Origin of the sequence: Rhizobium sp. TH135 (assembly GCF_002855515.1) — a bacterium.
GTDB lineage: Bacteria > Pseudomonadota > Alphaproteobacteria > Rhizobiales > Rhizobiaceae > Allorhizobium.
Genome location: NZ_PKRP01000002.1, coordinates 402,064 through 793,266 on the forward strand (window position 1 = coordinate 402,064; position 391,203 = coordinate 793,266).

Here is a 391,203-nt window from a genome sequence, read left to right on the forward strand (position 1 = left end):
GCGCCCGGCGCAGGGCATCCAGTCGCGCCTCCTGTTGCAGCGACGCAATGATGGATGGATCGCCCGCAGTCATTTCACCCGGAACGGCGTCGAACGGTACTGAGTTTCGGCGGCCCCGCAGGCGGTCCAGGCAAAGATTGGCCGTCACGCGATAGAGCCATGTGCTGACTTTGGCCCGCGCTTGCCAGGTCGGAGCCGCCCGCCACAGTCGGAGCATGGCCTCCTGCGTGATATCCTCGGCCTCGGCGCGTGTGCCAAGCAGGCGCAGCGCCTGGGAAAGGACCCTAGGCGACAGGCGCTCGATAAGCTTTTGCGCCGCGCGCTGATCGCCGGCGGCGAAGGCTTCCAGCAGACATGCATCTTCGTCCTGCAAGCGGGCGCAGTTCCTCTTTTGGGTCGATGCCGGCGCCAGCGACCGTATCGCCGGCATGGCCGGCATCAAGCGTGCCGGACAAAATAATACAGGACTGATTTCTCCCGGCGGCGTCAAGGTGATCACCCAAGCACTCACGAAGGTTGGCGACAAGAACTGCCTTCTTGAACGGTCGTGAATAGATTTTCCGTCGGAGGGCCGATCTTTCTCATAGGAACAGCGACGGAAACGACGTGAGCTTCCGTTCAAGCGCCAATGCAGTTGCCAGGATAACCCATGCGCTTCTTCCGATTTCTTCTGACCCGGCATCCATTGCCGACTGCCGTATTGGTCATCGGTCTTGCCGGGTTCAGCTGGTTCGGCGCCCGCTTCGTATCCGAACTCCTTTATTTCTCCGATCCCGCCCATCAGCAGCAATCTCTCGCGCCGTGGATGTCCCCCTATTATGTGGCCAAGTCCTGGGACCTGCCACGCGAGGTGATCATCCGCGAGATGCAGCTTGAACCGGATCACAAGCAGCCGACGCTGGCCGATGTGGTCGAGCATATGGGCATCACGTTGCCGGAGCTCGAGGCGCGCATCCGCAAGGCCAAGGCTGCGCTCGAAACGGAGCGGTGGCGGCATCACGGTGGGCGCGAGGACATGTCGCCCGGTCTGGAGCATGGACGCGGAGAGGCCGGGGCTGGCGACCATGACTGATATTTTGCTCGGACTCGTTCCAACCTATGGGCTGTGGCTCATCATGGGTGCCTTGCTGCTGTCGTGCCTGGCGCTGCCGGTTCCCTCCTCGATCCTCGTGATGACCGCGGGCGGCTTTGCCTCCAGCGGTGACCTGGTGCTGTGGCAGGTTCAGATCTCAGCCTTTGGCGGCTTCGTGATCGGCGACCAGCTTGCCTACGGGCTGGCGCGCAAGGGTGGTGCACCGCTTTTGGCAAAGCTGCGTCGGTATCCGCGCATGGAAGGGCTGTTCGGCAAGGCGGAGGCGCTGCTTAACCGCCGGGGACCGGTGGCAGTTTTCCTGAGCCGCACCGTGTTCAGCCCGCTTGGTCCCTATATGGGATATCTTTCGGGCGCACTGTCTCTGCCCTGGGCATCCTTCACACTTGCTGCCGTTCTCGGTGCCGTGTGCTGGTGCTGCGGTTACAGCCTGCTCGGCTATGTCTTCGCCAGCCAGATCGCCCAGGTCGCTTCGCTCATCGGAAATGCGATGGGTATCGTGCTGCTCGGCGCAGTGGTGCTGGCGACCGGCTTCCATCTCTGGCGCAGCTGGCGGCGGGAGCGAGGCGAGCCTTCCTAGAAATATTCTTAGGCCGGCGACGGAAACGCATGAGGGCGCCGTTCAACAGGCAATCAATCCATGGCCGCTATGGCCGCTTCCACGACTTTGGAGCAAACCATGAACAGACGCATCTTCCTCGTCAGCCTTGCAGGCCTTGGCCTTGCCGCTGCCACGCCCCGTCTTGTCCTTGCCGTCGAGGGCGGCGCGGGTATTCAGGCGGTGACCGCCATCACGCAGGTCTTCGGCAATGGTCAACGGTTGACGGCGCTGGCGCTCGAATACGGCACGGAGATCGAGACGGCCGCTCTGTCTGCGGACGCATTTGCCGTTGCCGACCGCACGGTAACCCGCGTCTATGCCAACACGACGGCAGATCTTTCCGCCGAGGGCGGCAACGGCCGCTTCGTCATTGTTGAATTGTCGCCCGAGGACGCGGCAGCGCCGACCTATAGCCAGGTGAAGCGCGACATCGTTCACAAGAAGGCCGAGGCGAGCGTGGTTCAGGCCAAGGCGGTCAAGACGGTTGCGGGCGAGGAGATTGCTGCAAATGATACGCCTGTGTCGAATACGGCCCAGAAGAACCTGATCGTCGACGAGTTCAAGCCGCTCGTCTACACGGATCCGGCGACCGGCAACACGCTCGCCTACAATCTCTTCATCCCGCGCGACTACGACCCGTCGAAGCGCTATCCGCTCGTCAATTTCATGCATGATGCGGGCGTGACCTCGACCGAGGTCGACCGCACGCTGGTGCAGGGTCTGGGCGCTGTCATCTGGGCCGATCCAGCGGAACAGGCAAAGCGTCCCTGCTTTGTCGTGGCGCCGCAGTTTCCCGAGCAGTTCGTCAACGACCAGTCGGAAGAATCGCCCTATCTCGACCTCGTGGTCGGGCTCGTGAACTCCGTTGCTGCCGAGTATTCGATTGACCCGAACCGGCTCTACACGACGGGCCAGTCGGGCGGTGGCATGCTGTCGATCGCGATCAACATCAAATATCCCGACTTCTTCGCCGCCTCCTTCCTCGTCGCCTGCCAGTGGGCTGCTGAACTCTGCAAGCCGCTCGCCACCGACAAGATGTGGGTCGTGGTCAGCGCCGGCGACGTCAAGGCTTATCCGGGGCAAAACGCCATCATGGAGGTTCTGGAAGCCGAAGGTGCCAAGGTCTCCCGGGCGGAATGGAATGGCCGGGCGACGCCCGCAGAACTCTCTGCCGCTGCAGCCGAACTCGAGAAGTCCGGCGGCACGCCGATCCTTTATGCACATTTCGCCACCGGCACGGTGCATCTCGAAGGCCAGGAGGACAGCCCCGGCGCCAACCACGTCAATACCTGGCGGATCGCCTACGAGATCGAGCATATCCGCGACTGGTTGTTCCGGCAGGTCAGGGCCTGAGCTGGCGCTCTGGTCTGTCCTGATGGACAATCACCAAATGCGCCTGCCACCTTTGGAAAGAGGATGAACCTGATGAAACCCTTATCGAGAACCATGCGCGGCCTATTGGGCGGGGTGAGCATGATAGCGAGTTTGACGGCGGGTGAGGCGATGGCTGAAGGTGCTTTCGACAAGACATTGACACTTGATCCCGCGCGCTTTGCGGTCGTCAACGTCACTGTGGACGGCAAGCCCATGGTGCTGCGCCGCTATGATGCGGTCTATGTCGGCAAGCCTGTCGCCATGGCATCCGAACAGCCGGCTCGCAGGATGGGGCCGGGCGGAAGCCCCTCGGGCGCCGACACGCAAACGCTGGCTGATCCGCTGACATACCAGAAGCTCAGCATCTTCGTTCCTGAAACGGCATCCGAGACCTCGGCAATCATCCTGAATGTCAACAACGGAGGATGGTTCGCCAGCGAACTGCAGTCCGATATCCAAGACGGTGGCGCCTACCGATCGGACAGCGATACGGACAAGGCCGGCGCAGCGCTCGCCGCCGGCTATGTCTATGTTGATATCGGCAGTCGCGGACGTGGCATTCTGGCGGCCGACGGCAGCCTCCCGGGTAAGGCGCCTGCAGCCGTGATCGACACCAAGGCAGCTATCCGTTACCTGAGGCTCAACGATACAGCCCTTCCCGGATCGGCGGAGCGCATCGTCATCACCGGAACCTCCGGCGGCGGCGGTCTGTCTTCCGTGGTTGCCGCGAGCGGCAACAGCCCGGATTATCTGCGTCATCTGGCCGAGCTTGGTGCTGCCGGCGTTGCGGAAGACGGGACAAGCAGTCTCAACGACGACGTCTTCGCCGTCATTGCCTATTGCCCGATCACCGATCTCGGTCACGCCGACATGGCCTATGAATGGCTCTATAGCGGCATCCGCACGGAAGAAAATACAGCAGACAATCGCTGGGGAGAGCGGGCCAAGGCCGCGTCAGCCGAGCTCGCTGCCGCCTATCCCGCCTATCTAGACGGCTTGAAGCTGACCCGCGCCGACGGCACGCCGCTCACCTCTGCGACCATGAAGGCCGCAATCACCGATGAGGTTCGCAAGGAAGTCGAACGCCATGTCGCAGCAGGCGGCACGATCCCCGCACGTGGCGAAGATTTCGAAATCACGCTGCGGCAGCGAGGCGGCGAGAAGACGCTCGTTCTCCAGAATGATTGGGTGACCGTCGAAAACGGCGCCGTAACGGCACTCGACTTCGACGCGTTCCTTGGTTTCGTCGCCAAGACCTCCGCGCTGAAGAACGTGCCCGCCTTCGACCGCAGCGCCAATACCGGGAATGAAGGCGTTGACGGCGAGAACTCGCTGTTTGGCGCGGCCACTCAGGCCTATTCGAACTTCAGCGCGTTCGGCTGGAACAACAACGAAGTCAAAGGGGATGGTTCCGGTCCCGACGATACCGGCCAGGATTGGGCAAGCTATACAAGCGGTGCGGGAGCGGCGCTTGCCGAGCAGGTGCGCTTGATCAATCCCATGGCCTATCTGCGCACCGAGGCGCAGGCGGCACCCTACTGGTACATCCGCCACGGCATGATCGACCGGGACACATCCTTCGCGGTGGAACTCTCACTGGCCGCGGCAGCCCGCATGGACGACGACGTCAAATCCGTTGACTTCCGGCTGCCGTGGATGACCCCGCACAGTGGCGATTACGATGTACGGGAAGCCTATGCCTGGCTGGCAGGAGTGCTGGGGAGATAGAAATCTGCGTGTAGAGATATCAAGAGCTGCGGGTCCCCAGCCGATTTTGCGGGACCCGTTTCAGGACGACGAATGGCTTGGTGAGCAGCAGCCAGGATTGCTAAAGTCGTTGATACGACGTCGCTTTTTTCTGTGAGAAATAGCGGACGAATTCACGCGTAAAACCGACCTAAAACAGCCCGCCTGGAAAACCTGGATTCTCACATGATTTCAAAGGCTTAGAAAAATATCCTTTGATTTTCCTATGTTTTCCTGTCGCGAGCGACCGTGGATGCCATCTTTGTGCCCTGGCTTTGGGCCGACGTCAACATGGCGGGAGAGCGGCAATTATTTCCGCTCTAAAGCGTCAAGCAGAAGGTGAGGGGAGCATTTTCGCGTGGTCGCTTTGCGCTCGTTGCGACCATAGAGCGAGACCACACCGTTGCCCCATAGCGCACGTTACTTGATGCAGAATTCCCAAGGCCTCGGAAAGACGAGTGCGAAGTGAGTATGCTGTCTCTCGCCTCATCCCTGGCATCGGGAATTGCTTCACCATCTGGAATACTCCTCCGCCTTCCGAACAGTTCAGCGTTGTCATCCCATCCACCGATATTAAACGAGAAATCTGGCGTGAAAATTGCTTTATGCTGGGGGATGTAAGTGGGAGACCGCATTGTCCGTACACACGACCACTCATGCAGTTGCAAGGAAGCCACGGCGCGTTTTGGACGCAGCAGTGGCTCCAGAGAGATGTCTGCGAACCACGCAGCACTCGTGGTTGTCCGTGGCAGCCGTGGCGTGAGCATGTCAAAATCTTCAACTGATCTGACGATCCTTGTCATTGACGAGAATGCCATTCGGGCCTCGATCATCGAAGAAGGGCTGAACGAAGCCGGGCATCTGAATGTCCGGGTGATCCATGAGATGCAGGGTGTCGCGCGGCTGATCGAGACGATGGATCCTGATGTCATCATCATCGACATCGAGAACCCCAATCGTGACATGATGGAGCATATGTTCCAGCTCACCCGGATGATTTCGCGGCCGATTGCCATGTTTGTCGATCGCTCGGATACTGCCGCCATTGAGGCTGCCGTCGATGCCGGCGTATCGGCCTATGTGGTCGATGGGCTGAAGAAAGAGCGTATCAAGCCGATCCTCGACATGGCGGTGAGCCGCTTCAATGCCTTCAGCCGCCTTCAGCGAGAACTGGTCGAGGCGCGAAATGCGCTCGAGGAGCGCAAGGTTATCGAGCGCGCCAAGGGCATCCTGATGAAAATGCGGGGCTTGAGCGAGGAGCAGGCTTTCGCTCTGCTTCGACAGACCGCCATGAACGAGAAGAAGAAGCTGGCCGACATCGCCCAGAGCGTCGTGACGGCCGCAGGACTGCTGCTGTGAGCGCGGCGTGGATCGGAGAATGCTGGTGAGCGAGATGGTTTCAACCCAATCCGGCGATACTGTCATCCATGCGCCCGTGACTGTGCGTGGCAAGGAGCAGAGAACGCTCAGGGCAGGGTACATCCCGTTGATGGATGCCTCGATCCTGATCGTCGCGGCAGAGCTTGGCTTTGCTGAAAGGGAGGGACTGCGCCTCGAGCTGGTCCGGGACGTTACCTGGGCGAATGTCCGCGACCGACTTGCCTTCCGCCAGTTCGACATTGCCCACATGCTCTCGCCGATGCCCGTCGCATCCATGCTCGGGCTTGGCTCCAATCCCTCGCCGACCATCGCGCCTTTTTCCCTCGGTCGCGGTGGCAATGCCATCACGTTGTCCGCCCGAATCTTCGAACGGATGAAGTCTTTGACGGGGCTGGCAGACGATGCGGATGCCCTGGCCAATGCCAGGGCACTGGCGGCCGTGCTCGCCGACATGCGAACACGGGGCGAACCAGTGCCCACACTCGGGATGACCTATCCCTTCTCCTCGCATAATTACGAGTTCCGCTACTGGCTGGCGGCGGGCGGCATCGATCCGGACCGGGACGTAAAGCTGGTGGTGGTTCCGCCACCGCTGACTTCGGATGCGCTCGCGGCCGGCGCGATCGATGGCTTCTGCGTCGGGGCGCCCTGGAACATGATTGCGTCGGAACGGGGCACGGGGCGCATCGTGGCTGCCAAGCAGGATATCTGGCCTCTGGCACCTGAAAAGGTGCTCGGCATGCGCCCCGACTGGGCCGATGCCAATGCCGATACGGTCTCCCGTCTGATCGTCGCGCTCGATCGGGCGGCGCGCTGGTGCGATGACCCGGATCACCACAACGAGCTTGCCGATATCCTGAGCGCGCCGGAATACATCGCAGCGCCCACGAGCATCATTCGCCGCGTTTTAAGTGGCGAGTTCAGTCTCGATGCGCAGGGGACAAAACGGGTCGTCCCGGATTATTTCCTCTTCCATCGCGGGGCCGCCAATCATCCGCGGCCAGATCAGGCAAGCTGGATCTATAGCCAGATGCTTCGCTGGGGTCAGGCAGACTTCAGTGATGAAGGCATGATGCATGCGCGGAGCGCTTTCCGGCCTGACCTCTACATCACAGCGTTGGGGCAGGATGCCGCCATACCGGATGCGGCGAGCGAAAAGGCGTCCGGTGGCTATGATGGCTTCATGGATGGCAACCTCTTCGATCCAGATGATGTGGAGGCTTACGTCGAGCGATTTCCGGTCCGATCAAGCTTGTCGTCTAGCCCGAGGACGGTCGATAGCTGATGCGCTGCGGTGCACAAACCTGAGGCATTTGCACGAAAAGTCAGGCCCTCGAACGAGCAGGCTGATCTTGTGACCGTCGAGAGGCGGTCGCACCTTCCTTTAAAACAGCGCTTGTTTTTCGGACGCTTAACCGTCGCCAGGTGAAACTGGCACGGCCTTTGCTTTACTCTCTATGTCCACGGTCAACGGCGATCGCGGGACGGATGAGCGCCTCAGAGGCGCAGATAACCATCAGACAATGACGTCGCAGGCTTCTTGCTGTCCGGCTCCTCCCGCCAGGACCCCGCAGGAAAGCACGCGGCGTTTTTTTCGTTTCCGGATCTCCGTCAACAGACAAAGAGGGGCAAACAGCTATGACCAAGACCACAGCAACGAGCATCAGCCGGCGTCAGATTCTCAAGATCGGCTCTGCCGCAGCACTGGCAAGTGCTGCCCGCCTTGCGTTTCCGTCGGGCGCTTTCGCCGCAACCGCCGGGCCTGAAGTGACCGGTGTGAAGCTCGGCTATATCGCGCTCACCGATGCCGCACCGCTGATCATCGCGCAGGAAAAGGGGCTGTTTGCGAAATATGGCCTCACCGAAGTGGAAGTTCTCAAACAGGCTTCCTGGGGAGCCACCCGCGACAATCTCGTGCTTGGCGGTGAAGCGAACGGCATCGACGGCGCCCATATCCTGACGCCGATGCCCTACCTGATATCGACCGGCAAGGTTACCCAGAACAATGTGCCCGTGCCGATGTCGATCATTGCGCGGCTCAATCTCGATAGCCAGGGCATCTCCGTTGCCAAGGAATATGCCGAGACCGGTGTTCAGCTCGATGCCTCCAAGCTGAAGGAAGCCTTTGCCGCCAAGAAAGCAGCCGGCAATGAGATCAAGGTCGCGATGACCTTCCCGGGCGGCACCCATGACCTCTGGATCCGCTACTGGCTGGCCGCCGGCGGCATCGATCCGGACAAGGATGTCTCCACCATCGTCGTGCCGCCGCCGCAGATGGTCGCCAACATGAAGGTCGGCAACATGGATGCCTTCTGTGTCGGCGAGCCCTGGAACGAGCAGCTCGTCAACCAGGGCATTGGCTTTACCGCCTGCACCACCGGCGAGCTGTGGAAGGGCCATCCGGAAAAGGCGCTCGGCCTGCGCACCGACTGGATCGAAAAGAATCCAAACGCCGCAAAGGCGCTGATGATGGCGGTGATGGAAGCCCAGATCTGGGCCGACAGCATGGACAACAAGGAAGAGATGTCGGCGATCCTCGGCAAGCGCCAGTGGTTCAACGTGCCGCCGAAGGATGTCGCCGGCCGCCTCAAGGGCACGATCAACTACGGCAATGGCCGTCTCGCCGAGAACACCGGGCTCGAGATGAAGTTCTGGAAGGACCACGCTTCCTATCCTTTCAAGAGCCACGACGCCTGGTTCCTGACCGAGAACATCCGCTGGGGCAAGTTCGAACCCGACACCGACGTCAAGGCGTTGGTCGACAAGGTCAACCGCGAAGACATCTGGCGCGCGGCAGCCGCTGATCTCGGCATCGCTGCCGCCGACATCCCGGCCTCGAGCTCGCGCGGTCCAGAAACCTTCTTCGACGGCAAGGTCTTCGATCCGGAAAACCCGAAGGCCTATCTCGATAGCCTGACAATCAAGGCCGGGGCTTAGTTTGCCTGCCCCTCATCCCCTGCCGGGGCCTTCTCCCCCGCAAGCGGGGAGAAGGGGCAAGTGCAAAGGCCGGCGCTCTGTCTCCCCTCTCCCCGTTCGCGGGGAGAGGGTGGCGGCAGCCGGGTGAGGGGCAATCTCTCGACATGAACCGAACACCAACCGCCCAAAAGGACCACACCATGACCGCAACCGCCCGCAAGATTGACACCGAGGCGACGGCCATTTCAGCGACCAGGACAGGCACGGTCGTCATGATCGCACAACGCCCGGCCCGCAAGATCGACCTCCAGAAGGCACTCGCAGCCATCTGTCGCAATGTCCTGCCGCCGCTTGTGGTGCTGATCGCGCTACTCGGCATCTGGCAGATCGCCTGCTCAAATCCCGGCGCCACGCTGCCGCCACCATCACAGGTGTGGATCGACAGCTATGATCTGATCGCTGCCCCGTTCTTTGATTACGGGCCCCAGGATATCGGCCTTGCCTGGCGCGTTCTCGTCTCGCTCGAGCGCGTGGCAATCGGCTTTGGCCTCGCCGCCATCGTTGGCGTCTTTCTCGGTGCCGTCGTCGGTCAGTCGGTTTGGGCCATGCGCGGTCTCGACCCGATCTTCCAGATCCTGCGCACTGTACCGCCGCTCGCTTGGCTGCCGCTGTCGCTTGCGGCCTTCCAGAATTCAAACCCGTCGGCGGTTTTCGTTATCTTCATCACGTCGATCTGGCCTGTGATCATCAACACCGCCGTCGGCGTGCGCAACATTCCAGACGACTATCGCAACATCGCCCGTGTGCTCCGCCTCAACCCGCTGGAATTCTTCATCCGCATCATGGTGCCGGCGGCTGCCCCCTACATCTTCACCGGTCTTCGTATCGGCATCGGCCTGTCGTGGCTGGCCATCGTTGCCGCCGAAATGCTGACCGGCGGCGTCGGCATCGGCTTCTTCATCTGGGATGCGTGGAATTCCTCGCGTCTCTCCGACATCATCGTGGCGCTCGCCTATATCGGCGTGACCGGCTTTGTCCTCGACAAGCTCGTCGCCCTCCTCGGCAACGTCATCACCCGCGGCACTGCGAAGAACTGAGGAGAGCGACCATGAACGCCTATCTCAAGATCGACCACATCGACAAAAGCTTCGAACGTGGCGGCACGAAGACTGAAGTCCTGAAAGATGTCAGCCTCACAATCGACAAAGGTGAGTTTGTCTCGATCATTGGCCATTCCGGCTGTGGCAAGTCCACGCTGCTCAACCTGATCGCGGGCCTGACGCGAGTCTCCGCCGGCGCCGTCCTCCTTGAAAATGTAGAGGTCAATGAACCCGGTCCGGAACGCGCCGTGGTCTTCCAGAACCACTCGCTGTTGCCCTGGTTGACCGTCTACGAAAACGTCAATCTTGCCGTTTCCAAGGTCTTTGCGGGCAAGAAGACGAAGGCGGAAAAGCATGACTGGGTCATGCGCAACCTCGATCTCGTCCAGATGGCCCATGCCAAGGACAAGCGTCCGGCGGAAATCTCCGGTGGCATGAAGCAGCGTGTTGGCATTGCCCGGGCGCTCGCCATGGAGCCGAAGATCCTGCTGCTCGACGAGCCTTTCGGGGCATTGGACGCGCTCACCCGCGCCCACCTGCAGGATGCGGTGATGGAGATCCACGCCCGCCTCGGCAACACGATGATCATGATCACGCATGATGTCGACGAGGCGGTGCTCTTGTCCGACCGCATCGTCATGATGACCAACGGCCCTGCCGCCCGCATCGGTGAGGTGCTTGAGGTCCCGATCCCGCGGGTGCGCGACCGCATCGCGCTGGCTGCGGACCGCACCTACCTCAAATCCCGCGAAGCCGTGTTGAAGTTCCTCTACGAACGCCACCGCTTCGTCGAAGCCGCGGAGTAAAATCAATGGCTGAAAAACTCGTCATCATCGGCAACGGCATGGCGCCGGGGCGCATGCTGGAAGAACTGTTCGAAAAGGCCCCCGGCCATTTCGACGTGACGATCTTCAACGCCGAACCGCGCGTCAACTACGACCGCATCATGCTGTCGCCGGTGCTGTCAGGCGAAAAGTCCTATGACGACATCGTCATCCACAATGACGACTGGTATGCCGCCCATGGCGTGACCCTCTATAAGGGCGCAAGGGTCACGGAGATCGACCGTCATGCGAAGACGGTCACCTCGGCGAACGGCATCACTGTCCCTTACGACAAGCTGGTCATCGCCACGGGTTCGCTGCCCTTCATCATCCCTGTGCCTGGCCATCAACTGCCCGGCGTGTTGCCCTACCGCGATCTCGACGACGTCGATGCCATGCTGAGGATCGCGGAAGGCAAGGGGAGGGCCATCGTCATCGGCGCTGGCCTGCTCGGCCTTGAGGCAGCCTATGGCCTGAAGCGGCAGGGTATGGATGTCACCGTCATCCACCTGATGCCGACCATCATGGAGCGCCAGCTCGATCCGGCTGCCGCCTATCTCCTGGAAAAGGCGCTCACCGAACGCGGCATCGACATCATCACCAAGGCCAACACCAAGCAGATCCTCGGCACCGAAAAGGTTGAGGGCATCGAGCTGGAAGATGGCCGTATCATCACCGGCGACATGGTGATCATGGCCGTCGGCATCCGTCCGGCATCGAGCCTTGCCAAGGAAGCCGGCATCGCCGTCAACCGCGGCATTGTCGTCGACGACGGCATGATGACTTCGGATCCGAATGTCTTTGCGCTCGGCGAATGCGCCGAACATCGTGGCACCTGTTATGGCCTCGTCGCACCGCTCTATGAAGCCGCCCGGGTCCTCGCCGACCGCCTAACCGGCGGCACCAGCGAATATCATGGCTCGGTCGTCAATACGAAACTTAAGGTCACCGGCATCAATCTGTTCTCCGCCGGCGACTTTGCAGAAGCGCCGGACCGCGAGGAAATCGTGCTGCGCGATGCCTCTGCCGGCATCTACAAGCGCCTCGTGCTGAAGGACAACAAGATCCTCGGCGCCGTGCTCTATGGCGAAACGGGAGATGGCTCCTGGTTCTTCGACCTGATGAAGCGCGGAACCGATATCTCTGAGATGCGCGACACCCTGATCTTCGGCCAGTCCTATCAGGGGGGAACTCCGCTGGACCCTATGGCGGCCGTTGCAGCCTTGCCGGATGATGCAGAGATCTGTGGCTGCAACGGCGTCTGCAAGGGGAAGATCACAACGACGATCTCCTCCAAGGGCCTGACCTCGCTCGATGACGTGCGCGCCCATACCAAGGCATCCGCCTCCTGCGGCTCCTGTACAGGACTTGTCGAACAGTTGATGGTCCTGACGCTGGGCGACGGCTACAATCCCGCCGCCGTCACGCCGATGTGCTCCTGCACCGAACTTGGCCATGACGATGTGCGCCGTCTGATCAAGGCCAAGGGGCTGAAGACCATTCCCGCCGTCATGCAGGAACTGGAATGGAAGACCTCTTGCGGCTGCGCCAAATGCCGCCCGGCGCTCAACTACTATCTCGTCTCGGATTGGCCGGACGAATATGCCGACGATTATCAGTCGCGCTACATCAACGAGCGCGTTCACGCCAACATCCAGAAGGACGGCACCTATTCCGTCGTCCCTCGCATGTGGGGCGGCGTCACCAATGCCGCCGAGCTTCGTGCCATCGCCGACGTCGTCGACAAGTTCGAAATCCCCATGGTCAAGGTCACTGGCGGCCAGCGCATCGACCTGCTCGGTATCGAGAAGGAAGACCTGCCCGCTGTGTGGGCCGATCTCGGCAAGGCAGGCTTTGTCTCAGGCCAGGCTTACGCAAAGGGTCTGCGCACAGTGAAGACCTGCGTTGGTTCCGACTGGTGCCGCTTCGGCACGCAGGATTCGACCGGGCTTGGCATCCGCATCGAGAAATTCATGTGGGGTTCCTGGACACCGGCCAAACTGAAGCTCGCCGTATCCGGCTGTCCGCGCAACTGCGCCGAAGCCACCTGCAAGGATATCGGCGTCATCTGCGTGGACAGTGGCTTCGAGATCCACTTCGCTGGCGCTGCCGGGCTCGACATCAAGGGCACGGACGTTCTGGGCCTGGTCAAGACCGAGGACGAGGCGCTGGTGCATATCGTGGCGCTCACCCAGATGTACCGCGAGCAGGGCCGCTATCTCGAGCGCATCTACAAATGGGCAAAACGCATCGGCCATGACGAAATCCGCCGGCAGATCATGGAGGATGCCGACAAGCGCCGCGCCTACTACGACCGCTTCGTCTTCAGCCAGAAATTTGCCCAGGTCGACCCCTGGTCCGAGCGCGTCTCCGGCAAGGACAAGCATGAGTTCAAGCCGATGGCGACCATCAACTACAATCAGGCGGCGGAGTGAGGCGATGAACGGAAACTGGATCGCAATCGGCACCATTGACGATATTCCGCTACGCGGCGCGCGCTGCGTGAAGACCCCCCAAGGCAAGATCGGGGTGTTTCGCACAGCCGAAAACGAAGTCTTCGCCATCGAAGATCACTGCCCCCACAAGGGCGGCCCACTGACGCAAGGCATCGTCCATGGAAAGGCAGTGACCTGCCCCTTGCACAACTGGGTCATCTCGCTGGAAACCGGCCGGGCGCTCGGGGCCGACGAAGGCGAGGTCAAGACCATCCCCGTCCGCAACATCGACGGTCATCTCTCCATCATGCTCGACAGCATGCTGGTCGCGGCCGAGTAACTGGGATGATAAACACGCGGAGCCGCAGACATGGCCTGTGAAACCAAGACGACCTGCCCCTATTGCGGCGTCGGCTGCGGCGTGATCGCCGCAGTTGACGACAAGGGGAAGGTCAGCGTGCGGGGAGATCCGGACCATCCGGCCAATTACGGTCGTCTTTGCTCCAAGGGGTCGGCGCTCGCCGAAACGCTCGACCTCGAAGGTCGCGCGCTGTATCCGGAAATCCATGGCCAACGCATCGGTTGGGTCGAGGCGCTCGATCTCGTCGCCTCGACCTTCCAGCAGACGATCGCCGATCATGGCCCTGATTCCGTCGCGTTTTACGTCTCCGGGCAGTTGCTGACCGAGGACTATTACGTCGCCAACAAGCTGATGAAGGGGTTCATCGGCTCTGCCAATATCGACACCAATTCGCGCCTGTGCATGGCCTCGTCCGTCGCCGGCCACCGTCGCGCTTTCGGCGCCGATACCGTACCGGCCTGTTACGAGGACCTGGAGCTTGCAGATCTCGTGGTCCTCGTTGGCTCCAACATGGCCTGGTGCCATCCGGTCCTCTACCAGCGCCTGGCGGCGGCCAAGGCTGCACGTCCTGCCATGAAGGTGGTCGTGATCGACCCCCGCCGAACCGCGACCAGCGACATTGCCGATCTGCATCTCGCGGTCCGGGCTGACGGTGACATTGCTCTCTTCAATGGCCTGCTTGCCTATCTGGCGGAGGCAGGCGCGATCGACGAAAACTATGTCGGAAAGCATACCTCCGGGTTTGGCGAAGCGCTGCTCGCCGCCTCGCGCGGAAGCATGGCGGATCTGTCTGAGGCGACCGGCGTCTCCGGTATGCTTCTCCGCCAGTTCTTCCGCCTCTTCGCACAGACTGAAAAGGTCGTCACCTGCTACAGCCAGGGTGTGAACCAGTCGTCGGTCGGCACAGACAAGGTCAACGCCATCATCAACTGTCACTTGGCGACAGGGCGGATCGGTCGACCCGGGATGGGGCCGCTGTCACTGACCGGCCAGCCGAATGCAATGGGTGGCCGCGAGGTCGGCGGGCTCGCCAACATGCTCGCGGCCCATATGGCGATCGAGAACCCTATGCACCGCGATCTTGTGCAACGCTTCTGGAAGTCGCCGGTTATTGCGGAGCGGGCTGGCCTGAAGGCCGTCGACATGTTCGAGGCGGTCGCCGATGGGCGGATCAAGGCGATCTGGATCATGTCGACCAATCCTGTGGTCTCCATGCCCGATGCCAATGCGGTCAAGGCAGCGCTTGAGGCCTGTCCTTTCGTGGTGGTCTCCGATATCCAAAAGGATACCGACACGGCGCGTCTCGCCCATGTCCTGCTTCCGGCCAGCGGCTGGGGCGAAAAATCCGGGACCGTGACGAACTCCGAAAGGCGGATATCCCGGCAGAGGCCATTCCTGCCCGTTCCAGGCGAGGCCCGTGCCGATTGGTGGCAGTTGGCAGAGGTTGGCAAGCGCTTGGGCTTCGGTCCTGGTTTCGACTATCGCGATCCAACCGATATCTATGCCGAGCACGCGGCGCTCTCCGCCTTCGAGAACGGGGGCGAGCGCGATTTCGACATTGGCGCTCATGCCGAGATCGACGCGGAAACCTACGACGCGCTCCTGCCATTCCAATGGCCTTTGCGGCAAGACGGATCATCGACTGCCCGCTTTTTCGCCGATGGGGGCTTCTTCACTTCCGACAGAAAGGCGCGCTTTGTGCCTGTCACTGCACCGGCGCTTGAAGAGGCCGATGAATGCCATCCCTTCACCCTGAACACGGGCAGGATCCGCGATCACTGGCATACGATGACGCGAACGGGGAAAAGCGCCCGGCTCTCCGCGCATATCGCCGAACCCTTCTGCGAGATCCATCCGGCGGACGCGGATAAAGCCGGAATCGGCCATGCTGATCTGGTGAATGTCGAAGGCGCAAACGGCAGGTCGATCCTTGTACGGGCCCTGCTGACCGAACGCCAGAGCCGCGGCTCGATCTTCGTGCCGATGCACTGGACGGGCGAGACGGCGCCCAGCGCCCGCGTCGATACACTGGTCTCCTCCCGCGTCGATCCGATCTCGGGCCAACCGGCGTTGAAAATGGCTCCCGCGTCCGTCACCCGCCACGTGGCGAAAGCCCACGGTTTCCTGGTGTCGGCAACGCGCCCGCTCGATCTGCCGTTTGCCTACTGGTCGATCGCAAAAGCTGAAGGCGGCTACCGCGTGGAATTTGCAGGTGATCCACCTGCCGAGGGTTGGGAGACCTGGCTGCGGCGCAGCCTGCAGCTGGAGGATCATCATGAATCCTCCGGCTACATGGACCAGCGAGCCGGTGACCACCGCTTGCTTGCCTTCGAGGGAGAGAAACTGTCGGCCGGCCTGTTCGTCTCGTCGAACCCGGTCTCTGTCTCGCGGCAATGGGCGGTGGATCAGCTCTGGCAAAGCCATTCGGATCGCAGCGCGCGCTCGATGCTGATTGCCGGTCGACCGGCCGCCGGCCGGTCGGACAAGGGCGCGATTGTCTGCTCCTGCTTTTCGGTCGGCATCAACCAGATCAACGCGGCTGCACGAGGTGGCTGCCGGTCGGTGGAAGCAATCGGTGCTGCCTTGAGTGCTGGAACGAATTGCGGCTCGTGCCGCCCCGAAATCAGGAGAATCCTGGATGCCACGCAACCCATTGCCGCCGAGTGACGGACAGGAACGAATTTCGCCGCTCGCCAAGCTTCCGGTGTTCTGGAGCCTTCAAGGCAAACGAGCGGTGATTGCCGGCGGATCGGATGGTGCCGCCTGGAAGGCCGAGTTGCTGCAGGCCTGCGGTGCCAAGGTCGAACTCTATTGCGAAACAGATGATCTCGGCGAGACCATGACGGCGCTGATCGAGCGCACCTCACTGACCCACCATGCCCATCCCTGGCATTGTGGCATCTTCACCGGAGCCTCGCTGGCACTCGCGGACTGCGAAACCGAGGACGAGGCGCGCGCCTTCTTTTGTGCGGCGCGTGCGGCGGGCGTCCCCGTCAACGTGATCGACAAGCCAGCCTTCTGCCAGTTTCAGTTCGGCTCGATCGTTAATCGCTCGCCGGTGATTGTGTCGATCTCGACGGATGGGGCTGCCCCCATCCTCGCCCAGGCCATCCGCCAGCGGATCGAAACACTCTTGCCGCCGTCCTTGAAGCAATGGGCAAGCCTTGCACATCGGCTCAGAGAAGCGGTCAATCGCCGGCTTGCGCCCGGTGGGCCAAGGCGGCTCTTCTGGGAGCGGTTCGTTGCCCGGAGCCTTTCGACCAACGAGCCGCCCGAGGAAGCGGTCGCCGATGATCTGCTCGCCACGGCGGAGCAGATCGCAACTGAGCCGCGCGCCGGTTCTGTGACCCTGGTCGGCGCTGGTCCAGGGGATCCTGAGCTTCTGACGTTGAAAGCCATGCGGGCGCTGCAGGCAGCCGATGTCATCCTCTTCGACGATCTGGTCTCGCCAGAGGTTCTGGAACTGGCCAGACGCGAGGCGAAACGCTTTCTCGTCGGCAAGAGAGGCGGGCGGGAAAGCTGCCGTCAGGACGACATCAATGACATGATGGTGCGTTTTGCAAAAGCCGGCAAACGTGTCGTCCGACTCAAGTCGGGAGATCCGATGATCTTCGGTCGCGCGGGCGAAGAAATTGCCAAACTGGAAAGCGAAGGGATTGCCGTCGACGTCGTGCCGGGCATCACCGCGGCTTCTGCAATGGCGGCGTCTCTGAAGACCTCGCTCACCCACCGCGACCACGCCCAGCAGGTTCGTTTCGTTACCGGCCATTCCCGGAAAGCGGAACTGCCGCGAACCCTGGACTGGCCCTCGCTCGCCAAAGCCAACCAGACATCCGTCTTCTACATGGGTGGGCGGATGGCAGGGCAAATCGAGCAACGGCTGAGCGAGAACGGCATGTCGTCCGAGACCCCGGTCGTCGTCGTGTCCTCCGTCAGCCGCATGCAGGAACGCCGCTGGGCCGGGCACCTTGGAGGCCTGGCAGATGCCATGCGAACAATCGGCGTGGACGAACCTGTCCTGATCGGTGTCGGCGCGGTTTTCGGCAGGGAAGCCTCAGTCGGCGCTTTCTCACATTTTTCCATCTCTCAGAGACAAACGGTCGGATAAGCGGTGGCCGTCTGGCAGATCTCCGTAAGCGCTCGCAATTTCAAAGAATTTTGCTGGAATGCGTGGCCGCCAGAAGCAGATGTTTCTGCGGCGGATAAGATTTTCGACCCCGTGGCGGACAGCATGACGAAGACACCCTGTATCAGGCCCGAAGGTCACCCAGTGCCGATTTCGACTTGGGGCTCACCTTTGGGCATCAGGTGGCCGATGACGCCAAAACGGGATCCGGCGGGACGGAAAAACATGAAAATCAAGGATTTTAGGGAGAATTGGCTGGTGAGTCTGGATTCTCACATGATTTCAAAGGCTTAACAAAATCGCCTTTGATTTTCCTCTGTTTTCCTGCCGCGAGCGACCGTGGATGTCATCTTTGTACCCTGGCTTTGGGCTGACGTCAACATGGCGGGAGAGCGGCAATCATTTCCGCGTTATGTCGTCAACGACTGCTCATCTTGGCGCAGACGAATGCAGCGCTGGGCGCAAGTGAGGACTGACCATTGACGTGGCTAGCACGCCTACCAGTTTGGGTCCTGCGCAGCCTGCAGCCTGCTGGACTTGTATATCTCGATCGTCGGCATGGCGATATTGGGTCCGGGTGTCGGCAGGGAGCATAGTGGCATGGAGTCCGGCTCTGCTTTGCCTTCCTCGGACCAGATGAATTCGCCGCGCGTCAGTTCCTCGGCGGGCGGTAGGCTTGCCAGTGCGCCGATCACACTGACGGATGCTGCGGCGACGGCCAGAATGATGGTTCGCATCATGTGCTCCTTTTCAAGTTCGTGATTGCTAATGGCGCTCAGGCGATGAGAGCGCTGGATTGAAGAGTGCCAGCCGGATCGGCCGAGATTGCTCTCGACCGATCTGGTCTGCAGGCGCTTGGGGGTCAGGAAGCGTTCGAGATGGTGCGGTTGACGAGGGTCACCGACTTGTCGGCATTGACCTTGTAGATTTCGCGGACATCGCGACCGTCACCGTTGGAGAAGGTGTGGAAGAAAGTCGAGCCGGCGGGGGCCTTTTCGAGCATGACATCGCTGTTGTCGTAGGTGATCGAGCCGGGGATCGGCTGGACGGACGCGAAGGCGGCCGTGCCTGCTGCGAACGAGATCACGGCGGCGGAGAGAGCGGTAAGGATGGTCTTCATGGTCGTGTTCCTTCAAGGGTTGAGTGAGGGCCGATCTTCGGCCGGTTTCATCTGACTGCTGCTGCAAAACAGGTCTCTGGCGGGAGACCTGGTAGGCCGCTGATCTCGCATCCGGGAGGAGAAGACTGCGTCGTTGATCAGCCAGTTCAGAGTGCCAGTGAGGGGGATGAGGTTCCATTGAACCTGAGTTCGCTCGTCACCAACATTGGTATGATGCAGCCATGCCGAAGGGAGGGCGGGGATGACCCATGGTTTGGGTCAAGGCATCGATCGGCGAGGGCCGGATGGCAAAACGGTGTAGCGTCAGCTTGCTCCCCGAGTGCAAAATGCTGGCGATGGCCAGCGGGCAACACGTGCCAATCACCCCACATCATCCCGATGTATAGGGACGAGCATACCAGCGGCTAATGGGCTGGTTTTCGCGGGCGGCGTATACTTGCCGCGCAGGGCCGGGCCGGCGCCGGAGGCGTCTGTCGGAGACCCAGCACCCACCGCATGACGAACAGGAGATGACCCATGGAGCCTCTCACAGTCGAAGCGCGCCGCAAGGCCGCCCTCAATACCCCGTCCCGATTTCCACCCGAAGCGGTGAAGGACTTATCCGCAGCGCTCACCGGCCTGCTTGCCGATACCTTCGCGCTCTATTTCAAGACCAAGAACTTCCACTGGCACATGAGTGGGCCGTCCTTCCGCGATTATCACCTGCTCCTCGATGAGCAGGCGGGCCAGATCTTCGCGATGACGGATGCGATCGCCGAGCGGGTCCGCAAGCTCGGCGGCACGACAATCCGCTCCAGCGGCCATATCGCCAGGCTCCAGCGGTTGCTCGACAACGATGCGGCCTATGTGACACCGCAGGATATGCTGGCCGAGCTTCGAGACGACAACGAGCGTTTCGTATCCTTTGCCCGTCAGACGCATGGCCTCTGTGCGGAGCATGGCGATGTTGCCTCAACCAGCCTGCTTGAACAGTGGATCGACGAGGGCGAACAGCGTGTCTGGTTCCTCTTCGAGATCTGCCGCAACACATAAGGAGCGCATTGCAAACGGGTGCGTTCAGGCTCACAGCCAGCCATCGAGAACGGGATCGGGCCAAGATCGGCTTCGGTCCCGTTGCTTTACAGGGCCGATCAGGCATCTTCACGCCGAACAGCAGAACCTGCTGCCAGACACTGTGGCGTGCTCTGCTGCGGGCAGGGCTTGGAGATTTGTTGGATGGTGAGGTCTTGCCGGTTGGCAGTATCGCGCTCGAAAGGCGCGATCAGAGCGGAAGGTGCTTTCGGCACAATGAGGGATCATGACGTCGTCGCACGCAGGACCGCGTGCAACCTGATAGCAAGACCGGTAGAGCAGATGCAGTCCTCAGGCGATCCGTCTGTTGCGCCGCCATGCGGCGGGCGTTTGGCCCGTAATGCGGCGGAAGACGCGGCAGAGATGGGACTGGTCGGCGAAGCCGCAATCAAGCGCAATTTCGCACAGCGCAGTGTCGGTGGTGAGCATCAACTGCTTGGCATGATCGATGCGCCGCCGGCAGATATAGTCATGCGGGGATGTCCCGAAGCTGGCACGAAAGGCGGCAGAAAAATAGCTGGTACTCAGGCGCGTGATCTGGGCCAGTTCATCGATGTTGATGCGTCCGGCAAGCTCTTTGTCGATATGCCGCTTGACCCGACCGATCTGCCAGGGAGCCAACCCGCCACGGGTCGAGGACGCAGGTGTCTCGGGCAGACCAGGGCTTTCGACGAGGGCGGATACTTTCCGGATGAGATCCATCGCAGTGTCCTCGTTTTGCTCAACGAGGGACATGGCATGGGCAAGCAGGCGGGTAAGCTGGTGGTGCTGTGACGAAAGCGAAACCGCGTCAATAGGCGCTCGGTGAAGGCTGTCGTCGATCTGAAATGGTAGTGCTGACATGACGATCCCCGTTGGTTCTGGTGTATGGGGAGATCTTCATGCGAACGGTGATTCAAAGAAATTGTACGGGAATTGATCGACGTCAGACTGCAGTGCTAGCCTCGCATACCCACGTATAGTTGCCGGATCATCGGTGCGGGTTTTAAACAGGCTGAACACTTACAATCACTGGAAGGCGAAGGATGTCCGTGAGCCCTCTCGTTCTGGTCGTCGATGACGAGCAACTCGTTCGCAGTTCTGTCGATAGCCTGCTGCGCTCGGTCGGCTATCGGGTGAAGTGCTATGCCACGCCACTTGATCTGTGCCGCGACGTGCAGTGCCTGGAAGAAGCCGATTGCCTGATCCTCGATGTCCGTCTTCCCTTCACGAGCGGGCTGGATTTCCAGCAGAAGCTTTCGGAAATGGGCGTCGAAATCCCGATCGTTTTTGTGACCGGCCATGGCGATATACCGATGTCGGTGAGGGCCATGAAGGCTGGAGCCGCGGACTTTCTGCCGAAACCCTTCCGAGACCAGGACATGCTCGACGCTGTCGCCGCCGCCTGCTTGACCCGGGCTGCGGCCAAGGGCGAGACCAAGCTCGAGGCTGAATTGAAGGAGCGGTTTTCATCGCTCACCCCACGCGAGCGCCAGATCATGGAGATGGCGACAAGCGGCCTGATGAACAAGCAGATTGCCGGCGAACTGGACCTGAGCGAGATCACCGTCAAGATCCATCGCGGCAAGATCATGCGCAAGATGATGGCCAAAACCTTTGCCGATCTGGTGAAGATGTCGGAAGCGATCTCACGAAATCAGGGCGCGCCGGCGAGCAGATAAACTCAGGTATAGTCGATAAAGTTATGTAATACGTCTATTAAGGCATGCGAGGTAAACCCGGTCCCGACCGGAGATTGGCAGATCAAGGTGCATGCTCCCAGGCTGATTTCAGTGATCGACGACGAGGTCGAAGTCCTTCGTGCTACGAGCAGCCTCTTGCGATCCTGCGGCTTCGACGTCGCGACCTATTCTTCCGCTGAAGATTTCCTCCATTCGCCCAGCAACGGCCGCTCGGCCTGCCTGATCTCCGACGTCCAGATGCCGGGCATGAGCGGGATCGAACTCTTCGCAGCGCTCAGGCAACGCCGGGACCCTGTCCCAGTCATCTTCATCACCGCCTTTGCCGAAGCTCCGGTGCGTCAGCATATCGAGGCGCCCGTCTGCGTGCTGCAAAAGCCCTATCAGGCGGAAGCCCTGATCGCCTGCATCGAGCGGGCAATCAGCGTCCAGCCGCAGACCTGAGGAGGCGCCGAGGCGCCCCGCCGTTGTCTATTTCCGGTCCCGAGTTCTCACCGGAATGGCGATCAGGTGCCGCACAGTCGGTCGCTCCTCGCCTTGGTGATAGCCGATGAGCTGGCCGTGGATCTCGGCGTCTGCGTGGGACGCACGCTCGTGTTGGCGGAGATGTTCAGCCCAGGATTCGACGAAGAACCATTCAACGATCTGCCCGGGTTTTGCCGCATCCTCGCTCACGCCCCAGAGATAGGCGCCGTCTCTGCGTCGCGCTTCGGCATGGAGGTTGAGCGCCCGAAGAAATGCGGGGCGGTCGTCTGCGGTAACCGAGTACTCGACCTGCACCATGACGGGTCCCTGATCATGGGCCACGCTCTCCGCCACGATGGGTTCTGGCCAATGGTGGGACGCGGAGAGGTCGTCCTCGCCCAGCGGCAGCTTGATCAGGTGCATCAGAACTGCGCTCAAGCTTAAGCCGGCAGCCGCAATCAGCAGTGTCGTCGTTAATCCCATCGACTCGGCCGTGATGCCCCAGGCAATGCTGCCCACAGTCATCGCACCGTTGAAGACGGTGAGGTAGACCGCGAGTGCACGTCCGCGTACCCAGTTGGGCAGCACAGCCTGGGTAACACCATTGAGGACGGTGAGCGCCGCGATCCACGCGCTGCCCAGCAGGAAGAGGCAAAGGAAGGCCAACCACTGCGGCGGTGCAAAGGTGAGCACAACCATGACACCGGCGCTGAGGATCGCAGATCCCAGGAGAATGGCATCGGAATCGAGACGGTTGCGCAGTCTCGGCAGGATAGTTGCTCCGCCGATGGCCCCGGCTCCGACCGAGCCGAGCAGCAGGCCGAAGAAGCTCGCCCCACCCCCAAGCAGATCCTTGGCAACGAGAGGAAGGAGCGCCCAGGTGGCGCTTGCAAAGATGAAATAGACACCAGCCCTCAGCAGCACGACATGCAGCTTGCGGCTCGAGCGGGCATAGCGCAGCCCCGCACGGAAGGCGCCGAAAAAGTGCTCGGGGATATGGCTGCCCTCGGCCCGTGGGCTTTGCCACCAGAGAAGCGCGCCGATCACGAAGAGGTAGGTGGCAAGATCCGCTGCATAAGCAATGGCCGCACCGAAAGCGCCGAGCAGGATGCCGCCGATCGCAGGGCCGATCGACCGTGATACATTGATCCCGACGGAGTTCAGTGCGATCGCGTTGCGCAACTGGGATCTCGGAACGAGATCCGGCACCATCGATTGCCACGCGGGACCGGCAATGGCTGCGGCCGTTCCGCCGACAAGGGTCAGGCCGATCAGGAGCTCGACGGTGATCAGCCCGCGCCAGGCAAGCAGCGTCAGGGCAAGGCTGACCGCCAGCAGCACGACCTGCATCGCCATCAGCAGTTTGCGCCGATCGAGAATGTCGGCCAGTACGCCCGCCGGCAGCGCCAGCAGGAAGATCGGCAGTGTCCCTGCGGCCTGGATCAGGCCCACGGCACCCGGAGAGGCTGAGAGATCGGCGACGAGCCAGGCACTCGCGACGTCTCGCATATAGGTGCCGGTATTGCCGATGACGGTTGCGGTCCAGAGGACAGCGAAGGCCATATGGTGGAACGGAGCGAGCGCACTGCCTGCCTCCGCTTTGTCAGGCTGCAATTGGGTCATGACGATCACCTCTCGAAGGTTCGGTGCAATGGTGCGCCCTGCTGCGAAACGGGCAGGGTGTAGACACACGAAGGCCGCCGCGGGTCAGGCGGCGGCCTCTGAGGCACAAGCCGGCTCAGCTCTTCACGAAGGCCAGAAGGTCCGGATTGATGACGTCCGCGTTGACGGTCAGCATGCCGTGCGAAAAGCCTTTGTAGACCTTCAGCGTACCGTTTTTCAGAAGCTTGACCGAAATCTCGGCAGAAGCGGCGATCGGAACGATCTGGTCGTCGTCGCCATGCATCACGAGCGTCGGCACCGAGATATTCTTCAGGTCCTCGGTCTGGTCGGTTTCCGAGAAGGCCTTGATGCCGTCGTAATGCGCCTTTGCGCCGCCCATCATGCCCTGGCGCCACCAATTCTGGATCACGCCTTCATGCACGGTCGCACCATCACGGTTGAATCCGTAGAAGGGGCCAGCCGGCACGTCGCGGAAGAACTGCGCACGGTTGGCAGCGAGAGCCGAACGGAAACCATCGAACACTTCGATCGGCAGACCGCCCGGATAGGCTTCCGTCTTCACCATGATCGGCGGGATGGCGGCAACCAGCACGGCTTTCGCCACACGGCCCTGCGGTTCGCCGAAGTTCGCGACGTAACGCGCCACTTCACCGCCACCGGTAGAGTGGCCGATATGGACGGCATTGCGCAGGTCGAGCTTTTCGAAAACGGCCGAGGCATCGGCGGCATAATGGTCGAGATCGTGACCTTCGCTCACCTGCTGCGAGCGGCCATGGCCACGGCGGTCATGGGCGATCACGCGGTAGCCATTTAGGAGGAAGAACAGCATCTGCGCGTCCCAGTCATCGGACGACAGCGGCCAGCCGTGATGGAAGACGATCGGCTGTGCATCCTTCGGACCCCAGTCCTTGTAGAAGATGTCGACGCCGTCCTTGGTGGTCACATAATTCTCGGTCATTGGTATCGTTCCTTCCTGTTGAAGTGCGTTGAGGGTTTCCGAGGCAAAGACCGGGAGCGTCGTTGCCAGCGAAAGGGTGGCGCCCGCGAGCAGTGCCTGCCGCCGGGACAAGAGGAATTCGTGTTTCTGATCCATCACTTGGTTCCTGCTGATTGGATGATCGGAGACTAGGGCCTGGGTGCTCACCGCTCTTGTCGCCTAGGCCGGTTTTTTGGACGTTTGACCGCTCGCATCCATGCCGGCGACGAGAAGGAAGGCGGCGACCAGACCGAGATGCTCGAAGAAGGCATTGGTGGCGCCCGTGCGTGCCGGACCCTCCGGCATCGTCCAGAACTGCAGGGCGATGAAGGTCGCCGCGAGCGTGAAGGCAGCCAGCGCCAGGGCTCCGGCGAGGCGATGAAAGCCCGTGATGACCATGGCGGATGTCACGAGCTCGAAGGCAATCACGCCGGCTGCAAAGAGGGGTGCCGGCAGCAGGCCGAAATGGGTCATTTCCTGAATGGCGCCTTCGAAGTCGAGGAGCTTCGTCAAGCCACCCTGGATATAGGCCGAGCAAAGCGCGCTCAGCATCAGGACCTTTGCCGTCGACCCGTTGAGCACATTGCGGCGCGTCGGCGGAGTGGTGTGTTCGAAACGTGTGATTGTTGTCATCGTCTTGTTCCCTAAACGGCCCAGCAGGAGCAGCCGAGCGCACCGAAAAAGCCTTTGAGATCGCTGATGGGCAGGCTGGCGGTCCAGGCGCCGGCATGGTCGTGACCATGCACGCCGCAGTCGTTGGCGCAGCCGCAGGACGAAATCGCATGGCGGCGCAGTGAGTTCTTGCCAGCCCCTTGCGGCTCGCCCCAGCCGGCATAGCCGCCGAAGGTTCTGACCGGCGACCAGTCGGGCATGGCAGCAGGGAGTGGCGGCGCATCAATGCCGCTGAAGTCACCGGCGCCGTAGACAACCTTGCCGCCGACGATGGTGAGGTCGGAGGTGAGGAAGGAGATCTCGTCCTCCGGGCAAGAGAAGTAGTCCTTGCTCGGCACGATCAAGTCGGCAAATTGACCGGCCTCGATGCGGCCCTTACGCCCTTCTTCATTGCAGAACCACTGAACCTTCTCGGTCCACATGCGAAGCGCCGTTTCCCGGTCGAGGCAGTTCTGTCTGGGATAGAGGTTCATGCCGCCCACGGTCTTGCCTGTGATCATCCAGGAGAGCGAGACCCAAGGGTTGTAGGAGGCAACACGGGTCGCATCCGTGCCCGCCGAAACATGCACGCCGCGATCGAGCATCTTGGCAATCGGCGGCGTCGCTTCGGCGGCACCATGGCCGTATCGCTCAACGAAATACTCGCCCTGATAGGCCATGCGGTGCTGCACCGCGACACCGCCGCCGAGAGCCGCCACGCGGTCGATCGAACGATCGGAAATTGTTTCCGCATGGTCGAAGAACCAGTTGATGCCATCCAGCGGCGTATCGCGGTTGACCTTTTCGAAAACGTCGAGCGCCCGCGAGATGGTCTCGTCATAGGTCGCATGCATGCGCCAGGGCCAGCGGTTCTGCGCAAGCACCCGCACGACCTCTTCAAGATCGCCTTCCATCTCCGGCGGCATGTCCGGACGTGGCTGGCGAAAATCCTCAAAATCGGCGGCGGAGAAGACCAGCATTTCGCCGGCACCATTGTGGCGGAAGTAATCGGTGCCCTGCTTGTAGGTGACCGAGGAGGTCCATCGGAGAAAGTCTTCCTTCTCCTCCTTCGGCTTCTGGGTGAAGAGATTGTAGGCGAGGCGAACCGTTAGCAGGTCCTCGTCCGCCAGCTTCTGGATGACGGCATAATCATCCGGATAGTTCTGGAAACCACCGCCTGCATCGATCACGGCCGTCACGCCCAGTCGGTTGAGCTCACGCATGAAATGGCGCGTTGAGTTTACCTGGTAGTCGAAGGGAAGCTTCGGTCCCTTGGCGAGCGTCGCATAGAGAATGCCAGCATTGGGTTTGGCGAGCAGCAACCCGGTCGGATTGCCGGCGGAGTCGCGCGTGATCTCGCCACCCGGCGGATCCTTGGTGTCCTTGGTGAAGCCGACAGCGCGAACGGCGGCGGCATTGAGCAGCGCGCGATCATAGAGATGCAGCAGGAAGACGGGCGTGTCTGGTGCGATCGCATTGATCTCGTCGATCGTCGGCAGCCGCTTCTCGATGAACTGATGTTCGGTGAAGCCGCCGATCACCCGCACCCATTGGGGCGCAGGCGTCACCGCCACCTGGCGTCGCAGCATGTCCATGGCATCGGCCAGTGAGCGGATGCCGTCCCAGCGCAGTTCCATGTTGAAATTCAAGCCGCCGCGGACGACATGGGTGTGATTGTCGTTCAGGCCGGGCAGGACGCGTTTTCCGCGCAAGTCGACGGTCTTAGTCTGCGGACCGGCATGTTTCATGATCTCGGTGTCGCTGCCGACAGCGAGAAACTTGCCATCCTTGATCGCGATCGCCGTCGCCGACGGATTGGAGCGGTCAAGCGTGGTCACGAGTCCGTGGTAGAGGATGAGGTCGGCGTCCATCACAGTATTCCTTCTGAATTGGGAGGGCTTCGGTACGCGTGCGAGGAGCTCAGCCCGCCCGGTCCTGCGGCCTACGAGGCTCGCTGAGGTCGGTCGTCGTCCGCGTTTCACTGTGCTTCGGGAGCGATGTCGTGATCGGTTGCCGAACGAGAGCGCCTCTGGCGAGTGGCACGATCTGCTCGCCGATGAGGATGCCGAGCAGGCCGACCAGCGCGATAACCGGCGGAGCAGGGGAGCGCACGTTAAGGACGCCGTAGATCACGCCGACGAGCAGCCCTGCTGCGAGTGAGATGAGGTAGAGTTTCATCACCGTTTCCTTTCGGCGTGAGATCGAATGCATGCGTTGGTGCTGCGAACGTGTCGTCCACCTACGCCTGGCGCGGGAGGGGAACCGCGCCAGGCGTGGTTGGTCGCTCCGGTTGGGAGGCGGAACGCGGAGCGACCGGCGGGACGGGGTCAGTGGCCTTCGGCGGCGTTGAACATCGTCTTGGCGTAGGTGACGCCGAGGCCATAGGCGCCGCCGAGCTTCTTCGCGATGCCGGTGGTTGCCTCGTAGGTTTCAGCCCGAGCCCAGTCGCGCTGCAGTTCAAGCAGATACTGGAGCGAGGTCATCGGCTGGGCGCCGGCCTGCACCATGCGGTCCATGGCGCGGTCATGCGCTTCCGTGCTGACATCGCCGCAAGCATCGGCGATCACGTAGACCTCGAAACCCTGGTCGAGCGCCGAAAGGGCCGGGCCGACGATGCACACGCTCGTCCAGAGGCCGCAAAGCACGATGCGCTTCTTGGCGATCCGGTTGACATCGGCGATAACGGCCGCGTCTTCCCAGGTGTTCATCGACGTGCGGTCGAGCATCGGCTGACCCGAGAAGGTGCTGGTGATCTCGTCGAACATCGGGCCGGAGAAGCTCTTCTCGGCAACGGTGGTCAGGATCGTCGAGACGTTGAAGGTCTTCGCGGCATTGGCAACAAGCGCTGCATTGGTGCGCAGGTTGACGGCATCGATGCTCTTGGTGGCAAAGGCCATCTGGGACTGAAAGTCGATCATGATCAGCGTGTGATCGGCGGCGTTCAGAAGGCGGGCGCCGGGGGCGGCTTTGGCTTGAATGGTCATTTTCGTTTCCTCGGTGCTTGGGAGAAGCAGTGACGAGGAGAGAATGCCTTGGACCGAGGTCGGTCTCTTGTCGGTTACTAAGCCGTTTTGGACGTTTCGCTGATCTCCAGCGGTTGTCCTTGACGCTATGGGCTCGGGAACGGCAGCGCGTTCAGTTCCTGTGCCGGCGATAGTCGCCGGGGGACATGCCGGTATGGCGCCGGAACGCGCGCCCGAAAGCGGCCTGCGAGGAGAAGCGGCAACGGAAAGCGATTTCCGCAAGCGAGAGGGTCGGGTCTTCCAGGAGTTGCTGCCCAAGCAGCAGCCGTCGATTGGCCACGTACTCCGACGGGGACTGCCCGAGCGCTGCCTTGAATGACCGGGCAAAATGATAGCGGCTTAGGCAAGCGACTTCGGCAAGCTCCGCCACAGTCAGATCGGCTTCCAGGTTTTCCTCGACATAGTCGATGACCCTGTTTCGTCTGGCCGGGCTCAAGGCGCCGTTCACGTCTGCCGACGTGACTGCGAGGCTGTTTCCCGAATAACGCGAGAGAAGATGCAGAGTAAGCGCCATGGAGAGTTGTTCGACGAGCAGGTCCCCGGCTGCCGTTTCGTGGCGCATTTCCTGAAGGACGCGCACACAGATCTGCCGGACAAATTCATCGGCTACGTCTGCCAGATAAGCGATGTCGCCGGATGCGACGGGCTGCGATGTCAGCTCACCGACCGTGGCGAACTGGTGCTCGGGTAGATAGAGATGCAGGATCTCGGGCAATGCCTCGGTGATCCGGATGGAATCTTCCTGGACACCGATCGGGCAGAACCAAAGCGTGCCGCTGCGGACCGCCGTCGACTGAAATCGACCGTCACCCCGGCGATGCACGAAGCCCGTCGGCGTTCCCTGGAGAGCCAGGGTGATCTCCATCTGGGTGCTGCAAATGTCGGGTATTTCGCAGGCTGGATGCGCACGCACCTCCGCGCCCAGATTACGCCACCGCCGATCCACAGAAGAGTTGATGACACCCGCCTGAGGGAATTTGAAAATGCCATGATCGTGTAGTGACGACATGCGCCTTTGCCCCTCTATAAGCATTTATCATAAAACTCCGATTTGCTGTCCGCAATGCCAAGTTTTCGCATTCGCAGCAAACTCGGCCTTTACGACAGCACGTGGGGCAAAGACAGTCTTGGCTCGTCGATGTTACGACAGCACAATGGGCAACCACGTCGGGTTATGACCATGCTCCAAGTAGCCAGAGATAGCGGAATGTTCGATCGAGCGTGGCTTCGAGCCTGCAATCAAACTCTTGTCTGGCAGTCTGCCGGAGCAAGCTTCTATCGTCTGTCGCAAGACGATGGCGAATGGGATGCGCTCTTTCTCCCCCGATCCAGGGAGCCGGTGCGCTCGCCTCAGGCCGACCTGCGCCTGCGCCGCTATGCAAATGCCGAGATCTGGCTCGATACCCCCGCCGCCATTCTCGAAGAAGACGAACACCGGGTACTTGTCTTCGATACACAAAGCATCTTGCTTGGATTGTTGTCACCTTCGCCCGTTCCGCTGCAGGAGTTCCTGCCACGGGCGCTATCCATGGTTCGGGCGCTTGCCGCAGCCCATGCTGATGGCGCACCGCTCGGCTCTCTCCATCCGATCGATTTTGCCATCGATGAAAAGGGTGCTGTGCGTTTGCGAGCGATGCCCGCCACGGCCTCCGCCCAGACACTCGGCGTGATCGACGAGATCATCTATCGGGCGCCCGAGCAGTTGCGACCGGTTGCACCGCAGTGTGACAGCAGGAGCGACCTTTACGCGCTCGGCATGATCCTCTTCAGGCATCTGACAGGCATCTTCCCACTGGCAGCCAACTCGCCGGTCGAATGGCGTCATGCTCATCTGGCACTAGCACCCATGGATGCCAGCAGCATGTTCGCAGATCTGCCGCCGGTGATTGGACAGATTCTCAAGCGGCTACTCGCGAAAGAGCCGGCTGCTCGCTATCAGTCCGCCCTGGCACTGGAACTTGACCTTTCGCGCTGTGATCAGGAATGGCGCGAGAACGGCGCGATCAGCCAATTCGAGATCGGACGCGTCGACGCGCCTTTCGCACAGCTCTTGACCTCTTCGCTCTTCGGCCGTGGCGACGAGGAACAGATCCTCGCCAATGTACTCGATCGGTTCCTGGTTCATGGCAAGCCGTCGATGATCTCGGTGCATGGCCAACCCGGCGTTGGCAAGTCGAGTCTCATCCAGAGTCTTGCCAAGATGGCCGATGATAGGGCCCTGTTCATCCAGGGCAAGAGCGACCAGCATCAGTCGGAAGTCCCTTATGGTCCAATCGTGCAGGCCGTTAGCGCCTTCATAGACGAAGCAGTCCGCGCGGATCATGTGACCCTTGCATCACTTCGAAAAGCACTCGCCCGCGAGCTTCAGGGCAATGCATCCTTGCTGGTCGATCTCCTGCCAGCCGTGGAAATTCTGACCGGACCCCAGGCGAGCCGGATCGAGATACCAGGGCCAATGGTCCAACTCCGCTTGCAGCGGGCCTTGCGCACGGTGCTATCGGTCGCGGCAGCGACGATCAGCCCGATGGTGCTGTTTCTCGACGATGTCCAATGGGCTGATGAAGCCACCCGCTCCTTCCTGTCGGTCCTGGTGAACGAGCCAGTCACCGGGCTTCTTCTGATCGTTGCCCGGCGCGAGCAGTCCGGTGAAGCTCAAGGCCTGTCCGACCGCTTGATGGCGGAGGCACGCGTTTCGATGGCTGAGTTGGCCGAGCTTTATCTGCGGCCGCTCTCTCTCCAGTCCACACGGCAGATGCTCGAAACGATTTTTTCGGATGCCCCGGATGCTCTCACCGATTTGGCCGAAACGCTGCATGAGAAGACCGGTGGAAATCCCTTCTATCTTCGAAGACTGCTGCAGGCACTCGTTCAGGATGGCGTCGTCTATTTCTCGCCGGCCGAGAAGGCCTGGCTGTGCCGCGTCGAAGACGTGGCACGTTATCCAGCGAGCGAAAACATCATCTCCTTCGTCACAGCCCGTCTCGAGAAGGAGGGGCCAGAGGCACTCGGTCTTCTGCAGACGATGGCCTGCATCGGTCCGGAAGCAGAAAAGGCCGTGCTCGCCAGGGCGCTTGGGCTGTCCGACGAAAACCTGCAACAACTTGCCGCTCCTCTGGCGCGTTCGGGCTTCGTCGTGCTGTCGCCTTCAAAACTCAGCTTCGCCCATGACCGCATTCAGGAGGCTGCCTATTCCCTAATGGACGAGGCGACGCGGCGTGATCGCCATCGTCATCTGGTCGAGGTGATGATGGCGATGTGGGACAGTGGCACCAATGCCGCGGCCTTCGCGATCGCCAACCAGATCGAGCAATCTCGGGCCGAAGATCTGCCGCTCGAAATGCGAAAGCCGTTCATCGAGGCGCTTCTGGCCGCTCTCGCTCATGCAAGACGTTCCGCAGCCTTTGGTCAGGCGGTCCGCTACGGCGAGACGGCGGTCAAGTTGATCCGGGAGGACGTTTGGACAGACGACTACGGCCTCTCATTCCGCGCGCATACTCAGCTGTGTGAGGCTTTACTGGGATCTGCCTCGCTCGAAGCCGCAGAACGCCGGCTCAACGAGCTCCTGCCATACGCGCGATCCGCACTCGACAGAAGCGCTGTCTTCCGCCTTCGCGCCAACCTGCTGACGCTGAAATCCGATTACGATGGCGCAATCGACGAAGCGTTGCTGGGTCTCGACGAACTCGGCGTGAAGCTAGCACGCGGGTCGAGCGAAGCGGAGCAGGATGATGCCTATCGCGCCATCCGGCGGCGACTGGACGGGAGGCAGATTTCCGACCTCGAACACATGTCTCTCACGGAGGATCCGCGCATCAGGGCCGCAATGTCGCTGCTGGCACCACTGATCTCATCGGTTTTCACGACGGATGGGCTGCGCTTCCTGCATCTCGCCAAAATGGTCGAGCTCACACTCGATCATGGCGCCAGCCCGGAATCCACCCATGGCCTTGCCTGGTTCGGCGCCATGATCTCCGACAAATACGACGCCTATGCCGACGGTCTGAGCTTCGGACTCGCCGGCCGCGCGCTTCTCGATAAATACGGCTTTGAGGAGCATCGGACGTCTGTCCTGCTTGCCGTTGACCAGGTCTCGCCTTGGACCCGCTCGATGCCCTACGCCCTGGAACGCGTGCGCGAAGCGCTCGATGCGGCCCATGCGGCGGGCGATGTTGGCTGGGTGTGTTATGCACGCAATCACTTGGTTTCCGACCTGATTGCGATGGGCGAGGAAATCCCGAAGATCCGGCGAGAGGCGGAAGAGTCGATCGCGGTTACCCGGCGCTTTGGTTACACCGACATCGAGCATATTCTGGCAGCACAGCTCCGTCTGGTCGTCGATCTCGCGGACGGGCAGGGCTCTGTCCAGTCGTCAGAAAGTCTCGTGCAGACGGCCCCCGTGGTTTCCCCGACTACCGCTTTCTGGGTTGCCTTCTATGAAGGTACCTCGCTCTACTACAACGGAGCCTATGCGGAAGCGGTCGACAAACTGATGGCCGCCGACGCATTGAGCATCTTCCTGCTTGCCCATATCGACACGGGTATCTGCAAGTTCTATCTCGGCCTCGCTCTTGCTGCCCGCGCACGAGACGCATCCGCAGAAAGAACCGCCGATGATCGTCTCGACGAAGTCCGCTCCCGTCTCGCGCTCTGGGCAGACCTCAATCCCTTGAACTTTGCCGACAAGCTGCTGCTTCTCGATGCCGAGATTGCCCGCAGAAACGGAAATTACGCCGAGGCGCTTGTCCTCTACGAAAAAGCCGCCGCCGCTGCACGATCCTCGCGCTTCGAGCATGAGCACGCGCTGGCGCTTGAGCGTGCCGGGGCCTGCTGCCTGGAGATGGGCAATCGCATCAGTGCCAATGCCTATTTGTCGCTTGCCTCGGAAGCCTATGAGCGCTGGGGCGCAGGACGCAAGGCAAGAAGCCTCAGGAGTTCTTTTGCCGTCGATTCAGAGCGGCGTCCGCCTATCGCCTCTGGCCTGGCTTCGGCCACCGGCGACCTGGAGACAGTCCTTGGCACCTCGCTCGCGCTCTCGGAAGAGATTGTTCTCGATCGGGTGATCGAAACCCTGATGACGCGAATGCTGGTTCATGCCGGCGCCAATCGGGGGCTGTTGCTGAAGATCGCCGATGGCAAGCTGGAGGCAGAGGCGTCCGCCTGGACCGAAGGAGACAGCGTGCGCGTCAGCACCATAAATCCGGATCGCTATGGCCTGAGCCCACCCTATTCGGTGATCGACCGCGCCCTACAGACACGAACCCCATTCGTGATTTCCGGCTCCGACTTCGGAGCCTGGGCCGCCGACAAACAATCCGCCACCGGACGCTCGATCCTCTGCGTGCCGCTTCTGCGCCGTGGCGAACTGACCGGCCTGCTCTGCCTTCAGAACGACTATCTGGAGGGTGTTTTTGCTGCTGACACCGTGGCGCTCCTCAAGCTTCTGGCCTCTCAAGCGGCAATCTCTCTGGAGAACGCCAGGCTCTACACCAAGCTGCTGCAGGAAAACGAGCTTCGCGCACGCAGCGAGCAGGCGCTTGCCGGCGCCAGAGCCGAACTCGAGAAGAACGCCCGCCTGACGCTGCTCGGCGGTATCGCCGCCTCTGTCACGCATGAGCTCGGCCAACCTCTGTCTGCGATTGCCTCAAACGCCGGCGCCGGCCTTCGCTGGTTGAGCCGCGCCGAACCGGATATCGCGGAAACACTGAGCGTGCTGACCGAAATCGAGACCAGCGTCTCGCGTGCTCATGACATCATCCGCGCTTTGCGGGCACTCTCCAAGCAGGCCCCGAAGGTCGAGGAGATTGTCGACGTCAACGAGGTCATTCTGGAAGTGTTGCGCATCGCACGATCCGAGGTCGAGCGCCATGGCACTGAAATCCGTCTCGACCTTTCCGCGGACGAAGCCACCGTGCTGGGCGATGCGACGCAGCTCAAGCAGGTGGTGTTGAATCTCGTGCACAACGGTATGGAAGCGATGAACGAACTTCCTCGCCATAGACGCAAGATCGAGATTGCCTCGACATATACCGAAACCGAGATCGTGGTGACGGTACGAGACTTCGGCAGCGGGATCCCCCCAGAGATCGCATCTCAGATCTTCGAACCCATGTTTACGACCAAAGCTTCAGGGATGGGCATGGGCCTTGCGATCTGCAAATCCATCATCGATGCTCATGAGGGCGTGATGAACGCTACTGGGGCGAGCGTTGGAACGACATTTACATTTTCGCTGCCAGTTCACCGCAAAACGGCCATCTGATATCAATTGCGCAAGCGGTGGGCCCCCGCGTGTTCACTATCGTTGAGCAAGATTGTGGCCGGAAAAGACAACAAGGCTATGGATATACCGCATGCTGCGAAGGTCCCCAGCCAATTTTTCGCGAGGCCCGTTTCGGAACGACGGATGGGCTAAAGGACAGCAGCCGGGATTGCTCAAGTAGTTGAGAAGGCGTCGCTTTTTTCTGTAAGAAATAGTCGCTGATTTTCAGCGAAAAACCGGCCTAAAATGGCCCGCCTGGAGAACCTGGATTCTCACATGATTTCAAAGGCTTAAGAACATGGCCTTTGATTTTCCTCTGTTTTCCTGCCGCGAGCGACCGTGGATGCCATCTTTGTGCCCTGGCTTTGGGCCGACGTCAACATGGCGGGAGAGCGGCAATTATTTCCGCTTTCGGTTATCCAGGTTCCTGTGATGCTCGGTTGAATGGTGAGGGCTAAAGGCCTTCAATGGTGAGCTCGGACCCGCTCGTGTTCAGCCTGCCACGACGTCGCATCCGACTTCGACGGAAGGAAACAAAGCTCCACGCGTGTGCCTTCGCCTAAGCGAGAGGTGATCCTAACTTCACCACCAGACTGGCGGACGAATCCATAGACCATGGCGAGCCCGAGGCCTGATCCTCCGGTTTTCGACCTCGTGGTGAAGTAGGGTTCCATCGCTTGGTCTAGAACTTCGGGCGACATGCCGACACCTTCGTCGATGACTGCGATGGTGACCGTGTTTGCCTCCCCGCGCGCTTCAATTCGGACTGTTCCGCCATCCGGCATTGCGGCCGACGCGTTGAGGCAAAGATTCAGAATGGATTGCTCGAGCAGCGCGGGATCAAGGCTAACGGTTGGCAGATTGGCGGCGAGCTCCAGCTCCAGACGATTGCGGGCGCCAATTGCCATTTCCAGAACATCAGCCATCCCTTGAAGGATCGAGGCGATGTCTATCGAGGCTGGCCGTATCTGCTGCTGGCTACCGACGGATAACATGCTGGAGGCGAGTGCGCGCCCTCGTTCAGCGGCCTTTCGTATGCGCCCGAGGTGCCGCTTCTGCCGTTCGGTGAACTCTGGTTCGCGCTCCAGTAGGCCAAGACTGCCGGTGATGATGCCGATCATATTGCCAACCTCGTGGCTTACCTGATGCGTCATGCGCATGACCACATCCAGGCGCTGGGCGCGGGCCGCCTCGATCTCCTGGCGATCCATGGCCGTCACGTCGCGGGCGAGCAGGACCACGCCGCCGTCAGGTTGCCTTGAAGCAGAAATCTCCACCACCTGGTCGTCAACAAACCGGTGCCGCAGCATCTGACGCTCCACAAGCGAGCCGCTCTCGTTTTCGTTTGGCATGAGAAGCGGATCGATCTCCGGGACCGTTCCAACGAACCGGCGCAGCGTCATTTTTCGCGACGATCCCGTTTGGCGCATCAGTTCGATGATGCGACGGTTCATCGTGATCGGTCGGCCAGTCGGATCGAAGAGGGCAATGCCTTCATTCATCGACCGGAAAGTGGATCGGATAGTCCGAGCAGCGGCTTCTGCCGTGCGTCTCAGACGGGACACGCGATCGACGCTCTCCTTAAAAGCGCGAAACGCGTCGAGCAAGCGGATCAGTTCCGTCTCCGTCCCGGCATAGACCGGTGGTCCGACATTTTCCTCTCCACGTGCCAAGGCATTCATGCCGCGCGACAGGTCACCAATGCCGTGCGATACGCGCATGACCGAGCGGATGGAGAGAACTGCAAGGATGACGACCGCGAAGGATGCAAGCACGATCATAAAAAGCAATTGGCGCAGGGCACTGGAGGTTGCCTCAAGATTCTGGTTCAGAGCGTTTGCAACCATTTCGCTCTGAGTTTCCGTCGCATGTGACAGGTCACGGGAGACGGTATGCAGGCGTGAGACGGATGCGCGGATGGTGAACATCTCCAGGAGGTAACGGGTCTGTGCCTCAAAGATCCGCCGGTAGGGTTCCAGTTGCTCAGGCGAGACCCTCAAGTTGGGGCCTGGTACCAGCATTCGGACGGTCGTCTCTGCCACGAAGCGTCGTTGAAGTTCGCCAAGCTGGAAGAGACTGTCCGACGTGGAGGCTGATTGTGCGATATCGTTCAGACGCTGCCGTAGCTCCTGATCCTGAATGGCGCGAGCGGTCGCTATCTCTCCGAGTGCGACGGCCGCTTCGGCCTTGTGTACCTGTGCGGCATCTGCATTTGCCGCAAGTGCCAGTGTCTGGGCCTCGATGCTCTCAAGCAGTTCGATGATCCGGTGAGCGCCGGTGCCTGGCATGGCAGCGCCCGGCTTATCCGGTGCCATGGTCTGAAGAAGTGTGCCCACCTGGGCAACCACTGCGCGGCTTTCACTCGAGACACGGTAGGGGGACGTTGCATTCATCAGGAAAGGTGCGCTCGAAACGAGGTCGGAAACCTGCCTTGAGACGAGCGAGGCCTTGGCGAGACTTGAGAAGGCCTGCACACTGTAGGCCGACATTTCGCTGCGCGCCCTCTGTAGACCATAGATGGCGACGGTCGACAGGAGGAGAACCGAGACGCAAATGAATGCGATTGCGAAGGGCAATCGAAAGGCGATGGACGAGAGGAATGCGCGGTTGATCAAGGCACCAATCCAGCGTCGTCTGTATGCAAGACATAGCCCTTGCCGCGCCGGGTCTGGATATGGCGTGGGAGGTCTGGGTTCCGCTCGATCTTACGCCTGAGACGCAGCACCAGGACATCGACGTTGCGATCAACGAAACGGTCGGAGTCAGCGCCCATACGGTCGAGAATCTGGGCACGGCTCACGGGGGTGTTCGGCGTCTCGGCGAGGATCTCGAGCAGGGCAAACTCGGCTGCTGTCAGCGTCTTTGTCGGATCGACGAGGCAAACGGCACGGCGTTGACTGAGATCGACGGCCCATTCGCCGAGCCTGAGCGCGGTTGACGCCTGATCGCGCTCACTCTCCCTGTCGTGGCGAAGTTGCGGATGGGTCCGACGGAGAACGGCCTTGATCCGTGCTGTGAGTTCGTTCGGTTCGAAGGGTTTGACCACGTAGTCATCCGCCGCAGTTTCGAGCCCCAGCACCCGATCGGTCGCGCTTCCCGCTGCCGTCACCATGACGATACCGACATCGGTCTGCGCCCTCAAACGCTGCGCGAAGGCTCGGCCCGAAAGGCCCGGTAGATTGTGGTCGACCAGAACCAGTTGTACGGTTTCATGCTGCATCCGTTCCTGTGCCGCTTCGGCAGAGGGGGCGGTCACTGGTATCCAGCCTTCTGCCTCCACCAGATCACAGATAAGCTCCGCCATATCCGGATCGTCCTCGACGATCAGAATTTTTACCCTCTGGTTCAACACGTTGCAGTCCTCCCATGGGCATCATAACCGGGCAGGGAGAAAACGCCAAAGATTTGCTGGTTATCGCCTAACGTCACAATTGTAATATTTGAAATCTCTGAAACGCATGGAGGCGGCCGTGTTGAAAGATCGGTAACCATTCTCCGGGTTGCCAGCCCGGGCCGATATGGACATGCTTTATTCATTGGAACGGGGAGGTTCCAAGGGAGGACGACGTGAAGTTATTGACCGCCTTCGGCGCAGGGGTCTTCGTGACCTTGGCCTCTGCTACGGGTTCCCAGGCTGCCGACACGCTGAATATTCTCTGCGGTGTCGACGAAGTTTGGTGCGCCGTCATGGAGAAGACCTACGAGGCGAAGACCGGCCTTGCGGTCAACATGCCGCGGATGAGCACCGGGGAGATACTTGACTACGTTCGGGCTGAGAAAGTTGCACCCACCGTTGATGTCTGGTGGGGCGGCACCGGCGTCACACACCTGCAGGCCGCCTATGAAGGGCTCCTTGAGCCCCATCGGCCCCAACAGGAAGCAGACCTTCTGCCTTGGGCGCGAAACTTTTTCTCTCTGTCTGGCGGCACATCCGTCGGCCTCTATGCTGGAGCACTGGGCTTCGCCTACAACGCAGATCTTCTCTCTTCGGCAGGGTTGCCGGCACCCAACTGCTGGAGGGATCTCGCCAAGCCCGTCTATCGCGGCCATATCCTGTCAGGAAACCCGCATTCGTCAGGCACCGCTTTCACAACCCTTGTGACGCTTGTGCAGTTACTCGGCGAAGACGAGGCGTTTGGCTATATGCGCGAACTCGGTCGCAACATTACCGAATATACCAAGGCCGGTGCCGAGCCGGTCAAGGCGGCGGGCAGGGGAGAGATCACCATCGGCATCTCCTTCATGCATGATGCTGTCACGCAAAAGGAGGCGGGCGCTCCGCTCGTGATCGTCGCGCCCTGCGAGGGCACCGGCTACGAAATCGGTGCGGTCAGCATCGTCAAGGGCAGCCGCAATCTGGAAGAGGCACGTCGCTTCGTTGATTTTGCGCTGAGCCCTGAGGGCCAGGCAACCGGTGCTGCCGCAGGTCAGAACCAGGTCCCATCCAACGCCCGGGCCATGCTGCCGCCGGCCGCTCCCGACATCTCGATGATCAAGATGGTGGACTATGATTTTGCCACCTTCGGATCACCCGAACAGCGAAGTCGACTGCTGAGCCGCTTCGATAGCGAGATCAATCCGACGAACTGATTTTTCACGACCGGACGATCCCAGACACGGTGCCTTCCAGGCACCGCCGCCGAAGGCTTGTCCGTTTTCTTCGACTTCAGACGCAAGCAACAGGAGGATACCCATGCGACTGACTATACTGTCCACTCTACTCTTTGCCGGCACGAGCTTGTCTGCCGGCTCGGCCTTGGCCGCCGGTGAGCTCAACCTCATCTGCGCTGCCGACGTCGTTATCTGCGAACAGATGCAGGGCGATTTCCAAAAGGCCCATGACATTAAGGTCAATATGGTCCGCATGTCCTCCGGTGAGGCCTATGCCAAGATCCGCGCCGAAGCCCGCAATCCGAAGACCGACCTCTGGTGGGCAGGCACCGGTGACCCCCATCTTCAGGCAGCATCGGAAGGGCTTACGGAAGAGTACAAGTCGCCGATGTTGGACCAGCTACAGGACTGGGCCAAAAGCCAGGCCGAAAGCTCTGGATTTAAAACCGTCGGCGTCTATGCGGGTGCGCTTGGCTGGGGTTACAACACCGAGATCTTCAAGCAGAAGGGCTACAAGGAACCGGTATGCTGGGCCGACCTCCTTGCTCCGGAGCTGAAGGGCGAGATCCAGATCGCTAACCCGAACTCTTCGGGAACCGCCTATACCGCGCTCGCCTCGCTCGTGCAGATCATGGGCGAAGACAAGGCCTTCGAATATCTGAAGTCCCTCAACGCCAACATCTCGCAATACACCAAGTCCGGCTCTGCGCCGGTGAAGGCTGCTGCCCGCGGCGAGACCGGCCTCGGTATCGTCTTCATGCATGATGCGGTGGCCCAGACAGCCGAGGGCTTCCCGGTCAAGTCGATCGCACCGTGCGAAGGCACCGGCTACGAGATCGGCTCCATGTCGATCGTCAAGGGCGCTCGCAACATGGAGAACGCCAAGACCTGGTACGACTGGTCGCTGAAGCCGGAAGTCCAGTCCCGCATGAAGGACGCCAAGTCCTTCCAGCTTCCCTCGAACAAGACCGCGGAGATCCCCAAGGAAGCGCCGCGCTTCGAGGACATCAAGCTCATCGACTACGACTTCAAGACCTATGGCGATCCGGAAAAGCGCAAGGCACTGCTTGAGCGCTGGGACCGTGAAATCGGTGCCGCCGCCAACTGACGCCTGACCCTATTCGCCGGCGGTTTCTGGACCGCCGGCCCCCTTCCTTCTTCCGCTTCTACTGATGAGGTCGACCATGAGACATGGCAACCGCAGACTGGACCTGTTGCTGGCATTTGGAGCCGCGTCCTTCATTCTGCTTCCCTGGTACAGGCTGGAATCCGGCTTCTTCGGCTTGGACTGGCTCGGCGACTTTCCCTTCACGGAGAGCACTGCGCCAGGTGTTCTGCAGTTGTTGGGTCACGGTCGCCTTTGGCTTCTCGGTGTCGTCCTGTTCTTCGGTCTCGGTTTCGCAGCACGTTTCATTGCCGACCCGATGCGCCGTGGCGCGTTCTTTGCGGCAGCAGGTGCAGCAGGCATCGTTTATCTCTGCCTCCAGGGGCTTGCGGTCGGGTTCTCCGGCTGGACCTGGGGGATCAGTGAAACCCTTTTCGGAGCACTATCCGATGGGCAGCCATCCATGGGCGCCGGCGCCGTCACCATGGCGATCGTCTTTGTGCTCATGTTCGCCTTCGGCCTCGTCGAGCGCGGCGTGATGAAGGGCGATGCCTTCGTCGTCGGGTCGATCTCGCTGCTTGTCTTCCTCGTCTTCGTCTTCGTTTTTTATCCGATCGGCAGCATGCTGGTGGCGGCCGTCCAGGATTTCGACGGTTCCTTCAAGCCGGATGGCTTCATCCGCAATATGCAGGATCCGGGCATTTGGAGCCTGAGCTGCCTCATTGGTGACGGACGCTGCGGCGTTGCCTGGCGCACATTCACGCTCGCCATCATGACGGCGTCTGCCTCTACGCTCCTCGGCCTGGCCTTCGCGCTCGTCGCCACCCGTACTCGCTTCCCCTTCAAGAAGGGACTGCGGCTGCTGACCGTCCTGCCGATCATCACGCCGCCCTTCGTCATCGGTCTCGCGCTCGTCCTGCTTTTCGGTCGTGCCGGCGTGGTCACCGAGACCCTTTCGAGCTTGTTCGGAATCGAACCTGGCCGCTGGCTCTACGGTCTGACCGGCATCTGGATCGCCCAGGTCCTGTCCTTCACCCCAATCTCCTTCCTGGTTCTGATCGGTGTCGTCGAGGGCGTCAGCCCGTCGATGGAGGAAGCATCGCAGACGCTGCGTGCCGATCGCTGGCGCACCTTCTGGCGTGTTTCGCTGCCGCTGATGAAGCCGGGCCTCGCCAACGCCTTCCTGATTGGCTTCATTGAAAGCATGGCCGATTTCGGCAATCCACTGGTGCTTGGCGGCAGCAATGGCGTGCTCTCGACCGAGATATTCTTTGCCGTCGTCGGTTCGCAGAACGATCCCTCACGCGCCGCCGTCCTGGCGCTGGTCCTCCTCTTCTTCACTCTGTCGGCCTTTCTTGCCCAGCGCCTCTGGCTGTCGGGAAAGAATTTTGCGACCGTCACCGGCAAGGGTGACAGCGGCGCCCATATCGCGCTGCCGCGTGGCATCTCCATCGGCGTGCACGCCATTGTCATTCCGTGGATGCTCTTCACCGTCGTCGTCTATGGCATGATCCTCGTCGGTGGCTTTGTCACCACCTGGGGTCTCGACAACACACTGACGCTCAAGCACTACGCCCGTGCGTTTTCCGTCAGCATTCAGGACGGTTCGATCGCCTGGACGGGTGTCGCCTGGAATTCCTTCTGGACGACCATGGAAATCTCGCTGATCTCCGCGCCTCTGACAGCCGCTGTCGGTCTGCTCACGGCCTACATCATCGTCCGGCAGAAATTCGCCGGCCGGAACCTCTTCGAGTTCGCGCTGATGATGAGCTTCGCCATCCCGGGAACGGTCATCGGCGTCAGCTACATCATGGCCTTCAACCTACCGCCGCTTGAGATGACAGGCTCGGCCCTCATCCTGATTGCCTGCTTCGTCTTCCGCAACATGCCGGTTGGCGTGCGCGGCGGGGTCGCGGCGATGAGCCAGCTAGACAAGAGCCTGGATGAAGCTTCGCTGACACTGCGGGCCGACAGTTTCCGCACCGTGCGCAAGATCATCCTGCCGTTGCTGCGCCCCGCCATCACGGCAGCCCTCGTCTACTCTTTCGTTCGCGCCATCACCTCGATCAGCGCCGTGATCTTCCTCGTCAGTGCCGAACACAACATGGCGACTTCCTACATCGTCGGCCTTGTCGAAAACGGCGAATACGGCGTGGCGATCGCCTATTCCTCGATGCTGATCGTCGTGATGATCACCGTCATCGCCGGTTTCCAGCTCCTTGTCGGCGAACGCAAGCTGCGCCGCGAAAACCGTATTGCCGGTCTCGGCAACAACAGTCCCGTTCCTCTCGGTCAGGAGAAAATCGCATGATCAATGTCAAAGCCGGATCCGTCACCTTCCAGAATGTCCGCAAGACCTTCGGCGCCTTCACCGCCATTCACGATCTCTCGCTCACCATCGAGCCAAGCACCTTGGTCACCCTGCTTGGCCCCTCCGGTTGTGGAAAGACGACGACGCTGCGCATGCTGGCGGGGCTGGAGCACCCGACGTCCGGAAAGATCCTGATCGGCGGAAAGGATGTGACCATGCTGCCGGCCAACGAACGCGACGTGTCCATGGTCTTCCAGTCCTATGCGCTCTTTCCGCATATGACATCGCTGGAAAACGTCGCCTACGGCCTTCAGTCATCAGGATCGGGCAAGAAGGACGCGCGTGAGAAGGCCGAGGAAGGCCTCAAACTCGTTGGCCTTGCCGGCATGGGGCATCGCCTTCCAGCAGAACTGTCGGGCGGGCAGCAACAGCGCGTCGCGGTCGCTCGTGCTTTGGTTCTCGAACCTCAGGTCCTGTTGCTCGACGAGCCGCTCTCCAACCTCGATGCACGCTTGAGGCGCCGCGTCCGCACGGAAATCCGCGATCTCCAGCAACGCCTTGGCTTCACAGCCGTCTATGTCACTCATGACCAGGACGAGGCGCTTGCCGTCTCCGACCGGATTATCGTGATGAAGGATGGCGAGATCGCCCAGTCGGGGGCACCGCGCGAACTCTACGAAGCACCGGCCTCGCCCTTCATTGCCGACTTCATGGGGGAGGCGAATGTGCTGCCCTGTGAGGTGGTCCAATCGGAGGGCGGCCAAGTCTTGGTGCGCGTCAGCAATCTCGAGCATCGCATGCAGTCCAAGGCGGGCCGGGGCCCTGCCAAACTCGCCGTGCGGCCCGATGCCATCCGGATCGACGCTGCCGGTGCAGAGGGCCTGAGGGGCCGCGTTCTGCACTCCGCCTATCTCGGCGGTCATGTCGAATATGAGGTTGAGACCGATGTCGGCACGCTCTTTGTCATCGATCACGATGTCGACCATGCCCATGCCGCCACGAGCGACGTCACATTGGCGTTCAAGAACCGTGGCATTGCCGTGATCAGCGGCTGATGATTTTTTAGAAAAAGACCAAGGAAGAAGAGAATGACAATGAATGATACGGCACTCGCAGCGCGTTTTGCCCTCGCCAAGACGCTGGCGGCGGAAGCGGGCGCCATGGCGCTCGACTACTTCAATCGTCGAGACACGCTGGTGATCGAGACGAAGCGCGACCTGCAGGACGTCGTCTCTATCGCCGACCGAAACGTCGAAACCTTCCTCAAGGAGCGCGTTGCCGAAATCTACGCAAATGACGGGTTCTTAGGCGAGGAGTTCGGCCACGACGAAGGCTCCTCCGGTTTCACCTGGGTTGTCGACCCGATCGACGGCACGGCCCCCTTCGTCAACGGTATGCCGACCTGGTGTGTTTCCGTCGCGATCGTGCGGGATGGAGAGCCAGTCGTTGGCGTGATCCATGTGCCCTGCTCGGATGAGCTTTACGCCTCGGCGCTGGGCTTGGGTGCGACGCTGAACGAAAAGCCCATGCGCCTTGATCCCAGCCGCAATCTGCAGAATGCAATGACGGGGATAGGCTGCAACAACTACGTCACCCCCGAACGGGTCGGCGCAATCATCGCAGGCCTGATGGAGCGGGGCGGCAACTTCATCCGCAATGGATCTGGCGCGCTGATGCTGGCCTATGTCGCAGCAGGCCGCTTGGTCGGGTACTACGAACCGCATATGCGCGCGTGGGATTGCATGGCAGGTTTTTGCCTTGTTCGAGAAGCCGGCGGCAAGACCCTTGCCTTTCCCGCAAGAGGTCCCGAGTTCCTGAACGGACATCCGGTTCTTGCCGCAAACCAGTCCTGCTATGATGAACTGATGCAGCTTCACCTCAACAATCTGTAGCGGCTAAGGGGGTCCCCATGACGATTTGCGGCCAACTACGCCGGCGTTGACCAAGGCGTTGTAGATCAGGGGGACAAGGCCTCCGAAATGATGTCGGGCTCTTCTGGCTGAACGCGAACTTTGTGGCACCAGTCGAAGTCGTCGCGTTCTACCTTTTGCTCCCACCGAAGATAATCTGAGCCTTTACCATCGAACCGAAGAAATCGAACTCCTGCTTCGATGGCTTCCATTTCGGTTCATGTCGGAGAATGAAGACGTCATAGATTGCCTCGAAGATGCGTATATCCGCATCCCTCTCTAAGGCAGCACGCTTCCGGCGCTTTGATCCCCTTTTCGGGTATGTCATTTGGAATTCTGAAACCTCGTTGCTGGATCGCGAGCCGATATTGTCCGGATCATGCTCTGTGGCTCGTGATACGGATCTAAGCGTCGGTCGGTTCGCTCTAGAGGACGGAACTACGCCAGTACAACATCGTCGGTACCTAGATCACGGCCCCTGACACAGCATGCGGAGGTGAACGTACCTCCGCATGCAGTGCTTGCACTTACGCGCTGAGATGCTGTTCGAAAAACGCCTCGAACCTGTCGAACGGGATGATCTTCACCTTGTCGTACAGATCAACATGGCTTGCCCCAGGAATGATCAGCAGTTCCTTGGGTTCAGCCGCTGCCGCATACGCCGTTTCGCTGAAGTAGCGCGAGTGGGCATTCTCACCATGCACGAGCAGCAGCGGTCGGGGCGAGATCTCGGCGATATAGGAGAGGATCGGCATGTTCATGAAGGACAAGGGCGTGGTCAGTGACCAGCCGTTGCCCGAGTTGACTGCGCGTTTGTGGTAGCCGCGCGGCGTCATGTAGTAGTCGTGGTAGTCGACCTGGAACTGCGGCTCGCCGCCTTTCAGGACGTTGTATTCCTTCATGTGTTCCGGGCTGCCGGCCTTCGCATCGGCAGAGCGCTGCCGGCTCATCTGCTCAAGGCTTTGAGTCCGCTGTTCAAGCGTCACGACGTCGTTGTAGCCCTTCGACATGACGCGGGTCATGTCATACATGGTGCTGGCAACCACGGCCTTCACACGCTTGTCTACGGCTGCCGCGTTGAGAGCCATGCCACCCCAGCCGCAGACGCCGATCATGCCGATGCGCTTCTGGTCGACGTCGGGCAGGTTTCCGATGAAGTCGACCGCCGCGCTGAAGTCTTCGGTGTTGATATCAGGCGATGCGATGTTGCGCGGCTGGCCTCCGCTTTCGCCGGTAAAGGATCCGTCGAAGGCGACCGTCACGAAGCCGCGCTCTGCCATCACCTGTGCGTAAAGGCCCGAGGACTGTTCCTTGACAGCGCCGAAGGGACCTCCGACGACGATCGCGGGCATGCTGGTTCCGCGGCTCTTTGGCATATAGAGATCGCCTGCCAGTTCGATGCCGTAGCGGTTCGTGAAGCGCACCTTACGGTGGTCGACCAAGTCGCTCTTCGGGAAGACTTTGTCCCAGACGTCTCCCGTCTGAGCCGACGCGGCCGAGGCGTAGGGGACGAGAGCGGATGCAATTGCCCCGACAGAGGCAACCTTCAGGAGGTCGCGACGTGCAAGGTCCAACTGATCATTTCCGTTCTGCGTAGTGGGTACATTGCTGTTCATGTCGGGGGTCTCCGGATTGAAGTTGTTTTCACCACCCTCAAGTGAGCGCTTACCGTCCCAAACATAAGTCCCCGCATCTCACTTGAACTTATCGGTCTGGTCGATCAATCGTCGGGCGCTCATGAAATTCGCCGGACAATCGGCCTTGCCGATCTCTGTTGGGAGAACAACGTGAGGATCCCAGCCGCGTTCGCATCCCCGGCTCATGGTCTGCATCGATAGGCGTCAGGCTGAATGAGAACTAATCATTTGCGCCGTCGCATGGCATTCTGCGTCAATCGCAGCACCTCATGATCGCAAAAAGGGATACTTATGGACATTCGCAGAGCTGGTAGTCAGGCTTCCGTGAAGGGACCGTCGGATTGGTTCACCAGTGCAGTCAGGATCGATCCCCTGTTCCCAGTGCGGGAACCAGCTTCGGCAGCGGGCAACACCGTCACATTCGAACCGGGTGCCCGAACCGCCTGGCATACGCATCCCCTGGGGCAGGTCATCATTGTGATTTCTGGCGTCGGCCGGGCGCAGCGCGAGGGCGGGCCGGTTGAAGAGATCCGCCCCGGAGATGTCGTCTGGTTTGAACCGGGAGAAAAGCACTGGCATGGCGCAGCCCCCTTAACCGCGATGGTGCACATCGCAATTCAGGAGAGCCTCGACGGGAAGGCGGTCGACTGGCTGGAGCAGGTCAGCGACGCCGACTATTCAGCGTCATCAACGTAACTCTACGGATACTGAAGACCCGCCATGGGAAGGAGATGCTCTCACCTAGGGGAATGATATCAAGGATGGCTGCTGCGCAGATGCTAGCAGGCAGCTTTTGTGTTGGCGACACGTGAGACGGATGCTTGGCCTCAATGGCCGAGTGTCTTCTCGCGGGCAACCGCCACGTCCGCCAGTATGGAAATTGCCAGTGAGGTCGCGCGACGGGCTGGGCCAAACATCCCGATGGGAGCCTTGATGCGGTCGATCACGGATTGTTCGTAGCCAAGCTGACGAAGACGAAGGATGCGTTTTTCGTGCGTCCGTCTGCTGCCAAGCGCGCCGATGTAGAACGCATTGCTCTCCAGAGCGACCTTCAGGAGTCCCATTTCCTTGTCCACGTCATGATGCATCAGAACGATCGCCGTGTAGCCGTCGACCAATAGTTTCACATCCGCGCTCTAAAATCTGTCCGGAACAGTGACGGCCTCCATCTCTGCTGCTCTCATCAAGGCGGTGAAGCGAGCCACTTCCAAGGATCCACCTGACACAAGTGTTCGGATCGGTGGATGATAGACGGTGATAAAGATGCCGTCCTTCCACCCAGTCCCTTGCACAAGGTCCGAGTGGGTAAGGCTTTCCGCGTTCGGGTCATAGGAAAGAGCCGCAGGATGCCGCTCGCTGAGACGGATGACAGCCGATTGCAAACTTGCAACATCCTTCAACACATGAATGGCAACGGTGATGCTGCCGCCGCATGGCAAGACGATATCCTTGAAGGGCGAGTCTTTGCCAAAGCTGACGAGCTTATCTTTCCGATCTTGGATCGCGAGGAGGGCTTCTGCGGCAATCGCCGCTTCCACACATCCTCCCGAGACGTATCCGGCATAACGTCCGTCGGCTGCGACCACGATGTGTGATCCCAGCGATCTGGCCGCGCCGCCCTTGACATCGACCAGGGTTGCCAGCGCACAGGGATGTGTCCGCGAGACCTCTAGGGCGAAGCCCAATAGCTCCTGCGGATCATCGCTGTCGAACGCCTTGTGTGGATGGATGAGCATTTTTGAGCCAAGTCACGCGTGATAAAGGTACATCCCCGCCACCGGAAATCATTTCCGGCAACGCTGATGGGTGGAGTCTGATTGTCTTCGCAAACAGCGCCGGCAGCAGCCGCTACAGTCGCAGCAGGGCCTTGATCGCCCGCCTCTCATCCATGGCGCGGTAGCCTTCGGCGACATCGGAGAGCGGGATTTCGAGGTCGAAGACACGGCCCGGATTGATCTCGCGTTTGAGCACCAGATCCATGAGGTAAGGCAGGAAGCGGCGGACGGGGGCAGGGCCGCCCATCAGGCTCTTCTGGGCGAAGAACAGGTCCTGACCGGCGATCTGGACTCCATGGGGAACGCCGACGAAGCCGATATGGCCGCCGGGGCGGGCGCAACTGATCGCCTGGGACATGGATTCCTGCGTGCCGACACATTCAAGCACGGATTCGGCGCCGACCCCGTCCGTGATCTCCTTGATCCGCTTCACGCCGTCATCGCCGCGCTCAGACACGATGTGCGTGGCACCGAATTCGAGCGCCAGGTCCTGGCGGCTCTTGTGGCGGCTCATGGCAATGATCCGTTCGGCGCCCATCTGCTTGGCGGCGAGAACACCCATCAAGCCGACGGCACCATCGCCAACGACGACGGCTGTCGAGCCTTCCGAAACGCGGCCTGCATCGGCGGCATACCAGCCGGTGCCGAGAACGTCCGAAACGGCCAGCAGGCTTGGGATCAGATCCTCATCGGGCAGGTGCGGGGTCGCGACCAGTGTGCCGTCGGCGAGCGGGACGCGGGCGTAAGGCGCCTGCGCACCGGTCATGAATTCCCGCTGCTCGCAGGAGGACTGGAAACCGAAGCGGCAATGCGGGCAGGTGTTGTCCGAGAGGCAAAACGAGCCGACAACGAATTGGCCGGGTTTGATCGTCTTCACGGCCTCGCCGACCTCGACGACGACACCGCAATATTCATGGCCCATGTTGGCGGGGCCATTCATTGGCTGCAGGCCGCGATAGGGCCAGAGATCGGAGCCGCAGACGCAGGAAGCCGCAAGCTTGATGATGGCATCCGTCGGCTTGAGGATCGTGGGTTCAGCGACCTCTTCGCAGCGGATGTCGCCTTTGCCATGGAGTATGGTGGCCAGCATGGGTCTTGTCCTTTCGCCGGGTTGTCAGGAAATACGGGTGATGTGCATCGGATAGGTGCCGCGCGTGAGGATGGGTTCCACACTGCCATCAATTCGTCCGAGGCGAACGAGATCGCGGATCGACGAATAGTCCCCGTGATAGAGAACGAGATTACCCCAGGGCACGTAGTAGCAGATGTCGCCAATTGCGGGATTGGGGAACGGACCCCGTGCCTCAGGATTGAGCTTGCGCGGAAGGTAGGCAATCTTCTCGTTCGTCGAATAATCCGACACCTCGACGTCGAGTGGCAGCATGGACGCGAAATCGCGCGCCGATACGTTGTCATATAATGTGGCGGTGAAATCCTGGTCGCTGAAGCTGAAACGTATCTTCATCAGGTTGCGGTCCTGCGCATGGGTGACGTGGGGGAGGATGGGGCTCAGTGCCCCGGCCAGGAGTAGTGTTCTGCGGGTCAGTCGATGATCCCTGCTCATTTTGCCTTCTCCCAGTTGGAGCGCGCGGCGAAGGCCGCAAGCGAAGAACCGACAAGCAGGAGTGCAGCCAAGAGAAATGAACTCCACCAGCCAATATGGTCGAACAGCAGGCCGCCGAGTGCAGCACCGAGCGTGATGGCGAACTGGATGACAGCAACCTGCAGACCGCCACCGGCTTCGGCGTCGTCGCTCAAAACCTGGGCAAGCCAAGTCCCCCAGGCGACGGGAGCGGCCGTGCCGACGAAGCCCCAGGCACCGAGGAGGAGCGTCACTGCAAGTGGCGAGCTTGAAGCCGCCACAAGCCCGACGGCAAGGAGGGCCATGGTCAGCGGCATGCCGATCGCGAGCGCATAGAGCCAGTGCGGCAGCAGGCGGCTGATGCTCCAGGTTCCGGCCACGCCCGCCAGTCCCATCAGCAGCATCACAAGCGAGAGCGAGGTCACGCCGAACCCCGAGGCGCTCTCCAGGTATGGTCTGAGATAGGTGAAGAGTGCAAACTGGCCCATGAACAGCAGCAGGATGGCCGTCATGCCGAGTGCGACCTGACGGCGAGCCAGCAAGCGGAAGACGTTGGCTGTCCGCTTCTCGTCCTCTGCCGGGAGACCGGGCATGGTCATCCACTGCCAGGCAAGAGCGACCAGAGCCAAGGGCACAACGAGGAAGAAGGCCCCACGCCAGCCGACCAATTCGCCGAGAAAGCTGCCAAGCGGCGCGGAAATCGTGGCGGCAATAGCGTTGCCGGCATTCAGTGCGGCCAGGCCCTTGGGCACCTGATCAGTCGGCAGGAGCCGCATGACGATGGCCGTCGACATGGACCAGAAGCCGCCAATCGCAATGCCAAGCAGCGCACGACCTGCCATGAGGATCCAGTAGTTAGGGACAAAGGTCACCACCACGGCGGAAAGCACCAGCAGTACGGAAAACCAGGTGAGAACCGTCTTGCGATCGATGCCCGCCGTCAGTCGGGCAACGAACAGACTGGTGACGACGGCGAAGAACCCTGAAATGGAGATCGCCTGTCCGGCCTGTCCCTCGAGCATGGTCAGATCGCGGGCGATTGGTGTCAGCAGGCTGACGGGCATGAATTCCGAGGCGATGAGCACGGAAACCGTCAGCGCCATGGAGCCGACGGCACCCCAGGCTGCCGGTGATTTCAATGTGTCGCGATAGGTCAGCTCGGCCATGGTCTACATCATCCTTCGAAAGCGGCGACATGCCCTCTTTCGCGTCCCTTGTAGCCAGTTTCAATTGGGTCGATTAGCGGGGCTGTCTCGCATGCATTTATCGATGAGAGCCATCAATGAGGATCTCCCGCCTTGTGGTTCAGGGCGGGAGATCGCGTTGTGGGATTTGGTGCGCATGGGTTAGCGCGTGGCGAGGAAGTCGATGATTGCCTTGCGTTCGTCGGCCTTGGCGAAGCGTTGGGTCATCCGCGTTCCCCTTACCAATCCGGCTGGATTGGTAAGGAAGGTATCGAGCTGGGCCGCATCCCAGGTGATGCCCGAGCTTTGCATTGCAGGCGAATAGCGGAAGCCTTCCAGGCTCCCCGCTACCCTGCCGACAACGCCCTGCAGATGGGGGCCGACGCCGTTGCGCGTACTGTCCACCTGATGACAGGCGCCGCAGCGTTGCTGGAACAGCCTCTGTCCGTCCGCTGCATCCTGCGCATGAGCCTGAAGGGCCAGCAGGACGGTGGCGATGACTGCGGCGGCGATATGCTTGAAAGTACTCAGTATCATCCCTGCTTCTCCTGGAATGTCGTCTTCGACAGCGGCAGGCTGCGCGGTCGTTCTGTGGCAAGGACGGCCACGGCATTGGCGATGGCGGGAGGCACGCCCGGAAGACCGGGTTCACCAATGCCGCCGATCGGTGCGCCGCTTTCGATGATGCGGACATGCACTCTCGGCATCCGGTCCGGCGTCAGGATCTGATAGCCGTCGTAGTTGCGAGCCTGGGGAAGGCCGTCGACATAGACGACTTCTTCCAGAAGTGCGGAGGAAACGCCGAGCGCGACGGCCGAGTTGACCTGATGCTCGATCACCCGCGGGTTGACCACGGTGCCCGGGTCGATTGCGACCCAGACGTCGTGCACCACGACTTGGCCATCCGACAGCGAGACTTCCGCGATCGTTGCCACTTCGCTGCCGAAGGGCGAGGTCATGGCAAGGCCCCGGGCGCGGCGGGTTCCATCCTCGGCTGCAAAGGGACCCCGCTTCCAACCGCCGGATAGCTCGGCCACCGCCTGCAACAGCGTCAGATGGCGCGGACTGTTCTTCAGGAGCGCAAGACGCAGTTCATAGGGATCCTTGGCTCCGGCATCCGCCATCTCGTCGAAGAAGGTCTCCGAGAAGAAGTCGTTCATCGAATGGCCGACCGAGCGCCAGAAGCCGATTATCGCGGGATCGTCGACATGGATCTGGGCAATCCGCTTGTTGGGGATCGCATAGACCTTGCCGGCGATGCCCTCGACCGCCGAACTGTCGACCTTGTCCGGTTGACGACCATACCAGCGTCCCGTGGCACCTTCACCGACGGCGACCGCCGAGAACGCCGTCGGATTGCCGTCCTCGTCGAGCCCCGCGCGGAAGCGGACTGCCGCCATCGGACGCAGGGTGTCGCGCAGGAACTCCTCCTCGCGGCTCCAGACGAGCTTGATGGGACGACCGACCGCCTTTGAAAGCAGGATGGCCTGCGGGTAGGGATTGGCGCTCTGGTAAAGGAAGTGGCGACCGAAAAACCCACCCAGCATCGGCGAGTGGATGATGACCTTCTCCGGCGCAATGCCGGCGACCTTGGCTGCATCGCCCTGGAACATTTCCGGCGCCTGGTTCGGAATCCAGAGTTCGAGCGTGCCGTCTTCATTCCAGCGGGCGACGGCCGAGGGCGGCTCCAACTGGCCGTGGGCGAGGTGGGGCGCGTCGTATGTCGCTTCGATTACCTTCGCAGCCGATGAAAGGGCGGCAGCGGCATCCCCTTCTTCCTCGAAGGTCACGCCGTCACCGGTCGTCGCCTTCAACTTTTCCATATGCCCCATGCTGGAGAAATCCGCGGGCATCGCGTGGGGCGTTCCGGCTGCTGCTTCAGTCCACGAGACCTGTAGCGCTTCGACAGCCATGCGCGCGCGCCACCAACTATCGGCGACGACGGCTACGGCTCCGGGAAGCGTGTGTATGGAATGCACGCCAGTGCGCGCCTTGATCTCGGCCTCGTTCGTCATTGCGCCGGGTTCCTGACCGAGCCGCGGACTGTGCTGCACGGCTGCAAAAAGCATGTCGTCGACCTTGGTGTCGATCGCATACTGGGCCTTGCCCGTCGCCTTCGCTCTGATGTCCAGCCGTTCGACCGGCTTTCCGATCCAGCGGAAGTCCTTGGATTCGCGCAGTGTTACCGTTTCCGGAACAGGCAGACCTGCGGCGGCCTCGGCGATTTCGCCATAGGCGACACTGCGACCCGAAGCGACATGCACCACGCGACCTGGCTCGGTCGAAAGCTCTGCAACCGGGACCGACAGTCGCTCGGCGGCGGCCTGAAGCAGCATGCCACGCGCAGACGCGCCAAGCTTGCGCATGATGTCGTAACTCGAGCGGACAGAGAAGCTGCCGCCGGTGAAGCGGAAGCCGCCGATCAGGCCGTAGTCCGGGCCGGGCGGTGCTGTCTCGACCACGAAATTGGCGGGGTCGACATCGAGTTCTTCGCCGACGATCTGGGCCATTGCCGTGAAGATGCCCTGACCACCTTCGATGAAGGCGCTGCGGAAGAACACCGTGCTGTCGGGCCGGATCTCGATAAAGGCTGGGACGCGGGTCCCGGGGGTGACAGTTGCGGCGGCCTGAGCGATCACGGGGCGGATCGCACCGGGTACGGTGACGCCGAGAACAAGCGCACCGGCAACCGTGCCGAGGAAGCCGCGACGCGAGACTTTGAACGGCTTTTCATCGCTGGCAGTGTTTGCGGGTGTATAGATATGAATCTGGTTCATCGTGATCCCTCCAATCAAGCCTGGGCCGCTTCGCGCACGGCGGCAGCGATCGCGTTGTAGGTTCCACAGCGACAGAGATTGACCATGGCAGCCGCAATGTCGTCGTCGGTCGGCTGCGGTGTCTCCTTGAGGAGCGCGGTCGCGGCCATCACCTGGCCGGACTGGCAGTAGCCGCATTGCGGCACCTGATTTGCCACCCAGGCCTCGACCACCTTCTGACCGACGGGATCCTCGGTGATGGCCTCGATGGTGGTGATCTGCGTGCCAACCACCGTGTCGATCGTTGTGACGCAAGAGCGGGTCGGCTGCCCGTCGACGAGGACCGTGCAGGCGCCGCATTGCGCGAGACCGCAACCGTATTTGGTGCCGGTCATCCCGAGCGTATCGCGCAGCACCCAGAGCAAGGGAGTGTCGGCTTCGACATCCACCTGCTGCGGTGTTCCGTTGATGTTGAGTTCCATGGTGGGGTCCTTCGATCGGTTCGGGGAGAAGGGGCGGGAACAGTCTGCGGACTATTCCATGCGACACATTATCAAGTGCATTTGATATGCATTAGTCGGCGTTGGTCGCTTAGATTTATCGACGACGACCATGAATGGCGAAAAGCGAGGATGCTGGATGGCAAGGGAAGACTTCAACGACCTGCTCTGGTTCCTGGCGCTGGCTGAAGATCGCAGCTTCACAAAAGCGGCGGCCAAGCTCGGGATCACGCAGTCGACTCTCAGTCACACGATCAAGCGACTTGAGACGCGTCTGGGCCTGCGCCTTCTCACCCGGACCACGCGCAGCGTTTCGCTGACGGAGGCGGGTGAGCGTCTCTTCAATGCGCTTTTGCCGCGTATCACGGCGATCCGTGGCGAGCTGGAAGCTCTCTCGGACCTGCGTGACAAACCGGCTGGCACCGTTCGCATCACGCTGTCTGATCACGCGCTGGAAACAGTGGTCTGGCCGAAACTGCAGCCGATCCTGAAGGACTATCCGGATGTCCGGGTCGAACTCAGCCGTGACAATGGCTTGCGCAACATCGTTGAAGACGGCTTCGACGCCGGCGTGCGGCTCGGTGAGAGCATCGAAAAGGACATGATCGCCGTCCGGATCGGCCCGGACTGGCGCATGCTGGTCGTCGCATCGCCGGCTTACCTCGCGGATAAACCCATGCCTCAGCACCCGCAGGATCTGGTCAGCCACAACTGCATCAACATGCGCCAGGCAACCGGCGGAGGGCTCTATGCCTGGGAATTCGAGAAAGATGGGCAGGAACTGCGCGTTCGGGTCGTGGGCCAGCTCACGTTCAATTCGTCCTATCCCATGGTTGATGCGGCCGTGAAAGGTCTCGGTGTCGCCTACGTTCCAGACGATCTGGTTGCTGCGGAACTTTCAGCCGGTACGCTCGTGACGCTCCTTGAGGATTGGACGCCACCCTTTCCGGGCTACTACCTGTATTATCCGAGCCGCCACCAAAACGCACCCGCCTTCAGGGTTGTCGTCGATGCGTTGCGGCAGAAGTAGTAGCGTTTTGCCGTGTCACGCAAAGGCAATGACCGGCGCACAGAACACCGAATATGCGAGCGAACCGATGAGCCCGCCGACCATCAGGAGCCTCTGGAAGTGGCGGGCGTAGGTCTTCAGGAATTCGGTCATGATACGACTCCGTCAGGTGTAGGGGAGCATCTGGCCTGCGAACGTCACGCCGGTCCAGGCTGAGATGGAGAGCAAGGCCGCGACACGTGCGAAAAACGGTGGCATCGAAGCCTCGCCCCATTGCGCCATGCCGCGGCCAGCGCCGAAATGGAAGGCCAGTGCATTTGCGCCTGCCGCAACCAGGAGCCAGAATTTCCAGGGCGCCGCCCCGGAGGCCGCGATCATCGTTGCCTGGGCGCTCAGCAACGCGACACCCGTGATGAATGCCGTGATGAAACCGAAATAGGACACTGGCAACAGGTGCCGCATGGCTGATGTCACAGACACAGACTGTCTGCCGAGACCCAGGAGCCGCAGGTCGATAGCAAAGATCGACCCGATCAGCAGCCCTATCCCGAGGACGTGAAAGGTTTCGAGCGCGGCGTACAGATAGCCTGCAGACCGAACGGTCTGGCCGAGGCTCGAAGTCTGAAGGAGTTCGAGAGCTGAGTTCAACACGGGCTTCGGTTCTCTTTAGTGTTGGCGCTTAGTCCGGCAAAGGGGCTCGTTCGGGGAGCGTGTTGCCAAGAACCTGGTTCACCGGTGTCGCATTATCCCCGTACGAGAACACCACCGGACGAAAGAGACCTTCATCGCTGCGGTTGATGTAGCCGACGGCTTGGAAACGCTCGCCGACCCTCAGCGGGCGATCCAGCCCCCACCGCCCAGACCATGCCGGTGGTGCGATGACGATCTCCAGCTCCCCAAGGCTGCCGTCATACGCCAGAGCGCGGTTGACGCGCACGCTGTCCTCCGGATGCTGCAATTCCTCCGGTATGGGAAGCTCGGGGGTGTCGGGTGGCAGGCTCGCATCCAGCTTTACATCGAACTCCGAGTGCGGATTGCCCCAAACGCCCTCGGACGAGACGGTTCCGGCGATGTAGACCAGCCTGCTGGTGTCGAAGGTTGGCCAGCCATGGTGGGCCGACGCAGTGTTCAGCGCGAGCGGAATACTGGTGAACGCGAAAGCCACGGCAAGTCCCAGAACAACTGACCATCGTTTTGCGCTGACGAGACTGGCTGCCGCCATGTTTTTGCGAGGCATGGTGCTCAAACTCCAGATGAGAAATCGATCTAGCGATCAGTCGGGTCTGAGGGATCTGGCCTGACCGGCCTCCGGTTCGCCACCCCCTCTGATTTCGACAGTCATCCTAGATGCCCTGCGGGCTTGAGATTAGCCTGGTAGAACCCATCAGGCTTATGGGCCTGGGACATAAGTGGAGTATCCCATGTCCCGCTCGCGGGCTGGAGAAGTGGCGGCCAGAGAAATGCGTTGCGCGGATCCCGCAGACACAACGGTGCGAGCTGAACTGCGCCACCGGCTGAAGTGCCAGGCCATTTCTCTGTTGCCATTCGATCGCGAGATCGATTGGGACGGCCAATAACGGTCGGTATCCGGACTTGGATTGCGGGGCCCCAGTCAACTTTGCGGGACCTGCTTCAAGCACGAAGGATGGCCTGATGACCGGCCCTCAGAATTCTTCAAGTTGTTGAGAAGACGTCGCTTTTTTCTGTGAGAAACCGCCGACAGATTCACGCGCAAACCGACCTGAAATGGCCTGCCTGGAGAACCTGGATTCTCACATGATTTCAAAGGCTTAACAAAATCGCCTTTGATTTCCCTCTGTTTTCCTGCCGCGAGCGACCGTGGATGCCATCTTTGTGCCCTGGCTTTGGGCCGACGTCAACACGGCGGGATAGCGGCAATTATTTCCGCTCGGGAACGCCGAGCCGAAACTGAAGCAAGCCATTTGATTTTGTGAGTTTTCGGCCTTTAACTGCAGGCATCCAATGATCAATGGAAGCGCACTCAAGCAGAGCCTTATGACAGCAGGGAAATACGGGCTCCGCTCTTTTGATGGCCAGCGGCGACCTCGTCAGAGAGTTTGACAATCTTGGGAACAGCAGCGAAGCCACGGACTGCAAGGGTTTGGCGATGCCCCTGCAGCCTCCAAGCGTCGCATCGCTAGTCTGTACTCAGAACATCGTCGTTTCGGACATTCCTCAAAAGATAGACTCCGTAGAGAAAATTTGGAAGCACCAGCGCAACGGGCAGCAGGAACGCCCAGCCCCCGACATCGCCTGTAGGAATGTCACTGCCCGATTGCTGCCCGGCAGAGATTGAGAATGTCCCGAAATCCCAAAGAGCGTGGTAGATGATCGCCGGCCAGATCGATCCGGTGCGTACGAGAATGGCCATGAAGGCGAAACCGCTGAGGGTCGCGGTGAAAGCCTGCAGCATGGCGTTCAGCAATTCCCCCGTCGTCACCGCGTTGAGGATGTGAACAGAGCCGAAGAGCACCGAGGTCCAGATCATTGCAGGCCAGAGGTTTACGCGCGTGCGCAACGCCTGAAACAGGATGCCGCGAAACATCGTCTCCTCCGACAGTCCGACGAACAAAGTGCTCACCAGGATCATCAGCATCAGACCGATGGGGGGCAATCCGATGGCCGCAGCAAGGCCGAGGAACGCCACGATGTAGAGTGCCGGCAGCCACATGATCCTAAGCGAACTCATCGGCTTCGGAGCCACAAACTTCAGGTCGCGCCATCCGGCGAACAGTATGACGGCGACGAGGAAGAGAAAGGCGGCGACGACATTCCAGAGCGGTCCTCTCGACAGGCCTTCGGTGAGCGATTGTTTCTGCCCGCCGCTCAGACAGATCCCGCCGTAGATGGTGATCGTGGCCCAAATGATATACACGATCAGACTGAAGGGCAGGCGGGTGGGCCCGTTTGCAAAGTTCATGTCCATATGCCTCTCTGAGAGTTCAGATCTCACTCATAGTCATCAACTTGCGCCACAGTCTGCAGCAGGATTCATCTGAGCTTGAACGTCCATGGAACCAGGTTGCCGCGTCTGGCCGCCCTGTGCAGTGCGACCAGACCGGCTAGGGTGCAGAGGCCAAACGCCACCACACTGCCCTCCATGCCGAAACTGCCGCCTGTCAGGAATTCTGGTCCTTCGAGTGTCGACTTGGACAGACCGGGCTGTTCGAAGGCACCGGAGACGGAGCCCGAATAGATACCGCTTTGCACGAAGTTCCAGCCCATGTGGAAACCGATACTGAGCCAAAGGCGCCGGGTGAGGATAAAGAGCGCGGCGAGCAGCAGACCGGCCTCCACGGTGATTGCCAGCGCGCCGATCAGCGTGCCTTCCGGATTGCCGAGGTGACGGAGCCCGAAAATCAGAGCCGAGACCAGGAGTGCAATCCAGCTTCCGGCGAGTTCCTCCAAATTGCGGAAGATCACGCCCCGATGCAGCAGTTCCTCGAAGACGCTGGAGCTGATCGCCATAGCGATTGACGGCAGGATGAGGAGGAAGGGGTTGATCCCATCGACGCGGTAAACGCCGAGCACCATCAGGATTAGCACGCACAGCGTATAGAGACCGGCGCCCCCTAGAAGCCCCCCTCCCAGTTCGCGCGCCAGCGGTGCCCGCGCCAATTCGCTGACCGGGCGTCTTTCGACGAAGCGGACGAATGTTACATAAACGACGATCGCAAGAGCTGCCATCACAGCAGCACTGCCGATCGCAAGCAGCGGGCGGTCAGCAAACTGCCCGCCCCAGAAGCCGTTGCTGATGCCCATCAGCACGAACAGCACAGGGGCGAGCACCACGATCCGTATCAGCGGAAACTGCAGGATCCGCAGCCAGAGTGGCCGAGCACCCTCTGTTGCATTCCTTAAATCCCTGGTTCGTTGCCGGTAAGCCAAGTGGCTGACCTCACTTTGCTGCCTTTGCCCAGTCCGGGATATGCCACTCGATCTTGATGCTTTCCGCGCAATCATTCGACAGCTTGCGACCGGGCTGGTTGATGAAGGCCACGCCCATGTCTGCCACGCAAGGTTGGTAGAGCAGGGCGCCATGGCCGGCCTCGGGGATCATGAAGACCTGTGCATTGGTCAGTTCTTCGGTCGCGACTTTGGCCCAGCTTGCCGGTGTCTGGCTGTCGTAGAGGCTGCCGATCGAGAGTGTTGGAATGTCGCTTTTTACCGGGACCTGCCAGTTGTCGCGCTGAACCTGTTTGAAGGGAATGCAGGAACCGAAGACGAAGCGGGCCGCTTCGTCGGCATCATCGCCGATATAGGGGTATTCCTGGGCGGCGGTGAATTTCTGATAGCCCTCGAAACTGTTGAATGGCAGGTCCTCCTGACAGGCATAGTTGAAGAGGTAGAGGTCGCCGAAGAAGGCTTCCTCCGATTTGGCTATATCCCGCTGGATGATGGCGAAGTAGCCGGCGACTTCGGCCTCGCTCATGCTGTCGATCAGGGCCGCCAGACGGGTTGAGGCCTCGCCGCTGGTATGAGTCTTGACGAATGTGACAAGCGCTTCCTTGGACGCATTGATGTTCTGCAGGGCGGCGTAGTCGGCAACCATGCTGGCAGCCTTTGCGTCATCGCTCCCGCGTGCGGCAATCAGTGCCTTTTCGAGTTCGGAGTCGAAGAGGGTGGCGACACGGCCATAGTTCTTTTCCGCATCGATCTCGTCGCGCAGTTCTTCCACGACATTCTGGTTGGAGCGGTCGATCCTCGCCGAAATCACGGCATTGTCCGCGAGCGTCCCGATCAACGCACGCTGGGCCTTGGGCAGCGTTGCGGAGGCCTTGGCGACGTCATCGTCGCCGGGCATCGGCATGACGAAGTCGCGACCGACCAGCAGGTCGACGGTCGGCATCTCCTTGCCGCGATGAAGCTCGTAGATGAAGGCGGGAAGGTAAGGCGTCATCGACAGGTTGCCGTATTTCGCGTTGCGCTCCTCAAAGGGACGGAAGATCGTCTTCGGCTCTATCGGCTTGCCCTGGTGGATGACCTTGCCGGCCTTGGCGGCATGCAGCGTCTCAATGATCACCTTGTCGAGTTCCGGGAAGGTGGCGTTGCAGGTCTCATCCGCCTTGCACTGTTCGACCACGTGTTCGATCGGCTCGCTGACCTTCTGCGCGAAGGTATCGTAGAGCTTCACCCAGGATGGGGCAACGCCGTCGATGATCACGGCGCGGATGCCCTCAGGCGCGACCCGCATGGTTTCGAGCGCGAGCTTCGTGCCGTAGGACACGCCATACATGTTGTAGCTCGTGTAGCCGAGCGCCTGGATGATCGTTGAGACGTCCTTGGCATTTTCGGTGGTGTTGTATTTGGAGATGTCGATGCCGGCGGCTTCGATTTCCCGCAGGCAATCGGCGATGGTGTTGTTGCTCTCGTTCGATCCGTCGATGGCAGTGGTCGTATATTCCTTCTTGGCAATTTTCGCCGCGTTGGAGGCCAAGGCATTGAAGCACTTGACCGACTGGCCCGAGAGACCGGCCGACCGCTGGTCCCAAAAGATGACGTCGCGCGTCTTGCGCCAGGGTTCGAAGGCACCGGCGAGCAGCGGGATTTGCACCATCGCGCTGGCGCCGGGACCGCCCTGGAGATAAACGAGCGGGTCGCTTTCGGGATAGAGCGAATGCGACTTCAGGATCGCAAATTCGAGGCTGATCTTTCTGCCGTCAGGGCTCGCATGATCCTCGGGAACCTGCACCGTTCCGCAAAAGACGGTCTTGCCTTCGATCTCGTTGACGGGAAGCGGGCGGGGGCAGACGATCTGGGTGATCGGCGCGTTCCCTGCGGTAGCCACCTTCAAGGAGGAAAATCCGTCCTCGGCATTGCCGGTGAGGAACGAGATCAAGGCCAGGATGCCGGTATAGTCCATTGCAAAACCCCTCTTTGACGTATTTTTCATCGTGAGAATGAGCCGCAGCATGAAGCGCTGCGACCCACTAGGCATTTCAGAGGCGGCCGCCGGTGAGATCGATCAGTTCTCCAGAGTCCCGCATCTTGCAGGTCATGTACTGCCGCCCGACTGCAGCTTCGATCAGCCATTCATGCTTGCCTGGAGAGCGCGCCTTGGTGAAGTGGACCTGATGCGTGCCGACAGCGAAGTTCTGCGCCACGATCTGGGCGCAGCCCTGATAGGCCATGGGCGGCGCCTTGGCTCCGCTTGCCTGCTGGCGATGGGCCATCGAATGTTCCCGCTCCGTGTTGCCGGCCTGATAGCCTTCGGCGTATCCCCTGGTGCGGTTCTGCTCCCAATAGGGATAGCCATGGACGCCATCCCGATAGCCGCGTTCGAACTCCGCCATCTCCTCGCCATCACCGGGTTCGTAACCCTCCTGATAGTGATGCTTGTTGTGTGCCAGGGCGGCGATGCCGAGGAGGGCGATGGCCGCTGCGGCGGCGGCTGCCTTGTCCTTGTCGCTCATGCCGGCCTCGGCCTGGGGCATGCCAACCTGGAAGGCCAGTATGGTCGCCGCAAACAATGCGATGATGCGTTTCATGGTCACTCTCCTTTGCACCTATTTGCTTCAAGATCTGATGGCAGCTTCACCAGGCCCTCACGCGTCGCTCCGGCGGGAGCCATTCCTTGTCACCCTCGCTGATATCGAAGGCTTCGTAGAAGGCATCGACATGCTTGAGGGCCGCGGTGGCGCGATAGAATCCTGGCGGATGGGCATTGCTCATGAAGACAGTGCGGATCGCCTGATCCGTGACCTTCATCGCCCAGAACTGGGTCCAGGAAATGAAGCAGCGCTGTGCCGGGGTTAGACCATCGATGCTGACGTTTTCTTCCGGATGCTCGGCCAGATAATCCTGCAGCGCCTCGTAGGCGAAGTTGATGCCGCCGACATCGGCCATGTTTTCGCCGACGCTGAGCGCGCCGTTGAGCTTCAGCCCCGGCAGCACCTCATAAGCGCTGGCCTGCTCTACCAGCTTCTGCGCTTCTTTCTCAAAGGCTGCAGCATCTTCAGGCTTCCACCAGTCGTTTAGATTGCCCTTCGCATCGTAGAGCCGGCCGCGGCTGTCGAAGCCATGGGTCATCTCGTGGCCGAGCACGGCGCCGATGCGGCAGAAGTAGGTGGCTGCGTCCTTTTCCGCCTCGAAGGCGGCCGGTTGCAGGATCGCCGCCGGAACTTCGAAGCCATTCTTTGACATGCTATAGCCGGCATTGATAATCACAGGCAGCGTCGTGCGGCTGTCGGAAAAGTCTTCGCTGACGGCGGGTTTGCCGAGCTTGGCATAGGTGCGGCCCGCATCGAAAGCGGTGAGCCGCATGATATTGCCGACAAGGTCGTCCGCGCGGATCTCCACCGAGCCGTAGTCGATCCAGCTTTCCGGGTAGCCGATCTTGTAGGACAGCTTCTCCAGCTTCTCGAGGGCAGCCTTCTTGGTCTCCGGTGCCAGCCAGTCTCTCGTCTGCATGCGGTTCTGGAAGGTCTGGTGGACGCGCTCCACCATGTCCCGTGCTTTCGCCTTGGTATCTTCGGTGAAGTGGCGCTCGACATACAGGCGTAAAACCGGATGGCCGAGATTGGACTGCAGGGCCGATTGCACCAGCTCCGACCGGGGTGGAAGCCGATCGATGCCGTAGACGATCCTGTTCCACGCCTTCGAGGTCGCATCGAAGCGGGTGCCGAGATACGGCTTGAAGTGGTTGATCACCCTGACCTTCAGATAGTCCTTGATGTCCCCGATCGGACGGTCCTTGAGCATATTTTCAAGGGCGGCCAGATAGCGCGGCTGGGTGAGGACGATCCTGTCCGGTGGCGCGACGTCGACAGCAGCCAGCACCTTGCCGAGATCAAGGGTGGGGATCTCCGCCTGGATATCCGCGAAGCCTTTCGGCTGATAGCTGTTGGCGGGGTTCATGGCCTCGACCGGCGTCAATGTGGCCGAATGCAGCTCCCGTTCGAGATCGGCGATCATGTCGACCACCGCGGCGGCGCGCTCTGCGTCATAGCCGGCGGTTTCCAGCACCTGCCTCAGGTTGCCGCGAAGCGCGAGGTCGAGTTCCGAGCTAGGCGGGGCGTCGTAGAGGTTTTCCTGATTGAAGATCAGGGATCCCTCGACAAGGAAGAGAGCCGTCTTCGTTGTATCGGCCTGGTCGGTCGACGGAACGAGGCCGATCAGAGCCACCTCACCGGCGACGGTGATGTAGCGTCCGAGATAGGTCGCAAGATCGTCCATGCTTGCTATAGCATCGATCCGCGCCAGTTCCGGCTCGATCGGCGTGATGCCTTTCGCGTCAAGCGCTGGGGTGTCCATGTAGGCATTGTAGAAGGCGCCGACCTGCTGCAGCGGGCTGCCCTTTTCTGCTGTCGCCGATTTTTCGCCGGCCTCTGCCATCAGGATCTGCATCTGCGCAGTCAGTCTCCGACCCATGAAGTCGAAGGTATCGATGCTGACGCGATCGGCCGGCCGCTCGACGCGGTCGAGCCACCCGCCTGCGGCATAGCGGTAGAAATCCGTGCCCGGATCCACGGATGGATCCATGTTCGTGATCGAGAACGACAACTGGTCCGGTCCGATGTCCGGCACCGGTACCGGGTCGGCGGCCGATGCGGCCACGGATGCCGGCAGATACAGAAGGGCAAGCGAAGTCAGGCGCAGCATGGAGTTCCCTCTACGGTCGAGCATGACAGATGCCATCCGGTGGCCTTTGCCACCTCTTGCGCGTAAAGCCGATGCCGGGAGGCCGGCACCGTCATCGGTCCGATCAGAGCGAACCTTCGTTCGTCAGCGACATCACGTTCGCGACCACGCCGCTGTTCGAAACGAGGCAGCGCCAAGGCGCCCGCGTCGGACCGACGCCGACGGTCACCTGCGAATTGGCTTCCGAGAAGATCATCTCCGTGATCTGCACATCGCCGTTGTTCGTGGTGTTCGACACGGCGGCGAGGCAGGCACTGCGGGCCGCTGGCGGAACGCTCTCGTCCATCAGGGGCTGGGTCGACGCCATCGGCGGCATTTGTGAACTGCCATCCGAGGTGCAGCCGGACAGGACTGCGGCTGTGATGCAGATCATGCTGGTGGTGACCAGGTACGTCTTCATGCCTTCTCCCCCTATTGTCGTTGTGTCTGCCCTACCGTTCGCGAGCCTCTCAGTTGCTCGCTTCGATCAGAAACCGACCGGCCGCCCAGCCGGATGCGCTGCCATCGGGGCGCGAAACACGGCACCAGCGCGTCTGGCCGGTCATCCGGCATCCGCCGTTGCGCAGGATCTCTCCATTGACCACCCGGGTGACGATCGGGCTCTGCGCCGAGGGCCGCGTTCTGATGTTCAGGGCATCGCCCGGTGAGATGCCGGCCACTTGAAAGAAATCCGGCCCGCCCGAAAGGCCGTCGGCAAAGTTTGGCTGGGGCGGCGCGATCGGTCGGCCGCCCGTCACTTCGATGCGAAGCGTAAACCGCGCCTGCTCGTTGCGACGCGCGGCATTGCGCATCAGGTAGACCTGCACGACGTAGTCGCCGCTATCGGGAGCGATGATGTCGGCAAAATCGCCCGAGATCGAGCCGTTGAACAGCGCGTCGCCGCCGCCGGGGCCGAGGATGTTGAAGTAGTTGCTGCCGTTGGAGCTGTCCATCGTGACGGCGAGACGCTGGCCACCCCGGACGTTGATCCGGTAATTTGCGCCTTCATAGCCGCGCACCGTGCCACGGATGACCGTCGAGCTCTGGCCTCGGCCGAATTCGACGCGGACATTCCGCTCCTGCGCGACCGCCGTCTGTGGCCCCGCATCGGCGACGACAAGAAGCGCCGCCGCAATCACTCCACCCAAGAACGCACGCCACCGACGCATCGGACATCTCCCGTTGGGAAGGCTTAGAATGGCTGCCTTGCAACCTTCCGATGTCCTCAGACTGGCATGCTGAAAGCTTGCGAACCAGTGAATTAAATTAGTCTAATATGAGAAAGTCTCATGGTTGCACCAGCTTCAGGGTCTCCTTCTGCGCGCATCGCTGGGATTTTCCGAGCTCCAGCCTGAACCAGCGGATCAACGCGTCCAGAGCAGGCTCAGTGCGGCGGCTCTCCTTGATGCAGAGGTGGTAGTCCTCGTGTGTCGGGAGCTTCGCCGGATCGAGAAGTGCAAGCTGTCCCGCATCCAGTTCTGGTTGTGCGAGAAAGTCTGGAACCAGTGCTGCGCCGAGATCCCGGCGCACCATTTCGAGCGCAATGACATAATGCGAGGCAAACAGCCATCGACAGTCGAGCGGCAGGAGATCGGCTCTTCCGGCATAACGGGCATAGGCCTGCCAGTCGCTTCCGATCTTGCCGGGTTGCAGCTCGGTGGTGATGTAGCGGAAGCCCTTCTTTCGTGCCGCAACAGATGAAGCCACGACGGGAACGAGATTTTCCGGCCAGAGTAGCTGTGCATGGTAGCCTCTGTCCCTCGGCAGCGTCGTCACGAAGGCATCGCCCGAGGCATCGGAGAGCTCCGGATCCTGCGCATACATCAGGATCTGCAGATCGATATCCGGATGGGCCTGATAGAAGGACTGAAGGCGCGGCACGAGCCAGGCCTGGGCGAAACTGCTGCAGATCGCAAGCCGCACGCGATCGCGCGTGCCGCCGATCGCTTCGGCCAGCGAGCGGTCGATTTCGGCAAAGGCCGGCTGCAGGCGTCGCGCGAGGTCTCGGCCGGCATCCGTCAAGGCGATGCCGCGGCCATGTTTCTGGATCAGCCGTTCTCCGACGATTTCTCCGAGCAGACGCAACTGGTGACTGACGGCGCTTTGGGTCACTCCGAGTTCCTCCGCTGCCGCTGCGACGGAGAGATGGCGAGAGACCGTTTCGAACGTGTGCAAGGCCCTGAGGTTATGCCTGAAATCCATCGCGTGATCCTTGAGGCGGCAACAAGCTCTAAAGTTCGGCGCCCACTACGCCGCCACAGGCAGGAGTGGATGCGCCTGAAACTAACGTTTCATGAGGATTATTTAAAATTCAAGAGAGAAACTCATTGGACACCCGCGGTCGACCCTGAAATGCTCTCTCCCGTCGAAATTGTGAACAAGAGATCGACCATGAGGAAGGCAGACAAGGGCAGGCGTCTTTTTGTGAAGGGGATGTCGGCGGTCGCGCTTCTTGGCAGTCCCGCCGCACTCCTGGCCGGGGAAGTGATGAAGGAGGTCGCGGCCTTGAAGCCCGGCGAGTTCACCTGGCATCCCGAGCGGCAGCGGACCGGGCCGGTGGCGATCGTCGTCTCCCTGCCGGAGCAGCGCGTCCACGTTTACCGCAACGGCATCCGCATCGCCGTCTCTACCTGCTCGACCGGAAAGCCGGGTCATGAGACGCCAACCGGCGTGTTCGTGGTCCTGCAGAAAGACAAGCACCACAAGTCCAGCACCTATGACGATGCGCCAATGCCGAACATGAACCGGCTCACCTGGTCGGGCATCGCGCTTCATGCCGGCAATCTCCCGGGCTATCCAGCCTCGCATGGCTGCGTGCGCCTGCCCATGGAATTTTCGGAGCGCCTGTTCGGCATCACCCATCTCGGCACGCCGGTGATTATCTCGGGTGCCACCACCGACCCCTATAACATGACGCATCCGGGCATGGTGCTCGGCGCCTATGCGGCCCGGGAGTTTGAAGGCGCGGTCGCGGCACTGCACGGCAAGGAGCGCCCGAGCGACTGGACGGACCTGAGCAAGCAGCCGGTGGTATCGGTGATCATGTCAACCTATGACGGACGTGCCCTCCTGGTGGAGAATTCGCAGATCCGCGCCGAGGGCCAGATCACCGTCAGCGGTAGGGACAAGCTCGGCAGTCATGTCTTCCTGCTGGACAGTCTCGATCAGGCTGCACAAGGTATGCGCTGGATTGCGTTCGCGAACTCGGACGAAGATGCGGGCGTGGTCAGCACGGCAGCAAACCTTATCTCCCGCATCTCCGCTGACCCGTCTTTCGTCGCAACCATGCAAAAGGTCCTGCATCCCGGCGCCATCCTCATCCTCACCGACGCGCCGCTTGCCCCCGACAGCCGATCGGGCAAGGATTTCGTTATCATGACGTGAGTTGGCTTGGACCACGAAAGAGGTGGGCCGATCCAATGTCCGCTGATGGAAACGCCCCAAGCTATTTGAGATACCCAAATTTCGATGTCCATCCAAATGCAGAATGTCTGGGTCCCCAGCCAATTTTCGCGAGACCCGTTCGGAACGACGGACGCCCTGGCGAACCGCAGCCACAATTGCTCAAGTTGTTGAGAAGGCGTCGCTTTTTTCTCTGAGAAATAGCCGCTGATTTTCAGCGGACAACCGGCCTAAAATGGCCTGCCTGGAGAGCCTGGATTCTCACATGATTTCAGATGCTTAGCGAAATCGCCTTTAGTTTCCTTATATTTTCCCATCGCGAGCGACCCTGGATGCCACCTTTGTGCCCTGGCTTTGGGTATCAGTCAACGGCAGGGATAGCGGAAATAATTTCCGCCTTCGGACCTGAAATTTGTGGTCCGCAGCGCTGATGCGTGGCAGCTTTGTGCGCCCATTCTAGCCGTTGTAACGGGCTGCGAAATTTCCTCAAAGTTGCCGTTCGGCTTATGCGAGCTGAATGGCCAGCTTGGGGTGGATAGCGAACTAGCAGCTCCTGGACAATTCTGCATGAAAGCCACCGCGCAACGGGCCGCCAGCATCCGGGCAATGCGCCCCAATTCGGCCGTCTGACGAGCGACGCTCTAACGTTTCTCGCACCATGCTTGTTCGCCAGTCGCCTCGTGGAGCTTGACATTGAAATCGGCCTTCGCGTCTCGCTTGAGTTCAATTGGCGTCTCAATGCTGCCGGAAGTAACTTGTGCCTCGCCCTCATAGATCTCCTTCGCGCCGTGGCCGGGCGACACGATCAGTTCGATCTTGACCGGAACAGGAGGAAGCGGCCCGCCCGTCAACCAATCGGCTGCGCTGCGGCGCCCGAATACCGTAGCGGAGATGCGCAGATTGCCCGGACAATGGTCGCCGAGTCGGAAGCGCGTGGCCCGCATTTCCGTTGCCCCGTCGGCAGGCGCTGCGGCTGCGGACATGTGCGCTTCACCAAACCACGAAAAGCCGGACGCGAAGCCCTCCCTCCAGAACGGGTGCACGACCGAATCTGTTTTCAGTCGACCTGTCGCCGGATCTTCCTGCAACAAACTGCTGGTGAAGCGAATCGGCCGATTGTCGTTGTGCGTCAGATAAAGTTCTGCCACGCCGGCATTGTCGGGCCAAAACATCCAAATCTCAAGGAAGCGCTGGCCACCTCCCGATTTCCGTGCCTCGCTCTCGATCGGCAGCGAGGCAAAGATAAGAAACAAAAAAAATGCCGCTCCAAACCCGCCGGACACGGTATCGACGAAACTCAGCGCCAAGCTTGGCGGTCGATCACGGATGCGCTTGCGGGGCATTAGGGACAGCCTGCGTTTGTTGGCGCCGTTATATAGTCGTCATCGTTATGGATCAGCGCGAGCACGACCCTGCCGCCCGAGCAAGCAACAAAGCGGTTGGGATCCAGTGGAAAGGCCGACGACTGTGGCCACCCTTCGGAACCAACCTCAAGATGCATTGACATCGCAGACCCCGGCATGGACGACGAGATGACATAAATCGGTTTGATCAACCCTTCGCGTAGTCGAGCGAGTCGCGCGCAATAGGAGCCACCTATCTGGCTGCTCCGGATCACCCAAGAATCGTCGGCGGTGTCGCCGACCGTGAGTCCGTCGATAGTCGAGCAGTCGGAGGACGTGATACGAAGCAGGGCGGTGGAATCGCCTGATTTCAGGTCGGCTGCAACTGCGGAGCGCATCCGCGACATGCTGGAGCTTCCCGAACTGGAGGCGGCCGACGGCACGAGCTTGATAAATACGACGAAAATCAGAAACAGGGCTACCGATGCGGCGAGCACGCAGGTCAGCGCATCAGTCAGACTCATCATCAAGATGTCGTCATCGTCACTCATGCAGGCCTGCCTAGATCTGCCGGGCCGGCTGGTGACGGTTGGATACCTTTCACACCGTCACGTTTTGTCTCTGCCTCTTCATTGCCGCTGTCGTCGGGATCAAACGCGTAGTGGCCGAAGAGCGGCAGGATAGATTGCTCGAAATAACGCACCTCCAAGGCAGCGAGCAGTGAAAGCAGGATGCCAAAGGCAAGAGCGAGAAGCGTAGTTGCGAACGCTAGTCCCAAATCGGCAGAGAGCGTGCTGATGGCCTGGGCTCGCTCGGAAGCCGTCGTCGCCCAGACGATTGAATCGGCCCCGGTCAAGCTGTTCATGATGCCGCGCACCGTTCCGATGAAGCCGAGAGCAGGCAATGTGGCGACTGCAAAACGCATCGGCCAACGCGCCGAGGCGATTTCGTCCATCAACTGATCTTTCCAATAGGCGCGTTCGCCAGGGTCGAGCGAGCGCACTTGTGCCCCAGCTCGCGCCAAAAGCTTGACGACGTTGTCGCGGCCGGGATCGACTTCGGCACCAGTCCTGATCATGCGTTGCGAGATTTTCATCATGATCGTCGCAGCCGACAGCCGACCCAAGCAAAGAACGAGTGCGAAGTAACCAACCAGGAAGATCAGGAACTGCTCCCACCCAGTAATCAGTGTGACGTAAAAGACGCCGCTTCTGTACTCGCCCGTCGCGCGCATCTGGCCAATGCCCCAGGTAAGGAGCTTCTCCATCTGATCGAAGCTGCGCCACATGTCCTGCTCGGATAGGGGCGAGTTATCGGCGCCCGTTGGCTGTGAACCACACCGGTCCTTGCCATATCGGTAACCAGTGCCGTCAGTGGCCTGCGACTTGAGCAGCATCGCATTGGTAATTTCGCTGTCCGTGACGGAGTTCGGCACCGACATGCGAAGGACCGAAAGGTCGAACTCTCCAGCCGCTGCGTTCGCCATGAACGCGCTGTTCCTCAGCGCTGACGCATCGGCGTAGTCGGATGGATAGAGCCGCGTCATGAAATAGGCGACCGCGGGTGCATAGGCGGCATCGGCGAGGTCTACGCGGTCCGCGTCGGCGTCGCGGGACGTATCGTTGTTACAGACACCGCGACTAAAAGCGATCAACAGGTTCGTACCGAGCTCCCGTCGGCGCTTGGGGTCTTTCAGCACTTTATACGTGTTTGCCAGCGCCTGATCGGTGCCGGCCTGCGTAACGAGATCGGCTGGAGTGGCCACGGTGTCCGGGCCGATTACGCCTGCGTCGATCAACATGCTCCAGATTACTTCATCGCTGAACGGCGCGAGCGTTGCTGGCTCCTGGGGTTTCGCCGCGCAATCATGCTGATTGAGTGCGGGCATCCCCGAACAGAACGCCTGGGCCAGGTCGACCGTTTCGGCGATCCGCAAGAGGCGGGCCTGCGCAATTCTCTGCAATCCGCCATAGGTCCCAAGCGCCAAGGTGAGCGCCAGAAGCATCATCACGATCCAACCTAACCATGACAGCGATAGATGCTGGTCGAATAGGTGATGGCCGGCCCAGTCCCGGGTTTGACGCATCTTGTGATTGAGCGAAGTCTTGTTGTGCGCGACGGGTCGCACCTGTGCTGCGGGGCCAGTCACTGGCATTCTCCTAGAACTTCGGCCAAGACTCCGAAAACATGAACCTTCACGCCTGCCTTCTTTGTCATCGCATCAGCATCGGTGAGCGCGCTCATCAGCGCGACGCGATTGACGAGTGTCGGCTCGGCGAGTTCTCGCATCTTCGGGACAATGCCTGCCGCCGTGCCGCACAATGAACGGCCTGGCGGCTTTGCACCGCCCGTCCAAACAGCCTCTTTGGCTGGGGGGAGCTTCGGGAGCGGATGCAGGTGGACGATCATGCGGTCGGCGAACGCATCGGTAACCACAGCATTGTCCCCGGCCCAGAAAGCATAAACGGCCATGCCGGTCTCACGTGCGGCTCCAAGCGTTAGCGTCCAGGACGGTTGGTCCTTGAAGTACGGAACCAGTGCTTTGAGACCGTCCATCCAAGGTCCGACCTCCGAAGTGCCAAACGGGGTGGTGCTTCCCGGCGGCGCAATAGGCGCGTCGAGCGTCCAAACGCCGGGCTCAGCGGCACCCATGTCCTTCAACCAGACCTGTCTTTCCGCGTTGCCCTCCTGCGACTGCCGAAGGGCGAGCCAGCCTTCTGCAGGCCAAGAGCGTATCACGTCGAGCCTTCTGCCGTTGCTGAGCCAGCGGCGCAGCAACTCGGCCCGTATGCCCTTGCGATCAGGTTGCAGCCAAAGCCAGAGGCTGGAATTCAGATCATCTGGCTTGGCGAGGCGCAGGAATTCGACGCGGGTAGCCCCGGCCTCCTCGGTCGGAAGTTCGATATCGAAACGCATTGCCTCGATCTGTCCATCGCCACCGAAAACGTTTCGTTGCTCAAACCGAACGACTGCATTACCGAATGGGAATTCGCCGCTGTCAATTACCTCGTGAGGCTTTGCTGGCGCACCGCTGTTCATCAACTGCCCGCGCAGCCGGTCTTCGATAAGCTCCAGTTCTGTTCGATCGCCGATCACCGTGGCTTCGTCGCCGACGGCTGTCAGATCGATGTATCCGGGCTGGCCATCGCCGCAGGCGGCCGACCAACCCGGCATCGTCTCCAGTGTCAACTTGAGCTCCGGCGGCACAAACGGACAATAGAGGATCGCGAGATAGCCGCCGTTCAGCTTCCAGAGCAGCCGGGCTTCGATATCAAAACGCCGTGCGCCTAATTGATAGCAAAGCACCGCGCGTTGGGCATTTGTGAACTGCGATCGTCGTTTTTCGTCGCTACGATCGAAGCGGAAATAACGGAAATCCGGAATGTTGTTCTCGCAGCCGCCTCCGCGCGAGCCGATGGGCGCCCGCGCAACGCCGACATTGGCCAGATCAGGTGACAGCTCCAATGTGCGGCCGCCATTGCCTACCACACAGATTTTCCGCGCGGCTTCAGCAGAAAGGCTGGGACTGTGCCAAGGCGACGGTCTCGGGTGGGGATGAACACCCTGGAGTATCGGGGATTGAGCGGCCGACGGCGGATTGAACACCTGACCCCAGAGTTCGTAGCGATCGCCATCCGCGATGACGCGTCCATTGTTGTCGGATCCCGAGACCTCCTCGCAGTAGATGCCCGTGACGCTTTCACCCCAGAATGGCTGCGCTGGACCCGTGCTCTTGACCTCGGCGGGCGGCACGCCATTGGCACCCGGAATCGCAGGTACCGTGCCAGGCCCCGGTCCTGCCGGCATGCCGGCCGGCACCGCCGCTCCCTCGCCGCCATTGTCCGAACCGCCTGGGGCCTGACTAGAGCCGTCCTTGCCGGCAGGGTTGACTGAGCTGATGGAGCCGTCACCCTTCATCAGAGATATTTCGATATCCTTGGGCAGCTTGAGCAGATTCTTGAGATCGATGTCGAGTAGGCTCTTCAGTACGTCAGCGATCAACGCCGGCGACATCAGCTCGACTGTCGGCGTCGTGATGCCGACATGAAGACCAAGGAAACTGAGTTCCAGGCGCGTGCGATTAGTGCTGGCCGAGAAACTCGCCTTGCCGGGCTTCCAGCCGAACAGATCCAGACCGACACCGGCCTTCAGCCCCGGATCGCTGAATTCGAGATCTGTCGCAGCTTCGAGATTGCCGGTCCCGAAAAGGAAATTCTGGCTAACGCTTAGCTTCGCAGATCCACCGTCGGGAAACAGCGGATCGCATGCTTTTGTACAGAATGTTACGAGCGAACTGCTCATATCGACACCCAACAATTCCATCGACGACTTCGCCTTGAAGAGGTTTACTCCGCGGCCGACGATCTCGCCCTCGGCCGAAGCCTTGATGATCGCCTTTATGGCGTCGGTCGTAGCGGCATCAAAGCGAGCTTCCTGTCCGGCCAGGTCAACGAGCCCTGTGGCTTCGAGCAGGGCGACGGAATTGAACGCGATCAGTCTTCCTTTGAGATCGAAGCGCGCTCGATCAATGTCGCGGAGGTCCAGGATGGATTCTATCTTGAGGACGTTGGCGAGCTGAGGCTCTAGGGCGGTCAGGTCGGCGCCGAGGGCAAGGCCCTTCGCGCTGCCGTCGCTGCCGGTATGATAAATGACGATGATCTGCGACAATGCGACTGGGCCGAAATACATCGGCGTCTTGAGCCCGAGCCGGATCTCCCGATCCAGATCGACGCCGTCCAGCGATATCGCCACGCGTTGCACGGCGATACGAAACCCTTGCCCTCCGAGCTCCATCTCAACGGTCAAACCGAACACTAGGCCCCAACGATGACCGGTATCGTCCAGCTTGGCGACACGCGGCGCGATAACCTTCACGCCGTTACCCGGGAACGGCAGGAGGTTCGACACGGTGCTGACGAGTTGGTCCAGCAAGGCCGTCTCGACACCATCTGGCAACTCGATGCGGAAGGCTCCGAGATTTCCTGGATCGAGAGGGAAGACGATGCGCGCCCTTACGTCATAGCTGTCGGCGATCAGAAGCCTGCCGGTCACTGAAAGGGAACCGTCGTCCTTCAGCGTGAGGCTGTCTTTGTCGATCAGGTCGAACGTGAACCCGCCGGGCTCGGGTTTAAATGCTCCTACACCAGGGAGATCGAGACCATTCCTGGCCGCCTGTTCGAGTTTGGTGGCCAGCGTGATTTGCGCCTTGTCGACGATGGCTCCGTACAGAACCCGCATTGGGTCGGCCGCGGGATCGGCGAAGTCGACGCGTATGGTGATGTTGCCAAGGAAGGGCAGTCCGCTGAAAGTCAGGTCAGCGGCAGCGATGCCGCGACCGATCTCGACATTGCCTATGCTCAGGAAGCCCGACACGGGGCCGACCGCCGCCATCAAGCGGCAACGCAGAGCCGCGCCCAAGGCCAGGCGTTCCGGTCCGCTGAGCCCGCTCAGATCAACCTTGAAGCTGGCGAGCTGCTCATCGATTTCGATCGCGAACCCTTCCAGGCGGGCCTGCGTTGGAGGCTGATCGCAGGCACTAAACTGCCCGGCCACGAACTCCAACGGCAGTGGCAGCCGACCGAAGGCGAAGCCGCCTCGGGCCTGCACGGCATCAAAGTCGAACGTGACCTTGAGACCAAACAGATCGAGCTGCTCGTTCGACAGGTAGTTGGCGATATCGCTCATCTGCTTGGAGGCCTGGCATATCGCGGTATCTCGAGCGGCCCTGGCGATGCCGTCAGACAGTGCATCCAAGCCGAGCTTGGGATTTGCCAGATCGACCGATGCCTCGATGGCGACCTCGCAGCCATCAAATTCCTTAACTGCCCGCACGTGGAAAGCGAGCTGGCCGCCGGCAACTTCCGGGACGATGGAAAGCCTTGGGATTGCGGAGAGGGCCTTGAACGGCCCAAGGTTCTTGACCGCATCGACCAAAGCTTTGGGATCGACAGCGGCGAAGGAAATGCGGCGGACAGCAGCACCGCTTCGATCGATCAACAACTCTGCGGTTGCCCCGGCCACGAGACCTGGCGTGCCGCCAATCGCAAGTTCAAGTTCCGCGGCGGCCGTCAATGTACCGCCAGCCCAGTCGATGTTCGGTTTGACAGAGCCTGCCTTCAGTCGCACGGCGATCGGAAGATCCCCTCCCGCCGCAATGGCAATATCCAATCGAAGCCGATCGGCCTGGCTGATCAGGAGCGATTGGAGCGTGGCAACCGCTTGTTCCTTGAGAGCGTCTGACGGATCGACAAGATCTCCATCCCTGACGAGAGGTAAGGAAATTGGCAGCCCATCGGTGCCCGCTACCGACAGGTTCACCTTAAGGGTGACCGTGCGCATGTCGCGCGAGACTTCGAAGTCGACGGCGTCTAGGTCGATCGAGCGTGGCAGGCCAAGTTCGTAGAGTGCAGCCTTTGTCTGCTGCGGATCGACGTCTATATCAGCATCGCCCAGCGTGCTGATTACGTGCAGGCGCCCGTCCCCGTCGAGTGCAAGGCCCGTGACCCGCAGGCCAAGCGGAATGCGTTGCGGCGTGCGTTCCCCGCTGATGGCGGCAGGCTCTGCAGCGCCTTCAGTCGCGAGAGGCGCTGCGCAGGTGGCTTGGGGGTCGGTGTTGGCCGGGCAGATCGCGGCCGAGCTTGCAACTTGCCAACGCCGGTGGACCAGAACTGCATCATGCAGTCTATCGCCTGCCTCGGATTGACCCGTTTCCACGAGCTCGAAGCCAAGGCCTGTCTCCCCAGGCTCCAGTTCACTCAGCCTATCGAGGGCGGTTCCCGCCGTTTCCGTATCGTCGGGATCGGCAGCGGACTCGACCGCGGTGTCATCGGAGGCTGTGGCGGGCTGCGCAAGGGGCTTGACCGCATTCGCGAGCGTGGCTTCGGTTGCATCAATGCGTGCTATTTGCGCTTCGAGTTCGTGATCCTCGGCGAATGTCTCAATCGCTGCGTCGTCGGCCGTCCCGTCCTTCTTCACGAGGGTCGGGTTCTTCGCGCCAGGAGCCTCCGCTTGCGCCACGAGGTCCTTCCAGAATGCAGGCTCCTGGTTGACCTTGAGCGCGCGAAGTGTTGCACGCGTCTGACTTTTGAGAATCGAGGCCAGAGCGAGGTTGCGGCGATATATGGATTCGCGGCTGGCCGACTCGCCCACTGCGCGTTGAAGGTCATCTTGGCCGACCGTTCCCGGCAGGCGCAGCAGCTCGGGCATCAAGAATGGCGCAAGGTGGCCGAGATCGCTGCGCAGGCCGACAGCGTTCTCCATCAACAGCAGGCGGGACTTTCCGTCTCGTCCTGGCGAAACGGCGGTGTTGACGCTGCACCCGGTGGAAGTCGTCGGCGATACGGCGCACTCCAACGCCGAGTGCCTAATCTCCAGTGCGGCGCAGAAATCTTCGGCATTGGCTGAGTCTATCGCCAAGTGGGGCTGCAAAGCACCTCCCTCCGCCGCCAGTTCAAACGGCAGTGCAACGATACCAATGCCATGCTGGCGCAGGCGACGGATGCGTTCTCGTTGCGAAACACTCCGGGGGAACGGGCTGGTCTTGAGGATCGGCACCGCGCCCGAACGGTCGCAACGATAGAGTTCGGTGTCGGGGGATCGTGCAAGGAACGCCTGCATCGCGCCTTTGACTTGCGACAGGCCACTGGTTTCGTCCCAGCGCGCCGTCGCGCCGCGAAAAACGCCTTCGATTCGGGCGCTGAGGCCCGCTGGGACGTCAGAGTTGCGTCGGCCGTCGGCCTGCATGGAGTCGAACAGCGTGCGCAAATAGGCCACGTACTGCCTGCCCCATGCTTCGCTGCCGATGTCGTCCGGACGATGCAAGGCGAAGACATAGGCGGAGCCGATGGCGATCCGCCAGCGCAGTGACGAAAAGCGCTGCTCGAACGGCGGCAAAGATGCGGACGCGGTGGCAGCTTTGAGCAAGCTGTCGACGGACGCCAGAAGATCAAGATGCTGAAGCCCAACCCCTGAGTCCCGCAGCTTCCGCAACAGCGCGTTGCCCGCGATGCAGCGAAGCGCACGCTCCGCCGCCGAAAGCGCATCGTCACGCGCCTTTTCCTGCGTCAGCTTTTCACCGCGTAAGAGCTTCTCGACGTGGTATTGCTCGGCGACCACCATGCGAAGATCGAAGTAGAGGGCTGCAGACATACTCTCGGGCGCCTTGAAGCGGCCCATCGTCACCGGGTCGAACCATCCCTGCGGGCTCGCGAGCAACTGCTTGATGCGCGGTTGGTTGAAGACAAGAAGTTCGGCGTTGATATGGCGCAACAGCGCGCGGTCACGAGGCTCGGGAAGCAGCGCGGCGTTCTCGGGAATGCAGCCGTTAGATGCAATGAGGTCGCGCGCGAGCACGACAACAGGCGCGTTGTTGTCTATATCTACGTCGTCTGCGAGATCGACCATCCCGACGCCAAGCAACTGCGTGACGGCGCGAGCGGCGTCGAAAAAGCGAACCTTCTGCTGACCGACCCGAGCCGCTTCGATAGCAGTTGATGCGACGCCATACATGACGCTGCGCTCGATAACGAAGTCGGCGGGATCGATCGGACCGCGAAGCATGCGCGCACCTTTGCAACGCGCGAGCTGGACTCGGGCAGGGTCGATCTGTCCAAGCGCCATGAAACTCCCAATGTCGCTTTGCCACACAGCGCTTCCGATGGCATTCAACGCCTTCAGCGCGGTGTCCGCGATAAATATCTTGCTTCCTGAAGAGGGAATCAGGAAGCCCGCCGCGACTGCCGAAAACACGCGGGTTTCGTTCGCCTGAGCGAGGACATCCAAGTATGCACGCAGCACGGTTGTGTCGCCGGTTTCCTTAAACGGCAGAACGCTTTCTGAGTTAGGCTGACATCCGGCCAACGCGGCATGGCCCTCGCTCTGATGGGCGTAGGCCATCAACCAGGCCAAACCAGACGCGTATTTTGTCGGATCCGGAAGAGCCATGCGGCGCCCGGTCGAATCGACCTGAACCCGGAGGGCGTCATCGTTTGCAGCCTCATTCAGCAGCTTGGCCGCGATTTGAAAGACCGCGGCCTGATCCGTCGCCGTGTTCACGGCCTTCAGTTCCTCGTTGAGTTCCACCACCCGCTTTTTCAAACGCTCGTTGATGGCTTTGACGATTTCCGAATCAGCCCTGACGATAAAGCGGAAGTCTGCATGAGGCAGCATGATCGGTTGAACAAGGCTCGACCAACTGCCTTTGATGATGGCGGATGAAACAGCGCCCAAGTTGCCCTGATCGGCCAGAAGCTGCTCGGATGCGCGGCGCAGCACGGCGTAAGATCCTAAGGAGTCGTTTCCTTGGGTGGGGGCAATCGCATAGACTGGCGCGCGTGTGCTACGCTTCACAGGATCATCGAAGAACAGACGCACTGCGGCGTGTCGCGACGATGCCTCGAAGAAGATTGCACCAGTCCCAGCGCCATCGGGCACGAGTTGCGTCGACGTCACTGTCAAGCCGGGTTTGTCGGCCTCGACTTCGGGGAGCCTGATGTCGCAGGCTCCTAAGAGTTTGCTGAGCTCGAATTCGCCGTGCGGGAAAAAATACTCCTGCCGTCCCGCTACCGTGACCCGGTATGCCGGGTAACCGTCGTGACATCCGCGGACAATCGAATGGCCATCCGGCCATAGGGTGACGTTGAATCGGTAATCGATGTCGGGCAGAAAGCCGACGCCTGAACCCGCTTGCCCTTGCAGCGTGAATGTCGCCTTGCCGCTGGCAAAGACCACGTCTTCAATCTTGAAGTCGTTGCGTATGCTGTCGAGCTGAGTGATGCCCAGATCTGTTTTACCGGTCTTGAAATCCTGACTAATGGTCTTTCGCGCGAAATCGACCTTAACGGTCTGCTGCGTCTTGATTCCCGGCAACGGATCGCTCTTGAGGATTTCCGTCTCCACGACGACGGTTAGCGGAGATTGAGCCTGCGTAGGCGCGGATAGCATCCACGCGACAGTGAACGCTGCGAGCCCGCAAATCCTAGTTGCGTAGAGCATGCTGCACTCCCCCCCCCCCCCCCCCCAAGCGGGAGGCCGCCCGGTACCGCCGCGCCAAACTAAACTGCATGCTCGTAGTAATTGTAAGTAAACTAAAATAATGGCTGCAAATCAAGGCTCTCTGTTTAAATAAGTTATGTGACCGAACCTTGATTAAACCATTCATCTGGCTGAGCGAGCGATCGCAGCCAACGCAATTGCGGCAAGCTGATCATCTGTGATCCGGAGGGTTTTTTGTCAGGAGTTCGCACTAGAACTGAAAGGCGGCCAGTTCCGTTGCGTACAGAGAATCGCGCCGAAGGCGGTTTCTTTCTTGAACGCGTCACCACTGCCAGTGCGTTGACGGGCCCGGGTCCACCGTTCTCAGGCTACTGAAAGAACGCCAGATTCCGGCGTGTGACCAATGCAGTCTGAGCGACGAAAAAGGGGTCGGAAGCTGTCGGTGAGATTCCTCCTTTACCGGCAGCTATTCGCCTCTAGGGGCCCGAAAGCGGACCGTCTGAAGGCGTGCCCCATAACGGACATCGCTTGCGGGTCCCCAGCCAATTTTAGGAGACCCGCTTCAGCACGACGTATGGCGTCAAGAACAGAAACCACGAATGCTCAAGTTGTTGAGAAGGCGTCGCTTTTTTCTGTGAGAAATAGTCGCTGATTTTCAGCGAAAAACCGACCTAAGATGGCTCGCCTGGAGAACCTGGAGCCGCACGCACGATCCTGATTCAGTAATAGATTCAAACTCTTGCAAGATGTCGCGTCAACAATGTGGTGGTAGTTTGTGGGGGTGTCAACAATTTCAGCACGGAATTTCTGAAACTTCCTTATATGTTGTCATCGACCAATCACGGCCCTCAGGATGACCAGTAATGAAGATCGGCGCAACGGACGATTTCGAAACGCAATACATGGCAAAGTTCCGCCAAATAGCTGCGCCCTACGGGTTGTTCATGGAATACGCAACAGATCGCGCTGGTCGGGATATCGGCCTCCATCTGACACAGGCGGCTGCGGCTGGTCGTGGGAAGATCGTAACTCCGGTCTCCATATGGTTTCAAATGAAGGGCATCATGCCCAAGACGCTGGACCAAGCGGCATTTCATGCCGCAAATGACATTTCGGTGTCGTTAAACACCAGCCATCTCGCGTTCTGGTATATGAACCCTCAACCTACATACTTGGTGATCTACGTAGGTAGCGTTGATTCCTTCTTTGCTATCGATATCAAGGAATGGGTCCGCCGAAACTATGGAGATGAGATCCTCTCGCACAGTGCGCAGACGGTCACGGTTCGAGTAGGCAAACACAATATTCTGGATGAGCACTTCTTCCGGAGGGCGCTGGACATGAATCTAGTTCCGACGCTGCGGTCATTATTTGCGCAGGATAACGATCACCAGATTGCTAGTTTCCTTAGGGATTCCAGCTTGGTTAAGTGGCTATCTAACTGTCAGGCAGAAGGACGAGATGCACGTATCCGAGTCATTAAATACATGTCGAAAATGCGTACCGAGGTGTATTTCGAAAGCCTCTCTCCTCAAGGGACGTGGGACGAGATCCGGACTCATTGGCAATTCGCGATGGGCGACCTGGAATCCAGTTTCTCGTTTCTGACGTTTCATCCCCGCAGAAGTGCCTCATGGCAGAGGGAAACCGATTTTGGATTGGACGGCGAGCCCCATGGTGTGACACGGCTGCGAATTGACGATCCAGAGGAAGAAGACTGGTGGGATGAAGATGAGGAAGCCGATCCAGAGTGCCTACTCGACCTTGGCAGCGGACGAATGTCCTACGGAGAAATGGCTGGAGGGGAGATAATAACCCACGAGATTGCTATCAGTCTCAACGAGGTTGGCGAGAGATGGGTAGAGATCCTCAACAGGCTTGAGGCATCGGAGATTATTTCCGTGACCGTATCTCCGCATTTGCTGAGTGTTGCCCCATGGCATGCTCGGGAATAGCAGAGCGACCGACTTTGCATAGTGTGCTGCCTCCTATCGAAGCGATCAACTCCGCTCATTCGGTCTTTTTGCGCAACCATTCCGCTTCTATAAGCCCGATGCGAGAGAACGATCCGCCGACATCCTGCGCGATCCGTTGAGCGTGACTAGGTTTCAGTTGAGCCACCCATTCCACGCTTCCCTCGCCCTCACCGAAAATTTGAGCATTCCCGTTCGCGACTGCCTCCACAGTGCCGTGTGCGCCAGCAGCAAACTTTCGGATCGAGAACCGATCTCGGGGCTTGCCCAATGCGAAAAGCTCGATGTGGTCCTTCTCTATGGGATGTTCAACGACGAAGCCTCGAGCAGAAGCGCCGGAGTTTGAGGTCTTCAGCGTCCAGAACGGGAAATCATAGAACTCACCGTTTGTGAGCCTCACGCTGTCACAGAGCGGCATCAGGCATAGTAAATATTCAAAGGCTTCCCCGACCTTGTGGCGGACAACCGTCCTCCTCTAGGTGCGGCTTAATGTCGATGCACAGGGTGCCGTTTCTGATTATTATGTCGTGCGCGGGTCGGAGGCGGCATATCTCCTCCAGTCTCATACCCGTGTGTAGGGCAATGAGAGGGAGCCAGTGCAGCGCGCTCGTATCCGAAGCCTGACGATATTCCTTCGACCTGAAGAGACGTTCCAAGTCTTCGAGAGACCAATCATCTCTTGCTGATTTCTTCGCCTTGGTTCCTGGGAATGAATGTCCTGCAAAAGGTTGGAGGCTGACGGGGACATGTTTCTTGAACACAAGCCATTTCCAGAGCGACCACAGTCCGCTGAAGTGCCTCTTCGCCGTCTTCATAGTGACCAATGGCGTAGTTTTGTTTGCCCTCGCGCGGGCTAGCTCTTTCTTGGGCGATGCAATTGAGCCTTTCCCATGGGAAGCTGGCATTTGAAGATAGAGCTCCCTGAACTCGGCAGCTTTCTCATTATCGATCCGTCCCACTGGGAGGTCACCCATCAGACCGATGAACAGTTGAACGCTCTGGCGATATTGATCTGCGTCCTTGAGTGGCTTGTTATGGTTGTACCCGGCTATGATGTCCGCTTGCCACTCCTTGATGTAGCTGGAGAGCTTCGTCATATTAGCGACTGGTTCCGGGGGCGCTGATGCAGCTACGGTCTGCACTGAAGCAGTGGCAACCGTCTCCTGTCCAAAGACAACATGCATCCGCTGGTCTACATACTCGCGTAGCTGTTTTTCAAGCGCTGCCACCGTTCTGCGGAGACGTTCCCCGCCTTTGATGTCTTGGTACTCGGAGCGTTCTAAAGCCCAATGTGCTTCTTCACTGATTGCGGCACTGTACCGCGTACCCTCGTCAGCGTTCATCATCACAAGCGTTCGCGGCAAGGTCTCATGATGTAACCTCAAACGCCCGGGTGGCATCTCGTCCACCATCCGGAGCCGCTGGGGCCACGGCGGTGTGTCCAGCCATACGCGGATTGCAGCCCGGATATCGTCGTCGGTGAGGGGAAACTCATCATCTTCATCCAGGATCATGTTGAACAGCTTCTCAGTGCCGATGAAAAGGTGGGCGGCTCGCGCTCTGGCTGTACGTCGCACGCTGGTGCTTAAAGAGCGGTATATTTCGGTTTGTCCAAGCCGCGCCCGAAGCGATGTGGGGACCCGCCGCCGAAAATAGTAGGAATCGGCTTCACGCCGCAGGAAATCTGACATCGCCAAAGCGCCCTTTGTTGGGGGTGCAGTGCGGGGGTATTCCCGTCACTGGCGACATGCAGCTAAGATGTTGAATTTTAACAAGGAAAGTGGCTGGGGAACCTGGATTCGAACCAAGATTAACGGAGTCAGAGTCCGTCGTTCTACCGTTGAACTATTCCCCACCAGGGTGTCGCCGCGGCGACCGGTGAGCGGGCTTATAGCCAAAACATCTGGCATTGCAAAGACCGAATTTCAAAAAAATGACAGGAGGCGAAAAGTGGTCCACGCGCAGGCGTGTTGGAGGGGAGAAAGGCCGGGGCGGCGTCGCGCAGGCAGCCCTTTGAAGCGCTTCTGAAAAACCGTTTGGCGCGCGGGGCAGGCGCTGGTATGCTTTGTCCAACGAAACGAATGATGACACCAGCGGCATGCGTCGGTTTTGGCGCCTTGCGCGGTGCAGTGGATAACTTCAGTGACAGACCCCAATCGCGGCGGACAGCCGAACAGCGAGGGGACGTCGACAGGCAAGCGCAAGGGCGGGTCTCCTCGCCGGCGCGGCAAGGGCAAGAAGTCGGGACCGGTCAGGAACGGTCGCGATGCTTCTGCCTCGGCAGGATCGGCGGGCACGCCGGTGGCCGAGCGACGTTCCGAATCAGCCTTTGCGGATGGTCCCATCCGCAAGCGAAAGCGCCGCAGGCGCGGCAAAGGCGGCGTTGCGCCGTCGGAACATCAGCACGACAATCAGAACGGTAACACGTCCCCGGCAGGCCCGGACGCAGGCACGGCTTCGGCCGGTCTCCCGAATGCCGGTCCCGCTTCGTCAGCAGATCGCGGCGATGTCAGGCGTGGCGAGGGCGTTGAGCCCAGGCGCCATCAGCAGAGAGACATGGGCCACGATGCCGCCGGCCTGTCTGATCCGTCTGGCCAACGCTCCGGCCGCAAGCGCAAACGCAATCGCAACCGCCATGCCGCAGCCCCGAAGCCGGGTCATGTGCGCCCGCTCGCCGGTTCCGAGCCGCCGTCGGCGGCGGTCGCCAAGCCGCTCCGACCCGAGCCGCAGGCAGCTCCCGCAGCTCAGCCGCGCTCGGTTCCGCAAAATGCCCAGCTCCAGGCGCCTGGTCGCTGGCGCTCCGTCCAGGATGGCGCGCCCGACGACCTTTATGCCGCCCTTGATCTCGGCACCAACAATTGCCGCCTGCTGATTGCCCAGCCGACCCGTCCCGGACAATTCCGCGTCGTCGATGCCTTCTCGCGCATCGTTCGTCTTGGCGAGGGACTGGCCGCCACCGGTCGCCTGTCCGAAGACGCCATGGACCGGGCGGTCGAGGCCTTGCGCATCTGCGCCTCGAAGCTCGCCGGTCGCGAGATCAGGCGCATGCGGCTGATTGCAACGGAAGCCTGCCGCGCGGCCGAAAACGGTGAGGTCTTCCTCGAGCGGGTGACGGCGGAAACCGGTCTCAACCTGGAGATTATCAACCGCGAGACCGAAGCCCGTCTCGCCGTGTCCGGCTGCTCCTCGCTGGTCGGGCGTGAGGCGCGGTCCGTCGTGCTCTTTGACATCGGCGGCGGCTCGTCGGAAATCGCGGTCATCAAGATCGGCGACAATCGCTCCAGCCGGCTTGCCAATCACATTACCCACTGGACGTCGCTGCCCGTCGGCGTGGTCACGCTGTCCGAGCGCCATGGCGGCCGCGACGTGACGCCCGACATTTTCGAGGCGATGACCCGCGAGGTCGAGGGCATGCTGGCCCGCTTCGATTGCCCCGAATTGCCCGCGGGTCCTGACGGCTTCCCGCAGGACTTCCACCTGATCGGCACCTCCGGCACCGTCACGACGCTGGCCGGTGTGCATCTCGATCTGCCCCGATACGATCGCCGCAAGGTCGATGGCCTCTGGCTTTCCGATGCCGAGGTGACCGCCATGCAGTCCAAGCTGCTCTCATGGGATTATGCCGGCCGTGCCGCCAATCCCTGCATTGGCCCTGATCGCGCCGATCTCGTGCTTGCCGGTTGCGCGATCCTTGAGGCGATCCGTCGCCGCTGGCCGTCGAGCCGCATGCGCGTTGCCGATCGCGGTCTGCGCGAGGGGCTTTTGACCGATATGATGGCCGATGACGGCGTCTGGCGCCGCGGCCGCAACCGCCGTCCTCCAGTTTCCAGGGAGCGCTGACCATGGCAAAACCACCCATTGCCGGTAACAGAACCGGCCGTAAGCTTGGCCAGAAGGTCAAGAAGGGCAAGCTCAAGGCGTCGTCGCGGCGCTGGCTCGAGCGCCACATCAATGACCCCTATGTCCAGCGCGCCAAGCTCGAGGGCTACCGCGCCCGCGCAGCTTTTAAACTGCTGGAAATCGACGAGAAGCATCAGGTCCTGAAAGGGGCGAAGCGCATCATCGACCTGGGCGCTGCCCCCGGCAGCTGGTCGCAGATCGCCGCCAAGGTCACCGATTCCTCTGATGACGATATCCGCGTTGCGGCCATCGACTTCCTGGAAATGGCACAGATCCCGGGCGTCAAGATCCTGCAACTCGACTTCCTCGATCCCGACGCCCCGCGCCAGCTGATCGAGGCCGTCGGCGGCACGCCCAACCTCGTTTTGTCGGATATGGCGGCCCCCACCACCGGACACCAGAAGACCGACCACATCCGCACCATGCATCTCTGCGAAGTCGCGGCACACTTTGCCGTGGAGGTTCTGGCCGAAGGCGGACATTTCCTCGCCAAGACCTTCCAGGGCGGCACGGAGAAGGATCTTCTCAACATGTTGAAGCAGAATTTCCGCCAGGTGCTGCACATCAAGCCGGCGTCGTCGCGACAGGAATCGGTCGAGATGTTCCTGCTGGCCAAGGGCTTCAAGGGGCGTAATGGCCCGGGCGTGGTCGAGCTTGATGAAGAAGGTTTCGCCCGTGATCCGCGCGAGGATGTGCCCGCCACCGAGGATCTGGATCAGGACTGAGGGCAAGGCAGAGCCGGTGGGTTAGGCCAAGGTCAAGCGGAGGAAGCGTTCGTCATGTTTACCTACATCACCGTCGGCATCAACGATCTGCCCCGCGCCATCCGCTTCTATGATGCGGTCCTGGCAACGCTCGGCGTCGAGCGTCGCGAAACGGACGAGAACGAAGCGGGTTATGCCACTGCCGGTGACAACCGCTGCCGGTTCTGGATCAATCATCCCTTCGATCGCCGCGCGGCAACCGTCGGCAATGGCTCCATGCCGGCCTTCGAGGCGTCTTCGCGAGCGGCAGTCGATGCCTTCCATGCAGCGGCAATCGCCCATGGCGGCACGGATGACGGCGCCCCCGGCATTCGCCATTTCCATCCCAATTTCTATGCTTGCTACGTGCGCGATCCCGATGGCAACAAGCTGTCGGCTCTTTGCGAGCGCCCTGAATAATCACTTCACGCTGATCGTCTCATCTTCCGGTGTCCGGCGATAACCGGAGACGGCCGAGCCGACATCGCGTGGCAGGCCGAAGAAGGGCAGGATCGCGAAGATCGACAAGCCAGCGACAACCGCAAAAGCAAGGTGAAAGTCTGAAAGCGACAGCGTTTCGCCCGTGATACGCGTGCTCGCCTCAAGGATCGAGGCAGCGGCGGCGACGCCAAGCGCAAGGCTCACCTGCTGCAGCACGGAGGTGAGCGAGGTCGCCTGCGATGCCGCCCGGTCCTCGATTTCCGCATAACCCAGCGTGTTGACCCCGGTGAAGAAAAAGGAGCGGCAGAAGCCGCCGATCAAAAGCACCGCCATGATCACGAGGATGGGTGTCGCTGGCGTGAAGAGGGCGTTAGCAGCCGTGGTGATCGCCCCGAAGATGCCGGCAAGGATCAGCACGTTGCGGAAGCCAGCAGCGGCAAAGGCCCGCCTTGCGATGAACTTGGTGGAGATCGCGCCGACGGCTGCGATGAAGGTGGTCATGCCGGATTCGAAGGCCGACATGCCGAAACCGAGCTGCAGCATCAAGGGCAAGAGGAAGGGCGTGGCACCGGCTGCGATGCGAAACAGCGTGCCGCCAATGATCGAGGCGCGGAAGCTTCGGTTGGCAAAGAGCGAGAGGTCGAGCAGCGGGGCCGGATGCCGCCGGGCGTGGATCACATAGAGGATCATCGAGAGTATCCCGACCACCGTCGCCGCAGCACCGACCCAGACGGGCAGGGCGGGCAGGCTCATGACCGACAGGCCGAACACCAGGCCGGATGCAGCGGCGGCACTGAGCAGAAAGCCCGTCCAGTCGATCCGCCCCGTCTCGATCGGCTCGATCTCGGGCAGGTAGAGGCTGGATAGCCACAGGCCGACAAGCCCGATCGGAATGTTGATCAGGAAGATCCAGTGCCAGCTGAAGAAGGTGGTGATGAAGCCGCCGACGGGTGGGCCGGTAATCGGACCGAGCAGGGCAGGAATGGTCAGCAGCGCCATGGCCGAGACGAGGTCGCTCTTCTTCGTCGTGCGCAGGAGAACGAGCCGCCCGACCGGCGTCATCATTGCGCCGCCCATGCCCTGCAGGAAACGTGCGGCGACGAAGGTTAGGAGCGAATCCGACATCGCGCAGAACAGCGAACCCAGCATGAAGACGAGGATTGCCGCACGAAACACCCGCTTGGCCCCGTATCGGTCTGCCATCCAGCCACTCACCGGAATGAAGATCGCAAGTGCCACCATATAGGAGGTGAGCGCCAGTTTGAGCGTGATCGGCCCGACGCCGAGATCGGTCGCGATGGTCGGCAGGGCGGTGGCGATCACGGTCGAATCCATCTGCTCCATGAAGAGCGCGACGGCGAGAATGAGGGGCGTGATGCGGTTCATCGGCATTCCGGGCAGGACCGCCGAAGCGGTGGATACGGGTTCTCATAGCGCAATCGATCTGCGGTTGAAACCGCAGAGGTCGAAGCCGGGAAGCCTCTTTGCACCGGTGCTGTTCCCGTCTTGGGTTTCCATCGGCATCACGATGGTGTGAGGGCGCTACTCGCGGCCCCGCTTTCCCCTATGTCGAGGTCAGCCTCATCAGGGGCGAGGGAATTTGATTGAGGAGATTTCGATGATTTCGATGAAAAGACGTATGCTTCTGGGAAGTGCCGGTGTAGCGCTGGCGGCCCCCATGATCATGACCCGGGCTGCCATGGCGCAGCAGTCGGGTACGGAGACCTCGATGGATATCGACCACGCCATGCCGCCCGAAACCCACCGCTTCAATGTCGGCAAGTTCGAGGTCGTCGTGGTCAAGGATGGCGCACGCCCCTCGGAAAATCCCCAGGAGACCTTCGGCACCAACCAGTCGCCTGAAACGGTCGGCGCGCTGCTTGAGGCGAATTTCCTGCCCTCCGACAAGTTCGTCAACAGCTTCGCCCCCGTGCTCGTCAACACCGGTTCTGATGTCATCCTTTTCGACACCGGTCTCGGTGAAGGTGGTCGTGCAAACGGTCTTGGCCGACTGGTCGAAGGCCTGACGGCTGCCGGCTACAAGCGGGAAGACGTGACGACCGTGGTGCTTACCCACATGCATGGCGACCATATCGGCGGCCTGATGGAAGGCGGCCAGCCGTCCTTCCCGAATGCGCGTTATGTGACGGGTCAGGCGGAATACGACTTCTGGGCCGATCCGGCCCGCGTCGGCACCCCGGCCGAGAACGGCCACAAGGGTGTGCTCGCCAATGTCGCGCTGATGGCCGAGAAGATGACCTTCATCGGCGACGGTGGCGAAGTGGTCTCCGGCATCACCGGCATGGCGGCGTTCGGCCACTCGCCGGGCCACATGATCTACCGTCTGGAATCGGAAGGCCGCCAGCTGGTGCTGACCGCGGATACGGCAAACCACTTCGTGCTGTCGCTTCAGCGTCCGGATTGGGAAGTGCGTTTCGACATGGACAAGGCAGCAGCAGCAGCAACGCGTGCCAAGGTCTTCGACATGCTGGCAACCGACAAGCTCGCCTTCCTCGGCTACCACATGCCGTTCCCGGCCGTGGGCTTTGTCGAAAAGGTCGATCAGGGCTACCGCTTCGTGCCCAAGGCCTATCAGTTCGATATCTGATATCGATCGGCAGGAAAGGGGCCGCGGCAAAGCTGCGGCCCCTCAACCCTAGCCTTACTTGCCGGCGAAAATCTCGTCCGTCGCCTGTTCGATGAAATTGTGAATGCGGCTGTCGATGTCGGCGTCGCTCACATCAACCCCAGCGATGCTGAAGTCCTGGCGCAGTTGTTCGAGCAGCCGATGTGGCTCGATGACCTGCTTGACGGCCACGGTGCGCGCATAGGCTTCGACATCGTCGAGGCCCATCGTATAGGCGGCCCAGCGGCCGAGCATCTTGCTGCCGCGAACGCGCGCCTTGAACTGGATTTCTGCCTGGTGGGCAAACTGGTTTTCGAGTGCCTGGGCACGCTTCTTCAATGCAGTCATACCGGATCCCCTGGTCTTCTTGTTTTTTGTTGTGCCCCCAGCCCCGAGAGCAGGTCCCTTATATAAGCGAGGGCTTCAAAGACCGTGTAGGCGCTGTTTAAAATTCTAATGATCGCCGATTTTTCTGTATGGGCCGCGGCGTGGCCAATCACGGCGCCATGCGTCCACGTTTTGCTATTCCCTTCCTGTCATGAACGTGTTACCAGCCCTCGCCAACTTCCAAGCATTTCATGCAGAAGCGACCGAACGGGGATCCCCGTTTTCCGGGCGGATTCTGCCTATTCAAACGAAGGAATTGGCAATGGCACGCATCGTAATGTCGGCAACAGGCGCAGAAGCGCTCACCTTTGACGACGTCCTCCTGCAGCCGGGGCACTCTGAAGTGATGCCGGGGCAGACCAACATCGCGACACGCATCGCCCGGGACATCGATCTCTCGCTGCCGATTCTCTCCTCCGCCATGGACACGGTCACTGAAAGTCGCCTCGCGATCGCCATGGCCCAGGCCGGTGGCATTGGCGTCATCCACCGGAACCTCACGCCCATCGAACAGGCCGAAGAAGTTCGCCAGGTGAAGAAGTTCGAAAGCGGCATGGTCGTCAATCCGGTGACCATCGGCCCGGAAGCAACGCTTGCCGAAGCAAAGGCGCTGATGGGTGCCCATGGCATTTCCGGCATCCCGGTTGTCGAGGGCGCAAGCCGCCCCGGCCGCCTCGTCGGCATCCTGACCAACCGCGACGTGCGTTTCGCGTCTGACCCGAGCCAGAAGATCTACGAACTGATGACCCGCGAAAACCTCGTGACGGTCAAGGATGGTGTCGATCAGCAGGAAGCGAAGCGCCTTCTGCATTCGCACCGCATCGAGAAGCTCTTGGTGGTCGACAATGAAGGCCGCTGCGTCGGTCTGATAACCGTCAAGGACATCGAGAAGTCGCAGCTCAACCCGCATGCTGCCAAGGACGCCCAGGGCCGTCTGCGCGTCGCTGCCGCCATCTCCACCGGTGATGACGGCGTTGAGCGTGCCGAGCGCCTGATCGACGCCGGCTGCGATGTAATCGTCGTTGATACGGCCCATGGCCACAGCCAGAAGGTTCTGGATGCCGTCGCCCATGTGAAGAAGATGTCGAACGCCATCCGCATCATTGCCGGCAATGTGGCGACGGGCGAGGGCACTCGCGCGCTCATCGATGCAGGCGCTGATTGCGTCAAGGTCGGTATTGGCCCCGGTTCAATCTGCACCACCCGCGTCGTCGCCGGCGTCGGCGTTCCCCAGCTTGCAGCCGTCATGGCCGCCGTTGAAGAAGCCAACAAGCTCGACATTCCCGTTATCGCCGATGGCGGTCTGAAGTTCTCGGGCGATGTTGCGAAGGCAATCGCTGCGGGCGCCTCCGCCGTCATGGTCGGCTCGCTGCTTGCCGGCACGGACGAAAGCCCGGGTGAGGTCTATCTCTACCAGGGCCGCTCCTTCAAGGCCTATCGCGGCATGGGCTCCGTCGGTGCCATGGCCCGTGGCTCGGCCGACCGCTACTTCCAGGCGGAAGTGCGCGACACGCTGAAGCTCGTGCCTGAAGGCATCGAAGGCCAAGTTCCCTACAAGGGTCCGGTCTCGGCCGTCCTCCACCAGCTCGCCGGTGGCCTGAAGGCCGCCATGGGCTATGTCGGTGGCAAGGACATCAAGGACTTCCAGGAAAAGGCGACTTTCGTGCGCATTTCCGGTGCGGGCCTGCGCGAAAGCCATCCGCATGGCGTGACCATCACCCGCGAAAGCCCGAACTATCCGGGCGCCGCATGATCCTGAGGCAGTTGCCCGGACCAACCAGGACGCCGCTCCTCTGGGCGAGCGGCGCCCTGTCGTCCGCGCTCCTCGCCTGGATGAACCTGAGCTTTGCGTGGCCTTTCGCTGATTTGACCGGCGGAAGGGCAATGCCCGATCTCGACATCGAGAGCACGGGGCAGGGGCTGCTTGCACTCAAGATGATGCTGGAGAGCGAGCCGGAGGCCGCAGCTCTTCTGCGGGCCATGCATCTCGGCCCCGATCTCCTGCTGCCGGCCACACTCGGGCTGTTTCTTATTCTGCTCATCCGACGCGCGGCGCCGGGTGCGAGCCTCTATGGCCGGCCGGCCGCGCGCCTTCTTCCCGCTCTTCTGGCCCTGCCGATCGCCTATGTCGTCGTCGACTATGCCGAGAACGTCGTCAGCCTCCTCCTTTTTCCGCCATCCGTGCAGGCGCCCGGGAATGCTGATCTTCTCGCAGAAGCGCATGCCTGGCTGACACGTCTGAAGTTTGCCGCCCTTGTCATTTCCGGCATCCTCGCCCTGCGACTGGCCTTTGGCCCAAAGCCGGCAAGGGATGAATGATGCCTTGCACGCCGTACATTTGAGGAATTGATTTTTCCATGACTGGTTTTGAAATGTTCTGGCCCCTCGTGGCCCATGCCTTTCTCGTCTTCTGTCTTTATGCCTTGCTCGTTATTCGCCGCGCCGCCGTGGTGCGTGCCGGCAAGGTCGAGCGCATTGCCTTCCGCGAGAACCTCGCCGAGCCGGAAGAGAGCCGCGTAGTCAACCGCGCGATCGCCAATCAGTTCGAGCTGCCGGTTCTCTTCTACGCCGTGTCTGTCCTGCTATACATGACCGAGGCGGACAACCTCGTTGCCGTCGTGCTCGCCTGGATCTTCGTTGTCGCACGCTATGTCCAGGCCGGGATGCAGCTCACCGGCAATCTGCCGCTGCGCCGCTTGTTCTTCATGCTGGGCTTTGTATCGCTCTTTCTGCTCTGGCTGTGGCTCGCCGCGTGGATGGCCACCAGCTGAGGCCTTCACGGCAACGTGTGTGGGCGCAAAAGGCGGCGGCACTATCTTGCGAGGGCATCCAATCCGTCCCCCAAGGAGAGTGCCATGTCGAAGCCCGAAATCACGCAGGCCATGATCGAAGCCTATGACGAATACACCCACCTGACCCTCGACCGCCGTGGCTTCATGCAACGGCTGACGGCGCTCGCCGGCTCCGGTGCCGCCGCCGCCGCCATCATGCCCATGCTCGCCGCCAACCAGGCGAATGCCGCCATGGTCGAAGAGACCGACGCGCGCCTCGACGTCTCAGACGTGACCTATCCCGGTGCCGCAGGTGAGATGAAGGGCTACCTCGCGATCCCGAAGGACGCCGCCGGCAAACTTCCCGCCGTGATCGTCATTCACGAGAACCGTGGCCTCAATCCGCATATCCGTGATGTCGCCCGTCGTATGGCGCTCGAAGGCTTCGTCGCGCTCGCTCCCGATTTCCTGTCGCCGAACGGCGGCACGCCTGCCAATGAAGACGAGGCGCGTGCGATGTTCCAGTCGCTCGACATGGCGAATGCCACAGCCAATGGCGAGGCGACCCGCGCCTTCCTCGCAGCCCATGAGAAGACCAATGGCAAGGTCGGTGCGATCGGCTTCTGCTGGGGCGGTGGCATGGTGAACCGCATGGCGGTGGCCTCACCCGAGCTTGGTGCCGGCGTCGCCTATTACGGCTCGCAAGCCCCGGCCGATCAGGTGCCGTCGATCAAGGCTCCGCTGATGCTGCATTATGCGGGTCTCGACGAGCGCATCAATGCTGGTATCGACGCCTACAAGGCGGCGCTGGATGCCAATGGCAAGACCTATGAGCTGCATATGTATGACGGCGTGAACCATGCTTTCAACAATGACACGTCGTCTGCCCGCTACGACAAGGCGGCTGCCGACCTCGCCTGGTCACGCACGGTGGAGTTCCTCAAGAAGAACCTCGCCTGAGCATCTGTTTCGGGAGCCTCACTGAGGCTCCCGATCATGACAATCCGATGAAATCTCTGGCCGTTTGATACCGATCAACTGCTCGCACCCATCCCGCGCATACCTTCTCCCCATACCCGCCGCTCGAGCGCTGCGGGAATGACGAGAAACCCACGGGAGAGTGACATGGCATCGATGATGAAGGCTGCGGTGGTCCGCGAATTCGGCAAGCCGCTGGTGATCGACGAAATGCCCATCCCGGATCCCGGCCCCGGCCAGATCCTGGTAAAATACGAGGCGACAGGCGTCTGCCACACCGACCTGCATGCCGCCAATGGCGATTGGCCGGTCAAACCCAAGCCCCCCCTCATTCCCGGCCATGAGGGCGTTGGCTATGTCGCCAAGCTCGGTTCCGGCGTCTCCCGCATCAAGGAAGGCGACCGCGTCGGCGTACCGTGGCTGCACACCGCCTGTGGTTGCTGCTCGCCCTGCCGCACCGGCTGGGAAACGCTTTGCGGCAGCCAGCAGAACACCGGTTACTCCGTCAACGGCACCTTCGCGCAATATGGCCTGGCCGATCCCGATTATGTCGGCCGTCTTCCGGACAATCTCGAATTCGGCCCGGCAGCACCTGTGCTCTGCGCCGGTGTCACCGTCTACAAGGGCCTCAAGGAAACCGAGGTGAAGCCCGGTGAATGGGTCGTCATCTCCGGCATCGGCGGTCTCGGCCACATGGCCGTGCAATATGCGAAGGCCATGGGCATGCATGTAGTGGCCGCCGACATCTTCGACGACAAGCTGAAGCTCGCAACCGACCTCGGCGCGGATATGGTGGTGAACGGCACGGCGGCAGATGCCATCGAGCAGGTCCAGAAGGCGACCGGCGGCGTGCATGGCGCGCTGGTGACGGCTGTCTCGCCCAAGGCCATGGAACAGGCCTATGGCTTCCTGCGCTCCAAGGGCACGATGTCGCTCGTCGGCCTGCCGCCCGGTTTCATCTCGCTTCCTGTCTTCGAGACCGTGCTGAAGCGCATCACCGTACGCGGCTCGATCGTCGGCACGCGTCAGGATCTTGAGGAAAGCCTGCAATTCGCCGGCGAAGGCAAGGTTGCCTCGCATTTCAGCTGGGACAAGTTGGAAAACATCAATGCGATCTTCGACCGCATGAAAGAGGGCAAGATCGACGGCCGCATCGTGCTTGATCTCGCTGCCTGATCTCGGCTTTCAAACGTGGAGAGGCGGCATCCAGGATGCCGCCTCTCCTGCATCTACAGGCGCGGTTCAGTTGCCCGATTGAATGACGGCAACCCGCGGCGGAGCGCTGGTGCAGGCGCTGTCTTCGCAGATACCGGAAATCCACACTTCCCCATTGCCAATCATCACGCCCTCGGAATTGACGAAGAGATCGCCGTATTCCTGGTTGGAGACGGCTTCGACGATCGTCTCCGTAAACACGGAATCATAGGCGTCGAGCAATTCCTGTTCCGAGCTGTAAGTGGCCTCGTCGCCGTCGATGTTCACGGTCAGCGGATAGTTGATGAGGCTGACCACGATGTCGGACTTCTCCTCTTCAAGCGCCACCTTGAAAGCGTAGAAGAGTTCCTTGTAATCGGCAGCATCGCCGAGCAGGTTTTCGATCTGCTGGTCGACAGAGGCCTCGTCGGCAAAGCAAGGAGAGGAGGCGAGCAGAGTGGCGCCGATCAGGGCGGTGGCAAACGAGCGGATCATCTGGCTTTCCTTGATGGAGAATGCACTGGCCATGTCATAATCCGAAACCGGACGAGTGCGTCGAATTTCTTTTGGGTCTGATGTGAAAGACATGCTGCAAAAGTGAACGCTGATTGAAGCCATCGGACTGGCATCCTCGACACGGCAGGCCTATCTATTGCACTGCAGCAATCATTGGGCAGGCATATGGCACAGACTGGCGCCGACACCGGCACGAACACCGCAACCGATCGCATCTTCGTCTTCCAGGGCGGCGGTGCGCTGGGAGCCTACCAGGCCGGTGCCTATGAAGCCTTGCATGAAAACGAGGTCGAGCCGGACTGGCTGGCGGGCATTTCGATCGGAGCGATCAACGCGGCGATCATTGCCGGTAGCCCACGCGAGCGGCGGATCGCCAATCTCCGGGATTTCTGGCACACGGTCTCTTCCAGCCTGAACTTCGGCTGGACGGCAGAGGACAATTCGCTCAGGCGCATCCAGAACGATGCAGCGGCCTTGGCAGCAGCGGCATTCGGCATTCCCGGCTTCTTCTCGCCGCGCCTCCCCACACCGTATCAATTGCTCACCAATCCGGATGTCCGCCTGAGCGCCTACGACACCGAGCCCCTGATGCGGACACTGGAGCGCTTGGTCGACTTCGATCTCCTGAACGATTGCCAGACACGCCTCAGTCTTGGCGCGGTCGAGATCCGCTCCGGCAATTTCGCCTATTTCGACAACCGCAAGACGCGTCTGGATGCCCGGCACGTGGCCGCCTCCGGCGCGCTGCCGCCCGGCTTCCCACCAATCGAGATCGACGGGCGCCATTATTGGGACGGCGGTCTCGTTTCCAACACGCCACTGCAGCATGTGCTCAACGTCAACGACGCCTCGCATGATCTGGAGATCTTCCAGGTCGACCTGTTCAATGCGCGGGGAGACATGCCGCGCGACCAGTTCGAAGTCGAGAGCCGGATCAAGGAGATCCGCTATTCCAGCCGAACCCGTATGAACACCGACGATTTCGCGAGACGCCAGATCGTCCGCCGCGCAGCTAAGCGCCTGCTCGAAAAATTGCCGCCGGAATTCCGCGATGACGAGGACGCGAAGATCCTGCGTTCCATCGGCCACGAATACGACGTGACCATCGTCCATTTGATCCACCGCCGTGCCTCGCATGCCACCCATGCTATGGATGCAGAGTTCTCCCGCAGCTCTATCGAGGAGCACTGGAAGGCGGGCTACGACGACGCGACCTACACGCTCCAGCATCCGAAATGGCGCCGTCGCGGTCGCCCAAAGGACGGCATCCAGATCTTCGACCTTGCGCGAGAGCGACATCTGCGCATCGAAGGATGACGCGTTCGACCGACCTTTTTTGTGTAAAGGTCAAGAGGTCGGGGACGAAGGGCCAGCGTTAACCTTTTGGCCAGAACCGCTCCCTATCCGTTTAGCGACATGAAACCGCGGGATGAGCCCGTGGGACGATAGCCTTGAGCGAGCACACCATGGACGGTCGACTGCAGCCGCGCAAAACCCCCCAACAGGAACGCAGCATCCAGCGGCTCGAGGCGATCCTCGAGGCAGCCGTTTCGCTCTTTCTGGAGAAGGGGATTGCTGAGACGACCATGAGCGAGATTGCTCAGCGGGCAGGCATCTCCATCGGCTCGCTCTACCAGTTCTTTCCCCAGAAGGTGGCGGTCATAAAGGCCGTGCATGACCGTTTCTCGGGTCAGCTCGAAGGCTTCATCCGGCAGATCTTTGCGGGCGTCCAGACCTTGGACGAGGCCTCAGACCGGGCATCCGAAAGCCTGATGGAACTGCATGCCATGTTCCGGGAGCAGCGGATCTACATGGCGCTCTGGCAGGCGATCGTCACGGACCGGGATCTCTCCCAGCTCTCGGGCGATTTCCACGACCAGATCATCGCCAGCTTCTACCGTGATCTGTCGCACATTATCCCGGAGAGCGATTTCGAGCGCTTCCGCGTCAATCTCAAGCTGATGATCCTCGCGACTGGCGAAGTCATCCGCTTTGCAACCCAGCAGCCGGAAGACATAGCGCGCGCCCATCTCGATCAATGGCGCCGCATCATCAGGTCATCGATCTTCGCCTACTGAGCGGAGGATCTCACCAGCCCGGAATCATGTTGCCGGCACGAAGGCGCGGATAGTAGCGCGAATACGTCTTCGGCTCCCCGTCCATGTCGTCTTCCACCTGCGCCGGCGTGATGTTGTCGAGGCAGGCGGTGATGTGGTCGGTGATCGCATTGACCAGCGAGGTCGAGAGCCCCGGGCGCTTCATAAGGCCAATCTGTACGGGCGGGAGCGGCGGAAAACCGTCATTTGCCGTGAGCACCTTCATGCCCGTGCGTAGCGCCGATTCCGGCAGGATCGAAACCGCCATGCCGGCAAGCACGGCCGCCGCAACCACGGTTGAAGACCAGCTCGTGAACAGGATCTGGTAATCGCGTCCGTCCGCATCGAGAGCCGAGCAGGCAAGCTGCCGCCACTGGCAATCGCGACGTCCGACCGCAAGCGGCACGGGTGCATCGTCCTTCAGCGGATGATTGGCAGATCCCACCCAGCAAAGCGGTTCGGTGCGCACGACATCCGACTGCCTGAGCAGCGGATTATGCGTGACCAGCGCGATGTCGAGTTCGCCCTTGGCCATCTTGTCGGCCAGGTCCATCGAGGGTTCGCAGACGATGTAGAGCTCTACGTTCGGATGCGTCTTGGCGAAGCGCCCGATAATCTCGGGCATGTAACGGTCGGCATAATCGTCCGGAGTCCCGATCCGCAGCGTGCCTTCCAGACGGTTGTCGTCGAAGGCAGCGATCGCCTCTGAATTCAGCCGGATGATGCGCCGCGCATAGTTGAGCAGCTTGTCGCCATCGGCGGTCAGACGGTTGCCGCGTCCATCCTTGATGAAGAGCTGCTTGCCGACCCGCTCCTCGAGACGGCGCATCTGCATGGAGACGGCGGATTGGGTTTTGAACACGCGTCCCGCAGCTTTTGTGAAGCTGCCGGTGTCGACGATGGCGATGAAGGTTTGAAGCTGATCGATATCGAGGGGAGCCGACATGGCAATGGTCCATCAGAAGTGTTGATGATTACCATTAGAAACATTCGTTGGACTGATCAATATGCTTTCGGCATCTTCGCGGTTGTAATCCTCACCGACCGGTTTCCGGCCAAGCTTCCACCCCCAAACCTCATCGCCTGTCCGCTTGCGCGGACGGGGCAATCTTCTCGTGCCCGCTGAAAGGATAACGCCATGCGCACGAACGATCGGATCCTCGATTTTGACCTCGGGCTTGTCACCGAACCGCCGAGCCGGACGCTTGCCGCGCGCCTCGCTCGTCTGAACGTGTGGCTCGGATCCCTTCGCGTCGCGCTTCGCAACCGTCTTGCTGCGAACAGCCTTGCCGACCTCGACGAACGTCTGCTGAACGACCTCGGCCTCAGCCGGGGAGATGTTCAGGACGTGTTGCGCCGCCACGGTTTGACTGACGATCCTTCGCTGCAATTGACCCGCCTGGCGCGCCGCCGCGCCGAGCGATCCTTGCGCGGCCAGAAGAGCGACTGAGCCCGCTTCCCATCCCCGCAGGGTGACAGCCAATAGCCCTGCATCTTGCCCGGTCCCGATATTTTCGGACCGGGCTTTTTTGTAAACGCTAAAATAACGATGCGTATTGTGAAATATGAAGGGATAAGCAGCGGGAAGTAACCTGTTGCTAACGGCCATATGTCAGCGATGAAAACGCCTGACGTCGCTACCTCTTGCGGAGACCCTTCATGCGTATATCGACAAAGCTGCCCCTGGCGGCCACGCTGTTCGCTCTCGTCATCCTGAGCGCCTCTGTGGCGATCGGCCTTGTTCAGCAAAGCCGGATCCTTGATGAACAGGTCTATCAGAAGCTTGAGGCGACCGCAGACGGCCGTCGCAACGAGGCGCGGCGTTTCCTGGAGGCCATCCGCCTCGACGCCCGCGCAACCGCCACCGACATGATGACCCAGCAAGCGCTGTTCGGCATCACGGGTGCCTGGCCGAAGCTGGGTGACAATCCGGCCGCAGAGCTTCAGAAACGCTATATCGACGAAAACCCCAATCCGGTCGGCGAGAAGTTCAATCTCGATAGCGCCAAGAAGGACAGCTATGACCGCGCGCATCGTCAGGGCCACACCACCTTCCTGAAGCACCTTCAGGCGCAGGGCTACTACGATATCTTCCTGATCGATGCCGACGGCAATGTGGTCTACACCGTCCAGAAGGAACGCGACTTCGGCACCAACCTGATCTCCGGTCCCTACAAGGATACCGGACTGGCACAGGTGTTCCGCAAGGCTCTGGAGAGCGACGACCCCGAGGCTTTCGCCAATTCCGAATTCGAGGCCTATGAGCCGTCCATGGGGGCCCCGGCAGCCTTCGTCGCGGTGCCGATCATCATGAATGAACGCAAACTCGGCGTGCTGGCCTATCAGCTGCCGAACGATCAGCTGAACGGCATCTTCGCCAATACGCGCGGCCTCGGCGAAACCGGTGAAACCGTTCTTGTGGACAAGAACGGCCTGCTCGTCTCTGACAGTGCGCGCACGCCTGATGTCGACAGCATGAAGGTCAGCATGAGCTCTCCGCTGCTGGCAACCGTCATGGGCGGCCAGGATGCGAGCGGCGCCATTGAGGGCTATCGCGGCATTACGAGCCAGGCCGCCAGCGTACCGCTTGATTTCGGCGATGTCCGTTGGTCGGTCGTTGCCTTGATCGGCGAAGAAGAAGTGAACGCGCAGCTCGTCTCCGCCGGCCTGAAATCCGTCGGCATCGGCGCGGTTCTCGTCCTCATCGGCTCGCTCGTCGGCTTTGTCTTCTCGCGCAGCCTCACCCGCCCGATCTCCGAGCTGGTCGCCTCGATGGGCCAGCTTGCGGATGGCAATACCGACCTCGACCTCAAGGGCATCGACCGTTCCGACGAAATCGGTGACATGGTCCGGTCCGTCGCCGTCTTCCGCAAGGCCGAAATCGACAAGCGCGTACTGGAGGCGGAAAACGAAAGCCGCCGCTCGGCCACCGAAAGCGAACGTCACCAGCGCGAGGCAGAACGCGCCGCAGCGCAAGCCGAGCTCACCGAGGCCATCGACGTTCTGGGCACCGGCCTGCAGCGACTGGCCAATGGTGACCTGACGGGCACGATCCGCAAGCCGCTGGCAGGCAATCTCGACCGGCTGCGTCTCGATTTCAACGCATCGCTGGAGCGCTTGTCCGGCACGGTCTCCGCCGTGCACGGCAATGTCGCCGAGATCAACCGCAAGAGCGGCACGGTCAGCTCGGCGACGGCCGATCTCAGCCATCGCACCGAGCAGCAGGCGGCAGCTCTGGTCGAGACCTCGACCGCCATCCGCCAGATCATGGAGGCGATCCGCCATTCTTCCGAGCGCGCCGAAAACGCATCGCGCCTCGCCCGTGAAGCACGCTCCAATTCCGACCGCTCGGGCGAGATCGTCGGCGGCGCCATCGATGCCATGCAGCGCATCGAAAATGCGTCGAGCGAGATCTCCAAGATCATCAATGTCATCGACGAGATCGCATTCCAGACGAACCTCCTGGCGCTCAATGCCGGTGTCGAGGCAGCGCGAGCAGGCGAAGCTGGCAAGGGCTTTGCCGTCGTCGCGCAGGAAGTGCGCGAGCTTGCCCAGCGATCCGCAACCGCGGCCAAGGACATCAAGAGCCTGATCACCAAGTCCGGCGAGGAAGTCGCAAGCGGCGTCGGTCTCGTGCGTGAAACCGGAACCGTGCTCTCGTCGATCGCCGGTCAGGTCGTGCAGATTGGCGACCACATCCATTCGATCGCCTCGACCTCCAAGCAGCAGTCGGCAAGCCTCAACGAGATCAATGACGCCGTGGCGCGTATGGAGAACGTTACCCAGCAGAACGCGCGGGCAGCCGAACAGACGAATGCCGAAATGTCGGGCCTGACGCGAGACGCCGAAATGCTCTCGGGCCTCGTTGGTCAGTTCACCCTGGAGGCCAATGCCTCGACCATCCAGAACCGTTTCGCTGACCAGCGCGACACGAGCTTCGGCCGCCCGGCTCAGCCGACACCACAGCAGCCTGCGGCGAGTGCAGCCAAGCCAGCCTCCCGGTCTTTCCTTAAGCCCAAGGTGGCCCCGGCCGAAGACGGCAACCGCGCCGTCGCGTCTCCGGCCCGCTCCCTGATGGACAAGATTTCCATCGGTCTCGGTGCCAAGCTGAACCAGGCCAAGGACAACAAGTCCGATGGCGAATGGGAAGAATTCTGAGGTCAGACGGCCTTTGAAATGCGAAACGGCGCGGGAGACCGCGCCGTTTTTCGTTTGAGGATGGGAGAAGCGTAAGCGCGCGTCAGCCCTTCGGCTGTGGCGCTGCCGTCTCGTCTTTCCGCGACGCCGTGAGATAGGTGTCGAAGATCTGCTCCATGCTCTTCTGGTAGCTCTTCTGCACTTCAAGCCCGCTGTCGAACATGGTGTTCATCATCGCGGCAAAGCCTTCCTGCGCTTCCTTTTCCGGCGTCTTTGCAGGCTCCGGCGAGGCCTTGGGCGCTTCGGCAGGCTGCCCGGTCATCTGCGCGGTATAAGCCGTCGCCATGTCCTGGAAGGCCTTGGTGAAGGGGTTGTCGAGGAACGGGTTCGCGGCAGCCTGTGGCTCGGGTTTCTTCTGCCCGCCCATCATCTCCTGGAAGGCGCGCATGAACGGGTTGTCGAACATCGCGGCTGCCATCGCCGCCTGTTGGGGCTGCGGCTTCGGCTGCAGGCCGGTGCTTTCCAGCCATTGCTGCATCATCGCTGCCATCGGCGTCCCGGCAAAGGCGTTGGCACCCGGGAGCTGCCCGGTCGTCTGCTTGAAAAGCCCGCCCATCAGCGTGTCGGCCATGGCGGGCATCATCTGCTTGAGGATGTCCTGTCCGATGCCGGTCAGCTGCGCTGCCTGCGCGGCAACCGCGCGCGAGACTTCCTTCGAGCCGAACAGCTGCTGGAGAACCTGATTGCCGTCGGCGATGCCCTGTGGGGTGAAGGCCGAGCTCATATCCTCGAAATATTTAGCATAGTTCCCGGAGGTCATCGCCTGGACGAGGGCCGAGAAATCGTAAGGATTGGTGGTGTTGCGCTTGAAGCCCGACGCGAAGGCCGGCATGAGCGCCGCAACTGCCTTGGCCGCCTGCTCATGCGCCAGACCATATTGCTTGGCCATGGCGTCCATCGCCATGCCATTTTGCGCCTGCAGCATCATGTCGAACAGTGGCAGCATGGCAAATCTCCCCGGATGCGTGCAGATGATTCAGCACTATATCCGGAAAGGTCTCCAGGCAAACCGCTTTTTGCCGCTTTGCTGAAATGGCGAGGCGAGGGGGCTAGGGATGCCTCAGTACTGATATTCTTCGAACACGGGTTCCACGGAACCGTTCCAGCGGCCGTGATACAGCGCCAGCATGTCGTCCGCCAATGTGGTGCGCTTGGCGAGCACCTCGTCCAGCGTGTTGAGGAAAACGCTCTCGTCCTGTCCCTCGGAATTCAAACGGGCACGCGCCTTGAGGCCAGAGCGTGACATCTCGACAACGTCGCGCGCCACGTCCATCAGCGGCCGTCCGGCGACCGAGGCCTTCAGCCCCTGAGCTGGAACTGCATCGCGCATCGCGATGACATCCTCGACCGTCCAGTCCGCCGTGAGATCATCCGCAGCGGCAAGCGCAGTTTCATCATAGAGCAGGCCGACCCAGAGCGCCGGCAGCGCGCAGATGCGCCGCCACGGACCGCCATCTGCGCCGCGCATTTCGAGGAAACGCTTCAGCCGAACGTCGGGGAAGAGCGTGGAGAGGTGGTTGGTCCAGTCGCCCTGCTGTGGTTCCCAGTCAGCGATCTCGCCCTTCAGCGCGCCGTCCATGAACTGGCGGAAGGTGATGTGCGTGCAGTCGTGATACTTTCCGTCACGGACGATGAAATACATCGGCGCATCGATCGCCCAGGCGACGTAGTCGCCGAAACAGAAGTCCTTCGAGAAGGTGAAGGGCAAAACGCCAGCGCGCCGGTTGTCGGTATCGCGCCAGATATCGCCGCGCCAGGAGAGAAGCCCGTTCGGCTTGCCTTCGGTGAACGGCGAGGAAGCGAAAAGCGCGGTCGCCAGCGACTGCAGCTTCATCGACACCCGCATCTTCTGGCGCATGTCGGCTTCCGACGAGAAGTCGAGGTTCACCTGGATGGTGCAGGTCCGGTACATCATGTCGAGACCCTGGCTGCCGACTTTCGGCATGTAGCGGGTCATGATGTCGTAGCGCGACTTCGGCATGCGTGGCGTCTCGGACAGCGTCCATTTCGGGCTGCCGCCAATGCCGAGGAAACGGATGCCCATGGGTTCGGCCACATCGCGCAGGACCGCGAGATGCTGGTTCGATTCCTTGCAGGTCTGGTGCAGCGTCTCGACCGGCGCGCCGGACAGTTCGAACTGGCCGCCCGGCTCGATCGAGATTGCGCCCATGCCATGCTGTTCGCCAAGGCCGATGATGTTCTCGCCGTCCATGATCGGCTCCCAGCCGAGCTTGGACTGCATGCCTGTCAGCAGCGCCGAGATGCTGGCTTCCCCGTGATAGGGGACCGGGCTGTTGTCGGCGCGGAAGAAGGCGAACTTCTCGTGCTCGGTGCCGATCCGGAACTGCTCCTTCGGCTTCGACCCTGCGTCCATATAGGCCGCCATGTCATCGAGGGTGCCGAGGGGGGTCTGGTCGGTCGTGTCACGGGCCATGAAAGCTACCTTGCTGGGCGTCGCAGGAGGGCACGAGAAGGCCCATCACAGATGGCTGATTGAACCGGATTTATGTGCCGCGCAAGTGAAATTCTCTCAAGCACCGCTCAAAAAACCGGAACGTGGAATGGCGCTGCAGACGGCTAGCGCCAGTCACCGATGGCTGCTTGTACGACGGCCATCGCGGCAACCGCGGCCGTATCGGCGCGCAGGATCCGGGGCCCGAGCGGAATGGCCGTGACGAAGGGCAGGGAGCGCAGCAGAACCCGCTCGTCTTCCGAGAAGCCACCCTCCGGCCCGACCAGCAGGGCCAGCGATTTCTCCTCGATGCGGGAGAGAGCGGGAAGGGGATTTTGCGTCGCGCTGTCCTCGTCGCAATAGATGATCCGGCGGTCCGCCGGCCAGCGCTCGAGCAGATCGCGCAGCTTCACCGGCTCGGCGACCCGGGGAATGGCGAGAATGCCGCATTGCTCGGCCGCCTCGACAGCATTGGCCTGCAACCGCTCCACACTGCCGATCTTGCCCTGCACATGCTGGGTCATGACCGGCTGCAGAAGCCCAGCACCCATCTCGACGGCCTTCTGCACCAGATAATCCATCCGGCCCACCTTCAGGGGCGCAAAGAGAAAATGCAGGTCGCAATCGGCAGGCTGCGGACGCGTTTCTTCCACAGGTGTGAGCAGGATCTTCTTGCGCGAAGGGAAATGCACGCTCGCCCGCCACTCGCCATGCCGCCCGTTGAAGACGAGAAGCTCGGCCCCGTCCTCGAAGCGCAAGACGTTGGCGAGGTAGTTGAACTGCTCCGCCGTCGCCTCGAAGGCCTGGGTTTCAGCGAGATCGGCGGTCACATAGAGCCGCTGCATCCGGTAGTTGGCACGCATGGAAGTCTCGTCTCCGGGATCAAATGACGAGGTGAGACATAACCCAATACAGGACGGCTGCAAGGCCGGCAGAGGCAGGAACGGTGATGATCCACGCCGCGACGATCGTCATGAAATGCGAACGACGCACGAGATAGCGACGGCGGATTTCCTCCGGATTGCGTTCCGGCTTCGGCTCGATCTCGAAACGCTCCGCCTTGTTGCGCATATAGGCCATGCGCCGTTTGGAATTGCGCGTGTACCATTCACGGAAGAAGCCGACGCCGAAGACGGCACCGACAGCGATATGCGTCGAGCTCACCGGAAGTCCCAATGCCGAGGCAACGATGACGGTGATGGCGGCCGAGAGCGACACGCAGAAGGCACGCATCGGGTTGAGCTTGGTGATCTGCTCGCCGACGAGGCGGATGAGGCGCGGACCGAAGAGCAGCAGGCCGAGCGAAATGCCGGCAGCACCGATGACCATGACCCAGAGCGGCACGGCAACCTCGCCCGAGATCTCATGGTCCTGTGCTGCATGCACGATGGCCGAGAGCGGCCCGATCGCGTTCGCGACGTCATTGGCACCATGGGCAAAGGAGAGGAGGGCGGCTGCAAAGATCAGCGGCAGCTGGAAGAGTTTGCGCAGCGACTGATTGCGATTGTCGAGCCCGCGCGACTGGCGGCGGATCAGGGGAACGCTCAGCCACCAGGACAGGATGCCGAAGGCAAGGCCGATCAGGCAGGCCTGCATGAGGCTGATGGCGATGAGCTTGTTCAGACCCTTGAGCGCAAGATAGGCGATAAAGGAGCCGGTCATGATGCCGATCAGCACGGGCACCCAGCGCTGAGCTGCGGCGATTTTCTCCTCGCGGTAGATGATGAATTCCTTGATGAAGGCGAGGAAGAGCGCCGCGATGATGCCGCCGAGCACGGGCGAGATGATCCAGCTCGCAGCGATGCCGCCCATGACACCCCAATCCACTGCCGACATGCCGGCGGCGGCAATGCCGGCACCCAGAACGCCACCGACAACGGCATGTGTCGTCGACACGGGCGCCCCGATCCAGGTCGCAAGGTTGACCCAGAGCGCCGAGGACAGAAGCGACGCCATCATGGCCCAGATGAAGGTATCGGCATCTGCCATCTTCGCCGGATCGACAATGCCACGCGAGATCGTGGACACGACGTCGCCACCGGCGATCATCGCGCCGGCAGTTTCGAACACGACGGCGATCGCAAGAGCCACGCCCATGGTCATGGCGCGCGAACCGACGGCCGGGCCGACATTGTTGGTCACGTCGTTTGCGCCGATATTCATCGCCATATAGGCGCCGATCGCCGCGGCTGCGATGATGATGGTCGCCCCGGGTCGGTCCATGACGGCTGCGCCTGCAAGCACGGTTGCCAGCACCAGGAAGATCAGCGCGATGCCGAGCGGCGCAAAGCCACGCGAGACGTGATGTGCCGCTTCCTCGACATGAGCGATCTTGTCGAGATCCTTGTCGAGGGTTGGCTTGACGAGTTTCGGCTTGGTCTTGCCCATGCTGTGTGTCTCCGGCAGAGGCCCTGTCCGGATCCTCAGTCTGCAGTCTAACGGGTGATGATGAAGCCTGGTCGTGAGCAATCAGCCACGTGTGACGAATTCATCGAATTGCAGAAGCCCCTAGCGGCAAAGGCGCCGGCTCGCAATATGACAGTTTTGTGACAGTGCTTTTTAGGCTTGTCCTACAGCCTTTTTCATCGCTGGTGCGGCAGGGAGGGCCATTTTTGCAAAGTCTGCGAACAGCGATTTCAACTCCGGCTCGTCGACACGAGAGGCTGCTTCCTCGCAGCTGACCCATTCGAGACGGCGCGTTCCCTTTTCCGGAAATTCCTTCATCAGGTTTTTCACTTCGAGTGCATGCACCTGCACCCGCGTCGGCACCTTATGTCCGCCGCGCATCTTTTTCATGTAGGTGTAGTAGCCGATCGGCTCCAGCGATGCCTTGCCCTTGATGCCGGCCTCCTCGAAGGCCTCCCGTTCGGCGATGGCATGCGGCTGCTTGCCTGGCATGTGCCAACCCTTTGGAATGACCCAGCGGCCCGTATCCCGGCTCGTGATCAGCAGAACCTCCAGATCGCCCGTCTTCTTCTTCGTGCGATGGCAGATCGCAGCAAATTGCTGCCGCGGCGGACGCTGCAGCATGAGCTTGAGGTCGGATGTGATGCGGCCAATGATACCCAAGGAGTTGTCACCTCGATTCGTTGATTAGAATACGCCAAAATGCTGTCATAATACGCCTGATGTTGCCGCCTCACGGCACTTCTCACGCGATGGTTATTGCTTGCCTATCAGGTGCGCGCGCGATGCGTTCATTACAATGCGACATTCTGTGCCCAAAAGTCGCTTTTTCCGACATTCAGGCCGCATCAGACGACGCAAACACGCCAAGCAGGCTCAATCCTTCAATCACGCCCCAGGCAGCATTCCCCTGTGTTGCGATCATGCCGGCCCTTGCCTGTGCGAGGCTGGCGAGTTCCGGCAGCGCATTGGCCGGTAGGATCCCGCGCACTTCGTTAAGTTCGAACATCGCCCGGTCATTGCCGGTGTCCCCGGCGACGACCACTTCGTCGAGGCCGATATCGAGCCGCTGGCACAGCCAGGCGAGCGCCTGTCCCTTGTCGGCAATATCCGGCAGCACATCGAGATCCCGAGAACTGGAATAGATGATGCGTGCGCGATGTCCGGAACCGGTGAGCAAGCGCTCCAGTTCCAGGATTTCCTCTGCTGTCGCGTCATGCAGATACCAGCTCGACTTGTAGTCATGCTGGTACTGTGCCGGCTGCCGCTTCAGCCTTTCCATCATCACAAGTTCGGCCTCGATGAGGTCGACGTCAAAGCCTTCCCCGATCAGCGTCTGATATTCCAGCGTCAGGTGCGGATACGCGCTCGAATGCACCATCGTGCCGACGCCGCCGATGAGAAAGTCCGCTGCCGGCAATCCCTCTTCTGCCGTAAACTCGATGATATCTTCGATCAGGCGACCGCTATTGTAGACAAGAAGCGGTCGCGTCGCCTCGGGGATCGCCTCCCACAGGCGCGCAAACTCGCGCGACGCGTCGCGGTCACCCGCGAGCGTCCCGTCGAGATCGGAGGAGAAGAGGCGTATCGGTTTCAATCCCCGTCGTTCCATGGTTCTGCCCAGTCGCTTTCTTCCAGAGCTTGCGCCACCGGGCGGCCTTCCACAAGAGCCACAAGCTGCTGGGCAATTCCGGTCCAGGTGAACAGGCCGCGGGCCTTGTGGGCCCCCATGCGCGACAGCCGTCCGTAAAGCCGCGGATGCTTGAGCGGCTTCATCATGGTGATCCCAAGATCATATTTGTCGAACGGATCGGCAAACAGCGCATGGCGACCGTAACTTACGGCCCGGAATAACCCGCCATGGATGGTCACAATCGTCGGCGTTCCACTCGCCATCGCTTCGATGGCCGTCATGCCAAAGGGCTCGTAACGACTGGACAGCACGAACAGGTCGGCCGCGCGATACATGTCCGGCAGGTCTTCGTCGGGAATGAAGCCGGTAAACTCGACTTTCTCCGTCAGACCAAGATCCGCAACCTGCTGCTTGAGCTGGGCAAGGATCGTCTCTTCCTGGGCATCTATGTTCTCGCCGCCGAGCGCCAGCCTGAGCCGCGCCTCCGGCACGCGCTCGGCCAGCACCGAAAAGCCGTCGATGAGCAGATCATAGCCCTTGTTGGTCGCGAGCCGCCCGAGCGCGAGCACTGTTGTGCCCTCAAAGCCGAAGCGCTGGCGGACCATCCGGCGGGAGGATTCCGACACTGGATAGAAGCGATTGTCGTCGTAGCCGGGCGGGATCATGTGCACGCGATTGCGCGGCAGCCCGTAATCCTCGGTCAGCATGTCCAGCTGGATCGGCGTCGTCGCAATCACCAGCTGGCAGCTACGATAGACGATCAGCTCGTGCTGGATGCGTTCCTTGAAGTTGAATTCCTGCTCGAACTTGTCCGCCTGCTCCGGATAGTCCGTTTCCATCTGCCGCTTCTTCCACATGCCGAGCGAATGGGGCGTGTGGATATGTGGCACGCGAAGCGCCTCCGAAAGTCGCTGTCCCGCGACACCTGCATCCCAATAGTGGCTATTGATGAAGAGGTAGCTCAGGCCTTCGCGCTCGATCCAGCGCAGCGCCGTCTCGTTCCACTCGTTGAGATGCCGGTGCAGATATTCCTTCGGAATGAAGTCGCGGCCGTCACAGGGAATGCGGACGACGCGGACGTTTTCGTCCACCTCGTCAATCTCTGGCTGATCCTCGAAGCGGCGGGTAAAGATGTCGACCTTGTGCCCGAGCTGGGCAAGTTTCTTCGCCAGTTCAATAACATAAACAACCTGGCCGCCTGTATCGGCGGCCCCGAGAGGCGGCTGTGCAGCCACGTAGCCATGCGTGGAAACGAGCGCAATGCGCGGCGTCTCATCCGGATCCGTTGGTAATGCCATAATCCCCACTCTTGAAAATTTCGTTCTGAACGAGTGGGAATGATAACGCGATAAGGAGATAAATGTTTCGAATATGAGATGAAAATTTCGCGAGGAGCGGACTTTGTCGCAAACGGACTGTGGCTCGCAAACGATGCAGACGCGCCATCCCGTCGCGATTCCAACCGCTTGGCCGGTTGCGAGGATGGCGTGAAGGCGGACTTAGGATTTCCCGTCGGTCTTGGAGTTTCCGCTGGTACGGGTCGCCCGCCCGCCGTCCCGCTGGATCAGCCGGAGCTTGGCCACGCGGCCCCATTCGTCCGCACGCGCGCTTTCGTCGGCAGAGCGCATGACGAAGTCGATATGCGCCTCGGCCGCAGCCTTGGCCCTCTGCGGGTCGCCTGATAGCACCGCATCATGGATGGCCACGTGCTGCTCCAGCAGTCGCTCTCGCGCATTGGGCAGCGAGAAGACGGCCTTGCGGTTGAAGAAGATGCCTTCCGACAAAAGCCGGTAGCAGGCACGCATCGTGTGCAGGAGGATGATGTTGTGGGCCGCTTCGCCGACCGCGTTGTGGAAGTCCACATCGGCCGCGAGTTCGGCTTCGGGGTCCAGATCCTCATGGGCGCGGCGCATGTCCTCGATAATCCGCGTCAGCAGCGCCTTGTCGGTTTCCGTCGCGCGCTGCGCCGCAAGTTCGGCTGTCAGCCCCTCCAGCTCGCGGCGATATTCGAGATAGTCGCGCGTCGCCCGCGCATGCCGGGAGATGAGGTCGATGATCGGCTTGGAGAAGACCTGACCAATGATATCGGCAACAAAGGTGCCACCTCCATGATGGCTGATCAGCAGCCCCCGGTTTTCCAGCTCTTTCAGCGCATCGCGCAGGATCGGGCGTGAGACTTCCAGAGACTGTGCCAGTTCACGTTCGCCCGGCAGCCGATCGCCGTCGCGCAACACCCCGTCGAGGATCAGAAGCTCGATCTGCTGCACCACCTCGTCGGCCGTGCGGCTGTGGCTCACCCCTGAAAACAGTCTGTCGTCGCTTTCGCTCATCGCGGCCTCCATGGGGCCACTTAACAAGCCGGGCCAGAATTGGTCAAATAATTTGCCCAGTTGCATCAGCTGCAACCCGCGACACCCGGTCCTGCCGCACTGTGACGAATGCGCCTTTGCGGTTCTCCCCGGTCGCTGCTAGCTTGAGGCAGGGCAAGGGAGACGGTCGGCGTGGCAAAGGGTGATTTCGCATTTCCGATGGCACCGGAGCGCGCATTGGCGCTCGGCGAAATCCACGCGCGGCCCTATGCGCTGGTGAAATCCGGCCGGGTCATCTTTCAGCTCGCCTTCATGATGGATGGCGGATCTGCCGTGCATCACGCGGCCATTTCCGAACTGTCGCGGGCACGCGGTGTCGCACCGCCGGAAAAAAATGGCCGTTATCATTCGCTCGCCTGGGGGCAGGGCACACTGCGCTGGGAGCGCCACACCGAATTTTCCACCTGGTTCTGGGATGGGCCGCTGCCGGAAAACTTTGGCGGCGAGGTGCCGATCCATCCTTTCGGCGACGGCTTCATCGCCCCTGGTCCGCTGATTTCGGGGATCCGCCTGGAACTGCGCCCCGATGGTCCTGAAATCGCCGATGCCCGCGCTGCCTTCGATCCGGCAAGTCTCTGCTACAGCGAACTCAAGAACGGCCAGGCCGCCGTCCTCACCGACTTCCGCCAGGATGGACATGGCCTCACCCAGATCCTTGTCATCGATCGCGGCATGACCGAGGCCGGGCGCGGCGCCGTTGTCCAGCGTCTGCTCGACATCGAAACCTACCGTACGATGGCCATGTTAGGCCTGCCGCTTGCCCAGACGCTGTCACCGGAGATCCGCCGCATCGAGGACGGGCTGACCGCCGTCACCCAACGCATGAAGGCCCATGCTCGCGATGAGTCCGACGAGATGCTCTCGGAACTCACGCGCCTCGCCGCGGAGCTAGAAGCCAATGCCGCCTTGAGCCTTTACCGCTTCGGGGCAAGTCGCGCCTATGACGGCATCGTGCGCGAGCGCATCAAGACGCTCGATGAAACGCCGGTGCCCGGCTACGAGACGCTGGGCGCCTTCCTTGAGCGGCGCCTGGCGCCCGCCATGCGCACCTGCCAGTCGGTCGAGGAACGCCAGGCCAACCTCTCGCGCAAGCTGTCGCGCGCCACGGCGCTGGTTCGCTCCTGGATTGATGTAGAACTGGAGCGGCAGAACTCCGACCTTTTGACCGCCATGAACAGCCGCGCTGAAATGCAGCTTCGCCTGCAGCAGACGGTCGAAGGCCTCTCGGTCGCCGCCATCTCCTACTATGTCGTCGGCCTTGTCGGTTACGCCGTGAAAGCCATCCCACACGACGCTCTGCCATTCGATCCCGCGATCATCACCGGCCTCTCGGTGCCGCTCGCTGTCCTCGGCGTCTGGTGGATCGTCAGACGGATCCGCCGCAGTCATGACCGGGAAGGCTGATCAGCCCTTGCTGCTGCGCCTCTCTGGTCGATATAAAGCCGCGAACGACGGCAGGTAGCAGGCAGAATGGCGAAGCAGACCAAGGCGAAACTCGACAAGAAGGGGCTATCAGGCCTTGGGCTCGAGAAATTGGTCGATATTCTCCTGGAGGAGTCCGCCGCAAACAAGGCGCTGAAGGCGAGGCTGCAGACGGCGCTCGCCGGCGAAACAGGTCCGGACGAGATGGCGCGCCTGATCGACAAGCGCCTCGACGCGATCGACCAGTCGACGACCCGCATCAACAGGGCACGCGCCCGTGACCTCGCCGGTGAATTCGCAGCCCTTGCCCGCAACATTCTCTCGGAGCTCGGGTCGGCCGATCCCCAGGCCGCAGCCGAGCGCATTCTTCGTTTCCTCGCCCTGCGCTTCCCTGTCTCTGCCCGTCTCGCGACTGACAATGCCCGTCTCTGGAAGGTCTTCGAGGATACGGAACTCGCTACGCTTGAGCTGATTAAGACCGTTGGCGCCGAGGAGCAGGCCCTGCTGGTGCCGCATCTGGAACGCCTGCGGCTTCGGGATCGCTACGGCGAACACACTGGTTTTCTGCGTGCGCTCACGGGCGTCGTCTCGGCCCCGGCAGCATCGGCCTGGCGAAAGGTGCTGGGCGCGCTCTTGCCATCGGAGCCCCTGAAGCTCGGCGCCCTGGATCTCCTGCAGTCTCTCGCCTTGCATCAGGGTGACATCGACGACTTCCTGGCGCTCGAACGCCAGAAGCCCGACAACCGCCGCGACACGCTGGCCGTCGCCGACATGCTGCATCAGGCCGGCCGCTTCGAGGATGCGCTGGAATGGGTGCGCGAGCGCCCCCGCGGCGTGCGCCTCATCCCGGTCAATGGCGTGCTTGCCTCCGTCGGTCCGGACTACGGCGCCCATGAACGCCGCCTGCTGGAAGCCGAGATCCTGGACAAGCTGAAGCGCCGCGAAGACGCGCAGGAACTGCGTTGGCGGGAGTTCGGCGAAACCCTCGATCCAGCAGTGCTGAAACTTTACCTGTCCAAGCTCGACGATTTCGCCGAATTCGACGAGCTCGACCGGGCCCTGGCGCTCGCCAAAGAGCACGAGGACATCTATCTCGGCCTCGACTTCTTCCTCGCCTGGCCACGCCTCGATCTCGCCGCCGCCCATGTCCTGCGCCACCAGCACGATTGGGAAGGTCGCCACTACGACGACCTCGCCCCCGCCGCAGAAGCGCTGTCGGCAAAAGAACCGCTGGCTGCCGTGGTGCTTTACCGTGTGCTCGTCGAGGACATCCTGCGGCGCGGCATCGGCATGGCCTATCCTCATGCCGGGCGTTACGTCGGCGAACTCGCACGCCTCATGCCGAACTTGCCCGAAGGCCACGGCCTCTCGACGCATGCCGCCTTCCTCGCGGAGCTACGGCGCAATCACTCGAAGAAATACGGCTTCTGGAGTTCGGTCCCGGGTGGGCTCTCAGGCGGTTGAGTGTGTGGGATTGTTAAGCGCCATCTGACTTTTTCGCCGCTGCCAGGTAAGCGTGGACGAGTCGCAAGAGCCTGACGTGGGAGATGTCGAGGGTCCAGGTATGCACAGCGATGCCCTGGATCCCAAGTAGCCTTTCATAGGGGCGCATCAATCGACCATAGAGGGTTAGTGGGAGGCTGTCTTCTGCATCGCCATGAAGCTTTAAAATGATTGTAGAGGCAGAATTGCCGCGCAAGCGCCAATCCGAGACGTACTCGATGAGGTTCCAAGGTACAAGCTTCGCCGTCAAACGCAGGTCGTGGAAGCCCTCTGGGGAGAGGATCACCACGTCTCCGCTCAACACAAGAAGTCTATGTATCGTCGCGCCGAGGGCGACGGCAAGGAAAGCCAAGCAAGCAAGAACGACCAGAAATCTGGCATCGTCCGTGACATAGAATTCCCATGTCAGCCATATGCTCCCGCCTATGAACGAGAGATAGAGAGCAAGGTGAAACAGCAGTTTTGTTGACGACTGCCGAAAGCCCCTCACGATTGAGGTGCCTATCGCGTCATATATGTTCAGAGAAACCTCAGAAGTTGCGGAGTTTATTTCGTGGGCCAAACCTAGCGCTCCCAATAGGGCACCGGCCCATAAAGCTCCGCCAGATAATCGATGAACAACCTTACCTTGGCCGGCAGGAACTGGCGGCTCGGATAGACCGCAGACAGCGCCACGTTGCGCGAGCTTTCATACTGCGGCAGCACCTGCACCAGCTTGCCGCTCTTCAGTTCCGCGCCGACATCCCAGGTGGAGCGCAGCGCGATCCCGAGGCCGGCTATCACTGCCTCGCGGAGCACCTCGCTGGAATTGGTGATCAGCATGCCCTCCGGACGCAGCGTGACCGGCCCGTTCGGCCCTTCCAGGCGCCAGGACTCATGATTATGCGCGGGCAGGCAGCGATGCTTCTTCAGGTCGTCGAGTGTTTCAGGCGTCCCGTGTTCTGCAAGATAACTTGGCGCCGCACACAGAACGCGGCGCACAGGGGCGAGCCTGCGTGCGACCAGCGAGGAATCGTTGAGTTCCGCGATGCGGATCGCCAGATCGAATCCGCCGCCGACGATGTCGGTGAACTCGTCCGACAGCACCAGATGGATCGCGAGATCCGTATGCGCCTCCATGAAGGGTTTTAAGTGCGGCGCGACATGCATGCGACCGAAGGAGGTCGATGCCGAGATCTTCAGCGTGCCGTTGACTTCCGAGGAGCGCCCCGACGCAAAGGCCTCCGCCTCTTCCAGCCCGCCCAACACTGTCAGCACCCGCTCGTGAAATCCCTGGCCGGCTTCTGTCAGCGAGATCTGCCGCGTCGTGCGCTGCAGGAGCCGCGTGCCGAGTTTGTCCTCCAACCGCTTGATGCGCTTGGAGACAACGGCGGGCGAAAGACCGAGATCGCGCGCCGCCGTCGACATGCTGCCGGCTGCGATCACCCGGACAAAGACTTCGAGATCACCGAGATTGGTCATGAGTGCGTGCTACTTTTTCCGATTTAGTCATAAGTGCATAGCATTTGCCCTGCGAAAGTCCTAGTGGTAAGAAAATTTGACCAGTTGAGCGCTGGCCTCGATGCAGCTAGGATCGCGGGCAATCAGGGAGGAGACCGACATGAGCGAGGCCATCGCCTTTTTGCCGCCGCGGCCAGAGGTTCTCTCGCGTCGTGCGGAGATCCTCGCCGATCTGAAGGGGCTGGTGCCGCAAGGCCGCCTTGTTGAGGAGCGGAACGCGCTCGTTCCCTTCGAGACAGACGGTTTCATCGCCTATCGCCGCCGCCCGCTTGCCGTCGTCTTGCCCGAGACGACAGCCCAGGTCGCGGCGGTGATGAAGTACTGTCATCGCTACGGCATCCCCGTCGTCCCACGCGGCGCTGGTACGTCGCTCTCGGGTGGCGCCATCCCGCAGGAAGATGCCGTCGTGCTCGGCCTCTCCGCCATGACCCGCATCATTGAGGTCGACTACGCCAATCGCTGCGCCACGGTCCAGGCCGGCGTCACCAACCTCGCCATCTCTGACGCCGTCGGTGCCGACGGCTATTTCTACGCCCCCGACCCGAGCTCGCAGCTCGCCTGCACTATAGGCGGCAACATCGCCATGAACTCCGGCGGCGCCCACTGTCTGAAATACGGCGTCACCACCAACAACCTGCTCGGCGTCAAAATGGTGCTTGTCGATGGCACTGTCGTCGATCTCGGCGGCAAGCATCTGGATGCCGAAGGGTATGACCTGCTCGGCCTCGTCTGCGGCTCCGAGGGCCAGCTCGGCATTGTCACCGAGGCCACCGTTCGCCTGCTCGCCAAGCCGGAAGGTGCGCGCCCCGTGCTCTTCGGCTTTGACAGTGCGGAGGAAGCCGGATCCTGCGTCGCTGATGTCATCGGCGCCGGCATCATACCGGTCGCCATCGAGTTCATGGACAAGCCGGCCATCGAGATCTGCGAAGCCTTCGCCAAGGCCGGCTATCCGCTGGATGTCGAAGCGCTGCTGATCGTCGAGGTCGAGGGCTCGGAAGCCGAGATGGACGCCATGCTGGCCGCGATCGTCGAGATCGCCAAGCGTCATGGTGTGAAAACCGTGCGCGAAAGCCAGTCGGCAACGGAAGCGGCCCTGATCTGGAAAGGCCGCAAATCCGCCTTCGGCGCCACCGGCCGCATCGCCGATTACATCTGCATGGACGGCACCGTGCCGCTCAGCAAGCTCGCTTACGTCCTGCGCAAGACCTCCGAGATAATCGACCGATATGGCCTCCGGGTCGCCAACGTCTTCCACGCTGGCGACGGCAACATGCACCCGCTGATCCTCTACAATATCAACGATCCGGAAGACGCAGCCAAGGCGGAAGCCGCAGGTATGGAAATCCTCAAACTCTGTGTCGACGCCGGCGGCTGTCTCACCGGCGAACATGGCGTCGGTATCGAAAAGCGCGATCTGATGTTGCACCAGTTCACCCAGGTCGATCTCGATCAGCAGATGGCCGTACGCTCCGCCTTCGATGCGGACTGGATCCTCAACCCCTCCAAGGTCTTTCCGCTGGAGGGGAGAGCATGATGCCAAGCATGCTGACCCCCTCGACCGAAACCGAAGCGGCCGACCTCATCCGCGACTATGCCTCCCGCGCTACCCCGCTCCAAATCCGTGGCGGCGGCAGCCGTGCGGGCTTCGGCAACCCGGTTGCCGCAGAGGCAGTGCTGTCCTCCGCAGCCTTGTCTGGCATCGTCGAATACAATCCCGCCGAAATGGTCATCACGGCCCGCGCCGGCACGCCCGTTGCGGAGATCGAGGCAGCTCTTGCCGAAAACGGACAAGCCATGGCCTTCGAACCCATGGATCATCGTGGCGCTATGGGCACCTCGGGCACGCCCACGATCGGCGGCCTCTTTGCCGTCAACAGCTCCGGTCCGCGCCGCTTCACGGCAGGTGCCGCCCGCGACCATCTGCTCGGCGTCCGCTTCGTCAACGGGGCAGGCGAAGCGGTCAAGGCCGGCGGCAAGGTGATGAAGAACGTTACCGGCCTGGACCTCGTCAAGCTGCTTGCCGGCTCCCACGGCACGCTCGGCTTCCTCACCGAAGTCACTTTCAAGGTCCTGCCCGTGCCCAAGACGGCTGCGACCATCGTCATCTCAGGCCTGGACGATGAGCAGGCCATGAAGGCGCTCGCCGCGGCTCTGTCCCTCTCGGTCGAAGTCTCCGGTGCTGCCCATCTGCCGGAAAGCGTGCGTGGTCGCGTCGTCGGCGGCAAGCTGCCCGAAGGTGCCGCCACCGTCATGCGCCTGGAGGGCCTGGAAGCCTCCGTCACTGTGCGTGCCGAAAAGCTGATGGCGGCCGTTGCTGGCTTCGGCCCCGTCAGCCGTCTCGACGCGGGCGAGACGAAAGCGCTCTGGGCGGAAATCCGCGATGTCATGCCCTATTCCGATGGCACGGCCCGGCCGCTCTGGCGCCTGTCCATGGCGCCGTCGCAGGCCTGGAAGCTGGTCGCGGGTCTTCGGCTCCGGGCCGGAATCGATGCCTATTACGATTGGCAGGGCGGTCTCGTCTGGATGCGTATGGAGGCCGATCCCGAGGCCGAGGTCTTGCGCCACGGCATCCGCACCCTGGGCGGCGGCCATGCCACGCTGCTCCGTGCCGCACCGCAGATCCGCTCCGAAATCCCGGCCTTCGAGCCGCAAGCACCTGCCGTCGCTTTGCTTTCCGCCCGAGTCAGGGCAAAACTCGACCCACACGGGATCTTCAATCCCGGTCTGATGACGTGAAGGAGTTTTGTCATGACTGATCCGCAATACCAACCGCCCACGAGCTCTGGCGGCGAGGGCTGGTTTTCGCCTGGCCGCATGAATGTCCAGGTTGTCTATGTCCTATATCTCGTCAGCTTCGTCGTCGGCCTTACCGGCATCGTCGGACTGATCATGGCCTATGTGAACCGCGGTAAGAGCGCGGCCTGGATCGATACGCATTACACCTACGCTATCAGGACCTTCTGGATCGGTCTGCTCTATGCGCTGATCGCCTCCTTCCTGATGCTTGTGGCCGTCGGCGTCATCCTGATCTTCGGCGTTGCCATCTGGATCGTCGTCCGCTGCGTCATCGGCCTGCAGAAGGCATCTGCCGGCGAACCCATTGCCCGTCCCACCAGCTGGTGGATCTGATTAGAAGTCATGGGAGCGGCCATGCCGGCCGCTCCGGGGGAGGAAAAGCGTGCAGACCAATTTCACCGCCGAACAGCTCGCCGATCCCCATGTCGCGGAAGCCGAAAGCATCCTGCGCAAATGCGTGCATTGCGGCTTCTGCACCGCCACCTGTCCCACCTATGTGACGCTCGGCAACGAGCTCGACAGCCCGCGCGGCCGCATCTACCTGATCAAGGACATGTTGGAAAACGGCCGCCCGGCGGACGAGCAGATCGTCACCCATATCGACCGCTGTCTTTCGTGCCTTGCCTGCACGACGACCTGTCCTTCGGGCGTCGACTACATGCATCTGGTCGACCATGCCCGCACCCATATCGAAAAGACCTATCGCCGCCCGCTGATGAACCGGCTGACCCGCAACATGCTGGCCATGGTCTTGCCCTATCCGGGCCGCTTCCGACTGGCGCTCAAACTCGCCGCCCTCGGCCGCCCCTTCGCCGGCGTCCTGGACCAGGTGAAGTCGCTCAAGCCGATGGCCGCCATGCTGCGGCTCGCGCCCACCAAGGTCGCGCCACCCTCGGACTTCGCCAAGCCCGCCACTCATGCGGCAATCGCTGCGCGTCGGGGCCGCGTCGCGATCCTCACCGGCTGCGCCCAGCCCGTCCTCGATCCTGGCATTAACGAAGCGGCGATCTCGCTTCTGACCCGTCTCGGTGTCGAGGTCGTCGTACCCCCGGGCGAAGGCTGCTGTGGCGCGCTCGTCCACCATATGGGCCGCGAGGAACAGGCCCTCGACAGCGCCCGCCGCAACGTCGACGTCTGGACCCGCGCCATCGAAGCAGGCGGCCTCGATGCGATCATCGTCACGACCTCCGGCTGCGGCACGACCATCAAAGATTACGGCCACATGCTACGCCTCGACCGGGCTTACGCCGAAAAAGCGGCGCGGGTCTCGGCGCTCGCGAAGGATGTTACCGAATATCTCTCCACCCTTGATCTGCCGATCGCAGAAACCAAGGGCATCACGGTCGCCTATCACTCCGCCTGTTCTCTGCAGCATGGCCAGAAGGTGACCATTGCGCCGAAACTCTTGCTGAAAGCTGCCGGCTTTACCGTCAAGGACCCGCCGGAAGGCCATCTCTGCTGTGGCTCCGCCGGCACCTATAACATCATGCAGCCCGAGATTTCCGCCAGGCTGAAGGCCCGCAAGGTGAAGAACATCGAGTCCACGAAGCCTGATGTCATCGCCGCCGGCAATATCGGTTGCATGACCCAGATCGGCTCGGCCACAGGCATTCCGGTTGTTCATACGGTTGAGTTGTTGAACTGGGCTTATGGCGGCCCGCGCCCCTCAGCGCTTGATCGCCGCGTGTCGGCCTGAGCGAATTGTTAAGCGATTTCTGCAATAACTGTCCTGGGATGGGGCATCCCGGGAGGCCTTCATGGCAAACAAGAGTCTAGTCGTAGCTTTCGCATTCCTCTGTCCGTTCGTGACACCGGCGGAGGCGATCGAGCGCATATACTGTGCCGCATCCGACACGGTGATCGACATGTCTCTGGAGAGCGGCTTCAGCAATAAGGACCAGGAAAAGCTGGTGCATTTCCGCGGCATGGCCGGCGTCAAGGACAAGGCCGCACCCTCAGGCTTCCGGCGCTTCCAGATTACCTCGGAAATGCTCAGGCAGTACTGGATCGACGATCGCGACCTGCGCTTCAGCATCCATGCCTTCGCCCCGCAAAGGGAGCCCCTCTACCGGGTGACCATGTCGATGATCACCGACCGTAGCTCCGACACCGAGATGCGCTTTAAGGGCCGCTACGCGATGAAGGTCGAGAAGCTGAAAATGGGCGGTACCGCCGGCGCCGAGACGATCATCACCCATGAGGGCTCGATCTTCTGCGATGTGAAGCGTTGAGGTTCAGAACCTGTAGCTGACCCCGACATTCACCGCATTCGTGAGGATATTGGTCTTAAGCGACGCGCCGGAATCGATGTCTACATCGACCCAGGAATAGTTGCCCTTGTACTCGACGAACGCCGACCAGTTCTCGTTGAAATCATAGGCCACACCGGCCTGCGCCTGCACGGTCGCACCACCAAGCTGATATTCGAAGGTCCGGCCAGAGCCACGCGTCACCTCGACATGCGGCACGTTGATGCCGGCACCCGCGCCGACATAAGGCACGAACTTCGTCCCCTCGATCCGCATGCGATAGAGCGCGTTCAGCGTCAGCAGATTGATGCCATCTGAGAATTCGAAATGCGACCAGCCGGAGGAGGCTAGCGTCTCGCTATTGGCATAGACCTTGGCATGGGTGAAATCGACTGAGAGACCGAGATTGGGCTTGCTGAGATTGGTCATCCACCAGGTTCCGCGAACACCGTAATAGGGCGGTGTCTGAAACGACTTGCCTTCCCAGCCGGCGCGGAAGTCTGGACCGTCCGAGACCTCGATATCGCTGTGCGGAGCCGTCTGGAAGCCGCCATAGACGGAGACACCCATTTCAGCGCTCGCCGGCACGGTGGCGATCAGCGTGAAGATCCCACCGGCGAGGGCGAGTGAAAGCGAACGATAGGTCATGAACTGAAGTCCCCGAAAACGATGCATGTCGGCATCGGGGCCCCGAACCCCGTTGCCAGCGGAGACTGCACCGCCGAGGCAACAGCTTCATGACACGAGAAAGGCCGCGCTTCGTTGGCGCGGCCTCTTCATGCATCGGAAAGGAGGCTGGCCTCAGCCGCCGAAGATCGTGCGCAGGATGTCCACGCCCTTGTCGTCGAAGGACACGTCACCCTGGCGGTTGCCCGGGCCGATCACGATGACCTTGGAGCCGATATCGGCGCGATCATAGAGATGCTCGACATCCTTGTTCATCATGCGGATGCAGCCGGACGACATGTTGAGGCCGATCGTCCAGGGCTGGTTGGTGCCATGGATGCGGAAGATCGTGTCGCGGCCGCCCTTGTAGAGATACATGGCGCGCGCGCCGAGCGGATTGTCCGGTCCACCTTCCTGCACGACGGGCAGGATATGACCCTTGGCGGCTTCGCGGCGGCGCATCTCTGCCGGCGGGCGCCATTCGGGCCATTCCGCCTTGCGGCCGATCTTCACCACGCCCGACCAGCCGAAGCCTTCACGACCGACGCCCACGCCATAGCGGGTAGCGCGGTTGTTGCCTTCGACATAGTAGAGAAACTTGTTGTTCGTATCGATGATGATCGTGCCCGGCTTTTCATCCGTCGTCAGGCGCACGACCTTGCGCTTGAACTTCTCCGGTACTTCCTTGCGCTGCTGCGCAACAAGCGTCACGTCACTGGTGGTCTGGATGCGGTCGAGGCTGATGGCAGACGCCGGCAGCGGCATGGCAAAGGTCACCGCCAGAATGGCGGCGGTGACGCTCTTCGAAATCGTATTGAGCATATTCTGTCCCCTGAATTTGCAGGGCTTTGAGCCTAGCTTCTTCCTTTTGCAAAGCAAGGGCTAATCCACCTTTTGTGATATGATGAGTGTCTCAGATCACAATGACCGTGGTGCCGACCTTCACCCGCTCGTAGAGATCGGTGACGTCCTCGTTGCGCATGCGGATGCAGCCGGAGGAAACGCCGCTGCCGATCGACCAGGGGGCGTTGGTCCCATGGATGCGGTACAGCGTCGAGCCGAGATAGAGCGCCCGGGCACCGAGCGGATTTTCCGGACCGCCGGGCATATGCGCGGGCAGGAAGTGGCCCTTGGCTGCTTCGCGGGCGATCATCTCCTGCGGCGGACGCCAGTCCGGCCATTCGCGCTTTGATGTGACCTTATGCGTGCCGGCCCATTCGAAGCCCGGCTTGCCGACGCCCACGCCATAACGTTTGGCCATGCCGTCTGCCATCACGAGATAGAGGAAGCGTTCACGCGTATCGATGACGATCGTGCCCGGCTTCTGCTCGGTCTGATATTGCACCATCTGCGGCAGGAACTGCGGATCGATCTGCGTGCGAACCGGCTTGTCCGGCCGCATCGCGACCTGTTGTGCTGCCGGCTGCTGCTGCGGAAAAAGCACGCGCCGCTGCTGCACGACCCGACGCTGCTGCACCGGCTGCTGGCGAAGCACCTGCTGCGGCTGCACGACCACCCGTTGGCGACCTGCTGGAACGACCTGGCGCTGGCGCTGCGGCATCGCGGAACTGCGCGTCTGCGCGGGAACGCCACCCAACTGCAACACCCAGAACGCCTGCAGATCAGGGCTCACCATCACCGGCGGACGGCTCTGATAGCGGTCATTGGCATGGGCGGGCAGTGCAAGCGGCAGGCAGGCCAGAACGGCCAACAGCAGGGATTTCTTCGACATCGGACAACTCATGAACTTGGGACCGGATGCGGCGGCAGGACATGCCACCAATTCCACCGGATCGTGCCAGAGCGAGGCCCGCCAATTGGTAAAGAGGCGTTCATGAAAATGCGATCGAGGCTGTAAACCTTTCGGAAGGGTTAGCGCCTGGTTTGGAAAAATCGTGAACAAATGGTAAACGCGTTCCCGCATCGGGGGAGAATCGCATGGACATGATCGCGGAAGGCCTGATCCGGGGAGAAGACGGTCTCGATCGCTGCTTCTGGCACGGCGGGCTTGAAGACTATCGCCGCTATCATGACGAGGAATGGGGCCGCCCGGTTACCGACGATGTCCGGCTTTTCGAAAAGATCTGCCTCGAAGGCTTCCAGTCCGGCCTGTCCTGGCTGACGATCCTGAGGAAGCGCGAGAACTTCCGCGCTGCCTTCGCCGGCTTCGACTTCCATCAGGTCGCCCGCTTCAGTGACGACGACATTGCCCGATGCCTCGCAGATGCCGGCATCATCCGCCACCGCGGCAAGATCGTCTCGACGATCAACAACGCCCGCCGCGCGATCGACCTCACGGCGGAATTTGGCTCGCTCTCTCGCTACTTCTGGAGTTACGAACCCGACGCTTCCGAGCGCCCGCCGCGCATGGACTACGCGACACTGAGAGCGAATCCGACCTCGCCCACCTCGATCCGCCTGTCCAAGGACCTGAAGAAGCGCGGCTGGACCTTTGTCGGCCCGACCACGGTCTATGCCTTCATGCAGGCCATGGGCCTGGTCAACGACCATATCGAGGGCTGCTGCCGTCGCGCGCCGACCGAGGAACTGCGCGCCCGGCTCGTGCGCCCTTGACCGTCAATCGATGCTGACCGCAAGGATCCGGCTGATCTCGGTCAGCGAGCGACCGGATTGTGCCCGCCAGGCATTGAACGCCGCCTGAACGGCTGCCTTATCCCTGGCCGACGTCGGCGCCTTGTCGACCACGCCCTCGGCGATAAGCCGGTTCACCACGCTTTGCGACAGGATGAAGCTGTCGATCCCGGCGAAGCGCAGGAAGTATTGGCCCGTATTGCCACCGAGCCGCGAGCCATTCTTCTGCAGGAGGTCGAGCAGGCCGACATAGTTCTCCGTCGGCCAACTGGCAAAGAAGGCGCCGGCCGAGCCATGCTCCCGGGCAATCCCCGAGAGAAACACGGCATTCTCCTGCACCGCCCGGATCTTCGGCCCATGCCGGACGATCCGCGTATCCGAGACGAGCCGGGCAAAATCCTCGTCGTGCAACATCGCACAATGTCCGATGTCGAAGCCGTCGAAAGCCGCTTCAAAACCCGGCCACATCGCCTCAACAACCTTCCAGTTGAAGCCGGACTGGAAGATGCATTTGGTCATCAGCGCCAGAAAACGATCGGCCGGCGTGGCTACAATTTCGGCCTTCGGCTTCGGATGCTGCAGGCTCTCCAAGACACTGGCCTCACCCTTGCGGGCAACCGCGAGCGCATAAATTTCGTCGAAGGATCGCATGGGGCCTCAATGCTGCAGGTTGGCGACGAGATCCGGCACATGCCCGAGATCCGGGATCTCGCGGAAGCGTGGCGCCTCCTCGGGCTTGTCGACATGTTCGAGTACCCAGGTCAGTTCATGCGGCACGAAAACACCCCACGCGCCGGCCGCTATCGCCGGCACGATGTCGGACTTCAGCGAATTGCCGATCATCATGGCTCGCTCCGGCCCTTCGCCATGTTTGCCGAAGATCCGCCGATAGGTAGTGGCCGTCTTGTCGGAGACGATCTCGACCGCATCGAAATAGTCGCCAAGCCCTGATTGCGCGAGTTTGCGCTCCTGGTCGAAGAGATCGCCCTTGGTGATCAGCACCAGGAAATACTTGCCCGAAAGCGCCTCCAGGGCATCGCGGGCATGCGGCAGGCATTCGACCGGGTGGCTCAAGAGATCGCGTCCGATGGCAAGGATCTCTGATATTACGGAGGAGGGCGCCCGACCCTCCGTGATCTCCAGCGCTGTCTCGATCATCGAGAGGGTAAAACCTTTGATGCCGAAGCCGTAATGGGCGAGGTTGCGCTTCTCGGCCTCGAGCAAGCGCTCGGACACGTGCTCGCCCTCGGCAAACTCGGAGAGCAGGCCACGGAAATGGCTTTCGGTCAGCTTGTAATACTGCTCGTTCTGCCAGAGCGTGTCATCGGCATCGAAGCCGATCACGGAGACAGGGCGGTTAGACATGACGCCTCCTTATCGATCAGGAAGCGCGAGACTAATCCGTCTCTCGGGCAAAGCAATGGCGCCCGTGAGCGCCATTACAGTTTCGAGATTGGGCGGAGCTTACTGGCCGTTCTTGGCGAGCCACGCCTTCATCATGGCGATCTCGCCTTCCTGGGCCGCGATCACCTCTTCTGCGAGCTTGCGGATTTCGGGATCCTTGCCGTGTTCGAGCACGATCTTGGCCATGTCGATGGCGCCCTGGTGATGCGGGATCATGCCCTGCACGAAGTCGACATCGGCATTGCCGGTGAGCGGCACGGCCATGTCCTTGTGCATCTTCGCATTGGCCTCGGCAAAGGCCTTGGACGACACGCTGCCGCCCATCGCGCCGTGATCCATGCTGCTATGGTCCATCGAGGACATGTTATGGCCCTGATGCATGGTGTTGTCCTGGGCAAGGACAGTAGACGTGGAAAGCGCGGTCGCAAGCGATGCCGCAACGAAAAAGCTCTTCAGCATTGAAATCTCCTGTGCTGATCAATGATCGAATTGCGCGAAGCCAAAGGCTGCGCGGTCTCATCGGATCAGGCGCGGGGAGGGGGCGTTGCCGGAGCACGCAGCTGTGACACGAGCCTTGAGGGAAGCGCTGACGCTTCTGCGGCTCGCGCCGGCTTGCCGCTGTCGGTAAGCACGGTATCCGCGGGCAGCGTCAGACAGGCCGCGCAATGCCAGACCGATTTCATCGGCTTGGATGGATGACCCAGATCACCATTAGCAGCATCCGCAACGGAAAGCCCCGCAGCCGAATGCGGACAATCGATATCCGCCATCGCCATTGATGCAGCGAGCGGCTCGCCAAGATCACCGCTCGCATCCATCGCATGTGCCGCAGGCATCGCCATGGCCGACATGCCGGTCATTGGCATGGCGCCATAGGCAAGAGCTGCGATCAGCAGCAGAAGGCGGGCGAGTGATGTCATGGAGGGAAGATGGGCTGCGATCGGGACGAAAGCAAGGCCGGCAGACTTACCGGGCAATCACATGATGCAGGATCTGGTAGTCCCGGCTTTCCTCGCCGAAGGGGATCACCGGCCAGTCCCACTCGGCCCGGACATCCCCAAGATCTGCTCCGTGCATCATATCGACCGTTTCGTGACGTCCCCCGCTGCGGTCGATGACCGTGTAGCTGACATCTGTGACGAGGCAGGTCTCGGCCGAAACCTGCGCCAGACCCTCGACATGCGCGCCGATCACCTGACGAAGGAGGGGACCTTTGTCGGCACGATCGTCCAACCGCCGCGCGGCGCCAATCCCGATCTGCGACAGCAGATTGGCTGAGACGACAAGGTCGAGATAGGGCACCTGCCGGAGAAACGCGAGCGGCTCCAACGGCTGGTTTGCGAATAGCGCATCGAGCCCCGAAAGATCCCGCTCGATCAGCCGGACATTCTTCAGCCGCTTGACCGTGAGCCAGCCCCGAACGTTGGCGAGATGCACGAGATCGACCAGAACCACCGTGTCGAACAGCCGCGAAAGCTCCATGACCGGCACGTCGCGCAACAGTCCGGACCCGAGCACCACCACCGTCCGCCGCTGTCGGCATCCTTCAGCCGTCGCGAGAATGGCCGCCTTCGTCCGGCTCTCGTGCTCGGCCCAGGCCGAAGCACAGCGGTTTGCCCGCGCCCAGAGATTGACGGAGGAGCGGATGAACGGACGGTGCGCGGCCGAGGTCAGCGGCCAGCTCGCGGCATAGTTCAGGGCTTCGAGGATCATTTCTTACCGATAGACGGAGCTGCGATGGCCGATCTCGACCACGAGCACTATGAGTTTGCCGTCCTGGATATCGCAGATGATGCGGTAGTCGCCAACCTTGTAGCGCCAGAGATGATTGAACTCCGGCCCCTGCAGAGCGCGGCCCCGTTGCCTTGGGTCATCAAGCGGGGCAATCCGCTGTTCAAGATAAGAAACAATGCGCGCAGCGGCGGGCTTGCCGATTTTGGCAAGCTGCTTCCTGGCCGTGTCGTCGAGATCAATCTTCCAGACCAAGTTCGCGTTTCACTTCGTCCAGAGTATAGGTTCGGCTTTCACCACGTTCCCTGGCTTCCAGAACCTCTTGGGCGCGACGCAGGAAGTACGCGTCCTCCAACTGCTCTTCTATCATTTCGAGCAGATAGGCATCGGGTTCAGCCCCGGCTTCTGCCGCATACTGCAGCACCAGTTTGTGCATTTCTTCCGGCATATCGAGTGTGAAACGCTTGTTCATCGGCCCGACCTCTGGTTTCCAGCGCGAATATACCACCGAACACACCCATTTTCCAGCATCCGGCCTTCACCCCACCTGCCTTCGCCCTTGCCGCCAAATCCTTGATCCTCTAAGACACCGGCACCTTTTTGAAACGAAAATTCCGGTTGTCATCATGAGCGATAAGAACAAGAAGCCCCAGAAGCTGAAGGCCCGCCTGCCGCGCGGCTTCGTCGATCGCGAGGCTGCCGACATCCGTGCTGCCAACCAGATGATGGAGACCATCCGCGAGGTCTATGAGCGCTACGGCTTCGACCCGATCGAAACCCCGCTCTTCGAATACACCGATGCACTCGGCAAGTTCCTGCCTGATAGCGACCGCCCGAACGAAGGCGTCTTCTCGCTGCAGGACGACGACGAGCAGTGGATGTCGCTGCGCTACGACCTGACCGCTCCGATGGCCCGTCATGTCGCGGAGAATTTCCAGGAAATCCAGCTGCCGTTCCGCACTTATCGCGCCGGCTACGTCTTCCGCAACGAGAAGCCTGGCCCGGGCCGCTTCCGCCAGTTCATGCAGTTTGATGCCGACACCGTCGGCGCGCCGGGCGTCCAGTCCGACGCCGAAATGTGCATGATGATGGCCGACACGCTGGAAGCGTTGGGCATCAAGCGTGGCGACTATGTGATCCGGGTCAACAACCGCAAGGTTTTGGACGGTGTGATGGAGGCCATCGGCCTCGGCGGCGAGGAGAATGCCGGTCGTCGTCTGAATGTGCTGCGCGCCATGGATAAGTTCGACAAGTTCGGCGCAGATGGTGTGAAGTTGCTTCTAGGTGAAGGCCGCAAGGATGAATCTGGTGATTTCACTAAGGGCGCCGGGCTTTCTGAGGAGTACGCCGACAAGCTCGTCAACCTGTTGATGAGCCAAATGGGCAGCCTGAGCCAAACATTCGGTCTTATCCGCGACAGCTTTGGCAGCAACTCTGCTTTGGATGCTGGACTTGATGAGCTGAGCGTCATGTCGAATCTGCTGGCTGCAGCCAATTATTCCACGGAAACTTCACAATATCGTTCGGAAGCCACAGATGAGCAGATGAGGGTAATCATCGACCCCTCCGTCGTCCGCGGCCTCGAATACTATACCGGCCCCGTCTACGAAGCTGAACTCACCTTCGACGTCACCAATGAAAAGGGTGAAAAGGTCGTCTTCGGCTCGGTCGGCGGTGGTGGCCGTTACGATGGCCTCGTCTCGCGCTTCATGGGCCAGCCTGTCCCGGCCACGGGCTTCTCCATCGGCGTCTCGCGCCTGATGACGGCGCTGAAGAACCTCGGCAAGCTCGGCCAGGATGAGGTGCTGGGCCCGGTCCTCGTCACCGTCATGGATGGCGATGTCGAAAGCATGGGCCGCTACCAGCGCTTCACGCAGCAGCTACGCGCTGAAGGCATCCGCGCCGAAATGTATCAGGGCAACTGGAAGAAGTTCGGCAACCAGCTGAAATATGCCGACCGCCGTGGCGCCCCGATCGCCATCATCCAGGGCGGCGACGAGCGCGCTCAAGGCGTCGTTCAGATCAAGGACCTGATCGAGGGCAAGCGCCTCTCCGGCGAGATCACCGACAATGCCGAATGGCGCGAAGCCCGCGTCGCGCAGGAAGTCGTGGCCGAGGCGGACCTCGTCGCCAAGGTCAAGGAGATCCTGGCCGCCCAGGCAGAAGATCGCCGTCGGGCGAAGGGCGGCTGAAATGCCTCTAACCGACATGCCGGATTTCGCCGGCACCATCCTGCAGGAATTCGTCTCGCGCGGCACGACCCGTGTCGATACACCCGTAATCCAGCCGGCCGCCCCCTTCCTCGACATGGCGGGCGAAGACCTGCGCCGGCGCATCTTTTTGACCGAAAACGAGCGTGGCGAAAGCCTTTGCCTGCGCCCGGAATTCACCATCCCCGTCTGCCTGCGCCATATCGAAACCGCGACCGGCACGCCGAAGCGCTATGCCTATCTCGGTGAAGTCTTCCGCCAGCGTCGTGAGGGCCCGCAGGAATTCTACCAGGCCGGCATCGAGGATCTGGGTGACATCGCGGTCGCCGCCTCGGATGCCCGCGCGATTTCGGACAGCGTCGCCATCCTCACCCGCCTGCTGCCGACAAAGCCGCTTGCAGTCACCCTGGGTGATCAGTCGGTCTTCGAAGCTGTCGTCAAGGCACTTGGCCTGCCAGCCGGCTGGCAGAAGCGCCTGATCCAGGCCTTCGGCAACCCGATCCAGATCGACCAGCTCTTGCGCACCCTGGCAACGCCGACGCCGGTGCCGGGTCTTGCGCCGGAGGTTTCTGCCCTACTGTCAAAGGGTGACCAGGACGCGCTGATCGCTCATATCGATGCGACCATGCAGGAAACCGGCTATCTCACCAATGCCAGCCGCACGCCCGCCGAGATCGCCCGCCGCCTGAAGGAAAAGCTGGAGCTCTCGGAGACCCGCCTCGACGGTGCCGCCCTTCTTCTGCTGCGTGAATTTTTGTCGCTTGAGCTGCCGCTTGGCGATGCGTCGGCAGCCCTTGCCGGCTTTGCCGATGCCGCTGGTCTGAAGCTCGGGCCGGCACTGACCCGTTTCGACGAGCGCGTCGCAGCGCTCGCCAGCACCGGTGTTGATCTCGACCTGATCACCTACCGCGCCGCCTTCGGCCGCCCGTTGGATTATTACACAGGCCTCGTCTTCGAGGTGGCGGTGAAGGACAAACCCGCGGTGCTTGCCGGCGGTGGCCGCTTCGACCGGCTGCTGACGCTGCTCGGTGCCGAGACGCATATCCCGGCCGTTGGCTTCTCGCTCTGGCTGGATCGCATTGAGACCGAGAGGAGCGCGTCATGACCATCACCATCGGTCTGCCCTCCAAGGGCCGCATGAAGGACGATGCCTCCGCCATCTTCGAAAAGGCCGGCATGAAGATCGTCGCTGTCGGCAATGACCGCTCCTATCGCGGCCGCGTCGAAGGTTTCGACGATGTCGAGATCGCCTATCTCTCGGCCTCCGAAATCTCGCGCGAGATCGGCAATGGCACGGTCGATTTCGGCGTGACCGGCGAAGACCTGATCCGCGAAGGGCTGGCGGAAGCAGACGCCCGTGTCGAGATCGCGGCGCGTCTCGGCTTTGGCCATGCCGATGTCGTCGTGGCCGTTCCCGAGGTCTGGTACGATGTCGACACCATGGCCGATCTCGGCGATGTCGCCGCCGAATTCCGCACCCGCCATGGCCGGCGGCTGGCGATCGCCACAAAATATTGGCGCCTGACCCAACAGCACTTTTCTCGCCAGCACGGCATCCAGCTCTATCGCATCGTGGAAAGCTTAGGCGCCACCGAAGGCGCCCCCGCTGCCGGCCAGGCCGATATCATCGTCGATATCACCTCGACCGGCTCGACGCTCCGCGCCAACCATCTGAAGGTGCTGTCGGATGGCGTGATCCTGCGATCCGAGGCCTGTCTCGTGCGCGCCCGCAAGCCGGAGCACGACGAAAACCCCATGATCGGCCGCATCGTCGAGGCCATCAGCGGCGTACTCTGAGGGCCCCATGTCACACGCGGATGCCATCCCCGGATTGTATGCGCGTCATGCGGAGGCCTTCGATCGCGTCCGGGGGAAGAACGGCTTCGAGCGTCCCTGGCTGGACCTCCTTGTCGTGCCGTTGCAGCCCGGTGCCCATGTGCTCGATCTCGGATGCGGCTCCGGCGAACCCATCGCGGCGGACCTGATTGATCGAGGCTTTCTGGTCACCGGGTTGGACGTCTCCGAACCTCTGATCCGCCTTTGCCGAGAGCGATTCCCGGCACATGATTTTCATGTCGGCGATATGCGGGATCTGGCGCTGGGGCGGACATTTGATGCGATTGTCGCCTGGCACAGCTTCTTCCATCTGACGCCCGAGGCGCAGCGGGCGATGTTCCCGTGCTTCGCATCACATGCCGCAAGCGGCGCTACGCTGATGTTCACCTCGGGGCCCGCGGCCGGCGTGGCAATCGGCGAGTTCGAGGGCGAGCCGATGTATCACGCCAGCCTCGATCCCGAGGAGTATCGGTCCCTCCTGTCGGAAAACGGCTTTGAGGTCCTGCGACACGTGGTCGAAGATCCCACATGCGGTGGCGCGACAGTCTGGCTGGCGCAAAAGTCTTAAGTGCAAATGAGCGATACGAAAAAACCCGCCGGAGCGCTCCAGCGGGTTTCTCTTTGCCTTGTGGGGCAGGGATCAGGCGGTGACGGCAGAAGCCGAGCCGCGGCGGGCGTCGATCGAGTAGGCGCCGGCGCCGATGATGGCGAGAGCGATGTAACCGCCGGCCAGCGTGACGTTCTTCATGACCATGATCTGGTTCAGCGTGTTGATCCAGCCGAGTGCGCCTTCCGGCCAGCCTTCAATGGCAACGGTGCCGGTGTGGAAGACGAGACCGGTGAAGACGCAGAAGAGAGCGACGGTCCAGGCAGTGATCTTGGTCTGGAAGCCAACGAGGATGAAGAGACCGGCAACCAGCTCATAGAGGCCGGCAGCATAGGCCAGGAGGTCGGCGGCAGGCAGGCCTGCGCCCGAGATCATGCCGGCGGTGCCAGCCGGGTCGGCGAGCTTGCCGTAGCCAGCCATGATGAACATGAAGGACAGGAGAATGCGAACGAGAACGAGAAGGCCATTGTTGGTGGCGGACATTGGGGGAACTCCGTTTAGCGTTGACGCTGAAACCCCAGCCGTGGCGGTTCCAGTAACTGCCGCCTAGATGCCTGCTTTTTTGTCGCAGGCATAGGTTAACAGTCTTTGACTGTTCGTTCACAAAAACGAAACGACAGTGCGCGCCTCGTTCGCTATTCGGATTTAAGTTGCAGACGTGCTTATTGACAGCCCAGGGGCGTCCGCTCGTTGAAAACTCCATGTAAGCGAAAGCGGGTAGCTCAGACCGGCAATACGGAAACCGTCGGTGGGAGTTGGAAACGCGGGAAGATGAAGAGCCCGACCATGTTGCCGCTGCTGCCCTCGAAGCCGGAGGACTCGCCGATGCAGAACACCGGCTGCCGATGCTGTGATCCAGAGACGATCGTCGTCGAATAGCAGAAGCGCGAAGGCTGCGTAGCGGCCTGTTCGAAAAGCCGAAGAATGTGCCCACGGTCACCCGGTTCGTAGCACCGCATGACCGTCAGCAGGCCGCATTCATGGTTTTCGAGCCCATGCAGGGTCTTGGCATGGTTCCCGAGCTTCAATAGCCCGTTGGTCAGGTCACCGGTCCAGTCTTCCGACAGGCCAAAGCGGCAGGCGTGCTGCCCGAGCAGGCCGTCTCCATCCTGTTCGCTCACCCTAAAGGTGGTCGCAAGATCTGCATTTGCTATTTTGAACAAGGCTTTCCCCAAGTCGATAGCCAGAACTGGCCCCAATTCTCACGGCCGGGAGTTTTCTACCCCTCAGCCGAACCCCCATCCGGCCAGGCCGGCACCACTTCAACGAACGGATATCCGTCCGCCATGCTCTTCAAGCGCTTCCAATCGGAACCGCTTGAACCATGCGCTCCCGCCCCTGTTCGGGAAGGCATGCCGTCGAGCGCCAGACCCGACAGTCGACCCGACTGACAAAGCTGGACGGTCTGCATCGTCGCGTGCTGCTCCGGCCGCAGAGACGCACGTCATCGTGTGGTGCACGTTGCACCAACCAAGTTTTTCAACCTTCCCCCACAAGAAGGTTGAAGACGAACATCCTGAACACGCCGGAATTAACGACTTGGATACCACGATTTATTCAGCGTGAAAACGGTCGATGCCTCGTTTTGGTGCAGAACTCTCCCAAGTCTATCTTTGACGAGTATTAGAAATATATGAAATAATGATGGCGCGATGCCATGCATTGGTTCCTCACATCTCGCATGTTGCCTGCGATTCCCCACACATTGTTATATTAGAGACTTTGGTGTCAACCGTCGGACCTGACCAAACCCGATGCCAAATTTGGGCGCGGTTGCTTAACGGCAAACGCAAAAAGGGCGACCCGAGGGCCGCCCTTCCGAAAGACTGAACCGGATGGCTCAGATGTCAGACCCGAAGGTCTTACATCATGTCCATGCCGCCTGTTCAGCGCGCTTGACGCGCTGAACCACTTTAAGTGATGGGCGGCTTTGATGGACCCGATGGTAAGACCCGAAGGTCTTACATCATGTCCATGCCGCCCATACCGCCCATGCCGCCCGGCATGCCGCCAGCAGCTTCCTTCTTCGGAAGTTCGGCGATCATGGCTTCGGTGGTGATCAGCAGCGAAGCAACCGAAGCTGCGTTCTGCAGGGCAGTGCGGACAACCTTGACCGGATCGACGATACCCATGGCGATCATGTCGCCGAATTCGCCGGTCTGGGCGTTGTAGCCGTAGTTTTCTTCGTTCTTGTCGAGGATCTTGCCGACGATGATCGAAGCTTCGTCACCAGCGTTGGTGGCGATCTGGCGAACCAGCGACTGGAGGGCGCGGCGAACGATGTTGATGCCGGCTTCCTGGTCGTCGTTTGCACCCTTGACGGTGATCTTCGTGGAAGAACGCAGCAGAGCGGTACCACCGCCCGGTACGATGCCTTCCTGAACGGCGGCGCGCGTTGCGTTCAGCGCGTCGTCGATGCGGTCCTTGCGTTCCTTGACTTCGATTTCGGTCGAGCCGCCAACGCGGATGACGGCAACGCCACCAGCGAGCTTGGCAAGGCGTTCCTGCAGCTTCTCGCGGTCGTAGTCCGAAGAGGTTTCTTCGATCTGCGCCTTGATCTGGGCAACGCGGCCTTCGATGTCGGACTTCTGGCCAGCACCATCAACGATGGTGGTGTTTTCCTTGGTGATCGAGACCTTCTTGGCGCGGCCGAGCATGTCGAGGGTGACAGACTCGAGCTTGATGCCGAGGTCTTCCGAGATGACAGTGCCGCCCGACAGGATGGCGATGTCTTCCAGCATGGCCTTGCGGCGATCGCCGAAGCCAGGAGCCTTGACGGCAGCGATCTTCAGGCCGCCACGCAGCTTGTTGACGACGAGCGTTGCAAGAGCTTCGCCTTCGACGTCTTCAGCGATAATGACGAGCGGCTTGCCGGTCTGAACGACGGCTTCGAGAACCGGCAGCATGGCCTGGAGGTTCGAGAGCTTCTTTTCGTGCAGGAGGATGTATGCGTCGTCGAGATCGGCGACCATCTTTTCCGGGTTGGTCACGAAGTAGGGCGACAGGTAGCCGCGGTCGAACTGCATGCCTTCGACGACTTCGAGTTCGGTTTCAGCGGTCTTGGCTTCTTCGACGGTGATAACACCTTCGTTGCCGACCTTCTGCATGGCTTCGGCAATGTCCTTGCCGACCTGCGTGTCGCCATTGGCCGAGATCGTGCCGACCTGGGCAACTTCTTCCGAAGTCGAGATCTTCTTGGCCTTGGCCTGGAGGTCCTTGACGACTTCAGCAACGGCCAGATCGATACCGCGCTTCAGGTCCATCGGGTTCATGCCGGCAGCAACGGCCTTGTTGCCTTCGCGAACGATGGCCTGGGCAAGAACGGTTGCGGTCGTGGTGCCGTCGCCGGCGATGTCGTTGGTCTTCGAAGCAACTTCGCGGACCATCTGGGCGCCCATGTTCTCGAACTTGTCTTCCAGTTCGATTTCCTTGGCAACGGATACACCGTCCTTGGTGATGCGCGGTGCGCCGAAGGACTTGTCGATGATGACGTTACGACCCTTCGGGCCGAGCGTTACCTTCACGGCGTCTGCGAGGATGTCGACGCCATGCAGCATCTTTTCGCGCGCGGTGCGGCCAAACTTGATTTCTTTAGCAGCCATGTTCAAACTCCCGGGCTTCTAGCCCATTGTTGACTTGGTTAAAAAGGAAGATGGGTGATCGCGCTGAAATCAGCCGATGACGCCCATGATATCGGCTTCCTTCATGATCAGCAGGTCGACGCCATCGAGCTTGACCTCGGTGCCGGACCACTTGCCGAACAGGACGCGGTCGCCGACCTTAACGTCGAGAGCAACCTGCTTGCCGCTTTCGTCGCGGGCGCCCGGGCCAACAGCGATGACTTCGCCTTCAGCCGGCTTTTCCTTGGCAGTGTCAGGAATGATGATGCCGCCCTTGGTCTTTTCTTCGGACTCGACGCGCTTGACTACAACGCGGTCGTGCAGCGGACGGAAATTGGTGCTTGCCATTGTCTAATCCCTCGATCAAATGACACTCGCGATCCCTGGAGGGCATCGCATCGGAATTTGTTAGCACTCCCCCCTGGAGAGTGCCAGCGAGGCTGAGATAAGAACAGCCTGCGGACGAGTCAAGCGCGCTCGTGAAAAAAGGGACTGCTGCATGCCGGCGAAATCCACCGACATCCACGCAACCGAAGCCTCTATCGATGCCTCCGTTTCACCGACATTTCCCGAACTCGTCTCCGCCTTCGCCCGCATCGGCCTGATGTCCTTCGGCGGCCCGGCGGCGCAGATCGCGCTGATGCACAAGATCTGCGTCGAGGAAAAGCGCTGGATCAATGAGGATCGCTATCTTCACGCCCTGAACTACTGCATGCTCCTGCCGGGCCCCGAAGCTCAGCAGCTCGCCACCTATATCGGCTGGTTGCTGCATGGCGTGCGCGGCGGCATCGTCGCCGGCCTGCTCTTCGTCCTCCCAGGGCTGGCGGTCATCCTCGGTCTTTCCACGCTCTATGCGCTCTATCAGGACACGGGTCTCGTCGCCGGTCTCTTCTTCGGGCTCAAGGCTGCCGTGCTTGCCGTCGTCGTCGAAGCCGTCATCCGCATCGGCAAGCGGGCCCTGAAGACCGGGTTCCATCGGGGCTTGGCTGCCGCGGCCTTCATCTCTCTGTTCTTCTTCTCCCTGCCATTCCCGCTCGTCGTGCTTGCCGCTGCCGCAATTGGTCTTGTCCATGCCCGGGGCGTTCCGTCGGCGGCTGGCGAGATTGTGGAAGAGGTAAGCGCGCGGCCACCCCTCCTGCGCCAGCTTGCGGCACTTCTGTTCTGGATCGGCGTCTGGCTCGCACCATTGCCAATCCTGTGGCTGACCCTTCCCGAAACGGCGCTTCCCGAGGTCCAGACATTCTTCTCGAAGATGGCGCTCGTCACCTTCGGCGGCGCGTATGCGGTGCTTGCCTATGTCGCCCAGGTGGCTGTCGATCATTATGCGTGGCTGAAACCCGGCGAGATGCTCGATGGTCTCGCACTTGCCGAGACGACGCCGGGACCGCTGGTTCTCGTCCTCTCCTATGTCGGCTTCCTGGCTGGCTTCCGTCAGAGCGGGGCGCTCGATCCGCTCGTCGGCGGCCTGCTCGGTGGTCTCATTGCCGCCTGGGCTACCTTTATCCCGAGCTTCATCTGGATCTTCGCCGGTGCCCCTTATATCGAGCGGCTGCGCGGCAACCGACTGCTGAGTGCCGCCCTTTCAGCGATCACCGCCGCGGTGGTCGGCGTCATCCTCAATCTCGCCGTCTGGTTCGCGCTGCATGTCGTCTTTACCCGGGTGGAGCCGGTCGATCTGGTCAATCTTGGACCGCTGACACTCTCCGTTCCGCAGCCGGTCTGGTCCTCGCTCGACTGGCAGGCCCTGGTCATCGCCGTCATCTCGGCCGTCATGATCTTCCGCTTCCATCTCGGCATCGGCAAGACGCTGCTCATATCAGGAGCACTCGGGCTGGCGGCCCGTTTCCTTCTCTGACGCTGAAGGCAACGGCTGCCATTTTCGGGCGTCGCGACGCTTGCCCCTTGCCTTGCCGCCCGTCCTTTGCCATGTCACCGGACACACATTCAGCAGTCAGGACAGATGATGACCCGCAGCATTACCACCCTCGGCGACGTGACCGACGCTTACGACGTCATTCTCTGCGACGTCTGGGGCGTATTGCACAACGGCATCGACGCCTTCCCACTCGCCGGCGAAGCCCTGACGGCCGCCCGCGAAAAGGGGCTCACGGTCGTGCTGATCACCAATTCGCCGCGGCCTGCCATCGGCGTCATCCCGCAGCTGCGCGCCATCGGCGTTCCCGACACGGCCTATGACCGTATCGTCACCTCGGGCGATGTCACCCGCACCCTGATCGCCGCCGGCCCGAAGAAGGTCTACTTGCTCGGCCCTGAGCGCGACCTCCCGCTCTTCGACGGTCTCGACGTCGAGGTGGTGTCGAAGGAAGAGGCCGATTGCGTCGTCTGCACCGGCTTCTTCGATGACGAGGTGGAGACGCCGGAAGACTACCGCGACCTGCTGACAGACTTCGTCGCCCGCAAGGTCCCCCTGATCTGCGCCAACCCTGATCTGGTCGTCGAGCGCGGCCATCGTATCATCCCCTGCGCCGGCGCCGTTGCCGCCTTCTACACCGCACTCGGTGGCGAGACCCGCATTGCCGGCAAGCCGCACTCGCCAATCTATGAGGCGACGCTGGCGGCCGCTCGCGAAGCCCGGGGCGAATTCGATAAGTCCCGCGTGCTCGCCATCGGCGACGGCATGCCGACCGACGTCAAGGGTGCCGTCGATGCCGGCCTCGATCTGCTCTACATCTCGGGCGGCATCCACGCCGCCGACTACGCGACGAACAACGTAACTGATGAGGCGCGGCTCAAGCTCTTCCTCGACCGCGAGAAGGTCGCGCCGCAATTCTGGATGCACAGGCTGGCATGAGGCGGGACCTGCGATGACCGTCTTTCACCGCAACGAGAAGAAAGAACCACTGCCGGCTGCCTTGCGCGGCGGCGTGGTGGCGATCGGCAATTTCGATGGCGTGCATCGCGGCCACCAGGCCGTGCTCAAGCGCGCGCTGGAGCGGGCCGAAACGCTCGGTGTGCCCGCTCTGGTGCTGACATTCGAACCGCATCCGCGCACCGTCTTCAATCCCGACAAGCCGGTCTTCCGCCTGACGCCGCCGTCCTTGCGCGCGCGCATTCTCGAAGCCATGGGCTTCCATTCGGTGATCGAATATCCCTTCGACCGCGAATTCTCGCAGCGCTCCGCCGAGGATTTCGTCCAGTCGATCCTTGGTGACTGGCTGGGTGCCCGCGAAGTCGTGACCGGTTTTGACTTCCACTTCGGCAAGGGCAGGGAAGGCGGTCCCGCCTATCTCATGCAGGCCGGCAGCCGCCACGGCTTCGGCGTCAGCCTCGTCGATGCCTTCCGCGACGAGGGGGCCGAGGTCATCTCCTCGAGCCGCATCCGCGGCTTGATCGCCGAGGGTGACGTCGCTCAGGCGGCCGGTCTGCTCGGCTATCGCTATACGGTTGAAGCAGAGATCATGAAGGGCCAGCAGGTTGGCCGCACCCTAGGTTTCCCAACTGCCAACATGCATCTGCCGCCGGAAGCGACGCTCAAGCCCGGCATCTACGCCGTCCGCTTCCGCCGGCCCGATGGCATCATCCGCGACGGTGTCGCGAGCTTCGGCTATCGCCCGACCGTCACCAGCAATGGCGATCCCTGGCTCGAAACCTTCGTCTTCGATTTCTCCGGCGATCTCTACGGCGAGGTCTGTTCCGTCTCGCTCTTCGGTTTTCTGCGCGACGAGTGGAAGTTCGACGGGCTGGATCCGCTCGTCGCCCAGATCCACAAGGATGCGGAGGAGGCGAGGGCGCTGCTCGCGGGCGTGTCACCCCTCGGCCCGTTGGACACGGCCATCGCCTTCTGAGCAAGGTCACAAGCGTTTTCGGCGATGTGAGTTGCCGATCCACTCAGCGTCACATATGCATGGCCATATGTAAGATAGGCCCGTGATCCGACGGGCGAAGCTGGAGACCGCCTTGACCGAATTCACCCCCCTGATGTCGTTTGCCGGAGGCCTGCTGATCGGGCTCTCGGCGCTGCTCCTGATGCTGACCTGGGGCAGGATTGCCGGCATGACCGCGATCATCGGTGGCATCCTGCCGCCGCTCGGCTCGGACTGGTCCTGGAAAACAGCCTTCCTCGCCGGCGCGATCCTTGCACCGCTTGCGCTTTCGCTCGGTGGCTACGAGGTCGACTACGCGGTTCCTGTGTCCACCACAGCTCTCATTGTCGGCGGCCTGATCGCCGGCATCGGCGTCACCTTCGGCTCCGGTTGCACCTCCGGCCACGGCATCTGCGGCATGGCCCGCCTCTCGCGCCGCTCGATTGCGGCCACCGCCACCTTCATGGCCTTCGCCATCCTCACCGTGTTTCTCACCCGTCACGTCTTCGAGGTCGCGATCTGATGCGCTTCCTCATCGTTTTCCTGATCGGTGCCCTCTTTGGAACCGGCATCGCCCTGTCCGGCATGGCGAACCCCGCCAAGGTCCTAAACTTCTTCGACCTCGCCGGCAGTTTCGATCCGAGCCTCGCCTTCGTCATGGCCGGTGCGCTCGCGGTGGCCGCCCCCGGCTACGCCTTGCTTTTCCGGATGCGCGACAAGCCGCTCTTCGACCAGAGCTTCCGACTGCCCAAAGCGAACACCATTGATGCGAAGCTGGTTGGCGGCTCGGCCGTCTTCGGCATTGGCTGGGGCATTGCCGGCTTCTGCCCCGGCGCCTCGATCCCCGCACTCGGCCTCGGCCACCCTTCGGCAGCCATCTTTGTGGCCGCTCTGCTCGTCGGCATTCTGATCGCCCGAAGGCTCGGCAAGGCGGATTTCTTCGCCGACCTTTCACGTTCCGGCTGAGCAATGCCCGGTGGCCACGCCATCACCGCTTGACGCCTCGGCCGCATTCAGACCTAGTGCGGCCCATCCAATCTCGATACAGCCCGAAAGGCACCCCCATGGCCATGACGCCACGCAGACCCGTAAACCCGAAGGATGCCGCCGAGGCGCTGTTCAAGCCCGTGAAGAAGCCGGCAGCCCCGGTGGTCGAGCGCCGCGCGGCACCCGACGTCAAGGAACTCGTTTCCATCAAGCTCGACAGCGCCGTCCTCGCCCATTTCCAGAAGGACGGCCCCGGCTGGCAGGACCGCATCAACGACGCCCTCCGCGCGGTCGTCGAGGCTGACGGCGGCGAGTGAAAGCGGTCATGCGACAACCCATCTTGCCCCTTCCTTTTGGCGCGAAAAACCCCTAAAGAACGCGGCCATGACGTATCTTTCGGCGGCCCGGATCATTCGAATTATTGGCCCGGCCCTCCCGGCGGCTTGAAGAGCTGCGGGAAGGTCCGGGTTTTTGGCGTTGGGTCTGAAAGCCTTAGCGCCCGCTTGCCGCCAATCCATGACATAGTTCCGCGACCGCTTGAGGTCGCCCCATTCGATGGCTGATCCATGACCGATACCCCTGAAAAGATCGACTACTCCAAGACCCTCTATCTGCCCGAGACCGAATTCCCGATGCGCGCCGGCCTTCCTCAGAAGGAGCCGGAAATGGCCGCGAAGTGGAAGCAGATGGGCCTTTACAAGAAGCTCCGCGCCTCGGCCGCCGGCCGGGAGAAATTCGTCCTGCATGACGGCCCGCCCTATGCCAACGGCAACATCCATATCGGCCATGCGCTGAACAAGGTGCTGAAGGACGTCATCACCCGCTCCTTCCAGATGCGTGGTTTCGATAGCAACTACGTGCCCGGCTGGGATTGCCACGGTCTGCCGATCGAATGGAAGATCGAGGAAAAGTATCGCGAGAAGGGCAAGGACAAGAACGAGGTCCCGGTCAACGAATTCCGCAAGGAATGCCGCGAGTTCGCGCAGGGCTGGATCAACATCCAGTCGGACGAGTTCCGCCGTCTCGGCATCGAGGGCGATTTCGACAATCCCTACACCACCATGGCCTTCCACTCGGAAGCCCGCATCGCCGGCGAACTCCTGAAGATCGCCATGTCCGGCCAGCTCTATCGCGGATCGAAGCCGATCATGTGGTCGGTCGTCGAGCGCACGGCGCTGGCTGAGGCCGAGGTGGAATATGCCGAGGTCGAGAGCGACACCATCTGGGTGAAGTTCCCGGTAGTGCGCGCGGATCTAGTCGCTTTCGTAGATGACGAAACCATCGACCAAGAGTTGGCGGCTGTCACTGATCGTGAAAATGAACTGAAGACCGCCTCCGTCGTCATCTGGACCACCACCCCTTGGACCATCCCGGGCAACCGCGCGATCTCCTACTCCTCGAAGATCGAGTACGGTCTCTATGAGATCACCGATGCCACCAACGATTTTGGCCCGCAGCCGGGTGAGAAGCTGATTTTCGCCAAGCGCCTCGCCGAAGACGCTGCGACCAAGGCTAAGGTGACCTTTAAGCTGGTATGCGATGTGACCGCTGCCGACCTCGGCGCGATCACCTGCGCCCATCCGCTGGCCGACCTCGGCTACAACTTCGCCGTTCCGATGCTCGATGGCGACCACGTTACCGATGACGCCGGTACTGGCTTCGTCCACACGGCTCCGTCGCATGGCCGCGAAGACTTTGAAGCCTGGATGGCCAATGTCCGTGCGCTCGAAGCCCGCGGCATCGACGTGAAGATCCCGTTCCCGGTCGATGACGCCGGCTTCTACACCGAGGACGCCCCCGGCTTCGGCCCGTCCGCCGAAGGCGGTGCTGCCCGCGTGCTCGACGACAACGGCAAGAAGGGCGACGCCAACAAGCGGGTCATGGATGCGCTGATCAAGGCGAACAACCTCTTCGCCCGTGGCCGGATCAAGCACGAATACCCGCATTCCTGGCGATCTAAGAAGCCGGTCATCTTCCGCAACACGCCGCAGTGGTTCGTCTACATGGACAAGGACTTGGCCGACGGCACGACGCTGCGCACCCGTGCGCTCTCCGCCATCGACCAGACCCGCTTCGTGCCATCAGGTGGCCAGAACCGCCTGCGCGCCATGATCGAACAGCGCCCGGACTGGGTCCTCTCCCGCCAGCGCGCCTGGGGCGTCCCGATCTGCGTCTTCGCCGATGCCGAAGGCAATGTTCTGCAGGATGAAAAGGTCAATGCCCGCATCCTCGAAGCCTTCGAAGTCGAAGGCGCCGATGCCTGGTTCGCCGAAGGTGCGAAGGAACGTTTCCTGGCCGGCGAGCATGATGGCGACAAGTGGCAGATGGTCACCGACATCCTCGACGTCTGGTTCGACTCTGGCTCGACCCACACCTTCACGCTCGAAGACCGCCCGGACCTGAAATGGCCGGCCGATGTCTATCTTGAAGGCTCCGACCAGCATCGCGGCTGGTTCCATTCGTCGCTGCTCGAAAGCTGCGCCACCCGTGGCCGTGCGCCCTACAACGCTGTCGTCACCCACGGGTTCACGATGGCGGAAGACGGCCGCAAGATGTCGAAGTCGCTCGGCAACACGGTGACGCCGCAGGATGTGATGAAGGAATCCGGCGCCGATATCCTGCGTCTCTGGGTCATGAACACCGACTACTGGGAAGACCAGCGCCTCGGCAAGACGATCATCCAGACCAACATCGACAGCTACCGCAAGATCCGCAACACTGTGCGCTGGATGCTCGGCACGCTCGCCCATGACCATGGCGACGAGATCGCCTATGCCGATCTTCCGGAACTCGAAAAGCTGATGCTGCATCGCTTGTCCGAGCTCGATCAGATCGTCCGCAAGGGCTATGACGAGTTCGACTTCAAGCGCATCGTCCGTGCTTTGTCGGACTTCGCCAATGTCGAGCTCTCGGCCTTCTATTTCGACATCCGCAAGGACACGCTCTATTGCGACGCCCCGTCGAGCCTGAAGCGCCGCTCGGCCCTCTTCGTCATCCGCAAGCTCTTCGACTGCCTGGTCCTGTGGTTTGCCCCGATGATGCCGTTCACGACGGAAGAGGCGTGGCTCTCGCGCGATCCGAACGCCGAGTCGGTCCATCTCGAACAGTTCCCGACGGTGCCGGGCGACTGGTCGAACGAGGCGGTTGCCGAAAAGTGGAAGGGCGTTCGCGCCGTCCGCCGCGCCGTCACCGGTGCCTTGGAAATCGAGCGCAAGGAAAAGCGCATCGGCTCCTCGCTGGAAGCAGCCCCGGTCGTCCATGTCGCGGATGCAGAGCTCCTGAAGGCTCTCGACGGTCTCGATTTCGCGGAGATCTGCATCACCTCGGATATCCAGGTTGTCGCAGGCGAAGGCCCTGATGAAGCCTTCCGTCTCGATGATGGCACCAAGGTCGCCGTAGAGCCGAAGCTCGCCGAAGGCACGAAGTGCGCCCGCTCCTGGAAGATCACCCGGGACGTCGGCTCCGATCCCGAATACCCCGATGTTTCGGCCCGCGACGCCCAGGCGCTGCGCGAGCTTGCAGCACTCGGATAAGGAAATGTGACCGGATGATTTGCGCTTTCGTGGGTCATCCGGTAAAACTGCCTGAAATTGGCCGAAATCGACCGGCAGGGCTGGTCGCTAGCATTCGGCATGACTGATGTAACTGCGGCGAGGCTGGTAGGCATTCATGAATTCGGCATATTTGTTCAGAGTTGGCCTCGGTGTGGTTGGTCTTTTCGGCGTGACCGCTGGCCTGTCTGGCTGCGTCGGCAGCCCGACCTATGGCACCGACAAGACGGCGATGGAGCAGTTGGTGGACGATGTCGGCTCGGCCGTATCGATCGCCCCGCGCGAGCCTGCCAACAAGGGCACGAAGTACAATCCACGTCCTGACCTCGTGCTTCCCCCGGGCGGCACACAGACCGCAGCGCTCGTCGCGCCGCAGGCATCCGTCGCCAGCCGCGAAAACAATCCGGAATGGGTGGAATCGCCGGAAGAGGCGCGCGAACGTCTTGTGGCCGAAGCTGACGCTAACGCCGACAACCCGCGTTATCGTTCGCCGCTGCTCGCCGGTTACGGCACGGCCGGCACGATGACCGAGACGCAGAAGTGGCAGGCCTTCCGCGATGCCCGCGCGCTGCAGAAGGGCGCTTATCTCGACCAGCGCCGTCTTCTCTCCGATCCGCCGACCGAATATCGCCAGACCCAGGACGTGGCGCTGACCGATCTCGGTGAACCGGAACAGAAGAAGGAAAAGCGCCGCAAGAAGGAAGCCAAGGCTGCCCAGCAGAACAGCTCCTGGTGGATGCCCTTCCAATAAGCGTATTCCGATTTCAAATTTTCCAGGGCAGGGCGGAAACGACCTGCCCTTTTGCTTGAGGTGTTCCCATGTCCTTCGCCATCCGCCCTGCAACGCCTGAAGACGCCGTCACCATTCTCGGCTTCATCACCGAGCTGGCCGTCTATGAAAAGGCCGGTCATGAGGTGGAGGCGACCGAGGAGACGATCCGCGCGTCGATCTTCGGCGAAGGTTCAGTCACCGAGGCGGTGATCCTGGAAAGCGATGGTCGACCGGCAGGCTTTGCCGTCTGGTTCTACAGCTATTCCACCTGGCAGGCGAAGAACGGTCTTTATCTCGAGGATCTCTATGTCTCGCCGGACTATCGCGGCACGGGTGCCGGCAAGATGCTTCTGAAGCATCTCGCGGGCATTGCCGTCGAAAAGGGCTGTGGCCGTTTCGAGTGGAGCGTGCTCGACTGGAACGAGCCTGCGATCCGCGTCTATGATGCCATCGGTGCCGAGCCGCAGTCCGAATGGATCCGCTACCGCATGACCGGCCAGGCGCTCAGGGATTTTGCCGGGATCGCGTGAGGCTGCCAGGAGCCCGCACTCTCATTCCTCGTTTTCGACCGTGCGCGCCACCAGCGCCATATGCAGTGCCTGTAAGGCAGGCGCTATGAAGGAGATCCAGAGCAGAGCCATGTCACGCTCGGCATGGTCATGGCGCGAAAACACGAAGATCAGGGCGATCAGCGTGAGCATCAGGACCGGGGTCGCGGCAATCGCAACCAGCCGCGGTGCCCGCCAGTTGACGGTACCGTTGGCGGACCATTGCATCGGCAGGCGATCGGTATGCGGCGCCACATGGCGATAGGCCCAGACCGCGATGGCGACCATGCCGGCGACAGACGCGATGAGCGCAACGAAGATCATCAGTCTCTCCTTTCCTGGAAGAAGCCCCGAAGCATCTCGGCAGCTTCGCTTTCGCGAATGCCGGAATAGACTTCCGGAACGTGGTGGCAGGTCGGCTGGTGGTAAAAACGCACGCCATTCTCGACCGCGCCGCCTTTCACATCCCCGGCAGCATAATAGAGTCGCCGGATCCGGGCAAAGGAGATTGCCGCAGCGCACATCGTGCAGGGCTCGAGGGTGACATAAAGGTCGGCGTCGATAAGCCGTTCGTCACCCAGGGTAGCTGCCGCCCGCCGGATGGCAAGGATCTCGGCATGGGCCGTGACGTCGTTCCGCGCCCGCGTCTCGTTGCCAGCGCGCCCGAGGATCTCGCCGTCATGCACGACCACGGCGCCAATCGGAACCTCGCCGCGCTCGCCGGCGGCGCGAGCCTCCTCAAAGGCCGCTTCCATGAAGCCGTTTGTCTTCCCCATGCACGAACTTTCCACTTAACCAGAGCCGCGCGCTCTGATACGACAGCCCAAACGACAGGCAAACAGCAAATGACATTCAAAGACAAGTCCAGGCGTCCGGGGGGCAAGCCCTCCGACCGCAGCGGCAAGCCGCAAACCAGAAAGCCGTCCGCAGCCTCCGCAGACAAGCCCGCCCGCGCCCCGCGCGCCGAGGCGCCGGCTGGCGACGACACGATGAAGCCCGAACGCATCTCGAAGCTCCTCGCCCGCGCTGGCGTTGCATCGCGTCGCGATATCGAGCGCATGATCATGGAAGGCCGCGTGGCCGTGAACGGCAAGGTGCTTGAAACACCGGTCCTGAACGCGACCCTGGCCGACAAGATCGAGGTCGATGGTCAGCCGATCCGCGGCATCGAACGCACCCGCCTCTGGCTCTACCACAAGCCGGCCGGCCTGGTGACGACCAATTCCGATCCGGAAGGTCGTCCGACGGTGTTCGAGAACCTGCCGGAAGACCTGCCGCGCGTCATGTCCATCGGCCGCCTCGACATCAATACTGAAGGCCTGCTGCTGGTCACCAATGACGGTGGCCTCGCCCGCGTTCTGGAACTGCCGACCACCGGCTGGCTGCGCCGCTACCGCGTGCGCGCCTATGGCGATGTCGATCAGCCGGCACTCGATGCTCTGAAGGAAGGCATTGCCGTCGACGGCGTGCTCTACGGCGCGATCGATGCGACGCTCGACCGCAAGCAGGGCCACAATGTCTGGATCACCATGGGTCTGCGCGAAGGCAAAAACCGCGAGATCAAGAACGTGCTCGGCGCGCTCGGTCTCGAGGTCAACCGCCTGATCCGCATCTCCTATGGCCCGTTCCAGCTCGGCGATCTGCCGGAAGGTCAGGTGCTCGAAGTCCGCGGCCGCATGCTGCGCGATCAGCTCGGCCCCCGCCTGATTGAGGAATCCAAGGCAAACTTCGACGCGCCGATCTACGCCCATGGCGTGGAGACGGACGAAGAGGACGCGCCTGCCGCACCTGCCAAGAAGCCCGGCCGCGAGCCGAAGGCCGACTGGGGTCGTGACGAGCGCCCGGCAGACAAGAAGCGCGCCGCGCCGAAGGACTGGGCCGACAAGGGCGACAAGCGCGAGCGCGCGCTTGGACGTCTCGACACCCGCCGCGACGACGGCAAGCCTGGCGACAAGTTTGGCGATAAGCCGAAGCGCCCCGTGACCAACACCAAGGGCCGGACCGCAAACGTCTGGATGGCGCCCGGCGCCCGCCCGCTCGGTGAAAAGGCTGCCGCTGCCGCTGCCCGTCGCAAGCCCGATCCGCGTGGCGCAAAGCCCGCAGAGCGCTTCGACGACCGTCCGACATCGACCGTTCAGATTACCCGCGCCCGTGACGAAGAGGGTGATTGGATCCGCGCCGACGGCCCGGACCAGAAGCCCGGCGGTCGCGATGGCGGCCGTGGCGAAAAGCGCGGTGGCTTCGGCGACCGTCCCGCCCGTCGCGACGGTGACGACCGCGCCCCGCGCCGCGAAGGAACGGATCGCGGCCCTCGCCGTGATTTCGGCGACCGTGCAGAACGCGCACCGCGCCGGGAAGGCGACGACCGCGCGCCGCGTCGTGAAGGTGCAGACCGCGGCCCGCGCAAGGACTTCGGCGACCGCGGCCCCCGCAAGGATTTTGGTGATCGCGGTCCTCGCAAACCTTTCGGCGACAAGCCGGATCGTCCGCGCACGGAACGGTTCACGCCGGATCGCGCCCGCGATGACAGGCCGCGTGATGACCGTCCTCGTGACGCCAGACCCCGTGATGATCGCCCCCGTGATGATCGCCCCCGTGGCGAGCGTCCGGCCGGTGACAGGCCTTTCGGCGACAAACCGCGTGGCGCAAGACCTGCGGGCGACCGTCCATTTGGTGACCGGCCCGCTGGCAAGTCCTTCGGCAAGCCGGCTGGCAGACCGGCTGGCAAGTCGTTTGGCGGCAAGCCTGGTGGCGGCAAAAGCTTCGGCGGCAAGCCGGGCGGACGCCCTGCCGGTGGCCCACGCTCTGGTGGCCCGGGCGGCAAGCCCTCCGGTCCCCGCACGGGCGCGCCCAAGGGCAAGAGGTAAGCCGTCATGCGCATCGTTGGCGGTGAGTTCCGTGGCCGCACGCTGGCCACGCCCAAGTCCAATGACATCCGGCCGACCGTCGACCGGACGCGGGAAAGCCTGTTCAACATCCTCGCGCACGCCCATCCGGGCGTGCTCGATGGCACGCGCATTCTCGACCTCTTCGCCGGCACAGGCGCGGTCGGCATAGAAGCGCTGTCGCGGGGCTGCAAGTCGGCCCTGTTCGTCGAGAACAGCGTCGAGGGCCGTGGCCTGCTCTGGGAAAACATCGATGCCTTCGGCCTGCATGGTCGCGCGCGCATGTTGAGGCGCGACGCCACCGATCTCGGCCCGTCCAACAACATCGAGGCCTTCGAACTGGTCTTTGCCGATCCACCTTATGGCAAGGGTCTCGGCGAAAAGGCGTTGTTGTCTGCCCATCAGGGCGGATGGATCGCGCCGGGCGCCCTCGTCATCCTCGAAGAGCGCGGTGACGTGCAGGTGTCCGTCGATCCGGTTTTCGCCTTCCTGGAAGAGCGCACCTTCGGTGACACGAAAATGTACTTCTTTTCCTATAGGCCAGCCTGATCCCCGAAACGGAGAAAAGCTGGCCCATGGATCTCGTCGCTGAAACCCCGATCCCGTCAACAGCCGTGAAGGCCGATCCAACCATTGGCCTCGCCCTCGGGGCAGGGGGCGCGCGCGGTTTCTCGCATATCGCGGTGCTCGAGGTCTTCGACGAACTGGGCATCAAGCCCGCCCTGATCGCCGGCTCCTCCATGGGCGCGATCCTCGGCGCGGGTTATTCCGCCGGCATGAGCGGCCGCGACATCCGCGACTACACGCTTGAACTCGCCGACAACAGGTCGTTGGTGCTGAACCGCTTCTGGAGCCTGAGGCCGGCCAGCATCCGTGCCCTTGGCGGCTTTCGCTTCGGCCAGTTCAACCTGCCGCGCCTGCTGCGGGCCTTCCTGCCGCCCCAGATCCCCGACACCTTTGCCGACCTGAAACTGCCGCTGACGGTCATTGCCACAGACTATTACGGCCAGTGCGAACTGGTGCGCAGCGAAGGTGATCTCTACGAGGCACTGTCGGCATCTGCCGCCATTCCCGCGCTCTTCGCCCCTGTTACCATCGACGGCCGGCTGATGATCGACGGCGGCATCTTCAATCCGGTGCCCTACGATCACCTGGTCGGCAAGGTCGACATCATGGTCGCCATCGACGTCATCGGCGCGCCGGAGGGAGACGGCTCGCTGGTGCCAAACCGCATCGACAGCCTGTTCGGTGCCTCGCAGCTGATGATGCAGTCGCATATCGCCCTGAAGATGAAGATCTGCCAGCCGGACATCTACATCCGGCCAGAGGTCAACGCCTACAAGGTCCTCGACTTCTTCAAGGCGCGCCAGATCCTCGAAATCTCCGATCGCCTCAAGGACCCGCTGAAGCGGGAGCTTGCCGCACGTATGGAAGATTTCGTCCGCCGCTGAGGATCAGGCGGCGGGGACCTCCTCTTCCGCTACCACGGTCTGGATGGGCTTCTTCGGCTTGATCAGAGGCTCCGGCTTCACCGGCCTTTTGTGCATCAGTTCGCGGCCGGCAAGCATGCCCTCCTGGGCCTGAAGCCTCAGGCGCTCCTCGTCGCGGCGGCGGATGTCCTCGCCGATTTCATAGGCCTCGTCCTCGGTCGCACCCAGCCCTTCGAGCGTCCGGCGGCCGAAGAGCAGACCGGATTCGAGGGTTTCGCGCACTTCGTATTCCACGTCCCGAGCCCGCAGTTCCAGGCTGTGGATGCGGTCATAGGAACGCACGAAAAGCCGCACGTCAGGATATTCTGAGCGAATGAGATCGACGATCTTGTCGGTGATTTCCTTTTTATGGGTGCAGACGGCGACGATTTTTGCCCTCTCGATGCCGGCGGCGCGGAGCATGTCGAGCCGGGTGCCATCGCCGAAATAGATCCGGAAACCGAACGTCGACGCCTGTCTTACGCGGTCGGGACTGTCGTCGAGGATCGTGACATCGCGGCCGCTCGCCAGCAGGATCTGGGCGGCGATCTGTCCGAAGCGGGAGAAGCCTACCATCAGCACGTCGGAGCCAGCACCTTCGAAATCCTCCTCCATCTCCTCCTTCTCGCCCGTCTCCCGCACCAGGAGGCGCTGGCCGATCTTGGCCGTCAGCGGCGTCAGCGCCATGGAGAGCGTCACGATCGAGATCAACAGCGATGACTGCGCGCCGGAAAAGAGGCCAGCGGCTGCGGCGGTGGTGAAGAGGACGAAGCCGAATTCCCCGCCTTGGGGCAGAAGCATGCCGATCCGGATGGCGTCGTTGCGCGACGAGCCCGAGAGGCGGCAGATCGTATAGATGACGAGCGCCTTCACCGCCATCAGCACAGGCACGGCAACGACAATCAGAGCCAGATTGTCGACGATCACCTGCAGCTCCATCGATAGCCCGACCGCGATGAAGAAGAGTGCCAGAAGCAGCCCGCGGAATGGCTCGATATCCGCCTCAAGTTCGTGACGATAGGAGGATTCGGCCAGCATGACACCGGCAAGGAACGCCCCCATGGCCATGGAAAGTCCGGCCACCTGCATCAGGTAGGCGGATCCGAGCACGACGAAGAGGGCGGCTGCGATCATCACCTCGCGCGCGCCCGTCCGTCCGATGATCTGAAACATCGGCGTCAGCAGATAGCGCCCGGCAAGGATCATGCCGATCACGGCAGCCACGGCGATCCCGATTTCGATCAGCGGCGATTGCTGCGCTTCGCCGCCTTGGGAGCTCAGGACCGTGACCATGGCCAGCAGCGGCACGATGGCGAGATCCTGGAAAAGCAGGATGGAGAAGGAACGCTGCCCGTAGCGGCTGTTCATGTCGCCATAGTCTTCGAGCAATTGCAGCGCAAACGCGGTCGATGACAGTGCCAGACCGAAGCCGGCAACCAGCGCGCCGCGCCAGTCGAGCAGACCTGCCGCATAGACCAGCGCCGTCACGACGAGACCTGTCAGCACCACCTGGCTCGTGCCCAGCCCGAAGATGTCGCGGCGCATGTGCCACAGGCGGCTCGGCTTCAGTTCGAGCCCGATGATGAAGAGCAGCAGCACGACCCCGAGTTCTGCCACCGCGAGGATTTCCCCTGACCCGCCGATCAGATGCAGGACGGGGCCGATCACCACGCCGGCGGCCAGATAGCCTAGCACCGTTCCGAGGCCGAGCTTGCGGAAGATCGGCGCTGCAATGACCGCTCCTCCGAGAAGGAGCAGCGGTTGGGCAAACAGGGCTTCGGTTGCGCTGGCCAAGGGTATTCTCCTCGTTTTCCGGGATCGAGCGGACTGGAATGGAACCTATGCCGGGCAAGTGAACGGAAAAGCCCGAACCGCCCTTGATGCCCCATCTCAGGCACAATAAATGGAGCAGGAAGGAAAGGCCAACCCATGCCCAATCAAATCGATTCCGCCAATCTCCTAGAACGCGCCGAACAGCTTGTCGATCTCGCCATAAAGGCGGGTGCGGACAAGGCTGATGCGGTGGTCGTGCGCTCCCGCTCAAAGGGCGTCAGCGTCCGCCTCGGCAAGGTCGAGTCAACAGAGGCTTCCGAGAGCGACGACTTTTCGCTTCGCGTCTTCATCGGCCGCCAGGTGGCGTCGGTGTCGGCCAATCCGGGCTTCGACCTCACGGCGCTTGCCGAGCGCGCAGTCGCCATGGCCAAGGTCTCGCCCGAGGATCCGTTCGCGGGTCTTGCCGACGAGAGCGATCTTGCCCGCGACATCCCTGACCTTCAGCTCTTCGACGATACGGAAGTGTCGAGCGACCAGCTGCGCGAAAGCGCGCTCGCCATGGAAGAGGTGGCCCGTTCGGTAAACGGCGTCAGCAATTCGCTCGGCGCCGGTGCCTCGGCCGGCATGGGTGGCCTCGTGCTTGTGACATCGCACGGCTTTTCCGGCAGCTATGCCGGCTCGCGTTTCTCCCGCTCGGTCGGCGTCATCGCCGGCGAGGGCACCAAGATGGAGCGTGACCACGATTTCGACAGCCGTCTCTATTTCGCCGAGCTCGACAGCCCGGAAGAAATCGGCCGCCGCGCCGCCGAGCGGGCGATCCGCCGCTTGAACCCACGCCAGGTTCCGACGGCATCCAACCTCACCGTCGTCTTCGATCCGCGCGTCGCGCGCGGCTTCGCGGGCACCATCGCCGGGGCCATCAATGGTGCCTCGGTCGCCCGCAAGACCTCCTTCCTGCGCGACAAGATGGGCCAGCAGGTCCTGAAGGCAGGCCTCAACATCACCGATGATCCGCTGAAGGTCCGTGGCTCCTCGTCGCGCCCCTTCGATGGCGAAGGCATCTCCGGCAAGCCGCTGACGATGATCGAGGACGGCGTGCTGAAGCACTGGTTCCTGTCCTCGTCTGCCGCCCGCGAGCTTGGCCTGAAGACCAATGGCCGTGGCGTGCGGGGCGGCACCTCGGTGTCTCCGTCCTCAACCAATCTGGCGCTGGAACCTGGCGACATCTCGCCGGAGGAGCTGATCCGGAGCGTCGGTACCGGCCTCTACATCACCGACATGATCGGCCAGGGCGTTGACATGATCACCGGCGAGTATAGCCGTGGTGCGAGCGGTTTCTGGATCGAAAACGGCGAGCTCACCTACCCGGTGTCGGAGATCACCATCGCATCGAACCTCAAGGACATGTTCATGCGCATCACGGTGGCCAACGATATCGACCGCAAGTTCGGTGTGGCAGCTCCTACGCTCGCCATCGAGGGCATGACCCTTGCCGGGCTCTGATCGACAGACATCGGACGGGCTGCGCTTCGACTGGCAGGCCGACCTCGCGCTGATCACCGATGCAGCCCGGGAAGCTGGCAAGGTGGCGATGGCCCATTTCGGCCAGTCGCCCGAAGTCTGGTGGAAGAACGAGGGCCGCTCGCCGGTCAGCGCCGCCGACTACGCCGCCAACAAGATCCTCGAGGAAATCCTCCGCCACGCCCGACCGAATTATGGCTGGCTGTCGGAAGAGACGGACGACGATCCGGCGCGCCTCTCCTGCGAGACCCTCTTCGTCATCGATCCGATCGATGGCACCCGCGCTTTCCTGGCCGGCAAGGACACCTGGTGCGTCTCGGTTGCTGTCGTCCACAAGGGCAAACCCGTCGCCGGCATCCTCGTTGCCCCCTCGCTCGGGGAGGAGTTCACGGCAACAGCCGATGGCCCCGCCCGCCGCAACGGCCAGGACATCACGGTCTCCACGGCCGGTATCGAAGGCAGCCTGAAGGTCGCCTCCGCCCAGGATATGGTTGCCAGCTTCAGCCCGGTGCTGAGGCCTCGCATCGAACGCGTCGATCATATCCCGTCGCTTGCCTACCGGTTGGCGCTCGTGGCCGACGGGCGCATCGACGCCACGCTGGTCAAGAAGAGCTCGCATGACTGGGACCTGGCGGCGGCCGATCTGATCCTTGCGCGCGCCGGTGGTGCGATCACCGATCTCGACGGACAGGCACTGGTATATAATCGCGAAGATGTGACCCATCCGGTGCTCTGTGCAGCATCGGCGGAGCTTCTTCCGGCATTGCTCAAGAACATCACGCGAATTCCTCGGAGTTGACCTTTGCAGCGAAATCGCGCAGATGAAAGCCGACTGACTGAGAATGAGAAAAGGCCGCAACTATGACGGAAACCAACGAAAACAAGCAGCTTCTCCATCTGGTTTTTGGCGGTGAACTGTCGAACCTCGAAGAGGTCCAGTTCCGCGATCTGAACGCTCTCGACATCGTCGGCATCTTCCCCGACTACGCCAGCGCCCTGGTGGCCTGGAAGGCGAAGGCTCAGGCGACGGTCGACAACGCGCATATGCGCTATTTCATCGTTCACATGCACCGAATGCTGAACCCTTCGGACAAGTAAGCCGAAGGCCGGCGGTTTTCCAAAGACCGCCCGGACGACCCGCAAGGGTCACGTTTTGAACTCAGTCTTCTTGCATCTCTCTTGTTGCGTAGCGACGCCTCCTGACCGGGAAGAATGGCATTGTCGATGAAGATGAGCAGGTCCGATCGATGGCACTGAGCGATGGCCTAGCCTCCTTCGCCTTGACATCCTATGGCTGGCTAGGCCTTGCGGCCTATCCGCTGTCGGGGCCGATGCTTGCCTATCGCGCGGCCAAGGGCAAGGAAGACAAGGCCCGTCGCGGAGAGCGCTTCGGCCATGCGAGCCTCGCGCGCCCTGTCGGCCCACTCGTTTGGATCCATGCCGCAAGCGTCGGTGAAACCACCGCCGTCGTCGCCCTGATGCGCGAACTGCGCCGCCGCGATATCCACGTGCTCCTGACCACCGGCACCGTGACCTCGGCCGAAGTGGCGAAGAACCGTCTCGGCGACATGGTCCTTCACCAATATGTACCGCTCGACCTCCTGCCATCGATCCGCCGCTTCCTCGATTACTGGCAGCCGGATATCGCCATCGGCGTGGAATCTGAGATCTGGCCGACGACACTCGCCGAGCTGCATCGCCGACATATTCCGCAGATCCTCGTCAATGCCCGCATGTCCGATCGCTCGTTCGATCGCTGGAAGCGGCATCCGTCGATCGCCGAAACGCTTTTTGGCAAGCTGGCGCTGGTCATTGCCCAGTCGGATCTCGATGCCGAACGCTTTCGCGATCTCGGCGCCTGGCCCGTCAGCGTATCCGGCAATATCAAGGTCGACAGCGATGCACCGCCTTGCGACGAGCAGGTGCTGGAGCGCTACCGTCAGCAGATCGGCGACCGCAAGAGCTGGGCCGCCATCTCCACCTTTGATGGCGAAGAGAAGATCGCCTCCATGGTGCATCGTGCGCTGAAGGCCCATACGGGCATGTTGACCGTGCTCGTGCCGCGCCATCCCGAGCGCAGCGACGAGATCGAGGCCATGCTGGTGGAAAAGGGCCTCGTGGTTGCCCGCCGCACGCGTGGCGATGTTATTACGCCTGAGACGGATGTTTTCCTCGGCGACACGATCGGCGAGATGGGCCTTTATCTGCGCCTGACCGAAGTCGCCTTCGTCGGCCGGTCGCTTGCCGCCGATGGTGGCCAGAACCCACTGGAGCCGGCCATGCTCGGCTGTGCGGTTCTGTCCGGTCCGCAGGTCAGCAATTTCCGCGAAAGCTACCAGCGCTTGGTGCGCAAGGGGGCGGCCCGCATCGTCCGCGATGCCGAAATGCTCGCGAAGGCCGTCCACTTCCTCCTGAATAACGAGGTGGCGCGGTCAAAGATGATCGATGCCGGCCTTGAAAGCATGCAGGAGATGCGCGGTGCCCTGAGCGCGACGCTGAAGGGGCTCGAGCCCTATATCAGCCCTCTCTCCGTCAAGGCCAAGCTCGAGCCGCGCAGCGCCAGCCAGAGCTGAACCTAAAACAGGATCTTCCCCATGCAGCAGACGCAAAGGATTGCCGGCATCCTGTTCGACAAGGACGGCACGCTGCTCGATTTTGACGCCAGCTGGGGACCGGTCAATCGCGAGGTGGCGCTGATGGCCGCCGATGGCGACGAGGCGCTCGCCGATCGGCTGCTGCTGGTCTGCGGCATGGATCCCGTGAGCGGTGCCATCGTGCCGGACAGCCTCTTTGCCGCCGGCAACACGGTCGAGATTGCAGAGGGCATGATTAATGCCGGCTCGCCCTTCGCGCTAGAAGCTCTGGTGCCGAAGATCGATGATTGCTTCGCAAAGGCCGCCGAACTCTCGGTGCCTGTGACCGAACTCCAGCCGCTCTTCGCCCGCCTGCACGGCAAGGGCCTTCGTCTCGGTATCGCCTCCAGCGACAATGAACGCTCGATCCGGGTCGCTGCCGAGCGCTTCGGCATCCTGCCATATATTGCTTTCGTTGCCGGCTATGACAGCGGCCATGGCAAGAAGCCGGAAGCCGGCATGGTGCTCGGCTTCTGCGCCGCGACCGGGCTCGCACCGGCAGAAGTGGCCGTCGTTGGCGACAACAATCACGACCTGCACATGGGCAAGAATGCCGGTGCCGGCCTGAAGATCGGCGTGCTCTCCGGCACCGGCTCGCGGGAGACGCTTACCCTGCATTCCGACATGGTGCTCGCCGATATCACCGAGCTCGAAGCCGTCCTCAACTGACAGCGCTCGTGCCATTTCGGCACGCCTGTGCTTGACGGTTCGGCGTTGCAATGGTTCTTGTTGCGCGCATGAGGCGGTGCCAGAGGGGCGCCGGGGTCACGACAGGGACGAGAATGGTATCCGAGGCACCACCCTTCTGGTGGACCAAGACCGGCTGGCAGGCGATCTACCTCTATCCGCTCTCCTTTGTGTATGGCCGCATCTCCGGTGCCATCATGCAGCATCGCCGCCGCCACGCTTTACCCGTGCCGGTCGTCTGCATCGGAAACTTCACCGTCGGCGGTGCCGGCAAGACCCCGACCGCAATCGCGATTGCCCGCGCCGCCAAGGCGAGGGGGCTGACCCCCGGTTTCCTCAGCCGCGGTTATGGCGGCTCGCTGGATGTCACCACCGTCGTTGACCCGCATCACCATCGCTCCACGGCTGTCGGAGACGAGCCGCTGCTGCTCGCCCGCGAGGCGCTGACCGTCATTTCCCGCCGCAGGGTCGCGGGCGCTGAAAAGCTGGTGGCCGAGGGCGTTGATCTCGTCATTATGGATGACGGTTTCCAGAGCGCCCGGCTTCTGGTGGATTACGCCTTGATCGTTGTGGACAGCCGGCGCGGCATCGGCAATGGCTGGGTCGTGCCCTCAGGCCCCGTACGCGCGCCCCTTGAGGTCCAGATGCGCCAGCTCGATGCGATCCTGAAGGTCGGCAAGGGAGATGCGGCAGACCGCTTTGTTCGCCAGGCGTCCCGCAGCGGGAAGCCGGTTCTGGTCGCCAATGTCACGCCCCAGGCGGCGGACGATCTCGCCGGTCGGTCAGTGCTCGCTTACGCAGGCATCGCCGATCCGAAGAAGTTCTATCGAACGCTGGAAGAGCTCGGCGCAGTCATCGTCGACCGCGCGGACTTTCCCGATCATCATCATCTCGCTGACGACGAGATCTCGGATCTGCTGTCACGCGCCGAACGCCAGGGCCTGCAACTGGTGACGACGGCAAAGGACAGTGTCCGCCTGTCGGGCGGTCACGGCCGGTCGGCGGAGCTGTCGGAAAAATCGCGGGTGGTGGAGATCGACATGGTCTTCGATGACCCGAAGGCTCCGGACCTGATCATCGACCGGGCGATCGAGGCCTGCCGGCGCAGGCGCCTTGGCAAGAAGGCCTGAGGCTCAGCGGCGCTGGTTGGGAAGCGCGCCGGCGCGCTTTTCCGCTTCCAAAGATGCCGCAGCATCCACATAGGCTTCCTGCCGCGCCACGCTCCAGTATTTCAGCTCGTCGACCAGCACCGGGCGCCCGGTGATCGCGCAGGTGACGAAGGTCCCCGGCGTCAGGATCTGGAAATCGGCATCGAGATAGCGGATCTTGGCTTCGCGGTTTCCGCCGCCTTCGAAACGGTTCATCACTCTTCTCCTGCGCCGCGTGTCACGGAACTGCAATACAGCGCCCTCCCGGCGAATGAAAGATGGCTCACGTCAAAACCCGTGCGTGGCACGCTCAGCTCCGTCCGAACAGCCGTTCGATATCGGAAAGCTTGAGCTCCACATAAGTCGGCCGCCCGTGATTGCACTGACCCGAGCCCGGCGTCTGCTCCATCTGTCTGAGAAGTGCGTTCATCTCCTCGACCCGCAGCCGCCGGCCCGAGCGCACGGACCCGTGGCAGGCCATGGTGGCCGCCACATGTTCGAGCTTGGCCGACAGCCGGTCGGCAGTATCCCATTCGGCGATCTCGTCGGCGAGGTCGCGCACCAGCTGGGTCGCATCCATCTCGCCGAGCATCGCCGGGGTCTCGCGCACGGCAATGGCACCCGGCCCGAAACGCTCGATCGCCAGCCCCAACTGCTCCAGGCTTGTCGCATGCGTCATCAGCCGATCGCAATCCTCTTCCGTGAGGTCGACGATCTCGGGGATCAACAGCCCTTGCGAGGGAAGTCGCCGACCCGTCAGCGCCTTGCGCATCTGCTCGAAGACCAGCCGCTCATGGGCGGCATGCTGGTCGACGATGACAAGACCGTCCTCCGTTTGCGCCACGATATAGTTGGCATGCACCTGCGCTCGCGCAGCACCGAGCGGATAGCTGGCGATCGCCTCGACGGTGGCACTCTGGGGGGCAGGGGAGGGTATCGGTTCGCTTCGGGCTGTCGGCACGGTGAGGCTGTCGAATGCCGCCTGCGCCGCTTCGCCAAAACCGCGTGCAGCCGGTGCAGCAGCGGCCGCAAACCCGCTGCCAAAGCTCGGCGCTGTCCCATAAAGCGGCCGCGATGGCGAACTGGCCGGTGACCAAGCCTGGGCCGGCTGCGGCGAGAAGCCAGGGCGGAAAGCACGCAGCATGCCGCCGGCCCCGGTCGTTGCCGCCCGGTCGCCCTCGCGCTGAAGAGATTGCCGGATGGCCCCGACGATCAGCCCGCGCACCAGCGCCGGATCGCGGAAGCGCACATCCGATTTCGCTGGATGCACGTTGACGTCCACGAGCGCGGGGTCGAGCGTCAAAGACAACACGGCTACCGGATAGCGGCCTTGAGGAATGGTCTCGGCATAAGCACCACGGATCGCAGATAGGATCTGCTTGTCCTGCACGGGGCGTCCGTTGACGAATGCATATTGATGGGCGGAATTGCCCCGGTTGAAGGTCGGCACGCCGGCAAAACCTGATAGCCGCACATCCTCGCGCTCGGCATCGAGCTCAATCGCATTGTCCTTGAAATCGGCACCAAGCACCTGCGCGATGCGCGCGAGATGATCGTCGCCAGTGCCGGGAAATTCGAGCGTCGAGCGGTCGGTGCCTGACAGCACGAAGCGGATGGCTGGAAAGGCGATCGCCATGCGCTTGACGATCTCGCTGATCGCACCCGCTTCCGCCTTCTCCGTCTTCATGAATTTCAGCCGAGCAGGCGTGGCGAAGAACAGATCGCGCACCTCGACCGTCGTGCCCGGATTGGCCGCTGCCGGGCGCACATCCCCTACCTTGCCACCGACCACGGCAATTTCAGCACCGCTGTCGGCGCCGGCGGGACGACTGGTGATCGTCAGCTTCGCGACCGATCCGATCGAGGGCAGGGCCTCGCCGCGAAAGCCGAGCGAGCGGATGTCGAACAGCGTCTCGCTGAGTTTCGATGTGCAATGCCGGCGGATGGCGAGCGCCAGATCCTCAGGCCCCATGCCGCACCCATTGTCGATGACCCGCAAAAGCGTCTTGCCGCCGCCGGCCGTCGCCACCTCGATGCGGGTCGCGCCTGCGTCGATCGCATTCTCGATCAGTTCCTTCGCTGCACTGGCCGGTCGTTCGATGACCTCGCCGGCGGCGATCTGGTTGATGAGTGTCTCGGAGAGTTGCTTGATGATCATGCGGCCATTTTCCCGGATTCGGAGCTCCGACGAAAGACGAAATCGTATCGCGGTGGCCGCCATGCCCATCATTAAGCGTGCCTTAACGGAATGTCTCTAGTTTGAACAATGACTTGCAATGTCTCTTCAGCAGGTCTGCTGGCGGTGGAATGAGGATACGGGCCGGAGTGTCCCTCGCATATCTCCCTGCCTGGAACGCGGTCCGGCATGTCTCCATCATGGCATCAGCCCCCCAAATTCTCGTTGTCTTCGGATGGCGAGGTTCCTAGAGGCAGCAGTGTGAGCGAGTTTCCACAGGCCCCCGGCCAGGACAAGCGACGGCAGGGGCCCGACAATTCGTCGGCCGAGACCGCTCTCGACGCTGCCCTGCTGGACGCCGTGTCGGAGGCCTTCTCCTCGGCCTTCATCATCTATGACCGCAACGATCACCTGATCTTCGCAAGCCGCAGCGCCCGCCAGTTCCTGCCTTTGCCATCAAACTTTTTCGAACCCGGTTCGCGCCTGAGGGACATCCTCGGAGCCGCATACGACCTTGGCCTGCGCCATGCTGCGAGCGGCCAGTCCGATGGTGCAGCACTCAGCCGCGAGGAATGGCTCACCCGCCAGATCGCCGCCCACTGGAAGGAACGCTACGAGATCCAGGCCTGCGACGACGAGAAGCGCTGGACCAAGTTTTCCAAGCGTCGCCTGCCATCCGGTTTCGGCTTCTGCGTGATGACCGACATCACCGAGCAGAAGCGCCGGGAGGAGCAGTGGCGTGCGGATATCGAGCGCGTCCAGCTTACCGAGGAAATCCTCGACAATCTCGCTCATCCGGTCTTCGTCCAGGATCGCAATCTCCAGCTCGTGGCCGTCAACAAGGTCTTCTGCTCGGCCACCTCAGTGGGGCCTGACAATGCGCTCGGCGGCACGATCGCGACACTGTTTGAACCGGATGTCGCCGACCGGCTGGTGACCGTCTCGCGCCACGTATTGGACACCGGCGTTACATCTTCGCTCACCCTCCCGATGCGGCTTTACGGAGACCCACCGCGCCCGATCCTTGTGCATGTCCAGCGCGTCGGTAAGCCGGGGCGCTATCTGGTCGTGGCAAGCCTTGGTGAGGTCGGTGGCGCTGCCAATCTGCCCGCCTCTCAGGAGGCAGCATTTGATGCCCCGCAGCGCGATGAGGGCGCCGGTCACAGCCTGATCGATGGGCGCCTGAACGGACGCAAGGCCCTTCTCGTCACTGCCGACCGCGACTTCGAGGCAAGGGCGCTCGACATCCTGCAACTCCTCGGCCTCGACAGCTGCTGTGTCCGCGACCAGTCGGAACTCGATGCCTTCCTGACGGTCGCACAATCGGTGGGGGTGGTCATCGACCTCGCGATTGTCGATGTGGACCTCGACATGCGGTGCCTGGAACTCCTGCAGGCGGTTGATGTCGACTACATCACCTTGCCGGTCTTCGACATCGCGAGTGACCTCGCGTTCAGTGTCCTTGACCGGTTGACCGCGCTGCGCCAGCCGCCCATGCCGACCGACGACTGGGAAATCACCACCGAAGAAGAGCCCGCAGCAGAGCCTGCAGCTGCACCGACCGGTGTGCCGAAGGCAGCCTCTGCGCCGCAGCCTGCCGCGCCGCCAACGTCGTCGCTCGTCCTTGTCGCCGAAGACAACGAGATCAACCAGATCGTCTTCTCGCAGATCCTCGAGGGCCTCGGCTTTGCCTACCGGATCTGCGCGGATGGAGAGACGGCCGTTCGACTTCGGGCGGAATTGAACCCCGCCATCATCCTCATGGATGTGACGCTGCCCGGTATCAATGGTTTTGAAGCCGCTCGCCGGATCCGCCAGTCGCCCGAGGACGTGAACCTGCAGACACCGCTCATCGGCGTGCTCGCCCAGGCGTTCGATCGCGACCGCGAGGCCTGTTTTGCCTCCGGCATGAACGATGTGATCCTCAAGCCGCTCAGCCCTGATGTTGTCGATCAGGCGATCCGACGCCTTGTGCCGGACATTGCAAGGCTCGCGTCCACCGCCTGATTACCCGATTTTTGGGGAGGGCAGGGAGCCGCCTTCCGCAGTATCGATATGATTATTTTAATGTTTTAGACCCATTCTGGCACGTGCAAGGAACCGTACCAGGAAGCATGAATGGGTCCCGCCGGACGAGCGCCTGAGCCGCATGGCCAAGGCGACCAGAAGACGACAGGCTATACCGATCGATTGACCGGCCTCGGCAACCGCCACAGGCTGGGCGATAAGGTGCGCCAGCTCGCCGCCGACCGCGCCGCCGATCCCGCACCGTTCACCGTCGGCATCGTCAATCTCGATGGTTTCAAGCCGATCAACGATCTCTTCGGTCAGGCCTCCGGCGACGAGATACTCTGCCAGGTCGCACACCGCCTGAAGGCCTGCGTGCCCGATGGGGCGATCGTGACCCGACATGATGGCGACGAATTTGCGATCGTACTGCCGCTGGTGTTCGAGCGCCTGGGCGCCGAGCGTGCAGGTCAGCTGATCAAGGATGTCCTTTCCGCCCCTTACGATCTTGGCGACCGCAATGTGCGCCTCTCCGCTTCCCTCGGTTTTGCCGTCTATCCCTTTGCCGGCGAAGATTTCGAGGAGCTGATGAAGAGCGCCGAGACCGCTCTCTATCGGTCCAAGCGCCGTGGCCGCGGCCAGATCACCGTTTATTCCCGCGAGATCGCGCAGGAGATGAAACAGGCGACGCAGCTCGAACAGGCGCTGCGCAACGCCATCATCAACGACACGGTCGATGTGCATTTCCAGCCGATCGTACGCCTGCGCGACAACCGCGTCGTCGGCTTCGAGGCGCTCGCCCGATGGATCGATCCTGATCTCGGTTTCGTCTCACCCGCCGTCTTCGTGCCGCTCGCCGAAGAACGCGGCTTCATCGATACCTTGTCGGAGACGCTGCTCCGCAAGGCTGCCGAAGCCACGCTTGCCTGGCCGCGCGACCTCTTCCTCTCCTTCAACCTCTCCTCGGTCCAGCTCATGGATCTGAGGACGTCGTTCAACACGCTCTCCATCCTCAACAGCGTCGGTTTCGACCCCCGACGTCTGGAGCTTGAGATAACGGAAACGGCCGTCATGTCCTCGGCCGATACGGCCCGGCGGATCATCAAGGAATTGAAGGATGCCGGCATCCGCATCTCGCTGGATGATTTCGGCACGGGACAGTCGAGCCTTGGGCGCCTGCGTGAATTCACCTTCGACAAGGTGAAGATCGACCGCGCCTTCGTGTCGGCCATCACCACTGATCGCACGTCAGAGCATATCATCAAGGCCATCGTCAGCATGTGCGAAGGCCTGGACCTCGAAGTCGTGGCTGAAGGCATCGAGACGGATGCCGAAGCCCGGAAGCTGCGCGAACTCGGCTGCGGCATGGGGCAGGGCTACTATTTCGGCAAGCCGGTCGACGCCGCCGCGACCCTGCGTTACCTCGCAGAGAACCATCACGACTTCGCGCTCGTTGACCGCGCAACCGCCTGATTCCCGAAATCTACGCAAAAGAAAAGGCGGCGCCGAAGCGCCGCCCCTCAGGACCGTAATATGTCCCTCGTATCCGGATTAATTATCCGTGGACGAGGTGGTGGTGCCGTCGGTGGTACCCATCGTGCCGGCATCAGCAGCCTGGTCGTCCAGAGTGCGGAACTCCGGAGCGTTGCGCAGGCTGTCTGCTGTTTCGGTCGTCGTCAGACGAACTTCAGCATCAGCGACTTCTTCCGCGTTGGTTGCGGTGTTGTCGGTGGTAGCCGTCGTTGTCGTGGTCGTCGTCGAAGTGCCGGTCGTTGCCGTACCATCGGTCGTGGTCATGGCTTCTGCATCATCAACCACGCGGGTGATCGTGATGTTTTCGAACGGAACGGCGACATTCTTTTCGCCGATGCCGAGGAAGCCGCCAACACCAACTACGGCTGCAACAACGCCACCTTCCTTGTCAACGAGCAGGTCGTTGATGTCACCGATCGACTGGTTGTCGGCAGTGTAGATTGCCTGACCCATGAAGTCGGCCACAGAGATGTGGTTCTCCGCCTGTTCGGTCAAATAGGTGCCCGTGCCCGCTGCAGCGGTCGTGCCCATGGTGCCGGAAGCGGCGCCAGTGGTGGCGTCAGGAGCGACCGTACCAGCCGGTGCCGTTTCAGTGGCGGCCGGCGGCGTGGTGGTGGCACCCGGGGTAGCATCCTGGGCGACGGCGAAGGGAGCGATTGCGGTCGAGCCGAGCAGTACGGCGGCGGCGAGCGTCTTGAAGGACTTGTTCATGGTGGACCTACCTTTCCTCTGAGATGGTCTGCGACTGACGCTGCCTCGCATTGAGTGGCTCGGCGGCGTCGGTTCGAGAGGAAAATGTCTGGCGGCCATGATCGTTCCGCCCTTTAGTCCTTGAATATTTTAGCAGATCGACCGGAACAAAAAGCCGGAAAAGTGGTTTGCGGGGCCGCTTGCGACCCCGCTCATGTTGCGTGGCGCGCGTCTCAGAGCTTGAACAGCGGCTCGGGTTTTCCCTTGACGCTGACGCCGAGGTCGAAGGTCACGCCCGCCAGTTTGTCCTCGGCGCGCTCCTCGTCGCTCAGTCCCTCCCAGCAGGAGGTGATGGCAAGCCGATCGAGCGCCTTGCCATAAAAGGCAGGGCATGTCGGGCGACGAACCGGTGCTGCATAGCGGGAGATATGCCGGCCATCCGGAGCGTAACGGTCGACAGCGGCGCCATCCCAGTTCGAGTTCCAGATCGTGCCTTCGAGATCGACAACCGATCCGTCGATGACACCCTGTCGCTGCGACTGGTCGATGAACACCGTGGGTGCGGCAATCGGTAGGCCTGTCGCCGGATCGAGTGCGACCCGCATCATGTGATTGACCTTGGAATCGTTGAAATAGCCAACCGAGCCATCCGGCGAGAAGCAGATGCCGTTGGGGATGCTGACCGCATCGAAGATTTTCGTCACCGTCGTGCCGCTCACATGATAGATCGCGCCCGCACCGGTCTCTGCCGTCCGGCTCATCGTTCCGATCCAGAGCGCGCCACTCGGATGCACGCGTCCGTCATTCGAACGGTTCTGCGGCTTGTCTTCGATCGCGGCATAGGAAGAAAGCGTGCCGCTTGCGCTGTCGCGCAGGAACAGCCCCTGATCGGAGGCGATCAGCTGCCGCTTGTCGTCAATAACCGCGATCACACTGCCGAGGAAGGGCAGGGCGTGCTTCTTGAGCTGTCCGCCTTCGACATCCAGTTCGCACAGCGTCTTGCCGAGAATGTCGAACCAGAAGAGCGAACCGGAGATCGGATCGTAGGCCGGGCCTTCACCCAGTTCCATCACCTCTTCGGTGAGCATTCTGCCGTTGAAGCTTTCGGTTGAGATCACGGATGTCCTCCTTGTCGCTATTCATTTTGACCTTGTCGTGCGACTAACGTCGCAGACAGGGGTTTACGGTAAAATTCATGGGGTATCTGGACCCTTGGCGCTTTACAAGTCTATGCTTCGGCAACCCAAGGGAACAGATTCGGCGTTGGTATCGCCTTTGGGTGTTCCTCACTCATTCTCTATGCAGGTCCGAAGAAGAATTACCTATGCGGGTTCGGAGAGATTGGTGGAAGCTCAGGTTTCGCCACGCGGTCCCGATCTTGGCCAATGTCAGGTGAAGCAGAAATTGACGAACACGTCTTGGACAATCTCCCCGATAATCATGGCCGGTGACCCGGTCAGGACGTGGATGTGATGACGACCCCGGATATCGCAACATCTGCACGCGTCGAAGGCCTGATCACGGATGTGAAGGGCTTCAAGACCCAGTTCGACGTCTTCCGTTTTATGAAACGCGTGACCGAGCTTTATGGTGCCCGCGCCTTCATGGTGCTGAACATGCCCGGCGCAACCGCCCAGGAACTCGGCAGCAGCTCAATCATCACCAACTGGCCCGCCGATCTGCTGACCGAATTCGATCAAGTGGCGCTTCTGTCCGGCAGCCCGGTGCTCGCCCATCTGCGCCGCGCCTCCATTCCGCTGCGTTTCGACATCGACGACGTGGCAACGCAGCGCGATCCCAAGTCGGGTGAGGTCTCAAAGGCGCTCTTCCACCGTTTCCGTATGACCCGGGGTGCCTATTTCCCGGTCCATGATTCCACCGGCGCACGGGGCGCCGTCTCCTTTATCGGTGACCGCGAGCTTTTCGACACGCTGGAGATGATGCAGCTCGCCTATATCGCCGCGCATGTCTTCAACCGTCTCGCTGAAATCCGGGAGATGGACAGCCGCAACAGCGACATGCTGACCGATCGCGAGCTCGACTGCCTCAACTGGACTGCAGCCGGCAAGACCAGCGTCGAGATCGCCGAGATCCTGACGCTGTCGGAACACACGATCAACCACTACCTGAACCGCGCCACCAAGAAGCTGGACGCTGTGAACCGCACCCAGGCAGTCGCCAAAGCCCTGCGCCTCGGCTTGATCAAGTAAGTGTAAACGCTGGTGCTTTTTTGTGCGGCCCGCTGCGGCGCCGCCCTTTTTCACGGCATCCCCTCCAGCTTTTGAGATCCTCCACAGGCGAAACGCCTGTGCTGCGGGATATTCGCGTCTGGCACGCTTCCTGCATTCAAAGTGTCAGTCCAGAGGGGACGTAGCGTGACACCCGAGAACGGGTGCAGCCTGACAAGCCGCCGCGGGGGGTGCTCTCCGCAGGCGGCTTGTCTGTTTCTGCGGCAATGGTCGCACCCTCGGCATCGCATTTGCAGTTGGCGAAAGCCTCCCGCTCCATTATCTGAACGTGCACAGATGAATGTCCGAGCGGAAAGAATATCGAAATGACCGAATTGTCGCGTGATCGGGTGATTGAGGCGCTGAAGGGGATCCGGGGACCGGATCTCGAAGGCAACATCGTCGACCTCGGCATGGTCTCCGATGTCTTCATTTCCGACGCCAAGGTCTATTTCTCGATCAATGTGCCGGCCGAGCGCGCCCAGGAACTGGAGCCGCTGCGTCAGGCGGCCGAGCGTACGGTCAAGGCCATCCCCGGCGTGAACGGTGCCGTGGTCAGCCTGACGGCAGAGCGCAAGCAGGGTTCCGCCCCGCCGCCGCGTCCCCAGCCGGCCGCTCCCGCCCAGGGCCACGGACATACTCACAATCACGGTCCCGCTCCGAGCGGCCAGCAACGCACCAAGGCCGGCGTCCCGGGCATCGATGCGATCATCGCGGTCGCCTCCGGCAAGGGCGGCGTGGGCAAGTCGACGACAGCGGTCAACCTCGCCCTTGCGATGAAAGCCAACGGTCTGCGCGTCGGCATCCTCGACGCCGACGTCTATGGTCCGTCCATGCCGCGCCTTCTCGGGATAACCGGTCGCCCGCAGCAGATCGAGAACCGCATCATTGTGCCCATGGAGAATTACGGCATCAAGGTCATGTCCATGGGCTTCCTCGTCGACGAGGGCACGGCGATGATCTGGCGCGGACCGATGGTCCAGTCGGCGCTCATGCAGATGTTGCGCGAAGTGGCGTGGGGCGATCTCGACGTGCTCGTGGTCGACATGCCGCCGGGCACCGGCGACGCACAGCTGACCATGGCCCAGCAGGTGCCGCTATCAGGCGCCGTCATCGTCTCCACGCCGCAGGACCTGGCCCTGATCGATGCCCGCAAGGGGCTCAACATGTTCAATAAGGTCGAGGTGCCAGTCCTCGGCATCGTTGAGAACATGAGCTACTTCATCGCGCCGGATACCGGCAATCGCTACGACATCTTTGGCCATGGCGGCGCAAAGGCGGAAGCCGAGACCATCGGCGTGCCTTTCCTCGGTGAAGTCCCGCTCACGATCTCGATCCGCGAGACGTCGGATGCCGGCACACCTGTCGTCATGAGCGAGCCCGACGGTCCGCAGGCCAAGGTCTATCGCGATATAGCGACCAAGGTCTGGGAACAGGTCAAGGCCCGTTCCGGCCGAGCCGCCCCCGCGATCGTCTTCGAGTGATATCGGGCAAACAGGGCCGCAAGATTCGGTGCGTGTAAGCCTCCAGCCGTGCGTCGGCTGCATTGCTGTGCTGCAGCAATTGATTTGGCTTTCGTTCCGGGTCTATGATTGTGTCCACGACTTCAACGCGCGGCGTGCCATGAAGGTGACCAGTCCTTGATAAGGGCCTATCGAAGAGACGGAAGTGTCGAAGTCATCGGCATCGAGCCGACATTTGGCGAATTCCCCGAAGACATCATCTGGATCGACCTGATCAAGCCGACCATCGAGGAAGAACACCTCGTTGAGGGCAAGATCGGCATTCCGCTCCCGACTCCGGAAGAGCTGAAGGATATCGAGCCCTCCAGCCGCCTCTATGTCGAAAACGAGGCGATCTACATGACCGCGTCTCTGCTCTACCGGGCAGATTCCAGCTATCCGCTGCTGACAGACGTAGCCTTCATTCTCTATCGCGGCCGGCTGATCACCATCCGCTACGCCGAGCCAAAATCCTTCGCCCTGTTCAGCGCCAGCCTCCTTCGGCTGAATGGCCAGTGCGACACCGGCGCGACGCTCCTCGGTCATCTGCTGGAGACCATCGTCGACCGGACCGCCGAGATCCTGGAAACGCTGGCTGCCCGCCTCGATGCGCTGTCGATCACCATCTTCGTCAATCGCAAGGCCGCCAAGCGCCGCCCGCCGCGCTTCCTGGAAGACAAGCTCCTGGATATTGCGAGCCATCACCAGATGGTCAGCAAACTGCGCGACAGTCTGGTCTCCCTGTCGCGTCTCGTCATCTTCCTGCAGTCGCAGCCGATTGTGCGACGGGAAGAAGATGCCGCCGAACTCTGTACCATCGTCGCGCGCGACATCCAGTCGCTTGGCGAACACGCGGCCTTTGTCGGCAACAACATCACCTTCATGCTGGATGCCTCGCTCGGTCTGATCAATGTCGAGCAAAACGCCATCATCAAGATCTTCTCGATCGCCTCGGTGGTCTTTCTGCCGCCGACCCTGGTCGCATCAATCTACGGCATGAACTTTGATTTCATGCCGGAACTGAGATGGAGCTTCGGATACCCCATGGCACTTTTTGCCATGCTCTTGTCCGCCATCATCCCCTTCCTGTTTTTCCGTTGGAAAGGCTGGCTCTGACGAGCCTGGAACCCCATGCAGCAGATCGATCACCAGCCGCAGGCTGGCCCGAAGGATGTACGCAGTCTTCTTCTCCTCTCTCTCGGGTCAGTCGGCGTCGTCTATGGCGACATCGGCACGAGCCCGCTTTATGCCTTTCGCGAGGCATTGAAGCCGATCGGCGTCGACGGCATCACCCGCGTCGAGATCATCGGCCTGATCTCGCTGATGATCTGGTCGCTGACCATCATCGTCACGCTGAAATATGTGCTCTTCCTGCTGCGCGCCGACAATGACGGCGAAGGCGGCACGCTGTCGCTGCTGGCCCTCCTGTCGAAGACGGCAAACGGGCATGGGCCGATCCTGATGGTGCTGGGCCTGATCGGTGCCGCCCTCTTCCTCGGCGATTCCATGATCACGCCGGCCCTGTCGGTTCTTTCTGCCGTCGAGGGCCTCAAGCTGGTCGCCCCGGACCTGTCGGACTTCATCGTGCCCATTTCGCTCGCGATCCTGATAGGCCTCTTTGCGGTCCAGTCGCGTGGAACGGGCGCGGTCGCCCGCTTCTTCGGCCCGATCACCGCGGTCTGGTTCATTGTCATGGCAGCCGGCGGCATCTATCACATCTTCGATGATGTCGGCATCTTCGCCGCCTTCAATCCCTGGTATGCCGCGTCCTTCCTGGTGCGCGAAGGCTTTCTCGGCATTGTCGTCCTCGGCGCCGTCTTCCTGACGGTGACAGGTGCAGAAGCCCTCTATGCAGACCTCGGCCACTTCGGACGCAAGCCCATTCAGCTTGCCTGGTTCGCCCTGGTCTTCCCGGCACTCGTCTTGAATTATCTCGGCCAGGGCGCACTTGTCCTGAGCGACCCCTCGACGGCCTCCGATCCGTTCTTTCTGATGTTCCCGTCCTGGGCGCTGCTGCCGATCGTGATCCTTGCGACCTTTGCCACGATCATCGCCAGCCAGGCGGTCATCACCGGCGCCTTCTCGCTGGTGCGCCAGGCGATCCATCTCGGCTTCCTGCCGCGCATGCAGATCCTCTTCACGTCGGAAACCCAGACCGGCCAGATCTATCTGCCCTCGGTCAATACCCTGCTGCTGGTCGGAGTCCTGTCACTCGTCCTGCTGTTCGAAAGCTCGGAGGCGCTCGCGACCGCCTATGGCATCTCCGTTACCGGTGCCATGGTCGTGACCACCATCATGGCCTTCGAATTCGTGCGCAAGAAATGGAACTGGAGCCTGCCGCTTGCGGTCGCCGTGCTCACCCCGCTTCTGATCCTGGAACTGGTTTTCCTGGGGGCCAACCTCCTGAAGATCCACGACGGCGGCTATATTCCTGTTCTCTTCGCGGCAGCCTTCACCGTGGTCATGTGGACCTGGCGCCGCGGCTCCGCGATCATCTTCCAGAAGACCCGACGGGATGATGTGGCGCTGGAAGATTTCATCGCGATGATCGAGCGGAAGAGCGAGCATGGCCCCGCCTGCGTGGCCGGGACAGCGATCTTCCTGACCAGCGACCCGACCCGGGCCCCGGCGGCGCTGATGCACAATCTGAAGCACAATCACGTCATCCACGAGCGCAACATCGTGCTGACCATCCGCACGCTCGGGCGCCCGCGTGTCGCCGAAGAAGAGCGGTTTGCCGTCGAGGAATTGTCCGAGCGTTTTTCCCGAGTGGAGATCCGCTTTGGCTACATGGAGACGCAGAACGTCTCCAAGACGCTGGCGAGCCTGCGCCGCGGTGGCCTGAAGTTCGACATTATGTCGACCTCCTTCTATCTCGGCCGCCGCAAGCTGGTGGCCGGTGCCGGCATGGGTATGCCCCATTGGCAGGACCGCCTCTACATCGCGCTCGCAGAAGCGGCAGCCGACCCCTCGGATTACTTCCGCCTGCCGGCCAATCGCGTAATCGAACTCGGCTCGCACGTCATCATCTGAGCGACACACCTGTGGATGACTACAAGGCCGCCGAATTTTATCGGCGGCCTTGTGCGTTTATCGGCTGCTGCTCCCGAAGCTGTGATCCGCCGTTAACCAAGCATCAAGGTTAACAGGAGATATTTCTCTAATGTAATCCTGTCGAGTTCCGGAACGCCGGACCCGTATCGGTATGAGTTGGAGTGTGGCCTTGCGTCCCAAGTTTCGTCCTTCGAAGAAGGTCCTCTCCCGGCTGGAGAACTGGACCTCTCCCCTGGTCTTCGGCCTTGCTTCCTGGCTGATCTTCCCCTCCGTTGCCGCCCAGGCCGATCTGGCAGGGCTTCTGACCGGCGTCGACCGTGGCGCCAGCAACTGGCGCATGGTGATGACCACAACGCCGGCGGGTTCGATCCACGAAGCCAATCTCGCATTCTCGGAAGGCGAGGCCTCGGAAGCGCTGTCCGGCGGCGCCGGCCTCATCCTGCCCGATGGCCGCCGCATCGCCTTTGACGGCGGCAAGGCGGATCCTGCTTCGCTGCCGGATGAAATGCGCGTCACCCGTGATCAGAAGAAGGGCAGGGTGGTTGCCGTCGAGCAGATGCTTCCGCCGCGCGCCTTCTCCGCCGGCTCGATCCTGCAGCGCACCAGCTCTCTCATGGAGCCGGAACTGAAGACGCCGTCCGTCTTCGCCCGCGAGGAAGACAAGGCCAAGCCGGTGGAACTCGCGAGCTTCTACTTCAAGCGCGAAAAGCCCCCGGTCGATCCATCGCTCACGCCGATGATCGCCGATCTCGTCACCAACAGCGTTCCAGACGTGCTGGCCACGGCCTATGCCCCGCCGCCGCCGGATTATGCCTCGGTTTCGCCCTTCGATAGCATCCTCGCCGACAAGCAGCCGGATCAGGGTCGCTTCATTCCCGACATCGATCCGCAGGATCACGCCTGGGCGGCAACGCCGCTGCCGGCCAACGTCTTCTCCGACAAGGAGCAGAAGTGCCTGGCGGAAGGCATCTACTTCGAGGCCCGCGGCGAATCGGTAAAGGGTCAGGCAGCTGTTGCCCAGGTCATCCTGAACCGCGTGCGCAATCCGCATTATCCCGACACCATCTGCGGCGTGGTCTATCAGAACGAAGATTGGCGCAACCGCTGCCAGTTCTCCTTCGCCTGCGACCGCATCCCCGATATCGTCGCGTCGCCGCGCCACTGGAAGATCGCCAAGGAAATCGCGATGGCCGTCACCGCCGGCAAGATCTGGTTCAAGGACGTCGGCTCGGCCACGCATTACCACGCCACCTATGTGCGCCCGGCCTGGGGCCCGACGATGAAGCGCGTGGAAAAGATCGGCAAGCACATCTTCTACCGCACCTATGGCGGCGGCTGGAGCTGATCCGGTCAGCGCAGCCGATCGAGCCAGCCGCTGAGAAGCGGCACGATCAGGAATGTCGCGAGATAGGTGAGCGGCACTGCGGCGAAGATGTAGAGCATCGGCGTCAGATTGCCCTCGGGACCGAAGGTGAACGCCGCCTGCACGCCGATCATCCAGCCGATGACGATGCTGATTCCGATGTGGATGAGGAAGCGTGTCATGGTCGTCTCGGGGCGGGCAAGGTCACGCAGCCTCCCATGTCGGTGCATCCCACGCAACCGTTACTGCCGAACGGTCTGCCATCGCGGACGTTATGCGCGCTCGTTCTCCACCAATGTGGCAGATTCTGGCCCAGCCTTGCGGCCAATTGACCGGAATTGCCGTCCGTCATCTGCGATGAATCGGCATCTTGGACTTAAGTCTATGATTTTTCGGGGTTAATTTGTGGTGAAACTTGGTGCTGTCACGCCTTGACTATGCAGGGCCTCAAAATTATGGTGCGCCCGACTTCAAAGCGGGCCAGAAGGCTTTCTATCTCGCCGTTTCTGCATTCAAATCGGGCGCATAAACGGCCCCTGAAACAGGTAACGGACGGAGAGAGCCATGACGGACCACCGGGAAGAAGATCTGGAAGAGCGCCGTAGACGATTGGCCGCCGAACTCGCAGTGCGGGATGGCAAGGTCAGGGACGAGGAACGCGCCGAGGTAAACGCCGATCAGACCCGCAAGGGCTATGGTATGGCGATGAAGATCTCGAGCGAGTTCATCTCTGCGATCATCGTTGGTGCGATTCTGGGCTATCTTTTCGACTACTTTGTGGGTACGGGGCCTTGGGGCATGATCATCATGCTGCTGATTGGCTTCTGTGCCGGCGTGTTGAACGTCATGCGCGTTGTCGGGATCGTGGCCTCGCCGCATCCGGCCGATCGCAGGATGGACTTTAAAGACAAGGGCGACGGCCGCTGACGCGCCAGCCTGAATGAGAATTGACCGCTTCGGCGGCGAAAGCGAAAGAGCAGAACGTGGCAAACGATCCTACTCATCAGTTCCTGGTTCAGAAGATTGTCCCGATCGAAATCGGCGGAATTGATTTCTCGTTCACCAACGCTTCGCTTTTCATGGTTGCGACCGTCGCCGCCGCTTCCAGCTTCCTCTACTTCTCGACCTCGAATCGCGGTCTGATCCCGACGCGCATGCAGTCGGTCGCCGAGATGGCCTATGAGTTCATCGCCTCCATGCTGCGCGAAGGCGCCGGCTCCAAGGGCATGCACTTCTTTCCGATGGTCTTCTCGCTGTTCATGTTCGTGCTGACTGCAAACCTGCTCGGCATGTTCCCCTACTTCTTCACGATCACCAGCCAGATCATCGTAACCTTCGCTCTGGCCCTCTTCGTGATCCTGACGGTCCTGATCTATGGCTTCTACAAGCATGGACTGCACTTCCTCTCGATCTTTGCGCCGTCTGGCGTGCCGGTAGCGCTTCTGCCGCTGGTCTCGACGATTGAGGTCGTGTCCTTCCTGTCGCGCCCGATCAGCCTCTCCGTCCGTCTTTTCGCCAACATGCTGGCCGGTCACATCACGCTCAAGGTCTTCGCGGGCTTCGTCGTGTCGATGAGTGCCGCCGGTGCCGTCGGCGTCGCGGGCTCCATCCTGCCCCTCATCATGACCGTCGCCATGACTGGTCTCGAATTTCTCGTTGCCTTCCTGCAGGCCTACGTCTTCGCGGTACTGACTTGCATGTACCTGAACGACGCTGTGCATGGTGGTCACTGAGAATAAAGTCGCTGGCCCCGGCCAACCGGGCGTCAAAAACAGCCGCAACAACCCATTCGAAGGAGTATCCATATGGAAGCGGAAGCAGCAAAGTACATCGGCGCGGGTCTCGCATGCCTCGGCATGGCTGGTACCTCCCTCGCTCTCGGCCGTATCTTCGGTGACTACCTGACGGGTGCCCTGCGCAACCCGTCGGCTGCCGACAGCCAGTTCGGCCGTCTGGTATTCGGCTTCGCCGTTACGGAAGCTCTGGGCATCTTCTCGCTGCTCATCGCTCTCCTTCTCCTGTTCGCCGTCTAATAACGGCTGGAGTTTGGGATCACGGCGCGCCGAAAAGGCAGCCGTGATCTCGCGCATTTGAGCATACACCTGGAGGTGAGCATGTTTGTGACCCCCGCCTTTGCCCAAGAGACCCCGGCAGAAGGCCAGCTTCACACCGAGACCGGCGTGGCCCAAGACGCGGGACATGGCGGCGGCGTGTTCCCGCCGTTCGATTTCTCGACCTATCCTTCGCAGCTTCTGTGGCTGGTGATCACGTTCGGCGTGTTCTACATGCTCATGCAGAAGGTCATCGTTCCGCGGGTCGGCGGCATTCTCGAAAACCGCCACGACCGCATTGCTCAGGATCTCGATGAGGCCGCTCGTCTGAAGTCCGAAGCCGATGCAGCCATCGAAACATACGAGCGCGAGCTGACCGCGGCCAAGGCGAAAGCCGGCCAGATCGCTTCCGCCGCGCGTGATGCATCCAAGGCCAAGGCCGACGCCGAGCGCGCAGCCATCGAGACGGAACTCTCCGCCAAGATCGCTGCTGCCGAAAGCCGGATCGCCGACATCAAGGCCCGTGCATTCGCTGAAGTCGACACGATTGCCATCGACACCGTCGGTACGATCGTTGAAGAACTGATCGGTACCAAGTCGACCGCAGCCGACATCAAGGCTGCCGTCTCCGGCATCGCCAAGCAGGGAGCGTAAGCATCATGGACGCTTCATTTTTCGCACTCGTTGCGCTCGTTCTCTTCTTCGTCCTGCTCGCCTACCTGAAGGTTCCGGGCATGATGGCGAAGGCCCTCGACGAGCGCGCGGACAAGATCCGCGACGAACTCGCCGAAGCCAAGCGCCTGCGTGAAGAGGCCCAGCACCTGCTGGCCGAATATCAGCGCAAGCGCAAGGAAGCCGAAGCCGAAGCTGCAGCCATCGTTGCTGCCGCCGAACGCGAAGCCGCTGCCCTGACCGCCGAAGCCAAGCAGAAGACCGAGGAATTCGTTGCCCGTCGCAACGCTCTTTCCGAGCAGAAGATCAAGCAGGCCGAAACCGAAGCCGTGAATGCCGTTCGCGCTGCTGCCGTCGACCTCGCCATTGCTGCTGCTGAAAAGGTTCTCGCGAAGAAGGCCGATGACGGCGTACAGCAGTCGCTGTTCAAGGCCTCCATCGGTGAGGTCAAGTCGCGCCTGAACTGAGTTCAGCCGACCGCAACGACGATACTGTCTATTTGACGCCCCGATCGATTTCTCGGTCGGGGCGTTTTCTATTGGGGCGTTTACTGGCGCTTTATGGGAATGGCCGCTGCCTCCCAGAGGAGGCAGAGAACTCGACCGTCAGTCCTGCAGGATCTCACAGTCATTAGCCGTGACGGCCTTCAGCGGCCGGAAGCTCATGCGGTGAAGTGGGCAGGGGCCATGGGTGACGATAGCGCTCCGGTGGCGATCGGTGCCGTAACCGGCATGCACCTCAAACCCATAGTCCGGATAGACGAGGCCGGCCCGGGCCATCATCCGGTCGCGCATGACCTTGGCGACGATGGAGGCTGCGGCAATCGAGACGGAACGCGCATCGCCCTTGACCACCGCTTCCCCGCTACAGAGTAGCCCCATGGGCACGTCACGTCCGTCGGCCAGCACATGACGCGCCTCCAGCTGAAGACCGGCCACTGCTCGGCGCATGGCATCAAGGCTCGCCTTGCGGATGTCGATGAGGTCGATGCGTCGCGGTGAAGACGATGCGATGGAGACGGTGGCGTCGAGGAGGATGCGCTCGTAGAGCACCTCGCGCTGGGCGGCGGAGAGCTTCTTGGAATCGTTGAGGCCTTCGGGGATGCGCTTTGGGTCAAGGATGACGGCTGCCGCCACGACAGGGCCTGCCAGAGGCCCGCGTCCGGCCTCGTCGGTCCCAGCGACCGGCCAGAGATCCTTTCGCTTCGCACGGCTCTCCAGCGAGAAATCCGGGACGAGAGGCAGGTCTGGAAAGAGGCCAGGAGAATCGGGTGGCGTGCGTCGTTTCATGCGGCAGAAATCGCACGCGCACCCGACCTCCTGCAAGTCCCCGGTCCCGATCGCCGATCATAGCGACAGGGGCGGCTTACCAGGGACTACATCCGGTGCGAGGCGGCGGACAACAGCACCGGAATACGAAAACAAAACCCAAGTCAGAGCAGCGAGAGCTGTACCCCGTCGCTATTGGGCGAGATGAACAGGTCTTCCCGCAGATGCAGGCTGCGGCGCATCAGGCCGAGCCGCTTGGTCGCCATCTCGAAGCGGCGGCTGATCTGCCAGGCATAGGGACCGGCTCCCCTCATCCGCTTGCCGAATTCGGCGTCGTAATCCTTGCCGTCGCGCATCGAGCGGACCAGCGACATTACATGCCGGTAGCGGTCCGGATAGTTCTGCAGCAGCCAGTCGCGGAAAAGCGGGCTCACCTCCAGCGGCAGTCGCAGCAGCACATAGCTCGCCTCGGACGCGCCGGCAGCCTTGCCGCTGTCGAGAATGCGTTCGATCTCGTGGTCGTTGAGAGCGGGGATGACCGGTGCCATCATCACGGCCACGGGGATGCCGGCCTCCGAAAGCGTCTTGATTGCTTCCAGGCGTTTCGCTGGCGTCGAAGCGCGCGGCTCCATCGTCCGTGCCAGCTTGCGATCCAGCGTCGTCACCGAGATCCCGACCTTGATCAGGCCGCGCTCGGCCATGGATTTCAGGATGTCGATGTCGCGCAGGATGAGCGCCGACTTCGTCACGATCACGACAGGGTGGTTTGCCTTGTCCAGCACCTCGAGCACCTGGCGCATGATCCGCCATTCCCGCTCGATCGGCTGGTAGGGATCGGTGTTGGTGCCGATCGCGATCGGCTTCACCTTGTAGCCCGGCTTCGAAAGCTCCCGCTCCAGCAGACGCGGTGCATCCGGCTTGGCAAACAGCTTGGCCTCGAAGTCGAGACCGGCAGACAGGCCCATATAGCTATGGGTCGGCCGGGCGAAGCAATAGATGCAGCCGTGTTCGCAACCTCGGTAAGGATTGATCGAGCGATCGAACGGAATATCGGGTGAATCGTTGCGGGTGATGACCGTGCGCGGCTTTTCGACCTGCACCTCGGTCTTGAAGGGCGGCATGTCCTCGAGCATCTGCCAGCCGTCATCAACGGCGACACGCTCGAGTGTCTCGAACCGGCCTGCTGGATTGATACCGGCCGCGCGTCCACGACGCCGATCGATCTCGATCCGCATGCCCGAAGCGCTCATCAGGGCATCGGCAATATCTGCCGTATTGCCGGGCTGAAAGGCAGCCTGGCTCACAAGAGACAGCTCGTTCATGTTTGCTCCTCGCAGGTTTTCCGCCCCGCTTGATGACTTTATTCCTAGCGCTGAAATGAGAACAATGCAAGAACAAACTTCAAGAAACTGTTTGTGGCAAAACTTTGTGCAATGCGATAGATGTAGGCAATGCTGACAGTGATCATGGAATGCCACGACCAGGAACCCGAGCTCGCACAGACCTTGTCTGTGCTGGTTGCCGGTGCGGTCGAAGGCCTTGTCAGCGATGTCATCGTGCTCGATCACGGATCGAAGGACGGTTCATCCGTGGTGGCTGACGCTGCCGGTTGCCGCTTTTATCAGCAATGGGACATGAAGGACGTGCTGGCGACGGCACGTGGCGAATGGCTGTTGCTGATCGAGCCGGGTGCCCGCCTGGGGCAGGGCTGGGTGGACGAGGTCGCGGAATATGTGGCGCTCAACAAGGCGCCCGCGCGCTTTTCCGAATCGCGTCTTTACCGGCTGCCGTTCTACCGTCGCCTGACGCGCAGTCGTCCGCTCCTCGAAAACGGCCTGCTCATTCCCAAGCGCCAGGCGCAGGGTCTGGCAGGCGAGGGCAGGGAACTGCTTCAATTGGCGAAGGGCCACAAGCCGCGTCGTCTCGCCTCCGAGATCATCCCCTCCTGGGTTGCCCGCGAAGCGCGTCGCTGATCAGCCCTGTCCGCCACGCCGCAGGTGCTCGTCGAGCCTCGGCATGATTTCCACGAAGTTGCAGGGCATGTGGCGATAGTCGAGCTGAAGCTTGATGATCCCGTCCCAGGCATCCTTGCAGGCGCCCGGCGAGCCCGGCAACACGAAGATGAAGGTGGCATTCGCCACGCCGCCGGTTGCCCGCGACTGGATCGTCGACGTCCCGATCTTGTCATAGGAGATCCGGTGGAAAACTTCCGAGAAGCCATCCATGCGCTTTTCAAACAAAGGCTCCAGCGCCTCCGGGGTCACATCGCGTCCGGTAAAGCCCGTGCCGCCGGTCGTGATGACGACATCGATCTCTTTATCCTTCGTCCAGGCCTCGACCTGACTGCGGATCTCGGCCTTGTCGTCCTTGGCGATGGCGCGGGCGACGAGCCGATGCCCCGCCTCTTCAATGCGCGCGACGAGCGTATCCCCCGACTTATCGTCGGCAAGGCTGCGCGTATCCGAAACGGTGAGCACGGCAATGCCCACGGGGATGAAGGGACGGCTCTCGTCGATGCGGCTCATCAGGCGTCTCCCGGAACGGTGCGTGTGAGCAGCACATACCAGTTCGGCCGGTAGACCGATAGCGCAAGCGCTGCCTTCATCGCCGCAGCCTCGGTCTCGTAAAGCCCGAAACAGGTGCCTCCGGAGCCGGACATGCGCACGTATCCGGCAAGACTTTGGCGAAGCAGATCACAGGCCTCGGCAATCTCTGGCACCAGTGCCTCCGCCGGCGGCTGCAGGTCATTACGCAGAGCAGAGAGCGATTGCATCCAGGCGGAAACATCGGCCGGCATGAACATCTCGCCGATCGGATCGTTGTCGCGCTGCTTGAGGCTGCGGAAAATCTCCGGCGTCGACACCGGCTTCAGCGGATTGACCAGCACCAGCGGTACGGACGGCATTGCAACCGTGTCGATCGCCTCACCGATCCCGCGCGCGCGCAGCGGTGTGGAAGCGAGACACATCGGCACATCGGCACCGAGCTGGAGCGCAATCTGCTGCAGCCTCTCGCCCGGTAGTTCCGCCTTCCAGAGCCTCAGAAGCCCCCGCAGCGTCGCCGCCGCATCGGCGGAGCCTCCGCCAATGCCAGAAGCGATCGGCAGGCTCTTGTCGAGGGTGATGGAGACAGGGCCATGCGGCTGGTCGTTTTCATCAAGGGCCACCCGCAGCAGGTCGCGTGCCTTCAGAACCAGATTGTCGTCCTCAGAGAGTTCAGAACCAAAACGGCCAGTGACGCGGAAACTGTCGCTGCCGGATGCTTGGAAGACCAGCTCGTCGCCGTCCTCGGCAAAGGTCACGAGACTGTCCAGCAGGTGATAGCCATCGTCCCGCCGGCCCGTCACATGCAGCGCGAGATTGATCTTCGCCGGAGCCGTCTCGACAACACGCTCCGGCCTGCGCTCTGAAACGGGGTTCATGCGGATCAGGTCTTCTTGTCGTCTTTCTTGGGCTCTTCCGCCGGCTTGGCGTCAACCTTGGCGGCATCGGCCTCGATCGGCGGCAGGCCCTTCTCGATCTTCGCCTGGATCTTCGGAACTTCGGTTTCTTCCGGCTCCGAGGCCAGCGCCCGCTTCCACTGATACTTGGCTTCGAGCTTGCGCCCGACACGCCAGTAGGCGTCGCCCAGGTGATCGTTGATCGTGGCATCGCCGGCGCGCAGTTCGATTGCCCGCTCCAGCTCGACCACAGCTTCCTCGAAGCGACCGAGGCGGTAATAAGCCCAGCCGAGCGAGTCGACGATGTAGCCGTCATCGGGGCGCAGTTCGACGGCCTTCTTGATCATCTCCAGGCCTTCCTGGAGATTGCGGTTCATGTCGACCCAGGAATAGCCCAGATAGTTGAGAACCTGCGGCTGGTCGGGGTTGAGCTCCAGAGCCTTGTTGAAATTCGGCTCTGCCTTGTCCCACTTCTTCAGGCGCTCATAGGCGATGCCGCGCTGGAAGAAGACCGACCAGTGGTTCCGCGCCGGATTGGGGCCGATGATATCAACGGCCTTGTCGTAATTCTCCGCCATCGCCGCATAATCCTTGGCGTCGGAGAGCACGCTGCCATACGCCAGATAGCTGCGGATATCGTTGGGATCAGAGGCGATCAGGCCCTGCAGATGTTCGCGGGCTTCCTTGACCTTGCCGGTTTCGGCCAGCGTCAGGCCGAGCTGCAGCTCGGAAATTCGCCGCATCGGCGAAGTCTCCGGCACCTGCCGGTAGAAGGCGATGGCCTTTTCAGGCTGCTTGGCATTCTCGGCAATGCCGCCGAGCAGGATCAGCGTGTCGGCCGCGTCCTTGTCCAGTGCGTGCGAGAGCTGCAGATAGAGCATGACCGTGTCTTCGGCGCCCTCGCGGTTCAGCGCGCCGCCGATCGAGAACAGTACGCCGGCTGCACCCTGGGCCGCATTGGCGACAACCGGCTTCGGCTGGCGACCGGCCTCGATCTCATCACGCAGCGCCTTGAAGGGTGCGAAATTGGTGATCAACTCGTCGCCGGCGGCAAGCGCATCAAGCGCCTTCTGCTTGTTGCCAGCACCAGCCTCGAGCGTGGCAAGCGCAATGACGGCACGCGCAAAGGTGTCGGGCGCCGTGGCCCCACCATTGCGATCGGTCACGGTCTCGGTCAGAGCCTTGCGGGCCGTATCGAGATCGCCGCTCATGGCAGCCATGATGCCGAGATTGTAGTTCTGGAAGATACCGTACCAGCTCGGCCCATTGAGATCCTGAACGAGCTTCAGGGCATCCTTGCCCTTGCCCTCGCCGACCATCGTCCACGCGATCAGAAGCTGGTTCATCAGGCGGTCGAGATCGTTCGGTCCCTCATACTTGAAGTGATTGAGCGCCTCGGAATAGTCGCCGTCGCGGATCGCGCGGAAGCCAAGAGCGACCGAGGTCACCCGTTCCACGGCCGGATCCTTCTCCAAGACTTCGGCAAGCTCTGCGCCCTCGTCGAATTCACCGTTCATGATCAGCGCGATCATCAGGCGCTGCTGCAGTTCCAGCTCGTTCGGCGTGATATCAAGCGCCTTCTTGTAGAGCTTCACCGCGTTTGCGTAGTCGCGGTCGGTTTCAGCCGTCCGGGCCGCCAGAAAGGCGCCTGCGAAGGAATCGACGCTGTCGACGTCGAAGCTCTCCGTCTCTTCCGGCTGGGCGGTTGCCTGGGCGGCCGCCATCGGAACCTGCGAGACGCTGAGGAGCAGCGCGAGCGCTGTGCCGGCGAGATAGCGAAGGGCGGAGCTTTGCCGCATGAAAGAGCCTTTCAACAACCGAAGACGAGCGCATGTCGCCCGCGCACGGACGATACGCGATGATTCACGAATAGAATGGCTTTTTTGAAGCAGCCCCGCAAGGCGATCGCAGTGTCTGCGTCAATTCACGCGGGAAATGCAGAAATCGATCACATCGTTCAGCGCGCTCTTCCATGGCGTTTCCGGCAGCGGCGCGAGTGCATCCCTGGCGATCGTGCCATAATGTTGCGCCCGCTGGATCGTGTCGTTGAGCGCGCCATACTTGCCGATCAGGCCGAGCGCCTTTTCGAGCCTTGCGTCGTCGTTCTGCCCACCTTCGATCGATTCCTTCCAGAAGTCGCGTTCCGCAGCCGTGCCCCGGCGATAGGAAAGGATGACCGGAAGCGTGATCTTGCCTTCGCGAAAATCGTCGCCGACATTCTTGCCGGTCTCGGCTGCCTTGCCGCCGTAATCCAGCACATCGTCGACCAGCTGGAAGGCGAGGCCGAGATTCATGCCATAGGATTTCATCGCGCTGCGCGTTGCGCGATCCGTGCCGGCAACGATCGGGCCGACTTCGGCGGCTGCTGCAAAGAGCGCCGCAGTCTTGGCGCGGATGACGGCGAGATAGTCGTCTTCCGTCGTCTCCATATTCTTGGCGACGGAAAGCTGCAGCACTTCACCTTCGGCGATTACGCAGGCTGCGGTCGAGAGCACGTCGAGCGCCTCGAGCGAGCCAACTTCGACCATCATGCGAAACGCCTGGCCGAGCAGGAAGTCGCCGACCAGCACGCTTGCCTGGTTGCCCCAGATGGTCCGCGCTGTGTTCTTGCCACGGCGCAGATCGCTCTCGTCGACCACGTCGTCATGCAGAAGCGTCGCCGTGTGCATGAATTCGACCGAGGTCGCGAGCTTGATGTGATGGTCGCCCTCATAGCCGAACATCGCCGCCGTCGCGAGCGTCAGCATCGGCCGCAAGCGCTTGCCACCGGACGAGATCAGGTGGTTGGCAACCTCCGGGATCATCTGCACATCGGAGCCCGCCTTCGACAGGATCAGCTGATTGACGCGCTCCATGCCGCTTTTCGTCAGGTCCACCAGAGGCTTGACGGATGCCTGTTTGTTTTTGCTTTCCTCAAGCGGTATGACTACGCCCACGCACCGGACTCCTGTTCAGTTTGGTCGCCGACAATAAAAAGCCGGGAAGGCCACGGCAAGGGGCGAATTGCCTCGGTTGCAGGCTTGAACACGGTTTTGCCGTTAACAGTGAGTTCTGAAATCGATGCATGAGATCATTCGCAGCAACGACGTCGTCCTGCTCTCCTTCGCTGAAAGCCTGATGCGCGACGCCGGCATCGCCTCGATGATCGCCGATCAGTCGATGAGCATCCTCGAAGGTTCGCTCGGCATGTTGCAGCGTCGCCTGCTGGTCGATTCCGATTGCGTCGATCAGGCCCGCCGCATTCTCACCGATGCCGGCCTCGGGGCAGAACTGCGCGACCGCGAGATGTGAGTGTGCCATGGCGGCAAGCGTAGACCCCATCTTCGACAAGTCCGTATCCGAGACGATCGACGCCTTTCATCGCGGCCGCTTCCATCTCGTTCAGCCCGTCGGGCGCGGCCACCGTGCCGGCATGGATGCCATGATGCTCGCCTGCCTGGTGGATGATGATCGGCCGATCAGGATCGCAGATCTCGGAGCGGGAGCAGGGGCAGCGGGGCTTGCCGTGGCGGCCCGTCTGCCGAACGCCTCCGTCGTGCTTGTCGAACGCTCCGCCGACATGGCCGGTTTTGCCCGCAAGAGCCTGGCTCTGTCCGAAAACGCCGAGCTTGCGATGCGGGCCGAGGTCATCGAAGCCGATGTCACGCTGACCGGCCGGGCGCGCCTTGCAGTCGGGCTTGCCGACAACAGCTTCCACCACGTCATCATGAACCCGCCATTCAACGATCCCGGCGACCGGAAGACGCCGGATGTGCTGAAGGCCGAGGCCCATGCCATGACCGAAAACCTGTTCGAAAGCTGGATCCGCACCGCCGGTGCGATTGCGATGCCGGGTGGTCAGCTCTCGTTGATTGCACGTCCCCAGTCGATCGGCGAGATCATCGCTGCCTGCGGCAGGCGCTTCGGCGGGGTCGAGATCACCGCCATCCATCCGCGCGAGGGCGAAAACGCAACGCGCATCCTCGTCACGGCAATCAAGGGATCGCGGGCCCGTTTGCAGATGCGCGCGCCGCTCCTGATGCATGACCGGCCCGATAGCCACGCCTTCGCCCCCGTGGTCGACGATCTCAACAATGGGCGCACCGGATATTCACGGCTACGTTGAAAAGGCTGATTTTTCGCCTGAACCATTGTGTTCGGCCCCCGGCTCCTTACATCTCGGGTCAGATTTGAGATTGTGAGGAGTTGAAACGCGACCATGGCAGACTTTCTGAAACGGCTGGTTCCCAAGCGCTTCCAGAAAAAGGGCGTCGTCATTCCGGTCGTCAGGTTGCACGGGCCAATCATGAGCGGCGGCTCCCGCTTCCGCCCCGCACTCAACCTCGCCTCCATCGCCGGCCAGCTGGAAAAGGCCTTCTCGATGAAGGACAGCCCTGCCGTGGCGCTTTCGATCAATTCGCCGGGTGGTTCTCCCGTCCAGTCGCGCATGATCTACGACCGCATCCGTGCGCTCGCCGAAGAGAAGAACAAGCGCGTCATCGTCTTCGTCGAGGATGTCGCGGCCTCCGGCGGTTACATGATCGCCATTGCAGGTGACGAGATCATCGCCGACGCGACCTCGATCGTCGGCTCGATCGGCGTGGTCTCCGGTGGCTTCGGTTTCCCCGAACTCCTGAAGAAGATCGGCGTCGAGCGCCGCGTCTACACGTCGGGCGAAAACAAAGTGATCCTCGATCCTTTCCAGCCGGAAAAGGAGAGCGACATCGAATATCTGAAGACCTTGCAGGCGGAGATCCACGAGATCTTCATTGACATGGTCAAGGCGCGCCGCGGCACGCAGCTGGCGGATGATCCCGCCCTGTTTTCCGGCCTGTTCTGGACCGGCCGCAAGGGCCTTGAGCTCGGCCTCGTCGACCGCCTGGGCGGCATGCGCGAGGAGATCAAGACGCGCTACGGCAAGGACGCGCGCCTCGAACTCGTCGGCGCACCGAAGGGCCTCTTCGGTCGCCGCGCCCCCGGCATCGGCGCCTTTGCCGCTCCCGATGAGATCGCGGTTCAGGCCGTTGCCGGTCTTGCCGAGACGCTTGAAGAAAAGGCACTATGGCGCCGCTACGGTCTTTGACCGCAGCAGAGGACGAGGGCTGATAGGCGAGGGGACATGGCGCAGCTGATATTTATGACGATCCTGGTGGGCGGCGCCTGGCTGCTCTACCGCCGTTTCGTTTCCGATGCAGAGAAGCTGGCGGCGAAATCGCGGGCCGAAGAAAAGGAACGTCAAAATGATGCCGTGGGAACGCTGATCGAGGATCCCGAAACGGGCGAATATCGCCCGCGTCGCGAGGATGACGACTAAGCTGGTTCGCCAGATAAGAGTGCCCGGACTTTTTTGACTTGGCGATGGAACAATTTCTAACTGGGCGCTTTATAGGCTTGCCATAAATCGTGACGCGGGAGTTTGATGAAGATCGGCGAGGAGTTCCTGGGGGTCAGATGTGGCGTCGCGCGGCATTCGAATGCGGTCGATTGGTCTGCGACGTCCCTCGGACCTGTCGAAGGCTGGCCCGTTTCACTCAAATCCGTCGTACGGACCGTACTCTCCACCCGCCAGCCCATGTCTTTCTGGTGGGGCGAGGAGTTGCTGCAGTTCCACAACGACGGCTATGCGCCGATGCTCGGCAACCGCGTAGATCACGCCATGGGCAGGCCTTTTCGCGAAGTCTGGTCCGATGTCTGGGACGCCATTTATCCCTTCATTCAGACAGCGCTATCCGGCGAAGGCACCTGGCAGGAAGATCTGCCGCTGGTCATGCAGCGCAACGGCTATGACGAGCAAACTTTCTGGACCTTCTCTTACAGCCCGCTCTACGACGATGACGGCAAGATTGCCGGTCTTCTGAACACGGTCACCGAGACAACCCAGGCGGTGGTCGACCGCAACGCCCTGGAAGAGGCCTATCACGAGGCCCAGAAGCATCTGGCCGAGCGTGGCCAGTATGAAGATGAGCTGAAGCTCCTCAACCGGGAGCTCGCCCATCGCATGAAAAATACGCTGGCTATGGTGCAGTCGATCATCAGCCAGAGCCTGCGTGGCGCGACGTCGATTTCCGAAGCGGCAACGACGATCGGTGCGCGCATCCAGACCTTGGCAAAGGCACAGGACGTGCTCACCGGCATGAGTGTCACGGCTGCCGAAATTTCGGCGATCGCGCGAACCGCGGTTGCGCCGCATGTCGATGGCGACGACCGGATTGCGATCGATGGCCCCCAGGTCTACCTCTCGGCCCAGCAGGCGCTTGGCCTCTCTCTGGCGATCCACGAACTTGCGACCAACGCCACGAAATATGGCGCGCTGTCCCGTCCGGAAGGCCGCGTGACCATTCAGTGGGACAAGCAGTCGGAAAACGGCTTCACGTTCGACTGGCAGGAAAGCGGCGGCCCGCCGGTCACAGAGCCGACACGCCGCGGCTTCGGCTCACGCCTGACCGAACGCGTCGTATCCGTTCTTTTCCAGGGCCAGGCAGCGATCCGCTTCGAGCCCAAGGGCGTGGCCTTTTCCCTGGTCGGCAAGCTGCAGAACGCGGACGAACTCGACGTGTGATCGGCACTGGCGAGGACGCCACGAACCGAGACGCTTGACCCTTCCGCCCACTCATGGCACCAGACGGGCCTCGACATGAGCCAAGCCGATGGATAGCCCGATGAACACGCCCCTTGCCCCGCACATGGACCCCAAGCGCTCCTTTCAGGCGCTGATCCTGACGCTGCACGCCTACTGGGCAGACAAGGGTTGTGCTGTGCTCCAGCCCTATGACATGGAAGTCGGCGCTGGCACCTTCCATCCGGCCACCACGCTGCGTGCGCTAGGCCCCAAGCCCTGGCGTGCCGCTTACGTCCAGCCCTCGCGTCGTCCTTCGGACGGCCGCTATGGCGAAAACCCGAACCGCTTGCAGCACTACTACCAGTATCAGGTCATCCTGAAGCCGAATCCGTCCAACCTGCAGGAGCTCTATCTCGGCTCGCTGAAGGCGATCGGTCTCGATCCGCTGCTGCATGACATCCGCTTCGTCGAGGACGACTGGGAAAGCCCGACGCTGGGCGCCTGGGGTCTCGGCTGGGAATGCTGGTGCGACGGCATGGAAGTCTCGCAGTTCACCTACTTCCAGGCTGTTTGCGGCATCGACTGCTCGCCGGTCGCCGGTGAACTCACCTACGGTCTCGAGCGCCTCGCCATGTATGTCCAGGGCGTCGACAACGTCTACGACCTCAACTTCAACGGCCGCGAAGGCGAAGAGAAGATCTCCTACGGCGACGTCTTCCTGCAGGCCGAGCAGGAATATTCCCGCCACAACTTCGAATTCGCCAACACCGAGATGCTGCATCGCCACTTCATCGATGCCGAGAAGGAATGCCAGGCCCTGCTCGCCGCCGGCGCTCCCGCCGACAGCGAAAACCAGCGCCTGCACAAATGCGTCTTCCCGGCCTATGACCAGTGCATCAAGGCCTCCCACATCTTCAACCTGCTCGATGCCCGCGGCGTCATCTCGGTCACCGAACGCCAGGCTTATATCGGCCGCGTGCGCGCGCTGGCCAAAAGCTGCGGCGAGGCTTTCCTGCTGACGGATGCGGGTGGCGCGAATTTCGGTCGGGCGGCTTGAGCCAGCAAGGCGGCTCCGCAGCCGCCTGCATGCGAGCGGTCGATCAACCTTGAATTGAAACAGAAGTCGGTTAGCATCCCTTCGATTCGTGGAAAGGGAAATGATGAATACGGCTCGCTCTCTTCTGACTATGGCTGCTTTTTCGGCTGCGCTGATCTCTGGCGCCGGCTTGGCGAATGCCGAAACATCCGACTGGATGTCGGGCAAGGTCGTTTTCAAATACGCTGACAAGCTCGGCGTTAACGGCCTGATCGTGACCAAGATGGAATGCAAGGACAGTGGCGAGCGCGGTCTCGGCGTGGAGAGCGCTTTGGTGCGGTTGCATTACCAGCCGAACAGCCAGAACATCGACTGGCGCATCGATGGCTGGAACAACCTCGAAGAGAACAAGAAATACTGGGCAAGCAGAGGCTTCGAGCTAGCCTCCTATACCGTCTTCAAGCGCGCCAAGTCGGGATTGCGACTGTTCTGCACCGTCTATACCGAGAAGTGACGCCACGCCGGCGCGCATGGCCGGATGGTTGCTGCGCGCCGAAAGTCGCCCTCCTAGAATTCCAGCCCCGCCGCCACCCGGTTCTCGATCCGGACTACCAGGCCGTTGATCTTCGCCATCAGCACATCGAAGTCGATCGGTTTGGTGAGGTAGCTCTCGGCACCGGCGCCGAGCCCCTCGATCATCTTTTCCCGGTCGGCCAGCGCCGTGAGGAACAGGAACGGCATGTTGGCGAATTGCGGGTGGTTGATCTGCAGTTCGCCGAGCATGGAGATCCCGTCCATTTCCGGCATGGTGATGTCAGAGATGACGATATCGGGACGCTGGGTCAGGATCTTGTCGAGGCCCTCCTTGCCGTTTTCCGCCTGCAGCACGCGGATGCCGGCCTCCTCGAGTTCCTCGACGATCAGTTCCCGGACGTCTCTTTCGTCTTCAACGCAAAGCACTGTGATCATGGCATTGTCCTTTCTGATCACGACACATCAAGCGACGCTGACCTCCGGCGCCGGTTCGATCGTTTCTGGGATGACCGGTCCCTGGACCGGCAGCACGAGGGTAAAGCAGGTGCCCTTGCCGCGTTCACTTTCGACGAAGATATCTCCGTCATGCAGCGTCACGATCTGCTTGACGAGGGACAGGCCGATGCCCGTCCCGGCAATGCCGGTCGAGGTGCGGGCGCGGAAATAGGGCTGGAAGAGTTTGGGCACATCCTCGGCGTCGATGCCGACGCCTTCGTCCTTGACAGAAAGGAAGACGAAACCATCCTCTTCCCAGCCACGAATGGTGATGTCAGGCGCGCGCGGCGCATATTTGACGGCGTTGGACAGCAGGTTGGTCAGGACCTGCGAGATCCCAAGCGCGTCGCAACGGATCACCGGCGGCAGGCCCTCGATCTGGGCATCGAAGCGGTGATGCTGCGATGAGAGCTTCTGCCGCTTGAGTGCTTGCTCGATCAGCTTGTGCAGCGAGCAGTCGACGAGCGACAGCTCGATCTTGCCGGTATCGATCCTGCCCGCCGACAGGAAGCTCTCCATCAACTCCACCATGCGGGCAACCGCAGAGCGGACCTGCTGTGTCTTGTCGGTGAGAAAGCGCGCGTCCATCTCGCCCTTCTTGCGCTGGATGCGCTGGGCGGCGCCATCGATGATCGCAAGCGGAGTGCGGAATTCGTGGCTGGTCATCGCCACGAACTGCCGCTGCATGGCATTGATGTTCTTTTCCTGCTGCAGCGCCTCTTCGAGCGCCGCCGCCTGGGCCGCGATCTCTGCCGTGCGCTGGCGCACCGTCTTTTCCAGCTCGTCGCGGTTGCGGATCAGCTCCTTCTCCGCCCGCTTGCGCAGCGTGATGTCGCTGTAGCTCAGCACATAGCCGCCGTTCGACAGCGGCTCGGAACGGACGGTCAGCACCTTGCCGCTCTTGCGCTCACGCTCGAAACTGTAGGGAAGCCCAAGCGCTGCCTGCTCGACGCGTTCGCGCACCATGGCCTCGGGGTCACCGTCGCCCCATTCGCCTCGGCTGGCATTGTAGCGCAGGATGTCCTCGAACTTGGACCCCGGCGGGAACATCTCGGGCGGAATGTTCATCAAGTCATAAAGCCGACGATTGGCCATCAACAGCCGCGAGCGATTGTCGAAGACGCCGATCCCGCCTGGGATCGCATCGAAGACCTGCTCCAGCAGCCCAAAGGCCTTGCGCTGGTCGGCGGTCGCGATCGCCACCTCGGCAAACAGGTCGGAGGACGGGCCGCGAATTCGCCAAACATGCACCTTGACCGGATAGACCGTTCCGTTGCGCCGCCGCTGGATCGCATCGAAGGTGATGCTGCGTGCGCTCCCGTCGACCAGCGGCATCAGCTTGGCGCGGTAGTCCAGCTCCGATAGCCCGACCTTCAGCGAGGCGGGTGTCATGCCGCAGAGCGCCTCCGCCGAATAGCCGGTACGCACGCTCGCAGTCGCATTCGTCCGGCTGATCGTGAACCTCAGCGGATCAAAGATGTAGATCTCGTCGGTCGACAACTCCACCATGTCGATCAGAGAGGCCGTGCAGCCATTGCGCAGCTGGATGATCGGGCCGAACTCCTGGGCGAGTACCCGCAGCGCAGACAGGCTCTCGACGTTGATCGGCCTTTCGCTGCGGCTGAAGAAGACGGCCGTGCCGAAATCCGGATCGCCGGCAACCGATATCGGTATCCAGTAGGGGATGAGATCCTCTCGCTCGGCGATGCATTCGGGCATGCGTGCGCCCGACGGCAGGTCGAGCGGCAGTTCCATCTGGTCTGCCGTGTTGTTGTGAAAGAGCCGCTGCCGATCCTGACCCGCCTCGCGGATATAGATGGCCGCCATGTCGGAGAGATCGAGCTGCGGCAGTGACGTCAGCACGCCGAGAATGCTTTTCAGCGTGTCGCTGAGCCGTCGTTCGGGGATCGCCGCCTTGAGAATGTCTCGGCTTGCGAGCAGTGCCCACATGGGCAGATTGTTCCAGGTCGTTGCTTGCATGCGACAGCTCCGCTGCAAAACCTCTTGGAATCCCATATTAGCGGTTACGGATTAATGGAGCGGTTCCTAATTCCCCGCAATTTGAACCATCGGTCGTGTCATTCCCGCACGCTTTTGGCTGATATCGAATGAAACTTGCATCATGACTTTGCATCCATGACCCGCTAACGTGCGGCCAATTCAGCTGGGGAGCCTTGCACACCATGTTCACGACACTTGCCATCCTCGCCGCCATCGGCGCCTACCTCGTCTTCATCTACAACGGCCTGGTGAAGGCCCGGCAGATGGCCGAGGAAGCCTGGTCGGGCATCGATGTGCAGCTGAAGCGCCGTGCAGACCTGATCCCCAACCTGATCGAGACGGTGAAGGGTTATGCCGGCCACGAGAAGGGCACGCTCGAAAGTGTCATCGAGCTGCGCAACAAGGCCCAGGCCGTGCCGGCAGGCGATGTCGCGGGCCGCGCCCAGGCGGAAGGCCTGCTTGGAGCCGCACTGGGCAAGATTATTGCGCTCGCCGAAGCCTATCCGGATCTCAAGGCTAACGAGAACTTTCTCGAACTGCAGAAGTCGCTCGAAACCGTCGAAGGCGAGATCCAGATGTCGCGCCGCTATTACAATGGCGCCGCGCGTGATCTGAACGTCAAGGTCGAGAGCTTCCCCAACAACCTCGTTGCCGGCCAGTTCGGCTTCTCGAAGAAACCCTATTTCGAGATTGCCAACGAGGCCGACCGTGCGGTACCGACGGTCAAGTTCTGACGTCCGCTAGAGCGGGTTCCGGAAAAGTGTTCTGCGGTTTTCCGACCAGAACCCGCGACAGAAGAAAAAAACGAGGCAGGCTTGTTTGCAAGCCTGCCTGGGACGATGTGTAGAGACTGGGATCCATGACGACTGACAGTGTGACCATCCTTCCGCCCACCCATGCCCTGACGGGCAAGGTGAGCCCTCCGGGTTCGAAATCCATCACCAACCGCGCGCTTCTCTTGGCAGGCCTCGCCAAGGGGACGAGCCGGTTGACCGGCGCCCTGAAGAGCGACGACACGCGTTACATGGCGGACGCACTGTGCCAGATGGGCGTGACCGTCGAGGAGCCGGATGCCACCACCTTCGTCGTCACAAGCACCGGCGAGTTGAAGGCGCCTGCCGACCCGCTTTTTCTCGGTAATGCCGGCACCGCCACCCGCTTCCTGACTGCCGCTCTGGCCCTCGGCCACGGTCGCTACGTCGTCGATGGCGACGAGCACATGCGCAAGCGCCCCATCAAGCCGCTCGTCGAGGCGCTGCAGTCGCTTGGCGTGGCCATCGCCGCCCCCTCGGGCTGCCCGCCTGTTGCGATCGACGCCAATGGCGCCTTCAAGAAGAACCACGTTGTCATCGATGCTGGTCTGTCGAGCCAGTATGTCTCGGCCCTGCAGATGGCAGCCGCCTGCGGTTCCGAGCCGTTCACCATCGAACTTGCAGGTGCCGATATCGGCGCCCGCGGCTACATCGACCTGACGATGTCGGCCATGCGTGCCTTCGGCGCCAAGGTCGAGCAGCCGACAGCGGCCTCCTGGCGCATCGAGCCGACGGGATACACCGCAACCGATTTCCACATCGAGCCGGACGCGTCTGCTGCGACCTATCTCTGGGGCGCGGAAGTGCTGACCAAGGGCCAGATCGACATCGGCACACCGTCTGACGCTTTCACCCAGCCGGATGCCAAGGCCTATGACGTGATCGCCCAGTTCCCGCACATGCCCGCCGTCATCGACGGCAGCCAGATGCAGGATGCGATCCCGACGATTGCCGTGCTCGCCGCCTTCAACGAGACGCCGGTGCGCTTCGTTGGCATCGAGAACCTGCGCGTTAAGGAATGCGATCGCATCCGCGCCGTCTCGACAGGTCTCAACAACATCCGCGAGGGCCTGGCGAGGGAAGAGGGCGACGACCTCCTGGTCTTCTCCGACCCCTCGCTCGCGGGCCAGTCGCTGCCGGCTGACATCGACACCTTCGCTGATCACCGCATCGCCATGAGCTTTGCGCTCGCGGGCCTGAAGATCCGCGACATTACCATCCTTGATCCCGCCTGCGTTGGCAAAACCTATCCCGGCTACTGGGATGCGCTCGCCTCGCTCGGCGTCGACCTCGTCAGGAACGACCAGAAATGATGTCTCTCCTCCGTCTGTGCTCCGCTTTCCTTCTTGTTCTCTGGATGGCATGCGGCGCGCAGGCCGAGGAAGTCATCCGCGATTACCACGCCGATATCACGGTGGCTCCTGATGCCACGATCGAGGTGACGGAAACGATCACAGTCTATGCTGAGGGGGACAAGATCCAGCGCGGCATCTTCCGCGATTTTCCGCTCTACGCCCAGGACGCACGCGGCTTCCGCCAGAAGGTCGATTTCGACCTGATCTCGGTCGAGCGGGACGGCCGCTCAGAGAACTTCCACACGGAAAACGTCACCGGCGGAATACGGATCTATACGGGGTCCGCTGACGTTTTTCTGCGTCCAGGCGAGTATGTTTACACGCTCACCTACCGGACTGGACGTCAAATCCGCTATTTCGACGATCACGATGAGCTCTATTGGAATGTGACGGGCACGGGCTGGTTGTTTCCTATTGATCGTGCCGGGGCCACAGTCGTATTGCCCGACGGTGCGGTCCCGACAAAGACCACCTTCTTCACCGGGCCTGTTGGCTCGCAGGCTCAGAATGCCCGTGAAGTCCCGGGATCGGATGGCCTTGAGTTTCAGACCACACGGCAACTCGGTCCTGGCGAAGGCCTGACCATCGTGCTCGCCTTCGACAAGGGCGTGGTCGCTGCCCCCTCGTCAGAAGACAGCACCTGGTGGTTCATCCGCGACAATCTCAACACGATCATCGGCTTTGGCGGCCTTGCCGTGATTTTCCTCTACTACCTGCGCTCCTGGGCAACGGTCGGCCGCGACCCGCCGAAGGGCGTCGTCATACCGCGCTGGGATCCGCCGGAAGGCATCTCGCCAGCGCTGGTCAACTACATCGATAACAAGGGCTTCTCGGGTGCCGGCTGGACGGCACTGTCCGCTGCCGCGCTCGATCTCGCGGTCAAGGGCTATGTCGAGCTCGACGATCTCGACAGCCGCATCACGATCCGCCGCACGGGCAAGGCCATTACCGGAAAGCTGCAGGCCGGCGAAGCCGCCCTCGTGGCGGAGATACCCTCTGCCGGGGACGCGCTCGTCATCGACAAGGCCAACGGCAAGAAGGTGCAATCGGTTGGCAACCGCTTCCGCCAGGCCATCGAGAAAGAACATCGGAACAAGTACTACAAAGGCAATGCCGGCTATACCTCGCTCGGCATCGGCCTCTCGATCGCCGTCGTCGCCTCGCTTTTCATCTTCGGCGACCTAAGCGAGGACGTCTACGCGCTGATCTTCGTCCCGACCTTCTTCTCGATCTTCTTCGGCACCTTCACCATCGGCCTCGTCAACATGTTCCGCGGCGGTCGCTCGCTGTTCAGCAAGATCATCGCCGTACTCGCGCTCGCACTGATCGGTTTCGTCGCGCTCTCGACCCTCGGGCTGATGCTGATCTCGATGTGGATGGATCTGGAGGCAACCCACCAGTTCCCGGTCCTCATTGCCTTCGGCGGCATCCTTCTGATCAACATGCTCTTCTTCTTCCTGATGGGCGCGCCGACCCCGCTTGGCCGCAAGTTGATGGACGGCATCGAGGGCCTGCGCATCTATCTGACGCTCGCCGAAAAGGACCGGATGAACATGGCCGGCGCCCCGACCATGTCGCCTAGCCACTTCGAAAAGCTCCTGCCTTATGCGGTGGCTCTCGGCGTCGAAAAGCCCTGGTCGCAAGCCTTCGAAACCTGGCTTGCCACGGCAGCAGCCGGCGCCGCGGCCGCCGCTTACAGCCCCGGCTGGTACCACGGCACAAATCCCGGCGGCTTTGGCGACCGCATCGGCGGCTTCTCCTCCTCCATGACCTCGACCATCGCCTCCACCATTCCGACACCCCCTCCTTCCAGCTCCTCGTCGTCCTCAGGCTTCTCCGGCGGCTCCTCCGGTGGCGGCGGTGGCGGCGGTGGCGGGGGAGGGTGGTAGCCACCCACCTCCCCCTTGCGGAGGGAGGTCGCCGCCAAGCGGCGGGTGGGGGTGACACGCTTTCAGCCGCCTGATCCACCAACCATTTTGCACGCATCCATGGATGACTTTTGCCGCGCGGCTTGCTAAGTCCGCCGCAGCCTTCTGCAACAAGCGAAAAAGTCTCAATCGATGCCCGATCTCCTGCTCGAACTCCGCTCCGAAGAAATCCCGGCCCGCATGCAGCGCAAGGCGGCTGGCGATCTGAAGAAGATGGTCACCGATGCGCTTGTCGATGCCGGTCTGACCTATGAGGGTGCGCGCGAATACTGGACCCCGCGCCGCCTGACGCTGGATATCCGTGGCCTCACGGCCCGCTCCGCCGATATCAAGGAAGAGAAAAAGGGCCCGAGCGTCTCCGCACCTCAGGGTGCCATCGACGGCTTCCTGCGCGGCGCGGGCCTCACCTCGATCGACCAGGCCATCGTCAAGACCGATCCGAAGAAGGGCGATTTCTATGTCGCCTACATGGAAAAGCCCGGCCGTGCGGCCGAAGAGATCATCGCCGATGCCATGCCCGGTATCATCAGGGCCTTCCCCTGGCCGAAGTCGATGCGTTCAGGCTTTGCCTCCATGCCCAAGGGCTCCGGCTATGGCGGCATCGAGGGCAAGGGCATGGAAAGCCTGCGCTGGGTGCGCCCGCTGCAGTCCATCGTCTGCACCTTCGGCCCCGAGCATGACGAAGTCCAGGTGATCCCCTTCGAGATCGATGGCATCGTGGCCTCCAACGTTACCTATGGCCATCGCTTCCACGCGCCGGATGCCATCGCCGTCAAGCGCTTCGACGATTATGTTTCGAGCCTGGAACGCGCCAAGGTCATCCTCGATGCCGAGCGCCGCAAGGACATTATCCTGCACGACGCCCGCGACATCGCCTTTGCCAATGGCCTCGACCTCGTCGAGGACGAAGGCCTGCTGGAGGAAGTCTCCGGCCTCGTCGAATGGCCGCAGGTTTTGCTCGGCACGTTTGAAGAGGACTACCTCTCGATCCCGGCCGAGATCATCCGTCTGACGATTAAGACCAACCAGAAGTGTTTTGTCGTGCGCCCGCAGGGTGAGAGCGACAAGCTTTCCAACCACTTCATCCTGATCTCCAACATCCAGGCCACCGATGGCGGCAAGGAAATCATGCATGGCAATGGTAAGGTCGTGCGCGCCCGCCTTTCGGATGCGCTGCACTTCTGGAAGCGCGACCAGGGCGACCTGCCGGACCTCGACACGCTACAGGCGTCGGCTGCCAAGTTCGATCTCGACCTGAAGAAGCCGCTCGACCAGCGCATGGCGAAGCTCGACGCGTTGAACGTGACCTTCCATGCCAAGCTCGGCACGCAGGGTGAGCGCGTCGCGCGCATCCGCGAACTGGCCAAGGTCCTGGCGCCGATCGGCGGCGCCGATGCTGCCCTCGTCGACCGCGCCGTGGTGCTCGCGAAGGCTGACCTTCGTACTGAAGCCGTCGGGGAATTCCCGGAACTCCAGGGCGCCATGGGCCGCAAATATGCGGCTTTGCAGGGGGAAGACGCCTCCGTCGCCGCTGCGATCGAAGACCACTGGAAGCCGAACGGACCGTCCGACCGCCTGCCGGAAGACAAGGTGGGCCTCACCGTCGCGCTCGCCGACAAGCTCGACACATTGGTGGGCTTCTGGGCGATCGACGAAAAGCCGACGGGCTCGAAGGATCCCTATGCGCTGCGCCGTGCAGCACTCGGCGTCGTGCGCATGATCCTGGAGAAGGGCATTAGGCTGCCCCTGGCGTCCGTCGCCAAGGATGCCGACCTCCTCTCCTTCTTCCACGACCGCCTCAAGGTCTATCTCCGCGACCAAGGCGCCCGCCACGACATCATCGATGCCGTGCTGACGCCTGAGGCCGACGATCTCCTGATGGTCGCCCGCAAGGCCGAAGCCTTGACCGCCTTCATCACTTCGGAGGACGGCCTGAACCTGCTCGCCGGCACCAAGCGCGCCACCCAGTTGCTGGCTGCCGAAGAGAAGAAGGGTACCGTCGTCGCCGATGGCGTCTCGGAAGCGCTGCTGAAGCTCGACGCGGAAAAGTCCCTCTTCGCCGCCATCCAGTCAGCGTCAAAGTCGGCAGCTGACGCTGTGTCATCGGAAGACTTCCGCTCCGCCATGCAGGCACTCTCGACGCTCCGCGGCCCGGTCGACAAATTCTTCGAGGATGTCCTGGTCAACGACGAGGACGCCGCCATCCGCGCCAACCGCCTGGCGCTCTTGAAGGCGATCCGCGAGGCGACAGCAACGGTCGCAGACTTCTCCAAGATCACAGGCTGACGATTTGAGACCCCGCTTCGGCGGGGTCTTTTCGATTGATAATGGTAGCCTATATGTTACCATATGGCCATGGAGATCGGTGAATTCCTCGACGATCAAGGACGCAGTCCCTTCGGGCTCTGGTTCGAAGGGCTGGACTCCATGGCTGCGGTTCAAGGTGACGACGGCTATCACCCGCATGTCGCTAGGAAACTTCTCCAATGCCAAGGGGGTGGGCGAAGGTGTCCTGGAGTATCGCATCGATTATGGACCCGGTTACCGCATCTACTTCGGCAGAGACGGCGATAGACTCGTCATTCTGGTCGCCGGTGGAACCAAGAAGCGGCAACAGGCAGATATCAAGACGGCGCAGGCTCGTTGGGCAGAATACAAAAAGCGAAAGGCAGGCTGAGATGGCTTTGACGAGGGATTTCAAGGAAACCGTCCGCGATCGAGCGCAGTCGGATCCGGCTTTTCGCGCCGCACTGCTGAGCGAGGCGATCGAGCTCCTGCTGTCGGGTGATGTCGAAACCGGTCGCGCGCTTTTGCGCGATTATATCAACGCCACGATCGGCTTTATCGAGTTGGGCCAGAAGTCCGGTCTGCCGCCCAAGAGCCTGATGCGCATGTTCGGCCCGTCCGGAAATCCGCGCGCCGACAATCTCTTCGCCGTCATCCGCCTTCTGCAGGACGAAACCGGCGTTCAGATCGCCGTGAAGGCGGCATAAACTCTGATGCCCCCCAAAATCCTCATCAGTGCCTGCCTCCTTGGCCGCCCTGTCCGTTACGACGGCAAGGGCAAACCCCTCCACGATCCCCTGATTGAACGTTGGAAGGCCGAGGGACGGCTCGTCGGTTACTGTCCCGAACAGGCTGGTGGCCTGCCGACACCCCGTCCACCCGCCGAGATTGAAGGCGGCATGAATGGAGAGGATGTGCTGGCCGGTCGTGCCCGGGTGCTGGAAGTCACGGGCGGCGATGTGACCGAAGAATTCATCCAGGGTGGGAAAAAGGCCGTGGCCTTTGCCCGCGAGCAGGGATGCGCCGTAGCGCTCCTCATTGATGGCAGTCCGTCCTGCGGATCCGGCTTCATCTATGATGGCTCGTTTTCCAGCACCCGCCATCCCGGCTTCGGCGTTACCGCAGCCCTCATGCGCCGGGCCGGGATCGAGGTCTTCTCCGATCGAGAACTAGGCCGGCTCGAAGCGCGCCTCGCAGATCTCGCCTGAAACGAGAAAGGCCGCCGGATTGCCCCGGCGGCCTCTTTGTTTCCAATATGGTCCTGGCCTCAGCTCGCCATGCGATACTGCTGCTGGCCGGCGCCGGCCTGGCTGGTCTTGAAGCTGCGGATCAGGCTCAGCAGGTCGCCTGTGTCGTTGGCGAGAACCTCGGCAGACGCCGTGGTTTCCTCCGCCATGGCTGCGTTCTGCTGGGTGGCCTGGTCGAGCTGGTTCATCGAGGCCGAGATCGAGCGCAGAGTCGTGTCCTGCTCCTGGGCGCTGTGCGAGATCTTCGAGACGATGTCGTTGGCGCTGGCGATCTGGTCGGAGATCCGCTTCAGCGCCTCACCGGTCTGGCCGACCAGCTGCACACCCTGTTCGACCTGGGCCGACGAGCGGGCGATCTGATCCTTGATCTCCTTGGCAGCCGCTGCCGAGCGCTGGGCGAGCTCACGTACTTCCTGCGCAACAACCGCAAAGCCCTTGCCGCTTTCGCCCGCACGGGCCGCTTCGACGCCGGCGTTCAGGGCGAGAAGGTTGGTCTGGAAGGCGATCTCATCGATCACGCCGATGATCTTGGTGATCTCGGCCGAAGACTGCTCGATACCGCTCATCGCATTGATCGCCTTGCCGACGATCTCGTCGCTCTGGCGAGCTTCGGCGCTGACGGTGCCGACGCGGTTGGCGGCTTCCCGCGCACCATCCGCCGTCTGGCGGACAGCGACGGTAAGCTCGTCGAGAGCGGCGGAAGTCTCTTCGAGGTTCGCTGCCTGGCGTTCGGTCCGGGTCGCAAGTTCACCCGAGGCGCGGCGGATCTCTTCCTTCGAGACAGCGATGTCGTTGCCCTTCAGGTTGACGCGGGCCATCGCCTCTTCGAGGCGGGCAAGCGCATCATTGAAGTTGTCGCGCAGACCGGCATATTTCGACCCGAGATCCGCGCAACGCACGGTCAGGTCACCATGGGCAAGCTGCTCGAGCGACTGTCCGATCGTGGCGACCACATGCGCCTGCTGACGGGCTTCGGCGAGCTGGGCCTCTGCATTCTGGGTGCGCTCACCGTCGAGCTCGCGCTGCTGTTCTTCCTGGCGCGCGGTCAGTGCATGGCGCTCGCGCACCTTGTCCTGAAGGCTCTTGGTGGCCTTGGCCATCATGCCGATTTCGTTGCTCATGTCGGTATGCGGAATGGCGATGCTGACATTTTCGTCGGCGACCGCTTCCAGCGCATCATGGATCGCCTTGAGCGGCGTCGTGATGTTGCGGATGACGATGTACGCGGCAATCAGCGCCAGCACAAAGATACCGGCAGACCAGCTGATCGTCTTGATCACGCTGGAGCGGATTTCGGCCTTCAGGTCGTCAGTGTAAAGGCCGGTCACGATGACGACCTTCCAGGGTTCAAAGGCCTTGCCGTAAGATGCCTTCGGATAGGAGCGATCCTCCGGATCCTTGCCCGGCTTCGGGCCGATGAACTCGACGAAGCCGCCGCCCAGCTGGCCCAGACGAACCAGTTCGTCACGATAGGCAAAGCCATTGGCGTCGGGCTTGCCCTTGTTGCTCTTGCCCACATCCTTCGAGGTCGGGTGGAAGAGCATCACGACGTCGTAGTCGTATCCGAAGAAATAGCCGTCCGGCTCGAACCGCATCTTGTTCAGCATGTCGTAAGCCCGGGTCTTGGCCTCCTCGACGGTGAACTCGCCTGCGACCGCACGGTCGTTGAAGTCCTTCAGCACCGAGAGAGCAGTCTCGACCTGGGTGCGCAGAAGTTCATAGCGCTGCTGGTAGATCGTCGTCGTCGACGAGCGGACCTGGAAATAGGTGGCGGCGGCGAAGGCCGCCATGAGCCCGCCGATCAGCAGGATCAGCTGGAGCGATATCCGGAGATTTTTCATGGGCGAGAGAGCTTTCGTCTGTCGAGCGGTTCGGGCGCCAGTGAGATGGATCAGTCGAACGGATCGGCACGTCATGTCCCGAAGATTTGGGACACAGTCTCGCCCCCAAAGATTGAGAGGGCTTTAAGCACCTTCGAATATCGGGCTATTAGAATGGATGGGTAAATTATTGGGGGTAACGGCATAACGCCCGGGACTGGGCCGGGCGTTATGTCCGTGTCGACCACGAGAAACCGCCGCGCCCGGATCGTTTGGCGGGCGGATGGGGATCAGTTGAGACGAAGCTCAAAGCCGGCAAGCGCAGGCGCGGCCTTCTCGTCAGCGGGGACATCGACCGCAGCGGTCGTCGCGTCATGGTCGATCTCGCTCGGCGCAGGCAGGGCGCCAGCCACGACCATCGAGCCGTCGGTAGCCCAGCCGGCTGCAGAGCTGTAGACAACCACGGGCGAACCGCCAAACCAGCTTTCGACGCGCTTCAGTTTCTTTTCGCCATCCACGTCGACCACTTCGGCAGTCTGGTTGCCAGTCGGGATGGCGGGCACCGTATAGTCCGACTTACCGATCCTCTGTTCCGGAGCCGGGCAGTGGCCACACGCCACGGCAAGAATGCTCGGCTGGGTCGTCGCAAGTCCTGTAACGGTCAAGATCGAGCCTGCCGTGGCGGGCGTGGCCAGCATGCTGGCGGCTAGGATCATGGATGTCGAAACGATACGGCGCATCACGTTTTTCCCCGATTGTTGGGAAGAACATTAGCAACCGTTTCTTTCGATCCGGTCAGAAGCATCGATAAAATTTGAACGAACGGACGGATTCCCGATCGAAATGCGGCTGAAACCCCGTGATATCAGGCCTTTTCGCGGGCGATCGCCTGCCAGCCGATGTCGCGGCGGCAGAAACCGTTGTCCCACTGGACCGCGTCGACCAGCCGGTATGCGGCGGCTTGAGCCTCCGCGACCGTCGCGCCGCGCGCCGTGGCGTTCAGCACGCGCCCACCGGTCGCAACAAGCTGGCCGTCCTTGAGTGCCGTTCCCGCATGGAAAACCTTGGCGCCCTGGCCGGCTTCCGGCAGAGCAGCGATCGGCGTCGCCTTTTCATACGAGGCTGGATAGCCCTTGGAGGCAAGAACGACGGTGAGCGCCGGGTCATCGCTCCATTCGGCCGTCACCTGATCCAGCGTGCCGGTGGCAGACGCGTAAAGGATCGGCAGCAGATCGCTCTTCAGCCGCATCATCAGCACCTGGCATTCCGGATCGCCGAAGCGGACATTGTATTCGATCAGCTCCGGCCCCTTGGCGGTGATCATCAACCCCGCGAAGAAGACACCCTGGAAGGGATGGCCCATCTCGGCCATGCCGCGCATGGTCGGCTCGATGATCTCCTTCATCGTCCGCTCGACCATCTCTGATGTCATGACGGGAGCCGGCGAATAGGCGCCCATGCCACCGGTGTTCGGGCCGGTATCGCCATCACCAACCCGCTTGTGGTCCTGCGCGGTTGCGAGCGGCAGAAGGGACTTGCCGTCGGAAAGGCAGAAGAAGCTTGCTTCCTCACCATCAAGAAACGCCTCGACCACGACTTCGGCGCCAGCGGCCCCAAACGCGCCTTCGAAGCAATCGTCGATGGCAGCCAACGCCTCGTCGAGCGTCATGGCAACCGTCACGCCCTTGCCGGCAGCAAGACCATCGGCCTTGATGACAATAGGTGCGCCCTGTTCGCGCACATAGGCTTTTGCCTTCGGCGCATTGTTGAAACGCTGATAGGCGCCGGTCGGAATGTTGAAGCGGGCGCAGACATCCTTGGTGAAGCCCTTGGAGCCCTCAAGCTGGGCAGCGGCTGCAGACGGCCCGAAGACGGCAAAGCCCGCCTCGCGCAGCCGGTCGGCAATGCCGGCGACCAGCGGCGCTTCCGGCCCAACGACGACGAAGTCGATCGCCTTGTCCTTGCAGAACGCGACGACCGCGCCGTGATCCTCAGTATCGAGGGAGACGAGTTCCGCCTCTTCCGCGATGCCGGGATTGCCGGGGGCTGCATAGAGCTTGGTGAGATCAGGCGACTGGGCAATCTTCCAGGCCAGCGCATGCTCGCGTCCACCCGCTCCGATCAACAAAACCTTCATCACCAGCCTCCAGTGCCACAAGGGAATGCCCGGCGGTTAAGGGGGAAGGGGGCAAAGGTCAAGCCGAATTGACCTCCAAAGGCCATGCTTTCCTGTGAAGTGGGCCGCAGGCCCGTTGCCTTGCCGCATTCGCCCGCTATGGTCCGCCGCTTACCAGATCAGACGGATGACCCATGGCCGACGACATCAGATCCATTGCCGCCCTTATCGCCACCGAGATCAACGCCCGGCCTGACCAGGTCACATCGGCCGTCGGACTGCTTGACGAGGGCGCCACGGTTCCCTTCATCGCCCGCTACCGCAAGGAAGTGACCGGCGGTCTCGACGACACGCAGCTGCGCAATCTCGCCGAACGGCTGATCTATCTCCGCGAGCTTGCCGCCCGCCGCAAATCGATTTTCGAAAGTATCGACGGCCAGGGCAAGATGACCGACGACCTCGCCCGCAAGATCGCCCAGGTCACCACCAAGGCCGAACTCGAAGACCTCTATTTGCCTTATAAGCCGAAGCGCCGCACCCGCGCCGAGATCGCCCGCGAAAAGGGGCTGCAGCCGCTGGCCGATGCGATCCTCGCCGACCGCACCAGCGACCCGCAGAAGCTGGCCACGGCTTACATCACCGAAGAAGTCCTCGACGTGAAGGCAGCCCTCGAAGGTGCCCGCGACATCATCGCCGAACAGATCTCCGAAAATGCCGATCTCATCGGCCGACTGCGCAACGACATGAAGGACCGCGCGATCCTTTATTCCAAGCTCGTCGACGGCAAGGCCGAGGCGGGTGCCAAGTTCTCCGACTATTTCGACCATTTCGAACGCTGGGCAACCGTGCCCGGTCACCGGGCGCTCGCCATGTTGCGCGGCTGGAACGAGGAATTCCTGTCGCTCTCGATCGAAGTCGACCGCGACGACACGTCCCCGATCAAGACCAGCCAGCGCATGATCGCCAACGCCTACCAGGTTGCGGCCAAGGGCCCCGCCGACCAGTGGCTCTTGGAGGTCGCCGGCTGGACCTGGCGTGTGAAGCTCTCCGTGTCGCTCTCGCTTGACCTGATGCGCGAACTGCGCGAGCGGGCCGAGGAAGAAGCGATCCACGTCTTTGCGCGTAACCTGAAGGACCTGCTGCTCGCCGCCCCCGCTGGCTCCCGCCCGACCATGGGCCTCGATCCGGGCATCCGCACCGGCGTCAAGGTCGCGGTGGTCGATGGCACCGGCAAGGTCGTCGAGACGACGACCGTCTATCCTTTCCAGCCGCGCAACGACATTCGCGGCAGCCAGACCGAACTCGCGAGCCTCATTCGCAAGCACAATGTCGAGCTGATCTCGATCGGCAACGGCACTGGCAGCCGCGAGACGGAAAAGCTGGTGGCCGACATGCTCGCCCAGTTTCCGTCAACCGCGCCAAAGCCCACCAAGGTCATCGTGTCTGAAGCCGGCGCCTCGGTCTATTCGGCCTCGGAAACCGCAGCCAAGGAATTCCCCAATCTCGACGTCTCCCTGCGCGGCGCCGTCTCGATTGCCCGCCGCCTGCAGGATCCGCTCGCCGAACTCGTCAAGATCGAGCCGAAGTCGATCGGCGTCGGCCAGTACCAGCATGACGTAGACCAGGGCCGCCTCGGTCGCTCGCTGGATGCCGTCGTCGAAGATGCGGTGAATGCCGTCGGCGTCGATGTGAACACGGCATCCGCCCCGCTGCTCGCCCGCGTATCGGGTCTCGGCAAGACGACGGCCGAAGCCATCGTCGCCCATCGCGACGAGACCGGCCCCTTCGGCAGCCGCAAGGATCTCCTGAAGGTCCCGCGCCTCGGTGCCCGCACGTTTGAGCAATGCGCCGGCTTCCTGCGCATCCCGAACGGTAAGGAACCGCTCGACGCCTCCTCAGTCCACCCGGAAGCCTACGGCGTGGCGAAGAAGATCGTCGCCGCCTGCGGTCGCGACCTGCGCTCCCTGATGGGCGACAGCGCCACCTTGAAGAGCCTCGACCCCAAGCGTTTCATCGACGAGCAGTTCGGCCTGCCGACGGTGAAGGACATTCTCGCTGAACTGGAAAAGCCCGGCCGCGACCCGCGCCCGTCCTTCAAGACGGCGACCTTTGCCGAAGGCGTCGACGAGATCACCGACCTCAAGATCGGCATGACGCTGGAAGGCACGGTCACCAACGTCGCCGCCTTCGGCGCCTTCGTTGATATCGGCGTGCATCAGGATGGCCTGGTCCACGTCTCCCAGCTCGCCGATCGCTTCGTCAAGGATCCGCATGAGGTGGTGAAGGCCGGCGATGTCGTGAAGGTTCGCGTCGTCGAAGTCGACGTCAAGCGCAAGCGCATCGCGCTCACCATGCGGAAAGATGGTGGCGAGGCGCAACAACCCTCCATGCGCGGCGATGCCAAGGGCAATGCCAGCGCCATGAAGCATTCCAACGCCCGTCCGCCGAAACCGGAACAGCCGGCGATGGGTGGCCTCGGTGCAGCACTTGCCGAAGCCATGCGCAAGAAATAACCGGAATACAGAAACAGGCCGGAGCTCATCACTCCGGCCTGCCCATCGCCCCTCGAAAACGGCCTCTCAATGGGAGGCTGCACAGTCCTTGCAGAAAGGTGTGTGCGGCACGGCTTTCAGCCGTTCGATCGAAATCGGCTCTCCGCATGTCATGCATTGACCATACTGCCCTTTGGTGATGCGATCCAGCGCGGCGTCGATTGCTCTCAACTCTTCCTCGCCGACCTGGCCGAATTCCTCCAGCACTTCGTCGTTCTCCGCCTCTGTGGCCCGCTCCGCGCTATCGGCGCTTTTCAGCGTGCCGAGGTCGGTGTCGATCTTCTTCAGCCGCCGCTCGATCTCGTCCTTGCGAGCCAGCAGGATGCGTTCGAAATGAGCTGTGTCCATGGCCTGTACCGGGTTGTCCATCATCTCACCTGTCGACCAGCACGGAAATCTTGGAGTGACGGACCAGGCGGTCAGCCGTCGCGCCGATGAAGTAGTTGGAGAAGTCGGGCACATGCGAGCCGACGACGATCAGGTCGGCCTTGTGCTCCTCGGCTGTTGCCAGGATCTCGCGGGCAGGGGCACCCGAGCGGATCTCGATATGGGCTGCAACACCGGTCTTCTGCTTGAGAGTGACCAGCTTGGCCTTGGCGTCGTTGATGGCGCCTTCGATCAGGTCAACGGGCACATCGATGGCGAGATAGCCCGGAATGTCCTCGATGATGGTCACGAGCACGATCTCGCCGCCGTCATCGAGCAGGGACTTGGCCTTGGCCAGGATCTTCTCGCCGATGGCGATGGCAGCCGGATCGACTGGAACGATGATCTTCTTGTACATTGTTCTCTCCTTTGTCACCCGCCGGGTGTTTCCTCTTTATGGCGAGACAATGCGTCCGGGCGGCACATGCCGCATTGATCAGGATCAACTTTGACGCGGTCGTCGTCGTCAATCTTTATCGAACGATCTTTCGAGAAAATGCCCGCTTATGTGAACGATGGTTTGCACCATATAAGGAGATATCGCCGCCAAACGGCAGATGGAGAGACCCGATGACCGCCGTATCCGAACACACCGAATCCTTTGCCCTGAGCCGTCCCGTCCATGTCGGGCGCGCCCATCTCGTTGTCCGCGACCTCGAAACGATGGCTGGCTTTTACGAGCAGGCGCTCGGCCTGAAGCGCATCGAACAGAGCGCAAGCGGTGTCGAACTCGGCGCCGGTGACCGCGTTCTCCTGACCCTGACGACGCGCGGCGATGCTGCCCCGTCACCTCGCAATGCCGCAGGCCTGTTTCACAATGCCTTCCTGATGCCGGATCGTGCCGAGCTGGCGCATTGGCTTGCCCACGCCGCCCATCTCGGCCTGCAATTCGACGGGGCAAGCGACCATTTGGTGAGCGAGGCGATCTACCTGTCCGACCCGGAAGGCAATGGCATTGAGGTCTATCGGGACCGCAGTCCGACAGAATGGACCTACCACGCCGATGGCACGGTGGAGATGGCAACCAACCGCCTCGACCTCCAGGCGCTTTACGACAGCGCCGCCAAGACCCCATGGGGTGGCATGTCGCCCGAGGCAGCGCTCGGCCACATCCATCTCCAGGTCGGCAGTGTCCCGGAGGCGGACCGCTTCTATGAAGGCGTGCTCGGTCTGAAGAAGATGGCGAGCTATCCGGGTGCAAGTTTCTTTGCAGCTGGCGACTATCACCACCATGTCGCCGCCAATGTCTGGAACAGCCGCAACGCACCCGCCCGCACCACCGCAATGGCCGGCTTGCAGGACTATACGCTCGCCTTCAACGACAAGCAGACCCTCGACAAGGTTCTGGCAACGCTGGAAGGACTGGAGATCAGGGTCGACCGCAGTGCCGAGGGCCATCGTCTCACAGATCCCTGGGGCATCGGCATCACCCTCGTCGGCGGAAACGCCTGACCTGACAGGGGCCGGGATCGGCCCCTGCACACCCTCTATTTCCCCAGGTGGAACGGAAATTGTTCCCGAACGTTGAGAGGCATCTCGAAGGGGGAACAACGTCGTGTTCAAGTCAACTCAGCCTGCCAATTCTCATCGGAGGACGTCCGGTGAACATTGAAGTTCCTCAAGAAGCCAAGCCGTCCCGCAAGGTCCGTTTCCACAAGACGGGCCTTGATTACGTCGTCTCCTGGAGCGTCGTCGGTCTCTTCGCCATCTTCGCCCTCATTTCGCTGCACCTCGCCTCGTTCGTGCTGATCCCTCTCACCATGGCGATTGTTGTCGGCCTGATCCTCGGGCTTGCGGCTGACCGCCTTGGAAACCTCGGCGTTCCCCCCACGCTGACGGCGATCATTCTCTCCAGCCTCTTCCTAATGATCATCCTGTTCCTGGTCAGCATCGTCTGGACGCCGGTCAATATGCTGATCGAAAACGGGCCTGATATGATCAACCGCACGGTTGAGTATCTGCAGCAGATCCCGTGGCTGGAGCGTCCTATGGCGGCACTCTCGCGTGGCCCCGATTCGATGGAGGCCATGCTGCAGAACTCCGGCACCATTCTGTCGACCGTGGCGACGGGCGTCGGGCCGGCACTGGTCCAGCTCTTCATCTTCATCGCGGGCCTGCTGCTGTTCCTGTCGTCGCGCCTGCCACTTCGCCGCGCCCTGATCCGCGCCTTCTCGCGACGCGATCGCCGCCTGAAGGCAATCCGCATGCTGAACGAAGTCGAGGAATCGCTCGGCTACTACTTTGCAACGGCCGTCATCGTCTATGGTCTGTTCGGAGCGGTGGCCGGCGTGGTCGCCTTCGTCGGTGGCCTCGGCAATCCGGTGCTCTGGGGCGTTGCGGCCTTCCTGTTGAGCTTCATTCCCTTTCTCGGCATCGCCATGGTGACCGTCGCCATGGCGGTGAGCGGGTTGCTGGTCCATGAAGGTGTCCTGATCGGCCTTCTGCCGGCCTTCATCTTCTTCATCCTCGACGGCGTTCTGGAAAACCTGCTGATCCCTTCCGTCATGGGCAAGCGCCTGGAGATGAACGCCTTCATGCTCTTCATCGCCATCGTCTTCTGGACCTGGCTCTGGGGTGCCGTGGGCGCGATGCTCGCCGTTCCGCTCACGCTGATCTGCATGACGCTTTATTCTGGCCTCATGCCTCAAACCAAGCTCCAGCCCAACCTGCCGGGCTGAGTGTCATCCGGTCGTCATGGGCCATCCGTAAGGCTCCGCCCCGAACAGCAAGCGGTGCAACCCATGACGACTGACACTCCCTGCCTGAGGCTCGGCATCATTGCCGATCCGCAATATGCCGACCTTGACCCCAATCTTGTCTCCGATCGCTACTTCCGCCGCTCGCTCGACAAGTTGCGCGCCGCTGTCGATCATTTCAACAGCCAGGATCTGGATGCCGTCCTAGTTCTGGGCGATCTCATCGATCGGGGGTGGGAGAACTTTGAGCCCGTCCTCGAGATACTCGACGGTCTGGAAGCACCGCGTATTCTCTTGCCCGGCAATCACGACTTCCTGGTCGAACCCGATCGCCTGACGGATATCCATGCTGCACTCGGCATGCCCGCTCCCTATCACGAAGTGGAGCTCAAGGGCGTCCGTCTGCTGGTGACCGACGGCAGCGAGATCTCGCTCTTTGCCCCGCCGGAAGGGGATGAGCGGCGTGCCGAGGCTGAGAAACGTCTGGCTGAGTTGAAGGAGAAGGGTGCACCGAACGCCCATCACTGGAATGCCGGCATCTCCGACAGCCAGATAACCTGGATTGCCGAGCGGCTTGCGGACGCCGAGGCCAGCGGCGAAGATGTCATCCTCCTCGGTCACTATCCCGTCTATCCGTCGTCTGATCACACGCTCTGGGATGCCGAGGAGCTTGCCGCGCTGATCGCCGGTTCCTCATCCGCACTTGCGTACCTATGCGGCCACCATCACGTCGGAAATTATGCCGAGCTGAACGGCGTCCACTTCGTCAATTTTTGCGGCATGGTCGACACGGAACATGAAAATGCCTTCGCCGTCCTTTCGGTCTTCGATGACCGAATTGAGATTGCCGGGCATGGCCGCGAGCCGGATAGGCGTCTGGAGCGGACAATCACGAAGCAGCGGTGAGTTAGCCTTTCCTGACAAATCGCTGACAGCAACTTGACGCAAATTCGTCATAGATATCCGAAAGTTGCCTGGGCTGGCGCCTATCACTGCTTTGTGACTTCAAACGACAGTTCCGAGGTTGCAAACATGTACGGCTCGCTAACGATCGCCGGTGCGCCCGGCCGAACTCTGGAGAAAAGCTGATGAAGTTGAAAGTCGTTCTGTCCGCCGCGGCGGCGATCTGTCTTGGCGTGTCCGCAGCGATCGCTGCGGGCGAACCGCAAGTCGTCCGTCAGGAAGAAATGAAGAAGGTCGGCGGTGCCATGGGCGCGCTCGGCGCCATCGCCAAGGGCGAGAAGCCCTATGATGCAGCAGCCGTGACGGCCGCGCTCACCACACTGGCCGAAGTCAGCAAGACCTTCCCCGACCACTTCCCCGCCGGCAGCGAAACCGGCATGGACTCCGAAGCTGCCCCCGCGATCTGGCAGAACATGGATGACTTCAAGGCCAAGTCGGCCAAGCTCACCGCCGCTGCAGAAGCGCAGCTGGCATCCATGCCGGCCGACCAGGCAGGCGTTGGCGCTGCCATGCAGGCCATTGGCGCCACCTGCGGCGATTGCCACCAGACCTATCGCCTGAAGAAGTAAGAACCTCCCGGCGGGCGTTATCCGGCAATTCGGATCGCCCGCCGCATTGCGCTCAGTGGGCGCAGCACTGAGACGATGGAGGCCGGGATGGCATCGACTTTGGTCAAGGGATTGGGCACGCTTGCCGCGCTCGGTGTTGCCGGTTTCGGCGCGTTCCTGCTGATTACAGCGCCCGATCGTCAGGATGCTGCCGTCTGGGCCAATCTCGGCGAACCTGATCTCGCCCATGGTCGGGAGGTCTTCTTCGCCGGTGGCTGCACAAGCTGCCATACCCCGGCCGGTGCGACCGGCGACGCACGGCTCATCCTGTCCGGTGGTGCGCCGCTGAAGAGCGATTTCGGCACCTTCCATGCCCCCAACATTTCCAGTCATCCGGAAGCCGGCATCGGCGCCTGGACGCTTGCTGAGTTCGGCGACGCGATGACCCGTGGCGTGGGCCGCGAGGGGGAACATCTCTACCCGTCCTTCCCCTACGGCTCCTATGTGCGCATGACGCCTGAGGATATCAACGATCTCTACGGGTTCATGAAGACGCTGCCCGCCAGCGACGCCGTGGCCCCGCCGCACGAACTGGGCTTCCCCTTCAACCAGAGGGTCGTGCTCGGTGGCTGGAAATTCCTCTTCTTCACCGATGCCCCGCGCGTCGAGCTGGCCGATGCCTCCGACATGGTCAAGCGTGGCCAGTATCTCGTGGAAGGCCCCGGTCATTGCGGCGAATGTCACACGCCGCGCAATGCGCTCGGCGGCTTCCTGTCCGATCAGTGGCTGGCCGGTGGGCCGAATCCGGAAGGCGAGGGCTCGATCCCGAACATCACGCCCGGTTCGAAAAGCATGGGTTCCTGGAGCGAAGGCGACATCGTGACCTATCTGGAGAGCGGCTTCACGCCCGATTACGACAGCGTCGGCGGCTCGATGGTCGAGGTCCAGAAGAACATGGCGGAGCTGACCGCCGCTGACCGCGAGGCGATTGCCGCCTATCTCAAGGCCATTCCCGCCGTGCAGTAATCTCTCACGATTCTGTTCAGCATCGCGCAAGCCTTGCCTGTCATCCTTCTGTCGTCGAAAAGACTGTGGAGGGGATATGAGCATTGAACGCCGGCGGATGGAGTATGCGCTCCGGTCCCTGCTCGACAACTATCCCGATCCTGCTTTGCATCGATGGGTGCACGAGACTGTCGGCGCCTTCGAAAAACGCCTCTCGGCCATCGTCGATCCGCGCGAGCGCGATCATGCCCAGCAGGCAGCCCTTATCCTGATTAAGACGACACTACAGAAGTGGTCGGAAAACCCGCCCGTCAGGCACTGACGCTCGGCAATCTATTCAGCGACGATGTTCGGCGGCAAAGGCTGCCAGTTCCGCCTCGGCCTCTGGCCCATAGAGATCCAGCGCCTTTAGCACCTCGATCGTGAATGTGTCGGGCGACGATCCCGCTGCAGTGACGATCTTCCGATCGCCCACTGCCTGCGGCTGGTCGATGTAATGGGCCTCGCCACGATAGCCGGGATGCTTCTGGTGCGAGGCGAGTGAATTTCCGGTATGCGCGACGTCGTCGAGAACGCCGGTCGCGCCGAGTGCGCTGGCAGCCGCACAAATCCCGCCCAGCACCTTGCCCTTGTCGCGGAATTCAGTCGCAAGCGCGGTAAAGTCGAACGCCACACCCTTTTCCCAGGCATAGCCGCCCGGAATGATCAGCGCGTCGAACTGTTTGGCATCGATCGCGTCAAAGCCGATGTCGGGCGTCACCTTCAGGCCACCCATCGAGACCACGGGCTTTCCATCCGGGCTCGCCGTCACGACTTCGCAGTCGAGCCAGTATCGCGTGGCTGCCATCAGGAGCGCAGGCTCCCAGTCGGCGTAATCGTTCTGAAGGGCAATCACGATGCGGGCCATGATAGGTCTCCTCGCGTCTGTCCGTTACGGCTCAGCTAAGTGCCTGCAGGTAACGCATGCCGGTCACCGGCCGCGGAATGAAGTCCATGTTCTCGTAGAAGCGATGCGCGGCGAAATTTCCGGTGGCGGCGGAGACCGAGAGGAAGTCACAGCCCGAGGCACGCGCAATCTGCTTGGCGCGGTCGACGAGATGCTGGCCGATGCCGTTGCCGCGCTGGCCGTCACGCACGAAGAGATGATGAAGCTCCATGCCGCGCTTGCCTTCCTGCGCCTTGTAAAGCGGCACGAGGATGGCGTAGCCGATCAGGCCCTCTTCGCCGCTATCGGCAACCAGCGCCTGGATCCAGGGCATCGGCCCGAAAAGGTCGCGCTCCAGCACTTCTGGCGTCATCGCCGAGGCATCGCCATGGTGCTGGGCGAGCGCCAGGATCATTGCGTTGAGTTCTGGCAAGTCGCGCGGCTTGGCGTGGCGAATGGCCACGATCGGCGGGCGGGGGAGGGTCAGGTCTGTATCTTCGGTCATGTCACTTTCCCTTGGTCTCATTTCGTGCCGTCAGGGGGAAAGTCGTCCGGAAAACAACAAGGCCGCCTGACGGCGGCCTGTTGACAATATGATCTTGTCAGGCCGCCGGTTACCGGTAGGCCCAAAAATACGTGCAGGAGATGTTTGCGCGGATGTCGATCATGGCGGCTGTGATGCGCCGAATTGAATCGATTGTCAACGGGGGAGGCGAGGTGTTTCCGGCTTGTTAGTATGCTATAGTTCTGACGATTGGAGATCGCAGATATGACGATCAGTCTGAAGCTCGATGACAGTGACCGCGAGAGGATCGAACGCCAGTTAGCGAGCGGTCGTTTTGCCGATGCCTCTGCCGTGGTCAGTGCTGGGCTCGAACTACTCGAAGAGCTTGGCGGTGCGAGAGACCACTGGCTTGACGTTGAAGTTCCCGCCCGTTTCGCCGATGCCCAAGCAAACCCTGATCGCCTGATCTCCGGCGACGAGATGTTCGCGCGCCTTGAGGCTCGCCACCACAGCCGCCAAAGCGATCGATAGCATGACGCGGCCGCTGATTGTTCATCCTGATGCGGCCGAGGAACTCAATCAGCTCTATGATTACATCGCCGAACAGGCGGGACCGGCGCGCGCCTGGATGTATGTCAGTGCCATCAGGTCTTTCCTAAACGATCTCTGTACCTATCCGGAACGCGGGAGCCTACGTGGCGGCGTTGTGCAGGGACTACGCATTATCGGCTTTCGCCGGCGCCTCAGCATTGCCTTCGTGGCGCGAGAAAACTATGTTTTGGTCCTCGGCTTCTTTTATGCGGGTAGAAATATTGATCCAACCCTCCTGACTGAGCGGGTTAGGTCTACCACGAGCCGTTGAGCTTTCCCTGTTGGTCGCCCCGAATTGCAGCCGCCCTCAATGCTCCTGATCGCACAGCCCGTGATCCGACAGTGCCCGGATCACATAACAATCGCCCACCGTATGGCATTCGCCATGCGAGACGATCCGGGCAAGCTCCGCTTCCAGCTTCTTCAGCCGCGCGATCTTCTCTCTGACATCGTCGAGTTGCTCGCGTGCGATACGATCCGCCCGCTCGCAGGGTTCTTCCGGGTGTCGGCTGAGTGTGAGCAGCTCCCGGATCGCCTCGATCGGAAAGCCGAGATCGCGGGCATGGCGGATGAAGGTCAGCCGGTCGAGCTCCCTCTTTTCGTAGCGCCGCTGGTTGCCTTCGGTTCTATCCGGCGCCGAGATCAGACCCATCTGCTCGTAGTAGCGGATGGTCGGCACTTTCACGCCAGCGCGCTTGGAGAGATCGCCGATCGAATACATGAAAAAACCTCTTGAACCTCTAGTCACTAGAGATCCTAAGGTTGATGCGTGACCACATCAAGACCAGAAGGATGAATCATATGAGTGCTGCCTGCGGCCATGACCACGCCCCTTTCGACGGCATGTCCGAGATCTATAAGCGCCGGCTCTGGCTGGTGATCGGCATCAACGCCGCCATGTTTGCTGTCGAGATGACGGCGGGACAGCTCGCCCGTTCCCAGGCGCTGCAGGCCGACGCGCTGGATTTCTTTGCCGATGCCGTGACCTATGGCATCTCGCTCGCCGTCATCGGCGCGTCCTTGAAGACCCGCAGCATGGCTGCCGCCGCCAAGGGTGTCAGCCTCTTCCTGATGGGCCTCTGGGTCTTCGGCTCCACCATCTGGCGTGTCTTTCAGGGCGGCGTACCTGAGGCGCCGGTCATGGGAGTGATCGGCTTCCTGGCGCTCGCGGCCAATGTCGCAAGTGTTCTCTTGCTGATGTCCTACAAGGACGGCGATGCGAACGTCCGCTCTGTCTGGCTCTGCTCGCGCAATGATGCGATCGGCAATGTCATCGTCATGATTGCCGCCGTCGGTGTCTGGGGCACAGCCACTGCTTGGCCCGACCTGATCGTCGCTGGCATCATGGCGGGTCTGTTCCTCAGCTCCTCGGTCCAGATCCTCTCTCAGAGCCTTGCCGAATGGCGCGCCGGCCAGCCGGTCACACTGTCCTCGTCCTGCTGCGGTGTAGGCGAGACGAGCCATGGACATGATCACGAGGGCCACGCGCACACTCACGAAGAGGCTTCAGATCACAAGCATGCTTGATAAGCCGATGGCTGTACGCAAGAAGGCCGGCCTGGCATCATGCCGGCCGGCCTTCTTGACCACATCGTCAGATCAGAATTCCTGATAGGCCGAAGGGGATATTTCGTATTCCCGGTAAGCCGCCTCGACCGCCTGAATGCGCGAGGTGTCTTCAAGCCGGCTGCGGTTCTGGTTTGCGCTGATCTCGACCGCAGCCTTGCGCGACCCTTCAACCGTCCACAGTGCCGAGGCAAGCTGGTTGGAAAGAAGCGTGCTGGAGAAGGTGCTGGCACCGCTTGCGCGCGGGGCAGGTGTGTTTGCCGTTTCGGGTGCAGCATCCTCCGCGCCGACCGTGCTCGGCACGTGGCGGCTCTGATACGAGTAGCTGCTTAAGCCGCTTTCGATCCTCATGGCGGACACCTCGGTTGAAGAATTAACCTTTTGTTAACCTTTCAACCTTGCGCGAAGCTTGCGTCCCGCATTGCGTCATGACGATTGGCCCTTGCGAAACGGCCCGAGTGAAAGTACGCGCGCCGAATCATGAGCTTGAGGCATCACTGTTTCAGGCATTGCCAAAGCAATGCCCAAAACACACCCGTTATTGCTTGGAGAATGTGATCGGCGTCACCGCCTCACATCTTCCCCGCCAGCTTGATCGCATAGGCATATTCAAACGCGATTTCCTCCAGGCGCTGGAAACGTCCCGACTTGCCGCCATGGCCGGCGGCCATGTTGGTCTTCAGCAGGAACGGCCCGGCATCGGGAGCGGTGGCACGCAGCCGCGCGATCCACTTGGTGGGCTCCCAATAGGTGACGCGCGGGTCGGTGAGGCCGGAGAGCGCGATGATCGGCGGATAGGCCTTGGCCTCGACGTTGTCGTAAGGGCTGTAGGCCGCGATCCAGCGATATTCCTCTTCCGACTCGATCGGATTGCCCCATTCCGGCCATTCCGGCGGGGTGAGCGGCAGCGTGTCGTCGAGCATGGTGTTCAAGACGTCGACGAAGGGCACAGCAGCGATGATCCCGGCAAACTTCTCTGGCGCCATGTTGGCAACCGCCCCCATTAGCATGCCACCGGCCGATCCGCCTTCGGCGATGATCCGGTCGTAGGCGGTGAACTGCTCCTTCACCAGATGGTCGGCGGCCGAGATGAAGTCCTTGAAGGTGTTGACCTTCTTCTCCATCTTGCCGTCTTCATACCAGGAAAATCCCTTGTCCTTGCCGCCGCGGATATGGGCGATGGCATAGACGAAGCCCCGGTCCACCAGCGAGAGGCAATTGGTGTTGAAGCCGGCGGGAATGGTCATGCCATAGGCGCCATAGCCATAGAGCAGGCAGGGCGCGGAGCCGTCGAGCTTGGTGTCGCGACGATAGAGCAGGGTGACCGGCACCTTCTCGCCGTCATGGGCTTCGGCAAACACCCGGCGGGTGACATAGTCCTCCGGCTTGTGACCGGATGGCACTTCCTGGGTTTTCAAAAGCGTGCGCTCGCGCGTCGCCATATTGTAGTCGAACAGCTGCGAAGGCGTCGTCATTGAGGAATAGGAGAAGCGGATGACGTCTGTCTCGTATTCAGCAGCCCCCTGAAGCCCCAGCGAATAGGCTTCCTCGGCAAAGGCGATCGAATGCTCCTCGCCCGACGTGCGGTCGCGGATCATGATCACAGGCAGGCCTTCGCGGCGCTCCAGCCAGACGAGATGGCGGGCGAAAGCCATATGGTTGAGGATCAGCCGGCCCGGCTCGTGCGGCACGACCTCTTTCCAGTTCTCCCGGCCAGGAGCCGTCACCGGCGCCTCGACGATCTTGAAGTCCTTGGCATCGTCGGCGTTGGTCAGGATGTAGAAGACATCACCGCCTTCCGTCATCGAATACTCGACGCCTTCCTCGCGCTCGGCGACCAGTTGGGGCTCAGCCGTCAGGTCCTTGGTCGAGAGCAGGCGGTATTCCGAGGTCTCGTGGTCGTGGATGTCGATATAGATGAAGTCGTCGAGCAGCGAGCCGCCGACGCCCATGAAGAAACCGGGATCCTTCTCTTCGTAAACCAGGCGGTCGGAGGATTGCGGCTGACCCACGATGTGGTGGAAGACCTTGGACGGCCGGTGATTCTCGTCCTGCAGGGTATAGAAAAAGCTCTTGCCATCAGGCGCCCAGACTCCACCGCCGGCGGTGTTTTCCAGCACGTCGTCGAGATCCTGCTTGGTAGCGAGATCGCGGATACGCAGCGTGTAGTATTCCGAGCCCTTGTCGTCATAGCCCCAGATGCCAAAAGCGTGGTCGCTCGTATGGTCGATGCCGGACAAGCGGAAATAATCCTTGCCGACAGCCTCCTTGTCGCCGTCGAGCAGCAGGTCGCGGATTGTCTCGTCCTTCGGGCTGCCGTCGCGGGGAATACGGAAATAGCGCGGCTGCTCTCCCCCGGTGACGAAAGCCGAGCCATAGGCAAAGGGGCCGTCCTTCATTGGGATCGACGAGTCGTCTTCCTTGATGCGTCCCTTCATCTCGGCAAAGAGCTGGCCCTGCAGCTCTTTCGTGTCAGCCATCGCCGCTTCCATGTAGCCGTTCTCGGCTTCCAGGTATGAGCGGATTTCCGGGTCAAGGATCGAGGTATCCTTGAACATCGCCTGCCAGTTGTCGGCGCGCAGCCAGGCATAATCGTCCGTGCGTGTGACGCCGTGACGGGTATCGGAAACGGGCTTCTTGGCGACGACGGGCGGGGAGGGCAGGTTCTTGAAGACGGACAAGGGATATCCTTCCGGGAATGGAAACATTCAGCTTAGCGAGAGATAGAGAGGCGAGGGGCCGCGATCAAGCGGCCCAGAGGGGAAGGGCGGCGCGTGCCGATCAGCCGTCTGTGCCGGCCGTCGACTTTGCCCAGTCCATGTAAAGGTCCAGCGCCTTGCGCGTGACGGGGCCTTCCTGGAATTGCGCGTCGTCGAGCCGCGTCACAGGCACCACCTTGGAATAATTGCCGGTCTGGAAGATCTCGTCGGCATTCATGAAGTCTTCGACCGAAAGGGTTGCCTCGCGCACCTCGAAGCCCGCCTCGCGCAGCAGCCCCATGACGCGGGCACGCGTGATGCCGGCGAGGAAGGTGCGGTTGGCAGCGGGCGTGTAGACGACGCCATCCTTCACCATGAAGACGTTGGAGGAGGCAGTCTCGACCACGTTTCCATTCATGTCGCGCACCAGCGCATTGTCGAAGCCGCGTTTGCGCGCATCGATGATCATGCGGCCGGAATTCGGATAGAGGCTGCCGGTCTTGGCATCGGTCATCGCGCATTCCGGCGTCGGACGGCGGAAGGGCGACAGGGTAAGAGAGGAAGGCTTCGCGGTGTGCATCGGCGCTTCGAAGAGGCAGAGCGCAAACCGTGTCGATTCCGGATCGGCCGCAACCACCGAGCCCATCTGGCCGTGTTCTGCCCAATACATCGGCTTGATATAGATCGCCGTCTTGCCGTCGAACTTGGCGATGCCCTCCCAGGCAAGGCGTTCGATCTCTTCAGCTGCCATGACCGCCTTCATGCCCATGTTTTCGGCCGAGCGGTTGACGCGCTGGCAATGCAGGTCGAGATCGGGCGCGATGCCGTCGAACCAGCGTGCCCCGTCAAACACCGTCGAGCCCAGCCACATGGCGTGCGACACGGGGCCGATCAGCGGCGGGTTGCCGGTAAACCAGTCTCCATCCACATAGGTGAAGGTGGGTGTGCGGGCAGATGTGTCGACGGCCATGATGGTCTCCTATTCTCGTTGCTTTGCAGCAAAGTCGCAGCCGGCGGCGAGGTCAAGGCGAAACACGCCATGGAAACACGAATCCGCAGACAAGAGGGGCCGCAGACCGAAAAAATCCCGATTTCGACGTAAATCCAGAAACTTGCCTGATGGACCGATCAGAGTGGCTGATGGTGTTGCCTGTTTATTGCCGACAGGGCAGGCGGCGACGTGGTTAAAGTTCCCGTAACGCATTTCTGAAATATTGAACGAAGATGAAGTCGTGATCTGCGGGTCATGTGTTCTGCGTTTTCTTGGGGGTCATCATGAACAAGGTGCGTCTCGTCGCCCTTCTTGCCGCGTCGACTGCGGTTATATCTTCGCCAGTACACGCTGAAGGCTTCTTCTCCGGCAACTGGTATGTGACGCTCGGTGGCGCCGGCATCTCGGCCCCGACCTTCGAAGGCGCCAAGGACAACAAGTTCTTCTTCTCGCCGATCATTTCGGTCGGTCGCGGCGGCGCGCCGCGCTTCTCCTCGCGCAACGACAATCCGAGCTTTGCGATCTACGACACGGACGTGCTGCGCGCCGGTGTTGTCGGCAAGTTCCTGCCCGGCCGCGACGATGGCACGGACGACGCCCTGCGCGGCCTCTCCGAAGTTAAATGGGGCGGTGAACTCGGCGGCTTCGTCGATGTCTATGTCACCGACTGGATGCGTGCCCGCGGCGAACTGCGCCAGGGCATCCGCGCCCATGATGGCCTCGTCGCCGATATCGCGGTCGATGCCTTCACCGATATCGCCCCCAATCTGCGCGTCTCCGCCGGCCCGCGCATGACCTTTGCCACCAGCGGCTATACGGACGCCTATTACGGCGTGAACGCAGCGGAATCCGCTGCCTCCGGCCTCAGCCAGTATGATCCCGATGGCGGCATCACCTCTTACGGTGCCGGCGGTGCGATCACCTGGGATGCCACCGACAAGATCTCGATGAGCGCCTTTACCGAATACAAGCGCCTCTCAGGTCCGGCTGCCGATTCGAGCCTCGTCGAAGAGCGGGGCTCCAAGAACCAGCTGATGTTCGGCGTCTCCGCCAGCTACAAGTTCGGCGTCAGCTTCGACTGACGAAAGGCCGCAGCCGATTTTCGAGCCGGGAGGGCAGGGGGCAGTTTTCTTGGCCCCGCCCATGCTCTATCAACAGGGGCATGAGCACCGCCGATCCGAACATCGATCGCGTCATCGACGCGCCCTCTGACAATTTCGTCTATCGCATCCTGCCGCGATGGCTCTGGCCGCATGCCCAGCTTGCCCGCTGGGATCGCCCGATCGGCTGGCAGCTATTGATGTGGCCTTGTTTCTGGTCTTCAGCACTGGCTGCCAACGTTCTCGCGGCCGAAGGCCGATTGAATCTCGCGCTCTTCGCCTTCCACCTTTTCCTGTTTTTTGTCGGTTCGGTCGCCATGCGCGGCGCCGGCTGCACCTATAACGACCTCGTCGACCACGACATCGACAATCTGGTGGCCCGCACGCGGTCACGCCCGCTGCCGTCAGGCCGCATCTCGCGCCGCAATGCAAAGATCTTCATGGTCGTGCAATCGCTGGTCGGGCTCGCCGTGCTGCTCTGCTTCAACGGTTTCTCGATCCTGCTCGGCATCTTGTCGCTTGCCATCGTCGCGATCTATCCCTTCGCCAAGCGCTTCACCGACTGGCCGCAATTCTTCCTCGGCCTTGCCTTTTCCTGGGGTGGATTGATGGGCTGGGCCGGACTTCACGGCAATCTCTCGCTGGCCGCGATCCTGGTCTATGTCGGGGCGGTTGCCTGGACGATCGGTTATGACACGATCTACGCCCATCAGGACCGCGAGGACGATGCACTGGTCGGTGTGCGCTCGACAGCACGGCTCTTCGATCGCGACACCAAGATCTGGCTCACCGGTCTCTATGGCCTGACGCTGGTTTTGCTGGTGTCCGCAGTCATTGTCGCCGGTGCCGCCTGGCCCGCGATTGCAGGCCTGCTGGTGGCCGGTGCCCTCTTTGCCTGGCAGATCAAGGTCCTGGATATCGACGACGGCGCCCAGTGCCTTGCGCTGTTCAAGTCCAACAATCGCGTCGGCCTGATCATTTTTCTCGGGCTTGTCGCGGCCATCCCTTTCGCCTGATCTCTCTTCAGGTCGCGCTAATAAGCTGGGTGCGCTCGTGTCATTTCGGCACGGCTGTCTGCAAAAGACCCTCAAAAGCAGAGGCCCGGAAGTCGCCTTCCGGGCCTCTTGCATGTCCAGTCCTGGGACAGGATCAGTTTCTTGCGATGATTTCCTTTCCGGAAATCTTCATGGTTACACCGAGCTTGCCGGTCGTGCGGCGAACCAGGAAGCGCGGACGGCGCTCTGCGAAATAGGAATGGCGGCGACGCGGCTGCGTCTCCTTGGTGCGAACCTCGCCAAGATGCTCTTCGAGCGGGCGGGCAACACCATCGGCTTCCACCATCAGCATGGGGATCCGGAAGGCATCAGCCCAGCCGCGCCAGTCGGCGGCGATGTCGCAGAGATCGTGGGCGACGAGCAGCGGAATGCAGAGATCCGGGTCCTCGTGATGCAGTTCGAGCGTCACGGTGACTTCGCCGTCGCCGTGGTCGATGGCACGCGCAGCAACGCCCTTGAAGGCGCGGGCCGGAAGAGCGAAGGAAAGCGGCAGTCCGCTGCCGGGAAGGATCTTGCGCAGAACGGCGCCGCGCTCGTCAATCGTGATCGTGACGTCGCCCAGCGCACCGCGCAATGCGTAAGTAACCTGCTGGGGGAACCGCGACGGATCCAGACGCAGAGTGGCGCCGGCCCATGCTGGCTTCAAAACGGTGTTCGTCATCTTCATGCTACCCTTGTTTTACCCGAGAGCGCGTCATGTGCTCGTCTGTTCGGGACTTTTCGTCCTCTGTGGGTTGGAACATAGCCAGCCGCTGTTGGAGACAGCTTAAAAGATGCGGTAAAGAAAACCTTGCGCAGTCAAATGGTTAGTTTTGTCGTACCGGTCACGGTTTCAAAATGGTGAAATATGACGAGGGCCTGTTCCATCCCGAAACGATAAAGGGCTGACGAGGGCCAAAGGCGCCGATCGGGCGCCAGACCGACCCTTTGCTTCTTCATGATTTCATAAAGCTTGAGGCAAGGATTTCGCGTCATACTGTGATTCGCGCGCGTTCCGTCCTGCAGGGAAATCTGATGGTTTCGACCTATCTGAGCTACAATCTCGTCAATCGTGACATCAAGGCGAGCCTCAATCGCACGGGATCGGATCCGCTGGTTGCGCGCCAGACGGAGTATTTCAAAGAAAACATCAGCAAGGTCACGACGCTCGAGGAATTCCTCGACGACTACCAGCTATATTCCTATGCGATGAAGGCGCATGGTCTCGAAGAGATGACCTATGCCAAGGCCTTCATGAAAAAGGTGCTGGAAAGCGACCTTTCGGATGACGCCAGCTTCGCCAACCAGCTGACTGACGAGCGCTACCGCAACTTCGCCGCCTCCTTCCAATTCTCGGCGGAAAAGACCGATCTCCAGACCGACGCACAACAGGCCGAGATGCTGGAGAAATACGAGGCCTCGCTGGCCGCCCAGGGCGACACGCTTGAGGCCGAGGCCTTCTATTACGAGACGATGATCGACAAGGTCACCAATGTCAGCGGGCTGGTCAACAACAGCCGCCTGATGACGTTTGCGCTCGATGCCTACGGGATCGATGGCACCTATTACACCAAGGACCATCTCACCCAGATCCTGACCAGCGACACCTCGGATCCGGACAGCTACGTCAATCAGATGGTCGCGAACGGCGCGTCCAATGCGTCGAGCTTCCTCAAGCTCGCCCAGGCCTTCAGCTTCAATACGGACGGCACCCTGTCGGGTACGACCGCCCAGACGGCAGCTCAGAAGGAAGCGATCGTCTCGCTCTATGTCGAGGAAGAGCAGATCTACGTCACCGACTACTATCGTCAGCGCGAGCGTGCCTATTACGAGCAGAAGATCTCGACCATCACCTCGGTCGATGAGCTGACTGCGGACACGCGCCTCTTCAACTACGTCAAGACGGCCTTCGAACTAGGCTCCATGGGCGCTTCGACCTTCAAGCTGATCGTCACGAGCGACACCTCCGATCCGGCCAACTATGCCGCCACCAATGGTGGCGATGCCTGGGTGGCCATTGCCGGCAAGTTCAACTTCGGCACCGATGGCACGGTCGATTCAGGCATGACGGCCCAGGGGTCGACGCAGCTTGCATCGACCAATTCGGGCTTTGCTACATTCTATGACGATGCCGATCTCGAGCGCAAAGACGCGCTGACCGAACTCTTCAAGACCAATATCGCCGAGGTCGAAAACGTTGATGCGCTGCTCGCCGACACGACCATGCGTCTTGTCCTGCAGCGCACCTTCGGCTTTGAGGCCAACGAGTTCTCGGTTCGTGAGCTGAAGCAGGCACTGACCAGCGATTTCACCGATCCGAACAGCTATGCCAACAAATCGAAGGACAGCCGTCTGATCGAGATGTCGAAGCTCTTCAACTTCGATAGCGAAGGCAATGCCGCCGTGCCGCTTGCGCCCCACAATACACTGACCGCGACGATGATCGCCAAGCAATATGTGATCAACGAGGTTCGCTTCCTCGAAGGCACCGAGAAGACTTCGACCCAGGAAGCCGCAACCAAGAAGGCCGAGAATTACCAGGAGAAGATCCAGTCGATCGACACCGTGTCCGAGCTGCTGGCGGATCGCGAAGTGCTCGACGTGGTCATCGGCGCCTTCGGCCTCGATCCCGAAGAGGTAACCGACGACTTCCTCAAGCAGGCATTCGCCTCCGATCTGTCCGACCGCAAGAGCTTCGTCAACCAGCAGACCGACAATCGCTGGGCCGAGCTCGTCGCCTCCTTCAATTTCGATGCAAGCGGCAATCTGACCCGCCAGACCATGGGCACGATCCAGCAGCGCGGCGAGACCATGGAGACGGTCAACAAGTATCTGCGCCAGACACTGGAAGAGACCGAGGGCGAGAGCAACGAAGCTGTTCGCCTGGCGCTCTATTTCCAGCGCACCGCGCCGACCATCACCGATGCCTACGGTCTCATCGCCGACGACGCGCTCATGGCGGTCTTCCGCACCACCTTCGGCTATTCCGACGAGTTCTCCAACATGGATGTCGACCAGCAGGCGCGCATCATCGGCGAGAACATGGAACTGTCGGATCTTCAGGATCCGGCCAAGCTGGAACGCTTCCTGCAGCGTTATTCCGCGATGTACGATACCGAAAACGCCACATCCAACAGCCCAGCGCTTTCCATCCTGAGCGGTGGAAGTGCCGGCATCTCGGCCGATCTTCTTTTCAGTCTGGCACAGCTGAAAGCCTGATCAGAACTCTCAACGCGACCCGCCGGCTCTTGTCGGCGGGTTTGTTTTTGGCTATCGATATATCCATCGGGATATATCGAATGGGAGGCGACCTTGGTCAGGTCTTTCAAGCCAATCACAGCCGCATTGTTTGCGGCATTGGCGGCAGCAGCGGCAACAGCATTTGCAGCACCCGCCCGCGCGCAAGAGCCTGTGACCGTCTTTGCAGCTGCAAGCCTCAAGGAAAGCATCGAGCAAGTGGCCACGGCCTGGAAGGCCGCAGGCGGTACGGATGTCAGGTTCTCCTTTGCCGGAAGCTCGGCCCTCGCCAAGCAGATCGAAGAGGGTGCACCGGCGGATATCTTCATCTCGGCCGATCTCAAATGGATGGATCACCTCGATCAGGCAGGCCGGATCAAGACAGAAAGCCGCTTCGATCTCCTGAGTAACCGGATCGTGCTCGTCGCTCCGAAGGACTCGGAGCTGACGACGACAATCGTTCCGAATTTTCCGCTCGCCACCCTTCTCGGCGATGAGCGCCTCGCCATGGCCAATGTCGATGCCGTCCCCGCCGGGACCTATGGCAAGGCAGCGCTCGAAACCCTCGGTGTCTGGGAGAGCGTTAAAGACAAGGTCGCCCAAGCAGAGAATGTCCGGGCCGCCCTGCTGCTCGTCTCACGCGGCGAGGCGCCGCTCGGCATCGTCTATGAGACGGATGCGAGGGTCGACCCATCCGTGAAAATCCTCGACCGTTTCCCCGAGGAAAGCCACCCCGCAATCATCTACCCGGCGGCGCTGACCACAGACGGCAAGAACCCTGCTGCAGCCGACTTCCTGGCTTACTTGCGAGGGGCAGACGCTCATGCCATCTTCGCGGCCGCCGGCTTTACCGTGCTTGCCAAAACCAACTGAACCCACCTCGACCACGCATCCGGGATGCCCCTTTTGACCCTGACGGCTGAAGAATGGACCGCGATGCTGCTCAGCCTGAAGGTTGCGGCTGTGGCCGTCACCTTCTCGCTGCCGCTGGGACTGCTGGTCGCCTGGCTGCTTTCGCGCAAGGACTTCTGGGGCAAGTCGCTTCTGAACGGCCTTGTACATTTGCCGCTTATCCTGCCGCCTGTCGTCACCGGTTATCTGCTGCTCATCACATTTGGCAGGCGGGGCACGGTCGGCGCCTTCCTCGAACAGACCTTCGGCCTCGTATTTTCCTTCCGCTGGACGGGTGCCGCTCTTGCCGCAGCCGTCATGGGCTTTCCGCTACTGGTGCGCTCCATCCGCCTGTCGATGGATGCCGTCGACCGCCGCCTGGAAGCGGCTGCCGCAACGCTCGGCGCCCCGCCGGCTTACGTCTTCTTCACCGTCACCCTGCCGCTCATCCTGCCCGGCATTGCGGCCGGCGCGATCCTCGCCTTTGCCAAGTCCATGGGCGAGTTCGGGGCGACCATCACCTTCGTTTCCAACATCCCCGGCGAAACTCAGACGCTCGCCTCAGCGATCTACACCTATACCCAGGTGCCGGGCGGTGACCTCGCCGCCATGCGCCTGACGGTGATCTCCGTCGTCCTGTCGCTGGGCGCCTTGATTGCCTCCGAATTTCTCTCCCGGCGTATCGCCGCCCGCGTAGGAGCCACCTGATGCTGGAGCTCGCAATCCGCCACCGCCAGGGAGACTTCACGCTTCAGGCCGACCTGATGCTAGGCGAGGGCCTGACGGCCCTCTTCGGCGCATCCGGCTCCGGCAAGACGACGCTGATCAACATCGTCGCCGGCCTGACCCGCCCAGAGGAGGGGCGCATCACCTTCAACGGCGAGAGCTGGAGCGATACCGCGACCTTCCTGCCGCCGCACCGCCGCCGCATCGGCTATGTCTTCCAGGAGGGTCGTCTCTTCCCGCATCTGACGGTTCTGCAGAACCTGCGCTACGGCGAGCGCCTCCTGCCACGCGCCGAGCGTCGCGAAGACCTCGACCGCATCGCCACCTTGCTTGGCATCGCCGACCTGCTCACCCGCCGCCCGGCAAATCTCTCCGGCGGCGAAAAGCAGCGCGTGGCGCTCGGCCGCGCCCTGATGGCAAGCCCGAAGCTGATGTTGATGGACGAGCCGCTGTCGGCGCTGGACAGCGGCCTCAAGGCCCAGATCCTCCCCTATATCGAGCGCATCCGCGACGAGTTCGGCGTGCCGATCCTCTATGTCAGCCATTCCGTCGAGGAGGTGGCGCGGCTCGCAAATGCGGTGGTCACCTTTGCCGATGGGAGAGCGCAGGCCGTCGGTAGACCCTACGAGGCCTTGGCGACTGTTGCCCGCGCCTCCGGCGATCTCCCCGCCGGCAATTTTATCGAGGCCGAAATCACCGGTCACCATGAGGAGGACGGTCTCACCGAAGCGCTTTCCCCGGCCGGTCCCCTTCTCCTGCGGCGAACCCATCTGCCCATTGGCACCCGAGTGCGCGTCTTCGTTCCCGTCTCCGATATCGTCGTCGCCACCGAACCGGGAGAAGGCCTCTCGGCCCTAAATCGGCTCTCTGGCCGTGTTGTGGCAGTGGCGGAGGGATCGGGCGGAAGTGCAACCATTACCGTCGACTGCCAGGGCCAGACGATGGTGGCCGAAGTCACGCGTCGTTCCCTGCGCCAGCTGGCGCTTGCGCCCGGCAAGCCGGTGCATCTCTTGTTCAAGACGGTGTCGATCGCCTCGGAAGGCCTGTTCCGGCGAGCCCTGGCTGAACGAGGCTGATATGCCCTCAGCCGTCGTCTTCGACCTTGCGTCCTTCGGCAACGAAATCCACGGCCTCGACGCTCTGGAGCCAGTCTAGTTCCGCCGACAGCGCCTTGCGGCTCTCCGCATCCATCCGTCGGCAGGCGCGAAGCAGCGTCTCGCCGAACGGCGTCAAACCCGCGCCGCCACCGCTCTTGCCCCCATGGCGAGTGAAGATCGAAGGCTCGCGGAACATGCGGTTGATCTCGTCGGCCAACAGCCAGGCCCGCCGATAGGACATGCCCATGGCGGCTCCTGCTGCCCGGATCGAACCATGCTCCTCGATCAGCGCCAGAAGCTGCGCCTTGCCCGGCCCGAGCCGGGCGCCGTTGGCGAGGTCAATCCGGAGCGAAAGGCGAGGGGAGCCGGTCATCGGATCAGCCGATCACCTTGCCAGGGTTCATAATGCCGGCGGGATCAAAGGCCTGCTTGATGCGACGCATCAGCTCGGTCTCAATGGCCGGACGGCTGGCCGCAAGCTCGTCGCGCTTCAACTGGCCGACACCGTGTTCCGCCGAGATCGAGCCGGTATGTTTGTGAACGACCGCATGCACCACCGCATTCACCTCGCGCCAGCGGGCGATGAACGCAGCCTTGTCGGCGCCGACTGGCTGGCTGATGTTGTAGTGGATGTTGCCATCGCCCAGGTGCCCGAAGGCGCAGATGCGGGCATCCGGCATCAGCGCATGCACCGCAGCGTCGGCTTCCGCGAGGAAAGCCGGGATGCGCGAGATCGGCACGGAGACATCATGCTTGATCGAACCGCCCTCAGGGCGCTGCGCCTCCGACATGCTTTCGCGCAGGTGCCAGAAGGCATCCTGCTGGGCGATCGAACTGGCGATCGCCGCATCTGACACCAGTCCAGCCTCATGCGCCTCGGCGAGCAGCTCGTGCATCATGGTGTCTGCAGCCTCGGCGGAATCCGAGGTCGAGATGTCGACCAGCGCATACCAGGGATGGATGGAGGCCAGCGGATCGCGCACGCCGGGGATATGCTTCGTGGTAAATTCGATGCCGATGCGCGGCATCAGCTCGAAGCCGGTCAGTGCCGAGCCGCAGCGTTGCGAAGCCTTTTCGAAAAGTGCGAGCGCCGCGTTCGGCGATGCAAGCCCGACATAGGCCACCTGCCGCCCGCGCGGGCGCGGTACCATCTTGAGGACTGCGCCGGTGATCACGCCAAGCGTGCCTTCTGCGCCGATGAAGAGATCGCGCAGATCGTAGCCGCTATTGTCTTTCTTCAGGCGCCTGAGGCCATCCCAGATCTCGCCGGTCGGCAGCACGACTTCCAACCCAAGGCAGAGCTGGCGCATGTTGCCATAGGCAAGCACCGCCGTTCCGCCGGCATTGGTCGCGAGATTGCCGCCGATCCGGCAAGAGCCTTCCGAGCCGAGCGACAGCGGAAACAGCCGGTCATGCGCCTCGGCCGCCTTCTGCACGTCGGCCAGGATCGCCCCACCATCGGCGACGATCACGTCTGCAACCGGATCGACTTCGCGGATCCTGTTCATTCGCTCCAGCGAGAGCAGCACGTCGTGGCCGTCTTCGCGCGGCACTTGCCCGCCGACAAGCCCGGTGCGCCCGCTGACCGGCACGATCGATGTGCCTGTCTCGGAGGCGAGCTTGAGGATGGCTGAAACCTCCTGCGTCGAGCCAGGCTTCAGCACCAGCGGCGAGGCGCCGTGATAGAGCCCCCGGTTCTCCGTCAGATAGGGCTTGATATCATGGGCGGCGGTCAGCGCATTGGCCTCGCCGACGATGTCGACGAAAGCGCGCAGACGCTCTGCAAGGCTCATGGTCACGGTCATCTCAGTCATCCCTCGGTCCCGCGGGGTGCAGCCGCCCGCATCAGCCGGTCGTTGATCGCCTCGCCCAGACCCTCGTCCGGGATCGGTGCGACCGCGATGCCCCCAGCCCCGCTCGCATCCGCACGCTTCAAGAAGTCGAAGAGGTTGCTGGCGGCCTCGGCGAGGTCGCCATTGGGGCTGAGGTTGAATACCGCAGTCGCGGTCGATGCTCCGGATATGTTGCTCGCGCCGAAGGCAATCAAGGCTTCCGTGCTCGACACCTTTGTCGCATTCAGTCGCACCGAAGCGTTAGGTGCATAATGCGAGGCGAGCATGCCGGGCGCCTCGATTGCTGCCGTGCCGGAGGCCTTGGGGCGGATGACGGTCTTGCCCGTGACCGCTTCGATTGCCTCGGCCTCGATCCCGCCCGGCCTCAGCAGCCGGATCTCGCCCTCTTCGACCTTCACGATCGTCGATTCCACCCCGACGGGGCAGGGGCCGCCATCGACGATGACCTCGATCTTCTGGCCGAGATCGGCCTCGACATGCCGGGCCGTCGTCGGGCTGATGCGCCCCGATGAGTTGGCGCTGGGGGCCGCAAGCGGTCGCCCCAAGCTGCGGATGAGCTTTGCTGTAAACCCGACGGGCACGCGAATGCCGACCGTGTCGAGCCCGGCTGTGGCCAGCAGGTGGATGCCGCAGTTCTCTTTCAGCGGAAGCACCAACGTCAGCGGCCCGGGCCAGAAGGCCTCGGCCAACTTACGCGAGATCGGGTCGAACACGGCATAACGCTCCGCCATGGCAAGATCCGCCATATGGCAGATCAGCGGGTTGAAGCGCGGGCGCCCCTTGGTCTCGTAGATGGAAGTGATGGCTGCCGGATGGGTGGCGTCGGCGGCAAGCCCGTAAACGGTCTCCGTCGGGATGGCCACGGGCCGGTGGCGCAACAGCACGTCGGTGGCAGCTGCGATCGCCTCCGCTCTGTCCGTATCTGTTGCGATCGGGATGATCCGCGCCATGTCTCCGAGCCTTCCAGTCTGCCTTTGCCCGTCCATATCCCGAGCCGGGCAAGGCGGCAAACCTCTTTTTCGGCGCAAGCAATCCCAGATTCCACCCTATTTTTTTAAGGGGGTACGCTAACTGTTCGAATTTTAACTACCGGCGTAACCGAAAGAAAGAATTGTTCGCCTATGGTTTATCCAAGAGACGGAAAAGCGTCATTCGGGGAAGTGGACAGATGCAGCAAGTCAAGAATCCGGCCGCAAGCATTGCGCTACGCGTCGCGACCGCCATGCATCAGATGGGCATAGACGGTCTGCCGCGCAATTACGAACTGGTCTACGAGGCCTATTCGGGCAGCAATCCGGAGCTGGTGCGCGAATTCATCGCCCTCGGTAAGATCAAGTCCCAGGAAGCGCTCGACGAACTCGGCCGCAAATACCTGCCGCATCACCACGAAGACGGGCTGCTGAGCCGCCAGAATGGCCAGGTTCGCGCCGAGATGAGCAACTTTATCTCGCTCCTCAACGAGGAGAAAATCTCGCTCACCGATTACGGCCGCGTCATCGGCCATGCCTCCAAGACCATCCTGACGGAAGCCGATCTCGAAGGCACGCCGCTTGGCCAGTCGATCAAGATGCTGAAGGCCGCGACGGAAAAGCGCGCCCACCAGAACAGCAATGTCGTGCGCGCCGTGGTCGATAAGACCGCATCGCTGGCCGACCTGCAGCGTGAGGCGGAAGAGGCCGAAGCCGCGAAGTTCGTGGATCCGGTTACCCGCCTTGCCAGCCGCCGCGCCTTCAACAAGGCCGTCGCCAAGATCTATGCAAACCCGGAAATGCCGGTGCTCTGCGGCGTCGCGATCGGTGAGATCGACGACTACGCCCGTATCCAGGAGCAGATGGGCCCAGCCGTTGCCGAGCGCTTCCTGATGCAGGTTGCCAAGGTGCTGGAAGCCGTGTCCGGCGGTGGCGATCTCGCCTGCCGCTTCGATGCCGGCCGCTTTGGTCTTCTGCTCTACACGTCGGACCAGGAAGAGATCAGCCGCGTCGTCGATCTCGTTCGCGCCAAGCTCAAGGCCACCAATTTCGTCGGCTCGTCGACGGGTGCCCGCATGGGCCAGCTCGGCATGTCCTTCGGCATCTGCTTCTCGGAGCAGGCCCCGAACGCCTTCGACTTCACCAACTTCGCCGAAAAGGCGCTCGCCACCTCGAAGGCAGCCGGCGGCGATACCGTGACGATCTACGGCGCAAGCGATTACGTGTCGAAGGATTGGCTGCTCTACAAGAAGAAGCCGGTCGGCGGTTTCGGCGCCTGAGCGCCAAAGTCCGCTTTCAAAGCTTTGCGATGATCTTCCTGAGCTCGGCGTCTCGTGCGCCGAGCATCAGCACGTTCCGCAGCGCCTCTTTCGGATCCACGGTCTGGAACAGCAGGCCATTGTTGCGGAACGAACGGTCGATAGCCATCGACTTGGCCTCCGCCTCAGGCTTGATCGCCACGGCGAAATACATCCGTCCGTAATTCTGCTTGATCTGCTCGAAGAACACCTCTTGGCCGCCGAGTTCGGCAAAGAAATTGGCGATGTAGAAGGCCCATTTGACATCGGCATATTGCGCGAAATTCGTGCGCGCCGCCGTCACGTGACAGTAGCCCAGATGCGGACTGTTGTTCAGCGTGCGGTGGAAGATGACCTTCGGAAACTTGATCGAGCGATGGAAGCCGTTGATCCGCTCATGGGTCGTTTCTGCCGCCCGCTCCAGCCGCCGACCTGTCCGTGCCGCCACTTCCTCATAGGAAAGATAGCGTCGCTCGTCCGGCAGCCAGTCCTCACGGCTACGCGAGATCCGACCGGTTCTGAGGAACTCGGTATGGACTGCCTTTGAGGATGGCGGCGTTTTCGTTTCCGCTTTGGGAGCCGCGTAGTATCTCAGTTTCTGCATCTTGACGCTCTGACGTACCCGGACTGATTGCTTGAGCTTAGCGCAGCATGGTTAATCATGATTTGATGGTATTCTACATGAGCGAGGTTTCGCGAGGCTTGCCGCAGTGCAAATCTTGAAACTCACCCCCTGATCGCGCGTTTGCGCCATCCCGTCTCCCGACATTTCCTAGCTTCTACTCTACGCCACGGAAATTACAGGAGAATTCGTCTCCTCGTGTTTTCGCGGGCATTCTGTCGTCATGTCGCAAACGATTTCGGGCGTGTCGTTCCGCAATGCAGCGCCGCTCTACGCCCTGTGATTAGATGATTGTGAGCTCGAGGTGCTGCCCTGCTAGGGAGGGTGGGAAATCGGGAAGCCGGTCGAAATCCGGCGCTGCCCCCGCAACGGTGGTGGAGAATGCGTTTTGGCAAAAGGCCACTGGGGGCGACCCTGGGAAGGCGCCGACGCGGTCCGCGAATGGACCACTCCTGAGCCCGGAAACCAGCCTCGGCAGATGGACATTTGAGGTTGCGGCGGGCGACCGGAGATAGCCATGCAAACCGCCTTCCCAGGGCGATGGCAGGCTGTGCTCTTTTCTCCCCCGAGTTTTGAAAACGAGGACGACATGGACCTGCAGGCCAACGTGCTGCGCCAGCTGAAGAACCGCCGCGAAGGCTTCTCGCTCGAGCAGCCCTTCTACATCGATCAGGATTACTTCAAGCTCGACATGGAGATGATCTGGTATCGCGACTGGCTGTTCATCGGCCATGACTGCGAGATCCCGCGCGCCGGCAATTATTTCACGGCCCAGATCGGCGATTACCCTGTCGTCATCGTGCGCGGCAAGGATCAGGCCATCCGCGCCTTCCACAACACCTGTCGCCATCGCGGCCACCGCGTCTGCACCAAGGACAAGGGTGCCGCTGCCAAGCTCGTCTGCCCCTATCACAACTGGACCTATGACCTCGACGGCTCGCTGGTCTTCGCCCGCCAGATGGGCGAGACTTTCGACAAGGCCGAGTTCGGCCTGAAGACCGTCCATTGCGAAAGCGTCGGCGGCTATATCTTCGTCTGCCTCGCCAACGAAGCTCCAGATTTCGCCCCGATGCGCGCTTCCATCGAGCCGTATCTCGCGCCGCACCGCCTCTGGGAAGCCAAAGTCGCCCACAAGAACACGATCATCGAGAAGGGCAACTGGAAGCTCGTCTGGGAAAACAACCGCGAGTGCTACCACTGCGCCAGCAACCATCCCGAACTCTGCCGCACTTATCCGGAAGCTCCGACCGCAACCGGCGTTCAGGGTGCCGGCGATGACCCGTTCATCTCAGAGCACTGGGCGCGCTGCGAGGCCGCCGGCCTGCCGTCCGCCTTCAACATGGACCCGACAGGCCAGTTCCGCACCGCCCGTATGCCGCTGATTCAGGACGCCGAGAGCTACACCATGTCCGGCCAGCGCGCGGTGAAGAAGCCGCTCTCCGCCGACGTGCCGATCAGCCATATCGGCACCATGCTGCTCTTCCACTACCCGACGACCTGGAACCACATTCTCGGCGACCACGCGATTTCCTTCCGCGTCCTGCCGCTGTCGGCCGAAGAGACGGCCGTCACCACCACCTGGCTGGTGAACAAGGATGCGGTCGAAGGCGTCGATTACGACTTGGAAGAGCTGACCCATGTCTGGAACATGACCAATGATCAGGACCGCTCGATCGTCGAGGAAAACGCCTTCGGCATTCGCTCGCCGGCCTATGAGCCCGGTCCCTATTCCGTCGATCACGAAGGCGGCGTCATGCAGTTCGTCGAATGGTATTCCAACTTCATGACGGGCCGCCTTCAGGGCGACAAGGCTCGCCTCTCCGTGGTGGCCTGATCATGAACATCGCTGTCACCCAGTATCGCCATGTCGATGAGATGCGCCCCTGGTCCGACCGGGAGCATCTCCTGGAGTGTGTCGCCGTTACGCCGGAAGCCGCCGACGTGATGACCTTCACCTTCAAGCCGAACAAGCCGGGCCTCTGGTTCCGCTACATGCCGGGCCAGTTCGTCACGCTCGAGATCCCCGTCGGTCCCGAGCCGGTCATGCGCACCTATACGCTCTCCTCCAGCCCGTCGCGGCCCTACACGATCGCCGTGACGGTCAAGGCTCAGAAGGACAGTATCGGCACCCGCTGGATGTTCGACAATCTGAAGCCCGGCATGGCGCTGAAGGCTTTCGGCCCGCTTGGCGATTTCTCCTATGCCAAATATCCGGGCAAGAAGTATCTGTTCATCTCCGCCGGTTCCGGCATCACGCCGATGATGTCCATGACCCGCGACCTGAGCGACCGGGCCCCCGACAGCGACATCACCTTCCTCAACTGCGCCCGTTCGCCCGACGACATCATCTTCCGCTGGGAGCTTGAGGCCAAGGCGCGCGACATGCCGAACTTCCAGCTCGGCTTCATCATCGAGCAACTGGGTCGCGGCCAGCTCTGGTCGGGCCTGAAGGGTCGCATCGACAAGGCGAAGATCGCGCTTCTGGCACCCGACTTCCTCGAACGTACCGTCTTCTGCTGTGGCCCCGCGCCCTTCATGGCAACGGTCCGCGAAGCGCTCGAAGGTGCCGGCTTCGACATGAAGCAGTATCACGAGGAAGCCTTCCAGCCGGTCAAGCCGGAACTGCCGGAAGTCGTCATCTATGCCGATGGCGAGCAGCCGACCAAGGTCACCTTTGCGATGTCCGGCAAGGACGGTCTTTGCGCGCCAGGCCACACGGTCCTGCAGGCGGCCCGTGCGGCGGGCGTCCGCATCGGGGCAGCCTGTGAATCCGGTCTCTGCGGCACCTGCAAGGTGATGAAACTGTCAGGCGAGGTCGAGATGGACCACAATGGCGGCATTCTCGACGACGAGATCGACGAGGGCTACATCCTCGCCTGCTGTTCGCGGCCCAAGGGCGATATCGAGATCGAAGTCTGAGCGGACGATCTCCGATCAATTGCGTGTGAAAAGAGGGCGGAACCGGAGCGGTTTCGACCTCTTCCTATTGCACGATGGCGCCAAGGCTCGCCTGCCACTTGCAGCGGCTTATCTGGCCGTTTAGCATCTTCTGGTGGAGGCTGCCCGACCGATATCGCGGTCCGGCCAGGCGTCGGCCATGAGGGCCGGGGCGGGCGATGGGTGGCTCCGGGTCAAGGGGGATCACGCATGAAGCTTGTTTCTGCTCTCGCCGCCGCATGCCTCGCCGTTGCCGGTGTCATGGTGTCGGGTCCTGAGGCGCATGCCGGCGGTATCGAAGTCCGCATCTATGAAAGCCATACCAGCTATCGACACTATCAGCGCGTCACCGTCGTGTCGCGCCACCAGGGCTATCGCGCGCATGGCTACCGGCTGCATCGCCCGGGCTATGTCTATCACAACGGCCTCTGGATCTCGCCGCGCTCCATGCGGTCAGGGGTCATTGTCGATCGCCCCATCCCGCGTCGCCATGTGGTGAATTACGCTGGCGGCATCAATCCGCGTCACCACAGCTGGTGCGCCGAACGCTATCGGTCCTACCACTGGCGCAGCAACAGCTTCCAGCCCTATCACGGGCCCCGACAGCAGTGCCACTCGCCCTACTATTGAGGGCTAAAGGAACAAAATCTGGCTTGCTCCGTTGACGGTCACTTGCGCGCGCAAGTGGCCTGAAAGCCCTGGCGTGCGAAGCGCGAGTCATGAACGACATGTTAATTTTGAGTTCAGGCTGGCTCCAATAAATTGGTTTTCACAGGTCGAGGGGCGGGTTTCATCCGCGCCGGACGACCCTGAGAAACATGCAGGGAGATACACCATGAAGACTGCATTGAAGACGACCGCCGTGGCAGCACTCGCATCGATCCTTGCCATCACGGGTATGGTCCCGGCCCAGGCGCAGGTCATCCGCCCGGTGGCTCCGATAGCAGCGACCACTGATGCCACCACCGTGCAGTATCGAGACCGCTATGAACGCCGGATCGACCGTCGCATTGATCGTCGTATCGATCGCCGCATCGACCGCTACGAGCGCGCTCGCTACTGGAACGGTCACCGCGGTTACCGCGATCGCCGCGCAGGCTACCGTTACCACAATGGCTATTGGTATCCGCTTGCAGCCTTCGCAGCCGGCGCCATCATCGGCGGTGCTATCGCCCAGCCGCGTCCGGCTCCGGTCGCGCCGCGCGCCGGTCTCAATCCGCGTCACTACAGCTGGTGTGAGGCTCGCTATCGTTCCTACGACAGCTACTCGAACACCTTCCAGCCGTATAACGGCCCCCGCCAGCAGTGCCTGTCGCCTTATTATTGATCGACCGCACGGACTGATCCGGCTTCCTCAAGAGGCCGGAAAGGGTTAACATCGAACCGCCCCGGCCCTGTGCCGCGGGCGGTTTTTTCGTAAGTCCGATCCGCCTGTTTCCTAACGGCAAAATCCCCGCGTTAACCATTTGTTAACCAAATCGGCGCTACTCCTTTCATCAACGATTTGTTTACGTAGATGACCAAAGTGCTAACCGAACCCCGCTCCATCCGCATCAAGGGCAGATCCTTCCTGGCCGTCGTTCTGACGCCGGATCCGCCGTTCGACGACTGGCTTGTCCGTCTCGACGATCTCGCGGCCCGTTCGGCCGGCTTCTTCCTCGGTCGCCCCGTCGTGCTGGACGTGTCCGAGATCGAGATCGACCGTCCGCAGTTGAAGGCGCTGATCGCCGAACTCGCAGCGCGCAATGTCTCGATCATGGGCATCGAGGGCGGTCGCCCGTCGCTGGTCGAGCCGGGCATGCCGCCACAGTTGAAGGGCGGCAAGCCCGCCGCAGACTACGAGGTTCCGCGCGAAGAAGCGCCGGAGGCCTCGGCCGCCAAGCCCAAGGGCAAGGTGGAGAAGCAGCCGGCAGAGCAGGCGCCGCCGCAGGTGACGGTAGCGCAGAGCCCGGTTTCCGCCCCGTCGATGATCGTGCGCGAAACCATCCGCTCCGGTCAGTCGGTCATCTACACACAGGGTGACGTCACGGTCATCGGTTCGGTCCAGTCGGGCGCCGAAGTGATTGCCGGTGGCTCCGTCCATATCTACGGCGCGCTGCGCGGCAGAGCACTCGCCGGATGCGTTGGCAATGCCGACGCAAGGATATTCTGTCGTAAGTTCGAATCCGAGCTGGTTGCAATCGACGGCGTCTACGCGATGACCGACGACATGGATCCAGAATTGAAAGGGCATCCAGTTCAGCTTTGGCTGGAGGGGGATGCAATCATGACAGAGAGAATGACGTGAACTTGAGCGGGGACAGACAGGAGAACCATATGGGCAAGGTGATAGTCGTGACATCCGGCAAGGGCGGGGTCGGCAAGACCACCTCGACGGCCGCTCTCGGTGCAGCGCTGGCACAGCGCAATGAAAAAGTTGTCGTCGTCGATTTCGACGTCGGTCTTCGTAATCTCGATCTGGTGATGGGCGCCGAGCGCCGCGTCGTCTACGATCTCGTCAACGTCATCCAGGGCGATGCCAAGCTGCCGCAGGCGCTGATCCGCGACAAGCGTTTGGAAACGCTCTTCCTGCTTCCTGCCTCGCAGACCCGCGACAAGGACAACCTGACCGCCGAAGGCGTGGAGCAGGTCATCAACGAGCTGAAGAAGTATTTCGACTGGATCATTTGCGACAGCCCGGCCGGCATCGAACGCGGTGCGACGCTTGCGATGCGCCATGCAGATATGGCCGTCGTCGTCACCAATCCGGAAGTTTCCTCGGTCCGCGATTCGGACCGCATCATTGGTCTGCTTGATTCCAAGACGCTCAAGGCCGAGCGTGGCGAGCGCATGGAAAAGCATCTCCTGCTCACCCGCTACGACGCCGTTCGCGCCCAGCGCGGCGACATGCTGAAGGTCGATGACGTGCTCGAGATCCTGTCGATCCCGCTGCTCGGCATCATTCCGGAAAGCATGGACGTGTTGCGCGCCTCCAACATCGGCGCTCCGGTGACGCTGGCTGATGCCCGCAGCGCGCCTGCACTCGCCTATTTCGACGCTGCCCGTCGTCTGGCCGGCGAGACCGTTCCGATCACCATCCCTGGCGAGAAGCGTGGCCTCCTCGACAAGATCTTCGCGCGGAGGGCCGCATGAGCATTTTCTCCCTGTTCCGCAAGCAGCGTTCCGCCCCGATGGCGCGCGAGCGACTGCAGGTCCTGCTCGCCCATGAACGGGCGTCACTGGAAAGCGATCTGGTGGCCATCCTGCGCGAGGAAATCCTCGCCGTGATCGCCAAGCATGTCGAATTCGATCGTGACAAGGTGCAGATCAAGATGGACCGCGACGAAGACGTCTCGATCCTCGAGATCGACGTCGAGATCCCGCGCAACGCGCAGCGCCTCGCCGCCTGATCAGACCATTCTCTGCAATGACAAAGGCCGCCGCCGGTATCCTCGGTCGGCGGCCTTTGTCATTGGGTGACGAGGGCAGGGCGGTCGTGCCGCCCTGCCTTTCGCGACGTCAGCCGATCTTGGCGTTGTCGTCCTTCTTGATCGCAATGATCGTCGAGCGCGGCAGCTTGCCTTCGCCATCCGGGAACGGCGCGTCGGGATGCTGGATGCCGGCAAACATGGTGCGCTTGTCGGCAGACCAGGTGAGGCCGGTCACTTCCGAACCCTTCGGGCCGGTCATGAAACGCTCGATACGACCGGTGACCGGGTCGCCGGCGAGCATCTGGTTGTTGCCCTGGCCTGCGAAGTCGCCCTCGTTCGAATCTTCACCATCCGTCTGGATCCAGACGAGACCGGTCGAATCGAACATCATCCCGTCAGGCGAGTTGAACATGTTGCCTTCGTTGATGTTGGACGAACCGGCATAGGCGCCGTCCTTGTGCACGACCGGGTTGCCGGCCATGGCGAACAGGTCCCACTTGAACTTGCCGTCGGCATGGTCGTCATTCTCAGGGTACCAGCGCACGATCTGGCCGTATTCATTGCCTTCGCGCGGGTTGACGGCGTTGATTTCCATCACGTCGCCACCGGCATTGGTGCGCATCTTGCCATCCTTGAGAACGGCGCGGTTCGAGTTGTTGGTTAGGCAGCAATAGGCTTCGATCGCAACCGGATTGATGGCAACCCATTCCGGGCGGTCCATGGTGGTGGCACCAACCTTGGAGGCTGCCTGACGGGTGAAGACGGCGATCTCGTCGGCCTTCATGCCGGTGGTCTCAGGCGTCAGAGCCAGCCATTCGCCGGTGCCCTCGTCGGAGAACTTGGCAACGTAGAGCATGCCTTCGTCGAGCAGCTTGGAGGTGTCGCCACCCGGGACATAAATGCCGTTGGAGACATACTTGTAGAGGAACTCGCCACGCTCGTCGTCGCCCATGTAGACGACCACGCGACCATCGCGTGCGATGACCACGGCAGCGTTTTCATGCTTGATGCGGCCAAGAGCGGTGCGCTTGATCGGCGTCGAGGAAGCATCCGACGGATCGATCTCGACGATGTAGCCTGCGCGACGCGGCTCGTTCGGGTTCTTCGCCACGTCGAAGCGCTCGTCGAACTTCTCGTAGCCGTAGCGCGTCTCGGCCACGATGCCGTAGCGCTTGTAGTCGTCGGGCATCTTGTGGTCGGCGGCGGTTGTGCCGAAATAGCCGTTGAAGTTTTCTTCGCAGGTCAGATAGGTGCCCCACGGCGTCTTGCCGGCGCCGCAGTTGTTGAAGGTCCCGAGACAGTCGACACCATTGGGATCGGCGGCCGTCTTGACGAGGTCGGAACCGGCGGCAGGACCGGACAGCTTCATCGGTGTGTTGTGATGGATGCGGCGGTTGAACTTGCTGTCGAGCACGATTTCGAAACCGTCGGCGCCTTCGGTCACTTCCATGACGGTCACACCCTGCATGTTCTGCAGGATCTTCACGTCGTCGAGGCTCTTCGGCATGCCCTCTTCATTGTTGGGCAGGTTCGTCTCGTTGTTCACATATTCATGGTTGACCGCGATCACCTGGGCATTGCCGATGACAAAGAGTTCCATGCCGTCGGTGTTCTCGCCGAAGACCTTGTCGGAGGCCTCGAGCGAAACGCCATTGACCGGATCAATGTCGGCGACGTTGGAGAACAGCGGCTGGCCCCACTTGGCGAGCGGCTTCCAGCTGTAGCCTTCCGGCACATGCACGGTGTTGTCGGTCGCAATCGCGATCGGCTTGAACGGGAAGCGCGATGCGGCTTCCTGCGCCTGGGCCGAGGTCGAGCTCATCAGGTTGCCGAGCGTGCCCATGGCGGCTGCAGCAGAGCCCATGGCCAGGATGCCGCCGAGGAACCCGCGGCGGGAGACGGCGCGTTCAACGACGCGGTCGAAGTCGGTCACGGCCGGCGGCGGATTATGCAGCTCGTCCCACTCGTCCCAGGACAGGTGATTGGTGTTGGTCTCGGTCATCGCTGAGCCTCCTATGGGTTGAAGTTCACCTCCGACTAGCCATCGCGGGTAACAGTGATGTGACGAAATCCGGGCAAGCGAGTGCATCGCAAATTGCTCATTGATGCGACCCGAGGATGCCCGCGGTCCTCTCGTCTTCAAGTCCTTGTCGCTGTTTGTCTTTCACTGGCGCTGTCGTCGATCCGCGCTTCCGTCGCAGCCCAGCTTTCACGCATCTTTGTTTGAGACTTTGTCCTCGAACTTTCGGTGCCCGCTTGCCGACGGTGGACGAGACCTCCTGCCGCATCCAAAAGATTTGACGTTTACGTAAAAATCAATTAGCCAAAGGGAAGAATGTGCCGCGCTTCCTGGGTGGAGACTGGGCGTGGCCTTGAACCATACGCCAGTTGGAGGAGCACGTCATGTACAAGGCGCCCGTTGAAGAGATCGCGTTTACCCTGAAGCATGTCGCCGGCCTGACAAAGGCCATCGAAGACGGCAAGCTGGGCGAGCTGAGTGACGATCTCGTTGATGCCATCCTCTCTGAAGCCGGCCGTTTCGCCTCCGACGAAGTCGCACCGCTCGCCGAGATCGGCGACAAACAGGGTGCCCGCATGGTCGATGGCAAGGTCGTCGTTCCCGATGGCTGGGACAATCTCTACCGTGCTTGGGCCGAAGGCGGCTGGAACTCACTGACAGCGTCCGAAGATTTCGGCGGGCAGGGGCTGCCCCATATGCTGAATGTCGCCGCTCTTGAGATGTGGAATTCCGGCTCGATGGGCTTTGCGCTCGGACCGACGCTTACCATGGGCGCCGTCGACGCGGTGACTGCGCACGGCTCCGAGGAATTGAAGGCGAAGTATTTGCCGAAAATGGTCTCCGGCGAATGGACCGGCACCATGAACCTCACCGAGCCCCATGCCGGCTCGGACCTCGGCGTCATGAAGTCCCGCGCCGAGCGCCGCGATGACGGCACCTACCGCATCTTCGGCCAGAAGATCTACATCACCTGGGGCGAACACGAGATCACCGAGAACATCATCCATCTCGTTCTCGCGCGTCTTCCCGACGCACCCGCTGGCACACGCGGGATCTCGCTCTTCCTCGTGCCAAAGTATCTCGTCAACGACGACGGCTCAATCGGCGCCCGCAACGACCTCCACTGCCATTCGCTGGAGCACAAGATCGGCATCCACGGCTCGCCGACCTGCACCATGATATATGGCGACGGCAAGTTCGGCGATGAAGCCGGCGCAATCGGCTGGCTGATCGGCGAGGAGAACAAGGGCCTTGCCTGCATGTTCACCATGATGAACAATGCTCGTCTCGCCGTCGGCATGCAGGGCGTCGCCATCTGCGAAGCCGCCACCCAGAAGGCCGTGCAATACGCCAAGGACCGCACGCAAGGCAAGGCTCCCGGCTGGACCGGACAGGGCATGTCGCCGATCATCGAACATCCGGATGTCGCCCGCATGCTGGTGACTATGAAGGCGCTGACCCAGGGCTCGCGCGCAATCTGCTACGTCTGCGCGCACGCCACCGATATGAGCCACCACGCTGACGGCGACGAGGCCCGCCACTGGGCCGAACGCGCAGCCCTGCTCACCCCGATCGCCAAGTCCTTCGCCACCGATGCCGGCGTCGATGTCGCCTCGCTCGGCATCCAGACCCATGGCGGCATGGGCTTCATCGAGGAAACTGGTGCCGCCCGCTACTGGCGCGACAGCCGCATCGCCCCGATCTACGAAGGCACCAACGGCATCCAGGCCGCAGACCTCGTCACCCGCAAGCTGCCGCTTTCCAACGGCAACCATGTCCGCGGCTACATCACCGAACTCAAGCAGGTAGTGAACGCCGTGCGCGCCTCCAATCTCGAAGGTTTTGGCGAGACCGCCGCCCGCCTCGACGCGAGCCTGTCGGATCTCGAAGATGCCACCGAGTGGCTGCTCTCGCAGCTCGCCGCTGGCAACGCGTCTGCAGCGCTCGCAGGCGCCACACCCTACCAGCGCCTTTTCGGTCTGGCTTTGACCGGTGTCTACCTCGCGAAGGGTGCGCTCGCCGACGAGGACCACGGTCGCGACAACCGCCTGGCGCTCTGCCGCTTCGCCGCCGAGAACCTGATCGCCGAGACAGCGGCGCTGAAGGATCGTGTGGTCAACGGCGCTGCGAGCCTGGAAGCAGCACGCGCGCTGTTTGCATAAGACGCTGGCCGCGGGTCCTCTTCTCCCCAGCGGGGAGAAGGTGGCCGAAGGCCTCAGCGCAATACTTTGCGCTTGAGATGAGGGGGAGGCGAAGCCTCGCAAGACCCCCTCATCGCCTCGCATTCGCTCGGTACTTCTCCCCGCTGGGGAGAAGAGAAGGAGACCGCCCATGACCGACCACATCCAGATCACCCGCCCAGAAGCCCATCCCGGCGTCCTCGTCCTGCGTTTCAACCGTCCGGACAAGAAGAACGCGATCACGCAGGCCATGTACCAGAAGCTGACCGCAGGTCTGCTGGAGGGCGAGCAGGACGACACGATCCGCGCCATCGTCTTCCTCGGCACCGAGGGTTGCTTCTCCGCCGGCAACGACATGGCCGATTTCCTCGGCTTCGCCATGGCCGGCGCGGTCGGCGAACCCGCCGCCTTCGGCCTCCTGCGCGCGCTCACCGAAGTCACCAAACCTTTGGTCTCCGGCGTCGACGGTCTCGCGATCGGCATCGGCACGACGCTGCACATGCATTGCGACCTGACGGTTGCCTCCGACCGCAGCCTGTTCAAGACGCCCTTTGTCGATCTGGCGCTGGTGCCGGAAGCCGCCTCCAGCCTGATTGCGCCGCGCATCATGGGCCACCAGCGCGCTTTTGCCATGCTCGCCGCGAGCGAAGGCTTCTCCGCTGAACAGGCCCGAGAGGCAGGTCTCATCTGGAAGGTCGTCTCGCCGGATCAGGTCGAGACTGAGACCATGAAGATTGCCTCCTCGCTCGCGTCCAAGCCGCCAGCCGCGATGAAGATCGCCCGTGCTCTGGTCAAGGGCAGCGCTGACGAGGTGCGAACCCGCATGCAGGAAGAGCTCGTGCATTTCGTCGCCCAGCTGAAAAGCGCCGAAGCTCGCTCCGCCTTCGAAGCCTTCATGAAGGGCCGCGGATAAAACCGTCGGCCGTATGTGAGGCCTACTTATTTTTCGGACTTCGCTTAAGTACCCGTTAAATCCTGCGGGGTATCTGTGAGAGAGCGGCAAATCCACCGTTCCTGCACCATGATGGTGCCGTGATCACACAATGCCCCGTGACCCTCGCGCCGAAGTGGCGCGAAGAGTTTTTGCAGGACCGTACCGTGAAGACCAGTTCCAACCTGATGACCAAGATTCTGGTGGTTGCCTCCCTCGTGGTGGTGGCTGCCCTCTCCGGCTTCTCTTTCTATATCGACAGCCTCCAGCGCAACGCGACGAGTGCGGCCGTCAAGAGCGAGATCGATAGCTCCGGTCTCCAGGCCTCGCAGAGTATCGCGAACTGGCTTGGCGCCCGTGTGATGCTGACCGAGCTTGCCGGCAATGCCGCAGCCAAGGCGCCCGATGCGGCTGCCATCACCGCCGCATTCGACAACCCGGTCCTGATCCGCGAATTCATGTCGACCTATGTCGGCGACGAGCAGGGCGTCTTCACCAGCGTGCCGAACCAGCCGCTGCCGGAAGGCTACGATCCGCGCAAGCGCCCGTGGTATCAGGACGCCGTCAAGGCGGACAAGATGGTCCTGACCGACCCCTATGCCGACGCCTCGACCGGCAACCTGATCATCAGTGCCGCCATTCCGGTGAAGAAGGACGGCAAGCTCTACGGCGTTGCCGCTTCCGACTTCTCGCTGACCTCGCTCGTCGACATGGTCAACTCGGTTGACATGGGCGGCAAGGGCTCTGCCTTCCTCGTCAAGCAGGACGGCACGATCCTCGTCCATCGTGACGGCAACCTCGTTACCAAGACGCTGAAGGATGCCTTCCCGAACCAGACACCCGCAGTTGGCGCCGGCATCACGGAAACCACCTTCGCCGATGCCAACGTCCTCGTCTCCTTCCTGCCCATCAAGGGCCTGCCGCGCGAAGACTGGTATCTCGGTGTGCAGATCGACCGCGATCTCGCCTTCGCCGCGATCGGCGAATTCCGAACGGCCGCAGCCGTCGCCACCCTCGTCGGCGTCGTCGCCATGATCGGCATTCTCGCAGCCCTGCTGTCGCGCCTCGTGGTTCGTCCGGTGGTCGACATGACCGGCGTCATGGGCAAGCTCGCCGGCGGCGATGTCTCGGCCGAAATTCCGGGCACCGCCCGGCAGGACGAAATCGGCCAGATGGCCGCTGCCGTTGCCGTCTTCCGCGACAACATCATCGAGCGCGGTCGCCTGGCCCGCGAAGCGGATGAAACCCGCACCATGACCGAACAGGAGCGCCGCGAACGCGAAGCCGCAAGGACGCGCGAAGCCGAGCAGGTTTCCTTCGCGGTCCACTCGCTGGCTGATGGCCTCGGTCGCCTTGCCAATGGGGACCTCGTATCGCGCATTGAAACGCCCTTTGCCGGCGACCTCGACCGCCTGCGCGTCGACTTCAACGCCTCCGTCGAAAAGCTCCACGATGCGCTGGCCACCGTCGGCCGCAACGCCCGCGCCATCGATGGCGGTGCTGCCGAAATCCGCTCCTCTGCCGACAATCTCGCCCGCCGCACCGAGCAGCAGGCAGCTTCGGTCGAGGAGACGGCTGCCGCCCTCGAAGAGATCACCACCACCGTCAAGGACAGCGCCCGCCGTGCCGAAGAAGTCGGCCAGCTGGTGACCCGTGCCCGTGCCGGCGCCGAAAAGTCAGGTGAAATCGTCGAAAAGGCCGTCGATGCCATGCAGGGCATCGAGAAGTCTTCCGGCGAGATCTCCAACATCATCGGCGTCATCGACGAAATCGCCTTCCAGACCAACCTGCTCGCCTTGAACGCCGGTGTCGAAGCCGCGCGTGCCGGTGAAGCTGGCAAGGGCTTCGCCGTGGTTGCCCAGGAAGTCCGTGAACTCGCACAGCGTTCTGCGAACGCTGCAAAGGAGATCAAGACCCTGATCAGCGCCTCCGGTACCCAGGTCAAGCACGGCGTCGAACTCGTCAACGAGACGGGCAAGGCGCTCGACGTTATCGTCCGCGAGGTCCAGGAGATCAACGGCCACGTCAACGCGATCGTCACCGCCTCGCGCGAACAGTCGACCGGCCTGCAGGAGATCAACACTGCCGTCAACACCATGGACCAGGGCACGCAGCAGAACGCCGCCATGGTCGAGGAACAGACGGCAGCCAGCCACGGCCTTGCCCAGGAAGCAGCAGCGCTCACGGCTCTGCTCAACCAGTTCCGCATCGACGAGCGGGCCTCCGGCACATCCTCTGGCCATCGTCGCGCCGCCTGATCAGCACTTGCTTAGCCTGGGAACGGCGCCCGCGTGGCGCCGTTTTCCGTTTCAGGCAAGATATGGTTCAGCCTGTGTTCAGTCTTTGCCGCTAGTCTCTCCAACTCTGGGCTATCTCGGGCGTTCGGTTTTTGCTGCGCGTCCCATCTGATCGCGGTCCGTCGAAATCAAGCCGTCTTATCGAGGTTTTCATGTTGCGTTTGTTCTGTGTCGCACTCAGCCTGCTGTTCATCGTCTCCCCATCATCGGCCGAAACGCTGGCAAGCGGCCAGTCTCCCTACGTGCTGATCAATGATACCAATGGCGTCATCATCGAAACCCATAAGACTCCGCGCCAGACCCAAGGCGTCCGCCCGCAGCGCTACATCTGCGTCGTCGACCAGTCCGGCAGCGTCGGTGGCGGCGGGCAGGTGTCCTGCCCGGCAAAACCCGGTCGCGTCGGCGGCCGCTGCCGTTGCGCCAACGTCACCGGCTCCGGAACGCTTCTCACCTACTGAATGGCCATACGCGGGTTCTCTGTTTCTGGAAGCCCGCGACATTCGTTAGGAACCTGCTGCGGGTAGCAGCCGTTCGTCCTGTCTCGAAACAGAAAAGGACGTGACCATGCCCCGCATCAAGACCCGTGACGGTATCGAACTCTATACCAAGGACTGGGGGCAGGGCCGCCCTGTTATCCTCCTGCATGGCTGGCCGCTGACCGCCGACACCTTCGATGATCTGTCGATGGCGATCGCCGATGCAGGCATGCGCGCCATTGCCTATGATCGTCGTGGCTTTGGCCGCTCGGAACAGACGTTCAACGGCTATGACTATGATACGATGGCAGACGATCTGGCCGACGTCATCGCCTCGACCGGAGCCAATGACGCGACAATTCTCGGCTTTTCCATGGGAGGCGGTGAGGTGGCGCGCTACATGTCCCGCCACGGTGGCGCCAACCTGCGCTCCGCGGTCCTGGTGTCCTCTGTAGTGCCCTATATGCTGCAGACCGAGGACAATCCGAACGGCACGCCCCAGTCGACCTTCGACGAGATGACGGAGGGCATGGTCGAGGATCGCGCTCACTTCTTTGCCGGCTTCTTCAAGGACTTCTACGGCGTCGGCATGTTCGACAAGGCGGTCAGCTCCGAGGTGCTCGACTGGTCCGTCCGCCAGGCGATGATGGCGGGGCTGAAGCCGACGCTCGCTTGCGCCAAGGCTTTCGCGACCACTGACTTCCGTCCGGATCTTGCCGCCTTCAACGTGCCGACCCTGATCATCCATGGCACGGACGACAAGACGGTGCCGATCGATGCCGCAGGTCGTGCCGCGGCAGCCGGTATCAACCAGTCCACGCTGATTGAGTATGAGGGTGCGCCCCACGGGCTCTTTGCCACCCACAGGCAACGCTTCATCGATGACGTGCTGGCGTTCCTGCGCCGCTGAGCCATTGGGCCTCCCCGGTCACGCCGGGGAGGCCCCCAGATCAATCTTCCCCCCTGCCGTCACCGACCGGATTGATGTCGTCGACGAAGGTGACGAGATCCGCCATGGTGAAATGCCCGGGCGTCTTGGATGGCAAATGCGGCGTCCAGTCGGATCTCTGCCAGATGAAGGAATTCTGATCGCCATGCACCAGCCCGAGAAAGGTCTCGGCGACGATCGTTGATCCGACAGGCCCGAGCCTCAATCCCTCATGCAACTGCTCGGCCTCCTTCAGGACGTAGTACCAGAGCGGCGTCGCCTTGAGGAACCCGTTCTGCGCGGCAGCCTCGCCATCGGCACCGCGCGAGAGCTGCATGTCGCTCAGCGGCTCGAAACCCATGGCGCGCGCCACATCTTGGCCCGAGGGCAGTCCGATCTGCGATCCGCGCCTCAGATTGCGGAAGGGCAGCACGAACTCCCGGGCGGCAACCGTCTCCATGTCGTCCGGGTGGCCCGGCAGTGTATGCAGCGCCGGCACGATGAGCGGATCGAGCCTGCGGGCATGATTAAGCGTGAAATCGGCTTCAGGCCGCGTTTCGAGATCGAAGAAACGGCGCCAGTCTATCGCCCAGTTGGATGGCAGAGACCGCAAGGGGCCAACCGGGCCGGGCGGCACCTCCGGCGCAAGTTCGCCGACGATCTGGCCGGATTTTCCGGTGAAGTTGAACATCAGATCGAGCGTGCCGTCCGTAAACCCGTCGGGTCGGAAGACCGCGTTGTGACTATAGGCTTCCCGCACCATCGAATGCCCGAGGCGATAGGCGGCCGCCGCGAACTCTGCGGGCATATAGGGGCGACTGCGGAAACGATAAAAGCGCCGCCCCTCATGCTTGATCTTGCGGATCAATCCCGGCTCCGTCAGCCTCTCGACGAAATCGAAAAGCACGATCCACTGATAGTGCCAGGTGACGATGCGCCGTGCTTCCAGAAAGAGCGCCATGCCCTTCAGGCCGGAATTGGTTTTCTCGAGGTGGTCGACTACGGCATTGTGGAACTTCAGCATCAAAAGGTGAAACTGCGCCACCAGCAGGTTCTCGTCATTGCGCTCGTCGAAGATCAGCGCCCGCCCATGGGCATTACGAGGCAAGTCGTTCGGCAGCGCCGGGATCGTACCGGCAAAGCCTGCCGAGGCATCGGCCCTGCCAATCAGAAATCTCGGCCCCGGCGGTTTGCCGACCGCATCTTTGGCGTAGAGATAGGGGTGCAGTCCCGGGCCGTCCCCATACAGGGAATCGAGATCCAGCGCTGGTGTGCGGAAGTTCTGTGTCGCCAGCGGATCGGCGCGCTGCTTGTCGAGCGGTGTGGTGTCGAGCGTGATGTCGTGGTCGACGAACTGGCCGAGATAGGTATAGCCGGCCGGCAATGTCGGGTGGTCGCCCGTGTCACCCTTTTCGTCCCGCATCGCCTTCGCGAGCTTGAAGAGGGCATCATCCTCGGCATGCAGCGGCGCCAGCCGCGGAAACATTTTGCCGAATTTGCCCGGATCGGCATTGCCGGCAAGCGCCTGCAGGGATTCGCGGCTCATTCCACGAACGCCATGCCCATGGGCTGCGATTTCAGACATCGTCATTCCCCCTTTGATCCCGTTATTTATGAATAGCGGGATCAAAGGATAAAATCAGGAATGGCGCAAGAAACCGAAAGCAACCTTTGATTGCGGTTGCGGATTAGCCCTTGCTGAGCGTTGCGACGGCCTCGACATGCGGAGACCAGAGGAACTGGTCGATCGGCGTCACCTTGTCGACCCGGTAGCCGCCCGCGATCAGGATTGACAGGTCACGGGCAAGCGTCAGCGGATTGCAGCTGATCGCGACGACCTTCTTGACCTGTGACCTTCCGAGTTCCGCACACTGCACTTCGGCACCTGCCCGTGGCGGGTCGAAGACGACGGCATCGAAGCCCTTGAACTCCGAGGTCATCAGCGGACGACGGAAGAGGTCGCGCCGCTCAACCGTCACGGGCTTCAGGCCCTGCGTATTGCGGGCGGCAAGATCCAGCGACTTCACAGCCTTCTCGTCGGATTCGACCGCGAGCACGGAGGATGTGCGGGCAAATCGAAGCGCAAACGTGCCGACGCCGGAGAAGAGATCGACGACCTTCTTCGCCTTGCCGATATGGGCAACCGCGAGTGCCGCCATGTGCTCCTCCGCTTCGTGCGTCGCCTGGGTAAAGCCACCCGGCGGCAGGACCACACGGGCCCCGGCGAAGTCGAGCAGTGGCTTGTGCGGCTCGATGACGATCTCGCCATTGGCAGACACGCGGGCGATACCCTTGAGCTTGATCACAGCATTGGTGACCGCGCGCCGTTCCTGGTCGCCCAGCCCGCCGCGCAGACCATCGAGCGAGATGTCGAGGCCGGTCGTCGTCTCGGTCACGGTGATGCGGAAGTGCTCGGCCCCGCAGGCATTGGCAATGATCTTGATCGCGTCCAACCGGGAGATCAGCCCGTCCGACGCGATGGGACATTCCTCGACCGGCACGACATGATGCGTTTCCGCCTGCATGAAGCCCATGACGAGGCCCTGTTCCCGCCGACGGGCAGTGAAGACGAGGCGGCGGCGCTGATGCGGATGGGCCTCGAAGATCTCGCCCACGGGCGCCTCGATCCCCTTCGACTTCAGGGCATCGATCAGCACCTGCCGCTTGAAGGCATTGTAGGCGGGCTTGGCCATGTGCTGCAGCGAGCAGCCGCCGCATACACCGCCAACGCCATCAGGACCGAAATGCTTGCAAGGCGGCTGAACGCGATCGGGCGAGGTACTGGCAAAGGACATGATCGTGCCCTCGTTCTTCACCTTCGCGATTGAGACCGTTTCGCCGGGCAGCGCGAAGGGCACAAAGACCGGCCCATCGGCGCCATGCGCCACCCCGTCGCCCTTGGCGCCGAGGCTCGAAATCGTGACGGTTTCGGCGCTCATGCTGCGTCCTCTTCGTCGTCCTGATCGTCGTCGCCATCGTCGGCATCATCAGGCTTTACGCCGGCAAGCAGGAATTCCTCGTTCCCATCGCCACCAGCGATCGGGGAGGGGATGAGACCGAGGCTCGTCCAGCCCATGTCTTCAATCAGCCAGCGCTCCAGTTCTGCGGCGACCACCGGTGCGGTCTCCGGTTCTTTCAGCAGCCCCGCCTTGCTGATCGCTTCGCGGCCGGCCTCGAACTGCGGCTTGACCAGCAGCAGGCAATGGGCGCCAGGCTCGGCCTGCTCGAGGGCAGGGGCCAGTGCCAGCTTCAGCGAAATGAACGAGACGTCGGAGACGAGAAAGTCGAAAGGCTGATCGTCATAGTCCTCGGGCTCCAGGTAACGCGCATTCAATCCTTCCAGATTGGTCACGCGTGGATCGCTGGCAAGCCGCGGATGCAGCTGGTCATGGCCGACATCGATCGCTGTCACGTGTGCTGCGCCACGCTTCAGCAGGACCTCGGTAAAGCCGCCGGTGGAGGCGCCGACATCCAGACAGTGGCAGCCTTCTGGCGAGAGGTTGAAATGGTCGAGTGCGGCGTCGAGCTTGAGCGCCGCGCGCGAGACGTAATCCTGGGCAGGATCGTCGATATCGAACTGGTGCGTGGCGGCAAAGACGAGGCTGGGCTTCGCCACCACCTTGCCGTCCACCTTCACCGTGCCACGCTGGATGGCGTCACGGGAGCGGGAGCGGCTGGCGAAAAGGCCGAGGGCGACCAGGAGCTGGTCGAGGCGCTGGGGTTCTGGGAGCTTCTTCATGCCCCGTCAATGCGGTGAGATGCGCCGCCGCGCAAGTCTTTTTCGCGGTCCGGCCTCAGGACCGGTCACTCCAGGTCAAACAGGGTTGCGATTTTCAACGGGATGGCCATTCCAGGTTTCATTAGCGATGCTTTAAGCAATTGCAGCTAATGTTCACTGGCCGGCGCAATGCGATCATCCCCTCCCAAGCAGCGCGCTCCGACAAAACACTGCGGGCCCTCCTCCTCCTCCTTCAGGCCTGCAGGATTAGAAGCCCTCCGGTTTCGGGCCCGGGGGGCTTCGTTTTTTTCCCCCTTATTCGCAGTTGGACCGCCATCAATTCTGTCTCTTCGGAAGCACTGGAGAGGAGTTTTGGTCGCCCCGCGCCGTCAGCCCAAGTCCGAGACGCTTTCCTTCCTGCTGGGCTATTCATCGTCCGCGCCTGCAGCACGGTTTCACACCCAATTCTCACCAGGAATGTTCAATTCAGGCACGATCTCGTGAATTTTAGTAACTATTTATATAGACGAGAGGAAATAAACTATAGGTACATCAGAATCGATAGGTGCAACCATGTCTCTCATGACTTTTTTCAGAAATGAACCCCGGGCTGTTCTCAATGCCCTCGACAGATCCCAGGCCGTCATCGAGTTCGAAATCAATGGTACCATTCTCTCAGCGAACGAGAACTTCTGCGGCGCGGTTGGCTATTCCTTGAACGAGATCGTCGGCAAGCATCACAGCATGTTTGTTGGCAAGCATTACGCGCAGTCAGCGGAGTATCGCGATTTCTGGACACGCCTTGGCCGAGGAGAATTCTTCAGCGCGCAGTATAAGCGCTACGGCAAGGGAGGCCGCGAAATTTGGATTGAGGCCTCCTACAATCCGATCATGCGCGGCGGAAAGCCCTACAAGGTCATCAAGTTCGCGACAGACATCACCGAACGCAAACTGGCTGAACTGGAAAACGGCGGCAAGCTCGACGCGATTTCGCGCGCCCAGGCAACGATCGAGTTTACCCCGGACGGCCACATCCTCACCGCCAACCAGAATTTCCTCACGGCCGTCGGCTACAAGCTGGAAGAGGTGGTCGGCAAGCATCATTCGATGTTCTGCGATGGCGAATACGCCCGATCCGCTGAATACCAGTCCTTCTGGAAGGATCTGCGGGCGGGCGAATTCAAGTCGAGCGAATTCACCCGCATCCGCAAGGATGGCAGCAAGATCTACATCCAGGCCTCCTACAACCCGATCTTCGACGAGGATGGCCGGGTCTTCAAGGTGGTGAAGTTTGCAATCGACGTTACGGGGCGTGTGCGGGCGGTGGATGCCATTGCCGCAGGTCTTGCCCGACTGTCCGAATGCAATATCCGCGTTACGATCGACGATCCCTTCATCCCAGAATTCGAACGCCTGCGCACCGACTTCAACACCGCAATCGCGGAATTCCAAAAGACCCTCGAAAGCGTGCTCGGCGAGACAGGAGCCCTGACCGAAAACAGCCAGAGCCTGAAGGACGATGCCGAAGCCCTAGGCCGTCGCACCGAACAGCCGGCTGCAGCCCTCGAACAGGCCTCCGCCGCGCTTGAACAAATCACCGCTACAGTCAAGGAGGCGTCGGTTCGGGCCCGCGATACCCGTGACATCGTGAAGGAGGCCCGCACAGCGACCGGTCAGTCTGTCGAAGTCGTACGCTCCACGGTCGAGGCGATCGGGCGCATCGAAAACGCCTCGAAAGAGATCGGCAGCATCATCGACGTCATCGACCAGATTGCCTTCCAGACCAATCTCCTGGCGCTGAATGCAGGTGTCGAGGCAGCGCGTGCAGGTGACGCCGGCAAGGGATTTGCAGTCGTGGCGCAGGAGGTCCGCGAACTGGCCCAGCGTTCTGCTGCCGCCGCACGGGAGATCTCCGCCCTCATCCTCAACTCGACGAACGAGGTCGCCGAAGGCGTGCGCCTGGTCAATGCCACGGGCTCGTCTCTTGAGCGGATCGAAAGGTTCGTCAATGAGATCAACGTCAATGTCGATGCCATCGCGACCGGAGCCAATGAACAGGCCTCGAGCCTCAGCGAGATCAACAACGCGGTCAATCAGCTCGACCAGGCGACCCAGCAGAATGCCGGTTTGGTATCCAGCATCTCGACGGCCAGTGACATCATGGCGCTCGGGGCCGTCAAGATGAAGACGCTGGTCGACATCTTCAAGCTCAACCGTCGCACAGCCCGACGCGAGCCTGGCTCGCCGGCCGCAGGTGCAGGGGCACATATGCGCGGCCGCCAGACCATCGCGGCCTGACCAAACTCGACCTGCTCCGCAGCAAGTGGACGATTCTTAGGGAACGTAGCGATAGAGCCAGTCGCGTATGTCTTCGGGCAGCGCGACTGGCTCGCCGCTATCTGCGTCCCGCGCGGTCCAGGTGACGTCGATCTCGGCCACCGTCTGCCCGTCCTTTTCCATCGCCACCTCGAAGCCGACGGATTTGCCGCCGATCTTGTCGACTTGGACGATCATTCGCACGGCATCCTCGACCCGCAGCGGCTGGTGCAGGCGGACCTCGAACTTGGCGGTGCTGTAAAGTGGCTCGTTTTCCAGCGGCGGGCGATAACGCCAGAAATGCCGCACAGCTTCCTCGGCATGCTCAACATAGGCCGAAGCGCGCATCTCGCCCGTCGGACCGATGTCGCGATAGGCGACGACCAATGCGCTCACCTCCACCCGTTCCATCTCGTCCATGCGCTCCCCCAATCTTATCCAAGTGTTAGCGGCATCTAACGGCATCACCGTCGCCTTCACAAGGTCTGTGCCGCCGCCCGGTGCTGGCGTGACGCCGCAGTGGGTTGGGTAAAACCGGGATGCGAGGTGGAAGATGACGGCCGAGCGCATTATGTTGCCCCCGACCCAGGAAGGATGCCCCATGGCCACCCGTCTCTACGAGAACCCGATCTTCCTCGAGCACAACACGCCCGAGGGCCATCCAGAGCGCGCCGATCGCTTGCGTTCGCTCAACATCGCGCTGGAGCATCCGAACTTCGCCCGTCTCGAGCGCATCAATGCTGTTCAGGCGAACGAAGATGCGGTGACCCTCGCCCATCCCGAGGAGCATCTCTTCGCGGTGATGCGCCAGATCCCCGAGGAAGAGGATCGCATCAACCAGCTCGAGGCCGATACCTACGCCTCGCAGAAGAGCCTGCAGGTGGCGCTGACCGCAATCGGTGGCGCGATGGCCGCCGTCGATGACGTGATGACCGGCAAGGCCGACAACGCCTTCGTCGCGGGCCGTCCGCCGGGCCACCATGCGGAAAAGTCGAAGGCCATGGGCTTCTGCCTATTCAACACAGTGGCGATCGCTGCCCGCCATGTGCAGAAGACCTATGGTGTCGAGCGCGTCGCGATCGTCGATTGGGACGTGCACCACGGCAATGGCACCCAGGACATCTTCTGGGACGATCCCTCGGTGCTCTTCTGCTCGACCCACCAGATGCCGCTCTATCCCTACAGTGGCGCAAAGGACGAGACCGGCACGCATCGCAACATCGTCAATGCGCCGCTATCGCCCAATGTCGGCTCGGATCATTTCCGTGAAGCCTTCAAGAGCCGCGTGCTTCCCGCGCTCAACGACTTCTCGCCCGACTTCATCCTGATCTCCGCCGGCTTCGACGCGCATCACCGCGATCCGCTCGCCCAGATCAATCTGGTGGGCGAGGATTTCGACTGGGCGACTGGCAGGCTGCTGGAAGTCGCCGACCGTTTCGCCCATAACCGGGTCGTCAGCCTGCTCGAAGGCGGCTATGATCTCGAAGGCCTCGCCGAATCGGCAGGCCTGCACATCTTAAGACTGATGAAGGGTTGAGTATGTCCGACGCCACTGTTCCCGCCGATCTCACCGGCATTTCCTTCGAAAAGGCCGTGGCCGAGCTCGAAAGCATCGTGGCGCGGCTGGAACGCGGTGACGTGGCGCTCGACGAATCCATCGCCATCTACGAGCGCGGCGAGCTGCTGAAGAAGCATTGCGAGCAACTGCTCTCCGCTGCCGAAAACCGCATCGAGAAGATCCGCCTCGACCGCGCCGGCAAGCCGACCGGTAGCGAGCCCCTCGACGGCGCGTGATCTAAGCGCGGCTATCTCGTAGCCGATCACCAAACACAAAGCCGCACACAGCAGAATGGCCCCTTTCGGGGCCATTTGTCGTTTTCGGGTACTGAGATCCGAGCTTACTCGGCCGGGTTCTTCGCTTCCACGGCCTTGGGGCCGCTGGTCTTCCACAGCGAGTATCCGACGCCCACGCCGAGGATGAGGAAGGTGATGCCGAGCGACCACTCCGGCGGGAACTTCTCCCAGCCCATGCCCCAGGCGATGAAGATCTTCGAGCCGATGAACATCAGCAGCACCGACAGGGCATACTTCAGATAGGCGAAGCGGTGCAGGATGGCATCCAGCGCGAAGTAGAGGGCGCGCAGACCGAGGATCGCGAAGATGTTCGACGTGTAGACGATGTACGGATCGGTCGTGATCGTGAAGACGGCCGGCACGGAGTCGACGGCGAACACCAGGTCCGCGATCTCGATCATGACGAGCGCCAGCAGGAGCGGCGTGGCGAAACGCTTGATCTTGCCCGTGACCGGATCCGGCTTCTTGACGATGAAGGCGTGGCCGTGGATTTCCTCCGTCACGTTCATCCGGCGCTTGAGGAAGCGGATCAGGGCATTGTCCTCGATCTTGTGCTCCTTGTCGGCGACAAACAGCATCTTGACGCCCGTCAGGATCAGGAAGCCGGCGAAGAAGTAGAGAACCCAGTGATACTGGTCGACGATCGTCGCACCGAGCCCGATCATGATGCCGCGCAGCACGATGACCCCGAGAATGCCCCAGAACAGCACGCGGTGCTGATATTCGCGCGGGATGGCGAAGAAGCTGAAGATCAGCGCAATGACGAAGATATTGTCCATCGCCAGCGTCTTCTCAACCACGAAGGCGGTCAGATACTGCGCGGTGGCGGTCGTATCCATCTGCCAGTAGATGAAGCCGGAGAAGAGAACGCCCAGCGTGATGTACATGGCCGAAAGCTTCAAACTTTCGGCGATGCCGATTTCATGGTCCTTCTTGTTGAGGACGCCAAGGTCGAAGGCAAGAAGTGCCACGACGAGGAGAATGAACAGCAACCACATCCAGAGTGGCTTGCCGAGAAACAGAATGAGCAGGAGTTCCAATTGTGTGACCTCTGTTGCATTGACCGGTGCTCGATGCAACGCGCGCACGGTCTCGCTGAAGAGAGGTCCGGTCCGGGCATGGCATCGAGCGTGCTCGATGCGGTCCGACATCACGAGGGTAATCCGTCGTCAGAGGGGCCCGGTCCGCAAATGCTCAAATGGGGCCTGTCATCCGGAGTTCAAGACCGCCGACGAGAAAAAAACACAGGAATGACACAATTGGTCATTTGCTCGGGTGGCGGCTTAGGCGCCGCCACCGCCGATCACGCCCGGGCTCGAAGCGCCCCCGCCACCCGGTGGATATGCTCAGCCCCGATCCCGCAGCAGCCGCCGATCATGGTCGCGCCCGCTTCCGCCCAGTCGCAGGCGAAACGGGAATAGACGTCGCCGGTCAGATCACCGCGGGTATCGTGCAGCCCTTCGTTCGCGGCCTTGTCGTCGGTTTCGGTCTCGAAGGCATTGGCATAGACGCCGATCTTCAGCTTCACGCCCTTTTCGGCGAAGACGGCGGCTGCCGTCTCCACGGCCTTTTTCATCACTTCGGGTTTGGCACAGTTGAAGAGCAGCGCCGAAGCGCCCGAGCCTGCCGCCCATTCGGCAGCCGCCCGCACGGTCTCTCCCGAGCGCAGCTTCGGCTCGCCCCCGGCGATCTGGGCGGCATCGTCGGCCAGCGTAAAGGAGATCCAGAACGGCTTCGGCTGGGCCTGGATCGCCTTGCGCACGGCCTCGCCCTCGGCAATCAGGCTGAGTGTTTCCCCGAGCCAGACATCCACATGGGGGCTGAGATTTTCGACGAGAACCTTCAGATAGTCCTGCACCGTCGAGGGGTCGAAATTCTCCGGCTCATAGGAGCCGAAGATCGGCGGCAGGGATCCGGCGACCACCACCTTGCGGCAAGCCCCGTCTGCCGCCTCCCTTGCCAGTTCACCCGACAGCGCGATCAGGGCCGGGCCATCCTTGCGGAACCGCTCTTCGCCGATATGGAAGGGCACCAGCGCATAGGAGTTGGTGGTGACGACATCGGCACCGGCCGCGATGAACTCCTCATGCACCTGGCGCACGATGTCAGGACTGTTCATCAGGGCCAGCGCCGACCATTCCGGCTGCTTCAGCTCCGCCCCAAGCCGCAAAAGTTCGCGGCTCATGCCGCCGTCGAGGATCATGGTGTCTGTCATGGCTAAGTCTCCGTCGGATGCGGTCATGGGGTGAGCGCCTGGTCGAGATCGGCAATGATATCTGCTGGTGTCTCGAGGCCGATCGACAGGCGGAATAGCCCGTCGCCGGCATAGGCGCGGTAGTCGGTGAGGGCGTCGCCCGTGAGGCGGAAGGTCGAGGTCATCATCTCCTCGGTATCGAGTAGCACGACGAGGCTGCGCTGGTGACCGAGCGAGAAGGCATAGTGGGCAACACGCAGCCTTGTCGCGAGCCGCTCGGCGGCGGCCTTCGGGTTGCGCGTGCGAAATGCGATCATGCCGCCGAAGACATCCATCTGGCGTTTCGCGAGATCATGCTGCGGGTGGGAGGCGAGACCCGGATAGATCACACGCTCGACCTCCGGATGGCCTTCCAGGAAACTGGCGACGGCAAGGGCGCGGTCTGACGCCATGCGCAGGCGTGGATAAAGCGTATCGATCCCGCGCATGATCAGCCAGGCCGATTGGGCCGAGAGTGATGCCCCGAGATAGACACCGGCGCGGCCCCTGATACGGGCGATCAGTTCCTTCCGCCCGATCACGGCCCCGCCCAGCACGTCGCCATGGCCATTGATGAACTTGGTCAGCGAATGGATGACGAGATCGACGCCGAGCGTGAGCGGCCGTGTGGCAACCGGCGTGGCAAAGGTTGAATCGACCGAGATCAGCGCCCCGTGTCTATGGGCAATCGCCGCCAGCGCTTCGAGATCGACGATGCGCAGGATTGGATTGACGGGGCTCTCGCAATGGACGAGCCGCGTGTTCGGTCGCATCGCTGCCTCAACGAGATCGAGCCGCGCCATGTTGACCGGTGTCACCTCGATGCTGAAATCCGGCAACACCCTTTGCGTCAGTTCGACGGCGCCCGCATAACAGACATCCGAGACGACAAGGTGGTCGCCCGCCTTGAGGAAGGTGAACAGCGTGCCGGCAATCGCTGCCATGCCGGTGGCTGTTGCCAGCGCATCCTCGGCACCTTCGAGGCCCGCCAGCCGCTGTTCCAGCTGCCGCACGGTGGGGTTTGTCCAGCGGGCATAGAGATAGGGCAGATCGGCGAGGTCAGCGACGCCATCGGCGGAGAATGCGCCATCGCCCGGCATCAGCACATTGTTGACCGACATCGAGACATTGGGCGCGATCGCCCCGGTCGCGGGATCGATCACCAGGCCAGAATCGAGGGCCCGCGTTTCAGGCCCGGCAGACGCGGGCAGGGGATGGGTCACGAAGGTTTTCGTCATGGCATTTCACTTTCAAGCCGCCTCAGCGGCGGATCGGCACCTGCGCCTCGACCACCCCGAAGGCGCGGGTGATGAGCGCAGTCAGCGCGACATAGAAGAGGGTGACCACAAGCAGCGGCTCGTAGACGAGAAGCGTGTCCTGGCGAACCTTGAAGGCGACCGCGTAGAGATCCATCACGGTCACGGTGAAGGCGAGCGGTGTGGCTTTCAGCTGCAGCACGATCTCTCCGGCAATCGTCGGCAGCGCCGTGCGGATCGCCCGGGGCAGCCAGATGCGTCTGATCAGCATGAAGGGGCTCATGCCGAGCGAGCGTCCCGCTTCCAGCTCCCCCTTCGGCACGGACAAGAGCGCACCGCGCAGCACTTCCGACTGATAGGCGGCGAAGTTCAGCGTGAAGGAGAGGGCGGCGAAGAAGAAGCCCTCGCGCAGGATCGGCCAGAGGAAGCTCTGGCGAAGTCCCGGCACCATCGGCAGCAGCGAACCAACGCCGTAGTAGAGAAGCCAGAGCTGGATGAGCAGCGGCGTGCCGCGAAACACGGTCGAATAACCGAGTGCGAGATTGCGGGCGATTGGCCCGCCGCTGACCCTGGCAAAGGCGAGCCCCACCGCCAGCACGAAACCGAAGCCGACCGAGATGACCAGCAGCGCTACCGTCTGGAAGGCGCCCTCGATCAGAAGCGGCCAATATTTCGCGATCCACTCGAAATTCATCTGTGTCCCTCCCTCAATGCGCCGGCCGCTGGCCCCGGCGCACGCGGCGCTCGATGCCATGGAAGACGAGGTTGGAGAGAAGGGTGATGACCAGATAGAGAACGGCCGCCGCCAGGAAAAAGAGGAAATACTCCTTGGTATTGGCGCCGGCGAGCCGCGTCGTCAGTGCCAGCTCCTGATAGCCGACCACGGCGACGAGCGCGCTGTCCTTGGTGACCGACATCCAGAGATTGGCCATGCCGGGCAGAGCGTTGGGAAGCAGTGCCGGCAACGTCACGCGACGAAAGCGAAGCAATGGCGACATGCCGAAGGCCCGCGCCGCCTCGAGCTGTCCTGTCGGGATCGCAAGGATCGCGCCGCGCAGAACCTCGGTCATATAGGCGCCCTGCACGAAGCCAAGCACGGCGACGGCTGCCACGAAACCATTGACCTCGACCGGCGGCAACCCGGAGGCCATCAGCAGTCGGTTGAGGCCATCGGTGCCGGCATAATAGAGCCCGACGATCAGGATCAGTTCCGGAACCGCCCTGATGACGGAGGTATAGCCTTTGAGGAGCAGTCCCACCGGGCGATTGTCGGAAAGCTTGCCGATCGCTCCGAAGAGACCAATGACCAGCCCGATGGAGAAGGCGCAGGCCGAAATGGCAACGGTCGTCGCAGCACCGGTCAACAGCGCGCCGCCCCAGCCCGGAGGCTGAAGCGCCAGCAATTGCCATGCCGTCATCGACCCTGTCGCCATCTCGTCCGCAATCCCTGCCGATTACTGACCGTAGACGTCGAAGGTGAAGTAAGCCTTCGTGATCTCGTCATACTTGCCGGAGGCGCGGACGGCGGCGATCGCCGCATTCAGCTTGGCCTTGAGTTCGGTGTCTTCCTTGCGCAAGCCACCGCCGATGCCGGTGCCGAGAACGGACGGATCAGCCGCCACGTCGCCCATGTCGGCGCAGCAATCCTTGCCGAAATCGGTCTTGAGGAAATCGGCAAGTGGGATGGCATCGCCGAAGACATAGTCAATGCGGCCGGCGGAAAGATCCTGGAAGGCTTCGTCCAGGGTGGCATAGGTCTGCTCCTCGGCCTTGTCGGCGAAGTGCTTCGCATAATAGGCCGACTGAACCGTCGAGACCTGGATGCCGATCGTCTTGCCGTCGACCGCCTCAGGCGTAGCACCCGGCGTCGCATCCTTCGGTCCGATCAGCTTGCTCGGCGTGTTGTAGTATTTGTCGGTAAAGTCGATGGTCTTCAACCGCTCCTCGGTGATCGACATCGACGACCAGATGACGTCGAACTTCTTCGTCTGCAGCGCCGGGATCAGGCCGTCCCAGGAAACGTCGACGACCGAGCAGGTCTCCTTCATTTCCGCGCAAACGGCGTTCATCAAATCGATTTCCCAGCCCTTCCAGGTGCCGGAGGCATCCTTGGCGAAGAAGGGCGGATAGGCCTCGTTCATGATGCCGAAGCGGACTTCAGCCTGGGCGGTGACGGCGGTTGCGGCGAAGGCGGCACCGGCGAGAAGAAGGGAGATCAGTTTCATCGTCGTTTTCCCCGATTGGATTGAAGGTTGAAATGGGTGTTCAGGCAGTGGACCCGCGCCCACCAAGGCTGCGGGTGAATTCGCGGCAACGGGCGCTTTTCGGGTCGCCGAAGATCTGGTCCGGCGATCCCTCTTCCTCGACGCGCCCCTTGTCGAGGAACATCACATGGCTGGAGACCTCGCGGGCAAAGCTCATCTCATGCGTGACGAGCAGCATGGTGCGGCCCTCTTCGGCCAGATCCCGGATGACCTTCAGCACTTCGCCGACGAGTTCCGGATCGAGCGCCGACGTCGGTTCGTCGAACAGCATCACGGCCGGATCGACGCAAAGCGCGCGGGCAATTGCGGCCCTCTGCTGCTGGCCGCCGGAGAGAAAGGCCGGATAGGCATCGCGCTTGTCGTAGAGCCCGACCTTGGCGAGCAGTGCTTCGGCCTTCTCGATCGCCTCCCGACGCGGCATTTTCAGAACGTGAACGGGGGCCTCGATGACGTTTTCGAGTACCGTGCGATGGGCCCAGAGATTGAAGCTCTGGAAGACCATGCCAAGCCCGGTGCGTAACCGCTCCAACTGCTTGCGGTCGGCGGCCTCCAGGCTGCCCTTGCGGGAAGGGCGGAGCTTCAGCTCCTCACCACCGATAATGATGCGGCCGCGGTCTGGGGCTTCCAAGAGGTTGATGCAGCGCAGGAACGTGCTCTTGCCGGATCCGGACGAGCCGATGATCGAAATGACGTCGCCACGATTGGCCTTGGCCGAGATGCCCTTCAGAACCTCAATGCCGGCGAAACTCTTGTGGATGTCGTGCACGTCGAGCGCGGCCGGGGCAGTTCCTGTCATCTTGATCCCAGGTAGTTTGGCAATTCCGAGACCATAGGAGGCTGAAGCTGCGGATTTCGAGCGCATTTCCGGCGTGTGGCGGGAAAATCCTGCATGAATGCGTTGGATGCTGCGGAAAGATGGCGCAATCCGTCGCAATCGGTTATGCAGCGAAAAATGCGGTGCGCGAGGAGGGAGAACGCATGCCGGACAAGCTCGATCAATTCGACCGAAGCATCCTCGAAGTGGTGCAGCGGGACTGCCAGCTGAAGGCGGAAGCGATTGCCGACAAGGTGGGCCTGTCCCCCTCGGCTGTGCAGCGCCGCCTGCGCCGTCTGCGCGACGAGGGCATCATCACCGCCGAGATCGCGGTGGTGAACCGCAAGGCGACGAGCTTTCCGATGACCTTTATCACGGGCATGGAAATCGAGCGTGACAACTATGATGCGCTCACGCGCTTCCGCGCCTGGGCCGACAAGCAGGAACATGTCCAGCAGGTCTACTACGTCACCGGCCAGGTCGATCTCGTCGCCATCATCACCGCCCGCGACGTCGAGCACTATGATGACATCAGCGCCCAGCTGATGGCCGAGAACCCGCAGATCCGCCGCATGCACACCAATGTTGTCCTGCGCGACGTGAAGGTGGGTCTCCACATTCCGGTCAAGGAATAGCCGTCTCCTCCGGTCCGACGAATACTGAACGATGCGTCACCGCGCGCGCAGTCGATCCGTTCTATGATCCTCATCGAGACCTGTTAGTCTTCACCGGATTGAACGAAGAGGTTTCCCATGTCCTTCTTTCCCGGAAACGATCCCGTCCCAGGTGACGCCTTTGCCTGCGACGCCATCGAACATCTGATCATCCCCCGCTCCAGCGACATCGGCGGCTTTTCCGTTCGCCGCGCGCTGCCCTCGGTCCGCCGCCGCCTCGTCGGCCCCTTCATCTTTTTCGACCGCATGGGGCCGGCGATCCTGAAGGCGGACGAGGCCATGGATGTGCGGCCGCATCCGCATATCGGCCTCTCCACCGTCACCTATCTCTTCGACGGCGAGATCAAGCATCGCGACAGCCTCGGCACCGAGCTGGTCATCGCCCCCGGCGACATCAACCTGATGACGGCAGGGCGCGGCATCGTGCATTCGGAGCGCACGCCGGAGAACCTGCGCGGTCATCCGCTCTCAATGTCCGGCCTGCAGACCTGGATCGCGCTGCCCGACCAGCTGGAAGAAATCGAACCGGCGTTTGCCCATACGGCCAAGCGCGAGCTTCCGACCTTTGCCGATCGCGGCGCCTCGGGTCGCGTTGTCATTGGATCCATGGGCGGCTTACGCTCGCCGGTGAAGACCTTCTCCGAAACGCTCTATGTCGATCTGACCCTTGAGGCCGGTGCCCGCTTCCCCTTCGACGCCACCCAGGAAGAGCGCGCCCTCTACATCCTCTCAGGCGAAATCGAGATCGCCGGAGACCGCTTCGCCCCCGACCAGCTTCTCGTCTTCCGCCCCGGCGACGAGATTACGCTCATCGGCGGCGCGACCGGTTGTCACGTCATGTTGTTCGGCGGTGCTGCACTCGGCACGCAGAAACATATCTGGTGGAACTTCGTTTCCTCGTCCAAGGAGCGCATCGAACAGGCCAAGGAGGAGTGGAGAACTGGCCGATTCGACATCGTTCCGGGGGACGAAGAGGAGTTCGTGCCTTTGCCGGAGGGCCGTTGACGTCTATATAACAGCGTGGTGTCGGATATTTGCCCAGTTCGTCTTGGGATGCTATCGCGCACCCAAACGAGTTGAAGAGGCAAGAGCCCCGTGACATCCATGCCCGATACGCCGCTGCTGGACAAGGTCGAGTTCCCGAGAGATCTCAAGGCCATCGAGGACCGCGATCTGCCGCAGCTGGCGCGCGAAGTGCGCGACGAGATGATCGATGCCGTGTCGAAAACGGGTGGTCATCTGGGGGCAGGCCTCGGCGTCGTGGAGCTGACGATCGCAATCCACAAGGTCTTCGAGACGCCGGATGATCGGCTGATCTTCGACGTCGGACACCAGTGCTATCCGCACAAGATCCTGACCGGCCGCCGGGAGCGGATCCGCACCCTGCGCCAGGAAGACGGCCTCTCCGGCTTCACCAAGCGCGCCGAGAGCGAATACGATCCCTTTGGTGCTGCCCATTCCTCGACATCGATTTCCGCTGGCCTCGGCATGGCAGTCGCCGCCGAGCTGTCGAAGACCGACCGCAAGGTGATCGCCGTCATCGGCGACGGCGCCATGTCGGCCGGCATGGCCTATGAGGCACTGAACAACGCAGGCGCCCTTGACGCCCGACTGATCGTCATCCTCAACGACAACGATATGTCGATCGCCCCGCCGACGGGCGCGATGAGTGCCTATCTCGCGCGCCTCGCCTCCGGCCGCAGCTATATGGGCTTCCGCGAGTTCGGCAAGAAACTGACCGCCTATCTCGGCAAGACCGTCGACCGCGCGATCACCCGCGCCGTCGAACACGCCCGTGGGTATGTCACCGGCGGCACCATGTTCGAGGAACTCGGTTTCTACCATATCGGCCCGATCGACGGTCATTCCTTCGACCACCTTCTGCCCGTGCTGCGCAATGTCCGCGACAATGCCAAGGGCCCCGTGCTGATCCATGTCGTGACCCAGAAGGGCAAGGGTTATGCGCCCGCCGAAGCCGCTGCCGACAAGTATCACGGCGTCAACAAGTTCGACGTCATCACCGGGACGCAGGCCAAGGCCAAGCCGAATGCGCCGGCCTATACCGCCGTCTTCGCCGATGCGCTGGTCGAGGAAGCCCGCCATGACGACAAGATCGTCGGCATTACAGCCGCCATGCCCTCGGGCACCGGCCTCGACAAGCTGCAGTCGCTCTTCCCCGAGCGCACCTTCGATGTCGGCATTGCCGAACAGCATGCGGTGACCTTTGCCGCTGGTCTTGCTGCCGAAGGCTTCAAGCCCTTCTGCGCGCTTTACTCCACCTTCCTGCAGCGTGGCTACGACCAGGTCGTCCATGACGTCGGCATCCAGGGCCTGCCGGTCCGCTTCCCCATCGACCGCGCCGGTTTCGTCGGCGCCGACGGCCCGACCCATGCCGGCTCTTTCGATACTGGCTTCCTTGCAGCACTTCCGGGCTTCGTGGTCATGGCCGCTGCCGACGAGGCAGAGCTGAAGCACATGGTCCGCACCGCAGCGGCCTATGACGAAGGCCCGATCTCCTTCCGCTATCCGCGCGGCGAAGGTGTGGGCGTTCCCATGCCGGAGCGCGGTGATATCCTCGAAATCGGCAAGGGCCGCATCGTCAAGCAGGGCTCCAAGGTGGCGCTTCTGTCGTTCGGCACGCGCCTCGCCGACTGTCTGCTCGCCGCCGAAGACCTCGACGCTGCCGGCCTCTCGACCACCGTCGCTGACGCCCGCTTCGCCAAGCCCCTCGACCACGACCTGATCCGCCAGCTCGCCCGCCACCACCAGGTGGTCGTGACAGTCGAAGAAGGCGCCGTCGGCGGCTTTGGCAGCCATGTCATGCATTTCCTCGTCAACGAGGGCCTGCTCGACAACGGCCTCAAAGTCCGCTCGCTGGTGCTGCCCGATGTCTGGATGGACCAGGCCAAGCCCGAAACCATGTATGCCAAGGCAGGCCTGGATTCCGCAGGCATCCTGAAGACGGTGTTTGCGGCGCTGGGCCAGGACGTGCCGGGTGTGATTGCGGCGGGGTGAGGGTAAGCACCCTAGCCCATCCCTCTCTGGACTTCCCCCAAACGCCCCGCTAGACCGGGCCTTCAATCGACGGGCGTTGAAGCGCGCCTCGGAGGCTCCATGCACACGGCACACACCACGGATATCGCACCCGACTGCGCGCCCGATTGGGCGGCGATTGCGGTCGTCATCCTCGGTGTCACCGCCTTTGCGGTGGGGCAGGGGCTCACCTATCCGCTGATCGCGCTGATCCTCGAAAGCCGGGGTGTCTCCTCCAGCATGGCGGGCTTGAACGCCTCGGTCTTCGCGCTCGGCCTCGCCTCGTCGACGCTGATGATCGGGACGCTGACGCAGAGGATGCGCGGCGACAGGCTGATCGTCGCCTCGCTGCTCGGCGTCTCCGTCTGTCTTGCGACCTTCTCGGCTTTCGACCAACTCTGGATCTGGTTCGCCGCCCGCTTCCTGCTCGGCTTCTGCACCAGCATCATCTACACGGTCTCCGAAGCCTGGCTGAACACCGCCTGTCCGGATCGCCTGCGTGGCCGCGTGTCGGGGGCCTATAGCGCCGGCATGTGTGCAGGCTTTGCAGCAGGTCCGCTCGCCATTCCACTTGTTGGCATCGAGGATGGCTTCGCCTTTGCGCTCACGGCAGCTTATGTGGCACTCGTCGCCTTCGCCTCGGTCATGCTCGGCCGCTATGCCAAGACCAAGCCGGAAGCCTCGGAAGCCGGCGGGCTCCTCACTTTCGTCAAAATGGCGCCGGTCCTCACCCTGATGGTCGTCGCCTTCGGCTTTTCGGATATCGCGGCGATCTCGATGATCCCGCTCTATTTCGTCGAGCGCGGCTACAGCCAGAATTTCGCGGCCTTCGTCGTCACCATGGTGGCCCTGCCCACGGCTCTTGCCCAGCCCTTTGTCGGCTGGTTGCTGGATCGACTGTCGCGGCCCGTCATCGCCGTCTCCGGTTCAGCCATCGCCGCCGTCGCCTTCCTTCTTCTGCCCTTCATGACGTCCCAGGCAGCCCTGCTGATCACCATCTCGATCCTCGGTGCAGCCAGCTTCTCGCTCTACACCGCAGCACTGACGCTGCTCGGAGAACGCTTCCGAGGCGGTCTTCTCGTCTCCGGCAGCGCAGTCTTTGCGCTGGCCTACGCGATCGGCAGTGCGGCCGGTTCCGGCACCACGGGCCTCACCATGGATCTCGTCTCCATCGATGCCGGCCCGGTCTTCGTCGGTCTCTTGATGCTGGTCTTCACCGGCTTCTTCGCCCTCAATCTCATGCGCGTCCGCGCCGCGAGGCGCTGAACCCATGCTCGAAACCTCTCCGCCCGAGATCTTCGACTGCCAGGCCTGTGGCGCCTGCTGTGCCTATTCCGCAGACTGGCCGCGCTTCTCGCTGGAAAGCGACGAGGAGATCGCCGCCATTCCCGAAGCGATGATCGCCAAGGACGAGAGCGGCATGAAGTTCGAGAATGGACGCTGTGCAGCACTGACCGGCGAGGTCGGCAAACATGTCGGCTGCGCCGTCTATCTCGTGCGCCCGCATGTCTGCCGCACCTGCATGCCCGGCGACGAGCAATGCAAGATCGCCCGCGCCGAGTTCGGCTTTCCGATCGAAGGCCTGCCGGAGCCCGAGGTCTACGAGGCCTGAGGTTTAAGGGACGGTAATCGTCACCTGGTCGGCCGGTAGTTCGCCACCGATTTCCGCTCTCTGGTTCTTCTTGTCATAGACACAGATCGAGCTGACGACCGCATCCGCCCCGACGGCCTTCCCCGTCAGGATCGCGACGCCATAGCTCTCCGTCCCGAACGGATCGACCACCACCTTCGGCTGTTCGATCCGCCCCTCGGCAAGCGCAGTGCATTTGGCCGCAACATCCTTGGCAAACGCTTCCCAGGCATCGCCCGACGAGGCGAGCGCCGGTGAGGAAAGGCTGATCAGGGCAAGTGCTGTAGCGGCGAGAAGCGGGCGGGAACGGAACATGGGGTACCTCGGTTGGGTGCATCGTGGCGCGGAGCGTCGGCCGGAACGCCAAGTCGCGCAAGTCCAAAAACGGAAGACATTTCTTTCGCTTGAAGGCCGGATTTTGGAAGAGCGAAGGTTGCCTGAGCGATGTTCCGCACCTATGTTCCCGTCACCTGCCAAAACGCAATCCATTTGCCAAAAGGAGATCTCACATGGCCTTCGAATTGCCCGCCCTCCCGTATGCTTACGACTCGCTGGCACCGTTCATGTCGGCTGAAACGCTCGAGTTTCACCACGACAAGCACCACCAGGCCTATGTGACCAACGGCAACAACCTCCTGAAGGATTCGGGCCTCGAAGGCCTGTCGCTCGAGGAAGTAGTCAAGCAGTCCTATGGCAAGAATGCCGGCCTCTTCAACAATGCCGGCCAGCACTACAACCACATCCACTTCTGGAACTGGATGAAGAAGGATGGCGGCGGCAACAAGCTTCCTGGCAAGCTGCAGGCTGCAGTCGACAGCGACCTCGGCGGCTACGACAAGTTCAAGGCCGATTTCGTCGCTGCCGGCACCACCCAGTTCGGCTCCGGCTGGGCCTGGCTCTCCGTCAAGGACGGCAAGCTCGAAATCTCCAAGACCCCGAACGGCGAAAGCCCGCTGATCCACGGCGCATCGCCGATCCTCGGCGTCGACGTCTGGGAACACTCCTATTACATCGACTACCGCAACGCGCGCCCGAAGTACCTCGAAGCCTTCGTCGACAGCCTGATCAACTGGGATTACGTCCTGGAAATGTACGAAGCCGCGACGAAGTAATCGTCCAGCACAATTCGCTTTTTGACGCCCGGTGCCTCGCACCGGGCGTTTTTCGTTTCAGACGCGGGCAGACATTCTGCAAATGGAACCATCCGGCATTCGCAACGTTTCTTCGGCAACACCACGAACAACGGAAAGGGTTTCACCATGGCGTCTTCCAACCTCCAGGCAGAACTTCGTGAACTGCGCGAACAGATGAATGATCTCAAGGACATGATCAGCCGCGAAGCAGGCCGCAGCAGCCGCAACGTGCGCAACCGCGCCTCCGAAGCGCTGGACGAAGCAGGCCGCGCGGCCTCTTCCGTCACCGGCTACGATCGCGATGACATCCGCAACCGCGCATCTGACGTGGTCAACGGCGCAACCCGCACGGCCCATGTCGTGGCTGACTATGCCCGCGAAGGCGCAGACACGGTCGCTGGCGTCGTTCGCCGTCATCCGGCTGCCGCCACCTCGGCTGGCCTGATCACGCTCGGCATCGTCGGCGGTGTCGTCGGTTACCTGCTTGCCAATTCCACTCCGCCGGCCCGTGACAGCCGCTGGCGCTGGAACTGAGACCAGCCATGGTCAAGGTGACCTATCACGTCGTGGAACATGACGAAGGTTATGCCTACCGTTTGGGCAACGTCTATTCGGAACCATACCCGACGCACGACGAAGCGGTGGCTGCAGCCCGCAAAGCCGCAGGCGCCCAGCAACTGACCGATGGCGATGCCGAAATCAGCTGGCAGAATGCCGAAGGCGAGTGGATCCACGAACATGCGGACGGTGCGGACCGCCCCATGACGGACGTCGTCGATGATGTCGAAGACGACCGGTAAGCCTGATCGTTTTTGAGTTCAGGCCAACGGAAAGCCCGTGGCGCAAGCCGCGGGCTTTCTCATTTTAATGTGCCGACTATGACGCCTGTCACGCGGCCCGGCGGTGTCCGTCACTTTTTGATGGCAGCTTGAAACGCTGGATCATCTGGCTGAGCGAGCCAGCCTCTGTAGCAAGCCTGTTTGCTTCATTGCTCGACTGTTCGGAGACCTGTGCGTTCTGCTGGGTGACGATGTCGAGTGTGTCGACCGCCCCGCCGATATCGCGCAGATTGCTCGCCTGATCCTGGGTGAAGTCGGCGATCGCGTCCATGTGCTCGTTCATCGTCTGGATCAGGGCCCCGATTTCCAGCAAGGTCTCACCCGTCCCATGCACGAGGCGCACGCCGTTCTCCACCTGAGACGTGGAGTTCTGGATCAGTGTCTTGATCTCCTTTGCCGCATTCGCAGAACGCTGGGCGAGCTCGCGGACCTCCTGGGCCACCACAGCGAAACCCTTGCCGGCTTCGCCAGCACGGGCGGCCTCGACACCGGCATTCAGTGCCAGGAGGTTGGTCTGGAAGGCAATCTCGTCAATCACGCCAATGATGTTGGAGATCTGCTGGGCGCTTTCCTCGATGCGATGCATCGCCTCTTCCGCCTCGGTCACCACCTTGCCGGAGGTGAGCGCGCTGCCATTGGCCTTCTTGGCAACGGTCTGCGCTTCCGCCACCCGCTGGTTGGCGGCAGCAACGGTCGCGTTGATTTCCTTCAGCGACGCGGCGGTCTGCTCAAGCGATGCCGCCTGGCTTTCGGTTCGGCGGGCGAGGTCCCGTGCGCCACCGGCGATGGTCGCGCTACCACCATCGATAATCCCTGCCGTCTGGCGGATCATGTCCATCGTGGCTGCAAGTTCTCGAACAGACGAGTTGAAGTCATGCCGCAGCGCCTCGAAGCTCTCGGCAAAGGGCTGCTCGATCTGGAAGGCGAGATCACCGGTCGCGAGACGACGAAGCCCGCCGGCAAGTCCGGCCGTGGCCACACGCAGCCGTTCGGCCGCCTCGTCCTCGGCGCGGCGCTCGACTTCGAGACGGTGCGCCTCGGCCTTTTGCCGGGCCTGGTCCGCTTCGGATTCCAAGGCCTTGTTGCGTCGCAGATTGTCACGGAAGACTTCGAGCGCTCGGGCCATGATACCAAGCTCGTCGCGCCGCTCGCGATTTTCGATCTCGATGTCGAGGTGACCGCCCGCAAGCTTTTCCGTCGCCTGGGTCAGGTTGCGAAGCGGGTTGATGGCCGTGATGCGCAGCATGGCGACCACGAGTGCGATCATCAGGCCGATCGCGCCGGCGCCCATCCACACCCGCGTCCAGACATTGTCGCGCCAGGCGGCGAGTTCCGGGGCCAGATTGACCTCGGCGCTGTAGACGCCGATGACCTCTCCTGGCTGGATATTCATCTGTGCGGTATGACAGGCCGCGCACTTCTCGTCCGAAGCGCTGCCCTGTCCCAGCACGACCGGGCGGGTCATGCGGAAAGTCTCGCCTTCAAGACTGTTCAGCGTCTGCAGCTTGTCGATCGTCTGTTGGTCGAGCGCGTCACGGGGGCTCTCGAACTCGGTTTCTCCTTGCGCCCTCTGGAAGTCGATGACCTTCGGGCCCATCACCAGCCAGATCTTGACGCTGCCGCCGGCATTGGAGAACTGCTCCATCGTCCCATCGAGCGTCTCGATTGCCGGATCGTCTTCGCCAACTTCCTTGCGGTTCAACATGGCCTGCGTATGCACGGACTCAAGCATATCAAGTGCAGCGTCGCCGCGCATGGCCGCCTTGTCCGTCAGGCTCAGCCGCTCGGCGGAAATTTCATAGGCTGCGGTGCCTGCCTGTATGGCGGCCACCGCGATCCCGATCCCGAGCACCATCTGCACCGAGAGCGGTATTTTCTTCAACGAATTCAGCATAGTTTGTCCCATCCCCACGGCCGCTGGTACGGCCCCGTCAATCGCGGCAGGATGGCGAAATATCGTTAATTCTTTGAGCAAGAACCGCTAAATTTTGCAGTATTTCTTAAAGCCTCATTGAGGATAAAGACACGCCTGCGGGAGGCCGCCGGGCTTCGCAGCCCGGCCTTGAAATCAAAATTCCGTCCAGTCCTGCTTTGCCGGTTCGGCGGGTGCCGCAGACCCCATGCCGAATGCCCGGCCGAGTTTGCCGGCCAGTGCCCGGGCAGGTGAGGGGGCCGGGTTATGCGAAGCGGAAGCCGCGGCCGGCTGACGGAGAGCAGGCTGGCGAGCAGGGGCGGGTGAAGGTGCGGCTACACGATGCTGCGTCATTTTCCCTGCAGGTGCTGCAACAGACTGGCCAAGCCGGAACTGCGCAAGCAGCGTGTTCAGCGAGTCTGCTTCCGCTGCCAGCGTATGCGAGGCGGCCGTCTGCTCCTCGACCATGGCCGCATTCTGCTGCGTGCCCTGGTCCATGGCGGTGACGGCGAGATTGATCTCCTGCAAGCCGGTCGACTGTTCGCGCGCCGCAACCACGATCGCGCCAACGTGGTGGCTGATTTCCTGCACCGCGCTGACGATCTTCTCGAGTTCCGTGCCGGTCTCACCGACGAGTGCCACGCCATTGCCGACCTGAGCGGTCGATTTCGAGATCAGCGCCTTGATCTCCTTTGCGGCATTGGCTGAGCGCTGAGCGAGCTCCCGCACTTCCTGGGCAACGACCGCAAAGCCCTTCCCCGCCTCTCCGGCGCGCGCAGCCTCGACGCCCGCATTCAGCGCCAGCAGATTGGTCTGGAAGGCAATATCCTCGATCACGCCGATGATGTTGGAGATCGACTGGGAAGACTGCTCGATCTCGGTCATGGCAGACACGGCATTGCGCACGACCTCGCCGGAGCGCTCGGCGCCGGACCGCGTGCTCTCGACCAGCTGCCCGACATCTTCGGCGCGCTTGGCGGTGTCGCGCACGGTCTTGGTGACCTGCTCGACGGCGGCAGCGGTTTCCTCGACAGAGGCCGCCTGTTGCTCGGTCCGCTTTGCAAGATCGTCGGCCGAAGAGCGGATCTCGGCCGCGCCGGCATGGATCGCCTGCGCATTGGCACCCACTGTTCTCAGCGCCGCATGCAACTTCTCGAGCGACTCGTTGAAGTTCCCCCGCAGGCTGTCGAGATGCGGCGCGAAGGCTTTCTCCAGGCGAAACACCACGTCACCGTCGGACAGCGCCGAAAGCCCCTGTGCCAGTTCGGTCATGGCAAAGCGGACTTCCTCGGCCTCGCAGGCCTTTTCGGCTTCCGCCCGCTGACGGTCGGCCTCGGCCTGTTCGCGCAGGGTGCGGCGCTCGTCGGACATGCGCGCGCTCTCGATCGCGGCATCCTTGAAGACCAGCACGGCCTTGGCCATGCGGCCCACTTCATCGCCACGGTCGACAGCCGGCACATCCACGGCGTGGTCGCCGGCTGCGAGCCGCGTCATGGCATTGGTCATGCCGGTGATCGGCGTGACGATAGAACGGGCAAGCAGCCAGATCAGGCCGACGGCAAACACACCGGCAACACCGGCACCCAGCACCAGCGCCAGTTCCAGCGCCAAGTGTGCAGCCTCGAGCCGCGCGCGGGTCGCAGCCGTTTCGGTGGCCAGCACGCCCTTGATATCCGTGGCGGCAGCCCGGAACGTATCGAGGGCACCGGTCGCGTCAGAGGTGCCGATCGCGGCGATGTCTTCAACGGCTGTCTTCCCCGCCTTGCGGGCGGCGATCTGTGGATCGGCCACTTTGGTGGCATAGGCGTCTGCGGCAGCGCGCATGGCATCCAAACGCGCGGTGAGCGCGCTGTCATTGCCGGCAAGCGTGCGGGCTTCGGCAAGGGCGGCCTCGAGCGCCTTACGCTCTGTCGCAACCGCCGCCAGCGTGCTTTCGCTGCCGAACAGCAGATAGCCGCGTTCGTTGGCCGCCTGCTCGGCCATGGCAGTGGTCGCCGCATCGACGAGGTTGACGATGCGTTGTGCCCGGTCCTGTTCGATCAGCGTGGTCTTTGCCGTATAAGCCTGGACGAAGACGACGACAGAGGCCAGGAAACATCCGGCCATAATGGTGCAAAAGGTAAGGATCAGCTTCTTGCTGAGAGAAAGGTTGTTGAGAAACATGTCGTGACTTTCGGGCGCGCGAAATGGGCAGACGGCCGGAGACCCGGCGTCGCGATGCAGCGGTGACATGATCCGTTCGGGCGTTTGCGTCTCCGTCATGGAGCGCTCAGGGGGACACCGGAAACGACCGATCAGCCGGGATCCTCTTCGAAACGATTTTACAAGCCGTTACCAGATCATCCGCGAATTTGCCTGATGCGTGAATTTCGATCGCAAACGCAACTGTTACGGTTGGTCCTGCGTCGCCACCTTGTTCGTAACGACCAGCAGGATGTTGAGATCGTTCGAGGGATAATAGTCCTTGGCGCGCATTTCGAAGGTGGTCGGCCCTGTCTTCTTCACGCCTTCCCCGCAGAAGCTGACGATCGAATCCTCATTCAGCTTGTCGACGGTCAGGTGGAAGTCGCCGATCGGCCCGTACCAGTTGTTTCCGGTCGTCAGGATGTAGGAGAGCCATTGTTCGAAATAATAGACGCCGGCATCGGGGTTCTGCTTCTTTTCGAGCTTGATCGCGGCGTTGAGGAAGTCTTCGTCGACACAGTAGCGCTTCTGGTAGTCGGCATAGGAATCGGAAGGCTTGCCGTCCCACATGAAGACGAGACCAGCGCTTCCGCCGACGCTCGGGCGATAGCGGTGCTCGACCTCGACCTCGGCACCGGCCGGGAAGGTCGTCTCCCACCAGTAGATGGATTCAAGCTCCCAGACGGGAACGTATTCCGGCTCGGATGTGCCGCCCATCCCGTAGTTCAGGTCGACGATCAGTCCCTTGGCCAGCCAGCCCTTGATTACATCGGGCTCCAGCGTCTTCAGCGCTTCCGTCGTCTCCTTCAGAAGCGGCTGCAGCGGGATCTCCTGTTCTTCGACATCAGCGGTAAAGTCGATGCCGCGCACCAGCACGCGCTGCTGCAGGTTCGGCTCGATCGCCTCACCGTCCTGGACCACGGAGAAGTCCATGAAGTTGTCGCTCTGCTCGTCCGGCACCGCCGACATGATCTCCACCGGCCCGCCGATCTTCGGCATGGGGAAGGCGACGATGGTGTTGACCGGCTTGTCGCTGGTGTTGCGGTAGAGATATTTCACCTCCACCTTTTCCGGCGAGATGTAGAGATCTTCCTTCGCCATGGTGATCTCTTCGCTGCGCGTGAACACCAGGCCGCCTGCCTCGAGAGTGGCCATGGAATCGTTTGCCATCGTGGACGTGGCGGCAAGAGCCTGGAAAGCGCAGGCGAAAATCAGTTTGGCAGTCGTCGACGTCGTCACGGTTCAAATCCCCCAGAACCCAAAACGGAAAATGCCACCTTAGCGGTGGCATTTCGATTCTTGAACGACGCTTTCTGGGTGTTACGCGCGAGCCGGCAGAAGCGGATAGCCAACGATCACGGCGCGGGCTGCAAGTGTCGCGATCGCGGCCTTGACCAGATCGCCCGGGATGAAGGCGAGCGAGCCGAGGACCACCTTGTCGAAAGGCGTGCCGGCCACGACCGAGAGCCACGGCATGCCGCAGAGATAGACGATACCTATACCGCCGACGACGCTGGCGACGAAGAAGCCGGTCATCTGCTTGACGGCCGACTGGCCCTCGCGCACGAGCTTTTCCGCGAGGAAGCCGGTGACGAAGGCACCGATGATCCAGCCGAAGATATAGCCGCCGGTCGGCCCCATCAGCACGTTGAGACCGCCGCGACCGCCCGACAGCACGGGAAGGCCGACGGCGACGAGCACGACGAGCAGCGCGTAAGACAGCGCTCCGCGCTTGGCACCGATGATGCAGCCGGCGAGCATGACGCCCATCGACTGGGCCGTGATCGGAACCGGCAGCAGCGGGATCGGCACGGGCGGAATGAAGCCGAGCACGATGATGATGGCGGTGAACAGTGCGGCGAGCACTAGGTCTCTGGTGGTCATGAAAGGTCCCCGAAAAAGATCGCCCCGTTACTGGCCCCGAATGCCGCGCGCGTCAATCGCCTCCGCGATCCGATCGGCATCCTTCAACGTCGAAATGATGAGCGGCCCGAGCATGCGCGACAGCTTCACCGGGATGCCGCGCGCCGCATGCGCCTCCTTCAGCGCCTCGTAGCGTCCCGCAATCTCCGGCACGAAACGCAGCACCAGCCCAAGCGCCAGCCCGAGATCGGCGGCCTTCATGAGGCCGAGCCGCTCCAGCGGTCGGGCGAGATCGGTGACCGCTCCCATGAAGTCGGCAATCGTCGTGGAAGCTGTCACGGCTGCGGCCATAAACAAGATCGCAATGAGCCTGAGCGTCGTGATCAGCGCCTCAAGCGGCGACAGCAGCAGGAGATTGACCGCCGCCAGAAAGGCGATCGTGAACAGCACAGGCCGGAGCCGCTTGAAGCCCTCGGACAGTCCGACACCCGTGGAGAGGTAGACCAGACCGGTCAGCAACAGGGCCGCCCCGAGCATGACTGGCTGGTCAACGAAATAGAGCGCCAGCCCAAAGGCCATCAAACCGAAAAGCTTCGGCTTCACCGGGATGCGATGCAGGAGGCTTTGCCCCTCGACATGCAGGCTCGTCAGCATCCGGCGATCTCCCGGTAGCGGGCGATGGCGTCGCCTCCTTGACCGTCGAACGCGAGCGCCCCCTGATGGAAGACCAGCACGCGGGAGAAATCCGCAACGAGCTCGAGGTCGTGGCTGATGACTACGGCCTGTTCGCCAAGCCCCTCGATCGCGGCCTTCACCCGGGCGCGGTTCTTGAGATCAAGCTGGTTTGTCGGCTCGTCGAAGATGACGACGTCAGGCCTGTTGACGCAGACGGCGGCAAGCGCCGCAAGCTGCAACTCCCCGCCCGATAGCTCATGCGGCCGCCGCGGTCCGAGATCGCTGATGCCGAAGCGAGCCAGCGCCTCGTCCACCAGCCGATCCACTTCCGTGGCATGAAGCCCCCGCGACTGGGGCCCGAGCGCGATGTCGTCGCGGATGACAGGCAGGATGATCTGGTTGCCGGGGTTCTGGAAGATAAACCCCGTCTTCGCCCGCGCTGCCTTTTCGTCGGTGACGGTATCCAGTCCATCCAGCGTCACCTTGCCCGATGACGGCTTGGCGAGACCCGCAACAAGGCGCGCAAAACTCGTCTTGCCGGAACCATTCAGCCCGATCACCCCGATACGCGGCTCGACAAGCGACAGCGAGAGCGGCTGAAGCGCCACGCGATCGCCGAAGCGCAGGTCTGCGTTATCGAAGCGGATATGCAAGATGTCGGGTCTCCGAGGGCAGTTTGTGATCCTATAGACCGACGAGGATGGCGGTGCCAGAGGTCATCAACCCGACCCGCTAGCGGGGCGGGGCTGCCCTCTGCCATCAACAGCACCCGTAATCCACAACCTCCGATATTCAACGATTGAACAAACCGCGAACATGTCCTAGCCTGATGCCATGTCGATTCCGGTCCCCAACACGCTGGCGCGAAAAATCTTCCTCGAACGGCAGGGCCTGTCCCGCTCGCCGACGAAGGCGCTCGGGCGCGAGGGGCTCTATGACCTGATCCACGATCTCGGCTTCGTCCAGGTCGACAGCATCCAGTGGGTCGAGCGGGCGCATCACCAGATTCTCTTTTCCCGCAACCAGACCTATCGCCAGTCCGATCTGGCCCATCTGGCCGAGAAAGACCGCTCGCTGTTCGAGCACTGGACGCATGATGCCTCGATCATCCCCTCGGCCTTCTTCCCCTACTGGAAACACCGCTTCGTCCGCCGCGAGGAGCGCATTCGGCAGAACTGGGCGAGATGGCAGGGGGAGGGCTTCGACCAGGCCTTCGAGGAGACTTATGCCCGTATCCGTGACCATGGCCCGGTCATGGCGCGGGATGTAAAGGCCGAGGACCACAAGTCCGGCGGCTGGTGGAACTGGCATCCGTCGAAGACCGCACTCGAATTCCTCTGGCACACCGGCAAGCTTGCGATCGCGCGGCGCGAGGGTTTTCAGAAAGTCTATGACCTCGCTGAACGCGTAATCCCGGCCGACCATCACGCAGCCGAAGTCGACCACGAGACCTTCGTCGACTGGGCCTGCCGGGCAGCCCTCAGCCGCCTCGGCTTTGCTACGTCAGGCGAGATCGCCGCCTTCTTCGACATCGTCACGCCGAATGAAGCCAAGGCCTGGGTCATGGCGCATCGCGACGAGTTGGAAGAGCTGCTGCTCGAAACCGTTGACGGGAAACCGCGCGCCTCCTTCGCCTTCGCATCTCAGGCGCCTGCACTGCTCGACGCCCCCGAGCCCCCGGGCCGCATCCGTGTCCTCTCACCCTTCGATCCCCTGATCCGCGACCGAAACCGCACCGAACGCCTTTTCGGATTCTTCTACCGCATCGAGGTCTTCGTGCCCGAGCCGAAGCGCCAATACGGCTATTATGTCTTTCCGCTGCTCGAAGGCGACCGATTGATCGGCCGCATCGACATGAAGGCCGAGCGCAAGGAAGGTGTACTCGATGTCCGCCGCCTCTGGCTGGAGCCGGGCGTCAAGCCGAGCGCCGGCCGTCTGGAGAAGCTGGAGGCAGAACTCCAGCGTGTCGCCCGCTTCGCCGGCATGGAAGCCGTGCGCCTGCAGCCCGGCTGGCTCGGCTGAACAAACCCAAACACCTAAGACAGAAAGATCCGACGTGACCGACAACAGTGCCTACCGCATCGAACCCCGCGTGCCCGCCATCGACGACTACATGCGCCTGCGCCTGCAATCCGGCCTCACGCCCTTTTCCCGTGAAGCCGCCGAAAAGGGTCTGCCCAATTCCATCTTCGGCGTCTGCCTGATGCTTGGCGAAGAAACGGTCGGCATGGGCCGCATCATCGGCGACGGCGGCTGCTTCTTTCAGGCCACCGACATCGCCATCCTGCCGGATCATCAGGGCAGGGGCCTCGCAAAGCAGATCATGGCGGCGCTCTCCGACTTCATCGCCACCTTGCCGAAGTCGGCCTATGTCAGCCTGATCGCCGACGTCCCCGCCAACCGCCTCTATTCACAGTTCGGCTTCAATGAGACAGCCCCACGCTCTGTCGGCATGGCGCGTCGGGTGGTCTAGCGGCCAGTCGGCCGCACACCCATAAGATCGCCTTCCAATTACCCAAGCTTGTAAATACCTTCAGATGACATATATTTGCTATGTCATCTGAAGGATCTCTCGTGTGCTGAACACCGCAGAACGCCACACTGCTCCATTCGCAGTCTCGCAAGGTTTTGCCTCCGAGGCGGACCGCAAGCGGCTCTCGGCCGCAGCGCTGAAGGCATTCCGTCGTCTCGTGGTGCAGTGGGACTTGACCAGCCAGCAGGCGGCCGCCTTGCTCGGGGTCTCCCTCAGCACCTGGGAGCGGTTGAAGCCGGAGAGCGTGACGAAAACACTGAGCCAGGATCAGATGACCCGGATCTCGGCGCTTCTGGGCATCTACAAAGCGCTGCATCTGCTCTTCCTCGATGCCATGGCCGATCGCTGGCCGAGCCTCGAAAACTCTGGCCCGCTCTTTGATCGCCGTACCCCTGTCGCCGCCATGATCGAGGGTGGCATTCCCCACATGCTCGAGGTTCGCCGCTACGTCGACGCCGTGCGCGGGGGGCTCTGAGTGCAGATCGCCGGTCTGCCGGTCTCGACGGTTGCTTATCCGCGGACCGTGCGCCTCGTCTCCACCGCGCGCCTGCGCGAACCGGTGCTGGCCCCGCTCGCCGATACCGCTGAAGAACTGGCCGAGCTTGCCGAAATCGAAGCCGCCACCTCGAGCCGCATGCAGGCGCAGGCGACCGGCATTTCCGATCTTGCGGCCAACGAACTTGTCTACGACGTGCCCCATGCCCATTTCATCAATGCGAGCTTCGCCTATGCCAAGCCCCGCGAGGCCAATCGCTTCAATGGCGAAACGCGCGGTGCCTGGTATGCAGCGCTTGCGGTCGAGACCTGCCTCGCCGAAATCACCTTTCACATGACGGAATTTCTGGCCCGCACCGGCGTCTTTCAGGCGGTGGCAGACTATGCCGAGATGGTCTGCAGCGTCTCCGGCGCCTTTCTCGACCTGAGCGATGCGCCCGGTCATCCGGCGCTGTCGCCGGACAAGTCTATCGGCTACCCGCAAGGAAACCACCTGGCGCTCGAGGCAAGACGGGCAGGCCTGAACGGCATCATCTACCCTTCCGTCCGCCATCAAGGCGGCACCTGCTTCGCCATCCTGCGTCCCGCCGCCGTTCAGTCTGTCCGCCAGGGTGATGTCTGGCGGCTGAGCTGGAAGGGCAGGCCGGAGCCGGTGGTCGAGGGGCCGATCGGGTCTTGATCGTATTCTACGTCTGTGTGGGAGGATTACGCCTCTGAGCCTTTTGGCGTGCCCACGGCACCCGGGTCACCCCCACCCGCCGCCGCGCGTCGACCTCCCCCCTCAAGAGGGGAGGTGGGTGGCCGCTGCTTGCGGCGGCGACATGCTGGAAGGTCGGCAAGAGCCCTGCGGCAACCCACCCTCCCCTTGAAGGGGAAGGGTCGGATCGAAGTTCCGGGATGGGGTGATCAGGCGGCTGTAAGTCGCCGCCACGGCATCAATGGATCAAGAAAGACCCACCAAGCCTCAGACGATCTCGGTCGCAGCAATGCGAATCCCGAACCCTTCAAGACCCACGTAATGGCGTTCGCGCGATGAGAAGAGCCGGATCGAGGTGACGCCGAGATCCTTGAGGATCTGCGCGCCAAGACCGATTTCCAGCCATTCGCTCTCGCGGGCCTGGGCCTCCGAATGATCTTCGCGGTCATGCTTGCCGCCACGCGCGGTGGTCGATACGCCCACGCCGACCGAGCCTTCGCGCAGATAGACGATCACGCCGCGCCCCTTGTCGGCGATCCGCTTCATGATGCCGTCGACCTGCCGGTTGGTGCCGAAGACGTCCTGACCGACATGCTCGAGATGCAGGCGCACCGGAATGTCTTCGCCGTCCCGGATATCGCCGAAGACGACAGCCAGATGCTGCATCGGATCCCAGGGAAGCGAATAGGCATAGGCCATCGCCGGACCATAAGGGGTCTGCAGGTCGAACTTGGAGACGAGCTGGATCAGCGTCTCCTTGCGCTGGCGATAGGCGATGAGATCGGCGACTGAGACCTGCTTCAAGCCATGCTTGACGGCAAAGTCCGCCACCTGCTGGCCACGGGTCACCGTGCCGTCGTCATTGACGAGTTCGCAGATCACGCCGATCGGTGGCAGGCCGGCAAGCTTGCAGAGGTCGACTGCGGCTTCCGTATGACCCGAGCGCATCAGAACGCCGCCTTCGCGCGCGACGAGCGGGAAGATGTGGCCGGGGCGCACGAAATCGGCAGGGCCGACATTCGGGTTGGCGAGATTGCGCACCGTCAGTGTGCGGTCGTCGGCCGAAATGCCAGTCGTCGTGCCGTGCTTGAAATCGACCGAAACGGTGAAGGCGGTGGTGTGGGCGCTATCGTTTTCGGCCACCATCGCCGAGAGGTTCAGGCGCTTGGCCTCTTCCTTCGGCATTGGCGTGCAGACGATGCCCGAGGTGTGACGCACGATGAAGGCCATCTTGTCGGCCGTGCAGTGGACGGCAGCAACGATCAGGTCCCCTTCGTTCTCGCGGCCGTCATCGTCGGTGACGACGACGATTTCGCCTGCTTCAAAGGCGCGGATCGCCTCGACGACGCGCTTCTGGTCATAGCTCATGGGAAGTCCTCATCTGGTCCGGCCGTTCTGGCCGCGGTCTCTCAGGATATGGTCGAGAATGATGCAGGCGAGCATCGCCTCGCCGACAGGCACGGCGCGGATGCCGACGCAAGGGTCATGCCGGCCCTTGGTGCGCACATCGACTTCATTGCCATCGGCATCGATCGAGCGCTTCTCGGTCAGGATCGACGAGGTCGGCTTGATCGCAAAGCGCGCAACGATCGGCTCGCCGGTCGAAATGCCGCCCAGCACGCCGCCGGCATGGTTCGACAGGAAGACGGGCTTGCCGTCGGCCCCGATCCGCATCTCGTCGGCATTTTCCTCGCCGGTGATCTCGGCCGCCTCGAAGCCGTTGCCGACTTCGACGCCCTTCACCGCATTGATCGACATCAGGCCCGAGGCGATCTCTTGGTCGAGCTTGCCGTAGACGGGTGCGCCGATGCCGGCAGGTACACCCTCGGCGACGACTTCGATCACAGCGCCGACGGAGGAGCCGGCCTTGCGGATGCCGTCGAGATACTCCTCGAAGACGGGTACCATGGCTGCGTCAGGGCAGAAAAACGGGTTCTGGTCGACCTGCGCCCAGTCCCAGTTGTCGCGGTTTATCTTGTGCGTGCCGATCTGCACCAGAGCGCCGCGAATGGTGACGCCAGGCATGGCGAGGCGGGCGAGCGCACCGGCTGCCACACGCGCCGCCGTCTCGCGCGCGGACGAGCGTCCGCCGCCGCGATAGTCGCGGATCCCGTATTTCAGGTCATAGGTATAGTCGGCATGGCCGGGGCGATAGCGCTTGGCAATGTCGCCGTAATCCTTGGAGCGCTGGTCGGTGTTCTCAATGAACAGCGACACCGGCGTGCCCGTGGTGATCATCGTGCCGTCTTCCTGCGGCATGACGCCGGACAGCACTTTCACGATATCGTCTTCGCGCCGCTGGGTGACGAAGCGCGACTGGCCCGGCTTGCGCTTGTCCATGAAGACCTGCAGGTCTTCTTGGGCGAAACGGACGCCCGGAGGGCAGCCGTCGACAACAGCGCCGAGCGCCGGCCCGTGGCTTTCGCCCCAGGTGGTGACGCGGAAGAGGTGACCGAAGGTGTTGTGCGACATGCGTGAGCTACCGTTCCATTCTCTCCTGCCGGAACATCGTCCGGCAGGCCTTGCCTTGGATGGCGTCACTCATAGAGCAAATCCACAATTTCTGTGAAGCGCTTTTGCGCCCGTTGCCGCTGATTTGCGACAACACTGTGTCACCACGGGCGGCATGATCCACCGACGCGTGTGCTCAAGACGCCTTGCGCTGCGGCAGACGGTCGACGAAACGGGTGAAATCCTCAAACGAGAGCGGCTTGGCAAAGGCATAGCCCTGCAGATAGTCGCAGCCAAGCTGGCGCAGAATGCCGGCATGTTCCTGCGTTTCCACGCCTTCCGCCACGGTCTCGATGCCGAGCGAGCGGGCAATCTCGACGATGTTGCGCACGAGACTGCGCTCCTGCGGCTGCACGGTGACAGGCATAACGAGCTGACGATCGATCTTCAGCCGCTTCGGCTTCAGCTTTAACAAACTGACGATCGAGGTATGGCCGGTGCCGAAATCGTCGATTTCGATATCGATGCCGAGTGCCTTGATCTTCTCGATATTTTCGGAGGCGAGCGTGTCGCTCTCGTCCAGGAAGATCGATTCCACCAGTTCGAAGCAGATCGAGCCGGGCGAAATCTGCAGGCCGCGCAACTGTTCGATGAGGTTGTCGTCATGCAGACGCTTGGAGGACACGTTCACCGAAATGCGCGGCACCTGCATGCCGAGCGCCGTCCAGCGCATCTGATCCTTCAGCGCCGTCTGCAGGACCAGTTCGTCGATCCGGGCCATGACGTTCAGGTCTTCGGCGACCTTCAGGAAGTTGCCGGAAGCAAGAATGCCGCGATCGGGATGACGCCAGCGGATCAGCGCTTCTGCGCCGCAGAGTTGCATGTTCGAAGCCTCGAACTGCGGCTGGTAGTAAACGATGAACTCGTCGCGGTCGAAGCCCGCGAGGATGTCGTCGGCCATGCGCTTCTTGGCGACGATATTGGCCTGCAGATCGGGCGTGAAGAACTCGTAGCAGTTCCGGCCCTTTTCCTTGGCCTGATAAAGCGCGATGTCGGCGTTGATGAGAACCTTGCGCGCATCGGGCGAGGCACCTTGTGCCTGCGCAATGCCGATGGACACGCCGCAGCGACAGTCAAACCCTTCGAAGTCGAGCGGCTGGCGCATTTCCTCGATAATCTTGTTGGCCAGTGCCGCCAGTTCGTCCACGGTGGTCTGACGGCGGGCGAGAACGACGAATTCGTCACCGCCGATACGGGCGACGAGATCGCCGCGCGGCACGTGTTTCATCAGGATGCGCGAGGCATGTACCAGCATGGCGTCGCCTGCTGCATGTCCCAGCGTGTCGTTGATTTCCTTGAACCGGTCGAGGTCGAGATGCAGGAAGGCGAACTTGTTCGTCGGGCGCTCGCCATTGCGAACCAGCAGGTCAAGCTCGAGATCGAGCTTGCGGCGGTTGGCAAGCGAGGTCAGCGGATCGTGAAGCGCGTTGAACTCGATGCGGTTCTTCGCGAGCTCCAGTTCGATGTTGCGCATGTCGGTTTCCGCCTTGGCATTGCGCAGCTGCTCGGCAAGCAGCGCATCGGCGGTCACGTCGAAGGCAATCCCGATCAGCTTCTTCTTGCCATCGCGACCGACATGCGGCTGGCCGACGGAGCGGATATAGCGGATCTCGCCGTTCTGCAGGACCACGCGCTGGGTCGTGTTCATGATCTGGTCGAGTGTCACCGCCCGTTTCGTGGCGAGCTGGATATCGCCGCGATCGTCGGGGTGCAGACGAGAGAGCCAGACATGCTCGGGAACGGCCTTGTCGCTGAACGGGATGCCGTAGAGCTGGTGCATACGCTCGTCCCAGATGGCGCTCCGCGTCACTGGGTCACCTTCCCAGGTGCCGCAACTATAGGAGCCGAGCGCAAGATCCAGGCGCTGCGAGGCTTCGGCCAGCTGGTGTTCACGGCTCGAGAGTTCCTCGAGTGCGAGTTCGAGCTCGGCATTCTTGATGTCGCTGTTCTCCTTCGCCCGGCTCAGCGACTGCGTGACCAGCGTATCGGTCGTCACGTCGCAGACGATGCCGGTGATGCTGCCGTCGAGCGTGCGGGCACCGACGGAGCGCAGGTAGCGGAAGCTGTTGTCGGACAGAGGGATCCGGTAGCTGATGTCCCACTGGTCGGCCGTGCCGGCAACGACGCAGTCGAAATAGAACTGTTCTGCCTTGCCGATGTCATCGGCATGCAGCGAGGCGAACCAGTCGGCAAGCCGATCTTCGTCGTCGGAGAGGCTTTCCGGTAGGCCATGCAGGCCAGCACTGCGGCTATCCCAGATCAGCGCATGGGTCGTGCTGTCGATTTCCCAGATGCCGATATTTGACGTTTCGAGAGCCAGCTGGAAACGCTGCGACAGCTCGAGCAGCCGTTGTTCGCGTCCCCGGAGGCGCGCGATGTTCATATTGCGCTCGCTGAGCAGGAAGACCGCGAGCAGCACCGAGATCATCATCGCCAGCACGCCCGCCAGCACCAGCAGACGGCTTGGCAGCAGACGGTTCATGGCCGCGTCCCAGCCGTCGCCGGGCACGCCATAGATCTCGAAGGGCAAGCCCTCATCCTCGACAGACACTGTGACAGGCTGTTCAGCGAAGATGGACGCATCCCCAAAGATGCGTTCGGTGCCGGAGACCGGCGGTAGCGTCACTGCAAGCTTGGTGTGGTCATGCTCTTCATGGTCGGGCAGCTCGGCTTCGGTCAGCAGGCCGTAATGGTCGAAGAAGCGATCTGCGTCGACTTCTATGACCAGCGATACCCACTCATTGGTGCTCTGCCAGGATAGCGGGGGCACGGGAATATCGATGATGAAGTTTCGGTCTCGGCTCGTGATTGAGGCCGTGAAAGCCATGCGCCCGGGATCGTCCAGCGGGAGGAACTGGATCGCTTTCATATGCGGATTGTTGGCAAGGATTTGCCGGATTGTCCGGTTGAGCTCGGTCGGGGACAGCGTGTTGTCGTCTGCGATATCGTCTGCGAGCGCCAAAGCCAGATCCCGGTCCTGAAGAACCTTGTTCTTGATCTGGGACTTCACATGCAGCAGGCGATCCAGCACCGTATGTTCGATCCGGCCCCGTTCGCTCAGCGCGGTTTGCCGATCGATCATCAGCCCAACCGACACGATCAGGACACTCAGCAAGGCGCCGCCGATCAGCCAGAGCATGCCGTTGCCCCATCTGCTCTCGGCCCGCGGGTCCTTCATCAATTTACGCAAGTCTAGGTTTCCCCTGATCCCAACTGCGCTAAGTCTATGGTGTGGCGGTTAATTTAGGATTTCGGTAGACGCGAGCTTTTTCCCCTCCCTGTACTTTGTCGATCGCCTTGGCATTTCTTCCGATCATGCCTTCACAGAGCTTAAACCGAACATTCCCCCAAGGATAACCGACTGATGGCGCTTGATCCCGGCTGCCATTCGGGTCCACAATCCCCTTGAAAAGTCACTATCACGGGCGAATTCCGCCACATTCGGGAGGCTATTTTGCAGTCGTTTTCAGCATCGATTTGGTCGAAGGTGGTTCGCATGCGTGTCGTGATATCCCTGCTTCTTGCCACGGCAAGCTTCCTTTCCCCCGTCGCTGTGCTCGCTGGCAGCGCCGATGTCGAGTCGACGATCCGTGACGTGAATGTCGATGGAATGAGCCTCGTCCTCGAGGACGGCAAGACCTATGCGGTTCCGGCGGAGTTCAACTTCGAAGGGTTGGAGCCCGGCCAGAAGGTCATCGTGTTCTACACGGAAGTAGACGGCAAGCGCGTCGTCGACGATCTGGAAGTCCTGCAGTAATGCAGGCAGAGGGCCGCCTCAACAGAGCGGCCGAGATCGGCGATCAGAGCCAGCCGATGGTCTTCTGATCGCGGTCGATCTTCAATATCCGGTCCTGCGGGATGTTCATTTCGCAGGCCTCGTCCTCGCTGACATCGCCGATCAGGCGGAAGCAACTGCGGATGACGCCACCATGGCTAACGCAGACGGTGGGGCGCTCCACCGATTTCAGCCAGGCACCAATCCTCCACGACAGGATCTCATAGCTTTCCGCATCGTCGCCGGGAGGAATGAAACCCCATTTCTGCCGGGCCCGTTCGGCAACGCGCTCGGGCGACACCTCGGCCAGTTCAGGCAGCGTCGATCCTTCCCAGGCGCCGAAGGAAAGTTCCTTCAGCCGGTCGTCGAGCCGGTATTCGCCAGGGGCCAAGCCCATGGCGGTGCGCGCGCGTTCCATCGTGTCGCGGGTGCGTCCGAGTGGCGAACTCACAAAATCAAAATCCCCGGCATGGCTTCCGAGGATTTGCGCGAGCTTGCGCCCGTTTTCGGACGCCTGCTGGCGGCCGATATCGTTGAGGCCGATGTCCTTCTGCCCCTGCATGCGGCCTTCGGCATTCCAGTCGGTCTGGCCGTGACGGATCATGTAGATGAGCACGGCGCAGTCTCCGATGTCAGTCCTTGCCGAGCACGATGTCGGGCGCGTCGACCGACTTCATGCCAACCGTGTGATAGCCGCAGTCGACGTGGTGCACTTCGCCGGAAACCCCGGTCGAAAGATCGGACAGGAGATACATGCCCGACTTGCCCACCTCGTCGGTGGTGACGTTGCGCTTCAGCGGCGAGTGATACTCGTTCCACTTCAGAATATAGCGGAAGTCGCCGATGCCGGAGGCCGCAAGCGTCTTGATCGGGCCGGCCGAGATCGCGTTGACGCGAATGCCGCGCCCGCCCATGTCGACGGCGAGATAGCGTACGGACGCTTCGAGTGCGGCCTTCGCCACACCCATGACGTTGTAGTGCGGCATGACCTTCTCGGCGCCGTAATAGGTGAGCGTCAGAAGCGAGCCGCCATCGTTCATGATCTTTTCGGCGCGGGCTGCAACGGCGGTGAACGAGTAGACGGAGATGTCCATCGTCCGGGTGAAGTTGTCACGGCTCGTTTCGATATAACGGCCGGTTAGCTCGTCCTTGTCGGAGAAGGCGATCGCATGCACGACGAAGTCGATCTTGCCCCAATGCGCTTCGATATTGGTGAAGACGGCATCGATGCTGTCGAGATTGGTCACGTCGCAATCGCCGGCAAGGAAGGCGTCCAGTTCTTGGGCCAGCGGCTCGACACGCTTCTTCAGCGCGTCACCCTGCCAGGTCAGCGCGATCTCGGCACCCTGGTCGCGACAGGCCTTCGCGATACCCCACGCGATCGAGCGATTGTTGGCGACACCCATGATGACGCCGCGCTTGCCTGCCATAAGGCCGGAACCTTGAACCATATCGGGACCCTTTGATGCTTTCTGTGGAATTGCCTATGGCACAGGCCGTTCCGGCGTTCAAGATTGCAGCCCGACATCCGTCGATCGGTCCCTCGACAATCGCCGCCTTCGTCAGAAATCCTTCATATGTCAGGCAAAAACGCACCAAAGGTAGGCTAGGGGAGACCGTTTAGATGTAAAGACCCTCGCGCATAAGGCGCATGAGGTCAGTCACCTTCTCGTCCGGCTTTTCCCACAGCATGACGCGCAGCTCGACGACGAGCGCACCGCGTCCGCCCTCGCCATTGGGCAGGCCGAGGTCGTCGATGCGGATCACCTGGTCGGAATTCGACCAGGCCGGCACCGTCACGGGAACCATGGTTCCATCAGGGCCCTCCACCTGGCTTTCGCAGCCAAGCACGGCATTTTCGAGTGTGATCGGCAACACCGTGCGGATGTCGAACTGGTCGACGAGGAAGCGCTCTGCCTTCAGAACCTTGATGGTGACGGCCACATCGCCGCGCTGCAGGCCCTGGAACTTGAGACCCTGGTTCTTCAGGCGCACGACATGACCCTCGGTCACGCCGTCGAGCGGCACGCGCACTTCGCGGCCGTCATTGAGCGTGATCGATACGGATTTCTGTTCGAGCAGGTCAGCAATCGCGACAACGGCATCAGCAAAGATGTCGGGTGCCTTTTCCGGCAGCGGCGGCGGAGCACCGCGCAGGCGCCGGACGAAAGAGCTCAAAAGTTCGATTGGCGCGAGCAGGGGAGAGGCTGCCGGCTTGAGCGGCATTCCCTCGGAAAGCTCTGCCGCTTCCTGTTCACGACGCAGGTTCTCGGCGGCGGCCGCCGCTTCCGGGCTGTCGCCAAAAATGCGGGAGACGGTTTCCTCGGGGCCGGATGCAGTGCCGCCAACGGAAGCGCTCGGACCGGCGGTCGAGCCACCTGTTGCCCCGGAAGCCGTGCCCGCAGCCTTGTCGGCACCGCTTGTGGAGGCTCCGGAAGCTGTCGCGTCCGCGGTCTCTTCCTTCATACCGGCCTGGGCTTGTGCCTTGGCCTTCGCTTCGGCGGCCTGTTCCTTCGCCGCCTTCATTTTGGCAGCCTGGGCGGCATCGGCCTTAGCCTTCTCGGCCTCGGCGCGCGCAAGTTCCTCCAGCACGCGTTCGGCATTGGCCTTGGCCTGCTTGGCCTTCTCGGCTGCCTCGCGCGCCGACTGGCGCTGCTGCATGATCGTCTGCTCGCGTTCCAAGGCTTCCACCTTCATGCGTTGTTGATCATACCGGCTGCGTTTGGCCGGATCCTTCAGCACTTCATAGGCCCGGCCGATCTCGGCAAAGCGATTGTTCGCCAGCGGATCGTCCCGGTTCTGGTCCGGATGCACGGATTTCGCTTTCGTGCGCCATGCAGCCTTGATTTCGTCCGCGCCCGCATCACGCTTCACGCCGAGGATCGAGTAGAAATCACGCATCGAGGACACCAACACACCTCAGGCGGCAAGGCCCGATCATGGCGCCTTGTCCGCGAACTCTCATGCCGTCCCCTCTGATACATGCGGGTCCGGTCGCTACAGTTGGGAGAAAGCCTCGCACGCGAGTGCTAATCGAAGGTTACGCTGCGTGAGGGCAGGGAGGCCTATTTCTTCGGGTTTGCTTAAGCAATTCTTTCGAATGCGACCGAAATCGCTCCGCCGTTTACGATTGACGGTCGAAGCTCATCAGCTGCCAGCTTCCGGAGCCTGCTGTGCAGGTCTTGCCGGAGAAATAGGCGATGCCTTCGTAGGAGTGGCGCGTGGTCGAGAAGTTGCGGCAGATCACGCCATCGCCTTTCTCTTCCTGAATGGCGGTCACCACGCCAGCGCTGCCCGTAGTCGCGTTCGCCCAGGGAAGCGGCTTGCCTTCGGTCTTGGAAAGATCCGCCGACGACACGGCGCTCTGCACCGTCAATTCGTCGGAATGGCTCGTTCCATTGCCCTTCTTGGCAACGGTAGAGGTGGAGATCGAGCTGTCGACGGTGTCCGAACCGAACAGGTCCATGCTGCTGCCAAAGCATCCGCTGAGCGGAAGTGTCGCAGTGATGATGAGCAAGATCGAGCTTCTACGCATGCACCAACCCTTTGTACGCTCGACCGACTTTGCTATGTCTTTCAAGGGGCCTACGATCCAGTGCTTCGTCATCGGCGGCCAATATGCATATCGGGAGCATTTTACACAATATGTCAGATATCGGGTTAACAACTGGTGACTTCACGGAAGAGAGCGAACCCTTTGCCCTCTTCGCCACCTGGCTGAAGGACGCCGAAGCCTCGGAGATCAACGATCCCAATGCGGTGGCGCTCGCCACCGTGGATGCGGATGGTCTACCGAATGTGCGTATGGTGCTTCTCAAGGGCTTCGATGTCAGAGGCTTTGTGTTCTACACGAATTTCGAGAGCCAGAAGGGACAGGAAATTCTCGGCCAGAAAAAGGCGGCAATGTGTTTTCATTGGAAATCGCTGCGCCGCCAGATCCGCCTGAGGGGGGAGGTCGAAGTCGTATCCGACGCGGAAGCGAACGAGTATTACGAGTCGCGCCCGCTCGGCAGCCGCATCGGTGCCTGGGCGTCGAAACAGTCCCGTCCACTCGAGGGCCGCTTCGCTCTGGAAAAGGCAGTTGCGGAATACACCGCGAAATACGCGCTCGGAAATGTGCCGCGCCCACCCCATTGGTCGGGCTTCCGCATCATTCCAAGCTCGATCGAGTTCTGGCACGACCGCAAGTTCCGCCTGCACGATCGCATCGAGTTTCGACGTGATGGCGACGGCTGGTCGAAGGTCCGCATGTACCCTTGAGGCGAGGGGAGGGGGTCAGCCGCCGGCGAGTTTCGACGGCAGCCCCGATGCCAGAGCCTCGACGTAACGACCCTTCTGGTAGAGCCCGTTGAGCGAGATCCGCGGCAGGAGCTGCGGGCTCGCCATCGAGGCCGGCGTCAAAGTGCCCGGGCGGGTTGTCACCGAGAGCTTGAAACCCGCCCAGTCGGCATAGCCGGCGGTCCGCACCGTTGCACTGCGGGCATCACCATAGGGATAGGCAAAGGTCACCGGTCGCTCTCCGGTGATCGCCCCCACATATTCGGCGCTTGCGTTGAATTCGGACAGAAGCTCGGTATCGGTCAGTTGGGCAAGGCCCCGGTGGCTCACGGTATGGGCGCCGTAGGAGACGAGTGGGTGACTGGCAAGTGCCGCGAGCTCCTGCCCGTCCATCACAGCTTCGGCGACGAGGGCATGCGGATTGATCCCCGCAGCATTGGCTGCCGCGTCAAGCTGCGCCACGCCCTTCGCCTCATCGCCCGCCATCAGCGCACGCGCGACGGCATCGAAAGCGGCTGACTTTGCACTCGCCGTACCACAATCGAGGTCGATGCGGCCCGCCGGCAGGCAGAGCGCCACGCGAGACTTTGCCGCAATCAGCGCCTCTGCCGTGTCCCACCACATCGTGTGGCTGCGCTCCGAAAGCCCCTTGCAGACAAAGATGGTGAAAGGAACGCCGTGGCGCTCGAAGACCGGCAGCGCATGATCGCGGTTGTCGCGAAAGCCATCGTCGAGGGTGAAGACAGCAAAGGGAGCCTCCCCCTCGGGGGCGGCAAGGGCTGCCGGTACATCTTGCAAACGCAAGAACCGATAGCCGCGTGCCGCGAGCGCCCGGATGGCGGAATCAAGAAACTCCGGTGTGATCGACAGATGCCGGTTCGGCTGGAAGGCGCCCGCCTCGTCCGGCCGGACATGATGCAGCGTGAAGATCACGCCCCGCCCTTTGAGGCTACGACCAACGCCGAGCCGCGACATCAGAAAGGACGCCTCCAGCCCGGCGGTAATCACCGCCTGTTTCACCCGCTGTCCGATCCGTCCCGCCATTGCCCTGCCTGAAATACCATTGGTCACAATGGCCGGGAGGCTAGCCCTCAAGTCCTTAAACTAGGTTCAACAGGTCGCCTCAATTTATGCTGAAGGCGGCAAAACGCCCTCGGCAAGCCGGGTGGAGCGCCTGGCGAGCAGAACGGCCGGGACTGTCCACAGGACAGGGATGAGGAAGGTGACGGCAAATGCGATGTTCGTCGTCTCGTTGGTCGAAGCCTCGGCCAGGCCAAGGCTGTTGCCGGCAAGTCCGGCAAAGGCTGCCCCGATCGCGAAACCTGCCGATTGCAGCGTCGGGATCAGGCCCGACGTCTTGTCACGCTCTCCAGCGGCACTTGCCTCCATCAGCATCTGGCTGAGGAATGCCCAGCTCGCGCCGAAGGCCGCGCCGACGACGATCTGCCCGGCAATCAGGAGCGCCAGAGACCCCTGATGAAAGCCGAGCGCCACGAGGATCATTCCGGCACATTGCAGAACGGGCCCTGCCTCGATGGCGCGCCGCCGGGCCGACCCCGCCCCGATATGGGCGATCAAGACGGCAACGAGGCTCCAGCTCATCGCCATCACAGCGCCGAGGCCGCCCGCCACCATCGGACCGAAGCCGAAGCCGCGCTGCAGGCCAAAGACGAAGTAAACGCTGCTCGTTGCCTGGGCGACCGGCATCAGGAGGACCAGCCAGAGACCCGTGCCGACTGTGGAATTAAGACCAAAGGCGCTGTGCGGCATCAGGCTGGATGGGGAGAGGCGGTCCCTGATGACGCTGAAGCCGAGCAGGGCGAGACCCGCAAAGACCAGGGCTGCCGACATCAAGGCCTGCCCGACGATGCCGGAGTAAAGGACCATCAGCATGCCGAGCGAAAGCAGCACGAGCGGCGAGAGTGGCAGGCCCGATGCCTCGAGACCCTTTTCGCGTCTCGTCGCCGTGAAGGCGGCAAGCACGATGAAGATGAGACCGAAGGGGACATTGATCAGAAAAGCCATGCGCCAGGAAAAGCTCTCGGCCATCCAGCCGGCCGCAAACGGGCCCCCGAAGGAGGCGCAGGTCCAGACCAGGGCTTCGACCCCGAAGACCTTGGGCACCAGCCGGGCAGGAAAGAGCGCCGGGATCAACGCATAGCAGATCGCCGCCACGACGCCTTCGCCCAGCCCCTGTCCGACCCGGCCGACAAGCACCTGCTCCATAGACGTTGCCATGGCTGCAACCACCGTGCCAGCGATGAAGAGGAGGGTGGCCACGATCAGTACCCGCCGCGCACCGAAGCGCTGCTTCAGCTGGGCAGCCGTCACCCCGGCAACGATCGAACCGATCAGGTAAAGCGAGACCGACCAGGCGATCAGGTGCCCGCCGCCGATCTCCGCGATCGCGCTCGGCAAGACGGTCGAGACGAAGAAGCCGTTGAACGCAAAGAGCGCGACACCCATGCTCAGCATCAGGGTCGTGGCGAGATGGGCAGGCTGCAGCAGATCGAGCCAGCCTCCTTCGTCAACGGTCGCCGATTGGGCTTCCCCGGTGCTGTCCACGGCTGTTGCGGGCGTGACGGCGAGCCTCTCGGTCGGGGTATCGGTCATGAACGAACTCTCTCTGCGGGATGCGATAGAATGCGATTTCCGACCATGCTACAACCTCAACCGAAGTTGAGGTAAAGCCATGGCGAGCCAAAAAATGCATCTGACCGTCGGAGACGTCGCCCGCCGCAGCGGACTGGCGGTCTCGGCCATCCATTTCTACGAGCGCAAGGGCCTGATCTCTGCCGATCGAACCGGTGGAAACCAGCGCCGCTATGGCCGCGATGTCCTGCGTCGTCTGGCCTTGATCCGCGCTGCGCAGGAGGTGGGGCTGCCGCTGTCGGAGGTCGCGGACGCCTTGTCGGCGCTTCCGGCAGGCCGCACGCCAACGCCCGAAGACTGGCGCCGCATCGCAACGGGATGGGCCGAAAGGCTCGATGCCCGCATCCGTGTCCTCCAGCGCTTGCGCACCGATCTTGACGGCTGCATCGGCTGCGGCTGCCTGTCTCTTCAGCGCTGTCAGCTCGTCAATCCCGCAGACAGGCTGGCAGAAGAAGGCACAGGCGCGGTATCGCTTGCCCGCTGACGGCTTCGTGACCGCCACTGCGAGCATTCGCCCTGTGAATTAACCCTCCATTCACCATGATCGGGCGACCTTCTGTGGACTGATGGTTGCATTTGATTCCGATCGGCTGATTGTCGCCCCATTCTTGCCATAGGGCCTCAACCACAAGACGGCGGGTCGATCGAATCGGACCAGTCTCTGTCATCATTGAAATCCGGCGGCATTGGAGTTTTCATGAGCAAGTTGCTGATCGCGTTATCGTTTTGCGTAGCGATCCTTTCCCTCTCGAGCACCGCTCATGCCGGCAGCGCCCAACTCCTCCTCGATGCCCGCACCGGTGAAGTTCTCGCCTCCGAAAACCCCGATGACCTCAATCACCCGGCCTCGCTCACCAAGATGATGTCGGTCTACATGGTCTTCGACGCCATCCGCGCCGGAAAGCTGAGCTGGGACAGCCCCGTTCCCTTTTCGAAACACGCAGCCTCCCGCCCGCCGACAAAACTCTTCGTCAAGGCAGGTGACAGCATCACGGTCCGCGAAGCCGTGCTGGCGATGATCGTCAAGTCGGCCAATGATGCATCCGCCGCGATCGGCGAGAAGCTCGGCGGCAGCGAAGAAGGCTTTGCCGCCTTGATGACCCGCAAGGCCCGCTCGCTCGGCATGATGAACACCACCTTCTTCAACGCCTCGGGCCTTCCGCATGCGCAGCAGTTCACCACCGCGCGCGACATGTCGACCCTCGGCGTCGCCCTGATGCGGGACTTCCCGAAGGAATACGAACTCTTCGCCACCAAGAGCTTCAAGTTCCGCGGCAAGACCATCAACGGCCACAACAACCTGATGTATCGCTACAAGGGCATGGACGGCATCAAGACCGGCTACACCAATGCCTCCGGCTTCAACCTCGTGAGTGCTGTCGAACACAATGGCCGCCGCGTGATCGGCGTCGTCATGGGCGGCAGAACGGCGGCAAGCCGCGACAAGATCATGGAACGCCTGATCGACGCCAACATCAAGAAGGCCTCGTCGGGCGAGCAATTGCTGGTTTCGCGCTCGACCGGCGTTCAGATGGATCTCGCCCGCCTGGGTGACGATATTCCGGTTCCCGCTTCGCGCCAGTCGGCAGTCGCCGCCGTGCAGGGCATGGCCGGCGCCACCGGCACCTCGGCCCCGGGAACTGCCGCTGCCTATGCCCCATCGGAAACGGCCGCCGCAGAGCTGGTCGCCACCCCGGCAAGCCGTTTCGCCCCGGTCGACCCGCAGCACACGGCGAGCACGCCAACGGCAACCGATCGCAAATGGCAGATCCAGATTGCCGCCGCCACCTCCGCACAGGCCGCGATGGATCTTCTCTCCCAGGCCCGCCAGAAGGTCGGCACCCCGCTGCAGGATCTCGACACCTACACCGAAATGGTCACCCGCAACGGCATCACCTTCTACCGCGCCCGCTTCACCGGTTTCGAGACCAAGGAAGAAGCCCGCATTGCCTGCGACAAGCTGGTGCGCCAGCGCTACGACTGCGTGCTGATGCCGGCACGGGGGTGATTGGTTCTGTTGGGGTTACAGCAGTCTCTATGAGATGGTTGTCTACAAACTAAGGTGCGAGATTCCGCATCCCGAGATCCTCGAACAACCTCAGCAGATAGCCATCCGGATCGGTGACAACGAATTGTCTATTTCCGACCTCGTGATAGTCGCGCCGATACCATTTCTCTTCGAGAGGCAGATAGAGAGACACTGCAGCTGTCTCTAACCGGTCGAGAACGGGCCGAACATGAGGCACGCGGATCTGTAGGTTAACTCCCCGACCGAATGGTCGATCCAGCGGCGCTTCCGCCAACTCGAAAGTCCGGCCGAGCCCGATCTGGTCGATCATCAGTTGCGCGTCGCCAAGCCTGAGGAAGCTGAAGCCTTCCTCAGGGCGTTCATTGACCACCTCAAAGCCGATGAGATCGTGGTAGAAGGCGCGGCTCGTTCGCCAGTCACTCACTGCGAGTTCGGGAACGAGCGCGTTTTCTCTCAAGCTTTCGTCCCGCCCACCGTGATCTGGTCCATCCGCAGGTGTGGCTGGCCGACGCCGACGGGGACCCATTGGCCGGCCTTGCCGCAATTGCCAATCCCGGTGTCGAGCTTCGTGTCGTTGCCAATCATCGAGATCCGGCGCATGGCGTCCGGCCCGTTGCCGATCAGCATGGCGCCCTTGACCGGGGCGCCGATCTTCCCGTTTTCGATGAGGTAAGCCTCGGTGCAGCCGAAGACGAACTTGCCCGAGGTGATGTCGACCTGGCCGCCGCCGAAGGAGACGGCATAGATGCCCTTCTTGACGGATGCGATGATCTCTTCGGGGCTCTTGTCGCCGGAAAGCATGTAGGTGTTGGTCATGCGCGGCATGGGCTGGTGGGCATAGCCCTGACGACGGCCATTGCCGGTCGCCTTCATGCCCATCAGCCGGGCGTTCTGCCGGTCCTGCATGTAGCCGACCAGCCTGCCATTCTCGATCAGCACGTTATAGGCCGATGGCGTGCCCTCATCGTCGATGGTGATCGAGCCACGCCGGTCGTTGATCGTGCCGTCGTCGACGACTGTGACGCCAGGTGCTGCCACCATCTCGCCCATCAGACCGGCAAAGGCAGAGGTCTTCTTGCGGTTGAAGTCGCCTTCCAGCCCGTGGCCGACAGCCTCATGCAGCATGACGCCTGGCCAGCCATTGCCGAGCACGATGTCCATCGTACCAGCAGGCGCTTCCTGAGCCTCGAGATTGACGAGCGCCTGCCGCAACGCCTCGTCGGCCCCGCGCTGCCAGCTTTCCTCAGTCAGGAAATCATTGAAACCCATACGGCCGCCGACCCCGAACGAGCCGCTTTCCTGGCGGTCGCCTTCGCCTGTCACGACGGAAATGTTGATGCGGGTCATTGGACGGATATCGCGCACCCGGTGTCCGTCGGCCCGCAGGATCTCGACCACCTGCCAGCTTGCGCCGACAGTCGCTGAGACTTGCCGCACCTTGGGGTCCTTGTCGCGCAGATAGGCGTCGATCTCCGACAGCAGCTTCACCTTCTCTTCGAAGGTCGGCGAGCCGATCGGATTACCGTCGCCATAGAGCTTGGCATTGGTCCGCTGCGGGGCAGCCGCATAGGAGCCGGAATGGCCATGGGTCACGGCGCCGACGGCATCGGCGGCGCGGGAGAGGGCTGACAGCGACAGCTCGCCGGCATGGGCATAGCCGACAGCCTCGCCGGCCACAGCGCGAAGCCCGAAACCCTGGTCCGTGTTGAAGGAGCCACCCTTGAGCCGACCATTGTCGAAAGTCACCGATTCCGCCTGGGCATGCTCGACGAAGAGCTCGCCATCGTCAGCACCTTTCAAGGCATCCGCGACGCGCCGCGTCAGCGTGCCTTCATCGCAATCGAAGAGGGAGAGAAGGTCCTGGGTCATGCGGGTCTCCTTGGGTCGCTGGCTCTGCATGTAGGCGCGCAACGAAAAAGGGGCAAGCCCGCCGGACTTGCCCCTGATCTATAAAGTCATCACGATCCGGCGACCGGCCGCTCAGGGCAGCTTGTCATAACCTTCGCCGAAGCCGGCAAGCTCGATCGGAATACCGACACGATCCTGGTCGGCGGATTCGCGCAGCGCAAACACGGCAGCCTTGCCGGCGCGCAGGATCTTCATCAGTTCCTCGTCGATCTCCACTTCCACATAGCAGCCTTCCGAGAAGCAGCGGGTGAAATAGGCGCGGCCGATATTATTTCCGTCGACGAAGAGCTCCATGCCATCCTTGAGGAGAACACCGAGCGGGGCGAGGATACGCAGGATGCGCGCCTTGCGGTCGGCGGTCTTCAAGACGACGACGGAGAGCCCGACTTCCGGGCGATCCTCGGCAATGACGTTCTGCATCAGAGCGCATTGCTCTTCGGATGCACCTGCCGGCTTGTCGCAGATGACAGACCAAGCCCCGTGGTTGGAGCGGATCGAACCCGGCTGTTGTTGCGGTTGCTGGCTCTGTGCCGGCGTCGCGAGAGCGGCGATCAGCACGGCGCTCGCGGTCAGGCTGGACCAGGCAAGTCTAGGCAGACCCATGAAAACCTCTGGAAAACGAATCATTGCCGACATTCTTGTCGTCGGGGTGCGCAAATGGGAAGCCCCGACGCCTGTTTTAAGGCCGACTACGGCATAATTGGGACTGCGTTTTGGATGTGGAAGCGCAATCATGCGCCTCATGGTGCCCCAACTGGTTAAAGCCTGTGCATCGAGGTCGCATGCATTTGATGAAGCGCAAAAATGCCGCACCGGCTTTCGTCCGGGCGTATTGCGATTGCGGCCAATCTGTGATTTGAAACGGCGACACTAGCATGATTTTTGCGCTATGGTTTGATGTGGATCAAGCGCTTGTGGGAGACCAAACCGTGATGAAGAGAACCTATGCAGCCTTGGCCGCTTTGGCCTGTCTGCTTTTCGCTTCTGTAGGCTTCGCCGATCAGCCGAAGCCCTGGCAGATGGGTATGCAGGAACCAGCCACCTCCATCATGGAGTTCAACAGCTGGTTCGAGCAGTACACACTGTGGTTCATCGTTCCGATCACCATCTTCGTTCTGATTCTTCTGATCCTCGTGGTCGTCAAATTCCGCGCTGCCGCCAATCCGGTGCCGTCGAAGACGAGCCATAACACTGCGATCGAGATTGTCTGGACGGTTGCTCCGGTTCTCATTCTCTTCGCGATTGCGATCCCGTCTTTCAACCTGCTGACCTACCAGCTGAAGATGCCGGAAAACCCGGACATCACCATCAAGGCAACCGCCACCCAGTGGCTGTGGTCTTATGAGTATGAAGGCGAGCAGGCCGTGTCCTTCGACAGCTACATGCTGAAGGAAACCGACCGCGCTGCCATCGGCAAGGAAGACGTTGCCCGTTACCCGCGCCTTCTGGCTGTGGATAACGAAGTCGTCGTTCCCGTTGGCAAGACCGTTCGTCTGCTGGTCACGGCAGCCCCGACCGACGTCATTCACGCCTTCGCAATGCCGGCCTTCGGCATCAAGATCGACGCCATCCCGGGCCGTCTGAACGAAACCTGGTTCCGCGCTGACCGTGAAGGTCTATACTACGGCCAGTGTTCGGAGTTGTGCGGCAAGGACCATGCGTTCATGCCGATCGCGATCCGCGTCGTGACCGACGAGCAGTACGCGACCTGGCTGCAGGCCGCGACCTCGGATCTCTCCGGCGCCAATCGCGCTCTCATGGCTGCTGTCGATGGCGCTCCCGCCGCCGTCCAGACAGCTGAAAACATCACGAACTGAGAGGAGTGAGGTCAATGGCTGGCTCTGTTGCCCACGACGAACACGCGCACGGCGCACATCACGACCATAAGCCGGGCTTCTTCGCCCGCTGGTTCCTGTCGACCAACCACAAGGACATCGGTACCCTCTATCTGATCTTCGCGATCGTGGCGGGTATCATCGGCGCCGCTCTCTCGGTTGCCATGCGTATGGAGCTCCAGGACCCGGGCATCCAGATCTTCCACGGTCTGGCCCAGATGGTCTACGGCTTCGAAGGTGATGCTGCCATCGATGGCGGCAAGCACATGTACAACGTCTTCACGACGGCCCACGCCCTGATCATGATCTTCTTCATGGTTATGCCGGCGCTGATCGGCGGCTTTGCCAACTGGATGATCCCGATCATGATCGGCGCTCCGGACATGGCCTTCCCGCGCCTCAACAACATCTCCTTCTGGCTGATCGTCCCGGCCTTCCTGCTGCTCGTGCTCTCGATGTTCGTCGAAGGTCCGGCAGGCGCTTACGGCGTCGGTGGTGGCTGGACGCTCTATCCGCCGCTTGCGACCTCGGGTCAGCCCGGTCCGGCTGTTGACCTTGCGATCTTTGCGCTCCACGTCTCCGGTGCGTCCTCGATCCTCGGTGCGATCAACTTCATCACCACGATCCTGAACATGCGCGCTCCGGGCATGACGCTGCACAAGATGCCGCTCTTCGCCTGGGCCGTTCTGGTTACTGCCTTCCTGCTGCTGCTGTCGCTCCCGGTTCTCGCCGGTGGCATCACCATGCTGCTGACCGACCGTAACTTCGGCACGACCTTCTTCTCGCCTGAAGGCGGTGGTGACCCGGTTCTCTACCAGCACCTGTTCTGGTTCTTCGGTCACCCGGAAGTTTACATCCTGATCCTGCCCGGCTTCGGTATCGTCAGCCACATCGTGTCGACCTTCTCGAAGAAGCCGGTCTTCGGCTACCTCGGCATGGCCTACGCCATGGTCGGCATCGGCGCCGTCGGCTTCGTCGTGTGGGCTCACCACATGTACACGGTAGGCCTGTCTCTTTCGGCGCAGCGTTACTTCCTCTTCGCAACCATGGTCATCGCGGTGCCGACCGGCATCAAGATCTTCTCCTGGATCGCGACGATGTGGGGTGGCTCGCTGACCTTCAAGACCCCGATGGTCTGGGCGATCGGCTTCATCTTCCTGTTCACCGTCGGTGGCGTCACGGGCGTCCAGCTCGCCAACGCCGGCCTCGACCGCTCGCTACATGACACCTACTACGTCGTGGCTCACTTCCACTACGTTCTGTCGCTCGGCGCCGTCTTCGCGATCTTCGCTGGCTGGTACTACTGGTTCCCGAAGATCACCGGCTACATGTACAACGAGTTCGTCGGCAAGCTGCACTTCTGGATCATGTTCGTCGGCGTGAACCTCGTGTTCTTCCCGCAGCACTTCCTCGGCCTCGCCGGCATGCCGCGCCGCTACATCGACTATCCGGATGCCTATGCCGGCTGGAACTATGTCTCGTCGATCGGCTCCTACATCTCGGCCTTTGCGGTTCTCGTCTTCCTCTACGGCGTCTTCGAAGCCTTCGCCAAGAAGCGCGTCGCCGGCGACAACCCCTGGGGTGAAGGTGCAACCACGCTGGAATGGCAGCTGTCTTCGCCGCCGCCGTACCACCAGTGGGAACAGCTGCCGAAGATCAAGTAAGCCGGAAGGCTCACTGAAAAGAGTTCGGGCGCCGCGGTCCAGGGGATCGCGGCGCTCGACAAAACAGCAAGCAAGACGGAATTCGAGAGTATGACGGTTATCGACAGTGGCGACGTTTTCGGCATGGAAGGTGAGGTTCGCCTCTCCGAGGCCGGTCCCCGCGATTTCTTCGCGCTTCTCAAGCCGCGTGTCATGTCGCTCGTCGTCTTCACGGCGCTGGCCGGCCTGCTGCTCGCACCGGGCGAGATCAACCCGGTCATCGGCTTTATCGCGATCCTGTGCATCGCGGTTGGCGCTGGTGCGTCCGGCGCGCTCAACATGTGGTACGACGCCGATATCGACGCGATCATGACGCGTACCGCGACCCGTCCGGTCCCGGCCGGCCGCGTCACGCCGCATGAGGCTCTCGCCTTTGGCCTCGTCCTCTCGGTGTTTTCCGTTGGCATTCTCGGCCTTGCGGTCAACTGGTTCGCCGCTGGCCTGCTCGCCTTCACCATCTTCTTCTACGCCGTCGTCTATACGATGTGGCTGAAGCGCTCGACCCCGCAGAACATCGTCATCGGCGGTGCGGCCGGCGCTTTCCCGCCCATGGTCGGCTGGGCCTGCGTCACCGGTGGCGTCGCCCTCGATAGCGTCATCATGTTCATGATCATCTTCCTCTGGACGCCGGCGCATTTCTGGGCGCTCGCTCTGTTCAAGATGAAGGACTATGGCGCAGTCGGCGTCCCCATGATGCCCAACGTTGCCGGCATCCCCTCGACCAAGCGCCAGATCGCCGTCTATGCCGTCCTGACGGCCGTCACCGGCGTGCTGCCGACAGTCACGGGTCTCGCCTCCATCGGTTACGGCATCTTTGCCGGCCTCCTCGGCGCCTATTTCGTGCACTGTTCCATCGCCGTCTGGCGGATGGCCGACGGCGACGAAAAGATGGTACCGGCCAAGAAGCTCTTCGCCTATTCGATCTTCTATCTCTTCGCGATCTTCGCGGCTCTGATGATCGATTTCTACCTCGCGCCGTTTGTCGGCTCGCTCGGAGGTGCACTGTGATCGAAACCGTTCAACTCAACGACAAGCAGCGCAAGTCGCGCCGTGGCCGCAACATTGCCCTCGGCGTCGTGCTCGCGGCTCTCGTCGTGATCTTTTATGTCGTGACCATCATCAAGATCGGCAACGTGGGCTGACGAGGCAAAGATCGTGACCGAATCGAACGACCACATCCAGCAATCCAGCCGCCGAAATCTCGGCGTAGCGAGCGCCTGCGTCGTCTTCGTTGGCGCCATGGTCGGCATGGCCTATGCGGCTGTGCCGCTTTACCAGCTTTTCTGCCAGGTCACCGGTTACGGCGGCACGACCCAGCGCGTCGAGCAGATGTCCGACGTCGTGCTTGACCGCACGATCAACGTGACCTTCGATGCGAATGCCTCTCCCGGTCTGAACTGGGATTTCAAGGCGGTCGACAAGAAGGTGACGCCGAAGATCGGCGAAACCGTCCAGATCACCTATACCGCAACGAACAATTCGCCACATCCGGTCACCGGTGAGGCGATCTTCAACGTGACCCCCGGCGAAGCTGGCGCCTACTTCAACAAGGTCCAGTGCTTCTGCTTCACCAAGACCACGTTGCAGCCGGGCGAAACACTGGAAATGCCGGTCGTCTTCTTCGTCGATCCCGCCATCGTAGAGGCGGAAGAGACAAAGGGCATCGGAACGATTACCCTGTCTTACACCTTCTATCCGCGCGATGATCAGGAGCCGGTGGCCGCATTGTCGGTCGGTGAAGACAAGGAACAGCCGAAACTGTGAGAGGGCTCCGGTTCGCCGGAACTCGTAATGAAATTGACATTCGGGGATTGCTGAAATGGCCGAAGCGCACCAGAAGAACCACGACTACCACATCATCGATCCGAGCCCATGGCCGCTCCTGGCCTCGATCGGCGCCTTCGTCCTCACCTTCGGTGGCGTCGGCTACATGCGCTACCTGAATGGCGGCTCGCTGAACCTGTTCGGCATCAATTTCGCCAGCCCGTGGCTCTTCTTTATCGGCCTCGCCATCGTGCTCTTCACGATGTTCGCCTGGTGGGCCGATACCATCAAGGAAGCCCACGAAGGCCACCACACCCGGGTCGTCTCGCTGCATCTGCGCTACGGCATGATCATGTTCATCGCTTCCGAAGTGATGTTCTTCGTCGCCTGGTTCTGGGCCTTCTTCGACGCCAGCCTCTTCGCCAACGAGGCGATCCAGGCAAGCCGCGTCGAGTTTACCGGTGGCACCTGGCCGCCGCAGGGCATCGAAGTTGTCGATCCCTGGCACCTGCCGCTCTACAACACCGTAATCCTGCTGCTGTCCGGCACCTGCGTGACCTGGGCACACCATGCGATGCTCCACAATGACCGCAAGGGCCTGGTCTCCGGCCTCGCGCTGACGGTCGTGCTCGGCATCCTGTTCTCGTTCGTCCAGGCCTACGAGTACATGCACTCGCCGTTCGACTTCAAGAATTCGATCTACGGCGCGACCTTCTTCATGGCGACCGGCTTCCACGGCTTCCACGTTCTGGTCGGCACGATCTTCCTGATCGTCTGCCTGTTCCGTGCGCTCGCTGGCCACTTCACCCCGCAGCAGCATTTCGGCTTCGAAGCTGCCGCCTGGTACTGGCACTTCGTTGACGTCGTCTGGCTGTTCCTCTTCTTCGCCATCTATATCTGGGGCGACTGGGGCGCACCGCTCGCCCATTGAGGCATGTGGTTTCAGGTTGATTTTGACAACGGCGGCTGCAACCCAGCCGCCTTTGTTTTGCCATCTGCTCGGGTCACGGAATGCCCTTTGGATGCTCACGGAAGATGCAGCCATGGCAACGAACGTCTCCAGTCTATTCTATGCGTCAGTCTTGGCCGCCGCATCTACTGTTGCGGTGTGGTTTCAGACTTCTACATCCTCCGCAGCGACCGAAATCGCCAGCCATATCCTGGTCGACAAATCCGATCGGCGTCTTTCCCTGATGCAGGGACAAACGATACTCGCGACGTTTCCCATTGCACTTGGTGGCGCACCGGAGGGGCACAAGAGCGAAGAGGGCGATCAGCGCACACCGGAGGGGCGCTATCGGATCGACTGGCGCAATGACAAAAGTGCCTATCATCTCTCTTTGCACATTTCCTATCCAGATGCCGCTGACATAGCCCGAGCCGAAGCTTCAGGAAAAAACCCGGGCGGCATGATCATGATCCATGGCCAGAGGAACTATCTCGGCTGGTTGGCGTATTTGACGCAGCGTTTCGATTGGACGGATGGGTGTATCGCCGTTACCAATGCGGATATGGATATTATTTGGAATTCCGTGCCTGATGGCACGCCGATCGAGATCACACCATGACCGAAGACGAAGCGAAATTTCCGCCGGTAGATCCGGTCAAGGCGGCGCTGACGGCGTCCTGCCCGCGCTGCGGCAACGGCAAGCTGTTTGACGGCTTTACCAAGCCGAAGGCCCGCTGCAATTCCTGCGGCCTTGATCTCTCCTGGGTGGATGCGGGCGATGGCCCGGCAATCTTCGTCATCCTGCTTGCCGACCTTCTGGTCGTTGGTTTCGCAGTCTGGGTGGAACTGACCTACCAGCCCTCGATGTGGCTCCACATCCTCGTCTTCGCGCCGCTCGGCGTGGCGCTCACCCTCTGGCTGATGCGCTTCCTGAAAGCTTTGCTGATTGCCCTCCAATACAAGCACAACGCCTCTCAAGGGGTCATCGACCGTGGCTGACATGGGCATGGCGGAGGGCATGGGTGAGGGGGGCAGGACCGGCCGCCGCACCTGGCGTTTCTGGATTGCCTTGGTGCTCGTTCCCGCAGCGCTGGTCATCCTCCTGTCGCTCGGCACCTGGCAGGTCAATCGCCTGCACTGGAAGGAAGCGCTACTTGCCGACATCCAGCAACGCAGCACCGCAGCACCCGTCGATATTGCTGAACTGGAAAGGCTGCTGGCAGCCGGGGAAGCGGTCGATTATCGGCAGGCAACGGCGAGCGGTCGTTACCTGAACGACAAGGAACGCCACTTCCTTGCGACCTTCCAGGGCCAATCGGGCTTTTACCTCTACACGCCGCTTGAGCTTGCCGATGGGCGCTACCTCTTCGTCAACAGGGGCTTCGTCCCCTATGACCGCAAGGATCCGGCAACGCGTCCCGAGAGCCTGGTCGATGGCGAACAGACGATCACGGGTCTCGCCCGGGCCGAACTTTCGGAAAAGCCGTCTTCGCTGGTTCCTGACAATGACGAGGCGGCCAACATCTTCTACTGGAAGGACCGCGCCCGCATGGCGGCTTCCGTCGACCTGCCGGCCGATCGCGTTCTGCCCTTCTTCCTCGATGCCGATTCGACGCCGGTCGCAGGCGGCCTACCCAAGGGTGGCGTGACCCAGATCGACCTGCCCAACAACCACCTGCAATATGTCATCACCTGGTACGGCCTTGCCTTTGCCCTGGTCGCGGTCGTGCTTGCAGGCCTGATCCGTCGGAAATCCCGATAGAGCCACGGAAGATTTTCCGCTAGAAGGACCGGATGAAGACGGCGAATAGACCGCCGTGTCGGGGAAACTGCATGTCCTATCTCGCCTCTACGCTGGTAGCGCTCGTCGCGCTCGAACACATCTACATTCTGATCCTTGAGATATTTCTGTGGACCACCCCGACCGGGCGCCGCGCCTTCGGCATGAAGCCCGAGCAGGCGGAAGCGACCAAGGTCATGGCGGCCAACCAGGGCCTCTACAACGGCTTCCTCGCCGCCGGCCTTCTATGGGGCCTGCTCCACCCGGATGTTGCCGTCGGCACTCAAATTCAGTTGTTTTTCCTTGGCTGCGTGCTGGTCGCCGGCCTATATGGAGGTGCAACGGCCTCGCGGAAGATTTTCGTCATCCAGGCGCTTCCCGCCGCCCTCGCCATTATCGCTGTCCTGATTGCCGGTTGATCCGATGAACATGCACCAGAACCGACCCCCTTTGACGATCAGGCTCTGTGGCCCGCGCGGCTTCTGCGCCGGCGTCGACCGTGCCATCCAGATCGTCGTGCTCGCTCTCAAGCGCTACGGGGCTCCGGTTTATGTGCGCCACGAAATCGTCCACAACCGCTACGTCGTCGAAGGCCTGGAAGCCAAGGGCGCCATCTTCGTCGAAGAACTCGACGAGATCCCGGCCGAGCATCGCCAACAGCCGGTGGTCTTCTCCGCCCATGGCGTGCCGAAGTCGGTGCCGGAAGATGCGGCAAGCCGCAACCTGTTCTATCTCGACGCCACGTGCCCGCTGGTCTCCAAGGTTCACAAGCAGGCCATGCGCCATGAGCGCCTCGGTCGCCATGTCATCCTGATCGGCCATGCCGGGCATCCGGAGGTGATCGGGACCATGGGACAACTGCCGGAAGGCACGGTCTCCCTCGTCGAAACCGTCGAAGACGCGGACGCCTATCAGCCGCTCGACGCTGATAATCTCGGCTACGTCACCCAGACCACGCTCTCGGTCGATGATACCGCCGGCGTCATCGCGCGCCTGATGGAGCGCTTCCCGAACCTGACGGCACCATCAGCAGACTCGATCTGCTACGCGACCACCAACCGCCAGGAAGCGGTGAAACACGCAGCCCCCGGCTGCGATCTCTTCATCGTCGTCGGTGCGCCGAATTCGTCCAACTCCAAACGTCTCGTCGAAGTGGCCTTGAGGGCAGGGGCCACCCGCTCGCTGCTCGTCCAGCGCGCCTCCGAGATCGACTGGGACTATGTCGGTGAAATCGGCACGCTCGGCATCTCCGCCGGCGCCTCCGCGCCGGAGGTCATCGTCGACGAGATCATCGACGCCTTCCGCCAGCGCTTTGACGCGAAGGTAGAGCTTGCGATCACGGCCGAGGAAAACGAGCATTTCCTCGTCAATCGGGAACTGCGCGACGTCGAACTGACGCGCGAGGACATGGCCTGGGTCAACGGCTGAGCTCGGGTACCCTGCGCGCTTAGTGGAAACCGGTTGCGCGCATATCCCGGTGAAGTCCTGCCGTCTGCTGATAGAGCGACAGCGCATCGCGCGCCGGCATCGGTCGACCGAAGAGATAACCCTGTCCCTGCAGACACCCCATTGCCAGGAGCACCGCGGCCTGCGCTTCGGTTTCAATCCCCTCGGCCACGGTGTCCAGACGCATTTCGCGGCTCATCGCAACCAGGGCACGGGTGATGGCAGCGTCTGACGGGGACGTCTGGATATCGCGGATGAACCCCCGATCGATCTTCAACGTCGAAAGTGGATAGCGCTGCAGCGAAGACAGCGACGCATAGCCGGTTCCGAAGTCGTCGAAGGCGACGCCGACACCGATGTCGCGGATGGCCTTCAGCGTCAGCAGGCTGGCTTCGTCGTCATTCAGCGTCACCTCCTCGGTAACTTCGAGCTCCAGCCAATTGGCAGAGATTTCGTGTCGCTGCACGGCCTCGACTACCCGATCCCGCAGGTTCGCGGCGCGGAACTGTTGCGGGAAAAGATTGACGGCCACCTTGCAATCTCCGCCACCTGCGTTGAGTGACTTCGCCATCCGGCAGGCCTCGTCGATCGTCCACCAGCCGATTTCGGCAGCAAGCGTGCTTTGCTCCAGCGCCGGCAGGAAACGACCGGGCAGCAGCAGTCCGTGCTGCGGGTGGTTCCAGCGGATGAGTGCTTCGAAACCGACGATCCGTCGCGTAGTCAGCTCCACCTGCGGCTGAAAATAGAGCTCGAGATCGCCATTGCGCATGGCGTGACGCAGCTCGTCGCGCATATCCCGTTTCGCCTGGCTCTCGCTGCGCATGGCAGGTTCGAAGAAGCGGTAAGACCGTCCCCCCGCTGCCTTGGCGCAATAGAGAGCAAAATCGGACGAAGCCAGCAGCTCGTCCGCGTCAGCCCCATGCTCAGGCGCAATCGCAATGCCGAGGCTCGCGCCCAGTTCCAGATGCATTCCGCCGAGGCTGAACGGTTTTCGAAAGGCCTCAAGGATCTTCACTGCCTCCTGCTGCACGACCAGCGGATCGCTACATGGCGCATAGAGAATGCCGAACTCGTCACCGCCAAGGCGCGCAACGGTAGCTGTGTCGCCCAGCAGGTAGGGGATGCGCACGGCAATCGCCTGCAGCAGGCTGTCCCCCATCACATGGCCATGCGTGTCGTTGACCTCCTTGAAGCCGTCGAGATCCATCAGGATCAGGCTGCATGGCTCGCCAGAAGCCATCTTTTGCGCAAGCACGGTCATGAATTCATGACGGTTCTGCAGCCCGGTCAGGGTGTCGTGAGAGGCAAGACGCATCAGGCGGGCATCCCGCTCGCGCCGTTCGGATATGTCCTTAATCGCAGCACCCGCCCAAAACCCGTCCTCGGCAGTCCAGGTGGAAAGCGTGATCTCGATCGGAAATTCAGACCCGTCGCTCCGCAGCGCGGAGACTTCCACCGGCTTGCCACCGAGTCCCGGCTTGGCGCCGCCTGCGACATTGGCCATGCCTACCGTGTGGGCACCGCGCATGCGCTCCGGAATGATCATGGTAACCGGATGCCCCCGGATCTGATCCGGTTCGTAGCCGAACATGCTGCAGAACGCGTCATTCGCAAAGCGGATGTCGCCGTGACTATCGACCACAATGAGCGCGAGGCTCATGGCGGCAGCAAAATCGTGCGCCATGCGGGCGGTTGGCGGAAGGTCCATTGCGTCATTCCGGTCATTATTTGAGGGAATACTACAGGAATAATATTAGCGAGCTGTAAAATTTGCGTCGGTTTGGGACAGGCTGAGCAACTTGAAGCGTACACATCAAGTGTGTATAACCATCTGATGAGGAGTTCAGCAGTCATTGCCGCGTTGAAGGCAGACGGGTGGTATGAAGTCTCCACCAAGGGCAGTCATGTCCAGTTCAAACATGACGCAAAGCCCGGCCGCGTGACTGTGCCCCATCCAAAGAGGGATCTGCCGATCGGAACTCTGAAGAACATCGAGAAACAGTCTGGGTTGAAGCTGAGGTGATCGCATGCACAATTTCATCGGCCTGATCCACAAGGATCCTGACAGCGATTATGGCGTCTCCTTTCCCGACTTTCCGGGCGTAGCGACGGCTGGCACGAATCTGGACGATGCACGCCGAATGGCGGAGGAGGCGCTGGCTTTCCATGTCGAAGGCATGGTCGAGGACGGTGAGGCGATCCCCGAGCCTTCTTCGCTCGAGGCGATCATGTCTGATCCGGAAAACAGCGATGCCGTGGCCGTTCTCATTCCGCTCAGAGGTCCTGCCAAGAAGGCAGTTCGCGTCAACATCACGTTGGCAGAGGATCTGCTGCGTGCGATTGATTCCCATGCAGAAGCGCATGGTCTGACACGCTCCGGCTTCCTCGCGCAGGCAGCAGAGCGCCAAATGAAGGACGATGGGAACCACAACAACGCCAAGGGCTATGCACTGTCAGCCTGATGGAGCTGGCGCACGCCCCATTTCCTGTGCCCCGTGTCGTTCCAGGGCTGGCATGCGCGCCGCACCCGTTATAGGACTCGGCCATCCCCGAAGCGGCACGGAACCTCAAAGCTGTGGCAGTTTACACCGACATCAACGAAATCGATCTCAAGGCCTTCCTCGCGCAATATGACGCGGGCGAACTCCTGTCCTACAAGGGCATCGCGGAAGGCGTCGAGAACACCAATTTCCTGCTGCACACGACGAAGCAGCCGCTGATCCTGACGCTTTATGAGAAGCGCGTGGACCGCAACGATCTGCCCTTCTTCCTCGGCCTGATGCATCATTTGTCGGAACGCGGCCTGTCCTGCCCGCTGCCTTTGCCGCGTAAGGATGGCGCGCTGCTCGGCGAACTCTCCGGCCGACCCGCTGCTCTCATCTCCTTCCTGGAAGGCATGTGGCTGCGCAAGCCGGAAGCCCAGCACTGCCGCGAAGTTGGCAAGGCGCTCGCTGCCATGCATGTGGCCAGCGAAGGCTTTGAACTCACCCGCCCCAATGCGCTTTCGCTGGAAGGCTGGCAGACGCTCTGGGCAAAGTCCGAGGCCCGCGCCGACGAGGTCGAGACCGGGCTCGAAGACGAGATCGGCGCCGAGCTCGATTTCCTCGCCGCCCACTGGCCGAAAGAGCTGCCATCAGGCGTTATCCATGCCGACCTCTTCCCCGACAACGTCTTCTTCCTCGGCGATGATCTCTCGGGCCTGATCGACTTCTATTTCGCCTGCAACGACTTCCTTGTCTATGACCTGTCGATTTGCCTGAATGCCTGGTGCTTCGAGAAGGACGGTGCCTACAACATCACCAAGGGCAAGGCGATGATCGAGGGTTATCTCTCGGTGCGCCCGCTGTCCGCTGACGAGATCGCAAGCCTGCCGGTCCTTTGCCGCGGCTCGGCGCTGCGCTTCTTCCTGACGCGCCTCTATGACTGGCTGACGACGCCCGAAGGCGCGCTGGTGGTCAAGAAGGACCCGCTCGAATATCTGCGCAAGCTACGCTTCCATCGCGCCGTGACCAATGCCTCCGAATACGGACTGATTTCATGAAACATGTCGACATCTTCACCGACGGTGCCTGCTCGGGTAATCCCGGCCCTGGCGGCTGGGGCGCGGTTCTGCGCTATGGCGAAACCGAAAAGGAGCTCTGCGGCGGCGAGGCGGATACCACCAACAATCGCATGGAATTGCTCGCCACCATTACAGCGCTGAATGCGCTCAAGGACGCCTGCGAAGTCGACCTCTACACCGACAGCAAATATGTCATGGACGGCATCTCCAAGTGGATTTTCGGCTGGAAGAAGAACGGCTGGAAGACCGCCGACAAGAAGCCGGTCAAGAATGGCGAACTCTGGCAGGCACTCGACGTCGCCAACCAGCGCCACAAGGTCAAATGGCACTGGGTCAAGGGCCATGCCGGCCATCCTGAAAACGAACGCGCCGACGAGCTTGCCCGCAAAGGCATGGAGCCCTTCAAGAAGACGGGTGGCTTTCCGAAGTCGTTGCTGGTGAAGTGAGCGTCGGGCGAGGATGGCGCGTCGCGCCGCCCTCTTGCCCTTTCCTCCGTTCACCCTATGCTCCCCGCAAACCAACACGACGGGAGGCATCCATGATCCAGCACTGCGTATTCCTGCGCTTCAAGGCAGCAGTTCAGGAGACCGAGAAGCAGGCGATCTATGCCGCAATTACGGCCTTGAGTGACGTGGTCCCGGGGATGCTGGAGGTCAAGGCAGGACCGAATGTCTCGCCCGAGGGCCTGAGTGGCGGTTACAACGACGGCTTCATCGTCACCTTCGAGGACGAGATGGTGCGCGACTACTATCTCAAGCACCCGAAACATATTGAAGTCGGCGAGCGTATCGTAAGCGCCACCGATGGCGGTCTGGCTGGCATTCTCGTCTTCGACCTCGCCCACTGATATCGGGGCTCAAACGAAAAGAGGCCCGGTTTCCCGGGCCTCCGAAGTCGGAAGATAGGCTCTGCCGCTCAGGCGCCGAGCTGCTCGATCATCGTGGCCGCTGAGGACACGGTCGCCTGGCCGGGGTTTTCCTCGATGTTGAGGCTCTTCACCACGCCGTCTTCCACTAGCATCGAATAGCGCTTCGAGCGTACGCCGAGACCGCCGCCAGACAGGTCGATGTCGAGGCCGATTGCCTTGGTGAAACCGGCGTCCCAGTCGGCGAGGAAGTGGATCTTGCCCATGCCGCCCGAATGCTGCGCCCAGGCGCCCATCACGTGCCAGTCATTGACCGAGACCACGGCAATCGCGTCGACGCCGCGCGCCATGAGCGCATCGCGGTTCTCCAGATAACCGGGCAGGTGGTTCAGCGTGCAGGTCGGGGTAAACGCACCGGGGACGGCAAAGACGACGACCTTCTTGCCGGCAAACAGCTGTTCCGTGGTGACTTCCACCGGGCCGTCAGCGGTCTTTTCCTTGAAGGTGGCCTGGGGCAGCTTTTCGCCAATGGCAATGGTCATGAAATCGTCCTCGCTTACGTTGAGCCGCCCGAAACCCCTCCGGACGGCGGTCGAGGCGAATATAGGTGGAGGTCATTCAAAGGCAAGCACGGTTTCCATGGCGCGGCTGTCGCTGACGACGAGGATGCCCCAGTGTTTGCCGGCGATCCGATACTTCTTCGGCAGTTTTTTGATCGGCAATGTCAGTACCGTTTCCCCCGAGGCCCCCGCAGTCATCGAGGCCTTGACGAAGACATGCCCGCTCGGACCGCTGACAAACACGCGCGGCACCTCCGCGGAAACCGGCATCTTCAGTCGAATGACAAGCTCCTTGTTGTCCAGCTTGAGCTCATGCCCGATCACATGGAAGTCCGGGGAGGGGCCAGGCGGTACCTTCGACTGCGCGGAAGCAATGAGTGCCGCCTCCACCGGATTGGCGGTGCCGCCTTCATCCGCCGGAACAGTCAGATCGGCCTGGAAGGGAATGCAGATGTTCTGGCAGACGCCGACAAAGGCACTCAGGGTCACGCCGGATGTGTTCGGCGCATCCTTCAATGTGAGCGGCAGCGTGACGGGATGGTCGTAGCCGACATCGATCATGTCACCGTTCATCAGCACTTTCGGCACCGGAAAGCCGACGCTGTCGACCGTGTAGGAGACGCCCGGAGCCGGCGTGATCGCGGGTGGGATCCCGACGTCGCCGGGTTCCTTCCAATAGGTAATCCAGCCTGGCTTCGGCTCGATCACCAGGGCTCCGTGCCGCACGCCGTCGCCGGTTTCGGGCAGCAGGATCAGCCGCATCCGCCCACCTTCATTGACAGCCCATTCGCTGCTGGCAGCCGCTACGGGACCCGCCGTGACCAGCGAGGCAAGCCCGATCGCAAGGGAAAGCATCATGAGCCGAGCGCTGCGCAAGCCGCATGACAGGCTGAAACGAGACATGTCTACTGCCGTTTTCGAGTTCATTTAACCGGCTCTAGAAGATCACTCTCGCCTTGGCCAGTCACGCTTGCTTCATGCTCATCATTTTGGGTTGATCACAATCCGCTTCTGCCTCATCTTGGATATGAGACCACATCTGAACCACGCATGAAGCCGATTGCCGTCGAGGCAGCCAAGGAGGCGGGCATGGCATTGTCGTCTAAAACCAGTCTGAGAGAACGCGGTTTCCTGGATGGCAACCTGCTGATCGCCATGCCGGGCATGGCAGACGGCAATTTCGCCCGCGCCGTCGTCTATATCTGCGCCCACTCGGATGCCGGCGCCATGGGCTTCATCATCAACCGCGCGCAATCGGTGACCTTCGCCGATCTCCTGCTGCATCTAGAGCTGATCGACCGCAACGACGCCATCATGCTGCCCGATCACGCCCGCCATTTCCCCATCCAGTGCGGTGGTCCGGTGGAGCAGAACCGCGGCTTCGTCCTGCATTCCGATGACTATCTCTCCGACAGCTCCATCCCCGTCAGCGACGACATCTCGCTCACCGCCACCCTCGACATCGTCCGCGCCATCTCAGACGGCCGAGGCCCGCGCCACGCGACCATGCTGCTCGGCTATGCCGGCTGGGGGCCGGGCCAGCTGGAAGAGGAGATCGCCCAGAACGGCTGGCTGCATTGCGCGGCCACCGAAAGCCTGATCTTCGACCGCAGCCTCGACAACAAATACGACCGGGCGCTAGCCCTTATGGGCATCAACCCGGCCATGCTGTCGATGGATGCGGGGCACGCTTGAAGGAGCAAGTCTGCTGGTTGCGTTCTTTCCGCTTGCAAGCTGAGTGAGCGTAGTCATTCTCTTGGTGCCTGACCAGCGGGTCCGGCCCAATTGAGACCCCACCCCATGCCCTCCACCGACATCCTCATCGCCTTCTTCATCACCACCGCCGTCTTCGCCTTCATCCCGGGCCCCGCCATGCTCTATGTCGCGGCCCGCACGCTGGCAGCGGACCGCCGTGCAGGGCTGATGGCGACATCAGGGATTCATGTCGGCTGTTACGTGCATGTGGTGGCCGCAGCAGCGGGTCTGTCGGTGCTCTTCCATGTCGTCCCAACGCTCTATCTGGCGGTGAAGCTGGCAGGGGCTGCTTACCTGATCTATCTCGGCGTTCGCATGTTCCGCGCGGCTAGGGCGGTTGGCGCAACGCCCGTTGCAGTGCTGGCGCAGAAATCGACGGGCCGTGCTTTCCTGGAAAGCATGCTGGTCGAGGTACTCAATCCGAAGACGGCGATTTTCTTCCTCGCCTTCCTGCCGCAGTTCATTGACCCTGCTGCGAGCTTCCCTGTCTGGCTGCAGTTCGTGATCCTTGGCACCCTGGTCAATGTGATGTTCACGATCGCCGATGTGGCTTGCGTTATGGCCGCCAGCACCGTCACCAGACGCCTGGCGCGGGTTTCATCACTGCAACGCAATCTGCAAAGGGCAGGGGGCGCAATCCTCGTCGGCCTCGGCCTTCACGTCGCCCTCCAGCGCACGTGAAGACCATCCGCCTCACGCCCGCTTCATCAGCGGAAAGCGTTCTTTGAGCAGCCTGAGCACCGATTCCGACCCGAGCGGCGGCCCGAACAGGTAGCTCTGGCCGAAGTCGCAGCCCATCATCGCAAGGTCGGCAGCATCCTGGTCGGTCTGGATGCCCTCGGCCACCACCTGCATGTCGAGCCCGCGCGCCATCGAGACGACGGAGCGCAGGAGCACTGACTTCTTGTCCGACTGGTCGCAGACCAGCGCCTTATCGAGCTTGATCGTGTCGAAGGGGAAGCGGGTGAGGTAGGCGAGCGACGAATAGCCGGTGCCGAAATCGTCGAGCGCCAGGCTGATGCCTGTATCCTTCAGCTTCTCCAGCATCAGGCGCGCCTGTTCCGGGTTTTCCATGACGACGCTTTCGGTGAGCTCCAGCTTGATCCGCTTCGGATCGCACTGCGTCTTTACCAGCATGGCGCGGATGTCGTTGTAGATCTCGCTCGAGATCAGCTGGGCCGACGACAGGTTGACCGAGACGAAGATCGGCAGTTCACCCGTCTGGCGTTCCCACTCCATCAGGTCGCTAGATGAACGTTCCAGCGCGAACATGCCGAGCGGCTCTATCAGGTCAGACATCTCCGCGATCGGAATGAACTCGGTCGGCGAGATCGTGCCGCGCTTCGGGTGGTCCCAGCGCATCAAGGCCTCGAAGCCGGCAATCTCGCCATTGGCGAGCCTGACGATCGGCTGGTAGGCCATCGACAGCTCCTTGCGCTCGATGGCGCGGCGCAGGTCCGTCTCCAGCTGCAGCCGGTCGGTGCTGACGGTGCGGAAGGCCGGGCGGAAGGGCTCGACGCGATTGCCGCCGGTGCGCTTCGCCCGGTACATGGCAAGCTCCGCATCGGCGAGGAGGCTGGCAGCGCTCTCCTGCTGGTCCACCCAGGAAACAAGGCCGATCGAGGCGGTCAGGCTGATCTCGCGATTGGCAAAGTTGAGCGGCACCATGATCGCCTTGGACACAGCATCGGCAAAGTCGGCGATCTTGGCGGGGTCCTTTTCGGACACCAGGATCAGGCCGAATTCGTCTCCCGAAAGCCGCGCCAGCGTGTCCTGGGGCTTCAGCAATCGGCGCAGGCGCCGCGTGATCGCGATCAGAATATTGTCGCCGGCAGCGATGCCGAGCGCGTCGTTCACCTGCTTGTACCGGTCGATGTCGATGGCAAGCACAGTCGGTCGAACGCTCTCGGATGTCGAGGCGAGCGACAGGATCGCCTGCAACCGGTCGAGGAAGACTTCGCGGTTCGGCAGGCCCGTCAGGTTGTCGTGCATGGCATCGACCAGCAGCCGGTCAATCGAGTTCTTCTGCTCGGTGACGTCGATGATCGTGCCGACGCAGCGGATGACTTCGCCGTTCGATCCGAGCACGGGCCGCGCGCGGATCTTCAGCCAGTGGAAGTGGCCATCCTCGGCGCGAATGCGGAATTCGTGGCTGAGGCGTCCCTTGCGGTGTTCGAGCAGCACGTCGAGCGTGGCGCGGAAGCGGTCGCGGTCATCGGGATGCAGGCGCGGCAGCCAGTTGCGTGCGGGGCCGTGCATTGTGCCCGGCGACAGGCCGAGCCTGATCGAAACATCCGGGCTCGTCACCACGCGGTCGCGGGCCACATCCCAGTCCCACACGGTGTCGCCGGAGCCGGTCAGCGCCAGAGACTGGCGCTCCAGGTCGGAAAATAGACCCTGCTGATAGGCGCCGCCAGCAAAGGCGTGCTGCATGACCGTAAAGCCGATCAGGAGAACGATCAATACCAGTCCGCCGCCGAGTGCCGGCTGGATGATGTCGTTGTCGAGTTGGCCGGTCACCGTCATCCAGCCGCCGAACAACCAGACCAAGATCAATGCCCAGGTCGGCACCAGAAGCACGGCGCGGTCGTAGCGGTTGATGCCGAGATATATGATGAGACCGATGCCGACCACGCCCGTCAGCGCGAAGGAGACGCGCGCGATGCCGGCTGCCACCGAAGGGTCGAAGATCGCGACGCCGAACAGCACCGTCAGACCCAGCATCCAGGCGAGCGTCGCATAGCCGAGATGCACGTGCCAGCGGTTGAGATTGAGGTAGGTGAAGAGGAAAATGACCAGCGATGAGGCAAGCGCAACTTCAGCCCCGGCGCGCCATATTCGAACATCCGAAGCGGTGAGCGAAATCAGCTTTTCGAGGAAGCCGAAGTCGACGCAGATATAGGCGAGTACCGCCCAGGCGAGCGCAGCTGCCGCCGGCAGCATCGACGTGCCCTTGACGACGAAGAGGATGGTCAGGAACACCGCCAGCAGGCCGGCAATACCAAGCACGATGCCGCGATAGAGCGTGAACGCGTTGACCGTGTCCTTGTAGGCATCCGGTTCCCAGAGATAGATCTGCGGCAATTCCGGCGTCGCGAGTTCGGCGACGAAGGTGATGACCGTGCCGGGGTTCAGCGTGATGCGGAACACGTCGGCATCCGGGCTCGGCACGCGGTCGAGCGCAAAGCCTTCCGATGGCGTGATCGCCATGATCCGCTGCGAGCCCAGATCAGGCCAGAACAGCCGTGAGCCTGACAGGCGGAAATGCGGCGCAACGATCACGCGCTCGAGCTGCTCTTCCGAGACGTTGGCGAGCGCAAAGACGGCCCAGTCGCCCTGGTGTCCCTCGGTGGACGAGCGCACCTCGATGCGTCGGCGGATGCCGTCTGCACCGGCGGCGGTGGAAACCTGGAAGGCCTCGCCCTGGTTCGTATAGATTTCCGTCGTCGCTGTCAGATCCAGCGCATTGTCGTCACGCGCGATCTTCACGGGTTCGACGGCTAGTGCCGCCGAGGCGGCAAGCCCGACATAAAGCGCTGCGAACGCAGCCATGCAGAGAGCGGCCAGGCGAGGCACGGCGCGCAATCGGTTTGCGGTATGTGTCATGAGGACGTCTTGCCGTTCCGCGCCTTCGGAGCGCCGATCCGGGAGTAGAGCAGATGGTCGCGCCATTCCCCGTTGATTTTAAGATAGTCGCGCAAAAGACCTTCCCGCTCAAATCCCGTCTTTTCGAGTAGCCTCAGGCTGTTGACGTTGTCCGGAATACAGGCTGCCTCGATACGGTGCAACTCGAGTGGCCCGAAGATGTAGGGAATAGCCAGTTGAAGTGCGGCAAACATGTGGCCTTGCCGCGAATGGCGCTCGCCCATCCAGTAGCCGATCATGCAGCTTTGCGCCGCACCGCGCCGGATAAGACCGATGGTAAGCCCGCCCAGCAAGGTGTTTTCCTCCTTGTCGAAGAGGAAGAAGGGCACCGCCATGCCGGAGTGAAATTCCTGTTCATTACGCAGCACGCGCTGCCGGAAGGCCCGCTCGGTGAGTTCATCCGGACGCCACAGGGGTTCCCACGGCTGCAGGAAGGCGCGGCTCTCCCGTCGCAACTGGTGCCATGGCTCGAAATCGCGAAAGCGCGGCAGGCGCAGCATATGCCGGTCGCCGTAAAGCTCCGGCATGTCCGACTGCCGGGACAGAAACCGAAAGACCGAACGCGTCATGGTCAATCCCCGAGCGACAACCGGCGAAGATCCCGCCGGTCCAGTTCATTGGATGCGGCGTTCAGCCGACAGCCTTGCGGATACCGGCCGGCTGTTGGGTGAGGGCGCCTGCGATTTCATCGAGCGAAACCAGGTGGTCGACAGGGCCGATCGCCGAAAGTGTCGGGGCCGTGTCGAAGAACAGGCGTCCGGCGAGGTCGGTCAGGCGTTCGGTGGTGATGCCGGCAAGCCGCTCCATCATCTCCTGGTTCGGAATGGTGCGGCCATAGAGCATCATCTGCCGGGCGATCTGGCCGGCGCGGGCGGCCGGGCTTTCCTGGCCCATCAACAGCTGCGCACGGATCTGCGCCCGCGAGCGCTCGATTTCCTGCTGGTCGATGCGCTCGGAAGACTTGCGCAATTCATCGATGATGACCGGCACCAGTTCCGGCAGGTTCTCGCCGCCGGTCGCGGCATGGATGCCGAAGATGCCGGTGTCGGAAAAGCCCCAGTGGAAGGCATAGACAGAATAGCAGAGACCGCGGATCTCGCGCACTTCCTGGAAGAGCCGCGACGACATGCCGCCGCCCAGGATATTGGCCAGGATCTGCGAGCAATAGAAGTCGCGCATGTGGTAGGCCTTGCCCTCGAAGCCGAGCAGGACCTGCGTATCCATGAGGTCGCGTTCAACACGCGACTCGCCGCCCGTATAGCGCGCCACATCCATCACCGGCGTGGCCGAAGGGGTCGTCGGCAGTGAGGCAAAGCGCTCCTCGACCTGCTTGACGAAGGCGTCGTGGTCGACCTTGCCGGCGGCGACGACGAACATCCGGTCGGTGGTGTAATTGCGCGAGAGATAGGCGCGGATCTGGTCGCTGGAGAAGGACTGCACCGTTTCAGGCGTGCCCAGAATGCTGCGCCCGATGGTCTGGCCGCGATAGGCTTCCTCGGAGAAACGATCGAAGACGACATCGTCTGGCGTGTCGTCGGCAGCACCGATTTCCTGCAGGATGACGTGTTTTTCGCGTTCCAGTTCCTCTTCGTCGAAGACGCTGTCGGTCAGGATGTCGGCGAGAATATCGACCGCGAGCGGCACATTGTCCTTCAGCACGCGGGCGTAATAGGACGTGGTCTCGGTCGAGGTGGCGGCGTTCACTTCGCCGCCGACATTCTCGATTTCCTCGGCAATCTGCCGGGCGGTCCGCTTGTTCGTGCCCTTGAAAGCCATGTGCTCGAGCAGATGCGCGATGCCATGCTCGCCCTCCGTCTCGTTGCGCGATCCGGATTTGATCCAGGTGCCGAGAGCCACGCTTTCCAGATGCGGCATGTTCTCGGTTACAACAGTCAAACCCGAGGCAAGCCGGGTGCACTCAACATTCATGGTCCGTCTTTCTGCGCTTCTCAACTGTCCGCACGGGCATGTGCGCCGACAAAGCTTTCGACGGCTTTAAGGTCCGCGGGCAAGATTTCGAAGCGCTCCTCCCTGTCCATCAGATCAGCAAGCCATGTCGGAAGCGCGGGGTCAATACCGGAGGCCGATTTTACTGCCGCCGGGAATTTCGCCGGATGGGCGGTCGCGAGCACCACCATCGGGCTCTGCGGCTTCTCGAATTTCTTCGCGACATGCACGCCAACCGCGGTATGCGGGTCGAGCAGATAGCCTGTCTCGTCGAGCACGGCCTTTATCGTCTTCGCCACCTCCTTTTGGGTGGCTCGGCCGGCGCGGAAGTCCTTGCGGATGAACTTCAGAGCGTCCGGCTTGATCTCGAAAGAGCCGGACTGCTTCAGCCCTTCCATCGACGAGCGGATGGCGGATGCATCGCGGCCATAGGCCTCGAACAGCAGGCGTTCGAAGTTCGACGAGATCTGGATGTCCATCGATGGCGAAGTGGTCGCCGAGACACCCTTCATCTCGTAGCGGCCTGTCTTCATCGTGCGCGCTAGGATGTCGTTGTCATTGGTGGCGATCACGAGCTTGTCGATCGGCAGGCCCATCTTCTTGGCGACGTAACCGGCAAAGATGTCGCCGAAATTGCCGGTCGGCACGGTGAAGGACACCTTGCGGTCGGGTGCGCCGAGTGCGACGGCGGACGTGAAGTAGTAGACCACCTGCGCCATGATGCGCGCCCAGTTGATCGAGTTCACGCCGGAAAGCTTGACGCGGTCGCGGAAGGCGACGTCGTTGAACATGGCCTTCACGAGGTTCTGGCAGTCGTCGAAATTGCCTTCGAGCGCGATGGCATGCACGTTAGCATCATTCGACGAGGTCATCTGGCGCTGTTGCACCGGCGAGACCTTGCCATGCGGGAAGAGGATGAAGATGTCGGTGCGGGCGCGGCCGGCAAAGGCATCGATGGCGGCTCCACCCGTATCACCCGAGGTGGCGCCGACGATGGTTGCTCGTTCGCCGCGCTTTTCCAGCACATGGTCCATCAAGCGCGCGAGCAGCTGCATCGCCACGTCCTTGAAGGCGAGCGTCGTGCCGTGGAAGAGTTCGAGCACGAAGGCGTTCGGCCCGGTCTGCACCAGCGGCGCGACGGCCGGATGCTTGAAGGTCGCATAGGCCTCGTCGATCATCCCGCGGAAGATCTCCGGCTCGATCTCGCCATTGGTGAAGGGAAGCAGGACTTCGAAGGCGACCTCTTCATAAGACTTGCCGCGCAACCCGCGGATCGTCTTTTTCGACATGTGCGGCCATTCGCGCGGCACATAAAGCCCGCCGTCCCGGGCAAGGCCTGCCAGAAGTGCGTCACAAAAGCCGAGGCTCGGAGCCTCGCCGCGGGTCGAGATATATTCCACGTCGCTCATCCCTATCGTTCAAAAAGTCGGAGCCGAAGCCGCCGTCAAATCTATGGCGTTTCGGATAGTGAGGTTTGCCCGTTTGCGCCAGTGCGCTCGCCAAGATTTCGCAAGCCCGGCAATCGCAAGCGGGCTTGCCGGAGCCGGCCCGCAGGCCTGAGGTTGAGGACCGGTTGAAATTTGACGCAAATTGCCGGCTACCCAATCGATTTTTGTCGTGGCCGCTGGTATAGACCATCCGCGAGGGCGCTGAAAAGCCTCAAGTTTGACTGTTTTTCGGCCTCTGGCCGAGCATGCGGAAGGTGAAGTCTCGTGTCTGTAAACGTGTCGCGCGGTGTTGTCGCCGTTTCGCTGATGATGGTTCTTTCGGGTTGCAATGCTGGCAGCCTCGGTGGCGGTCTTGGGCTTTCGTCCTCTGAACCGGCCGCCGCGACGCCCGCCGCAGCGCCTGCACAGCAGGCTTTCGTACAGGGTTTCTGCCCCCAGATTTCGCTCCGTGACGGCACCGCTGTTTATCGCTCCTATGCCCGCGGCAAAGAAGGCGATGCCGAGCAGGTCGTGTTCCAGGCCTCGCTCGCCGACTCGACGCGCTCTTGCGCCCGCACGGAGACCACACTCACCGTCAACGCGCTTATCCAGGGACGTCTCGTCTCCGGTCCGCAGGGCAAGGCCGGCACGATCAACCTGCCGGTCCGCGTCACCGTCACCGATGGCGGCCAGGAAGTCTTCAACGAGCTCGAGCAGTATCCGGTATCGCTTGCCGACGTGAACACGCCGACACAGTTCGTCTACACCAAGGCGATCAACGTGCCCGGCAATGTCTCCGGCATGACCCGTGTGTTCATCGGCTTCGAACAGCCGAAGAAGAAGTAAGTTCCTAACGACAGGCGCCGAATCTGAAGATCGGCGCCTAGACCCGCCGCGTCAGCGCCACCAGATAGCGTATCGCGCGATCGCTGGCATTGATGAAGACACAGTCAGCGGGCGCGCCGAGCTGCAGGCAGTCGCCGGTCGAAAGCCGATGGCTGCGTGTACCCTCGATGAAGTCGAGATTTCCCTCGAGAACATAGATCTGCTGGTGCTGGAAGCTGAAGGCGGAAGCCGGGTAGGGCACCTTGACGCCAGCCGGCAGCACCACCTCCAAGAGTTCCAGCTGGCCGCCATTGGCGGGAGACAGGGTCCGGCGCGTATAGCCCGTATCCGGATCAGTCCAGACCGGCTGCTCCGCATGGCGGGCCAACTGGTCTCCCTCCCGCTCGGCCAGCGCCAGCAGAACTGAAAGCGGCAGGCCGAATGCGCCCGACAAGCGCCCGAGCACGGTGGCCGTCGGGCTTGCCTCGCATCGCTCCACCTTGCTGATCATCGCCTTCGACACGCCGGACCGGACGGATAGCTCCGCCAGCGACCAGCCGCGGCTATCGCGTTCCAGCCGCACACGCTCGGCGATGGCGCGTGCCTGGCGATGCTCATCATGGCTCTCGAACTTGCCTGCCGTATCGTTCATCTCAGCCCTTGCCAAATCTGTCTTGTGCGTCTTCTATAGTGGACGGGAACATAAGATAGGTGACGGGGCGTCCACAAGCCATCGGATCTATCGAGGCATGGAAGAGGGATAAAACACAAGTGGCACGCGAGATCCATTTCAACGCATTCGACATGAACTGCATCGGCCACATCCAGCAGGGCCTCTGGTCGCATCCGCGCGACCGGTCGATGGAATACAACAGCCTCGCTTACTGGACGGACTATGCCAAGCGCCTGGAAGCAGGCCTCTTCGACGGTATCTTCCTCGCCGATGTCGTCGGCATCTATGACGTCTTGAGCGGCAGTCCGGCGCCGGCCTTGCGCGGTGCAGTCCAGGTCCCCGTCAACGACCCGATGATGCTCGTCCCGGCCATGGCCTCGGTCACAAGCCATCTCGGCTTCGGCGTCACTGCCAACTTGACCTATGAACAACCCTTCCTGTTTGCCCGCCGGATGGCGACGCTGGACCACCTGACCGGCGGCCGCATGGGCTGGAACATTGTCACCGGCTATCTCGACAGCGCGGCCCGCGCGATCGGCCTCGATGGCCAGATGGCCCATGACGATCGCTACGATCTCGCCGATGAATATATGGAAGTGGTCTACAAGCTCTGGGAAGGCAGCTGGGAAGATGCCGCCGTGGTCGCCGACAAGGCCGCGCAGGTCTATGCGGATCCGTCACGCGTCCACCCCGTCCATCATCATGGACGCCAATACCAGGTGGATGCCTATCATCTGAGCGAACCCTCGCCGCAGCGCACGCCGGTGCTCTACCAGGCCGGCTCCTCGCCGCGCGGCCGCCAGTTTGCCGCCACCCATGCCGAATGCGTTTTCGTCAACGGCCAGAAGAAGGAGGGCGTGCGCGAGATCGTCACCGATATCAGGGCAAGGGCGGAAGGCTTCGGCAGAAGCGGAGACGACATCAAGGTCTTCCTCGGCGCTACCATCGTCACCGGCCGCACCGAGAAGGAGGCGCAGGACAAGTTCGAGGATTACAAGCGTTACGTCAGCTCCGAGGCCGCACTCACCCATGCCGCCGCATCCATGGGCATCGACTTCGACAAGTTCGACATGGATGAACCTGTCGAGACCGGCAAAAGCCAGGCGATCACCTCTAACATCAAGGCCATGGACCGCGCCGCAGGGCCGCAATGGACCAAGCGCAAGCTGATCGAGCAGATGGTGCTCGGCAGCCGCCAGCCGCCGCTGGTCGCTTCGGCGGATCAGGTGGTCGAGTGGCTGGTCGACTGGGTCGAGGATACCGGCGTCGACGGCTTCAATCTCTCCCGCACGGTCGTGCCGGAATGCTTTGACGACATCATCGAACTCGTCGTCCCCCGCCTGCAGGAGCGCGGCCTCTATAAGACAGAATATCGCGAGGGACCGCTGCGCCAGAAGCTCTTTGGCGAACCACGTCTTAGCAGCCGGCACGTTGCCTCGACGCACAGTTGGCGGCAGGGCTGAGCATCTGTCGAACCCTGTGCAAGGCATAGTCTGGGCCAGCCGCCTCGCCTTGCTCTCGCGCCTCGCCGAATGCTAGTTTGCGACCCGACGCTTGCCGTGGGGAACATTCGCAAGCCGGCATTTGCGCGCGTGGAAGTGCCCTAGATGGGGTGCCTTCCGGGGGAGACCTGATTGAAAATTGCAGTCGTGAGAAACCCCATTGCGGGCGGTCGTCTGGGCCGGAAGCAATGGGTGCCGTTGTCCGCCGCCTTCCGCAGACATTTTCCCGATATGGAGATCCACGAGAGCCGCTCCAGTGGCGACGCTCGCCGGCTTGCCCGCGAGCTTGCCGCAGGTCCCTACGATCTCCTGCTGGTCGCAGGCGGTGATGGCACGATCAGCGATGTCGTTGACGGCGTGCTGTCCTCCACGCGGCCTGATATGCCGCTCGCCTTCCTGCCGATCGGCACGGGTTGCGATTTCGTCCGCAACTTCGCGCTTGCCTCTGATCCCGCCGCCCTTGCCGACCACATCGCCAACGCGCCCCTGCGCCGCATCGATGCAGGTCTCCTTATTTCGCGGGATACAGCCGGTGCCGAGCAACGCCGCTACTTCGCCAATATCACCAGTGTCGGCATTTCCGGCGAGATCGTCGAGGCCGTCAACGCGCCGGGTCGCATGCGCATCCTCAACGGCCCGCTGCGCTTTCTCGTCCATTCAGCACTCGCGATCCTGCGCTACCGGCCCTATGACTTCGAGGTGCTGATCGATGGCATGCGCGTGCATCACGGCAAACTCGCCTTAACGGCGATCGCCAATGGCGGCTGGTTCGGCGGCGGCATGCACATCACGCCGGACGCCGATGTCGCCGACGGCCAGTTCGAAATTGCCGTCATGCGTGAAGAGAATGTCTTCGGTCTTCTGAATTTACTGGGACGCCTGCATAAGGCCGGTCATGTCGGCCATCCGCTCTTGAGCTTCCACAAGGGCCGTCGGGTGGAGGTTCGGCCGCGAGACGCCGCCCGCTTTCCGATCGATGTCGACGGCGAGGCTCCGATCCGCGGCGGCTTCGTCGCGGAAATCATGCCAGGCGCCCTGACGATCAGGACGTGATAGCCAAGCGGTCCTGGCTCAGAAAACGCCTTCCCATTCGGCCATGGCAGCGATCACGCCTGGCAGGTCCTGCATACGGGCGATGACCGTTTCCGCGCCCGCATCGGTCAGCTTGTCTGCATGCGAAGGATAGGTGTGCGAGGCGCCGGTAAATCCGATCACCCGCATGCCGGCTTCGCGCGCCGCATGCACGCCGTGCACGGAATCCTCGATCACGATGCACTTGGACGGGCTGACATTGAACTGTGCCGCGCCATGCAGGAAGATGTCGGGCTTCGGCTTGACGCGGTCGGCGCCGAGATCCTTGGCCGAATAGATATGCGGCGCGAAGAATTCCTTCAGCCCGACCTTCGTCAGCATCATGTCGAGGCGCTGCGAGGATGAGTTGGAGCAGATGCAGCGCGGGCCAGTGATCCGGGACAGTGCATACTGCACGCCCTCGATCACCTTCACCTCACGCGCCAGCTTCTGGTCGAGCAACTGTTCCGACTTGTCGATCAGGCTCGCCGACAGGGGAATGTCGACTTCCTTTTCGATCGTCAGAAGAATGTTCTTCCAGGTCATACCGGCAAAGCGTTCGCCCATTTCCTCGACCGAGATCGGGTAACCGGCTTCCGTCAGAAGCTTCGACTCGACCTTGGCCGCGATGATCTCGGAATCGACGAGCACGCCGTCGCAATCGAAAAGGGTGAGGTCGAAGCCGCTCATGGAAACATCCGTCATGTGGTCCAAGGAAAGTCGCTCCCTACACGATCGGAAGGGCAAGGACAATCACGCGTCATGCAGGTCTGCCGTGCGGAAGGTCGCGAGGGTCGTCTGGTTTCAAGCCTCAGCCATCGCCAGCAGCACGGCCTCGAAATCCTGAGGGTAGCGCTTCAGCCCGCCGTCCTTCTCCATCATGTCCGCAAGCCACACACCGTCGGCGGCTAGCCGCACGGCAACGAGCCTCGGATCGCCGTCGGTCTCGGCATGCCGCGCCATGCGCTGGTCGAGCCAGGCCGACCACAGCGCGCGCAGCGCCGGTTCAGACACGATCGCGACCGACAGCGCACCCCAGAGGCTGCGGTCGCCGAGCAGCCGGTCGGAGAAACAGGCGCGCACATAGGCCCGCGTGAAGCGTCCGCGCGAGGCCGGATCATCCGCCAGCGTCCGGTCGATTTCCTGATCCATCTTGTCGAGCAGATCCTGGAAGACGGCCGCCAGAAGCGCCTGCTTGCTGTCGAAATGATGCAGCAATCCGCCCTTGGTCACGCCGGCCCGTGTCGCCACGGCCTGAATGGTGATCGCGGCTGCCCCGTCTTCCGCCGCGATCTGGGCGGCGCAATCGAGCAGTGCCCGGCGCACCTGCTCCGGCTGCTTCTTGCGGTGATGGGCCGAAAGCGTTCCGTCGGCCGGCGAGGGGGAAGCCGCCATCAGTGCGACACCGTGCTCGACAGCGTGTTCATCACGATTACGCCCGTCACGATCAGGGCGATACCAGCCAAGGCTGCGAGATCCAGGCTCTGCTTGAGATAGAAGACGCTGATGAGAGCGGTCAGGACAATGCCGAGCCCGCCCCACATGGCATAGGCGATGCCGAGCGGCATGCCCTTCAGGGCCTGGGAGAGCAGATAGAAGGACACGACGTAGAACATCACCATGCCCGCCGTCGGCAAGAGCTTGGTGAATTGCGCCGACTTCTGCAGGAGCGTCGTACCAATGACTTCCAGTACGATCGCGGCGGCAAGCGCGCCATAGGCGGTAAGGGCGGGGCTCATGACAAACACATCCTTGGGTTCTGATTGAGAATAAACATACCATACGGTAGGTTTGTTTTGTAAGCGCCTTCTGGATGCAATGGAAACGCATCCCCGCAACCTCTGAGGCGCAAAACATTAATTATAGATCATAATATTAACATATCACAATTTCGCCCGGATCAGCGAGCGAGCTTGCCCTCGGCCGTCCGGCCACTCCATCATCAACAGGACATCCAGCATGTGCCAGGAATGCGAAACGCAAGGCCTTCACCGTCGCAACCTCTTCAAGCTCGCCGGCGTCGGCCTGACCACCGCCGCCCTCATCGGCAGTGCGCCCGCACGCGCCGCCACGACAGCGCCCGCGACCTCACCGGTGACGACGCCGGCAGAAGCGCTGTCGCGGTTGAAGGAAGGCAACAGGCGTTTCGTCGAGGACGCCGAGGCCTGCGCCTCCAATCTTGTCGCGGCCCGCGGCGAACTGACCGGCGGCCAGCATCCCTGGGCCACCATCCTCACCTGTTCCGACAGTCGCGTCAGCCCTGAACTGGTCTTCGGCGGCTCGACGCTCGGCGAACTCTTCGTCATCCGCAATGCCGGCAACGTGCTGGACACCGGTGCGCTCGGCACGATCGAATACGGTACCGAACATCTGAAGTCGCCGCTGGTCGTCGTCATGGGCCACAGCAAATGCGGCGCCGTCACCGCCGCCTGCGATGAAGTCACCAAGGGTGCAGTGCCCGGTGGCTCGATCGGCAAGATGGTCCAGCCGATCCTCCCGGTCGTTCTCTCCGCCAAGGACAAGGGGGAGGGGCTCGTCGCCGAGACTGTCCGCCTCAATGCGATCTCCGGCGCTCGCCGCATTGCCGATGAAAGCCATATCGTCAGCGAACTCGTGACCTCGGGCGCGGTCCGCGTCGTGGCGGCCGTCTATGATATCGCCAGTGGTGAAGTCGAATTCATCGAAGACATCTGAATGACAAGGGCAGGGGGCAGCAATGCCCCCTCCCGTGCATCTGCGCGCGTCTTGTTCCCCGTTCAGTCCGCTGCCGGAAACATCGCCAGAAACCGCCGCTCTCCATCCGGCGAAAACCGGATGATCCGGCTCTCCTCCACCCGCCTTGCATGGCCCCGCTCCAAAAAATGCGACAGCAGGGCCGCTCCGAGAGCGCCGGCCAGATGTGTGCGCCTTTCGCTCCAGTCGAGACACGCCCGACAGAGCGGCCGTCGTTTGGCCCGAAGGCTGCCGATATCGAGCCCCTGACCCACCAGCAGGCTCTCGCCTTCACCCGTCAGCGTCAGCGCCTCGTCCTCGGCGCGGATCGCCCCTTGTGCGATCAGGCTGTCCAGCATGCGTACGCCGTAGTCGCCGGCCAGATGGTCGTAGCAGATCCGCGCCTTGCGCAGTTCCGGCTCTTTCGGGCCTGCGCGATGGCGCAGATGGCCGCGCGTCGCCGAAAAGCTCATCAGGCTCTCGATCATCGCGCCGACATGGCCGTCGGCCAGCGCGAAATAGCGATGCCGGCCCTGCTTGCGCTGGGCAAGCAGTCCGCCCTCTTCGAGCTTGGAGAGATGCGAACTCGCCGTCTGCAGCGTCACGCCCGCCGCCCCAGCAAGCTCCGTTGCCGTCAGTGCCTGACCGCCGAGCAGTGCCAGCAGCATGTTCGAGCGCGCGGGATCGCCGATCAACGAGGCAATCCGCGCAATGTCAGGTCCTTCCGCCATGTCCGTCTCCTTGGGCTGGCATCATTCTGCATGTCGAGTGTAGCCAATGCTTCGATCCCGGTCGAACTATGAAGCATGGAAAACACGGGCGAGACTTCGACCGCGATCGAAGCATCAGCCGTCGGCGCCGTGGCAAGACCCAGCTCGTCAACTACGAGGAGCCCACCATGATCACCTGCATCATCCGCTATCGCATCGACCCCTTCGGCCGCGACGACTTCGCCACCTATGCCCGCAATTGGGGTGAGGCAATCCCTCGCTGCGGCGCCGACCTCATCGGCTATTTCGCCCCGCATGAGGGATCCGCGACCACGGCTTATGGCATCTACAACATCGAAAACCTGGCAGCTTATGAAGCCTACCGAGCAAGGCTCGCCGCCGATCCGCTCGGCAAGGCCAATTACGACTTTGCCAAAAACGCCCGCTTCATCTTGGAGGAAGACCGGCTCTTCCTGAAGAACGTCTCCAGCCCGCCGTCCCTGAAGGTGCAGCCGTGATCGCCGTCATCTTCGAAGTCATCCCCTTCATCGGCGAGCGCCACCGCTATCTCGATCTCGCCGGTGAGCTGCGCGAACAACTGGAAACGATGGACGGCTTTCTGTCGGTCGAGCGCTTCGAGAGCCTGACGACCCGCGGAAAGCTCCTGTCACTGTCCTTCTGGCGCGATGAGGAGGCGGTCCGCCGCTGGCGCGAAACGGAAGAACACCGCGCCGCCCAGGCCGCTGGCCGCGGCGGTGTGTTTGCCGCCTATCGTCTCCGCGTCGCCGATGTTCTGCGTGACTATGGCCTTGATGATCGCGCCGAGGCGCCGGAGGATAGTCGCGCGAGGCATGGGTGAGGGGAAGGCTTTGACAAACTTTGCCATCGCCGCCATCTTGGTAGCATGATTGGAGGCAGACCATGGCAACGATGAACGTATCCCTTCCCGATCCGATGAAGGCCTGGGTCGAGCGTCAGGCCGAGAGCGGTCGCTACGGCAATGCCAGCGACTACATTCGCGACCTCATTCGCAAGGACCAGGAGCGGTTGGCCGCGTTTGACCAACTCCAAGCCGCCATCACCAAGGGTGTTGAAAGCGGTCCCCCCGAACCCTTCGATCCCGAAGCCTTCAAACGCCGGATGCGCGAAAGCCATGGCGCCCGCTAGTCGCGGTTATACGATCGCGCCTGAAGCCGTGCGCGACCTGGAAAGAGTTTGGGCTTATGGCGCTGAAACGTGGTCCCCCGATCAGGCCGATCGTTACCTCGACGAACTCGTGCAGGCCTTCGACCGGATTGGGCAATCTCCGGCGTTGTTTCGCGAGCGCTTGGAATTCACGCCGCCAGTCCGGATTTATCCCTATCGCAGCCATCTGATCGTCTATCTTGGACTGGAGGGGCAAGTGACCATCCTGCGCATTCTCGGCGGACGGCAGGACTGGCAGGCGATCTTGCGGGCGCTTGACTGACGCGCGCGCTGCCACTCCCTCGACAAGCCGGCAGCCGCTGACTATGCAGGAACTCATGCCGAAAAAGCCCGAAGATTCTCCGGAGGATACGATTACGAGCCGCATCAGCCGCGCGCTGGCGGAGCGTATCATCCATGGCGAACTCGTGCCGGGTTCGCGCCTTGCCCAGGACCATATCGCCGAGGAATTCGGCGCAAGCCATGTGCCCGTGCGGGAGGCGTTTCGCCGGCTGGAAGCACAAGGCCTCGTCGTCAGCATTCCCCGTCGCGGCGTGCGTGTCGCAAGCTTCGACCTGAAACAGGTGCGCGAAGTGGCCGAGATGCGTGCCGCCCTCGAAGTCCTGGCACTCCGCCACGCTGCCCCAAGCCTCACGTCAGAGGTGCTGGCTGCCGCGGAACAGGCCGCAGTCGATGCAGACAATGCCAAGGATGTTCGCACCTGGGAGGAAGCCAACCGCCGCTTCCACCGCCTGATTGTCTCCACCTGCGGCATGCCGCGACTACTGTCAGTCATCGACGACCTGCACGCCGTCTCCGCCCGCTTCCTCTTCGTCGCCTGGCGTGCCACCTGGGAAGCCCGCACCGACCACGACCACCGCGCCATCCTCGAAGCCCTGAAATCCGGCGATGCCGCGGAAGCCGCCCGCATCCTGGAGCGCCACGTCCAATGGATCGGCCGCGCGCCGATGCCGGTTCCTGGCCGCGCCGAAACCGAAGGCTTTGCCATCGTCGGCTGAGCCTCACCGATCCGCTCCGCGGCGACCTCCCCTTGAGGGGGGGGCCGCAAAGCGGCGGGCGGGGGTGAGGCTTTCGGCCTTGCCCATCTGGGAGAAGGACGGGTAGCCAGGTTCCCACCTCTCCCCCTTGTGGGAGAGGTTGCAAAATCGAAGGTTTAGGTGAGCGCAAGCCACCTAAACCTTCGATTTTGCTGGTGAGGGGATCGGTGCAGCGGGCACGACATAACCGACCCCCTCACTTGCGATTTCTGATGTTTAGGCGGCTTGCGCTCGCCTAATTCATCGAAATCGCTTTCTCCCCCACCAAGGGGGAGATGGGTGTCGCGCTTGCAGCTTTCGCCCCCTCATTCGCATGCCGGCACCCTCTCGCCCCTGGATAGGGAAGGGTGAGCGGGGAGATTCATTCCCTGGCGCAAAATTATAGATAAAATTGAATGGCTGATGCAGATCGCGCTGCGATCAGCAAATCTGATCCCTAATTTAACAACTTTCCCCCGAGATTCGTGAAGCCACCACCTTGGCAGCACCTGATTCCATAGATAAAAGACTCTCCGTCACTTCATATTATCTATAAAATGGAGATTGCCCATGACGACCATCCTCGCGCCCGCCGTCCGCGGCTTCGATCCGCTCGGCATTTCAGGCCGATCGCTGCCCACGCAGGCCGCGCTTCTCCTCTTCGGCACGGGCGTGCTTGCACTCGCCTCGCAGATATCGGTGCCCATGGTGCCGGTGCCGATCACCCTGCAGACCTTTGCGCTGACCATGATCGGCGTGCTCTATGGCTGGCGCCTCGGCGCACTGACCGTGCTTGCCTGGCTCGGCGAGGCGATGATGGGCCTGCCGGTGCTCGCCAATGGCGGAGGCGGGCTTGCGCCCTTTGTCGGCCCGACCGCCGGCTATCTCGTCTCCTTCCCGATCATCGCGGCACTTGCCGGTTATCTCGCCGAAAAAGGCTGGACGGGCAGCCACGTGGTCAAGAGCTTCCTCGCCCACCTCTCCGCCAACATCCTCTGCCTCGTCATCGGCGGCGCCTGGCTCGCCTGGCTCCTGGGCGTCGAAAAAGGCTTGGCACTCGGCGTTACCCCCTTCATCCTCGGTGCCGTGCTGAAATCCGCGCTGGCCGCCGCCCTGCTGCTGGCGCTTGCCCGCCGCAACACACAACCGCTCGACCTCTGAGCTTCTGACAACCGACTGAAACACGCATGACCGTCCGGCTCCGCGCCCACCATCTGCTCTGCATGCTGACCTATGTCGGCAAGGGCTATTCGCCCGCGTTCGTCGAGAATTACGAGGCGATTGCCGCAAGGCTCTCGTCCGCCGAGGAGATCGAGCTGGTGGCGGGGCCGGACGATATCTGCGGCCCGCTCACCGCAGATCCCGAGGCTCATTGCCATGGCGCAAGCGTCATCGAGCGGGACCGCGAAGCAGCAGACGCTGTCGCCCGCCTGATCGGCAGCCCGCTGACGTCGGGCGCCCGCCTCACGCCATCAGCAACACTGCTCGCCGGGCTCAGAAAAACCTTCGCCACCGGGGAGATCCGCACAGCCTGTTCCGGCTGCGAATGGGCGGGCCTCTGCGATCATGTCGCGGATGGAGGTTATACGGGCGTGCGCGTCGCGCCCTGATCGAGAGGCAGGCGCGCTCCACCGGCACCAAGCGGCCGCACGAACCGTTGCTCGAGCACCTCGCTGCCCCACTGGCTGCCTTGCCGCTCCTCGACACAGCGAAACCCCTGCACCTCGTAGAGATGACGTGCGACGTTCAGGCCGGCAAAGGTCCACAGATGGGTTTCCGGAATGGCCTGCTCATCGACGAAAGCCATGGCGGCCGTCAGCAATCGACCCCCGACACCTAATCCCTGCAGGCCGTCCTCGACGATAAACCAGCGCAGATGCGCAAGCCCGCCCCCGAGATCCTCACCGTCGATCGCGACCGAACCGACGATCTCGCCGCCGCGAAGCGCGCACCAGATTGCGTTGCACGGCCTATCCAGCCGGCCTGCGAATTCGGCAAGGCCCGAGGCCACCAGGCTTTCGAAACTCTGGCCGAAGCCCGAGCTTCGGGCATAGTGCCTTGCATGCATGTCGGTGATCCGGCCGATCAGGCCGGTCCGATAGCCCGCCGCGATCTCTATGCCTGAGGAGGCCGTTCCCGACGGCGGAGACAGCGCGCCGGCATAAAGCCGCAACCCGTCGAGGGTGGTTGCCTGCTCACGGGGCGTCAGGCGGCCCATCGCCTGCGTCACCTGCTGTTCGGCAAACCGGTGGATCTGCGAAAGCCGCGCCTCGCCCTGAGGCGTCAGATGCAGCCGCTTCACCCGCTTGTCGCAGCTGTCGGCTCGCTCTTCGACGTCTCCGGATAGGGATAGCTGGCGCAGCATCCGGCTGATACTCGACTTGTCGAGGTTGAGCAGACCGCAAAGCGCCTGCGCCGGGATGCCGGGTGCCGCACCAATCTCGATCAGCGCATGCACGGCGGACGGCGAAAGCTCGGTCTGCGCGAGCGTCTTGCCCATGAAGCCGAGCTTGCGCACCAGCATGCGAGAGGCAGAACGGATCTCGGCGACGTCAGGGGCATGCAGCGTCATCGTCTTCTCCAAAGATGTTGCAGTATGCAACTATATTGGAGAATTCGCCATGAGCAAGGTGGGTGCCTTGGGTGCCCCGAACCCTGCATGCACCACATGCGCCCATCGCGATGACAGGAGGCTCTTCCTCTGGCAGAATTCCCGCCCAGAGGCCCCACCATGATCACCCTCGATATGCTCCGCCAGCTCATCCTTGCCCTGCCGACAACGGAGGAAACCACCTCTTGGGGTGCCGTGTCCTTCAAGGTCAACGGCAAGGCCATGCTGTTCTGGAACCCAACCCATGACTGCCCGGTCTTCAAGGTGCCCTTCGAGGAGCGCGATCACCTGATCGAGATGGACCCCGACACCTTCTTCACCACGGACCATCACCGGCCCCATCGCCTGGTGCTGGCTCGCCCGGATCGGCTCGATATCGAATGGGCGCGGGAAAACCTGACCCGCGTCTGGCGGGCGCAGGCGAAGAGGGCAGTGGTGAAGGCCTGGGATGCAGGGCGCTGAGACTCCTCTTCTCCCCAGCGGGGAGAAGGTGGCGCGTAGCGCCGGATGAGGGGGCGGAGCGGTAAAGCTTTACCGGGCAGCCCCCTCATCGCCTCGCATGCGCTCGGCACTTCTCCCCGCTGGGGAGAAGAGGGAGCGCGCGGCTGCGTTCGGCTATCAGTTCCGATCTAGCAATAGGGGCGCGTGACCCTGTATTTTCAGTGTCAGAGCTCGCATGTATGCTCTAGGTTGAAATTTAAGAGGTCGTGGACATAGCGTATGGCTGAGCAGACAGGCCCTTCAAAATCTCGTTGGCAGCATTTTCTAGGCATCATCTGGGCATCAACGGTCATGCTGACTGCGAGCGCCATTGGTGCCTATGTCGGCTGGCAGACGCACGGCATCGGCGGCGCCATCGGCTTGGGGGTGGCTGGCCTAATCGTGGGTGGCTTGCTCAGCAATCCCTCGATCCTGCTGCAGCTATTCACATAGCTTTTGCCCGGTTTAACCTTGCAGGCGGCCAAACAAGCGTGCCCCACATCCCGCCCCCGCACAAATTCTCACCCCCTCTTCACCCTTCAGTAACCAAGTTCGGTAACCATAAGCCTCACATCCCGTGCTGCGTCAGCGTAAGAGTGAGTAACCAATGGCTTCTGTATTCCCGATTGCCGAACTCCGCCGTTCGTCCGACCCGCTGGCCTGGGTCGACAGCATCATCAAGGGCGATTGCGTTTCCGCCCTCGAAGCCCTTCCCGACAAATCCGTCGACGTCATCTTCGCCGATCCGCCGTACAATCTGCAGCTCGGCGGTGCCCTGCACCGTCCCGACCAGTCGCTCGTCGATGCCTGCGACGACGAATGGGACCAGTTTGCCTCTTTCGAAGCCTATGACGCCTTCACCCGCGCCTGGCTGTTGGCCTGCCGCCGCGTGCTGAAGCCGACCGGCACGATCTGGGTCATCGGCAGCTATCACAACATCTTCCGCGTCGGCGCGACGCTGCAGGATCTCAACTTCTGGATCCTCAATGATATCGTCTGGCGCAAGACCAATCCCATGCCGAATTTCAAGGGGCGCCGTTTCCAGAACGCCCATGAGACAATGATCTGGGCCTCGCCCGATCCGAAGGCCAAGGGCTACACCTTCAATTACGATGCGATGAAGGCCTCGAACGACGACGTGCAGATGCGCTCCGACTGGCTCTTCCCGATCTGCTCGGGCGGCGAGCGCCTGAAGGGCGACGACGGCAAGAAGGTCCATCCGACCCAGAAGCCGGAAGCCCTGCTTGCCCGCGTCATCATGGCCTCCACCAAGCCGGGCGACATCGTGCTCGATCCCTTCTTCGGCTCCGGCACGACAGGGGCCGTTGCCAAGCGTCTCGGCCGTCATTTCGTCGGCATCGAACGCGAGCAGGATTATATCGATGCAGCCTCGGCCCGCATCGCCGCCGTCGAGCCTTTGGGCAAGGTCGAACTGACCGTTCTCACCGGCAAGAAGGCCGAGCCCCGCGTCGCCTTCAACGTTCTGCTGGAAGCAGGCCTCGTGAAGCCCGGCCAGGTCCTGACCGATGCCAAGCGCCGCCACTCGGCCATCATCCGCGCCGATGGCACGCTGACGGCAAACGGCGAGGCCGGCTCCATCCACCGCGTCGGCGCCCGCGTCCAGGGTATGGATGCCTGCAACGGCTGGACCTTCTGGCATGTCGAAGAGAAGGGTGCCCTGAAGCCGATCGACGATCTGCGCGCGGTCATTCGCAGCCGCATGGGCGGCCTGGAATAACCAGTTTCAAACAGCGAGCGACCGGCGCGTCTCCGCGCGCCGGCACACTGCTACGACAAAAATATTAGAATAACATCACATACTTGTGATCAGCTTCGTGCAAGTCGAAGCTTCTATCTGGGCTGCATTCGATCTCTTGAGATCGATCTGGCGCGGGCAGGGGTCCGCCAACTCCACCCGCGCCAGCGCCTCGCTCTCAGGCCTTCACGCCGAGCGCGCCGAGATCCGCCTTCAGCTTTTCCGCTCCGGTAAAATGCACCGCCTGCCAGCCGGCAGTACGCGCGCCTTCGACATTCGGCAGACTGTCGTCGATGAAGACAGAATGCTCTGGCGACAGTCCGAAATCCTTCGCATGCCGCTCGTAGATCGCCACGTCGGGCTTGATCAGCCCGACTTCGCCCGAAACCGTGACGCCGCGCGGCAGGTTGAGGAAGGGATACATCTTGCGCGCCTCGGTGAAGGTGTCGGCGGCGAAGTTGGTAAGCATGGTAACGTCCCGACCTGCATCGATGAGGCCGGTCATGATGGCAACACTGTCGTCATAGGCGTGAGGCACCATCTCGGCCCAGTATTTCCGGAAGGCGCGGATATGCTCTTCCCGTTCTGGGAACTGTTCGATCAGCAGCGCTTCTGCATCGGCCCAGCTACGGCCGCGGTCCTGCTCGATGTTCCAGTCATGGGTGCAGACCCGCGCGAAGAAGTCCGCCCGCTCGTCGGCGTCCGGGATGATCCGCGAGAAAGGCAGGTTCGGATCGTAGTGGATGAGCACCTTGCCGATGTCGAAGACGATATGGCGGATTTCGGTCATGTCTTAGCCCTTAGGAGTTGGAAAGGCGGTTGGAATAGCGGCTGCAATTGCCTTCTTCATGACAGTTGGCAGCGCTTCCCCATCAAGTTCGGTGACCGGCACCCAGAAACCGTGATTATCGGATGGACGGTCTATCGGCCCGACGCGAAAGATCGAGAGCCTGAGCTCGAAATGCGTGAAGACATGGGAGATGCTGCCGGCCGCCTGCCAGTCGGCCGGGAAGGGCGCTGCCTCTGTCCCGGTCTCCCCGTCCTGCCGCGAAGTCCACTCGGTCGTCGGCACCTCGGTCATGCCGCCCAGCAGTCCGCTCTCCACCCGCTTGCGCAACAGAAGCCGCCCCTCGCGATCCACCGCGATGAATGCAGCTCCACGCCGCACGGGCTTCGCCTTCTTGGCGGCCTTGACCGGGAAACGCTCGGGCTCGTCGATGGCTAGCGCCAGACATGCATCATTGAACGGACAAAGCGCGCAGGCCGGCCGCTTCGGTGTGCAGATCGTCGCACCCAGATCCATCATCGCCTGGGCAAAGTCCCCGGGCCGGTCGGTCGGCGTGAGCTCCGCGACCTTCGCCTTCATCTGCGGTTTCGATCCCGGAAGCGGCGCCTCGATGGCGAAGAGCCGCGAGATCACCCGCTCGACATTGCCGTCCATCACAGCCGAGGGCCGGTTGAAGGCGATCGCCGCAACCGCGGCCGACGTATAGTCGCCGATGCCAGGAAGCGCGCGCAAACCCTCTTCGGTATCGGGAAAGGCACCGCCATGCTCTGATGCCACGGCCTCCGCGCACTTCTTCAGGTTTCGGGCGCGGGCGTAATAGCCAAGCCCCGCCCAGGCCGCCATGACATCCTCGTTTGGTGCTTCCGCCAGATCCTTGACCGTTGGCCATCGCGCAATGAACTTGGCGAAGTAAGCCTTCACTGCCGCAACGGTCGTCTGCTGCAGCATCACCTCGGACATCCAGATGTAATAGGGATCCGGCGTGACGCCGCGCTTGGCAGCGGCCGGCGAGATACGCCAGGGAAGCTCCCTGTGATGCCGGTCATACCAGGCGAGAAGGACAGTGCTCATTTCTTGCTTCATTGGTTGAACGGCAACCCCGATGCGGTTAGACCGGGCGCGGACGGTGAAGGCCCGTCAGTGATGCTCCGGAGACCCCATGCAGCTACAGTTCCCCGCCCTCGGGCGCAATACGATATTGGCTCTCTTCGCCATCCTGAGCCTGTCGGCCATGGACAATGCCGTGATGCATCTGACTTTCATTGCCTCTGCAGGCCTTGCGCTGATCTACATGGCGACGGGAAATTTGAAGCCGAGATTGGACGGTGCCATCGGCTTGTTCATCGGTCTCGCGGCAATCTATTTTTTGGTTCAGCTTATCTATTATCTCCTGCACTACGGGACCTATTTCCCCAGGACCGGCAATGAGTGGAGCCAGCCGCTCAAGCACATCATCTTCCTGCTGCCCTTCTTCGTTGCCGCACGACTGGCTGTGGTGCCCGGGGAAAGCCTACTACGCACGATCTGGATCGCCTCGGCAGCGTGGGGCCTCGTGACGCTTCCCTTCGCGCTTTATCAGGGGCTCATCCTCGATATGCGGGCAGAAGCTGGAACCGGCAACGCAATTCCCTTTGCAGCGATGGGGGCGATCTTCTCCAGCTTCGCTCTCCTAGGGCTTAATGATCCCGACAAGCGTTACCGCTGGTTGGCCGCCGCAGGATTCTGCACAGGCTTTCTCTGCGTGCTCTTCTCGCAGACGAAGAGCATCATGCCGGTGCCGATTATTGGGCTTGCGCTCTTTTGGCTGTTCTTTCTCCGCAGCCGCATGACCATCTGGCAACTCTGCGCCGTCTCCGTGGGTGTTCTGGTTCTGGCCGGATTGGGCGTCTATGTCTCCGACAGCTGGCACCGCTTTGCCGATCTTTGGGCCGTCTATGTCGAGCAGGATAGCACCGCGGCGCTCGGCGATTCCTACACGCAGCGGCTGACCATGTGGTCGCATGGTCTTGCCGGTATCATGGAGGCACCCTTTGCCGGCCACGGCTTCCAGAACCGGCGCCATTTCATAGGGCTCCTCGGCTACGACTACAATCACTGGCACAACGGCTTCATCACGGCCGCCTTCGACAATGGCATTCCCGGCCTCGTGGTCCTGGTCTTGCTGCTTATATCTCCCGTGTGGATTTCATGGCGTTGTCCGCGGGATGAATTGTACCGCCCGCGCTTGTTCGTGGCGATCATGCTGGCCTTCGTGTATGTATGGGGCGGCATGGTGAACCAGATCTTCGGCCACGCCATCTACAACGCTCTTTTCCTCTGGGTCGGGCTGGTGATTGCCGTATCGGCCACGCCGAAAGTGAGTGACGATGTCGAAGGATCAGCCTAGCCGATACGGCGCAAACCAGATTGCCGACATCGCCAACGGGATCGTCGATCCCGTGCTGGCGCGCCGTGCCGGCATCAACACGGCCCTGCTCGGCTCCTGGGAAGACATCGTCGGCGAAAACTTTGCCGATTGTACCCGGCCGGAAAAGATCGCCTGGCCGCGCCGCTCGGACCTGCCCGAGGACGGCGGGCACCGCCCCGGCGTGTTGACGATTGCCTGCGAGGGTGCCCGCGCGCTCTTCCTCTCCCATGCCCAGGGCGAGCTGATTGCCCGCATTAATGGCTTCTTCGGCTATCCCGCCATCGGCCAGGTCCGTATCGTCCAGAAACCGGTTTCGAACGCGAGTGTCAGGCCGAAGATCAGGAAACTCGAAGGCGAAAAGGCTAAGCGCCTGGAAGCGATGATGGACGGGATCGAGAACGAGAATCTCCGTCGCGCAGTCGAGCGTCTCGGCACGGCCGTCCTGCAGGCCAAGCGGAAGTAGCCCTCAGGTCCTGCCACCCGACTTGAACCTTTGAATCACATGGGTTTTCCCGGTTCCCGCCCGCATGTCTGCTGACCTCTGCGGCCAAGTTTGGGCCGATCCGGATCGTCGCGTTGCCCGCCACTCCTGCCGGGTCTACCACTCGTGCGATCGGACTTCGATGTCCGGCCGCGAATGCCTTCCAGCAGCAGGAAAAGCCGTGAACCTCCACAATCCGACCCCCTTCCCGGATCGCAAAAGCGCGATCGCTGCCGTCCCACAGCGGCAGGGATGGCGTTTCTCGGTCCCGAGCATATCTGCACCATTCATGGCGCCTGTGCTCTTCGCCGTCATTGCCGGCATTGACGGTCTCGGCACCAGCATCGCCTTTGCCGCCCTGATCTTTGCGGGGCCGCTTGCGGCCGGCTTCGGCACGGGCGTCGGCGTCATCCTCCTGTCGAGCATCGTGATGGCGCTCTGGATTGCGCTCCGCAGCCGCTATCCCTCCAGCATCGGTCAGGTGCAGGAAGCCAGCATCGCCATCCTGGCCACGGCGATCGCGGCGAGCGCTGCCCATCTGGAATTTGCCCCGCAAGAGGTCAAGGTCGCCACGGCATTTGCCATTCTCGGCTCCAGTGCCGTCGTCACCGGCCTCGTCTTCTGGATCTTCGGCCTCTGCCGCTTCGGCCGCCTCGTGCGTTTCATGCCCTATCCGGTCGTCGCCGGTTTTCTCGCCGGCTCCGGCTGGCTCTTGATCCAGGGTGCCGTGATGATGGTTGTCGGCGACCGCGCCATTGTCGACCTTCTGGTCCGACCGGATGGCCAACAGGCGCTCGCCAATCTCTATGTATCCGTCGTTTTTGCGGTGGTGATGGTCTTTGCGCTGCGCCGCTCGACAAGCCCGCTCACCATGCCGCTGGTCCTGCTCGGCGGAGGTCTGCTGTTCTATGCCATGCTGGCCGTTATCGGCGTCGACAGCGACCAGGCACGCGCCATGCAATGGCTGCCCGCCCTGCCGCCCGGTGACGGGTTTGCCCTGCCGCAACCGGCTGACGTCGTCATGACGGCGGATTGGGCGGTCGTCCTGCAGGCCTTGCCCGCAATCATCTCTGTCGCCCTTCTCGGCATGGTCGGCCTCCTGCTCAATACCAGCGGGCTGGAAGTCGCCACCCGCCAGGAGATTGATGCGGATGCGGAACTGCGCACCACCGGTATGGCCAACCTGGTTGCCGGCGGCTTCGGCGGCGCCCCCGGTTTCACTGGGCTTTCCATGACCCTGCTCGCCAACCGCATGGGCGCGAAGGCCCGCTCGGTTGGCGTCGCGACCGCCCTGATGCTGGCCCTGATGCTGCCTTTTGCTGGCGAACTCGCCGGTGCCATGCCGACCTTCGTCGCCGCTGGCCTGATGATTGCGCTCGGTGTCGAGTTGATCCACGATTGGCTGTGGCGCACGCGTCGGCAATTGCCGCGCATGGAGTGGCTGGTCGTGCTCGCCATTCCACTCGGCATGGCCGCCTTCGGCTTCATGGGTGGGATGGCGCTCGGCCTCGGCCTCTCCATTGTCACCTTCGTCTATAATTATGCCCGCCTCTCGGTCATCCGCGTCAATGCCTCGCTGCGCGAGCGCAAAAGCAGCATCGATCGGCCGCCGGCAGAAAACAGCCTGATCGAGCTCGAAGGCGAGCAGGTCCAGGTGCTGGAGCTGCAGGAATTCCTCTTCTTCGGCACAGCCGAACAGGTGGTCGAGGCGATCCGCCAGCGTTTGCTGGATCGAACCCGCCTGTCGCTCCGCTTTGTGGTCATCGACTTCCGCCGCGTGAGCGGCATGGATGCCGCCGCTGCCGCCACCTTCGTCAAGATCCGCAACCTGCTCGCCGGAAGCGAGGTCGAACTGATCTTCAGCAGTCTGTCACCCGATATCGAACAGACCCTGGCGAGAAACGGCATTGATTTCTCCACCGACCCCTCCGTCGGGCGAGAACGCGACCTCGACCATGCGCTGGAGCGCTGCGAGGACCGCCTGCTCTCTGCGATCAGCCGCGAGGAAACCTGGCAGGATGTCGAGGACTATCTGGCCCAGACCATCGGCCCGAGCACGAGGCTCAAGGATCTCGTCGCCTCCATGCAGGAAATCCGCCTGCAGCCTGGTGATCGTTTCATCCGCGCAGGCGAGGCGGGTGACGATCTCTTCCTGCTCTGGACCGGCCGCGCCAAGGTCGAGGCAGTCCTCGGCAACGGCAAGCGCCTGCGTCTTCGCACGGTCAAACCCGGCGTCGTCTTGGGCGAGATTGCCATCTACCGCGGCGGTCCGCGCACGGCAGACGTGGTGGCCGAAGTGCCCTCGACCGTCTACCGCCTTGCCCGCCGGCAATTGCGCTACCTCGAACAGTCGGATCCGGAACTGGCGCTTCTCGTCCACCGCCTCTGCGCCACCACGCTGGCCGAGCGTCTGACGATCGCCAACCGCGTGGTCCAGGCGCTGCACGAGTGATGGGATCTACTTGCTGCTTGCCGTGAACACGCCGTCCCAACCGTCCGGTGCCGTCTCAGGCAGCGTCTCAAGGCGCTCCTGATAGAGCTTGTGCGTGCCGGAAAGCGCGTTTGGCGGCAGGGCCTGCAGGATCCGCAGATACTCACGTGCGGCGCCAAGATCGCCGGCCTGCCAGGCGGCGATGAAGCTCCCGTGACGTTCGAGCAGCTCTGTCTGCCCCAAGGCGGTGTCCAATGAAGCCCCCATCAGCGCATGCAGCGTCACCGGCGCCTGCCGTCCGACCACGCGCACACGGTCGACTTCGGCGAAGAGCAGGCCCGTCGTCCGGGCCTGCACATCGTCGGTCACCAGGATCGAGACATCGTAGAGCTTGGTCATGCCCTCGACACGCGAGGCCAGATTGACGCTGTCGCCGAGACAGGAATAGCTGAAGCGCTGGTCGGAGCCGAGATTGCCGACACAGGCCATGCCGGTATTGAGCCCGATACCGATCTTGAGGCGCATGCCGCTCTCGCTGTTCAGCCGCTCCAGCGCTGTGACCATGTCGAGTGCGGCGAGACAAGCCTTTTGCGGATGGTCGGTGATGTCGAGCGGCGCGTTCCAGAAAGCCATGATCGCATCGCCGATATATTTGTCGATCGTCGCCTCGCGCTGCAAAAGCACGTCGGTCATCGGCGTCAGGAAGTTGTTGAGAAGCCCGGTAAGCTCGGTCGGGGTGAGCTTTTCCGACAGCGTGGTGAAGCCGCGGATGTCGGAGAACAGGATGGTGAGCTCCCGGTCCTCGCCGCCGAGCGTTAGGCCTTCGGGGTTTTCCGAGAGCCGTTCGACCAGCGTCGGCGAAAGATAGCGCCCGAAGCTCTCGCGCACGAAGCGCTTTTCCCGATGGGTGAGCATCAGGAGGAGCGGCAGAGCCGTGAGCAGCACCGCGCCGAGGCTCGCCAGCGGCAATAGCGGATCGAAAAGCGTCAGCGCACGCGAAAAGGCAAGCCACGACCCACCGCCAACGAGCCCCGCGAGCAGAAGGCCGGTCATCACCGAAAGGGCAGGGGTGACGGTCGCCAGCACCAGAAGCAGCACAAGCCCGACGGCGATGGCCGCTGCCCGTTCCGCGCCTATCATCCAGTCCGGACGCTGCAGGAAGACGCCGCTCGCGATCTGGTCGATGATCTCGGCATGCACCTTAACACCCGCCATGGCCGGATCGACTGGCGTCGCCACAATATCGCGCAGGCCCACCGCACTGGTGCCGACCAGCAGAATGCGCCCCTGGATCTGGCCCGCAAGTGTCGCGGCCTTTGCGGGATCGAAGAGATCGGCAGCTGAAATCACCGGCATGTTCGGCAGGCCGGAATAATAGATCCAGATCTCGCCATCGGCGGACACGGGAATGTCGAGCGCGCCGACCCTCAGGTCCGTCATCGCCGAGCCCTCCGAGCTACCAGCCGAGCGCAACACGAAGGACCCCGCCTGCTGGGCAATCCGGAGCGTCTCGATCGACAGCGCCGGGTAGAGCCTGTCGCCACTTTTGGAGATCAGCGGAAAGGTGCGGATGATGTTGTCGGGCGTCGGCGGGAAGGAGAAATAGCCCATCGCCGTCGCCCGCTCGCTGAGCAGGGAGAGATTGGAGAGTGCGCCGGAATAGGGCAGAAGCCGCGCCTGCGGATCCGGCCCGACGAAGGCGAAGCCCGCCTTCGGTTCAGGGGCCGGTGCTGATGTCTCGTTGGTCAGCGCGATCCCGAGCGCCACGGCATTCGCGGCAACCGCATCTGCCAATTGAGCATCCGGATCCGGGAGATCAGGGCCGACCTCGATCGCAATCCCCTGGCGCCGCATCTCCTCGACCAGACGGGCAGGTGCCGTTCTGTCCGCTTCGGAAAACACGATATCGAAGCCGATCGCAGCCGCACCCAGCCCGCTTGCCCGCGTCACGATCTCCGCCACCGTCCGGCGCGACCAGGGCCATTGCCCGAGCGTACCGATCGAGGCCTCGTCGATATCGATGACCGCAACCGGCGGATCGGTCGCGTCGCGCGGCTTGATGGTCTGATAGGTATCGAACACGAGCGAAGTCAGCCGGAAGGCCTGGGGAGCAAAGGCCGCATGCGCGGTGATAACCGCGACGAGTGCTGCCACCCCCATCAGCATCACCCCGAGCTTGCGCCGCTGCGAGGACGAGAGGCGACGGCGCGGGCTGGGGGCCTTGGCCATCGTCGGGCGCCCCTGTGCCGCCGCTGTCACTGGGGGATGTCCGCAGTGCTCCCGGCGAAGATGCCGGTGGAGGACCAAGTACCGTCGGTTGCCGTGAAGTTGCCCATGATGCCCTTGACCGGGTCCGTACCATTAGAAGCGAAGGCGCCGGTGACGCTGGTGGCAATCCCGATCATGGATGTGCTGGTCAAGGTCGAGACAGCATTGGCACCGGATTCGAAACTGACTTCCGCTCCGAAAGTGGCTTTTCCGTCGAAGTCACTGATCTCGATTGTGCCCCTCCGCGCGCCGAAATCCATCGTGGCCGACAGATCGCCGGTTGCGATATATTGCGATCCATCATTCACGACGGTGCCCACGGCATGGCCGGAATACGTGGCGGTGCCGGTCACGGAAGAGGGGATGATTTCCACCTGCTTTCCGACAATCCAGTTGCCGAGGTGGACGCTGTAGCCGCTCTCCGGCCCCGACTGCTTGCCCCACCAACCCCAGGTCATGAAATCACAGGAATTGCAGATCTCAGCACTGGAATTGTCGTCGAAGATTTTGGCGGCCACGACCGCGGACGAAACCATATAGGCTTCGCCCCAGGAATCCACTCCAGCGATAAGCTGGTCTGTCAGATAGCTTTGTTCATAACCCGGGTTGTCGAGGAAGTCCGCGAAGTAATTGCTATTGCTGGACGTGTCGATGATCGAGCCATTGAATGTTCCTGCGTCCTTGTCGAAAGTAAATTCGGTCGTGCCGTTAAAGACCACGCTGTCGCCGTCTGTCGTGTTCGCCACCCCTGAGGAAAAGCCGTTCAACTGGCCGTCGAAGCTGCGGGTTCCTGCTGTCGCCGCGCTGTTGCGGCTCGCAACCTGAACGCCGTCATAGATGTCTTCTTGAGCTCCGAAGTCGTCGATGCCGCCCGTTGCCAGCACCAGATACTCGCCGTCCGCGCCGAAGATGTGGTCTCCCGAGCCGCTGCCGAGTGTTGCCACGTACTTTGACGGGCCCGAATTCGTATCTGGATCGCTGCTCTGGTATGATCCAGAGACGCGCCCTGTCATCTCGTAGGCGCCGTCATTGTCCTTGAAGCTGCCGGCCATCACCTGGATTCGACTGCGCTGGGTCGATCCATCGCCGGATATCGAAAGCGAGCCCTGCAGAAGTCGTGCAACCGCGTCGTCTCCGCTCACGCCGGCTACATAAAGGTCACTGGCGGAGGCGCGAACCGGTGTGCTTTCGCCGGACTGAAATGATCCTGTAAACGGCACCGTCACTCCTCCAATCGATGTCCCGCCATTTAGCGGATCACGCTGCACGGAATAGCGGAAGACTTCGCCTGAAGAGAAGACTGCGCTCGCATCCGCTGCCTTGCCGCCGACGATATAGACGGCCTCGCCGCCGTCGGCCTCGAGAAAATAGGCGATGAATTCGCCGCTGCCGGTATAGGCCGTTCCGCTGACGGACCCAAGGCTGCCGATCGTGCCGTTCACCGCTTCGCTTGTCAGCGTGTCACTGGTGGCTGGCTTTTCTAGCGATACCTGTCCCAACTGCCCGAAGGTGCCGGTCAGCCGACCGTCTCCATCGGTCGTCAAGTTGCCCGAGATAGTGTCCCGTTCGATATCGCCGTCATTGTCGATGATGGTCACCGCTTGCGCAGACCCGTCCCAAGGCTCCTCCGGCTCTGGCTCCGGGTCAACAGGATCCACCGGCACATCCGGCCGCGGCCCCACATCCCGCTGCGACTCTCCCGCCACTTCTTCCACCGGCGTCGTCACGATCGGCCGCGGCTGCGGCACCGGGATCGTGTTTTCCGAAGGCAGCTGCGCCGAGTTGCTTTGGCTGACCGTGCTGCTCGCGACCGTCTGGTCGGTCGGCGTATTGCTGGTGCCGCCACCCTGGCCGGGCCGACCGGCGAGGGTCTGTTGCAAGCCGCTCACCCATTGCGGCGGCGTGCGCTGAACGCGCGGCTGGCCGTCGCCTGCGACGATCGAGAAGCCCTGCTTGAAGAGGCGCTGCGGCGAACCATTGCCGGTCAGCTGCACTTCCTTGCCATAGACCAACGTCATATGCGGCGGCAGCGGCTGGCCGTCGGGCGTCTGGCCGTTGAGATTGATGTCGACCACGGCGCCACGAATGCCGGCAGTCCCGATCGGCGTGTCGATCTTCACATTGCCGCTCGCCTTCGAGGCCTTGCCGCCGATGAAACGCAACGCCCCCTTGGTCATGGTGGCAGCCAGCGAGGCCGTGTTTTTCTCCGGATCGTAGACGAAGCTGTCGATCACCACGGAGGAGTTGGGTCCGACGGTGAACGATGTCCCGTCGGCCAGCAGGATCTGCACCAGGCCTTCGCCGCTGGTCTCGATCCGGTGATTGCGGATGACGGCATCGCCGAGCGAGATCAGGCGCGGCTTGCCTGAAGCATCAAACGCGGTTGCCCGAGGATTGACGGCGGCGGTGACGCCGGCAACGTCGGTCTCGGCTTGCGCCGGAGCCCCCGCCAGCATCAGCAGAGCGGCAGAGGTGCAAAGCAGGGCATGACGCGTGTTCGTCTTCATCGTGATGCTCCTAGAAAGCCGACTGGATGCCGATCGACACCGAGATGTTGTCGAAGGACTTGATGTCATAATTCGACCAGACCTTGCGGTAGCCGGCCTCGGCGACCAACGCCACGCGCTCGGTAAAGGGCGTGATCTGCTTGAGGTTCAGGCTGAATTCGGTGTCGCGCTGGCTCTCGCCCGAATTGATCATGGTGTCGGGGTCGTCATAGCTGCGACCTGCAACGGCTGCTTCCAGCCCGACGATCCAGGCCGGACCATCGCCGATCAGCGCCGCATAGCGGTAAGTACCTGAGATCGCGCCGCCCACTTCGGTGGACGAGAGATAGCCCGTCTCGGCATCCCGCCGTGACGTGAGGAGCCGGCCGGTCAGGCTGAAATCTGCTGTCACATTGTGCGACCAGGAGACCTGCGCATCGAAGCGGTCGCCGCTCTGCAGCTCCGCCGTCTTGCGCGACTTGGTGTTGGAATAGTCCTCATAGCGATATTGCAGGCTCGCCGAGAGGCTGTCGACCGGCGTCACCTGCCAGTCGAAATTGGTCGAGATGCCGGCCGATGCGAGATAGCGATCACCCTCGATCAGGACGCCGCTGGTCAAGAGCATGACGGAGACCGACCGGTCGTCCAGCCCGAAGCGGCCGAGATCGAAGACGGGCCCGGCATAGGCTTCGGCCGCCGCCGTGTTCAGCATGTCACGGTCGCGGTATCCCGCCGCATAGCCGGAAATCCCTGCCTCCAGCGCAAGCCCTTGGATATCGGTGTCGTAGCGATAACGGACGGCACCATTGACGAAAGCATTGTAGTCCTCACCAGCGACGCTCAGATTGTCGAGCGTGTATGAAAGGCCGTTCAGCGTGACCGTGGAATTGCCAGGCCCCGCATTGGCATTGCTCTGATAGCGAAGCCCGGCGCGCAGCATGCCTGAGAACTGAGACGGATCACTCTTCTGGTCGATCGCGGCAAGATACTGGTCGACCTTGGTGGCAACCTCGGGCGGCACATCGCCGGCAGCCTTCGCCCCGTCGAAGTATTGCCGCGCCGTCTCATAGGCACCGAGCCGGTAATAGAGCACGCCGAGTTCAAGCTGCAGCCGGGGCAGACCGGGCGCATAGATCAGCATGCGCTCCAGCGTCGAAATCGCACCCTCGAGATCGCCTGCCTGAGACGAGAGTGCCGCATATTCGAAGGCCGTGTCGAGATCGTCGGGTGCCTCCATCATCCGCGCAAAGAGCTGGCGGCGCTGCGCTTCGATCTGCTCAAGCGACGTTGTTCCCGCCCGTGGCGCGACATTCTGCGACTGCTGGGCAGCAGCTGGAACGGTCGTGACGGTCAGGCAGAGCGCGGCAAGCGCGAGGCTCAAACTATAGGCGGGGATGGGTGCGATCCCCCGGCTCTTCGGCAACAGCATCTGAAAAGCTACTTTGACAATGAATGGATGAATTCCCTTAAGCAGGTTAACCTCTTGTTAGAAGGTGTAAAACATGAACATACCGGCCAACATTGGGTTTTTCCCAATGCTTTGTCACCAGTGATGGCCCCGATCCATCTGCAGCCCTCACGGCGGATCAGATCTGTCTGTCACTAGCATCAGCGCGCTGGATTCTGTCCGGCAAGGTCCCGCATCATCCGTTACGCGTGGCGCTTGCGGCAAGCGAATTTCGCAGGCGGTTTTCCCATACCTGCCAAAGAACACGCATCCTCCTCCGGGGCTGGCAGCAAAAAGGTCACGGAACTTTGATTTTTCGAGGGGGTGCCTGCCTTGTTTGGCGCCTTTTGCCGTTATAACGGTGGACCCATCCAAGACCCTTGCAAGCAGGTAACTGACCCATGTCGACTTCCGAACTCTCGATCACCAAGCGCCGTTTGCTCGGCGGCATCGCCATCGCCGCCGTCGGTTTCGCGCTCACCGCCTGCAGCGACGCTGAAGACAAGGCCGCCAGCGCTGAACCGAAGCCGGCCGTCAGCAACGAGACCACGGCCTCGACCACCTCCGCCGAGATCCCGACCGCCGACCGCGATGTCGATATGGAAGCGGCTCTGAAGCCCGGCTCGCTGAAGGAAATGGCGCTGGGCGACCCGAACGCTCCGGTCAAGGTGATCGAATACATGTCGATGACCTGCCCGCACTGCGCGCATTTCCATGAAAACACCTTCGAAGCGATCAAGACCAAGTATGTCGACACCGGCAAGGTCTATTTCGTGCTGCGCGAATTCCCGTTCCCGCAGGACACCGCCTCGCTCGCAGCCTTCATGCTGGCCCGCTGCACGACGGAAGACAAGTTCTTCCCCTTCGTTTCCATGCTGCTCAAGCAGCAGCGCACCTGGGCTGCTCCGACGGATGGCGACGTCCGTGGCGCCATGCTGCAGCTTTCCAAGCTCGGTGGTTTTACACAGGAGACCTTCGACGCCTGCTTGACGAACGCCCAGCTTGCCGGTGATGTGTCGGCAGTCCGCGATCGCGGCGCCCAGGAATTCGGAGTTCAGTCGACCCCGACTTTCCTGATCAATGGCAAGGCCTATTCGGGGGACATGTCGGTTGACTCCATGTCGGCCCTCATCGACAGCCTGCTCTGATCGACGTTCCGTTCTGACGACGGGCGCCGGGGAAACCCGTGCGCCCGTTTTTCATGCGATGGCGCGGGGCATGACACGATGAAATTCAACCGTCTCCGCCTCGTCGGCTTCAAGTCCTTCGTCGAACCCTCCGAATTCATCATCGAGCGCGGCCTGACCGGCATTGTTGGGCCGAATGGCTGCGGCAAATCGAACCTCGTCGAAGCACTCCGCTGGGTCATGGGCGAGAACTCCTACAAGAACATGCGCGCGTCCGGCATGGACGACGTCATCTTCTCCGGCTCCGGCAACCGCCCCGCCCGCAACTCGGCGGAAGTCGGCCTCTATCTCGACAATTCCGACCGCACCGCGCCCGCCGCCTTCAACGATGCCGACGAGATCCAGGTCACGCGCCGCATCGAGCGCGGCAATGGATCGGTCTACCGCATCAATGGCAAGGAGGCCCGCGCCAAGGATGTGCAGCTTCTCTTCGCCGATGCCTCGACCGGCGCCCGCTCGCCCTCCATGGTCGGCCAGGGCCGCATCGGCGAGCTGATCCAGGCCAAGCCTCAGGCCCGCCGGCAATTGCTGGAAGAGGCCGCTGGCATTTCCGGCCTGCATTCGCGCCGCCACGAGGCGGAACTCAGGCTGCGCGCCGCCGAGACCAATCTGGAGCGCCTGGAAGACATCACCGCCCAGCTCGAAAGCCAGATCGAGAGCCTGAAGCGCCAGGCCCGCCAAGCCAACCGCTTCAAACAGCTCTCCGCCGATATCCGCGCGCACGAGGCAATGCTCCTGCACATCCGCTGGGCGCAGGCCAAGCAGGCCGAGGGCGAGGCCGAAAGCGCCTTGAACCAGGCCATGTCGACGGTCGCCGAAAAGGCGAACCACCAGATGGAGGCGGCAAAGCTTCAAGCCATTGCGAGCCTCAAGATGCCGGAACTGCGCGAGGAGGAGGCGAAGTGTGCAGCAAGCCTCCAGCGCCTGCAGATCGCCCGCAGCCAGCTCGACGAGGAAGCCAGTCGCATCCTGCGCCGCCGCGACGAACTCACCCGCCGTCTCGCCCAGCTCGACGAAGACATCCGCCGCGAGGAACGTCTCGTCTCGGAGAATGCCGAGGTCATCAATCGCTTGGCCGAGGAAGAGGCCGAGCTCGAAGAAATCCTTGCCGATGCCGGTCGCTTCGGTGAAGAGGCAAAGGAAGCCTTCGAGGCCGCTGCCGCGACCCTTGCCGACAGCGAACGCGACTTTACCCGCCTGACCGCCGAACGCGCCGAGGCCGCCGCCGGCCGCAACCAGCTGGAACGCGCCATCCGCGATCTGACCGAGCGCCGTGCCCGTCTCGAGCGTCAGGTGTCGGAGGCCTCCCGCGAACTCTCCGACATCTCCGACCGCATCGCAGCTCTGCCCGATCCGGACGAAAAGCGCGAAATGGTCGAGATCGCCGAGCAGGCGGTTGCCGATGCCGAGAGTGCGGCCATGGAGGCCGAGGCAGCGCTGACCGAAGCCCGCCGCACAGAAAGCCATCTGCGCCAGCCGCTCGAAGCAGCCCGCGCCCGCGTCAACGGTCTGGAGACCGAAGCCCGCACCATCGCCCGCATCTTGGCGAGCACGACCACGGGCGATTTCCCGCCGGTTGCCGACGAACTCTCCGTCGATCGCGGTTTCGAGACGGCGCTGGGTGCCGCCTTGGGCGACGATCTCGACAGTGCGCTTGACCAGTCCGCCCCGGCCCACTGGCATGGCAATGGCGACGGGGCAGGGGACCCGGCTCTGCCGTCAGGCGCCAAGCCGCTCATCGCCCATGTCCGTGCACCGGCGCCGCTCACCCGCGCACTCCGCCAGATCGGCGTCGTTGAAGAAGCCGATGCGCTTGCCCTAATGTCGAAGCTCGCTCCCGGCCAGCGCCTGGTCACCCGCGACGGTGCCGTCTATCGCTGGGATGGCCATGTCACCGGCGCCGATGCCCCAAGTGCGGCCGCCCTGCGCCTTGCCCAGAAGAATCGCCTGGCCGAAATCGAGGTCGAGACCGAGGAAGCCCGCGACCAGATGGTCGAGGCAGAGGATCGCCTGGCCGAAGCCGCAGACGCCATCCGCACCGAAGAGGCCCGCCTCACCGACGCCCGTGACCGGAGCCGCCTGACGATCCGCGCGCTCGCCGAAGCCCGCGATGCACTCGCTCAGGCCGAGCGCGCCTCGGGCGATCTCATCCGCCGCCGTGAAGTCATTGAAGAGGCGGTCAACGGCCTGAAAGCGCAGATCGAGGAGATCGTCGAGCAGGAAGAAACCGCCCGCATCGAGATGGAGGAGACGCCCGACCTCTCCGCTCTCGACGCCCGCCTGCGCGAGGCAGAATCCGTTGTCGCCCGCGATCGCGGCCTTCTGGCCGAAGCCCGTGCCCGCTTCGAGGGGCTTGCCCGCGAAGACGAGATGCGCCGCCGCCGCATTCTCTCGATCCGCCAGGAAAAGCAGAACTGGCAGAGCCGCGCCAAATCCGCCGAGGAGCACATTGCGACCCTGCGCGAGCGCGAGGCGGAAGCCCGCGAGGAAATCACCGATCTCGAAATGGCGCCCGATGAATTCGAGGACAAGCGCCGCAACCTGATGACGGCACTCGACAAGGCCGAGAAGGACCGCCGCGACGCCGCTGACCGCCTGATCGAGGCAGAGACCCGCCAGCGCGAGGCTGACCAGAAGGCCGCCGCCGCCTTGGCCGAACTGGCCGAAAGCAGAGAAAAGCGCGGCCGCGCCGAAGAGCGCCTCGTCTCCGCCCGCGAATGGCGCGTCGACGCCGAGGCCCGTATTGCCGAAGCGCTGAACGTCCCCCCGCATGAGGCCTTCCGACTGACGGGCCTGAAAGATCCCTCCCAGATCGGCGATCTGCGTGAGGTCGAGCGCAATGTCGACCGGCTGAAGATGGAGCGCGAGCGCTTAGGCGCTGTCAACCTGCGCGCCGAGGAAGAGCAGAAGGAACTGTCCGACAAGCTCGCCGCCATGATCAAGGAGCGCGACGACATCATCGACGCGATCCGCAAACTGCGCGGCGCAATCCAGAGCCTCAACCGCGAAGGCCGCGAACGCCTGATCGCCGCCTTCGACGTGGTCAACGCCCAGTTCCAGCGTCTCTTCACCCACCTCTTCAACGGCGGCACCGCCGAACTGCAGCTGATCGAAAGCGACGACCCGCTCGAAGCCGGCCTCGAAATCCTCGCCCGCCCGCCGGGCAAGAAGCCGCAGACCATGACGCTTCTCTCGGGCGGCGAGCAGGCGCTGACCGCCATGGCCCTGATCTTCGCCGTCTTCCTCACCAATCCTGCACCGATCTGCGTGCTCGACGAAGTCGACGCGCCGCTCGATGACCACAATGTCGAGCGCTACTGCAACCTGATGGACGAAATGGCCGCCTCCACCGAGACCCGCTTCGTCATCATCACCCACAACCCCATCACCATGGCCCGCATGAACCGCCTCTTCGGCGTCACCATGGCCGAGCAGGGCGTCAGCCAACTCGTCTCCGTCGACCTGCAGACGGCGGAGGCGCTGCGCGAGAGGGATCTGGTGTGAGAAAACACGTCCTTGTCAGCGGCATCCTGTTAGCCTTTGGCGTCAGCCCCCTCCACGCCCAAACGGCCTCCACCTCGCTCGCCGGCAACTACCTGCCGAGCGTGCTGGCAACCTCTCCGGCCCATCGCGACAGTCTGATGGAGATGATCAAGGGCAAGCCCGGTCTGCCCTTCTGGGTGCGCGCGCTGGTGCGCCAACCGCGTTACGTCGCGCTCGCTTCCGAGGAGGTCGCGGTCAAGGACAGGCGCATGCAGCTTTTCCGCGCCTGCGAGCCGCGCACCTGTGAAACGAGCTGGATCCGCGTGCTTTATTCCGAGGATGGCAAGCGTGCGCTGCTTTACGTCTCCGACGCCAAGCTCGGCATCAAGATCTTCGGCGATCCGACGCCGGAAGAGCTGACCTTCCTCACCCGCTAAAGGCTCAAGCCGCCAGCTTCTCCCGCCGTGCAGGCCCAACCGGCAGCGCCGCGCTGGCCAGGATCGAACCGAGCACCAAGGGCAGGCAGACCAAGTAAGCGTTGCGGATGCCGAAGGCTTCAGCGACGAAGCCGAGCAGCGGCGGGCCGAGGAAGAAGACCACGAAGGCCATCTGCGCGATCGCCGCGACATTGATCACCGCCGGCCGATCCGTGCGCTGGGCCGCGGCCGAGACGGCCATCGGATAGACCGCGCTGCAGCCGGCGCCCATCAGTGCAAAGCCGATCAGTGCGAGCACAGGCGAGGGCGCAAGCCATGCCATGGCGATGCCGAGAGCCGCGACCGTCAGCAGTACCCGCCCGACAAGGCGCGCACCATGGCGGTCGACCACCGGGTCAACGGTGAGGCGGGCGAGCGCCATGAAGAAGGCAAACAGCGTCAGCCCCGAACCGGAGATGAAGGGCGAGACGTCGAAGACCTCTTCCATGTAGATCGTCGACCAGTCGATGCCGGCACCCTCGATCAGGAAGGCCGATGTGCCGATGATGCAGAGCGGCAGGAGAGCCAGCGTCGGCAGCGCAAAATGCGGTGCCTTGTCCTCGGCGCCTGCGGTGGTGAGGACAGGCGCATTCTTCATGCCGGCGATCGTGATCGCGCCGATGATGAACATCAGCCCGAGCAGGACATGCATATGCACCTGCATTGTCACCCCCGCCTGCCGTACCAGGGAAGCCGTCACGGCGGTGACGAAGAAACCGAGGCTCCAGCAGCCATGCGCGCGGTTCATAATGCCGAAACCTGCCTGCGCCTCGATCCGACCGATCTCGACATTGAGGCAGATCTCCAGCGCACCGGCCAGAAGTCCGACGGCAAAAAGCGTTGCAAAGACGAAGGGCGCGGACGGCAGGAGCGAGATGAGCGACAAGAGGGCCATCACGCCGAGCAGCGAGATGGCCAGCGTCGTGCGCGAGCCGAGCCGGACGATCAGCGGGGATGAGAGGGTGAGCGAGATCAGCGAACCGATCGCCATGCCGATCAACGTCAGCCCCAGCTCCGCCTTGTTGACGGAGAGCTGCACCTGCAGGTCCGGCAGCCGCGAGAACAGCGATCCCGTCGACATGGCAAAGAGAAAGAAGGCGATATAGACGCGATACTGCGGCTGAAAATGCATCGGGAAGACTCGATTTGTCTGATGATCAGTCATCTGCCTGCCAGCAATGGTGAACCAAGTCCAGCCGTGCAAACCGGCGATCGGTTCGCCCCCGGAAAAGGCCCCTTCTCGACGGGGCGGCTCACGGTCAATGGCTGGCACTGCCCGGCCCACACCCGCCGTCATCCTCGGGCTTGTCCCGAGGATCTGCCAAGTGGGGTATAAATGGGGCGCTGAGGGGAGGGCGCTGACCGTCGGGGCAAGAGCGGCGGCAGTAGATCCTCGGGACAAGCCCGAGGATGACGATCCACCGAAACAAAAAATGCCGGAAGCAAGGCTCCCGGCACAATCCTGTTCTCTATGCGCCAATACCGACTTTAACCAGCCGAATTGATCTGCCGTGCCACCATGTCATGGTTCAGCCAGAGCACTGGCGCCGACGGATTAGCCACTTCGCCGAAGATCAACGCGCCGGTCGCCTCGACCACGAGCACGCTCAGATAGTCCGAGATCAGCGCCTTGCTGTCCTTGTGCATCTGGGCGATTTCGGCCGAGGTGCCGATGGTGATGTCCGACTGGCCCTGGCTGTTGGGCATCGGCCAGTTGTTGAAGTCGTAGAACGGGATCATCACGTCGCTGGCCTGGAAGTCTGCGATCTTCTGCAGAACGTCGTCGATCGTCGCCCCCTCGACCAGCAGGTTCTGGCAATCAGCCCAGACCTTCTCGGCCCGCGCCCCACCGTTTTCCTTCTTCAAGGCCTTCAAGAGCGGCAGAAGCGGCAGCTCGATGCCGGCGAAGACGTCGGAGGAATTGGTGCGGATCTCGGGGCAGTTGAAGACGGTCGCCTTGATCCCCGAAGCAAATGCCTCTTCGGCAATCGCCTCGAGCTTCATCTTGGCATAGCCCTGGGTGTAGTTCGTATAGGTCTGCCAGCGATATTCGTCGCCGATCAGGATGCCCGTGCCGTGATAGCCATAGGCCGAGTAACGCACCTGGCCGCCGCTCTTCTCGATGCGGGCGCGGATCGCCGCACTGCCTTCGATTAGGTGACGGAAAGTGTTGGCCGAAACTTCGTCGAAGTTCTGCAGGATCAGCTTGCCCAGATCGCTGTCGAGCAGCACCTGCGAGGACATGTGGCGTGCGCCGCGGCCCTTGTAGATGCGGTTGGCGAGTACCAGGAAGACCTTCGCCTTCGGAATGCCGCCGGCCATGGTGTGCGCGAAGTGCACGTTTTTGCCATCGGCGATCATGCCTTCCAACTCGGCCATGATCTTGGCGACTGCATCCTGGAAACGTTCAACGCCAACCTGGCGGCACCTTTCGATATGCGCCCAGTCGAGCTTTTCCGTTTCCCAGTTTTCCAGCGTCAGCGAGGACAGAAGGTCCGTCGGCGTCGGCTCGCCCTCAGGCGAGTCGAGGTCGAAGCCGGCCATGGCGGGAATGTTGATGATCCGGCCACCGAGATTGGTCTCGGCCTGCGCGAGTTCTTCATCCGTCAGCGGGCGAAGCTTGTTGTTCTCGTCGCGGCGGCCGACGGTGATCCCGATGATCTCCATGCCGGCCTTCTTGGCCTGGTCGAGCAGGCCCGTGACATAGCCACGACCGAACAATTCGCCGAACAGAACGAAGACGTCGCCCTTGCGGTAAAGGTTGTTCTGCGGGATCTCAGTCAGGGAAACCGGGCTGGTCAGGGTCATTTTTGATTCCGGATTACAATTTACTAGAATGCCACCTAGCAAACGCTGGCCCGGAGCGCATCACCCTCAATTGATTTGTCTGGTCATTTTGCGTGACCGTTTATTGCATTGCGTGATGACCCTGTAACAATTGCCCGGTTCAGACACGTCAAACCTTGAGCAGCCGAACCCGCGTGCCCCAGGGATCCAGCGCCTCGAATCCGCCGTCGATGGCGCTGACGGCAAAGCCCTTGGCCTGAAGATCCGCGCGACGCGCATCAAGGATCGCCTGAACACTCGTGTGCAGCGAGAACCAGTCGAGCCCGGTCATTCCGTCCTGACGCTGGCCGGCATCCCGGCTTTGCCAGATATTGGCGCCGATATGGTGGTGATAGCGACCCGACGACAGAAAGGTCGCGCCGCGCTCGTCGCTGCCGGCCACCACGTCGAGACCAAGCGCATCGGCATAGAATGCCCGCGCCGTCTCCAGTCCGCCGACCCTCAGATGGATATGGCCGATCCGCAGCGTGGCCGGCGCGCTCGTGTATTCGTCGCGGTCCGTGCGCGTCTTCGTCTTGAGGAAGATGTCGTCGATATCAAGTTCCTTGCTTCCCATGGTGACCGTGTTGCCGGCCCAAAGCCAGGTCTCCTGCGGTCGGTCGCTATAGACCTCGACGCCATTGCCCTCGGGATCCGTCAGATAGACGGCCTCCGATACCGAGTGATCCGCAAAACCGGTGAGCGGAACCTGGGTCCGCGCCACATGCACCAGCCAGCGCGCGAGATCGGCCCGTTCAGGCATCAGGAAGGCGGTGTGATAGAGGCCGGCCTGCCCCGGCGCCTCAGGCGTCGCATCCGGCCGGGCGAGGATATGCAGGAGCGGCGTCCCACCGGCGCCGAGGGTCACGGCATCGGGGGCATCCGTCAGCACGTCGAGCCCCAGCATGCTGGTGTAATAGGCCTTGAGCCGCGCGACATCTTTTGCCCGCAGGCAAACCTCGCCGACATGCACAGGTCGCGTCAGGCCGAAAGGTAGCTCAGGCGTCTGTGCGGCCGGAAGCTCGGTCTGAATTTCGATCCCCTCGGCCTTCAGCGCCCCGGTGAGCGCCCCCGTCAGTGTTGCCGTCCCGGCCAGCCGTAAGAGCTGGCGCCGTGTCCAGTGAACAGTCATTCTGGTCCCCATATGTCCCCGTACTTGTACGCTTTGCTTACAATGCCGCCTCGGCATCCGTCTTTCACGTCTCTCCACGCAATTTCACATCCGCGTGAGCCTTCAGGGCCAGATCTGCCGCAATTATGATGCATTGCAGCATAAACTTGACGGAGTGGCGTTTCCAATCCGTCACAATTGCTGTAAACGATGGAAAAACAAGCCTGTTCGGGTGGAGAGGGCAATGCGTAAGTGGGTTTACACCTTCGGCGGAGGAGCGGCCGAGGGGAGTAGGGCCGAGATCGAGCAGCTGGGAGGCAAGGGGGCCAATCTCGCCGAAATGGCGGCGCTTGGTCTGCCAGTTCCGCCCGGCCTCACGATCGTGTCAGATGCTTGCGGCCTTTTCTACACGAGTGGCAAGACCCTCGCCGACGAGTTGAAGACCCAGGTTCTCCAGGGCATATCCGGCATCGAGACCGCCACCGGCCGCGCCTTCGGCGACACTAGCCAACCGCTTCTCCTGTCTGTCCGCTCCGGCTCGCGCACCTCCATGCCCGGCATGATGGACACCGTCCTCAATCTCGGCCTCAACGACCACACGGTCGAGGCGCTTGCCGAGCATTCGGGCGATGCCCGTTTCGCCTGGGACAGCTATCGCCGCTTCATCCAGATGTATGGCGATGTCGTCATGGGCCTCGATCACGAGGTCTTTGAGGAAATCCTGGAGGACGAGAAGGCAAGGCTTGGCCACGAACTAGACACGGATCTCTCGGCCTCCGAGTGGCAAGATGTCGTGAAGCTCTACAAGGAAGTGCTGGAGCAGGAACTCGGACAGCCTTTCCCGCAGGATCCGCATGTCCAGCTCTGGGGGGCGATCGGCGCTGTCTTTTCCAGCTGGATGAACCCGCGCGCCCAGACCTATCGCATGCTGCACTCGATCCCTGAAGGCTGGGGCACATCCGTCACGGTGCAGACCATGGTCTTCGGCAATCTCGGCTCGACCTCAGCCACCGGCGTTGCCTTCACCCGCAACCCTTCGACCGGCGCCAAGGAGCTTTACGGCGAATTCCTGGTCAATGCGCAGGGCGAAGACGTTGTTGCCGGCATCCGCACGCCGCAATCGATCACCGAGGCCGCCCGCATCGACAGTGGCTCCGACAAGCCCTCGCTCGAAAAGCTGATGCCGGAGGCCTTTTCGGAATTCTGCGCGATCTGCGACCGGCTCGAAGCCCACTACCGCGACATGCAGGATCTCGAATTCACCATCGAGCGCGGCAAGCTCTGGATGCTGCAGGCCCGCTCGGGCAAGCGCACGACCAAGGCCGCGATGAAGATCGCAGTCGACATGGTGGCGGAAGGCCTGATCTCGGAAGAAGAGGCGGTGATGCGCATCGAGCCTTCCTCGCTCGATCAACTGCTGCATCCGACCATCGACCCGCGCGTTACCCGCCATGTCATCGGCTCGGGCTTGCCAGCCTCGCCGGGAGCGGCGACCGGTGCCATCGTGTTTACGGCCGAAGAGGCTATCGAAGCCGAAAGCGAAGGCCGCAAGGTCATTCTCGTGCGCGTCGAAACCAGCCCCGAAGACATCCACGGCATGCACGCCGCCCAGGGCATCCTCACCACCCGTGGCGGCATGACCAGCCATGCAGCCGTCGTCGCCCGCGGCATGGGCATTCCTTGCGTTTCCGGTGCGGGCACCATGCGCGTCGACTTGCGCAACGAAAAGCTGGTCGGCATGGGCGTGACGCTCACCAAAGGCGATATCATCACCATCGATGGCTCCTCCGGCCAGGTGCTGAAGGGCGAAGTGCCCATGCTCCAGCCGGAACTCTCGGGCGATTTCGCCCAGCTGATGCAATGGGCCGACCGCACACGTCGCATGACGGTGCGCACCAATGCTGACACGCCTGCCGACGCCCGCGCCGCCCGCTCCTTCGGGGCAGAGGGCATCGGCCTTTGCCGCACCGAACACATGTTCTTCGAGGGTGAGCGCATCCATGTGATGCGCGAGATGATCCTCGCCGAAGACGAGGCCGGCCGCCGCGCCGCGCTCGACAAGCTGCTTCCCATGCAGCGCTCTGACTTCACCGAGCTCTTCACCATCATGCACGGGCTTCCCGTCACGATCCGCATGCTCGATCCGCCGCTGCACGAATTCCTGCCGAAGTCGGACGAGGAAATCGAGGAAGTGGCCAACGCCATGGGCCTCGAACCCGGCTTCATGCGCCGCCGCATCGATGCGCTGCACGAGTTCAACCCGATGCTCGGCCATCGCGGCTGCCGGCTCGCCATCTCCTATCCCGAGATCGCCGAAATGCAGGCCCGCGCCATTTTCGAGGCAGCCGTTGCCGCCGCCCGCGAGACGGGTGCTGCCGTCGTGCCCGAAATCATGGTGCCGCTGGTCGGCCTGCGCTCAGAGCTCGACTATGTGAAGGCCGTGATCGACCGCGTCGCAACCGAAGTCATGGGCGAGGCCGAACTTGAGATCTCCTATCTCGTCGGCACGATGATCGAGCTGCCGCGCGCCGCGATCCGCGCCCATATCATCGCCGAAGCCGCCGAATTCTTCTCCTTCGGCACCAACGACCTGACGCAGACCACCTTCGGCATGTCCCGCGACGACGCCGCCCGCTTCATCCCGACCTACCAGAAGAAGGGCATCATCATCCAGGATCCCTTCGTCTCGCTCGATTTCGACGGCGTCGGCGAACTCATCCGCATCGCCGCCGAACGCGGCCGCCGCACGAGGCCCGACATGAAACTCGGCATCTGCGGCGAACACGGCGGCGACCCCACCTCGATCCACTTCTGTGAGGATGTCGGACTGGATTATGTGTCATGCTCGCCGTTCCGCGTGCCGATCGCGAGATTGTCTGCGGCCCAGGCGGCGATCAAGGCGAAGGCGTGAAGGGACGGGCCTCGCCGTAGACGATGCGTGCGCGGAAAATGGTTGTAAAAGTAACCGGTTGCGTCCTATGATTTCGAAAAATCAAGTGGGGCCTATCGAATGAATGACAAGCAGCTCAGACGCCACCTCGCAACTTTTCGCCGCATGCTGTGTGTTGCTGCCGGCGCGGCGATCGTCTGGGGCAGTGGTGTGGCACAGGTGCATGCGGGACCAAAATTCCCCGAGCACTGGCGCAAGACGATGACCAATGATCCCGCAAAGAACATGTATCTGCGAAAGTTTTCGGAACCGCTGGGCAATCCTGATGCAGACACGTTGCGCAACGTAACCCTCTCGATTGTGATCAGAGATGCATGCCAAGGCGATCTGGGATTCAACCAGGCGGCGGGAGACGAATACCTGGCCAAATCCGGCTTCTTAAAGCTCAGGGGCAAGGCATGGGACAACGCTTCATTTCTATCGGCAAGCGAGTTCAATGGCCTGGACTATCGTGCCGTCGCGCATCTTTGCGCAGGCGTCGACTATCTCTTCGGAAAGCAGGGTGTTCTGATCAAAGACCTTTTTTCGCCAGGAACTGGCGAGCCGAAAAGAGCCTTTGATTCAGCAAACCCTTACTACCGTGTCGGACCTTTGAAGAAGCCGACTGGGTGAAACACCCGCGTCAATCGTTTGGCGGCGTAACAGCTTCGCGATTTCGACGGTCGTTTTTCACTGACGCCCAACAAAAAAATCCCCACCCATGTCACATTGACCGTCCCCTGCTCGTCATGATGTCGTACCCAACAGAAGGAACCGCCATCATGACTGCAACACTCGATCCTTTCGCAGCCGCCCCCGCCTTGATGAAGAAGTGGATGGCCGTCTCGACCGATATCGCCGCAAGCCTCGAGCCAAGCCTCGTCGAACTCGTCAAGATCCGCTCGTCCCAGATCAATGCCTGCGCCAACTGCATCAACATGCACACGGCCGAAGCTCGGGCCAAAGGCGAGACGGAGAGCCGCATCTATCTCCTCTCGGCTTGGCGCGAGGCGCCGTGTTATTCGGAGCGCGAGCGGGCAGCGCTGGCCTGGACCGAAGCGCTGACCACATTTGCCACCGGCCATCCGCAGGAGACTGCGCGTCGGGATCTGCAGGCGGCCTTTACCGAGGAGGAGCAGGTGAAGCTGACGCTGATGATCAATGTCATCAACGGCTGGAACAGGCTTGCCGTCGGCTTCGGTCTCTGGATCGAGACACCGGCGAGCCGGGCTTAAGGAGTTGCTGCCTGATGCACCCCTCCGAGCATAGAGATGCGGCGGCGAGTTTCGATCCCCTGAGGCGCAAGCTGATGCGGCTCGCCTATCGCATGCTGGGCTCGGTCACGGATGCCGAAGACATGCTGCAGGAGGCCTTCATCCGCTGGATGAGGGCCGATCGCCACGAGATCCGCGAGCCCGAGGCCTTTCTCCGCCGCGTAGTCACAAGGCTTTGCCTCGACCAGCTGAAATCGGCCCGTCTTACGCGCGAGACCTATATCGGCCCCTGGCTGCCGGAACCGGTGCTCGAAGACGAGGACGAGCCAGAGGACGTGACCCTGCCGCTGATGCTGGCGCTGGAGCGGCTGTCGCCCTTAGAGCGGGCAGCCCTGCTGCTCCACGATGTCTTCGGCCTGCCTTTCGAGGAGATCGCCGAAACCCTGGACCGCGACGTCGCCGCCTGCCGGCAGCTCGCAGCCAGAGCACGCCGCAACGTGCGGGAAGCACGAACCCGCTACACCATCGACGCCAAGCGCGGGCTGGAGATGGCAGAGGCCTTCTTCACCGCCTCGCGCAGCGGCGATATGACGGCACTTTCCGCCATGCTGGCGGCTGATGTCGGCCTGCATTCCGATGGCGGCGGCAAGCGACAGGCGGCGATCGCACCGATCCTCGGCCACGAGGCGGTGATGAAGGTTCATACCTATCTCTCGGAAAAGATCTGGCCTGCGGGATCAGCACTCCTGCGTGTCGGCCTCATCAACGGCCTGCCGGGCTTTGTCACCCGCGAGGCGGACGGCGAGTTGCAGACGACGGCGCTGCAGATCGAAGACGGCGCAATCACCGCCATCTACGTCATGCGCAATCCCGACAAGCTCAAGCATCTGCATTGAAGGGTTGGGAGGTCGTCGGTCCGCAGCCGGAAGAACCGGACCGTACGCGCCCGCGACCTGCACATCGCAGGGGCCGCGCGTAACCATCCGCTTTTGCCAAGGGGCGATTGCCCCCAGGCTGGCCAGGGGCTAACGTCCGGACACCGCATGTCCGCGCGCTCTCGTCCCCTCCGGAGTCCCCACCCATGCCCGGCTATTCCGCCCGTCCGCCCGCCATCCCGACTGTTGTTCTCGATGATGCCGTCACCCGCATCACCCGCTGGGATTTCGAGCCGGGTGCCGCGACCGGGCATCACACCCATGGCCTCGGCTATGTCGTCGTGCCGATGACCGATTGCCATTTCCTCATCGAGGATGCCTCGGGCGAACGCCGCGTCACTGCCAAAGTCGGCGAGGCCTATCGCCGCGATGCCGGCGTCGAGCACAATGTGATCAATGGCGGCGACCAGCCGATGAGCTTCATTGAGATCGAGTACAAATGAGCTTGGCCGACAATCAGCCGGTGCCGCAGTTCATCACCGAGTTCGAGCCGCAGTATGGCGTGGCGGCGCCGGTGGCAGATGGCGTCCAGCGCCTCACCGCGCCCAATCCCAGCCCTTTCACCTTTCACGGCACCAACACCTATATTGTAGGCCGGCAATCCCTCTGCGTCATCGATCCCGGGCCTGACAATGATGCGCATTTCGAAGCGCTGATGGCAGCCCTTGAGGGCAGGCAGGTGACCCACATCGCCGTCAGCCATACACACCGCGACCATTCCCCGCTCGCCCGCCGGCTGAAAGCCGCAACCGGCGCCGTGATCGTCGCCGAAGGCCCGCACCGACCGTCGCGACCGCTCTTCGAAGGCGAGGTGAACCCCTTCGCCGAAAGCTCCGACACCGATTTCGTCCCCGACCTGGCGCTTGCCGACGGCGCGACCGTCGAAGGCGATGGCTGGCGCCTCACCGCCGTGCACACGCCGGGGCATACGGCCAACCACGCTGCTTTCGCCCTCGAAGACAGCGGCATCCTCTTTTCCGCCGATCATGTGATGGCCTGGGCGACCTCGATCGTCGCACCCCCGGATGGCGCCATGAGCGACTACATGGCCTCGCTCGAACGGCTGCTGGAGCGCAACGACCGGCTCTATCTTCCCGGCCATGGCGGCCCGGTCACCGAGCCCCACGCCTTCGTCCGCGCCTTGCACACCCACCGTCGCCTGCGCGAACGCGCCCTGCTGGAGCGGATCCGCAAGGGCGACCGCCTGATCGCCGACATGGTCAAGGTCATCTACGCCACGACCGATCCGCGCCTGCATGGGGCGGCAGCCCTCTCGGTGCTCGCCCATATCGAGGATCTCGTGGAGAAGGGGCTGATTGCCACGGACGGCCCGCCGAAACTCTTGGGCGAATATCGACCGGGCTGAGCATGCACGATTGCTCTCAAGCCGACCCTCGTCTTCAGGGAGCGCTTGCACAGCGCCGGGCGAACCTCAGTTCCCCGCAATCCCCAAAAGTTCCGCATCCAGCGCATGCAGGAAATCTTCGGCGATCCGGTCGCTGATGCCAAGGTCATGCGGCCCGTAGCGCGAGGCGACCCGCATATCGACCAGGGTCATCTCCGCCTCTTCGCGCAAGCGCACGACCGCATCGAAGGGCAGGCCGAACACGAGCGTGCGGGTGGAAAATTGCAGGCGCGCCGTGCCTTCCGGCTCGCCGTCGGAAAGCGGCACGAGCAAGCTGGGCTCCGGCCGCGCGGTCGGCAGAGGCCCGCTTTCCGGCAGGGCCTCGTCGGCGGCAGGCGGCGTAACACCCCCGGGTGTCTCGACCACAACAGGGCTTTCCGCCGTCGGGCGCAGCTCCAGCGCCGGCAGGCCATATTCCTCGCCGCGGCTTGCCGTCACCACCAGCCGGTTTTCCGCCGCCACCTTGCGCACGGCCTCATAGACGCGGTCGATCGCCCCTTCGTAGCGGCGCCCATTGAGGCCGGGATAGGCGGCAAGCTGAGCTGCATCGGCGTTCTCGGGCATGGCAGGGCGCGGCAGAAGATGCTGCTCCGCAGTCGGCACGGAAACCCAGGCGGGCCGGTCGGACAGATCGGTTGCCACTTCGGTGAGCGGCGGCTTGGTTATGTAGAGATAATAGCCATAGGCCGGCAGTCCGAGCGGGAGCGCCGCATAGATGAGCGCCCAGGCGGCCGCGACCCCGCCCAGGGCCCCAACCTGCCAAAGCCTGGCCAATCCCAGAAGCGCCAGCGGCACGGAAAGGGCGGCAGGCACCGCGCAAACCAGCACCAACAGAACGAAATCCGGCGTGGCGAGCGGCCCGAAGCGATGCGCCACCACCACGACAACCAGCATGCCGAGCGCAAACAAGGCCAGCCGCCGCGCAAGAAAGGCGGAGCGGGACACCGGACGGTCATAGCGGACGAGCATGCGGATCTACCGGAATCAGGAGGCGTTTCGCCCAAGGTGTAACGGCTTGCGCGAAGGGCGTCGACAGACAAAGCGAGCGACCAAGCTCAAGGCTGGTTATTGCGCCCACCACCCAAAAGCGGATTGTCGCCGAGTTCCGGTGCCGGAATGCCGCCGTCTGGCGGTGCGCCGTCAAAACCATCCGGCGCCTCCATCAGCCCTTCCTCGATCGCGGGATCGAGCGGCGGCAGCGCCGGGGCGTCAAGCGTCACACCCCCGTCGGGCAGGCTCGGATCGGCAAGCGGCGGCGCATCGGGGGCAAGCGGCACATAGAGCGAGACGGTGACGATGACGGCGATTACCATCAGCCAGGAGCCGATGATCCGGGCAGGGATAGTCAGCCACCCACCCCGGAAGGGCCTCAGCATCAGGCCTGGAACCAACAGGATCCACAGGGCCCCGAGGACGGCGGAGAAGGCAAACTCCTTGATGCCGATGCCGAAATCATCAAGCCCGATGAAGAGCGACAGCGAAAAGCCAACCACGACCGCGGCCACTGGCGCCACAAACCGGCGCAGAGATGCCGGCAGCCAAAGCACCACACCCGAGAGCATCACTGCGACGGGCGCGATCAGGAAGAGTTCGTGACCGAGCGGGCTCTGTAGGATCGCATGGAAGATCGGGTCGAAGAAGACAAGCATGGGCGCAACGACGCCGAGGAAGGCAAGCGCGATCGCCAGGACCTCGCTTCGACGCTCTGCCATGCCGATGGCGACGGATAGGCCCAGCATGGCCAGCACGAGGTCGTAGATGGAAAGCGTGAAGAGATAACCGAGCTCGAAGAAGGCGAATTCATGCTGAATGACGAGGGAGGCAGCGACCGTTGCCACGCCGAGAAGGAAGACGAGAAACGCGGCCTGAAAGGCCCGCGTCTGCACACCAGCCAGGAAGCGCGCACGCCCACCCTGCATTTTGCCGTCCAGGGCCCGAGGTGAAAGCGCAGTATCAGCGGCCAGAGCGCGAGAGCCTGAAGCGGGAGCGCCAGCCGCAGGTTTCGCCGCCTGCCCATGGCCTGCGCCCGCGCTGTTGCGTCCTGTCTTCCTGTGTGGCTGCTTCTGCTTCTTCATGTCCGTGACCTGATCTGGCGCCGGAAGGCGTGTACATGCCTATTCCACAGCACACTTGATTTGTCACCGCAGCCTGCTGCAGTCTCTGATCAGAGGGAAGGGAAGTCCTATGGCTATTGTCATGCTGTCGGCTGTCACGCGTGTCGAACGAAAGGCAGCAACAAGCTTCGTCTTCGACACCGTCAACCGCCTCGGCGGCTGGATCGACGACACGCGCATGTATTCCAACCTGATGAACACGATCCGCCTGACGCTCCCGGCCAGCGCCTTTGCCGAGCTGGTCACGGTCCTCACGGAGGCGGGCATTGCCGTCGACCCGCCGGAGGGTTTGGGCGAGATCCGTGATCCCGCCGCCGAGCGCATGGCGACCCTGCAACTTACCTTCATTCACGACGAGCCGGATCTGAAACGGGAAATACCGGCGGTCCCCGGCTAGCCAGAACAAACAGTCGCTCGACTGCCTGGAGATGAGAAAAACCCGGCAGTCGCCCGCCGGGTTTTCGCGTTGTTCTCTAGATCTGGCCTGAGAGATCAGGCCGCGCGGCGCTCGTGGCGGCCTTCCTCGATCTCCTCGACGATCTTCGCGACGAAGGCATTGAGATCGTCAGGATTGCGCGAGGTGATGATGCCCTGGTCGGTGACCACGGCCTCGTCGCGCCAGTCGGCTCCGGCATTGATCATGTCGGTCTTGATCGACGAGAAGGAGGTCGCCTTGCGGCCCTTGACGGCGCCGGCCTCGATCAGCAGCCACGGACCATGGCAGACAGCCGCAACCGTTTTGCCGGAGTTGATGAAGGTCTTCACCAGGTCGACGGCCTTCTGTTCCTTGCGCAACAGGTCCGGATTGATCTGGCCGCCGGGAATGACGAGCGCGTCGAAATCATCGATCTTGACCTCGTCGAGGGTCAGATCAACGTCGACGGTGTCGCCCCAGTTTTCAGCATCCCAGCTCTTGATCGGCGCCTTTTCGAGCGAGGCGATGCTGACCGAAGCGCCCTTGGCCGTCAGCTGCTCGAGCGGCACACGCAGCTCGGAACGCTCGTAGCCATGCGTGGCGATGATCAGGATGCGGGCGGAAGTAATGGAGGGCATGAGATGTCCTTTCGTCGGGGTTTCTCTCGTGGGGATGTGAGAGAAACGACCTGCCCGCCGCATCGTTCCGGGAAAAACTGCAAAGTCCCAGCGTGAAGGTGTTGCCGCCCGGCTTAGGCTTTGATAATCAGGCCGCGATTTGCAGCGCCGCCCGCGGCCTCGCAATCCTGTTGGGGCGTCGCCAAGCGGTAAGGCATCGGTTTTTGGTACCGACATTCCCAGGTTCGAATCCTGGCGCCCCAGCCACCGTCAAATCCGCCCCTTCACGCTGACCCCAGCCGCGCATATTGCAGCGCTAGCCGCATGCCGCCCGCCTCCACCACCGGCACCGAAAACCCGTAGATCGCCTCCAGCACCTCCGAGCGCATGATCGCGTCAGGCGTCCCATCGGCTTCGATGCGGCCGTTTTTCATCGCGATGATCCGGTCGGCGCTGGCAGACGCATGGTTGATGTCGTGTAGCACGATGACGATGGTGCGGCCGGTCTCGTCGGCGAGCCGGCGCAGTTCCAGCATCAGCTGGCGGGCGTGATACATGTCGAGATTGTTCAGGGGTTCGTCGAGCAGGATATAGTCAGTCCCTTGCGCATAGGTCATCGCCACCATCACCCGCTGCCGCTGCCCGCCGGAGAGCCGGTCGAGCGAGCGGTTGGCAAGGCCTTCGAGTTCGAAGCGGGCAAGCGCCTCCTCGACCATCGCCTTGTCCTCCGCCGTCATCCGCCCGCCAGTATGCGGAAAGCGGCCAAAGCCGACCATTTCGCGCACGGTGACGCGCGGCGGGGGGCCAGAGTCTTGCCTCAGAATCGCGAGCTTCTTGGCCAGTACCTTGCCGGGTGTCGAGCCGACCGGCAGTCCGTCGATGGTGATGGATCCCTGCTGCAGCGGCAACAGCCGGGCGGCGAGCGAGAGGAGGGTGGATTTGCCCGCACCGTTCGGGCCAACCAGGGCGGTCAGGCCACCTCGGGGCAGGGTGAGGTCGATGCCCTCGAGCACGCGCTGTCCCTCGCGATCAAGGCTGACGGATTGGATTTCGATCATCGTGTGCGCCTCGCAAACAGAAGCAGGATGAAGACAAGGCCGCCGAAGAAATCGACGACGACAGAGAGTGTGCCGGCCTGGCCAAGCCCGTGCTGCAACAGCGTCTGGCCGCCGACCAGCACGATGACGCCGAGCAGCATAGCAACCACGAAGACGGAAGCATGCCGGCGCGAGGATGTGAGCCGTTCGGCAAGCGCTGCGATCAACAGGCCGAAAAAGGTAACGGGGCCGACGAGCGCAGTGGAAACGGCGACCAGCAGCGACACGGTGATGAGCTGCACCAGCACTAACAGGTTCCAGTCGACGCCGAGGCCGATCGCCGTGTCGCGTCCGAGTGCGGCGATATCAAGCTGATGGCGGCGGGAAAAGAGGAAGTCGCAGGCCAGCACCGTGACGAGGGCTGCGATGGCGAGCAGATCGGTATTCGGCGCGGAGAAGTTGGCATACATCGCCCGCTGCGCAACGGCGAATTCCTGCGGATCGATCAGCCGTGCCAGGAGATTGGTCAGGCTGCGGAAGAGGCCGCCGATCACGACGCCGGCGAGCAGCATCAGCGTCAAGTCCATCCGGCTTTTGAACGCCGGCCACAGGATCAGCATGGCAAGCAGCATCAGGGCGGATGCCTCCATGCCGAATTTCAGATGCGGCGAGAGCGAGACATAACCCAGCCCGCCCAGCGCAAAGACGAGCGCTGCCTGACCAAACTGGTAAAGCGCGTCGAGGCCCATGATCGAGGGTGTGAGGATGCGGTTGCCGGTGATCGTCTGGAAGGTGACGGTCGAGAGCGCGATGGCGACGGCGACGGTCACTAGCGCCGCGAGCCGGATACCGCGCAGCTCCAGCGCAAAGGCGATATTGCCGCGCAGATTGACCGTCATGAAGGCGATGATGGCTGAGAGCGCAAGACAGAGAAGAAGGCCGATGATGATCCGGTCACGCATCGCGACGCTCCCTGAGGATGAACCAGAGGAAGACCGCCGGTCCGATCACGCCCATCACGGTGCCGACGGGGATCTCGTAAGGAAAGCGCATGACGCGGCCCGCAATATCGGAGGCGAGAACGAGGATCGCCCCGCCGAGCGCCACGAGCGGCAGCGTGCCGCGCAGATTGTCGCCCGAGAGGCGTGAGACGAGATTGGGCACGACCAGGCCGACAAAGGGGATGAGCCCGACGACGATGACCGAGAGCGCCGACATGACGGAGACCAGCACCAGCCCGATCTGGGTCATCCGGCGATAATCGATGCCGAGGCTGGTCGCCTGGTCCTCGCCAAGCGCCATGATCGTCAGCCGGTCGGCAATCAGGATCGCCGCCGCGACGATGACGACTGCGACGAAGAGCAGCTCATAACGGCCCTTCAGTACGCCGGAGAATTCGCCATTGGTCCAAATGTCGAGATATTGCAGGAGATCGGTCTGCCAGGCGACATAGGTGACGGCAGCCCCCACCACGCCACCATAGACGAGGCCGAAGAGCGGAACGAGATGCGGCTGTTCCGGCGGCAGGCGATGGGCGGTCGCAAGAAACAGCGCCGTGCCGATGAGCGCGCAGCCGCTGGCGACGAGTGCTTTCACCCCGAGGCCCGCAGCCGGCAGAAACAGCGTCACGATCAGGATGCCGAGCGCTGCACTCTGGGCAGTACCTGCCGTCGAGGGCTCGACGAAACGATTGCGCGTCAGCGTCTGCATGATCTGGCCGGCAACGGCGAGCCCCGCACCGCAGAGGACGGCAGCGAGCGTGCGCGGCAGCCGGCTGATGGCCATGAGATCGGCAAAGGGCATCGCACTGTCAGTGCCGGAGAGCGACAGCTCCTGCACGCCGATGGCAAGGCTCAACACGACGAGAAGCGCCAGGCAGAGCCCGGCGCCAATCATCACGCGGCGATGTGGTGTATCAGCGATGGCAGACATCACTGGCTGGCGGAGAAGGCGGCCTCGATGGAGGCCAGCACCCGTTCGGTGGCCTTCAATCCGCCGGCTGCGATGTAGAAATCCGCCGAGGGCAGATAGATCACCTGACCGCTCTTCCAGGCCGTGGTCTCTGCGACCAGCGCATTGTCGAGCGTTGCCTTGGCATTCTGGTCATTGGCGCCGATAGCGGCCGCGCGGTCGAGAACCAGCAGCCAGTCGGGATTGGCCTTGGCGATGAACTCGAAGGAGACCGGCTCGCCATGGGTGGCGGCTTCGACATCCTCCACTGCCGGCGGCAGGTCGAGCGCCTTGTGCACCCAGCCGAAGCGGGAATCGATCCCGTAAGCGGTGATCTTCGGCCCGTTGGTCATCAGGATCAGACCCTTGCCCTTGCCCTGAACGGCGGCCTTGGCGCGGGCAAGCGCTGCGTCGAATTCCGCAACCGCCTTCTCAGCCTCCGCCTGTTTGCCAAAGATCGCACCATAGGTCGTGGCCCGCTCGCGTGCCTGGTCGACCACATCGACACCGTCCATGGTCATGTCGAGCGAGGGCGCGACCTTGCCCGTTTCCTTTTCCTTGCCGGAGGAGCGACCGCCGACGATGATCAGGTCAGGCGCAAGCGCGCTCAAGGCTTCGAGATTAGGCTCGAAGATGTCACCGACAACCTCGGCCTTGCCCTTCAGGTCGGAGAGTTCGGAGAGATAGAGGTTCTCCGGAATGCCCGCCGGCATCACGCCGATGGCCAGCAGGGTGTCGAGGGCGGCAATGTCGAAGACGGCAACCTTGGACGGCGTGCCCTCGACGGTAACCTTGCCGGCATAGGTCTCGACATCGAGTGCCAGCGCCGGCAGGGCGCCGAGGGTGAGGCCGGCGGCAAGCAACGCGCGGCGGGTAAAGGGGCGGATGGTCATGGTCGTTTCTCCCAGATGTCAGATGGTCATGGATCAGCCCAGCGCCTTCAGGCGCGGAGCCGCTGTGTCTTGAAAACCGGCACTCCAGGCGTCGAAGGCAGCGCCCAGCCGTGTCTTGATGGGGGTCTCGAAGTGATCGGCGCGGTCGAGCCGGCGCGTCACGTCCTCGATCAGCCGCCGGTCGCCGGTCTGGGCGAGCTTCATTGCGGCAAAGTGGATGTTCTTCAGCTCCTGATGCAGCGCCTCGATCTCGGTGCACCAGTGCTCGAACTCGCTGTTGGCAAGCTTTGCCGCCCGCCAGATGAAGGCAAAGCCATGCTCATAGGCATATTTGCGGATGGCGAGCACCGGCAGTTCGCGAAGCCCTGATGTCAGGTCTTGAAGCGTCAGCCCGTCGCGCCCTTCGACATGGGCGGCGAGGATGGATCTCAGTGCGTCGATCAGCGGATTGCGGTCGCGGATCAGGCAGTTATTCAGATAGGCCGCGACATCGGCATCGGCGGCCGGCTGGAAGGCGGCGCGGTCGAAATGATAGCCGCCAGCGACGGACGGTTGGGCAATCGCGTTCAACACCTTTGCGCGCTCGATCGGCCCTTCCCAGCGATAGTCGGGGTCACGGATGAACCAGACAACAGGATCTTCGGTCATTTCCGGCATCAGGTAATGCGGGAAGGGGTTCTGGTTGAACTTGTTCTCCCGCTCCGGCAGGTGGAAGAGGTCGAGCATCACCATCACGCCCTCGGTTTCCCGCCGCTTTTCGAGCAGATCGAGGAAGGTCGCGATGTTCTCGTCCTTGGAGCGGGAATGGTCGTACCAGGGCGTCACGGGCGCGCGGTAGAGCCGCTCGAACCAGAGACGGAAGGGCTCATGGCTGACGGTCGCGTCGTGATAGAGCAGCTCGTAGCGCGGGCTGATCCCGAAGGGCGCATCCCAGATGCCGAAATAGAAGGGCCGGTGGTCGATGCCGCGCCGCTTCAAGCCGTCGCAGAGGCAACTGACGAAGCAGTGGACCTTGATGTCGTAATACTCCTCGCCATGCACCCCGCCTTCGAATTCCGCCATGGGCTCTGCGACAGGTTCCGGTTCGGCTTGTGCCGCGTCGTCTTCCGGCAGCAAGAGATCGGCGAGATCGGCGACCGTCACCACGTCCTTGCGGCTGATCACGGCATCATCGACCATCAACCCGTGCTCGAGCTCGAGATTGAGGAAGATCTGCAGGATCAGCACGGAGTCGAGATAGAGGTCCTGGTTGAGCCGCGCCGTGGGAGAAAACGCCTCCATATGCCGATGCTGCATGGGCCCGGCCAGCACCTGTGCGATGGCGTCGATGATGTCGCTTCGGGTCACGAGGCGCGCTCCTTCTGATCGTTGAAGTCTCCGTCCAAAAAGCGCCTTGCGATCTCGCGGCGGCTGATCTTGCCATTCGCCTGGCGCGGCACCTCGGCCACCTGCACGAGATGCATCGGCACCTGATGCGGCTGCAAAACGGCGATCAGCCGCTCGCGCAGCTCTGATGACGGCATGATCCGGTTCGCCGAATAGACCAGCGCCACCCGCTCGCCGGCGAAACTGTCGGGCACGCGGAAGGCCACCGCATCGGTGACATCGTCGACGGCAATCGCCTGGTCTTCGACATCGCGGGGATAGACGTTGAGGCCCGAGACATTCACCGTGTCATCGAGCCGCGAGATGAAGACCAGCATGCCGTCGGCTCTGACATAGCCGAGATCCCTGGTCTCGATCCTGGTGATCCCATCCAGCACGATCTCGACCGGCGCATCCGAGGTGCCCGCTTCGGCGAGCGTAAAACGCGGCAGGATGCGGCCCATGTCGGCGGGATGGGTGAGGTCGCTGTTGATCGCAACGCAGCCGGCTTCCGAGCAGCCATATTGCTGGTAGAAGCGCTCGGCCTTGGCGCGGATGGTGGAAAACCAGCTCTCCGGCAACAGCGTGCCCGAGGTCATGATCGCATGTATCTGTTCGCCTGATGGCAGGAGCCGCGCCAGCGTGTGCAGCATGGCGGGAGACGAATAGAGGATCGGCCGCTCGGTTTCGCGCAGCAGTTTGATCAGATGCTTGGGATTGGCGGTGTTCACCACATGCGGCACGCGCCCGCGCTTCAAGCCGACCAGAAGCCCGCAGATCAGCCCGTAGGAATGGGTGGTCGGGCAGGCGACGACGGGCGTCATCTCCTGAGGCTCGCGGAAGAAGCTCACATAGTCTTCCAGCTCCCGCTCGATATCGTCCCATCCGCGCGCCACGCATTTCGCCGCCCCCGTGGTGCCCGAGCTCATCTGCAACAGCCGGCCATTTGGGCTCTCGCCGTCGGGTTCGCCCAGCCATTCGGCAGTGGTTCCGCCGTGATAGAGCCGGTGGCAGCCCGCCTCCTTGGCCAGCTTGCGGGCGGTCGCCAGCGGCGTGCCGGGCAGAAGCGGCAGGATGCTTGCCCCAAGCCGCTTGATGGCGAAGAAGGCCGAAAGCCAGTCGATGGTTTCGGGCAGGCAGACGGCGACGCTGAGGCGCGGGTCCGTGATGCCGGTTGCCGCAAGGAAGGCCTCACCTTTGGCGTCAATTTCGGTCTGGCTATGGAAGGTCCCGTCGATCAGGATCATGGCTGGTCGCTCCTTTCTTTGAGCCCAAGCGGATTGGGCACCCGGTGGCGATAGAGGCTGCGGTCGCGGAAAAGCTTGCGCGACAGCAGCGATTCCGTTGAAATTTCCGTGCTGTCATGGGCAAAGAGCGCAAGCCGCGCCTTCTCGGGATATTGCTCGCCGTAGCTGTCGAGCAGTTCGCTCACCAGATCCCAGAAGGCCTGTTCGGAAAGGCCATAGGCCGTCTCGATCAACAGCGAGACCTCCGTCAGGCAGTAGATGAACAGGCAGTCCATCACCAGCTCGCGCAGCTCGTTGGCATGGTCGGTCCAGTAATAGGCATCCGAGGGTGCCCCGTCATAAACGGGGTCGATGGTGGCGAAATCCGGCAGGTCTTGCGGGCCTCTCAGTAGTGCCGGGCAGAATTCGACGCTCTCGTGGAAATCTCGCAGGATCAGCCGCTCCGGCCAGCCATGGCGCAGAACGAGGATCATGTTCTGCCCATGCGCCTCCAGCGCCACGCCATGATGCACCATAAGATGCCAGACCGGCAGAACCGCGACCTCCAGCATCCGGTGCAGCCAGGGCAAGAGCCCGTGCCGTGCGATGAAGGGCGCGATGAACGGCTTGCCGTCCGCCTCCAGCATCATCAGCGCGTTGAAGGGCACCGCCTGTTCGCCGGGCAGGATTTTCGGGCTTTCGCGCAGCATCAGCCCGAGCTTGCCATCGAGCGCGCCATGCGCATCGACGCGGATGCCGGCATATTCCTGCAGGACGTCGAGCGGATAGCGGCTGCGGAACTTCTCATCGTCAGCAACAAGCCCGGCCAGCCACCGGCTGAGATGCGGTGCCGTCACGATCGAATGCGGCTCCAGCACGCGCATCGAGGACGTGTTGACGATGTCGAGCGGCAGCTTCACATGCGCGCGCGTCGGATCGGCATGGTTGATGAGCGTCCGGATCGATTGCGTCGCCCGGTAGGGATCGCCGTTTTCGCCAAGCGAGGCCACCCGTCCGTCGGCGATCCAGCCGGCCAGTAGCCCGTCCTTCAGATGCCGCCACTGCCAGGGGTGCAGAGGGACAAGCGCATGGCTGTCGAGCGAGACGCCCTTGCGCTTCATCCGCGAGAACAGCCGGGCCGCATGTGCCTCGCCCAGCTCCCTCCGCCAGAAGGTTTCCACGTCAGCCGGCAGCGCCTCGCGCACATGCACGCGTGCGACCGCCAGCCAATGCAGCCGGAAGGGCCGGGCGGCCTCCGGGCCGAAAAGGGCGTTATCCTCAATGCTGAAGCCGGTGCGTGACTTGAAGCAGGGATGATAGGGATGTGCTTCGGAAAGCGCGCAATCCAGCCGGTCGAAGGGCAGCGACCGGCGGTCACCGGGTTGGGGCAGGGCGCTGTCCTGCTCCAGAAAGACGATCGTGCTTTGCAATTCCTTGAGCAGGGTCAAACGTGCCGCCTCAGGGGCCGGGACGAGATCGACCAGCTGATCGAGCGCGCCACCGGTCCAGGCGCGCGTCTGCGGGCATCGCAGTTGCAGCGAGCCGGGTGCCATGCGGGGGCGTCCAAAGGGCCCCTGATGCAGCCGTGCGCGCGCCTCGCCGGTGCCGATTTGAAGCCGCGTCGTGCCGTCGTTCGAACCGGCATCGTCCACCCGCGCCACGCCTTCGAAGATGAGCGCGGAGACGAGCTGACGGAGCACGCGCTCCTCCGATTGGCCGGGCAGGTCAAGAGGCAAGGGCATCGTCGAGCCTCGCGGTCTTGAGGTTGGCGGGATGAAGCGGGTTCGGCATCTCGCGATACAGCGAGGCTCCCGCCCCGCCTTCGAGCTCGTCGAAGCCAGCGATGCGGACACCGAGATTGGCCTTGGTGATGATCGTCCTGTCGTCGAGAAGATGGCGGACGAAATCGAGCCCACTGCCGCGCAATGTCTTGGTCAGCGCCGTCAGATGGCCGCGCAGCCGGGCCAGCAGGCAGGCTTCGTCGGACAGCCCCTCGGCGCCCATCCGGTGGATCACGGCAAAGACCTGGTTGACGACAAGGTAATAGCCGAAGCGTCGGCGGATCTCGGCGTCGGGATAAAAGAGGTCGCAGACCTCGGCCAGTTCGGGCAGGGCGGAGGTCAGCGCCGGCCTGTGCCGCTCCGAGAGATAGAAGCCCTGGCTGTCGCGATAGATCACCTTCGACGGCCAGCCCTGGGAGACATCGACCAGCATGTTCTGCTGATGCGCTTCGAGCGCAATGCCCGTCTCGTCATAGAGCCGGACAAGTGCCGTCACGGCGCAGTCGAGATAGCGGTCGAACCACTGATGCGCGACCTCGGTTGGGGAAATCCCGGCCTCATCGGCCAGACGCTCGATGAGCGCCGCAAGCCGCTGGCGCCGCCCAGGAAGTGCCGGCGCCGTCAGCGCCGCGAGGCTCACCACGCCCACGCCCTTTTCGCCTCGATAGGGGTTTTCCCGCAAGATCAACTCGAAGCCGCTTTCGGCCGCGCCTGGAAGATCGAGGGTCAGATAGGCGGGATCCCTTAGGAAGCCGAGCTTCGGCAGCCGGGTCTCAAGATCGAGCAGCTCGACCAACCGCGCCATGACGACGCCGGCTTCCAGCTCATGGGCCCGGTTGAGCCTCAGCGAATTGGTGATCTTCACCGGCAGCGAGAATTTCAGCATCCAGTCGCAGTCGTCGGAGGCGATGGTGCGCACCGAAGAGGTCGCGGTAAAGAGAACCCCGCCACTGCCGAGCGAACGCAGAAGACCTGCCTCGATCAGCACCTGGATGCGTGGCTGAAGCAACAGTGCCTCGGCCTGCAACGGATGCATGGGCAGAAGCATCTCGTCGTCGCCAAGCGGCACCGCATCGAGCAGATCGCCCGTCATGGCGCCGACGATCGCATTGAGATCGCCCGCGACTGAGCAGGCCCGCACCATATCGCGCGGTGCGGCGAAATAGCTGAGCGCAAACCGCCCGCCACCTTCGGGGGCATAGACCGCCGATTGCCAGTCGCTCATGCCGGTGAGGCTCTTCGGCGTCGGGTGCATCCAGTGCCCGAAGGTAAGCGATTGCTCGCTTTCGAGGAAACCTTCCGGCTGGTTGTCGCGCCGATCCTGCGCCTCGTCTGCCAGCGTCGCGATCCGCGCGCAGCTCTGCAGTGTTCTAAGCATCAGCTCGAGCCCGGCGCCCGGGCGGCTTTCACCCTTGGTCTTTTCGGCGAGATCCTGCACCAGGCATTGCACCGCCCAGAGCGGATCGATCGGCTGCCAGCCAGTTTCCCCCTGCTGGCGACTGAAGAGCGGCCCGAAGGCCTTCGGGCCTACCTGGCTTTCGGCCTGAAGAACCGCGCGCAGATGCAGCCGCTGTGCTGTGAGATACCAGTCGAGGCAGCGCCGCTCGCAGCCGTCGAGTGCCATGCAAGCCGCGCAGCCGGCATCGATCTCGCGGATATAGCAATTGGCAAAGCTTTGGAATGTGGCAGCGGCTGCGATCGCATGCGGATCTGACCGTGCTTGGGCCTGTGCTTGGGTCTGGGCGCGCGCCATCATGACCACGCTCCCGTCGGCCGAGCATCCGGTCCGCGAAGCCCGTGGCGGAAATCCCGCTTGGATTCCAACTCGCTCATCGAGGTTGTCCTCGTCACTCGATACAGAAAAGCCCTCCGCCGGTCTCCCGGCGAAGGGCTGTCTAGTCTGATCAGAAGGTTGCCTTGACCGAGAGCAGGAAGGTCCGGCCCTGCTCGTAGAGCGGGGTTACGTTGCCGAACTCCTGGCCGTAAGTGGCGCGGCTCGCATAGGTCTCGTTCAGGAGGTTCTGCACCTCCGCGCGGAAGGTCATGTGCGAAAGCTGTTCCGGCTTCCACTCGGTGTAGAGATTGACCACCTCATAGGCCGCATAGGTGTTCGCGCCGTCTTCGAATTCCGGCGCAAATTCCATGTCGCCGCCGACGGTGAGGCCCCAGTCGCTGAAGGTATGAGCGGCCGACACGGTGATGATGTCGCCAACCGGTGTGGTCAGATAGTTGCCCGTGTCGGAATCAGCAGGCTTGCCGTCGATCTCGGCGTTGATCCTGGCATACTTCACCTTGATGAAGCCGTCGGTCCAGTCATAGCCAGCACCCACTTCGAAGCCCCAGGTCTCGACATCGTAGTTCAGGTTGGACCGAGCAGCGGCCCATTTCGCGACGCGCGCATCCTGGATCATGCTGCGGAAGAGGCTGCCCTCGGCTGTGAAGCCCTGATGGTGGAACTCCAGGCCGGCGGTCGCGTTGTTGGCGGTCGTGACCTCCGGCCCCTCTGCGCCATAGTTCCAGTTCGGGTTCATGATGAAGGCTTCCGCAAGCGGAATACCCGCCCAGACATGGCTCGCGCCGGCCTTGGCCGTCAGGAAGCTCGTCAGGTCATATTCAACCGAGGCGTTGCCGCTGAGACCGGAGTGGTCCCACTTCTCGCCGGTCGTGCCTTCGAACCACTGCTTGTCGGCACGCCCGCCGAAGGAAAGCCGCATGGCATCAAGGGGCTCGATCCGCACCTGGGTATAGATGCCGACGTTCCGGGCGCGTTCGGTGGCATCCTCAGTATCGCGTTCGGTGTCGAGTTCGATCTTGTCACGGTAGAAGTCTAGACCGGCGACGATGTTGCCGTTTTCCAGCGCGAACTTGTTCTCGAACTTGCCGTTCAGGCTGCCGCTCTCGCCCTGTCCGTCATAGGATGTGTAGTCGGTGCTGGCATCGAAGTCGTCGTAGAAGATCGGCGTATCAACCGAGCTATGGCTGTAGGCCAGCCGCACCGTCGGGTCCCACCAGCCTTCCGGCGTCGTGTCCGTATAGGTGAAGACGGTGTTGTCGCGGTCAATCTTGTAGTTGCGGTAGGGAGGCTCCCAGGTGCGGCCCGTCGTGACCACGCTGGCGTTCGCGCGATAGGGTCGCTCCGCATCGTCGCGCACCCGCTCATGGCTGAACTCGAACCGGTCGCCGCTCTCGGCCTCATAGGCAAACTTGCCGAGCCCGCTCAATAGGTTCGTCTCGGTCCCGCGAACCTCGTCGCCATTGCCCGCTTCGTAGTTGTCACCCTTGCCATAGTTCAGGAAGCCGAGGAATTCGAAGCCGTCCTGCATCGCCCAGCCGCCGAGGCCGGTGGTGAAGGTGTTGCTGTTCGAATTGTAGGTTTCCGACACCATGCCGCCGAAGCCGTCTGCGGTGAGCAGGTCCTTCACGTCCTTGGTCTCGTAGGCGATCGAGCCTGCAAGCGCGCCCGGACCTGCATCGGCCGGCGCGATGCCGGCATCGACGTCGACGGCCTTCAAGAGCGACGGGTCGATCAGGTTGGTGGCATTGTGGTGGAAGACGCGGTTGTTCTGGCGGCTGCCGTCGATGCTGACCGCGAGCGTCGTTTCTTCCAACCCGTTGACATAGACCTTCTGCGAGGTCGGGATCGAGCTTCCGACGCTGACGCCCGCCTCGTCGCGGAAGACGTCGGCGACGCTGGTCGGATTGCGCGCCGCGAGCTCTTCGGCACCGATATTGACGGAGCTGACGCTGGTCTCGGCCCGCTGGCCGGTGACGTTGATTTCGCCAATCACGGTTGAGCCATCGGCTGCAGGCGCGCCACCGGTGACGGCAGAAGACTGATCGCCGACGACGACCGTGCCATTGCTGATGCGATAGGAAAGTCCGGTGCCGGACAAGAGCTGCGACAGCGCAGCCTCGGTCGAAAGCGTCCCGGAGACGGCGGCGGAATTCGCGCCCCGTGCCGCCTCTGCCGGCAGGGAAACCTGCAGGCCGGACTGGCGGCCGAAGGCTCTCAGCGCATTGGCCAGCGGCTGCGCCGGAATGTCATAGGCGCGGGTCGCCGCATTCATAGGCGCCGTCTGCGCCATGACTGGCATCGTCAAAGGTCCGGCCAGAAGCGCCAGCGCGCAGGCCGTTGTGGTCAGAAGCCGGCGCGACGCAGCCCCGATCAAGGCGTCGCGATCCGCAGAAAGTCTCGTCACAGTCATACTCGTCCCCATACTCAAACCGGCTCAACGCCGTGTTCGAGGTTAAATACGAGTGAAAGAGACAAGTTTTTCAGACAACATTCATCTTTTTGCGATCGGTTCGCGAAATGATGATTAAGCTACTGAATTATGGGCGTTATTTCAGCGGCTGGTGACGATACGGAGATAGGGAGATGCCGTGCGCACCTGCAGACCGAACGCCGCAGCCAGCGCCATCAGCGCCCGGTCGGGATCGCTGAGGTCATAGAGACCGGTGACCCGGAGCGCCGCCAGATCGCCTTCCGGCAGCATGATCCAGGCCGGGTGCTGGCGCTGGATGAGCGCCACGACATCGCCGAGTGGCTGATCGGTGACGGCAAGCCGTCCCTCCCGCCAGAGCGCGATATCGGAGGGCTCTATCCGGCTCAACTCCGCCTTGCCACCCTTGCGATCCACGGTCACCACGTCGCCGGGCACGAGCGCGAGTTCTTCGGCGTCTGGCGCGCCCTGCGGTTTAAGCGCAATCGACCCATGCGCCAGTTCCACCCGCGTGCCATGGCCCGTGTCGCGCACGCTAAATGCCGTGCCGAGCACCCGCACGGAAGCATCCTGCGCATCGACCACGAACGGTCGGGCGGTATCCCGCTCGACCTCGAAAAAGGCTTCACCCGAAAGCAGCCGGACATGGCGGGATGTGCCGTTGAAGTCATCGGCCAGCGCCGTTTCCGGCGCAAGCGTCACCCGCGATCCATCGGCAAGCGTGACGACCTCCGTCTCGCCCGCGCCCGTACGGAAATCTGCCTCCAGCCTGATCTGCAGCGCCGGTCCAAAAGCACCGGCAATCAGCGCAAGCGACATCAGACTTGCGCCGGCAAGGCCAAGACCGCGGCGGAGAAATCCCGAGTTCCGCATCGGAATCTGAGTTTCCGGCGAAGGACGAGAAGCCTTCGGCGCGATCTCGGGCGACGCAACCGGCCTTTCGCCGAGCGCCGCCCAGGTGCGACAGATCCGGGCCCAGGCCGCGGCATGGGCGTCCGAAGCGTGCAGCCACTCTCCCCAGGCGGCAGTCAGCGCAGGGTCCGCTGGCGCATCACGCAGCAACATGAACCAGTCCATCGCCTCTTCGAGAAGCATGGCGTCCTGCTGTTCTGGCTGATCCGTGACACTCACTGCGTGGCTGTCCCCTGTTGGCTCTGGCTCGCCACCACCCCGAGGCAGCGCGCGATGCGGGCACGACTATGATCCGCCTTGGCGGCGAACTCATCTCTGCCTGCAGGATATACGATCGGATCGATGTGTTTTTTCATGCGCCCCCCGACATTTTTCAATGGCTCGCCCGATCGAGCGACAGGGCGATCTTCACCATGCCACTGCGGATCATCCGGTGCGTTGTCGCGACCGAAACGTTCAGTTCAGAGGCGATCGCCTCCAGCGTCCAGCCTTCGATGCGGTAGAGCTCGATGGCCCGGCGGGTCTCGGGCGGCAATGCGTCCAGTGTCTCCGACGCAACCCGCGCCTGATCGGCGAAAAGAACAGACTCCTCCGGCGAGCCCGGGTCCTGTGGCAGGATCCAGAACGGAGGATCCGTGTCACGGCCACGCGTCTCGATATTGCGACGCTTCAGCTGATCAAGGGCCAGATTGCGGACGATGCTGTAGAGATAGGACAAGACCTGCCGCGGCGCATAGTCACCCGAATCGATCGGCGTCAGCCGCAGGAAGGCGTCCTGCACGATGTCTTCGGCCTGGTCACGCGAACCCAGCAACCGGGCGGCATAGCTCACCAGGGCCGACCTGTTCTCCAGGAAAACCTCGAGCTGGCTCTGGGGTTCTGCAGCCATGGGGCGTCGACGTCACCGGTTAAAATATGAGAGATACAGGAAGCTTTCGCTCTAGCCGATTAGGCCGGGGGTGGCAATCCGTGCCGGTTGGAATGCCGTTCTCAGTCTCACCCTGTCCAGATTAGGCGTCTTTCCCGCGATAAGAGCTGATTTTTGGCCGGTTTTCGCCGTTTCCTGCTCTTTTCGCGGCGCGGCGTGGCGCAATTGCTGGAGCGAATCATCTGCAAACTCGCTAGCTTCAGGTTCCATGGGGACTTTCATACGGGGACTGCATGGCACATCTTGCCGAAGGTGAGATCGCAATACCGCGCATCGCGCGCATCGAATGGCCGACCGTCGCATTGGCCGCTCTGATATACGGGGGCTTCCTTGGCCTCACCTGGTTCTGGCGCGACATCCCGCTTTGGATCTTGATACCGCTCGGCGCCTGGCTGATTGCCTGGCATGGTTCGCTGCAGCACGAGGTGATCCACAATCATCCGACCCGCCATGTCTGGATCAACGATGCGATCGGCGTTCCGCCGATTTCGCTCTGGCTGCCCTATCATGTCTACAAGCAGAGCCATCTTGCCCATCACCGCGACGAGCATCTGACCGATCCGATCGAAGATCCGGAATCCTATTACTTCACGGCAAAGGACTGGGACCGCTTCGGCTGGTTCGGCCGCACGCTGCGCGAGTTCAACCTGACGCTGGCCGGCCGCCTGACCGTCGGCCCGGCGATCATCCTCGGCTCCTTCCTCTGGCATGAGGCGATCAAGGTGATCCGCGGCGAGGGTGACAGCCGCAGTCTCTGGGCCTGGCACGGTCTGGGTGTCGCCGTCGTGCTCTGGTGGGTGCTCGCCGTCTGCGAGATGCCCTTCCTGCTTTTCTTCTTCGGCTTCATCTATTGCGGCACGGCGCTCTCGCGCCTGCGCTCCTATGCCGAGCACCGCTTCGCCGATGACCATGAGGAGCGCACGGCGATCGTCGAGAAGACCCCGCTGTTTGGCCTGCTCTTCCTCTACAACAACCTGCATGTCCTCCATCACCGCGTGCCGGCACTGCCCTGGTACATGCTGCCCGACTTCTACGAGCGGCATCGTGATTTCCTGGTGAGGCTGAATGGCGGTCTCGTCTATCGCGGCTACAGCGATGTCGCCCGCCGCTTCCTGTTCCGAAAGCACGACCGACCGACCCATCCGAGGCACTCCTGACCGGCGCGTCCGAGACGAGGCTTGCCAGCCTCTCGATGTATGTCGCCCCTCAGGTGGTGATGGAGGCGCAGCGTCACCTCTGGAGCTTCCTCCGCGACCAGCTCCGCCAGTCGGGCGTGACCGGCGTGCCGGAAGCGCTGGATGAAGCGATCCCGCATCACGACGCCTGGCTCGATCCACGCCTGCTTCTCGCCCAGACCTGCGGCTTTCCCTTCGTCAAGCATCTGCGGGGCCGTGTCCGCCTCGTTGCAACACCTGTCTATGAAGCGCCAGGCTGCGATGGGCCGACGATGGTGAGCGTGATCGTCGTGCGCAAAGAGAGCGCCCCGCCAGACCTCGCCGCCGCCGCTGGCCTCAAGGTCGCGATCAACGAGCGCGGCAGCAATTCCGGCTACAATCTCCTGCGCGCCGCCGTCGCCCCCCATGCCGGGGGAAAGCCCTTCTTCGCCGACGTCGTCGAGACCGGTGGCCACCTCGCCAGCATGGAGGCGGTGCTAAGCGGCAAAGCCGATATCGCGGCCATCGATTGCATCACCTTCGACCTCCTGCGCCGCCACGCCCCGGAACGGCTGGAGGGCCTCGCGGTATTGGGAGTAACCCCCTCCGGCCCCAATCTCCCCTTCATCACCCGCTTGTCCACTTCCGACGAGGAACTTGCCACCCTCCGCGCCGCCCTCAAGGCCGCAATCATCGCCCCCGCGCTCGCCGATGCCCGCGCAATCCTCGGCCTGAAGGATGTGGTTGTGCTGCAGGAGGGCGCCTACGACATCCTGCTCGACCACGAGCAGGCAGCAATCGCCGCGGGCTATCCGGATCTGCCGTGATCTAAGCCGCGAGGTGGCTTAGGCGGAAGCCAAACCCGATGCGTGCAAATCTGCCCCATCGCCCGCCTCGAAAACCCGGTTCCGACCGGCAGCCTTGGCAGCATAAAGCGCCCGATCAGCCCTCGCGATGGCGGCATGCGGATCGGTTTCATCCGGGCGGATCCGATCAATCCCGATGCTGAGGGTGACAGGCCTGGCAAGACCGAAGAAGCGCCAGTCTTTCTCTGATACCGTCTGCCGGATCCGCTCGCCCGACGTGCGCGCCTCGGCAACGGAGGTGCTTGGCAGAAACACCACGTATTCCTCCCCGCCGAAACGCGCGGTAACGGCGCTCGCAGCGGTCACCTGCCGCAGCATGTCGGCAACAGCCGAAATCACGGCGTCTCCCGTGGCGTGACCAAGCGTATCGTTGATCTGCTTGAAGTGGTCGATGTCGCAGACCAGAACGGCACCTTCACGAAGTCCGGATACGCCGAACTCGGTCAGCGCCGTCTCGAAGCCGCGGCGGTTTAACAGGCCCGTCAGCGGGTCCCGCTCTGCCGCCTGGCGGTGGCGTTCCATGGCCGAAACGCCGCTCGCCACCAGTGCAGAGAAGGGGAAGGTCATGCAGATGGTGATCGTCGTGATATGGACCGCCAGATTATAGGCGGAGTCGACGAAATCGCCGAAGTCGTCGCTGGCATCGCCGTAAAAGAAGAAGAAATAGACCGCACGCGCCACCGTATCGACGAAGGCGAGCCCAATCGACGCAAGAAGGATCTTGTCGACGCTGCGCCGCGCTTTTGGGATAGCAGTGGTGAGTGCGAGCCCGATGAGACAGGCAAAGGCGATATCGGTGAGGAAGATCTGGTAGCGCAGGCTTTCCAGGACGAAGATGCAGTAGACCAGAAGAAGCGTGTAGGCGCCGACGAACCACCGGCGTTCGCGATCGAAGGATGGTGCCTGGAAATGCTCGAATACCGCGCTGCTGTAACAATAGGCAGCACCGATGAAGATCATGCCGGAAGTGAAGGCGTCGAAGATCGGTTCGATCGGAAAGGTCGAGAGCGAGAAGCCTAGGGCGGTCTGACCGAAGCCTGCACCCCATTGCCAGTTGGTCACGATGTTCTGTCGCCATAGAACGAGGAAAGTCACTGCAACAAGACCGAACAGGACCGGTGGAACATAAACGATGACCGAACTTTCTCCCACCGTTTCCCCACAAATTGGTTGGTTTCATTTAAAACCGTTATTTATGCGTATGGTTAAAGTTTGTTGAATTCGCTGGAGAATAGAGGACAGAAGTGATCGGCATCACGCGTTTATTCATTTTGGTTTTCTACGCTTGGGACCTTCGCGCAACCTGCCGGCGAGAGTGGTTGTATTTGCTAAGATGAGCACATTCGAAGATTGCGAGTTGCGACTTTGGGCTGTACCAAGATAGGGCAATCGATTCCCGCATTGAGTTCATGGCCCGCGTAACACCCTTTTCTGTCGTAGTCGGCCGCATGCTCGACGCCTGGATCCTGACGTCACCGGAGCGGCCCGCCCGGGCCGACGATATCTATCGCGGTGTGCTCAATCTTCTGTCCATCAAGATGCGCCTGACATTGTTCGAGGTCACCGGTCCGGATCCGCTCGACTGGTACATGCGTACCGTCCGCCATTCTGGTTTCACGTCACGCATCCTCAATATCAACGGTCTCTTCACGGACTGTCGTGTCGGCGACTTCAAGGACCGCGCCTATATGGAACAGTCCGTCATCCCGCGGCTGAGGGAAGTGGTCGAGCGCCAGCAGCCATCAACTGAGCTGGTCAAGACGCGCCTGCTTGGCGTCAGCCTCGGTTATGATCGCATCTTGCTGCCCCAGAAGAATGCCAGTGGCTCGCAATGGGTTATTTCCTCATCCTATGCGCAATTCCTTCTCGGCCAGCCGGAGACCCGCGAGACGCTTGACACCTCTGATGAGGCGATCGTCCAGCTCCTGATTGAGGGCTCCACCGCCAAGGAGATCGCCGTCCTGCTCGGTCTGTCGCATCGTACGGTCGAGCATCGGCTGGACAAGATGAAGCAGCGCTATGGCGCGCGCAACACGGTGCATCTCGTGGCGATGCTGATCGCCGCACATATCGACAGATCCGCTCTTCGCTGAGTTAATCCATGCTGCCTCAGCGGAAGAGTTGAACCAGCATGTCCGGCGCGGTGTTGGAAATCGACAGTGCTTGCACCGCGAGCTGCTGCTGAGTCTGAAGCGCCTTCAGCTTGGTCGACTCCTCGTTCATGTCCGCATCAACCAAGCGGCCGATCCCGCTGTCGATGTTAGAAGCGAGCCGTGCGGCAAATTCCGCCTGCATGTCGATGCGTGTCTGCAGCGCACCCAGTGTCGCTGCCGCATCCACCACGCGCGCCGTCGCCTTGTCCATGTAGTCGATATAGGTCCGCACCATGTTCGGGTTCTGTACGATGTCGATCTCGAGGAAGTTGAGCGTCGGGATCGGTTCGTGGCTGACGTTGATATTGCTGAAGCCTATGCGCGTGCCGCCGCCGGCCTTACGATCGACAAGCGGGTCAAGCACCATCGAAACCCCACCCGCGCCATCGACGGAGATGATCACATTCGGCCAATCCGCCTGCATCAGAGAGCTAAGCAGCGTCACCATTTCGGTGGCGTTTGACACGGTGCCATCGGTTTTGCCGAGAAGGTTGTTCACATAGGTGCGGTCGAAGGAATAGGACTTTGCGGGCTGATAATTGACCGAAAAATCGAAACTGACCTCGATCCCATCAGGATCCTCGCCATCACGGAAGACTTCAAAGCTTGTAAAGGGGATGGTCATCTGTGAGCCACGCGGTGCCTGGGCGGAAGTGTTGCTCAAGCCGTGTGACCCCGAAGAAACCTGAGAGGTCAGGTTGCTGATCTCGATATAGGAACCGTCGAGTCCAGAATTTTCCTGAGTGCGTATCTGGTACACATCGGGCTTGATACCTCCTGCATAGCCGCTGACGTAGTGGAGGCCAGCGGACGCCCCAGTGTTGTAAACCGAGAGAGCCATGTTCAACGCTTGGGCGAAATCCTTGTAGTCTTCGATCACGCCATTCCAGCTCGGGAAATGGGTGTCGAGAAACGCCTTATCGATCGTGACGCCCATCGTTGTCTTGCCGGGATCGTAGGGCGGTGAGATGCCATGCGAGGGCTCATCCTTGTCGACCGTGACGTCGAACATTATGGCGTCGCCAGCGCCGGTTAGGTCGAGTGGACCAGAAAAGACTCTGTTGGAGAGTTGCGCTGGCAGAGCAGCGCTTCCCCGTGGGTACCAGACCTCCGTCCCGTCGCTGTAGGTCGCCAGGGAGCGCATCATGCCAATTGTATCGATGTCGCGGCCGTCCCGCTGCAGCAGGCCGCCCTGCGTGCTATTGAACAGCGAGATCTTCGACAGGTCGACGGTCATGGTCTTGGTCGCAACCCCGCCGTTGGCATCGCGCACGAAAGAGGAGACGACCTGTGTCTTGTTGATGTCGACGTCATACATGTCGGCGATGTCGGTGGTCAGCCAGTTCTGCCCCGAAAAGCTGGCGGATTCGGCAATCGACTGCACCTGCTGCTTCATCTGGTCGAGTTCCGTCTGGACCTTGGCCTTGTCGACGCCCTCTTCGGTTGCAGCCACCAGACGTGCCTGGAATTCGGTCAGCACGTCGATCACCGAGGTCATGCCGGCATAGGCTGTATCCACCTTTGCTGCCCCAAGGCCTAGCGCATCCGCCGCCGCAGAAATGGCCATGCTGTCGGAGCGCATGGTGGTCGAGATTGACCAATAGGCGGCATTGTCTGCCGCGGCCCCGACGCGCAGTCCGGAACTGACTCGGTCCTGGGTTCCCTGAAGATCGGAGGCAAGACTTCTCAACGTCTGCAATGCTGTAATGGCCGAAAGATTGGTGAGGATGCTCGTCATGGAAAGGACCGCCTGAAAAGGGAACTCAGAAATCATTCACGAGAAATGACTGTCGCGATCTTTATGGTTTCGAAATCCTTAATGCCTTGGTGAAGGCGTCTCCGTAGAAATACGGACCTGCTGCACTTTCACGTTGTCTCTAAGTCGAGGCCTGAACCTCAAAGCTTCACCTTCACCGGCCGCCAGACAATCGTCTCCGGTGTGCGGTCGTAAGGGTTGTCCATCAGCGTGATCTTGCAGTTGCGCGTGTCGCACTGCTTGCAGCGGAACTTGAGCGAGAAGGGGTCGCGCCCATGGCCGTAGAAGGTCGCGAGGTCCTTCGCCATGAAGCGGGCCTGGTTCTGGCACTCCCGGCAGGTGGTAACCACCAGCATGTTGTGGCGCAGTGCTTTTCCAAGCGTGTCGATCGTCTGGGTCATGGAATATGATCTTGAACAAAACAAGAACATCGTCAAGTGCTGACATGATCACGAAACGCTGCAGGCGCTGGTTTCCAAGGCTTTTTGCAGGCTCCGGCGCTTGCCGCACATGCCGCGGATCGATATGCCTAGGTCACTGAAAATTAACTATAAATTCTGCGCTCTGTAAGCCAACTGTTAACCTTGATCTCTCTATAAAGAAGTCGCTTCCACCAAGGTAATGCGTCGCGAAGCGCTCGGTTTCTGTATTGCGTATTGGGGAGAGTGTCATCCACGGCGCTCTCCCACATCCGCCTTGACCGGGCGTCGCAAGGGCATGAGGCCCTTCGGGCGAGAAGCGCCGTCTCCAGACACGGCAATCACCGATCTTCCAATCTGCAGACACGAAAAAGCCTCCACGCCATCAGGCGGGAGGCTTTCGGTCTTGCTCGTCAGTCAGTCGATTTTACTCGGCCGTCAGGAATTCCGCGCAATAGCTCTTGCCGCCGTTCGTGCCCGGACGATCGACGACCGTGCGCACGCCGCGGATGACATAATCCGAGGAGACCGTGAGCTGGACTTCGCAGCGCAGATATTCGGTGCGCGCGCGGGTCAGCAGCTTGCCCTTCTTGCCATCGCCGAGATCTTCGTAGGTTGCCGGCACGACGCGGGTGTTGAAGCCACCGCGCCAGGTATAGAGCGTCGAGGCACCAGATGCGGCATCCGAGACCGGCGGGCCGAACTTGGCGAAGAAGGCGCCGGCCTGCTGGCCGTTCCACCGCGTCTCGATCTCGTTTTTCGGCAGGCCTCCCGTCGTCGTGCAGCCTGCGGCGGCAAGGCAAAGTGCGGCGATCAATCCCGATGTCGTGCTCTTCAGCAAATTCATTGTCACTGTCCCTGGAACCCCTCAAAGGTCGGCCTCGACAGTCGTCCAAGACGCACCGCCCAGTACAACCGACCCACGACTGCTTTACTGCGAAACGCTTCGAGACGAAATGGAAAGAGGGACGTGTATCCGCAATTTTTCCACCGGTGACTTCTGAGCAACGGCACCCTGGCGACGCGCAACAGGTGGGGCCGAGGTGTCCGCCATCCCGCTGTCCGCAGCATCGAGTACTCGCTCATATGGAAATGAAATCAGTGAGATGCCGAAGGCTGTCACGAATATTTCAACTTTCTCGCCGCTTTTTGCGTTTCCCTGCTTGTGCAACGAAAAACGCTGGTCTATAGAGGCGCCGCTGGTCACGGAGTGTAGCGCAGTCTGGTAGCGCACCACGTTCGGGACGTGGGGGTCGAGTGTTCGAATCACTCCACTCCGACCAGCTTACTTTCCCGAACAATCCCCCGCACCGAAAACACGTTTGCCTCGGCATGGCCGAGGGCTCGTATGCTGTCGTCGGATCCTGGCCTTGGCAGTTTGTTTGCGTAACATTGTATATTCTGCAAACAGTGGTAGTGAATACGTATCTCCGGCTCAACTCAAAGCTTGGGGGAAATCCCTGCAAGTCGTTGCTGAGGCATATAGATTAGGCTATCTTGAATTGTAGTCAGTGCCGCATTTTGTGGCGCTATAGAAACTGAAATTGCCACCAATGATTGCAATCCAAGCTGGTTCGGTGAGCATGCTTCCAGGTACGAGAAAACGTCGTCAGCGCCAGGATAAGGTCACTTTGTCTGACGTCGCCCATCAGGCGGGTGTCAGCGCCATCACCGTCTCCCGAGCTCTGCGCGATCCTGAAAAAGTCTCACCCCATTTGCGCGATACCATCCTCAGGGTTGTCGAGGAGATGGGTTATGTGCCCGATCTCGCGGCAAGGGCGCTTGCCAGCAAGAACAGTGGTCTCGTCGGCGTCATGTCTCCCGGTTTGACCAGCCATGCCTTCCTGGCCCTGATCCGCGGCATCGAGGATCGCGTCCGCTCCTCCGATCTGCGCATCCAATATGCCAGCGCCGATACCGACGCCGAGGATCAGCTTCGCCAGTTGCGCTTCTTTCTCTCGCAAAACCCTGCTGGCCTCATTCATGTGGGCCAGATCGGCGATGCTGCGATCGATGATCTCCTGCGGCGGGCGCCTTGTCCGGTCGTCGAGATCATGGATGTCAGCCGGCAACCCTCGGACATGGCGATCGGCATCGATCACCGCCTGGCGGCCGAGACGGCAACGCGGCATCTGATTGAAAAGGGCTACAGGCGCATTGCCATGCTCGGCGGCGCCTGGGATTTCCGCGCCCGTCGGCGTCTGGAAGGCTTCCAGGCGGTGCTCGAAGAGGCCGGCCTGTTCGACCCGTCCCTCGTTCTGTCCATCGATGGCAATACAAGCGTGGGGCTGGGATGCCATCTTCTCGACCGGCTGAAGACCGAGGCCCCGGATGCCGATGCCGCCTTCTGTCATAACGATGACATCGCTCTCGGCGTGCTCTTCGAATGTCAGCGGCGCGGGCTCTCCGTCCCCGGGGATTTCGGCATCTGCGGCTTCAACGATCTCGACTATGCAGGCTTTGCCTTCCCGGCTATCACCTCCGTGCGCGTCCCGCGTTACGAGATCGGCTATCGCGCGGTCGATATGATCATCCGGGCGGCCGGCTCGGGCGCGTCTCCGGCAAAGCTGGTCGATCTCGGCTATCAGCTCGTGCAGCGGGGATCGACAGCACGACAGGGGTGACCAAAGGCCACCCCTGAGCATGCTATTCTTCGTTTCTTGGCCCGATCAGGCGGCGCGGGCGCTGCGATGCATCGTGCTGCCACCATGGTGATTGCCCAGATTGAACTGGTTGATCATGCCGCGCAGCTTTTGCGTTTCGTTGGAAAGGGTCGAGGCCGCAGCGCTGCTCTCTTCCACCATCGCCGCGTTCTGCTGCGTCGTCTGGTCCATGCCGTTCACGGCGCTGTTGACTTCCACCAGGCCCGACGACTGCTCCCGTGCGGCAGTCGAGATCGCCACCACGTGGTCGTTGATCTCGACGATCAGCTTGCTGATCGATTTCAGCGCCCCACCGGTATCGCTGACCAGCTTAACGCCGGTTGAAACCTCACTGGCCGAGTTCTGGATCAGGTCCTTGATCTCCTTTGCGGCCTTGGCTGAGCGCTGGGCGAGTTCGCGAACTTCCTGAGCAACCACCGCAAAGCCGCGACCGGCCTCGCCAGCGCGTGCTGCCTCGACGCCGGCATTGAGCGCCAGAAGGTTGGTCTGGAAGGCGATTTCGTCGATTACCCCGATGATGTTGGAGATCTTCGAGGAGGAATCCTCGATACGGCTCATGGCGTCCACGGCCTGCGACACGACTTCACCGGATTTCTCGGCGCTCGCCTTGGCCGAACCCGCGACATCGCGCGCTTCCTGGGCGCGTTGGGCAGATGAGCCGACATTTGCGGTGATCTCTTCCAGGGCGGCTGCCGTTTCCTCGAGATTGGCCGCCTGGCTTTCGGTGCGGCGCGAAAGGTCGCCCACACCCTGGCCGATTTCCTGCGTGCCCTGGCTGATCACATCGACGCTGGCCGAAATCTCGCGGAACGTATCGCAGAGCTGGGACACCGAGCGGTTGAGATCATGGCGCAAGAATTCGAACTCGGCCGCGAAGGGCTCGGTCAGCTGGAAGGCAAAATCACCGGAACAGAGACGCTTCAGTGCGTCGCCGAGCGAGCTCACCGTGCGCACGCGGGCCGTGACATCGGTCGCAAACTTGACCACCTTCACCACCTTGCCGTTGATATCGAGGATCGGGTTATAGGACGCGGCAATGATCACTTCCTTGCCGGACTTGGTCACACGCGGGAACTCTGCGGCGATGTACTGTCCATCGCGCAGGGTCTGCCAGAACTTCTTGTATTCCTCTGTATTCGCATGGCCCTTGTCGACGAACATGCTGTGATGCTGTCCGATGATTTCCCCCGGCGCATAGCCCATCAGCGAGAAGAAGTTCTGGTTGGCGCTCATGATCTTGCCGTCGACCGAGAACTCGATGATGGCCTGCGAGCGGCTGATCGCGGCGATCTGCGCGGCGTAGTCCACATTCAGCAGGCGTGCCTTGGCATCCGCCCATTCGACGACGAAGCCGACGGTCTTGGCACCCTGCTGGAGCGGTGTGACAAGAAGGTCGAACACGCGGTTCCCCACGGTGATCGTCGCGCTGTGACGGTTCTTCAGGGCCGCCAGCATATTGCGCTGGTGGGATGGGTTCTTGTGAAAGACGTCGATATTGCTGCCGATAAGGGATGCCACGCTGAACTTCGGCAGCTCCTTCTTCAGATCCGACTCGGCTTCCTTCAGCAGCTCCATGACCGCTGGGTTCATGTATCTGATATTGAGCTTGGCGTCGGCCACCATGACATTGGCTTGCAGCGCATCGAGCGCAAGCATCTTGGCAGCGTTCCCCGAATTCACGAAAGCAGACAGTCCCATAGTCCCTCCGACTGATGCCAGCGGCCCTGCCCGCTGACGTTACGAGAATTAGATATCGTGAAAATGCATACAAGAGATAAATGAAACACTAAAATAGCGGCGCCTTGTCTACCTTTTCGGGTCGAAAATGCAGCTTCTTGAAAAAAAAGTGGGGTCAGGTGAGGGGGGATTGCTTAGACGGCTTCGCGAAGATCCGTCGCTTTTGCCGCCAGCATGTCGAGGAATGCATCGAGATCCTGGAGAAACAAGACGCCCGGCATGTCCGACATTGCCATATAGGCAGCGCCGCCGAGCCAGATCGCGATGCTGGGCAAAAGCGCCGCACGCAATTCACCCAGATGCCGCTCGAGAGGCGCCTTGCGCCCGGTGAGCGCGCTCAGGCAGACGCAGCGGACATTCCGCCGATGGGCCGCATCGACGATCTCGCTGGCGGGCAGGTTGGCGCCCAGAAACAGCGCATTCCAGCCCTTGAGACGTGCGAGCAGTGTGGCGACCAGCGCCCCCATGTCATGCTCTTCCTTTTCCGGCGTCGTTGCGAGCAGACGCGGTGCGTCGACGGCAGGTGGCGGACAGCGATCGAAGAGCCCGCCCAGTATGCGCTTGATCTGCGCCGTCGTCATGTGCTCGGCGGCTATGGTCACATCGCCCGCCGCCCACAGCGAGCCGATTTCCCGCATCAGCGGCAAGACGGTCGCGCGGATGAAATGCTCGGGCGGATCCCGCTCCGCCCGCGTCTGCAGCAGGCTCTGCAGCCGTTCGCTATCCAGGGCCTTCACGGCATCCAGAATGTCGGAGAGGGCGTTGCGCGCTTCCAGCTCATATTCGAGCCGCGACAGCATCTCTGTCGAGAGCGGCACGAGAGAACCGATCCGATGGCCGGCATCGCTGCAGCTTTTCAGTAGTCTCAGGCGCTCCACCTGCTCACGGGTGTAAAAGCGCCGTCCCGTCGGGCTGCGTTCGGCGGGCGTGATCCCGTAGCGCCGCTCCCAGGCATGCAGCAGGAGTTTCGAAACGCCGCTCGTGGCGAGTGTTTCGGCAAGGCCAATCAGCACTTCCCTTTCCTGATGCCTGTTTCGATGCATGCCCACCCCAAACTGATTTGCTGTTTATATTAGCGTGTCGTTTCAGGAAGAAAAGCGGGCTTGCTGCATCGACATGAAACGAAAACGGCCCGCGCAAGGCGGGCCGTTCCATAGACGCTGGATCAGGCTGTCAGCCGTCGATGTCGTCGAGCAACTGCCGGGCTTCAGCCGTGGTGACGCGGCGGGTTTCCACCTCGTCACGGCGGCTGGCGAGCAGCTCGGTTGCCAGCAGCTGTTCGGCTAGATCGGATGGGAGCGACAGGATGACGCGACCGTCATGGGCGTTCAAACCGCCAAGTTCGGTGCGCTTGGCGGTGATCATGCCGCCGGCCACCGTGTTGTTGGTATCCGGGTCGATCAGGATGAAGGCACCGGTGCCGCGGTTCAGCTCGTAAGGGTCGAAGATCGCGGTTTCGTCGAAGGACAGATGCACCTTTCCGATCGCGTTCATCTGCAGCATTTCGGCCGCCTGCCACTTGCCCGACTTCAGCTCGAGCTGCTGTACCGGCTGCACCTGCACGCGCTGCCGGCGCGAGCCGGCCTTCAGCCAGTAGCGCTTGCCGGGCACGATGCCGTCGGGCTGCAGCGCCACGATCTGCGCGTCGAAGGCAAGGCCCGTTTGCGGTTGGGCATCGAGCGAGACGATCATGTCGCCGCGCGCGACATCCACCTGGCGGTCGAGCACCAGCGTGATCGCGTCACCGGAAACAGCGGCATTGCGCACCAGGTCGAAGGTGACGATCTGCTTGACGTTCGCCACCTGACCGGACGGCAGGATGGCAACGCTGTCGCCGGGCTTGACCGAACCGCCGGCGACCGTGCCCTGGTATCCGCGGAAGCTTTCGCCCGGACGCGAGACGCGCTGGACGGGCAGGCGGAAGCCGGTCGACTGACCGGAGCGCAGGGTGGCAAGTTCCAGCGTCTCGACCAGTGTCGGGCCTTCATACCACGGGATGACCGACTTGCCGGAATAGACGACGTTTTCGCCCTTCAGCGCCGACATCGGGATGGCGGTGACCTGGCGCACGCCGAGCGACAGCGCCAGCGCCTTGAAATCGGTGCTGATCTGGTCGAACACGGCGCGGTCATAACCCACGAGGTCGAACTTGTTGACCGCCAGCACGAACTGCTTGATGCCCATCAGCGAGGCGATGGTGGCGTGGCGGCGGGTCTGTTCGAGCAGGCCGGCACGTGCATCGACCAGCAGGATGGCGAGGTCCGCCGTCGAGGCGCCGGTTGCCATGTTGCGGGTATACTGCTCATGGCCGGGCGTATCGGCAACGATGAAGGAGCGGCGGTCGGTGGCGAAATAGCGATAGGCGACATCGATGGTGATGCCCTGTTCGCGCTCGGCCTGCAGACCATCGAGCAGAAGCGCGAAATCCGGCAGGCCGAGATCGTTTTGCTGGCCGGAATCACGGCGCAGCGTCGCGGCCTGATCTTCCTTGACGGCCTTGGTATCCCAGAGCAGGCGGCCGATCAGCGTCGACTTGCCGTCGTCGACCGAGCCGCAGGTGATGAGACGCAGCGGGCGGCTATCACGGATGACCGGTGCGGTGTCGGCGAGCGGAGCCTCGGAGGCGAGGGCGGTATTGGCTTGGGCGGTCATCTCAGAAATATCCTTCGCGCTTCTTCTTTTCCATCGATCCGGCCTGGTCGCGGTCGATGGCGCGGCCCTGGCGTTCGGAGACGGTGGCGATTTCGAGTTCGGCGATCACCGCATCCAGCGTGGTCGCATTCGAACGGATGCCGCCGGTCAGCGGCCAGCAGCCGAGCGTACGGAAGCGCAGCATGCCTTCCTGGATCTGTTCGCCCGGAAGCGCTTCGAAACGCGGATCTTCCGCCCACATCAGCATGCCGTCGCGTTCGACATACTTTTGCTTCTTCGCATAGTAAAGCGGCGGCAGCTCGATGTTTTCAGCCTGGATGTAGCGCCAGATGTCAACTTCGGTCCAGTTCGAGAGCGGGAAGGCGCGCACGCTCTCGCCGCGGCGGATCATGCCGTTATAGATGTTCCAGAGTTCCGGGCGCTGGTTGCGCGGATCCCATTTGTGGTCGGGCGTGCGGAAGGAATAGATGCGTTCCTTGGCGCGGCTTGCTTCCTCGTCGCGGCGTGCGCCGCCAAAGGCTGCATCATACTTGCCGGCATCGAGTGCCTGGCGCAGCGCTTCCGTCTTCATCACGTCGGTATGATAGGACGAGCCATGGCTGAACGGGCCGATGCCTTCTTCCTTGCCGCGCGGATTGGTGTGCACGATCAGGTCGAGATCGAACTTCTCCGCCGTCGCATCGCGAAACGCGATCATCTCCGGGAATTTCCAGCCGGTGTCGATGTGCAGAAGCGGGAAGGGCACACGGCCGGGGAAGAAGGCCTTGCGCGCCAGATGCAGGAGAACCGAACTGTCCTTGCCGATCGAATAGAGCATGACCGGCTTTTCGAACTCGGCTGCCACTTCGCGGAAAATGTAGATCGCTTCGTTCTCGAGCGCCTTCAGATGCGGATCGAGCGGCGGCTTGGTCGCGGGATCCTTGGAATGCGGATCGAATTCGGATGTGTGTACGTGCATGGTCTTCTTTTTCTTTCTCTGGGCTTGTCGCCCGAAATCTCTGTCTTCCTGTGCGCCTGATCCGCTTCGGAAGCGTCAGGCCGGCGTCGGGATTGCGGATGAAGCGGCCTCCGGAACATGCAGCCCGCATTCCCGCTTCTCGTCATTTTCCCACCACCAGCGGCCGGCGCGCTCCGGCTCGCCGGGCTTGATCGCCCGGGTGCAGGGCTCGCAGCCGATCGACGGATAGCCTCGGGCATGCAGCGGATTGACCGGCACGCTTTCGGCCTCGACATAGGTGTTGATGTCGTCGAGCGACCAGTCGGCCAGCGGGTTCACCTTGATCAGGTCGCGCTCCGCGTCATATTCGGCAAAGGGTGTGGCCGCGCGGTTGCCGGACTGGGAACGGCGCAAACCGGTGATCCAGAAGCGAGCGCCTGACAGCGCCTCCGCCAGCGGAACCAGCTTGCGCACATGACAGCAGGCATGGCGCGCTTCGACACTCTCATAAAAACCGTTCAGGCCATACTTCACCGCATAGGCATCGATATCGTCAGGCTTGGGGTAGAAGCGCTTGATGGAAATGCCGAAACGCTCTTCTGTCTCGGCGATGAGGTCGACCGTTTCCTTGAAAAGCCGTCCGGTCTCCAGCGTCGAGACATCGATCGGAAGCCCGGCAAGGCCGATGGCCGCCGAGATCACCTGATCCTCGATGCCGAGCGAGGTGGTGAAAACGGCACGACCCTCAAGGGCGGCGACGATGCGCAACCGGTCGGTGAGGTTTGCGGATGCCAGTTGCTGGTCCAGCGTCCTGGCCAGGTCTGCGGAAGTGTCGAAGGTCATGATAGGATCCCTGCTCAGTGTCGACATTATCCGGCAAGAGCAGGGTGACGGACAGAAATCGACGTGCGCCGAGCCGCGAACAAAGAGCAAATATCTCTCTCGCAGAGAGATATCGCGGCAATTCGTGCCGCAGGGCCCAAATGACACGTGGAACGGCATGCCGAATTGCGCTATGGCCGGAGGCACGATTTCCGGGCCGGCCCTGGCGGACAATGACGATCGATGATCACACAGAAAGCCAAATATGCGCTGCGGGCGCTGACACTTCTCGCCCGTGCCGAGCCGGGTGAGCCGATCCAGATCCCTGATATCGCCGATAAACAAAAGATCCCGAAGAAATTCCTCGAGCAGATCATGCTCGACCTGAAACGCGGCGGCATGGTTGAAAGCCGTCGTGGCAAGCAGGGCGGCTATCTGCTGCACCGGCCGGCAAGCGAGATCACCTATGGCGAAGTGCTGCGCCTGATCGACGGTCCCGTCGCGCCCTTGCCCTGCCTGTCGCTGACGGCCTATCGCCGCTGCGAGGATTGCGATGGCGAAACCGATTGCGAGATCCGCCGCGTCTTCGCCCGCGTCGCAGATGAGACCCGCGCAGTGCTGCTGTCGACGAGCCTTGCGGATGCCGTCGGCGAAGTCAGCGAGCCTCCCCACTGAACGGGACGGGCCGCAGGTCCTTCACACCATCCCTCCAAACGCAAAAAAAAGGCCCCGGGGCCGAAGCCCCGAGGCCCACCACGCACCCTTGAATTAGGAGGCGTTGGAAACCGTGCGGTTGACCAGGGTCACCGACTTGTCG

Annotated in this window: 365 protein-coding genes, 3 tRNA genes, 2 pseudogenes and 1 riboswitch (1 of these 371 only partly in view); of the genes and pseudogenes, 197 read left to right on the forward strand and 173 right to left on the reverse strand. The window is 62.0% G+C overall.

All coding sequences use genetic code 11. The features are described 5' to 3' along the window. On the reverse strand, window positions 1-526 hold the 5' portion of the coding sequence (locus tag C0V73_RS06955) for a sigma-70 family RNA polymerase sigma factor (protein WP_210200154.1). Its footprint begins 191 nt before the window's first position; the window shows 526 of its 717 coding nt (coding positions 1-526); the start codon lies at window positions 524-526; the stop codon falls past the left edge of the window. A 123-nt stretch (window positions 527-649) separates the two neighbouring features. Between C0V73_RS06955 and C0V73_RS23060 the strand changes: the two genes are divergently transcribed. The 13 genes from C0V73_RS23060 (at window position 650) to cysG (ending at window position 17,935) form a co-directional block, all read left to right on the forward strand. Then, window positions 650-1,072 carry a hypothetical protein gene (locus C0V73_RS23060; RefSeq protein ID WP_172450088.1) on the forward strand — a complete coding sequence of 141 codons (423 nt, stop codon included), beginning with the start codon at window positions 650-652 and terminating at the stop codon, window positions 1,070-1,072. After that, window positions 1,065-1,670, forward strand: coding sequence for a DedA family protein (locus C0V73_RS06960; protein WP_172450089.1), 606 nt, complete (start codon window positions 1,065-1,067; stop codon window positions 1,668-1,670). Before C0V73_RS23060 ends, C0V73_RS06960 begins: the two co-directional genes overlap by 8 nt. A gap of 99 nt (window positions 1,671-1,769) precedes the next feature. Further along, entirely contained in the window at window positions 1,770-3,044 is a 1,275-nt protein-coding gene (locus C0V73_RS06965) for a PHB depolymerase family esterase (RefSeq protein ID WP_102019273.1), read from the forward strand. A 120-nt stretch (window positions 3,045-3,164) separates the two neighbouring features. Further along, a complete protein-coding gene (locus tag C0V73_RS06970; protein ID WP_172450090.1) occupies window positions 3,165-4,793 on the forward strand; it encodes a subtype B tannase in 1,629 nt (542 codons plus the stop codon). A gap of 783 nt (window positions 4,794-5,576) precedes the next feature. After that, complete coding sequence (locus tag C0V73_RS06975; protein WP_102019625.1) at window positions 5,577-6,170, forward strand: ANTAR domain-containing response regulator; 594 nt, start codon at window positions 5,577-5,579, stop codon at window positions 6,168-6,170. 34 nt (window positions 6,171-6,204) lie between these two features. Next, the gene (locus C0V73_RS06980; protein WP_102019626.1) at window positions 6,205-7,476 is read left to right on the forward strand and encodes a CmpA/NrtA family ABC transporter substrate-binding protein; all 1,272 of its coding nucleotides are present in this window, start codon (window positions 6,205-6,207) and stop codon (window positions 7,474-7,476) included. Window positions 7,477-7,829: 353 nt separating this feature from the next. Next, window positions 7,830-9,128 (forward strand): CmpA/NrtA family ABC transporter substrate-binding protein, encoded by a 1,299-nt coding sequence (locus C0V73_RS06985; protein WP_102019275.1) that lies wholly within the window; start codon window positions 7,830-7,832, stop codon window positions 9,126-9,128. A 179-nt stretch (window positions 9,129-9,307) separates the two neighbouring features. Further along, window positions 9,308-10,204 (forward strand): nitrate ABC transporter permease, encoded by an 897-nt coding sequence (ntrB, locus tag C0V73_RS06990; protein ID WP_102019276.1) that lies wholly within the window; start codon window positions 9,308-9,310, stop codon window positions 10,202-10,204. An 11-nt stretch (window positions 10,205-10,215) separates the two neighbouring features. Beyond that, window positions 10,216-11,013, forward strand: coding sequence for an ABC transporter ATP-binding protein (locus tag C0V73_RS06995; protein WP_102019277.1), 798 nt, complete (start codon window positions 10,216-10,218; stop codon window positions 11,011-11,013). Window positions 11,014-11,018: 5 nt separating this feature from the next. Then, a complete protein-coding gene (nirB, locus tag C0V73_RS07000) occupies window positions 11,019-13,466 on the forward strand; it encodes a nitrite reductase large subunit NirB (RefSeq protein WP_102019278.1) in 2,448 nt (815 codons plus the stop codon). Window positions 13,467-13,470: 4 nt separating this feature from the next. Continuing rightward, window positions 13,471-13,806 (forward strand): nitrite reductase small subunit NirD, encoded by a 336-nt coding sequence (nirD, locus tag C0V73_RS07005; RefSeq protein WP_102019279.1) that lies wholly within the window; start codon window positions 13,471-13,473, stop codon window positions 13,804-13,806. A gap of 30 nt (window positions 13,807-13,836) precedes the next feature. Then, a complete protein-coding gene (locus tag C0V73_RS07010) occupies window positions 13,837-16,494 on the forward strand; it encodes a nitrate reductase (RefSeq protein ID WP_102019280.1) in 2,658 nt (885 codons plus the stop codon). Beyond that, window positions 16,466-17,935, forward strand: a complete 1,470-nt coding sequence (gene cysG, locus C0V73_RS07015; RefSeq protein WP_102019281.1) for a siroheme synthase CysG — start codon at window positions 16,466-16,468, stop codon at window positions 17,933-17,935. Before C0V73_RS07010 ends, cysG begins: the two co-directional genes overlap by 29 nt. 515 nt (window positions 17,936-18,450) lie before the next feature. Here the strand turns inward: cysG and C0V73_RS07025 are convergent. Next, window positions 18,451-18,690 (reverse strand): hypothetical protein, encoded by a 240-nt coding sequence (locus C0V73_RS07025; protein ID WP_143708316.1) that lies wholly within the window; start codon window positions 18,688-18,690, stop codon window positions 18,451-18,453. A 125-nt stretch (window positions 18,691-18,815) separates the two neighbouring features. Next, window positions 18,816-19,073, reverse strand: coding sequence for a hypothetical protein (locus C0V73_RS07030; RefSeq protein WP_102019284.1), 258 nt, complete (start codon window positions 19,071-19,073; stop codon window positions 18,816-18,818). Window positions 19,074-19,589: 516 nt separating this feature from the next. On the opposite strand from C0V73_RS07030, the gene C0V73_RS07035 reads away from it, so the two are divergent. Then, the gene (locus C0V73_RS07035; RefSeq protein WP_102019285.1) at window positions 19,590-20,105 is read left to right on the forward strand and encodes a DNA starvation/stationary phase protection protein; all 516 of its coding nucleotides are present in this window, start codon (window positions 19,590-19,592) and stop codon (window positions 20,103-20,105) included. Window positions 20,106-20,435: 330 nt separating this feature from the next. Here C0V73_RS07035 and C0V73_RS07040 read toward each other — a convergent pair whose 3' ends face one another. After that, a complete protein-coding gene (locus C0V73_RS07040; protein WP_102019286.1) occupies window positions 20,436-20,987 on the reverse strand; it encodes an AraC family transcriptional regulator in 552 nt (183 codons plus the stop codon). Between the two features lie 182 nt (window positions 20,988-21,169). On the opposite strand from C0V73_RS07040, the gene C0V73_RS07045 reads away from it, so the two are divergent. Continuing rightward, window positions 21,170-21,805, forward strand: coding sequence for a response regulator (locus tag C0V73_RS07045; RefSeq protein ID WP_102019287.1), 636 nt, complete (start codon window positions 21,170-21,172; stop codon window positions 21,803-21,805). A gap of 87 nt (window positions 21,806-21,892) precedes the next feature. Continuing rightward, window positions 21,893-22,267: a response regulator gene (locus C0V73_RS07050; RefSeq protein ID WP_102019288.1), complete on the forward strand. Its 375-nt coding sequence runs from the start codon at window positions 21,893-21,895 to the stop codon at window positions 22,265-22,267. A gap of 27 nt (window positions 22,268-22,294) precedes the next feature. On the opposite strand, the gene C0V73_RS07055 is transcribed toward C0V73_RS07050, so the two are convergent. The 7 genes from C0V73_RS07055 to C0V73_RS07085 form a co-directional block, all read right to left on the reverse strand. After that, window positions 22,295-23,911, reverse strand: a complete 1,617-nt coding sequence (locus C0V73_RS07055) for an MFS transporter (RefSeq protein WP_102019289.1) — start codon at window positions 23,909-23,911, stop codon at window positions 22,295-22,297. 115 nt (window positions 23,912-24,026) lie between these two features. Beyond that, on the reverse strand, window positions 24,027-25,004 hold the full coding sequence (locus tag C0V73_RS07060; RefSeq protein WP_102019290.1) for an alpha/beta hydrolase: 978 nt from the start codon (window positions 25,002-25,004) through the stop codon (window positions 24,027-24,029). A gap of 63 nt (window positions 25,005-25,067) precedes the next feature. Further along, the gene (locus tag C0V73_RS07065) at window positions 25,068-25,520 is read right to left on the reverse strand and encodes a DoxX family protein (RefSeq protein WP_102019291.1); all 453 of its coding nucleotides are present in this window, start codon (window positions 25,518-25,520) and stop codon (window positions 25,068-25,070) included. Window positions 25,521-25,531: 11 nt separating this feature from the next. Beyond that, entirely contained in the window at window positions 25,532-27,409 is a 1,878-nt protein-coding gene (locus tag C0V73_RS07070; RefSeq protein WP_102019292.1) for an amidohydrolase, read from the reverse strand. Between the two features lie 49 nt (window positions 27,410-27,458). Continuing rightward, on the reverse strand, window positions 27,459-27,716 hold the full coding sequence (locus C0V73_RS07075; protein WP_102019293.1) for a XapX domain-containing protein: 258 nt from the start codon (window positions 27,714-27,716) through the stop codon (window positions 27,459-27,461). A 149-nt stretch (window positions 27,717-27,865) separates the two neighbouring features. Beyond that, the gene (locus C0V73_RS07080) at window positions 27,866-28,522 is read right to left on the reverse strand and encodes a hydrolase (RefSeq protein ID WP_102019294.1); all 657 of its coding nucleotides are present in this window, start codon (window positions 28,520-28,522) and stop codon (window positions 27,866-27,868) included. A gap of 151 nt (window positions 28,523-28,673) precedes the next feature. Further along, window positions 28,674-29,426: an AraC family transcriptional regulator gene (locus C0V73_RS07085; RefSeq protein WP_245407899.1), complete on the reverse strand. Its 753-nt coding sequence runs from the start codon at window positions 29,424-29,426 to the stop codon at window positions 28,674-28,676. A gap of 342 nt (window positions 29,427-29,768) precedes the next feature. On the opposite strand from C0V73_RS07085, the gene C0V73_RS07090 reads away from it, so the two are divergent. Next, a complete protein-coding gene (locus C0V73_RS07090) occupies window positions 29,769-34,820 on the forward strand; it encodes an ATP-binding sensor histidine kinase (protein ID WP_172450091.1) in 5,052 nt (1,683 codons plus the stop codon). A gap of 464 nt (window positions 34,821-35,284) precedes the next feature. Here C0V73_RS07090 and C0V73_RS07095 read toward each other — a convergent pair whose 3' ends face one another. Together C0V73_RS07095 and C0V73_RS07100 are read right to left on the reverse strand one after the other, a co-directional pair. Then, window positions 35,285-37,435, reverse strand: coding sequence for an ATP-binding protein (locus C0V73_RS07095; RefSeq protein WP_102019297.1), 2,151 nt, complete (start codon window positions 37,433-37,435; stop codon window positions 35,285-35,287). Continuing rightward, window positions 37,432-38,172 carry a response regulator transcription factor gene (locus C0V73_RS07100; RefSeq protein ID WP_102019298.1) on the reverse strand — a complete coding sequence of 247 codons (741 nt, stop codon included), beginning with the start codon at window positions 38,170-38,172 and terminating at the stop codon, window positions 37,432-37,434. The genes C0V73_RS07095 and C0V73_RS07100 overlap by 4 nt, the downstream gene beginning before the upstream one ends. Window positions 38,173-38,423: 251 nt before the next feature. Here C0V73_RS07100 and C0V73_RS07105 point away from each other — a divergent pair, with 251 nt between their 5' ends. The 5 genes from C0V73_RS07105 to C0V73_RS07125 all read left to right on the forward strand — a co-directional run bounded on the left by C0V73_RS07105 (window position 38,424) and on the right by C0V73_RS07125 (window position 44,739). Next, window positions 38,424-39,410 (forward strand): ABC transporter substrate-binding protein, encoded by a 987-nt coding sequence (locus tag C0V73_RS07105; RefSeq protein WP_245407923.1) that lies wholly within the window; start codon window positions 38,424-38,426, stop codon window positions 39,408-39,410. Window positions 39,411-39,513: 103 nt separating this feature from the next. After that, the gene (locus C0V73_RS07110) at window positions 39,514-40,539 is read left to right on the forward strand and encodes an ABC transporter substrate-binding protein (RefSeq protein WP_102019300.1); all 1,026 of its coding nucleotides are present in this window, start codon (window positions 39,514-39,516) and stop codon (window positions 40,537-40,539) included. Window positions 40,540-40,615: 76 nt separating this feature from the next. Next, window positions 40,616-42,847, forward strand: coding sequence for an iron ABC transporter permease (locus C0V73_RS07115; protein ID WP_102019301.1), 2,232 nt, complete (start codon window positions 40,616-40,618; stop codon window positions 42,845-42,847). Further along, a complete protein-coding gene (locus C0V73_RS07120) occupies window positions 42,844-43,902 on the forward strand; it encodes an ABC transporter ATP-binding protein (RefSeq protein WP_102019302.1) in 1,059 nt (352 codons plus the stop codon). Before C0V73_RS07115 ends, C0V73_RS07120 begins: the two co-directional genes overlap by 4 nt. Before the next feature lie 33 nt (window positions 43,903-43,935). Further along, a complete protein-coding gene (locus tag C0V73_RS07125; RefSeq protein ID WP_102019303.1) occupies window positions 43,936-44,739 on the forward strand; it encodes an inositol monophosphatase family protein in 804 nt (267 codons plus the stop codon). A gap of 545 nt (window positions 44,740-45,284) precedes the next feature. Here C0V73_RS07125 and C0V73_RS07135 read toward each other — a convergent pair. After that, window positions 45,285-46,373 carry an alpha/beta hydrolase gene (locus C0V73_RS07135; RefSeq protein ID WP_102019305.1) on the reverse strand — a complete coding sequence of 363 codons (1,089 nt, stop codon included), beginning with the start codon at window positions 46,371-46,373 and terminating at the stop codon, window positions 45,285-45,287. 312 nt (window positions 46,374-46,685) lie between these two features. Here C0V73_RS07135 and C0V73_RS07140 point away from each other — a divergent pair, with 312 nt between their 5' ends. Further along, window positions 46,686-47,090 carry a cupin domain-containing protein gene (locus tag C0V73_RS07140; protein WP_102019306.1) on the forward strand — a complete coding sequence of 135 codons (405 nt, stop codon included), beginning with the start codon at window positions 46,686-46,688 and terminating at the stop codon, window positions 47,088-47,090. A 131-nt stretch (window positions 47,091-47,221) separates the two neighbouring features. Here C0V73_RS07140 and C0V73_RS07145 read toward each other — a convergent pair. From C0V73_RS07145 to C0V73_RS07175, 7 genes and pseudogenes are all read right to left on the reverse strand, one after another. Then, a pseudogene (locus C0V73_RS07145) lies at window positions 47,222-48,130 on the reverse strand (XdhC family protein). Window positions 48,131-48,242: 112 nt separating this feature from the next. Beyond that, complete coding sequence (locus C0V73_RS07150) at window positions 48,243-49,259, reverse strand: zinc-dependent alcohol dehydrogenase family protein (RefSeq protein WP_102019307.1); 1,017 nt, start codon at window positions 49,257-49,259, stop codon at window positions 48,243-48,245. 24 nt (window positions 49,260-49,283) lie between these two features. After that, the gene (locus C0V73_RS07155) at window positions 49,284-49,733 is read right to left on the reverse strand and encodes a cyclophilin-like fold protein (RefSeq protein WP_245407900.1); all 450 of its coding nucleotides are present in this window, start codon (window positions 49,731-49,733) and stop codon (window positions 49,284-49,286) included. Further along, window positions 49,730-50,917 carry an MFS transporter gene (locus C0V73_RS07160; RefSeq protein WP_102019308.1) on the reverse strand — a complete coding sequence of 396 codons (1,188 nt, stop codon included), beginning with the start codon at window positions 50,915-50,917 and terminating at the stop codon, window positions 49,730-49,732. Before C0V73_RS07160 ends, C0V73_RS07155 begins: the two co-directional genes overlap by 4 nt. A gap of 180 nt (window positions 50,918-51,097) precedes the next feature. Further along, a complete protein-coding gene (locus tag C0V73_RS07165; protein WP_102019309.1) occupies window positions 51,098-51,472 on the reverse strand; it encodes a cytochrome c family protein in 375 nt (124 codons plus the stop codon). Beyond that, window positions 51,469-53,712 carry a xanthine dehydrogenase family protein molybdopterin-binding subunit gene (locus C0V73_RS07170; protein ID WP_102019310.1) on the reverse strand — a complete coding sequence of 748 codons (2,244 nt, stop codon included), beginning with the start codon at window positions 53,710-53,712 and terminating at the stop codon, window positions 51,469-51,471. The genes C0V73_RS07165 and C0V73_RS07170 overlap by 4 nt, the downstream gene beginning before the upstream one ends. A 14-nt stretch (window positions 53,713-53,726) precedes the next feature. Beyond that, a complete protein-coding gene (locus C0V73_RS07175) occupies window positions 53,727-54,173 on the reverse strand; it encodes a (2Fe-2S)-binding protein (RefSeq protein ID WP_102019311.1) in 447 nt (148 codons plus the stop codon). A gap of 157 nt (window positions 54,174-54,330) precedes the next feature. Between C0V73_RS07175 and C0V73_RS07180 the strand changes: the two genes are divergently transcribed. Continuing rightward, window positions 54,331-55,221: a LysR family transcriptional regulator gene (locus tag C0V73_RS07180; RefSeq protein ID WP_102019312.1), complete on the forward strand. Its 891-nt coding sequence runs from the start codon at window positions 54,331-54,333 to the stop codon at window positions 55,219-55,221. Window positions 55,222-55,365: 144 nt separating this feature from the next. On the opposite strand, the gene C0V73_RS07185 is transcribed toward C0V73_RS07180, so the two are convergent. The 10 genes from C0V73_RS07185 to C0V73_RS07230 form a co-directional block, all read right to left on the reverse strand. Beyond that, the gene (locus tag C0V73_RS07185; RefSeq protein WP_102019313.1) at window positions 55,366-55,851 is read right to left on the reverse strand and encodes a hypothetical protein; all 486 of its coding nucleotides are present in this window, start codon (window positions 55,849-55,851) and stop codon (window positions 55,366-55,368) included. Window positions 55,852-55,879: 28 nt separating this feature from the next. Then, window positions 55,880-56,437: a hypothetical protein gene (locus tag C0V73_RS07190; RefSeq protein ID WP_102019314.1), complete on the reverse strand. Its 558-nt coding sequence runs from the start codon at window positions 56,435-56,437 to the stop codon at window positions 55,880-55,882. A gap of 921 nt (window positions 56,438-57,358) precedes the next feature. Beyond that, a complete protein-coding gene (locus C0V73_RS07195) occupies window positions 57,359-58,147 on the reverse strand; it encodes a CPBP family intramembrane glutamic endopeptidase (protein WP_102019315.1) in 789 nt (262 codons plus the stop codon). A gap of 65 nt (window positions 58,148-58,212) precedes the next feature. Further along, window positions 58,213-59,013, reverse strand: a complete 801-nt coding sequence (locus C0V73_RS07200; protein ID WP_245407901.1) for a CPBP family intramembrane glutamic endopeptidase — start codon at window positions 59,011-59,013, stop codon at window positions 58,213-58,215. Between the two features lie 106 nt (window positions 59,014-59,119). Continuing rightward, window positions 59,120-61,084: an alpha/beta hydrolase gene (locus C0V73_RS07205; protein ID WP_172450092.1), complete on the reverse strand. Its 1,965-nt coding sequence runs from the start codon at window positions 61,082-61,084 to the stop codon at window positions 59,120-59,122. A gap of 76 nt (window positions 61,085-61,160) precedes the next feature. Then, the gene (locus C0V73_RS07210) at window positions 61,161-61,709 is read right to left on the reverse strand and encodes a hypothetical protein (RefSeq protein WP_102019318.1); all 549 of its coding nucleotides are present in this window, start codon (window positions 61,707-61,709) and stop codon (window positions 61,161-61,163) included. A 46-nt stretch (window positions 61,710-61,755) separates the two neighbouring features. Continuing rightward, the gene (locus C0V73_RS07215) at window positions 61,756-63,846 is read right to left on the reverse strand and encodes a M13 family metallopeptidase (RefSeq protein ID WP_245407902.1); all 2,091 of its coding nucleotides are present in this window, start codon (window positions 63,844-63,846) and stop codon (window positions 61,756-61,758) included. A gap of 79 nt (window positions 63,847-63,925) precedes the next feature. Continuing rightward, the gene (locus C0V73_RS07220) at window positions 63,926-64,261 is read right to left on the reverse strand and encodes a hypothetical protein (protein ID WP_245407903.1); all 336 of its coding nucleotides are present in this window, start codon (window positions 64,259-64,261) and stop codon (window positions 63,926-63,928) included. 49 nt (window positions 64,262-64,310) lie between these two features. Beyond that, window positions 64,311-65,009, reverse strand: coding sequence for an SH3 domain-containing protein (locus C0V73_RS07225; protein ID WP_245407904.1), 699 nt, complete (start codon window positions 65,007-65,009; stop codon window positions 64,311-64,313). Between the two features lie 118 nt (window positions 65,010-65,127). Next, a complete protein-coding gene (locus tag C0V73_RS07230; protein ID WP_102019319.1) occupies window positions 65,128-66,042 on the reverse strand; it encodes a LysR family transcriptional regulator in 915 nt (304 codons plus the stop codon). A 69-nt stretch (window positions 66,043-66,111) separates the two neighbouring features. Between C0V73_RS07230 and C0V73_RS07235 the strand changes: the two genes are divergently transcribed. Next, window positions 66,112-67,224, forward strand: coding sequence for a L,D-transpeptidase (locus C0V73_RS07235; RefSeq protein WP_245407905.1), 1,113 nt, complete (start codon window positions 66,112-66,114; stop codon window positions 67,222-67,224). A 659-nt stretch (window positions 67,225-67,883) separates the two neighbouring features. Here the strand turns inward: C0V73_RS07235 and C0V73_RS07240 are convergent. Genes C0V73_RS07240 through C0V73_RS07255 form a run of 4 tightly spaced genes read right to left on the reverse strand, consistent with a single transcriptional unit; the run spans window position 67,884 to window position 78,578 of the window. After that, the gene (locus tag C0V73_RS07240; RefSeq protein ID WP_102019320.1) at window positions 67,884-68,585 is read right to left on the reverse strand and encodes a hypothetical protein; all 702 of its coding nucleotides are present in this window, start codon (window positions 68,583-68,585) and stop codon (window positions 67,884-67,886) included. Continuing rightward, entirely contained in the window at window positions 68,585-69,136 is a 552-nt protein-coding gene (locus C0V73_RS07245) for a hypothetical protein (protein ID WP_102019321.1), read from the reverse strand. The genes C0V73_RS07240 and C0V73_RS07245 overlap by 1 nt, the downstream gene beginning before the upstream one ends. After that, window positions 69,133-70,734 carry a MotA/TolQ/ExbB proton channel family protein gene (locus tag C0V73_RS07250; protein WP_172450093.1) on the reverse strand — a complete coding sequence of 534 codons (1,602 nt, stop codon included), beginning with the start codon at window positions 70,732-70,734 and terminating at the stop codon, window positions 69,133-69,135. Before C0V73_RS07250 ends, C0V73_RS07245 begins: the two co-directional genes overlap by 4 nt. After that, a complete protein-coding gene (locus tag C0V73_RS07255) occupies window positions 70,731-78,578 on the reverse strand; it encodes a hypothetical protein (protein ID WP_143708317.1) in 7,848 nt (2,615 codons plus the stop codon). Before C0V73_RS07255 ends, C0V73_RS07250 begins: the two co-directional genes overlap by 4 nt. An 863-nt stretch (window positions 78,579-79,441) precedes the next feature. On the opposite strand from C0V73_RS07255, the gene C0V73_RS07260 reads away from it, so the two are divergent. Beyond that, entirely contained in the window at window positions 79,442-80,533 is a 1,092-nt protein-coding gene (locus C0V73_RS07260; RefSeq protein ID WP_102019324.1) for a DUF4365 domain-containing protein, read from the forward strand. Window positions 80,534-80,588: 55 nt separating this feature from the next. Here C0V73_RS07260 and C0V73_RS07265 read toward each other — a convergent pair whose 3' ends face one another. The 3 genes from C0V73_RS07265 to C0V73_RS07275 all read right to left on the reverse strand — a co-directional run bounded on the left by C0V73_RS07265 (window position 80,589) and on the right by C0V73_RS07275 (window position 82,406). Then, a complete protein-coding gene (locus tag C0V73_RS07265; protein ID WP_143708318.1) occupies window positions 80,589-80,951 on the reverse strand; it encodes a hypothetical protein in 363 nt (120 codons plus the stop codon). 34 nt (window positions 80,952-80,985) lie between these two features. Then, window positions 80,986-82,065 carry a hypothetical protein gene (locus C0V73_RS07270; protein ID WP_102019326.1) on the reverse strand — a complete coding sequence of 360 codons (1,080 nt, stop codon included), beginning with the start codon at window positions 82,063-82,065 and terminating at the stop codon, window positions 80,986-80,988. Between the two features lie 267 nt (window positions 82,066-82,332). Continuing rightward, a tRNA-Gln gene (locus C0V73_RS07275) sits at window positions 82,333-82,406 on the reverse strand. Between the two features lie 287 nt (window positions 82,407-82,693). Here C0V73_RS07275 and C0V73_RS07280 point away from each other — a divergent pair. From C0V73_RS07280 to C0V73_RS07290, 3 genes are read left to right on the forward strand one after another with little or no spacing between them, the layout of a single operon-like run. Then, complete coding sequence (locus C0V73_RS07280; protein WP_102019327.1) at window positions 82,694-84,391, forward strand: Ppx/GppA phosphatase family protein; 1,698 nt, start codon at window positions 82,694-82,696, stop codon at window positions 84,389-84,391. Between the two features lie 2 nt (window positions 84,392-84,393). After that, the gene (locus C0V73_RS07285; RefSeq protein ID WP_102019328.1) at window positions 84,394-85,176 is read left to right on the forward strand and encodes an RlmE family RNA methyltransferase; all 783 of its coding nucleotides are present in this window, start codon (window positions 84,394-84,396) and stop codon (window positions 85,174-85,176) included. 54 nt (window positions 85,177-85,230) lie between these two features. After that, window positions 85,231-85,614, forward strand: coding sequence for a VOC family protein (locus tag C0V73_RS07290; RefSeq protein ID WP_102019329.1), 384 nt, complete (start codon window positions 85,231-85,233; stop codon window positions 85,612-85,614). Here the strand turns inward: C0V73_RS07290 and C0V73_RS07295 are convergent, their stop codons facing one another. Next, entirely contained in the window at window positions 85,615-87,021 is a 1,407-nt protein-coding gene (locus tag C0V73_RS07295) for a DHA2 family efflux MFS transporter permease subunit (protein WP_102019330.1), read from the reverse strand. It lies immediately after the preceding gene. Here C0V73_RS07295 and C0V73_RS23065 point away from each other — a divergent pair. Both C0V73_RS23065 and C0V73_RS07300 read left to right on the forward strand, forming a co-directional pair. Next, window positions 87,011-87,172, forward strand: a complete 162-nt coding sequence (locus C0V73_RS23065; protein ID WP_172450094.1) for a hypothetical protein — start codon at window positions 87,011-87,013, stop codon at window positions 87,170-87,172. The two genes, C0V73_RS07295 and C0V73_RS23065, sit on opposite strands and share 11 nt — an antisense overlap. A gap of 81 nt (window positions 87,173-87,253) precedes the next feature. Next, on the forward strand, window positions 87,254-88,243 hold the full coding sequence (locus C0V73_RS07300; RefSeq protein WP_102019331.1) for an MBL fold metallo-hydrolase: 990 nt from the start codon (window positions 87,254-87,256) through the stop codon (window positions 88,241-88,243). 54 nt (window positions 88,244-88,297) lie between these two features. On the opposite strand, the gene C0V73_RS07305 is transcribed toward C0V73_RS07300, so the two are convergent. After that, window positions 88,298-88,609: an ATPase inhibitor subunit zeta gene (locus tag C0V73_RS07305; protein ID WP_102019332.1), complete on the reverse strand. Its 312-nt coding sequence runs from the start codon at window positions 88,607-88,609 to the stop codon at window positions 88,298-88,300. A 301-nt stretch (window positions 88,610-88,910) separates the two neighbouring features. Here C0V73_RS07305 and guaB point away from each other — a divergent pair, with 301 nt between their 5' ends. From guaB to adhP, 5 genes are all read left to right on the forward strand, one after another. After that, the gene (gene guaB, locus C0V73_RS07310) at window positions 88,911-90,401 is read left to right on the forward strand and encodes an IMP dehydrogenase (RefSeq protein ID WP_102019333.1); all 1,491 of its coding nucleotides are present in this window, start codon (window positions 88,911-88,913) and stop codon (window positions 90,399-90,401) included. 131 nt (window positions 90,402-90,532) lie between these two features. Beyond that, on the forward strand, window positions 90,533-90,967 hold the full coding sequence (locus C0V73_RS07315) for a hypothetical protein (protein ID WP_143708319.1): 435 nt from the start codon (window positions 90,533-90,535) through the stop codon (window positions 90,965-90,967). A gap of 38 nt (window positions 90,968-91,005) precedes the next feature. Continuing rightward, window positions 91,006-91,419, forward strand: coding sequence for an MAPEG family protein (locus C0V73_RS07320; protein ID WP_102019335.1), 414 nt, complete (start codon window positions 91,006-91,008; stop codon window positions 91,417-91,419). Between the two features lie 84 nt (window positions 91,420-91,503). Then, a complete protein-coding gene (locus C0V73_RS07325) occupies window positions 91,504-92,379 on the forward strand; it encodes a dienelactone hydrolase family protein (RefSeq protein WP_102019336.1) in 876 nt (291 codons plus the stop codon). A 165-nt stretch (window positions 92,380-92,544) separates the two neighbouring features. After that, window positions 92,545-93,573 (forward strand): alcohol dehydrogenase AdhP, encoded by a 1,029-nt coding sequence (gene adhP / locus C0V73_RS07330; protein WP_102019337.1) that lies wholly within the window; start codon window positions 92,545-92,547, stop codon window positions 93,571-93,573. 66 nt (window positions 93,574-93,639) lie between these two features. Here the strand turns inward: adhP and C0V73_RS07335 are convergent, their stop codons facing one another. Then, a complete protein-coding gene (locus tag C0V73_RS07335) occupies window positions 93,640-94,119 on the reverse strand; it encodes a hypothetical protein (RefSeq protein WP_102019338.1) in 480 nt (159 codons plus the stop codon). A 153-nt stretch (window positions 94,120-94,272) separates the two neighbouring features. On the opposite strand from C0V73_RS07335, the gene C0V73_RS07340 reads away from it, so the two are divergent. Both C0V73_RS07340 and C0V73_RS07345 read left to right on the forward strand, forming a co-directional pair. After that, window positions 94,273-95,424 (forward strand): DUF3734 domain-containing protein, encoded by a 1,152-nt coding sequence (locus C0V73_RS07340; protein ID WP_102019339.1) that lies wholly within the window; start codon window positions 94,273-94,275, stop codon window positions 95,422-95,424. Between the two features lie 134 nt (window positions 95,425-95,558). After that, on the forward strand, window positions 95,559-96,185 hold the full coding sequence (locus C0V73_RS07345) for a TetR/AcrR family transcriptional regulator (protein WP_245407906.1): 627 nt from the start codon (window positions 95,559-95,561) through the stop codon (window positions 96,183-96,185). Window positions 96,186-96,195: 10 nt separating this feature from the next. Here C0V73_RS07345 and C0V73_RS07350 read toward each other — a convergent pair whose 3' ends face one another. After that, window positions 96,196-97,149, reverse strand: coding sequence for a LysR substrate-binding domain-containing protein (locus C0V73_RS07350; protein WP_102019341.1), 954 nt, complete (start codon window positions 97,147-97,149; stop codon window positions 96,196-96,198). Between the two features lie 192 nt (window positions 97,150-97,341). Between C0V73_RS07350 and C0V73_RS07355 the strand changes: the two genes are divergently transcribed. Together C0V73_RS07355 and C0V73_RS07360 are read left to right on the forward strand one after the other, a co-directional pair. Next, on the forward strand, window positions 97,342-97,653 hold the full coding sequence (locus C0V73_RS07355) for a DUF1127 domain-containing protein (RefSeq protein WP_102019342.1): 312 nt from the start codon (window positions 97,342-97,344) through the stop codon (window positions 97,651-97,653). Between the two features lie 209 nt (window positions 97,654-97,862). Further along, complete coding sequence (locus C0V73_RS07360) at window positions 97,863-100,361, forward strand: methyl-accepting chemotaxis protein (protein WP_102019343.1); 2,499 nt, start codon at window positions 97,863-97,865, stop codon at window positions 100,359-100,361. An 82-nt stretch (window positions 100,362-100,443) separates the two neighbouring features. Here the strand turns inward: C0V73_RS07360 and C0V73_RS07365 are convergent, their stop codons facing one another. The 8 genes from C0V73_RS07365 to C0V73_RS07400 form a co-directional block, all read right to left on the reverse strand. Continuing rightward, window positions 100,444-101,346 carry a DUF937 domain-containing protein gene (locus tag C0V73_RS07365; RefSeq protein ID WP_102019344.1) on the reverse strand — a complete coding sequence of 301 codons (903 nt, stop codon included), beginning with the start codon at window positions 101,344-101,346 and terminating at the stop codon, window positions 100,444-100,446. A gap of 114 nt (window positions 101,347-101,460) precedes the next feature. Then, on the reverse strand, window positions 101,461-102,834 hold the full coding sequence (locus C0V73_RS07370) for a glutamate--cysteine ligase (RefSeq protein ID WP_102019345.1): 1,374 nt from the start codon (window positions 102,832-102,834) through the stop codon (window positions 101,461-101,463). A gap of 143 nt (window positions 102,835-102,977) precedes the next feature. After that, window positions 102,978-103,715: a 16S rRNA (uracil(1498)-N(3))-methyltransferase gene (locus tag C0V73_RS07375; RefSeq protein WP_102019346.1), complete on the reverse strand. Its 738-nt coding sequence runs from the start codon at window positions 103,713-103,715 to the stop codon at window positions 102,978-102,980. Between the two features lie 19 nt (window positions 103,716-103,734). Further along, complete coding sequence (locus C0V73_RS07380) at window positions 103,735-105,240, reverse strand: inorganic phosphate transporter (protein ID WP_102019347.1); 1,506 nt, start codon at window positions 105,238-105,240, stop codon at window positions 103,735-103,737. A gap of 171 nt (window positions 105,241-105,411) precedes the next feature. After that, window positions 105,412-105,921, reverse strand: a complete 510-nt coding sequence (locus C0V73_RS07385; protein ID WP_172450095.1) for an NUDIX hydrolase — start codon at window positions 105,919-105,921, stop codon at window positions 105,412-105,414. A 175-nt stretch (window positions 105,922-106,096) separates the two neighbouring features. Next, window positions 106,097-106,855, reverse strand: a complete 759-nt coding sequence (locus tag C0V73_RS07390) for an HAD-IIB family hydrolase (protein ID WP_102019348.1) — start codon at window positions 106,853-106,855, stop codon at window positions 106,097-106,099. Beyond that, complete coding sequence (locus C0V73_RS07395) at window positions 106,852-108,189, reverse strand: glycosyltransferase family 1 protein (RefSeq protein WP_102019349.1); 1,338 nt, start codon at window positions 108,187-108,189, stop codon at window positions 106,852-106,854. The genes C0V73_RS07390 and C0V73_RS07395 overlap by 4 nt, the downstream gene beginning before the upstream one ends. A 201-nt stretch (window positions 108,190-108,390) precedes the next feature. Continuing rightward, window positions 108,391-109,221 (reverse strand): FadR/GntR family transcriptional regulator, encoded by an 831-nt coding sequence (locus C0V73_RS07400; RefSeq protein WP_102019350.1) that lies wholly within the window; start codon window positions 109,219-109,221, stop codon window positions 108,391-108,393. Window positions 109,222-109,392: 171 nt separating this feature from the next. Here C0V73_RS07400 and C0V73_RS07405 point away from each other — a divergent pair, with 171 nt between their 5' ends. Together C0V73_RS07405 and C0V73_RS07410 are read left to right on the forward strand one after the other, a co-directional pair. Continuing rightward, window positions 109,393-110,664, forward strand: a complete 1,272-nt coding sequence (locus tag C0V73_RS07405) for a DUF3422 family protein (RefSeq protein WP_102019351.1) — start codon at window positions 109,393-109,395, stop codon at window positions 110,662-110,664. A gap of 66 nt (window positions 110,665-110,730) precedes the next feature. Continuing rightward, the gene (locus C0V73_RS07410; protein ID WP_102019352.1) at window positions 110,731-112,146 is read left to right on the forward strand and encodes a DUF6880 family protein; all 1,416 of its coding nucleotides are present in this window, start codon (window positions 110,731-110,733) and stop codon (window positions 112,144-112,146) included. A 13-nt stretch (window positions 112,147-112,159) separates the two neighbouring features. Here C0V73_RS07410 and C0V73_RS07415 read toward each other — a convergent pair whose 3' ends face one another. Next, complete coding sequence (locus C0V73_RS07415; protein WP_102019353.1) at window positions 112,160-112,747, reverse strand: hypothetical protein; 588 nt, start codon at window positions 112,745-112,747, stop codon at window positions 112,160-112,162. A 2-nt stretch (window positions 112,748-112,749) separates the two neighbouring features. Then, window positions 112,750-113,646: a LysR family transcriptional regulator gene (locus C0V73_RS07420; protein ID WP_102019354.1), complete on the reverse strand. Its 897-nt coding sequence runs from the start codon at window positions 113,644-113,646 to the stop codon at window positions 112,750-112,752. Between the two features lie 139 nt (window positions 113,647-113,785). Between C0V73_RS07420 and C0V73_RS07425 the strand changes: the two genes are divergently transcribed. The 5 genes from C0V73_RS07425 to C0V73_RS07445 all read left to right on the forward strand — a co-directional run bounded on the left by C0V73_RS07425 (window position 113,786) and on the right by C0V73_RS07445 (window position 118,712). After that, window positions 113,786-115,219 carry an FAD-linked oxidase C-terminal domain-containing protein gene (locus tag C0V73_RS07425; RefSeq protein WP_102019355.1) on the forward strand — a complete coding sequence of 478 codons (1,434 nt, stop codon included), beginning with the start codon at window positions 113,786-113,788 and terminating at the stop codon, window positions 115,217-115,219. Between the two features lie 8 nt (window positions 115,220-115,227). Continuing rightward, entirely contained in the window at window positions 115,228-116,421 is a 1,194-nt protein-coding gene (gene glcE, locus C0V73_RS07430; protein WP_102019633.1) for a glycolate oxidase subunit GlcE, read from the forward strand. A 12-nt stretch (window positions 116,422-116,433) separates the two neighbouring features. Then, entirely contained in the window at window positions 116,434-116,814 is a 381-nt protein-coding gene (locus C0V73_RS07435; protein WP_102019356.1) for a DUF4870 domain-containing protein, read from the forward strand. A 49-nt stretch (window positions 116,815-116,863) separates the two neighbouring features. Next, the gene (glcF, locus tag C0V73_RS07440; protein WP_102019357.1) at window positions 116,864-118,177 is read left to right on the forward strand and encodes a glycolate oxidase subunit GlcF; all 1,314 of its coding nucleotides are present in this window, start codon (window positions 116,864-116,866) and stop codon (window positions 118,175-118,177) included. Window positions 118,178-118,238: 61 nt separating this feature from the next. Then, complete coding sequence (locus C0V73_RS07445) at window positions 118,239-118,712, forward strand: hypothetical protein (RefSeq protein ID WP_102019358.1); 474 nt, start codon at window positions 118,239-118,241, stop codon at window positions 118,710-118,712. 3 nt (window positions 118,713-118,715) lie between these two features. On the opposite strand, the gene C0V73_RS07450 is transcribed toward C0V73_RS07445, so the two are convergent. From C0V73_RS07450 to C0V73_RS07460, 3 genes are all read right to left on the reverse strand, one after another. Further along, a complete protein-coding gene (locus tag C0V73_RS07450; protein ID WP_102019634.1) occupies window positions 118,716-119,378 on the reverse strand; it encodes an outer membrane beta-barrel protein in 663 nt (220 codons plus the stop codon). A 153-nt stretch (window positions 119,379-119,531) separates the two neighbouring features. Further along, on the reverse strand, window positions 119,532-120,161 hold the full coding sequence (locus C0V73_RS07455; protein ID WP_245407924.1) for a L,D-transpeptidase: 630 nt from the start codon (window positions 120,159-120,161) through the stop codon (window positions 119,532-119,534). 148 nt (window positions 120,162-120,309) lie between these two features. After that, window positions 120,310-121,128, reverse strand: a complete 819-nt coding sequence (locus tag C0V73_RS07460; RefSeq protein ID WP_102019360.1) for a L,D-transpeptidase — start codon at window positions 121,126-121,128, stop codon at window positions 120,310-120,312. A gap of 212 nt (window positions 121,129-121,340) precedes the next feature. On the opposite strand from C0V73_RS07460, the gene C0V73_RS07465 reads away from it, so the two are divergent. Next, window positions 121,341-121,970, forward strand: coding sequence for a DNA-3-methyladenine glycosylase I (locus C0V73_RS07465; RefSeq protein WP_102019635.1), 630 nt, complete (start codon window positions 121,341-121,343; stop codon window positions 121,968-121,970). A gap of 3 nt (window positions 121,971-121,973) precedes the next feature. Here the strand turns inward: C0V73_RS07465 and C0V73_RS07470 are convergent, their stop codons facing one another. From C0V73_RS07470 to C0V73_RS07495, 7 genes are all read right to left on the reverse strand, one after another. Then, entirely contained in the window at window positions 121,974-122,639 is a 666-nt protein-coding gene (locus tag C0V73_RS07470; protein WP_102019361.1) for a DNA-3-methyladenine glycosylase I, read from the reverse strand. 6 nt (window positions 122,640-122,645) lie between these two features. Then, entirely contained in the window at window positions 122,646-123,353 is a 708-nt protein-coding gene (locus tag C0V73_RS07475; protein WP_102019362.1) for an HAD family hydrolase, read from the reverse strand. A gap of 99 nt (window positions 123,354-123,452) precedes the next feature. Then, window positions 123,453-123,851, reverse strand: a complete 399-nt coding sequence (locus C0V73_RS07480; RefSeq protein WP_102019363.1) for a DUF305 domain-containing protein — start codon at window positions 123,849-123,851, stop codon at window positions 123,453-123,455. Window positions 123,852-123,916: 65 nt separating this feature from the next. Beyond that, window positions 123,917-124,312: a hypothetical protein gene (locus C0V73_RS07485; RefSeq protein WP_143708320.1), complete on the reverse strand. Its 396-nt coding sequence runs from the start codon at window positions 124,310-124,312 to the stop codon at window positions 123,917-123,919. Window positions 124,313-124,358: 46 nt separating this feature from the next. Next, complete coding sequence (locus tag C0V73_RS07490; RefSeq protein WP_172450097.1) at window positions 124,359-125,105, reverse strand: hypothetical protein; 747 nt, start codon at window positions 125,103-125,105, stop codon at window positions 124,359-124,361. 3 nt (window positions 125,106-125,108) lie between these two features. Beyond that, a complete protein-coding gene (locus C0V73_RS23070) occupies window positions 125,109-125,378 on the reverse strand; it encodes a type II toxin-antitoxin system RelE/ParE family toxin (RefSeq protein ID WP_172450098.1) in 270 nt (89 codons plus the stop codon). After that, window positions 125,362-125,595, reverse strand: coding sequence for a DUF6290 family protein (locus C0V73_RS07495; protein ID WP_102019365.1), 234 nt, complete (start codon window positions 125,593-125,595; stop codon window positions 125,362-125,364). The genes C0V73_RS23070 and C0V73_RS07495 overlap by 17 nt, the downstream gene beginning before the upstream one ends. Window positions 125,596-125,749: 154 nt before the next feature. Between C0V73_RS07495 and hisS the strand changes: the two genes are divergently transcribed. Genes hisS through C0V73_RS07515 form a run of 4 tightly spaced genes read left to right on the forward strand, consistent with a single transcriptional unit; the run spans window position 125,750 to window position 129,737 of the window. Further along, on the forward strand, window positions 125,750-127,315 hold the full coding sequence (hisS, locus tag C0V73_RS07500; RefSeq protein WP_102019366.1) for a histidine--tRNA ligase: 1,566 nt from the start codon (window positions 125,750-125,752) through the stop codon (window positions 127,313-127,315). Window position 127,316: 1 nt separating this feature from the next. Beyond that, a complete protein-coding gene (locus C0V73_RS07505) occupies window positions 127,317-128,438 on the forward strand; it encodes an ATP phosphoribosyltransferase regulatory subunit (RefSeq protein ID WP_102019367.1) in 1,122 nt (373 codons plus the stop codon). Continuing rightward, window positions 128,435-129,130, forward strand: a complete 696-nt coding sequence (hisG, locus tag C0V73_RS07510; RefSeq protein ID WP_102019368.1) for an ATP phosphoribosyltransferase — start codon at window positions 128,435-128,437, stop codon at window positions 129,128-129,130. Before C0V73_RS07505 ends, hisG begins: the two co-directional genes overlap by 4 nt. Window positions 129,131-129,137: 7 nt before the next feature. Then, entirely contained in the window at window positions 129,138-129,737 is a 600-nt protein-coding gene (locus tag C0V73_RS07515; RefSeq protein WP_102019369.1) for a class I SAM-dependent methyltransferase, read from the forward strand. A 72-nt stretch (window positions 129,738-129,809) separates the two neighbouring features. Here C0V73_RS07515 and C0V73_RS07520 read toward each other — a convergent pair whose 3' ends face one another. From C0V73_RS07520 to groES, 4 genes are all read right to left on the reverse strand, one after another. Next, on the reverse strand, window positions 129,810-130,259 hold the full coding sequence (locus C0V73_RS07520; protein ID WP_102019370.1) for a DoxX family protein: 450 nt from the start codon (window positions 130,257-130,259) through the stop codon (window positions 129,810-129,812). Between the two features lie 239 nt (window positions 130,260-130,498). Then, on the reverse strand, window positions 130,499-130,939 hold the full coding sequence (locus C0V73_RS07525; protein WP_102019371.1) for a hypothetical protein: 441 nt from the start codon (window positions 130,937-130,939) through the stop codon (window positions 130,499-130,501). Between the two features lie 798 nt (window positions 130,940-131,737). Continuing rightward, complete coding sequence (groL, locus tag C0V73_RS07530) at window positions 131,738-133,378, reverse strand: chaperonin GroEL (protein WP_102019372.1); 1,641 nt, start codon at window positions 133,376-133,378, stop codon at window positions 131,738-131,740. Window positions 133,379-133,447: 69 nt separating this feature from the next. Continuing rightward, window positions 133,448-133,744 (reverse strand): co-chaperone GroES, encoded by a 297-nt coding sequence (groES, locus tag C0V73_RS07535; RefSeq protein ID WP_054148802.1) that lies wholly within the window; start codon window positions 133,742-133,744, stop codon window positions 133,448-133,450. Between the two features lie 151 nt (window positions 133,745-133,895). Here groES and chrA point away from each other — a divergent pair, with 151 nt between their 5' ends. The 9 genes from chrA to C0V73_RS07585 all read left to right on the forward strand — a co-directional run bounded on the left by chrA (window position 133,896) and on the right by C0V73_RS07585 (window position 143,060). After that, on the forward strand, window positions 133,896-135,251 hold the full coding sequence (gene chrA, locus C0V73_RS07540; protein WP_102019373.1) for a chromate efflux transporter: 1,356 nt from the start codon (window positions 133,896-133,898) through the stop codon (window positions 135,249-135,251). Window positions 135,252-135,359: 108 nt separating this feature from the next. After that, the gene (locus C0V73_RS07545) at window positions 135,360-136,208 is read left to right on the forward strand and encodes a TIGR01459 family HAD-type hydrolase (protein WP_102019636.1); all 849 of its coding nucleotides are present in this window, start codon (window positions 135,360-135,362) and stop codon (window positions 136,206-136,208) included. A 13-nt stretch (window positions 136,209-136,221) separates the two neighbouring features. Further along, entirely contained in the window at window positions 136,222-137,202 is a 981-nt protein-coding gene (locus tag C0V73_RS07550; RefSeq protein WP_102019374.1) for a bifunctional riboflavin kinase/FAD synthetase, read from the forward strand. 112 nt (window positions 137,203-137,314) lie between these two features. Continuing rightward, window positions 137,315-137,743, forward strand: coding sequence for a YeeE/YedE family protein (locus C0V73_RS07555; protein ID WP_245407907.1), 429 nt, complete (start codon window positions 137,315-137,317; stop codon window positions 137,741-137,743). After that, entirely contained in the window at window positions 137,743-138,186 is a 444-nt protein-coding gene (locus C0V73_RS07560; protein WP_102019375.1) for a DUF6691 family protein, read from the forward strand. The genes C0V73_RS07555 and C0V73_RS07560 overlap by 1 nt, the downstream gene beginning before the upstream one ends. Window positions 138,187-138,284: 98 nt before the next feature. Beyond that, window positions 138,285-138,524: a BrnA antitoxin family protein gene (locus C0V73_RS07565; RefSeq protein ID WP_006726600.1), complete on the forward strand. Its 240-nt coding sequence runs from the start codon at window positions 138,285-138,287 to the stop codon at window positions 138,522-138,524. Window positions 138,525-138,773: 249 nt separating this feature from the next. Then, window positions 138,774-141,740, forward strand: a complete 2,967-nt coding sequence (gene ileS / locus C0V73_RS07575) for an isoleucine--tRNA ligase (RefSeq protein ID WP_102019377.1) — start codon at window positions 138,774-138,776, stop codon at window positions 141,738-141,740. A 136-nt stretch (window positions 141,741-141,876) separates the two neighbouring features. Next, the gene (locus tag C0V73_RS07580; RefSeq protein ID WP_102019378.1) at window positions 141,877-142,509 is read left to right on the forward strand and encodes a hypothetical protein; all 633 of its coding nucleotides are present in this window, start codon (window positions 141,877-141,879) and stop codon (window positions 142,507-142,509) included. Between the two features lie 68 nt (window positions 142,510-142,577). Continuing rightward, window positions 142,578-143,060 carry a GNAT family N-acetyltransferase gene (locus C0V73_RS07585; protein WP_102019379.1) on the forward strand — a complete coding sequence of 161 codons (483 nt, stop codon included), beginning with the start codon at window positions 142,578-142,580 and terminating at the stop codon, window positions 143,058-143,060. Window positions 143,061-143,081: 21 nt separating this feature from the next. Here the strand turns inward: C0V73_RS07585 and C0V73_RS07590 are convergent, their stop codons facing one another. Together C0V73_RS07590 and C0V73_RS07595 are read right to left on the reverse strand one after the other, a co-directional pair. Next, window positions 143,082-143,402 carry a hypothetical protein gene (locus C0V73_RS07590; protein WP_102019380.1) on the reverse strand — a complete coding sequence of 107 codons (321 nt, stop codon included), beginning with the start codon at window positions 143,400-143,402 and terminating at the stop codon, window positions 143,082-143,084. Beyond that, on the reverse strand, window positions 143,402-143,854 hold the full coding sequence (locus C0V73_RS07595) for a nucleoside deaminase (protein ID WP_102019381.1): 453 nt from the start codon (window positions 143,852-143,854) through the stop codon (window positions 143,402-143,404). Before C0V73_RS07595 ends, C0V73_RS07590 begins: the two co-directional genes overlap by 1 nt. Window positions 143,855-143,923: 69 nt before the next feature. Here C0V73_RS07595 and C0V73_RS07600 point away from each other — a divergent pair, with 69 nt between their 5' ends. Genes C0V73_RS07600 through C0V73_RS07610 form a run of 3 tightly spaced genes read left to right on the forward strand, consistent with a single transcriptional unit; the run spans window position 143,924 to window position 147,414 of the window. Then, window positions 143,924-145,945: a pseudouridine synthase gene (locus C0V73_RS07600; RefSeq protein WP_102019382.1), complete on the forward strand. Its 2,022-nt coding sequence runs from the start codon at window positions 143,924-143,926 to the stop codon at window positions 145,943-145,945. Between the two features lie 6 nt (window positions 145,946-145,951). Beyond that, window positions 145,952-146,512, forward strand: coding sequence for a 16S rRNA (guanine(966)-N(2))-methyltransferase RsmD (rsmD, locus tag C0V73_RS07605; protein ID WP_102019383.1), 561 nt, complete (start codon window positions 145,952-145,954; stop codon window positions 146,510-146,512). A 26-nt stretch (window positions 146,513-146,538) separates the two neighbouring features. After that, window positions 146,539-147,414 carry a patatin-like phospholipase family protein gene (locus tag C0V73_RS07610; protein ID WP_102019384.1) on the forward strand — a complete coding sequence of 292 codons (876 nt, stop codon included), beginning with the start codon at window positions 146,539-146,541 and terminating at the stop codon, window positions 147,412-147,414. A 3-nt stretch (window positions 147,415-147,417) separates the two neighbouring features. Here C0V73_RS07610 and C0V73_RS07615 read toward each other — a convergent pair whose 3' ends face one another. Beyond that, window positions 147,418-149,226 (reverse strand): monovalent cation:proton antiporter-2 (CPA2) family protein, encoded by a 1,809-nt coding sequence (locus C0V73_RS07615; protein ID WP_102019385.1) that lies wholly within the window; start codon window positions 149,224-149,226, stop codon window positions 147,418-147,420. Between the two features lie 135 nt (window positions 149,227-149,361). Between C0V73_RS07615 and C0V73_RS07620 the strand changes: the two genes are divergently transcribed. The 6 genes from C0V73_RS07620 to lpxK all read left to right on the forward strand — a co-directional run bounded on the left by C0V73_RS07620 (window position 149,362) and on the right by lpxK (window position 155,176). Then, a complete protein-coding gene (locus C0V73_RS07620) occupies window positions 149,362-150,708 on the forward strand; it encodes a TldD/PmbA family protein (RefSeq protein ID WP_102019386.1) in 1,347 nt (448 codons plus the stop codon). Next, complete coding sequence (locus C0V73_RS07625; protein ID WP_245407908.1) at window positions 150,695-151,525, forward strand: 3'(2'),5'-bisphosphate nucleotidase CysQ; 831 nt, start codon at window positions 150,695-150,697, stop codon at window positions 151,523-151,525. Before C0V73_RS07620 ends, C0V73_RS07625 begins: the two co-directional genes overlap by 14 nt. Window positions 151,526-151,587: 62 nt before the next feature. Continuing rightward, on the forward strand, window positions 151,588-151,824 hold the full coding sequence (locus tag C0V73_RS07630) for a DUF4170 domain-containing protein (RefSeq protein ID WP_102019387.1): 237 nt from the start codon (window positions 151,588-151,590) through the stop codon (window positions 151,822-151,824). 155 nt (window positions 151,825-151,979) lie between these two features. Next, complete coding sequence (gene waaA, locus C0V73_RS07635; RefSeq protein ID WP_172450108.1) at window positions 151,980-153,299, forward strand: lipid IV(A) 3-deoxy-D-manno-octulosonic acid transferase; 1,320 nt, start codon at window positions 151,980-151,982, stop codon at window positions 153,297-153,299. Window positions 153,300-153,320: 21 nt separating this feature from the next. Beyond that, window positions 153,321-154,028, forward strand: a complete 708-nt coding sequence (locus C0V73_RS07640; RefSeq protein ID WP_102019389.1) for an HAD family hydrolase — start codon at window positions 153,321-153,323, stop codon at window positions 154,026-154,028. Between the two features lie 113 nt (window positions 154,029-154,141). After that, window positions 154,142-155,176: a tetraacyldisaccharide 4'-kinase gene (lpxK, locus tag C0V73_RS07645; RefSeq protein ID WP_102019390.1), complete on the forward strand. Its 1,035-nt coding sequence runs from the start codon at window positions 154,142-154,144 to the stop codon at window positions 155,174-155,176. Between the two features lie 3 nt (window positions 155,177-155,179). Here lpxK and C0V73_RS07650 read toward each other — a convergent pair whose 3' ends face one another. Next, window positions 155,180-155,410, reverse strand: a complete 231-nt coding sequence (locus tag C0V73_RS07650; RefSeq protein ID WP_006726618.1) for a DUF2093 domain-containing protein — start codon at window positions 155,408-155,410, stop codon at window positions 155,180-155,182. A 94-nt stretch (window positions 155,411-155,504) separates the two neighbouring features. Beyond that, window positions 155,505-157,352: a DNA mismatch repair endonuclease MutL gene (gene mutL / locus C0V73_RS07655; RefSeq protein WP_102019391.1), complete on the reverse strand. Its 1,848-nt coding sequence runs from the start codon at window positions 157,350-157,352 to the stop codon at window positions 155,505-155,507. 279 nt (window positions 157,353-157,631) lie between these two features. On the opposite strand from mutL, the gene C0V73_RS07660 reads away from it, so the two are divergent. Further along, window positions 157,632-159,377, forward strand: coding sequence for a response regulator (locus C0V73_RS07660; RefSeq protein WP_102019392.1), 1,746 nt, complete (start codon window positions 157,632-157,634; stop codon window positions 159,375-159,377). A 111-nt stretch (window positions 159,378-159,488) separates the two neighbouring features. Continuing rightward, complete coding sequence (locus tag C0V73_RS07665; RefSeq protein WP_102019393.1) at window positions 159,489-160,850, forward strand: EAL domain-containing protein; 1,362 nt, start codon at window positions 159,489-159,491, stop codon at window positions 160,848-160,850. Between the two features lie 78 nt (window positions 160,851-160,928). Here the strand turns inward: C0V73_RS07665 and C0V73_RS07670 are convergent, their stop codons facing one another. After that, window positions 160,929-161,621, reverse strand: a complete 693-nt coding sequence (locus C0V73_RS07670; protein WP_102019394.1) for a PRC-barrel domain-containing protein — start codon at window positions 161,619-161,621, stop codon at window positions 160,929-160,931. Window positions 161,622-161,833: 212 nt separating this feature from the next. Further along, complete coding sequence (locus C0V73_RS07675; RefSeq protein ID WP_102019639.1) at window positions 161,834-162,688, reverse strand: SMP-30/gluconolactonase/LRE family protein; 855 nt, start codon at window positions 162,686-162,688, stop codon at window positions 161,834-161,836. A 384-nt stretch (window positions 162,689-163,072) separates the two neighbouring features. Between C0V73_RS07675 and C0V73_RS07680 the strand changes: the two genes are divergently transcribed. The 5 genes from C0V73_RS07680 to C0V73_RS07700 all read left to right on the forward strand — a co-directional run bounded on the left by C0V73_RS07680 (window position 163,073) and on the right by C0V73_RS07700 (window position 169,729). Then, on the forward strand, window positions 163,073-163,810 hold the full coding sequence (locus tag C0V73_RS07680; RefSeq protein ID WP_102019395.1) for an autoinducer binding domain-containing protein: 738 nt from the start codon (window positions 163,073-163,075) through the stop codon (window positions 163,808-163,810). A gap of 344 nt (window positions 163,811-164,154) precedes the next feature. Further along, a complete protein-coding gene (apbC, locus tag C0V73_RS07685; RefSeq protein ID WP_102019396.1) occupies window positions 164,155-165,312 on the forward strand; it encodes an iron-sulfur cluster carrier protein ApbC in 1,158 nt (385 codons plus the stop codon). 156 nt (window positions 165,313-165,468) lie between these two features. Further along, on the forward strand, window positions 165,469-166,446 hold the full coding sequence (locus C0V73_RS07690; protein ID WP_102019397.1) for a magnesium transporter CorA family protein: 978 nt from the start codon (window positions 165,469-165,471) through the stop codon (window positions 166,444-166,446). A 15-nt stretch (window positions 166,447-166,461) separates the two neighbouring features. Then, window positions 166,462-168,363 carry a potassium transporter Kup gene (locus C0V73_RS07695; protein ID WP_102019398.1) on the forward strand — a complete coding sequence of 634 codons (1,902 nt, stop codon included), beginning with the start codon at window positions 166,462-166,464 and terminating at the stop codon, window positions 168,361-168,363. A 172-nt stretch (window positions 168,364-168,535) separates the two neighbouring features. Further along, window positions 168,536-169,729, forward strand: coding sequence for a cell wall hydrolase (locus C0V73_RS07700; RefSeq protein WP_245407909.1), 1,194 nt, complete (start codon window positions 168,536-168,538; stop codon window positions 169,727-169,729). 5 nt (window positions 169,730-169,734) lie between these two features. Here C0V73_RS07700 and C0V73_RS07705 read toward each other — a convergent pair whose 3' ends face one another. After that, window positions 169,735-169,929 carry a hypothetical protein gene (locus tag C0V73_RS07705; RefSeq protein WP_102019399.1) on the reverse strand — a complete coding sequence of 65 codons (195 nt, stop codon included), beginning with the start codon at window positions 169,927-169,929 and terminating at the stop codon, window positions 169,735-169,737. Between the two features lie 382 nt (window positions 169,930-170,311). Here C0V73_RS07705 and C0V73_RS07710 point away from each other — a divergent pair, with 382 nt between their 5' ends. The 5 genes from C0V73_RS07710 (at window position 170,312) to C0V73_RS07730 (ending at window position 172,937) form a co-directional block, all read left to right on the forward strand. After that, window positions 170,312-170,674 (forward strand): AtpZ/AtpI family protein, encoded by a 363-nt coding sequence (locus C0V73_RS07710; protein WP_102019400.1) that lies wholly within the window; start codon window positions 170,312-170,314, stop codon window positions 170,672-170,674. A 56-nt stretch (window positions 170,675-170,730) separates the two neighbouring features. Further along, window positions 170,731-171,480 (forward strand): F0F1 ATP synthase subunit A, encoded by a 750-nt coding sequence (locus C0V73_RS07715; protein WP_102019641.1) that lies wholly within the window; start codon window positions 170,731-170,733, stop codon window positions 171,478-171,480. 72 nt (window positions 171,481-171,552) lie between these two features. Continuing rightward, complete coding sequence (locus tag C0V73_RS07720; protein WP_006726635.1) at window positions 171,553-171,780, forward strand: F0F1 ATP synthase subunit C; 228 nt, start codon at window positions 171,553-171,555, stop codon at window positions 171,778-171,780. Window positions 171,781-171,861: 81 nt separating this feature from the next. Continuing rightward, on the forward strand, window positions 171,862-172,452 hold the full coding sequence (locus tag C0V73_RS07725) for a F0F1 ATP synthase subunit B (protein WP_102019401.1): 591 nt from the start codon (window positions 171,862-171,864) through the stop codon (window positions 172,450-172,452). Window positions 172,453-172,457: 5 nt separating this feature from the next. Continuing rightward, entirely contained in the window at window positions 172,458-172,937 is a 480-nt protein-coding gene (locus C0V73_RS07730) for a F0F1 ATP synthase subunit B (protein ID WP_102019402.1), read from the forward strand. A gap of 138 nt (window positions 172,938-173,075) precedes the next feature. On the opposite strand, the gene C0V73_RS07735 is transcribed toward C0V73_RS07730, so the two are convergent. After that, window positions 173,076-173,759: a ribonuclease HII gene (locus C0V73_RS07735; RefSeq protein WP_102019403.1), complete on the reverse strand. Its 684-nt coding sequence runs from the start codon at window positions 173,757-173,759 to the stop codon at window positions 173,076-173,078. 143 nt (window positions 173,760-173,902) lie between these two features. Further along, the gene (locus tag C0V73_RS07740) at window positions 173,903-175,060 is read right to left on the reverse strand and encodes a PA0069 family radical SAM protein (protein ID WP_102019404.1); all 1,158 of its coding nucleotides are present in this window, start codon (window positions 175,058-175,060) and stop codon (window positions 173,903-173,905) included. 129 nt (window positions 175,061-175,189) lie between these two features. On the opposite strand from C0V73_RS07740, the gene C0V73_RS07745 reads away from it, so the two are divergent. Further along, window positions 175,190-175,711, forward strand: coding sequence for a glycosyl transferase (locus C0V73_RS07745; protein ID WP_102019405.1), 522 nt, complete (start codon window positions 175,190-175,192; stop codon window positions 175,709-175,711). Here the strand turns inward: C0V73_RS07745 and moaB are convergent, their stop codons facing one another. From moaB to C0V73_RS07765, 4 genes are all read right to left on the reverse strand, one after another. After that, entirely contained in the window at window positions 175,712-176,263 is a 552-nt protein-coding gene (gene moaB, locus C0V73_RS07750) for a molybdenum cofactor biosynthesis protein B (RefSeq protein ID WP_102019406.1), read from the reverse strand. Beyond that, window positions 176,263-177,159 (reverse strand): 4-(cytidine 5'-diphospho)-2-C-methyl-D-erythritol kinase, encoded by an 897-nt coding sequence (locus tag C0V73_RS07755; protein WP_102019407.1) that lies wholly within the window; start codon window positions 177,157-177,159, stop codon window positions 176,263-176,265. The genes moaB and C0V73_RS07755 overlap by 1 nt, the downstream gene beginning before the upstream one ends. 5 nt (window positions 177,160-177,164) lie before the next feature. Continuing rightward, a complete protein-coding gene (locus C0V73_RS07760) occupies window positions 177,165-178,976 on the reverse strand; it encodes a tetratricopeptide repeat protein (protein WP_102019408.1) in 1,812 nt (603 codons plus the stop codon). Between the two features lie 120 nt (window positions 178,977-179,096). After that, a complete protein-coding gene (locus C0V73_RS07765) occupies window positions 179,097-180,113 on the reverse strand; it encodes a polyprenyl synthetase family protein (protein WP_102019409.1) in 1,017 nt (338 codons plus the stop codon). A 124-nt stretch (window positions 180,114-180,237) separates the two neighbouring features. Here C0V73_RS07765 and C0V73_RS07770 point away from each other — a divergent pair, with 124 nt between their 5' ends. The 7 genes from C0V73_RS07770 (at window position 180,238) to C0V73_RS07800 (ending at window position 185,265) form a co-directional block, all read left to right on the forward strand. Next, window positions 180,238-180,468 (forward strand): DUF2007 domain-containing protein, encoded by a 231-nt coding sequence (locus C0V73_RS07770; protein WP_102019410.1) that lies wholly within the window; start codon window positions 180,238-180,240, stop codon window positions 180,466-180,468. Window positions 180,469-180,475: 7 nt separating this feature from the next. Beyond that, window positions 180,476-181,282: a methyltransferase gene (locus C0V73_RS07775; RefSeq protein ID WP_102019411.1), complete on the forward strand. Its 807-nt coding sequence runs from the start codon at window positions 180,476-180,478 to the stop codon at window positions 181,280-181,282. 93 nt (window positions 181,283-181,375) lie between these two features. Beyond that, window positions 181,376-182,239 carry a S49 family peptidase gene (locus C0V73_RS07780; RefSeq protein WP_102019412.1) on the forward strand — a complete coding sequence of 288 codons (864 nt, stop codon included), beginning with the start codon at window positions 181,376-181,378 and terminating at the stop codon, window positions 182,237-182,239. Window positions 182,240-182,275: 36 nt separating this feature from the next. Continuing rightward, window positions 182,276-182,470, forward strand: coding sequence for a hypothetical protein (locus C0V73_RS07785; protein ID WP_102019413.1), 195 nt, complete (start codon window positions 182,276-182,278; stop codon window positions 182,468-182,470). A gap of 105 nt (window positions 182,471-182,575) precedes the next feature. Next, entirely contained in the window at window positions 182,576-183,715 is a 1,140-nt protein-coding gene (locus C0V73_RS07790; RefSeq protein ID WP_102019414.1) for a PAS domain-containing sensor histidine kinase, read from the forward strand. A gap of 124 nt (window positions 183,716-183,839) precedes the next feature. Beyond that, complete coding sequence (locus tag C0V73_RS07795; protein WP_102019642.1) at window positions 183,840-184,772, forward strand: glycine--tRNA ligase subunit alpha; 933 nt, start codon at window positions 183,840-183,842, stop codon at window positions 184,770-184,772. Window positions 184,773-184,872: 100 nt separating this feature from the next. Beyond that, on the forward strand, window positions 184,873-185,265 hold the full coding sequence (locus C0V73_RS07800; protein WP_245407910.1) for a hypothetical protein: 393 nt from the start codon (window positions 184,873-184,875) through the stop codon (window positions 185,263-185,265). Between the two features lie 53 nt (window positions 185,266-185,318). On the opposite strand, the gene C0V73_RS07805 is transcribed toward C0V73_RS07800, so the two are convergent. After that, window positions 185,319-185,720: a response regulator gene (locus tag C0V73_RS07805; RefSeq protein ID WP_102019644.1), complete on the reverse strand. Its 402-nt coding sequence runs from the start codon at window positions 185,718-185,720 to the stop codon at window positions 185,319-185,321. 27 nt (window positions 185,721-185,747) lie between these two features. Beyond that, the gene (locus C0V73_RS07810; protein ID WP_172450099.1) at window positions 185,748-187,760 is read right to left on the reverse strand and encodes a PAS-domain containing protein; all 2,013 of its coding nucleotides are present in this window, start codon (window positions 187,758-187,760) and stop codon (window positions 185,748-185,750) included. A gap of 203 nt (window positions 187,761-187,963) precedes the next feature. Between C0V73_RS07810 and C0V73_RS07815 the strand changes: the two genes are divergently transcribed. The 7 genes and pseudogenes from C0V73_RS07815 (at window position 187,964) to C0V73_RS07845 (ending at window position 195,370) form a co-directional block, all read left to right on the forward strand. Further along, window positions 187,964-188,515, forward strand: coding sequence for a LemA family protein (locus C0V73_RS07815; RefSeq protein ID WP_102019416.1), 552 nt, complete (start codon window positions 187,964-187,966; stop codon window positions 188,513-188,515). 125 nt (window positions 188,516-188,640) lie between these two features. After that, window positions 188,641-189,906: a 3-phosphoshikimate 1-carboxyvinyltransferase gene (locus C0V73_RS07820; protein ID WP_102019417.1), complete on the forward strand. Its 1,266-nt coding sequence runs from the start codon at window positions 188,641-188,643 to the stop codon at window positions 189,904-189,906. Beyond that, on the forward strand, window positions 189,903-191,837 hold the full coding sequence (locus C0V73_RS07825) for a DUF2207 domain-containing protein (RefSeq protein WP_102019418.1): 1,935 nt from the start codon (window positions 189,903-189,905) through the stop codon (window positions 191,835-191,837). The genes C0V73_RS07820 and C0V73_RS07825 overlap by 4 nt, the downstream gene beginning before the upstream one ends. Before the next feature lie 171 nt (window positions 191,838-192,008). Further along, entirely contained in the window at window positions 192,009-194,162 is a 2,154-nt protein-coding gene (gene glyS / locus C0V73_RS07830) for a glycine--tRNA ligase subunit beta (RefSeq protein WP_102019419.1), read from the forward strand. A 69-nt stretch (window positions 194,163-194,231) separates the two neighbouring features. Next, a pseudogene (locus C0V73_RS07835) lies at window positions 194,232-194,553 on the forward strand (type II toxin-antitoxin system RelE/ParE family toxin). Between the two features lies 1 nt (window position 194,554). Next, window positions 194,555-194,869: a transcriptional regulator gene (locus C0V73_RS07840; RefSeq protein ID WP_102019420.1), complete on the forward strand. Its 315-nt coding sequence runs from the start codon at window positions 194,555-194,557 to the stop codon at window positions 194,867-194,869. Window positions 194,870-194,875: 6 nt separating this feature from the next. After that, window positions 194,876-195,370 carry a DUF523 domain-containing protein gene (locus C0V73_RS07845; protein ID WP_102019421.1) on the forward strand — a complete coding sequence of 165 codons (495 nt, stop codon included), beginning with the start codon at window positions 194,876-194,878 and terminating at the stop codon, window positions 195,368-195,370. A gap of 59 nt (window positions 195,371-195,429) precedes the next feature. Here the strand turns inward: C0V73_RS07845 and C0V73_RS07850 are convergent, their stop codons facing one another. The 3 genes from C0V73_RS07850 to purD form a co-directional block, all read right to left on the reverse strand. After that, window positions 195,430-197,250 carry a methyl-accepting chemotaxis protein gene (locus C0V73_RS07850; protein WP_102019422.1) on the reverse strand — a complete coding sequence of 607 codons (1,821 nt, stop codon included), beginning with the start codon at window positions 197,248-197,250 and terminating at the stop codon, window positions 195,430-195,432. A 269-nt stretch (window positions 197,251-197,519) separates the two neighbouring features. Next, window positions 197,520-197,969 carry a plant virulence effector HPE1-like domain-containing protein gene (locus C0V73_RS07855; protein WP_102019423.1) on the reverse strand — a complete coding sequence of 150 codons (450 nt, stop codon included), beginning with the start codon at window positions 197,967-197,969 and terminating at the stop codon, window positions 197,520-197,522. A 125-nt stretch (window positions 197,970-198,094) separates the two neighbouring features. Next, window positions 198,095-199,366, reverse strand: coding sequence for a phosphoribosylamine--glycine ligase (gene purD / locus C0V73_RS07860; protein ID WP_102019424.1), 1,272 nt, complete (start codon window positions 199,364-199,366; stop codon window positions 198,095-198,097). 173 nt (window positions 199,367-199,539) lie between these two features. On the opposite strand from purD, the gene C0V73_RS07865 reads away from it, so the two are divergent. Beyond that, window positions 199,540-201,858 (forward strand): Tex family protein, encoded by a 2,319-nt coding sequence (locus C0V73_RS07865; protein WP_102019425.1) that lies wholly within the window; start codon window positions 199,540-199,542, stop codon window positions 201,856-201,858. A 66-nt stretch (window positions 201,859-201,924) separates the two neighbouring features. Here the strand turns inward: C0V73_RS07865 and C0V73_RS07870 are convergent, their stop codons facing one another. Beyond that, window positions 201,925-202,245 (reverse strand): TraR/DksA family transcriptional regulator, encoded by a 321-nt coding sequence (locus C0V73_RS07870; protein ID WP_172450109.1) that lies wholly within the window; start codon window positions 202,243-202,245, stop codon window positions 201,925-201,927. 25 nt (window positions 202,246-202,270) lie between these two features. Continuing rightward, the gene (locus C0V73_RS07875; RefSeq protein WP_102019426.1) at window positions 202,271-202,681 is read right to left on the reverse strand and encodes a universal stress protein; all 411 of its coding nucleotides are present in this window, start codon (window positions 202,679-202,681) and stop codon (window positions 202,271-202,273) included. A gap of 212 nt (window positions 202,682-202,893) precedes the next feature. On the opposite strand from C0V73_RS07875, the gene C0V73_RS07880 reads away from it, so the two are divergent. From C0V73_RS07880 to C0V73_RS07905, 6 genes are all read left to right on the forward strand, one after another. Continuing rightward, window positions 202,894-203,775, forward strand: coding sequence for a VOC family protein (locus tag C0V73_RS07880; RefSeq protein WP_102019427.1), 882 nt, complete (start codon window positions 202,894-202,896; stop codon window positions 203,773-203,775). A 149-nt stretch (window positions 203,776-203,924) separates the two neighbouring features. Then, a complete protein-coding gene (locus C0V73_RS07885; RefSeq protein ID WP_102019428.1) occupies window positions 203,925-205,001 on the forward strand; it encodes an AI-2E family transporter in 1,077 nt (358 codons plus the stop codon). A 63-nt stretch (window positions 205,002-205,064) separates the two neighbouring features. Next, window positions 205,065-205,925 (forward strand): metallophosphoesterase, encoded by an 861-nt coding sequence (locus C0V73_RS07890; RefSeq protein ID WP_102019429.1) that lies wholly within the window; start codon window positions 205,065-205,067, stop codon window positions 205,923-205,925. 182 nt (window positions 205,926-206,107) lie between these two features. Beyond that, complete coding sequence (locus C0V73_RS07895; protein ID WP_102019430.1) at window positions 206,108-206,551, forward strand: cytochrome c; 444 nt, start codon at window positions 206,108-206,110, stop codon at window positions 206,549-206,551. An 87-nt stretch (window positions 206,552-206,638) separates the two neighbouring features. After that, window positions 206,639-207,556 carry a cytochrome c gene (locus C0V73_RS07900; RefSeq protein ID WP_102019431.1) on the forward strand — a complete coding sequence of 306 codons (918 nt, stop codon included), beginning with the start codon at window positions 206,639-206,641 and terminating at the stop codon, window positions 207,554-207,556. A 76-nt stretch (window positions 207,557-207,632) separates the two neighbouring features. Then, complete coding sequence (locus tag C0V73_RS07905) at window positions 207,633-207,857, forward strand: hypothetical protein (RefSeq protein ID WP_172450100.1); 225 nt, start codon at window positions 207,633-207,635, stop codon at window positions 207,855-207,857. A gap of 15 nt (window positions 207,858-207,872) precedes the next feature. Here C0V73_RS07905 and C0V73_RS07910 read toward each other — a convergent pair whose 3' ends face one another. Then, window positions 207,873-208,442, reverse strand: coding sequence for a DJ-1/PfpI family protein (locus C0V73_RS07910; RefSeq protein ID WP_102019432.1), 570 nt, complete (start codon window positions 208,440-208,442; stop codon window positions 207,873-207,875). A gap of 31 nt (window positions 208,443-208,473) precedes the next feature. Then, window positions 208,474-208,965, reverse strand: a complete 492-nt coding sequence (locus tag C0V73_RS07915) for a GNAT family N-acetyltransferase (RefSeq protein ID WP_102019433.1) — start codon at window positions 208,963-208,965, stop codon at window positions 208,474-208,476. A 264-nt stretch (window positions 208,966-209,229) separates the two neighbouring features. Here C0V73_RS07915 and C0V73_RS07920 point away from each other — a divergent pair, with 264 nt between their 5' ends. Both C0V73_RS07920 and C0V73_RS07925 read left to right on the forward strand, forming a co-directional pair. Next, window positions 209,230-209,496, forward strand: coding sequence for a type II toxin-antitoxin system ParD family antitoxin (locus C0V73_RS07920; RefSeq protein WP_102019434.1), 267 nt, complete (start codon window positions 209,230-209,232; stop codon window positions 209,494-209,496). A 1-nt stretch (window position 209,497) separates the two neighbouring features. Next, window positions 209,498-209,827 (forward strand): type II toxin-antitoxin system RelE/ParE family toxin, encoded by a 330-nt coding sequence (locus tag C0V73_RS07925; RefSeq protein ID WP_102019435.1) that lies wholly within the window; start codon window positions 209,498-209,500, stop codon window positions 209,825-209,827. A 36-nt stretch (window positions 209,828-209,863) separates the two neighbouring features. Here C0V73_RS07925 and C0V73_RS07930 read toward each other — a convergent pair whose 3' ends face one another. Then, window positions 209,864-210,277, reverse strand: coding sequence for a helix-turn-helix domain-containing protein (locus C0V73_RS07930; RefSeq protein WP_102019436.1), 414 nt, complete (start codon window positions 210,275-210,277; stop codon window positions 209,864-209,866). 80 nt (window positions 210,278-210,357) lie between these two features. On the opposite strand from C0V73_RS07930, the gene C0V73_RS07935 reads away from it, so the two are divergent. Continuing rightward, window positions 210,358-211,083 (forward strand): cation transporter, encoded by a 726-nt coding sequence (locus C0V73_RS07935; protein WP_102019437.1) that lies wholly within the window; start codon window positions 210,358-210,360, stop codon window positions 211,081-211,083. A gap of 72 nt (window positions 211,084-211,155) precedes the next feature. Here the strand turns inward: C0V73_RS07935 and C0V73_RS07940 are convergent, their stop codons facing one another. The 3 genes from C0V73_RS07940 to C0V73_RS07950 all read right to left on the reverse strand — a co-directional run bounded on the left by C0V73_RS07940 (window position 211,156) and on the right by C0V73_RS07950 (window position 214,791). Beyond that, window positions 211,156-211,473: a hypothetical protein gene (locus C0V73_RS07940; protein WP_102019438.1), complete on the reverse strand. Its 318-nt coding sequence runs from the start codon at window positions 211,471-211,473 to the stop codon at window positions 211,156-211,158. Window positions 211,474-211,694: 221 nt separating this feature from the next. Further along, window positions 211,695-213,803, reverse strand: coding sequence for a S9 family peptidase (locus tag C0V73_RS07945; RefSeq protein WP_102019439.1), 2,109 nt, complete (start codon window positions 213,801-213,803; stop codon window positions 211,695-211,697). A 100-nt stretch (window positions 213,804-213,903) separates the two neighbouring features. Further along, on the reverse strand, window positions 213,904-214,791 hold the full coding sequence (locus C0V73_RS07950; RefSeq protein ID WP_102019440.1) for a branched-chain amino acid aminotransferase: 888 nt from the start codon (window positions 214,789-214,791) through the stop codon (window positions 213,904-213,906). 305 nt (window positions 214,792-215,096) lie between these two features. Between C0V73_RS07950 and C0V73_RS07955 the strand changes: the two genes are divergently transcribed. After that, window positions 215,097-215,894, forward strand: a complete 798-nt coding sequence (locus C0V73_RS07955; protein WP_102019647.1) for a MipA/OmpV family protein — start codon at window positions 215,097-215,099, stop codon at window positions 215,892-215,894. An 80-nt stretch (window positions 215,895-215,974) separates the two neighbouring features. Continuing rightward, window positions 215,975-216,928 carry a 4-hydroxybenzoate octaprenyltransferase gene (gene ubiA / locus C0V73_RS07960; RefSeq protein ID WP_102019441.1) on the forward strand — a complete coding sequence of 318 codons (954 nt, stop codon included), beginning with the start codon at window positions 215,975-215,977 and terminating at the stop codon, window positions 216,926-216,928. A 133-nt stretch (window positions 216,929-217,061) separates the two neighbouring features. On the opposite strand, the gene C0V73_RS07965 is transcribed toward ubiA, so the two are convergent. After that, window positions 217,062-217,628, reverse strand: coding sequence for a DUF6101 family protein (locus C0V73_RS07965; protein WP_102019648.1), 567 nt, complete (start codon window positions 217,626-217,628; stop codon window positions 217,062-217,064). A gap of 353 nt (window positions 217,629-217,981) precedes the next feature. Between C0V73_RS07965 and C0V73_RS07970 the strand changes: the two genes are divergently transcribed. The 4 genes from C0V73_RS07970 to modC all read left to right on the forward strand — a co-directional run bounded on the left by C0V73_RS07970 (window position 217,982) and on the right by modC (window position 222,876). Next, window positions 217,982-220,165 (forward strand): DUF1217 domain-containing protein, encoded by a 2,184-nt coding sequence (locus C0V73_RS07970; protein ID WP_102019442.1) that lies wholly within the window; start codon window positions 217,982-217,984, stop codon window positions 220,163-220,165. A 138-nt stretch (window positions 220,166-220,303) separates the two neighbouring features. Continuing rightward, window positions 220,304-221,056, forward strand: a complete 753-nt coding sequence (gene modA / locus C0V73_RS07975) for a molybdate ABC transporter substrate-binding protein (RefSeq protein WP_245407925.1) — start codon at window positions 220,304-220,306, stop codon at window positions 221,054-221,056. Window positions 221,057-221,080: 24 nt separating this feature from the next. Then, window positions 221,081-221,782, forward strand: coding sequence for a molybdate ABC transporter permease subunit (gene modB, locus C0V73_RS07980; protein WP_102019443.1), 702 nt, complete (start codon window positions 221,081-221,083; stop codon window positions 221,780-221,782). Then, a complete protein-coding gene (modC, locus tag C0V73_RS07985) occupies window positions 221,782-222,876 on the forward strand; it encodes a molybdenum ABC transporter ATP-binding protein (RefSeq protein WP_102019444.1) in 1,095 nt (364 codons plus the stop codon). The genes modB and modC overlap by 1 nt, the downstream gene beginning before the upstream one ends. 7 nt (window positions 222,877-222,883) lie before the next feature. Here the strand turns inward: modC and C0V73_RS07990 are convergent, their stop codons facing one another. The 3 genes from C0V73_RS07990 to C0V73_RS08000 are packed head-to-tail and all read right to left on the reverse strand — an operon-like array spanning window position 222,884 to window position 225,700. Further along, window positions 222,884-223,270, reverse strand: a complete 387-nt coding sequence (locus C0V73_RS07990; RefSeq protein ID WP_102019445.1) for a LysR family transcriptional regulator — start codon at window positions 223,268-223,270, stop codon at window positions 222,884-222,886. Window positions 223,271-223,274: 4 nt separating this feature from the next. Beyond that, window positions 223,275-224,711, reverse strand: coding sequence for an FAD-binding oxidoreductase (locus C0V73_RS07995; RefSeq protein WP_102019446.1), 1,437 nt, complete (start codon window positions 224,709-224,711; stop codon window positions 223,275-223,277). Then, window positions 224,708-225,700, reverse strand: a complete 993-nt coding sequence (locus tag C0V73_RS08000; RefSeq protein ID WP_102019447.1) for an L-threonylcarbamoyladenylate synthase — start codon at window positions 225,698-225,700, stop codon at window positions 224,708-224,710. The genes C0V73_RS07995 and C0V73_RS08000 overlap by 4 nt, the downstream gene beginning before the upstream one ends. Window positions 225,701-225,918: 218 nt before the next feature. Here C0V73_RS08000 and C0V73_RS08005 point away from each other — a divergent pair, with 218 nt between their 5' ends. Continuing rightward, window positions 225,919-226,998, forward strand: coding sequence for a GGDEF domain-containing protein (locus C0V73_RS08005; protein ID WP_102019448.1), 1,080 nt, complete (start codon window positions 225,919-225,921; stop codon window positions 226,996-226,998). Window positions 226,999-227,014: 16 nt separating this feature from the next. Here the strand turns inward: C0V73_RS08005 and C0V73_RS08010 are convergent, their stop codons facing one another. Then, the gene (locus tag C0V73_RS08010) at window positions 227,015-227,620 is read right to left on the reverse strand and encodes a DUF6656 family protein (protein ID WP_102019449.1); all 606 of its coding nucleotides are present in this window, start codon (window positions 227,618-227,620) and stop codon (window positions 227,015-227,017) included. Window positions 227,621-227,923: 303 nt separating this feature from the next. Next, window positions 227,924-228,127: riboswitch (cobalamin riboswitch) on the forward strand. A gap of 100 nt (window positions 228,128-228,227) precedes the next feature. Between C0V73_RS08010 and C0V73_RS08015 the strand changes: the two genes are divergently transcribed. The 7 genes from C0V73_RS08015 (at window position 228,228) to minE (ending at window position 233,964) form a co-directional block, all read left to right on the forward strand. Next, on the forward strand, window positions 228,228-229,472 hold the full coding sequence (locus tag C0V73_RS08015; protein WP_102019450.1) for an aromatic ring-hydroxylating dioxygenase subunit alpha: 1,245 nt from the start codon (window positions 228,228-228,230) through the stop codon (window positions 229,470-229,472). A 2-nt stretch (window positions 229,473-229,474) separates the two neighbouring features. Beyond that, complete coding sequence (locus C0V73_RS08020) at window positions 229,475-230,557, forward strand: hybrid-cluster NAD(P)-dependent oxidoreductase (RefSeq protein ID WP_102019451.1); 1,083 nt, start codon at window positions 229,475-229,477, stop codon at window positions 230,555-230,557. A gap of 228 nt (window positions 230,558-230,785) precedes the next feature. Further along, window positions 230,786-231,205: a BA14K family protein gene (locus tag C0V73_RS08025; protein ID WP_102019452.1), complete on the forward strand. Its 420-nt coding sequence runs from the start codon at window positions 230,786-230,788 to the stop codon at window positions 231,203-231,205. Between the two features lie 205 nt (window positions 231,206-231,410). After that, on the forward strand, window positions 231,411-231,902 hold the full coding sequence (locus tag C0V73_RS08030) for a BA14K family protein (protein WP_102019453.1): 492 nt from the start codon (window positions 231,411-231,413) through the stop codon (window positions 231,900-231,902). Window positions 231,903-232,091: 189 nt separating this feature from the next. Next, window positions 232,092-232,862 (forward strand): septum site-determining protein MinC, encoded by a 771-nt coding sequence (gene minC, locus C0V73_RS08035; protein WP_102019454.1) that lies wholly within the window; start codon window positions 232,092-232,094, stop codon window positions 232,860-232,862. A 29-nt stretch (window positions 232,863-232,891) separates the two neighbouring features. Beyond that, window positions 232,892-233,707 (forward strand): septum site-determining protein MinD, encoded by an 816-nt coding sequence (minD, locus tag C0V73_RS08040; RefSeq protein ID WP_102019455.1) that lies wholly within the window; start codon window positions 232,892-232,894, stop codon window positions 233,705-233,707. Continuing rightward, complete coding sequence (minE, locus tag C0V73_RS08045; RefSeq protein ID WP_006726700.1) at window positions 233,704-233,964, forward strand: cell division topological specificity factor MinE; 261 nt, start codon at window positions 233,704-233,706, stop codon at window positions 233,962-233,964. Before minD ends, minE begins: the two co-directional genes overlap by 4 nt. 109 nt (window positions 233,965-234,073) lie before the next feature. On the opposite strand, the gene C0V73_RS08050 is transcribed toward minE, so the two are convergent. Continuing rightward, entirely contained in the window at window positions 234,074-235,987 is a 1,914-nt protein-coding gene (locus C0V73_RS08050; RefSeq protein ID WP_102019456.1) for a PhoX family phosphatase, read from the reverse strand. A 401-nt stretch (window positions 235,988-236,388) separates the two neighbouring features. Here C0V73_RS08050 and C0V73_RS08055 point away from each other — a divergent pair, with 401 nt between their 5' ends. From C0V73_RS08055 to C0V73_RS08075, 5 genes are all read left to right on the forward strand, one after another. Beyond that, window positions 236,389-238,167: an acyl-CoA dehydrogenase gene (locus tag C0V73_RS08055; protein WP_102019457.1), complete on the forward strand. Its 1,779-nt coding sequence runs from the start codon at window positions 236,389-236,391 to the stop codon at window positions 238,165-238,167. A 169-nt stretch (window positions 238,168-238,336) separates the two neighbouring features. Beyond that, a complete protein-coding gene (locus C0V73_RS08060) occupies window positions 238,337-239,098 on the forward strand; it encodes a crotonase/enoyl-CoA hydratase family protein (protein WP_102019458.1) in 762 nt (253 codons plus the stop codon). 185 nt (window positions 239,099-239,283) lie between these two features. After that, window positions 239,284-241,374: a methyl-accepting chemotaxis protein gene (locus C0V73_RS08065; protein WP_102019650.1), complete on the forward strand. Its 2,091-nt coding sequence runs from the start codon at window positions 239,284-239,286 to the stop codon at window positions 241,372-241,374. A 191-nt stretch (window positions 241,375-241,565) separates the two neighbouring features. Next, window positions 241,566-241,871: a hypothetical protein gene (locus C0V73_RS08070; RefSeq protein WP_102019459.1), complete on the forward strand. Its 306-nt coding sequence runs from the start codon at window positions 241,566-241,568 to the stop codon at window positions 241,869-241,871. Window positions 241,872-241,977: 106 nt separating this feature from the next. After that, window positions 241,978-242,799 (forward strand): alpha/beta hydrolase, encoded by an 822-nt coding sequence (locus tag C0V73_RS08075; RefSeq protein ID WP_102019460.1) that lies wholly within the window; start codon window positions 241,978-241,980, stop codon window positions 242,797-242,799. Window positions 242,800-242,839: 40 nt separating this feature from the next. Here C0V73_RS08075 and C0V73_RS08080 read toward each other — a convergent pair whose 3' ends face one another. The 3 genes from C0V73_RS08080 to C0V73_RS08090 all read right to left on the reverse strand — a co-directional run bounded on the left by C0V73_RS08080 (window position 242,840) and on the right by C0V73_RS08090 (window position 246,556). Next, window positions 242,840-244,402 carry a heme peroxidase family protein gene (locus C0V73_RS08080; protein ID WP_102019651.1) on the reverse strand — a complete coding sequence of 521 codons (1,563 nt, stop codon included), beginning with the start codon at window positions 244,400-244,402 and terminating at the stop codon, window positions 242,840-242,842. Between the two features lie 103 nt (window positions 244,403-244,505). Continuing rightward, complete coding sequence (locus C0V73_RS08085) at window positions 244,506-245,756, reverse strand: class I SAM-dependent RNA methyltransferase (RefSeq protein WP_102019461.1); 1,251 nt, start codon at window positions 245,754-245,756, stop codon at window positions 244,506-244,508. Next, entirely contained in the window at window positions 245,753-246,556 is an 804-nt protein-coding gene (locus C0V73_RS08090; protein WP_102019462.1) for a TlyA family RNA methyltransferase, read from the reverse strand. The genes C0V73_RS08085 and C0V73_RS08090 overlap by 4 nt, the downstream gene beginning before the upstream one ends. Window positions 246,557-247,108: 552 nt before the next feature. Here C0V73_RS08090 and C0V73_RS08095 point away from each other — a divergent pair. Continuing rightward, window positions 247,109-248,833, forward strand: a complete 1,725-nt coding sequence (locus C0V73_RS08095; protein WP_102019463.1) for a PAS domain-containing methyl-accepting chemotaxis protein — start codon at window positions 247,109-247,111, stop codon at window positions 248,831-248,833. Between the two features lie 36 nt (window positions 248,834-248,869). Here C0V73_RS08095 and C0V73_RS08100 read toward each other — a convergent pair whose 3' ends face one another. After that, a complete protein-coding gene (locus C0V73_RS08100) occupies window positions 248,870-249,271 on the reverse strand; it encodes a thioesterase family protein (RefSeq protein ID WP_102019464.1) in 402 nt (133 codons plus the stop codon). Window positions 249,272-249,452: 181 nt separating this feature from the next. Between C0V73_RS08100 and C0V73_RS08105 the strand changes: the two genes are divergently transcribed. Together C0V73_RS08105 and C0V73_RS08110 are read left to right on the forward strand one after the other, a co-directional pair. Next, window positions 249,453-250,388 carry a histone deacetylase family protein gene (locus C0V73_RS08105; protein WP_102019465.1) on the forward strand — a complete coding sequence of 312 codons (936 nt, stop codon included), beginning with the start codon at window positions 249,453-249,455 and terminating at the stop codon, window positions 250,386-250,388. A gap of 2 nt (window positions 250,389-250,390) precedes the next feature. After that, window positions 250,391-250,645, forward strand: coding sequence for an exodeoxyribonuclease VII small subunit (locus tag C0V73_RS08110; RefSeq protein WP_102019466.1), 255 nt, complete (start codon window positions 250,391-250,393; stop codon window positions 250,643-250,645). A 104-nt stretch (window positions 250,646-250,749) separates the two neighbouring features. Here C0V73_RS08110 and C0V73_RS08115 read toward each other — a convergent pair whose 3' ends face one another. The 7 genes from C0V73_RS08115 to C0V73_RS08145 form a co-directional block, all read right to left on the reverse strand. Further along, the gene (locus C0V73_RS08115; protein ID WP_102019467.1) at window positions 250,750-251,745 is read right to left on the reverse strand and encodes a TerC family protein; all 996 of its coding nucleotides are present in this window, start codon (window positions 251,743-251,745) and stop codon (window positions 250,750-250,752) included. Between the two features lie 263 nt (window positions 251,746-252,008). Then, entirely contained in the window at window positions 252,009-252,920 is a 912-nt protein-coding gene (locus tag C0V73_RS08120; RefSeq protein ID WP_102019468.1) for a homocysteine S-methyltransferase family protein, read from the reverse strand. 23 nt (window positions 252,921-252,943) lie between these two features. After that, complete coding sequence (locus C0V73_RS08125) at window positions 252,944-254,176, reverse strand: aminotransferase class I/II-fold pyridoxal phosphate-dependent enzyme (RefSeq protein WP_102019469.1); 1,233 nt, start codon at window positions 254,174-254,176, stop codon at window positions 252,944-252,946. Between the two features lie 22 nt (window positions 254,177-254,198). Beyond that, the gene (locus C0V73_RS08130) at window positions 254,199-254,888 is read right to left on the reverse strand and encodes an ABC transporter permease (protein WP_102019470.1); all 690 of its coding nucleotides are present in this window, start codon (window positions 254,886-254,888) and stop codon (window positions 254,199-254,201) included. Window positions 254,889-254,901: 13 nt separating this feature from the next. Continuing rightward, entirely contained in the window at window positions 254,902-255,627 is a 726-nt protein-coding gene (locus C0V73_RS08135) for an ABC transporter permease (protein ID WP_172450101.1), read from the reverse strand. A gap of 21 nt (window positions 255,628-255,648) precedes the next feature. Further along, window positions 255,649-256,419 (reverse strand): transporter substrate-binding domain-containing protein, encoded by a 771-nt coding sequence (locus tag C0V73_RS08140; RefSeq protein ID WP_102019472.1) that lies wholly within the window; start codon window positions 256,417-256,419, stop codon window positions 255,649-255,651. A gap of 40 nt (window positions 256,420-256,459) precedes the next feature. Next, window positions 256,460-257,254 (reverse strand): ATP-binding cassette domain-containing protein, encoded by a 795-nt coding sequence (locus C0V73_RS08145; protein WP_102019652.1) that lies wholly within the window; start codon window positions 257,252-257,254, stop codon window positions 256,460-256,462. A gap of 182 nt (window positions 257,255-257,436) precedes the next feature. On the opposite strand from C0V73_RS08145, the gene C0V73_RS08150 reads away from it, so the two are divergent. The 5 genes from C0V73_RS08150 to C0V73_RS08170 all read left to right on the forward strand — a co-directional run bounded on the left by C0V73_RS08150 (window position 257,437) and on the right by C0V73_RS08170 (window position 262,591). Beyond that, a complete protein-coding gene (locus C0V73_RS08150) occupies window positions 257,437-257,907 on the forward strand; it encodes an Lrp/AsnC family transcriptional regulator (protein WP_102019653.1) in 471 nt (156 codons plus the stop codon). Window positions 257,908-258,024: 117 nt separating this feature from the next. Continuing rightward, complete coding sequence (locus C0V73_RS08155; protein ID WP_102019473.1) at window positions 258,025-258,951, forward strand: pirin family protein; 927 nt, start codon at window positions 258,025-258,027, stop codon at window positions 258,949-258,951. Window positions 258,952-259,041: 90 nt separating this feature from the next. Further along, window positions 259,042-260,961 carry a 1-deoxy-D-xylulose-5-phosphate synthase gene (gene dxs / locus C0V73_RS08160; protein WP_102019474.1) on the forward strand — a complete coding sequence of 640 codons (1,920 nt, stop codon included), beginning with the start codon at window positions 259,042-259,044 and terminating at the stop codon, window positions 260,959-260,961. 99 nt (window positions 260,962-261,060) lie between these two features. Beyond that, entirely contained in the window at window positions 261,061-262,245 is a 1,185-nt protein-coding gene (locus C0V73_RS08165) for an MFS transporter (RefSeq protein ID WP_102019475.1), read from the forward strand. 4 nt (window positions 262,246-262,249) lie between these two features. Beyond that, window positions 262,250-262,591 carry a YkgJ family cysteine cluster protein gene (locus tag C0V73_RS08170; protein ID WP_102019476.1) on the forward strand — a complete coding sequence of 114 codons (342 nt, stop codon included), beginning with the start codon at window positions 262,250-262,252 and terminating at the stop codon, window positions 262,589-262,591. A gap of 3 nt (window positions 262,592-262,594) precedes the next feature. Here C0V73_RS08170 and C0V73_RS08175 read toward each other — a convergent pair whose 3' ends face one another. Further along, window positions 262,595-262,924 carry a hypothetical protein gene (locus C0V73_RS08175; protein WP_102019477.1) on the reverse strand — a complete coding sequence of 110 codons (330 nt, stop codon included), beginning with the start codon at window positions 262,922-262,924 and terminating at the stop codon, window positions 262,595-262,597. 194 nt (window positions 262,925-263,118) lie between these two features. Between C0V73_RS08175 and C0V73_RS08180 the strand changes: the two genes are divergently transcribed. From C0V73_RS08180 to C0V73_RS08190, 3 genes are all read left to right on the forward strand, one after another. Then, window positions 263,119-263,721 carry a superoxide dismutase gene (locus C0V73_RS08180; RefSeq protein WP_054148921.1) on the forward strand — a complete coding sequence of 201 codons (603 nt, stop codon included), beginning with the start codon at window positions 263,119-263,121 and terminating at the stop codon, window positions 263,719-263,721. Window positions 263,722-263,868: 147 nt separating this feature from the next. Then, entirely contained in the window at window positions 263,869-264,276 is a 408-nt protein-coding gene (locus C0V73_RS08185; RefSeq protein ID WP_102019654.1) for a hypothetical protein, read from the forward strand. An 8-nt stretch (window positions 264,277-264,284) separates the two neighbouring features. Further along, entirely contained in the window at window positions 264,285-264,542 is a 258-nt protein-coding gene (locus C0V73_RS08190; RefSeq protein WP_102019478.1) for a DUF2188 domain-containing protein, read from the forward strand. A gap of 88 nt (window positions 264,543-264,630) precedes the next feature. Here the strand turns inward: C0V73_RS08190 and C0V73_RS08195 are convergent, their stop codons facing one another. From C0V73_RS08195 to C0V73_RS08220, 6 genes are all read right to left on the reverse strand, one after another. Further along, complete coding sequence (locus C0V73_RS08195; protein WP_172450102.1) at window positions 264,631-266,475, reverse strand: methyl-accepting chemotaxis protein; 1,845 nt, start codon at window positions 266,473-266,475, stop codon at window positions 264,631-264,633. A gap of 174 nt (window positions 266,476-266,649) precedes the next feature. Continuing rightward, the gene (locus tag C0V73_RS08200; protein ID WP_102019655.1) at window positions 266,650-268,656 is read right to left on the reverse strand and encodes a methyl-accepting chemotaxis protein; all 2,007 of its coding nucleotides are present in this window, start codon (window positions 268,654-268,656) and stop codon (window positions 266,650-266,652) included. 225 nt (window positions 268,657-268,881) lie between these two features. Then, window positions 268,882-269,916 carry a DUF4424 domain-containing protein gene (locus tag C0V73_RS08205; protein WP_102019480.1) on the reverse strand — a complete coding sequence of 345 codons (1,035 nt, stop codon included), beginning with the start codon at window positions 269,914-269,916 and terminating at the stop codon, window positions 268,882-268,884. Between the two features lie 81 nt (window positions 269,917-269,997). Then, window positions 269,998-270,561, reverse strand: coding sequence for a biotin transporter BioY (locus C0V73_RS08210; RefSeq protein ID WP_102019481.1), 564 nt, complete (start codon window positions 270,559-270,561; stop codon window positions 269,998-270,000). 27 nt (window positions 270,562-270,588) lie between these two features. After that, a complete protein-coding gene (locus C0V73_RS08215) occupies window positions 270,589-271,194 on the reverse strand; it encodes an energy-coupling factor transporter transmembrane protein EcfT (protein WP_102019482.1) in 606 nt (201 codons plus the stop codon). After that, a complete protein-coding gene (locus C0V73_RS08220; RefSeq protein ID WP_102019483.1) occupies window positions 271,188-271,868 on the reverse strand; it encodes an ABC transporter ATP-binding protein in 681 nt (226 codons plus the stop codon). Before C0V73_RS08220 ends, C0V73_RS08215 begins: the two co-directional genes overlap by 7 nt. 181 nt (window positions 271,869-272,049) lie before the next feature. Between C0V73_RS08220 and C0V73_RS08225 the strand changes: the two genes are divergently transcribed. From C0V73_RS08225 to C0V73_RS08240, 4 genes are all read left to right on the forward strand, one after another. Continuing rightward, window positions 272,050-273,237: a winged helix-turn-helix domain-containing protein gene (locus tag C0V73_RS08225; RefSeq protein WP_102019484.1), complete on the forward strand. Its 1,188-nt coding sequence runs from the start codon at window positions 272,050-272,052 to the stop codon at window positions 273,235-273,237. A 34-nt stretch (window positions 273,238-273,271) separates the two neighbouring features. Further along, the gene (locus tag C0V73_RS08230) at window positions 273,272-273,688 is read left to right on the forward strand and encodes a GNAT family N-acetyltransferase (protein WP_102019485.1); all 417 of its coding nucleotides are present in this window, start codon (window positions 273,272-273,274) and stop codon (window positions 273,686-273,688) included. A 103-nt stretch (window positions 273,689-273,791) separates the two neighbouring features. Further along, a complete protein-coding gene (locus tag C0V73_RS08235) occupies window positions 273,792-274,223 on the forward strand; it encodes an antitoxin Xre-like helix-turn-helix domain-containing protein (RefSeq protein WP_102019486.1) in 432 nt (143 codons plus the stop codon). Then, the gene (locus C0V73_RS08240; RefSeq protein ID WP_102019487.1) at window positions 274,224-274,922 is read left to right on the forward strand and encodes an RES family NAD+ phosphorylase; all 699 of its coding nucleotides are present in this window, start codon (window positions 274,224-274,226) and stop codon (window positions 274,920-274,922) included. 285 nt (window positions 274,923-275,207) lie between these two features. On the opposite strand, the gene ribB is transcribed toward C0V73_RS08240, so the two are convergent. From ribB to C0V73_RS08255, 3 genes are all read right to left on the reverse strand, one after another. Further along, window positions 275,208-276,308: a 3,4-dihydroxy-2-butanone-4-phosphate synthase gene (ribB, locus tag C0V73_RS08245; RefSeq protein ID WP_102019488.1), complete on the reverse strand. Its 1,101-nt coding sequence runs from the start codon at window positions 276,306-276,308 to the stop codon at window positions 275,208-275,210. 9 nt (window positions 276,309-276,317) lie between these two features. After that, window positions 276,318-277,412 carry a chorismate synthase gene (gene aroC / locus C0V73_RS08250; RefSeq protein ID WP_102019489.1) on the reverse strand — a complete coding sequence of 365 codons (1,095 nt, stop codon included), beginning with the start codon at window positions 277,410-277,412 and terminating at the stop codon, window positions 276,318-276,320. A 175-nt stretch (window positions 277,413-277,587) separates the two neighbouring features. After that, a complete protein-coding gene (locus C0V73_RS08255; protein WP_102019490.1) occupies window positions 277,588-280,641 on the reverse strand; it encodes an EAL domain-containing protein in 3,054 nt (1,017 codons plus the stop codon). A 306-nt stretch (window positions 280,642-280,947) separates the two neighbouring features. Between C0V73_RS08255 and C0V73_RS08260 the strand changes: the two genes are divergently transcribed. Beyond that, window positions 280,948-281,208: a DUF1344 domain-containing protein gene (locus tag C0V73_RS08260; RefSeq protein WP_102019491.1), complete on the forward strand. Its 261-nt coding sequence runs from the start codon at window positions 280,948-280,950 to the stop codon at window positions 281,206-281,208. 43 nt (window positions 281,209-281,251) lie between these two features. Here the strand turns inward: C0V73_RS08260 and C0V73_RS08265 are convergent, their stop codons facing one another. The 4 genes from C0V73_RS08265 to C0V73_RS08280 all read right to left on the reverse strand — a co-directional run bounded on the left by C0V73_RS08265 (window position 281,252) and on the right by C0V73_RS08280 (window position 284,761). Next, on the reverse strand, window positions 281,252-281,842 hold the full coding sequence (locus tag C0V73_RS08265) for a histidine phosphatase family protein (protein WP_102019492.1): 591 nt from the start codon (window positions 281,840-281,842) through the stop codon (window positions 281,252-281,254). 16 nt (window positions 281,843-281,858) lie between these two features. Continuing rightward, complete coding sequence (gene fabI, locus C0V73_RS08270; RefSeq protein ID WP_102019493.1) at window positions 281,859-282,677, reverse strand: enoyl-ACP reductase FabI; 819 nt, start codon at window positions 282,675-282,677, stop codon at window positions 281,859-281,861. A 169-nt stretch (window positions 282,678-282,846) separates the two neighbouring features. Then, a complete protein-coding gene (locus C0V73_RS08275) occupies window positions 282,847-284,127 on the reverse strand; it encodes a DnaJ domain-containing protein (protein WP_102019494.1) in 1,281 nt (426 codons plus the stop codon). A gap of 223 nt (window positions 284,128-284,350) precedes the next feature. Beyond that, window positions 284,351-284,761, reverse strand: a complete 411-nt coding sequence (locus tag C0V73_RS08280) for an RT0821/Lpp0805 family surface protein (RefSeq protein WP_102019495.1) — start codon at window positions 284,759-284,761, stop codon at window positions 284,351-284,353. 110 nt (window positions 284,762-284,871) lie between these two features. Between C0V73_RS08280 and pdxH the strand changes: the two genes are divergently transcribed. Next, entirely contained in the window at window positions 284,872-285,486 is a 615-nt protein-coding gene (gene pdxH, locus C0V73_RS08285) for a pyridoxamine 5'-phosphate oxidase (protein WP_143708321.1), read from the forward strand. Window positions 285,487-285,501: 15 nt separating this feature from the next. Here pdxH and C0V73_RS08290 read toward each other — a convergent pair whose 3' ends face one another. Both C0V73_RS08290 and C0V73_RS08295 read right to left on the reverse strand, forming a co-directional pair. Beyond that, window positions 285,502-286,548: a polysaccharide deacetylase family protein gene (locus C0V73_RS08290; protein ID WP_102019497.1), complete on the reverse strand. Its 1,047-nt coding sequence runs from the start codon at window positions 286,546-286,548 to the stop codon at window positions 285,502-285,504. An 84-nt stretch (window positions 286,549-286,632) separates the two neighbouring features. After that, a complete protein-coding gene (locus C0V73_RS08295) occupies window positions 286,633-288,117 on the reverse strand; it encodes an MFS transporter (protein ID WP_102019498.1) in 1,485 nt (494 codons plus the stop codon). Window positions 288,118-288,196: 79 nt separating this feature from the next. On the opposite strand from C0V73_RS08295, the gene soxR reads away from it, so the two are divergent. After that, complete coding sequence (soxR, locus tag C0V73_RS08300) at window positions 288,197-288,640, forward strand: redox-sensitive transcriptional activator SoxR (protein WP_102019499.1); 444 nt, start codon at window positions 288,197-288,199, stop codon at window positions 288,638-288,640. 213 nt (window positions 288,641-288,853) lie between these two features. Then, window positions 288,854-290,164 (forward strand): D-alanyl-D-alanine carboxypeptidase, encoded by a 1,311-nt coding sequence (locus C0V73_RS08305; RefSeq protein ID WP_102019500.1) that lies wholly within the window; start codon window positions 288,854-288,856, stop codon window positions 290,162-290,164. 49 nt (window positions 290,165-290,213) lie between these two features. Here C0V73_RS08305 and C0V73_RS08310 read toward each other — a convergent pair whose 3' ends face one another. The 3 genes from C0V73_RS08310 to C0V73_RS08320 form a co-directional block, all read right to left on the reverse strand. Next, complete coding sequence (locus C0V73_RS08310) at window positions 290,214-290,642, reverse strand: VOC family protein (RefSeq protein WP_102019501.1); 429 nt, start codon at window positions 290,640-290,642, stop codon at window positions 290,214-290,216. Next, a complete protein-coding gene (gene tldD / locus C0V73_RS08315) occupies window positions 290,639-292,054 on the reverse strand; it encodes a metalloprotease TldD (RefSeq protein WP_102019502.1) in 1,416 nt (471 codons plus the stop codon). Before tldD ends, C0V73_RS08310 begins: the two co-directional genes overlap by 4 nt. Before the next feature lie 111 nt (window positions 292,055-292,165). Beyond that, entirely contained in the window at window positions 292,166-292,696 is a 531-nt protein-coding gene (locus tag C0V73_RS08320; RefSeq protein ID WP_102019503.1) for an invasion associated locus B family protein, read from the reverse strand. A gap of 326 nt (window positions 292,697-293,022) precedes the next feature. Here C0V73_RS08320 and coxB point away from each other — a divergent pair, with 326 nt between their 5' ends. From coxB to ispH, 11 genes are all read left to right on the forward strand, one after another. Then, complete coding sequence (gene coxB, locus C0V73_RS08325; RefSeq protein ID WP_102019656.1) at window positions 293,023-293,910, forward strand: cytochrome c oxidase subunit II; 888 nt, start codon at window positions 293,023-293,025, stop codon at window positions 293,908-293,910. A gap of 14 nt (window positions 293,911-293,924) precedes the next feature. Then, a complete protein-coding gene (gene ctaD, locus C0V73_RS08330) occupies window positions 293,925-295,592 on the forward strand; it encodes a cytochrome c oxidase subunit I (RefSeq protein WP_102019504.1) in 1,668 nt (555 codons plus the stop codon). A gap of 90 nt (window positions 295,593-295,682) precedes the next feature. Beyond that, window positions 295,683-296,639, forward strand: a complete 957-nt coding sequence (locus tag C0V73_RS08335; RefSeq protein ID WP_102019505.1) for a heme o synthase — start codon at window positions 295,683-295,685, stop codon at window positions 296,637-296,639. Continuing rightward, window positions 296,636-296,773, forward strand: a complete 138-nt coding sequence (locus C0V73_RS08340; RefSeq protein WP_162695047.1) for a hypothetical protein — start codon at window positions 296,636-296,638, stop codon at window positions 296,771-296,773. The genes C0V73_RS08335 and C0V73_RS08340 overlap by 4 nt, the downstream gene beginning before the upstream one ends. A gap of 34 nt (window positions 296,774-296,807) precedes the next feature. Continuing rightward, window positions 296,808-297,395: a cytochrome c oxidase assembly protein gene (locus tag C0V73_RS08345; protein ID WP_245407927.1), complete on the forward strand. Its 588-nt coding sequence runs from the start codon at window positions 296,808-296,810 to the stop codon at window positions 297,393-297,395. A gap of 55 nt (window positions 297,396-297,450) precedes the next feature. After that, a complete protein-coding gene (locus C0V73_RS08350) occupies window positions 297,451-298,326 on the forward strand; it encodes a cytochrome c oxidase subunit 3 (RefSeq protein ID WP_102019507.1) in 876 nt (291 codons plus the stop codon). A gap of 112 nt (window positions 298,327-298,438) precedes the next feature. Then, the gene (locus C0V73_RS08355; protein WP_172450103.1) at window positions 298,439-298,963 is read left to right on the forward strand and encodes a L,D-transpeptidase family protein; all 525 of its coding nucleotides are present in this window, start codon (window positions 298,439-298,441) and stop codon (window positions 298,961-298,963) included. Continuing rightward, window positions 298,960-299,343 carry a DUF983 domain-containing protein gene (locus tag C0V73_RS08360; RefSeq protein WP_102019509.1) on the forward strand — a complete coding sequence of 128 codons (384 nt, stop codon included), beginning with the start codon at window positions 298,960-298,962 and terminating at the stop codon, window positions 299,341-299,343. Before C0V73_RS08355 ends, C0V73_RS08360 begins: the two co-directional genes overlap by 4 nt. Window positions 299,344-299,362: 19 nt before the next feature. Beyond that, complete coding sequence (locus C0V73_RS08365; RefSeq protein ID WP_245407928.1) at window positions 299,363-300,106, forward strand: SURF1 family protein; 744 nt, start codon at window positions 299,363-299,365, stop codon at window positions 300,104-300,106. A 71-nt stretch (window positions 300,107-300,177) separates the two neighbouring features. Further along, the gene (locus C0V73_RS08370; RefSeq protein ID WP_102019510.1) at window positions 300,178-300,543 is read left to right on the forward strand and encodes a DUF1304 domain-containing protein; all 366 of its coding nucleotides are present in this window, start codon (window positions 300,178-300,180) and stop codon (window positions 300,541-300,543) included. 4 nt (window positions 300,544-300,547) lie between these two features. After that, window positions 300,548-301,552, forward strand: coding sequence for a 4-hydroxy-3-methylbut-2-enyl diphosphate reductase (gene ispH / locus C0V73_RS08375; RefSeq protein WP_102019511.1), 1,005 nt, complete (start codon window positions 300,548-300,550; stop codon window positions 301,550-301,552). Window positions 301,553-301,571: 19 nt separating this feature from the next. Here ispH and C0V73_RS08380 read toward each other — a convergent pair whose 3' ends face one another. Then, window positions 301,572-303,278, reverse strand: coding sequence for a bifunctional diguanylate cyclase/phosphodiesterase (locus C0V73_RS08380; protein WP_245407911.1), 1,707 nt, complete (start codon window positions 303,276-303,278; stop codon window positions 301,572-301,574). A gap of 126 nt (window positions 303,279-303,404) precedes the next feature. Between C0V73_RS08380 and C0V73_RS08385 the strand changes: the two genes are divergently transcribed. The 5 genes from C0V73_RS08385 to C0V73_RS08405 all read left to right on the forward strand — a co-directional run bounded on the left by C0V73_RS08385 (window position 303,405) and on the right by C0V73_RS08405 (window position 305,979). After that, window positions 303,405-303,593, forward strand: a complete 189-nt coding sequence (locus tag C0V73_RS08385) for a type II toxin-antitoxin system HicA family toxin (protein WP_102019512.1) — start codon at window positions 303,405-303,407, stop codon at window positions 303,591-303,593. A gap of 4 nt (window positions 303,594-303,597) precedes the next feature. After that, the gene (locus C0V73_RS08390) at window positions 303,598-304,032 is read left to right on the forward strand and encodes a type II toxin-antitoxin system HicB family antitoxin (RefSeq protein WP_102019513.1); all 435 of its coding nucleotides are present in this window, start codon (window positions 303,598-303,600) and stop codon (window positions 304,030-304,032) included. Window positions 304,033-304,145: 113 nt separating this feature from the next. Next, on the forward strand, window positions 304,146-305,111 hold the full coding sequence (locus C0V73_RS08395) for a homoserine kinase (protein WP_102019514.1): 966 nt from the start codon (window positions 304,146-304,148) through the stop codon (window positions 305,109-305,111). Continuing rightward, window positions 305,108-305,578, forward strand: a complete 471-nt coding sequence (rnhA, locus tag C0V73_RS08400) for a ribonuclease HI (RefSeq protein WP_102019515.1) — start codon at window positions 305,108-305,110, stop codon at window positions 305,576-305,578. Before C0V73_RS08395 ends, rnhA begins: the two co-directional genes overlap by 4 nt. Window positions 305,579-305,670: 92 nt before the next feature. Continuing rightward, window positions 305,671-305,979: a Dabb family protein gene (locus C0V73_RS08405; protein WP_102019516.1), complete on the forward strand. Its 309-nt coding sequence runs from the start codon at window positions 305,671-305,673 to the stop codon at window positions 305,977-305,979. A gap of 68 nt (window positions 305,980-306,047) precedes the next feature. Here C0V73_RS08405 and C0V73_RS08410 read toward each other — a convergent pair whose 3' ends face one another. Beyond that, window positions 306,048-306,539 (reverse strand): peroxiredoxin, encoded by a 492-nt coding sequence (locus C0V73_RS08410; RefSeq protein WP_102019517.1) that lies wholly within the window; start codon window positions 306,537-306,539, stop codon window positions 306,048-306,050. Between the two features lie 72 nt (window positions 306,540-306,611). Continuing rightward, entirely contained in the window at window positions 306,612-307,415 is an 804-nt protein-coding gene (locus C0V73_RS08415) for a protein-disulfide reductase DsbD domain-containing protein (RefSeq protein ID WP_245407912.1), read from the reverse strand. Between the two features lie 231 nt (window positions 307,416-307,646). Here C0V73_RS08415 and C0V73_RS08420 point away from each other — a divergent pair, with 231 nt between their 5' ends. Further along, window positions 307,647-308,252 (forward strand): YqgE/AlgH family protein, encoded by a 606-nt coding sequence (locus tag C0V73_RS08420; RefSeq protein ID WP_102019660.1) that lies wholly within the window; start codon window positions 307,647-307,649, stop codon window positions 308,250-308,252. 105 nt (window positions 308,253-308,357) lie between these two features. Continuing rightward, window positions 308,358-308,993, forward strand: a complete 636-nt coding sequence (locus C0V73_RS08425) for a LysE family translocator (protein ID WP_102019519.1) — start codon at window positions 308,358-308,360, stop codon at window positions 308,991-308,993. A 12-nt stretch (window positions 308,994-309,005) separates the two neighbouring features. Here the strand turns inward: C0V73_RS08425 and C0V73_RS08430 are convergent, their stop codons facing one another. The 4 genes from C0V73_RS08430 to thrC form a co-directional block, all read right to left on the reverse strand. Further along, the gene (locus C0V73_RS08430) at window positions 309,006-311,918 is read right to left on the reverse strand and encodes an EAL domain-containing protein (protein WP_102019520.1); all 2,913 of its coding nucleotides are present in this window, start codon (window positions 311,916-311,918) and stop codon (window positions 309,006-309,008) included. Further along, window positions 311,915-312,526: a GNAT family protein gene (locus C0V73_RS08435; protein WP_102019521.1), complete on the reverse strand. Its 612-nt coding sequence runs from the start codon at window positions 312,524-312,526 to the stop codon at window positions 311,915-311,917. The genes C0V73_RS08430 and C0V73_RS08435 overlap by 4 nt, the downstream gene beginning before the upstream one ends. A 61-nt stretch (window positions 312,527-312,587) precedes the next feature. Next, window positions 312,588-313,886, reverse strand: a complete 1,299-nt coding sequence (locus tag C0V73_RS08440; RefSeq protein ID WP_102019522.1) for a pitrilysin family protein — start codon at window positions 313,884-313,886, stop codon at window positions 312,588-312,590. A gap of 20 nt (window positions 313,887-313,906) precedes the next feature. After that, a complete protein-coding gene (gene thrC, locus C0V73_RS08445) occupies window positions 313,907-315,313 on the reverse strand; it encodes a threonine synthase (RefSeq protein WP_102019523.1) in 1,407 nt (468 codons plus the stop codon). A gap of 303 nt (window positions 315,314-315,616) precedes the next feature. On the opposite strand from thrC, the gene C0V73_RS08450 reads away from it, so the two are divergent. Then, entirely contained in the window at window positions 315,617-316,177 is a 561-nt protein-coding gene (locus tag C0V73_RS08450) for a hypothetical protein (protein ID WP_102019524.1), read from the forward strand. Between the two features lie 37 nt (window positions 316,178-316,214). Here the strand turns inward: C0V73_RS08450 and C0V73_RS08455 are convergent, their stop codons facing one another. Beyond that, window positions 316,215-316,808, reverse strand: coding sequence for an XRE family transcriptional regulator (locus tag C0V73_RS08455; protein ID WP_102019525.1), 594 nt, complete (start codon window positions 316,806-316,808; stop codon window positions 316,215-316,217). Between the two features lie 119 nt (window positions 316,809-316,927). Here C0V73_RS08455 and C0V73_RS08460 point away from each other — a divergent pair, with 119 nt between their 5' ends. Both C0V73_RS08460 and C0V73_RS08465 read left to right on the forward strand, forming a co-directional pair. Then, the gene (locus C0V73_RS08460; RefSeq protein WP_102019526.1) at window positions 316,928-318,292 is read left to right on the forward strand and encodes an LLM class flavin-dependent oxidoreductase; all 1,365 of its coding nucleotides are present in this window, start codon (window positions 316,928-316,930) and stop codon (window positions 318,290-318,292) included. Window positions 318,293-318,463: 171 nt separating this feature from the next. After that, window positions 318,464-319,384 (forward strand): diacylglycerol kinase family protein, encoded by a 921-nt coding sequence (locus tag C0V73_RS08465; protein ID WP_102019527.1) that lies wholly within the window; start codon window positions 318,464-318,466, stop codon window positions 319,382-319,384. Between the two features lie 18 nt (window positions 319,385-319,402). On the opposite strand, the gene C0V73_RS08470 is transcribed toward C0V73_RS08465, so the two are convergent. From C0V73_RS08470 to C0V73_RS08480, 3 genes are all read right to left on the reverse strand, one after another. Further along, window positions 319,403-320,092, reverse strand: a complete 690-nt coding sequence (locus C0V73_RS08470) for an HAD family hydrolase (RefSeq protein ID WP_102019661.1) — start codon at window positions 320,090-320,092, stop codon at window positions 319,403-319,405. A gap of 114 nt (window positions 320,093-320,206) precedes the next feature. After that, window positions 320,207-320,797: a TetR/AcrR family transcriptional regulator gene (locus tag C0V73_RS08475; protein ID WP_102019528.1), complete on the reverse strand. Its 591-nt coding sequence runs from the start codon at window positions 320,795-320,797 to the stop codon at window positions 320,207-320,209. Continuing rightward, entirely contained in the window at window positions 320,797-321,141 is a 345-nt protein-coding gene (locus C0V73_RS08480) for a multidrug efflux SMR transporter (RefSeq protein WP_102019529.1), read from the reverse strand. Before C0V73_RS08480 ends, C0V73_RS08475 begins: the two co-directional genes overlap by 1 nt. 220 nt (window positions 321,142-321,361) lie before the next feature. Here C0V73_RS08480 and C0V73_RS08485 point away from each other — a divergent pair, with 220 nt between their 5' ends. After that, complete coding sequence (locus C0V73_RS08485) at window positions 321,362-322,096, forward strand: carbonic anhydrase (protein WP_102019530.1); 735 nt, start codon at window positions 321,362-321,364, stop codon at window positions 322,094-322,096. A gap of 62 nt (window positions 322,097-322,158) precedes the next feature. Here C0V73_RS08485 and C0V73_RS08490 read toward each other — a convergent pair whose 3' ends face one another. Next, on the reverse strand, window positions 322,159-322,845 hold the full coding sequence (locus C0V73_RS08490) for a helix-turn-helix domain-containing protein (protein WP_102019531.1): 687 nt from the start codon (window positions 322,843-322,845) through the stop codon (window positions 322,159-322,161). Window positions 322,846-323,012: 167 nt separating this feature from the next. On the opposite strand from C0V73_RS08490, the gene C0V73_RS08495 reads away from it, so the two are divergent. The 7 genes from C0V73_RS08495 to C0V73_RS08525 all read left to right on the forward strand — a co-directional run bounded on the left by C0V73_RS08495 (window position 323,013) and on the right by C0V73_RS08525 (window position 326,656). Next, window positions 323,013-323,342, forward strand: a complete 330-nt coding sequence (locus C0V73_RS08495) for an NIPSNAP family protein (RefSeq protein ID WP_102019662.1) — start codon at window positions 323,013-323,015, stop codon at window positions 323,340-323,342. Further along, window positions 323,339-323,683, forward strand: coding sequence for an antibiotic biosynthesis monooxygenase (locus C0V73_RS08500; protein ID WP_102019532.1), 345 nt, complete (start codon window positions 323,339-323,341; stop codon window positions 323,681-323,683). Before C0V73_RS08495 ends, C0V73_RS08500 begins: the two co-directional genes overlap by 4 nt. A gap of 62 nt (window positions 323,684-323,745) precedes the next feature. Further along, window positions 323,746-323,991, forward strand: a complete 246-nt coding sequence (locus C0V73_RS08505; RefSeq protein WP_102019533.1) for a type II toxin-antitoxin system ParD family antitoxin — start codon at window positions 323,746-323,748, stop codon at window positions 323,989-323,991. Next, the gene (locus C0V73_RS08510) at window positions 323,978-324,292 is read left to right on the forward strand and encodes a type II toxin-antitoxin system RelE/ParE family toxin (RefSeq protein WP_102019534.1); all 315 of its coding nucleotides are present in this window, start codon (window positions 323,978-323,980) and stop codon (window positions 324,290-324,292) included. Before C0V73_RS08505 ends, C0V73_RS08510 begins: the two co-directional genes overlap by 14 nt. A 55-nt stretch (window positions 324,293-324,347) precedes the next feature. Beyond that, on the forward strand, window positions 324,348-325,028 hold the full coding sequence (locus C0V73_RS08515) for a GntR family transcriptional regulator (protein ID WP_102019663.1): 681 nt from the start codon (window positions 324,348-324,350) through the stop codon (window positions 325,026-325,028). A 588-nt stretch (window positions 325,029-325,616) separates the two neighbouring features. Then, on the forward strand, window positions 325,617-326,207 hold the full coding sequence (locus C0V73_RS08520) for a biotin transporter BioY (protein WP_102019535.1): 591 nt from the start codon (window positions 325,617-325,619) through the stop codon (window positions 326,205-326,207). Between the two features lie 26 nt (window positions 326,208-326,233). Then, window positions 326,234-326,656: a DUF1284 domain-containing protein gene (locus C0V73_RS08525; RefSeq protein ID WP_102019536.1), complete on the forward strand. Its 423-nt coding sequence runs from the start codon at window positions 326,234-326,236 to the stop codon at window positions 326,654-326,656. Here the strand turns inward: C0V73_RS08525 and C0V73_RS08530 are convergent. After that, window positions 326,629-327,618, reverse strand: coding sequence for a helix-turn-helix domain-containing GNAT family N-acetyltransferase (locus tag C0V73_RS08530; protein ID WP_102019537.1), 990 nt, complete (start codon window positions 327,616-327,618; stop codon window positions 326,629-326,631). The genes C0V73_RS08525 and C0V73_RS08530 overlap by 28 nt on opposite strands. A 159-nt stretch (window positions 327,619-327,777) precedes the next feature. On the opposite strand from C0V73_RS08530, the gene C0V73_RS08535 reads away from it, so the two are divergent. From C0V73_RS08535 to C0V73_RS08545, 3 genes are all read left to right on the forward strand, one after another. Next, window positions 327,778-328,119 (forward strand): MmcQ/YjbR family DNA-binding protein, encoded by a 342-nt coding sequence (locus C0V73_RS08535; protein ID WP_102019538.1) that lies wholly within the window; start codon window positions 327,778-327,780, stop codon window positions 328,117-328,119. A 258-nt stretch (window positions 328,120-328,377) separates the two neighbouring features. Continuing rightward, a complete protein-coding gene (locus C0V73_RS08540) occupies window positions 328,378-328,590 on the forward strand; it encodes a hypothetical protein (RefSeq protein WP_102019539.1) in 213 nt (70 codons plus the stop codon). A gap of 154 nt (window positions 328,591-328,744) precedes the next feature. After that, window positions 328,745-329,875, forward strand: coding sequence for a site-specific DNA-methyltransferase (locus tag C0V73_RS08545; RefSeq protein WP_102019540.1), 1,131 nt, complete (start codon window positions 328,745-328,747; stop codon window positions 329,873-329,875). Window positions 329,876-330,071: 196 nt separating this feature from the next. Here C0V73_RS08545 and C0V73_RS08550 read toward each other — a convergent pair whose 3' ends face one another. After that, window positions 330,072-330,683: an HAD family phosphatase gene (locus tag C0V73_RS08550; protein WP_102019541.1), complete on the reverse strand. Its 612-nt coding sequence runs from the start codon at window positions 330,681-330,683 to the stop codon at window positions 330,072-330,074. A gap of 3 nt (window positions 330,684-330,686) precedes the next feature. Next, window positions 330,687-331,763, reverse strand: a complete 1,077-nt coding sequence (gene mutY / locus C0V73_RS08555) for an A/G-specific adenine glycosylase (protein ID WP_102019542.1) — start codon at window positions 331,761-331,763, stop codon at window positions 330,687-330,689. Window positions 331,764-331,839: 76 nt separating this feature from the next. Here mutY and C0V73_RS08560 point away from each other — a divergent pair, with 76 nt between their 5' ends. The 3 genes from C0V73_RS08560 to C0V73_RS08570 all read left to right on the forward strand — a co-directional run bounded on the left by C0V73_RS08560 (window position 331,840) and on the right by C0V73_RS08570 (window position 336,020). Then, window positions 331,840-333,066: an O-antigen ligase family protein gene (locus C0V73_RS08560; RefSeq protein WP_102019543.1), complete on the forward strand. Its 1,227-nt coding sequence runs from the start codon at window positions 331,840-331,842 to the stop codon at window positions 333,064-333,066. Further along, complete coding sequence (locus C0V73_RS08565; protein WP_102019544.1) at window positions 333,047-333,550, forward strand: DUF721 domain-containing protein; 504 nt, start codon at window positions 333,047-333,049, stop codon at window positions 333,548-333,550. Before C0V73_RS08560 ends, C0V73_RS08565 begins: the two co-directional genes overlap by 20 nt. A gap of 199 nt (window positions 333,551-333,749) precedes the next feature. Next, complete coding sequence (locus C0V73_RS08570) at window positions 333,750-336,020, forward strand: SulP family inorganic anion transporter (RefSeq protein ID WP_210200155.1); 2,271 nt, start codon at window positions 333,750-333,752, stop codon at window positions 336,018-336,020. Window positions 336,021-336,026: 6 nt separating this feature from the next. Here C0V73_RS08570 and C0V73_RS08575 read toward each other — a convergent pair whose 3' ends face one another. The 3 genes from C0V73_RS08575 to C0V73_RS08585 are packed head-to-tail and all read right to left on the reverse strand — an operon-like array spanning window position 336,027 to window position 342,182. Further along, the gene (locus C0V73_RS08575) at window positions 336,027-338,228 is read right to left on the reverse strand and encodes an adenylate/guanylate cyclase domain-containing protein (protein WP_102019545.1); all 2,202 of its coding nucleotides are present in this window, start codon (window positions 338,226-338,228) and stop codon (window positions 336,027-336,029) included. A 26-nt stretch (window positions 338,229-338,254) separates the two neighbouring features. Continuing rightward, window positions 338,255-340,774, reverse strand: a complete 2,520-nt coding sequence (locus tag C0V73_RS08580) for a FecR domain-containing protein (protein ID WP_172450104.1) — start codon at window positions 340,772-340,774, stop codon at window positions 338,255-338,257. Window positions 340,775-340,784: 10 nt separating this feature from the next. Continuing rightward, a complete protein-coding gene (locus tag C0V73_RS08585) occupies window positions 340,785-342,182 on the reverse strand; it encodes a tetratricopeptide repeat protein (protein WP_102019547.1) in 1,398 nt (465 codons plus the stop codon). 419 nt (window positions 342,183-342,601) lie between these two features. Here C0V73_RS08585 and C0V73_RS08590 point away from each other — a divergent pair, with 419 nt between their 5' ends. The 3 genes from C0V73_RS08590 (at window position 342,602) to C0V73_RS08600 (ending at window position 347,307) form a co-directional block, all read left to right on the forward strand. Then, a complete protein-coding gene (locus C0V73_RS08590; RefSeq protein ID WP_102019548.1) occupies window positions 342,602-343,348 on the forward strand; it encodes a DsbA family protein in 747 nt (248 codons plus the stop codon). Between the two features lie 78 nt (window positions 343,349-343,426). After that, window positions 343,427-346,891, forward strand: coding sequence for a chromosome segregation SMC family protein (locus C0V73_RS08595; protein WP_102019549.1), 3,465 nt, complete (start codon window positions 343,427-343,429; stop codon window positions 346,889-346,891). After that, entirely contained in the window at window positions 346,888-347,307 is a 420-nt protein-coding gene (locus C0V73_RS08600; RefSeq protein WP_102019550.1) for an Ivy family c-type lysozyme inhibitor, read from the forward strand. The genes C0V73_RS08595 and C0V73_RS08600 overlap by 4 nt, the downstream gene beginning before the upstream one ends. A gap of 4 nt (window positions 347,308-347,311) precedes the next feature. On the opposite strand, the gene C0V73_RS08605 is transcribed toward C0V73_RS08600, so the two are convergent. The 3 genes from C0V73_RS08605 to C0V73_RS08615 all read right to left on the reverse strand — a co-directional run bounded on the left by C0V73_RS08605 (window position 347,312) and on the right by C0V73_RS08615 (window position 351,304). Continuing rightward, entirely contained in the window at window positions 347,312-348,478 is a 1,167-nt protein-coding gene (locus tag C0V73_RS08605) for an MFS transporter (protein ID WP_102019551.1), read from the reverse strand. Between the two features lie 356 nt (window positions 348,479-348,834). Further along, window positions 348,835-350,148, reverse strand: coding sequence for a hypothetical protein (locus C0V73_RS08610; RefSeq protein WP_172450111.1), 1,314 nt, complete (start codon window positions 350,146-350,148; stop codon window positions 348,835-348,837). 154 nt (window positions 350,149-350,302) lie between these two features. Continuing rightward, entirely contained in the window at window positions 350,303-351,304 is a 1,002-nt protein-coding gene (locus C0V73_RS08615) for a VOC family protein (protein WP_102019553.1), read from the reverse strand. A gap of 223 nt (window positions 351,305-351,527) precedes the next feature. On the opposite strand from C0V73_RS08615, the gene ppdK reads away from it, so the two are divergent. The 6 genes from ppdK to C0V73_RS08645 all read left to right on the forward strand — a co-directional run bounded on the left by ppdK (window position 351,528) and on the right by C0V73_RS08645 (window position 357,727). Then, window positions 351,528-354,194, forward strand: coding sequence for a pyruvate, phosphate dikinase (gene ppdK, locus C0V73_RS08620; protein WP_102019554.1), 2,667 nt, complete (start codon window positions 351,528-351,530; stop codon window positions 354,192-354,194). 99 nt (window positions 354,195-354,293) lie between these two features. Further along, window positions 354,294-354,845, forward strand: coding sequence for a hypothetical protein (locus tag C0V73_RS08625; protein WP_102019555.1), 552 nt, complete (start codon window positions 354,294-354,296; stop codon window positions 354,843-354,845). Between the two features lie 149 nt (window positions 354,846-354,994). Continuing rightward, a complete protein-coding gene (locus C0V73_RS08630) occupies window positions 354,995-355,447 on the forward strand; it encodes a carboxymuconolactone decarboxylase family protein (RefSeq protein WP_102019556.1) in 453 nt (150 codons plus the stop codon). Between the two features lie 14 nt (window positions 355,448-355,461). Continuing rightward, a complete protein-coding gene (locus C0V73_RS08635; RefSeq protein ID WP_102019557.1) occupies window positions 355,462-356,322 on the forward strand; it encodes a sigma-70 family RNA polymerase sigma factor in 861 nt (286 codons plus the stop codon). Window positions 356,323-356,507: 185 nt separating this feature from the next. Further along, complete coding sequence (locus C0V73_RS08640; RefSeq protein ID WP_102019558.1) at window positions 356,508-356,804, forward strand: cupin domain-containing protein; 297 nt, start codon at window positions 356,508-356,510, stop codon at window positions 356,802-356,804. Further along, on the forward strand, window positions 356,801-357,727 hold the full coding sequence (locus tag C0V73_RS08645; protein ID WP_102019559.1) for an MBL fold metallo-hydrolase: 927 nt from the start codon (window positions 356,801-356,803) through the stop codon (window positions 357,725-357,727). Before C0V73_RS08640 ends, C0V73_RS08645 begins: the two co-directional genes overlap by 4 nt. A 66-nt stretch (window positions 357,728-357,793) precedes the next feature. Here C0V73_RS08645 and C0V73_RS08650 read toward each other — a convergent pair whose 3' ends face one another. Together C0V73_RS08650 and C0V73_RS08655 are read right to left on the reverse strand one after the other, a co-directional pair. Next, entirely contained in the window at window positions 357,794-358,735 is a 942-nt protein-coding gene (locus C0V73_RS08650) for a DUF1499 domain-containing protein (RefSeq protein ID WP_102019560.1), read from the reverse strand. 86 nt (window positions 358,736-358,821) lie between these two features. Continuing rightward, entirely contained in the window at window positions 358,822-359,685 is an 864-nt protein-coding gene (locus tag C0V73_RS08655; RefSeq protein ID WP_245407913.1) for a hypothetical protein, read from the reverse strand. Window positions 359,686-359,950: 265 nt separating this feature from the next. Here C0V73_RS08655 and C0V73_RS08660 point away from each other — a divergent pair, with 265 nt between their 5' ends. Then, window positions 359,951-360,277, forward strand: coding sequence for a hypothetical protein (locus C0V73_RS08660; protein ID WP_102019562.1), 327 nt, complete (start codon window positions 359,951-359,953; stop codon window positions 360,275-360,277). A gap of 95 nt (window positions 360,278-360,372) precedes the next feature. On the opposite strand, the gene C0V73_RS08665 is transcribed toward C0V73_RS08660, so the two are convergent. Then, window positions 360,373-360,933: a type 1 glutamine amidotransferase domain-containing protein gene (locus C0V73_RS08665; RefSeq protein WP_172450105.1), complete on the reverse strand. Its 561-nt coding sequence runs from the start codon at window positions 360,931-360,933 to the stop codon at window positions 360,373-360,375. A 171-nt stretch (window positions 360,934-361,104) separates the two neighbouring features. Here C0V73_RS08665 and C0V73_RS08670 point away from each other — a divergent pair. Further along, a tRNA-Gln gene (locus C0V73_RS08670) sits at window positions 361,105-361,179 on the forward strand. A 17-nt stretch (window positions 361,180-361,196) separates the two neighbouring features. Here C0V73_RS08670 and C0V73_RS08675 read toward each other — a convergent pair. The 11 genes from C0V73_RS08675 to C0V73_RS08725 form a co-directional block, all read right to left on the reverse strand. Then, window positions 361,197-361,970, reverse strand: coding sequence for an ATP-binding cassette domain-containing protein (locus C0V73_RS08675; RefSeq protein ID WP_102019564.1), 774 nt, complete (start codon window positions 361,968-361,970; stop codon window positions 361,197-361,199). Then, entirely contained in the window at window positions 361,967-362,911 is a 945-nt protein-coding gene (locus C0V73_RS08680) for an iron chelate uptake ABC transporter family permease subunit (RefSeq protein ID WP_102019565.1), read from the reverse strand. The genes C0V73_RS08675 and C0V73_RS08680 overlap by 4 nt, the downstream gene beginning before the upstream one ends. Further along, on the reverse strand, window positions 362,904-363,881 hold the full coding sequence (locus C0V73_RS08685) for an iron chelate uptake ABC transporter family permease subunit (RefSeq protein ID WP_102019566.1): 978 nt from the start codon (window positions 363,879-363,881) through the stop codon (window positions 362,904-362,906). Before C0V73_RS08685 ends, C0V73_RS08680 begins: the two co-directional genes overlap by 8 nt. Next, window positions 363,881-364,792: a siderophore ABC transporter substrate-binding protein gene (locus C0V73_RS08690; protein ID WP_102019567.1), complete on the reverse strand. Its 912-nt coding sequence runs from the start codon at window positions 364,790-364,792 to the stop codon at window positions 363,881-363,883. Before C0V73_RS08690 ends, C0V73_RS08685 begins: the two co-directional genes overlap by 1 nt. A gap of 33 nt (window positions 364,793-364,825) precedes the next feature. Next, window positions 364,826-366,139, reverse strand: a complete 1,314-nt coding sequence (locus tag C0V73_RS08695) for a DUF6005 family protein (protein ID WP_102019568.1) — start codon at window positions 366,137-366,139, stop codon at window positions 364,826-364,828. Then, window positions 366,136-367,404, reverse strand: a complete 1,269-nt coding sequence (locus tag C0V73_RS08700) for an AMP-binding protein (protein ID WP_102019569.1) — start codon at window positions 367,402-367,404, stop codon at window positions 366,136-366,138. The genes C0V73_RS08695 and C0V73_RS08700 overlap by 4 nt, the downstream gene beginning before the upstream one ends. Beyond that, window positions 367,401-369,125, reverse strand: coding sequence for an IucA/IucC family protein (locus tag C0V73_RS08705; RefSeq protein WP_102019570.1), 1,725 nt, complete (start codon window positions 369,123-369,125; stop codon window positions 367,401-367,403). Before C0V73_RS08705 ends, C0V73_RS08700 begins: the two co-directional genes overlap by 4 nt. Beyond that, window positions 369,109-370,920: an IucA/IucC family protein gene (locus tag C0V73_RS08710; protein WP_102019571.1), complete on the reverse strand. Its 1,812-nt coding sequence runs from the start codon at window positions 370,918-370,920 to the stop codon at window positions 369,109-369,111. Before C0V73_RS08710 ends, C0V73_RS08705 begins: the two co-directional genes overlap by 17 nt. Window positions 370,921-371,068: 148 nt before the next feature. Continuing rightward, complete coding sequence (locus C0V73_RS08715) at window positions 371,069-373,369, reverse strand: TonB-dependent receptor (protein ID WP_102019572.1); 2,301 nt, start codon at window positions 373,367-373,369, stop codon at window positions 371,069-371,071. A 141-nt stretch (window positions 373,370-373,510) separates the two neighbouring features. After that, window positions 373,511-374,518 (reverse strand): FecR family protein, encoded by a 1,008-nt coding sequence (locus C0V73_RS08720; RefSeq protein WP_143708322.1) that lies wholly within the window; start codon window positions 374,516-374,518, stop codon window positions 373,511-373,513. Window positions 374,519-374,672: 154 nt separating this feature from the next. Then, the gene (locus tag C0V73_RS08725; RefSeq protein WP_102019574.1) at window positions 374,673-375,188 is read right to left on the reverse strand and encodes a sigma-70 family RNA polymerase sigma factor; all 516 of its coding nucleotides are present in this window, start codon (window positions 375,186-375,188) and stop codon (window positions 374,673-374,675) included. Between the two features lie 272 nt (window positions 375,189-375,460). Between C0V73_RS08725 and C0V73_RS08735 the strand changes: the two genes are divergently transcribed. Together C0V73_RS08735 and C0V73_RS08740 are read left to right on the forward strand one after the other, a co-directional pair. Continuing rightward, entirely contained in the window at window positions 375,461-376,384 is a 924-nt protein-coding gene (locus tag C0V73_RS08735; RefSeq protein ID WP_102019576.1) for a fatty acid desaturase, read from the forward strand. Between the two features lie 35 nt (window positions 376,385-376,419). Further along, the gene (locus C0V73_RS08740; protein ID WP_102019577.1) at window positions 376,420-377,208 is read left to right on the forward strand and encodes a PhnD/SsuA/transferrin family substrate-binding protein; all 789 of its coding nucleotides are present in this window, start codon (window positions 376,420-376,422) and stop codon (window positions 377,206-377,208) included. A gap of 18 nt (window positions 377,209-377,226) precedes the next feature. Here the strand turns inward: C0V73_RS08740 and C0V73_RS08745 are convergent, their stop codons facing one another. After that, on the reverse strand, window positions 377,227-378,399 hold the full coding sequence (locus C0V73_RS08745) for a diguanylate cyclase (RefSeq protein WP_102019578.1): 1,173 nt from the start codon (window positions 378,397-378,399) through the stop codon (window positions 377,227-377,229). A 257-nt stretch (window positions 378,400-378,656) separates the two neighbouring features. On the opposite strand from C0V73_RS08745, the gene C0V73_RS08750 reads away from it, so the two are divergent. Continuing rightward, a complete protein-coding gene (locus C0V73_RS08750) occupies window positions 378,657-379,340 on the forward strand; it encodes a LuxR C-terminal-related transcriptional regulator (RefSeq protein ID WP_102019579.1) in 684 nt (227 codons plus the stop codon). 16 nt (window positions 379,341-379,356) lie between these two features. On the opposite strand, the gene C0V73_RS08755 is transcribed toward C0V73_RS08750, so the two are convergent. The 3 genes from C0V73_RS08755 to C0V73_RS08765 form a co-directional block, all read right to left on the reverse strand. Continuing rightward, a complete protein-coding gene (locus tag C0V73_RS08755) occupies window positions 379,357-381,138 on the reverse strand; it encodes a flagellin (protein WP_102019665.1) in 1,782 nt (593 codons plus the stop codon). Window positions 381,139-381,296: 158 nt separating this feature from the next. Further along, window positions 381,297-381,557 carry a hypothetical protein gene (locus C0V73_RS08760; protein ID WP_102019580.1) on the reverse strand — a complete coding sequence of 87 codons (261 nt, stop codon included), beginning with the start codon at window positions 381,555-381,557 and terminating at the stop codon, window positions 381,297-381,299. Window positions 381,558-382,002: 445 nt separating this feature from the next. Continuing rightward, window positions 382,003-382,422 carry a hypothetical protein gene (locus tag C0V73_RS08765; RefSeq protein WP_102019581.1) on the reverse strand — a complete coding sequence of 140 codons (420 nt, stop codon included), beginning with the start codon at window positions 382,420-382,422 and terminating at the stop codon, window positions 382,003-382,005. A 359-nt stretch (window positions 382,423-382,781) separates the two neighbouring features. Between C0V73_RS08765 and C0V73_RS08770 the strand changes: the two genes are divergently transcribed. Together C0V73_RS08770 and C0V73_RS08775 are read left to right on the forward strand one after the other, a co-directional pair. Beyond that, window positions 382,782-382,858: transfer RNA gene (locus C0V73_RS08770), tRNA-Pro, on the forward strand. 348 nt (window positions 382,859-383,206) lie between these two features. After that, window positions 383,207-384,199: a LacI family DNA-binding transcriptional regulator gene (locus C0V73_RS08775; protein WP_245407914.1), complete on the forward strand. Its 993-nt coding sequence runs from the start codon at window positions 383,207-383,209 to the stop codon at window positions 384,197-384,199. Between the two features lie 45 nt (window positions 384,200-384,244). On the opposite strand, the gene C0V73_RS08780 is transcribed toward C0V73_RS08775, so the two are convergent. The 5 genes from C0V73_RS08780 to C0V73_RS08800 all read right to left on the reverse strand — a co-directional run bounded on the left by C0V73_RS08780 (window position 384,245) and on the right by C0V73_RS08800 (window position 390,407). Further along, window positions 384,245-385,936, reverse strand: coding sequence for a methyl-accepting chemotaxis protein (locus C0V73_RS08780; RefSeq protein WP_102019582.1), 1,692 nt, complete (start codon window positions 385,934-385,936; stop codon window positions 384,245-384,247). Window positions 385,937-386,109: 173 nt separating this feature from the next. Next, entirely contained in the window at window positions 386,110-386,988 is an 879-nt protein-coding gene (locus C0V73_RS08785) for a cobalamin-dependent protein (protein WP_172450106.1), read from the reverse strand. A gap of 160 nt (window positions 386,989-387,148) precedes the next feature. Then, window positions 387,149-388,627, reverse strand: coding sequence for a sulfate adenylyltransferase subunit CysN (gene cysN / locus C0V73_RS08790; protein WP_102019584.1), 1,479 nt, complete (start codon window positions 388,625-388,627; stop codon window positions 387,149-387,151). A 1-nt stretch (window position 388,628) separates the two neighbouring features. After that, on the reverse strand, window positions 388,629-389,585 hold the full coding sequence (gene cysD, locus C0V73_RS08795) for a sulfate adenylyltransferase subunit CysD (protein ID WP_102019585.1): 957 nt from the start codon (window positions 389,583-389,585) through the stop codon (window positions 388,629-388,631). 75 nt (window positions 389,586-389,660) lie between these two features. Continuing rightward, a complete protein-coding gene (locus C0V73_RS08800) occupies window positions 389,661-390,407 on the reverse strand; it encodes a phosphoadenylyl-sulfate reductase (RefSeq protein WP_102019586.1) in 747 nt (248 codons plus the stop codon). Window positions 390,408-390,629: 222 nt separating this feature from the next. Between C0V73_RS08800 and C0V73_RS08810 the strand changes: the two genes are divergently transcribed. Continuing rightward, the gene (locus tag C0V73_RS08810; RefSeq protein WP_102019588.1) at window positions 390,630-391,061 is read left to right on the forward strand and encodes an Rrf2 family transcriptional regulator; all 432 of its coding nucleotides are present in this window, start codon (window positions 390,630-390,632) and stop codon (window positions 391,059-391,061) included. The last annotated feature ends 142 nt before the right edge of the window (window positions 391,062-391,203 follow it).

Bases quoted from the DNA above. Each gene is read 5' to 3' on its own strand.
- C0V73_RS08700 (WP_102019569.1), bottom strand. From the start codon at position 367,404: ATGATCCTGATCGACGGGACCTTCCATAGCCAGACCGAAATTGACGCC.
- C0V73_RS07735 (WP_102019403.1), bottom strand. From the start codon at position 173,759: ATGAAACGACGCACGCCACCCGATTCTCCTGGCCTCTTTCCAGACCTG.
- C0V73_RS08755 (WP_102019665.1), bottom strand. From the start codon at position 381,138: ATGACGAGCATCCTCACCAATCTTTCGGCCATTACAGCATTGCAGACG.
- C0V73_RS07190 (WP_102019314.1), bottom strand. From the start codon at position 56,437: ATGCCTCGCAAAAACATGGCGGCAGCCAGTCTCGTCAGCGCAAAACGA.
- C0V73_RS07890 (WP_102019429.1), top strand. From the start codon at position 205,065: ATGACGACTGACACTCCCTGCCTGAGGCTCGGCATCATTGCCGATCCG.
- C0V73_RS07225 (WP_245407904.1), bottom strand. From the start codon at position 65,009: ATGCGTCGGTGGCGTGCGTTCTTGGGTGGAGTGATTGCGGCGGCGCTT.
- C0V73_RS06995 (WP_102019277.1), top strand. From the start codon at position 10,216: ATGAACGCCTATCTCAAGATCGACCACATCGACAAAAGCTTCGAACGT.
- C0V73_RS08365 (WP_245407928.1), top strand. From the start codon at position 299,363: ATGGGTGAGGGGGGCAGGACCGGCCGCCGCACCTGGCGTTTCTGGATT.
- C0V73_RS07075 (WP_102019293.1), bottom strand. From the start codon at position 27,716: ATGAAACTCTACCTCATCTCACTCGCAGCAGGGCTGCTCGTCGGCGTG.
- C0V73_RS07485 (WP_143708320.1), bottom strand. From the start codon at position 124,312: ATGACATCACTCGCCCGCCTTCTGCTGCTGATCGCAGCTCTTGCCTAT.
- C0V73_RS08355 (WP_172450103.1), top strand. From the start codon at position 298,439: ATGGCAACGAACGTCTCCAGTCTATTCTATGCGTCAGTCTTGGCCGCC.
- C0V73_RS07400 (WP_102019350.1), bottom strand. From the start codon at position 109,221: ATGAGCGAAAGCGACGACAGACTGTTTTCAGGGGTGAGCCACAGCCGC.
- C0V73_RS07940 (WP_102019438.1), bottom strand. From the start codon at position 211,473: ATGAGGATCGAAAGCGGCTTAAGCAGCTACTCGTATCAGAGCCGCCAC.
- C0V73_RS08225 (WP_102019484.1), top strand. From the start codon at position 272,050: ATGTCGATTCCGGTCCCCAACACGCTGGCGCGAAAAATCTTCCTCGAA.
- C0V73_RS07045 (WP_102019287.1), top strand. From the start codon at position 21,170: ATGTCCGTGAGCCCTCTCGTTCTGGTCGTCGATGACGAGCAACTCGTT.
- C0V73_RS07565 (WP_006726600.1), top strand. From the start codon at position 138,285: ATGGCCATGACGCCACGCAGACCCGTAAACCCGAAGGATGCCGCCGAG.
- C0V73_RS08280 (WP_102019495.1), bottom strand. From the start codon at position 284,761: ATGCGTAGAAGCTCGATCTTGCTCATCATCACTGCGACACTTCCGCTC.
- rnhA (WP_102019515.1), top strand. From the start codon at position 305,108: ATGAAACATGTCGACATCTTCACCGACGGTGCCTGCTCGGGTAATCCC.
- C0V73_RS07165 (WP_102019309.1), bottom strand. From the start codon at position 51,472: ATGATACTGAGTACTTTCAAGCATATCGCCGCCGCAGTCATCGCCACC.
- C0V73_RS07235 (WP_245407905.1), top strand. From the start codon at position 66,112: ATGCGCCTGAAACTAACGTTTCATGAGGATTATTTAAAATTCAAGAGA.
- C0V73_RS08475 (WP_102019528.1), bottom strand. From the start codon at position 320,797: ATGGCGGCTTCCCCCTCGCCGGCCGACGGAACGCTTTCGGCCCATCAC.
- thrC (WP_102019523.1), bottom strand. From the start codon at position 315,313: ATGAGCGACGTGGAATATATCTCGACCCGCGGCGAGGCTCCGAGCCTC.
- C0V73_RS08540 (WP_102019539.1), top strand. From the start codon at position 328,378: ATGGCTGAGCAGACAGGCCCTTCAAAATCTCGTTGGCAGCATTTTCTA.
- C0V73_RS08725 (WP_102019574.1), bottom strand. From the start codon at position 375,188: ATGGCTGCAGAACCCCAGAGCCAGCTCGAGGTTTTCCTGGAGAACAGG.
- C0V73_RS06985 (WP_102019275.1), top strand. From the start codon at position 7,830: ATGACCAAGACCACAGCAACGAGCATCAGCCGGCGTCAGATTCTCAAG.
- C0V73_RS08385 (WP_102019512.1), top strand. From the start codon at position 303,405: ATGAGGAGTTCAGCAGTCATTGCCGCGTTGAAGGCAGACGGGTGGTAT.
- soxR (WP_102019499.1), top strand. From the start codon at position 288,197: ATGGCGAGCCAAAAAATGCATCTGACCGTCGGAGACGTCGCCCGCCGC.
- C0V73_RS08525 (WP_102019536.1), top strand. From the start codon at position 326,234: ATGACCGTCCGGCTCCGCGCCCACCATCTGCTCTGCATGCTGACCTAT.
- C0V73_RS07505 (WP_102019367.1), top strand. From the start codon at position 127,317: ATGCCTCTAACCGACATGCCGGATTTCGCCGGCACCATCCTGCAGGAA.
- C0V73_RS08530 (WP_102019537.1), bottom strand. From the start codon at position 327,618: ATGACGCTGCATGCCCCTGACGTCGCCGAGATCCGTTCTGCCTCTCGC.
- C0V73_RS07770 (WP_102019410.1), top strand. From the start codon at position 180,238: ATGCATGAGATCATTCGCAGCAACGACGTCGTCCTGCTCTCCTTCGCT.
- C0V73_RS07455 (WP_245407924.1), bottom strand. From the start codon at position 120,161: ATGCCGCTGCCGGCGTCTGCCATCAGCCTCGACCGCATCCAGACCACC.
- C0V73_RS08145 (WP_102019652.1), bottom strand. From the start codon at position 257,254: ATGACAGGAACTGCCCCGGCCGCGCTCGACGTGCACGACATCCACAAG.
- ntrB (WP_102019276.1), top strand. From the start codon at position 9,308: ATGACCGCAACCGCCCGCAAGATTGACACCGAGGCGACGGCCATTTCA.
- pdxH (WP_143708321.1), top strand. From the start codon at position 284,872: ATGTCAGATATCGGGTTAACAACTGGTGACTTCACGGAAGAGAGCGAA.
- C0V73_RS07255 (WP_143708317.1), bottom strand. From the start codon at position 78,578: ATGCTCTACGCAACTAGGATTTGCGGGCTCGCAGCGTTCACTGTCGCG.
- C0V73_RS08085 (WP_102019461.1), bottom strand. From the start codon at position 245,756: ATGAGCGCCGAAACCGTCACGATTTCGAGCCTCGGCGCCAAGGGCGAC.
- C0V73_RS07215 (WP_245407902.1), bottom strand. From the start codon at position 63,846: ATGCTCGACCGTAGAGGGAACTCCATGCTGCGCCTGACTTCGCTTGCC.
- C0V73_RS07855 (WP_102019423.1), bottom strand. From the start codon at position 197,969: ATGCGCCGTATCGTTTCGACATCCATGATCCTAGCCGCCAGCATGCTG.
- C0V73_RS07305 (WP_102019332.1), bottom strand. From the start codon at position 88,609: ATGACTGCATTGAAGAAGCGTGCCCAGGCACTCGAAAACCAGTTTGCC.
- C0V73_RS08060 (WP_102019458.1), top strand. From the start codon at position 238,337: ATGACCGACCACATCCAGATCACCCGCCCAGAAGCCCATCCCGGCGTC.
- C0V73_RS08180 (WP_054148921.1), top strand. From the start codon at position 263,119: ATGGCCTTCGAATTGCCCGCCCTCCCGTATGCTTACGACTCGCTGGCA.
- C0V73_RS08200 (WP_102019655.1), bottom strand. From the start codon at position 268,656: ATGTTTCTCAACAACCTTTCTCTCAGCAAGAAGCTGATCCTTACCTTT.
- C0V73_RS08410 (WP_102019517.1), bottom strand. From the start codon at position 306,539: ATGACCATTGCCATTGGCGAAAAGCTGCCCCAGGCCACCTTCAAGGAA.
- C0V73_RS07900 (WP_102019431.1), top strand. From the start codon at position 206,639: ATGGCATCGACTTTGGTCAAGGGATTGGGCACGCTTGCCGCGCTCGGT.
- mutL (WP_102019391.1), bottom strand. From the start codon at position 157,352: ATGATCATCAAGCAACTCTCCGAGACACTCATCAACCAGATCGCCGCC.
- C0V73_RS07040 (WP_102019286.1), bottom strand. From the start codon at position 20,987: ATGTCAGCACTACCATTTCAGATCGACGACAGCCTTCACCGAGCGCCT.
- C0V73_RS07450 (WP_102019634.1), bottom strand. From the start codon at position 119,378: ATGACCTATCGTTCGCTTTCACTCGCCCTCGCCGGTGGGATCTTCACG.
- C0V73_RS07710 (WP_102019400.1), top strand. From the start codon at position 170,312: ATGACGGACCACCGGGAAGAAGATCTGGAAGAGCGCCGTAGACGATTG.
- C0V73_RS07670 (WP_102019394.1), bottom strand. From the start codon at position 161,621: ATGAACAAGTCCTTCAAGACGCTCGCCGCCGCCGTACTGCTCGGCTCG.
- C0V73_RS07795 (WP_102019642.1), top strand. From the start codon at position 183,840: ATGGACCCCAAGCGCTCCTTTCAGGCGCTGATCCTGACGCTGCACGCC.
- C0V73_RS07290 (WP_102019329.1), top strand. From the start codon at position 85,231: ATGTTTACCTACATCACCGTCGGCATCAACGATCTGCCCCGCGCCATC.
- lpxK (WP_102019390.1), top strand. From the start codon at position 154,142: ATGGTATCCGAGGCACCACCCTTCTGGTGGACCAAGACCGGCTGGCAG.
- C0V73_RS08170 (WP_102019476.1), top strand. From the start codon at position 262,250: ATGCTCGAAACCTCTCCGCCCGAGATCTTCGACTGCCAGGCCTGTGGC.
- C0V73_RS08595 (WP_102019549.1), top strand. From the start codon at position 343,427: ATGAAATTCAACCGTCTCCGCCTCGTCGGCTTCAAGTCCTTCGTCGAA.
- C0V73_RS07910 (WP_102019432.1), bottom strand. From the start codon at position 208,442: ATGGCCCGCATCGTGATTGCCCTTCAGAACGATTACGCCGACTGGGAG.
- C0V73_RS08185 (WP_102019654.1), top strand. From the start codon at position 263,869: ATGGCGTCTTCCAACCTCCAGGCAGAACTTCGTGAACTGCGCGAACAG.
- C0V73_RS07745 (WP_102019405.1), top strand. From the start codon at position 175,190: ATGCTGACAGTGATCATGGAATGCCACGACCAGGAACCCGAGCTCGCA.
- C0V73_RS07065 (WP_102019291.1), bottom strand. From the start codon at position 25,520: ATGACAACAATCACACGTTTCGAACACACCACTCCGCCGACGCGCCGC.
- C0V73_RS07705 (WP_102019399.1), bottom strand. From the start codon at position 169,929: ATGACACGCTTCCTCATCCACATCGGAATCAGCATCGTCATCGGCTGG.
- cysD (WP_102019585.1), bottom strand. From the start codon at position 389,585: ATGCACGTACACACATCCGAATTCGATCCGCATTCCAAGGATCCCGCG.
- C0V73_RS07320 (WP_102019335.1), top strand. From the start codon at position 91,006: ATGACTGGTTTTGAAATGTTCTGGCCCCTCGTGGCCCATGCCTTTCTC.
- C0V73_RS08665 (WP_172450105.1), bottom strand. From the start codon at position 360,933: ATGCCCTCCATTACTTCCGCCCGCATCCTGATCATCGCCACGCATGGC.
- C0V73_RS07350 (WP_102019341.1), bottom strand. From the start codon at position 97,149: ATGTCGGCTCCCCTCGATATCGATCAGCTTCAAACCTTCATCGCCATC.
- C0V73_RS07135 (WP_102019305.1), bottom strand. From the start codon at position 46,373: ATGAACAGCAATGTACCCACTACGCAGAACGGAAATGATCAGTTGGAC.
- C0V73_RS07970 (WP_102019442.1), top strand. From the start codon at position 217,982: ATGGTTTCGACCTATCTGAGCTACAATCTCGTCAATCGTGACATCAAG.
- C0V73_RS08510 (WP_102019534.1), top strand. From the start codon at position 323,978: ATGGCGCCCGCTAGTCGCGGTTATACGATCGCGCCTGAAGCCGTGCGC.
- C0V73_RS08100 (WP_102019464.1), bottom strand. From the start codon at position 249,271: ATGGACGAGATGGAACGGGTGGAGGTGAGCGCATTGGTCGTCGCCTAT.
- C0V73_RS07850 (WP_102019422.1), bottom strand. From the start codon at position 197,250: ATGAAAAATCTCCGGATATCGCTCCAGCTGATCCTGCTGATCGGCGGG.
- C0V73_RS07875 (WP_102019426.1), bottom strand. From the start codon at position 202,681: ATGTACAAGAAGATCATCGTTCCAGTCGATCCGGCTGCCATCGCCATC.
- C0V73_RS07435 (WP_102019356.1), top strand. From the start codon at position 116,434: ATGACTGATCCGCAATACCAACCGCCCACGAGCTCTGGCGGCGAGGGC.
- C0V73_RS07335 (WP_102019338.1), bottom strand. From the start codon at position 94,119: ATGGCCAGTGCATTCTCCATCAAGGAAAGCCAGATGATCCGCTCGTTT.
- C0V73_RS08565 (WP_102019544.1), top strand. From the start codon at position 333,047: ATGTCGAAGGATCAGCCTAGCCGATACGGCGCAAACCAGATTGCCGAC.
- C0V73_RS08195 (WP_172450102.1), bottom strand. From the start codon at position 266,475: ATGCTGAATTCGTTGAAGAAAATACCGCTCTCGGTGCAGATGGTGCTC.
- C0V73_RS08750 (WP_102019579.1), top strand. From the start codon at position 378,657: ATGGCCCGCGTAACACCCTTTTCTGTCGTAGTCGGCCGCATGCTCGAC.
- C0V73_RS08140 (WP_102019472.1), bottom strand. From the start codon at position 256,419: ATGAAACTGATCTCCCTTCTTCTCGCCGGTGCCGCCTTCGCCGCAACC.
- C0V73_RS08175 (WP_102019477.1), bottom strand. From the start codon at position 262,924: ATGTTCCGTTCCCGCCCGCTTCTCGCCGCTACAGCACTTGCCCTGATC.
- C0V73_RS07180 (WP_102019312.1), top strand. From the start codon at position 54,331: ATGGCAAGGGAAGACTTCAACGACCTGCTCTGGTTCCTGGCGCTGGCT.
- C0V73_RS07630 (WP_102019387.1), top strand. From the start codon at position 151,588: ATGACGGAAACCAACGAAAACAAGCAGCTTCTCCATCTGGTTTTTGGC.
- C0V73_RS08320 (WP_102019503.1), bottom strand. From the start codon at position 292,696: ATGGGTCTGCCTAGACTTGCCTGGTCCAGCCTGACCGCGAGCGCCGTG.
- C0V73_RS07205 (WP_172450092.1), bottom strand. From the start codon at position 61,084: ATGGACTATACCGGCATCCTGGCCTTGATCTCGTTCCTCACCGGCAAT.
- C0V73_RS08260 (WP_102019491.1), top strand. From the start codon at position 280,948: ATGCGTGTCGTGATATCCCTGCTTCTTGCCACGGCAAGCTTCCTTTCC.
- C0V73_RS08020 (WP_102019451.1), top strand. From the start codon at position 229,475: ATGAACATCGCTGTCACCCAGTATCGCCATGTCGATGAGATGCGCCCC.
- C0V73_RS07460 (WP_102019360.1), bottom strand. From the start codon at position 121,128: ATGTCGAAGAAATCCCTGCTGTTGGCCGTTCTGGCCTGCCTGCCGCTT.
- C0V73_RS07425 (WP_102019355.1), top strand. From the start codon at position 113,786: ATGAGCGAGGCCATCGCCTTTTTGCCGCCGCGGCCAGAGGTTCTCTCG.
- C0V73_RS08290 (WP_102019497.1), bottom strand. From the start codon at position 286,548: ATGGCGGGACGGATCGGACAGCGGGTGAAACAGGCGGTGATTACCGCC.
- C0V73_RS07055 (WP_102019289.1), bottom strand. From the start codon at position 23,911: ATGACCCAATTGCAGCCTGACAAAGCGGAGGCAGGCAGTGCGCTCGCT.
- C0V73_RS08440 (WP_102019522.1), bottom strand. From the start codon at position 313,886: ATGAATGTTGAGTGCACCCGGCTTGCCTCGGGTTTGACTGTTGTAACC.
- C0V73_RS08655 (WP_245407913.1), bottom strand. From the start codon at position 359,685: ATGCAGGGTGGGCGTGCGCGCTTCCTGGCTGGTGTGCAGACGCGGGCC.
- C0V73_RS07550 (WP_102019374.1), top strand. From the start codon at position 136,222: ATGACCGTCTTTCACCGCAACGAGAAGAAAGAACCACTGCCGGCTGCC.
- C0V73_RS08485 (WP_102019530.1), top strand. From the start codon at position 321,362: ATGTGCCAGGAATGCGAAACGCAAGGCCTTCACCGTCGCAACCTCTTC.
- C0V73_RS07120 (WP_102019302.1), top strand. From the start codon at position 42,844: ATGATCAATGTCAAAGCCGGATCCGTCACCTTCCAGAATGTCCGCAAG.
- C0V73_RS08490 (WP_102019531.1), bottom strand. From the start codon at position 322,845: ATGGCGGAAGGACCTGACATTGCGCGGATTGCCTCGTTGATCGGCGAT.
- C0V73_RS07475 (WP_102019362.1), bottom strand. From the start codon at position 123,353: ATGTCTAACCGCCCTGTCTCCGTGATCGGCTTCGATGCCGATGACACG.
- C0V73_RS07825 (WP_102019418.1), top strand. From the start codon at position 189,903: ATGATGTCTCTCCTCCGTCTGTGCTCCGCTTTCCTTCTTGTTCTCTGG.
- minD (WP_102019455.1), top strand. From the start codon at position 232,892: ATGGGCAAGGTGATAGTCGTGACATCCGGCAAGGGCGGGGTCGGCAAG.
- C0V73_RS07905 (WP_172450100.1), top strand. From the start codon at position 207,633: ATGAGCATTGAACGCCGGCGGATGGAGTATGCGCTCCGGTCCCTGCTC.
- C0V73_RS08000 (WP_102019447.1), bottom strand. From the start codon at position 225,700: ATGGCGCGGATCATCCCGATCGCAACAGATACGGACAGAGCGGAGGCG.
- C0V73_RS07760 (WP_102019408.1), bottom strand. From the start codon at position 178,976: ATGCGGCAAAGCTCCGCCCTTCGCTATCTCGCCGGCACAGCGCTCGCG.
- C0V73_RS07805 (WP_102019644.1), bottom strand. From the start codon at position 185,720: ATGATCACAGTGCTTTGCGTTGAAGACGAAAGAGACGTCCGGGAACTG.
- C0V73_RS23065 (WP_172450094.1), top strand. From the start codon at position 87,011: ATGCGGTTCATCGGCATTCCGGGCAGGACCGCCGAAGCGGTGGATACG.
- C0V73_RS07935 (WP_102019437.1), top strand. From the start codon at position 210,358: ATGAGTGCTGCCTGCGGCCATGACCACGCCCCTTTCGACGGCATGTCC.
- C0V73_RS07995 (WP_102019446.1), bottom strand. From the start codon at position 224,711: ATGACTGAGATGACCGTGACCATGAGCCTTGCAGAGCGTCTGCGCGCT.
- guaB (WP_102019333.1), top strand. From the start codon at position 88,911: ATGGCACGCATCGTAATGTCGGCAACAGGCGCAGAAGCGCTCACCTTT.
- C0V73_RS07025 (WP_143708316.1), bottom strand. From the start codon at position 18,690: ATGCGAACCATCATTCTGGCCGTCGCCGCAGCATCCGTCAGTGTGATC.
- C0V73_RS07725 (WP_102019401.1), top strand. From the start codon at position 171,862: ATGTTTGTGACCCCCGCCTTTGCCCAAGAGACCCCGGCAGAAGGCCAG.
- minE (WP_006726700.1), top strand. From the start codon at position 233,704: ATGAGCATTTTCTCCCTGTTCCGCAAGCAGCGTTCCGCCCCGATGGCG.
- C0V73_RS07650 (WP_006726618.1), bottom strand. From the start codon at position 155,410: ATGAACCGTTTCGAAGGCGGCGGAAACCGCGAAGCCAAGATCCGCTAT.
- C0V73_RS06960 (WP_172450089.1), top strand. From the start codon at position 1,065: ATGACTGATATTTTGCTCGGACTCGTTCCAACCTATGGGCTGTGGCTC.
- C0V73_RS08135 (WP_172450101.1), bottom strand. From the start codon at position 255,627: ATGGCGACAGGGTCGATGACGGCATGGCAATTGCTGGCGCTTCAGCCT.
- C0V73_RS07420 (WP_102019354.1), bottom strand. From the start codon at position 113,646: ATGACCAATCTCGGTGATCTCGAAGTCTTTGTCCGGGTGATCGCAGCC.
- nirB (WP_102019278.1), top strand. From the start codon at position 11,019: ATGGCTGAAAAACTCGTCATCATCGGCAACGGCATGGCGCCGGGGCGC.
- C0V73_RS08430 (WP_102019520.1), bottom strand. From the start codon at position 311,918: ATGACACATACCGCAAACCGATTGCGCGCCGTGCCTCGCCTGGCCGCT.
- modB (WP_102019443.1), top strand. From the start codon at position 221,081: ATGCCCCTTTTGACCCTGACGGCTGAAGAATGGACCGCGATGCTGCTC.
- C0V73_RS08760 (WP_102019580.1), bottom strand. From the start codon at position 381,557: ATGACCCAGACGATCGACACGCTTGGAAAAGCACTGCGCCACAACATG.
- C0V73_RS07080 (WP_102019294.1), bottom strand. From the start codon at position 28,522: ATGACCATTCAAGCCAAAGCCGCCCCCGGCGCCCGCCTTCTGAACGCC.
- glyS (WP_102019419.1), top strand. From the start codon at position 192,009: ATGCCCGATCTCCTGCTCGAACTCCGCTCCGAAGAAATCCCGGCCCGC.
- cysN (WP_102019584.1), bottom strand. From the start codon at position 388,627: ATGACCGCCCAAGCCAATACCGCCCTCGCCTCCGAGGCTCCGCTCGCC.
- C0V73_RS07270 (WP_102019326.1), bottom strand. From the start codon at position 82,065: ATGATCCTGGATGAAGATGATGAGTTTCCCCTCACCGACGACGATATC.
- C0V73_RS08685 (WP_102019566.1), bottom strand. From the start codon at position 363,881: ATGTCTGCCATCGCTGATACACCACATCGCCGCGTGATGATTGGCGCC.
- C0V73_RS08470 (WP_102019661.1), bottom strand. From the start codon at position 320,092: ATGAGCGGCTTCGACCTCACCCTTTTCGATTGCGACGGCGTGCTCGTC.
- C0V73_RS07175 (WP_102019311.1), bottom strand. From the start codon at position 54,173: ATGGAACTCAACATCAACGGAACACCGCAGCAGGTGGATGTCGAAGCC.
- ubiA (WP_102019441.1), top strand. From the start codon at position 215,975: ATGAGCACCGCCGATCCGAACATCGATCGCGTCATCGACGCGCCCTCT.
- C0V73_RS08780 (WP_102019582.1), bottom strand. From the start codon at position 385,936: ATGGGACTGTCTGCTTTCGTGAATTCGGGGAACGCTGCCAAGATGCTT.
- C0V73_RS08550 (WP_102019541.1), bottom strand. From the start codon at position 330,683: ATGACCGAAATCCGCCATATCGTCTTCGACATCGGCAAGGTGCTCATC.
- C0V73_RS07775 (WP_102019411.1), top strand. From the start codon at position 180,476: ATGGCGGCAAGCGTAGACCCCATCTTCGACAAGTCCGTATCCGAGACG.
- C0V73_RS07115 (WP_102019301.1), top strand. From the start codon at position 40,616: ATGAGACATGGCAACCGCAGACTGGACCTGTTGCTGGCATTTGGAGCC.
- C0V73_RS07815 (WP_102019416.1), top strand. From the start codon at position 187,964: ATGTTCACGACACTTGCCATCCTCGCCGCCATCGGCGCCTACCTCGTC.
- ppdK (WP_102019554.1), top strand. From the start codon at position 351,528: ATGCGTAAGTGGGTTTACACCTTCGGCGGAGGAGCGGCCGAGGGGAGT.
- tldD (WP_102019502.1), bottom strand. From the start codon at position 292,054: ATGACCCAGGACCTTCTCTCCCTCTTCGATTGCGATGAAGGCACGCTG.
- C0V73_RS07090 (WP_172450091.1), top strand. From the start codon at position 29,769: ATGTTCGATCGAGCGTGGCTTCGAGCCTGCAATCAAACTCTTGTCTGG.
- C0V73_RS08740 (WP_102019577.1), top strand. From the start codon at position 376,420: ATGTATGTCGCCCCTCAGGTGGTGATGGAGGCGCAGCGTCACCTCTGG.
- C0V73_RS07085 (WP_245407899.1), bottom strand. From the start codon at position 29,426: ATGGAGATCACCCTGGCTCTCCAGGGAACGCCGACGGGCTTCGTGCAT.
- C0V73_RS07285 (WP_102019328.1), top strand. From the start codon at position 84,394: ATGGCAAAACCACCCATTGCCGGTAACAGAACCGGCCGTAAGCTTGGC.
- ribB (WP_102019488.1), bottom strand. From the start codon at position 276,308: ATGAGCTATGACCAGAAGCGCGTCGTCGAGGCGATCCGCGCCTTTGAA.
- C0V73_RS08630 (WP_102019556.1), top strand. From the start codon at position 354,995: ATGACTGCAACACTCGATCCTTTCGCAGCCGCCCCCGCCTTGATGAAG.
- C0V73_RS08590 (WP_102019548.1), top strand. From the start codon at position 342,602: ATGTCGACTTCCGAACTCTCGATCACCAAGCGCCGTTTGCTCGGCGGC.
- C0V73_RS07150 (WP_102019307.1), bottom strand. From the start codon at position 49,259: ATGCTGGCCACCATACTCCATGGCAAAGGCGACATCCGCTGCGAAGAG.
- C0V73_RS07915 (WP_102019433.1), bottom strand. From the start codon at position 208,965: ATGACCGAAGATACAGACCTGACCCTCCCCCGCCCGCCGATCGTGGCC.
- C0V73_RS07695 (WP_102019398.1), top strand. From the start codon at position 166,462: ATGCAGCAGATCGATCACCAGCCGCAGGCTGGCCCGAAGGATGTACGC.
- C0V73_RS08125 (WP_102019469.1), bottom strand. From the start codon at position 254,176: ATGACGAAAACCTTCGTGACCCATCCCCTGCCCGCGTCTGCCGGGCCT.
- C0V73_RS07355 (WP_102019342.1), top strand. From the start codon at position 97,342: ATGCGCACGAACGATCGGATCCTCGATTTTGACCTCGGGCTTGTCACC.
- C0V73_RS07465 (WP_102019635.1), top strand. From the start codon at position 121,341: ATGATCGCGGAAGGCCTGATCCGGGGAGAAGACGGTCTCGATCGCTGC.
- C0V73_RS08575 (WP_102019545.1), bottom strand. From the start codon at position 338,228: ATGGCCAAGGCCCCCAGCCCGCGCCGTCGCCTCTCGTCCTCGCAGCGG.
- C0V73_RS08070 (WP_102019459.1), top strand. From the start codon at position 241,566: ATGTTGCGTTTGTTCTGTGTCGCACTCAGCCTGCTGTTCATCGTCTCC.
- C0V73_RS08360 (WP_102019509.1), top strand. From the start codon at position 298,960: ATGACCGAAGACGAAGCGAAATTTCCGCCGGTAGATCCGGTCAAGGCG.
- C0V73_RS08350 (WP_102019507.1), top strand. From the start codon at position 297,451: ATGGCCGAAGCGCACCAGAAGAACCACGACTACCACATCATCGATCCG.
- C0V73_RS08480 (WP_102019529.1), bottom strand. From the start codon at position 321,141: ATGAGCCCCGCCCTTACCGCCTATGGCGCGCTTGCCGCCGCGATCGTA.
- C0V73_RS07155 (WP_245407900.1), bottom strand. From the start codon at position 49,733: ATGAGCAGGGATCATCGACTGACCCGCAGAACACTACTCCTGGCCGGG.
- groL (WP_102019372.1), bottom strand. From the start codon at position 133,378: ATGGCTGCTAAAGAAATCAAGTTTGGCCGCACCGCGCGCGAAAAGATG.
- C0V73_RS08650 (WP_102019560.1), bottom strand. From the start codon at position 358,735: ATGCTCGTCCGCTATGACCGTCCGGTGTCCCGCTCCGCCTTTCTTGCG.
- C0V73_RS08050 (WP_102019456.1), bottom strand. From the start codon at position 235,987: ATGACCGAGACCAACACCAATCACCTGTCCTGGGACGAGTGGGACGAG.
- C0V73_RS07675 (WP_102019639.1), bottom strand. From the start codon at position 162,688: ATGCTCACCGAAGAGGTGATGGAACTGGGTGAAGGCCCGGCCTACGAT.
- C0V73_RS08495 (WP_102019662.1), top strand. From the start codon at position 323,013: ATGATCACCTGCATCATCCGCTATCGCATCGACCCCTTCGGCCGCGAC.
- C0V73_RS08660 (WP_102019562.1), top strand. From the start codon at position 359,951: ATGGCTATTGTCATGCTGTCGGCTGTCACGCGTGTCGAACGAAAGGCA.
- purD (WP_102019424.1), bottom strand. From the start codon at position 199,366: ATGAAGGTTTTGTTGATCGGAGCGGGTGGACGCGAGCATGCGCTGGCC.
- hisG (WP_102019368.1), top strand. From the start codon at position 128,435: ATGACCATCACCATCGGTCTGCCCTCCAAGGGCCGCATGAAGGACGAT.
- C0V73_RS07445 (WP_102019358.1), top strand. From the start codon at position 118,239: ATGGCAAACAAGAGTCTAGTCGTAGCTTTCGCATTCCTCTGTCCGTTC.
- C0V73_RS07930 (WP_102019436.1), bottom strand. From the start codon at position 210,277: ATGTATTCGATCGGCGATCTCTCCAAGCGCGCTGGCGTGAAAGTGCCG.
- C0V73_RS08275 (WP_102019494.1), bottom strand. From the start codon at position 284,127: ATGCGTGATTTCTACTCGATCCTCGGCGTGAAGCGTGATGCGGGCGCG.
- C0V73_RS07820 (WP_102019417.1), top strand. From the start codon at position 188,641: ATGACGACTGACAGTGTGACCATCCTTCCGCCCACCCATGCCCTGACG.
- C0V73_RS07470 (WP_102019361.1), bottom strand. From the start codon at position 122,639: ATGCGATCCTTCGACGAAATTTATGCGCTCGCGGTTGCCCGCAAGGGT.
- C0V73_RS07060 (WP_102019290.1), bottom strand. From the start codon at position 25,004: ATGGATCAGAAACACGAATTCCTCTTGTCCCGGCGGCAGGCACTGCTC.
- C0V73_RS06965 (WP_102019273.1), top strand. From the start codon at position 1,770: ATGAACAGACGCATCTTCCTCGTCAGCCTTGCAGGCCTTGGCCTTGCC.
- C0V73_RS08585 (WP_102019547.1), bottom strand. From the start codon at position 342,182: ATGCTGTTGCCGAAGAGCCGGGGGATCGCACCCATCCCCGCCTATAGT.
- C0V73_RS07920 (WP_102019434.1), top strand. From the start codon at position 209,230: ATGACGATCAGTCTGAAGCTCGATGACAGTGACCGCGAGAGGATCGAA.
- C0V73_RS07125 (WP_102019303.1), top strand. From the start codon at position 43,936: ATGACAATGAATGATACGGCACTCGCAGCGCGTTTTGCCCTCGCCAAG.
- C0V73_RS07640 (WP_102019389.1), top strand. From the start codon at position 153,321: ATGCAGCAGACGCAAAGGATTGCCGGCATCCTGTTCGACAAGGACGGC.
- cysG (WP_102019281.1), top strand. From the start codon at position 16,466: ATGCCACGCAACCCATTGCCGCCGAGTGACGGACAGGAACGAATTTCG.
- C0V73_RS07495 (WP_102019365.1), bottom strand. From the start codon at position 125,595: ATGAACAAGCGTTTCACACTCGATATGCCGGAAGAAATGCACAAACTG.
- C0V73_RS07035 (WP_102019285.1), top strand. From the start codon at position 19,590: ATGGAGCCTCTCACAGTCGAAGCGCGCCGCAAGGCCGCCCTCAATACC.
- C0V73_RS08810 (WP_102019588.1), top strand. From the start codon at position 390,630: ATGATCACACAGAAAGCCAAATATGCGCTGCGGGCGCTGACACTTCTC.
- C0V73_RS07740 (WP_102019404.1), bottom strand. From the start codon at position 175,060: ATGAACGAGCTGTCTCTTGTGAGCCAGGCTGCCTTTCAGCCCGGCAAT.
- C0V73_RS08165 (WP_102019475.1), top strand. From the start codon at position 261,061: ATGCACACGGCACACACCACGGATATCGCACCCGACTGCGCGCCCGAT.
- C0V73_RS08420 (WP_102019660.1), top strand. From the start codon at position 307,647: ATGGCATTGTCGTCTAAAACCAGTCTGAGAGAACGCGGTTTCCTGGAT.
- C0V73_RS07950 (WP_102019440.1), bottom strand. From the start codon at position 214,791: ATGGCCGTCGACACATCTGCCCGCACACCCACCTTCACCTATGTGGAT.
- C0V73_RS07840 (WP_102019420.1), top strand. From the start codon at position 194,555: ATGGCTTTGACGAGGGATTTCAAGGAAACCGTCCGCGATCGAGCGCAG.
- C0V73_RS07780 (WP_102019412.1), top strand. From the start codon at position 181,376: ATGGCAGACTTTCTGAAACGGCTGGTTCCCAAGCGCTTCCAGAAAAAG.
- C0V73_RS08545 (WP_102019540.1), top strand. From the start codon at position 328,745: ATGGCTTCTGTATTCCCGATTGCCGAACTCCGCCGTTCGTCCGACCCG.
- C0V73_RS07315 (WP_143708319.1), top strand. From the start codon at position 90,533: ATGCCCGATCTCGACATCGAGAGCACGGGGCAGGGGCTGCTTGCACTC.
- C0V73_RS08715 (WP_102019572.1), bottom strand. From the start codon at position 373,369: ATGACTGTGACGAGACTTTCTGCGGATCGCGACGCCTTGATCGGGGCT.
- rsmD (WP_102019383.1), top strand. From the start codon at position 145,952: ATGCGCATCGTTGGCGGTGAGTTCCGTGGCCGCACGCTGGCCACGCCC.
- C0V73_RS07755 (WP_102019407.1), bottom strand. From the start codon at position 177,159: ATGAACCCCGTTTCAGAGCGCAGGCCGGAGCGTGTTGTCGAGACGGCT.
- C0V73_RS08680 (WP_102019565.1), bottom strand. From the start codon at position 362,911: ATGCGTGACCGGATCATCATCGGCCTTCTTCTCTGTCTTGCGCTCTCA.
- C0V73_RS06980 (WP_102019626.1), top strand. From the start codon at position 6,205: ATGGTTTCAACCCAATCCGGCGATACTGTCATCCATGCGCCCGTGACT.
- ispH (WP_102019511.1), top strand. From the start codon at position 300,548: ATGAACATGCACCAGAACCGACCCCCTTTGACGATCAGGCTCTGTGGC.
- C0V73_RS08735 (WP_102019576.1), top strand. From the start codon at position 375,461: ATGGCACATCTTGCCGAAGGTGAGATCGCAATACCGCGCATCGCGCGC.
- C0V73_RS07220 (WP_245407903.1), bottom strand. From the start codon at position 64,261: ATGAAGACGTACCTGGTCACCACCAGCATGATCTGCATCACAGCCGCA.
- groES (WP_054148802.1), bottom strand. From the start codon at position 133,744: ATGGCAAGCACCAATTTCCGTCCGCTGCACGACCGCGTTGTAGTCAAG.
- apbC (WP_102019396.1), top strand. From the start codon at position 164,155: ATGACCGAATTGTCGCGTGATCGGGTGATTGAGGCGCTGAAGGGGATC.
- C0V73_RS08030 (WP_102019453.1), top strand. From the start codon at position 231,411: ATGAAGACTGCATTGAAGACGACCGCCGTGGCAGCACTCGCATCGATC.
- C0V73_RS08215 (WP_102019482.1), bottom strand. From the start codon at position 271,194: ATGCTGACGAGCCTGCATGTCGAGGGGCAAAGCCTCCTGCATCGCATC.
- C0V73_RS08075 (WP_102019460.1), top strand. From the start codon at position 241,978: ATGCCCCGCATCAAGACCCGTGACGGTATCGAACTCTATACCAAGGAC.
- C0V73_RS08580 (WP_172450104.1), bottom strand. From the start codon at position 340,774: ATGAAGACGAACACGCGTCATGCCCTGCTTTGCACCTCTGCCGCTCTG.
- C0V73_RS07395 (WP_102019349.1), bottom strand. From the start codon at position 108,189: ATGGCATTACCAACGGATCCGGATGAGACGCCGCGCATTGCGCTCGTT.
- C0V73_RS08055 (WP_102019457.1), top strand. From the start codon at position 236,389: ATGTACAAGGCGCCCGTTGAAGAGATCGCGTTTACCCTGAAGCATGTC.
- C0V73_RS08010 (WP_102019449.1), bottom strand. From the start codon at position 227,620: ATGCAGAAACTGAGATACTACGCGGCTCCCAAAGCGGAAACGAAAACG.
- C0V73_RS07195 (WP_102019315.1), bottom strand. From the start codon at position 58,147: ATGGACATGAACTTTGCAAACGGGCCCACCCGCCTGCCCTTCAGTCTG.
- glcE (WP_102019633.1), top strand. From the start codon at position 115,228: ATGCTGACCCCCTCGACCGAAACCGAAGCGGCCGACCTCATCCGCGAC.
- C0V73_RS08415 (WP_245407912.1), bottom strand. From the start codon at position 307,415: ATGATGCTTTCCCTTGCGATCGGGCTTGCCTCGCTGGTCACGGCGGGT.
- C0V73_RS08635 (WP_102019557.1), top strand. From the start codon at position 355,462: ATGCACCCCTCCGAGCATAGAGATGCGGCGGCGAGTTTCGATCCCCTG.
- C0V73_RS07490 (WP_172450097.1), bottom strand. From the start codon at position 125,105: ATGATCCTCGAAGCCCTGAACTATGCCGCGAGCTGGCCGCTGACCTCG.
- C0V73_RS23060 (WP_172450088.1), top strand. From the start codon at position 650: ATGCGCTTCTTCCGATTTCTTCTGACCCGGCATCCATTGCCGACTGCC.
- aroC (WP_102019489.1), bottom strand. From the start codon at position 277,412: ATGTCGCACAACACCTTCGGTCACCTCTTCCGCGTCACCACCTGGGGC.
- C0V73_RS07800 (WP_245407910.1), top strand. From the start codon at position 184,873: ATGATGAATACGGCTCGCTCTCTTCTGACTATGGCTGCTTTTTCGGCT.
- C0V73_RS07580 (WP_102019378.1), top strand. From the start codon at position 141,877: ATGAATTCGGCATATTTGTTCAGAGTTGGCCTCGGTGTGGTTGGTCTT.
- C0V73_RS07720 (WP_006726635.1), top strand. From the start codon at position 171,553: ATGGAAGCGGAAGCAGCAAAGTACATCGGCGCGGGTCTCGCATGCCTC.
- C0V73_RS08435 (WP_102019521.1), bottom strand. From the start codon at position 312,526: ATGACGCGTTCGGTCTTTCGGTTTCTGTCCCGGCAGTCGGACATGCCG.
- C0V73_RS08640 (WP_102019558.1), top strand. From the start codon at position 356,508: ATGCCCGGCTATTCCGCCCGTCCGCCCGCCATCCCGACTGTTGTTCTC.
- C0V73_RS07610 (WP_102019384.1), top strand. From the start codon at position 146,539: ATGGATCTCGTCGCTGAAACCCCGATCCCGTCAACAGCCGTGAAGGCC.
- C0V73_RS07210 (WP_102019318.1), bottom strand. From the start codon at position 61,709: ATGAAACGCATCATCGCATTGTTTGCGGCGACCATACTGGCCTTCCAG.
- C0V73_RS07375 (WP_102019346.1), bottom strand. From the start codon at position 103,715: ATGCGTGCCAACTACCGGATGCAGCGGCTCTATGTGACCGCCGATCTC.
- C0V73_RS08105 (WP_102019465.1), top strand. From the start codon at position 249,453: ATGGCCACCCGTCTCTACGAGAACCCGATCTTCCTCGAGCACAACACG.
- ileS (WP_102019377.1), top strand. From the start codon at position 138,774: ATGACCGATACCCCTGAAAAGATCGACTACTCCAAGACCCTCTATCTG.
- C0V73_RS07595 (WP_102019381.1), bottom strand. From the start codon at position 143,854: ATGGGGAAGACAAACGGCTTCATGGAAGCGGCCTTTGAGGAGGCTCGC.
- C0V73_RS07360 (WP_102019343.1), top strand. From the start codon at position 97,863: ATGCGTATATCGACAAAGCTGCCCCTGGCGGCCACGCTGTTCGCTCTC.
- chrA (WP_102019373.1), top strand. From the start codon at position 133,896: ATGCCGGCGAAATCCACCGACATCCACGCAACCGAAGCCTCTATCGAT.
- C0V73_RS08090 (WP_102019462.1), bottom strand. From the start codon at position 246,556: ATGAAGAAGCTCCCAGAACCCCAGCGCCTCGACCAGCTCCTGGTCGCC.
- C0V73_RS07810 (WP_172450099.1), bottom strand. From the start codon at position 187,760: ATGCAAGCAACGACCTGGAACAATCTGCCCATGTGGGCACTGCTCGCA.
- C0V73_RS07110 (WP_102019300.1), top strand. From the start codon at position 39,514: ATGCGACTGACTATACTGTCCACTCTACTCTTTGCCGGCACGAGCTTG.
- C0V73_RS08110 (WP_102019466.1), top strand. From the start codon at position 250,391: ATGTCCGACGCCACTGTTCCCGCCGATCTCACCGGCATTTCCTTCGAA.
- C0V73_RS08625 (WP_102019555.1), top strand. From the start codon at position 354,294: ATGAATGACAAGCAGCTCAGACGCCACCTCGCAACTTTTCGCCGCATG.
- C0V73_RS07230 (WP_102019319.1), bottom strand. From the start codon at position 66,042: ATGGATTTCAGGCATAACCTCAGGGCCTTGCACACGTTCGAAACGGTC.
- C0V73_RS08380 (WP_245407911.1), bottom strand. From the start codon at position 303,278: ATGGACCTTCCGCCAACCGCCCGCATGGCGCACGATTTTGCTGCCGCC.
- C0V73_RS08390 (WP_102019513.1), top strand. From the start codon at position 303,598: ATGCACAATTTCATCGGCCTGATCCACAAGGATCCTGACAGCGATTAT.
- C0V73_RS08765 (WP_102019581.1), bottom strand. From the start codon at position 382,422: ATGAATTTGCTGAAGAGCACGACATCGGGATTGATCGCCGCACTTTGC.
- C0V73_RS08405 (WP_102019516.1), top strand. From the start codon at position 305,671: ATGATCCAGCACTGCGTATTCCTGCGCTTCAAGGCAGCAGTTCAGGAG.
- C0V73_RS07295 (WP_102019330.1), bottom strand. From the start codon at position 87,021: ATGAACCGCATCACGCCCCTCATTCTCGCCGTCGCGCTCTTCATGGAG.
- C0V73_RS07965 (WP_102019648.1), bottom strand. From the start codon at position 217,628: ATGACGAACACCGTTTTGAAGCCAGCATGGGCCGGCGCCACTCTGCGT.
- C0V73_RS08295 (WP_102019498.1), bottom strand. From the start codon at position 288,117: ATGACCGATACCCCGACCGAGAGGCTCGCCGTCACGCCCGCAACAGCC.
- C0V73_RS07585 (WP_102019379.1), top strand. From the start codon at position 142,578: ATGTCCTTCGCCATCCGCCCTGCAACGCCTGAAGACGCCGTCACCATT.
- C0V73_RS07520 (WP_102019370.1), bottom strand. From the start codon at position 130,259: ATGTCCGCCACCAACAATGGCCTTCTCGTTCTCGTTCGCATTCTCCTG.
- C0V73_RS08705 (WP_102019570.1), bottom strand. From the start codon at position 369,125: ATGCCCTTGCCTCTTGACCTGCCCGGCCAATCGGAGGAGCGCGTGCTC.
- C0V73_RS07380 (WP_102019347.1), bottom strand. From the start codon at position 105,240: ATGGGCAAGACCAAGCCGAAACTCGTCAAGCCAACCCTCGACAAGGAT.
- minC (WP_102019454.1), top strand. From the start codon at position 232,092: ATGACCAAAGTGCTAACCGAACCCCGCTCCATCCGCATCAAGGGCAGA.
- C0V73_RS08005 (WP_102019448.1), top strand. From the start codon at position 225,919: ATGCAGCAAGTCAAGAATCCGGCCGCAAGCATTGCGCTACGCGTCGCG.
- C0V73_RS08120 (WP_102019468.1), bottom strand. From the start codon at position 252,920: ATGACAGACACCATGATCCTCGACGGCGGCATGAGCCGCGAACTTTTG.
- C0V73_RS07260 (WP_102019324.1), top strand. From the start codon at position 79,442: ATGAAGATCGGCGCAACGGACGATTTCGAAACGCAATACATGGCAAAG.
- C0V73_RS07410 (WP_102019352.1), top strand. From the start codon at position 110,731: ATGGCGAAGCAGACCAAGGCGAAACTCGACAAGAAGGGGCTATCAGGC.
- C0V73_RS07340 (WP_102019339.1), top strand. From the start codon at position 94,273: ATGGCACAGACTGGCGCCGACACCGGCACGAACACCGCAACCGATCGC.
- C0V73_RS08455 (WP_102019525.1), bottom strand. From the start codon at position 316,808: ATGAACGATACGGCAGGCAAGTTCGAGAGCCATGATGAGCATCGCCAG.
- C0V73_RS07845 (WP_102019421.1), top strand. From the start codon at position 194,876: ATGCCCCCCAAAATCCTCATCAGTGCCTGCCTCCTTGGCCGCCCTGTC.
- C0V73_RS08520 (WP_102019535.1), top strand. From the start codon at position 325,617: ATGACGACCATCCTCGCGCCCGCCGTCCGCGGCTTCGATCCGCTCGGC.
- C0V73_RS08130 (WP_102019470.1), bottom strand. From the start codon at position 254,888: ATGAATTTCGAGTGGATCGCGAAATATTGGCCGCTTCTGATCGAGGGC.
- C0V73_RS08210 (WP_102019481.1), bottom strand. From the start codon at position 270,561: ATGACCACCAGAGACCTAGTGCTCGCCGCACTGTTCACCGCCATCATC.
- C0V73_RS07240 (WP_102019320.1), bottom strand. From the start codon at position 68,585: ATGCCCCGCAAGCGCATCCGTGATCGACCGCCAAGCTTGGCGCTGAGT.
- C0V73_RS08615 (WP_102019553.1), bottom strand. From the start codon at position 351,304: ATGACTGTTCACTGGACACGGCGCCAGCTCTTACGGCTGGCCGGGACG.
- C0V73_RS08535 (WP_102019538.1), top strand. From the start codon at position 327,778: ATGATCACCCTCGATATGCTCCGCCAGCTCATCCTTGCCCTGCCGACA.
- C0V73_RS06975 (WP_102019625.1), top strand. From the start codon at position 5,577: ATGTCAAAATCTTCAACTGATCTGACGATCCTTGTCATTGACGAGAAT.
- C0V73_RS07590 (WP_102019380.1), bottom strand. From the start codon at position 143,402: ATGATCTTCGTTGCGCTCATCGCGTCTGTCGCCGGCATGGTCGCCATC.
- C0V73_RS07925 (WP_102019435.1), top strand. From the start codon at position 209,498: ATGACGCGGCCGCTGATTGTTCATCCTGATGCGGCCGAGGAACTCAAT.
- C0V73_RS07010 (WP_102019280.1), top strand. From the start codon at position 13,837: ATGGCCTGTGAAACCAAGACGACCTGCCCCTATTGCGGCGTCGGCTGC.
- C0V73_RS07700 (WP_245407909.1), top strand. From the start codon at position 168,536: ATGAGTTGGAGTGTGGCCTTGCGTCCCAAGTTTCGTCCTTCGAAGAAG.
- modC (WP_102019444.1), top strand. From the start codon at position 221,782: ATGCTGGAGCTCGCAATCCGCCACCGCCAGGGAGACTTCACGCTTCAG.
- fabI (WP_102019493.1), bottom strand. From the start codon at position 282,677: ATGGTTCAAGGTTCCGGCCTTATGGCAGGCAAGCGCGGCGTCATCATG.
- C0V73_RS08645 (WP_102019559.1), top strand. From the start codon at position 356,801: ATGAGCTTGGCCGACAATCAGCCGGTGCCGCAGTTCATCACCGAGTTC.
- C0V73_RS07545 (WP_102019636.1), top strand. From the start codon at position 135,360: ATGACCCGCAGCATTACCACCCTCGGCGACGTGACCGACGCTTACGAC.
- mutY (WP_102019542.1), bottom strand. From the start codon at position 331,763: ATGAAGCAAGAAATGAGCACTGTCCTTCTCGCCTGGTATGACCGGCAT.
- C0V73_RS07895 (WP_102019430.1), top strand. From the start codon at position 206,108: ATGAAGTTGAAAGTCGTTCTGTCCGCCGCGGCGGCGATCTGTCTTGGC.
- C0V73_RS07160 (WP_102019308.1), bottom strand. From the start codon at position 50,917: ATGGCCGAGCTGACCTATCGCGACACATTGAAATCACCGGCAGCCTGG.
- C0V73_RS07620 (WP_102019386.1), top strand. From the start codon at position 149,362: ATGCCCAATCAAATCGATTCCGCCAATCTCCTAGAACGCGCCGAACAG.
- C0V73_RS07140 (WP_102019306.1), top strand. From the start codon at position 46,686: ATGGACATTCGCAGAGCTGGTAGTCAGGCTTCCGTGAAGGGACCGTCG.
- C0V73_RS07990 (WP_102019445.1), bottom strand. From the start codon at position 223,270: ATGACCGGCTCCCCTCGCCTTTCGCTCCGGATTGACCTCGCCAACGGC.
- C0V73_RS07665 (WP_102019393.1), top strand. From the start codon at position 159,489: ATGGGTCCCGCCGGACGAGCGCCTGAGCCGCATGGCCAAGGCGACCAG.
- C0V73_RS08150 (WP_102019653.1), top strand. From the start codon at position 257,437: ATGCCGGACAAGCTCGATCAATTCGACCGAAGCATCCTCGAAGTGGTG.
- C0V73_RS07170 (WP_102019310.1), bottom strand. From the start codon at position 53,712: ATGAACCAGATTCATATCTATACACCCGCAAACACTGCCAGCGATGAA.
- C0V73_RS07680 (WP_102019395.1), top strand. From the start codon at position 163,073: ATGACGACCCCGGATATCGCAACATCTGCACGCGTCGAAGGCCTGATC.
- adhP (WP_102019337.1), top strand. From the start codon at position 92,545: ATGGCATCGATGATGAAGGCTGCGGTGGTCCGCGAATTCGGCAAGCCG.
- C0V73_RS07070 (WP_102019292.1), bottom strand. From the start codon at position 27,409: ATGGACGCCGACCTCATCCTCTACCACGGACTCGTGACCACGCTTGAC.
- C0V73_RS08425 (WP_102019519.1), top strand. From the start codon at position 308,358: ATGCCCTCCACCGACATCCTCATCGCCTTCTTCATCACCACCGCCGTC.
- C0V73_RS08675 (WP_102019564.1), bottom strand. From the start codon at position 361,970: ATGATCGAAATCCAATCCGTCAGCCTTGATCGCGAGGGACAGCGCGTG.
- C0V73_RS08560 (WP_102019543.1), top strand. From the start codon at position 331,840: ATGCAGCTACAGTTCCCCGCCCTCGGGCGCAATACGATATTGGCTCTC.
- C0V73_RS07870 (WP_172450109.1), bottom strand. From the start codon at position 202,245: ATGGACACAGCTCATTTCGAACGCATCCTGCTGGCTCGCAAGGACGAG.
- C0V73_RS08305 (WP_102019500.1), top strand. From the start codon at position 288,854: ATGAGCAAGTTGCTGATCGCGTTATCGTTTTGCGTAGCGATCCTTTCC.
- C0V73_RS08710 (WP_102019571.1), bottom strand. From the start codon at position 370,920: ATGATGGCGCGCGCCCAGACCCAAGCACAGGCCCAAGCACGGTCAGAT.
- C0V73_RS07300 (WP_102019331.1), top strand. From the start codon at position 87,254: ATGATTTCGATGAAAAGACGTATGCTTCTGGGAAGTGCCGGTGTAGCG.
- C0V73_RS07865 (WP_102019425.1), top strand. From the start codon at position 199,540: ATGGCCGACGACATCAGATCCATTGCCGCCCTTATCGCCACCGAGATC.
- C0V73_RS07955 (WP_102019647.1), top strand. From the start codon at position 215,097: ATGAACAAGGTGCGTCTCGTCGCCCTTCTTGCCGCGTCGACTGCGGTT.
- C0V73_RS08080 (WP_102019651.1), bottom strand. From the start codon at position 244,402: ATGTCTGAAATCGCAGCCCATGGGCATGGCGTTCGTGGAATGAGCCGC.
- hisS (WP_102019366.1), top strand. From the start codon at position 125,750: ATGAGCGATAAGAACAAGAAGCCCCAGAAGCTGAAGGCCCGCCTGCCG.
- C0V73_RS07790 (WP_102019414.1), top strand. From the start codon at position 182,576: ATGAAGATCGGCGAGGAGTTCCTGGGGGTCAGATGTGGCGTCGCGCGG.
- C0V73_RS07370 (WP_102019345.1), bottom strand. From the start codon at position 102,834: ATGGCCCGTGACACGACCGACCAGACCCCCCTCGGCACCCTCGATGAC.
- C0V73_RS08025 (WP_102019452.1), top strand. From the start codon at position 230,786: ATGAAGCTTGTTTCTGCTCTCGCCGCCGCATGCCTCGCCGTTGCCGGT.
- C0V73_RS08515 (WP_102019663.1), top strand. From the start codon at position 324,348: ATGCCGAAAAAGCCCGAAGATTCTCCGGAGGATACGATTACGAGCCGC.
- moaB (WP_102019406.1), bottom strand. From the start codon at position 176,263: ATGAGCCGCATCGACGAGAGCCGTCCCTTCATCCCCGTGGGCATTGCC.
- C0V73_RS08800 (WP_102019586.1), bottom strand. From the start codon at position 390,407: ATGACCTTCGACACTTCCGCAGACCTGGCCAGGACGCTGGACCAGCAA.
- C0V73_RS08155 (WP_102019473.1), top strand. From the start codon at position 258,025: ATGTCCTTCTTTCCCGGAAACGATCCCGTCCCAGGTGACGCCTTTGCC.
- C0V73_RS08505 (WP_102019533.1), top strand. From the start codon at position 323,746: ATGGCAACGATGAACGTATCCCTTCCCGATCCGATGAAGGCCTGGGTC.
- C0V73_RS07730 (WP_102019402.1), top strand. From the start codon at position 172,458: ATGGACGCTTCATTTTTCGCACTCGTTGCGCTCGTTCTCTTCTTCGTC.
- C0V73_RS07325 (WP_102019336.1), top strand. From the start codon at position 91,504: ATGTCGAAGCCCGAAATCACGCAGGCCATGATCGAAGCCTATGACGAA.
- C0V73_RS06970 (WP_172450090.1), top strand. From the start codon at position 3,165: ATGATAGCGAGTTTGACGGCGGGTGAGGCGATGGCTGAAGGTGCTTTC.
- C0V73_RS07880 (WP_102019427.1), top strand. From the start codon at position 202,894: ATGACCGCCGTATCCGAACACACCGAATCCTTTGCCCTGAGCCGTCCC.
- C0V73_RS07480 (WP_102019363.1), bottom strand. From the start codon at position 123,851: ATGCTGAAGAGCTTTTTCGTTGCGGCATCGCTTGCGACCGCGCTTTCC.
- C0V73_RS07600 (WP_102019382.1), top strand. From the start codon at position 143,924: ATGACATTCAAAGACAAGTCCAGGCGTCCGGGGGGCAAGCCCTCCGAC.
- C0V73_RS08015 (WP_102019450.1), top strand. From the start codon at position 228,228: ATGGACCTGCAGGCCAACGTGCTGCGCCAGCTGAAGAACCGCCGCGAA.
- C0V73_RS07560 (WP_102019375.1), top strand. From the start codon at position 137,743: ATGCGCTTCCTCATCGTTTTCCTGATCGGTGCCCTCTTTGGAACCGGC.
- C0V73_RS07030 (WP_102019284.1), bottom strand. From the start codon at position 19,073: ATGAAGACCATCCTTACCGCTCTCTCCGCCGCCGTGATCTCGTTCGCA.
- C0V73_RS08335 (WP_102019505.1), top strand. From the start codon at position 295,683: ATGACGGTTATCGACAGTGGCGACGTTTTCGGCATGGAAGGTGAGGTT.
- C0V73_RS08095 (WP_102019463.1), top strand. From the start codon at position 247,109: ATGTCTCTCATGACTTTTTTCAGAAATGAACCCCGGGCTGTTCTCAAT.
- nirD (WP_102019279.1), top strand. From the start codon at position 13,471: ATGAACGGAAACTGGATCGCAATCGGCACCATTGACGATATTCCGCTA.
- C0V73_RS07245 (WP_102019321.1), bottom strand. From the start codon at position 69,136: ATGAGTGACGATGACGACATCTTGATGATGAGTCTGACTGATGCGCTG.
- C0V73_RS08190 (WP_102019478.1), top strand. From the start codon at position 264,285: ATGGTCAAGGTGACCTATCACGTCGTGGAACATGACGAAGGTTATGCC.
- C0V73_RS07365 (WP_102019344.1), bottom strand. From the start codon at position 101,346: ATGCTGCCACTGTTCGACATGATGCTGCAGGCGCAAAATGGCATGGCG.
- C0V73_RS08370 (WP_102019510.1), top strand. From the start codon at position 300,178: ATGTCCTATCTCGCCTCTACGCTGGTAGCGCTCGTCGCGCTCGAACAC.
- C0V73_RS08690 (WP_102019567.1), bottom strand. From the start codon at position 364,792: ATGACCATCCGCCCCTTTACCCGCCGCGCGTTGCTTGCCGCCGGCCTC.
- C0V73_RS08605 (WP_102019551.1), bottom strand. From the start codon at position 348,478: ATGCATTTTCAGCCGCAGTATCGCGTCTATATCGCCTTCTTTCTCTTT.
- C0V73_RS07785 (WP_102019413.1), top strand. From the start codon at position 182,276: ATGGCGCAGCTGATATTTATGACGATCCTGGTGGGCGGCGCCTGGCTG.
- C0V73_RS07515 (WP_102019369.1), top strand. From the start codon at position 129,138: ATGTCACACGCGGATGCCATCCCCGGATTGTATGCGCGTCATGCGGAG.
- ctaD (WP_102019504.1), top strand. From the start codon at position 293,925: ATGGCTGGCTCTGTTGCCCACGACGAACACGCGCACGGCGCACATCAC.